Origin of the sequence: Viridibacillus sp. FSL E2-0187 (genome assembly GCF_038006425.1) — a bacterium.
GTDB lineage: Bacteria > Bacillota > Bacilli > Bacillales_A > Planococcaceae > Viridibacillus > Viridibacillus arvi.
In genome coordinates this window covers 2,652,889-3,114,261 of sequence record NZ_JBBOVG010000001.1, presented here as the reverse complement: position 1 = coordinate 3,114,261, position 461,373 = coordinate 2,652,889, and the positions used below count along the sequence as shown (strand labels likewise).

The window sequence follows — 461,373 nt, the reverse complement described above, 5'->3', positions numbered from 1 at the left end:
CGGTTTAGCTGTAGGTTATATATACTCAGCAGCAATCGGTATTGTTGACTATACTGCAATCGGACAAGCAAAATGGTTTGCACTCCCTGACTTCTTAATCCCAGGAATAGATTATGAATTCAAAGTAACAAGCACATTGCTTCTAGCAATGATACCAATCGTGATTGTCACGATTTCAGAACATATTGGCCACCAATTAGTATTAGGTAAAGTTGTAAATCGTAACTACATTAAAGAACCTGGTTTACATCGTTCATTATTAGGTGATGGTTTAGGAACGCTAATGAGCGCTTTCATCGGTGGACCACCGAAAACAACTTACGGTGAAAACATCGGCGTCCTAGTATTAACAAGAGTATATAGTGTATACGTCATCGGTGGCGCAGCAATCTTAGCGATAGTAATGGCATTCTTTTCAAAAGCAATGGCAGTTATCGAAACAATTCCAACTTCAGTGTTGGGTGGTGTGTCAATTCTATTATTTGGAATCATCGCATCTAGTGGTCTACGTATGCTAGTAGAAAATAAAGTAGACTTCGATGATAAACGCAACTTAGTCATTGCATCAGTTATCCTGATCTTTGGAATCGGTGGCGCAACATTGAAAATACCGCAAGTTTCTGACACATTTGCAATTGAAGGTATGGCCTTAGCAGCTATCGTTGGTGTCATTTTAAACATAGTACTACCAGGTCGCGATAAAGAAGTCGCTGATTTGGATGAATAACATTTAAATACTGTACCTTTTAACAGATTGCCCAGAGAGGCAAAGAAGGGTTATATAGATTCGAAAGCAGGCGCCAAAGCGCTATGCTTATCCTGTCATATCCTTCCTCAGCCTCCCTTCTAATCTAGGGAGGCTTTATTTATAAACTAGGAGGCTCATGATGAGAAACTTACTGTCAATGGATGAAGTATCAAAAGAAGAAATTATGCTGATTTTAAACCGCGCTGCTGAATTTGAAGCAGGTGCGAAACCACAACTAGAGAAAGAATACTTTATCGCAAACCTATTTTTTGAGCCAAGCACAAGAACAAAAACATCATTTGAATCAGCAGAAAGAAAAATAGGCGCTACAGTAATTCCATTCGATGCAGGCTTTTCAAGCGTGTTAAAGGGTGAAACATTGTACGACACAGTAAAAACGATTCAACAAAGCGGTATCGATGCAGTCGTTATTCGTCATAAACAGGATGCATACTACGAAGAGCTTTTAGAAGGTTTGGACGTATCAATTATCAATGCAGGTGATGGTGCCGGGCAGCATCCTTCTCAATCTTTGCTTGATTTATACACAATTTTCAAAGAGTTCGGGAAATTTGAGGACGTCAATGTTACAATTGCAGGTGATGTTTCTCATAGTCGTGTTGCAAAATCAGATGCAACAGCACTTAGTACTTTAGGAGCTAACGTCAACTTTGTTTGCCCTCCAGAGTGGCAAGGTGAGTATGAGGCACATCAAGATTGGGATCAACTAATCGAAACGAGTGATGTCATAATGCTACTTCGGGTACAACATGAACGAGAAGCAGCATATGATGGATTCACAGTTGAGTCTTACAGAGAAAGATATGGCTTAACTGAAGAACGTGAAAAAATGATGAAGGATGGAGCAATTATTATGCACCCGGCACCGATTAACCGCGGTGTAGAAATTGATTCATCATTAGTAGAATGTGAGCGTTCAAGAATCTTCTCTCAAATGCGAAACGGATTATTCATCCGCATGGCAATATTAGAACATATTTTAAAGGGGCGAGGCTAATATGACAAAATTACTAAAGAATGTTCAAATGTTAAATGAACAAGGCGAGTTTCAATCAACAGACATCCTAATCGAGGATGGAAACATTAAAGAAATCGGTGCTTCAATCTCAGCTGAGACTACTGAAGTAATCGAAGGTAAAGGTCTTGTCGTAGCCCCAGGATTTGTAGATGTACATACTCATCTTCGTGAACCAGGTTTCGAACATAAAGAAACAATTGCAACGGGTACAGCTTCTGCAGCAAAAGGTGGCTTCACAACAATCTGTGCAATGCCTAACACAAAGCCCGTACCAGATTCAATTGAAAATCTGGACTACATAAATAGTTTGATTGAAGATAGTGCAGTCATTCGTGTGTTACCTTATGGGTCTTTAACAGTCGCACAATCTGGCGACAAACGCACAAACTTAACAGACTTAAAAGCACACGGTGCAGTTGCATTCTCTGATGATGGTGTTGGTGTACAAGAAGCAGCAACGATGTTTGAGCAAATGAAAGATGCAGCGAAAATTGGCATGGCAGTCGTTGCTCACTGCGAGGATAATTCATTGATCTACGATGGCGTGATGCACGAAGGTACTCGAAATCAAGAGTTAGGGTTGCCGGGAATACCATCTGTTTGTGAATCAGTGCAAATTGCTCGGGACGTTTTACTAGCTGAAGCAGCAGGTGCACATTACCATGTATGTCACGTATCAACAAAAGAATCCGTACGAGTAGTGCGCGATGCAAAAGCTGCGGGCATTAACGTAACTGCGGAGGTATGTCCTCACCATCTTCTATTAGAAGAAATGGACATTCCTTCTGATGATGCAAACTGGAAAATGAATCCACCATTACGTGCGAATGATGACTTACAAGCATTACACGAAGCATTACTTGATGGCACGATTGACTGTATTGCAACAGACCACGCACCACACACAGTTGAAGAAAAATGTTGTGGTATGGTAGGCGCACCATTCGGCATTGTCGGTTTTGAAACAGCATTCCCACTACTGTATACAAAATTCGTTGAAACAGGTAAATGGACATTAAAACAATTAATAGATTGGATGGCCGCAAAACCAGCTGAGTTATTCAACTTACCGTATGGCAAGATAGAAGTTGGCGCATCGGCAGATTTAATCTTACTTGATCTAAATAAAGTGCAAACAATTGATGCTGAAGGTTTCGTATCAAAAGGTAGAAACACACCATTCAATGGATGGACAGCAAAAGGCTGGCCAGTAATGACAATCTTTGAAGGTAACATCGTATGGGAGGAAGCACAATGACAAACAGAAAGTTAATTTTAGAAAACGGTATTGTATTTGAAGGACAAGCATTTGGTAGTGACTTAGCATCAGACGGAGAAGTTGTATTTACAACAGGAATGACAGGCTATCAAGAAACATTGTCTGACCCATCATTTGCAGGACAAATTGTGACAATGACATATCCGTTAATTGGTAACTACGGTATTAATCGTGATGATTTTGAAACAATTGATCCTGCAATAAAAGGATTTGTTGTTCGCGAATTAGCGCAAACACCATCAAATTTCCGTTGTGACACAACATTAGATGAATTCTTCAAAATGAAAAAAATCCCTGGTATTGAAGGGATTGATACAAGAAAGTTAACTCGTTTGATTCGTGAAATGGGTTCGATTAAAGCTACTTTAACTGCAGCAGGAGAAGAAGTAGATGTTGAAGAGGTAGTAGCAAAGTTAAAATCAACTACATTCCCAACAAACCAAGTAGAGCAAGTTTCTACGAAAACACCGTACCCAAGCCCGGGTCGAGGTAAAAAAGTTGTATTAATTGATTTCGGTATGAAGCATGGTATTTTACGCGAGTTAAACAAACGTGACTGTGATGTCGTTGTAGTTCCTTACAATATGCCAGCAGAAGAAATTTTAGCTTTATATCCAGACGGTATAATGTTATCAAATGGACCTGGAGATCCAAAAGATGTTCCAGAAGCAATTAAAACAATAAAAAACCTAATCGGAAAAGTGCCAATCTTCGGTATTTGCTTAGGACACCAACTTTTCGCACTAGCATGTGGAGCAGATTCGTTCAAACTTAAATTTGGACACCGTGGTGCCAATCATCCAGTAAAAGAACTAAAAACTGGGCGCACTGAACTAACTTCTCAAAACCATGGCTATGCAGTCGATCCAGCTTCACTAGAGGGAACGGGTTTAGAAGTTACTCACCTTGCATTAAATGACGGAACAATTGAAGGTTTAAAACATAAAGAATACCCAGTATTCACAGTACAATATCACCCAGAAGCATCGCCAGGACCAGAAGATTCAAACCACTTATTTGATGAATTCATCGAGTTAATGAATGTAGATACTAGAAAGGAGCAACACCATGCCTAAACGTCAAGATATCAAAACCATTTTAGTAATCGGGTCAGGCCCAATCGTAATCGGACAAGCTGCAGAATTCGATTATGCAGGAACACAAGCATGTCTATCATTAAAAGAAGAGGGCTACCGCGTCATTTTAATTAACTCAAACCCAGCAACAATTATGACGGATACGCAAATCGCAGATAAAGTATACATCGAACCAATTACATTGGAGTTTGTATCACGTATTATTCGTAAAGAACGCCCAGATGCAGTCCTACCAACATTAGGTGGCCAAACGGGCTTAAACATGGCTATAGAATTGCATGAATCAGGTATTTTAGATGAACTAAACATTGAAATCCTCGGTACAAAACTTGATGCCATCAATAAAGCAGAAGACCGTGATTTGTTCCGTAACTTAATGTACGAATTAGGAGTTCCTGTACCAGAATCAGACATTATCCACAACTTAGAAGAAGCACACGCTTTCGTTGAAAAAATTGGTTATCCAGTAATCGTTCGTCCAGCATTTACGCTTGGCGGAACTGGCGGTGGTATTTGTTATAACGACCAAGATTTAAATGAAACTGTTACATCAGGTTTAAAATATAGCCCGGTAACACAATGTTTATTAGAAAAATCAATAGCAGGTTTTAAAGAAATTGAATATGAAGTAATGCGTGACTCTAAAGACAATGCAATCGTAGTATGTAACATGGAAAATGTTGACCCAGTTGGAATTCATACAGGGGATTCAATTGTAGTTGCACCATCTCAAACTTTATCAGACCGTGAATATCATATGCTGCGTAATGTATCGCTTAAAATCATTCGAGCACTTAAAATCGAAGGTGGTTGTAACGTTCAACTTGCCCTTGATCCACATAGTTTCAACTACTACATTATTGAAGTAAATCCACGTGTATCACGTTCATCAGCCCTTGCTTCAAAAGCAACTGGTTATCCAATTGCGAAGCTTGCAGCGAAAATTGCAGTCGGTTTAACACTAGACGAAATGATGAACCCTGTTACGGGTAAAACTTACGCATGCTTCGAACCGGCACTAGACTATGTTGTGGCGAAAATTCCACGCTGGCCTTTCGATAAATTCGAAAATGCAAAACGTAACCTAGGTACTCAAATGAAAGCAACTGGTGAAGTAATGGCAATCGGCCGTAATTTCGAGGAAGCTATGCTAAAAGCGGTTCGTTCACTTGAAACTGGCCATAAACATATTGAAATGAAAAATCCTGAAGAGTTGTCAGATCAATGGATTGAAAAGCGTATCCGTAAAGCAGGAGATGAGCGTCTATTCTTCCTGGGAGAAGCATTGCGTCGAGGCGTGACAATCGAAACAATCCATGACTGGAGTCAAATCGATTTATTCTTCTTAAATAAATTTAAAAACATAGTGGATTATGAAACTGTATTAAAAGATAATCCGCATGACAAAGCCGTATTGCGCCAAGCAAAACGTATAGGTTTTGCAGATGAAACAGTTGCGAAACTTTGGAATACTACTGAGTCTGCTATCTACGATTTCCGTAAAGAAAATGGCATCATACCAGTTTACAAAATGGTAGATACATGTGCTGCTGAATTTGAATCAGAAACACCATACTTCTACGGTACATACGAAGATGAAAATGAATCAATCAAATCAGAACGTGAATCTGTAATCGTGCTTGGATCAGGTCCAATTCGAATCGGTCAAGGGGTAGAATTTGACTACGCAACAGTACATTCTGTATGGGCGATTAAAGAAGCAGGGTACGAGGCAATTATTATTAACTCAAACCCAGAAACAGTTTCAACTGACTTCTCAATCTCTGATAAGCTTTACTTCGAGCCATTAACAATCGAAGATGTTATGCACATCATTGATCTGGAACAACCAAAAGGTGTTGTCGTACAATTTGGTGGACAAACAGCTATTAACCTAGCAGATAAACTAGAAGCAAGAGGCGTGAAAATTTTAGGAACATCACTAGATGCAATTGACCGTGCTGAATCACGCGATCGTTTTGAGGAAGCACTACACGAAATCGGTATCCCACAACCAATGGGTAAAACGGCTACTTCCGCAGAAGAAGCGATTGTTATTGCTAAGAGAATCGGATTCCCAGTTTTAGTGAGACCATCATATGTACTAGGTGGACGCGCAATGGAAATCGTTTATAACGAAGAAGAACTACAATATTACATGGAGCATGCGGTTGAAGCTAGCCCAGAGCACCCAGTATTAGTTGATAGATACTTAACTGGTACAGAAATTGAAGTAGATGCGATTTGTGACGGTGAAAACGTCTTGATCCCAGGTATTATGGAGCATATCGAACGTGCAGGTGTTCACTCAGGTGACTCGATTGCAGTATATCCACCTCAACAACTGTCTCAAAAACATATTGATACATTAACAGACTATACAACACGTTTAGCTAAAGGGTTGGAAATCAAAGGTTTAATGAACATCCAGTATGTAATTTCTGATGACGAAGTATATGTTATCGAAGTAAACCCACGTGCATCTCGTACAGTACCATTCTTAAGTAAAATTACGAATTTACCAATGGCGAATATTGCAACAAAAGCGATACTTGGTCAATCGATTGTGGAACAAGGTTATCCAACTGGTTTAGCACCGATTCAACAAGGTGTTTACGTGAAAGTACCAGTATTCAGCTTTGCTAAATTGCGTCGAGTAGACATTACATTAGGACCTGAAATGAAATCAACAGGTGAAGTAATGGGTAAAGATAGTACACTGGAAAAAGCACTATATAAAGGTCTAGTAGCAGCTGGTATGGATATTAAGGATCACGGTTCAGTCTTAATGACAGTAGCGGACAAAGATAAAGACGAAGCGATTGCTTTAGCTAGACGCTTTACGAATATCGGTTATAGTATTCTAGCAACACCAGGTACTGCAAAAGCAATTGAAGAAGCAGGTCTAAAAGCAAGTGTTGTCGATAAAATCGGATCAAATGGACCTACTTTACTAGACGTTATCCAAAATGGCGGTGCACAATTAATCGTCAATACACTAACAAAAGGAAAACAACCCGCACGTGACGGTTTCCGTATCCGTCGTGAATCAGTAGAAAATGGGGTTCCATGCTTAACATCTCTTGATACTGCAGAGGCAATGCTTCGAGTAATCGAATCTATGACCTTTACAGCTGAAGAAATGCCTAAGCAGGAGGTGCGAGGATGATTCACCAAGAACGTATGCAAGTTGTACGCCAACAGCAAATTGCTGAGGATATTTTTGAGCTGACTTTAACAGGTCAGCTTGTCCTAGATATGAAACAACCGGGTCAATTTGTCCATATACGAGTAACGGATACATTTGAACCTTTATTAAGAAGACCGATTAGTATCGCATCAATTGATCATGAATTATTACAGTTCACAATGATTTACCGAGCAGAAGGTCGCGGTACGACAATCTTATCGGCAAAACGACCAGGTGAAGAAGTGGATGTACTTGGTCCACTTGGACATGGTTTCCCTGTAGAAGAAATAGAGTCAGGGCAAACAGCACTTTTAGTTGGTGGTGGTATTGGAGTCCCTCCTTTGTATCAGCTATCAAAAGAATTGCATGCAAAGGGAGTACGCACGATTCACGTACTAGGATTCCAATCTGAAAACAACGTCTTTTACGAAAAGGAATTTTCTGATTTAGACGACACATACATCGTAACAGTAGATGGTAGTCAAGGAACAAAAGGATTTGTCACAGACTTATTAAAAGAAAAAGCACCTGACTTTGATGTTTTTTATAGCTGTGGACCAACTCCGATGCTAGGGGCATTAGAGCAAACTTATCCTGATAAAAAAGGATTCCTATCCTTTGAAGAACGCATGGGCTGCGGCATTGGAGCTTGCTATGCTTGCGTATGTAATACAACAGATGCAACAGAAAAAGAATACTTGAAGATCTGTTCTGACGGTCCAGTCTTCCCGAGAGGAGTTGTGAAGCTATGAATAGATTACAAGTCGAATTACCAGGCTTAACATTAAAAAACCCCATTATCCCAGCTTCAGGCTGCTTCGGATTTGGACAAGAATATGCACAACTTTATGATCTATCAAAGTTAGGTGCAATAATGATTAAAGCTACAACTTTAGAAACACGATCTGGTAACCCAACACCACGTGTTGCTGAAACAGCAGCAGGTATGTTAAATGCCATTGGCTTACAAAATCCGGGTTTAGAGCATATTTTAGCACATGAACTTCCATGGCTAGAAAAATATGATGTGCCGATTATTGCTAATGTGGCTGGAACAGAAACAGCCGATTATGTAGCAGTAGCAGAGGCTATTTCAAAGGCACCAAATGTACATGCATTAGAGTTGAATATTTCATGTCCAAATGTTAAATGTGGTGGGATTCAATTTGGTACAGATCCGAAATCAGCTAGTGACTTAACTGCAGCAGTAAAAGCGGTATCAGATGTACCTGTATATGTGAAATTATCACCAAATGTAACGAATATTTCTGAAATCGCTAAAGCTGTAGAAGCAGGCGGGGCAGACGGTATTACGATGATTAATACATTAATCGGTATGCGTCTGCATCCGAAAACAGGAAAACCTATTATTGCTAACGGTACGGGAGGTTTATCAGGCCCAGCTGTTAAACCAGTAGCAATTCGTATGGTCCATGAAGTAAGCCGAAACGTTAATATTCCGATTATTGGGATGGGTGGAGTTTCAACAGTAGAGGATGTTATCGACTTTCTATCTGTAGGAGCAAGTGCGGTAGCGGTAGGTACTGCAAACTTTGTGGATCCATTCGTCTGCCCAAATATTATAGAAGCATTACCACAAAAGCTAGATGAATTAGGTTATGACAAATTAACAGATGTAATTGGAAGGAGCCACCGCTAAATGAATAATAAGCCTATTATCGCGTTAGATTTTCCAGATGAACAGAAAGTAATGACATTTCTTTCACAGTTCAATGAGCCACTATTTGTGAAGGTGGGTCTTGAGCTTTATTTACAAGCAGGGCCAGACATCATTCGCGAAATTAAAGCACAAGGTCACGACATTTTTTTAGATTTAAAACTACATGATATTCCAAATACGGTGAAATCAGCGATGAAGGGCTTAGCAAAACTTGGTGTGGACCTTGTCAATGTCCATGCTGCAGGTGGTTCAAATATGATGGCTGCTGCTCTTGAAGGATTAAAAGAGGGAACTGAGGAAGGTAAGCAGCGACCAGCTTTAATTGCAGTAACTCAATTAACCTCAACAACTGAAGAGGAAATGCAAAACGAGCAAAAAATCAATTTGTCTTTAGATCAATCAGTATTACATTATGCCAAACTTGCACAATCAGCTGGTTTAGATGGTGTTGTGTGCTCTGTACTTGAAGCAAAAGCAATCAGCGAAGTGTGTGGAGAAAGCTTCCTAAAAGTAACACCAGGTATTCGTATGGCTGGCGGTGCTGCGCATGATCAAAAACGCGTTGCTACACCTGATTTTGCACGCCAAGAAGGATCGACGCAAATCGTTGTAGGTCGTGCTATTACACAATCAGAAAATCCAGTTGAAGCGTACCACGCTGTTCAACAATTATGGGGAGGACAACAATAATGACAATTCAAAAAGAAGTTGCACAAGGTATGTTAGAAGTGGGGGCGGTAGAGCTAAGCCCGAATGATCCATTTACATGGGCATCAGGTATTAAATCACCAATCTACTGTGATACACGTTTAACGATATCGTATCCAAAAGTACGTACAACAATCGCAAACGGCCTTGCATCACTTATTAAAGAAAACTTCCCGAAAACAGATGTAGTAGCTGGAACAGCAACGGCGGGAATTCCGCATGCAGCGTGGGTAAGCGACATTTTAGACTTACCTATGGTATATGTACGTTCAAAACCAAAGGAACATGGCCGTGGGAACCAAACAGAAGGAAAGCTTTCTGAAGGGCAAAAAGTAGTTGTAGTAGAAGATATTATTTCAACGGGTGGTTCTAGCATTACAGCAGTAGAAGCACTTCGTCGTGAAGGCGCTGAAGTACTTGGCGTCGTTTCGGTATATTCATATAAATTACCACGTGCTGAACAAGCTTTCGCAGAAGTGGGTGTTCCATACTATTGTCTATCAAATTTCGAAGCATTAGTTGAAGCGGCTAAAGAATCAGGAGCTATTAATGAAACAGACATTCCAGGTTTATTGCAATGGCATGATGATTTAAAAGCGGGAAAATTGAAATAATACAATAAAGGTGCTATTTAAACTAGCGAGAGAAAAAAACATTTTCTCTAGCTAGTTTTTTATTGTGCAAAATTCTAATTTATAAAGAGTTATTTAAAATGAAAAAAATAATTGTATATATGTTGCTTAATTATGGAATTTGTTTTAAAATCAATTAAACCAATAAGTTAACTAGGAATATTAAGTAGATTTCTTATCTTGAGAAACTGAGGGAATTGGCCCGCTGAAGTTTCAGCAACCCCTAATATTTAGGAAGGTGCTAACTCCAACATAATTGCTTGCAATTATGAGAGATAAGAGTTGAATTAGCCCCCCTCAACTCTCTTTCTCGATAATGTAGAAAGGGAGTTTTTTTTTTGAAGTCGTTTATTCCTTAATTGGTAAATAACAATGAGAGAGGTTAAAAAGATGGTACAAAGAATTGATGGGACACAAGGTAAATTTGTATTGGATGCTGCAACGCAAGTTGGTAGTGTCATTTTAAAAGTAAAAGATTTGGAACGTCAAATTGCATTTTATGAAAATGTAGTTGGTCTTGTTGTTTTTGAAAGAAGTACACAACATGCTAAGTTTGGTAGTAAAGGCAGTAACAACGTTATTTTTGAATTAGAAAAAACCGCAGAAAAATTACAACCAGCTAAAAGTACAGGTTTATTCCATACAGCTTTTTTATTACCAAGTAGAGAAGCGTTTGCAACGAAATTTTTCGAAATTCTGCGTAATAAAGAAACGATAGATAGCCCGATAGAGCAATCTTCACGTTTCCCGCACTTTGAACGCTATATTCCAATTGCTAGATTAGATAGTGCAAGTGATCATGGGTACAGTGAGGCATTTTATATATATGATATTGAAGGAAATGGTATAGAAATATATGCGGATCGTAATCGTGAAGATTGGGATAAGTATCCTAGTGGAAGTAATCCTCTTAATTTTAAAGAGTTAGCTCCATTAGCTGATTTTGAAACAGATGGAAAATTACCAGCTGAAACAATAATTGGCCATGTTCATTTGCGAGTTGCAAATATTGAGGAATCCGTAGATTTCTATATAAATAAATTAGGTTTTGAAAAACAGATGATTATTGATACAGCATTTTTTATTTCAGCGGGGGGCTATCATCATCATCTTGCGGGAAATGTGTGGTCGGGTGAAGGACTTCAAAAGGCAGCTGATAATGAATCAGGGTTAAAAGAAGTACGTTTTAAATTACCAACAACAGAAAGCTTTGAGACAGCAAAAAATTATATTAAACAGCAAATACAAATCCAAGACTTGAGGAATGAGTTTGTTGTAGAAGATCCAAGTGGTAATCGTATAGTTTTTGAAATTGCATAAAACAAATAAGCCGAATCTCTACTACGATTATTAACGTAACATTAGGCTTAAAAGAAAATTTAGTGCTTGCTAAAATGATTGCAGCAAATTCCAAAATTTATATAGAAAGTTATTTGGGGAGTATTTAATTTCAAGAAAATTGAGAGACATAGATGTAACTGAAAAGTAATTAAGTTATTAAATAGGGAAAGGATTCGCAAATGAAAATATGCGAATCCTTTTATGTGTTCTTCAAAAGTATTATTTTAATTTCATGATTAGTTCTTCAGCTGGTGTTACATACAATGTCTTCTGCTCAAAGTAAATAACAAAACCAGGTTTAGCGCCATTTGGTTTCTTTACTTGCCGTACCTCTGTGTAATCGACAGGCACGGATGATGATTCACGTGCTTTACTGAAATAGGCTGATAAAGTTGCTGCTTCTAGTAAAGTTTGTTCATCAGGATCAGAAGAGTGAATAACGACGTGTGATCCTGGTATATCCTTTGTATGCATCCAAATTTCAGATTTACGAGCGATTTTAAATGTTAAATAATCATTTTGTTTATTGTTTTTACCAACTGAAATATCAATTCCTGTAGAAGATTTGAACTTTTCTGGAGTTGGTTTTGTTGGCTTTTTACGTCGTTTTGAAGCGCGTAATTTCAAGTAGCCTTGTTCCGCTAACTCTTCACGAATTTCTTCTATATCAGCAGGAGCGGCTTGTTGTACTTGTTGCGATAGCATTTCAAAGTAGGCTAGATCTTCTTGCGTTTTATCAAGTTGCTCTTGTACCATGATAAGTGCATTTTTTGCCTTGTTGTACTTAGTATAGTAGCTCTGTGCATTTTCAACAGGTGTTTTACGTTCGCTAATAGGGATTGTGATTTCCTCACTGTCTTCACTATAATAATTAACAACAGTAACTTCTTTTTGCCCTTTTTCAAAAGCGTACAAATTGGCCATTAATAACTCACCTGATAATTGAAATTGGTCTAAATTGTTTGCTCGATCCAAATCCTTTTGGAGTTTTTTTAATTTTAATTTAAGTTTGCTAATTTCATTTTGTAACCAGCGTTCTAAATCACCAGCTTGTTGTTTAACGCGGTCTCTCTCAGCTCTTGCAAAGAAAACGCGATCCAGTAGAGTGCTAAGGTTTTGGTAGCTTGTATGCTCACCTTCTAAATGTGTTAATTTCACTGGTGAAAAATATGTTTTCCCCTTTACTTCAGCGTAGGTTGGTGAATTTCCTCCAATTTCAAATTCTTCAATAAATAATGAGAAGAGGTCAGCAATCGGTTGCCCTGTAGTTTTACTTCTGTATAACAATTCAGTAGCGTGTAAGGGAGAGAAACCTGTAAAGTGTTGTACTATTTCTTGAGTGTTTTTTTCTTCAGCAAAGAATTGTTGTAATGATTCCCTGTTTATAGTTTTAGGGTCTTTCTTATCTTGTTCTGGTGGTGCAATAAAAGGTTGACCAGGTAAAACTGTGCGGTAACTATTCATAGCAGGTGGTAGATGTTTTAAGCTATCAACGATTTTGTTTGTCTCTTTGTCTACTAAAATTAAATTGCTATGGCGCCCCATTATTTCCGCGTGCAATTCCCTAGTAATTGGGTCACCAATTTCATTTTTACTAGCAATTTTAAAGATAAGGACGCGGTCAGCACCTTGTTGTTGGATTGATTCAATAAATCCACCTTCTATATGTTTGCGGAGTAACGAGCAAAACATAGGTGGTTCTGGCGGATTTTCAATTGTTTGTTCTGTGATGTGAACACGTGCATATGAAGGGTGGATTGAAAATAATAATTTGTGATTTCCACCATTGGCACGTATATGTAAAATAATTTCTTGGGTGTTCGGTTGATGCACTTTCGCTATTCGGCCTGTTACTAACTGTTGTAGCTCTTTCGCCATTGCGATTGTAAATAAACCATCATAAGCCATAAGTAATTCCTCTTTCAAAACGTTTTGTTCTATCTTAACATTTTTTTCGTTTATATAGGTAAGTATAGGATTTGGAAAATGTAGTGCTTCGTGACTAATGACTATCGATATTAATCATTTTTTTTGTTCCATTAAGTGAACTTATAGCAAATCTGCAAGGCAAAACTTGTTTTCATATGTTATAATTAAAAATCAGTATGCAAAGAAGGATGTGACTGACCTTGGTGCGTAGTATGACTGGATTTGGCAGGGGTGTCACAACAACGGAACAATTTCAGCTCACTGTAGAAATTCGATCGGTAAATCATCGTTTTTTAGAAGTTACGACACGTTTTCCGAAAGAGTGGATGGAAGCGGAAGTTCATACAAAAAAATTACTTTCCTCATTAGTTTCAAGAGGTAAGTTAGATGTTTCCGTATATGTGAAAGAATTGTCACAGCAACAGCAAGTTGTACAAGTGAATTGGCCTCTAGTCAATGCTTATAAAGAAGCAAGAGAAGAATTGCAAAAACAGATATTGCTCGACGAAAAGTGGTCGATGACAGAACTTTTGAGTTTAGAGCAAGCATTAACTGTAAAAGTGCAAGAGACATCAAAAGAAGAAATTTTAACAGCTGTTAATCAAGCTGTACAACAAGCTGCAAATGCACTGATCCAAATGCGCGAAAGAGAAGGTCAGGAATTGCAAGAAGCGGTAGTAGGTTTCAAAACGGATTTAGCAGAGCAAATTGAGTTGATTCGTAGAGTGGCCGATCAAGCCGTGCAAAAGTATCGCGATAAGCTCGTTACAAGAATTGCAGAGCTTACAGACATAAGCGCATTAGAAGAACGATTATTAGCAGAGGTTGCAATTTTTGCTGAAAAAGCAGATATTGCTGAGGAATTAGACCGTTTATCAAGTCATTTTGCACAGCTTGATGAAACGCTTCAAGATAATGTTTCTATCGGAAGAAAACTCGATTTCTTATTGCAAGAAATTCATCGTGAAATTAATACAATTGGTTCTAAAAACCAATCTGTTGAAGCTTCAGCTGCTGTTGTCCAAGCAAAAACGATTCTTGAAAAAATGCGAGAACAAGTTCAAAATATTGAATAATTGTGTTTACTAAATGTACTATTAATATATTGTAATGATGAGGGAGAAAGCATGAGAAGAGAACGTGGATTATTAATTGTCCTATCTGGCCCTTCAGGTGTCGGAAAAGGTACTGTACGAAAAGCACTTTTTTCACAACCAGATACTAATTATGAGTATTCTATTTCCATGACTACACGTCTACCACGTGAAGGCGAAGTTGATGGTGTTGATTACTTCTTTAAATCAACAGAGGAATTCGAAAGTTTAATCGAACAAGGACAACTCCTTGAATATGCTAAATATGTAGGGAACTATTACGGCACACCTCTAGAATATGTAAACAAAACATTAGATGCTGGACGCGATGTGTTTTTAGAAATTGAAGTACAAGGTGCAGCTCAAATTCGTGACAAGGTTCCTGATGGTTTATTCATCTTCCTTGCGCCACCTAGCATTTCAGCATTACAGCAACGTTTAGTTGGGCGTGGTACTGAAACAGAAGATGTGATTGCAACGCGTATTGCTGCTGCAAACCAAGAATTAGAAATGATGAATTTGTACGATTATGTCGTTGAGAACGATGAAGTACAATTAGCTTGTGATCGTGTCAATGCAATCGTAGTTGCGGAACATTGTCGACGTGAAAGAGTAGAAAAACAATACTTAGCTATGCTGAGAGGAGAATAATTAGATGTTATACCCATCTGTTGACGTATTAAAACAAAAAATCGATTCAAAATATTCATTAGTTAGCCTTGCTTCAAAAAGAGCACGTGCAATGCAAGAAGGTAGTGACTATAGACTTTCATCTTATAAATCACATAAGAATGTAGGTAAAGCACTAGAAGAAGTTTCTGCTGGCGTTTTAAGTCAAGTAGCTCAAGACGAATCAGCTATTTACGAAGACGAAGTTTAATGACATGACAACGTAGAAGCTCCCGAGGAAATTAACATTTCTTTGGGAGCTTGTCGTTTTGAAAGGAAGAAAAAAATGCTTGCAAATAAAAACATTTTACTTTGTGTTTCAGGCGGAATCGCCGTCTACAAAGCAGTAGCATTAGTGAGTAAATTATCTCAAGCTGGTGCAAATGTGAAAGTAATGATGACTGAATCTGCAACACGTTTTGTAACACCTTTAAGCTTTCAAGTAATGTCTAAAAATGATGTTTATACAGACACTTTTGATGAAAAAGATTCGAGTGTTATTGCACATATCGATTTAGCAGATTGGGCGGATTTAATCATCGTAGCTCCGGCAACTGCAAATGTAATTGGTAAACTTGCAAACGGCATTGCAGATGATATGGTAACAACCACATTATTAGCAACAACTGCAAAAGTGTGGATTGCACCTGCAATGAATGTCCATATGTATGATAATCTTGCAGTTAAACGAAATCTTGCCCAATTAGCTGAAGATGGCTATGAATTTATTGAACCATCAGAGGGCTTTTTAGCTTGCGGATATGTAGGTAAAGGTCGTTTAGAGGAACCGGAAAAAATTACAGCACTAGCTGCCCAGTTTTTTGAACCTAAAAACGAACTTTTAAAAGGTAAGAAAGTTGTTATTTCTGCAGGTCCAACGCGTGAAAGAATTGATCCCGTACGTTATCTAACCAATTTCTCAACTGGGAAAATGGGCTATGCTATGGCTGCAGCAGCACGTGAATTAGGTGCAGAAACTGTACTTGTATCAGGTTCGGTAGCAATTGAGCCTCCAGCTGGAGTAAGAGTTGTTCATGTGGAAAGTGCTGAGGACATGCTTCAAGCTATGTTAGCTGAATATGATGACGCCAATATTGTTGTAAAAACAGCAGCGGTAGCGGATTATCGCCCGAAAACGGCGCATATGCAAAAAATGAAAAAACAGCCAGGTGATGCGATTATTGAATTAGAACGCACCACTGATATTTTACTAACATTAGGGAAACGGAAAAAAGATCAATTACTAATTGGCTTTGCCGCAGAAACTAATGATGTATTGAAGTATGCAAAAGGTAAGCTAGAAAAGAAAAATGCAAATTATATTGTTGCTAATGATGTAACTCAAGATGGAGCAGGCTTCGGCACTGATACTAATACGGTTACACTCGTTGGTCATAATGATTTCGAAAAAACATTCGTTCATCTTCCTAAAAAAGAATTGGCATTTGAGTTATTCAAAACCATTTTAGCAAGGGAAGAAAGATTATCGTGATTGCGCAAGTAATCGTAGACGTAGCGGCATATCCAGTGGATCGACCGTTTGACTACGCTGTTCCAGATGAATGGCAAGCACTTGTAGAAGCTGGATGTCGTGTAAAAGTACCATTTGGCCCTCGCAATGTGCTTGGTTTCATCACTGCTTTAAAGGAAGAAACGGATGTTCCACAAGGTAAACTTAAACCACTATCACAGTTACTCGATATTGAACCTGTTTTAACAGGTGAAATGCTACAGCTTGCCCAATGGATGACAAAACAGACTTTATGCTTTGAAATAGATGCATTACAAGTGATGTTACCCTCTGCATTACGGGCGAAATACGAAAAAACCATTCATCTCACAGGCATACTAGATGAACTGCCAGCTGAATTACAAAATCTTTTTGGCAATAAATCATCGATTCCATATAAAAAAGTAGAAGTTGCTGGACTTCTGAAATCATTGAAATATAGTATTGGACAAGGAATTGTCCAAATAAAAACCGTCGTCAAACAACAAGGTCAAGTAAAGGCCATCCGAAAGTTGAAAATTTTGGATGATGAAATGAAGTTGCAGCAAATTGCCGCTGATATTCCAAAAAGAGCAAAAAAACAAGTTATGGTTGCTGAATGGATGGTAGATCACAAAGGTGCAATTTTTACACCTGAAGAACTTTGTCAAACTTTAGGTATTACCACTGCAGTTCTTAATGCACTTATTGAAAAAGGGGCTGCCACGTATATTCAAGAAGAAGTATACCGAGACCCATTTACAAAGAATGCAGTGAAGACTAAGCCGCTTGCGCTGACTGATGAGCAAGAAGTGGCACTTCAGCAAATATTAACAGCGATGAAAAATGAACTACCGACAACGTTTTTACTGCATGGTATTACAGGGAGTGGGAAAACGGAAGTTTATTTACAAGCTATTCAAAGTACTCTTGAAAAAGGGAAAGAAGCGATTGTACTCGTCCCTGAAATTTCTTTAACACCTCAAATGTCGGAGCGTTTTCGCTCCCGTTTTGGAGAATTAGTCGCTGTTCTTCATAGTGGTTTATCTAAAGGTGAAAAATATGATGAATGGCGAAAGATTCAAAGGGGAGAAGTAAAGGTAGTAGTCGGCGCTCGGTCAGCTGTTTTTGCCCCGTTCACAAATGTAGGTTTATTTATATTGGATGAAGAGCATGAGTCGACTTATAAGCAAGAAGACTCACCGCGTTATCATGCACGGGACGTAGCTATTTGGCGTAGTGAATTTCATCAGTGTCCTGTCATATTAGGTAGTGCAACTCCTTCTTTAGAATCTTTTGCTAGAGCAAAGAAGCAAGTGTACACATTATTGACACTGAAAAAACGTGCAATGCAGCAATCCTTACCAACCGTTGAAATTATCGATATGCGGGAACAATTGAAAAACGGGAATCGTTCGATGTTCTCTGAGGAATTAGCAGAAGCAATTCGTATTCGACTTGAAAAAAAAGAGCAGATGGTATTATTCCTTAATCGTAGAGGCTTTTCTTCCTTTGTGTTATGCAGAGATTGTGGTACGGTTGTGCAATGTAAAAACTGTGATATTTCTATGACCTATCATCGCTCTCAAGAAAAACTGAAATGTCACTATTGTGGCTATGAAGAACAAGTGCCGCATGAATGCCCTGAATGTCAAAGTGAACATATTCGATTTTTCGGTACTGGAACGCAAAAGGTTGAAAGTGAAATATATAAGTTCTTTCCTGAAGCAAGAGTACTTCGTATGGATGTTGATACAACGAGACAAAAAGGTTCTCATGAACGTATTCTAGATGCCTTTGGACATGGAGAAGCTGATATTTTACTAGGAACACAGATGATTGCGAAAGGGCTTGATTTTCCTAATATTACATTGGTTGGTGTTCTGAGTGCCGATACTTCATTAAATTTACCGGACTTTAGAGCTGCAGAGCGTACATTTCAATTACTTACACAAGTAAGTGGTCGTGCAGGACGTCATGATAAACCTGGTGAAGTATTTATCCAAACATATACACCGGAGCACTATGCAATCGAACTTTCAAAAGAACAAGACTATGAACCATTCTATGTACAGGAAATGCAAATGAGACAGCGTTTCGCTTATCCGCCGTATTATTATGTCGTACTTATACAAGTGACGCATGAAGATGTGCTGATGGCAGCAGAATATGCAGGTAAGGCAGTAGATTGGTTACGTATGCAACTATCACAAAATGTTGGTATTATCGGTCCGACGGCAGCGTCTATTAGTCGGGTGCAAAATAGATATCGTTATCAATGTTTGATAAAATATAAAAAAGAGCCTAATTTAACGGCTACTTTACAACAATTAATTCGCATGTATCGAACAGATTGGGTGAAAAAAGGTATTCAATTAACAGTTGATTTAGATCCTTCATCCATTTAGATATAATCGCAAGAAAAGAGGGCATTATGGCATTATTAGAAATTGTAAAAAATCCAGCAAAAGTGTTAGAAACTAAAGCAGCACCTGTTACTAAATTTGATGCAGAGCTAGCAAAGTTACTTGATGATATGTATGATACAATGCTTGAGCATGATGGCGTAGGAATCGCAGCACCTCAAGTAAATAAAAGCATTCAAGCGGCAGTTGTAGAAATGGGCGAGGAAAGAGCCATTCTTGAAATCATTAATCCAACGATTTTAGCTACAGATGGTTCTGCTATTGAGATTGAAGGATGTTTGAGTTTTCCAGAACTTTATGGCGATGTAGAACGTCCTGATTATGTCCATATTAAAGCACAAGACCGTAATGGAGAATGGTATGAAGTTGAAGCAGCCGGTTTTGACGCACGTGTGATTCAACATGAAATTGACCATTTGTTTGGTGTGTTATTTGATAAAAAAATTACGCGTGTTTATACGCTTGAAGAATTAGATGAAATGGCCGAAGCAGAGGAGGAACAGGAATGATTTCCATTGTCTTTATGGGGACACCTGCCTTTTCGGTACCAGTTTTGCGTATGCTTCATGATGAAGGGTACGATATTAAAGCTGTCGTAACACAACCGGATCGTCCTGTTGGTCGTAAACGTGTGTTAACGCCACCACCTGTCAAAGAAGAGGCTGTTCGTTTAGGATTACCGGTAATTCAACCAGAGAAACTTCGTGGCTCTGATGAGTTGCAAGAAATCATAGCTTTAAATCCGGATTTAATCGTAACAGCTGCTTTCGGTCAAATTTTACCGAAGGAACTATTGGATACACCGAAACTTGGTTGTGTGAATGTTCATGCTTCATTATTACCAGCTTATCGAGGTGGAGCACCAATTCATCAATGCTTAATCGATGGACAAGAAAAAACAGGTGTTACGATAATGTATATGGCAGTTAAACTTGATGCAGGTGATATTATTTCACAAGCAGAACTCACAATTGAGGAGCAAGATCATACTGGCCTATTGTTTGATAAATTAAGTATTATCGGCCGCGACCTACTAAAAGAAACATTACCGTCTATTATCGATGGCACTAATGATCGCATCCCGCAAGATGAAGAAAAAGTGACATTTGCTCATAATATTTCACGTGAACAAGAGCTAGTCAATTGGCAGCAAAATAGCACAGAAATTTATAACCAAGTAAGAGGTTTACATCCATGGCCGGTAGCTTATACGAAATTACATGGCGATAATGTGAAAATTTGGTGGGCGCAAAAGTCGGATAAAAAACATAACGAAATACCTGGTACTGTAATTGCTATTGATAAAGAATATTTTACTGTGGCAACAGGTAACGGAGAAGCAATCAATATTTTAGATTTACAGCCAGCTGGCAAAAAGCGTATGACTGCGATGGATTACTTAAGGGGTACCGGGTCAAAATTACAGATTGGGGACCGTTTTGAATGACAAAAAAGAAAGATAAAATTTGGGATGGTAATGTTCGCGACGCAGCATTAACTATTCTTCTTGCAGTAGATAAACAGCAAGCATATAGTAATTTACTTCTTCATCAAACAATTGAAAAATATAATATTAAGCCGAAAGACCGTGCTCTTTTGACGGAGATTACTTACGGTACACTTCAATACAAAATGACTTTAGATTATTATTTAGAGCCATTTGTACGTGGGAAATTGGATGATTGGGTGAGATGGTTACTACGCTTGTCTTTATATCAAATTGCATACCTATCGAAAATTCCTGACCATGCAGCAGTAAATGAAGCCGTTGAGATTGCAAAACACCGAGCTCGCCATCAAGGTGTCTCTAAAACAGTAAACGGTATTTTACGTTCGGTCTTACGTGACGGAATTAGAGATACGACGGATATAAAAGATCCGATTGAACGACTTTCTATTGAAACGAGTCACCCGGTCTGGTTAGTACGCCGTTATGTAGAAGCTTACGGCATTCAAAAAACATCTGATATGCTGTTTGAAAATAATTTACCTCCACAACAAACTATTCGAGTAAATACAGCAAAAGTAACGACAGATCAAGCTCTTGAAAGCTTGTGGGGAGAGAAATTTGAAGTTGTGCGTAGTAAAGTGTTGCCGGAATGCTTGCATTTATTAACGGGTCAAGCTGCTCGTACAGAATCTTATAAAAATGGTCTGATTACCATTCAAGATGAAAGCTCTATGATACCAGCTTACGCTTTACAAGTAGAGCCAGGAATGAGAGTTTTGGACATGTGTGCTGCGCCAGGCGGTAAAACAACTCATATTGCTGAGAAAATGAAAAATGAAGGCGAGTTAATCGCAACTGATCTACATGCTCATAAAATTAAGCTTATTAAGAGCAATGCAGAACGACTAGGCTTAACTGTTATTAACGCACAAGTATTAGATGGTCGAAAAGCATCTGAGCAATTTGAAAAGCAATCATTTGATCGTATTTTAGTCGATGCGCCGTGTAGTGGATTAGGAGTTATTAGACGTAAACCAGATATTAAATATACAAAAAGAGAAGAAGATTTCTCATCACTACAACCAATACAATTACAATTACTGGATTCCGCTTACGAATTATTAAAAAATGAAGGCAAAATGGTTTACAGTACTTGTACAGTTGATAAAATTGAGAACGATGGAACTGTTTCTGCATTTTTAGAGAAACATACGGATATGGAACTTGAACCCGTAGCAAATGTGCCAGCCGTACTCAAAGAGCTTCAAACAAACGGAATGATGCAAGTCTTTCCACAAGACTTTAGCAGTGATGGCTTTTTCGTTGCTGCCTTTAGAAAAAAAGGAGAATTTACAAACTAATGGATCAAGAAATACAAAAACCAGTAAGAGTAAAAAAAGAAAAACCACAATTACGCCAATCAATCTATTCATTATTGCCAGAAGAAATGCAAACTTGGTTAAAGGACAACGGAGAAAAACCGTTCCGTGCTGGCCAAATTTTTGACTGGTTATATATTAAACGTGTAACAACTTTCGATGAAATGTCTAACTTATCAAAAGAATTACGTGATAAATTAGCTGCTGACTTTGAACTAAGTACATTAAGTACTTTAATCAAACAAGAATCTAAAGATGGTACCATCAAGTTCTTGTTCCAATTACAAGATGGCTATTCAATTGAAACTGTGTTAATGCGTCATGAATATGGGAACTCTGTTTGTGTAACGACACAAGTGGGCTGTCGTATCGGATGTTCATTCTGTGCATCTACTTTAGGAGGATTAAAACGTCATTTATTAGCTGGTGAAATTGTTGAGCAAGTTGTCAATGTTCAAAAAGCATTAGATGAAGTTGGTGAACGTGTAAGTCATGTCGTGATTATGGGAATCGGTGAACCGTTTGATAACTACGATGCCATGATGAGCTTCTTAAAAGTCATTAATCATGAAAAAGGATTGAACATTGGTGCACGCCATATCACAGTATCAACTAGTGGTATTATTCCTTCAATTTATAAATTTGCAGATGAACAATTACAAATTAATTTTGCGTTGTCATTACATGCACCTAACCAAGAATTACGTCTACGTTTGATGCCAATAGCAAAAGCGTACAAACTACCAGATCTAATTGAAGCAATTCGTTATTACACTGAGAAAACAGGTCGTCGAGTTAGTTTTGAATATGGTCTATTTGGCGGGGTCAATGACCAAGTAGAACATGCTGAAGAATTAGCAAGATTAATCAAAGGTATTAAATGTCACGTGAACTTGATTCCAGTAAACTATGTTCCAGAACGTGACTATGTACGTACACCAAAAAATGATATTTTTGCTTTTGAAAAAACATTAAAAAATCATGGTGTTAATGTAACGATTCGACGCGAGCACGGTTCTGATATTGATGCTGCATGTGGTCAGTTACGTGCGAAGGAGAGAAAGCAAGAAACGACGAATTAATGGGGTGACTGGCTGTGGAATATATAGTAGCGAGTGATATTGGAAGGAAAAGGATGGTAAATGAGGACCGGGCTATATTCATTGAACGCGAAGATGCATATAAACTTGCCATTGTCGCTGATGGTATGGGTGGACACAATGCTGGAGATATAGCTAGTGGCATGGCAGTTTCTGGATTTGAACAGTTATTTTTGCAAGCAGATGCGGAGTCTTTTCAATCAACTGAATTGAAAAAAGAATGGCTATTAGCATCTGTTCAAGAACTCAATGAATCGATTTATCAATATTCTTTATCACACGAAAATTGTCACGGCATGGGAACAACTTTAATAGCCGTTTTGATAGATGCTGGCGAATGTATTATTTGTCACATCGGAGATAGTCGTGTGTATTTCAGCACTGCAACTAATTTGCAACTTATTACAAGAGATCACTCTTATGTGAATGTACTCGTAGATAATGGGGAAATTAGTGAAGAAGAAGCAGAAAGTCATCCTAAGAAAAACTACATCATTAAATCTTTAGGAACAGAATCGACGATTGCACCAGACTTTTATTCGGTGCAATTCGTTTCTGATTCATATGTATTAGTTTGTTCTGATGGTCTTAGTAACAAATTAACTAAACAAGAAATGCAAGCAATTATTCATCTGCCATTACCTATTCAGGAAAAGGGTGAACAACTGATACAACTGGCAAATGAACATGGCGGAGAAGATAATATCTCGCTTATTTTATTTGCAGATAATATGAAGGAGGTGTAAGAATGCTTGTTGGAAAAAGATTAAGCGGCCGTTATAAAGTTCTTGAATGGATTGGCGGCGGCGGTATGTCCAATGTTTATCTTGCACACGATATGATTTTAGATAGAGATGTAGCAATTAAAGTACTACGATATAGCTTTTCCGATGAAGAGGAGCTTCATCGACGTTTCCAAAGGGAAGCGTTATCTGCCACAAGCCTTACACATCCTAATATTGTAAGTATTTACGATGTTGGTGAAGATGCTGATATGCATTATTTGGTTATGGAATACGTTGAAGGCAAAACTTTAAAGCAATACATACAGGAATTTGCGCCTTTATCACCGATGAAGTGTGTCATGATAATGGAGCAATTAACGTCAGCTATTGCACATGCTCACCAGAATCAAATTGTTCATCGCGATATTAAACCACAAAACATATTAATGGACCAAGAAGGTAATGTGAAAATTACCGATTTTGGTATTGCGATTGCATTATCAGCAACATCTTTTACACAAACAAATTCGGTTTTAGGAACAGTCCATTATTTGTCACCTGAGCAAGCACGTGGAGGAACAGCAACTAAAAAATCGGATATATATGCATTGGGAATTGTGCTTTATGAATTATTAACAGGCAAACTACCGTTTATGGGTGAATCAGCAGTGGCAATCGCACTTAAGCATTTACAATCTGAAACGCCTTCAGTACGTGCAATTGTACCTTCTATCCCACAAAGCTTAGAAAATGTCGTTTTTAAGGCAACTGCAAAAGACCCGGCACACCGCTATTCTACTGTTGAAGAACTTCAGGAAGATTTATCTACAGTTCTTGAAGAACATAGAAGTCATGAATCCAAATTTATGCCTCCTGTTGACCACGATGAGACAAAAGCAATGCCAGCAATTACGAAGGCTCAAATGATTCAAAATGCGGACATAGAAAAAACAAAGGCAATGCCTGTGGTAGAAGATAATAAAAAGAAGGAAAAAAAGGGCGGTAAAAAGAAATCGAAGAAAAGAAAATTACTGCTATTTGTTAGCGGTATTATTACTTTCCTTTTATTGTTTATTTTGGTCCTCGTATTATTCCCTAATCTATTCAAAGAAAAGAAAGTGGAAGTTCCAGATGTTGCTGGACAAGAGTTAGTGAAGGCTATTGAATTACTTGAAGATAAAGGTTTTGAAATCGGAAGACAAACTGAAGAGGCTTCTGATGATATTAAGGAAGGTCATGTGATTTCAACGAATCCTTCGGCAGGAAAAGAGCGTACAAAAGGTTCTGAAATAGATATCATGTTAAGTTCGGGGCCGAAAAAAGTAACATTAATTGATTATAGAGGCCGCGATATAGAAACAATAAAAAAATTACTATCCAAGTATGATTTTAAAGATATCAAAACAAAAACGAAGCACTCTGATCAAGCACCGGGTACTATTTTAGATCAGACGCCTGATGCAAGTGAAGAGGTCGTACCAGCAAAAACTATTATTGTTTTTACTGTAAGTGAGGGTCAAGAGCAGGCGCAAATTGGAAATTTAGAAAGATATGATGAAGATGCTCTAAAAAATTATGCGAAATCTTCTGGTTTTAACGTCCACATTGCAAAAGAGGATTACTCAGAAACTATTCCAAAAGGGCAAGTTATTTCTCAAACTCCTCAAGCGGGGAATATGGCAAGTATCGGCTCTACAATTAACGTAGTGATTTCAAAAGGACCGCAACAAAAGCAAGTAAAATTTTATGTTGCTACAATTGATATTCCATACGACCCTGAAGAAGAGGGCGAGGAGCAAGAAATCCGTGTTTACATTCAAGATCATACACGCTCACTTGCAAATATTGAAAATGAATTTAAGATTACTGAATCCAAAAAAATCTTTCCTCAATTAGCGATTGAGGAAGGAGGAAAAGCAATTTATCGTGTTGTCCGTGATGATAAAATAATTATTGATGAGACAATAACTTATGAACAATTAGAAAAAATGGAAAAATCGCGATAAGGAGGAATCGAATGGCGAAAGGTCAGATTCGAAAAGCATTAAGCGGATTTTATTATGTTCACTCCGATGGTGAACTGATTCAATGCCGCGGTCGTGGTGTATTCCGAAATAGAGGTATTTCACCACTTGTTGGTGACTTTGTGGACTTTGTTGTTGAAGGAAATAATGATGGTACAATCACAGCTGTTCATGAGCGTCATAACGAACTTGTACGTCCACCAGTTTCAAATATTGACCAAGCAATTCTTGTCTTCTCAGCAAAGGAACCAGCTTTTAATACAATATTATTGGATAAATTCTTAGTAGCATTAGAATCTTTCCATATCCACCCGATTATTTGCTTAACAAAAACAGATTTATTAACTTCTGAAGAAAATGCTGGTATACAACAGTATATTAAAGATTATCAAGAAATAGGTTACGAAGTGATTCAAACCTATAAAGGAGATCCAGAAATACTGGTGAAAATTCAACAGGTTTTAGAAGGTAAAACAACTGTATTAGCAGGACAATCTGGTGTTGGAAAATCCACTTTGTTGAATACAATTATGCCATCATTAGAATTAAAAACTGGGGTTATATCAGAAGCGCTAGGACGAGGGAAGCATACGACAAGACATGTTGAATTAATCCCTCTAGCTGGCGGATTAATTGCTGATACACCTGGATTTAGCTCTTTTGATTTCGATACACTTGAAAAAGAAGAATTAACATCTTGTTTCCCGGAATTACAGCGTTTATCGGAGGATTGTAAATTTCGTGGATGTTTACATTTAAAAGAACCAAAATGTGCTGTGAAAGCTGCAGTAGAGAACAAAGAAATTAAGCAGTATCGCTATGATCATTACCTGCAGTTTTTGCAAGAAATAATTGATAGAAAGCCGAGGTACTAATGATGATTAAAATCGCACCATCTATTTTAGCAGCTAATTTTTCAAAATTAGCTGATGAAGTAAAAGAAGTTGAAGCAGCAGGAGCAAAATTAATTCATATCGATGTAATGGACGGACATTTTGTACCGAATATTACAATGGGCCCAATCGTAGTGGAAGCGCTACGTCCGGTAACAGATCTACCACTCGATGTACATTTAATGATTGAAAATCCAGATCAATATATCGAGGACTTTGCAAAAGCCGGCGCAGACTATATTACAGTACATGTAGAAGCATGCCGTCATTTACATCGTACAATCCAATTAATTCGTTCACATGGTGTGAAACCAGGTGTCGTATTAAATCCTCATACACCTATCGAAACAATTCAACATATTTTAGAAGATATTGATATGGTACTATTCATGACTGTAAATCCAGGCTTTGGAGGACAAAAATTCATCCATTCGGTAGTGCCTAAAATTGAACAACTTTCAACAATTATTAAAGAAAAAGGCTTGAATGTGGAAATTGAAATCGATGGCGGTATTAATGCAGAAACAATCATTCCTTGTGCAAAAGCAGGTGCAACAATATTCGTAGCAGGATCGGCAATTTACGGTAAAGAAGATCGCTCAAAAGCTTTACGAGAGATTCAATTAGCGGGAGAACAAGCAGTCCAATGAAAACTATTGTGATTTGCGCTGGAGGCCCTGAGCAAGAGATCGTGTCCAACGATTTCTTGCTTTCTTTTTCTGATGCTTTTTTCATTGGAACAGACCACGGGACGATGTATTTATTAAATAGAGGAATTGTTCCAGATATGGCTGTCGGTGACTTTGATTCGATAACAGATGAAGAATGGCAAGAAATTTCTGAGCGAGTTCCTCATATTGAACGTTACTCACCTGAAAAGAATGAAACAGATACTGAACTCGCAATTATTAAAGCGCTATCATCAGAGCCGACTACTATATATATTACTGGTGTAACAGGTGGACGTTTAGATCATTACGAGGCAAATTTGCACACAGTATACCGCTTACAATTAGCGTATCCACAACTACATATTAAAATAGTAAATCGTTCAAATGAACTACAATTTTTACTCCCTGGTGAACATACAATGGTACAGGATGATCATTATAAATATATGTCCTTCTTTGCATTCAAAGGCCCTGTAGAAAATATGACGTTGCGCGGTGTTTTATATGAAACCACCAATGAAGTAATTGAAGTAGGAACCTCTCGTTTTACAAGTAATGAAATATCTGACGGAATCGCGTCTATTTCATTCACAGCAGGCATATGCTTAATGATAAGAAGTAAAGATGACTAGCGAGGAGTGGAGAGTTGAAGGTATACACGTTCCAATTGCCAAAATTCGTCAGTGGATTTGCGAGGGTTTGTTTACAAGCATTTCAAAAAGAATCATCGGCATCAGCATCAACAACTGCTACAGCTAAATCTAAACAGAGAAAGAAAAAAGAAAAAATGCCAGGGTGACGATAAGTCAACCTGGCATTTATTATGAGTGCATTATACGCGCTCAACTTTTCCTGATTTCAAAGCTCGTGCAGAAACCCATACACGTTTCGGTTTACCGTCAACTAGAATACGGACCTTTTGTAGGTTTGCACCCCATGTACGCTTGTTAGCGTTCATTGCGTGGGAACGAGCGTTGCCGGAACGAGTTCTACGTCCAGTAATTACGCATTTTTTTGGCATTTTTATATTCCCTCCTCACAAAAAGAAGCTGAAAGATTATAATTTCAGTTCGGTATTTCACATACTTTAATAATTTAACATACACTTTTATGCATTGCAACTGATTTCGATAGACTTTCAAGAAAAAAACCTTTACAGTCTATACTAGACGAATGTATAGGTTTTCTTTTATAATCGAATTTTGTATAGTACAATAAGAGTTAGTCAAAATGGAGTCAGGAGGCATTTTTATGTCAGTTGAATTAAAAAACGAATTCGGAAACATTGATATTTCAAATGATGTTGTCGCACAAATGGCTGGTGGAGCCGCTCTTGAATGTTACGGCATTGTAGGTATGGCAAGTAAACACCAAATTCGTGATGGACTAACAGACATTTTACGCAAAGAGAATTTTGCAAAAGGTGTTCTTGTACGCCAACAGGGCGAAGATTTACATATTGATATGTATGTAATCGTTAGCTACGGTACTAAAATCTCAGAAGTAGCATACCAAGTCCAATCAAAAGTAAAATATACACTAGATAAAACACTCGGAATGGCAGTGAAATCAGTCAATATCTATGTGCAAGGTGTTCGCGTAGCGAACGTGTAAGAGGAGGAACTCATTCAAATGAAGTCATTAGACGGGATTAAATTTGCCGAAATGGTGCAAATGGGATCACATCACCTATTCCAAAATGCAGATTATGTGGATTCTTTAAACGTATTCCCTGTGCCAGATGGCGATACAGGTACAAATATGAATTTATCGATGACATCAGGTGCAAAGGAAACTGAAACAAATGCTGTGGAACATATCGGTAAAACAGCCCAAGCCTTATCAAAAGGATTATTAATGGGAGCTCGTGGTAACTCAGGTGTTATCCTATCTCAATTATTCCGAGGCTTTGGTAAAGCAATCGAAAAAGAAGCTACAGTCGATGCCATCCAATTCGCGCAAGCATTCCAATACGGCGTGGATACTGCATATAAAGCAGTTATGAAACCTGTAGAAGGTACTATTTTAACGGTTGCAAGAGAAGCTGCAGCTCATGTTGTGGAAGTAGCTAAAACAGAGCAAGATATCATCGTTGTGATGGACGAGTTAGTCAAAGCAGCAAAAGCATCACTAGCTAACACTCCTGAATTACTACCTGTACTGAAAGAAGTTGGAGTAGTAGATAGTGGTGGACAAGGCTTAGTGTTTGTTTATGAAGGCTTTTTAGCATCACTAAAAGGTGAAGCACTTCCTGAAAAAACAGTAGCAACTTCAATGGACGATTTAGTAAATGCTGAACATCATAAAGTACAAGACTTCATGGATACATCAGAAATTGTGTACGGTTACTGTACTGAATTCATGGTTCGTTTCGAAGACGAAAAATTAGGTGGTAAACCTTTTGATGAAGCAAAATTCCGTGAAGATTTAAGTCATTATGGAGATTCTTTACTTGTCATTTCAGATGACGAAGTCGTGAAAATTCACATTCACTCTGAACAACCAGGTGAAGTAATTGCTTACGGACACCAATTTGGTAGCTTGATTAAAGTAAAAGTCGACAATATGCGTCAGCAACATACAGACATCGTTGGCGAAGGTCATACTAATGAATCAGCTAAAAAAGTACAGAAAAAACATCCATATGCAATTGTTACAGTAGCAATGGGGTCGGGTGTTGCTGAGCTTTTAGAAAGTGTTGGCGCTTCTTATGTTATCGAAGGTGGACAAACAATGAATCCTTCAACTGAAGATATCGTTAACGCCATTAAAGCAGTAGGCGCAGAACGCGTACTAATTTTACCGAATAATAAAAACATCGTAATGGCAGCAGAGCAAGCAGCTGAAGTGTTAGACATTGAAGCTGCGGTCGTACCAACAAAATCAGTGCCTCAAGGAATGGCGGCAGTTCTTGCGTTTAATCCTGATGCTTCAGTTGAAGAGAATAAAGCAAACATGACAACAGCATTTGCTCATGTGAAAACTGGACAAGTGACTTTTGCTGTTCGTGATACTTCGATTGATGGCGTTGAAATTCATAAAGGCGACTTTATGGCTATTTCTGAAGGTAAAATTGTGGAAGCAACAACTTCGCTTGCATCAGCTTCAGAAACTTTAATTCAATCAATGATTGATGAGGATTCGGAAATCGTAACAGTACTTTATGGACAAGATGCAGACGAATCAGCAGTTAATACATTTACAAGCTTTATCGAAGAAAACTATCCAGATGTTGAAGTGGAAGTTCATAATGGTAAACAACCATTATATCCATTTATTCTTTCTGTTGAATAAAGAGTACCGGAAGTTTGTTCGGAAATTGTGGTATATAAATTAAACAGCTATTCAAAAGTAGCGCGCTATTAGAGTGCGCTACTTTTTTGCGCTGTATCAAATACTTGGTATAGTCTTAAATTATCATGTAGAATGGTGTTACGACTAACAACGATTAAGCAAGGGGGCAGTTTTTTTATGAAATACACATCGGTATTCGATATTATCGGCCCGGTTATGATTGGGCCATCATCATCTCATACAGCCGGTGCAGCACGAATTGGTCGCGTCGCACGTGACTTATTTGGCGGCCAACCAAAATGGGCGAAAATACATCTATATGGCTCTTTTGCAGAAACTTATAAAGGACATGGGACAGATGTTGCAATTATCGGAGGTCTACTAGACTACGATACTTTTGATGAACGTATTAAAACGGCTTTTGCGGATGCAGAAAAAGCTAACTTAACTTATGAATTTATTCCAGAAACAGCGCATACAGAACATCCAAATACAGCGCGTTTAGTAATTGGAGATGATGAAACAGAAATGTCGATGGTGGGTATTTCTATAGGCGGAGGAAGTATTGAAATTATAGAATTAAATGGTTTCCCGCTTAGGTTATCTGGAGGTATGCCAGCAATTCTTGTTGTGCATGATGATCGAGCAGGCTGTATAGCGGCGGTGGCAAACTGTTTAGCAGGTTATAATATTAATATTGGTCATATGGAAGTTTCACGAAAAGAACGTGGCAATATGGCATTAATGGTTATTGAAGTTGACCAAAATATCGACAAATCCATTTTAGATGAAATGTCAACTCTACCGAATATTACTAAAGTAACGCGCATTAAAAATTAGGAGGTAGAAAAATGGAAGTTTTATTTCATAATGTTAGAGAATTAGTGGCATTAGCTGAAAGTGAAAATAAACAAATTTCAGAAATTATGATAGAGCAAGAGATGTTAATAACTGAACGTACACGTGAAGAAATTATGACTCAAATGACTCGTAATTTAACTGTTATGGAAGAGGCTGTTGAACGCGGTCTAAAAGGTGTGCATTCTGTAACTGGTTTAACTGGGGGAGACGCAGTATTACTTCAGAAATACATTGCAACAGGAAAATCTTTAGCGGGAGATCTCTTATTAGACGCTGTAAGTAAAGCAGTTGCAACAAACGAAGTGAATGCAGCGATGGGTACTATTTGTGCAACACCAACAGCAGGTTCGGCCGGTGTTGTACCAGGTACACTTTTTGCGGTGAAAAATAAATTAAATCCAACGAAGGAACAAATGATTCGTTATTTATTCACTTCAGGAGCATTTGGTTTTGTTGTAGCTAATAATGCATCCATCTCAGGTGCAGCAGGTGGATGTCAAGCTGAAGTAGGTTCTGCTGCTGCAATGGCTGCTGCTGCAATCGTTGAAATGGCAGGAGGTACTCCGCAACAAAGTGCGCACGCTTTTTCGATTTCATTGAAAAACATGCTTGGACTTGTTTGTGATCCTGTAGCTGGACTAGTAGAAGTACCATGTGTTAAACGTAACGCTATGGGAGCAGCGAATGCTATTGTTGCTGCTGATATGGCTTTGGCAGGTGTGACGAGTAGAATTCCCACGGATGAAGTCATTGATGCTATGTATCGTATAGGACGTACAATGCCTTCTGCACTAAGAGAAACTGGACAAGGTGGCCTAGCAGCTACACCGACAGGTAGAGCATTGGAGGCTAAAATCTTCGGAGGGGCAGTGCTGCAAAGTGAATGATCTTTTGCTCCAGCCTGTCACGAATTTAAAAGGTGTCGGAAAAGGAATGGGAGAAGCGCTTCAAAGTATGGGTATTGAAACTTTCAATGACTTACTTTGGACCTTTCCTTATCGACATGAAGATTTTCGGTTAAAGGATTTAGCAGAAACACCACATAATGAACGGGTTACGGTTGAAGGGCGTATTGAAAGTGTACCAGTTGCCCTGTTTTTAGGGAAAAATAAATCGCGTCTACAAGTGCAAATGCTTGTAGGGCGCCATTTAATAAAAGTCGTTTTCTTCAACCAATTATACTTAAAGAATAAAATGATACCTGGATCTATAGCGACTGTAACGGGGAAGTGGGACCGCGGCCGTCAAGTCATTAATGGCACCCAAATTACTTTTGGGCCGAAAGTGGATCATGCTGACTTTGAGCCAGTTTATAGCTTGAAGAGCGGTATGCATCAAAAGAAATTCCGTAATTATATGCGACAAGTACTAGATGAATCGAAATCAGAAATTGTAGAGTCTTTGCCTAGTCAATTAAGAACTGCATATAAATTGTTACCTGTTGCAGATGCGCTAGAAGGTGTTCATTTTCCAATAGATGCAAACCACGCCAAGCAAGCAAGAAGGCGTTTTGTATACGAAGAGTTGTTGCAATTTCAATTACGAATACAAGCCTTACGTAAAATTCGTAAAGAACAAGAACAGGGTTTATCTATTCACTATGATTTAGAGAAACTAAAAGAGTTTTTTCAAACTTTGCCATATGAATTAACGAATGCGCAAAAGCGTGTCGTCAATGAAATATGTCGAGATTTACTAGAACCTCATCGTATGAATCGCCTGTTACAAGGGGATGTTGGTTCTGGGAAAACAGTTGTAGCGGCCATTGCATTATATGCTGCTGTGACTGCAGGTTTTCAAGGTGCTCTAATGGCTCCAACTGAGATTTTGGCTGAACAACACGGAGAGTCACTTGATGAATGGCTAAGACCATTGGGAGTGGAAGTGGCTCTTCTATCGGGCTCAACCAAAACAAAGGCTCGTCGTATACTTCTGGAACGATTAAAAAACGGTGATATTGATATTTTAATTGGAACACATGCATTAATTCAGCCGGATGTGGAATTTCATAAACTTGGTCTAGTGATTACAGATGAACAACATCGATTTGGTGTAGAACAGCGTCGTATTTTACGTGATAAAGGAGAAAGTCCTGATGTACTATTTATGACAGCGACACCAATTCCTAGAACTTTGTCGATTACCGCTTTCGGTGAAATGGATGTGTCAATTATTGACGAATTACCTGCTGGACGAAAAGAAATTCAGACAAATTGGGCTAAAAAAGAACAATTTAATCAAGTGTTATCTCAAATGACAAATGAACTGGCAATGGGCAGACAAGCATATGTTATTTGTCCCTTAATCGAAGAATCGGATAAACTTGATGTGCAGAATGCAGTCGATGTTTACACACAACTGACTACATTATTTGGTGAAAAATATAAAGTCGGGCTCATGCATGGTCGTTTACCTGCAGAAGAAAAGGATGCGGTGATGCGTGAATTTAGTGAAGGGCAGTTGCATGTTCTTGTTTCAACAACTGTTGTAGAAGTTGGAGTGAATGTACCAAATGCAACATTTATGATTGTCTATGATGCAGAACGCTTTGGTTTGGCTCAGCTCCATCAATTGCGGGGGCGTGTGGGACGAGGCGAGCATCAATCCTATTGCGTATTATTGGCAGATCCAAAATCAGAAGATGGCAAAGAGCGGATGATTTCAATGACGGAAACAAATGATGGTTTTCGTCTAGCTGAAAAAGATTTAGAACTACGTGGACCGGGTGATTTCTTTGGTAAAAAACAAAGTGGATTACCTGAATTTAAAATGGCAGATCTCGTACATGATTACAGAGCATTAGAAGTGGCGAGACAAGATGCAGAGAAGCTCCTATCAACTGAAGAATTTTGGCAAGCAGATGACTGTGAGCAGCTACGTAATATGCTAGCAGAGTCTGGTGTATTAAATGGCGATCGTATCGATTGATATGAATTATTTTTGTTGAAAAAGGAGAGAATGCGAAAAAGAGTTTAAAACAACTCTTGCATTCTCTTTTTTTAATTTATATACTGATATTAGTACCAAGTGCTAATTTTTGAAAGGTGGCGAAAAAAATGAAGTACTCTAAAAAAGAACGACAAAAATTATTGCAGCAAACAATAATCGATAATCCATTCGTCACCGATGAACAGCTAGCTAGTCAATTTAATGTGAGCGTACAAACGATTCGGTTAGATCGAATGGAGTTATCGATACCAGAATTACGTGAACGAATTAAAGGTGTGGCTGCTCATAATTTTGAAAATGATGTAAAATCTTTACCAATTGATGAAGTGATTGGTGACATTATAGATATTGAATTAGACGAAAGAGCCCTTTCCATTTTTGACGTAAAAGAAGAGCATGTCTTCCAACGTAATGGTATCGCGAGGGGGCATCATCTATTTGCTCAAGCGAATTCACTTGCTGTAGCAGTGATAGACGATGACTTAGCGCTAACTGTACATTCAGAAATCCATTTTGTGAAACCAGTACGGGCAGGTGACAGAGTAATTTCAAAAGCACTTGTCACAGGCAAGGATGACAGCAAAAGTCGAACATTTATCGAGTTAACCTCTACTGTTGAAAATGAAGTTGTTTTCGCTGGTAAGTTCGAAATGTACCGTACGAAAGGAAAAGGTGAAAAGTAAATGAAAATAGCAATAGACGGCATGGGTGGAGACAATGCACCAAAAGCCATTATAGAAGGCGTATATAGAGCATTAGAAGCTTCTGCAGATATCGAAATCCAATTATTTGGCCAAAAACAGGCAATGCAACCATATTTAAAAGATCATGAGCGCTTAACTGTGATTAATTGTGAAGAAGTAATTGAAGGTGACGACGAACCAGTTCGTGCAGTACGTCGTAAGAAAGATGCTTCAATGGTGAAAATGGCAGATGCAGTTAAGAATGGTGAAGCAGACGCTTGTGTATCAGCAGGGAATACAGGTGCATTAATGGCCGCTGGATTATTTGTAGTAGGACGTATTAAAGGTATTGATCGACCTGCATTATCTACTACATTACCAACTTTAGATGGTAAAGGTTTTGATATGTTAGATCTTGGATCAAATGCCGATGCAAAACCTGAAAACTTAGCTCAATATGCAATTATGGCTAGCATTTATGCACAACAAGTACGCAATATTCAAAATCCAACAGTCGGATTATTGAATATAGGGACTGAAGATAAAAAAGGAAATGAGCTTACTAAAGCTGCTTTTGGTTTATTGCAAGAAGCGCCAATTAACTTTATCGGTAATGTTGAAGCACGAGAATTATTAAATAGTGCTGCAGATGTTGTCGTGACTGATGGGTTTACAGGTAATATGGTGTTGAAAACAATCGAAGGTACAGCGGATAGCATCTTTTCTATGTTAAAGGGAGCATTTATGGCTTCAGGGAAAACAAAAGTTGCAGCGTTAATGATGAAGAGTAATTTAAAAGAAATTAAAACAAAAATGGACTACACAGAGTATGGTGGAGCCGCATTATTCGGTTTAAAAGCACCAGTAGTAAAAGCGCACGGTTCGTCAAATGCAAATGCTTTTGCTAGTGCTATTCGCCAAGCAAATATTATGGTTAAACACAACGTATGTGCAACGATTGATTCTACAATTTCAAAGGAGAACTAATCATGACGAAAATCGCTTTTATCTTTCCAGGACAGGGTTCACAATCAGTTGGTATGGGAGCAGAATTTGTGGCTGAGCACCAAGCGTGCAAAGCCTACTATAATAAGGCTGATGAATTATTAGGTTATTCATTATCGAAGTTAATGCTAGAAGGTCCGGCTGAAGATTTGACATTGACTTACAACGCGCAGCCTGCATTGTTAACGACAAGTGCAATGATTGCTGATAAACTGACAAAAGCAGGTATTACACCAGATTATACTGCCGGACATAGCTTAGGTGAATACACAGCGTTAGTGGCATCAGGTGTAATGTCATTCGAAGATGGCGTACAAGCCGTACATAGTCGAGGAATGTTTATGAACGAGGCCGTACCTGCAGGTGAAGGAGCTATGGCTGCTATTTTAGGCTTGGACCGCGATGCGTTGAAAGCTGTAACGGATGAAGTTACAGCATCAGGAGAAGTTGTGCAGCTCGCTAACTTAAATTGCCCAGGTCAAATTGTGATCTCTGGCACAAAGGCTGGAGTTGACAAGGCGAGTGTCAAGGCGAAGGAAGTAGGAGCAAAACGTGCACTTCCTTTAGTAGTGAGTGGACCTTTCCATTCTGAATTAATGCGCCCAGCTGCTGGCAAGTTGCAAGAGAATTTACAGCAAAAAGCTATGCAAGATGCTAAAATTCCAGTTATCTCAAATGTTACGGCTAATCCTGTCACTGAACAAATTGAAATCCAGCAACTATTAGTAGAACAATTATACTCACCTGTATTGTGGGAAGATTCTGTTCGAAAAATGATTGATCTAGGTGTGGAAGTATTTATTGAATGTGGTCCTGGAAAAGTATTAAGCGGACTTGTAAAAAAAGTAGATCGTCAAGTGAAGACGTATTGTGTTTATGATGAAGCAACGTTTGAACAAGTTATAGAAGCGTCGAAGGAGTGGTCTCATGAAGAAGCTAGAGGGTAAAACAGCTGTTGTAACAGGTGCTTCAAGAGGAATCGGACGTGCCATAGCATTAATATTGGCAGAACAAGGTGCACGTGTTGTTGTCAATTATAGCGGTAGCCAATCTAAAGCTGAAGAAGTCGTAGCAGAAATTACTGAAAATGGTGGCGAAGCGATCGCAGTTCAAGCCAATGTAGCTGATGCTGACGAAGTAACAGCTTTAATGAAAGCTGCAACAGATACTTTTGGTAGTCTTGATATTTTAGTAAATAATGCTGGCATAACACGTGATAATCTATTAATGCGTATGAAAGAACAGGACTGGGATGACGTAATGAATACTAACCTAAAAGGGGTATTCCTATGTACGAAGGCTGTCTCACGCCAAATGATGAAACAACGTGCGGGTCGTATTATTAATGTTGCATCTATTGTTGGTGTTTCTGGTAATGCAGGTCAAGCAAACTATGTTGCGGCAAAAGCTGGTGTTATTGGTTTAACAAAAACAACTGCAAAAGAATTAGCAGCGCGTAATATTTATGTTAATGCTGTAGCACCTGGATTTATTGCGACAGAAATGACAGATGAACTGCCTGCTGAAGTAAAAGATCAAATGCTTGGACAAATTCCATTAGCGAAGCTAGGAGATCCAAAAGACGTTGCAAAAGTTGTACTATTTTTAGCGTCGGATGATGCAAGTTATATTACAGGGCAAACAATCCATGTAGATGGTGGAATGGTCATGTAATTTATGCCTATGAACAAACGGGCTTTTTATGTATAATCATTGAGGGGAGGTGACAGATTTGGCAACTGTTATAGAACGTGTAACTAAAGTTGTTGTTGACCGTTTAGGTGTCGACGAGAGCGAAGTGAAATTAGAAGCTTCTTTCCGTGATGATTTAGGTGCGGATTCACTAGATGTAGTAGAACTAGTAATGGAACTTGAAGAAGAATTCGATATGCAAATTGACGACGAGGATGCAGAGAAAATTGCAACTGTTGGAAACGCGGTATCATTCATCGAAAGCAAAATTGGCTAATTATACATTGCTAGGGGCACTTCTTTCGTAATTTTGAAGGAAGTGTCTCTTTTTGCTTTTGCACATTGTAAGAGAAAAAGGTAAACTAAATAGGAGTATCAAAAGGAAGATAAGAAGGTTGATGACGATGATGAAAAAAAAGGGACTCTCACAAAAAAATGGTGCAATCTCAGAGAAAGCACGCCTCCAATTTGAGGAATTATTAAATAATTTAGGATTGCATTTTGATAATGCAAGTTTACTTTACAATGCATTTACGCATTCATCATATGTGAATGAGCATCGTCGTAAACTATTTGAAGATAACGAACGACTAGAGTTTTTAGGAGATGCAGTGTTAGAACTATCTGTCTCTAAATTTCTTTTCCTTAAATTCCCGAAAATGAGCGAAGGTGAACTTACAAAATTGCGTGCAGCAATCGTTTGCGAACCATCATTAGTCATTTTTGCAAATGAACTAAACTTTGGGAAATACGTTTTACTAGGAAAAGGTGAAGAATTAACAGGTGGTCGAGAACGTCCAGCTCTTCTTGCAGACTGTTTTGAAGCATTTGTTGGTGCACTATATTTAGACCAAGGATTAGAAACAGTCGTTGGATTTTTAGAACGCGTCGTTTATCCAAAAGTAGAAATCGGTGCTTTTTCGCATGTGATGGATTTTAAAAGTCAGCTACAAGAAATGGTGCAACAAGCCAATTCTGGTGTGCTTCAATATGAGATTATTAATGAAAACGGACCAGCACATAATCGTACATTCGTGTCACATGTACTATTGAATGAACGCGAATTAGGCGTTGGTCACGGAAAATCGAAGAAAGAAGCTGAACAAAGAGCTGCTCAAAGTGCAATGATTGAATTGCAAAAACAGTCAGCTGACAATCAGGAGGTATAATTTTGTTTCTTAAACGGCTTGAAGTGATTGGTTTTAAATCTTTCGCCGATCGTATTGGTATTGACTTTGTGCCGGGAGTTACTGCTGTCGTTGGTCCAAATGGTAGTGGGAAAAGTAACGTAACGGATGCAATTCGATGGGTACTCGGAGAACAATCCGCAAAATCTCTTCGTGGTGCAAAAATGGAAGATGTCATTTTTGCTGGAAGTGACTCGCGCAAACCGCTTAACTTTGCAGAAGTATCATTGATATTAGATAACGAGGATGAACGATTACCAATCCCGTATAACGAAGTAAGTGTCACTCGTCGAGTATACCGCTCGGGCGATAGCGAATATCTATTAAACAAACAACAATGTAGATTAAAAGATATAACGGATTTGTTTTTAGACTCTGGTCTAGGAAAAGAAGCTTTCTCGATTATTTCACAAGGTCGAGTAGATGAAATATTAAACAGTCGTCCGGATGATAGACGCTCTATTTTCGAAGAAGCTGCCGGTGTATTGAAATATAAGCAACGTAAGAAAAAAGCCGAGCATAAATTGTTTGAAACAGAGGATAACTTACATCGAGTGCTTGATATATTGCACGAATTAGACAATCGTATCGAGCCTTTGAAAATACAAGCGTCTGCTGCTGCGGATTATTTAAAGATGTCCAAGGAATTAAAGGACATTGATATTGCGGTTATCGTTCATGATTTACGTGTGTTGCAACAAACACTTGAAACAATTATGCAGGATAAAAAGCAGTTTACGGTGACTGAGCAAGAACATATACACAATATGGAAAATAAAGAGACCCAAGTAGCCTCTATTCGAAAACAAATTACTAAGCTAGATAATTTACTAGACCAATCGCAACATCAGCTAGTGGAAGCCAGTTCAGAAGTTGAGCGGTGGGAAGGTCGTAAAGTATTAATGGCTGAAAAACGCCATAATGCCAGTGCACAATTAGAAAAACTACAACAATCACTTGAAAAAGCCCAAATCGCGGAGCGAGAGTGGCACGTACAACAAGTAGATAAACAAGAACAATTAACAATAAGACAGAAAACGTTTCAATTATTGAAAAAAAGTGTGAAACAGCTAGAAGATAATTTAAATCGTTCTTCAACAGACATCGAAAAAGATATCGAAAATTGGAAAAACACGTATATAGATCGTCTCAATGAGGAAGCAACAGTTAAAAACGAATACAAAAATATTACCCAACAGCTAGAACAACAAGAACAGGCTTCGTTTAAAATCACTAACCAATCGTCAGAAATGGCGGAAGAATTAGCTCAGTTAACGAAGGAACAACAGGTTGTTGAACGTAAATTAAACGATGTGAAGCAACAGTTAGAAGAAAAACTGGCTGCTTATTCAACTTGTCAATCAGAGCTAGCGAATGCGACGAAACAATTTGAAAGTAAACAAGATATGCTTTTTAAAGGCTATCAACATTTACAACAATTAAAGTCTCGAAAAGAAACTTTAGCGGAACTTGAGGCAGACTTCTCAGGCTTCTTCCATGGTGTAAAAGAGATTTTAGTGGCTAGAGAAAATAAAAAACTTTCTGGAATTCACGGTGCTGTTGCAGAGTTAATTCAAGTAAGTGGAGAATATACAAAAGCGCTTGAAACGGCATTAGGTGCAGCTTCTCAACATATTGTGACTGAAACACAGCAGGATGCTCAAAAAGCAATTGCATGGCTAAAAGAAAAAAGAGCAGGTCGCGCAACATTTTTACCGAAAAATGTTATGAAATCACGAAAAATATCACGTGATGCATTAGGAGCGGCTGCAACTCATCCATCGTTTATAAATACAGCAGATGAGTTAGCGACATTTGATCCAGCCTTTAAAACAATTGCAGAAAATTTATTGGGTAATGTATTAGTTGCAAAAGATTTACAGAGTGCTACACAAATCGCCAAATCATGCAATTATCGTTATCGCGTAGTAACGTTAGATGGGGACATAGTAAATGCCGGTGGTTCACTAACGGGTGGTTCTACTAAACAACAAACATCATTATTTACTCGTAAAGCTGAACTAGAAGACTTAACTGGTCAGCTTGTTCAAATGCAACAAAAAATTGAACAAGCAGAAAAAGTTGTTGCTGAGCAGAAAAACTTTGTTTCTATTAAAACGGTTCTTCTAGAGGACTTACGTAAGCAAGGTGAAGTGTTACGTGATGAAGAATTTGAACTGAGTGGGCATTTCCGTGAATTAGAAGCAACGACAAAACGACTTGCCTTACGTGTTACTTTAGTAGCTACTGAAAAAGAAGATGCTACTGATCGCTCTTCAAACTTACAAGAAAGTCAGATTTCAGCAAAAAAACGTTTGCAAGAGTTAACGGAAGAACTTGCTGAGATTAATAACACAATAGAACAATTAAACGTACTTAAAGTACAGAGTGAAACAGCTCAAGATGCATTGAAAGAACAATATGCAGAGAAGCGTTCAGAGCTTGCTGTAATTCAAGAACAAGTAACGCAATTAAAACAAGCTTCTGAAGAAGTAACTGTGCAATATGATAAGGCGAAATTGGAAGTCAATAACATTAGCCAAGAAATCAAATGGTTGACGAATGATGAAAGTCAAAATGGACCGTCTGATGAAGAAATAACAACAAACATTACTACTTGGCAGTTGAAAAAGACGGACCTAATTTCGACCATTGCTACTAGTAAGGAAGAAAGAACGCAGCTACAAGCTACTTTGGATACCTGTGAAGTAGAACTGAAGGAATTACAACGAGTGCATAAAGGTTTATTAGATGGCTTACGTAATTATGATGTAAAACTGTCTCAATTGGAGTTTTCGAAGCAAGCTTTACTAGACCAACTTGCTGAAGACTATGAGCTTTCTTTAGACGAAGCCATACGGGAATTAAATGAAGATATAGATGTTGAAATATCAAGAAGAAAAGCAAAATTATTGAAACAATCTATTATAGAACTAGGTCCCGTTAACTTAAATGCAATTGAAGAATTCGAAACAGTTTCAGAACGACATACTTTTTTAACGGAGCAAAGATCAGATCTCATGGAAGCGAAAGAAACATTGCATGAAGCGATTCGTGAAATGGATGAAGAAATGTCAACTCGCTTTAACGAAACTTTCTTGAAAATCCGTGAACACTTCCAAGTTGTTTTCCGAGAATTATTTGGTGGCGGGCATGCAGATTTACAACTAGTTGAGCCTGACGATATACTTGAAACAGGAATTGAAATTGTCGCTCAACCACCAGGTAAGAAATTACAAAGTTTAAGCTTACTATCAGGTGGAGAACGTGCTTTAACGGCAATTGCGCTACTATTTTCTATTCTAAAAACGCGACCTGTACCATTCTGTATACTAGATGAAGTAGAAGCTGCCCTTGATGAATCGAATGTTACTCGCTATAGTCAATATTTGAAAAAATTTAGCCAAGAAACACAATTCATCGTTATCACTCATCGTAAAGGTACGATGGAAGGTGCGGATGTATTGTACGGTATTACGATGCAAGAATCAGGTGTATCGAAATTAGTATCTGTGAAATTAGAACAAGAAGAACCTGTTCTAGTAGGACAAAGGAGCGAATAACAATGAGCTTTTTAAAGCGTATGAAAGAAAAACTAATGGGCGCAAAGCCTGAAGAGCTTGAAGGACAATCGGTAGAGACAATTGCTGAAAAACAGGTTGACGATGTAGTAGAGCCTGCAGAGCAAGAAGTAGCTGTTCAAACTGTAGTTACTCCGGAAGTTGTGGAAGAATCTATAGATTCTGAAGAAGCTCCTCAAGAGGAAAAATCACAATCTAAAGAGGAAATCGTTGTAGAAGAATCAACTACTGAAGTTGTAAAAGTGGAAGAACCTCAAGAAGAGAAAAAATCAAAATGGGGCTTCTCAGCATTTTCGATTACAGAAAAATTCAAAGCAGGTTTAGAGAAAACACGTGATTCATTTACATCAAAAGTGAATGATTTAGTAGCTCGTTACCGTACTGTAGATGAAGATTTCTTTGAGGAACTAGAAGACTTATTATTACAAGCGGACGTTGGTTTTGAAACTGTAATGGAGCTAATGGATAAATTACGTTTTGAAGTTCAACGCCAAAACATTAAAGATACGAGTGGCATCCAATCGATTATTTCAGAAAAGCTTGTTGAAATTTACGAATCTAGTGATGACGAATCAATCGAGTTAAATATACAAGATGGTGAGTTAACAGTTATTCTGTTTGTTGGAGTGAACGGTGTAGGTAAAACAACAACAATTGGGAAATTGGCGCACCGCCTAAAACAAGAAGGGAAATCAGTAATACTTGCAGCGGGTGATACGTTCCGTGCAGGTGCGATTGATCAACTTCAAGTTTGGGGAGACCGTGTAGGTGTGGAAGTTATTAAGCAAGCAGAAGGGTCTGATCCTGCCGCAGTAATGTATGATGCCATTCGTGCAGCTAAAAACCGTGGAGCGGATGTACTTATTTGTGATACAGCTGGACGTCTGCAAAATAAAGTTAATCTAATGAATGAGTTAGAAAAGGTACATCGTGTAATTTCCCGGGAAATTCCGAATGCTCCTCATGAAGTTTTATTAGCTTTAGATGCAACTACTGGTCAAAATGCACTAGTACAGGCACAAACGTTTAAAGATGCAACAAACGTGACAGGCATTGTATTAACGAAACTAGACGGTACAGCAAAAGGTGGTATTGTACTTGCTATTCGTAACAAATTGCATATTCCAGTAAAGTTTGTTGGTTTGGGTGAAAAAATGGACGATTTACAACCGTTTGATACAGAACGTTATGTATATGGCTTATTTGCTGATGCACTTGATCAACAGCTAGCAAAAGAAGAGGAATTAAACGAGCAATAAATAAATAGATAAATGAACGAAATGCATAGCTTTTTGGCTATGCATTTTTCGTTTATAAATATTTGGGTTTATATGAGGATTAAAATGTATTTAGACAAGTATATTTACTTGACAGAAATCCGATTATTCCTTATGATACTAAAAGAATGTGTAAAACAGGGGAGAGATTTCTTATGCTACTTGAAAAAACGACACGCATGAACTTTCTCTTCGACTTTTATCAAGCATTGTTGACTGATAAACAACGTAGCTATATGCAACTTTATTATTTAGATGACCATTCTCTTGGTGAAATTGCTGAAGCTTATGAAGTATCGCGTCAAGCAGTTTACGATAATATTCGTAGAACAGAAGCGATGCTTGAAGAATATGAAGACAAACTTCGATTATTCGAGAAATTTCAAAACAGACAACAAATAATTGCAGAGCTATCAAAAAAAACTACTGACAATAGTGCCTCGCAAACTGTGTGGCTAGAACTTATTGAACAGTTAAAGCAATGGGATTAGGAGGCAGCATGCATGGCATTTGAAGGATTAGCGGAGCGACTCCAAGGTACGATTTCGAAGATTAAAGGCAAAGGGAAAGTAACGGAACAAGACGTTAAAGAAATGATGCGTGAAGTCCGTTTTGCCTTAATAGAAGCGGACGTTAACTTAAAAGTTGTAAAATCTTTTATTAAGCGCGTTAGTGAACGAGCAATCGGTCAAGACGTCATGAAAAGTCTAACACCCGGTCAACAAGTTATTAAAATCGTAAAAGACGAACTGACAGAATTAATGGGTGGCGAACAAAGTCCTATTAAGTTCTCTCAAAAACCACCAACTGTTATTTTAATGGTAGGTTTACAAGGTGCCGGTAAAACAACTACTACTGGTAAACTTGCTAATGTTTTACGCAAAAAGTACAATCGTAAACCATTGCTTGTAGCAGCGGATATCTACCGTCCAGCAGCAATTAAGCAATTGCAAACATTAGGTGATCAGCTATCTTTACCTGTATTTGCTCTTGGTACAGAAGTATCTCCAGTTGATATTGTCCGCCAAGCGCTGGAACATGCAAAGGAAGAGCATCATGATGTTGTATTAATCGATACAGCAGGGCGTCTTCATATTGATGAAAACTTAATGCAAGAATTGAAAGACATTCGTGCATTAAGAGAGCCAGATGAAGTCTTCTTAGTGGTCGATTCTATGACTGGTCAAGATGCAGTTAATGTAGCTAACAGCTTCAATGAAGCAGTAGGTATTACGGGCGTAGTTCTAACGAAATTAGATGGGGATACACGTGGTGGTGCGGCTTTATCAATCCGCTCTGTTACAGAAAAACCAATTAAATTCGTTGGTATGGGTGAGAAAATGGATGCTTTAGAGCCATTCCATCCAGAGCGTATGGCTTCACGTATTCTTGGTATGGGCGACATGATGTCCTTAATCGAGAAAGCGCAAGCAAACGTTGACGAGGAAAAAGCAAAAGAAATGGAAGAAAAGTTCAGAACACAGAGCTTTACTTTCGATGATTTCTTAGATCAAATGAGCCAAGTAAAAAAAATGGGACCTTTGGATGAAATTCTAAAAATGCTTCCAGGTGCCAATAAAATTAAAGGCTTAGAAAATGCGAAAATCGATGATAAACAAATTGGTCATATAGAGGCCATTATTCTTTCGATGACGCCAGCTGAAAAAACGAACCCTGAGATCATCAACTCAAGTCGTAAAAAACGAATTGCAAAAGGTTCAGGTTGCTCTGTTCAAGAAATAAACCGACTTTTAAAACAATTTGAAGATATGAAGAAAATGATGAAACAAATGACGGGTATGACGCAAAAAGGGAAGAAAAAAATGAAACTTCCTGGTTTGGATTCACTGTTTAAATAATTTTTTAAACTAAAATTTAGTGTGTTAAGAAAAAACACTTTACAAACAATCCAAAGCTTGCTATTATACTATCTTGTGTGAAACTATTCGGAGGTGCAATTAAAAATGGCAGTAAAAATTCGCTTAAAACGTATCGGGGCAAAAAAAGCTCCTTTCTATCGTATTGTAGTAGCAGACGCTCGCGCACCACGCGACGGCCGCTCAATTGAAACAATTGGTACATTCAATCCTTTAACTACTCCAGAAGAAGTTAAGATTGATGAAGAAAAAGCATTAGCATGGTTAGCAAATGGTGCAAAACCATCTGATACAGTACGCAACTTGTTCTCATCACAAGGCATTATGGAAAAATTCCATAACTCAAAAATCAGTAAATAATCGGAGGTGACAGCATGAAGCAGCTGATTGAAACAATCGTTAAACCTTTAGTCGATTATCCAGAAGAAGTTCATATTACAACCGAGGAGAGTCCGAATCGAATTGTATATAAACTTTCTGTTCACCCTAGTGATATGGGAAAAGTAATTGGTAAACAGGGCCGTGTTGCAAAAGCGATGCGTACAATTGTTTATTCAGCAGCAGGCAGTCATCATAAGAAGAAGACGTATGTCGATATTCTAGATTAGTCAAAAAGGAGGGAGCTTTAGTTCCTTCCTTTTTTGTTACGATAAAAATTAAATTAATCCTCTAATAATGTATTGAGGATGTTCACATATTTATTAAGAGGTGATTTAGATGGAATGGTATAACGTAGGTAAAATCGTTAATACACATGGTATTAGAGGTGAGGTTCGTGTCATCTCACAAACGGATTTCCCTGAAGAACGCTATGTAGTAGGAGAACAAATTGCACTGTTTAAGAAGGATTCAAAAAAACCATTACGACTAACAATCGCATCAGCGCGTGCTCATAAAAACTTCATTCTACTATCGTTTGAAGGGTATCCAAATATTAATGATGTAGAAGACTTCCGTGACGGTATTTTAAAAGTATCAGAAAAGCAACTAAGTGAATTAGCAGATGATGAATACTATTACCATGAAATCATTGGATGTATTGTTTTTGATGAAGAGGGTACAGAAATTGGACAAGTTAAAGAGATTTTCGAAACCGGTGCTAATGATGTCTGGACTCTAAAAGGTGTTAATGGTAAGGATCAATATATTCCTGTAATAGACGATGTCATTAAAGAAATCGACGTTGAGGAGAAGAAAATCATTATTCATGTGATGGATGGTTTGTTATCATGATGAATATCCACGTACTATCGCTATTTCCGAATATGTTTGAAGGCGTATTTGGTTCTTCTATTTTAAAAAAAGCTCAAGAAAAAGGAGCTGTTACGTTAGGTGTAACAGATTTCCGAGAATTTTCGATTAATAAACATAACCAAGTGGATGATTATCCGTACGGTGGTGGAGCTGGTATGGTGTTAAAGCCAGAACCCCTTTTTAACGCCGTAGAAGCGCTTGTAAGCGAAGGAAAAAAACCACGTATCATTTTGATGTGTCCACAAGGAGAACGCTATACACAAGCTAAAGCAGAGGAATTAGCGCAAGAGGAAGACTTAATCTTCCTTTGCGGTCATTATGAAGGTTATGATGAGCGTATTCGTCAGCATCTTGTAACAGATGAAATATCTATTGGGGATTATGTCTTAACGGGTGGCGAGTTGGGGGCAATGACAGTGATTGATAGTGTCGTTCGCCTGTTGCCTGGGGTTTTAGGTAATAATGATTCACCAGTATTAGATTCTTTTTCAACTGGTTTACTAGAGCACCCACATTACACTCGACCTGCTGAATTCCGTGGTATGAAAGTGCCGGATGTATTACTTTCAGGTAATCATGCGAAAATTGACGAATGGCGTGAGCAACAATCTATAAAAAGAACGTTTGAGAGACGCCCGGATTTGCTTGATAAAATGGAGTTAAATCCAAAGCAACAAAAATACTTGAATTCATTAAAATTGGGTAAATAATTATTGCATATTATCATATTGTGTGATAATATTAAAAATGCATTTCTATGAGAAATGCCGAATTACGGTGTTCCGCTGTATCATCAAGAGGAGTTACAAGAACATCTGTCTAAGGAGAGAAAATAATGTCAAACATCATTACAGAAATCACTAAAGAACAACTTCGCACAGACATTCCTGCGTTCCGCGCTGGAGATACTGTAAAAATCGACGTTAAGGTTGTCGAAGGAACTCGCGAACGTATCCAAGTATACGAAGGAGTAGTTATTAAACGTCGTGGTGGCGGTATTAGCGAAACTTTCACAGTTCGTAAAATTTCTTACGGCGTAGGTGTTGAGCGTACGTTCCCAGTTAACACTCCAAAAATCGCTAACTTACAAGTAGTACGTCGCGGTAAAGTACGTCGCGCTAAACTATACTACCTACGTAACTTACGCGGTAAAGCGGCTCGTATTAAAGAAATTCGATAATACATTTTTTTGCCGAAGAGAGAGCTTGTATTACAAGCTCTCTTTCTTTTTGCTTGAAATGATAAATCCTTGTACAATAAGAACAGAATAGTCAAGGGGGACATCGAAATGGAAAAAACAAAAAAAGAGAAAAATGAGTTATGGGAATGGACAAAGGCATTAGTCATTGCTTTTGCATTAGCTGCAATTATTCGTTATTTTTTATTCACGCCGATTGTAGTAGATGGCGAGTCTATGATGCCAACCCTTGAAAACGGCGACCGCATGATTGTAAATAAGATTGGCTATAAAATTGGTGATTTGCACCGATTTGATATAGTAGTTTTCCATGCACCAGAAAAGAAAGATTATATTAAACGTATTATTGGCTTACCAGGAGATCAGCTAGAATATAAAAATGATCAGCTTTATATCAATGGCAAGGCAATCGCTGAGCCTTACTTACAACAATATAAAGATGAAATTACAGATGAAGGTACATTAACTGAAGATTTTACACTTGCGGATATCGAACAACTGGATAAAATTCCAGATGGTTATGTTTTTGTAATGGGAGATAATCGTCGTTATAGTAAAGATAGTCGTCATATAGGGATTGTAAAAATAGATGATATTATCGGTAAAACAAATATTGTTTTTTGGCCTTTTGATCAAATTGGTACCGTGAAATAACGAACAGGAGTGAAACACATGACCATTCAATGGTTTCCGGGACATATGGCGAAGGCTCGTCGTGAAGTAACCGAAAAACTGAAATTGGTTGATATTATTTTTGAATTGATTGATGCGCGCTTGCCATTATCTTCAAGAAATCCAATGCTAGATGAAGTAATACATCAAAAAACGCGTTTATTAATTTTGAACAAAGCAGATATGGCCGATGAAATTCAAACGCGTAAATGGATAGATTATTTTGAATCAAAAGGGCACCGTGCTGTAGCTATAAATTCACTAGATGGAAAAGGCCTTAACAAAGTAACAAAGGCCGCACAAGAGTTATTAAAAGAGAAATGGGATCGTATGCGCTCAAAAGGTATGAAACCTCGTGCAATTCGTGCCATGATTGTTGGTATACCAAATGTTGGGAAGTCGACATTGATTAATCGACTTGCTAAAAAGAATATTGCTAAAACAGGAAATACTCCTGGAGTAACGAAATCACAGCAGTGGATCAAATTTGGTAAAGAGCTTGAATTGTTAGATACACCCGGAATTTTGTGGCCAAAATTTGAAGATCAAGAAGTAGGTTATAAACTTGCTTTAACAGGGGCAATTAAGGATACCATTACAAACATGGATGATTTAGCAGTATACGGATTAAACTTTTTGAGTAAGCACTATAAAGGCCGAATGGAAGAACGTTATAAATTAACAGAAGTTAGTGAAAACCTTGAAGAGACATATAATCATATTGGTCAATTACGTCGAGTTTTCTCTACTGGCGGCGAAATTGACTATGATCAAGTTGCAGAACTAATTGTACGAGATATTCGTAACCAGCAATTAGGTAAGTTAACATTTGACTTTGTAGAAGACATAATCGAAGAATAAAAACTAACCTTTTTTACCTTATGGTGAAAAAGGTTTTTTTCTAGATTTTTTAGAAATAGTGCCGATAGTATAAATAGATATAAAAGGGAGTCTAAGTTTTGAAAACGATAAAAGATATTAAAGAAGCATTAAATAATGAACAGCAATACCAGTCTTGGATGGCGGAGATAGAATCGGATGAACGCTTAGGCGTTCAAAAAGTATGGCAACAATGGCTTCGAAAAAAAGCGAAGTTAGACAATTTAATAGCAGAGCATGAGGAGAAACTGGAATTCGATAATTCTTACCGCACACATCCTACTGCAAATATTGCAGGTACAGATGAAGCAGGTAGAGGCCCGTTAGCTGGTCCTGTTGTTACAGCAGCAGTTATTTTACCTAAGGATTGCCCGGAGCTTGTTGGGTTAAATGATTCCAAACAGTTATCAAAAGAAACTAGAGAATCATTTATGGCGAAAATTATGGAATGTGCTATAGCTACTTCAATTCATTTTCAACCTGCTGAAATAATTGACGACATCAATATTTACGAAGCGACAAAACAGTCCATGAAAGCTTCTATAGAGTCGCTACAAGTAAAACCAGATTTTGTTTTAGCGGATGCAATGACTTTACCGATCGACATTCCACAAGAATCTATTATAAAAGGCGATGCCAAAAGTTTAGCTATCGCAGCGGCTTCTATATTGGCGAAAACAGCGCGTGACCACTATATGGAAGAAATGGATGTGAAATATCCTCAATACGGTTTTGCACAACACGCAGGTTATGGTACAAAACAGCATTTAGAGGCTTTACATGAATTTGGACCTACAGACATTCATAGAACAACGTTTGAACCAATCAAATCAATGATTCTTAAGAAAGGGTGAAGAGTATTGGCTTATACTGCGTTTTCGTCCGTACAAATGCAACAAAATCAAAGTATAAACACACAACAGCCAGTGGCTTTAAAACAAGGTCAAGTATTTCACGGTACGATTAAACAGCTGTTCCCTGATAACCAAGCGGAGGTGCAGCTAGGTGGCCATCGTTTTATGGCAAAGTTAGAAGTGCCAATGCAAGCTGGTAATGCACACTATTTTCAAGTAACAGGCATAGAGCCAGACTTACAACTTAAAGTCGTATCGGGTCCTATCAATCAAACAGGAACATTAACTCAACAAATTAATCAATTATTAGATTCTATGCAACTTCCGAAGACATCTGAAATGCAACAAATTGCAGCTTATTTTTTAAAGGAAAACGTGCCAATGTCCAAAGAACAGTTAACGCAGGCAGAACAGTTGGTAAAACAATTACCAGTTGGTGTTACGATGAAGGATGCTTTACATGCCTTGCAAAAAATAATTGACTTAAAAATGCCTATGCAACAAGATACGTTCCAAGCACTCATTCAGGGTGGGATGAAACAAGGTTTTACACAAACAATTGATGCTTTACGACAACTATTGCAACAGGATACTTCCTTATCACCCGCTATCCGCAACCAATTATTACAACAATTACAATTGTTAGCTAAACCGTTTGAAACGGAAACAGGTGGTGCAATTTTAGCAAAAATTATTCAATCTCTAACAGACGCAAATACAGCTTCTACTGATAAAAATAGCCTAATTCAAATGCTAAAAGATTCAGGTATCCTACCAAAAAACGCTAATATTTTTAATTGGTCGACAACTGCTTTGCAAGGACAATCTGTGCCTCCTTCCAATTCAATTGGGCATTTATTACACCAAATTCAAACGGCACCAGCTAAGGAATCTATACAACTTATCTCTCAATTACAAACGGCAATTACGAATAACGACAATTTGACAGATTCTCAAAGAGCAGAGCTACAGCAGAATTTAGTGAAATTCAATGCTGCTCAATCGTCACAGCAGACGTTGTCAACGCTTGTGAAGGAACTGCAAGGGCAGTTAGGGAGAATGAGTCAAATGAGCATTACAGCACCATCTACAACGCAATTACTGCAAAGTATGCAGTCTGTTAATCAAAAAGATATGCCCGACTTCATCAACCAACTTAAGGCATCTATTGAATCTCAAAGTTTATTATCAGCATCACAGAAAGAAACCCTTATTAATACTCTTGGGAAATTATCACTGACCAACAATACACCTCAATCTATACAAATTTTGGTCAAGGAGTTACATGGTCAACTAATGCAAGCATTTAGCCAAATAGCAGAACACCAGCCTTTCAAAATCGATGAACAAAATATAACAGCTAAGCAACATTTAATGACATTAATGAATGTGGTTAATACTGCAACTGATGATATGACACTTAGAGGGTTGACACAAATCACTAGTAAGTCTGCGGAACCTTTCATTCAGCAACTTGTATCGCAAGCTGAGCAGAATGTGCATAATGCGATTGATAGCAAAGCTTTAGAATCTGCTATGAAACAAACTTTGCAAAATCTAGGGTTAAGTTATGAAGCAAAATTACTAGATAAAACAGCGGATATGCAGCAACTTGCTGGGCAATTGAAACCACAGTTATTGTCATTGTTACAAGATCCAACTGCTTCAAATGCTACAAAAGCAGTGGCTGAGCAAATCGTTGCTCGTATGAATGGCATGCAATACTTATCAGGTGAAAATGGGCCTCAACATCAACTAATCATGCAAATTCCATTGGAGTTTTTTGGGCGAAAAACAGATGCCACATTGCAGTGGAATGGTCGTATGAAGGACAATGGTAAAATTGACGCAGATTATGCAAGGATATTATTCTATTTGCAATTGAATTCACTTCAAGAAACGGTAGTTGATATGCAGGTTCAGAGTCGTGTCGTCACAGTAACTGTTTACAATGAAAATCATCAGTTGAAAGAGTTAGCAGAGCCACTTAAAATAGCATTAAAAAAAGGGTTATCTTCTCATGATTATCAATTATCAGGTGTCTTTATGAAAAAATTCGCAGAAAATCAACCAGTGAAAACAACGCTAACAGCAAAAACTTCCAAGGGTGATAACGGGGGAGTCGATATCCGCATATGACAGTAGAAAAACAAAATGAACGGAAAGAAGCGATTGCTCTTTCCTTTAATCCGGGTGGATCGGAAGCTCCGAAAGTGGTAGCCAAAGGTAAAGGGAAAGTAGCGGAAAATATTTTAGAACAAGCAAAAGAAAACGATGTTCCTATTCAAGAAGACCCAACTCTCGTCCAATTATTAGGGCAACTTGACTTAAATGAGTCGATTCCTGAAGAACTTTACCAAGCGGTAGCTGAAGTATTTGCGTTTATTTACCGTTTAGATAAAAATTATGAAAATTCAAAATAATAGTCAAAAAAAGTCGATGTAAGTAGCGCTCAAAACATTGATATATGTATATTTCGAGCGAATTTGCGGATAATTAAAGGTGAAAGTCGAATTAACAAGAATGTAGACATAGTGAATCAGATTATATACAATGGTTATGTAATAGTAAAACTCTATGGGATTTTGATGGGAGGAAGTTAGATGAATATCCATGAGTACCAAGGAAAAGAAATTCTAAGACAGTACGGGGTATCAGTTCCAAATGGCCGAGTAGCGTTTTCACCAGAGGAAGCTGTAAAAGTAGCAAAAGAATTAAGTACAAGTGTAGTCGTAGTTAAGGCTCAAATCCATGCAGGTGGACGTGGTAAAGCAGGTGGCGTTAAAATTGCCAAAAATTTGGACGAGGTACGTTCGTATTCGAAAGAATTATTAGGGAAAGTCCTGGTCACTCACCAAACTGGTCCAGAAGGTAAAGAAGTCAAACGCCTCTACATAGAAGAAGGCTCTGATATTAAAAAAGAGTACTATTTGGGTTTTGTAGTAGATCGTGCAACTTCTAGAATTACTTTGATGGGGTCTGAAGAAGGCGGGATGGACATTGAAGAGGTTGCAGAAGCAACTCCTGAGAAAATCTTCAAAGAAATAGTTGATCCAGCTATCGGGCTAACAGGTTTCCAAGCGCGTCGTTTAGCGTTTAATATGAATATTCCAGACAAATTAATAAATAAAGCTGCAACACTTATGCTTGGAATTTATAAAGCATTTACTGAAAAAGATGCTTCTATCTTAGAAATCAACCCGCTTGTTGTGACAGGTGATGGTAACGTAGTGGCGTTAGATGCAAAATTCAACTTTGATGGAAACGCTTTATATCGTCATAAAGATATTGTTGAATTACGAGATTTCGAAGAAGAAGATCCAAAGGAAATCGAAGCTTCAAAATATGATTTAAGCTATATTTCATTAGACGGTAGCATTGGTTGTATGGTCAATGGTGCTGGACTTGCTATGGCTACAATGGACACCATTAGTTATTATGGCGGATCACCCGCAAACTTCCTGGACGTTGGGGGCGGTGCAACTGCTGAAAAAGTAACTGAAGCCTTCAAAATCATTCTGTCTGATGCAAGTGTAAAAGGTATATTCGTTAACATTTTCGGGGGTATCATGAAATGTGATATTATCGCAGAAGGTGTTATTACAGCGGCTAAAGAGGTTGGCTTAAATGTACCGTTAGTTGTTCGCTTGGAAGGTACGAATGTTGAACTTGGTAAAGCATTGTTAAATGAATCTGGTATTAATATCGTCACAGCAGATTCAATGGCTGATGGTGCAAGAAAAATTGTAGAACTTGTAGGCTAAGAAGGGCGGGGACTTGAAATGAGCGTTTATATTAATAAAGAAACTAAAGTACTTGTACAAGGGATTACAGGGTCAACGGCTCTATTCCATACAAAGCAAATGCTAGAATATGGTACAAAAGTTGTAGCAGGAGTTACGCCTGGTAAAGGTGGTACAACTGTAGAAGGTGTACCTGTTTTTAACACGGTGGTTGATGCTGTTGAAGCAACAGGCTGTAATGTTTCTGTCATCTACGTACCAGCACCATTTGCGGCAGACGCTATATTAGAAGCTGTTGATGCTGATTTAGATTTAGTTATTTGTATCACTGAGCATATCCCGGTATTAGATATGGTTAAAGTGAAACGTTATATGGAAGGTAAGAAAACACGTCTAATTGGTCCGAACTGTCCAGGTGTTATTACTGCAGATGAATGTAAAATTGGTATTATGCCAGGTTATATCCATAAAAAAGGCCATGTAGGAGTTGTATCACGCTCAGGTACTTTAACTTATGAAGCAGTTCATCAACTTTCTCAAGAGGGTATTGGTCAAACGACTGCTGTTGGGATTGGTGGAGACCCGGTTAATGGTACAAACTTCATTGATGTTTTAAAAGAATTCAATGAAGATCCTGAAACTTATGGTGTTGTTATGATTGGTGAGATTGGCGGTACAGCTGAAGAAGAAGCAGCTGAGTGGATTAAAGCGAATATGACAAAACCAGTTGTAGGCTTCATTGGTGGACAAACTGCACCTCCAGGGAAACGTATGGGCCATGCTGGTGCCATTATTTCAGGTGGTAAAGGCACAGCTGCTGACAAAATTAAAGCGATGAATGCAGCTGGTATCCAAGTAGCAGAAACACCATCTGTTATTGGTGAAACATTTATTAAAGTTATTAAAGAACATGGTTTATACGAAAAATGTAAAACCCATTAATATAGAAGGTGTAGCAAAGTCTTAATAGACAATGCTACACCTTTTAAGTAGTTATATGAATGGAGGGCAATAATTGAATGAAGTACAATTGACGCAGAGACTCTTAGCATTGCATTATGTATTTCCTGTACCGCTAAACAGGTTAGCGCATTTGTTTAAAGAGGATATAGAACTTGCAAGATTTGAACAAATGTCTTCACAAAAAATTGCACAATTATTAAATCTCTCCTATGAAAAAGCTAATAGATTAAAAGCTGCTTATATAGAAACAATGGAAAACCCCTTACTCCAAGCATATGAGCAAAAATCGATTACCCCTATCCCGTTCTTTCATCCATTATTCCCTAAAGAGTTATTCGAATTATATGATCCCCCTGTATGTCTATATGTAAAAGGAAAATTAGATTTACTAGTAAACAAACGTAAGATTGCTATAGTTGGTTCTAGAAAGGCGACTACCTATACAGAAAATGCATTACAGTATATTATGCCGGCATTGGTAGAACACGATTATATCATCGTCAGCGGCCTAGCAAGGGGAGCTGATCGAATGGCGCATGAAAGTGCAATTGCAAACGGAGGCAAAACAATCGCAATTCTTGGACATGGATTATTTCATCTGTATCCGAAAGAAAATACAAAATTAGCCGAAATAATTAGCAAAGATCATTTATTAATGACAGAATATCCGCCATATATCGAGCCAAAACGATGGTATTTTCCAATGAGGAATCGTATTATTAGCGGTATATCGAAGGCAATACTAGTTACTGAAGCCGCAGAAAAAAGCGGTACCTCCAGTACAATGGAGCACGGCTTAGAGCACGGGAAAGAAATTTTCGTTGTACCTGGAGATATCACTTCAAAACTTTCATTAGGCCCCCATAAATTGCTTGCAGAAGGTGCTACACCAGTCTGGAATGGTTATCAAATAATAGCAGAATTAGAAAGATATTTTATTTGATGATGAAATATAACTTGCAAAAATTTCTTTTCTGTTATACATTTTGCAACAGGTATTCTTTTGTAAACGCTAAGAAAAAAAGTTATAGTTGAATGGTAAGTTTTTTAACAAAATTTTCATGTGCTTATTCAATTTTAACAAGTGAAACTAAAGAAAATGAAACATCACCTCTATAAGGGGGAACTCACATGTCGGATTATTTAGTAATAGTAGAATCGCCCGCAAAAGCAAAAACAATCGAGCGATATTTAGGAAAAAAATATAAAGTAAAAGCATCAATTGGTCACGTACGTGATTTACCTAGAAGTACAATGGGAATTGATACGGAAAATAATTTTGAACCAAGATACATTACCATTCGTGGTAAAGGTCCTGTTTTACAAGATTTAAAATCCGCAGCTAAAAAAGCCAAGAAAATCTATCTTGCGGCCGATCCGGATCGTGAAGGTGAAGCTATTGCTTGGCATTTAGCAACAGCTCTTAACATTGATATAAAATCGGACTGTCGTGTATTATTTAACGAAATCACGAAAGATGCTATTAAAGAATCATTTAAGCATCCGCGTCCTATTGATATGGATTTAGTTGATGCTCAACAAGCACGTCGTATTCTAGACCGTCTTGTAGGGTATAACATTAGTCCTCTTCTATGGAAGAAAGTCAAAAAAGGTTTATCTGCCGGTCGAGTGCAATCAGTTGCACTACGTATGATTATCGACCGTGAAAACGAAATTAAAAACTTCCAGCCTGAAGAATATTGGACAATCGAAGGTAACTTTGAAAAAGGTAAAAAGCAATTTGATGCTATTTATTATGGGAATAGTAAAGAGAAAATCAAATTGTCCAATGAAGAACAAGTAAAAGAAGTCTTGAAGCTAATGAAGGGGGAAGATTTTGAAGTTGCAAAAGTAGTGAAACGTGAGCGTAAGCGTAATGCAGCTCCATCTTTTACAACATCATCCCTACAACAAGAAGCCGCTCGTAAATTAAACTTCCGTGCGAAAAAGACAATGATGCTTGCACAGCAATTATATGAAGGTATAGATGTTGGTAAAGAAGGTACGGTTGGTTTAATTACGTATATGCGTACTGATTCGACACGTATATCTGAAACAGCGAAAAAAGAAGCATTTGAATATGTGCAATCAACATACGGTAACGAATATACTACTCCTCTTGATCAACAAGCAAAAAAATCTGAAAAAGCGCAAGACGCACATGAAGCAATTCGTCCAACAAGTACATTGCGTACGCCTGATCAGTTAAAAGCTGTTTTATCTAGAGATCAACTCCGTCTTTATCGTCTAATCTGGGAACGTTTTATAGCGAGCCAAATGGCATCAGCTGTATTAGATACAGTAACCGCAGACTTACAAAATGGTGATGTATTCTTTAGAGCCACAGGTTCTCAAGTGAAATTCCCAGGTTTCATGAAGCTTTATATTGAAGGTTCAGATGATCAAAAAGAAGAGAAAGATAAGCTATTGCCACCAATGGAAAAAGGCGATATTGTAAAATCCTTAAATATTGAACCAAAACAACATTTCACACAGCCGCCACCTCGCTTCTCGGAGGCGCGACTTGTTAAAACGATGGAAGAAATAGGGATAGGCCGACCATCAACTTACGCTCCAACATTGGATACAATTCAGAAGCGTGGTTATGTTACATTAGATAATAAACGCTTTGTACCTACAGAATTAGGTGAAATTGTTCACTCATTAGTATTAGAATTTTTCCCAGATATTATTAATATCGAGTTCACTGCAAAAATGGAGCACGATTTAGATAGTATTGAAGAAGGTAATACAAAATGGGTAAGTATTATCGATGAATTCTATCAAGACTTTGAAAAACATGTACAGCACGCTGAAGTGGCAATGGAAAAAGTTGAAATTAAAGACGAACCTGCAGGTGAAGATTGTGAGCATTGTGGTTCACCAATGGTTTTCAAACTAGGTCGCTATGGTAAATTCATGGCATGTAGCAACTTCCCTGATTGCCGTAATACTAAAGCTATTGTCAAAGCAATTGGCGTAACATGCCCAACATGTAAAGAAGGCGAAATAGTAGAACGTAAGAGTAAAACAAAACGCATTTTCTATGGTTGTAATCGTTATCCTGACTGTGATTTCGTATCATGGGATAAACCGATTAATAGACCTTGTCCAAAATGTAGTGAATTATTAGTTGAGAAGAAACTGAAAAAAGGCGTACAAATTCAATGTACGAAATGTGACTATAAAGAAACAGCATCACAATGATGAGTATAAGAAAGAGGTAATATTAGCATGACAACAATCGTAAATGTAATCGGTGCAGGTTTAGCAGGTAGTGAAGCAGCTTGGCAGATAGCAAAAAGAGGCATTCAAGTTCGCTTATATGAGATGCGTCCAGTTAAACAAACGCCTGCTCACCACACAGATAAATTTGCAGAATTAGTATGTAGTAACTCACTACGTGCCAACAACTTAACAAATGCTGTTGGCGTTATAAAAGAAGAAATGCGTATGTTAGATTCGGTTATTATAGAAGCAGCAGATCGCAGTTCAGTTCCTGCAGGTGGAGCGCTAGCAGTAGATCGCCACGAATTCGCAGGCTATGTAACAGAAAAAGTGAAAAATCATCCACTTATTGAAGTAATTAATGAAGAAGTAACTGAAATTCCTGAAGAAGGTATAACAGTTATTGCTACAGGTCCATTAACTTCAAAAGCATTAGCAGAACAAATTCAAAGTTTAACAGGTGAAGAATATCTTTATTTCTACGATGCAGCTGCTCCAATAATTGAAAAAGACAGTATCGATATGGATAAAGTATATTTAAAATCTCGTTATGATAAAGGTGAAGCGGCATACTTGAATTGCCCAATGACTGAAGAAGAATTTAACCGATTCCAAGAAGCCTTAATTAACGCTGAAGTTGCACCATTAAAAGAGTTTGAAAAAGAAAAATACTTTGAAGGCTGTATGCCAATCGAAGTAATGGCTGCTCGTGGTCCGAAAACTATGCTATTTGGTCCTATGAAACCAGTAGGTTTAGAAGATCCTAGAACAGGTAAACGTCCACATGCAGTTGTGCAACTTCGCCAAGATGACGCTGCAGGAACGCTTTATAACTTAGTAGGTTTCCAAACGCATTTAAAATGGGGAGCACAAAAAGAAGTATTTAGTATGATCCCGGGTTTGGAAAATGTGGAAATTGTTCGTTATGGTGTTATGCATCGAAATACATTTATCAACTCACCTAAAGCATTAGCACCAACTTATCAACTGAAAAGTCGTCCAAACATATTCTTTGCTGGTCAAATGACTGGTGTAGAAGGCTATGTTGAGTCAGCAGGTAGTGGTCTAATAGCAGGTATTAATGCTGCACATCTTGCAATGGAGAAAGACTTATTAATCTTCCCAGCGGAAACTGCATTAGGAAGTATGGCGCGTTATATAACAGAAGCAGATTCAAAACACTTCCAACCGATGAATGTGAACTTTGGTTTATTCCCTAAACTAGGTGAAAAAATTAAATCGAAGCAAGAACGCGGTGAAAAACACGCAGAACGTGCATTGGCAGCTATTCAAAATTTTAAAAATACAACAAATATATAATTGTTTTAAGCCATTAAAATTGTTACAATTTTAATGGCTTTTTTTGTTTATAAATGAAGAGAGTTTCTCATAATTAAAAATAAGAGACAAATAGTGGTAATTCGATAGTAAGAATAATACATTTAAGTGTAACAAAGTTAACCAAAAGACGTGAATATACTTTTCAAGTAAAACTTTATTTTTACTTATGAACTGAAGTGTCGAACAATTCACATGAGTGTGTTATACTCATATGTGCCTTAAACAACTAGGATTAACATTAGCTCTAGATTAGTAATCGTTTTTGCTTTATAAAAATGCTTAGAGTTAGATGGTTAAATTTGGAACTTTTATTAACGAGGTGTTCAAATGAACATACGATCTGAACAAGCACTTGAGCAATTTGTTATTTATATTCAATTAGAAAAAAATTTTTCACCATTAACAGTGCGAGAATATCAATCTGATTTACATGAATTTTTATCTTTCTTAAAAGTAGAAGGTGTAGTAGATTTAGCTGATGTTGAATATATACATGCCAGACTTTACGTAACAAAATTGTACGAAGAAAAAAAAGCGAGAACAACTATCTCAAGGAAGATTTCCTCAATCCGTTCTTTTTTTCGTTTTTTGAATAAAGAATACGGATTAGATGATGCAGGGTTTCAAGCCCTTTATCATCCGAAGAAAGAAGATAGACTACCGCGCTTTTTTTATGAAGAAGAGCTTGCCAGATTGTTTCAGGCAAACGAAGGGGAAGATCCGAAGTCTTTGAGAGATACAGCAATTCTTGAATTGTTGTATGCTACAGGTATTCGGGTTAGTGAATTGACATCTATTGAAATGAAAGATGTTGATTTTTCAATATGCATTTTACGTGTGATGGGAAAAGGGAGAAAAGAACGTTATGTACCATTTGGACATTTTGCTTCGGAGGCATTGCAACAATACCTAGCAAATTCACGTCCTAAACTTATGAAAGGCCTTCAAAACCCTCAACTATTTGTCAATATGCGAGGTGGAGCCCTTACCGCAAGAGGTATTCGTTATATATTAAATGATATGATGAAAAATGCAGAATTACATTCTAATATTTATCCTCATATGTTAAGACACACCTTTGCCACGCATTTATTAAACAACGGAGCAGATTTACGTACCGTGCAAGAATTGCTCGGACACGCAAATTTATCTTCTACGCAAGTTTATACGCATGTGACAAAAGAACATCTAAGAAACACATATATGAATGCTCATCCAAGAGCGTAACAATTGGGAGGAGGGTTATTATGGTTGAAATGCATGCAACCACAATTTTTGCAGTACAACATAAAGGGCAGAGTGCGATGGCTGGTGACGGACAGGTGACACTTGGTAATGCAGTCGTAATGAAACACACAGCTAAGAAAGTACGTCGTCTATATAACGGTAAAGTATTAGCGGGGTTTGCCGGATCTGTTGCCGACGCGTTTACATTGTTTGAAATGTTTGAAGGGAAACTTATGGAGTTTGATGGGAACCTTCAACGTGCTTCAGTCGAAGTAGCTAAGCAGTGGCGCGGAGATAAAATGTTGCAAAAATTAGAAGCAATGTTACTTGTAATGAATAGTCAAACACTACTACTTGTTTCTGGTTCTGGTGAAGTCATTGAACCTGATGACGGTATCTTAGCAATTGGCTCGGGAGGTAACTATGCGTTATCAGCTGGTCGTGCATTGAAGCAATACTCTGGTGAAACGTTATCTGCAGAGGAAATTGCAAAAGCATCGCTTGAAATTGCGGCAGATATTTGTGTATTTACGAACCATAATATTATCGTGGAGGCACTGTAACTATGACACAACAACAAACGCCTAGACAAATGACCGAGTATTTAGATCGTTATATCGTTGGACAACGCGATGCTAAGCGCGCGGTAGCTGTTGCGCTTCGTAATCGTCATCGTCGTCAACTTTTAGATGAAGAGATGAAAAATGAAGTCATCCCAAAAAACATCTTAATGATTGGACCAACTGGAGTTGGTAAAACGGAGATTGCCAGACGTATTGCACGTTTAGCAAAAGCGCCTTTCATAAAAATAGAAGCGACAAAATTTACTGAAGTAGGTTATGTAGGTCGTGATGTGGAATCGATGGTGCGTGATTTAGTAGAAGTAGCTAACCGACTCGTGAAAGAAGAAAAACAAGAAGAAGTGAAGGACCAAGCAGAGAAATTAGCTAATGAACAAATTGTGAAATTACTTGTACCAAGTATGCGTAAAAAGCAATCTACTTCAAATCCTTTCGAAATGTTTTTCGGACAAAATTCCGAGAAAGAAGAAGAAACAACTACAGATGATACAGAAGTACGTTTAAAACGTTCGCAAATTGCAGAAGATTTAAAAGTAGGTAAACTTGAAGATGAATGGATATCTGTAGAAGTGACAGAGCAAGCACCATCTATGTTTGGTGGGTTTCCTGGAGCAGGCATGGATATGGGTGGTAGTAACATGGGTGATATGTTATCAAGCTTAATGCCTAAGCAAAAGAAAAAACGCCGGCTACAAGTAAAAGATGCTAGACGTATACTTATAATAGAAGAAGCTAATAATTTAATTGATTCTGATGAAGTTTCTCAAGAAGCAATTACGCGTGCTGAGCAAACGGGCATCATCTTTATCGATGAAATTGACAAAATTGCCAACAAGAATGGTAATTCTGGTTCTGCTAATGTATCAAGAGAAGGCGTTCAACGTGATATTTTACCAATTGTTGAAGGTTCAACTGTTAATACGAAGTATGGTCCTGTCAAAACGGATTATATGCTATTCATCGCTGCAGGTGCATTTCATATGTCTAAGCCATCAGATTTAATCCCTGAGCTACAAGGGCGCTTCCCAATTCGTGTTGAATTAGAAAAGCTTACGAAGGAAGACTTTGTTCGTATTTTAAAGGAGCCAGACCATTCATTAATTCTTCAGTATAAGGCTTTACTAAATACTGAAGGTGTTGAAATTGAGTTTACAGAAGAAGCGATAGATCGCATTGCTGAAATTGCTACATTTGTAAACCAAGAAACAGATAATATCGGAGCACGCCGCCTGCATACTATTTTGGAACGTCTTTTAGAAGAGTTGTCATTTGAAGCTGCAGATATCGCACCAGCTCACATCGATATTACACCATCATACGTAGATCAAAAACTTGGAGAAATTGCGAAGAACAAAGATTTGTCTCAATTTATTTTATAGTTTATAATCTAGGTTATTGTATGAAAATTTAAAAAGTTATGAAAATTAAATAAACTACGCAGAAAATATTACAGGAGGCTATATAAAAATGAATTTATTAGCTAAAACACGAAAAATTAACTCAATGCTTCAAGCATCTGCTGGGAAACCAGTTAACTTTAAAGAAATGGCTGACACATTAGGAACAGTCATCGAAAGTAACGTATACATCGTAAGCCGTAAAGGTAAATTATTAGGTATTTCAATTACTCAACAAATTGAAAACGAGCGCATTAACAAAATGTTTGAAGAGCGTCGTTTCCCTGAAGAATATACTCAAAATTTATATGACTTCTCTGAAACTGCTCCAAACCTTGATGTCCATGATGAACATAGTGCATTCCCATTTGAGAACAAAGAGCTTTTCAAATCAGGATTAACTACAATTGTACCGATTATCGGTGGTGGCGAACGTCTAGGAACATTAATCTTAGCTCGTCTAGCAGGTACTTTTGAGGATGACGATTTAATCCTTGCTGAATACGGTGCAACTGTAGTAGGTATGGAAATTCTTCGTGAAAAAGCTGAAGAAATCGAAGAAGAAGCTCGTAGTAAAGCTGTCGTACAAATGGCGATCAACTCATTATCATACAGTGAATTAGAAGCTATTGAGCATATCTTCGAAGAATTAGATGGTAGCGAAGGATTGCTAGTCGCTTCTAAAATTGCTGACCGAGTAGGTATTACACGTTCAGTTATCGTTAACGCTTTACGTAAACTAGAATCAGCTGGTGTAATTGAATCACGCTCTCTAGGTATGAAAGGTACTTATATTAAAGTATTAAACGATAAATTCCTTAATGCATTAGCTGAAATCAAAATGCGCTAATAATTACGACCTAACTATCCCGAAGTCTATCGAAGACTTTGGGATAGTTTTTTTGTATCTACACATCCATAATTGTACCCAGTAAATTATGGATGTATTTTTGTGGAAACATTAAAAGACGACGGAAAATTGAAAATATTGTCGATTGATATGGTGAATTTACAAAATCAACTGAATATGATTAAAAAAACATAATTCTTTTGTAAGGAGGGATTAGATAATATATAGTTACCATTTTACTGTTAAAAAAGGATGAGAAGTAATAAAAAGGTAACTATTTTAGAATAAAATAGTAAAGAACTATTATTATATGTGAAGTCTGTTATAGTAATATCAAGTTGAATTATTAGAAAATTGTACAAAATATATCAAATGAATATGTGTCGAATTGGTGTTATTAGGAATAATTAACTTTCTAATATTATTGAATAGATAAGAAATCCCTATAAACTCAATAGCTGCACAAGTAGTGGGTAACGCAAAGAATTAACTGTATTTACACTATTGTTATAGTGAATATTACCTTTACCCCTTATAGGAGAAGGGGTTTAGAAGTTTTGAAAGAAAAGGGGAGTAAAGTGATAAAAATGGGTTTTTGTACCTACCAAAAAGAACCTAATACAGATAGACACTTGGATACATCTCTAATACAATTAGATAGTGAAAATAAAATTGAAATTTGGTAGTTTATATCGAATTGGGGTGAAATATTTGGATTTATTTAGTGGAACGATAAGTAATTTGGAAAGTGGCCTCGCTTATGCTGCGGTGAAGAATAAAACAATCGCTCAAAATATAGCGAATAATGACACACCAAACTATAAGGCGAAAGACGTTAGTTTTAAAAAGATGTTAACTGAGGCACAAAATACATATATTCAAGCAAACAGAACAGATCAAAGACATTTTGATTTTACTACAAAGAATTCGACACCAGGTGTTTATAGTTATTCTAATCTTCGCTACCGAGAAAATGGTAATGGTGTGGATATGGATAAAGAACAGGCGAGTTTGGCTGAAAATACAATTTTCTATAATGCCCTGGTTGACCGTATTAACGGTAAATTAAATACATTACAAACTGTCATTAAAGGGGGTAACTAGTTTTGTCTATCTTCCATAGTATGAACACGACTGGCTCAGCGCTTACTGCTCAGCGTCTAAGAATGGATGTCATTTCGTCTAATATGGCAAATGTCGATACTACACGAGCGACAATGGAAAATGGTGAGTGGGTACCGTATCGACGTAAAACAGTAACATTAACTTCGAAAGAAGGGCAATTTTCAAATTATTTAAATACTGCAATGGGTTCTACAAGCAAACAAGGAGTTGGCAATGGTGTCAAAGTAACAGGTATTAATAATGATACTGAAACACCATTCAAACTTATTTATGATCCAACACATCCAGATGCTAATGATGAAGGTTATGTGCAAACTTCAAATGTTGATCCTTTAAAAGAAATGGTAAACCTTATATCAGCTACACGATCATACGAAGCGAACGTAACGGTTTTTAATGCAAATAAATCGATGCTAACAAAAGCTCTAGAAATAGGTAAATAATTTCTACAAAGGAGGATGGATTAATTGCCAGTATCACAAATATCTGTAATGCAACCAGTTCAACCAACTATGACTCAAAGAGTTGCTGAAACAATGCCTACAGAACAAAAAGAGAGTTTTGGAACAATGTTAAAAGAAGCTATTCAATCTGTAAACGACAGTCAAGTTGCTTCTGATAATATGACAACTAAGTTGATAAACGGAGATAATGTTGAACTTCATGACGTTATGATTACTTCTCAAAAAGCGAGTATAACATTGAATACAGCATTACAAGTACGTAATAAAGTAGTAGAGGCGTATCAAGAAATTATGCGAATGACAGTTTAATTCGAACGGTTAGTGCGGATTTAACCACGTTTTAGAACATTCACTATAACCGGAGGCTTAAAATGAATGAAAGACTGACAAAAATCAAAACCGACTCCACAAGGTTTTGGGGAAGTCGTACGAAAGCACAAAAAGGTACGTTAATAGGTTCCCTTCTTGGAATTATTATTTTGGCAGCTGTTATTACATACTTTGCAACTCGAGTTACGTATGCGCCACTTTATTCAGATTTATCGACTGCTGAAGTAGGGAAAATAAAAGAAACCCTTGATGCTCAAGGAACAAAATATAAGATTGCACCAGGTGGAACATCTATCTTAGTCCCAGAAAATCAAGTTGATCCACTATTAGTACAATTAGCATCAGAAGGTTTTCCGCAATCTGGTAAAATAGATTACTCATTTTTCTCTCAAAATGCTGGATTTGGTATGACTGATAATGAATTTAGCGTTTTGAAATTAGCTTCTACACAAACAGAACTAGCGAATTTAATTAAAGGTATTAAAGGTGTTAAAGACGCGAAAGTAATGATTACTTTACCTGAAGAGGGTGTATTCGTAAGTGATACACAGCAACCAGCTAGTGCATCGATAGTTTTGAATACAGAACCAGGTTATCAATTTACTGAGACGCAAATTCAAACCCTTTATAATCTAGCATCTAAAAGTGTTCCGAACCTAACACCCGAAAATATCGTAATTACTAATCAATACTTTGAATATTACGATTTACAGTCTACTAATACTGCAGCAGCGGGAGCTAGTGGAGCGGACGTCAATCAACAATTGACACTTAAAAAGCAAATTGAACGTGATTTGCAACGCCAAGTGCAAACAATGCTAGGTACTTTAATGGGAGCAGATAAAGTTGCTGTTGTAGTAACTACTGATATTGATTTTACCCAAGAACAACGTGAAGAAAATTTAGTTGAACCAGTAGATAAAGAGAATATGACTGGTATCCAAATCAGTGCACAGCGTATTAGTGAAACATTTACAGGTACTGGAGCTGCGGCTTCGGGTACACCAGAAGCTGAAAATGCAACGGATAATTTTACAAACTATCAATCTGGGTCGACTGGCGATGGAGATTACGAGAAAACTGAAGAGACGATTAATAATGAAGTGAATCGTATTAAACGTCAGATCGTAGAAAGTCCGTATCGAATTCGTGACTTAGGTATTCAAGTAATGGTAGAACCACCAACTGCTAACGACGCAACGACATTACCAACGAATATACAACAAGATATTCAAAATATGCTTGCATCGATCGTCCGCACTTCAATTGATAAAAATGAAGCTGGACAATTAACAGATGCTCAAATTGACCAAAAAATAAATGTAACTGTTCAACAATTGAATGGTAAAACACAATTAGTTTCAACTGAGACAAGTAAAATTCCATGGTGGGTATATGTAATAGGCGGTATTTTAGTAGTTGCTATTATTTTACTAGCATTCTTTATCTTACGTTCTAGACGACAAAAAGAGACAGAAGAAAGTATGATTCTTGAAGATCAAGAAGAAATAGTTGAAGTAGAAGATATCTCTACAGAAAAAGAAACAGAATCAACCGTACGACGTAAACAGCTTGAGAAGATGGCAAAAGACAAGCCAGATGATTTCGCGAAATTATTGCGTACATGGATAACTGAAGATTAATGGGGGGAAAAGCTGTGTCAAGGAAAGAAAAAGGTTTATCTGGTAAACAAAAAGCAGCGCTCCTGTTAATATCACTAGGACCAGAAGTGTCCGCTGCGGTATATAAACACTTAAGCGAAGAGGAAATAGAACGTTTAACGTTAGAAATTTCAGGAGTTAAAAAAGTTGAACCAGAGATAAAAGAAGAAATCATCGAAGAGTTTCATAATATTGCACTCGCACAAGATTACATTTCTCAAGGTGGAATTGGTTATGCGAAAACTGTATTAGAAAAAGCTCTTGGATCGGATCAGGCTCAAACAATTATCAATCGATTAACATCTTCTCTACAAGTAAGACCTTTTGATTTTGCGAGACGTACAGATCCTGCTCAAATTTTCAACTTTATTCAAAATGAACATCCGCAAACAATTGCGCTAATACTTTCATATTTAGAGCCACAGCAAGCGGGGATTATACTATCTTCTTTACCTCAAGAGGTACAAGCTGATATAGCGAAACGTATCGCTATGATGGATTCAACATCACCAGAAGTTATTAGTGAAATTGAATCGGTATTAGAACGCAAATTATCATCAACTGTGACGCAAGATTACACTGAAACTGGTGGCGTCGACGCAGTTGTAGAAGTCCTTAATGGTGTTGATAGACAAACAGAAAAAACAATTCTGGATGCACTTGAAATTCAGGACCCAGAACTTGCTGAAGAAATCAAAAAACGTATGTTTGTTTTCGAAGATATCGTTACGCTGGATAACCGTTCAATTCAACGTGTTATACGCGATTGTGAAAATGAAGATTTACTCCTTGCAATGAAGATTTCGAGTGAAGAAGTAAAAGAAATCATTTTCAAAAATATGTCCCAACGTATGGCTGAGACATTCAGAGAAGAGATGGAAGTAATGGGACCTGTTCGCCTGAGAGATGTTGAAGATGCACAAATGAGAATCGTTGCAGTAACACGACGCTTAGAGGACGCAGGTGAAATCATTATCGCTCGTGGTGGAGGAGATGACGTCATTGTCTAGAATCATTCGATTCGATGATACTCTATCATCCAAAGAGAAAATTAGAACGATTGAAATACGCGAGCTAAGATTACCCGATGATCAGCAAGAAGTCGTTGAAGATTATTCCTTAGAAGAAGTTTTAGCTGAAAGAGAACGTATTATTGCTGAAGCACAATCTGAGATTACCATTCAACAACAACAATTCTTCGTTCAATGTGAAGAACAACAGCAGGCACTTGATTTTGCTAAAGAGCAATGGGAACAAGATAAGCTTATTCTTCAACAACAAGCTTATGATGAAGGTTTTCAGCAAGGCTTAGAAGAAGGACGCTTAAAAGCTGAAGACAATATGTCAGAAGCAGTTCAAATAGCTAATGAAACTACGATCAGTTCACAAGAAAATGCTCAACAATATCTAGAAAGTCAAGAAAGAGTCATTTTAGAACTGGCCATGAATGCTGCGACTCGCATTTTAGGATCAGCCTTAGAAGAAAATGGAGAGCTGTTTTTGAATGTGGTCCGTCGAGGTTTGAAAGAGGCAAGAGAGATGAAAGAAATTAAGCTGTATGTATCACTTACTTATCATAAGCTCGTATCAAGTCATCGAGACGAATTAGCTTCCATTTTCCCAGTGGATGTACCATTCATGATTTTTGTAAATGAAGAATTAAATGATACGGATGGCTATATCGAAACAAATCACGGAAGAATTGTCGTGAGTATCGATGAACAGCTTAATGAATTAAGATTAAAACTAATAGAAATATTAGAAAGCGTGGATCAGAAATGATGAAAGCGTCGCAGTTGGTTGAGCATATTCCATCAGTACAAACATTTAAAAAGTACGGTCGTATAACTCGTGTAGTTGGTCTAATGATTGAATCACAAGGTCCTGAAAGCTCTGTTGGTGATGTATGTAAGATTCATGTGCAATCTTCAAAAAATGGACCTACAGAGATTTTAGCTGAAGTTGTCGGTTTTAAAGATGAAATCGTTGTACTCATGCCTTTTACATCAATTAGAGAGATTTCGATAGGCTGTTTAGTTGAGGGAACAGGGTCACCTTTAGAAGTAAAAGTAGGGCCTGAACTTATTGGTAAAGTATTGGACTCAATGGGATTACCTATTGATGGACACAGCTTACCAAAGGGCCTTGCTACTGTGCAGACAGAAGAGGAACCGCCAAACCCTTTAACTAGGCCACCTATAAATGAAACACTTGAAGTGGGTGTAAAAGCAATTGATGGCATGTTAACTGTCGGTAATGGTCAACGTGTTGGTATATTCGCCGGTTCAGGTGTTGGTAAAAGTACCCTTCTAGGAATGATAGCGAGAAATACAGAAGCTGATTTAAATGTTATAGCACTTATTGGAGAACGTGGTCGTGAGGTTCGGGAATTCATCGAACGAGATCTTGGACCCGAAGGCTTGAAGCGCTCAATCGTTGTCGCTGCTACATCTGATCAACCCGCTCTGATGCGTATTAAAGGGGCATTTACAGCTACAGCGATTGCAGAATACTTCAGAAACAGAGGACTAAATGTCATGCTCATGATGGATTCTGTCACTCGTGTTGCTATGGCTCAACGAGAAATTGGTTTGGCGGTTGGTGAGCCACCAGCTACGAGAGGTTATACACCTTCTGTATTCTCTATTTTGCCTAAGTTATTAGAACGAACAGGTACAAATGAACATGGCTCTATAACAGCTTTCTATACGGTTTTAGTAGACGGGGATGACATGAATGAACCAATCGCAGATACTGTTCGAGGTATATTAGATGGACACATCGTGCTAGATCGAACATTGGCAAATAAAGGGCAATACCCAGCTATTAATGTTTTAAAAAGTGTCAGTCGTTTGATGAATCATATCGTTTCTAAAGAACATGTCCAAGCTGCAGAACGATTGCGAGAACTTTACTATACGTATAACAAATCAGAAGACTTGATAAATATAGGTGCCTATAAGCGAGGAACTTCCAAAGAAATTGATCAAGCCATTCATTATGAACCTCTAATTACAGCATTTTTGAAACAAGGTTATTTAGATAATGTTAGTATGCAGCAGAGTGTGAATGAATTAATCAGTTTATCGAATGGTGGTGGGCTGTAATTGAGCGCATATACATATCGCTTTGAAAAAGTAATGACAGTGAGAGAGCAAGAAAAAAATGAAACAGAAATTGCTTTTAAAGAATCAGTCAGAGTTTTTGAAGAAGTAGCTACCAAACTTTATAATCTGCTAAAGAAAAAAGAAGACTTAATCGGTTTTCAACAACAACGAATGTCTATTGGTTCTAGTATCGACGAAATTCATCATTATTCAAGATTTATTGATAGTCTTGAAAAGACAATAGTAGATGTACAGCAAAAGGTTATTCAAGCTCGCTCTAAAATGGAGTGGCATGAACAGAAATTGCTAGAAAAGTCGTTGGAATTTCGGAAGTATGAAAAGATGAAAGAAAAAGATCTTGAAACTTTTAAAGAAGAACAAGAAAGACTTGAAGCAATTCGACTAGATGAACTATCATCAGTCGCATATTACAACAAAGAAATCAGGTGATGGCATGGCGAAAAAAAATTTGGAGCATACAAAAGCTTCGGAAATAAAAGCACCTAGTACGCTTCAAAGGCTTTTTTATTGGGTGATTATACCATTACTATTTACAACTGCCGTTCTCCTGATCATTGCACATTTATTAAATGTAAATGTTTTTGAAAAAGCAAAAGAATGGACAAGTGGTACAGCCCAAAGTACTAACGAAAAAGTGTTAAATGAAAAAGATTCAAAAGAAAATGCCAAACAAATGGTAGAGCTAAAAGCACAAATTCAAGAAAAAGAAGCCCAAATTGCGCAATTGCAAGGGCAAATAGAAGACTCGAAAAACGAAAAGTCTAAGCTTGTTATTGAACAAGATCGACTAATAGCTGAAATTGATAAGCTAGAGACGGGCAAAGTAGAAACAAAAAAAGAATTTAGCAGTATAGTTTCAACCTTTGAAAAAATGACACCAAAAGCAGCAGCTCCAGTCATCATAAATATGAGTGATTCGGAAGCAATTAAAATCCTAGCTAGCTTAAAACCTGAAACATTGGCGAAAGTTTTAGAAAAGATGCCAGCGAAGGATGCTGCCCGATATACGGCATTGTTAGCGAAATAATAATACTATTAGTCGGAAGGAGGTGAAAACATGAATATCGATTCGATACAAATAGAAGCACCGAAAGCAAGTAGTCAAACAAAAAAATCAACTGATAGCAAGACTAATACTGGATTTTCGGAATACTTATTATCTTCTAATAAGAATGAACCGCCTGCTTCAGCTACAACAAATAGTAAGCAAAGTAATATAGATAAATTGAATAATCAGTCCATTCAGGAATCCGCAGTTAGCTCAAATAGATTATCTATCGATCTATCAAGAGGTCTAGAAGGTTTACTTGGAAAAGTGCTAAATAGCAATGCTACTGGAGATCAGGAACAAGCAATCACTATAGAAGATATGTCAAATATACTTGGTGTAACTTCTCTAACAGATTTAAATAAATTGCTGAACGGGTCAATCGATGAAGCTGCTCTAAGTAATGAAAGTATATCACTAGATAAAATAGGCGAGTTATTAGGGGTAAACGTTGAAGATTTACAAGCTGCGATTCAGAAGTTAACAGGTGATGATACACAGGCAAAAGATATTTGGGATTTTCTTGCTGGTATTGATCAAAATGCCTTTGCATTTATGCAAAATTTGATGTCTTCTATAAGTGGAGAAAAGGGAGCAACAGTTTCTCAATCTCAGGCTTCAGATGTTCTGAAATTTTTAAAATTAGTTGAGCTTGCAGCACCTAAAACAGATTTAGTCTTAAATCAAGAATTACAAGTATTTCAAGTGAAAGAATGGATGTCTGCTTTATCTACAAAAGTAGAACAGCTTCTAAACCAAGCATCAAGCAGTCAACTTCCACTCGTGAAATCTAAAGATGTACAACCTTTAATGATTAATTTAACCGACGCCAGTGCTAATGAAAGTGTTACAACAACTCTTACGGAGACGAAAGGGACAGTTAACACAACGGTGACATTAACATTACCAACAAATAAGGCCTCTCAAGCTGAAACGTTTGTCAAAGAGTTCCAAGCGATTATGAATCGTAGTCAAACTTCAAATGCGCAAGGTATGACGAAGCTATTAATCAAACTGTACCCAGAAAATTTAGGGACAATTCGCGTAGAACTAGTACAAAAAGATGGGGTTATGACAGCTAGATTGTTAGCCTCAACAGCACTTGGTAAAGAAATGCTAGATAGTCAGTTAAATTCCTTAAAACAAGGTCTAGTTAACCAAAATATACAGCTTGACCGTATTGATGTCGCACAAGCCTTAAGCGATGCAAGTCGTCAAGAAAAAGGTCAGAATCAATTCAATCAATCATTTAAGCAACAAGCACAGGACCAAGACGCTAAAAATAAAGACGAGCAAGATGAAGAACTAACATTTAGCGATTATTTAATGGAAATGGAGGTGTAGGATTATGGCAGATACAACAAAGATTCCAGATACAAAGAGTATTTTAGATGATTATAATATTGCCAATAAACCATCTAACCAAAAACAAACAGGTAACTCTGCTTTAGGGAAAGATGCATTCTTGCAATTGCTAATTACACAATTACAAAACCAAGATCCAACAAACCCAATGGATGATAAAGAATTTATCGCACAAATGGCCCAATTCTCATCTCTAGAACAAATGACGAATATGACAACAGCGATAGAAAACTTAACTCAATTACAACAACAATCACAGTTAATTGAATTCAACTCATTTATCGGCAAAGAAGTGAAATGGCATGAGTTGACCGATAAAAAAGGCGAAGATGGAAAACCAATCGTTAATGAAGGTACAGGAACTGTGGTCCGAGTGAAATACAGCGGAGAAGGCGTAATTTTTGTATTAGCAGACGGTAAAGAATTAACACCATCCAATATTTCAGAAGTAATTAATGGAAGTATGAGTGGTAACGGGGGATCCCTAGTAGAAGCGAGTATGTTAATCGGAAAGAATATTACATACAAAGTGACTGAGGATAAAGACGACAATGAAGAATCTGAAGAATCGCCAAAAGAAGTAACAAATGAAGCGACCGTCCAATCTGTTTCCAAAAAAGATGGACAAATCAAATATATACTTAGTAACGGTGATGAAGTAACAGCTGATCAAATTGTGTCCATTGCTCAAGGGAAATAAGATATATGGTGGATAAAATAAGATTTCAGCAACATATACAACAACTTCAACCAACTTTACGACAACAGTCAATTGCAAGGCCGAGTGTTCCTACAAGCAAACACTCCTTTAGTCAAGAGTTAGAAAAAGCAACTAGTAGCCATCAGTTAAAGATAAGTAAACACGCTTCAGTTCGTCTTAACGAACGAAATATTCATATTGATGAAAAACAGTGGCAAAGAATTACTGATAAAGTATTCGAAGCACGCTCAAAAGGTGTAAATGATTCGCTTGTTTTAACTGATCAGGCAGCGCTCATAGTTAGTGCGAAAAACGCCACAGTAATAACAGCAATGGATCGTAATGAAGCAAAAGATCAATTATTCACCAATATCGACGGCACAATTGTGCTGACATAAGGCAGGACCTTTTAAGGGTGCCTTTGTACTGCCAAATGACAGAAGCAGTACACTCTAAAATCGAAGGGAGAAAATTAAGTTATGCTACGTTCAATGTATTCAGGCATCAGTGGTCTTAAAAATTTCCAAACAAAGTTAGATGTTATAGGTAATAATATCGCCAACGTTAATACTTATGGTTTCAAAAAAGGGCGCGTTGTGTTTAAAGATGTATTCTCACAGACAAGCGCAGGTGCTTCAGCACCGACTGCGACTACTGGAGGTACGAACCCGAAACAAATTGGCTTAGGTTCTCAAATTGCTGCAATAGATACAATGCATGAAGGTGGTTCATTGCAAACGACTAACCGAGTACTAGATTTAGCGATTTCTGGTGATGGATTCTTTGTTGTTATGGATAAAGATGGGAAAAATTTAAAGTATACACGTGCTGGGAATTTTTATATGGATAAAAATGGTGATTTAGTTAATGCGGAAGGGAAGTATTTAAAAGGAACTGCTGGAGTAATAAATATCCCTACAACTGCTCAAAGTATGTCTATCGGTAAAGATGGGACTGTAGAGTATGTTGATGAAGCAGGAGTATTGCAAAAAGCAGGTCAATTAGAAATGGCTAAGTTCCCAAATCCAGGAGGATTATCCAAGGAAGGTTCTAACTACTATAATGAAACATCAAACTCAGGGGTAGCTACAGTAGGTACTGCTGGTTTAAAGGGGATTGGTGAAATCGCTTCTGGTGCATTAGAAATGTCCAATGTAGATCTATCAGAAGAATTCACTGACATGATCGTAGCGCAACGTGGTTTCCAGGCGAATACACGTATTATCACAACATCTGATGAAATTTTACAAGAGCTTGTTAACTTAAAACGATAAGTTTTAGCTAAAATAACTTTCATTAAAAGGAGGGGGGCTGGGTCGGCTCTCAAGACTCGGCCCTTATTTCCTATGATTACAGTAACTAAATTAAATGGTAAACCATTCTCATTAAATGCTTTATACATAGAATCGGTCGAGGAGTTTCCTGATACGACGATTACGTTAACGACCGGACGAAAATATGTTGTATTAGAGACTGAGAAAGAAGTGAGTAAACGTATGATTGCTTTTTATCACAGTGTACAGCTCCTATCAAACCCGCACTTAAGAGGTGAAGAAGATGAAGAATAACAAACTTTTAACCATTATGTTGATTATTTTAGTTTCAATTACACTGCTTGGTGTGATTGCATTGGTAACTGTCAATCAGTTGAACAAAGGAAGTGCCGAAGAGCCAAATATTGATGAAATCATCGAAGCTTCTGTAGATGTTCCTGAGTTGACAACAAATCTTGCTGGAACAAATTTCGTTAAAATTTCGCTAAAAATACAAACTGATAGCAAAAAAGCTGCTAAAGAAATCGGTAAACGTGATTTCCAGGTGAAAAGTATTGTGATTGAAGAATTATCAGAGATGACAAAAAGCGATTTAGAAGGAAAAAAAGGAAAGAAAATGCTTGAAACAACGTTAAAAACAAGATTTAATGAATTGATGCAAGACGGTAAAGTACAAGAAGTTTACATTACTTCATACATCATTCAGTAAGGTCAATTATTTTGAAATGGAGGTGGGAAAATGGCAGGAGATGTGTTATCCCAGTCCGAAATTGATGCGCTTTTATCAGCGTTATCGACGGGTGAGATGACGGCTGATGATATTATGAAAGATGAAGAGGCTAGAAAAGTTAAAGTTTATGACTTTAAACGAGCTCTTCGTTTTTCAAAAGATCAAATCCGAAGTTTAACCCGAATACATGAAAACTTTGCACGTCTTTTAACGACGTTTTTCTCAGCTCAGCTTAGGACTTACGTGCAAATAACTGTAGCATCTGTGGATCAGATTCCATTTGAAGAGTTCATTCGTTCAATTCCGAATATGACACTTATAAATGTATTTGAAGTACCACCTTTAGATGGCAATATCCTAATGGAGATTAATCCTAATATTGCGTATTCAATGCTAGATCGTTTAATGGGAGGAACAGGAGCAAGTCATAGTAACGTCGATAACTTAACTGAAATCGAAACGAAAATTATGACGAATTTATTTGAACGTTCATTCGATAACTTACGTGAAGCATGGGCGAACATAGCTGATATTGATCCAGCTTTATCAGAGCTTGAAGTGAATCCGCAGTTCTTACAAATGATTTCTCCAAATGAAACGGTTGTTGTTATTTCATTCAACTCCATCATTGGAGAAACAAGTGGCATGATTAATATTTGTATCCCTCATGTCGTATTAGAGCCAATTGTACCGAATCTATCGGTTCGCTACTGGATGCAATCTAATAAAAAAGAAGTTTCACCTGAACAAACTGCGATTCTTGAAAATAGTGTGAAACAATCTAATTTACCAGTAATAGCGGAGCTTGGTAGTGCTGATATAACAATTGAAGACTTCCTTCTATTGTTACAAGGTGACGTTATTCAACTGGATCAGAAAATTAGCCAACCACTTACATTAAAAGTTGGCGATATACCAAAATTTACTGTTCAACCAGGGAAACTGAAAAAACGAATGGCTGTTCAAGTTATAGAGTCTTTGAAAGGAGGAGACGAAGTTGATGAGTGATGAAATGTTATCACAAGAAGAAATTGAAGCCCTATTAAGAGGCGAATCTCCCGTACTAGAAAATAAGAAGTCTTCTCAAATTGAATACAAAGTAGAGGAATATTTAGATGCATTATCTCAAGATGCACTAGGTGAAATCGGTAATATTTCCTTTGGTAGTTCTGCAACGGCGTTATCGTCGTTACTAGGTCAAAAAGTTGATATAACAACACCGACAATCAGTATGATTAATCGTGATAATTTGGAGGAAGAGTTTCCTCATCCATATGTAGCGGTTCAAGTTGAATATACGACGGGCCTAGTGGGTATGAACTTATTGGTCATCAAACAATCGGATGCAGCAATTATTGCTGATTTAATGTTAGGTGGAGATGGTGCTAGCCCTGCAGATGAGCTTGGTGAAATTCATTTAAGTGCTGTACAGGAAGCAATGAACCAAATGATGGGTTCTGCTGCAACATCTATGTCTACGATCTTTAATAAAAAAGTGGACATTTCACCCCCATCAATCGATTTGATGAATATTTCTAAAAATGAAGGTAGAGATAATATTCCTGAAGAAGATTTACTTGTTAAAGTTTCATTCAGATTAAAAATTGGTACTTTAATAGATTCAGATATTATGCAACTACTACCTCTAGGATTTAGTAAGAAGTTGGTTAACCAATTAATGAATCAAGATACTGAAGAAATTGCTTCAACTATGGTAGCTCCTGCACCAACACCAACACCAACACCAGCACCAGCACCACAGGCAGCACCAGTTCAAGCACCACCTGTACAACAGGCACCAGTAGCACAACCTACTCCAATGCAAGAACAACAATATCAACAATCATATGCAATGCCTGAAAGACCAATGTATACACAACAGCCGGCAAATGTACAACAAGCGCAATTTGCAAGCTTTGAAAATGCATCATTGAAGCAAGCGGAAGCTAGAAATTTAAATATGCTACTTGACATACCACTGCAAGTTACTGTTGAATTAGGACGTACGAAGCGTTCCGTAAAAGAGATATTAGAACTAGCAAGTGGATCTATTATTGAACTTGATAAACTTGCTGGCGAACCGGTTGATATTCTAGTAAATAGCCGTCTCATTGCTAAAGGAGAAGTAGTTGTAATAGACGAAAACTTCGGTGTTCGTATTACAGATATTTTGAGTAAAGCGGATCGCTTAAACAATCTAAGATAGATAGTTATTGGAGGAGTTAGACATGTCTAAAAGGATTTTAATTGTGGATGACGCAGCTTTCATGCGCATGATGATCAAGGATATTTTGACAAAAAATGGTTTTGAAGTTGTGGGGGAAGCTGGAGATGGCGCTCAAGCTATCGAAAAGTACAGCGAATTAAAACCAGATTTAGTAACAATGGATATTACTATGCCTGAGATGGATGGAATTGCTGCATTAAAATCTATTAAAGAAAAAGACCCAAGTGCAATTGTTATTATGTGCTCAGCAATGGGACAACAAGCAATGGTAATTGATGCAATCCAAGCTGGTGCAAAAGACTTTATCGTAAAACCTTTCCAAGCTGACCGTGTTATCGAAGCGATCCAAAAAGCGTTAGGTTGATCGGAATGTTTTATAAAGCCTTAATGAAACTGATGTTGTGTGCATCATTATTAACAATTACATTTATTAATCCTATGCTAAACCCGACACCAGCTTTTGCTGAGACGGGGGGGATGGTTGGTGATTGCTATAACAAAGATAAAGATGTATGCAAAGAGGATTCAACTACAGCTGTCGATAAAAACACACAATCGACAGCTGTCGGCTTGTCTCCATGGGATTATATTAAAATGGTCCTAGCTCTTATCTTTGTAGTAGCACTATTGTACGGTATGTTAAAATTTGTAAATGGCAGAAACCAAAAATATCAACATAATCAATTGATGCAAAATTTAGGTGGTTTGTCTTTAGGCCAACAGAAATCGGTGCAGCTCTTAAAAGTAGGAGATTCGCTCTATTTAGTTGGTGTAGGTGAGGATGTACATATTCTTAAGGAAATCTCAAACGAAGTCGAAAAAGAGCGTCTAATGACCTTATATAACGACAAACAGGAATTTGCAAATCAAGTTCCATATATTGCAGACCTTTTTACTAGTTTAAAAGAAAAAGTACGACCTTCATCGAAAGTAGATGAAAAACCAAAAGAAGAATTCAAAGATTTATTTCAACAAAAAATCTCAAAAATAAAATCTGAACGTAGTCAAGATTTGAATGAGTGGAAGCAAAAGGAGAGCGATAAAGAATGAGTGATTTAGTTAATTATTTCTCAGACAGCGATCCATCCAATGTTTCTACTTCTGTAAAACTGATGTTAATGCTAACGGTTCTATCATTAGCACCAAGTATATTAATACTAATGACATCTTTTACGAGGATTGTTATAGTCCTATCGTTCGTGCGTACAGCTTTAGCTACACAGCAAATGCCTCCAAACCAAGTAATAGTTGGATTGGCGCTTTTTTTAACATTCTTTATCATGGCACCAACATTCCAAGAAGTGAATAAAGAAGCATTACAACCTCTTTTTGATGAGAAAATCACATTGGATGAAGCTTACGACAAAGCGAGTGGGCCATTTAAAGACTTTATGAGTCAGCATACAAGACAGAAGGATTTAGATTTGTTTTTAAAATATTCTGGTGCAGAACGTCCTGAAACGATTCAGGATATTTCATTAACTACTTTAGTACCTGCTTTTGCGTTAAGTGAGATTAAAACTGCTTTCCAAATTGGTTTCATGATTTTCATACCATTCCTTGTAATCGATATGATTGTCGCAAGTGTATTAATGTCTATGGGGATGATGATGTTACCACCAGTTATGATTTCACTACCATTTAAAATCCTATTATTTGTACTTGTAGATGGCTGGTATCTTGTAATGAAATCATTGCTGCAAAGCTTTTAGGGGATGAATCAATATGACAGGTGAAATGGTCATTTCAGTTGCAGAACGTGCGATCATGGTTGTCCTACTTACTTCAGGGCCTTTATTACTAATCGCTTTAATTACTGGTTTGGCAGTCAGTATTTTCCAAGCAACGACACAAATTCAAGAGCAAACGCTTGCCTTTGTGCCGAAAATTATTGCTGTTTTAGTCGGTATTGTGTTTTTTGGACCTTGGATGCTTTCTCAAGTGACTTCGTATGCAACAGATATTTTTGAAAATTTACTGCGATATATAGGGTGATTGAATGGAAGAACTAGTACCTAAAGTAACGGTGTTCCTTCTCATTCTTGTGCGAATCTCGGCATTTTTTATAACGGTACCCTTGTTTTCTTATAAAACAATCCCGTCGAAAATGCGACTTACATTAGCGACAGTAATAGCATGGATGATGTATTACACAATTGACGTTACTCCAATGGAAGTAAACGGGGAATACATATTATTAGTTATGAAAGAAGCAATGGTTGGTTTAATTATCGGCTTAGTAGCTTACATGATTATGTCAGCTATCCAAATAGCAGGAAGTTTTATAGACTTCCAAATGGGTTTTGCTATTGCGAATATTATAGATCCACAGACAGGGGCACAAAGTCCCTTGTTAGGGCAATTCTTTAATACACTAGCATTGCTAGTGTTGCTGGGGATTAATGGGCATCATTTACTATTAGATGGTATTTATTATAGTTATGAATACTTGCCAATTGGTGAAATGTGGCCTTCCTTTGGATCGGAAAATTCCACTGAATTTATTATTAAAATGTTTGGTACAGTGTTTGGTATTGCTTTTCAAATGGCTATCCCAATTGTTGCTACATTATTCTTAGTTGATATTGCTTTAGGGATAACGGCTAGAACAGTTCCACAGTTGAATATTTTTGTGGTTGGTTTCCCAATCAAAATTGGTGTGAGTTTTCTTGTTCTAGTAACAATGATGGGAGTAATGGTAGCGGTTATTCAAAAGCTATTTAATATTATGATAGTTAGTATGCGTGATTTTATGGTTCTAATAGGTGGTGGATAAGATGCAATATATTCGTCTTGACTTACAATTTTTTGCGGGAGAAAAAACTGAAAAAGCAACACCTAAGAAAAGATTGGATGCCCGAAAAAAAGGTCAAGTATTAAAAAGTCAGGATGTTACAAGTGCAATTGCCCTCCTATCTGTTTTTTTATTTTTATTATTTGGCGCCGGATCTATGAGAGATAGCGTCATGGCATTTTTTAAACAAACATTTAGTCGATACTTGTTAGTTGAATCTATTTCGATTAGCTCAGTTATGGAAATCTATAAAGAAGTAATGATAGAGATGGCATTTGTCTTATTACCAATTATGGTGATTGCGGTAATAGCTAGTCTCGCGGGAAACTTTTTTCAATTCGGATTACTTTTTACAACAGAGTCATTAAAATTTGATTTAAAAAAGATTGATCCACTTAAAGGCTTAAAACGGATGTTCTCGATGAGAGCTATTATTGAGTTACTAAAATCAGTTTTAAAAATAACCTTTATCGGATCGGTTACAACAGTTATTCTTCTCATGAATATAGATGATGTACTAAGTTTGTCTTTTAAATCTCCGTGGGTCACTTTAATAACTGTTGGTAAATTAACAGTAATAATGGGGATTGCAGCTTCACTTACGTTATTTTGTGTGGCAATCTTGGATTATTTCTATCAGAAGTTTGATTATGAAAAAAACTTAAAAATGTCCAAGCAGGATATTAAAGATGAATATAAAAATACTGAGGGTGACCCCCTCATAAAATCAAAAATAAAACAACGTCAACGTGAAATGGCCATGCGTAGGATGATGTCGGAAGTACCTAAAGCAGACGTCGTTATTACCAATCCAACCCATTATGCAATCGCATTACAGTATGATGATGAAAGTATGGATGCGCCAAAAGTTGTTGCTAAAGGGACCGACTTTATCGCGCAAAAGATTAAGTTGATTGCCAAAGAAAATGATGTTGTGATGGTGGAAAATAGACCATTGGCTAGAGCAATGTACGATCAAGTGGAAGTTGGGGGCCGCATTCCAGACGAGTTTTTCAAAGCGGTTGCGGAAGTTTTAGCTTATGTATACCGTATTAAACGCAAAATTTAAAGTTTTAAGCAGGAGGGACAAGTATGAAAATTCGCGACATAGGGGTATTATCGGCAGTTATTTTAATTGTAGCGATGCTCATTATCCCTCTACCTCCGTGGATGTTAAGCTTTCTCATTATTATTAATATATCGCTAGCGTTATTAGTTTTATTAACAGCTATGAACATGCAAGAGGCACTTCAATTTTCAATATTTCCATCATTACTTTTATTACTTACACTGTTTCGCTTAGGATTAAACGTTTCGACAACCCGAGCAATTTTAAGTGGTGGTGAAGCTGGGAATGTAGTTGAAACATTTGGTACCTTTGTTGTAGGTGGCAATATTCTTGTCGGTTTAGTCGTGTTCGTAATTTTGATTATCATTCAGTTTATCGTTATTACGAAAGGGTCTGAGCGTGTTTCTGAAGTTGCGGCCCGTTTTACATTGGATGCGATGCCAGGTAAGCAAATGGCGATTGATGCCGATTTAAATGCAGGGTTAATTTCTGAAACAGATGCTCGGCAAAGACGTGAAAAAGTAAGTAATGAGGCCGATTTCTACGGAGCTATGGACGGTGCCACAAAATTTGTTAAAGGGGACGCCATTGCAGGTATTATTATCGTTATCATTAACCTACTTGTAGGAATGATTATTGGCGTTGTGCAAATGGATTTAGAGTTCTCTGAAGCAGTGCATCTGTTCTCTACTTTAACAGTAGGTGACGGTTTAGTATCACAAATTCCAGCGTTATTAATCTCTACAGCAACAGGTATTGTAGTAACCCGCGCAGCTTCTGATGGTAATTTAAGTACAGATATTACGGGGCAATTACTTGCTAATCCGAAGTTGTTATATATTGCAGCAGGTACAATCTTTCTGTTAGGGATTGTAACACCAATAGAATTAATTTATACAGTTCCATTAGCTGGGCTACTTGCATTCGTTGCATACCGTATAAGTCATCAAAAACAAGAAGAAATTGAAGAATTACAAGAAATTGAAGAAGAAGTGGCAACTGATAATCTTAAAAGTCCTGAAAATGTCATTAATTTATTGAATGTTGATCCAATTGAATTTGAATTTGGTTATGGATTAATCCCATTAGTAGATGCAGCACAAGGTGGAGATTTATTAGATCGTGTTGTAATGATACGACGTCAACTTGCGCTCGAGTTAGGAATTGTCATACCGGTTGTTCGTATTCGCGATAATATTCAATTACAACCGAATGAATATCGTATCAAAATAAAAGGGAACGAACTTGCACAAGGTGAACTATTATTAGATCACTACTTAGCAATGAGTCCTGGAGATGATGACTCGATTGAAGGAATCGATACAGTAGAGCCATCATTTGGTCTACCAGCAAAATGGATTACTGAGCAAGTGAAAGAGGAAGCCGAAATGCTTGGTTATACAGTAGTGGATCCGCCTAGTGTTGTTTCTACTCATTTAACTGAAATTATTCGTGCAAACGCTTCAGACTTACTTGGTCGCCAAGAGACAAAACAATTAATCGATCATTTAAGAGAATCGGCACCAATTTTAGTAGAAGAGTTAACACCAACGCCATTATCAATTGGTGAGATTCAAAAAGTATTGGCGAAATTATTGCAGGAAAATGTTTCTGTTCGCAATTTACCAATCATTTTCGAGACGTTAGCAGATTATTCAAAGTTAACATCAGATGTGGATGTTCTTACTGAGTATGTCCGCCAAGCACTTGCTCGACAAATTACTGCTCAACATGCAGGTAGTCAGCCGGAGCTAAAAGTTTTAACTGTGGCTGCTAAAGTGGAAAAAATGATTGCAGATAGTATTCAACAAACGGATCACGGAAATTATTTAGCGATGGATCCACAAGATTCTCAAGCGATACTAGAATCTATTGCAAGAGAAATAGAACGCATTGCATTCTTTGAACAATCCCCGGTGATTTTATGTTCACCAGCTGTTCGAATGTACCTACGACAATTGACAGAGAGATATTTCCCTCAAATTCCAATTCTTTCGTATAATGAACTGGAATCATCAATTGAGATCCAAAGTGTTGGGGTGGTGAATGTTGAATGAAAATGAAAAAATATGTAGCACCGTCAATGCCAGCCGCAATGAAAAAAGTTCGTGCTGATTTTGGTGATGATGCTGTCATTGTCAATTCAAAAGTAGTGTATTCAAAAGGTTTTTTAGGATTATTTAAAAAGAAAAGTATTGAAGTGGTAGCAGGGCTTGATCGCGCAGAAGTAAGAGAATCTGCGCCTCTTCTAGCTCCAGTTCAGCCTTTGATTGAACAAAGTATTCATTCGGATCAAAATTCTGAAGAAATCAAAAAAGAAATAGCTGATTTGAAATTACTTATGCAATCAATGCAGCGACACTCTGTAGGGGCCAAGTATCCAGATGAACTCTTACCTCTTATTGAACAACTAGAGAAACAGGAGCTAAATCAAGAGCTTGTCACATGTATTGGTGATGAGCTTTTTGCAATTATAAAAAATAGTAAAGGAGATTTATCGCAAGAGGATCTTTTCAAACTTGCAAAAGAATGTCTAGTTGCTAGTATTGAGCATCTTCCTTTCGGTGGTATTTCTTATGAAAAAAAATATATAAACGTTTTAGGCCCAACTGGAGTTGGTAAAACGACAACAATCGCTAAAATGGCTGCTAGAGCAGTACTCGAGAAGAAACAAAAAATTGGTTTCATTACGACCGATACGTATAGGATTGCTGCGATTGAACAGTTGAAAACGTATGCTAATTTATTGCAAGCGCCTGTAGAGATTGTCTATAACAAACAAGACTATGAACATGCGTTAGAAAAATTGGATCATCTTGATTTAATCTTTATAGATACGGCTGGGCGAAACTACAAAGAAGTGAAGTACGTAGAAGATTTACGAGAATTAATGAATTTTGAACAGAATATGGAAAGCTTTTTAGTCCTATCAATGACATCAAAAGAGCGAGATATGGAAACGATTATTCAACAATTTTTGGAATTCCCTATTACTAAACTAATATTTACTAAGCTTGATGAAACAAATTCTATTGGCTCAATGATTAATTTAATGGTTAAATATAATAAAGGACTTGCTTACTATACCACTGGTCAAGAAGTACCAGAGGATATTGAGGAGGCATCTTTTGAAAGTGTAGTTGAGTTGTTCTTTCAAGGAGATAGGAAATGAGAGATCAAGCAGAATCTTTAAGAATGTATATGTTGCGAAGCCAGGGATTAATAGGGAAATCTATTGCAGTTGTAAGTGGTAAAGGTGGCGTTGGAAAAAGCAATTTCACAACGAATTTTTCTAATACTTTAGCCTCCCATGGTAAAAAAGTTGTCATTGTTGATATGGATATAGGAATGGGGAATATTCATATTCTTTTAGGTGAAAGCGCTAGGAAAAGTTTAAAGGACTATTTACAGGGGGAGTGTTCATTACAAGAAGTTATTTTTGAAGGGCCTAATGGTTTGCAATATATTTCAGGCGGTACGGGTATGATTGGGCTTATGGAATGGTCTGAGAAAATGTTTAATCGTTTGATTGAAGCATTCGAAGTGTTGCAAAAGTCATTTGACTACATAGTGTTTGATATGGGGGCAGGAGCAACTAACTGGTCTTTAGATTTGTTAGTCGCAGTTGAAGATATTATTGTCATTTCTACTACCGAGCCTACATCCATTACAGATGCTTATTCTATGATGAAATATATTCACTATAAAGATCCTGATAAAAAGTTTTATCTTCTTTGTAATCGTACTATGGATCAAGAAGAAGGTCCTGATGCCCTTAGACGTTTAAGCCATGCTATGTCACGATTTTTGTCAAAAGAAGTTACTGTGTTAGGGTCTTTGCCTGAAGATCCACTTGTTAGACAAGCTGTTCGTAAACAAGTTCCCTTTTCAATTTTATTTCCAAATGCTCCAATTACGAAAACGTTACGAGATATAACTTATCGTTATATGGAAGACTGCATTGAAGAAGTACATGCACCTGCTCAGACGAATAAGTTTTTGTCTAAATTGAAAAGTATTTTTTCGAAAGGTCGTGATTAATTGAACATTTCTCAACCAAAAAAGCTACTCATTGTCGATGACTCTGCTTTTATGAGGAAGCTCATTTCAGATTTTTTTACGGATAATACTAAAATACAAGTTATAGGCACGGCTCGTAACGGTAATGATGCATTACGAAAGATTAAAAGTCTTAAGCCTGATGTTGTGACTATGGATGTTGAAATGCCAGAAATGAATGGTTTAGAAGCTCTGAAAAAAATCATGGCGGAATCACCGGTTCCTGTTGTTATGCTTTCAAGTACAACAGAACGGGGTGCTGATTCGACTCTAGAAGCAATGGCGAATGGTGCTGTTGATTTTATTGCTAAACCAAGTGGTACAATTTCGCTTGATTTACATAAAATTAAAAATGATCTTGTATATAAAGTTGAGCATGCTGCTAATGTACAAGTTTCAAAACTTCAGCAAACAATTGTCAAATCAAATACAACTAAATTTACTAGAGAACTGAGTGATTCTACTCTTTTATCACGAAAGGTACCGAAAGTTCTGCAACAGGAAAGAATGGCTGAAATAGCTGCAACACAAGTCAAAAAGGAATGGTCAGCTCATTCTAAGAAAATGATACTAATTGGTACTTCGACTGGAGGTCCAAGAGCTTTACAAGAAGTCATTACTAAAATACCGGCAACCATCAAAGCGCCAATCTTAATTGTTCAACATATGCCTGCTGGTTTTACAAAGTCATTATCCAATCGATTAGATCAACTATCTGATATTACTGTGAAAGAAGCTGAAAATGGTGACATTTTGCAAAATGGAGTAGCTTACATAGCTCCCGGTGGTTATCACATGAAGCTTCGGAAAATAGGTATGTCTTATGGCATCGTACTAGATGATCAAGAACCACCTCGTGGGGGACATAGACCATCTGTCGACGTACTTTTTGAAGATAATTGTCAATTCAATGAAATTGACAAAGTAGCCGTTATTATGACAGGAATGGGCGCCGATGGAACGAAGGGTTTAATTCAGTTGAAAAATACTGGAAAAGTAATTGCTATTACTGAATCTGCTAATACATGTATTGTGTATGGCATGCCTAAAGCAGCTTTTGAAACGGGCTTAGTTGATGAAGTAGCGGATGTAGATGATATTGCAGAAACAATAATGAAATATTTGCCTTAAAGGGGGCCATTCTATGGATACGAATCAATATTTAGAAGTGTTTATTGACGAAAGTAAAGAGCATCTTCAGTCTTGTAGTGAAAGTTTACTAGAATTAGAGAAAAACCCAAATGATTTAGCAATTGTGAATGATATTTTCCGTAATGCTCATACATTAAAAGGTATGTCAGCGACAATGGGCTTCGAAGATTTAGCTGATTTAACTCATAAAATGGAAAATGTTTTAGATGCAATTCGTAACGAAAAAATTAAGGTTACTCCAGAGATTTTGGATGTTGTCTTTGAATCAGTAGACCATCTTGAAGAAATGGTTAACGATATTGCAAGTGGTGGAGACGGGAAAAAGGATGTAAGTGCAACAGTTGAATCATTAAAGAAAATAGAATTAGGTGAAGTACTTAATAGTTCTATATCAAATAACGAAGTGGCAGCAACTACAAATGTTGAACCTGCAGTGTTACTTGAATACGATGACTTTGAATTAACGGTTATTCAACAATCACAAGAACAAGATTTTAACACATATGAAATTTCAGTTCATCTACGTGAAGATTGTTTATTAAAAGCAGCACGCGTATATATGGTGTTTGAATTACTTGAAAAAATGGGTGATGTTATCAAGTCATCTCCTTCAGTTGAAAAGCTTGAAGAAGAGCAATTTGATAATGACTTCTATATTGCCTTTATAACAAAAGAGCCAGCTGAAGATATTGAAAAGAAATTGTTGAAAGTATCTGAAGTTGATCGTGTCATTGTACAGCCAGTCGATTTCCAAGTCTTAAATCATGCAATGCTTGGAACGGTAGAAACGTCACAAGCAGAACAACCCGTTGTAGAACAACCACAGCAACAGGTAGCGAAGAAAGAATCTGTTGATGCACCTGCTGCTAAAAAGACACCTGCAAAAAATGGTGGTGGTCACGCAACTAGTAAAACCATTCGTGTGAATATTGAACGACTGGATATTTTAATGAACTTGTTTGAAGAGTTAGTAATTGATCGTGGACGTTTACAATCAATCGCGTCAGAGTTAAATCATAGCGAACTTAATGAAACAGTTGAAAGAATGTCTCGCATTTCAGGAGACTTACAAAATATCATTTTAACAATGCGTATGGTTCCAGTTGAAACAGTATTTAATCGTTTCCCTAAAATGGTGCGCCAGTTAACGCGTGAATTAAACAAAAAAGTAAATCTAGAAATTATTGGAGCTGAAACAGAATTAGATCGTACAGTTATTGATGAAATCGGTGATCCACTTGTTCACTTAATTCGAAATGGCTTAGATCATGGTGTAGAAAGCCCTGAAGTACGTCGTGCAAAAGGTAAACCAGAAGAAGGTACAATCGTTCTACGTGCTTATCATAGCGGTAACCATGTCTTTATCGAATTAGAAGATGACGGTGCAGGTATTAACCGTGAAAAAGTATTGTCTAAAGCAATCTCTAAAGGTGTCGTAACGCCAGAAGTTGCAGCTTCAATGACCGACAATCAAGTTAATGAATTAATTTTATCCTCAGGGTTCTCAACAGCAGACGTAATTTCAGACGTATCAGGTCGTGGTGTAGGACTAGATGTAGTTAAATCCACAATAGAATCTTTAGGTGGAAATATTACAATCGAATCAACTGAGGGTATAGGTTCATTATTCTCAATTCAACTTCCATTAACATTGTCTATTATTTCTGTAATGCTTGTGGAAATTGAAAAAGAGATTTATGCAATTCCTTTATCATCAATTATCGAAACATCAATTATTCGCTCTTCGGATATTATGAATGCGCATAATCAAAAAGTAATTGATTTCCGCGGCAAAGTTGTGCCTCTAGTATTTTTAGAGGAAATCTTTGAAGTGCCACGTAATGAAGCAGTAGATGAAGAGTTCCATTCAGTGGTCATCGTCCGTAAAGGTGAGAAAATGGCTGGATTAGTTGTTGATTCATTCATTGGACAACAAGAAATTGTACTGAAAGCTTTAGGGAATTATTTAACAAATGTCTTTGCTATTTCTGGTGCAACAATTCTTGGGAACGGGAAAGTTGCGTTAATCGTAGACTGTAATGCGCTTATTAAATAATGAATTGATTGAAAGAGGTGTAAATGATGGTAAATACGCTTGATGTAGAAAGTTTGAAAGTTATTGTTTTTCAATTGGCAGATAAAGAGTACGCAATTCCTGTTAGTCAAGTTCAAGGAATTGAAAAATCAATGCATATTACACGCGTTCCAAAAACACCGAAATACGTGAAAGGTGTTATCAATTTACGAGGTGTAGTAACGCCAATCATTGATCTACGCGAACGCTTTGACCTGGATATTTCTTCGGATAATGAAAGTACAAGAATCATAATAATTTCATTGGATGAAATGGAAGTAGGATTTATCGTTGATGCAGCTAATGATGTAATGGATATACCAAAGGAATCTATTGAGCCTCAACCTGAAGTGGTTGGTTCATTAGAAGAAGAATTCATTTCAGGTGTTGCGAAAGTCGGTAAGCGCCTTCTTATTTTGCTTCATTTAGATAAAGTACTAAATACGTTAAAGTAAAGAAAGGTATGAACCTATGACATTTCACGATAAAATCACGTCATTACATTTAGATGTTTTGAAAGAGATTGGTAACATTGGAGCAGCGCATGCTGCTACTGCTCTTTCATCTTTATTAAATACAAAAATAGATATGCGTGTACCGAAAGTTGAAATGGTGTCATTTAATGAAATGATGGAAAGAGGTGGCGGTGCGGATCAGGCTGTCGCTGGTATCTATTTGAGAATTGAAGGAGATGCTAAAGGTGGAATGTTCTTTATCCTACCGATTGAACAAGCTAATCATTTCATACAAAAATTAATACGAGATGAAGGCTTTGATTTCCGTCAAACACCCGTTTCCGAATTAGGTTTTTCTGCAATGCAAGAGCTCGGAAATATTTTATCGGGCTCATATTTATCAGCGCTCTCGGATTTCACTAGTTTAAAAATTTATCCAACCCCACCTGCGTTAAGTATTGATATGTTTGGTGCTATTATCAGTTTTGGATTAATCGAAGTATCTCAAGTAAGCGATCATGTTATCGTCATTGATACTACGATTTACGAAGAAAATATGGGAGATACAGAGACGGTTAGAGGACATTTCTTCTTGTTACCTGACCCTGACTCCTTTGAATCTATTTTTAGAGCATTAGGAGTTTCTTAATATGATAGATAGCACTAGTGTAGTAAAAGTAGGAATAGCTCAAATGGACGTAGCGAAAGCGCCTAACACAATCCGAACATCTGGATTAGGTTCATGTGTAGGGGTTGTGTTATATGATGAATCAAAAGGGGTAGCAGGGTTAATTCACGTGATGCTTCCAGATTCCCAACTTGGTAGAACAGATTCGATAAATGTGGCGAAATTTGCTGATACAGGTATTCCTGCCATGGTAAATCAACTGAAACAAGAAGGGATCCAACCTTTTAAGCTAAAAGCAAAAATAGCTGGAGGGGCTCAGATGTTTCAATTTACATCGAGTAAAGATTCTATGAGAATTGGACCACGCAATGTAGAGGCTGTGAAGTTGCAACTGAAAAAACTGTCCATACCTCTTATTGCGGAAGATACTGGTGGTAGTAGTGGTCGAACGATAGAGTTTGATTTACAAACGACCAAATTAAATATTCGAACAGTAAATCAAGGAGTGAAAGATATATGATGGTTGGCTCAATTTTATGGAATTGTTGGGCTTCTCTGATTGGATTTTCAATTTATTTTTTCACGACATTCCAATCATTTAAGACGCCAACGACGATATTATTTAACTCATTTTTAATTGCTTTAGTCGTTTTTTTAATTGCGTTTTTAGTACGATTTGTCATTGCATTCGTCTTTTTTTCACCACAATCAGAAGATTTGACTCTTGCGGAGGGTGGACTTGCAGTGAACGATGGACAAGTAAAAGAGCAGCAGACAGGTCAAGTGCATAATAACATTGAAGAAGATGCTGAAGAAGTAGCAAAAGTTGTTCAATCTATGATGTTAGAAGACATCAAATGATCAAGAATTGCTTGAAATAAGCAGATTTTATACAGTAATAGATTGATATAATAGATTTACAAATTGTACTTTACTAAATGGGAGGATTCGGCGATGCAACCAACTGTAAATGAAGAGCAGAAGCTTTGGAGTAGCTGGACTGCTGAACGAGATCCTCGTGCAGGAGACTTGCTAATAAAAAAGTATATCCCATTAGTATCCTATCACGTACAGCGTATTAGTACCGGCTTACCTAAAAATGTGTCAAGGGATGAATTAACAAGCCTTGGAATGATGGGACTCTTCGATGCATTAAATAAATTTGATCCAACTCGTGATTTGAAATTTGATACATATGCATCATTCCGCGTTCGTGGTGCCATTATTGATGGTCTTAGAAAAGAAGATTGGCTTCCACGTTCTGCTCGTGAAAAAGCAAAAAAATTAGATGTACAAATTGAGTCGTTAGAGCAACGTCTAATGCGTCATGTAACACCAGAGGAAATTGCTGTTACTTTAGATGTGCCTGTCGATGATATTTATCAAACAATGCAAGAACACTTTATTTCAAATGTATTGTCAATGGACGAGCAGTCTCAAGATCAGGATGATCATGAAGGTAAATCATTTATTATTCGTGATGATAATATGAAGACACCTGAACAAGAAGTTGTGAAAATGGAATTACTAGGGGATCTTGCGGACAATATATTAAAGTTAAATGAGAAAGAGCAACTTGTATTAAGTCTGTTTTATACAGAAGAAATGACACTTACTGAAATTGGAGAAATGCTAGAGCTTTCAACTTCGCGTATTTCACAAATCCATTCAAAAGCATTATTTAAATTGCGGAATCTATTATCATCTGAAATGCAAAATGCATAAATGGAGGCATGTTGTATGAGCTTAAAAGGTGTCGAGCTTCAAATAGCTATTCCAAAAACATTTGAAGCTGGTAAAATGGCTGACCAAGCACAACAACAAGTAAACACGAACCAAGACTTGGCTAATGCAGCTTTGCAACGCCAAATTGAGCGCAATCGTACGTCTGTATTAGAATCGGAAAGTACCGATGAGATTAAAGATGAAGATCCATCTGCGAATAATCAATCGGGTAGTGGAAAGAATAGTAAAAAAAAGCATGAGTCAGAAGAAGTGAAAGAAAAAGCTAAACATCCATATAAAGGACAATTCGTGGATTTTAGCGGTTAGGAGCAACAATGGTAGTTGCAATACTTGTCTTTTTATTTATCACGCAAATTATCAGCTTCTTTTTAATTATCATGCTGTATTCTAAGCTTGCACGTTTTAAAGATATTGAAGTAAAACAAGAGCGCTTAAAAGATGACATGGATAACGCTGTTGGTGCCTATTTGGCTGAAATGCGTGATGAAAACAATCGATTAATCGAAGAGCTTTCCAACATTAATATAACTAAGAAAACAACCTATAATGAGCCGGTGGTACAATTGTTGAAAGAAAAAGAAGTTCCAGTTGTACCTGAAAGCGAACAAAAGCAAAAAGGTGAAGAAGCCTTTTTACTCTCAACAATTAGTGCATCAAAAAATGTTGCAGCAAAAGCTTATAAACAGAACCAATCTCAACCACAAAAAAAACACCAAGATTTTGACGCAGTTCTTCAAACGGTAGAAGAAACCGCAAAGGGCATAGAATTTTCGATAGAGGATCAAGTTCGAGAACTATATTCTCAAGGCCGATCAATCGAAGAAATTGCAAAATCTCTACAAAAAGGTAAAACTGAGATTGAACTGATACTAAAGTTTAAGCACTAAATTTGTTGCAGTTGTAAATATTGTGTGATATAGTAGCAAGTGGTGTTACAATACACACGTATTCTGATGTATGGAGCAGGTGCTCTTTTAATAGAGTTACTCTTACAAATGACGAATACGGAGGACAAAAAAACCATTTTCAGGAGGAAACACACATGTCAGTAATTTCTATGAAACAATTACTTGAGGCTGGTGTACATTTCGGTCACCAAACTCGCCGTTGGAACCCAAAAATGAAGAAATACATTTTTGTTGAACGTAACGGTATCTACATTATCGATTTACAAAAAACTGTTAAAAAATTAGAGGAAGCTTATGACTTCATGCGCCAAGTTGGTGCTGATGGCGGTAAAGTGCTTTTCGTTGGTACGAAAAAACAAGCACAAGAAGCTATCAAAGAAGAAGCAGAGCGTTCTGGTAACTACTATATTAACCAACGTTGGTTAGGTGGTACTTTAACTAACTTCGGTACTATCCAAAAACGTGTTGCTCGTATGAAACAAATCGAAAAAATGGAAGAAGACGGTACTTTCGAAGTTCTTCCTAAAAAAGAAGTTGTTCAACTTAAAAAACAACACGAACGTTTAGTTAAATTCTTAGGCGGTATCCGCGACATGCAAGGTATCCCTGATGTTATGTTCGTTGTAGATCCACGTAAAGAACGTATTGCTGTTGCTGAAGCACGCAAACTAAACATCCCTCTTGTAGGTATTGTTGATACTAACTGTGATCCAGATGAAATCGACTACGTTATTCCTGCAAATGACGATGCAATTCGCGCTGTTAAATTATTAACTGCAAAAATGGCAGACGCTTTAATTGAGTCTAAACAAGGTGAAGAAGAAGCTACAGCTACTGAAGCTGCAGCAGAGTAATTCACAAGTAAGAAACAGGTGATAAGCGGCTAAACCCTCTTATCGCCTTTTTTTGAGAAAATAAAAAAATTCATAACATGATTACACAAGGAGGAACTAACAATGGCAGTAACTGCACAAATGGTAAAAGAATTACGCGAAAAAACTGGTGCTGGTATGATGGATTGTAAAAAAGCATTAGTACAAGTAGACGGAGATATGGACGCAGCAATCGACTTCCTACGTGAAAAAGGTCTTTCTTCTGCAGCTAAAAAAGCTGATCGTATTGCAGCTGAAGGTACTACTTTCATCTTAGAAGAAGGAAACGAAGCTGTACTAGTTGAAGTAAATGCTGAAACTGACTTCGTAGCTAAAAACGAAGGCTTCCAAGTTCTTGTAAAAGAATTAGCAGAATTCCTTCTAGCTACTAAACCTGCTTCAGTTGAAGTGGCTTTAGAATCTACTATGGAAAATGGTTTAACTGTTGCAGATCACATTTCAAACGCGATTGCTAAAATCGGTGAAAAAATCACTCTTCGTCGTTTTGAAATTGCTACAAAAACTGACGCTGACTCATTCGGACCATACCTACACATGGGCGGTCGTATCGGCGTATTAACAGTAGTTGAAGGTACAACTGATGCTTCAATTGCTAAAGACGTAGCTATGCACGTTGCAGCTTTAAACCCTAAATACATTACTCATGACCAAATTTCTCAAGAAGAAATCGATCACGAACGTAAAGTGTTAACTGAACAAGCTCTTAACGAAGGTAAACCAGAAAACATCGTAGCTAAAATGGTTGAAGGCCGTCTACGTAAATACTTCGAAGAAATCTGTGTTCTTGACCAATCATTCGTTAAAAACCCAGACCAAAAAGTTGGCGATTTCGTTAAAGCTGCTGGCGGTACTTTAAAATCATTCGTACGCTATGAAGTGGGCGAAGGTATTGAAAAACGCGAAGACAACTTTGCTGAAGAAGTAATGAACCAAGTTAAAGGTAACTAATTAATACACATTTAATATAAACAGACTAGGGAGCACAGCTTTTCGTGTTCCCTATTTTTCAAGAAAAAAGTATGACGGAGGTTTCCAATGAGTGTGCCACAATACAAAAGAGTCGTCATCAAATTAAGCGGTGAGGCTTTAGCAGGGGATCAAGGCTTCGGACTTGTTCCTAATATCGTAAAATCAGTAGCAGAACAAATTAAAGAAGTTGTGGACCTAGGAGTAGAAGTTGCCCTTGTTGTTGGCGGCGGTAATATTTGGAGAGGTAAGATCGGTAGCGAAATGGGTATGGAACGTGCAAATGCGGACTATATGGGTATGTTAGCTACAGTGATGAACGCTTTAGCACTACAAGATTCATTAGAAAATCTTGATGTTGCAACACGTGTACAGTCTTCAATAGTTATGACACAAGTAGCGGAACCTTATATTCGTCGTAAAGCAGTACGCCATTTAGAGAAAAAACGCGTAGTTATTTTTGCGGCGGGTACAGGTAATCCTTACTTCTCGACAGATACAACAGCTGCATTACGTGCCGCTGAAATTAATGCGGATGTAATTTTAATGGCGAAAAACAATGTAGATGGCGTATATTCAGCTGATCCAAAAACAAATGCTGATGCAGTTAAATATGATAATTTGACATACTTAGAAGTGATTCAACAAGGATTACAGGTAATGGATTCTACTGCTTCAACGCTTTGTATGGACAATGATATCCCACTCATAGTATTCTCAATAATGGAGAATGGAAATATTAAACGTGCCGTTCAAGGTGAAACTATTGGCACAGTTGTTAGGAGGAATTCGTAATGCCTAAAGAAGTGATGGCTCAAGCTAATGAGAAAATGGTCAAAACAATTAACGCGTACTCTCGCGAACTAGCTTCAATTCGCGCTGGTCGTGCGAACGCTTCATTATTAGACCGAATTTCAGTTGAATATTATGGTGCACCAACACCGATTAATCAATTAGCAGGTGTATCTGTTCCTGAAGCTCGTCTTTTAGTTATTCAACCATACGACAAAACAGTTCTAGGTGACATCGAAAAAGCACTAATGAAATCAGATATTGGTATCACACCAACTAATGATGGGAATGTGATTCGCTTAGCAATCCCTGCTTTAACTGAAGAACGTCGTAAAGAACTTGTGAAAGTCGTTAAAAAGTCTGCTGAAGATGCTAAAGTTGCAATCCGCAACGTGCGTCGTGACGCAAATGAGGATTTCAAAAAACTCGAAAAAAATGGCGATATTACAGAAGACGATTTACGCGGCTATGCTGATGATGTCCAAAAGGCTACAGATGAAAGCATTGTAAAAGTTGATGAACTTGCTAAAGAAAAAGAGAAAGAAATCATGGCAGTTTAATTTCAAGAACCTTGTTTTCTAAAAGACGTCCTAACTAAGGGGACGTCTTTTTTTTAAACAAGATTAAGGAAAAGAATTCTTATTTTTGATATGATAGATGAAGTATACGTTCCGATTTGTAAGCTAGTGGAGGATTCTAAATGTTGAATAAACTCGTATGGAGAAAATCAGATAAACAAAATCGAAATTTACAGGAACGAATTTCAGATATGACTGGAGAAATTGTGCCCAAGCACATTGCTATTATTATGGATGGTAATGGTCGTTGGGCAAAAAAACGTGCAATGCCACGTGTCGCTGGTCACCATGAAGGTATGAAAAATGTCCGTAAAATTACAAGGGCTGCAAATAGGATTGGTGTGCAGGCTCTTACTTTGTATGCATTCTCAACTGAAAATTGGAAGCGCCCTAAAATGGAAGTAGAATTTTTAATGCGCTTACCTGAGGAATTTTTAACTTCATTTTTACCCGAACTCATGGAACTGAATATTCGAATCGCTATGATTGGAGAAATGGACTCTCTTCCTGAACATACACAAAATGCTGTAAAAAAAGCGATGAAAGAAACGGAAAAAAATACAGGGATGGTATTAAATTTTGCACTTAATTATGGTAGTCGATCTGAGATATTATCAGCGGTACAACAATTAGTTCAGAAAGCTCAAGATGGTGAACTTACCGTGGAAGATATTACAGAAGATAGTATTTCAACACATTTAATGACCAGTGAGTTACCAGAACCTGATTTATTAATTCGTACAAGCGGAGAAATTCGTTTGAGTAATTTTATGCTTTGGCAGCTAGCATATACTGAATTTTGGTTTACTGACACGCTCTGGCCGGATTTTGACGAACATTCACTTTTAGATGCGGTGAACGATTATCAAAAACGTAATCGTCGATACGGAGGATTGAAAGGGGAATAAAACGTGAAACAGCGTATTATCACAGGCGTTATTGCTGCTGCGTTATTTATACCATTTGTTGTTTTGGGAGGACTTCCATTTTCGTTATTAGTATATGCGATGGCAGCAGTTGGTCTGTATGAAATTTTACGAATGAAAGGCATTTCGCTATTTTCAATACAAGGCATTTTAACATTACTAACAATGTTTATTTTGCTAATGCCAAATGATTGGGAAGCGAAAGTCTTAGAAGTAACATCTTATTCGAAAATGGAATTTCTATTTTTAGGTGCTATTCTATTACTAATTTATACAGTGCTAATTAAAAACAAGTTCACTTTTGATGAAGTAGGATTTGTTATTATAAGTGTGCTTTATGTTGGTATGGGTTTCCACTATTTGATTGAAACACGAGTGGAAGGGTTAGAATATGTTATCTATGCCTTAGTTATCGTGTGGACTACTGATTCAGGTGCTTATTTTGTTGGGCGCAAGCTTGGAAAAAACAAATTATGGCCAGAAATTTCACCAAATAAAACAATTGAAGGATTTATAGGCGGGATTGTTACCGCTATTGTCTTTGCAATACTATTCCAATTGATTGTTGGGATAGAAACAACATATGTCACTTTAATTATTGTATCGGTTATTGCTTCTATATTCGGTCAAATGGGCGATTTAGTAGAATCAGCGATTAAACGTCATTATGATGTGAAAGACTCAGGTAAAATATTACCTGGACATGGCGGTATTTTAGACCGCTTTGATAGTTTATTATTTGTATTACCATTGTTGCATTTCTTGCACTTTGTTGGATGAAGAAGGAGATTATTTTGATGAAATCAATTAGTTTACTAGGCGCAACAGGATCTATTGGTATTCAAACGTTGGATATTGTGAAGGACCATAAAGATTCGTTTCAACTTGTAGCCTTCTCAGCAGGGAAAAATATCGAAAAAACTCGTGAAATTGTTAAGGAATTTAAACCTCTTATCGTATCAGTACAATTTGAGAAAGATGCAGTTGCATTGCAAAAAGAGTTTCCTAAAACGGATTTTGTTTTTGGTGCACAAGGCTTAATAGACGTAGCTACTTGCCCTGAAGCCGATGTGTTAGTCAACGCTGTATTAGGTAGTGTTGGATTAGAACCAACATTAGCTGCGATTAAAGCTAAGAAGAATATCGCCATTGCTAATAAAGAAACATTAGTTACTGCCGGTCATATAGTAATGTCGGAAGCTAAAAAACATGGTGTGGCAATTCTACCAGTAGATAGTGAACATTCAGCTTTATGGCAATCGATGCACGGTGAGAACCGAAAAGACATTTCACGATTAATTTTAACTGCTTCAGGTGGTAGTTTCCGCGACCAAACGCGTGAAGATTTGAAAAACGTTACTATAAAAGAGGCGTTAAATCATCCGAACTGGTCAATGGGAGCTAAAATTACAATTGATTCAGCAACATTGATGAATAAAGGGCTTGAAGTCATTGAAGCGGCAGTGTTATATGATGTGGATTATGATAATATTGACGTGTTAATACATAGAGAAAGTATTATTCACTCAATGGTTGAATATCATGATACTAGTATTATGGCTCAACTAGGGACACCTGATATGCGAACACCAATTCAATATGCACTTAGTTATCCAGAGCGTTTACCACGTTCAACCGCAGAACGCCTTGATTTGGCGAAGATATCTCAATTACATTTTGAAAATGTAGATTTACAACGTTTCCGCTGCCTTGATTTCGCATATCAAGCAGGTCGAATGGGAGGGACAATTCTTACAGCCATGAATGCGGCAAACGAAGCAGCTGTTGGAGCATTTTTGCAAGAAAAGATTAAATTCTTGGAAATTGAAAATCTTATTGAACGAATTATGGACAAACACGTGAACATTTTACAACCTGATTTAGAAACTATTTTACACGTAGACAAAGAAACAAGAAAATCAGTTCAAAGCATGATAAAATAACTACAGGATTGAATGATATTTTTTCAAGCTGAAGAAGGTGGGATTCCATGCAATCAATCATTGCATTCATAGTAGTGTTCGGCTCAATTGTATTCTTTCATGAGCTTGGTCACTTTATTTTTGCGAAACGTTCAGGTATTTTAGTTAGAGAATTTGCAATCGGCTTTGGACCTAAAATTTTAGGGATTACAAAAGGTGAAACACTGTATACTATTCGATTACTTCCACTTGGTGGTTATGTACGAATGGCTGGAGACGATATGGACAATATCGAGCTACAACCTGGTTATAGAATCGGTATGCAACTGAATGACAAAGATGAAATCGAAAAAATTGTATTAAATCAAAATAAGCAACTACCGGACATGTTATTTTTGGAAGTTGAAAAAGCGGATCTACAAAAAGAATTGTGGATTGAAGGCTATGACGAAGATGAGCATCTTGTACGTTATGATGTAGCGCGTGATGCAGTTATTAATGAAAATGGTACTGAAACAATTATTGCTCCTTATGATCGTCAGTTTAATTCAAAATCATTAGGTAAGCGTGCAATGACGATTTTTGCAGGTCCGTTATTTAACTTTATCCTTTCATGCATAATATTCATTGTTATCGGACTAGTTCAGGGAATTCCAACGAATGAGCCAGTTATTGCTGATGTAGTAAAAGGTAGTCCGGCTCAAGCGGCAGGTATAGTTAAAGGGGATGTCGTTACTGCTATAAATGGCAAAGCGATTGACAGTTGGCAAGAATTATCTGAAGCTATTCAAAATAGCCCGAAAAAAGAAATGACTTTGGATGTACAACGTGGTGGGGAAAAAGAGCGAATTATATTAACACCAAAAGAAGTTGTTGTAAATGAACAAAAAATGGGACAAATAGGTGTACAATATTCAAGTCCGATGGAAAAAAATCCACTAAAAGCATTCTCGTATGGTGTGGAACAAACGTATACATGGACAATGAAAATCTTTGAACTATTAGGTATGCTTGTAACTGGTAAATTTACATTAGATGCATTATCTGGTCCTGTTGGTATTTACAAAGCAACTGAAGAGGTAGCTAAATACGGTTGGACAAATGTCATGAACTGGGCAGCTATTTTAAGTATCAACTTAGGAATCATGAATTTATTACCACTACCAGCTTTAGATGGTGGACGTCTATTATTCTTCGGTTTTGAAGCTATACGTGGCAAACCGATTGATCGCCAAAAAGAAGGCATGGTACATTTTGTTGGTATTATGTTGTTAATGATTTTAATGATAGTCGTAACTTGGAACGATATTCAAAGATTTTTCTTTTAATAAATATTTATAAATAACGCAAAAGGTGTGGTTTTTATGAAACAAAGTAAAACATTTATCCCAACCTTACGTGAAATACCTGCTGATGCTGACGTTAAGTCTCATCAGCTATTATTACGTGCAGGTTTTATTCGTCAAAATACAAGTGGTGTCTATTCATATTTACCACTAGCAACAAAAGTACTTAAAAAAATAGAACAAATTGTTCGCGAGGAAATGGAAGCAATCGATGCTGTTGAATTGTTAATGCCTGCTTTACAACAAGCTGAGCTTTGGCAAGAAACAGGACGTTGGGAAGCATATGGCCCAGAGTTAATGCGTTTAAAAGACCGTCATAACCGTGATTTTGCATTGGGAGCTACACATGAAGAGGTTATTACTTCTTTAGTACGTGACGAAGTAAAATCTTATAAAAAATTGCCATTAACACTTTATCAAATTCAAAATAAATTCCGTGATGAAAAGCGCCCTCGCTTTGGTTTATTACGTGGTCGTGAATTTGTTATGAAAGATGCATATTCATTCCATGCTACTCGTGAAAGTTTAGATGAAACATATAATGATATGGTAAAAGCTTATACGAATATTTTCACTCGACTTGGCTTGAACTTCCGTGCAGTTATTGCAGATTCAGGTTCAATAGGCGGTAAAGATACACACGAATTTATGGTGCTATCTGAAATTGGAGAAGATACAATTGCTTTCTCTGATGAATCAAGTTTTGCTGCTAATATTGAAATGGCTGAAGTAAACGTTGAGTATAGTCATTCAAATGAAGATATGAAAGAACTTGAAAAAGTTTCTACACCTGACCAGAAGTCAATCGATGAGATTGTTGAATTCTTAAAAGTATCACCTGAGTCTTGTATTAAATCATTAGTATTTAATGTAGACGACGAACTAGTTGTTGTATTAGCTCGTGGAGATCATGAAATCAACGATATTAAATTGAAGAACGCACTTGATGCACAATCTGTTGAATTAGCAGATGACAAAGTTATCTTTGATTTATTAGGTAGTCATGTTGGTTCTTTAGGACCTGTAAAACTTCCGATTAATGTAAAAGTAATTGCGGATAATGCAATCAAATCTATCCGTAATGGTGTATGTGGTGCAAATGAAGATGGCTTCCACTATATTAATGTAAATCCAGGCCGCGATTTTGCAATTGATCGTTTTGAAGATTTACGATTTATTCAAGTTGGCGACCCATCTCCAGACGGAAAAGGTACTATTAAATTTGCTGAGGGTATTGAAGTTGGGCATGTATTCAAACTAGGTACAACATACAGTGACTCAATGAAAGCAACTTTCCTAGATGAGAATGGACGAGCTCAATCATTTATTATGGGTTGTTATGGTATCGGTGTGTCTCGCCTTGTAGCTGCGGTTGCAGAACAATTCCAAGATAGCTATGGTTTTGTTTGGCCAAAACAAATTGCGCCATATGATATTCACTTGATTTCAGTGAATGAAAAAGATGAAGCACAAAAGAATTTAACAGAAGAAACGTACAAATTATTACAATCATATCGTTATGATGTGCTTTATGATGATCGTAAAGAGCGTGCAGGCGTTAAATTTGCAGATGCAGATTTAATCGGGTTACCAGTACGTGTTACTATTGGTAAAAAAGCATCAGAAGGTATTTTAGAAGTGAAATTTAGACAGTCTGGCGAAACTTTCGAATGGGCTAAAGAAGAGTTAGTCGATCGTTTGAATAACTTTTTTCACGCTGAGTAATGTTCAATGAGTCAAAAAGGGGGAAGTACTTTAATGTACTTCTTTTCTTTTTTTACAGAAGGTAGGTGGGATAATGACAAACGAGCAAGATGCAAAGTTGAAGTTTCAACTACTGCTCCAACAAATTGATTTAACAGAAGACGTTTATATGCCTTATTTTAATGCTGCAGAATTAGCTAGAATGACCGTACACAAAAAAGAACGCGTTTGGCGATTTTCTCTCAAATTACCTGCGATTTTACCATTTGGGGTATATCGCGAATTTGAAACACGATTAACAAAGGCATTTTCGCAAATAGCACAAATTGAATTGGATATTGAAGCTCCGCAACAAATAATATCAAAGGAATTGGTAACAGATTATTGGCTAAAGGTGATTGAAGACATCGATGAACTATCACCACCATTGCGAGAAGGTTTAGTGAAACAGCTGCCTGAGTGGAATGGTCAGAAAATGATGATTAATTGTCAACAAGAGCTTGAAATGATGACACTTAAGAAAAAGTATACAGACATTATAGCGGACGCTTATGAAACCTATGGATTCCCGCATATGCCAATTGATTTCCAACTAAATGAATCAACTGAAGCATTAGCAGAAGCGCAACTTGCCTTTTTAGAACAACGCCGTATAGAAGAGGAAGCTTTTGCGAAAAAAGCTGTCGAAGATATGCAAAAGCGTGAAAAAGAACGCAATGATAATCCAAGTGGTGTAGACGTTTCAGACCGTCCATTCCAGCTTGGGGTCCCTATTAAGCCTGATGAAGCTATGATGGAAATTCAACAAATCCAAGATGAAGAACGCCGCATCACAATTGAAGGATTTGTCTTCGCTGCAGAAGTAAAAGAGTTGCGAAGTGGTCGATCACTTCTTACATTGAAAATTACCGACTATACTGATTCCATATTAGTGAAAATGTTCTCAAGAGATAAAGAGGACGCTGCACTTATGCAGCAGGCTAAAAAGGGTATGTGGGTGAAGGCGCGTGGCTCGGTTCAAAATGATACATTTGTTCGTGATCTAATTGTTATGGCACAAGATATTATGGAGATAAAACCTGTCTTACGTAAAGATACCGCTCCAGAAGGTGAAAAACGTGTCGAGCTACATCTTCATACTCCAATGAGTCAAATGGATGCTGTTACGTCTGTTGGTGATCTCGTTGCCCAAGCAGCTAAGTGGGGACATCCAGCAATTGCAATTACAGATCATGCTGTTGCTCAATCATTCCCTGATGCCTATAATGCTGGTAAGAAGCACGGAATAAAAATCTTATACGGACTAGAAGCTAATCTAGTAGATGACGGTGTACCTATCGCGTATGATGAACAGCATCGTTTACTTGAAACGGATACATTTGTTGTCTTTGACGTAGAAACAACTGGATTATCAGCTGCATACGACACTATAATCGAGCTCGCTGCTGTCAGAATCGTTAATGGTGAGGTTGTCGATAAATTTGAGAGTTTTGCAAATCCTCATCACCCTCTCTCTGCGACAACGATCGAACTCACAGGTATTACAGATGATATGGTTAGAAACGCACCTGAAGTTGTAGATATGATTAAAAAATTCCATGAATTTATCGGTGATGGAATAGTTGTCGCTCATAATGCTTCATTTGATATAGGTTTCTTATATGAGGCTTATAAAAAAGCAGGAATTGATGAAAAGAATCATCCGGTTATAGATACATTGGAACTTGCACGTTTCTTACACCCTGAAATGAAGAATCACAGATTAAATTCTTTATGTAAAAAATTCAATATAGAATTAACACAACATCACCGTGCTATTTATGATACAGAAGCTACGGGATTCCTACTTCTACATCTCTTAAAAGAAGCAGATGAAAAGGGCATTAAATATCACGATGATTTCAACAAAAATATCGGTGGAGGAGATTCATACAAACGAGCTAGACCAACACACTGTACAATTTTAGCAACTGATAATGTCGGTCTGAAGAATCTCTTTAAACTTATTAGCTTTTCACATACGCAAACTTTTTACCGTGTCCCTCGTCTTACACGCTCAATGTTGACGAAGTACCGAGAAGGATTAATTATCGGTTCAGCTTGCGATAAAGGTGAAGTTTTCACAACAGTTATGCAAAAATCAATGGAAGAAGCAGAACAAGTTGCAAAATTCTATGATTATTTAGAAGTGCATCCAAAAGCTGTATATTCACACTTAATTGATAGTGAACTTGTACGTGATGAGTGGAACTTAGAAGATATCATCCGTAAAGTTGTCAAGTTAGGAAAGAAATTAGACAAGCCTGTTGTGGCGACAGGGAATGTTCATTATTTAAATGAAAATGATGCTATATTCCGTCAAATTTTAATCCGTTCACAAGGTGGGGCAAACCCATTGAATCGTCATACATTACCAAAAGTACATTTCCGCACAACTAACGAAATGCTAGATGCATTTGCTTTTTTAGGTGACGATATTGCGAAAGAGATTGTTGTAACAAACCCTCAGAAAATTGCTAATATGATTGGTGATGTGAAGCCGGTAAAAGATGATCTTTATACACCTAAAATTGAAGGTGCAGATGAGGAAGTGCGTAATATGAGTTATGATATGGCGCACTCTATTTACGGACCCAACTTACCTGAGGTTGTAGAAGCACGTCTTGAAAAAGAGTTGAAATCGATTATTGGTCATGGATTCGCTGTTATTTATTTAATTTCACATAAACTTGTGAAGAAATCATTAAATGATGGTTATTTGGTAGGTTCAAGGGGATCGGTAGGCTCGTCACTTGTTGCAACAATGATGGAAATTACGGAAGTAAATCCTTTACCACCACACTATGTATGTCCAAATTGCCAGCATGCAGAATTTTTCGATGACGGTTCTGTTGGTTCAGGCTTTGACCTCCCGAATAAGGATTGTTCTGAATGTGGTACTCCTTATCAAAAAGACGGCCACGACATTCCGTTCGAAACTTTCCTTGGATTTAAAGGAGATAAAGTTCCTGATATCGACCTTAACTTTAGTGGTGAATATCAACCACAAGCCCACAACTATACGAAAGTATTATTTGGTGAAGAATATGTATATCGTGCAGGAACAATTGGTACCGTCGCAGAGAAAACTGCGTATGGCTATGTAAAAGGTTATGCAAGTGACAATAACTTAAATTTCCGTGGTGCAGAAGTAGACAGACTTGTACAAGGTTGTACGGGTGTTAAACGAACAACAGGGCAACATCCAGGCGGTATTATCGTAGTACCTGATTATATGGATATTTACGATTTCTCGCCGATTCAATTTCCAGCAGATGCACAGGATTCTGAATGGAAAACAACGCATTTCGACTTCCACTCAATCCATGATAACGTTTTAAAACTAGATATACTTGGCCATGATGATCCGACGGTTATTCGTATGCTACAAGATTTATCAGGAATTGACCCTAAAACAATTCCTACTGATGACGTAGAGGTTATGCAAATTTTCAATGGACCAGAGTCATTAGGTGTAACAGCTGAACAAATCAATTGTAAAACAGGTACTTTGGGTATTCCTGAGTTTGGTACACGATTTGTTCGTCAAATGTTAGAAGAAACGAAACCATCGACATTTTCAGAGCTTGTCCAAATTTCTGGTCTATCTCACGGTACGGATGTTTGGTTAGGAAATGCTAGTGAATTAATCCAAAATGGTACATGTGTGTTATCTGAAGTTATAGGCTGTCGTGATGATATTATGGTGTATTTAATCTATCAAGGATTGGAGCCATCCTTGGCCTTTAAAATTATGGAGTCAGTGCGTAAAGGTAAAGGTTTATCAGAAGAATTTGAAGCAGAAATGAAAGCCAATAAAGTGCCTGGGTGGTACATTGAGTCATGTAAGAAAATTAAATACATGTTCCCAAAAGCCCATGCTGCTGCATATGTATTAATGGCAGTGCGTATTGCATATTTTAAAGTACATTTACCAATTCTTTATTATTGTGCATACTTTAGTGTACGTGCTTCAGACTTCGATCTTATTGCGATGGTGAATGGTTCGCAGATGATTAAGTCAAAAATTGATGAAATTGATGCGAAAGGTTTAGAAGCTTCTACGAAAGAAAAAAGCTTGCTAACTGTCCTTGAGCTTTCTTTAGAAATGTGCGAACGAGGTTATCATTTCCAAAAGGTAGATTTGTATCGTTCTAAAGCAACGGAATTTGTGATTGATGGGGATAGTTTAATTCCTCCTTTCAATGCAATTCCTGGTCTTGGTAACAACGTAGCGTTTGCCATTGTTAAAGCAAGAGAAGATGGCGAATTCTTATCAAAAGAAGATTTACAACAACGTGGACGTGTATCAAAAACATTAATCGAATATATGGATAAACTCGGTTGTTTAGAAGGTATGCCAGATGCTAACCAACTCTCTCTGTTCTAGGGTTTATTTGCATTTCGGGCTATACTGTGCTATCATTTATTTAATTAATTTGTTGATAGAACGCCAGCAAAAGAGTGGGATTTCCCGCTCTTTTCTGTTGTTATGACAACATGAAGTGAGTCAGGAGGATTGTATGAGCAAAGTTATCTCAGCAGTGGAACAACTTGCAACGCCTATAGTAGAAGGGTTAAACCTTGAATTAGTCGAAGTTGAATTCGTTAAAGAGGGTCGCGATTGGTTTTTGCGCGTTTACATTGATACTCCTGAAGGAAGCATTGACATTGAACAATGTGCTCAAGTAAGTGAATTATTAAGTTTAAAGTTGGATGAATCTGATCCAATTGAACAAAATTATTTCCTTGAAGTGTCATCTCCAGGAGCAGAACGACCATTAAAAAAAGAAGCTGATTTTGAAAAAGCTATTGGTCAATTCGTGCATATTAAATCATATGAAGCCATTAACGGTATGAAAGTATTTGAAGGTTATTTAAGATCTTATACAGACGCAGGTGTAGAACTTGACGTTAAGATTAAAACAAGAAAAATTAAGGTCGTTATCGATAAAGATAAAATAGCATTAGCTCGTTTAGCAATCGATTTTTCTGCAGAAAGTTAATAGTAGGAGTGAAATAGACAATGAGTAAAGAATTGGTTGGTGCGTTAAATGCACTTGAAGCAAAAGGTATCTCTCGTGATATCATTATTGAAGCAATCGAGGCGGCACTTATTAATGCATATAAAAAGAATTACAACCAAGCGCAAAACGTGCGTGTTGATTTAAACCTTGACCGCGGTACAATGCACTTGTATTCAAGAAAAGATGTAGTAGAGGTAGTAGAAGACGATCGCTTACAAATCTCTGTAGAAGATGCGCAAGTTATCAACCCTGCCTATGAGATCGGTGATATCGTGGAACAGGAAGAAACACCACGTAATTTCGGACGTATCGCTGCTACTACAGCGAAACAAATCGTTACTCAACGATTCCGTGAAGCAGAACGTGGCATTGTCTATGAAGAATATGTAGATCGCGAAGATGATATCGTAAATGGTGTTGTAGAGCGTTTAGACCCACGTAATATTTATGTAGGTTTAGGTAAAGTCGAAGCGGTATTACCACAAAATGAACAAATTCAAGGCGAGTCTTATGCACCTCACGATCGTATCAAAGTGTATATTACGAAAGTTGAACGTACTTCTCGTGGACCACAAGTATACGTATCACGTACTCACCCTGGTTTACTTCGTCGTTTATTTGAATTAGAAGTTCCTGAAATCTTCCAAGGTACAGTGGAAATTAAATCAATCGCTCGTGAAGCTGGCGATCGCTCTAAAATTTCTGTCTTTGCACATAATGAAGAAGTAGATCCAGTAGGTTCATGCGTAGGTACAAAAGGTGCCCGTGTTCAAACAATTGTTAACGAACTAAACGGTGAGAAAATCGATATCGTTGAATGGTCAGAAGATCCTGTCGTATTCGTTGCAAACGCACTAAGTCCTTCAAAAGTTCTTGATGTACAAGTTGATGAAGAAGAAAAGTCAACTACAGTAGTAGTTCCTGATTATCAATTATCTTTAGCTATTGGTAAACGTGGTCAAAATGCTCGCCTTGCTGCGAAATTGACAGGCTGGAAGATTGATATTAAGAGTGAAACAGATGCAAGAGAATTAGGAATCTACCCAAGTCAATCTTCAACTGTTGTTTATGAGGAAGCTCAAGACGAAGAAGATGCAGATTATGACGTTGAGGTTGATTTATATAAAGACGACGAAGAATAAGTAAAAGCATTTGGTCATATGCAAAGTCTTCTTATAGAACCAATATGGCCAAAAGTTCTTACGCTAAAAGGAAGGTGTGTTCTTATGTCGATAAACAGAAAAATTCCTTTAAGAAAATGTGTAGCAACAGGTGAAATGTTCCCTAAAAAAGAGATGATCCGGGTTGTTCGTTCTAAAGAAGGCGAAGTTTCCGTTGATGTTACAGGCAAAAAGTCAGGTCGCGGCGCATATGTTTCAAAATCCGAAACAGCTGTTGCAGAAGCGAAAAAGAAAAATGTCCTGAAGCATCAGTTAGAAGTGGAAATTCCTGAACAAGTATATGAAGACCTTTTAAAAGTCATTCGCAAGGAGACGTTAACATGACGCCACAGCAATCTATTTTAAATTTACTTGGATTGGCTGCCAGGGCTCGTAAAATCGTTTCAGGCGAAGAACAAGTTATTAAAGAAGTGCGCAGTAATGGTGCGAAACTTGTTATTTTAGCAACAGATGCTTCTGCCAATACGCGCAAAAAAATGCAAGATAAATGTCATTCTTTCAACGTTGAGTTGCAGGAGTTCGGGACTAGATATGATCTCGGACATGCCACGGGGAAAGACGCACGGGTCTCATTAGCCATCGTGGATGACGGTTTTGCAAAAAAACTGTCCGAGCTTCTCAACGAAATCTAACCGGGGGTGAATACATGACAAAATTACGCGTCCATGAATATGCGAAACAAGTAAATAAGTCAAGTAAAGAAGTTATTGATCAGCTTACAAAGCTACAAATAAACGTCACAAACCATATGTCTACGTTAGAAAAAGATGCAGTTAGCAAACTAGATGGTGTATTTAAAATGAAAATTAACGCACAATCATCTCAAGGACCAAAAAAAACTGAGCACCAAAACAGAGGACAACAAGGGAATCGTCCGAACGCTAGAAAAGAAGAAAAAGCACCACAAACTAGCGCTGCTCAACCAAAACAAAATACTAATCAAGGAAGTACTATGAATAACAATTCCACTTCAAAAAACAACTCAAACTCAAACAATCGTTCTAACTCAAATGCAAAACCAAATACTAATTCAAGACCGAATTCAAACACAAGTTCAAGACCGAACTCAAACACAAGTTCAAGACCAAATTCGAATTCAAATACGAACACAAACTCAAGACCAAATACAGGTTCAAACAATAAACCAAATACGAATTCGAACACAAGAACCGGCACGAATACAAACTCTAGCCAAAACCGTAATACAAATCGTGGCCCTGGTGGTCAATCCAACCAACAAGGTGGAAACCGTAACTTTAACCAAAGAAAAAAACCAGGTATTAATGGTGGCCAACGTCGTAAACACAGACCACAACCAGTTGTACCTGCAGTGAAAAAAGAATTACCAGAAAAAATCACTTTCTTCGAATCATTATCTGTAGGCGAATTAGCGAAAAAATTAGGCCGTGAGCCATCTGAAATTATCAAAAAATTATTTATGCTTGGCGTTATGGCAACAATTAACCAAGAGCTTGAACAAGATGCTATCGAACTAATCTGTGCTGATTATGGTGTGGAAGTTGAGGAAGAAATTCGTATCGACGTAACAGACCTAGAAACTTACTTCGAGGGTGACCAAGAAGAAGTAAATACAAATAACATAACAGAACGCCCACCAGTTGTAACAATTATGGGTCACGTTGACCATGGTAAAACAACATTACTAGATTCGATTCGTAATACAAAAGTAACTGCTGGAGAAGCTGGCGGTATTACTCAACATATTGGTGCTTACCAAGTTGTAGTAAACGACAAGAAAATTACATTCCTAGATACACCTGGACACGCAGCGTTTACAACAATGCGTGCACGTGGTGCAAGAATTACTGACTTAACAATTTTAGTAGTTGCTGCTGATGACGGTGTAATGCCACAAACAGTTGAAGCAATCAACCATGCAAAAGCTGCGGAAGTTCCAATTATTGTTGCTGTAAACAAAATGGATAAACCAACAGCTAACCCTGATCGTGTAATGCAAGAGCTAACTGAGCATGGTCTAGTACCAGAAGCTTGGGGCGGCGAAACAATCTTTGTTCCAATCTCAGCATTAAAAGGAGATGGCATTGATTCATTACTTGAAATGGTATTGTTAGTATCAGAAGTAGGCGAGTTAACAGCTGATCCAAAACGTAAAGCTATTGGTACTGTAATCGAAGCCCAACTTGATAAAGGTCGCGGTTCAGTTGCTACTTTATTAGTACAAAATGGTACTCTTAACATCGGTGATCCAATTGTAGTCGGTCACGCTTATGGTCGTGTTCGTGCAATGGTTAATGATATTGGTCGTCGCGTGAAAACTGCAGGTCCTTCTACACCAGTTGAAATTACTGGATTAAGTGAAGTTCCACAAGCAGGCGATCGTTTTGTAGTATTCGAAGATGAAAAAACAGCTCGTCAAGTAGGGGAAGCTCGTGCAATGACAGCTATTCAAGCACAACGCTCTGAAAAACAACGAGTAACTCTTGATAATTTATTTGAACAAATGAGCCAAGGCGAAATGAAAGAATTAAACTTAATCGTTAAAGCTGATGTTCAAGGTACGGTAGAAGCAATGGCAGCTTCACTAATGAAGATCGATGTAGAAGGTGTAAATGTACGTATCATCCACACAGGTGCTGGTGCAATTACAGAATCTGATATTTCATTAGCTGCTGCATCAAATGCCATTGTCATTGGTTTCAATGTACGTCCAGATACTAATGCTAAACGCGCAGCTGAAGCTGAAGGCGTAGATATCCGTCTACACCGTGTTATTTATAAAGTAATTGAAGAAATCGAAGCTGCAATGAAAGGATTACTTGATCCTGAATTCCAAGAAAAAATTATTGGTTCAGCAGAAGTTCGTGAAACATTCAAAGTATCTAAAGTCGGCACAATTGCTGGTGGATACGTACTTGAAGGTAAGATTACGCGCGATAGTGGCGTTCGTGTTATCCGTGAGGGTATCGTTATTTTCGAAGGCGAATTAGACTCTTTAAAACGTTTCAAAGATGATGCTAAAGAAGTAGCTAAAGGTTATGAATGTGGATTTACAGTGAAAAACTTCAATGATATTAAAACAGAAGATGTTATTGAAGCATTCATCATGGAAGAAATTGTACGCAAATGATTGTCTACGCAGAGTGTGAATTCTTCATCCCTGCGGCCCATTCATTAAAAGAAAAACGTGCTGTCTTGCAACGTATGATTACCCGTACAAAACAGCGGTACAATGTTTCCATTGCAGAAATTGACCATCAAGATGTTTGGCAAAGAGCATTGCTCGCGATTGTTACTGTAGCTTCTTCTAAGGATGCAGCAGATCGTGAGCTCACTCGTGCTCTTCAACTTCTAGAATCAAATCCCGAATGGGAACGACTAAACATACAAAGAGAGTACTTATAAAAATTGAGGTGAAACGATTATGAGTATGCGCGCGAACCGTGTTGCAGAACAAATGAAAAAGGAACTCGGCGATATTATCGTTCGTAAACTTAAAGACCCTCGTGTCGGATTTGTTACTGTAACAGATGTTGAAGTAACAGGTGACCTCCAACAAGCAACAATTTATATTACTTGCTTAGGTACTGATAGAGAGCGTCAGGACACATTAAAAGGACTTGAAAAAGCAAAAGGCTTTATTCGTTCTGAAATTGGTCAACGTATTCGTTTAAGAATTACACCAGAATTATTCTTTGAGTTCGACTCATCAGCAGAATATGGTAATAAAATTGACACGCTTTTACGTCAACTACATGAATCAAAAGATCAATAATTGAAACAAGCCTGCAAACCTTATTATTTGCAGGCTTTTTCTGTCTTTAAAATAAAATTATATATAATAAAAAGGAGTTGAAACGAATGCAACATGGCATTCTTCCTCTATGGAAAGAACGGGGAATGACTTCTCACGATTGCGTATTTAAATTACGCAAAATATTGCAAACGAAAAAAGTAGGACATACAGGGACGCTAGACCCAGGTGTAGAAGGTGTTTTGCCGATTTGTATTGGCAATGCAACACGCCTAGCAGAATATTTGACAGACGCAGGTAAAACGTATGAGGCCGTAATTTCAATTGGTGCATCTACTACAACTGAAGATGCTGAAGGGGAAATAGTGGCAGAAGATAGTAGTGTCAAAACCATTTCTCGTGAACATTTATTACAGGTACTTGCTAATCTTACTGGAGAAATTTCACAAACACCACCGATGTATTCAGCTGTGAAAGTAAATGGACGGAAATTATATGAATACGCACGTCAAGGTCAGATTATAGAACGTCCATCTCGTAATGTAATGATTTATAGCTTAGAACTACTAGATGATGAATTGGTTTATGAGGGAGCTACTATCACTTTCCCAGTTCGCATTGCATGTAGCAAAGGGACATATATTCGCACTTTAGCTGTACAAATAGGTGAAGAGTTAGGGTACCCTGCGCATATGGCTTCACTAGTTCGCACAGCTTCTGGGAATTTCAGGAAGGAAGATTGTGTCACAATTTCTGAATTACGTGAAATTGCTGAGGCGGGGGAATTGGATAAAGTAATAATGCCAATTGAGCAAGCATTAACTAATTATCCAACTTTCCAAATTAATGAAGAGAATCATAAGCAAATTACAAATGGACAAGTACTTCCTATGCACTCATCTCTAGAAGAACATGATAAAATAGTATTTGTAGAAAGTGGGAGAGCGGTTGCTATTTATATTAAGCATCCAACAAAAGATGGGCTTATGAAGCCAGAAAAAATGTTCCCAGCTGTTGATTAGGAGGCAGTCTTTATGATGAAAGTAATTCAATTAATGTACCCTCACCAAATTAGTCATCCAAATATTGAAGGACCATATTCGCTTGCAATCGGCTTTTTTGATGGAGTACATCGAGGTCATCAAGCGGTGATTGGGCATGCGAAAAAGCAAGCACAAGAGAAAAACTTGAAAACAGCTGTTATGACGTTTGATCCTCACCCTTCGATTGTATTAGGCCAAAGTAAAGAACAAGTATTTTATATTACACCAATAAAGCAAAAGCTAGATATCCTTGAAAGTATGGGAGTTGATACGGTATTCGTCGTACGCTTCACTTCGGATTTTGCTAAGCTTAGTCCTAGTAAATTTGTAGATGTATTTATTCGTGATTTAAATGTAAAACATGTGACAGCAGGCTTCGACTTTACATTTGGTGCATTTGGTAAAGGAACGATGGTAGATATGGAGTCACTTAGCAATGAAGACTTTGGAGTTACTGTAATTGATAAGCAAGTTCAAGAAGAGGAGAAAATTAGCTCTACTAGAATTCGTAAGTTGTTACAAATGGGTGAAATGGAAGCCGTTCATAGTCTACTAGGAAGACCATTCCAAATTCCAGGTATTGTCGTACATGGTGATAAACGCGGTCGTCAGATTGGTTTTCCGACTGCAAACATTCAAGCGCATGAAGGAACGTTCATACCAGCAAATGGTGTTTATGCTGTAAGAATGCAAGTTCAAAATGAATGGTTCGATGGTGTTTGTAACGTGGGATATAAACCGACATTCAAAAACCCGGATGAAAAAAACTTATCAATTGAAGTACATATTATGGACTTCAACAAAAATATTTATGCTGAAGAAGTACAAATAGATTGGTATAAGCATTTAAGATCAGAACAAAAATTTGATGGAATAGATGCACTAAAAAGTCAAATCGAAATAGATAAGGCAACTGCAATGAAATATTTACGTGAACGTTAGATAATAGTTGATTCTATCAGGCGCTTATGTTACTATTTCATAAGTGAGTTGCTCTGCAACCACTGAACCATTGCTTGGCTTTCGAATCACCAACGTTTGCTCAGCATTTGGGGATATTTCAATTTAGGAGGTGAATAGGATGGCACTAACACAAGAACGCAAAAACGAAATCATTGCTGAATTCCGTGTACACGAAAGTGATACTGGTTCACCAGAAGTTCAAATCGCTATCCTTACGGAAGAGATTAACAACTTAAATGAGCACTTACGTACTCATAAAAAAGACCACCATTCTCGTCGCGGTTTATTCAAAATGGTTGGACGTCGTCGTAACTTATTAAAATATTTACGTGAAAATGACGTACCACGCTACCGTGAAATCATTACTAAACTCGGCTTACGTCGATAACATGCAATTTTGTGAAAGCGGGCTTGTCCCGCTTTTTCTTTATGCTTCAATAAACTAACCTCCTACAACAATTTGAATATAAAGAATTGAAATGTTTCGCATAAGCCTCCCTTTTTTGATAAACTAATAGTACTACATAAATACATGAATAGATGTTTTCTTTGAGAGAGGAGTTCAAATAAATGAACGAAAAAAAGGTTTATACCTATGAATGGGCCGGACGACCTTTACAAATCGAAGTAGGTCAGCTCGCAAAGCAAGCTAATGGATCGGTATTAGTACGTTATGGAGAAACAGTTGTACTATCAAATGCAACAGCTTCAAAACACCCAAAACCATTAGACTTCTTCCCATTAACAGTTAACTATGAAGAAAAATTATATGCAGTTGGTAAGATCCCTGGAGGGTTTATCAAACGTGAAGGACGTCCTTCTGAAAAAGCGGTTTTAACATCTCGTTTAATCGACCGTCCAATCCGTCCATTATTCCCAGATGGCTTCCGTAATGAAGTACAAGTAATCTCTATGGTTATGTCTGCAGATCAAGATTGCCCTTCAGAAATGGCAGCTATGCTTGGATCATCACTTGCACTAATGGTTTCTGATATTCCATTTGACGGACCAATCGCAGGTGTCCAAGTTGGGCTTGTTGACGATGAATTTATCGTAAACCCAACAGTTGCACAATGGGAAAAATCAACAATTAATTTAATAGTTGCTGGTACAAAAGATGCTATTAACATGGTTGAAGCAGGCGCTTTAGAAGTTCCTGAAGAAAAAATGTTAGAAGCTATTATGTTCGGTCACGAAGAAATTAAAAAAATAATTGCTTTCCAAGAAACAATTGCTGCTGAAGTCGGTAAAGAAAAAATGGAAGTAATATTACATGGTATAAATGAAGAATTATTTGCTGAAATTAACGCAGAATTCGGAACTAATATGATTGCTGCTATCCAAACTTATGAAAAGCATGCTCGTGAAGAAGCAATTAATGCTGTAAAAGCTGAAGTTATTGCTAAATACGAAGAAGCTGAAGCAGATGAAGCAACTTTAAAACAAGTTGGCGAAATTCTAGATAAAATGGTGAAAGAAGAAGTACGCCGTTTAATCACAGAAGATAAAATTCGTCCAGATGGTCGTAAATTAGATGAAATTCGTCCTCTATCTTCAGAAGTAGGTTTACTTCCAAGAGCACATGGCTCTGGTTTGTTCACACGTGGACAAACTCAAGCACTTTCAGTTTGTACTTTAGGTGCACTAGGTGATGTTCAAATTATTGATGGTTTAGGTGTTGAAGAGTCTAAACGCTTCATGCATCATTATAATTTCCCTCAATTCTCAGTAGGGGAAACTGGACCTATTCGTGGACCAGGTCGTCGTGAAATCGGACACGGTGCTTTAGGAGAACGTGCTTTAGAAGCTGTTATTCCAAATGAAAAAGACTTCCCTTATACGATCCGTTGCGTATCAGAAGTTTTAGAATCGAACGGTTCTACTTCACAAGCAAGTATTTGCGCTTCAACTCTAGCAATGATGGATGCAGGTGTTCCTCTTAAAGCACCAGTAGCAGGTATTGCGATGGGTCTTATTAAAAAAGATGAACATTATTCAATTTTAACAGATATTCAAGGAATGGAAGATCACCTTGGTGATATGGACTTCAAAGTAGCAGGTACTGCAAAAGGTGTTACTGCACTTCAAATGGATATCAAAATTGATGGTCTATCTAACCAAATTTTAGAAGAAGCGTTAACACAAGCTAAAATTGGTCGTATGCATATACTAGAGTCTATGCTTGCAACTATGCCGGAAAGACGTGATCACCTTTCAAAATATGCTCCGAAAATTATCATGGTTAAAATTAACCCAGATAAAATTCGCGACGTTATCGGACCTGGTGGTAAACAAATCAATAAAATTATCGAAGAAACTGGCGTGAAAATTGATACAGAACAAGACGGTACAATTTACATCTCTTCAGTTGATGAAGAAATGAACGCACGTGCAAAAGAAATCATTGAAAACATTGTACGTGAAGCAGTTGTAGGCGAATATTACATGGGTAAAGTAAAACGTATCGAAAAATTCGGTGCATTTGTTCAAATCTTCCCAGGTAAAGACGGTTTACTACACATTTCTGAAATTCAAGAAGAGCGCACTAAAGCGGTAGAAGATGTTCTTAAATTAGAAGATGAACTACTTGTAAAAGTCATTGAAATCGACAACCAAGGTCGTGTAAACCTTTCTCGTAAAGTAGTATTAAAAGAAGAAAAAGAACGCGCAGAGCAAAAGTAATCTGAGGACATCCGCAACAGGGGATTCCAATTCAATACTCCTCGTTCCTAACTTGAGTGTCTAAACATCATAAATGTTAAAATTATTGAGGTCGTCCGTTTCCAGAAAAACGGCGACCTCTTTTGCTTGTATTATAAGGAGGAAACTATTTGGTTACAAAACATATTTGTGCTAATGGAGTACGCATAGTTGCGGAAGATATACCGCATGTACGTTCAGTAGCAATGGGGATTTGGGTAAATGTAGGTTCTCGATACGAACAACCGCATGAGAATGGTATGACACACTTTATAGAGCATATGCTATTTAAAGGGACAGATACACGTTCAGCAAAAGATATAGCTGAACAATTTGATCGTATAGGAGGGCAACTCAATGCCTTCACATCAAAGGAAAATACATGTTATTATGCAGTAGTTCTTGATCATCATGCAGAAAAAGCAATTGAGATTTTGACTGATATGTTCTTCCATTCCAAATTTAGTCCTGAAGATATTGATAAGGAAAGACAAGTGATATTAGAGGAAATTGCAATGACGGAAGATGCACCTGATGATGATGTAGATGAAAGATTATGGCAGGCAATGTTTCCAAACAACGCATTAGGTTCGCCGATTCTAGGAACAACAGAAACATTACAAACCTTTAATCGTGAAAATCTTCTGGCATATATGCACAAGCATTATCGTCCCGAACAAGTTGTAGTTTCAATTGCCGGTCATTTGTCGCCAACGTTAATTCAAACGATTGAGAAATTATTCAATCAATTCCCAACAACAACTTCATATGAGCCTACAATTTTCACTTCGCCAACTTTTGTTCCAGCGAAAATTGAAAAGAAGAGTCAGGTAGAACAGTCGCATTTGGCATTGGGCTATCCAGGGTTAAGTATACAATCACCTAATCTATTAAGCTTAGTTGTGTTAAATAGTGTGTTGGGAGATTCTATGTCCTCTCGTTTATTTCAAGAAGTAAGAGAGGAAAAGGCGCTTGCTTATTCTGTCTACTCCTATTATTCTGCGTATCAAGATGCCGGTGCATTTGTGATTTATGCTGGCACTTCGCCACATCAGCTACCTTTGTTGCAGCAAACAATTACTCATTCTATCAATACGAAATGCCGAGAAGGTATTACTGAAAAAGAATTACTATTTGCAAAAGAACAACTTGAAAGTAATTTGCTTCTTGGATTAGAAACAGCGTATGATTTTATGAGTCGCAATGCTAAAAACGAACTTGTATTTGGTTATGATCGTACAATTGAAAAAGCACTAGCAGAACTCAAACAAGTAACTGTACAATCAGTAAATCAAATAATTAATGACCATTTAAAACAACCATTTGCAAGCTCCATCATTACACCAGCTAAGGGAAGCAACTAATGCCCTTAGCTTTTCTTTTGTTCTTTTTTCCTTTGAAGCAAAAAATCACTAAAAACAAGGCAAAAGCATATACATAATATACATGCGAAAAGGAGGGGAAGCATGCTCTTATCAGAGTTAGCTGAAAAAGAATTAATTCAAATGAATGATGGCATACGTTTTGGTATTTTGGCTGAGACCGAGTGTTTACTTGACCCAAAAACAGGTCAAATTTTTGGTTTTGAAATGATTCATAGAGGGCATCGAATTCCATTTAAAGCAAAATCACCAAAAATGCAAGAATATATCCCTTGGGATGAAATTGTTCTCATTGGGGAAGATCGAATTCTATTTAATCAAGTAAAACCAATGAATTCGGGGTTAACAGAATGACTGAAGAAAGATGGCTACTAATAGGAACGGACGCACGTTTTAAAAAGCTTGCAGTACAACTTTCAAAACCTAATCGAACGGTTGTGTACAAATATACTGATGAGTGGAATGAAGAGCTTTTAATGTTGAGCAAAAAGCTTCAACCAAATCGCATTGTTTTACCTATTCACCCACCTAAATGGTCATCAGATATGAATAGTTTTTTTAGTGTGGCAGAGAATGCAATGTTGTTTGTTGGAAGAACGACTCCAGAATTTAAACAACAGTTATCTACTACAAAAACTGTTTACTACCTAGAAGACGAACAATTTATTTGGCAAAATGCGAAGCTCACTGCAGAAGGGATGCTCAGATCATTCTACGATCATGAACAAAGATCAATGGATGGGCAACACCTAATTATTACAGGATTTGGAAGAGTAGCAAAGATGACTGCTGCATTATGTAGAGACCTAGGTGCTACAATCCATGTTATGGCACGCTCAGCAACTCAAATATATGAGGCGGAAGCTTTTGGTTATAAAGCTTCTGTTTTGGCGCCTGAGGCTTTTGAAAGTAAATCCGACTATATCATTAACACAATCCCTGTAAAATGGCTTACAAGCGCTTTTAGTGAGAAGTTACAATCATCTACTACAGTGTTTGATTTAGCATCAGCTCCAGGATGTCTGGCTTTTGAAGAACAACCTGATTTTGACTATATACAATTACCAGCATTGCCCGGGAAATTTTTCCCCCAAGATGCTGCAGATTTACTAATTCAAACGATTGAACTGCATAATGCAAAATATAAGGAGGGACATCATGCTTGATGGGAAGCGCATCGGCTTTGGCATAACTGCATCACATTGTACGTATGAAGAAGTTGTACCAAAAATCAAACATCTCAGAGATGAGGGTGCAACAGTGGTGCCTATTATTACCCACTCAGTATTGCATGCGGCAACCAGATTTGGTACAGGGGAAGAGTGGATTGCGAAAATAGAGGAAGTTGCAGGTCATAAAGTGATTAAGACAATGGCGGATGCAGAGCCACTTGGTCCGAGGAATCCACTAGATTGTATGGTAATTGCACCGATGACTGGGAACTCACTCAGTAAATTCGCTAATGCGGCAACAGAATCCCCAGTTTTAATGGCAGCGAAAGCGACACTTCGTAACGGTAGCCCAGTTGTCATCGGAGTTTCTACGAATGATGCTTTGGGGTTAAATGGAATGAATCTCATGAAACTCCTAAATACGAAGAATATTTTCTTTATACCATTTGGGCAAGACGACCCATATAAGAAGCCAAATTCATTAATTTCCGATTTTACAAAAATAAATGAAACAGTAATAAATGCGTTAGAAAAGAAACAATTCCAACCATTATTGATTCAATATACTAAATAATTTAATTTTTATACACAATTATGAAAAATTATGATACAATAGCGCCATTATCAATGTTGAGTTGAGGAGAGATGTATGATGACTAAGCAATATACAGTAGCTGTCGTAGGAGCTACAGGAGCAGTAGGGACAAAAATGATGGAGCAGCTTACTAAGCGTAAATTTCCGATTGGTAAGATTAAATTATTAGCTTCAAAAAAATCTGCTGGAAAAGATATTACATTTAATGGTCAGTCATACACGATTGAGGAAGCAACACCTGAAGCATTTGAAGGTGTAGATATTGCGCTATTCAGTGCAGGTGGTGCTGTATCAAAAGTGTTAGCACCAGAAGCAGCAAAACGTGGTGCTGTTGCAATTGATAACACAAGTGCTTTCCGAATGGATCCAGAAGTACCGCTTGTTGTACCTGAAGTAAACCCAGGTGATTTGGCTAAACACAAAGGGATTATTGCCAATCCAAACTGTTCAACAATTCAAATGGTAGCAGCACTAGAACCAATTAAAAAAGCATTTGGTTTATCAAATGTAATCGTATCTACATATCAAGCAGTATCTGGTTCAGGTATAAATGCCATTGAAGAGCTTAAAACACAAAGTGGTGAGTGGGAAAAAGGTAAAGAAGTGGAAGCGAATGTATTACCAGTTAAAAGCGATAAAAAACATTATCCAATCGCTAGAAACGTTATTCCACAAATTGATGTCTTCACTGAAAATGGCTTCACATACGAAGAGATGAAAATGATTAATGAAACGAAGAAAATTATGCATATGCCAGAGCTTCCAGTCGCAGCAACTTGTGTACGCGTACCAGTTGTATCAGGACACTCTGAATCTGTTTATATTGAAGTAGAAAAAGATAATGTGTCAGTCGAAGATGTAAAGAAGGTACTTGAAAACGCTACTGGTATATTACTAGTTGACGATATTACTGCACAAGGTTATCCAATGCCAATTTATGCAGAAGGCGAAGATGAAGTATTTGTGGGCCGTATTCGCAAAGATTTAGCGAAGGATAATGGCTTCCATTTATGGATTGTTGCTGACAACCTTTTAAAAGGTGCGGCACTTAATTCTATCCAAATCGCAGAAGCTTTGATTGAAGAAGGTATAATCTAGGGGGGCATCATATATGAATATAGGGAATGTAGCAACAGCATTGATTACTCCATTTCACGAAGATGGCTCTATCCATTATGAAATGGTGGCAAAAGTAGTAGAACATCTAATTGCAACAGGGACTGATTCAATTGTTGTTTGTGGTACAACTGGAGAATCGCCAACATTAACACATGAAGAGAAAATGCATCTTATCCAGTTTGTTGTTGAAACCGTACGTAAACGCGTTCCAGTAATTGCAGGTACAGGAAGTAATAATACGGCGGAATCGATTCAAGCAACAAAAGAAGCTGAGGCAGCTGGTGTTGATGGGGTTATGCTCGTGACACCATATTATAATAAGCCTAGCCAGCGCGGTATGTATGCTCACTTTGCAGCGATTGCTAAAGAAACAACGTTACCGGTTATGCTTTACAATATTCCTGGACGGTCAATTGTAAATCTATTACCTGAAACAATTCTAGAATTAAGTAAAATATCAAATATACAAATTGTGAAAGAAGCAAGTGGTAGTCTTGATCAAATGACAGAAATTCTAGCAGGTGCACCTGCTGGATTCAAAGTTTACTCGGGTGATGACGGTTTAACTTTGCCGCTTTTAGCGGTTGGAGGTTCTGGTATTATTTCTGTAGCGGCACATGTTGTTGGGGATGATATGCAGAAAATGATTCAAGCATTTAAAGATGGGCGCCATGAGGATGCAGCATTTATACATCAAGCATTATTACCTTTAATTCGTGCCTTGTTCGCAACTCCGAATCCTACGGCAGTTAAATATGCTCTTAGTAAATTAAATATTTCATCTGAAACAGTTAGGTTGCCATTAGTGGAATTGACTGAACAAGAAAAAGCACATTTTGATATAGTTTGGGAACATTATCTAGCAAAACAAAAACAGTTCCAATAAAAAAATGGAATGGGTGATAAAACCCATTCTTTTTTTGTTTGTGAAAACGGTCTACTACCGATATAATAAAAACAAGTGGATGCTGTTCGGGATTATTTTTAGGAGGAAAACAAGTGGTTAAAACAAAAAATGAAGTAATACGAGTAATACCTCTAGGTGGGGTTAGTGAAATCGGCAAAGCAATGTATGTCGTTGAAATTGATGACGAGCTATTTGTAGTCGATAGTGGACTAATGTTCCCAGAGGATGAGATGCTAGGAATCGATTTTGTTATTCCAGACATTTCATATTTAGAAGAAAACAAAACAAGAGTAAAAGGGATCTTCTTAACACATGGTCATGAAGACGCAATTGGCTCAATTGCGTACCTATTACAAAAAGTCAATGCACCAGTATATGGTTCAAAACTTACAATTGCTTTAGCGAAAGAACATTTAAAAGAATTGCCCGCTCCACAACAAGTAAAATTCTTTGAAGTGACAAGCAAAAGTCGTATGAATTTCCAAACGACGTATGTGACGTTTTTCCATACAACGCACAGTATTCCAGATTCACTTGGCGTTGCGTTCCATACATCTGAAGGTGCAATCGTACACACTGGTGAATTTAAATTTGACCAATCAGCACAAGGTAAGTACAAGCCCGATATCGCTAAAATGGCTGGACTTGGTGAAGAGGGTGTCTTCATCTTAATGTCTGATTCAACAGAAGCAGAACGCCCAGGATATACAATCTCAGAATCGATTATCCGTGAAAGATTATCAAAAACATTCCATCGTGCAGAAGGAAGAATCCTTGTAGCACTTTATGCATCAAATTTCATCCGTATTCAACAAGTATTTGATCAAGCGGCAGCATCAAATCGTAAAATTGCTGTTGTAGGTCGTAGCCTAGAAAATGTTTTTGAAGTTGGTATGCGTTTAGGTTATCTTTCTGTTGATCCAGAAAGAATTATTCCAGTAAGTAAAATCAATGATTACCCTGAAAATGAAATTGTTGCAATTGTAACAGGTAATCAAGGAGAGCCTTTAGAAGGTCTTGAGAAAATCATTCGTAAGCATCATCGTGATATTCGCATTAAACCTTCTGATACTGTATTGATTACTTTCACACCTTCTCCAGGTATGGAAGTACAAATTGCTGAAACAATGAATAGCCTTGCCAAAGCAGGCGCTAAAGTAATGTCAGCCGATAAAAAGGTACATGTATCTGGACATGGTTCGCAAGAAGACCTCAAATTAATGCTTAATCTTATGAAACCAAAGTACTTTATTCCTATTCAAGGGGAATATCGTATGTTAATAGCACACTCTAAACTTGCTCAAGAAACAGGTCTGTCGAAAGCGCAAATTTTCATCGCTGATAAAGGCGATATTGTAGAATACAAAAACGGAAAAATGCGTATGAGCGGCCGTGTAACTGCTGGTAATGTTTTAATAGATGGCATTGGTGTTGGTGATGTCGGTAACATCGTTTTACGCGATCGTAAATTATTAAGTCAAGATGGTATCTTTATTGTTGTTGTTACTATTGACCGTCAACACAAAAAAATTGCTTCAGGTCCGGAAATTTTATCTAGAGGATTCGTATATGTTCGTGAATCAGAAGAACTAATGGAAGAGTCTGCAGCACTAGTGAAGAATGTTGTCGAAAAGTATGTGAATAAAGGTACGTATGAATGGACAAACATTAAACAAGAAATCCGTGATACGCTAAATTCCTATTTATTCCAAAAAACAAAGCGCCGCCCAATGATCATCCCGATTATTATGGAATATTAATGCGTAGCGGATACAAAGGATTTCCTAGCCGATTTATGGTGGGAAATCCTTTTTTCCTTTAAAAAAGAAAGGCAGGTCAGAAAATTGGCTACAAAAAAGAAAAAAGCAACAAAACCTAAAAAGCCAGAACAAAAACTAACTATGCACCCTCTGATGTATGAAATCATCGGTCTCCTATTGGTGGGAATTGCCATCATTACATTCTTTGAATATGGGTTAGTTGGCCGATTCTTTCAAACAACTGCTATGTTTTTATTTGGTAATTGGTCAATTGCTGTACCATTTATGCTTATTCTTAGTGCCCTTATTTTAATGATTCGTAGAACCGTTCCGAATATGAAAAACCGAACAATTCTAGGTTGTGCTTTTATATTAGGGAGTCTAGCTTTATTTAGTCATATTGCACTGTTTGAACAATTACTAAATGGAAATGAAATTGGAAGTAATTCCGTATTAAAAGAAACATGGAGAATACTCATAACGAGTGGTGGTATTGAAGAACGTAGTCTATCACTTGGTGGAGGGATAGTAGGCGCTTTATTATTTGCTTGCTTCTTTGTTTTATTTGACTCTGCCGGAGCTTCTATTGCTAGTTGGTTAATGTTATTTATTGGGATCATTTTATTAACTGGGAAGGCATTAGTTCCATACTTAATGCAAAAGATGCCTGAATGGCAAACAAAATGGAGAGAACGTCGTACCCAAGCGAAAAGCGCGAAACAAGCAAGAAGGACTCCGCAAAAACAAGAAGCACCAAAAGCTTCATCACGTCGCGCTCGTAAATCTGCAAAAGATAAGGCAACGCAACAAATTGAAGAAAATCTTGAAGCTGCCACAGACGTAGAGCTTCCTGTCCATAAGGAACCGATTATTTCAGCTTTTACACAACGTATTGTAGAACCTGAAGTAATACCTCAGGATATAGAACCAGAAGAAGAAATAGAGATTCAACCAATGGAGGGTGATGAGGTTATTGAAAATGTCAATTACCAATTACCGGCAATGTCTTTGTTAAAACCACCACCACATGTTGATCAAAGTGGAGAATTTACATTGATTCAAGCAAATGCACGAAAGCTTGAACAAACTTTTCAATCGTTTGGTGTGAAAGCAACCGTAACAGAAGTACATTTAGGTCCAGCTGTTACAGAGTATGAAGTACTTCCAGATAAAGGCGTTAAAGTAAGTAAAATTGTCGGTTTGCAAGACGATTTAGCATTAGCATTAGCAGCTGAAGATATACGTATTGAAGCACCTATTCCGGGAAAATCGGCTGTCGGTATCGAAGTACCAAACAAAGAAGTGGCAATTGTTAGTTTGCGTGAAGTGTTAGAAGCAAAAGAAAATAATCAACCTAATGCCAAACTACTAATTGGTTTAGGTAGAGATATTACAGGTGAAGCGAAGTTGGCCCAGTTAAATAAAATGCCACATTTATTGGTAGCTGGTTCCACAGGTAGCGGTAAGAGTGTTTGTATTAATGGCATCATAGTAAGTATATTAATGCGTGCAAAACCTCATGAAGTGAAACTCATGATGATTGACCCGAAAATGGTTGAGCTAAATGTTTATAATGGCATTCCGCATCTGTTAGCTCCAGTTGTTACAGATGCACGTAAAGCTTCTCAAGCTTTGAAAAAAGTTGTATCTGAAATGGAGCGCCGTTATGACCTGTTTTCACATACAGGAACACGTAATATTGAAGGCTACAATGGGCATGTTGATACGTTTAATGCTGAAAATGAAGAGAAACATCCAAAATTACCATTTATTGTAGTTATTGTTGATGAACTAGCGGATTTAATGATGGTTGCCTCGAGTGATGTAGAAGATTCCATTACTAGACTTGCCCAAATGGCACGTGCAGCAGGTATTCACTTAATTATCGCAACGCAAAGACCAAGTGTCGATGTCATTACGGGGGTCATAAAAGCAAATATTCCATCTCGAATTGCTTTTGCAGTATCCTCTTCAATTGATTCTCGTACAATTTTAGACATGGGCGGAGCAGAACGTCTTCTTGGAAGAGGTGATATGCTATTTTTACCAGCAGGACAATCGAAACCTGTTCGAGTCCAAGGGGCCTTTTTATCAGATAATGAAGTACAGGATGTTGTTGATTTTGTTATTAGTCAACAAAAAGCACAATATCAAGAAGAGATGATTCCAACAGAAGAGGACGATCTAAAGAACTTAGATGACACAGATGATTTGTATGAAGAGGCAGTACAATTAGTAATGGATCAAGAAACGGCATCGGTATCTTATTTGCAAAGAAAGTTAAAAGTGGGGTATGCTAGAGCGGCTCGTATAATGGATCAGATGGAAGAAAGAGGAGTTGTAGGTCCTGCTGAAAAAAGCAAGCCACGTCAAGTCCTTATCGGAAGATGATAATGGTAAAATTTTCTGTATCAAAAAAATACTAAAATAACTACAGTTATAAAAAAAAAAAACTGTTTTAGCACAGTTTTTAAAAAAACCTATTTATTTACCTAAATAATAATGGTATAGTAACGAATTAGTAGGAATGTTTTACGTCAGATGTCTGATCTCTGATCTCTCTAGGTGGTGGTATGTATGACGATTAAAACAGATAGTCGGCATTTGTATCTCCAAGTAATTGATCGTTTGAAAGAAGATATTGAAAAAGGAGTTTTTAAAGAAAAAGAAAAACTCCCATCTGAATTCGAATTATCCAGGACACTTGGAGTCAGTCGTGCCACTCTACGTGAGGCACTTAGACTGTTGGAAGAAGAAAACATCATTATTCGTCGACATGGAGTAGGAACATTTGTAAATCCAAAACCTGTGTTTACATCAGGAATTGAACATTTATCAAGTATTTCTTCTATGATCATAAATGCTGGAATGGAACCCGGAACAAACTATTTAAGTTCATTCGGGTTGCCAGCTTCTGAGGAAGATGTAAAACGCTTTCATTGCGAAGAAGACGAAACTATCATATCAATTGAAAGAGTTCGTACTGCGAACGGAGAGCCCGTAGTCTATTGTGTGGACCAAGTACCTTCAAAGTATTTGCCTAATGATTTTTCAACTCGTGAAGATTCTTCAATCTTTTCTGCGATAGAAGAATCTGGTGATATTCATGTCGCGTATGCAATCACATTTATCGATCCGGTTGGTTTTCATAACCAAGCATCTCCAATTTTAGAGTGTGAGCCTGAAACAGCTCTCCTCGTTCTAAAACAGCTCCACTATGATGATAACGATCGAGTGGTGTTATATTCTAAAAACTATTTTAGAGCTGATAAATTTAGCTTCCATGTAGTTCGAAAACGTGTGTAAAACTGTATGCATTCCTGCTAACATCAAACACTTTTGGGGGGACTCCAATTGAAAAAACGTAAATTTGGCTTAGCACTTTCAGTAGTACTAGCTGCTGGTACTTTATTAGGTGCTTGTGGTTCTAAAGATGATACTTCTAAAGGTGACAAAGAAAACAACTTCTCTGTTGCAATGGTTACTGACCTTGGCGGTGTGGATGACAAATCATTCAACCAATCAGCTTGGGAAGGTATCCAAAAATTCGGTAAAGACAATGATTTGAAAAAAGGTGACGGTGGTTATGACTACGCACAATCTACGTCTTCTTCAGATTACAACACGAACTTAACTAGTATGGTACGTCGTAACTTTGATCTTGTATTCGGTGTAGGTTACTTGATGGCTGATTCTATCAAAGAAGTTGCTGATCAAAAACCGGATTCTCAATTCTCAATTATTGATGCTGAAGTTGATGCTCCAAACGTAACTTCTATCTTGTTCAAAGAGCAAGAAGGTGCATTCCTTGCGGGAGTAGCTGCAGCTAGCGTTACAAAATCAAACAAAATTGGTTTTGTAGGTGGTCTTGATATTCCTGTAATTAACCGCTTCCATGCTGGATTTGTTGAAGGTGTTAAAGCTGTAAATCCTGATATTAAAGTTGATGTTCAATATACAGGTGCTTTTGATAAAGCAGAACTTGGAAAAACAACTGCTAACCGTATGTTTACTACAGGCGTAGATGTAATTTTCCACGCTGCTGGTGCAACAGGTAATGGTGTTTTCACTGAAGCAAAAGAACGTAAAACTAAAGACCCTAATGCAAATGTATGGGTAATCGGTGTAGATGCTGACCAATACAAAGAAGGACAAGTTAACGATAAAACTAACGTTACTTTAACTTCTGTTATGAAACGTGTAGATGTTGCAGTACAAGACGTTGCGAAACAAGCTAAAGAAGGTAAATTCCCAGGTGGAGAAACTTTAGTTTACGGTTTATCAGACAATGGTATGGCATTAGCAGATTCTCATGGTGCTATTTCAGATGAAACTATGAAAAAAATCGATGATTATGCTAAACAAATCGCTGACGGTAAAATTAAAGTTCCAGAAAAAGTAGAAAAAAAGAAATAATTTAAGTTAAGTCGTCATCATAAAGGCTAGTTAACTATTAGTCTTTATGATGATTTTTATCTGCATAAATTAATAGATAAAAGGTTTTGAATTTTTTTGAATTTCAAAATCTTTCCTGTATTAATTTTTTTAACCTATGTTAATTTATTAATAACAACAAATATAATTTACAGTGTCCAAGGGAGTGAACACATTGGAATATGTGATAGAAATGCTAGGTATTCGGAAACAATTCGGATCTTTTGTAGCTAATGATAATATCACCCTTCAGCTGAAAAAAGGCGAAATTCATGCATTGCTTGGAGAAAATGGTGCAGGAAAATCGACTTTAATGAACGTGCTTTTCGGACTTTATCAACCTGAAGCTGGGGAAATTCGTGTAAATGGAAAGAAAGTTAAAATTTCTGACCCGAATGTAGCGAATGACTTAGGTATTGGAATGGTTCATCAACACTTCATGTTAGTTGAAAACTTTACAGTAACAGAAAATATTATTTTAGGTAGTGAACCTACTAAAAAGGGCATTGTTAATATCAAAGATGCAGCGAAAAAAGTAAAAGCACTATCTGAAAAATATGGATTGAATGTGGATCCATATGCAAAAATTGAGGATATTTCAGTCGGTATGCAACAACGTGTAGAAATTATTAAAACGTTGTATCGTGGGGCAGAAAACATTATTTTTGATGAACCTACAGCGTCATTAACACCACAAGAAATATCAGAATTGATTCAAATTATGAAACGTTTAATTGCAGAAGGTAAATCTATTATCTTAATCACTCATAAATTGCAAGAAATTATGGAAGTTTCAGATAGGGTCACTGTTATCCGTAAAGGACAAGGTATTGGAACTGTAACAACTTCAGAAACATCTCCAGATCAATTAGCAGAATTAATGGTTGGACGCCAAGTTGAATTTAAAACTAAAAAGGCAAAGGCTAATCCAAAAGAAGAAATTTTAAAAATTGAAAACTTAGTCGTAACTGACTACAGAAATATTGAAAAAGTGAAAGGTTTAAATCTTTCGATACGTAGTGGTGAAATTGTCGGTATTGCTGGTATTGATGGTAACGGACAGTCCGAATTAATAGAAGCAATAACAGGTCTCCGTAAAGTTAAGTCAGGCACAGTTTCGTTAAACAATCAGAACATCACAAATTTAAAACCGCGTGATATTACGGAATCTGGTGTTGGTCATATACCACAAGATCGTCATAAGCACGGTTTAGTATTAGATTTCCCAATCGGCCACAATATTGCACTACAAACTTATTATCAGTCTCCAATTGCAAAAGCTGGAGTAATAGATTATAGCAAAATCTCTGAACTTGCGCAAAGAATTATGAAAGAATACGATGTTCGTTCAGGTCATGGTGAAGTTACACCTGCTCGTGCATTATCAGGTGGTAACCAACAAAAAGCAATTATTGGTCGTGAAGTAGATCGAAATCCAGATTTACTAATTGCTGCATTACCAACACGTGGTTTAGATGTCGGTGCAATCGAATTCATACACCAACGTTTAATCGAACAACGTGATAATGGAAAGGCAGTTCTATTAATTTCATTTGAACTAGACGAAGTTATGAATGTTTCTGATAGAATCGCAGTTATATATGATGGTCAAATTATCGATACTGTGACGCCAAATGAAACGACTGAGCAAGAGTTAGGTCTATTAATGGCAGGTCAAGGTCGACAATTAAACAATGGACAAGTAAAGGATGGTGACGAATAACATGTCGAAGAAATTGACTAATATCCTCGTCCCTGTGATTTCAGTAATACTAGGATTACTTGTCGGCGCAATTGTTATGCTTGTAAGTGGTTATGACCCTGTACAAGGCTATATTGCTCTTTGGGAAGGTATCTTTGGGGATATGTTTACGCTTGGTGGAACTGTCCGACAAATTACACCTTATATTTTAGCAGGTTTGGCAGTAGCATTTGCATTCCGCACAGGTTTATTTAATATCGGTGTTGAAGGTCAATTAATTATGGGTTGGTTAGCAGCTGCTTATGTAGGTTATGCTTTTGAATTACCAGCTATAATTCACCTTCCGTTAGCTATATTAGCAGCTGCAGTAGCAGGAGCACTTTGGGCTTTTATCCCAGGGATATTAAAAGCAAAATTACAAGTGCATGAAGTTATCGTTACAATTATGATGAACTATATTGCACTACATGTCGCCAACGCAGTGATTAAGACACTCTCTGATAATGGAGAAAAAACACCGATGATTCATGAATCGGCATCATTACGTTCGACTTTTTTAGATAATTTAACAGATTATTCACGTATGCACTACGGTTTTGTAATCGCTTTAGTAATGGTTGTTATTATGTGGTTTATTTTAGAGAAAACAAAACGTGGTTTCGAACTTAAAGCTGTTGGATTTAACCAAAATGCTTCTGAGTACGCAGGTATGAATGTTAAAAATAATATTATTCTTGCTATGGTAATTTCAGGTGCATTTGCAGGTCTTGCAGGTGCAATGGAAGCACTAGGAACATTCGGTAATATGACAGTTCAAGCAGGCTTTACAGGTATCGGTTTTGACGGTATCGCAGTTGCTTTACTCGGTGCAAATGCACCGTTCGGCGTATTATTAGGAGCAATATTATTCGGTGCATTAAAATTCGGATCATTAAATATGCCGAACGTAGGAATTCCGGTAGAAATCGTTTCGATTGTAATAGCATTAGTTATTTTCTTTGTAGCTTCAGGTTATATCATTAGAGTATTCCTTGAAAGATTGAGCAAGAAAAAGGAGGCGAAATAACATGAGCTTTTTGGAAGTGTTATATTTCCTAGTTCCTACTGCAATTTTTTATGCAGCGCCTCTAATTTTAACAGCTATCGGTGGTGTGTTCTCTGAACGTTCGGGCGTAGTTAATATTGGGCTTGAAGGTTTAATGGTAGTAGGTGCATTTGCAGGGATCGTGTTTAACTTAACATATGTCGATACATTTGGTGCTTGGACACCTTGGATTGCATTAATAGTAGGTGGACTTGTTGCGGGTATTTTCTCGATATTACACGCAGTAGCAGCTATTTCATTCCGTGCCGATCAAACGGTTTCAGGGGTAGCAATCAACTTACTTGGTCTTGCAGTGGCATTATTCTCTGTGAAAATGCTTTACGATAAAGGGCAAACAGATATGATCAAAGTTCGTTTCCCTCGCTTTAATATTCCTTATCTAGAGGATATTCCATTAATCGGACCTATGTTCTTTAAGGATGTTTATGGAACTTCAATTCTAGCAATTGCGGTAGCGATTCTTGCTTGGGTAATTATTTATAAGACACCATTTGGTTTACGTTTACGTGCTGTAGGAGAACATCCAACTGCTGCAGATACAATGGGTATAAATGTAACTAAAATGCGTTATATCGCCGTTATCATTTCAGGTGTTTTAGGTGGTATTGGTGGTGCGATCTATTCGCAAACAATTTCTGGGGATTTTGGCCACGGAACAATTAATGGTCAAGGTTTCATGGCTCTTGCAGCAATGATTTTTGGTAAATGGCATCCACTTGGTGCTTTAGGAGCGGCAATTTTCTTCGGATTTGCGCAATCATTAAGTATAGCAGGGAACTCGATTCCGTATATTCAAGATATTCCAGCTGTTTACTTGCATATTTTACCGTATGTATTAACAATCTTCGCTGTTGCTGGTTTTATTGGTAAGGCAAATGCACCTAAAGCAGTTGGCCAACCATATATTAAAGGTAAGCGTTAATTTTTCATTAAAAAGAAGGGACTGGGCATTCGCTCAGTCTTTTTCTTTATGAATAAAGACTCTTTAATAGCAAGTATTTGTACATACATTGCCTGAAGTTGCTTTTTTATTTAAAAGGCATGTATAGTGAGTGTAATGGTTTGTTATATTAAAGAGATAGGAGGGGTCTACATGTTTCAAACTATTCAAGTAGCAAAAGGTGTCAATATTCATACAAGAACAACTGATCAATTTAAAACTGTTAATTTTTCAGTGAAATTTAAAAGACCTTTAACTGTCGAGGGTGCTTCAGAAAGAACGGTATTAACAAACGTACTACAACATAGTAGTGCAAAATATCCATCTACTGCTGCAATGCGTATGTATTTAGATGATTTATACGGCACTGTTTTGTATTTTGACACTACTAAACGTGGTAATGAACATACTGTATTATTAAATGTTGAAACAGTTAATGATCAATATTTAAAAAATGGGGAAGTTTTAGGGAAAGTGCTCGAACTTATGAATACAGTGCTATTTGAGCCTAACTTCGATAATGGTGTATTCCGTGAAAATATTGTCGCTCGTGAAAAAGAAATGGTGATTGAGCGAATTCAATCTGTTTTTGATGATAAATCACGCTATGCCCAACAGAAATTATTGAATATTATGCGCCCGAATCATCCAGCATCTATCTCTGCTAACGGAACAATTGAAGATGTTAAAAAAGTAACGCCAACGTCATTAGTTAAAACGTACGAAGAGATGTTAGCTAATGATTTAATCGATATCTATGTCGTTGGGGATATTGATGAAAAAACAATAGTAGAAAGCTTGAAAAAAGCTTTACCATTTGCTGACCGTGCAGTGGAACATGCACCTCATCAAACTGTAGAAAGTAAACCAACAGAAACGTTTGTCAGTGAACAGCAAGATATGAAGCAAGGTAAATTACATATCGGCTATCATACACCTGTCACTTTCACGCACCCTGATTTTCCTAAAATGCAAATTTTTAATGGCGTTTTTGGTGGATATCCACATGCAAAATTATTTATGAATGTACGTGAAAAAGAAAGTATGGCTTATTACTGCTCAAGCTCATATTCTGCACAATATGGGTTAGTATTCGTCATATCAGGAATTGATGCCAACAAAGAGAAAAAGGCAATTTCATTAATCGACGAACAACTAGTTTCGATTCAAAAAGGTGACATTACAGATTTAGAATTAGCACAAACAAAAGCGATGTTAACAAACCAAATAAAAGAAGCACTTGATTCAGCAAGAGGGCAAATCGAAATATATGATCAATATAAAGAATTACCTACAGAGTTCTCGGTAGAAAATATGGCCGCGAAATGGCAAGCAGTAACAAAGGAAGATGTAGTTAATATGGCAAAACAAGTAGAAAAAGAAACAGTATATTTCTTAAGAGGTAAGGAGGATGCTGCAGAATGAAAACAATCGAATTCGATCAATTAGACGAAACGCTTTATTATGAAAAGCTAGATAATGGATTAGATGTTTATATTTTGCCGAAAAAAGGCTTCTCTAAAACATTTGTCACTTTTACTACAAAATATGGTTCCATCGATCGTTCATTCATACCGCTTGGTGAAACTGAAGCAATTACAGTCCCAGATGGTATTGCACATTTTTTAGAGCATAAAATGTTTGAAAAAGAAGATGGTGATGTATTCCAAAAGTTCGGTGAAAAGGGTGCTTCAGCAAATGCTTTCACATCTTTCACAAGAACAGCGTATTTATTCTCTGCAACAGATCATTTATATGAGAGTACGAAAACTTTACTTGATTTCGTACAACAACCATATTTCACGGAGCAAACAGTTGAGAAGGAAAAAGGTATTATAGGTCAAGAAATTACAATGTATGATGATCAACCAGACTGGCGTTTATACTTTGGAACGATTGAAAATATGTTCCATGAGCATCCAGTGAAAATTGATATAGCGGGTACTATTGAGTCAATCGATGATATTACGGCAGATCATTTATACACTTGCTATAATACGTTTTATCATCCATCTAATATGCTTCTATTTGTCATCGGCGCTGTTGAGCCAGAGAAAATGATGGATTTTATTCGTGCTGATCAAGCAGATAAAACATTTGAGGAACCAACACCTATTCAGCGAATTGAAGTGACTGAACCTACAGATGTAGCAGTAAAAAGTAGCACTTTAGAAATGGATGTTTTAAAACCAAAAGTAATTGTAGGTATAAAAGCCAAAGAAACAAGCCTTTCGGGCAAAGCTATGCTAAAGCATGAGCTGTCTATCCAATTAGCGCTGGATGTATTATTTGGTCGCTCTTCAGACTTTTATACAAGTGTATATGAAAAAGGTATGATTGATGAATCGTATTCTTATGACTTCTCTTTAGAAAAAGGATTTGGTTTTGCCTTAATTGGTTCGGATACGAATCAAACAGATGAGTTAGTTGAAGCTATTCAAAATGTATTACAAAATACACAAGAAAAATGGCCATTTGGTGATGATGAATTAGAGAGAGTAAAACGTCGTAAGATCGGCTTTTATTTAAGAGCATTAAATTCAATTGAATTTATCGCAAATCAATTCACGAGATATGCTTTTAATGATATGAATTTATTTGACGCAGTTCCTGTCATCGAAGAATTGACGATAGCGGACGTGCAACAAGCTTTCGCTTCACTACAAGGAGAATCACAGCAAACAGTATTTAAGATTTTACCTGTAGGAAATAAAGCGAAAACAAGTAATGACAAAGAAGGTCAAGAGTAATAATGAAACAATTTTGCTTAGTACTTGGCGCGTCCGGTGCAATTGGACGTGCCATAAGTGAGCAGCTTGCTAAAGATGGCTGGTCTTTATATTTGCAGTATAATCAAGGTGAAGAGGTCACATTCGAGCTTGTAAGTGTCCTGTCAGCTGATTATCCAGAGCAAGAATTTATGATGATTCAAGCTGATTTAACAGATCCACTTGCAGCGGAAAATATTTCTAGTTCTATATTTTCACTACAAGCGATTGTAGTAGCTAGTGGACAAGCACTTTACAAACTTGTGGAAGATACTACTGCTGATGAAATGGATGCACTTTGGAAAGTTCATGTGCAAACACCAATTAGATTGATTAGCCTCTTAGCTTCAAAATTACGCAAAAACAATATAAGTCATATTATTATGATTGGTTCGATTTGGGGCGAAGCAGGGGCATCAGGAGAGGCTTTGTACGCTACTGTGAAAGGTGCACTACATGCTTTTGTGAAATCGTACGCACAAGAAGCAGCAGGAAATGGTGTTCTTGTTAATGCAGTAGCACCAGGCTTAATTAATACTAAAATGAATGGGCATTTGACGGATTTAGAAGAGCAGGAGCTAATTGATGAAATTCCATTAGCAAGAGCAGGCGAAACTGATGAAGTTGGTCATTTAGTGTCTTTCTTGTTATCAGGGCGCGCCAATTATATTACAGGTCAAATACTTCGAATTAATGGTGGATGGTACATATAAATTTCTTTCTTACACATACTAAATGTGAAAAGGAGGGATTCTATGGATATCATTGAAAACTGGCAGAAGTGGACGAGCTTTTTGGGACAAAATGTTGCAAAAGCAGAGTCTGCAGGAATGTCACAAAAGGTAATACAAGAAGCCGCAGTGCAAATTGGTGAGTACTTGGCAAATAATGTTGATCCAAAAAATGAACAAGAGAGAGTGCTTTCTGAGCTTTGGTCGGTGGCAACCGATGATGAAAAGCAATCTTTAGCTAATTGTGTTGTTAAATTAGTGCAGAATAGGAAGGTACAATAGGAAAAATGGGGTTCTAGCCCCTCTTTTCCTTTTTTTCTTTCCATATGTACAAAAATCGGCTATTATGGAACTTAGAAATGTTTTAAGCGTCGTATAATAGAAGGGATCGTTGTATGTGAGAGAATGGTATTTTGAATATGAAATACAAATCAATCGCCCCGGCTTATTAGGAGATATTGCTTCCTTATTAGGTATGCTTCGTGTGAATATTGTGACAATCAATGGTGTCGATCAAGTTCGAAGAGGAATGCTTTTACGAGCTGAAAAGGACGAACAGATTGAACGATTTGAGAATATTGTTTCGACTATGGAAATGATAAGAGTAACAAAATTCCGCGAGCCAACAACACGTGATCGTCTAGCGATTCGACATGGTCGTTATATACAAAGAGAAGCAGATGAGAAAAAGACGTTTCGCTTTGTACGTGATGAACTAGGTATTTTAGTAGATTTTATGGCAGAACTTTTTAAAAAGGACGGTCATAAACTCATTGGAGTTAGAGGAATGCCTCGTGTCGGAAAGACAGAATCAGTTGTTGCTGCCAGTGTTTGTGCAAATAAGAGATGGTTATTTTTATCATCGACTATGATTAAACAAACTGCACGCAACAAGCTGCTTGGAGACGAATTTAATAGCAATAATATATTCATTCTGGATGGAATTGTCACAAGGAGATCTTCTGATGAAAAACATCAACAACTTGTACGTGAAATGATGAGTATGCCATCTATTAAGGTAGTGGAGCATCCTGATATGTTCGTGCAACATTCTGAATATACAATTGAAGACTTTGATTATATTATCGAATTAAGACATCATCCAGATGAAGAAATTACATACGAAATCATGGAGAAACATAACAGCTTACTTCAAGATTCGAGTGGTTTCGGTGGCTTTGGAGGATTTAATTTTTAACAGGTAGGTGTTACAGTTGACAGAATTAGGAGCTCGTTTAAAAGAAGCGAGATTGTCAAAAGGGTATAGTCTGGATGACTTACAAGAAATTACGAAAATTCAAAAACGCTATCTTTCTGCAATTGAAGAAGGAAATTATAGCATAATGCCTGGAACGTTTTATGTTCGAGCATTTATTAAACAGTATGCAGAAGCGGTTGATTTAAGTGCCGATGAATTACTTGAGACGTATAAATCTGAAGTACCTGCAAACAAAACAGTTGAAAGTACAACGACAGCAACAATTCAACAACCTCAATCACGTAGAAGCTTGTCTAAAATGCCATCAAAAGGTTTTATGGACTTAATGCCGAAACTTGTTGTTGCTTTATTTATCATAATTGCAATCGTAGCACTCTGGGTATTGTTCCAAAATAAAGCTGATAATTCTAAACCAGATAACAATACAGAAACACCAGTAACTGTGGATACAAAAACTCCACCTACAACTGGCAAGAATAAAGACAATGAAGTAGCCGGTTCAAAAGATCAAGATAAGAATGATGAAGAAACAACTAAAAAAGAAAAAAAACAACAAGAACTTTCTAAAGGTACACTAGTGAATGATAATGAAACAACTAATTATACTTTAACTGGTACAGAAGAGTTTAAAATCCGTGTAGAAGTTACTGGAGATACATGGGTTGGTGTACAAGATGAAAATCGTACAGAGATCTCTGATAGAGCAGATGTATACCATGCTGCTGATGTAGTTGAAGTTGATGCGAAGGGTAAACAAAGTGTTCGTATTCGATTAGGTGCAGCTGCAAATGCTAAAGTTTTTGTCAATGATGAGAAATTGAAACTTGCGGCTTCTCCAAGTGAGCGAAGTACTCAAAACATCGTCATTAATTTTTCAGAGAAAGAATAGTCATCTAGAGAAAGATGGCTATTTTCTTTGAAAGAAGGGTGAGGAAATCGTGAATATACCAAATAGAATTACAGTTTCAAGAGTTTTGCTAATCCCAGTATTCGTGCTTTTAATGCTAGTGGACTTTGGATGGGGACAAATGACGGTGCTTGGCGCAACAATGCCAATCGAGCACTTTGTTGGTGCGGTGATTTTCATCATAGCTTCTATCACAGATTGGGTAGACGGCTACTACGCACGCAAATATAATTTAGTAACGAATATGGGGAAATTTTTAGACCCATTAGCAGATAAATTGTTAGTTTCTGCTGCATTTATCCTACTTGTTGAATTAGGAACTGCTCCGGCATGGGTAGTTATTATTATTATCAGCCGTGAATTTGCAGTAACTGGTTTACGACTAATTTTAGCGGGTGGTGGCGAGGTAGTCGCTGCTAACCAACTAGGTAAAATTAAAACGTGGGCACAAATTGTTGCGATTTCTGCGTTATTACTAAATAATATTTTCTTTACTATGTTTAGCATTCCTTTTGCTGATATTGCACTATATGTAGCTCTATTCTTTACTGTTTGGTCTGGAGTAGATTATTTCTACTTGAATCGTCGTGTATTATTAGATTCAAAATAATTATAAAATGAATTTTAGTAGGCGAGGATGTAAGTGTGGAGGTTTTTCTCCTACATTATATACCTCGCCTTTTGTAACTTTTTATTTTTTGAGCACCGTACATATTATAAGATAGAGGAAGGGATTGTTTGAGATGAATGCAGAAATCATTGCAGTTGGATCAGAGCTTTTACTGGGTCAAATTACGAATACAAACGCACGTTTTATATCAGGTCAATTATCTGAGCTAGGAATTAATGTGTATTACCACACTGTCGTCGGCGATAATGTAGATCGTTTAGTCAAAGCCATTAAAGTAGCTGAGACACGTGCAGATCTCATTATTTTCTCAGGAGGATTAGGGCCAACGAAAGATGATTTAACGAAGGAAACAATAGCACGACATTTAGGAACTGTACTGGAAATAGATAATTATGCTATGCAATCGATTGAAGAATTTTTCACTCTTCAAAATCGTATTATGACAGATAATAATCGTAAACAGGCACTCGTATTAAAAGATTGTGAAGTACTTATAAATCGCCATGGTATGGCTCCGGGTATGCTGTTAGAAAAAAATAACCGTATATATATGTTACTGCCAGGACCGCCGAAGGAATTGGAGCCTATGTTCCAATTTGAAGCGAAGCCAAAATTAGCTGCAAGAGTAAATGATGGAGCTCAGATTGTGTCTCACGTATTACGCTTCTATGGCATCGGTGAGGCAGAGTTAGAGGTAAAGGTACAAGACTTACTAGAAAACCAAACAAACCCTACTATAGCACCGCTAGCGTCAGATGGGGAAGTAACTCTACGTGTTACAGCGAAGGCATATAGTCTAGAACAAGCTGAACAGCTAATAGCTGGAGCAAAGGATGAAATATTACGCAGAGTTGGGCAGTTTATGTACGGTGAGAATGATGATTCTCTTTCTTCTAAAACAGCCGAAATTCTTATTGACAAAAATTTAACTATTGCCGCTGCAGAAAGTTTAACTGCCGGACTCTTTCAATCTGAATTAGCAGAAAACCCTGGTATAAGTCAATCGTTAATTGGTGGAGTTGTTACTTATACAGAACAAGCAAAACGTGAGCAACTAGGAATTTCAGCTGACTTATTAGAAAATTACGGAATTGTGAGTTCCCAATGTGCTGTAGCAATGGCCAGTAAAGTAAAAGAAAAGTTCGGTACAGATATAGGTATAGGTTTAACAGGGGCAGCGGGTCCTGAAGGGCATGATAATCAACCAGCCGGAACAGTGTGGATAGCTGTAGTTATCGGTGATAATGAACCTCAAACGTATCAATTACATCTAACAGGGCAACGCAATACAAATCGTTTACGCGCAGTGAAGCGTACTTTTGCTTTTATTATTCAATTATTAACCGAACAAGGTTATCGTAAATAATAAATTTGTCCATTCAAAGTGGATTAAAATCAGCTTTTGAGCAAAAAAGTGGGGCATACTTTTCGATTTCGGTTAAATTTTTCCGAATAAATGTTCGCTTTTTTCTTGTGTATTTCTCAAAAAAGAAGTATAGTAGATACAGATATAAAAGAGATAATGTTTTCGAAGGAGGAACAAGATTGAGCGATCGTAAAGCAGCATTAGACATGGCCCTTAAACAAATTGAAAAGCAATTTGGTAAAGGTTCAGTTATGAAATTAGGCGAAAAAACAGACATCGAAATTATGACTTCTTCAAGTGGCTCTTTAGCACTTGATACAGCACTTGGAGTAGGTGGATATCCACGAGGTCGAGTTATTGAAATATATGGACCAGAGAGTTCTGGTAAAACAACTGTAGCGCTTCATGCGATTGCAGAAGTACAAGCTAACGGTGGTACAGCCGCGTTTATTGATGCAGAACATGCACTTGATCCGGTCTATGCACAAAAACTAGGTGTTAATATTGATGAATTATTACTATCACAACCTGATACAGGGGAGCAAGCTTTAGAAATTGCTGAAGCTCTTGTACGTAGTGGTGCAATCGATATCATTATCATCGATTCTGTAGCAGCTCTTGTACCAAAAGCTGAAATCGAAGGTGACATGGGTGATTCACATGTTGGTCTACAAGCACGTTTAATGTCGCAAGCATTACGTAAACTATCAGGAATTATTAACAAATCTAATACAATTGCTATTTTCATTAACCAAATTCGTGAGAAGATTGGTGTTATGTTCGGTAATCCAGAAACAACACCAGGTGGACGTGCACTAAAATTCTACAGTTCTGTACGTTTAGAAGTACGTCGCGCAGAAACAATCAAACAAGGTAATGATATGGTAGGTAACAGAACTAAAATTAAAGTCGTTAAAAACAAAGTAGCACCGCCATTCAAAACAGCTGAAGTAGATATTATGTATGGTGAAGGGATTTCAAAAGAAGGCGAAATCATCGATATCGGTGTAGAAAAAGAAATCGTGCAAAAAAGTGGTTCTTGGTATGCTTATGAAGAAGAGCGCTTAGGCCAAGGGCGCGAAAATGCAAAACAATTCTTAAAAGAAAACCCTGAAATCAGCAATGAAATTGCACATAAAATCCGCGTAGCTTCTGGGATTGCAACTGATTCTTATACAGTTGAAACTGAAGAAGACGAAGCAATGGATGCAGAATTATCATCATTATTAAATGAAGAGTAAGATTTTCTGAGGGTCTTTCAATGTCAATTGAAGGGCCCTTTTGACTATAACTATAACTGTGAATCCTTGACATTGTTTTTTTTCAACTATACAATTAAACTTGTATAATTTCTAAAATTGAAATGAAATAGGCAGTATATTGAGAGCTCATAGAAATACTTAATGTATAGCCGACTAAAAATGAAAACAATACAGCAAGAGGAGGTGTTCGAATGACTGGAAACATCATCTCCGCTTTGCTTGGACTCATCGTCGGTGCCGCTGTTATCTATTACGTCAATAAAAGAGTGAATGATTCAAAAGTGACAGGTGCAAAGAGTTCCGCAGAGCTCATCATAGATGAAGGTAAAAGAGAAGCGGAAGCTCTAAAGAAAGAAGCACTTCTTGAAGCAAAAGATGAAACTCACACACTTCGAACTGAAGCAGAAAACGACATCCGTGAACGCCGGTCTGAGCTTCAGAAACAAGAAAACCGGTTATTGCAAAGAGAAGAAAATCTTGATCGCAAGGATGAAGCTCTGAATAAGAGGGAAGCAGGTTTAGAGCGCAAAGAAGACGCTCTTAACGACAGACAACAGCATATTGAACAGATGGAAAGCAAAGTGGAAGAACTCGTAGCTAAACAGCAATCTGAAATCGAACGTATCTCAGCATTAACTCGTGAAGAAGCAAAAGTCATTATTCTAAAACAAGTAGAAAACGAGTTATCAACTGATATAGCAGTTATGACGAAAGAATCTGAAATGCGAGCGAAAGAAGAATCTGACAAAAAAGCACGAGAAATTTTATCACTAGCCCTTCAGCGCTTTGCAGCTGATCACGTTGCAGAAACGACTGTCTCTGTCGTCACTTTACCAAATGACGAGATGAAAGGTCGCATTATTGGACGTGAAGGCCGTAACATTCGAACACTTGAAACGCTTACAGGTATCGATTTAATTATTGATGACACACCTGAAGCAGTTATTCTATCAGGATTCGACCCAATTCGCCGTGAAACAGCTCGTCTAGCACTTGAAAAATTAGTACAAGACGGTCGTATTCACCCAGCTCGTATCGAAGAGATGGTTGAGAAATCTCGCCGTGAAGTGGACGAGCAAATTCGTGAAACAGGCGAACAAACTACATTCGAAGTGGGTATCCACAATTTACATCCGGATCTAATGAAAATTTTAGGCCGTATGAAATATCGTACAAGCTATGGTCAAAACGTCTTGAAACACTCTGTAGAGGTAGCTCACTTAGCGGGTTTACTAGCAGCAGAATTAGGCGAAGATGTACTTTTAGCAAAACGTGCAGGATTACTGCATGATATTGGTAAAGCGATTGACCATGAAGTAGAAGGAAGTCACGTAGAAATAGGCGTAGAATTAGCTACAAAATACAAAGAGCACCCTGTTGTTATTAATAGTATTGCTTCTCACCATGGTGATACTGAACCAACTTCAGTAATTGCTGTATTAGTGGCTGCTGCGGATGCTTTATCTGCAGCGCGTCCAGGTGCACGAAGTGAAACACTTGAAAACTATATTCGTCGACTAGAAAAACTAGAAGAAATCTCTGAATCATATGAAGGCGTTGAGAAATCATTCGCTATTCAAGCAGGTCGTGAAATACGTATAATCGTACGTCCTGATCAAATTGATGATTTAGCTTCACATCGTTTAGCACGGGATATTCGTAAACGTATTGAGGATGAACTGGATTATCCAGGACATATTAAAGTGACGGTTATTCGAGAAACACGCGCAGTCGAATATGCGAAATAGTTAAATTCAAAATAAGAAATAAGTATATGCCAAATGTAAAGTAAGAAAACTGAATTGAAAAATTCAAATATTTTATAAAGAAGGCTTCTTAGAACCTCGGTCGAGAAGCCTTTTTTGTTGGAAAAGAGTGAATCAATAATGAAAGTACTATTTATCGGAGACATTGTCGGCTCAATTGGCCGTACAGCTGTTGAAACATATTTACCAAGATTAAAGAGAAAATATGCACCAGATGTTGTCATTGCGAACGGGGAGAACGCAGCTGCTGGACGTGGGATTACAAGAGCCATTTATCAAGAGTTATTAATGGTGGGCGTAGATGTCATAACAATGGGTAACCACACATGGGATCAAAAAGAAATTTTCGATTTCATTGACGATGCAGAATTTTTAATCAGACCTGCAAACTTCTCAGACGAGGCGCCAGGCAAAGGGATGACGACTATTTCAAAAAATGGTCATACTTTATCTGTAATCAATTTACATGGACGTACTTTCTTACCACCACATGGTGATCCATTTGCTAAAGCAGACGAATTAATAGAAGAAGCAAAAAAAGTTTCTCCACTTATTTTCGTAGATTTCCATGCTGAAACAACGAGTGAAAAAATTGCAATGGGATGGTATTTAGATGGTCGAGTATCAACTCTTGTAGGAACACATACTCATGTACAAACAGCGGATGCACGCATTTACCCTGGTGGTACAGCGTATATTACTGATGTTGGAATGACTGGACCTTATGATGAAGTGCTTGGAATGAATAAAGAAAGCGTAATCTATCGGTTTAAAACAAATATGCCTACACGTTTTGAAGTACCGAAACAAGGTCGAGAAGTACTAAGTGGCTTCTTTGTTGATCTTGATGATAAAACAGGCTTAGCAAAATCATTTGAGCGTATATATATTAACGCAGATTATCCTTTCAAAGCATAATTGTAAGTCTATTCCCAAAACTCGCTGCATACAATAATCCATGGACAAGAGAGATGTCCCACATTTTTTCAAATTAAGGGAGGAATTGTTGTGGATTCATTGAAAGTATCTTCTCGCTCAAACCCGAACTCAGTAGCTGGCGCATTAGTAGCAGTCATTAGAGAGCAAGGCTATGCAGAGATGCAAGCAGTTGGAGCAGGTGCACTAAATCAAGCTGTTAAAGCAGTTGCAATTGCAAGAGGATTTGTTGCACCAAGTGGAACGGACTTGACTTGTTCGCCTGCATTTACGGATATCTTAATTGCAGGTGAAGATCGAACGGCTATGAAGCTTTTAGTTGAAAAGCGTACGAGATAAATAAAAAAACTAAAATACCGGGAAACCGGTATTTTTTTATGGAGAAAATAATGAACCTTAGTATTTTGCTCAATTGAAATGGAATTTTAAGATGGCACTAGTACATTTTGAGAAATGAATTGAGCACTCCAAGCTTTTTTTACTATACATAAAAAAGTATGTTAACATAGTGAGTATTGTCAGTGATTATTATTACAACTTATTGAACGAGCTTTTCCGTCAAAGGTCTGAATTTCAAAGAAATCGCTTATAAACAATAGTTTACATCGGGTCTTCGTGATAAACTGATGAAGGATATAAAGCTAATAACCTGTAATTAAGGAGATGTTATAAATGTTACATCAGCTTTCATGGAAAGTCGGTGGGCAACAAGGGGAAGGTATTGAGAGTACGGGAGAAATTTTCTCTACGGCTATGAACCGTCTTGGATACCATTTATATGGATACCGTCACTTCTCTTCCCGTATTAAAGGTGGCCATACGAACAATAAAATTAACGTACGCACATCTGTCGTACACACGATTCCAGATGATTTAGATATATTGGTTGCATTTGACCAAGAAACAATCGATGTCAATTATAAAGAATTAACATCAGAAGGTGTTATTTTAGCAGATGCTAAATTTAAACCAGTAAAACCAGAAGATTGTCCTGCAACACTTTATGTTGTACCATTCACTGAAGTAGCTGCTGAGTTAGGTACTACTTTAATGAAAAACATGGTGGCAATCGGTGCAACTGCTGCATTATTAAATCTTGAAGATGAAGTTTTCCAAAGTGTCGTTGATGAAATTTTCGGCCGTAAAGGTGAAACAGTTGTTCAAAAAAATATGACAGCCATCGCACAAGGACATGAACTAATGAACGGTATGCTTGGCGATAATATTGGTAAATTTGAATTAGAGCCAGCTGATGGTAAACACCGTCTATTTATGATCGGTAACGAAGCTATCGCACTAGGTGCATTAGCTGCAGGCACTCGTATTATGGCAGCCTATCCAATCACTCCAGCTTCAGAAATAATGGAATATTTAATCAAAAAATTGCCGAAATTCGGTGGTACTGTTATCCAAACAGAAGATGAAATCGCAGCTGCAACAATGGCAATCGGCGCAAACTATGGTGGCGTTCGTTCATTTACAGCATCAGCGGGTCCAGGCTTATCATTAATGATGGAAGCAATTGGCCTTTCTGGTATGACAGAACAACCTCTTGTAATTGTTGATACACAACGTGGTGGTCCTTCAACAGGTCTACCAACAAAACAAGAACAATCTGATTTGATGGCAATGCTATACGGAACACATGGTGAAATTCCGAAAGTTGTTATCGCACCAAGTACTGGTGAAGAAGCATTTTACGATACAATTCAAGCATTTAACATTGCGGAAGAATTACAATTACCAGTTATCTTATTATCTGATCTTCAATTATCACTTGGTAAACAAACTGTTGAACCATTTGATTACTCTAAAATCGAAATTCGTCGTGGTAAATTAGAACTTGGCGAATTACCTGAAGCTGAAGATAAAGAATACTTTAAACGCTTTGAAGTAACAGAAGATGGCGTGTCAACTCGTGTCGTACCTGGTCAAAAACATGGTATTCACCACGTTACAGGTGTTGAACATGATGAGACAGGTAAACCATCTGAAGCAGCTGGTAACCGTAAAGCGCAAATGGACAAACGTTTCCGTAAATTAGATCATGTAAACTTTAATATGCCTGTATTTAAAAACACACCACACGAGGAAGCGGATGTTCTATTAGTTGGCTTTAACTCGACTAAAGGTGCAATAGAAGAAATTCAACCGATGCTAAACGAAGAAGGCATCAAAACAAACCACGCACATATTCGACTAATTCACCCATTCCCAGCAGAGGAAATGAAAGAATTAATCGACAATGCGAAAAAAGTAATTGTCGTTGAAAATAATGCTACGGGTCAATTAGCTAATGTAATGAAAATGAATATTGGCGCACACGATAAAATTATTAGCTTAGTGAAATATGACGGCACACCATTCTTGCCAAAAGAATTGTTAGGCCGCGTGAAGGAGTTGCTAACAGATGGTAACATTTAAGGATTTCCGAAATAATGTTAAACCTAACTGGTGTCCTGGATGTGGTGACTTTTCAGTGCAAGCTGCAATCCAACGTGCTGCAGCAAACCTAGAAATTCAACCGCATGAACTAGCAGTTATTTCAGGAATTGGCTGTTCAGGTCGTATCTCAGGATACATCAATTCATATGGTTTACACGGTATTCACGGACGTGCATTACCAATTGCACAAGGATTGAAAATGGCTAACCGTAATTTAAAAGTAATCGCTTCTGGCGGTGACGGTGACGGTTTCGCAATCGGTATGGGTCATACAATTCACTCAATCCGTCGTAATGTCGATATCACGTATATCGTTATGGATAACCAAATCTATGGTTTAACTAAAGGACAGACATCACCACGATCAGCTGCTGGTTTTGTTACAAAATCAACACCAGGTGGAGCAATTGAACCGTCATTAAAACCATTAGAAGTAGCATTATCTGCTGGCGCAACATTCGTAGCACAAAGCTTTTCAACAGATTTAAAAGAGCTAACTGCGATTATAGAAGCAGGTATGAATCACAATGGCTTCGCATTTATTAATGTATTCAGCCCTTGTGTTACTTATAATAAAATCAATACTTATGACTGGTTCAAAGAAAACATTACAAAATTATCAAGCATTGAAGGATACGATTCAACAAACCGTGCCCAAGCAATGGCAACTGTAATGGAACATGAAGGTCTAGTAACAGGTATCATTTATCAAGACGAAGAAACACCTTCGTATCAAAATTTAGTAAATGGATATAGTGAAGAACCTCTAAACCAGCAAGACATGATGATTGAAGAAAAAGATCTTCAAGAGTTAATGAAAGAGTTTATGTAATAAATAATTTAAAGGCTAATCCTCAAGTCGTTTATTTGACTAATGGATTAGCCTTTTCAATTGTTAAAAAGAGACTGATAGTTACAGTTAATATGCAAATATTTATAATAGGAAGGATTAAAGGAAATTTAACCTATTTTAAGGTATTTATTTGGAAGTTTGGGTAGCTCTAAAGGAATTGTAGTAGCGCTAAAGGGAGAGCGAGTAGAGCTAAAAGGAGTATGAGTAGCGCAAAAGAGAGTGCGAGTAGCGCCAAAGGAAGTGAGTAGCGCTAAAAAGAGTGGGAGTAGCGCTAAAGGTAATGTGAGTAAAGCTAAAAGGAGTATGAGTAGCGCTAAAGGGAGAGTGAGTAGCACTAAAGAGAGTGCGAGTAGCGCCAAAGGAAGTGAGTAGCGCTAAAGGAAGAGTGAGTAGCGTCAAAGGGAGAGCGAGTAGAGCTAAAAGGAGTATGAGTAGCGCTAAAAAGAGTGCGAGCAGCGCTAAAGGGAAAGTGAGTAGCGCCAAAGGAAGTGAGTAGGGCTAAAAGGAGTATGAGTAGCGCCAAAGAGAGTGTGAGTAGCGCTAAAGGTAATGTGAGTAGGGCTAAAAGGAGTATGAGTAGCGCTAAAGAGAGTGCGAGTAGCGCCAAAGGAAGTGAGTAGAGCTAAAGGAAGAGTGAGTAGAGCTAAAGGAAGAGTGAGTAGAGCTAAAAGGAGTATGAGTAGCGCAAAAGGGAAAGTGAGTAGCGCTAAAGGTAATGCTAGCAGTGCTAAAGGAAGTATGAGTAGCACCAAAGAGCTTAATCAATACTCCCCGCATATCAGTTGCCCCCTCCCCCCCATAAAAACAGGCTATATGTCGAAACACCGACAATTAACGTTCTTTTCTTGTAGGAACCATACTCCATTAAGTATAATAAGAAAATGGGTATTCGAGTGTGCGAATACGAGCGGAAGGAGTTTACTGATGAACGAAGAACAACGACTTGCTAGTCAACAAGTGAAACAACCAGAACCATCGGACAAAAAATCCGAGAAGGACTATAGTAAATATTTTCAATCTGTATATACAGCGCCATCTTTAAAAGATGCAAAGAAACGTGGTAAAGAAGAAGTTCAATACCATAAAGACTTCGCGATTGATGAAAAATACTTGGGTATGGGACATGGTCGTAAATTCTACATTCGTACGTACGGTTGCCAAATGAATGAACATGATACAGAAGTAATGGCCGGAATTTTTCTGCAACTTGGTTATGAAGCAACAAATAACGTAGAAGATGCGAATGTCATTTTAATGAATACTTGTGCAATACGCGAAAATGCGGAAAACAAAGTGTTTGGTGAACTTGGTCACTTTAAGCCGTTAAAGCAAAAAAATCCTGATTTATTAATTGGTGTATGTGGCTGTATGTCGCAAGAAGAGGCAGTAGTTAAAAAAATCTTGAAAACGTATGACCAAGTTGATATGATTTTCGGGACGCATAATATTCATCGTTTACCAGACATTTTAAACGAAGCTTATATGTCGAAAGAAATGGTTATAGAAGTGTGGTCTAAAGAAGGGGATGTTATTGAAAACCTTCCGAAAGTTCGCAAAGGGAATACGAAGGCATGGGTAAATATCATGTACGGCTGTGATAAATTCTGTACATATTGTATCGTACCTTATACACGAGGAAAAGAGCGTAGTCGACGACCAGATGATATTATTCAAGAAGTGCGCCAACTAGCTGCACAGGGCTATAAAGAAGTGACATTACTTGGCCAAAACGTAAACGCTTACGGAAAAGACTTTGAGGATCTAAAGTATGGTCTTGGTGATTTAATGAATGAATTACGAACAATTGACATTCCTCGTATTCGCTTTACAACAAGTCACCCACGTGATTTTGACGATTATTTAATTGAGGTACTTGCGAAAAAAGGAAACTTAGTTGAGCACATTCATTTACCAGTGCAGTCAGGTTCGAGCGACATGTTGAAGATTATGGCTCGTAAATATACGCGCGAAAGCTATCTAGAACTTGTACGCAAAATTAGAAAAGCGATTCCAGATGTAGCGTTAACAACTGATATTATTGTCGGTTTCCCAAATGAAACGGACGAGCAATTTGAAGAAACGTTATCTTTATATAAAGAAGTTGGCTTCGAAATGGCATTCACGTACATTTATTCACCACGTGAAGGTACTCCTGCAGCGAAAATGCAGGATAATGTACCAATGGAAGTGAAAAAAGAACGTCTACAACGTTTAAATGACGTAGTGAACCAACTATGTGGAGAAGCAATTAAACAATACGACGGTCAAATCGTCGAAGTGTTAGTAGAAGGGGAAAGTAAACGTAACCCGAATGTACTAGCAGGTTATACAAGAAAAAATAAACTCGTAAACTTTGTAGCTCCTAAAGAAGTAATCGGTCAAATTGTTAAAGTACAAGTTACTGAAGCAAAAACTTGGTCATTACAAGGAGATTTTATCGAAGTTGTAACGGACCAAAAGGTGGAATTATAATGGCAGAAATATATACTAAAGATCAAATCATCGCAAAAGCAATGGAAATTGCCCATATGGTAGCAAACACGGAAGAAGTAGATTTCTTCAAACGTGCAGAAGCACAAATTAACGAAAACCAAATGGTACGTGAAAAAATTGCTAGTCTAAAAAGTTTACAAAAACAAGCAGTAAACTTCCAACATTATGGTAAAGAAAAAGCACTTCGATTAATTGAAGATAAAATTGCAAAAATTGAAGAAGAAATTGATTCTTTACCAATCGTTGAAGAATTTAAACAATCTCAAGGCGATGTAAATGATCTATTACAATTAGTTTCAAACACAATTGCGAACAGTGTGACTGATGAAATCGTTGAGTCAACTGGTGGCGACGTGTTACGTGGTGAAACAGGCTCACAAGTACAAAACTCAAAACCAGGTAGCTGCTCTTAATAGAATAATTGTTAACCCTTATGAAGAATACCTATCTTTATAAGGGTTTTCTTTATATAGTAGTACAAATTTCATTTAATAAAACTGGATGTAATATTGGAGAAGTGTATTAACTTTCCACAACTAGCTTCCCAGGTGAGAAATGGCAAACGTTTAGAACATGTTAAAGGGAAGTTGAGATAAGTTTTGTAGTAATTCTTATACATTAAATACAGTGAAAATAAACGCTGAAGGTAAATTGGATTACAGACATGACATTAATTTCACAATTAACGTATAGTACAGATTCAGAGGTGCCTTCTATAAGTTTAGCATTCAAAGTAACGGTATAATTACAGACTACTGTGTAGCCAAAGAAAGAACGGCTATTCAGTAGTTTTTTTATTTTTAAAAATTAATCTAATCACCCAATAGGCACATGCCGCATAAGATGAAATTAAGAGAAGCAAAGGAGGAATCGCACTGAAACAGTTGCGTCAAATTGTCACAAAGGCGGTCGTCGCGAAGGGTAAAAAAAGAACAGAAGTATGTGAAAATTTAAGACCACCGAATCAACCATCAAGTATTTTAGGGTGCTGGGTGATCAACCATACGCATTCAGCGAAAAAACATGGTAATTTTGTAGAAGTATCAGGCAAATTTGATGTCAATGTTTGGTACGCTTATCATAATCATTCAAAAACAGCAGTATTCTCTGAGACGGTACTATATAGAGACCGTATCAAACTACATTATAGAGATAACGAAACAACTGGTAAAGAAGAGGTTCATGTAAAGGTGATTCAACACCCGAACTGTACAGAAGCTATTATTACGCCTTGCGGTGAGCAATTCCAAGTTACAATTGAGCGAGAATTGCTTGCGGAAGTCGTAGGTGAGACAACAATTTGTATCTCAGTACATCCATTAGATTTTGAAGAAGAGTGGGATTTCGAAGATGAAAGTTCATCATCAAGCTCATCTTCTAGTTCATCATCAAGCTCATCATCGTCTTCATCATCAGGACCATCATCAGGACCTTCATTTGAATCTTCATCATTTCATTAAGCACTTTTAAAGCCGGAGGCGACGCCGGCTTATTTTTTTTTGAGAAAACTAGCTAAAAGGTATGAAACGCATTTCAAGTCTTATTTTGTTATAATAGAAATAAGATTTAGCTACACAAGAGAGGTTTTAAAATGACAACATATACACCGATGATTCAACAATATTTACAAGTGAAAGCAGATTATAAAGATGCTTTTTTATTTTTCCGATTAGGTGATTTTTATGAAATGTTCTTCGATGATGCTATAAAAGCTTCTCAAATTTTAGAAATAACATTAACGAGCCGAGATGCAGGTATGAAAGAACGCATTCCTATGTGTGGTGTGCCTCATCATTCCGCTAAAAATTATATCGAGACACTTGTTCAAAAAGGTTATAAAGTAGCAGTTTGTGAACAAACAGAAGATGTCAAACAAGCAAAGGGTGTTGTAAAACGTGAAGTTGTTCAGCTGATTACACCTGGAACAATTATGGAAGGCAAAGCGTTAGATGGAAAAACAAATCACTTCATCGCAGCTGCTGAGCAAATAAACACCTCAGAATATGCTTTTTGTTATTTAGATTTATCAACTGGTGAGGCGACTGTTACTTATGTAGAAGGTGATGGTCTAATCTTATTACAACAACTTCAATCATTTGGTATTCGAGAAATGGTTGTTTCAGAGCAATTATTTGCAGAACTAACTGAACAAGCAGAAGCATTATCTATTGTCTTATCAATTGAAGAAGAGGTAATGAATGAATCGAAAAGTGCACAGTATTTAGAAGGGGCACCAAGTAATTTACACGGTGCTGGGCGAAAGCTTCTACATTATATTGAACGTACTCAAATGCGCTCACTTACTCATATTCAACCATTCCAATACAATGAAAACAAAAATTATCTAAATATAGATACAAACTCAAAACGTAATTTAGAACTTATTCAATCACTACGTGGTGGGGATCAAAAAGGAACACTTTTATGGTTACTAGACGAAACTGTTACTGCAATGGGTGGTCGAAAATTAAAGCAATGGTTACATCAACCATTAGCAAACCGTCAACATATTGAAAATCGCTTGAGCATCGTGACAGATTTGTTGGAAGAATATTTTGTTCGAGCAGAATTACAAGAATTATTTAAACAAGTGTATGACTTAGAACGCCTAGCAGGACGTGTTGCTTTTGGAAATGTTGGAGGACGTGATTTAGCGCAATTAAGAGAATCGTTACGTCAGGTTCCTGTCATTCAAGAACAACTACAAAATTCTTCAAAAGCAAACCTACAAAACTTAGGGAACGCACTTGATTTATGTAGTGATGTAGAAAGTTATTTAAGTCATGCGATTACGGATCACCCACCAATCTCGATTAAAGAAGGCGATGTTATCCGCGGTGGCTATGATGCAAAATTAGATGAGCTTCGTTATGCCTCTCGCAACGGTAAAGACTGGATTGCAGCACTTGAGCAACAAGAGCGTGAAAAAACAGGAATTAAGAATTTGAAAATTGGTTATAACCGAGTGTTTGGATATTACATCGAAATCACTAAATCGTATATTCATTTAGCTGATTTAGAAAGATATGAACGTAAACAGACGCTTGCTAATGCAGAGCGCTACATTACAGATGAACTAAAGGAAAAAGAAGCCATTATTTTAAATGCTGAAGAAGAAAGTTTGGCACTCGAATATACTTTATTCACACAAATCCGTGAAGAATTAAAGCAATATATTCCGAGATTACAAGCACTTGCTTCTGCTATAAGTGAATTAGATGTCTACGTGGGTTTTGCAACTGTTACAGAAAAGTATCGTTTCACAAAACCAGTCTTCCATGAAGGACGCTCACTTAAAATTGTTAATGGTCGTCATCCTGTCGTCGAGAAAATGATGAATCAGCAATTATATGTGCCAAATGACTGTATATTGACTGATGATCGCAATATGATGCTAATTACAGGACCGAATATGTCTGGTAAAAGTACGTATATGAGACAAGTGGCGCTAATAACAATTCTTGCGCAAATGGGCTGCTATGTTCCAGCAGATGAAGCGGAATTACCAATAACTGATCAAATTTTCACGCGTATTGGTGCAGCGGATGATTTAGCAGCTGGACAAAGTACGTTTATGGTAGAGATGTTGGAATCACAACATGCTATTACAAATGCTACAGAGAGAAGCTTATTGCTCTTTGATGAAATTGGGCGTGGTACATCAACTTATGATGGTATGGCATTAGCACAATCTATGATGGAGTATATTCACAATAAAATCGGCGCTAATACATTATTCTCTACTCATTATCATGAATTAACAGATTTAGAAAATGACTTAAATCGTCTGCAAAATGTTCATGTATCCGCAATGGAGCAAGATGGGAAGGTAGTCTTTTTACACAAAGTAAAAAAAGGCCCGGCTGATAAAAGTTACGGAATTCATGTAGCAGAATTAGCAGAATTACCAGCTGATATTATTTCTAGAGCTCGTATTTTACTTGAAGAATTTGAGACAACTAATGCAGTCTCAGCTGCAACCGTTACAAAAGCAGAAGCAACGCCTATTGTGAAGGATGAAGCAGTTGCTATTATGAAGGACGAATCAGCACAACTTTCTCTATTTGCTGAAGAAGAGCCGAAAGAAGTTATTCAATTAGCTGTTTCTAAATTAGAACAAGATGTGCTTGAACAAATCCGATCAGTAAATGTATCTGGTACAACACCTATGGATGCATTGCAACTTGTTTATTCATTGCAACAATCTTTAATAAAAAAGTAGGAGGTGCAACAGATGGGTCATATTCATATAATGGATGAATTTTTGTCCAATAAAATCGCAGCAGGTGAAGTAGTCGAGCGACCTTCATCTGTTGTGAAAGAACTAGTTGAAAATGCCATTGATGCAGGAAGTACCTCGATTGAAGTAATTTTAGAAGAAGCCGGTCTAACTTCCATTCAAGTAATTGATAATGGTAGTGGGATGGATGAAGCTGATGCACTGAAATCCTTTCAACGTCATGCTACAAGTAAAATTGAAAATGAACATGATTTATTCCGTATTCGTACACTAGGTTTTCGTGGTGAGGCATTAGCCAGTATTGCTTCAGTTTCAAAAATTACACTCATCACATCAAATGGAGAAGTGGGTATTGAAGTGCAAATGGAAGGCGGTCATGTTATTGACAAAAAACCAGCGCCATTACGTAAAGGAACGGATATGAAAGTATCCCAACTTTTTTATAATACACCAGCTCGATTAAAATATATGAAGACGATTCAAACTGAATTAGGTCACACAATTGATTTGATGAATCGGTTGGCTCTTTGTTACCCAGATATCGCATTCAAATTACGTCATCATGACCATATATTATTACAAACGAATGGACGTGGTGATTTACGGCAAGTATTAGCGGCAATTTATGGTATTGCCAATGCGAAAAAAATGGTGCCATTTGAAGGAGAATCACTAGATTATAAAATTTCAGGGTTTGCAACAATTCCTGAAATTACAAGAGCATCTAAGAACTATATGTCTATTTTCGTCAATGGTAGATGGGTACGTCATTTTACTGTACAAAAAGCAATGATTGATGCATATCATACATTCTTGCCTATTGGGCGTTTTCCGATTTCAGTTATTCACATTGAAGGTGATCCATTTTTAACAGATGTTAATGTACATCCGTCAAAACAACAAATTCGTTTAAGTAAAGAAGCAGAATTGATGGACTTAATTGAAAAGACGTTGCATAAGGTAATTCGTCAGTCTATGCAAGCACCTGAAATTGCAGAGAAAAAGAAAAAAGTTCCGCAAACCGGGGAGCAAATTAATTTCTGGAAATCGATGAATTATAATAACACGAGTATGCCTCAATTTAATGAAAAACCTAAGCAAGAAGAAGAGTTAACTCTATTTTCAGGACCATATCCACAAGATGTTTTAAATTCATCATCCAATTTAGGTTTTGTAAAGGAAGAAACATGGGAACAAGTAAATAGTACAGACAATTTGACGGAATCAGAATTAACTGTAGAGCGGGATATAACCGATGAAGAGTTTATAATGCCAATAGAAGAATTTGAAGAGAAAGAAACGAAAGACCCATTTCCGGAACTTGAAGTTGTAGGTCAAATACATGGGACTTATATTGTGGCACAAAGCGAGGATGGTTTTTATTTAATTGACCAGCATGCTGCACAAGAACGAATTAAATATGAGTTCTTCAAAGAAAAAGTAGGTGAGGTCGATCCAAATGAACGACAAGCACTACTATTTCCGCTAACATTTCATTACTCAGCTGATGAAGCATTAGTGTTAAGGGAAAATATGACCCATTTAATAGATATAGGTGTTATTCTTGAGGAATTTGGCACAAACTCATTTGTAGTAAGAGAACATCCTGCTTGGTTCCCAAAAGATTTTGAAGAGGAAATCATTGAAGAATTAATTGAACAGGTTCTACGTGAACGTAAAACAGATATACGAAAATTACGTGAAGACGCAGCTATAATGATGAGCTGTAAACGTTCAATTAAAGCGAATCACTACTTAAATACACAACAAATGGAAGTGTTAATACAAGACTTGAAAAAAATGGTCAATCCGTTCACGTGCCCACATGGTAGACCTGTTATCGTCCATTTTAAAACGTATGAAATTGAAAAAATGTTTAAACGGGTAATGTGATTTTTACGATATAAAGGAGGAAGATAGTATGTTTTCATCTGCACAACGTGATAGTTTTATTGAAACGCTCGATGCTTATTCTTTTGATGTTTTAGTAATTGGTGGTGGAATTACAGGTGCAGGTATTGCTCTAGATGCTGTTTCTAGAGGTTTATCTGTTGCCCTTATTGATATGCAGGATTTTGCTGCTGGTACTTCTAGTCGATCAACTAAGCTAGTGCATGGTGGCTTACGTTATTTAAAACAACTACAAGTAGGTGTTGTTGCTGAAGTAGGAAAGGAACGTGCCATCGTATATGAGAATGGAGTACATATTACGACTCCGCAGTGGATGCTACTGCCTTTCTACAAAGGAGGATCATTTGGACCTTATTCAACTTCATTAGGCTTAAAAGTGTATGATAAATTAGCTCAAGTTAACAAATCAGAACGACGTAAAATGCTCAATGCTAAAGAGACTTTACAAAAAGAACCTTTACTCAAAAAAGAAGGACTATTGGGTGGGGGGTATTATGTAGAATATCGCACTGATGATGCACGTCTTACGATTGAGGTTATTAAGAAGGCTGTTGAGCTAGGTGCTGTTTGTTTAAATTATGTAAAAGCAGAAGAATTTAAGTATGAAAATGAGAAAATTACAGGAGTAGTCGTTCGCGATCAAATTTCATCTCGCACTTGGACAATTCAATCGAATTCAGTTGTAAATGCTACCGGACCATGGGTAGATGAAGTACGTAAAAAAGATCAAATTAGTAATAATAAACAGTTACGACTCACTAAAGGTGTACATATAGTGATTGATCAATCCCGTTTCCCACTTCAACAATCGGTTTATTTTGATACACCTGATGGCCGTATGGTCTTTGCAATACCTCGAGATGGAAAAACGTATGTCGGTACCACAGACACATTTTACGAGGAAAACCCAATAAATCCAGTTGCAACTGATGAAGATATTACTTATTTAATAGATACAATTCACGATATTTTCCCGGAAGTCCAAATTACTCAAAAAGACGTTGAATCGAGCTGGGCTGGAGTTCGTCCACTTATTTTCAAAGAAGGTAAAGACCCTTCAGAAATTTCTCGTAAAGACGAGATTTGGGAATCCCCAAGTGGATTGTTGACAATTGCAGGCGGAAAATTAACAGGTTATCGTAAAATGGCTGAAAATATCGTCGACAAAATAGTAGAAAAAAAACAATTTAAAAAGTCTGGACCTTGTGTTACAGAGCATTTGTCCCTTTCAGGAGCTAAAGGTATAAATCCTATAAATTTTGGCCCTTATGTAAAAAATAAAACATATGAAGGAACGAAATTAGGTTTAACTAAAGAAGAGGCGCATATGCTTGTATCTAAATATGGTACGAATATTCAAGCTATATTCAACATTATTCATACACTGAAAGTTAATAATTCAGTAGAGGACTTACCAATCGCTATACATGCTCAGCTACTTTATGCTATTCAATATGAAATGGCACAAACACCAGCAGATTTCTTTGTTCGCCGCTCAAGTCGATTATTATTTGATATCGATAGTGTCTATAATCATAAGGAAGCAGTGGTAAAACTAATGAAAAAATACTTGTCCTATTCAACAGCGCAGGAAGAGCAATATCGCTTGGAATTAGACCAAATTCTATTCGAAGCATCGCATTTTGCTAAAGAGGATATTTATGAATAAAAATACACATTCAGTTAGAGTTTCAGATGGTCACCGTATTGCGGTGACTGTCTATTTCCCTAGTGAAGAGCCGAAGGGGCATATTCACATTCTTCATGGTATGGCAGAGCATAGTGGAAGGTATGAAGGATTTGCGAATTTCCTTATAGAGCATGGTTACGTAGTTTCTATGCACGACCATCGTGGCCATGGACAAACGTCGGCTATAAACGAGTCACCTAAAGGTTATTTTGCAGACCAGCAAGGCTTTGAACGAGTTGTATCAGACGTACATGAGGTACTTGACTTTGTTCGGGCTGATCAACATTTACCTCCTGTCATTTTATTTGGTCATAGCATGGGTTCGTTTATAGCACGACGCTATACAGAGCTATACAGTGATACGCTTTCCAAAGCAATTTTCTGCGGAACTGGTGCTGCAAGTGTGACACATCAAGCTGGCCATGTACTTGCTAAAAGTCTTGCGAAATTACAAGGGAAAACGAAGGAAAGTCCATTATTAGATAAATTGTCGTTCGGTAATTTCAATCGTTCATTTTCAAATACTCAAACTGATTTTGACTGGTTATCATCCGATTCATCTGAAGTTGCTAAATATCTTGCAGATGAAGATTGCGGGTTTTTAGCGACTAATCAATTTTATGTTGATTTAACTGGTGGAATTCTAACTTTATCGAAGGAAGAAGAAATAAATAAAATTCGAAAAGATTTACCTATTCTCTTAATTAGTGGTGCAGAAGATCCTGTTGGCGGTTTTAGTAAAGGTATCTGGAAAGTTGCAAAAAGCTATCAAAGTTGCGGTTTAACAAATGTTACCGTACAGTTATTTGAAGGAAAACGACATGAAATATTAAATGAAGTAAACCGACAAGAAGTTTATAACAAAATCATATGGTGGTTAGAAAAAGAATGAGACAACAAGATTTAGAGGTAATTGCCATTGTGGGCCCTACAGCTTCAGGCAAAACTGCATTAAGTATAGAACTAGCAAAAAGGTTAAATGGAGAGATTATAAATGGTGACTCCATGCAGATTTATAGAGAACTGAATATAGGGACTGCTAAGATTACTGAAGCTGAAATGGAAGGAATACCACATCATCTATTAAGCATCAAAGAACCAACTGAAACCTTTTCAGTTGCTGAATATCAGCAACTCGTGCGTGAACGTATAGACTTTATTCGTGCGAAAGGTAAGTTTCCAATCATTGTTGGAGGAACTGGTCTTTATATTCAAGCTGTACTATTTGATTATCGCTTCACAGAAGAAAAGGTTGATGAAGCAGCACGAGAAGCCTATTATAAAGAACTTAATGAAATTGGGCCTGAGGCAATGCATGCAAAATTAGTAGAGCTTGACCCTAAAACAGCTGAAACGATTCATCCAAATAATACTCGTCGGGTAATCCGAGCACTTGAGATGATTCAGCATGGAGGTGTAGCCAAATCTTCTGATGAGCAAAACCTAGGTGATAAGCCACTTTATAAACATATTATCATTGGATTAAATATGGACCGTGAACTGTTGTATGAAAGAATAAATAAGCGTGTTGATATAATGATGGAACAAGGACTGCTTGCTGAAGTAGAAGCGCTTTGGCAAAAGAATATCCGAGGTGTACAATCGGTACAAGCCATTGGATATAAGGAGCTTTATGCATATTTTGATGGTAAACAATCACTAGAGGATGCTATAGAGCAGTTAAAACAAAATTCAAGACGCTATGCAAAACGACAATTAACTTATTTCCGTAATAAAATGGACGTTAAATGGTTCAATAGTTTAGAGGGTACAGAAAAAATAATAAGAGAAATATTGGAATATTAAAGGGTTTTTCGTAATTGAAATCGAATACATGGTATTGAGGAGAATTATTTAAATTAGAAGAGGGAGTTGCTTTGCATGAAATCTATTAACTTACAAGATGCGTTTCTAAATCAAATGCGTAAAAACGGGGTTTTCGTTACCGTTTTCTTGCTAAATGGTTTTCAATTAAAAGGTCTTATTAAATCTTATGATAATTTCACGGTACTATTGGAATCTGATGGGAAACAGCATTTGATTTATAAACATGCCATTTCGACATTCGCCCCTTCAAAATCCATTAATATTTCACAAGATAACGAAGAATAATATCAATTCGGCTAGTATAAAGACTAGCCGAATTTTTTATTTCTAGCTATACTTATAAAGATATTTGATATGTTTAATTGATAATGGAGGATTATAATGATGAAAACTATTACAACAACTGAACTTTTAGAAAAAGTTGATGCAAATGAAGATCTATTCTTAGTAGACGTTCGTGAAGATGAAGAAGTAGCGAATGGTATGATCCCAGGGGCTATCCATATTCCACTTGGATCACTACCTGATAGAATTGACGAATTAGATAAAACGAAACCTTATATCTTCATCTGCCATGCAGGTGGGCGTAGCGGTAGCGCATGTTCTTATCTTGCTGGTTTAGGATATGACGTAACGAATATGGAAGGCGGTATGCTCGCTTGGGATGGCGAGTTAGAATTCTAAGGTAATAAAAAAAGACGAATCATATATTGATTCGTCTTTTTTTATTTGCCTGAATTTTGCCCCCGTAAAGATTTAAAGGGTAGTCGCCAATGTTTCATGTATGATAATACACGTAGAGAGGTCATACTAACGAATAATATGTATAACCATAAATCTTGTTTGAAGATACCAAGACCAATAAATATACCGGCAATAGCTGCCCAAACAGCATAAACTTCTTCGCGTAATACAAGCGGCTTACGACCCGCGAGTAAATCGCGGATAATTCCGCCACCAGAACCAGTTAATACTGCAGCTACAATTGCAGCGCTGACAGGTAAATCTAACTTAACAGCAAAAAGTGCTCCTTGAATCGCAAATGCTGATAAGCCGATAGCATCAAAGAAATTGCCCCATTTATGCCAATGTTTCAATAACTTTTGTGGGAAAATAAAAACAATAGTGATAGATATAAGTGCAATTTGAAACATTGTTTCTTGCTCCCAAAGAGCAGTGACTGGTACACCGATTAGTGTATTTCGAATGGCTCCACCACCAAATGCAGTCACGATACCGAGTAAATAAACACCAAACAAATCATATTCTTCTTCCATCGCTACAATAGCTCCAGATATAGCAAAGGCAATTGTACCGACTATACTAAATACATCCCACGCCATAATAGACCCTCAACTTTCTAATAACGTCCTTGAATTGTACCAAAAACAGCGATAATTACAAGGTTTACTAATCGAATGGTTGACTCTTTGGTTGTTATTGGTAAGATGGTAATGGAAAAATAAAAAGGGAGCCGAAAAAATGACGTATTCTACAACATTTAGTAATGAATTATTAATAAAAGCAAAAGAAATTGAAGCACAAGTTAAACCGTACCATGATCACGTCGATGAAGTGGCTTTCTTCAATCAACAAAAAGTTTTAACGGCTTTTCGTAATCATCAAGTTAGTGATTTCCATCTACACCCATCAAATGGCTATGGCTATGATGATGAAGGACGCGAAAATTTAGAACGTGTTTATGCAGAAGTGTTCGGTGCAGAAGCTTGTATCGTTCGTCCACAAATTATTTCTGGCACTCACGCCATTACTTTAAGCCTCTTCGGTGTATTACGACCGGGAGACGAGCTTATGTATATTACAGGACAACCTTATGACACATTACAATCGATTGTTGATGGTGGTGACAAAGATACAGGTTCATTAAAAGACTTTAATATTACCTATCAACATATTGACTTAGAAAATGATAAAGATATTAACTGGGAGGCAGTAACGAAAGCTGTTTCTGAAAAAACAAAAGTAATCGCTATTCAACGTTCAAAAGGTTACGCATCAAGACCTTCCTTTACAGTAGAACAAATCGCTGACATGATTAAAAGAATTCGTGAAATCCAACCATCGGCTATTATATTCGTTGATAACTGCTATGGTGAATTTGTTCAAGAGATTGAACCAACAGATGTTGGAGCAGATTTAATGGCGGGCTCATTAATTAAAAACCCAGGTGGTGGCTTAGCCAAAATAGGGGGATACATTGCTGGACGAGCAGATTTAGTTGAACAATGTGCATACCGTATGACTTCGCCAGGGATTGGTGCTGAAGCTGGACCAACTTTAAATGCGCTAGCAGACTTTTATCAAGGTTTCTTCTTAGCACCACATGTTGTTGCTCAAGCGTTAAAGGGTGCGATATTCACATCTGCAATACTTGAATCAATTGGCATGACGACTTCACCACATTATTCGTCACCAAGAACTGATTTAATCCAATCCGTATCATTCCAAACGGCAGATCAAATGATTGCTTTTTGCCAAGCTATTCAAGCAAGCTCGCCAATAAACGCTCATTTTGCACCGGAACCAGCTTATATGCCTGGTTATGAAGATGATGTCATTATGGCAGCTGGAACATTTATACAAGGTGCAAGCATTGAACTATCAGCTGACGGACCAATTCGTCCACCATACACTGCGTATATTCAAGGTGGTCTAACTTACGAACATGTTAAGTATGCAGCTTTAAGTGCTGTACAAAAATTACAAAAATAATTTTCAGAAAATAATAGAAAAAACAAATAACTAAAACAAGGAAAAAGCTTAGAAAACCAGATGGCTCTAAGCTTTTTTCTTTATTTAAGCACTCATGTTAATTTATATAACATGGTATTGACAGGAAACCTAACATGATGTATTATTTGAATTGTAAAGGGGAAGGTGAATGATATGAGTCGTGAAATACGAAGATCAATGCCATTACTTCCAATTAGTATAGTCATGCAACTGACAGACTTAACGGCTCGTCAGATTCGATATTATGAAGAACATAATTTAATCGAACCTGCAAGAACAGAAGGCAATCGTCGGATGTTCTCCTTAAATGATGTCGATTCATTGCTAGAAATTAAAGACTTGTTGGAGCAGGGTATTAATATGGCAGGTATCAAAAAAGTATTTGCTTTAAAAAATGAACCAGCAATCGCGAATTTAGGTAAAAAAGATATTACGGATGCAGATTTACGTCGCATTCTAAGAGAAGAGATGCAACAAGCACAACGTCTTCAAAAAACATCTATCCGTCAAGGGGATTTATCACGTTTCTTTCAATAAGAAACTGAGTAAAATATAAAATTTATTACATGGAGAGTGAATCGAGTGGGGAAATTTACAAAAGAGGATATTAAGAGATTAGTAGCTGAAAAAGAAGTAAAGTTTATCCGTTTACAATTTACTGACATTTTAGGAACAATTAAAAATGTTGAAATTCCTGTAAGTCAATTAGATAAAGCATTAGATAATAAAATGATGTTCGATGGTTCTTCTATTGAAGGTTTCGTTCGTATTGAGGAATCAGATATGTACTTATATCCTGACTTAAGTACCTTCATGGTATTCCCATGGACTACTGGTAAAGGGACAGTATGTCGCTTCATCTGTGACGTATACAATTCTAATGGTACTCCATTCGCAGGAGACCCACGTAACAATTTACGTCGTATCTTAGCTCGCATGGAAAAAATGGGTTACACAAGCTTCAACTTAGGACCTGAGCCAGAATTCTTCTTATTCAAATTAGATGAAAAAGGCGAACCTACATTAGAATTAAATGACCACGGTGGTTACTTCGACTTAGCTCCAACAGACCTTGGTGAAAATTGCCGTCGAGATATTGTATTAGAACTTGAAGAAATGGGCTTTGAAATTGAAGCTTCTCACCATGAAGTTGCTCCAGGTCAACACGAAATTGACTTTAAATACGCTGATGCAATTACTGCGTGTGATAACATTCAAACATTCAAATTGGTTGTTAAAACAATTGCTCGTAAACACGGCTTACATGCGACATTCATGCCAAAACCAATCTTCGGTTTAAGTGGTTCAGGTATGCACTGTAACGTTTCTCTATTTAACGGAAAACAAAACATGTTCTTCGATGAAAAAGCTGAAATGCAATTATCTGAAACTGCTATGCAATTTATGGCTGGTGTTTTAAAACATGTTGAAGGTTTTACAGCAGTTACAAACCCTACAGTAAATTCTTACAAACGTTTAGTACCAGGATACGAAGCACCATGTTACATTGCTTGGTCAGGACAAAATCGCTCACCATTAGTACGTATTCCAGCTTCTCGCGGCTTATCAACTCGTATTGAAGTTCGCTCAGTTGACCCAGCTGCTAATCCGTATTTAGCTATGGCTGTTATTCTAGAATCAGGGCTTAACGGTATAGAACAACAATTAACACCACCACCAGCAGTTGATCGTAACATTTATGTAATGAGTGCTGAAGAACGTGAGGAAGCTGGTATCGGTAACTTACCGGTAAACCTTGATGATGCACTACAAGCATTAGCAAAAGATAAAGTAATTCAAGCTGCACTAGGAACTCATATTTATGAAAACTTCCGTGAAGCAAAAGAAATTGAGTTTGACATGTTCCGCACACAAGTACACCAATGGGAACGTGACCAATATTTGAAAATGTATTAATAGTTAAAACCGTTGAGGCTCTTGGCTTCAACGGTTTTTTATTTGCCCACTTAAACTCTCTGTGTGGGCATTGTTTATTTATTTGCCCGCAATTTGCCCACGGAATTTTTACGATTTGTTATTTTGCTGATTTTCTTTGCATATATTCATCGATTTATTTTCCATCTTTCTTGTAACGTGTGAATATATGTCTGATGTAATTTGAATTGATCCGTGACCTAATCTTTCCTGGACCACTTTCATAGGTACCCCAGCTTCAAGAAACATTACAGCGTGAGTATGTCTTGTAGAGTGAATTGGTAGTAATTCATGTTCTATATGTTCCATTGCAGCTTTATAAGCATTGTACAAAGTAGATTTTGGGAATGGTGTACCATCATCTCGTCCAAAAACAAAATTATTTTCTGTATTATAAAGAGAACCTACAAAAGTTCTTTTTTCTATACGGTATTTTACATACGTTTTTAGTTTCTTCATATATTCTTCTCGCATAACGATCGTACGTTCAGATGCAGATGTCTTAACCCCATCCATCATTTTTTCAGCTTTCGTGGCGTTATAATTATAAGAATCATCTATGCGGATTGTATTATCATTCCAATTAATATCATCTAACTCTAACCTTGAACATTCAATTTTCCGCATACCACTCTCGAATAGTGCTTCGAAATATATACCAAGACCGAAGCTTCGCTCATATAAAAATTCTAACACTGCTGGAATTAGCTCAGGTTGTAAGAACTTCAATCGTTTTACTGATTTTTTTGTGATTTTTGCGTGCGATGCAGGATTCTTTGAAATATAGCCATTGACCACAGCTTGTTCCATAGCCATGCGGAATGGAGTATGCACACGTCGAGCTGTCTCAGGTGAGAAACCTTTTTCAATAATGGAGTCTAATAAGTTTTGATATCTAATAGGCTTAATATCACCTAACTGCATCATACCAAGCTCGGGGATGATGTGGTTTTCTAGTGCTTGCCTATATGTTTTAATGGTATTTAATTTTCTTTTACCTACAATATATGTTTCTAACCACTCTATAAGGTAGGTACCTAAATTCATCTTAGATCCATCTATTTCGGTTGTATCGAGCATTACACGTTTACGAGCCTCTACTTGAGCTTCTTTTTTGGTTGAAAATCCACTTTTACCAATTTATTTCCATTTTCCTTCTTGAGTTTTATATTTAATCCGATATTCCCACAACTTTCCTCTCTTTCTGAATGTGGCCATATATGTTCACTCCCTTTAACTTATCAAAACATAGAATTTTGTATAATCACACTACCTGAGCAATCCACTTTTGTTTTTCTATGTATTGAATTAACCTTTTTTTTTTGGAATTTTCTTCAACATTAAAGATCTCTTGTATCATCCATACACTTAAACGATACTTATGTATTTGAAATAATTCATCCAACATAAAAGTTGGTATCGCTGCTTGTAAAGCAAAGTTCTTAGCCTTGTATTCCTGGTATTCAACGAAAAGGGGATGGAGGTGCATTTGATCACCACTATGTAATAGGACGTGACAGAGCTCATGTGTGAAGTCCTGCCATTGTTGTTGAGGTGAAAGTTCGTTATTTAAGAATATGTAGCCGGTTTGTTCAAAAAATAGTGCCTGGCTGCCATTAGACCAGTAAAAGACTTTAATGTGTAACTCTCTAGCAATTTATAAAATATTTAAATCTGTTGGTTGGTGAATATTAAATTTTGGATAGAAAGACTTAATGTAGTCCTCTAGGTGGCTATAACAATATGTATGCATGACTTTTATCTTCTATATATAGAACTAACGTTCTGTTTTAGGTTAAATTAAAACCCTGATTTTGGGAAGCAGGGTTTATTTTATAATAAACATGCTAGTTAGAATAATAAGCGTGAGAGATAGATATGTAATAGTAATATAACCTAATATATTATTAAAACGAAGTAATTCTTTATCGATGACTTTTTGCATATGAAATTGCAGGACAGCTGAATATGCAGGGTAAGGGGTGTGTGGCGTGATGGAAATCATTTGGGAACGTGAAATATGTTTTATTGTCCAGGTGACAACATGCACGAATGGCAAACACTTTTTATGTATGGTTGATAGCCTACGCTTAAACAAATTCCAATGATTCTCTTGCTAATCAGAAAGGCCTCTTCCATAAAGAAAGAGACCGATTATTACTTCTTAATCTGCTTCAATTCGAATAGCTTGAATTTCTTGGCAGTCTACGATAAGTGTTGAACCAGGTTCAGTTTCTGGATCATTAAAGAATGCGCAACAATTTTTCTGGTCTAAGGTAATAAAAATGACATCTTCTAACACCGTACCACCTTTTAGGAAAACATCAACTTCAGTCTGCGTTTGCAATCGTCTTAATTGATTACACGCGCAACCATTACAACGATGTTCTTCTTTTTCATGGTGATGTTGATTATCACACTTATCACATTTACAACCATCTCTATTAATACTCATTTTAAAGACCTCCTTTCCGATTTGAATGACTTACATTGATAACATATGGTTTAAGATGAAAAGAGGTTGTGCAATTTGTCCAATAATAAAAAAATAGATTTTTTTTGGAAGTATCTTAGTGGTGTTTAGGAAAACTTTTTTAAAGAGCGTTTGACGAAGGGATTTTAGTAACAATTATTGCACCCATCGTATTGGCAGTGGTGGTGCTTATCAAACGAACAGTAACATTTAAAAAGAATCTTATTCCGCTCACTGCATTTGCAGTGAATATTTTTATTGGCTTTGCAGCCTATCCATTTACGGATTCTGACTTGGTTTTACGTCTATGGGCAGGGGCTTTTGCAGAGTTGAGCGCTGTAGGTATATTTGAGATTACCAACTATCGTGAAGGTTTTACGAAAGCAAAAGGAGAGAAGTAATATGACTAAAATAGTAGTAATTAGTGGTGGTCATTATGGACCGTATACAGGTGCCAGTGATATTGTGGATGAGGTAACTGAGGCATGGAAAATTGCAAAACAAGTAGCCGAGGTATTGAGAGCCAAGGGAATTACAGAATAAAAGTTTTACGATACAGTATCTAAAAATCAGAATGATAACCTTGATCGAATTGTAGACTTTCACAATTCAAAAGAGCACGACTTAGATTTATCCTTCCACCTAATGCAACTGTTCAAAAAAAGAAGGAATTGGTTGTGGCATTATTATGATGCATTAGTTTTAGCAAAGAAATTTCCAAACTGTCTATTATTCAATTTAGAAACTTTTCCAACTTCTAAACCATCAGATTCAAATCGCTTTAAAATAGAATTAGTTATTACTTTTTTTGCTTTAGCTACAATAGTAATACTAGCAGTTTCACTTTTACTAACTTTGGCTTCTACGTTAACAAATGGAGTTAATATTAATGTAACTCCAATCAATAATAAGAATAATAGTCTCTTCATAATAAAATTGATCCTCCTCTTAGTTACTATAAATGTAACAAACCTCCTAAAATGTATCTGTAATAAAAATTTGTGATGAAAGAAAAGTAAATCGGATATCCACTAGTGTATTTAAAATCACTTATCCCGCCATGTAAATGAGTTTCTTCTATATAAAATAACATGCACTAATGTTACTTATATTTGCCCACATCACGTCGCGCATCTTGCCCACATCTTGCCCACATTTATTTTGGTTTTAATGATTATCATTGATGATGAAACTTTATAAACCTTGATATAACAATTGTTTTAAGGGGATATAAGGATACCTAATAATATGAAACATGTTCCGTATACAAATACACCAATGGGAACGTGACCAATACTTGAAAATGTATTAATAGTTAAAACCGTTGAGGCTCTAGGCTTCAACGGTTTTTTTGTTTAACAAGATTAACACTCTTGTGGTAACACGTTTGAAAAGTTACCACATTTATACCACGAAAAAGGTAAGTGCCTAAATTGATACGAGAGCTGTCTATTTCTGTGAAATCTAACTGACGTGCATAATAGGTGATTAAACAAGACTGGCTTTAAGTTCTCTTAGAATTAAAAGAACACCAATTCCATACACAATAGAAATTGCTAAAGGTACAAGTGTGAAAGCTTGATCAACAAGGAAGCTACCTATGAATAGAGCGGAAAGACAGGTGCCTAAAGTAACAAATAAATAAGCTTTGCTTTTATAAATCCACATGTAAGGCAGAAAATGAGATCCTGCAAGTAAACCAATTGTGAAGGGAAGGTATTCAGGGATTTTCATATACACAATTATATATACAGGTATATAAAAAGCTTGGGGAGCTGCAACTATTCCACCTAAAGCACCTAAATGATTGTTAGTAGTATATAAATTAACACCAAGAATTTTACTAATAAGAATTCCAATAGGGAAAATGGCGCCTAAGCCAAATATCCAAATTAAACGTACAGCTTCTATTGGGAAAACTAAGGGCATTAGTGTGAAAATTAAGAATACAATCGCGCCAGACAGCAATATTGGGAATCCTTTTTTTGCTTCAAAAATGATTTCTTTTTGTAATTCATCCAAAGTTTTACTCATAAATACACTCCTTCATAAAATTGGTATAATATTTCTATAATATACCAGTGTTTAACTAGCTTTTCTATAGCTGATTGTTAAACGGAATTGCTTTAGGGATTATCGTTTACCGATGTCACCAATTTGGGGTATTAACCAAGTATACTTCGCTAAGTTAAATCAAAGGTTAGGATATTTACTTTCCACTCTGCCTATTTTTAAATTACTTTGATTCAAATGGATGAGTAAAATCTCTAAAATAAAAAACAATTAAAGGGATATTAGGTAAAATATAGAATATAACAAATGTGGGAAAATAATCATTCGGAGGTTGATATTAATGAAAAAGTCGATGTTATCTATTGCTGCTTTACTAGTCTTGAGTTTATCGTTTGGTGCAAGTGCAAATGCTACACCACCAAGTAATGGATGGGAAGGTGGAGGTGGTAGTGTTAAGCCGCCTAAGTGCAATAATCAAGGTCAATGCCCAATTGCCTAATGACAACGAAACAAGAGCATCCTTCGGGGTGCTTTTTTTGCTTTGACATAAACGAATGCCTAAATGACTAAAACCCCTTATTGGATGGCGTTCGTTTGCATAAGTGTGAAATATATAGAATGTCAAATATGTAAAATACTTCTTAACTTCTATTGCCGTATATTCGTGAAGGCGGTGATGATTGGTTGAGAAGAAATTGAATCCTAAACAATGTGCCTTTGCTAATCAACAAGAGAAGTATTGGAATACCTCACAAGTATCATTCGTGGCGGAAAGTGACCAATACTTGAAAATGTATTAATAGTTAAAATCGTTGAGGCTCTATGTTTCAACGGTTTTTTACTTACCACGATTCAATCTCTCGTGGTAACGCATTTAATTACTACTTAATTTTAACGATTTGTTTTTTGCTTATCTTTTGTAACTAAAATATAAAATAAATCACGATAACGATATATGGGACTGCGTGATATAGATTGTGCGATTATACTAACTATATATTTTGGTTATGTATATAAAAAAAGATTGCAAGAATCAATATTTCACTGATTCCTACAATCCGATATAGTTGTGCCTTATAATACGTTACGATACAAACCAACTACTTTTCCTAAGATGGAAACTTGATCTACAATAATTGGCTCCATAGAAGAGTTTTCTGGCTGTAAGCGGAAATAAGATTCTTCTTTAAAAAATCGTTTTACAGTTGCTTCATTATCCTCTGTCATCGCAACAACAATTTCGCCATTACTCGCGGTTGCTTGTTGTTTCACGATTACATAGTCTCCATCTAATATACCAGCTTCGATCATAGATTCGCCCATAATTTCAAGCATAAAAATTTGATCCTCAGTTGTTCCGTAAGAATCCGGAATTGGGAAGTATTCTTCAATATTCTCAATTGCAGTAATAGGAAGGCCTGCAGTAACTTTACCAACTAGCGGTACATGTACAACACCTTGTTTTGCGATTGTAGAATCTTGCTGATCTAAAATTTCGATTGCACGAGGTTTCGTTGGATCTCGTCGAATCAGCCCTTTGCTCTCAAGTCTAGCAAGATGTCCGTGGACTGTAGAACTTGATGCAAGACCAACTGCTTCACCAATTTCACGGACGGAAGGTGGGTATCCTTTAGTGCGAACTTCCTCTTTGATGAAAGACAATATATCTTCTTGTCTTTTCGATACTTTTTTCAATCCAATCACCTCTTTATCTCATACTATGTAAAAGTTATTAATAGTATAGCATTAGCGAACAAACAGTGCAAACATAAGTTCGAAAAAGCCGTTGACAAAAACAAACGTTCGGTTTATATTGAGAACATACATTCCGAACAGGTATTCGAAAAAGGGGAGAATAAGTGTGAGTTGGTTCAAAAAAAATCAATATATTACATTACTTTTTGGATTTTGCGTAATCTTTACAACAATATTAGTAGTTGTAAATAGTGGGAAAACATCATATAAAGAAATTAAAGTCCATGACGGAGATACTTTAATTTCTCTTGCAGATAGATATAAAGGGAAAATGGCTAACCATGAATGGATAGCAAAAGTTAAAAATGAAAATAATTTAATTGACGATACTATATATGCGGGGCATACTCTAATAGTTCCGGAACATGATAATTTAAAAGTTCCAAATATAGGAGTAGAAGTGGCGAGTGATAAAAGATGAAACAAAAAATAGCTATTCTCTATTGCCGTGTAAGTACTGAAAAAGATACACAAGATACTTCGCTTGAAAGGCAAGAGATTGAGTTAAGGGAATTTGCAACAAGTAAAGGATATGAAGTTGCACAAGTCTTTACAGATCGACATAGTGGATATGATATTGATCGGGAAGGTTTACTTGATTTACTTGAGTGTGTGAAGGAATATGAACAACCAGCACTATTTGTTCAAGATGAGACGCGCTTAGGGCGTGGTAATGGCCGAATGGCGGTACTTCATTTATTGCAAAAAACGAATACAGATATTTTTACATTAAGTGATGCAGGTCAAGTTCGGCTAAATGAAATGGACGCTATGTTGCTAGAAATTCTAGCGATAGTAGAAGAATATCAACGTAAATTACATAACGCGAAAATCCGTAGAGGGATGAGGAGAGCTGTACAGAACGGGTATAGGCCAGAAAAGAATTTAAAAGATCGAGGAAATCCTGAGGGACGAGATCGCATAGATGTTCCGATTGAACAAATTATTCAACTTAGACAAAAGGGTATGACATTTGAAGAAATAACAGACACTTTGAGAGGATTGGGATTCCAAGTTAGTAAAGCGACAATTCATCGAAGATTTATGGAATTTAAAGAGAAAAATAAAGACTAAAAGCTTGCGCTTGCGGTCTTTTTTGCATACCTTTGTATTAAGGTCTGTATGAAAGGTGAGAAATAAATGTTATCAAAAGAAAAATTACAACGTATAAGTGTACTTTCGAAAAAATCAAAGTCACAAGGTTTAACTGTAGAAGAAGCAAAAGAACAAACAACACTTCGTAAGGAGTACTTAGACACATTCCGATCTTCAATGCGTGAGACGATTGAAAATGTTCGTGTTTTCGATCCAGAGGGAAATGAAGTAACGCCTGAGAAGCTACGTCAAAAACAAAATAAGAATAATCGGTTAAATTAAACACATATTTATAGAGAAAACATTGTTTTATATTAGATTTTTGACTAAAATATATTAGTACACTATTTAGCTTAAGAAAGGATGTCTATTAAAATGACTCAACAAGCAGATCAGCTTGCAATTAACACAATTCGAACTTTGTCAATTGATGCTATTGAAAAGGCTAACTCAGGTCACCCAGGATTACCAATGGGGGCTGCTCCAATGGCTTATACTCTTTGGACAAAACAACTTCGTCACAATCCTTCAAACCCTAAATGGTTTAACCGCGATCGCTTTATTTTATCAGCAGGTCATGGCTCGATGCTTTTGTATAGCCTATTACACTTAGGTGGATATGATTTACCAATGGAAGAAATCAAAAACTTCCGTCAATGGGATTCAAAAACACCTGGTCACCCAGAATATGGTCATACAGCAGGAGTTGAAGCAACAACTGGACCATTAGGACAAGGTATTGCAATGGCTGTTGGTATGGCAATGGCGGAAAGTCACCTTGCAGGCGTTTATAACAAGCCTGAACATAAAGTAGTAGATCATTATACATTTGCACTTTGTGGTGATGGGGATTTGATGGAAGGTGTTGCTGCTGAGGCAATTTCTTTAGCGGGTCACTTACAACTTGAAAAACTGATAGTGCTATATGATAGCAATGATATTTCTTTAGATGGCGATTTAAATAAATCATTCTCTGAAAACATTCAAAAACGTTTTGGATCATATAACTGGAACTACATTCGTGTAGATGATGGTAATGATATTGAAGCGATAAATAAGGCCATTGAACAAGCAAAAGCTCATCAAGGCCAACCTACTATTATTGAAGTAAAAACAGTTATTGGCTACGGATCTCCAAACAAATCAGGTAAAGCTGACTCTCACGGTTCTCCACTAGGTGCTGATGAAGTGAAACTTACTAAAGAACACTACTCATGGCCTCATGAACCATTCCATGTACCTGAAGATGTATATGCAACGTTTAAACAAGCGGCTGAAGTTCAAGGAACTCTTGCTGAAGCTACTTGGAATGAACAATTTGAAGCTTATAAAAAAGCATATCCTGCACTTGCAGAACAGTTTGTAAATGCGATGAATGGGGAACTTCCTGAAGATTTCGCATCTGCAGTACCTGTTTATGAAGCTGGTAAATCAATTGCTACACGTTCATCTTCTGGTGAAGTTATCAATGCACTTGCAAAAAACACGCCTTCATTCTTTGGAGGAAGTGCGGATTTAGCTGGATCAAATAAAACATACATGAAAGATGCTGGCGATTTCACAGCAGAAACTCCAGAAGGTCGTAACATTTGGTTTGGTGTTCGAGAATTTGCTATGGGTGCAGCTTTAAATGGTATGGCACTTCATGGTGGTGTAAACGTCTTTGGTGGTACATTCTTCGTCTTCAGTGACTATGTACGTCCAGCAATTCGTCTATCTGCATTAATGGGACTACCTGTAACATATGTATTTACGCATGACAGTATTGCTGTTGGTGAAGATGGTCCAACACATGAACCTGTTGAACATTTAGCTGCATTACGCGCTATGCCAAACCTTTCTGTTATTCGTCCTGCTGATGCAAACGAATCTGCGGAAGCTTGGAAATTAGCTGTATCATCTAAAAACCAACCAACAGTTTTAGTGCTTTCTCGTCAAAACTTACCTGTGTCTGAAAACTCGGCTTCACTTGCTGCTGAGGGTGTAGCTAAAGGTGCTTATGTTGTTTCAAAAGCAACTAAAGAAGTAGCGGATGCACTAATTTTAGCAACTGGCTCAGAAGTTAGCCTTGCTATAGAAGCTCAAAAACAACTAGCAGCTGAAGGTATTGATGTATCAGTTGTTTCTATGCCATCATTCGATCGTTTTGAAGCTCAAGATGCAGCTTATAAAGAAGCAGTATTACCAAAAACAATTACAAAACGTTTAGCAATTGAAATGGGTTCATCATTCGGCTGGCATAAATATACTGGCTTTGAAGGTGATGTTCTAGCAATTGATAAATTTGGTGCAAGTGCGCCAGGTGAAATTGTTATGAACGAATATGGCTTCACTGTAGAAAATGTTGTTGCAAAAGTAAAAGCATTATTTGCTTAAAAAAATAGCGATAATATTGAAAAGTAGAGGATTTTTTCCTCTACTTTTTCTTTTTTGACAAATAAAGTGCTTTATATCGGACGTCAATTGACAAAATGTTCTTGCAATCTTTGCTATACTGTTTACAAGAGGGGAGTGGTAATCTTGCGAATATATTCAATCTTTCATGTGAAAAAGAAACATCAGGCTTTTGTTTATGGTAGAGAACGTTTACTATTCGATTTAATTCAATCCTCAAATACGTATGAGCATGCAATACATCCGACGCAAGAGATCTCCTATTTATGTGAGCCATTGGATATGATGGAAATTGAACTAATCATTCAACAACAATTAGGTAATAGCTTTTCAGGCATTCAAACGAAGGATCACCAAATCTTTTTAATGAATGAATTTAAAGGGGAAATCCAGATTGATATTTTTCCTTATTACATAGCTGTTGTCTGTGTTGGGTCACGCATGCTAGAATTAGACTTATTTGCAACATTATCAAAATTAAGTGATTGCTTTATCGGATTTAATAAAGATGAAATGGAATGTGGTTGGTTAAAACCGCTTAAATTCCATTCGCACGAAAGACGATAAATCTTGGCAAACAGTAGTATGTAGTGGTTTTTTATTGTATAATCCTTGTTGGAGATAGTTTTCTCGCATAAGAAACTTGGAGGAGGAAAACCAGTGAATACTACGTTATGGATTATACTTGTTATCGTGGCATTAATAGCAGGAGTAGCTATAGGTTTCTTTGTTGCCCGTCAATATATGATGAAATACTTAAAAGACAACCCACCTATTAACGAACAGATGCTACGAGTAATGATGTCTCAAATGGGACGTAAACCGTCTGAAAAACAAATCAAACAAATGATGAACTCAATGAATAAATTAAGCGGTAAATAAAAAATAGCACTCAATTGAGTGCTATTTTTTTGTCTTTGTCTTTGAAGACAAACTCTTTTAAAAAATCTGCTACCAACAGTTCATAAGCTTCAGGGTTCATATTAAAGGATTGTGCATGAGGGCCTATATCAAAAAGCTTTAACTTTTTAGGACCCGGCTTTATGCTATACATTTCAATTGTCATTTCAGGTAAGATGAAGTCATCTGGAAGACTGTGAATAAACAGTACTGGCTTTTCAATTTTAGTTACAGCCTCTTTAGGTGAAATGCTTTTTAAAGAGTATCCATCACGCATCCTTAGGAAGATACCAGCAAGTTTTATAGCTATACTGTTACGTAGTGGTGTTTGTTTCGTCATTAAGTAGTATAATTGCTCTGAAAAATCGGAAAATGCACAATCAGAAATGTAGAAGTCGGCTTCGTCCTCTAATGTACCTGCGTATAATAATGTTGTTGCAGCACCCATAGATTCTCCTTGTACACCAATTATACCTTCACCACCTAGCTTTTGCTTTAAAGTTTTCATGACTGCTTGTAAATCATATTTTTCGTAATGTCCATAACTTGTTGTTTTGCCACCAGAGTCACCATGTCTACGATGATCATATACGACTGAGTTAAAGCCTAAGCGCTCGAAAAGACGAGCGTATTTAACGGAATTAATCTTATTTTCCGTAACACCATGGCAAATAATAATCGTGTTATTTGTTTGCAAAGGTTGGAAGTGGATGGCTTTAATTGAATAGCCATTCGGGGAATCAACCCACATCTCTTCCTTATTTACATGATCAAACCAAACTTCGTCAAAACGCTTTGCTTCTTTTTCTCGTTGTAATATGAAGGCTGCATCTTTGTTCTTCATATACATAATACTACTTGAAAATAAGTATCCGAGAATGGCTGTAATGGCACCAAGTGTACCCGAAATAAGCCCGAAAATCCAAAGCAAACGTTTTTTCATGATCATCACTCCTCTACTTTTCCTTAAAGAGCCGGAACTGACCACTGTCAATTGTTCCGGATATGAAAGGTTCGACAATTTTTGCTGCTTCGCAAACTTTTTCGACATCAATCCCTGTGTGAACTCCTATACTTTCTAGCATATGTACAACATCTTCTGTTGCAACATTTCCTGTAGCACCTTTCGCAAAAGGACAACCTCCAAGACCACCTGCTGATGTATCAAATCGGTCTACACCAGCTTGTAATGCAGCATATATATTTGCTAGCGCCATTTTTCGTGTATCGTGAAAATGAGCAGTCAAAAGTAAGTTAGGTAATTCTTCCTTCAATCGTTTAAATAGTGTATAACTTTCTACCGGATTAGCCATGCCAATAGTATCTGCAACACTTAACTCATCCACACCCCAACTCGCAAATACTTTACATAAAGAAATTGTATCTTCAACTTCAATTTTCCCTTCATATGGACAATAAAAAGCTGTTGAAATACATGCGCGTACAAATATTCCTTGCTCTTTCAGTTTTGCCACGACAGGTGCTAAACTATCCATTGCTTCTTCAGTATTTTTATTAATATTTTTTTTATTGAATGTATGACTAACCCCTACAAAAACGGCAATAGCATCTGCACCGTTCTTCATCGCACGCTCCACCCCTGTAGCATTCGGTGCTAAAACAAATTGTCTACCCACTTTAGCAGTTTTATTAACAATTTTTTCTGCATCAGCCATTTGTGGTACCCATTTTGGTGAGACAAAAGAAGTTAACTCCATCTCTGTAATGCCAGAATTCTGCAAACATCTAATGTAATCGAGCTTCACATTTGTCTCAATTAAGTTTTTTTCATTTTGTAACCCATCTCTTGGACCTACCTCGATAATTGTCGCATTATTTGGTAAACTGAACATAACATCCCCTCCTATATTCCATTGTAAGGAAGGGATGTACATATTAGCAAATAAATTCGTACTTAAATAAGGGGGAATAATTATGACAACTGAAGTTGTAATTGTAAGTGCTGTACGTACAGCAATTGGGAGTTTCCAAGGAACGTTAAAGGATGTACCTGCAACAAGACTTGGTGCAATTGTTATAAAAGAAGCGTTGTCAAAGGTAGGGGTGCCTTTTGAACAAGTAGATGAAGTGATCATGGGGAATGTATTACAAGCTGGTCTAGGTCAAAATCCAGCACGTCAAGCGGCTATATTTGCAGGACTTCCAAAAGAGGTACCTGCCTTAACTATAAATAAAGTTTGTGGGTCGGGTCTTAAAGCGGTTCATTTAGCAACACAGGCCATCATTTCAGGCGATGCAGAAATCATCGTAGCAGGAGGAATGGAAAATATGAGCCAAGCACCGTATCTATTGAAAAACGCACGTGAGGGCTTCCGTATGGGCGACCAGAAGGTAATTGATAGTATGATTACGGATGGTTTATGGTGTGCATTTAATGACTATCATATGGGTGTTACAGCTGAAAATTTATGTGACCAATATGCAATTTCTCGTGAAGAGCAAGATCTCTTTTCAGCACGTTCCCAAGAAAAAGCGACAACAGCGATAGAAGCGGGAAAATTTAAAGAAGAAATTATAGCAGTAGAAATTCCTCAACGCAAGGGAGATCCAGTCGTATTTGATACAGATGAGTATGTAAAGCAGGGAACTTCAGTAGAGAAGTTAGGGAAGCTACGACCTGCGTTTAAAAAAGAAGGATCTGTGACAGCGGGAAATGCTTCTGGTATTAATGACGGCGCAGCCGCACTTGTAGTAATGTCAAAAGCTAAAGCCGATGAGTTGGGCATTAAGTCAATTGCAACAGTTGTATCAAACGCAAGTGTAGGTGTAGATCCAGCTGTAATGGGAAGCGGTCCTGTGAGGGCAGTACAAAAAGCCTTAACAAAAGGGCAACTAGAATTAGGGCAAATTGACTTAATTGAAGCAAATGAAGCATTCGCAGCACAATCAATAGCAGTTGATCGAGAATTGAACTTTGACCATGAGAAGTTAAATGTTAATGGTGGTGCAATTGCTTTAGGTCACCCAATTGGTGCAAGTGGTGCTAGAATATTAGTAACACTACTTCATGAAATGGAGAAGCGAGATGTTAAAACGGGTCTTGCTACACTCTGTATAGGTGGAGGGCAAGGTGTTGCAACAATTGTAAAAAGAACGTAAGAAGGAGATTGACCATGGCTAAAAAGAAAAAACAACAAAGACAACAACCAGCACAACAACAATCCGCAAAAAGTGAGGCACTAACATTAAAAGACCAACTTAATGGGGATGTGTTAGAGAAATTAAAGCTTGCTAAAAAAGACCTTGTTGCAAAAGAACAAGCAGCACAAGATGAACGCGAGGCAAAGTTAGCATTTGAACGTAAACAACGCGAGAAGAACAAATCGTTTGAAGAGTTATTGAATGAGTACGGAGATAAGGGGTCCAAATTTAATAGTTAACAAAAGATATGTTTGGCTTGTTTAAAGAGGCATTGAATCAATGGATAAAAGAAGTTTCATAAGTTTAGTAGTTTAACTATATAGTGTGATATAGAAGGTAGTTTTGAAAGGTTTCTTTCGGAGCTACCTTTTATTTCATATAAGCGATGGTAAAACTTTATGCTAATTGGTTGAATATAATATTTTAAATAGCTTGAAAACAGGGGGAAGTATGGTAGTTTCTAAAATTAAATCACTTTTATTAATTTTTCCTATTGTTTTTTTAATTCATGATTTGGAAGAAATCGCAACAGTTGAAAATTTCACTATGAAATTACCCTTTTCTGTTTCTACTGAGGAGTTTATTATCGCATTTATTTTATTATGGATTATCGTAGTGATTGGCTGAGTGACAGCTGCTAATAATAAGCGGTTTATCGGAATACTACCCATAAAATTCTTTGCACTATTAGTTGCAGGTATATTTCTTGCGAATGGAATAGGGCATGTTGTGCAAAGTGTAATCTTTAAAAAATATGTACCTGGTGTCATTACCGCCGTTGTTATCTTAATACCATTTTGTTTGTTTAGTATTAGAAAGCTAGTACTAGAGAATTTAATCACGCCTATGCAGGTAGGTGTGTACTTACTATTAGGTTTCTTATTACAGACACCCTTTGCATTAATTGCGCTACTAATTGCCAAGTGCATAGTATAGGTTTATAAGGATAAAGTATTAAAATTGTAAAAAAAGAAGGATCCGTGATGTTGAATCCTTCTAGCAAATTTAACGATGTGCATTATACGTATCTATTTTTGTTAGTTTCTTTAGTTCTTTAGCATAAATCGATGGTGCATTATTGTAAGCTGAAATTGTTGCTTCCAATTGTTCTTTTGAACTTGCTCCAATAACTGCAGAGGCTACAATAGGTGATTGCAATACATAAGCTAGTGCTGCTGCATGAACATCTTTTGTACTATTTGCCAATTCTTTGAGCGTATCATGAAGTTCATCTTGGCTATAAGTTTGGTAGCCATCTGCTTTTGCTAAACGGTTTGACCATTCATTTGTTAATAAACCTTTAGCTAAAGAGCCACGTGCCACAATTGACGCATTATTTTCTTCTAGCACATCAAACCATTCTTCGGGTCTGCGGTCTAGCAAGCTATATTGCATCATGACAGATACTGCATCACTATTTGGTATAAATTCCTTAATGACATTTGGGCGGATTGATGAAATACCGTATGCCCGAATGATGCCTTCTTTTTTTAAATGATTAAATGCTTCGATTATTTCATCCCAAGGGTCTTCAATTGTTCCACCGTGTAGTTGGTATAAGTCAATATAGTCTGTTTGTAAGCGACGCAAGCTTTCTTTTACTTGATGTTCGATATTTTTTTTAGAAGGGTCCCAGTGCCAACCTTCTCCGTCCTTGTTCCAAACATTGCCTACTTTAGTGGCTAATATAATATCTTGTCGTTTCCCATTTAGTGCCTTACCGACAAGTTCCTCATTGATGCCCTTATCATATAAATCTGCGGTATCAAAATAGGTAATACCATGATCTACCGCTGCATCTACTATCCATTTCGCAGTCTTTTCATCAGTTGGTAGAGACATGCAACCAAGGCCAATTTCTGAAATAATTAAATCGCTATTACCTAACTTTCTACTCTTCAAAAATATCACTCCTCATATGATAATGGTACAATGATTAATAACAAAAGCACAACGGAGAGGGTTATAATCATGAAAAAATTTGAAGAAAAAACGATTAATTCTAAAAAAATTTTTGAGGGTCGCGTTATTTCAGTCAAAGTAGATGAAGTCACATTACCAAATGGCAACATATCAACTAGAGAATTAGTAACTCATCCAGGAGCAGTAGCGATTATCCCTATAACAAACGAAGGAAAAATTGTTCTTGTGGAGCAATATCGTAAACCTTTAGAGCGTAGTATTATCGAAATTCCTGCGGGTAAATTAGAAAAAGGCGAGAAACCTGAGTATACAGCTATCCGCGAGTTAGAAGAAGAAACAGGGTATGGCTCTAAAAATTTCACGTTTGTTCAATCTTTTGCCACATCTCCAGGCTTTGCAAATGAAGTTATTCATGTATATGCTGCGAGAGATTTATATAGAATTGAGAATCCTGCTAGTCTAGATGAGGATGAATTTGTCGAATTATTAGAAGTTACGTTAGAAGAAGCTGAACAAATGATCCGAGATGAAAGAATTTATGATGCTAAAACAGTGTTTGCAATTATGTGGATGAAAAATATCTTTTAAAATAAGTTATGAAATAGGTCGGGACGAGCATAGGTTGTACGAAGTAAAGGAAGGTGACCTATATGAACCGATCATTTCAAATTATTTACTTTTTCTTGATTATTGCAATTGGCTTTATTGGAGGAATTTTACTGTTGCAACTTTCTACTGTTGAACAAGCAGAATGGCTCATTCGAAAAATGGATAGTAGGGTACTCCTACAAGGGAAGCCGTCAATTTGGCAATCTTTATTGCCAGTTGTCATTCCGTTTGCCATTGTTTCGTTACTCGCATCTCATAATTATTTAAGACATGTGGCAAGAATTGTTGTTGTACTAAAATCGGCATTTTTTGGATATAGTGCAGGTTATTTAATCGACACACAAAATGCATTTTGGTCATATGCTGCATGGTGGTTTCCTTTTCAATTGCTTTACAGTATAGTATTAATGGTGTTTTGCATAGTACTTGTACCTGAACCAGTTTATGCTGTCAGGAAGAAGTTACCGATTTTACCGCGTGTAATAGTAGTACTTGTCGCTACTCTAGTAATTTTGTGTGGTGAATTACTTGCAATACACTTTATCTATAAACTAAAATAACTATCAAATAATAATTATTATAATTATAATCAATTCAATCTTGTAATGAGAATCGACTTTTTGGTATAATGAAAGAAGTTTAGGGGGGCGTCGTATGGAGAGCCGTATTGATCGAATAAAAAAACAATTACATGGTGCGAGCTACAAACTGACGCCGCAGCGTGAAGCGACAGTAAGAGTGCTTTTAGAAAATGAGGAAGATCACCTTAGTGCTGAGGATGTTTATTTACTCGTTAAAGAAAAAGCACCAGAAATTGGACTTGCAACTGTGTATCGAACATTGGAACTTTTAACGGAGCTTAAAATCGTCGATAAAATCAATTTCGGCGATGGTGTATCTCGTTATGATTTACGTCAAGAAGGAGCTGCTCACTTCCATCATCACCTCGTTTGTATCGAATGTGGTGCTGTTGATGAAATTCAAGAGGATTTACTTGAAGATGTAGAAGCAGTCGTTGAAAAAAGATGGAATTTTATTATTAAAGACCATAGATTAACATTTCACGGTATTTGCTGGCGCTGTCATGATAAAGAGTCAGATAACAATAGCAATCAATCATAAGTTTATAGCTTACAAACAAAGGATGGCGGAGGTGCTGTCCTTTTTTATTTACCTATTTTTAGGGAGGGAACCAAAATGAATCAAGATGTACTAGATGCAATCCAAGATTATTTACACTTTTTACGCGTTGAACGACAGCTTTCTGACAATACATTGCAATCTTATAAAAGAGATATTACTGCTTATACTAAGAATATTTTCGTAAGTCAAGGTGTACAATATTTTGATGACATAGACAGAGTGAATATATTACATCATTTACAGATGTTAAAAACATCAGGGAAGTCTGCACGGACTATTTCAAGACATATTTCCTCAATTCGTTCATTTCACCAATTTTTGTTAAGAGAAAAAAGAGCTAGTGGGGATCCCACAGTGCATTTAGAAATGCCGAAGTTAGAGAAAAAGTTACCGAAAATTTTATCGATTGAAGAAATTGATAACTTAATTGCTATGCCAAATCTTGCAAAACCCCAAGGAATTCGAGATCAAACGATGCTTGAGTTGTTATATGCAAGTGGTATGCGTATAAGTGAGTGTATTGCACTGAATTTAGAAGATGTTCATACTACGATGGGCTTCGTAAGAGTTTTTGGTAAAGGTGGTAAAGAACGTATTATTCCACTTGGACGAAAAGCTTTAGAAGCGTGCATGGCATATTTAGAAAAGGGAAGACCAATACTAGAAGATAAGTTACATAAATCAGAGGCTTTTTTTATCAGCCAAAGGGGAGATCGCTTAACACGACAATTTTGTTGGAAATTAATGAAGGATTATGCAGAGAAAGCGGGTATAGATAAAGAAATCACACCACATATTTTACGTCATTCTTTTGCGACGCATTTAATTGAAAATGGTGCTGATTTACGTGCAGTTCAAGAATTGCTTGGGCATGCTGATATTTCAACAACTCAAATTTATACGCATATTAGTAAGACGCGATTATCAGAAGTATACAAGCAGTTCCACCCACGTGCATAAAAAAAATTTTTAAATGTCAGAGGTCTGACATTTATTTTTTCGTATAGTTTGGTAAAATGAAAGTAAAGATAAAGGAGGAACACAAATGAACACAAAACCATTTAAACGCATTCACTTAATCGTTATGGATTCAGTAGGTATTGGAGAAGCACCTGATGCTGAAAAGTTCGGTGATGTAGGTGCAGATACATTAGGTCATATTGCAGAAAAAATGAATGGCTTAACTATGCCCAATATGGGGGAATTAGGTTTATCAAATATCCGTGAATTACCTGGTATTACTCCAGTAGAAAAACCTGCAGCTTATTTTGGTAAAATGCAAGAAGCTTCAGTGGGGAAAGATACAATGACAGGTCACTGGGAAATTATGGGTTTGAACATTGATAAACCGTTCAAAGTGTATCCTGAAGGCTTCCCACAAACTTTAATTGAGCAATTAGAAGAACGTACTGGTCGCAAAGTACTTTGTAACAAGCCAGCGAGTGGTACGCAAGTGATTGACGATTACGGTGAAGAGCATATGAAAACAGGCGCTATTATCGTTTATACATCTGCTGATCCAGTATTGCAAATCGCAGCACATGAAGAAATTGTTCCATTAGATGAACTTTATAAAATTTGTGAAATTGCTCGCGAATTAACTTTACAACCTGAATATTTAGTAGGCCGTGTAATTGCTCGTCCTTTCATTGGAACTCCAGGTAACTTTGAACGTACATCAAATCGTCATGATTATGCGTTAAAACCATTTGGACGTACAGTGATGAATGAATTAAAAGACGCTAATTTTGATGTCATTGCATTAGGTAAAATTTCAGATATTTTCAACAATGAAGGCGTAACAGAAGCAATCCGTACAAAAGATAACTCTGATGGTATGGACAAGATATCACAAGTTGTACGTAAGGATTTCCATGGCTTATCATTCTTAAATTTAGTTGACTTTGATGCAGCTTATGGCCACCGTAGAGATCCAATTGGATATGGTGAAGCTTTAGAAGAATTTGACCGTCGTTTACCAGAAGTTTTGGAAGCGTTGACGGAAGAGGATTTATTAATAATTACAGCTGACCATGGAAATGATCCTACTTTCCACGGAAGTGATCATACACGTGAATATGTGCCATTAATCGCTTATTCACCACGCTTTAAAGAGGGTAATGAATTACCACTACGACTTACATTTGCTGATATCGGTGCTACAGTTGCTGAAAACTTCAATGTGAAATTACCTGAATTCGGCACAAGCTTCTTATCCAATTTAAAATAAGGGAGTAATAAAATGCGAATAGTTGATATTATTGAAAAAAAACGTGATGGTGGAGAACTAACTACAGAAGAAATACGCTTTTTCGTAGAAGGTTATACAAATGGTTCTATTCCAGATTATCAAGCAAGTAGTTTATTGATGGCTATTTATTTTAAAGATATGAATGATCGTGAACGTGCAGATTTAACAATGGCAATGGTTGAATCTGGAGATCAAATTGACCTTTCAAAAATTGAAGGTATTAAAGTTGATAAGCATTCTACAGGTGGTGTTGGTGATACAACAACATTAGTATTAGGTCCTCTAGTAGCTGCTGTCGGTGTTCCTGTTGCGAAGATGAGTGGACGAGGTTTAGGGCATACAGGAGGTACTATTGATAAATTAGAAGCTATTGAAGGCTTCCATGTTGAATTGACGACAGAGCAATTCATTGAGCAAGTAAATGACATTAAATTAGCTGTTATCGGTCAAACTGGTAACTTAACACCTGCAGACAAAAAATTATATGCTCTAAGAGATGTAACAGCGACAGTTAGTAGCATTCCTTTAATTGCAAGCTCAATTATGAGTAAAAAAATTGCCGCAGGTGCAGATGCTATTGTGCTTGATGTAAAAACCGGTGAAGGTGCCTTCATGAAGACTGTTGAAGATGCAAAAAATTTAGCACATGCAATGGTCCAAATCGGCAATAATGTCGGTCGAAACACAATGGCTATTATTTCTGATATGAGCCAACCACTTGGTTTTGCGATTGGTAATGCATTAGAAGTAAAAGAAGCAATTGATACTTTACGAGGAGAGGGTCCGGAAGATTTAACGGAGCTTTGCTTAACTCTTGGTAGTCAAATGGTCGTTCTAGGTGGTCACGCTAAAACAATCGAAGAAGCGCGTGAACAATTACTTGAAGTTATCAAAAATGGTAGCGCATTAGAAATCTTCAAACAATTTATTGAAGGACAAGGTGGTAATCCTGCAGTTGTGGATGATACTTCATTGTTGCCACAAGCTCAATATACTTTTGAAGTACCAGCAAAAGAAGACGGCTATGTATCATTCATTGAAGCTGATGAAGTTGGAACTGCAGCTATGCTTTTAGGAGCTGGTCGTGCTACGAAAGAGTCTACTATCGACTTAGCTGTTGGTCTAATGCTGCGCAAAAAAGTTGGCGATAAAGTAACAAAAGGTGAGTCTCTGGTGACAATTTATGCAAACCAAGAAGATGTTTCATCAGTGATTGATAAAATCTACTCACATATTAAAATTGCTAAAGAAGCACCTCAAGCACCGAAATTAATCGAGGCTATCATTACAGAATAATTTTGAAAAGCTGTTACTCATTTAAATGAGTAGCAGCTTTTTTTGTTGATTAAATATAGAAAAAATACTAATTAGATGGAAACTGATAATTTTCGTATTTCCGAGATGATTCTACTGTGAATTATTGAATTGCTTGGTATTTTAAAAAATCACAGTAATATGCAAGTCCTTATCTAGAATTTGAAGACGTTGAACATTAACTAATGTTTATATAATAGATTTGAAACAGCGTTTTTATTAGAAAGGGGAACTAAAGGAGAAAAACATAAATAAGAATCGAATGCTTTACTTCTTATTGCACAAAATGGATAGGTTAGTGGTATAAGCTACCTGCCACTATCCAATGCAGCTCTTTTTTCTTATCAAGAGTCCTTCAACTAAAGGTTAATATAACTCGAAATATTATTAAATTTGATTAGAATTTAACATATATTTTTTAACATAAATGAACACAGGATAAGTGTACCTTAAAGAATAATGAACATTTCATACGATGTGATTTTTTTCTAAGTATAGGTGAGTTACACTGTGACCCTTTGCCCCTGTCTTTCAATATTTCAAACTGTACATTAGCAGTTTTGTTAATAATATATCAAATCATTTTCTCGAAATACTATTCTAATATGTTCAATAATTCACAAGCGCATGTTTTGAAATTCAATAATATCGGCTATATACTAGCATTAACTAGTTTAGAGTAACTTTACTAGAATAAATCTTAGAGGTGTCAACTTTATGAATAAAGATATAGCAAATATAATAGATTCACAGTACAAATTATATATTAATGGCGAGTGGACTGAAGGTTCTGAAGGGAATACAATTGCCGCTTACAACCCAAGTAATGGCGAAAAACTAGCAGATTTCATCGATGCGAGTCATGCAGATGTAGATGCAGCCGTTGAAGCAGCTCAAAATGCATTTAAAACGTGGAAACACGTGAGCATTGAAGAACGCAGTAAATTACTTATTCAAATTGCAGACTTAATCGATGCAAATCGTGAGCATCTTGCAATGGTTGAAACATTAGATAACGGAAAGCCTTTACGTGAAACGATGAGTGCTGACGTGCCACTAAGTGCGGATCACTTCCGTTACTTCGCAGGTGTTATCCGATCTGAAGAAGGTACTGCACAACAATTAGATGAAAATAACTTAACTTTGACACTAAAAGAACCAATTGGTGTTGTTGGTCAAATTATTCCGTGGAACTTCCCGCTACTTATGGCAGCGTGGAAAATTGCACCTGCTATCGCAGCAGGTAACACAGTTGTTATATCTCCATCATCAACTACTTCACTGAGCATTTTAGAACTGGCGAAAATTTTAGATCAAGTTTTACCAGCAGGTGTTGTAAACGTGATAACTGGACGCGGGTCAAACTCTGGTGACTATATGCTACACCATGAAGGCTTTGCAAAATTAGCATTCACAGGTTCAACAGATGTTGGTTACTTAGTTGCCAAAGCTGCAGCTGATCGTTTAATCCCTGCAACATTAGAGCTTGGTGGGAAATCAGCGAACATCTTCTTCAACGATGCAAACTGGGAACGTGCGGTTGAAGGTGCAACAAACGGTATTTTATTCAACCAAGGGCAAGTATGTTCTGCAGGTTCTCGTATTTTCGTACAAGCCGGTATTTATGATGAATTTTTAATAGCAATAAAAGAAAAATTCGAAAGCGTTAAAGTTGGCTTACCATGGGAAGAAGGCACACAGATGGGTGCACAAATTAACCAACGCCAATTAGATAAGATTTTAGAATATGTGAAAATCGGTCAAGAAGAAGGTGCAACACTTGTAACTGGTGGTTACCAATTACAAGATAAAGGTCTTGAGAAGGGTGTATTCATGGCGCCTACGATTTTAGCAGGTACAAATGATATGCGCATCGCTCAAGAAGAAATTTTTGGACCAGTTGCAACAGTAATCAAGTTTGAAACAGAGGAAGAAGTTATCGCAATGGCGAATGATTCTGAGTTTGGTCTTGGTGGAGGTGTATGGACTAGCAACTTAAACACAGCACTTCGTGTAGCGCGTAGTATTGAAACTGGTCGCATGTGGGTGAATCAATATACTAACTTCTCTGCTGGTGCACCATTTGGCGGATATAAAAAATCCGGTATTGGCCGTGAAACTTACAAATCAATTTTAGATGCATACACACAAACTAAAAACATCTTCATTAACACTAAAGAAGATGTAGATGGATTGTACTAATTAACGAATGTTAGATAGTATTATACGATTCCTTGCTAAACTAACGGGGCTTTAGTACAACAATAATAAATTTAATTAGGGCTACACATATAGATATATCTATATGTGTAGCCCTTTTAATATTAACAAGCCTAAAGATAATCATCTTCTTGATTATCTTTTTTATGTTTTAACAGAAGTAATCATTTTTTAGAAAACAGCCAACATAAAACGCTATGAAGCAGAGGAGAGTTTTTGTTGTGCGAATTATTTAAAATTCCCCATCTTCCATCATACAATTTTGTTTTTTTTGAATAGAGATATTTTTTTGATTAAAATTCCCTCGAATCTCCAATACTTATGGATAAAGATGACATCCATTTACTGTCGATTTAGTTCTAATTTTAGAAGGTTTCTTCTTAAATTGTCATGCGAAAGGATAATGCAAAACAATTGTGGAATATGCTTGTGAAAAGGAGGTATGACTATGCAACAACTAACTCAACTGACAGTGGATGGCATTGCCGTTATTCGTTTACAAGGTGATTTAGACCATCACGCTGCAAACCGTATTCGAGAAGATATTTCACAAGCAATATACCAAGGTAGCGTTCACGCAATTGTTTGGAACTTAGGTGATCTGCAGTTTATGGATAGCGCTGGCATTGGTTTGATCTTAGGAAGAATGCGTGATTTAGCGCCGATTAATGGACAAACCGTCATCTTAAATCCGTCTGCTACTATGCAGAAAATATTCCAGTTTTCAGGATTATCCAAATATATTTGGCAAGGTACAGAAGATGAAGTAATTCGAACTTTAGGGGGGATTTTGAATGGATAATGAAATGACTTTATCGTTTTTAGCGGTCAGTGAAAATGAAGCACTAGCGCGTATGGCGATGACGAGTTTCATGACAGTGTTGGATCCAACGATTGAGGAATTATCCGAGGTGAAAACTGTCATTTCAGAAGCAGTTACAAACGCAATTATTCATGGCTATGAGGAAAATCGCACAGGTATTGTAACTGTTTATGCTACTCGTGTTGATCGCGAAGTGACTGTGACGATTTCTGATCAAGGATGTGGAATTGAAGACGTACAGCAAGCAATGGAACCTTTATATACTACAAAGCAGCAAATGGATCGTTCTGGCATGGGCTTTACAATTATGGAAAGCTTCACGGATCAGTTATCTGTTAAATCCGAACGCGGGAAAGGGACAACGGTCACCTTCAAGAAGCAATTTCAACCAGTAGGTTCACCGTTTGCCGCTAGGTGAGGAAATGACATCTAAACCACAAGCCTCTTCCATATTGCTGACACAGGAGAAAATGCGAGAGCTCATACTGCAGTCTCAAGCTGGCGATGCTAACGCTAGAAAGGAGATGGTGGAGGGGAATACGCGTCTTGTCTGGTCAATCGTACAGCGTTTTGCTTCACGCGGGGCAGATTTAGAAGATCTTTTTCAAATTGGTTGTATTGGTTTGATGAAGTCAATAGATAAATTTGATCTGTCATACCAAGTGAAATTTTCAACTTACGCAGTACCTATGATAATCGGTGAAATTCAGCGTTTTTTACGGGATGACGGTATGGTTAAAGTAAGCCGATCTATTAGAGAGCTTAACTATAAAATTCGCCATGCCACAGATGATTTTCTTAAAATCAATGAGAGACCCCCTACCATGAAGGAATTAGCGGATTTGTTGGAAGTCACAACTGATGAGATAGCAATGGCTTCTGATGCTCTAAGGGACCCTGCATCACTACATGAACAGTTATTTGAAAGTGATGGTGATCCGATTACGTTAATGGATCAAATGAGAGATGCTACCTCTGAAAGGCCTTTTGAGCATATACCACTTCGAGACATATTAACGAGACTTGGTAAAAGGGAACAATCTGTAATTTATTTGCGCTATTACTTAGATTGTACTCAAAGTGAAATTGCTGAGAGACTTGGCATTTCACAAGTACAAGTATCACGACTAGAAAAACGAATCTTATCACAGTTGAAAGTTTGGCTAGCACCAGGTCAATTGAAAGGATTAGAAAAGGCGGCAAAAAAATGACTGAAGAACAAAAACCTATTTTCGCAAGTATAGAAGAAGCAGAAAAGTTTATGATTTCAAAATTCGGTGAAAGCGAAAGCTTTGATATAGGGATGAAGCATTTGCATTTATACAAAATGCCGGTGTTTACTATTTATATTAATGGGCTTATTGATAGTGCCAACTTCACAGAAATTCTTGTTAATATTCAACCTACCCAAGAGATAGAAGGATATACACCAGAAACTGAGCCGGAATTTTTCCAATTTTGCTTCCCGTATTTTGCTTGGGAACCGATGAAGAGTCAAGAACAGCTATTAACTGCGATATTAGGGGGCCAGGTGGCGTTTATTACACCATCTGGCTATGCTTTTATAGCAGATTTGAGAGCTTATCCTGGTAGACAACCTGATGAACCTGATAATGAGAAAGTTATTAGGGGATCGCGTGATGGATTTACAGAAAATATTGTACAAAACTCGGGGCTTATAAGAAGGCGAATTCGGGATGCATCATTGCGTTTTGAACTGCATCAAATCTCAGATAAAGGCAAGACAGATACGGCAATTGTCTTTATGAAGGGTATTGCCAATGAGGAACATCTCAATTATATACGCCAGCGTATGAAAAAAATTAAACATGATGGTTTAACAATGGCTGATAAATCAATAGAGGAATGGTTATTTAAACAAGGTTTCCATCCATTACCTTTTGTACGCTACACTGAGCGACCTGATATTACCGCCGCTCATTTATTAGAAGGTCATATCGCGATAATTGTCGATACGTCACCTTCAATTATTTTAGTACCCGTAACATTTTTTCATCATTTACAACATGCAGAGGAATATCGTCAAGCCCCTTTTATTGGAACAGCTGTCCGCTTCTTACGCTTCTTCGGGACTTTTTTAAGCCTCATAGTATTACCTTTTTGGTATTTATTAATCAAGCATCATGAAATGATTCCTACGTTTTTAGATTTCGTAGGAATAGATAAGAAGTCCGCCATACCGATATTACTCCAAATATTAATAGCAGATGCAGGGATAGAATACTTGCGGCTTGCCTCCATTCATACACCAACTCCACTTTCCACTGCGATGGGATTAATTGCAGGTGTTATTATTGGGAATATTGCAATTGATGTTGGACTTTTTTCACCTGAAGTTGTGTTATATACAGCAATTACTGCCATTTTCACATTTGTAATTCCTTCGTATGAATTGAGTATCACCATTAAAGTATTTAGGGTCTTTTTGCTACTAATGACCGCATGGCTCGGAGTTAATGGATTCTTCCTTGGCATATTTGGGCTTTTCTTATATATTTGCTCTCTACGACCAATGAAGGTACCTTATATGTGGCCAGTAGTTCCGTTCTTCCCACAAGCATTTTTACGTATATTCATACGGTTCCCTATGACGAGCGATGCTTTAAGACCGTATATTGTTGGTGCAAAACAGCGAAAACGTTCATGAAATGCCATTGCATACATTTCTCTTTCTATGATAAAGTTCAATTAGTTATAGAAAAATTCCGTGAATTCTTTTTGGGGTATACGGATAAAGGGAGAGATTTGAATGCATTTATATGGGACTCAAAATGTAACTGAAAATGGTCATTTAACAATTGGGCAAGTAGACGCTATAGATTTAACAAAAACATATGGTACACCTTTATTCGTTTACGATACAGCGCTTTTCCGTGAGCGAGCACAAGGGTTTATTAATACTTTTAAAAATGCAGGTGTGCAAGCACAAGTTGCTTATGCTAGTAAGGCGTTTTCAAGCGTTGCAATCTATCAATTAGCGGCTGAAGAAGGACTATCAGTCGATGTTGTTTCTGGTGGTGAGCTTTATACCGCTTTAAAAGCAGGTTTCCCAAGCGAGCGCATTCATTTCCATGGTAATAATAAAAGCTACGATGAATTAATCCTTGCTTTCGATTCGAAAATTGGATGTATTGTAATTGATAACTTTGATGAAATTGATGCCTTGAAACAACTATCTGAAGCACGTCAACAAAAAATGCACGTCCTAATTCGTGTGACGCCAGGAGTAGAGGCGCATACACATGACTTTATAACAACAGGTCAAGCAGATTCTAAATTTGGTTTTGACTTAAATAATGGACAAGCGGACCGTGCATTTACACTATTGCAAAACCACGCATTTTTAGATTTACAAGGGATGCATTGTCATATTGGGTCACAAATCTTCGATACAGCGGCTTTCAGTTTAGCAGCAAAAAAAATAAGTGATAAAATGGGCGAATGGTATAAAGAATCCGGCTTCATTAGCCAAGTATTAAATTTAGGTGGAGGATTCGGAATTCGTTATACAGAAGAGGACACTCCACTTCAACCAGCAGTTTATGTAGATGATATGATTAAAGCGGTACAACAAGAGATGGCTGCTTTTTCAATGCCGATGCCTGAAATTTGGATTGAACCAGGTCGTTCGTTAGTTGGAGACGCTGGTACTACACTTTATACAGTCGGTTCTCAAAAGGAAGTTCCTAATACGAGAAATTATCTAGCGGTTGATGGTGGGATGTCTGATAATATTCGTCCAGCTCTTTACGACGCAAAATACGAGGCTGTCATTGCAAATAAAATGAATGACCAATTAGTTAGAACATATACGATTGCTGGTAAATTATGCGAGTCTGGTGATAAACTGATTGAGGATATCAAGTTACCAAAAGCAGAATCAGGGGATATTCTAGCTGTGTTCTGTACAGGTGCTTACGGTTATTCAATGGCGAGTAACTATAATCGTATACCAAGACCGGCTGTCGTTTTTGCGGAAAAAGGGACACACCAATTAGTTGTGAAGCGCGAAAGTTATGAAGATCTTGTGAAGCTTGACCTTCCTCTAACGATTGGGAAGGAGGTAAATCGTTAATTGAAGAAAAGTAATATTTTATTACTTCTGTTATTCCTAATATTAACAACTGCATGGGGCGTTGTTTATTGGCTTTATATTGCTCCATCAAGTATAGGTAAATAATGTGAATCTATTTGCGTAATTTTTGCTTTTCGTGTAGGATGTTGAAAGATACTTAAAGGCAAAAAGAGGGATCATATAAATGTTATGTCGTTATAAGAAAGCATTCGAAAAAATTGCGATGGGGCTCTTGTCGTTTATGCCAGATCAAAAAGACCTGAAATTACTACAAGAAACGATTCGACAATACGATACAGATCCAAACTGGCAACTGTTTTTATGGAAACAAGAGGATGACTTTATTGGTTTAGTTGGCGTAGAGATTGCTGATGACGAATGGATTGTTAGACATATATCGGTTGACCCTTCACATAGAGGTGAGGGACTCGGTAAAGAGATGGTTAAACAGCTTTCTAAAATGGATATGGATTGTGTGATTGCGGCTTGTGATCAAACTGCACCGTTCATACAGAAATGTAAAGCGATGCTAGAAGAAGCAGACAAAGAAATTTAATGTCTGCTTCTTCTTTTTTCGTCTCTTGCTAAGAGAATATCCGAGCGGTCACGTAGCATATGCTTATGTTGTAGGTAATGAGCATCTGTTTCTTTCAATAAGGCAATTGATGTGAGAATTTGCTTCTCTAAGGTTTCTGAGGTAATTGGTAGAATAAATTTTTGGAAAGGCTCTTTTTTTTCTACTGCAAGTTGAACTTGTTGCATAGAGTGTAAAATTGCAATACCGTCCACTTCTTCCATAAATGAAGAATTGACGGACTGCTCTAAAGTAATATATGCTTTTTTTAAGATTGTTTTGGCGCCACTAAAATTTTCTCGGCGCCAGTGGTATAGGCCGGTCGCTAGTTGAATCCATCCCGTTAAGGGGTGAGTTTTATCTCTTGGAGCTATTTCTTTCCAATACTCCTCTAACACTTCGTGACATTCAAAGTAATCTTGATTGCCATTGAAATATGTTAGAAACTGGACAAATAATGGGTGGTACATCGGATGCATTTCGAACACCATTCCTCTATACTGTATTTTGAACATAAACTGTCAGGTGGTTGACTATGTCATATGAAGTAAAACTCGAGGCCTTTGAAGGACCTCTCGATCTATTATTACATTTAATTCATCGCTTGGAAATTGATATTTATGATATTCCAATGGCGGAGCTTACGGCTCAGTATATGGAGCATATTCGTGCAATGCAAGTACTTGAATTGAATGAAGCAAGTGAATATTTAGTTATGGCAGCATCTTTACTAGCGATTAAGAGTAAAATGCTCTTACCAATCCATGAAGGGGAGTTGGATGAAACTGAATTCGACATGGATGAGCCCGATCCACGTGAAGAGCTCGTTGCCCGATTAATTGAATATAGAAAATTTAAAGATGCTGCAGTGAATTTAAAAGACTTAGAATCGTCTCGTGGGCAATATTTTACAAGGCCACCAGCGGATCTTTCAGCATTCGCACCAGCAGAACAATTAGCATTATTTGAAACGTCTGTAAATGTGTTTGATATGGTCGGTGCTTTTCAGAAAATGCTTAGACGAAAACATCTAAAGGCGCCATTGACTACTAAAATTACTAGGCACGATGTTTCCATAAAAGATCAAATGAAAACTATGATGGGTGTGCTAAAATTAGCAGGTGGACGCTCGAGCTTTTTCGATCTATTCCCTTATGAAGATAGATCAACTTTGGTTATTACCTTTTTATCATTACTAGAATTGATGAAACGCCAAATAATAGCAGTAGAGCAGAATAATAACTTTGAAGATTTAACTGTAATATTACGGAAGGAAGATTTGAACGATGAACAACTTGAATCAATTGATGAGCAAAATTGAAAGCTTACTTTTCGTAATTGGTGAAGATGGTTTAACTGTCAGACAACTGAGTTTCTTAACAGAAGAGCAAGAAGAGAAGGTAGCACAAGCTTTAGAACAATTAGCTCATCATTACAACACAGAAGAAGGGCGTGGCATTACACTGAAAGAATTAGCTGGTACTTACCAGCTTACTTCAAAACCAGCCCTTGCAGATACGATTCAGCGACTTGTTGAAAACCCGCCTAGTCAATCATTATCACAAGCCTCACTAGAAGTTCTTGCCATTGTTGCTTACAAACAACCCATTACTAGAGTAGAAATTGAAGATTTACGTGGTGTGAAAAGTGAACGACCGCTACATACTTTAAGCTCAAAAGGATTAGTACAGGAAGTAGGTCGAGCTGAAGGAACAGGCCGAGCAATTTTATACGGCACAACAAAGGAGTTCTTAAACTACTTTGGCTTGAAAGATTTAAACGAATTACCAGATTTACCTACGGGTGAAACTGATTCAACTGATGAAAACCCAGATTTATTTATGTCTAAGTTCCAAGAAGCTTTCCAAGATTCAGATTCAGAATAGAAGAAAGGTGTGGGCGATTGCTTCGCCGATATATAATCGGATTATTGATGTTAGTTTTACTACTAGTTACTACGACGCATAGTTCCGCTGCATCAAGTTCATATGCAGTCATTGATGCAGAGACAGGGAGATTACTAGCGGGGTCTAACGAAAATGTACCTTTACCAATTGCTAGTTTGACGAAAATGTGGACTGCGCTTGTCGCTATAGAGAATTTGGATTTAAAAACACCAGTTACAATATCTCAACGAGCAGCAACGAGTGAAGGCTCTTCTATTTATTTAACTGCAGGAGAAGAGACAACATTAGAAACATTACTTTATGGACTATTGTTACGTTCAGGGAACGATGCAGCTGCAGCAATAGCAGAAGCTGCAGGTGGATCTCTTGAAGGTTTTTCAAAAATGATGAATGATACCGCACTCTTTTACGGTTTGGAAAATACGCATTTTGAAAATCCATCAGGTCTTCACGCTGAAAAGCACTTAGCTTCTGCATATGACACAGCTCAAATGTTACGGATTGCCATGCAAAATAAAAAATTTGAGAAGATAGCCTCTACAAAATATTTTAAAGGTACTACAGAGAATGGGACATTATGGGAAAATAAGCATAAGCTCGTTCGTAATAACAAATTTGCGATAGCCGGTAAAACAGGCTATACGAAAGTAGCTGGAAGAACACTTGCTACTTATTTTGAAAAGGATGGCAAAAAAGTAATTGTAGTAACGATCAATGAGGGAAATGATTGGGTTGTCCATAGTGATTTTGCTGATTATGTGTTTAAACACTATACGAATGAAGTAATAGCAAAAGCAGGTACGTATTCTGTACAATCAGATATTGATGTAAAATTAACAGAGCCACAGCACTTACTTCTGACGAAGAAAGAAGTAAAAAAAGTGAAAAATATCTTACAGTTGCCTAGGTCCAAAACCAAAGATTCGATAGGTAGATGGTCATTTTATATAGATGACCAACCAGTTAAGGATGCTATTGTTGATGTAAAGTGGAAATAAATAGTTGAGTAGAGTAAAGGCTGCTTATATTAGCAGCCTTTTTCGATTTTAGGTAAAAAGTGATATAAAAAGCAGATAAACTGTTTACAAACATATTAGTTAAGGACTTAAATAAGGTACTAATACTTTTCTTATAGTAGAAAGTGTGCCATAATTTTGGACAGGCTAATAGTATTTAACTTATGAGGTGAACGAATGGAAAGACTACAAAAAGTAATAGCGTATGCAGGGATTGCATCACGTAGAAAAGCAGAAGAAATGATTAAGCAAGGCTTAGTTAAAGTCAATGGACAGGTAGTTAGAGAGCTTGGCACAAAAGTCTCTCCTTCTGATTCAGTGGAAGTAGAAGGAGTTAAATTAGAAAAAGAACGTAAAGTATATCATCTTCTATATAAACCAAGAGGTATTATTTCAGCTGTAACAGACGATAAAGGTCGTAAAACAGTAACAGATTTATTCCCCGAAGTTGAACAACGCATATTCCCTGTTGGTCGTTTAGATTATGAAACTTCAGGCTTGCTACTTTTAACAAATGACGGTGAGTTTTCTTACCAACTTACACATCCAAAATTCAAAATTGATAAAACATATGTAGCACGTGTAAAAGGAATACCTACAAGAGAAGCATTAAGACAATTAGAGCGTGGAGTTATGCTTGAGGATGGAAAGACTGCACCAGCACGCGTAAGACTAATGTCTTCAGATAGCAAATCAGGCAAGGCGATTGTGGCAATTACAATTCATGAAGGCCGTAATCGTCAAGTGCGACGTATGTTTGAAGCAGTAGGTTACCCAGTACAAAAATTAAAACGTGAACAATTTGCTTTTTTAACATTGCATGGATTGAATGCAGGTGAGTCGAGAGAATTGACACATCATGAAGTTAAACAATTAAGAGTGTTAGCTGAGACAGGTAAAATAGGTTAAACCTTATGTATATCAATAATCGTTAACATTCTGAAATGGTATAAGACGTTTAGTTAGTATTTTCTAAACGTCTTAACCAATTTTACATAGCATAAAACAACATGAGACAAGCTCAAAAAAATGATATAAAAAACACTATGCTTAGAATGGAAACGTTCACAAACACTTCAAATATACAAAATACCGCCATTCAAAACTTTGCTATAATTAGGTAGATTGTTTCGGATGTTTTTTAGGAGGTCTACTTCGGGTATGGATAAAAAGAAAAAAAGATTCTATGTAAGAACGCTGATTTTAGCAATACTTGTAGTAGCAATTGGATATACGATATATACAACAGCTACTAAGGATGAGGTTCGATTATTAAAAGTTGGAGCAGAAGCGCCAGATTTTTCTCTAGTTGATTTAAATGGTCAAACACATCGCTTATCTGATTATAAAGGTAAGGGTGTCATGTTGAATTTCTGGGGTACTTGGTGTAAACCTTGTAAAAAAGAAATGCCGGCAATGAACAATCAGTATAAGGTGTTTAAAGACCAAGGTATAGAAGTGTTATCTATTAACCAAGCACAAACAGTTTTTGAAGTAGAAAATTTCATTTCTGACTTCGATTTGAAATTCCCAGTTGTAATCGATAAAACAAAAAGTGTCACAAGGGCTTATAATGTTAATAACTTACCAGCTTCTATATTTATTGATCCAACAGGTAAAGTTGTTCGAGTACATGAAGGCGAATTGACAGAAGAAATGTTAGCTGAATTCTTTTCAAGTATCAAGCCAGAGTAAGGAGTTCTAGAGGATGAAAAAAATTATTTGTGAATGTGGTCACGAGAACCCAGAAGGCACAACTTTATGTGAGAAATGTGGTAGCCCACTTTCCGAAGAAGAAAAGAGCAGAAAAATAGCAGATATGCGTTATGAAGGAACCGCGATTCGTTCAAAAACGTATAACAAAACGATTATTGATAAAATTTGGAACTTCTTTTCAAGTGTAAAAGTAGGCGTTGCAATTATTATTATTACGTTAGTTGCCGCAGGTATTGGTACATTTCTACCTCAAGTTATTTATGTATCTCTTACAGAATATCAAGACGCTGCAGCAGCATATAAAGCCGCTTACGGTACATTTGGATCAATTTACTATAAATTAGGATTAGCTGATATTTATAGTTCATGGTGGTTCCAAACATTAATTGGCATGCTTGGTATTTCAATTATTGTTGCCAGTCTAGACCGAGGTATTCCATTATACAAATCTTTAAAAAATCAACGAGTAAAACGTCATGAAAACTTCTTGAAGCGTCAACGTATTTTTGCTTCAGGTGAAATGTCATCAGAAGAAGCTGATAAAGCATTTGACCTAACAGAGGCGAAAATGAAAGAAATGAAATACAATGTTCGTCGTGAAGAGGGCGCATTATTAGCTGAAAAAGGTCGTTTTGCGAGATGGGGTCCATATATCAACCATGTCGGTTTAATCATTTTCTTATTTGGTGTTATGCTCCGTTTAATGCCAGGTTTTTACATTGATAAAACACTTTGGATCCGTGAAGGCGAAACAATGGCTATTCCCGGAATGGAAGGCTTTTATTTAGAAAGTGAAAAATTCACTTTTGAAACATATTCAAAAGATGAACAAAAAGAAGAATTTAATGAATCTAAAAAAGCAGTCAACGCTGTTGCGAAAAACTACCAAACAGATGTTAAGTTATTTAAAGCACCTGATGACTCAGTTCCTGGTGATACATCTAATTTAACTCTAGTGAAAGAAATGCCGATTATTGTAAATAAGCCACTGAAATATGATGGTTATGCACTTTATCAAATGGATTTCCGCTTGAATGAGTTAAAGACGATGCACTTTGATTTAATTGATAAAAAGTCGGAGAAATCTCTGGGATCAGTAGCAATTGATTTAACTAACCCTGAAAAAGAATATAAAGTTGGGAAAGATAGTAAAGTTGTCTTGAAAAAATACTTCCCAGACTTTGCAGGCTTTGAAGACGGTGAACCACAAACAGCTTCACCATTACCAAATAATCCAGCATTTATTTTTGATATGTATACACCTGAAACACCAAAAGGCGAAACAAGCTTTGTAGCTATTAAACAAACACTTGAACCATTAGGTGAAACTAAGTATAAAATGAAATTTAGTGCTGTTGATACACGTAACGTATCAGGCTTAACAGTCCGTAAAGATAAAACACTTATGATACTAATGCTAGGTGGCATAATCTTTATGTTAGGTGTCACAATCGGTTCTTATTGGAGCCACCGTCGCTTATGGCTATTAAAAACAAAAGATGGTCGTTTATTAATGGCATCGCATACAAACAAAAACTGGTTCAGTATGAAAAAAGATTTGGATGCAGTTACGGAGTACGCTCATCTTCCGGTTTATGTAGATCAACATGATGAAGATCAAAAAGCAGAAGATGCTGAGAAGAAATTGAAAGACAAAGAAAAGGAAGGTGACAACATCTAATGAGTTTAATTGACTTAAGCGGAAATCTACTATTTGTAGCATTCGTCGCATACCTAATAGCTACTTTACTTTTTGGTGGTGCAGTCAAAGGTGGTTCAAAAAATGAATCAGCTGATGCAGGGAAAAAATGGGGTTCATTAGCGATTATCATTACGCTTGTTGGATTCATTGCAAATCTAGGTTATTTCATTACTAGATGGGTGTATGCTGGACATGCACCTGTTAGTAATATGTTTGAATTTACGACAGCATTCGGCATGTTCGTTGTAGGAGCATTTATCTTAATTTACTTTATTTATAAAGTGCCGGCACTTGGACTCTTTGCCTTACCAATAGCAATTATTATTATTGCTTATGCTAGTATGTTTCCTCGTGAAGTAAACCCATTAATACCAGCGTTAAAAAGTTACTGGCTATACATTCACGTAATTACAGCAGCAATTGGAGAATCTATTCTAGCAATAAGTGCTGTTGCAGGTTTGATTTATTTACTAAAAAATATCGACCTAACAAAAAGATCTAAAGAAAGTTTCTGGATAGAAGTGGTTATGTACGCCTTAATCCTAGTACTAGGATTCGTAGCAGTTACAACGACATTTAACGTAACAGGTTATGAAGCGGAATTTAGCTACATAGATAAAGATGGTAATACTAAAGAAATTACGTATAATACACCGGCACTGTTCGGAATGCATCAATCTGAATTGTTAACCGCAGATAAAATGGAACCAATTGCAAACGTACCAGCAATCGTCAATGCAAAAAAATTGACAACAGTTGTTTGGTCCATCTTAGTTGGAACAGTTTTATACGGTTTAATTCGTTTAATCATTCGTAAACCAATTGCGGTTATCATGCAACCATTCGCAAAACGTGCAAACTCACAATTGATGGATGAAATTGGTTATCGTTCTGTATTAATCGGGTTCCCAGTATTTACGCTCGGTGCATTAATCTTCGCGATGATTTGGGCGCAAGAAGCATGGTCGCGTTTCTGGGGCTGGGATCCTAAAGAGGTTTGGGCACTTATCACATGGTTATTCTATGCGGCATTCTTACACTTACGCCTTTCAAAAGGATGGCAAGGTAAGAAGTCAGCTTGGTTAGCAGTAATTGGTTTCGTTATCATAATGTTCAACCTAGTTGCTGTTAATTTAATCATTGCAGGTCTTCACTCGTACGCTGGTTAATAATCAGCTTAGGATTGTAGCAAAGCTAAAGCCTTTTCCTTTATAGGGAAGGGCTTTTCTTTTCATTTCGATAGGCTGAATGTACAATAGACATATAGATGGTTTTGGGAGGAATAGTTGTGAATGAACAAATTTCAATTTTAGTAGTAGACGATGAGGATAGAATCCGCCGTTTATTAAGAATGTATTTAGAACGTGAAGGTTATACAGTAGAAGAAGCTGAAGACGGAGAAGAAGCAGTAGAAAAGACATTAGCAAATGACTATCACTGTATTCTCCTTGATATAATGATGCCTGAAAAAGATGGCTTACAAGTATGCGAAGAAATACGTGATAAAAAAACAACACCAATTATTCTATTAACTGCAAAAGGTGAAGAGGCAAACCGTGTATCAGGTTTTGAACTAGGTGCTGATGATTATATTGTAAAACCATTTAGCCCACGTGAAGTGGTTTTACGCGTAAAAGCTATTTTACGTCGTTCAGCAGCATTCTCACCAATTTCAACAACTTCTTCATCAAAAGATTTAGTCGTCTTCCCACATTTAACAATCGATCATGACGCACACCGAGTTTCTGCAGATGGTGTAGAAGTGAATTTAACACCAAAAGAATACGAATTATTATACTTTTTAGCAAAATCACCTGATAAAGTATTCGACAGAGAGCAATTGTTAAAAGAAGTATGGCATTATGATTTTTTTGGGGATTTACGCACAGTTGATACACATGTGAAACGTTTACGTGAAAAGCTAAACCGTGTTTCTGAGAACGCGGCGAAAATGATTGTAACAGTATGGGGCGTTGGCTATAAATTTGAGGTAGTCAATGAATAGAATGTGGAACAGCGTTGTCGGGAAGCTATGGGTAACCATATTGCTTCTCGTTTCTTTTGTATTGTTTGTTTTTACTGTATTAATGCTCGAATTTTTATCAAACTACCATACTAAACAAACTGAATCATCATTACGTCAAGAAGCTTCAACAATTGCTCGAATTATTAATGATCGTGAAACAACGGATTCAACAAAGGCTATTATTTCAGATGTTCTAAGTGATGAAACAAATGCATTAATCGCCGAGAAACCAGGTAAGGTTTCTTTTTCATTACAAGAGGGGCTTAATCAAGAGGGTATTAAACAACAAATTCTTAATGAAAAAGCATTTGATAAAGTATTTACGTCGAATGCACCTGTTGTAAAAGAAATGATGCTGCCTTCAACAACGAAAAAAGAGCATATGGAGTCTTACATCGTTTTAGCTTTCCCGATAAATGTTGAAAGCGAACTACACGGAGCTATTTTTATTTATCAAAGCCCGGACGCTATACATAGGACGACTGAAGAAACTACTAAAATTGTCTTTTTAGCGGCGGCAATTGCTTTAATGTTAACAACGTTCTTTGCGTTTTTCTTATCAACCCGAATTACGTCTCCGCTTCGAAAAATGAGAGAAGCAGCATTTGAATTAGCAAAGGGTAATTTTGAAACAAAAGTACCTGTTTTACAAAATGATGAAATTGGTCAATTAGCTACTGCTTTCAACCAAATGGGAAAACAGCTTAAACATCACTTAGAAGTAATTAACCAAGAAAAAGAACAGCTTTCAAGTATATTGACATCAATGACAGACGCTGTAATTACATTTAATCGAGATCGTACCATTTTGGTCAGCAATCCACCTGCAGAACTTTTACTACAAAAATGGTTTATCAATAAAAGTGCGAATAGTGATAAACCTATTCCTGCTGAAATTTACCATATGCTTGACCACGTTTTAGATTTGGAAGAAGAGCTGGAGGTAGAGCTCGAAATTGAAAGGTCTTATTATGCGATTTCAATTAGCCCGTTATATAGCGGGAATTCCGTACGCGGTGCAGTAGCTGTGTTAAGAGATAAAACGGAAGAGCATCGTTTAGATAAATTACGTTCAGACTTTATAGCGAATGTCTCACATGAATTACGAACTCCAATAGCCATGCTTCAAGGCTATAGTGAAGCTATTATGGATGATGTCGTGTCAAGTGAAGAAGAACGTCAAGAAATGATTAAAATTATCTATGATGAGTCGCAACGAATGGGACGTTTAGTCACAGATTTACTTGACTTAGCTCGTATGGAATCAGGACATATGCGTTTATATAAAGATTCTGTTCCAATTTCACCTGTTATTGAAAGAATTACACAAAAATTTGTTCAAGTAGCAAAAGAAAAACAAGTAAATCTGACATTTAATACAACAATTGAAGATACACTTCACCTAGAAATGGATGAAGACCGTATAGAACAAGTATTAACAAACTTAATTGATAATGCCATACGCCATACACCGGTCACAGGAAGCGTAGAAGTTATAGTAGATCGTCAGCTATCCTTTGCGCGCATACAAGTAAAAGATAACGGAGCAGGGATACCAGCTGATGATTTACAGTATGTATTTGAGCGTTTCTATAAAGCTGATAAAGCTAGAACACGTGGTAAGGGTGGTACTGGTCTAGGACTTGCCATTGCAAAAAATATTGTCGAAGCACATAAGGGTAGAATTACAGTAGAAAGTGAAGTTGATAAAGGAACTACATTCACATTTTATTTACCAATTGAACAAATGTAAATTAAATTCAAACACGGATTGTAAGTTAGAAGACTTTACAATTCGTGTTTTTTTGCATATAGTTATAGTGTATTACAATTAAATTATGGTTCATCTTCGGGGCAGGGTGAAATTCCCGATCGGCGGTATTAGAGAACTAAGCAATACTCTTGAGCCCGCGAGCCGCAAGGCAGGATTTGGTTAAATTCCAAAGCCGACAGTATAGTCTGGATGGGAGAAGGTGAAGGTACGGTCGTCTTTCAATTTGAGTATCAATAAGACGCTTATTTGACTATGCCTAAATTCTCCCTTAAGTACACTATGTGCTTAAGGGTATTTTTTTGCATAGCAACAACGACTATACCTTTCCTCTTTTTGAAGTGGATCTACAAAAGGAGAGAAAAGTATTATGAAGAACATGAAATTGCAGAAGAGGATTGCAATTGCAATGTTAAGTAGTATTTCTTTTGTTTTAATGCTATTTAACTTCCCACTACCACCGTTTCCTGCATTTTTGGAAGTGGACTTTAGTGATGTGCCAGCCTTAATCGCAGCAATCACAATGGGGCCTCTAGCAGGTATTTTAGTTGAGTTATTTAAGAATGTATTAGATTGGATTTTCTCAGGGAGTCCAACAGGTATGCCAGTTGGTCATATAGCAAACTTTACAACAGGCGTATTATTTATCATGCCAGTATATTTTGTCTATAAACGTCTTTCAAGTACGAAAGGTTTAACTACTGGATTTGTCGTTGGTACCTTATCAATGGCAGTAGGTATGAGTTTACTGAACTATGTGTTATTCTTACCTATGTATACGTACTTTTTAAATGTCCCAGCTACAACTGGAACAGCATTAACAAAAATGATTGTACTTGGTGTATTACCTTTTAATATTATTAAAGGTTTCATAGTTATGATAATATTCATGATATTGTTTAATAGCATGAAAAAATGGATTGAAAAACAAAGGATGCATTATTTAAATTAAACCTTCAGCCGATGTTTGTAATAAAACATCGGCTTTTATAATTGAATAAAAAGTTGAATGATTGTATAATACTGTTAATAAAAAGAATATTCAGCACATTAAGTAGTATTTTGGTGCAAAGACGAGAATTTAAAGGTTGAGGTTTTCGGTGTTATATATTTTCTTCGATATCGTGCTAGCAACTTCCAAGAAAAGAAAGGATGTATGTGAATGGCTGAAAGAAAACTATTAAGCGCTTTTTTTACATCGATTATTTCCTTCTTTATATTACCTTTTTTATATATGCAAGCAGATGAATATTTTCTACACAGTGCATTTGCATTAACCGTATATGTTGTTCCAATTATATTTACATACGGTTTATTGGCTTCATATATAGCAGATCGAATTGCGGAACGTAAAATGAATGTGAGAGGATACTCGCTATTACTGCATATGGCTTTCGGAACGAGTATTGTCATTCCAATTACATTTGCTTATTACTCACAAGGTGGAGTTTGGTCTCTTCAATTAATAACAGCTGCTACTGCTGGCTTCATTTTAGGAAGCGTTTTCTTTTTTGTAGATTTAATGTTACGTAAAGTCGCTATTCGTTTGACGCAATATTCTTATGAAGAGCAGAATATTTGAATGTAATATCAAAAAGCAATGGGGGCCTATACCTCATTGTTTTTTTATGACCAGCCTTCGAAATAAAGTGAATGAAGAAGTGAAAATGTGCTTCAGATTAGAATATGGTAAAGAGCTGTAGAGACGCTATATTATTTAATAACCAACCTTGTTTTGATTATTACTTAAATAGTCCCATAAATCTTCATATCAACACAAAATAGAATAATGATGTATAATGATAAAAGTGCTTTTTTGAAAAGTGCTATAAAACAACTAATGCAAGAATAATGCTATACATTAAAACCCTATAACTATATCTTGCAAATATACTCGATAGGTGGAAACAACATTGAATTACCGCGTTTTACTTTATTACTTTTACACAACGATTGAAGATCCAGAGGCATTTGCTGCTGAGCATTTAGCATACTGTAAATCAATTGAGTTAAAAGGACGTATTTTAGTCGCTTCAGAAGGTATTAATGGAACAGTCTCAGGAACTGTGGAACAAACAGATGCTTATATGGCTCATATGAAAGCTGATCCTCGCTTTGACGGTATCGTTTTCAAAATTGATGAATCAGAGCAACATGTTTTCAAGAAAATGCATGTACGTCCAAGACCTGAGCTTGTAAATTTAAGCCTAGAAGACGATGTTAACCCACATGAAATTACAGGTAATTACTTAGAGCCAGCAGAATTCTTAGAGAAGATGCAAGAAGAGAATACGGTAATCGTTGATGCACGTAATACGTACGAATTTGATGTAGGCCACTTTAAAGGTGCGATTCGCCCAGATGTCGAAACGTTCCGCGATTTACCAGACTGGATCCGCGACAACAAAGAATTACTAGAAGGTAAGCAAATTTTAACTTACTGTACTGGTGGTATCCGTTGCGAAAAATTCTCAGGTTGGTTAAAACGTGAAGGTTTTGAAGATGTGAGTCAATTACACGGTGGTATCGTTACTTACGGAAAAGACCCTGTAGCTAAAGGTCAGCTTTGGGACGGTCAATGTTACGTTTTCGACGAGCGTTTAACTGTTCCCGTGAATCAAGTTGAGCATGTAATCGTAGGTCGTGATCATTTTGATGGCGAACCTTGTGAACGTTATATTAATTGTTCAAATCCTGAATGTAACAAGCAAATTATCGCTTCAAAAGAAAATGAAGATAAGCATTTAGGTGGCTGTACTCATGAATGCCGTGTACACCCTCGTAATCGCTATATCCCTCGTAATGGTTTAACTGAGGTAGAAGTAAAAGAACGTTTAGCACAAATCGGCGAAGTTTTCGCTTAAACAAATATATAGTAGGCTGCCAAATATATATTTGGCAGCCTTTTATCCGTTTAATTAGCCAAGAAGGCAGAAAGGAATTTATGATGCCGACTTTAAAAGGGACAATTATTATTCAAAAAATGAAAGGACCGAATATCCTTTACATAGATAAAACTGCGCTTGCAAAATACTTTATTGATTTTGATGGGCAAGACGTACAAATGAATCTACATTTGCAAAAGTCTCAATTACAAGAATATAGAGGAACAGCTGAAATCTTCTATTTTGAAGGAAAAGATGGTTATGGTGGCAATAAATTTGCCAATGATTTTTATATAAATGATAAAGATATTTTGGAATTATTGGAAGAACAAGAAGGAGAAATAGTTGAAATAGTAGTTGAGTTAATATAATAATATAGATCATTGAAGTTGATTTTATTTTTATACCAAAGTAAAAGCAGCAAAAGAGCTTATTTAAGCTCTTTTGCTGCTTTTTTTCGTGCCTCAAAGAAATCCAGTATGAATTTTTGAAATTGCTTTGCAGCAGGGGATAAATAGCGCCCTTCTGCCCAGGCCATGCCAATAATACGTTCACATTTAACATCACTGATATGGATTTTGGCAATTTTCCTAGGGTTAATTTCCTCACCATCCGGTAACAAAGAAAAGCCAAGTCCATTTGCAACAAAACCTGCAACAGTCCCTACCTCATCACCTACAAAGGTGATTTTAGGTGTAATACCGACCTTCTCGAAAATTTCATCAACCGTAATGCGCAAAGCGTACCCTTTTTTTAACAAAATAAATGATTCATCAGCTAGTTCTTTAAGTGTAATACTCTTTTTCATAGCTAGTGGGTGATAAATCGGTACAATCAGATACAATTCATCTCTCCATAATTCAGTCCATTGAATAGGTTTTTCTACTTCCATCGCTGCTAGTAAGGACAGATCGAGCTCACCTGATTTTAATTGCTTCAATTGTGTATGTGTATGATTTTGAATAAGTTGAAAATGGATATCAGGGAATTCTTTGCGAAATAGACGTATTAAATCAGGTACTACGTTTGTACCTAGTGTATGTAAGAAGCCAAGTGAAACTTCACCTCGATTAGGATCGACGAGCTCTTGAATCTCATGTAAGCCATCCTGATATTCCTGCATAATATTATTTACACGTTTTAAAAACATAGCACCGTAACGATTTAAAATAATAGAACGCCCTTGTCTTTCAAATAATGGTACTCCTAACTCATCTTCAAGACGTGCGATAGAGCGACTAAGTGCAGGTTGTGATATAGATAAAAGTTCAGCTGCGCGAGTCATATGTTGGATATTTGCCAGTTTTTGAAAGTATTCGAGTTGTTGCCATTCCATTAAAAGACCACCTTTTTTATTGCGAATCAATTGATACCTTTTATGCATGATAATGATAAGAATTATAAATTATACATTATTAATCGTCAATGTTAATATGAGGTAGACATAAAATAGACACAACAAAAATATTGACATTTTTAAGGGTTATTTTGTGGGAGAAATCAGTCTTAAATAGAAATGCAAAACATTTCTAATGATTTTTTAAAAGAAAATAAAATTAAGTATGTTTTACATAAACGGAATGGCGAAAGCCAAAAATTAATTACTTGTCGATTACAAAGGAGATAGTCAAAATGAAAATAGTCGCACCTAAATCTTTTACACTTGAAGGAGGAAGTAAAGCAGTATTATTACTTCACGGCTTTACAGGAAGTACAAAGGATGTAAAAAGATTAGGAAAACATTTGCAAGATCGAGGATATACAGTTCATGCACCGATGTATAAAGGTCATGGTGGATCACCTGAAGAATTACTTCAGACAGGTCCTGAAGACTGGTGGAATGATGTTGTTGCAGGCTATAACCATTTAAAAGACCAAGGGTACGAAGATATTGCAGTAGTTGGTATTTCACTTGGTGCAGTATTCTCATTACGCGTAGGTGAAGAGTTCCCAGTTAAAGGCGTAGTATCAATGTGCGCACCAATCAAACGTGAAAATACTGATGGGCTTTTTGATCGTCTATATGACTATGCTAAAATATATAAATCATTTGAAGGAAAAACAAGAGAACAAATCATTGCTGAACTTGAAAGTTTAAAAGCAACACCAAAAGGCTCATTAAATGATATTCAAAAAATCACAGAAGAAACTTGTGAAGACTTACATGAAATCACAGCACCGACATTAGTTATGCAAGGAGCGTTAGATGCACCGATTTACCAAGAAAGTGCACCATTTATATATGAACAAGTTGATGCAGACGAAAAAGATATCATCTGGTATAAAGAATCTGGGCACATCATTACAACAGGTAAAGAACGCGATAAAGTATGCGAAGATGTAACGGATTTCCTTGATCAAATTGATTGGTCAATCGCTAACTAATAATTTCTGGCATAAGAGAAGCACTCAAGTTAAATTCTAACTTGAGTGCTTTTTCATTTGTTGTGCCTTCATAAATGTAACAGTTCGCGCTGTTGAATCATATAAACACCATTCTCTGGACCTTATCACAGCACCAACATTAACACCGTATTTTTTTTCTTTCAATTGAATGGGTTTTCCATAAGTAAACGATTTTCTTTTACCTTTTTTATAAAATGCGGAATCATGGCTATGACCAAAAAAGAAGACGGATTGTTTAGCTTCTGTAAACAGAGGCTTCCAATCTAACGACCACTTAAATTGATGTCCATGTATAATGTGTGCACCATCAATATTTAGTATCTCGGGAAGTTCTTTAAAAGTGTGAAGCCCCGTTACTTGCATAATACGTTCTTCCTGATTTCCTCGTACAGAAGGAAACTGTAACAAATTGCTAAAGTGCTCTGAATGTTCAGCAGCCTCCTCGAATGCTAGACCGCTAATATTTTTCGCCCTTTTTTTCCCTATTTTACATTCAAATAAATCACCTAAACCAATGATTGTGGCATCTTCAGCCGTTTCATTAATATGTTTTAAAACTGCGTTAGTATCCTCAAAACACGAGTGCAAATCTCCAATCAATGCATACTTCATTTAGGTAATCATCCTTTCAAAATATAGTAGAAATAATAGCATACATTAAATTCCCAGTAAAATAACCAATAATAGTTAAAAATAGTATAGCTACTTGTCGATAAATGTAATCACACTAAGAAGCATTTAGTAAATTGATTTGTAGTGTATCGACTTTAATTAGGTGACAAAATTATCTAATTGTTACAAAAACATGACACGAATTACGCTTTTATTAAGGTTAGGATATTCAGTGCCCATTTTTTACAAGCCATGGTAGAATGAACGAGTGAGAAATTTGGATTGTGAAATAATGATTAGAGAAATGAGTTGACTAAGTTTGAAGATGAATACTAAATGGGGCCGCACAGCGGTTATGACATTAGCGTTAACAAGCGGATTTATGTACACCGCGCAACCTCTACAAGCAGATGCAGCAACATCACAAGAAATGACACAAAAAAAAGTTAAGATAGATAAGAAAATTAAAAAGCTAGATAATGAGATTAAAGATTTAAAAAAGAAACTACAAAAAAAGATGGAAGACTACAAAGTAACACAAAAAGACTTAAAAAAAGTTAATGCATCTATTGTAGAAACTGAAAAGCGAATCGAAAATCGTTCTGAAATTATCGACGATCGGCTTAAAGCCTATCAAAAAAATGATAGCACAGTTAGCCCGTACATAGAGGCAGTGCTTGGCTCTGACAGTATTACAGACTTGGTCAGTAGAGCAATGAGTGTTAAAACAATTATTGATGCAGATCAAAACTTGTTAGAAGAACAAGAAGATGATAAACAAAAATTGGCTGATCAAAAAGATGATTTAGAAAAAACAAAAGCAAAATTGCAAAAACAATTCCAACACATGCAAGAGGAAGAAAATGCACTTGAAACAAAAAAGGCTGAAAATAAAGTAAAGTCATTAGAGCTGAAAAAACAAATTGCCTCTAAAAAAGAGGAAGAACGTATTGCAAAAGAGTTGAAAGAAAAAGAAAAAGAGGCTCAGAAATTAAAAGATCTTCAGAATACACAATTTGTTAGCGATGATAGTAATGTTGATAATGACAATAATGCTGGAAATGGCAATAATGCTGGAAATGGCAATAATGGTGGTAGTCCAGATGATGGGAATCAATCCGCACCGGATGTTTCAGGTTCACAAGCTGCAACAGCAGCTATTGCAGAAGCTAGTAAATATCTAGGTACTTCTTATGTATGGGGTGGGAGCAATCCAGCTTCAGGGTTTGATTGTTCTGGTTTGACACAATGGTCGTTCAAGCAAGCGGGATACTCACTTCCAAGAACAGCTGCACAGCAATATTTAGCAACTAAAAAAATTGACCGTAGTAATGCCAAAGCTGGAGATTTAGTATTCTTCAGTTACGGTTCAGGCGTTGCACACGTTGGAATATACTTAGGGAATAATAGAATGTTAGATGCACAAAATAATGGTGTCGTTGTGGAATCATTAGATTGGTGGAATCAATATTTAGTAGGATTTGGCCGTGTCTCGGGTGTAAACTAAACAAGCCTAAAAGCTCTTTGATCATAAAAGAGCTTTTTTTATGAGGGAAATAATACAATAAATATTTTTCTTTTATTTATGTAAAATAGTCCTCACTAATCGTACTTGCATATCCAATGCAAGTAATTCATAGCTTAAATAATTCACAATTTATTTTCCGTTTGAGATTTTTTCATTAATTATTTGTATGAAACTATTAGGGGAATTATTGTTAACTCTTTTTGGCATTATGAGTCCAGATGTGGATACGACTTAATTACAGAATGAACAATTTTGGAAGGGCTGAAAGACAGCTTTCAAATAGGCAATGGGGCTTACTCTTATTGGATTTGACTTAACCTTTGCACTTGAAAAAGACCTTTACGCAAAACGTTGAGATTTTGGTTTATTTATAAAATAATAGGGTAAATGTCTAGGGAGAATAGAGTTCTAGAAGCGAAATGATTATAGAGATTAATTGACAAATATTATATTGAAGTACATTACTATTATCTTTTTTGATTCAAGATAGATAGTATTAGGCGGAAATTGGCTATCACGAGGAAGTTCATCGCCAACTAATAGTTGATGACGATTTAAGTTTAGGTATTTAGACATACTAGAGTAGAATTTAATAGTTAATAAACTTTTAAATATGCTATTGTAGCTATAATGTTATTTTACTTATTAATCAAAAAGAAGGATAAAAAGTACTTTGGATATGTATTAATTTGTCGATTATTTGAGAGATTTTCGCTATACTAGTAATTGTAAATATTGAATAGAGAAAGTAGTGAACGATTATGGCAACAGCATCACACGCAGTAGAAATTCCATTACCAGCGACGGAAGTTTGGGATTTTGTAAGCAATATGGAGAAATGGGCAACACTTGTGCCTGGATATAGAGAGCATGAAATCATTAATGATCGTCAATCTACTTGGACATTTGCTGGAAATGTCGGTGTCTTGAAAAAAACTGTAAAAGTACAAATAGATATTATTGATTGGATAGAGCCAACTAAAATTACATTTAACCTTATTGGTTTAACAGATAAATTTACTGGAAATGGCTATTTTGAAGCAACAGCATTAGAAGCAGAAAAAACCGAAATGGTCGGTTTCTTAGAAGTAAATGCTGGCGGTTTAGTAGCACCCGTTTTAAATCCAGTATTCAAAGCAGTATTACCAAAAGCAACAACTATGCTAACTGAGCGTGTAGCAAATAAGATCAGATTAGTCCAAGTTTAATAGTGAAAATCGTCAAAAAGTCTCTCCAATTGGAGAGACTTTTTTGTTATCTACTTTCAGACCTTTTTCTGAAAGATAGCTGTGAGCAATCCATCTACACCAAAAACGGGTTCATTTGATTCAGCAACTCTCATATTTCGTACTTCAATACACACAAAGTCCTGAAAAATCCTTCTTAGCTTTTCTTCTGTAAATCCTAAACCTCCCTGTAAACTTTTTATACTATACACTTCCCAATCTGAAATACTAGAACCTCCTATAGGTCCATCTTCGATAAAACAGTTAATAGCAAAGTAACCGTTTTGCTTTAGCGATTTTTTAATTAAATCTATGTAATCCATTCTCCTATGTGGTGCAATATGATGAAAACAACCTGAATCATAAACTAGATCATATTTTGAATCTTCTATATATAAATCGAAAATATTATGATTTATAAAATTGATTGCAATATTTTTTTCAATTGTTCTTTCCCTAGCCCATTTCAATGATTCAACTGATAAATCTACTGCATCTACTTTAAAGCCTTTTTCTGTTAGGTATATTGCATTTCTACCAGGTCCACATCCCAACTCTAATGCATTACCAGAGATTAAAAGCTGTCGGTCAAAATAACTGACTAGGTTCTCATCCGGTTTATTTTCAAAAAAAGGAATGCTCTTTTCACGATTAGAATAAAATTCATCCCAAAATTGCTCGGGTTCTCGTAGTAAACTATCTAACATATTTTTCAAATCATCATAATTATTAATGTTCTCCATGCTTGCTCTCCTTTTTTATTGATTTATATTACTAATTTAGCTTATCAAAAATTAGGTATTTTATGGTTACGAATACATTAATTAAGTATTAAAAGTGAAGGAGATTTACAGTAGATAGTCCATCTAAAAGCTGTTTATATAAACATAGGATCTCTCATATGCTACTCAATTGAAAATATAGATAATTGTACGAAGAGTTAATAAAACTAAAAGAGAATATTGTTAAATGGTTTTTAGGGGGCTTCCTCTCATTTAACAAGAGAATTCTTTTTACAATTATTACAATAATATTTCAGTAGAAGCACTAAATTAAGCAGGTTTGCTGCAAATTTATAATCGTAGTTATTCTATTTTGGTATTCGGAATGATACAAGAAGAGACATTCTTTAATCTTTTTAGAGAAATCTCCAAAAACAATAAGTAAATTTCATATTTTACACTATATCAATATCACTAATTATTCATTATCATTTAAATATTCAGAAAAAAGGAGGTTCCCGATGACGAAAACGATGAGCGAAAAGCCAAAAAAGAAGATAATTGAACGATTTTTAGATGGAGTAGAGAAAGCAGGTAATAAATTACCTGATCCTGTGACGCTCTTCGTCATAATGGCGTTTTTAATCTTGGGATTGTCATGGATAATGGCAAAGTTCAATGTTTCGGCTGTGAAACCTGGGACAGATGAGAGAATTGCCGTTATCAATTTACTTAATCAAGAAGGTTTAATACGTATTTTAGGTGAAATGCAGTCCAATTTTACATCATTCCCACCTCTTGGAATGGTTATTGTTTCAATGCTTGGTATCGGTTTAGCAGAGCAAACAGGTTTGATCGCAGCATTGATGAAAAAATCTGTGATGAGTGCTCCGCAGAAACTGATTATTCCATTTTTAATATTAACAGGATTGGTAGGGAACGTAGCTGCAGATGCTGCATTCATAGTTTTACCACCAATTGCTGCTTTAATCTTTATGAGTATTGGACGAAATCCACTTGTTGGTTTAGTCGTTACATATGCCGCGATTGCGGGAGGTTTTAGTGCTAACTTGTTAATTAGTTCTCTTGATGTTCTATTACTTGGTATAACAGAATCTGCAGCACAGTTAGTAGATCCTGAATATACTGGTCGAGCAACAATGAACTATTATTTCCTTATAGCTTCAACATTTGTTTTAGTTGCTTTAGGAACATTTGTAGCACATAAATTTACGATTCCACGTTTTGGAGAATTTAAAGGTGAGCTGGAAAAACTTGAACCTATTACTCCTCTTGAAAATAAAGGTTTGAAATGGGCAGGTATTGTCACGGCAATATATGTTATTATTCTATTAATTGCAGTTGTACCATCTAATGGTATTTTGCGTGATCCTGAAACAGGCGGATTCTTATCTTCACCGTTTATGACGGGTATTGTTCCAATCATGTTATTTTTCTTCCTGTTACCTGCTTTAGCTTATGGAATTGTTACGAGAAATATTAAGAGTGACAAAGATGTCGCAGAGAAAATGTTTAAATCTGTTGCAGATATGGCTTCATTTATTGTATTAGCTTTTGTAGCAGCTCAAATGATTGCTTATTTTGGATGGAGTAATATTGGCCCGATTTTAGCGATTAAAGGTGCCGAACTATTACAAGCGATGGATTTTACAGGTTTACCAATGATAATTGGCTTTATCATAATATGCGCAAGCATAAATATGCTAATTGCTAGTGCTTCTGCTAAATGGGCATTATTAGCACCAATTTTTGTTCCAATGTTCATGTATTTGGATTATAGCCCAGCACTAACACAGGCTGTTTATCGTGTAGGGGATTCGATAACGAATCCGATAACACCAATGCTTGCATATTTTGCAATTTTATTAGCATTTGCAAAAAGATATGACAAGAATATCGGTATGGGGACATTGATCTCTGCTTTATTACCTTACTCAGTTATCTTTGCAATTGGCTGGATTATTTTATTTAGTATTTGGTTCTTATTAGGATTGCCATTAGGACCTGGTGATTCAATCTACTTAAAGTGAGGGAATATAAATGGAAAAATTATATGATTTATTGAGAGAGAATTACGGTGAAATGATTGAAATTAGACGATTCCTACATGAAAATCCGGAATTATCTTTTGAGGAAGTAAATACGCCTAAATATATTGCTGAATATCATCGTAACCTAGGGCATGAAGTAACTGAAGGTGTAGGCGGTCGAGGAGTAGTTGCAAAATTGCATGGTGCAAAACCAGGTAAGACTGTCGCACTTCGAGCAGACTTTGATGCTTTAGCGATTCAAGAACTAAATGATCTCCCTTATAAATCTAAAGTAGATGGCGTTATGCATGCATGTGGACATGACGGACATACGGCAACACTTTTAGTATTAGCTAAAGTATTAAATAAACTTCAAGCAGAGTTGGAAGGAACGATCGTATTTATCCATCAACACGCTGAAGAACTTGCTCCTGGTGGTGCAATTGCAATGATAGAAGATGGTTGTTTAGAAGGAGTAGACGTTATATTTGGTACACATTTATGGGCTCCTGAACCAGTAGGGAATATTATGATAAAAGATGGTCCTTTAATGGCAGCGGCTGATGGTATCTATATTACTGTGAAAGGAAAGGGCGGACATGGCTCTGATCCAAGTAATACAAAGGATTCAATCGTTATTGCTGCTCAATTTATCACAAATCTTCAGCAATTAGTAGCTCGCCGAGTAGACCCAATTAAACCAGCTGTAGTTTCAATAGGCCATATTGAAGCACAAAATCCTTTTAATGTAATCGCAGATTCTGTTTACATGAAAGGTACGGTTCGTACATTTGATGAAGATACGCGCGATTTATTGGAAAAAGAAATTGAAGAAGTATTAAAAGCTTCATGTTATTTGACAAAAGCAGATTATGAATACAATTTTGTACGTGGGTATCCTGCTGTTGTGAATCATACGAAAGAAACGGAGTTCATTATGGATTTAGCACCACAAGTTCCAGGTGTGGATGAACTACGTGTTTGTGAGCCTGTAATGGGTGGCGAAGACTTTGCCTATTATCTAAACCATGTCCCTGGTACCTTTTTCTTTACAGGTGCGAAAGATCCGAATTGGGAAGAGGTTTTCCCTCATCATCATCCTAGATTTAATATTGATGAGAGTTCTATGTTAATAGCTGCAAATACTTTAGGAGCTGCAACATTGAAATATTTGGTTGAAAACAAGAACAACTAATAAAATGTATAAAAATGAAAATCCACGAGAGTTTAAGTCTCGTGGATTTTTTATGGCTGCTGTTTATATAAAAACAAAGCAGCTTGTATATTCATAGAATGCTGACTATCGCTTAAATCAAGTTGGAGTTTTTCTTCTATTTGTTGGATTCTATAGTAGACTGTGTTTTGATGCATATGCATTAGTTCTGCAGTTTGAGCAACATTTTTATGACAATGAAAATAATTAATAAGTGTCTCTAATAAGTCGTTCTTAGTAAGTTTGTTTTCTTGAGAGGGTAAGATAGGATTCAATATTTCTTCGATAAAATATTGTTTTTCCATGGAAGACATGGATAGTAGATAACGATATATTCCAAGTTTTTTATATGAAATAATTGTTCCGTCTAGTAAGTGTTGAGTATTCTGTAAAAGTTCTAGATCCTGATAAGATGCTAATATTTCACCAATATTAGCGATAATTCGACCAATTAAAATTCGTTCATTATTTTGTAGAGTAATATATTTATTAAGAGAATTCTCGATGTTCTCATGCTGATCTCTTAAGGCAATTAAAATAATTAATGAATCTTTATGAGGAAAAAATATACAGTTTCCAATTGGTTGGAATTTATTTTGATATTGAGTTTCTTGATTTAGTAGGTTTGCATAATTTGTGTCGTTAAAACCTTCCTGTTTATAAGAAAGTAAGCAGTATGCCTGAAAGTATGTATCATCAAGAAACGTGTTTAAAGTCTTAACTGATTGATCAATTAGTAATTGTCGAAAGAGTGCCATTCTTTCTTGGACTTTTGACTCTAAAACTTTTTGCTCCTTCATTTGTTCAATAGCCATTATTGCAGTGCCGTGGGATAAGGTTAATTTTGAATAGATATCTAGTGAATTTGTAGGGCAAATAACTAGAAGATAACCGGTTATACCATATAAAGAAGATATTTTGAAAATATATCCATTTATATCATTAGGTAAATAAACTTGAAAGTCCTGCTTTTTTGAAGGGAATTGATAAAGTGATGATTCTATCCAATCTATTATCAATGGTAGATTCATATTAGTACTTTTATGACTACCAAACAAATAATGACCATTTGCATCAAAATACAAGATTTCTTTGTCAATCATACTAGCTAATGATAAAATAATCTGTTTTGTATCACGTGCATTTAATATAATTTCATTTAAATTATGATGGGATGCTAAAGTTGCACTTAATGTTTGTGCACGTTTTTCTTTTTCCTCAAGATTTTGGCCAAGTATTAAGACCATTGCAATTTGAGTAGCAATTGCTTCAACAAATCCTATTTCTTCTTCAGTGAAATCTTCATTTGAGAAGAAATTGTCTAAAGTTAAGACACCGATTTTTGTATCTTTATACGTAATAGGTACTGAAAGGCAGCTTTTTGGTGGAATTTGCTGAACGGAAGATTTTAAGTAATATTGATAATTAGGTTCTTTCATGTTACTCATAGCCTTTTTTACTTCGTTTTCACCATGGATAGCTAATGTCTTTCCAGTTTTAAATACAGTGCCTGATATACCTTCTCCAGGAGCGAGCCTGCTATGAATATAATATTCTTCTTTAAAATTAACTGCTGCTTCAATAATGAGAGTTCCTTGTGTTGTATCCCATAAAAGTAAGAAACCACCATCCGCTTTATCGATTGTATCGATAACTACTTCGATTATTTTCTGAACATCTGTAGTGTTTTCAATGTTTTTGGTAATTTCTATAAAGGCTTGCCATTGCTTTACTAATCCTGTTTCTCTAATTTGCATATAATGTACTCCGTTTATTTTAATTGGTTTAGATGTCTAGCTTGAAAATATGTTAAATACATATGAGCTTCTACAATAATTCTATTGTTGTAGCTCCCATGGGCTCAATATTAATTTCAATACATGTTATACCCGAGATTATAATCTGTATTTATTATTTTATCATAATTATTCCGATAATTTAGATAAATATCTTTAAATTAGATTGACTCTTTAAAGATACCTTCCATGTCGTCTCTTTAATCCTCAATTTTACCTTCATTTATGATTTCAATAATTTATTTATGACCATCATTTTATAGCCTCCTATTATTTTCAATAACACTATTACTCAACAAAATAGTAAGAATATTCTGTGAAAAAGGTGTGTTATTTTGAAATTTCAACAATGGTTTTGTCGAAAACATATACTTCTAGAGAAATGTGTTTTAATATACACAAAATGTATATTTACTCTTTGAACAATATACATTTTTTTAATAAGGGGGTAATTTTATGGGTGAAGAATTAGTTAATGTTATCAGAGGGGGGCTTATTGAGAGTGTACATAGTGGACATATTGCAATCGTAAATTCTCATGGTGAACTTCTTTATGAGATGGGCAATCCTTACAAAAAAGTATATGCCAGATCATCTATGAAACCTATACAAGCTATACCAATTGTTGAACAAAAGGTGAATGAAACGTATTTATTTGAAGATGCAGATCTCTCCCTTTGTTGTGCATCGCATATAGGGGAACCAATGCATACAGAAAGAGTACAAAATTTACTTGAAACAGCTTTAATGGGCGTTTCCAACCTAAAGTGTGGTGCGCACCCTCCTAGAATAGAAGAAGAATATAAAAAGCTATTGCAGGAAGGTAAACCAATTACTGCAATATATAATAATTGCTCTGGTAAACATACCGGTATGCTCCTAACAGCAAAAGTGATGGGGGAGGACTTGGAAAACTACTTCCTTCTCGAACATCCTGTTCAGCAAAGAATTCTCGATACAATTAGTGAAGTTTGTGAATATCCAAGTGAGCAAATTGAGATTGGTATAGATGGTTGTGGTGTACCAGTACATGGCTTACCCCTTTATAACATAGCGTTAGGATATGCTAGAATGTCAAACCCACAGAATCTCTCTCAAAGTAAACAACATGCTAGTCAAAAAATTATTCAAGCAATGACATCAGCTCCTGAGATGGTGGGCGGGACAGATACATTTTGTACGAGCCTAATGACTGTAACAAAGGGCAAATTGTTTGGAAAAGCGGGTGCTGAGGCAGTATATTGCATTGGTCATATTGATACGGGAATTGGTATAGCTATTAAGATTGATGATGGTAATAGCCGTGCAGTTTATCCTGTAGCTGTGGAAGTACTGAAACAATTAAACTTAATTTCTAAAGAAGAAATAGAATCATTGAAATCATTTCATGAAGCACCATTAAAAAATGTAAGGAAACAAGTAGTAGGAACAGTGATACCTAAATTTATGCTTCATCGTACCAATGATATAACATCAAAATGATAAGGGGAGTGGGTTTAATGTTTAAAAGAAGGTCATTTATTTTATTAAGTATGTTGTTGGCTTTATCGTTAATTTTAGTAGCTTGTTCAGGGGAAAAATCATCTGAAGGGTCTTCATCAAAAGGCAATTCAGGTGCAAAGAAAGATCTAGTTGTAGCTGTAAGCGCTAACTTTGTAACATTAGATCCGCATGATTCTAATAATACACTTGATAACTCTGTCCAAAAAACAATGATGGAAGGATTATTAGGTTTTGACAAGGATATGAAAGTAATTCCTAAGTTAGCAGAAAGCTATGAGGCAAATGAAGATGCTACTGAATTTACATTTAAGCTTAGACAAGGTGTTAAATTCCAAGATGGTACTGATTTCAATGCAGATGCTGTAAAAGTGAATTTTGACCGTATATCTAATCCAGACAACGCTCTAAAAAGATACAGTCTGTTTTCTAATATTAAAGAAACTACTGTTATAGATGATTACACTGTTAAATTTACTTTAAAAGAATCCTTTGCTGCAATGATTAATAATTTTGCACATCCATCGGCAATGATTCATAGCCCGAAATCTCTAGAAGAAAAGAAAAAGGAAGTTAGTAAAGGACCTGTAGGAACGGGGCCGTACGAGTTCGTTTCTTGGGACTCAAGCGATATTATTAAAGTGAAAAAATTCGATGGCTATTGGAATGCTGAGGGGCCAAAAGCAGATTCTATAACATTTAAGCCAGTTCCTGAAAATGGTGCAAGAACAGCTATGATTCAAACTGGTGAGGCAGATTTTGTTTATCCAGTACCAACGGAGCAAATAGACTCACTAAAGAATTCTGACGTGACTGTTGAAAATAACCCTTCCATCGTTGTGAACTATTTATCTATGAACGTGAAGAAAAAACCATTTGATGATATTCGAGTAAGACAAGCATTAAATTATGCTATTGATAAAGAAGCGTTGATCCAAGTTGTATACAACGGTTATGCAAGCCAAGCTACGTCTGTAATCGGAAAACAAGTAAAATTCTACTCAGAGCAAGAGCCATTTGCTTATGATGTAGAAAAAGCAAAAGCTTTACTAAAAGAGGCTGGATTAGAAAAAGGTTTTAAAACTAAAGTATGGGCGACGAATTCATCAAATTATATTAAAGCAATGGAATTTATCCAACAATCTTTAGCAGAATTGAAAATTGATCTAGAGGTAGTACCTATGGAAAGCGGTACTTTAGACAGTTCGCTTTGGTCAGTAGATAAACCTGAGGATTCTAAGGTGGAATTATACTTCGGCGGATGGTCACCATCTACAGGTGAAGCAGATTGGGGAATTCGACCATTGTTAGGAGGAGATTCATTCCCTCCGAATTCTTATAATATTTCTTACTATTCAAATGACAAGGTTAATAAATTGTTAAAAGATGCTCTAGCAACATCTGATGAGGGAGCACGTACAAAAGCATATAACGAAATTCAGAGCACGATATGGAATGAAGTTCCTTGGGTAGCAGTATCTAATCCAGATACGATTTTTGCGAAGAAAAAGAACATTAACGGAATGGTATTACTACCAGATGGTTCATTATCTATCGATCAATTAACAATCGAATAATGAGTCAAATTAAGCGCTATATAAACTAAATATAGCGCTTAATTATTCAATTTGCTGTTAGAGGAGATGATCATTAATGCTTCAATATTTGCTTCGAAGGTTGTTAGGAATGATACCTATATTGTTTATTGTTACGATCATCGTTTTTTTATTTGTACATTTGATTCCTGGAGATGCCGCCCGATTAGTAGCAGGACCTGATGCAAATAAAGAAACAATTGAATTGGTTCGGAAGGATTTAGGTTTAGATAAGCCAATACATGAACAATATTTTACATTTATAGGTAATTTACTTAAAGGTGATCTTGGAACTTCATTAAAGACTCATAAACCCGTTTTTGACGAATTAGCAGGTAGATTTATACCTACTTTTTGGTTAACTTTTTGGAGCATGTTATGGGCATGTATTGTAGGTATTTTGATAGGAATAGTATCTGCAGTTAAAAGAAACAAGTGGCAAGATTATACGGGCATGTTGATAGCAGTTGTAGGAATTTCAATTCCTTCTTTCTGGCTAGGATTACTTTTAATGCAATTATTCTCTGTTAAATTGGGTTGGTTACCTACAGGGGGATTAGAGGATTGGCGAGGATATATTCTTCCTTCTATTACGCTTGGAACAGGGGTTGCCGCTATAATTGCCCGATTCTCTAGGTCTTCATTAATGGATGTCCTAAAAGAAGACTATATTAGAACAGGACGAGCTAAAGGATTTGCAGAAAGTAGCCTTGTAAAAAGGCATGCAATAAAAAATGCGATGATTCCAGTCATAACAATGACGGGATTACAATTTGGATTTTTACTGGGGGGCTCAGTTGTTACAGAAACTGTTTTCAGCTTCCCAGGTTTAGGAAGGTTATTAATAGATGCAATAGCAACACGGGATTATCCTATTATCCAAGCTGAAATCTTATTATTTTCGGTAGAGTTTATACTTATTAACTTAGTTGTGGACTTAATGTATGGATTTTTAAACCCACAAATTCGTTACTCTTAAGGAGGCGAAAAAATGCAAAAAACAAAAGAATTAGAAATTATGGCAGAAGTATTACCGCAATCATATGAAAAGACAGTAGGAAAATCGCCTGCAAAAGAGTTTTGGAAAAAATTTAAAAAGCAAAAGTTAGCACTTATAGCAGGTGTATTTATTATTTTTTTAATAGTTATTTCGATTATTGGCCCTTTTATAGCGCCGTTTGATTTTGCCAAAGCTGATTATAAGCAGACTTTGCAAGGACCATCTTGGGATCATTGGGCTGGAACTGATGCATTTGGACGAGATATATTTAGCAGGATTATTGTAGGTACAAAAATTTCATTATTAGTAGGATTTACTTCTGTATTCGCTGGAGCAGTAATAGGAACCATTTTAGGCCTTATTAGCGGTTTTTATGGGAAGTGGATAGATAGCATCATTATGAGATTTTGTGATGTACTCTTTGCATTTCCTGGAATCTTATTGGCGATTGGTATTATCGCTATTTTAGGGCCTGGTTTAGAAAATGTTGTTGTTGCAGTAGCAATTTTCACAATTCCAATGTTTGCTAGGATCGTTCGAAGTAATACTTTAATGCTTAAATCATCACTGTATGTTGAGGCTACCAAATCATTAGGGGCAAAAAACTTTAGAATCATTTGGCGTCACATATTCCCAGGTGCTATTTCTAGCATTATTGTATATTTTACAATGCGTTTAGGAACCTCCATTTTAACAGCAGCAAGCTTAAGCTTTTTAGGACTGGGTGCACAACCACCTTCACCAGAATGGGGAGCTATGCTAAGTGCAGGACGAGATTATTTAGGTTCCGCGCCACATATTACAATCTTTCCAGGGATGGCAATTATGTTAACTGTACTTGCCTTTAATTTATTTGGTGATGGTTTGCGTGATGCGTTAGATCCGAAAATCAAAGATTAGAAAGGAGTTACCTTGATGGTTAGTAAATTACTTGAGGTTACAGATTTAGAAACGCATTTTATCAGTGACGATGCAACTGTTAAAGCTGTAGATAATGTTTCTTTTTATATTAATAATGCTGAAACACTAGGTATTGTAGGCGAATCTGGCTGTGGTAAAAGTGTGACTTCCTTATCCATAATGCGTTTACTTAAAAATACTCCGGGGAAGATTGTTGGGGGGGAAATTACATTTCTGGATCAAAGTTTGTTGAATTTATCAGAAAAAGAAATGCGAGCGGTAAGAGGAAATCAAATCGCAATGATATTCCAAGAACCTATGACCTCATTAAATCCAGTATACAAAATTGGTAGACAAATAGAAGAAGGTATTCGTCTACACTTGAAGTTGGATAAGGCAGCTGCAAAAGCACGTGCTTTGGAAATGCTAGAATTAGTAGGAATTCCAAGGGCAAAAGATATTTTAAATGAATATCCTTATCAACTTTCAGGTGGTATGAGGCAAAGGGTTATGATTGCAATGGCAATGTCTTGTGTACCAAAGCTATTAATAGCTGATGAACCTACAACAGCTCTTGATGTGACAATTCAAGCTCAAATTTTAGATTTAATGAGAGATTTAAGAAAAAATAGTGATACGTCTATCTTGATGATTACACATGATTTAGGTGTTGTTGCTGAAATGTGCGATCGAGTCATTGTAATGTATGCTGGACAAATTGTAGAAGAGGCAAGTGTTTTAGAACTATTTGAAAATCCACAACACCCTTATACTAAGGGATTGATTAATTCAATACCCAAACTAGGAAACTATACTGAAAAGCTAGATTCTATTCCTGGCAATGTACCTACTCCTGAAAATATGCCAACAGGATGTAGATTTGCTCCGCGATGCAGTTTTGTAATGAAGCGGTGTTTAGGAGAGGCCCCAATGCTGAAGGTAGTTCAAGAAAATCATTCTTGTCGCTGCTGGTTAAACGAGGTGGAAAAGAATGACTGACATTTTATTGGAAGTAAAGAATCTTAAAAAGCACTTTGTGCAAAATAAAGGCTTTCTAAAAGGGAAAAAGAGTGTTGTTAAAGCGGTAGATGGTGTTGATTTCTTTATATATAAAGGAGAGACTTTAGGAATAGTAGGAGAGAGTGGATGTGGAAAATCTACTACAGGTAAGATGATTATGCAATTATTGGAGCCTACGGAAGGTGAAGTTTTCTTCGAGGGTGCGGATATAGTAAAAATGCCTCCAAATGACATTCGCCATTTACGAAAAGAATTTCAAATGATATTTCAAGATCCATATGCCTCATTAAATCCCGGTATGAAAGTTAGAGAAATTTTACGTGAACCTTTCATCATTCATGGCTATAACAGAAAAGACATAGATACTAAAGTAACTGAGTTATTAAAAGTTGTTGGATTAAATACTTATCATGCTGACAGATACCCACATGAATTTAGTGGAGGACAAAGACAAAGGATTGGTATAGCTAGGGCACTTGCACTCAATCCAAAGCTAATTGTAGCAGATGAGCCTGTTTCAGCTCTAGATGTATCGATTCAATCACAAATATTAAACTTAATGAAAGATTTACAAAAGAGTTTTAACCTGACGTATCTTTTTATTGCCCATGATTTAAGTGTTGTAGAACATATAAGTGACCGTATTGCAGTAATGTATTTAGGGAATATAGTAGAATTAGCAGATAAACAAAGCTTATATAAGGAACCATTACACCCTTATACACAAGCCCTATTATCAGCTATACCTGTACCAAATCCAAAAGTGAAAAAAGAAAGAATTATATTAAAGGGAGATATTCCTAGCCCAGCAAATCCACCTAAAGGTTGTGTGTTCCATACAAGATGTCCACTTGTAATGGAATCATGCAAAACTATAAATCCTCAACTTAAAGAGATAGAAAGCAATCATTTTGTTGCCTGCCATTTGTATAACAAATAAGTATTTTTGCCAAATAATGAAGATGGAAAAATAATACCCCCCTATTAATAGGGGGGTATTATTTTATTAGAATTGAAGTTTGGATTAATCCTCAAACAACTCATCCATCAAATCAGCTACTTCTTCTTGCAATTGTTTTTTTCCTTCTAAATCGATTATTATCTCTCCATTTTCAAACAGTAATACATCTCCTATGTGAACACCTTTAGGTAATTGCGTAAGAAAAAAATCTTTCATACCATTTGGAAATTCAACAACAGCAATGTCTCCTTCAAAATGATCAATGATTCCTCTCTTCATGCTGAGTCACTCCTTTAATATAGAGTAAAAACATACAAAATAATTTTTAGGCTTATTTTTGATAATCAATAAAGTAAGTATCATATGACTCTTTAAAAATGTATCCGAGCTTTTGTGCTAATTTAAGAGATTCTATATTAGCACCATCCCAACTAGGATATATTCCTCTGCTAAGACAATCTAATATCAAGGCAGAAGCTGTTATTGTTGCTAAGCCTTTTCTTGTATGATCAGGGTGTGTAGCAACTTCAATTTCAATACCATCATCATAAATGCTAAATGATGTGGCCCCACATACGGCTTTCCCTTCATTTAAAATAGCAAATCCTACGCCTCTATCTATAAAGTCTTCTATAGAATTAAACTGACTTATAAAGTCTTCAGAAAGTTCATGAAGAGATGGTTCATTCACTATGGTCTCATCTATTTTTTTAAGTTCATAACCTTCAGGTAGTATAGATATTAAGTTCTTTATATAGTTCATGTCTAGATGTTCAGGAACCTTTTCAAATCTATATCGTTGGAATTTTTCTATAGAGCCGTTATGTACTTTTTCAATTAGTATTTTCCACTCATCAGAATTAACGATTGCAAGTGTATACTCAGGCAAATTGAATAATAGTTCTTCAGCTTCCTTTGTATTAGGATTTCCAGCATAAAATACAAAAATCCCCACCGTTATTTGTGCTACTTTTGGATTTTCAAGGTCGTCTACCCAAGCAGTACCCATATGTCCTTGCAGACATGAAAGAATTATAGTGCTATCCAAATTTTCGAACATTGGTACTAACTTTTTTCTTACATCGATATCAGCTTCATAAATCATTCAATTCCTACTTTCTCTACAAAATAATGTAAAATACCTTTTTTATCAATATTATCATTATTTTTCCATTTGCAAGTACGTTTTAGAAAAATAAACATATATAGTATTGAACTTTTAACTGAAATTGTAGAGAAAATGAATAATAAAATGTCACTTTAGCAGAGAATTGTAAAGGACATATAAATGATAAAGTACTGGCAGTTCGTTATAATAAATTTAATGGAATGCCATACAGAAAGAATGTGATAATATGAATCGCAAAATAGTAGGGTCCATTGTTGTGTTCATTGGTATACTAATTATATCAGGGAAGTTTTTCTTTCATAATTTTGAGTATAGTGAAGCGTTATCTTGGGGGGGATTAGCGCTGACGATATTAGGTGCGATATTAATAAGTGAGAAAAAAACTTAAAGGGGAGTCAGTAATGGAATCTTTGTTTGTTCAAAATATTTTAGGGATAGATAAGCCAATCGTGCAAGCACCGATGGCTGGAGTGACGACGCCTGAATTTGTAGCAGCAAGTGCAAATGCAGGTATTTTAGGTTCTATTGGTGCTGGATATTTAACTGCAGAAGCGACTAGAAATTGTATTCGAGAAGTAAAATCTTTGACTGACAAATCTTTTTCAGTAAATTTGTTTGTACCCGAACAAGTGGATATTTCGGAAGAACAGATTGCACATGCGTACGAGGCATTAAAGCCGTTTCAACAAGAACTTGGGTTATCGGGAGAAAAGGTAGTGTTATCTTTAAGTGAGTTCGCGGAGCAGGTAAAAGTTGTCGTTGATGAGGGTGTGAAAATTTGCTCTTTTACTTTTGGAATACCAGATCAAGAAACAATATCCTATTTACATAAACATGAGACTTATTGCATTGGTACTGCTACGAATGTAGAGGAAGCAATTGCGGTGGAACAAGCAGGATTAGATGCTGTTGTTTTACAAGGTGGCGAAGCAGGTGGTCATCGTGGGACGTTTTTAGAGCCCCTTACGTTAATTCCAACAATGGAGTTACTTAAAAATACAATCGGCAAAATAAAGATACCCATTATTACTGCTGGGGGTATTATGACAAAACATCAGATGCTTGAATTCCTTGATGAAGGAGCAGCAGCTATTCAGATTGGGACGGCGTTATTAGCAACTGAGGAAAGTGGCGCACATCCACTACATAAAGAAGCGATTTTACAATCAGAAAAAGATGTTACAGCTTTAACTACCGCCTTTTCAGGGAAAGCTGCTAGAGGAATTGTAAATGATTTTATGACTTACATGGCAAATCAACCGATTGCTCCTTATCCAGTTCAAAATGATTTAACCAAGGAATTACGTAAAGTAGCAGGTGAGCAAGGGAAAGCAGAATATCTATCAATGTGGGCTGGAGAAAATCTGAATTTGGCCAAGCCCGGGACGGTAGCGGATATTGTACATCATTTTATAAGTGAAGACTATTGATTTAGGTTAATTATTAGGCGTGCTACATATTTGTAGTGCGCCTTTCGTTTAATGAATTGTTGAATTTTCATAGAAAACTAGAGCAGTTAATGGTTGAACTTTACGTTAACGTCAATGATATACTGCTTCTAAGTTCTTGTTAGGATGGTGGCGCTATTGAGGACAATTACAGATATTGCAAAAGAATTCGATGTAACGACACGGACAATTCGCTATTATGAGGAACTAGGTTTATTGTCTCCACAACGGACAGATGCAAAAAAAAGAATTTACACAAATTCGGATTATGCAAAGATAAAGCTAATTTTCAGAGGTAAGAGATACGGGTTTTCACTCGATGAGATCAAAGAAATGGTTTTACTATTTGACAAGGATAGAACAGGTAAGAAACAACTTGAAAGAACAGTTGCATATGGAAAATTAAAAATGGCTGAAATCGATGAAAAAATGAGGGAGCTACAGGAAATTCGAGATGAATTGGAAACTATGCATCTTGATTTTACTGAAAAATTAAATAATTTAAAAAGGGGCAGTTATATTGAATAGTTCACAATTATTAACGCGCAATGCAAGGAAGTATCCACAAGGGGAAGCTGTTGTGAGTCAAGGCAAGCGAGTCAATTTCAAAGAATTAAATCGACTAGTTAATCAATTTGCTAATGCTTTACAAGAGAAGCAAATTAAACAGGGAGATAAAGTTGTCTTATTTATGCCGAACGTTGTGGAATTTATGATTAGCTATTTTGCAGTACAGCGTCTAGGAGCTGTAATTGTACCAATCAATGCAAAGTTTTCCATAAAAGAAGTGGAATATATTGTTGAACATTCAGATGCAACAGCCTTCATTGCTCATGAGCTTTTATTTCCTGAAGTCGAAAAGCTACAAAACCCAGGGTTACTAATAAAAACTGGGGCTGAAGAAGATGGATGGTTAAGCTTTGAGCAATTAGTAGCTACTAGTAATGATAACGAAATAAATTGTTCTTTAACAGAAGATGATGAATCAACTATACTCTATACTTCTGGCACGACTGGAAATCCAAAGGGTGTGCTATTCAGTTATCGAAATATATTAACAGTTGCCCAGATGATTTGTGTAGAAATGGAGATGAAGCCAGAGAGCAGGTTACTCCTTATGATGCCACTTAGTCACTCTGCTCCCTTACATTTATTTTTAATGGCTGGAATGATTGTTGGAGCAACAGCGGTATTAACACCAACTTTCACACCAGATCTTTTCATCGATACGGTTGTTGAAGAGAAGACGACGCATTTCTTTGGAGCACCGGTTGCATATCTATTAACAGCACAAAATCCAAAGTTAAGTGATGCTGACCTTTCTTCAATGAAATGGTGGGTATATGGTGGTGCACCAGTATCTAAAAAAGAAGTAGAGTTCATACAGCAGACTTTTAAAACTGACAATTTGGTATGTGTATATGGTTTAACAGAAGCAGGGCCAAGTGGTTCGATTTTATTGGCACATGAACATGAAAATAAGGCAGGGAGCATAGGACACCGTGCACCGCTCCATACAGAACTACGTATAGTTAACGATCTTGGTGAGGATGTAGAAGTAGGGGAAGTAGGTGAAATTGTTCTATTAGGTGAAGGTAATATGCTAGGTTACTATAAAAATGAAGAGGCAACTAAAGCAGCATTTATAGGTGACTGGTTGAAAACTGGCGACTTAGCTAAATTTGATGAAGAAGGGTACATTTGGGTTGTTGATAGAAAAAAAGATTTAATTATTTCAGGTGGGGTTAATATTTATCCTAAAGAAATTGAAGAACAAATATTGCAATATGCTGGTATTCATGAAGTTGCAGTAGTAGGAGTGCCTCATCCTGAATGGGGGGAAACTGTAAAAGCTGTATTTGCTTCAGCTGAAAAAGTCGATGTAGAACATTTAAATTCTTATTTAACTGAGCATTTAGCTAAATTTAAAGTACCGAGATTATTTGAACAAGTCGAAGCATTACCAAGAAATGCATCAGGAAAAATATTAAAACAGCCTTTAAGAAATGTAGGTGTAGTTCAATGAAAGTATTACAAGATGTAACAGAGCAAACAGCACGAAACTTCTTTCATGATAATCAAACTTTACAACTTATATTAGAAAAAACATTAGATGCAGATTTTTTAGACTTTGCGAATCGAGAATTAACCGTTTTTGGTGAATTATGTGCTAACGACATAGACTTACGTGCAAAACATACTGATCGTGAAGGCGAACCAAAATTGAAACGCTATGATAAATATGGTGAAGAGGTTTCTGAGGTATGGGTTAATGATGGCTATAAAAAAACAATACAGGAAACTTATGATACGGGGATTGTAGGCTATGTGCATAAGGAGATTCCTGCGCTTGGAGTGAAAGGGAATTACACATATAGCTTTGCACAAGGCTATTTATTAGCCCATGCTGAGCCGGGCTTTTATTGTCCTGTCACTTTAACAATGGCTACAGCTTATTTATTAGACCATTATGCAGATGAAGAATTAAAAGAACGTTTTTTAACACCTGTTTGTTCTACAGGGGAAGGTCCATTATTTGAAGGGGCTACGTTTTTAACAGAAAGACAAGGTGGTTCAGACGTTGGTGCCAATGTTGTTAAAGCAATAAAGGAAGGTAACAACTACCGATTATACGGTGAAAAATATTTCGCATCGAACGCAGGAATGTGCGGAGTTGCTATGGTGCTTGCACGTATTGAAGGGGCACCAGGAGGTTCGAAAGGGTTAACGTTATTTGCAGTACCTTGGCGTAAGGATAACGGCGAAATCAATCATTTACGTGTGCGCCGTCTGAAAGATAAACTAGGTGTTAGGGCAGTACCTTCAGGTGAAGTAGAATTTGATGGAGCTGAAGCTTTTGTTGTTGGTGATCCTACTAGAGGTTTCTACTATATGATGGAAGCTTTAAATCTCTCACGGATTTGTAATGCGGTTGCATCTATTGGCATTATGCGCAGAGCATTACTTGAGGCAAAAGAATATGCAACCCGTAGAAATGCATTTGGCAAGAGATTGGCCGATTTTCCAATGGTACAAGATACATTAAGTAAGCTCGCAGCAACACTTCATGTAGAAGTAGCAACCGTGTTTGATTTGATTGGACTGTATGAAAAAGTAACAGCGGGTGAAGCTACTGAACAAGAAGTGATATTGAATCGTTTGTATATCGCTATTATGAAAAAGGAAACAGCCGAGCAAGCAATTCATTTTGCGCACGAAGCAATTGAGATGCATGGTGGAAATGGCTACATTGAGGATTTTGTGACACCAAGATTATTACGTGATGCCCAAGTTCTTACAGTTTGGGAAGGGACTGCGAATATTCTAGGATTAGAATTAATTCGTCTTGTAAATAAATACTCAGCACATATTGTGTTCACGGATGTTATGAAAGAACGGCTAAAGAAAATTACAAATAATGAGCAAAAACAAATTGTCATTAATCAGCTAAAAATATTAACAGAAGAACTTTCTAAATTTGCAAATTTAGACGCCGATTTACAAAGTTTTGAGGCGAAAAAATTAGCTAAGAAAATGGCGCATGTTTATGAAAGTATAGTAGCAATCGAATGGGCAGAAAAACATGGTGGACGATATGAGAAACTTGCTGAAGTGTATTTAGATGAGGTGTGGTCTTTAAGGGAAATAGGAGACCCGATGAAAACAGTGCAATATTTTGAAGAGATTGTATAAAGGAATTGGGACTGTCTAATAGGTCCCTAAAATAAATTCCCCAAAGAAAAACGTACTGTTTTTCTTTGGGGAATTTTCGTTTTTACTATTTTCATTAAACGGTGGGCAATTGTTACAATGTTGAACTTAGTCATTTACTCCTTTTTACGAGAAAGGAGATTTTTTTGTATTTAAGATTGAAGAGATAGGACTACTCTCAAAATTAAGTGTGATTTCTCTAACAATACTAATTAAACAGTTAATAACAGCATTTCATAGATTAATAACTTACAAATGCATTCATATTCTCCTTAGAGGGACTATATATTGATTTGTTAAAAGCGAATTTTTGTAGGAGGAAAAGAATTGAGTGTTGAAAGGTTTGAAATAGCTCTTGTTTAAAGGTAAGTATACAGTGGTTTTTCTATATGTGGAATAAATGTAATTATATGATAATATCAAATTGGAGTGAAATACATTTTTAAAGGGGAAATCCAATTGAAAAATTTAATTATCGGTGGCGTGATTCTCATTGAAAACTATTCAAAAGATGTATGAGCATTTAAATTGGGCTAATCAGCGTATTCTTGAAACATTACAAAGTATTGGAGATGAAAATCAAGATGTATTCCGTTTATTTTCCCATATTCTATTAGCAGAAAAAGTTTGGATAACTAGATTACAAGGATTGGACAGTTCAATGGACAGTTCACGACTGCCTATCTGGTCAGATGTCGATATAGAAGTCTGTACAGAACTTGTTATTCAAAATGAAGAGAGCTTAACTACGTTTCTTACTAATTTAGCAAATACTGACCTAGATAAATTAATATCCTACTCGAACAGTAAAGGAAAAGAGTTTAAGAATTCAGTAAGGGATGTTTTAACTCATATAGCATTGCATGGTCAGTATCATCGAGGACAGATTAACTCACGACTTCGAGCAGAAGGTATAGAACCAGTTAATATTGATTTTATTAGATTTGTGAGATAGGGATTTCAAATTAGTCTTTTTCAAGATCTAGTTTATATATGCAGCATGTGTATTTTAAATATGAAAGGGTGTATAGCATGAATAAATATTCGATAACTGAGTTTATTAAAAATACTGAGCAAGAAGATAAAGGAGAAGGATTTTTTGAATTAGAGACACCTCGTTTGCTAGAAGTTAATCTTGATGGACTCGTCTGGGCCAAGGCAGGTTCTATGGTCGCTTATCATGGAAGGATTAAATTTGAGCGAGAGGGTATTTTAGAACATGGCATAGGGGCTATGTTCAAAAAAGCTTTGACTGGTGAAGGTGCTTCGCTCATGAAAGCAAATGGGCAAGGAAAGTTATATCTTGCTGACAGTGGAAAAAAAATCATTATTCTATATTTGCAGAACGAAGCAATTTATGTAAATGGAAATGACCTACTTGCATTTGAACCTTCTATCAATCACAATATTAAACTTATGAGAAAAGTAGCAGGTATGATGGCAGGTGGTTTGTTTAATGTGCGGTGCGAAGGAACGGGTATGATTGCCATTACAACTCATTATGAACCGCTAACCTTACGTGTAACGCCAGGAAAACCAGTTATTACAGATCCAAATGCAACTGTAGCGTGGTCCGGAAATCTTCAACCTGAATTTCAAACGGATATATCACTAAAAACCTTTATTGGAAGAGGTAGTGGAGAATCGATCCAAATGAGGTTTGAAGGAGACGGTTTTGTCATTGTTCAACCGTATGAAGAAGTTTATATGCAAACACAGAGTTAAAAGTTTTGAAGCGTATAAAAAAACTCTTGAGCTGCCCGGAGAGGTGTTAATGAAATTAATTTAACCGAAAAAGTCTCTATCAGGCCTTGTATTTATAGGGCTAGGTATTAAACTCATGACAACAAAATAATAATAGCTTTATTGAAAAAACGGAGTCTATAGAACTCCGTTTTTTTTTGTGCTTATGATATATGAAAACCAAGGATGAGGCATTGTCTCTAAGAGTAATAAATGGGTCTATAAAAACAGTTCAATTTTTTTAGAGATTATATAAATGAAAACTGTGAGGGTTACTCTCACGGTTTTTTTATTCATGTGTATACTTACATCAATCATAATGGAACAAAGTGCATCAAATAGAAAAATAGCAGTAGTATTTTCTGAATTATTAATGTAATCATTTTGAAAATATGGGACAATCAAAATAATAGGGGGGATTTACATATGTCAATAAAACACAATACAGAAGAATATGATAATCCAATATTATACGATAAGGAAAATAACGATTACACAGAGGATATTCCTTTTCTACAAAAATGGGCGTTAAAGGCTGAAGGGACAATTCTTGATATTGCATGTGGAACTGGTAGGGTAACGATTCCTTTAGCAAAAAGTGGTCACAAGATAGTAGGGATAGATTCACATGAAGGTATGCTAAATGAAGCGAAGAAGAAAGCCGGTAAACTGAACTTACCAATAGAATGGATTCAACAAGACTGTACGAAGTTAGAATTAAATTTTAAAACCGATTTTGCTTTTTCTGTTGGGAATTCTTTTCAACATTTTCTAAAGAACGAAGACCAAGATGGATTATTATCATCGGTTAATAGACATCTTTTACAAAATGGCATTTTCATCTTTAATACGAGATTTCCGAGTGTTGAAGAATTACTACAGCCAGAAACAGAAGAATTTTGGTATTCATATATTGATGATGAAACGCAATATAAAGTAGATGTATCTACAATTGCAAAATATGATGCGCTCAATCAATTGCAATATTATACAACAATTCGAAAATATAAGGATGAAACAAATCATATAGTAAACGAAGTGAGTACTAATATTACATTAAGATATGTTTACCCAAAGGAGATGGAACGAATGCTTGCTAATCATGGGTTTGAAGTTATTCAAATATATGAAGATTGGCAAGAAAACATAATTACAAATGATAGCTATTCAATGAATTTTGTATGTAAGAAAGTTAGTGAAACATGTAAGTGATGTATTAATAATTTATCATTTACAAATAACATTACAGAGGAGAGAATATGTGTCAGTTATCCCTTACTATCATTATTTGGCTCTATTAATTGTGTTCATTTCAAGTTTTATTGGGGTTTTTAAACATAAAAGTATCTTATATTCATCTGTCGTTACAATTATTTTATTAGTAGTTCCTAATATTTTGCCGATTTTCGATGTTAATGAAAAGAAAGTGGCCATTATATATGCTATTTTTTATGCTTTTAATGCGGTAGTTCTTTCATTGGTTGTATTACAATTGAAAAGAGGTTTTTTGAGTAGCCATGAAAAGAATTTGGAATTGTGAATTTCAATTGAAATAATAGATCGCTTTAAACATTTAGGGGTGAGAGTAATTGCAAATATTTAATATATCTAAAAGGCAGATGAATGTGTTTGATTCGGATTTTCAACTATCGCATATTTGCCAAACTTCAACAGCAACAAATATTAGTTTAATGATTTTAGAAGAGAATGGTGTGATTGGTAACCATCAAACTGTAACCAATCAATTGCTTATAGTATTAAACGGAACTGGCAATGTTGTTGGTAAAGAAGGCGAAAAAACTGTTGGTCTCGGTGATGCCGTGTTTTGGGACAAGGGTGAATGGCATGAAACTACTAGTGAATGCGGTATGCAAGTGATGGTAATAGAGAGTGATGAATTGAGAGCGTCTGACATGCTTTCATTAAAGATGGATTTCTAGATGAAATGAAAATTAATAATAAAAGGACTAGCCTAGATAATCAGCTAGTCCTTTTTATATGCCTATTTTGTATTTATTTAAATTAATTTTCCAATATTCACAAAATGGAAAGAAGGTATCAAATGCAGCAACTTTATCTTCTCATTATTTTCACTTAATTATGGTGTAGTCTTAATCATATTTTAAGGCTAAGATTTTGGAATAATTGTTACTGCAACTGTACGTGTAGGGATATTCTGGTTGTTAATTTTTTTATTATAATACTTGAGCATTAAACTATTTAATTCTTGCTGGAAATTATCAAAATGTTCATCATCAATTTTTAATTCTAACAGCGAAAAGGTTGCCTTGTCTTCTTTAGAACCGTCTAGTTCTAACCCTGATAAATAACTTTCATATTGAGTCATTAATGATAATTGATAATAAGATAAATAACTAACCTTTTCTTCTTTAGATAATTTTTGCCATTCTTCTGAGTCAAGTCGAGCAGCTTCCTCGTTTAGTGAATAGTATTTCTCAAATACAGATCTGACTTTTTTCTCTTTAATTATTTGGATAATACCAGCATCTAAAAGCACTTGAATATGTCTATATAGAGTGGCCTGTGGCACATCTTCTATAATCTTCACCATTTCAAGTGGAGTGAGACCAGTTTCTTTATTTCTCATAAGAGCTTGAGATATTTTCATTCTTACAGGGTGAATTAAAACTTCAGCTTTATTTTTCATTGTTTCTCCTTTGAAAAAAATATTCATTATCCATATTGATAATATTATCAACATGAATTATTAAAATTACAAGTACAACAGTTATATTATATTTAATTTATAAAAATTAGTTGAATTAAAATAATTTGAGAAAAGTCTATACAAATGTAATACACTTATATTATCATTATCGATAATGATAATATAATGTTAAATTCAAGAGAGGGGATTTAAAATGCAATTACATTATAGTCTGGAAGATTTAAAGGATATAGATTGGATGGGAGTTTTACCAATCATATTACCTTTTATGGCAGTAGGATTTATTTTAATTTTGATTGCTTTATTAGATTTATATCGTAATCGTAAGACGAGGGAAAATGTATTTATTTGGACACTTGTTATTTTATTTTGCAATACGATAGGTCCGATTTTATATTTCGTAATAGGAAGAAAGGACAGTAGAGCATAATGAAACTAGAAATTAAAAATGTATCCAAAAAATTCAAGGAAAAGAAAGCGGTTAGTCAATTTTCAATGGAATTAGAAACGGGTCAATGCGTAGGATTAATAGGACCAAATGGAGCCGGAAAATCTACATTAATTAAGATAATTGCCGATATCCTTCAAACAGATGAAGGTGAAGTACTGTTAGAGGGTAAAAACATCTCAAAAATGAAGCGTGAAATAGGGTACCTTCCCCAGTATCCGAATTTTTATGAATGGATGACTGCGAAAGAAACACTCTTTTTTATGGGGCAACTGTCGGGCATTTCAAAAAAAGAATTGATTAGAGATGTACCGATAATATTAGCTAAAGTAGGACTTTCAGGTGAAGAGGATGCCAAAATTCGAACTTTCTCAGGCGGTATGAAGCAAAGACTTGGTATAGCACAGGCGTTGTTACATAAACCGGCTTTTATCGTAATGGATGAACCGGTCTCAGCCTTAGACCCGATAGGTAGAAGAGAGGTTCTAAATTTGATTCAAGAAATTAAGCAAGAAACGACAATATTATTATCAACCCATATATTAAGTGATGCAGAGGAGATTTGTGAAAGATTCGTTGTCATTAAAAATGGAATAAAAATTGAAGATACAACAATGCTTGACTTGCTAAGTCGTAATAGTAAACCTGTTGTATATTTAGAAATCACACATAATGATAAATCTTGGATAGATACTGTGAAAATGCTCCCGTATGTAAAAGATGCAGAAATGACTGGCCATAAAGTAAAAATCACATTAGATGATGTTGTAAAATATAAAAATTCTCTTATCCAGAATGCACTAGAAAATAATGTTGATATCATACGTTTTGAAATTGATGAACACGAAACCCTTGAAGAAATATTTTTGAAATTGGTGGTGGGAACATGAATTCTTTAGCTGTACTAATGAAAAAAGAATATAGTCAAGTATTGAATGATTTCAAAGTAATTTGGTTGCCCCTTGTATTTATCTTTTTAGGGACGACGCAGCCAGTTATGACATATTACTTACCCACAATTTTAAAAGCACTTGGTGGTACACAAGGAATTTCAATTGATCCATCTATGACAGAACAGACAGGAGGACAGGTTCTTGCAGCAACGTTGGGTTCACAATTCGATCAACTTGGCATAATGATAATAGTCATTGCTATGATGGGGTTAATTCAATCAGATAAATCAAGTGGAATGTTAGCATTTATTTTAACAAGGCCAGTTACTGTTAGCTCTTATATTGGTGGAAAGCTCCTTTCTAATTATTTATTAGTCTCAATAAGTGTGGGGATTGGTTACGTCGCTTCTTTGTTATACATTCATTTCCTGTTTACCGGGATAGAGTTATCAATAATGATTACTGCACTTTTTTGTTATTTATTGTGGATCCTTTTTTGCGTATCGTTCACTACAATGCTAAGCACAGTGTTAAATAGCCAAGCGTTAATTGCATTAATAGGTATTATTACGTTACTAATTTGTAGAATGTTAGTTGGACTTCATCCTGTCTTAGATGTGGTAAATCCAGCTGGAATGAGCAAACATGCGATGAATGTGCTTATAACAGGCTCAGTGGGAGCAAGCTTTTCTATTAATTTTTTTGCAACAATTCTTTGGGTAATTCTAACAGTCATGTTTACGTATCATTGGATCGTGAAAAAAAAATTCCAACCTAAGTAGATTCAGATAGTATTAGAAGTTTCAAAATATAAAAACGATAAATCAATGAATTTTAACTGGAGAGGTATCATACCATGACCCGTATAGATGACAGTAAGATGTTGCAATTTATTGCACTCGGAAGTGGGGAATTTTCGACAAATATAGATAATCCATTACTAGAACAATATATATTAAAGCAAGCAATAAATATAAAGCCTAGCATTTGTTTTATAGCAACAGCGAGTAAAGATAATGAAAAGTATATTAAAGATTTTTATAAAGTTTTTTCTATTAAGAATTGTAAACCTACACATATTACGATTTCAGACATGAATGAAAAATGTGTTGATTCCATAATAGAGAAACAAGACATTCTTTATATTGGTGATGGTAACTTGAATTTTATGATCAATACATGGAGAAAGTTTAGGATGGAAGAGAAACTTAAAGAAGCCTATCATAAAGGGCAAATCATAGTTGGATCAGGGACTAGCGCAATATACCTGTTTGAAGAAGGGATATGGAAGGATGAATCCTTAGTATACAAAATTTCTGCAGGCTTAGGTTTAATAAAAGGAGTTTTATGCCCTTACTACAATAATGTAGAGAGTAAACAAGCGCTATTTAAGCTTATAAGTAATGGAAGAATTTCATCTGGACTAGCAGTAGATGATGGCGCTGCTGTCCACTTTAAAAATGGTGAATTAGCAAAGTGTGTTATTTCAAAAAAAAATTCATCAGCATATTCACTGTCAACAGATATTAAATTTACTGAAGAACATATGGAAGTTATAATGCTGGGTTAGCTAGTTAAGATTAGGAAATGTAAGTATTTAAAGCCAACATCATTTCTCTTAATTAATACCTTTATTGTTTATAAAAAATAGATTGAACATGTTTACTATGATATTTTTATAAATTAGATGATTTTGATTTAAGGAAAAAGACTAGCTGAAATTAGTTAGTCTTTTTTATATTTAGATGTAATTATTTTGAATTTATAGGATAATGAGATATATGCATTGGAGAGTTAGAGTGAGGTGTTTCCATATGAATAAAAACTGAGAAGGATTCTGTGGATAATTCCCAATATATGCTTTTATTTAATTATAATCTATTTAAGTATTTGGGTAGCAATTAATATAGATGGCCTAGAATCTATAGATAGATTAGATATATTCGTATTCATGATTATCCTAATTCTTGGTGTTTCGCTATTGGGAACATATCGAATAATTTAATGAATTAGAACTGGTCAGTTATAGGAAGAGATTATGATCTCTAGTTGCATATTAAATAGAATGTTAGGCGGATGAATCAAAAAATTTATATGGAGAGGGGCAATAAACGATGGTTATTTACTATGAAGTAATCTGTGGTTTGTGTAAAGAACCTTATAAATTGATTGAAGGCACGAAGCATTACAAGCTTTATAAAGAGAGAAAAGCAAAAAACTTTCATTGTGTAAGCTGTACAAAGAAATTAGAGCATGTGGCAAAACGGAAGAGGTACTAATATATGTAATCTTTGTAGAGTTAGACTAAATGGGTTATTAGCCCATTGTATATTAGGGAGTGAGCTGATAAATGCAAAGACTTGAGAAGGTTTTGAAACTACGAGCCAATAATCTATTAAGAGACTCCAATCAATTAATGATGAATATACAACATGACTTTCCAGAAGATGCAATTGTTAATTATCAAACTGCATGGAGTTTTGATGTGATAGGTCTTGAAAATGAAGCCATACCTTACTATGAAAAAGCTATCAAACTTGGATTAGATAATCAAAATGAGCCTAACGCTTATCTTGGCTTAGGAAGTACTTTGCGAACAATTGGGGAATATCAGAAGTCGGAAAAAGTATTTCAAGAAGGTATTACAAAATATCCAGAATTCAAAGCGCTTCAAGTATTTTACGCAATGACCTTGTTTAATTTGAAAAAGCACGAAGATTCAATTAGGCAACTACTTGATGTGGTTATAACGTCTACAAAAGATGAAAGTATTAAAGATTACGAGCGTGCTATTCATTTTTATAAAGATAAACTTCACCTAGTTTGGTAGAGTAAGGGGATACGGAACAGTGTTTTTCATTCAAATGTCTGGATTTCCTGGTTCAGGTAAATCCACACTTGCGCAAGCTATTGCAAAGCGTACTGGAGCAATTATCGTTGATCATGACATCATTAAATCAGCCTTATTAACAAGTAGCACTGAAGCTTTAGATAGAAAAACATCGGGCTCTATTTCTTATGAAATCGATTGGCAGTTAATCGATTATTATCTTGGACTAGGCAATAATGTGATTCTTGATAGTCCATGCTTATATGATGAATTAATTGAAAGAGGTCTTTCACTACAGAAGAAACATAATGTAACTTATAAATATGTGGAGTGCTTACTAAATGACTTTGAAGAAATTAATCATCGGTTAGCTTCAAGAAATCGAAAGCTGAGTCAGATCGCATCTATAAATTCAAAAGAGGATTTTTTATATACGATTCAAAATAGTAAAAAACCAGAAGCGATAAAATGTTTAAAGATAGATACTTCTCAGCCTATAGAATCATACATTGACGAGGTAATCGATTATATCCAGAATGGTCATAATAAAATCCTAGGAGAGAACTAAATGTTTTTAAATGGGAGATATGGTGTATTATCGGTTGTTTTATGCATAGTAGGGATTCTGTTTTTTTTACTGGAGCACATTAAGTATGAATGGCATTATAAATCTATATTTTTTCTTATGGATTGCTTCTTGGATCGCAAGTTTTTGGTTTGGAATTAAAGGAGTAAAAACCAAAGAAAATGGACCCTTAAAGTATTTTGGCATGGGTACTATATCTATTGTTGTGATTGGTTATGTTTTGATTATTGTATTAGTTTTCATTCGCGGTTTTGGCGCATAATCTATTTCTGAGAAGTTGTAACTTAATAGACGAGTAAGACATTCAAAAAAACGCACTCCTAAGAGTGCGTTTTAAAATTAAATTCCCATAATATTATAGCCACCATCAATATAAATCGTTTCTCCAGTGACGCCACGAGATAAATGACTCAGCATAACGATTGTCATATCAGCTACTTCAGCTTGTGTAACATTACGTTTTAATGGTGCGCTTTCTTCAATTCGGTTTAAAATTTTGTTGAATGAAGGTACGCCTTTTGCTGCTAATGTTTTAATTGCACCAGCTGAAATCGCATTAACACGAATATTATCAGCACCGATATCCGCTGCTAAATATCTTACAGATGCTTCAAGAGCTGCTTTAGCAACACCCATAACATTGTATCCTTCTAAGACACGTTCAGCACCAAGATAACTCATTGTTACAATTGAACCGCCTTCAGTCATATATGGATGTGCAGCTTTTGCAGCTGCAATTAGTGAATAGGCGCTTGTATCTTGTGCAAAAGCATAGCCATCACGTGAAGTTTCAAGGAAACGGTTTTTTAAATCCTCTGCGTTTGCAAATGCCACTGAATGTACGATACCATGAATTGTACCAACTTTAGCACCAATTGTATCGAATGCAGCTTTAATACTTTCATCGCTATTCACATCACATTGGATGAAAGTAGCCTCTTGGTCTTCATAACCTGCCATTAACTTTTCCAATTTCATTAAAGAGCGTTCTTTTCGATATGTAAAGATGACGTTAGCACCGACTTCGAAAAGAGATTTTGCAATTCCCCATGCAATGCTACGATCATTTGCCACGCCCATTACGACGATATTTTTATCTTTTAATTGTAGTAAGTTCTCCATAATAGCCTCCTGTGTATAGTTACTATTAGTACCTGATGCTAAAATTCTACCCTAAATTAGCTCTTAATGCAACTAGTGATTTAACTACTTTGTATAACCATGTAGTTGACAACCAAACCATTTCAATATATAGTCAATATAGCTACTTTGCTATACAAAGTAGTATTTTATTTACTTAGTACCTTGTCTTGCAATGTACTGAGAGGAGTTGATGTATAGTGGCAATTAGAAGTCAGCTGCTAAAGGGCATATTAGATGGCTGTATATTGGCGGTGATTGAAAATGAAGTTGTCTATGGCTACGAGCTTTCAAAAAAGCTACAAACGGTTGGCCTATCTGATGTCAGTGAAGGGACAATTTATCCGGTATTACTACGACTTCAAAAGAATGATTTAATTACAGGTGAAATGAGACCTTCAGATTCAGGACCGAATCGTAAATATTATAAACTTACAACGGCGGGCAAAGAAGCATTAGATGATATTCGTACTGAATGGCTCGGCATTTCTGATGCTGTAGGAAAGTTAATGAAAGAGAAGGGTTAATAAGTAATGATTAATTCTACATATTATAAAATTTTAAGTGGTGTGAACGACTATCGAGAGGGGATTAGTGGAAATGGTTATAGTGAAGAAGTTAATATCAGATAATAATGAAAAACGTAAGCTATTAACGAAAGAAAATGAAATCTATTTTGATAAATTACTTGTCTATATTAGAGCTCATTTATTACTCTCTGAACGTCAATCAGAGGAAGTATTAACAGAGATCCTTGACCATTTATTATTAGCTCAAGGGGAAGGGAAAACAGCAAGTGATGTGTTTGGTTCTAATCCGAAAGTGTATGCTGAAGAAATAGTGAGGGGATTGCCGAAAGAAAAGAAGGGAAATCTCCTTACTTTTGGTGTCGAAATATTATGTGACATAATTGGTTGGTTCATTATTATTGGAGCGATTGGACGCTATTTCACAAAATCAGATCAGATTTATTTGTATTCCTCTATTATAAATATTGTTGCAGTTGTTGCAATAGGTTCGGGCTTACTATATGTAATATTGACGCAGTTAAAAAAAGGTGCCTTTGAAGAAAAAATGTCGAAAAGAACTGTGGTTAAATCAGGTGTTTTGGGAGTAGTAACATTCGGCTTGTTTATTACTATTCTTTACCTTACTGATGAGCTAGGTCCTCTTGTTAATATTACTTGGTTTACTCAGCTAGGTGCAGGATCTGCATTATTACTGATTAGTTATTTAATGAAGCGTGATCGGACGAAAAGTTATTAAAAAACTGCAGAAGCAATTCTGCAGTTTTTTCTCTATTCGAAACGGAATAAATTAATAAAAAATTCAGAGGAGACCATACCTAAAATAATAGCTATAAAGGTGAAATTATTTCGACCACATCATAATCAAATGACATTAGATTACTCGCCTCAGAAAATATCTTAATATGTTCAAAGATAAAAAAGATGGATAAAGCGAATTTTATCAGTCCTATGAGTAAGTTTTTCTAAGTATCAGCTCTTTGAATATAAATAGTTTAATATAAATTACAATTTGTAAAAAAATAAAGATAATAAATTATCATTCGAATAATGACGGGACAACTTTTACTCAATATACCGATAACTAGTGCAGTATATGGCTACAATAAAAAAGACTATTTCCACTAAAAGTGAAAATAGCCACCGAACGGTATTACTATTCGTATTTCAATGCATCGCCTTCAAAAGACTCGTCAGCTACTTTAATTGAATCAGTAGGACATCCTTCGAAAGCATCTTGCATATCTTCCATTAGATCATCTGGAACTTCTTCAGTTCCCATGTTATCATCTAGAATAACGAAGGCAATACCCTCGTCGTCATAATCATAAATATCTGGTGCAGCAGCGCCGCAAGCACCACATGCAATACATGTATCTTTATCAACAATGGTAAATTTCGCCATGCTTCTCTCTCCTTTTTACAATCGCTCCTAATTAGCTTCCTTTTCATTCTAAAGTGCTTTTCAACACATTTCAACCAAAATTACTTATTCATGGGGGAAATCGCATTGTACATACAACAAATTCTGTTACAGATTTTTCATAAATTTGGAGGTGAACGTTCTGTTTCAGCAGGTTTTCATTTGCTAAAAGGAAAACGTTCAGGACAAACAATTCAAGATGTAGGAAATTTTAACCTCCATTCATTTTTCGGACTAACACCCAAACTCACAAAAGAAAAATATATGGAGCATGCAGACCAACTAATTGACTTAGGCTATGCTACATATAGAGATGAACAGTATTTTATACTAACAAATACCGGATTAGAGGAACTTGAAAAAAGTAAATCTATGCATTTTAATGGATGGTATTATCGCGGAAATGAGCATATCTTTTTCAAAAGATTATCATTAGTCGTACAATCATTGTCATATTCAGTACAGGAAACAAAATCATTTGCTCCTATCCAGAAGGATGAAGATATTCAATTATGGGTAAAAAAATTTTTAGTAAAAAATAATTATAAATCAGACACGTTTTATCATGCTATAAGACTTGAAATCTCAGATTCTCTTAATAAGTTGGATGTTGAAGATTCCGCATTAAATCTTTTACTCTATCGTTTAAGTGGATTTAATACACCTGGATGGACTTGGCAACAGCTTGCTAGGGAACAAAATCGTTCTTTGTTAGATGTTCAACTAGCTTATATAGAAGCACTGCATATGTGGTTAGATGCTTTATATGAAGAGCCCAAGCACTATTTGTCACAACTTGCTGAAGGAATACGTATTGAACAACTATTAACAGAGTCATCCCAAAAAACTGCAACCTTGTTTCAACAAGGTTTTACGTTAGAACAAATAGCTACGATGCGCCGTTTGAAAGAAAGTACGATTGAAGATCATTTCGTAGAGATGGCGATGACTATGCCGCAGTTTCCACTTGGACAATTTGTGGCATCTCAAGATGTTGAGGCAATTGTACATGCTGTAAAACAAGAAAATAGTAAAAAATTAAAAGTATTGCGTGAGGCCGTTCCTGAACTTTCTTATTTCCAAATTAGGCTCATTCTTGCGGCGAAAGGAGAAATTTGAAATGACGAATTTGGAGCAGCTGTTACAACAACATTTTGGTTATTCTACATTTCGCTCGGGTCAAAAGGAAGTAATAGAAGCAATTATTGAAAATCAAGATGTGATTGCTCTTTTACCTACGGGAATGGGAAAGTCGCTTTGTTATCAATTACCTGGTTATATATTAAATAAACCGATATTAATCATTTCTCCATTGTTATCGTTAATGCAAGATCAAGTAGAGCAATTAAAACGATTTGGTGAAAAGCGTGTTGTAGCATTAAATTCATTTTTGCAAATGTCTGAGAAACGAAATGTATTACAGCATTTACAGCAATATCGATTCATTTTTACATCACCGGAAATGTTGATGAATCCACAAGTACAAGGAGCACTTCGTGAAATGCAATTAGGGCTAATTGTTGTAGATGAAGCGCATTGTATTTCACAATGGGGGTTTGATTTTAGACCAGATTATTTAAAAATTACTGACTGGCTAGATAATACAAACCGTCCACCAATTTTAGCATTAAGTGCTACTGCAACAGATCAAGTTGTAAAAGATATGAAGAATTATTTGCATATGAAAGAACCTTTTGAATATATTCATTCTGTGGACCGTTTTAATTTACATTATGATGTAGTGCAACTTGAAAATGCAGCTGAAAAAGCCACGTGGATAGTTGATCATGTCTTAAAAACTAGTGGCCCAGGGATTATATATACACAGTCCCGTAAAAAAACGGGTATCTATGCGGAGCAACTTTTAGCTAATGGTATTCGAGCAGCCGCATATCATGCGGGGATGGAGGCAGAAGATCGACAATTTATCCAACAACAATTTTTGGCTGGGCAGCTCGAATGGATTTGTGCAACTAACGCTTTTGGTATGGGGGTTCACAAAGATAATGTTCGTCAAATCATTCACGATCATATACCATCTACTGTAGCCAACTATATGCAAGAGGTAGGGCGTGCAGGACGTGATGGGCAGGACGCACTGTCGATATTGCTCTATGTTCCAAATGATGAAGATATGACAAAATTTATCATCACAGAAGATTTACCTCAGCAACACCATGTGGAACAGTATGCAGCCTACATGCAACAAGGCGAAAACCCAGCAATTATGCAAGATCAACATCAAATAAGTGAAACTGGATTTCGTGTACTTTCTTATTGGATGCAAAGTTTGGCACCAGAAGAAGTGCAACAAAAGCTTACTGCAATTCGTTTTAGTAAAGTGCATCAAGTAGATGAAATGAAGGAACTTGTAACAGCAGAGAAATGTATACGTGAGCAGCTACTATATTATTTCGGGCAGTCATTAGGAGAAAAGCCTGCTCATTGCTGCCATTATTGCGGTATAGAAGTTGGTGCAATTTTGAAGAAGAGAGAGCATTTAGAAGTGCAGGAAAATATATCTTCGTGGGAAGAGAGATTGACTGCTTTATTGCCGAATCTTTAACAGAACGTACATTTACTTTTATGTTTTATTTCGTCATAATATAGAAGAGTACTAGTGAAAAAGGAGGGGTTAAGATGGCTCAAAAGGATTATCGCGAAAAAATAGAAGAGCATCGTCAAACCATTAAGTTAAAGCTCGATTCCGAGAATAACGAAAACCCTTCGAGAATGACCCGTAGTCAGCTTCATGGTAATAATAAAAAGAAAAAGAAACGACGTATTAATCCATTACCAACGATTTTAGCCGTTATCTTTATATCAATTCCAATATCCATCCTTATTTATGTAGGTTTTTTCTATGACAAAGGTGGTAATGAAGAAACGGAATTAGAAAAAGACCATGTGAAATTTGAAACCAATACAAAAGCAAATACACAAGCAAAAGCTGAAGAAAAAGCGGAAGACAAGAAGGAAAAAGAAAAAGTTAAAGAAGAAAAGAAAGTAAATAAAGAAAAAGTGGATGCCCCCACAAAGAAGGATGACAATACAGTGGTAGAACCTCCAAAGGAACCTGTTACAACACCTCCAAATAATAACGGACAGACTACTGAAACCAATACAACCTCTCCTTCAGAAGCCTATCAACAAGCGCAGGCGAGTGGTCGTTTACATACTGTTCAAACAGGGGATACACTTTATAACATAGCCATGAAGTATTACGGAAGTATAGATGGCATTGCGAAGATTAAACAAGCAAATGGCTTGACTGGTGATAATGTTGTAGTTGGAACGAGCTTGGCGATCCCTTAATAACTATAGTTATTAAATTGAATAGATATCTGATAATGATTGGTAAAGTGAAATGATTCTAAAGAATACCTAGTACTCTTTTATTCCTAACATTGTGGTTGTTTCATTATTCACCAACATTCAGGAGGAAGTTCTATTGCAGACAATGACATTTTAGTCATTGTCTGCTTTTTTTTGTGAAATCTAAATGGTAGTACTCTCAATATCTACTATTAAAGAAAGGAGCAATTTCATAATAAAAGAATTAACATCATGCTGAATAGCGTATTGGAAAAACAAAGAAATTATAAGTATCTCATCACCATTTCAGTATATCCTTTATACTCCAAATTTAATTAATGCAGGTATATTGGGGGGCATGTCGAATCAATTTATTAAGTTATTGTTTCTTCATATCGATTTACTTTATCTTCATCTAGACACGTTTTAAATAAGGAGGCTAGAGATGTTAAGGCTTATTGATGACTTAGTTGGTGCTATTTATGATTTTATTAAATTTATTTTCACAAGTATTTCTTACCTTTTTGCGGGAATGTTAATTGTTGGAGTTCCGCTTTATTTAATTGCACTAGCATTTGAATGGCTTCATTAATTGGTTGCCATTCTTCAAATGGATCTTCGCTTTCGAAATACCAACAGTAAAACTGAGCTGATTCTACATATTTGTAGAGCCAGCTTAATTTTTGTAGAAAAAAGCAGTTAAATTTAACATAAGCTTGTCGAAAATAGTGCAAGAACCAAGAAATATTTAATGAATGCGCGTATAATAGAGATGATAAAAGAGTATACAGTGTCACATCTCCTTGTTTATAGGAGATGTTTATTTATGAGGAGTGAAGGTTCATGCGTCAAATAGATGCAATTATCGTAGGTGGCGGCCCATGTGGTTTAGCGGCAGCGATTTCATTACAAGAAATTGGGTTACAACCAATAGTGATTGAAAAAGGAAATATTGTAAATGCCATTTACAATTACCCAACACATCAAACATTCTTTAGTTCAAGTGAAAAGTTAGCCATTGGAGATGTACCATTTATCATTGAACAGCCTAAACCGAAACGAAATCAGGCTTTAGTATACTACCGTGAAGTAGTAAAACGTAAAGACATTCAAATTAATCGCTTTGAAACGGTTCTTAATGTAACACCAAAGAACGGTACATTCGAAGTTAAAACAGATAAAGATCAATATATAACTCCATATGTCATTATCGCAACGGGTTATTATGATCATCCAAATTACATGGGGATTGAAGGGGAAGAACTAGCTAAAGTCCATCACTATTTTAAAGAAGCTCACCCTTATTTTGATACAGATGTATTAGTAATTGGTGGGAAAAACTCTTCAATTGATGCAGCTTTAGCTCTTCATAAAGCAGGTGCTCGTGTAACAGTTGTTTATAGAGGTGCAGAATACTCACCAAGTATTAAACCATGGGTACTGCCAGACTTCGACGCCCTAGTGCGCAATGGTGAAGTAGAAATGATGTTTGAGACAAATGTTATTGCATTCAAGGAAGATGAAGTTATCTTATCAAAAGATGGCAAAGAATTTGCAGTGAAAAACGATTTTGTCTTTGCTATGACAGGCTACCATCCAGATCATGATTTCATCCGTGCAATGGGTGTGACAGTAGATAGTGAAACAGGACGCCCAACTTATAATCCTGAAACAATGGAAACGAATGTTCCAGGCTTATTTATCGCAGGTGTAATCGCAGCTGGAAATAATGCTAATGAAATTTTCATTGAAAATGGCCGTTTCCATGGTAATCGCATTGCCAACTTCATTCAAGAGAAATAAAAAAAACTGTCTCACTAGTCTTTCTGACTAAGAGACAGCTTTTTTTATAAATAGGATAAGGCAGTCATAAACAGGGAAGGTAATAACCTAGGCATTAAGCTAACGAATAAAACAATGTAGTTATTACAAAGATTACTCTGAAAAAGAGCAAGTCAACCTATTAAAGCAGTTGACTTGCTCTTTTTATATAGCTTTTTCCTCTAGGGCTAACCTTACACCAATGAAGACGAGCATTACTCCTGTAGTTTTGTTAAATATATTTTGAACGCCCGGTTTCATAAACCATTTTCGAATAATATTTAGTACATAGACAACAATGATAAACCATACAATTGCTAAAGCCATTAATATTGCTGCAAGAATGCATAATTGAAAAATAATATTACCATTTGTATTTATAAATTGAGGCATCAGTGTCATATATACAATTAAGGTCTTTGGATTGAGTAAATCAGTCAGTATTCCTTGGTAAAAACATGATTTATGAGCCTTAGTGGAATACTCAGTAGTTCCAACATCGTGTTCGTTAGTAGATAACTCAATTGGAGAGGAGCCTTTTGATAGCCAAGCTTTAATCCCCATCCATACTAAATAAGCAGCCCCTAAATACTTAATTAAATTAAACAAAAATAATGATTTCGCTACTATGGCAGCTAATCCTAATACAGCGATTAGTGTCCAAACAAATAAAGCTGCTACAATACCTAGTGTTGTAAGGTGACCTGCTTTTTTACCGTATAAAATCGTGTTTTTGATCACTAATAATAAATCTACCCCTGGGACCATTACTAATAAAGCTGATATAAGAACGAACATGAATATGTTTTCCATATAAAACCCCCTTGTACATATATGCAACATATTTCATGTTAGCACTACTAATCTACCTCTGCAAAGCGTTGTTTTTTGAAAATAGAGAATCTTGCGATTGTGTAATTATCACAATAAGCTTTTGGCTTCACCTTTTTTATAAGTATTTTAATAGTCTGCAAATCAATAGAAAAAAGTACCGTTTAGGGTAACTAGTTCTCAGGTTAGACAAAATAAAAGCGTTTTCAAAAAAGCTATTATTGTTGGAGTTTATTTTCACACAATGTCATCCGCAAAATAAAAAAATTAAGAGAATATATTTTTAGTAGATAAAAATATAAAAGGATGTGTATAAAGGTGGATAGCAAAAACATTGTTCAAGAGTTTGATAAAACACAGACCCAGTTAAGGATAATTCATGAGATAAATGGAATTAGTTTAGCTCTTAATAATAATTTGTGGTTAAGAGGGGGATGGGCTATAGACTTTTTACTTGGTAGGATTATTCGACCACACTCTGATATTGATTTTGTTACTTGGATACATTATCGAGAACAGTTGGAAAAAGCACTTGAAAATGCGGGGTTTCAGATCATCCCAGTTAGTGAGTTTCAAACTGATTTTATTAAAAATGGGGTTGATGTGAGTATAGTTTTCGTAAAGCGTTCAGAAGAGGGGAACATTATTGCAAATGGTTTCCCAGATTGGATATGGAGGTCGGATGCTTTATCTTCGAAATTTTATAATTTACAGGGTGTATCAGTTTGTGTGTTAAGTCCACATCAATTACTTGAAGAAAAGAAGGTTCATGAACTAGGAACAGGAAGAAAACTTAGACAAAAAGATATAGAGAGTATGAAAATAATTCAACAGATTATAAATGAAGTAAATTAAAGGGAATTTGAAGTTGAGCATCTAAATTAGCACTAATGATATTGAAATAGCTTTTTTAAAAATATAAATGCTCTGTCCAAAGGAGTTAAATCATCCAGAGAGAACTAAATAAAAAAATCAAGAATGCTGTTTAATCAACATTCTTGATTTTCAAAAAGGGTCGTCAATGAGTCGAAATAAGACTCGTTAGACAGCCCTCTTTTATTTAAATATTATTGATAATAATGAAATTAGAAACATTATTAAAAGAAATGTGCAACTTCTATAGGGGAATGCACTTGATTTAAGCCGATTAGAAGTTTTAGACGAGCTTTTTGGCCACTAATTCCTGGAGCATAAATGACACCCATATCCTCAAGCATTTTGCCACCACCTTCATAACCGTAAACACCTTGTGCAATCCCGTTAAAACAGCGTGAAACTAAAACGACTGGGATTTGATGATCGAGCAATGCTTGAATGCCAGTTACGACAGCTGGTGGGACGTTACCCTGACCTAAACCTTCTAATACAACACCATTGTAACCACTATCTATTGCCGACAATAAAAGGTCAGCTTCCATTCCTGCATATACTTTGAATAAGGCAACCTTCTTTTCAATTGTAGAAACTTCTACATATTGTTTTTGCAAAGGAGCGTGGTGGAAATGAATCATTGTTTTCGTAATAAGCCCAAGTGGTCCATACTGTGGACTTTGGAAGGTGCCAACATTCGAAGTTGAAGTTTTTGTAACGTTAGCAGCTGCATGAATTTCATCATTCATAACAACTAGTACACCTTTATTTTTTGCATCTTCGGAAACAGCTACTCTCATTGCTTCAACTAAATTATAAACTCCGTCTGCCCCTAATTCATTAGATGAGCGCATAGCTCCTGTTAATACAATAGGGATTTCCAAATTCGTTGTTAAATCAAGAAAATAAGCTGTTTCCTCTAAAGTATCAGTACCGTGAGTAATGACGACACCGTTAATTTCTTGCTTACTGATTGCTTCTAAAATAAAATTTTTCAATTTGAGCATTTCAATAGGTGTCATATGTGGAGAAGGTAAATTAAAGGCATCTAACTCTATAATGTCAGCGTATTGTCTTAGTTTTTTACTTTCTACGATTAATGGATTAGTTTCTTTTGGAACAACAGCACCTGACTCCTCATTTACATGCATTGATATCGTTCCACCAGTATGTATTAATAAAATTGTTTTTTTCATGACAAATCCTCCTTGGATTACTTTTGCTATGTGTTATGAATGGTATAATAAATAGACATAGATTGAAAGGAGCAACTACATGTTTATCCTATTAACAGTGGCGATTGCTCCTGGCCTCGCGCTGTTCAGCTTTTTTTACCTACGAAATCAGATGGCTACGGAGCCTCGGAGAACATTGTTCCATACATTTATATATGGTGCAATTTTAACGTTCCCTATTCTATTTTTACAATATGTTTTTCAAGAAGAGCAGATTTTTTCAAATCCGATCTTGGAAAATGTCGTCTTTACTGGAGTCATTGAAGAGTTTTTTAAATGGTTGATCTTAATGATTGCCATATACCATCATGTTGAGTTTGATGATCCGTATGATGGGGTTTTATATGGTGTCGCTATTTCATTAGGTTTTGCGACAGTAGAAAATATTTTATACTTACTTTCTTACGGTGTAAATACTGCATTTTTACGTGCGTTAATGCCGGTTTCCAGCCATGCATTGTTTGGTGTTGTCATGGGTTATTATTTAGGAAAATCGAAATTTTCTAAGAAAGAACAAGTAAATGAATTTATCGTAGTTGCATTATGTGCACCTATTCTACTTCACAACGCATACAATTTAATCTTCTTTTTTCAAGGTCATTGGTCATATTTAATGATTCCTTTTATGTTGTTTTTATGGTGGTTTGGGCTTAGAAAAGTAAAACAGGCACACAATCATTTAATTCAACATCTATATGCTCAAAAAAAAATATAAATGCCGAGAGAAATATTCTACTTCTCTGGGCATTTTTTTATTAGGTTTTGTATAAAAAACGTAGATTGAGACATTCTACGAAAAAGGAGGCTCACAATCAATGAGACTTTTTAAAGTACTTCTCATCATACTTATGACTTTCACTATTTTCGCAATGAACGATGTGCATCGCGGAGAAGCATTTTCTAATCAAGTGATTGCAAGGGGAGCTAATGGCGATGATGTAATTGAATTGCAAGCAAGGTTGCAATATATCGGTTTTTATACCGGGAAAATTGATGGTAAGTTTGGCTATGGCACGTATTGGGCCTTAAGAAACTTCCAAGAAAAGTATGGGTTGAAAGTAGATGGTGTCGCTGGTACAACAACGAAGAAAAAATTAACTGCAGCTTCAAATTATAATAAAGAATTTGTAATGGAGCAGTTAAATAAGGGGAATCGATTTACACATTATGGTGGTAAACCATTAGAACAGCAAGTTCAACAGGGAACAGGTTCACAATCTAATACACAACTACCAACTAAATATTCAGATCAAGATTTAAAATTAATGGCAAATGCGGTTTACGGTGAAGCCAGAGGTGAGCCATACGAAGGCCAAGTTGCTGTAGCAGCTGTTATCTTAAATCGATTAGATAGTCCAGAATTTCCAAATACGATTTCAGGTATTATTTTCCAACCTAGAGCTTTTACTGCAGTTGCTGATGGACAGATTTGGTTAACGCCTAATGATCGTGCAATGGAAGCAGTAATTGATGCGATGAACGGTTGGGATCCTACTGAAAATGCGCTCTATTATTTTAATCCAAAAACAGCTACTAGTGAATGGATTTGGACAAGACCGCAAATTAAAAAAATAGGTCAGCATATTTTTTGCTTATAGGAGGTGCTTGATTGAAAAAGTTAACATTCTTTCTAGTCTATGCTGTTATAGTTCTTTCGGTATTTAGCTATACGTCTGCAAAGGAAAAAACAAATTTAAAACAGTTATTACATGCTCAATATACGAATCAGATGGCAGATGCTTCTAGCCAATTAAATGAGCTGCAAAAAGCAGTTCAGCAATCCCTACTTTTTAGTGATCCTACTGCATTAAATGATTCATTACAAGATGTTTGGCGTTTGTCTTCAGATATTCGTCAAACAATTGGAGGTATACCGTTAGATCGTGAATTTACAACGCAATGGATGAATTATTTAGGGCGTTTAGGTAATCAAGCGAAACTAACAATGACTTCTGAAGAATCGAAAACAAATTGGAATAAAAGTGTTTCTAATGTAGCTTCAAATTTAAGTTCCTTTTCAAGTGAGTGGGACGTTGCTACAGCTCATTTATTACAAGAAGATAAGCATTATAATAAATGGCTAGATCAATTATCCAATATGGATGTAAAAAATAATTTTACAAACTTATCTGCGACGGTAAAATCATATGCAGAGAGTGATTTTCCGTTAACATCAAGCGAAACGGATAATCAGAAGAAAAAAGATTTAATAACATTAAAAGATAAAGTTATTTCAGAAAAAGAAGCTTTAGCACGTTTTAAAGAAATGTTCCCACAATATGAAAAAGCAACAATTCGTATCGAACAAAGTGAAAAAACAGCTCCATATCCGTTCTATCACATTACTTTCCATGAAGGAATTAGATTAGGTTATGCAGATATTACGAAAAAAGGCGGACACTTACTTTCATTTTTAGTGGAACGACCAGTTGATAAAAGTACTTTAAGCCAAGAAGAACTTATTAACAAGGCTAATAAACAAATGAAAAACCTAGGCTTCGATGATCTTGAAATTGAAGCATCTAGAGAAAATACAATGGCATGGCATTTAAATTATGTACGTATTAATCCATCTAATAAGGCGAAAGTATATGCAGATGGCGTACAAGTGAAAATTGCAAAAGACAACGGTGAAATCATCGGAATTAATGGTATGGAATATATTCAAAAAGAAACATTAAAAGATCAACCAATGAAAAAAATTGATTGGAAAACGTTTTTCGATAAAAATGTTGAAATTGTAGAAGAAGCTTTATCGTATAGTGAAAACGATAAAATGGAAGAACGTTTATGCTATGAGTTGACAGTTGTTTATTACAATAAGAATGTTCCGCTTACATTCAGAGTATTGGTAGATACAGAAACAGGCGAAATCATCAAGAATGAAAAATTATAGACCAAGTGCTGGGGGCATATTGTATTGTCTCTAGCATAATTTAACAATCCATGTCATAATTAAACCACTACTAAAGTGGCATAAAGGGAGATTGACATGGAACTTAAAATTGGTACATTAATCACGTTAGAACCCATCAATTCAGAATCTATGGAACGTTTTAAATGTAAAGTTGTGGAACAGAAGGATGGTAATATTTATATTGACTATCCAGTAAGTACAACTACTAATAGGACTTCCTTTTTAACTAGGGGCAGTCAATTCCGTGCATCTTTTATTGATGAAGAGAAAATAGCCCATGCTTTCAAAACAGAAGTACTTGGAAGGGTAAAAGCGAATATTCCGATGATTATGCTGTCCTTTCCAACCGACGAAGAAATTTATAAAATACAACGTAGAGAATTCGTTCGTGTCTTAACACCTGTGGATGTCGCTATACGCTTCAATGATGAATATTATCAATTTGTCACAGAAGACATTAGTGCTGGGGGGTTAGCAATCATATTAAATCAAAAAGTTGCATTTAAAGAAAATGATGAATTTGATATGACGATTGCTTTACCTTTTTCAAATAAGGATGTTAAGTATATCCAAACGAGAGCATCAGTTATTCGAATTATTGAAAGAGACGATTGTGTCATTGCACCGTTACATTTTACTGACACAGATGAATTAGATCGTCAATACTTAGTTCGCTTCTGTTTTGAACGTCAACTATTAATTCGAAAAAAAGAAACAGCTTTTTAATTTCCAAAGAGTCCTCTAATTTTTAGAGGACTTTTTATTTTAATAGGGAATATGTCAAGTAGCGGTCTAAAAGATAATACTTTGCTAATATTTTTAATAGCAGCAATAGAAGTAGCATAGCGTAATGATAGTGATTTTTTTAGTGCTGAAAGCTATAACGAAATTTTGGTTTTAAAGCATAACATGATTCGTAGTTAAACGAGTCGCCTCAGCATTTCGGTTGTGATACAATATTACGGAAAGAAGGGGTTGAAACCGTGAAAAAAAATATTCAAATCGCAATTGACGGCCCTGCTGGAGCAGGTAAAAGTACAATTGCTAAAATTGCAGCAGAAGCTCTAGGTTATACATACATTGACACAGGTGCTATGTATCGAGCTCTTACATTAAAAGCATTGAAAGAAAATATAAATTTAGAAGATGCGGAAAGTGTAACAAACTTATTAGATAAGACTGACATTACGTTAAAACCTTCAGAAAATGGACAGCTAGTATTTTTAGATGGTCAAGATGTTTCTCAAGAAATTCGTTCAAATGTGGTAACGAGTAATGTTTCTAAAGTAGCGGCACATGCGACTATGCGTGAAATTATGGTTCAACGCCAACAAGAAATGGCGAAATTAGGCGGAGTTGTTATGGACGGTCGTGATATAGGAACAGCTGTTTTAACAGATGCCGAATTGAAATTATATATGTCTGCAACTGTTGAGGAACGTGCACGTCGTCGTTTTGAAGATAATAAACAACGCGGTATTGTTTCTACTATTGAGCAATTACAAGAAGAGATTGCACTACGTGATAAATTAGATAGTGAAAGAGAAGCTTCTCCTCTAGTGCAAGCAAAAGATGCCATTTACTTAGATACTACTGAGCTGTCTATTCAACAAGCAGCAGATGCTATTTTAAAATTAGTGAGTGAAAGGATGGCATAAGATGGACTTTTACCAATTTGCTAAATCTGTTGTCTTTACCGCTTTAAAACCGATTTACCGTATGGAAGTGATTGGCCTTGAGAACTTCCCGAAAGAGGGAGGCATTTTACTATGCTCCAACCATATAGATGCACTTGATCCACCTGTCGTAGGAATTACTTCTCCTAGACCAGTAAATTTTATGGCAAAGGAAGAGCTTTTTAAATTACCTATTTTGAAAAGTATTTTACCAAGTGTTCATGCATTTCCGGTTAAACGTGGTTTAAGCGATCGCCAAGCGTTGCGCACTGCTCTTGATTTATTGAAACAAGGTCAAGTAGTTGGTATTTTCCCTGAAGGTACAAGAAACAAAACAGGTACACTTGGTAAAGGTTTTTCAGGTGCAGGATTTTTCGCATTAAAAGGCGAAGCAAATGTAATGCCATGTGCCATTATTGGGCCGTACAAGCCATTCAGACGCTTAAAAGTGGTCTATGGTAAACCAATTGATATCGCACCTTATAGAGAACGTCGAGCAAAAGCAGAAGAAGTAACAGAGGTCATTATGGCGAGTATTCAAGAGTTACTCGATGAACATTATAAGAAAAATTAAAAAACTTCTAATAAAAAAGAGTTAATTTTTGTTTTTGTAAGAGAATTGGAATAAAATAGAGATGGAACGTTGTGAAGGAGGATTACATATGTCTGAAGAAATGAACTTGAATCAAGGTCAAGAATTCCGTGAGGGAGATATCGTCAAAGGTATCGTTGCTCAAGTTGAAGAAAAGGCAGTAACCGTATCAATTGAAGGTGCACCATTTGATGGTGTCGTACCAATCAGTGAGCTATCAAGCTTGCATGTTGATAAAGCTTCCGACGCAGTCTCAGTCGGCGATGAATTTGAATTAATCATTACAAAAGTAGAAGAAGAGAACTATGTGCTTTCAAAACGTAGAGTAGATGCTATTCATGCGTGGAAAGTGTTAACAACCAAGTTTGAAAATGGTGAAATAATCGAATCAGAAGTAAAAGATGTCGTGAAGGGCGGCCTAGTGATAGATTTAGGTGTCCGCGGTTTCGTACCAGCATCTCTTGTAGAAGATCATTTTGTTGAATCATTTGAAGATTACAAAGGTAGAACTATGGCCTTTAAAATTGTTGAAATGGATCAACAGAAAAACCGACTAATCTTATCTCATCGAGCAATCGTAGAAGGTGAAAAAGCTTCTAAAAAAGAGCAATTATTAGGCGGTATTCATGAAGGTGACGTATTAGAAGGAACCGTTCAACGATTGGCTTCATTTGGTGCATTCATCGATCTTGGTGGTGTAGATGGTTTAGTCCATATTTCACAGGTATCTCATGGTCATGTGGAAAATGTGTCAGACGTTCTTTCGGAAGGTCAAAAGGTAACTGTTAAAGTATTGTCTGTAGACAAAGACAACGAACGTATTTCACTTTCTATTAAAGAAACTTTGCCTGGACCATGGGAAGAAGTAGAAGTGAAAGCACCAAAAGGCGCTGTATTAACAGGTACTGTTAAACGGTTAGTAAACTTCGGAGCTTTTGTTGAAGTGTTCCCGGGTGTTGAAGGCTTAGTGCATATATCTCAAATTGCACATAAACACATTACAACACCACATGAAGTACTAAAAGAAGGTCAAGAAGTTGAAGTGAAAGTGCTCGATGTCAATAAAGACGAAAGCCGCTTATCGTTGAGTATTAAAGCGTTGCTTGAAAATGCTGAAGAGGAAGATTTTACTGATTACGAGCTGCCTGAAGAAACATCAGGATTCTCTTTTGCAGATGTTATTGGTGACAAATTAAAAAATTTCTCAGAATAAAAAACGTTAAATGCAACAAATAACTATATGGAGCAGGCGGGTTCTTCTCACATCCGCCTGTTTTTTTCTTGTAATGCCCTGTGTATCATTGTAATATATACATATATGATGACTTGAATTGTTGGTGATGGGGAACTTATAAGGTACCATCGCCTTTTTTGTTGTATAATATGTACTATTAGAAGTTGGAAGGATGAATAAATTATGACGAAACCGGTCGTAGCGATCGTAGGCCGTCCGAATGTCGGTAAATCGACTATTTTTAACAGAATCGTAGGTGAACGTGTATCTATCGTGGAAGATATTCCAGGTGTAACACGTGACCGTATATATAGTTCTGCGGATTGGTTAACACATGAATTTAATATTATTGACACTGGCGGAATTGATATTGGAGAAGAGCCTTTCTTAGACCAAATTCGTCACCAAGCAGAGATTGCCATGGATGAAGCGGATGTTATCATTCTTATGACAAATGGTCGTGAAGGCGTAACTTTAGCTGATGAACACGTTGCGAGAATTTTATATAAAACAAAGAAACCTGTTGTTTTAGCTGTTAATAAAATTGATAATCCAGATATGCGTGAAATGATGTATGATTTCTATTCATTAGGATTTGGTGAACCATTCCCAATCTCAGGTTCACATGGCCTTGGATTAGGGGACTTACTAGATGAAGTGGCAAAACACTTCCCAGAAGATAATGAAGAGCAATATGGTGACGATGTCATAAAATTCTCTTTAATCGGCCGTCCGAATGTCGGTAAATCTTCTTTAGTAAATGCGTTTTTAGGTGATGAACGTGTAATCGTAAGTGATATTGCTGGTACAACACGTGATGCAATTGACTCACCTTATGAATTTGATGGACAAGAATACGTAATCATAGATACAGCGGGTATGCGTAAAAAAGGGAAAGTGTACGAAACTACTGAAAAATACAGTGTACTTCGTGCGCTAAGAGCTATTGAACGCTCAGACGTTGTCTTAGTCGTTTTAAATGGCGAAGAAGGTATCCAAGAACAAGATAAGAAAATTGCTGGTTACGCTCATGAAGCGGGTAAAGCAGTCATTATCGTCGTAAATAAATGGGATGCTGTTGAAAAAGATGAAAAGACAATGAATCATACAACAAAAGTGATTCGTGAGCAATTCCAATACCTTGATTATGCGCCAATCGTATTCGTATCAGCGAAAACGAAAAAACGTGTGCATTCATTATTACCAGTTGTTAACCGAGCAAATGAAAATCACTCAATGCGTATTCAATCAAGTATTTTAAATGAAGTTATCGCAGATGCTGTTGCAAGAAACCCTGCTCCTACTGATAAAGGTCGCAGATTACGTATATACTACGTTACACAAGTTGCAATTAAGCCACCAACATTTGTTGTCTTTGTAAATGAACCAGAACTTATGCACTTCTCTTATGAACGTTTCTTAGAAAATCGTATTCGTGAAACATTCGATTTCGAAGGCACGCCTATTCGTTTGATTACACGTGCCCGAGGATAATAGTAAAATCTAGGTGGGGGGATCCAAACATGGATAAAGTAACAGTTTTAGGTGCGGGCTCATGGGGCACGTCACTAGCAATAGTATTAGCTGAAAATGGTCATGATTGCCTACTTTGGTCACATCGTGAAGAGCAAGCTAACGAAATTAATGAGCAACACACAAATGCGAAGTATTTACCAAGTGTACAACTACCGACTACATTAAAAGCAACACATATATTAGCAGATGCAGTTGCACATGCAGACGTAATTGTCATGGCTGTCCCTACAAAGGGTATTCGCGAAACTTGTCAAAAAATGATGAAGACTTTAGATCGTAAAATTTTATTTGTCCATGTTTCAAAAGGAATTGAACCTGATTCATTATTACGCATTTCTGAGATTATGAGAGAAGAAATAGATGAAGCTTTAATTGAAGACATTGTTGTTCTTTCTGGTCCAAGTCATGCTGAAGAAGTAGTGTTGCATCATCCTACTACTGTGGCGGCAGCGTGTGAAAACTTGGCATCTGCTGAGCGCGTCCAAGATCTGTTTATGAATCAGTATTTCCGTATTTATACGAATACAGATGTTATTGGAGTAGAAATGGGTGGTGCGTTGAAAAACGTTATTGCTTTAGCTGCAGGGGTAACTGATGGTTTAGGATATGGGGATAATGCTAAGGCAGCCCTTATTACAAGAGGTTTAGCAGAAATGTCACGCTTAGGTGTGAAAATGGGTGCAGAGCCTTTAACGTTCTCAGGACTTGCTGGTATGGGTGATTTAATCGTCACATGTACAAGTGTCCACTCACGTAACTGGCGTGCAGGTAATATGCTTGGTAAAGGTATGACGTTACAGGAAGTGTTAGACCAAATGGGCATGGTTGTAGAAGGTGTCCGTACGACAAAAGGGGCACATCAGCTAGCTGAGAAATACGATGTAATAATGCCAATCACATCAGCACTATATGAGGTGCTATTTGAAGAACAAAATGCTACTGAAGGTGTAGAGAAGCTAATGCAACGTATGAAAACACACGAAATGGCAGGGTTCTTTGAATAATTGTGACATTTTGTCACAAAATTGTACGATAAACGAAACCGTTATAAAAGTGTTTAAAATGCAGTGATATCAAGCTCTATTATTAATATGGACAAGAGGTGATGCTTCCTCACCTCTTGTTTTTTTGTGATATAATTTCATCTGTGAGAATGGAAACGGTTTCTAGTTAAGAAAGGTGGTTGGTCTGTTGTCAAGCTTAGTCCTACTAAATGGTACTCCTTTTTCTCCAATGGATATGATGTGGATATCTTTCTATTCTATTGGTTTTATGTTAGTAGCGATGGGGTTAATTTACTTAAGTCGTCATAAAATCAAAAATGCAATAGTGAGTTCAATTATAGCGTTGATCTCATATTTATTTTTATTCATAGGTTTCTTGACGATGATGTTTGTCGTCTTCACATGGTAATCCTAAGAAAATGAGGTAAGTATATGAAAAAAACGAGAATATTATTGTTGGTGGCTGTAATAGCTACTCTTTTATCTGGTTGTATGTATCCGCAATCAGAACGAGCTGAAAATCAAGTTCCAGATGAGGCACAACTAATAGTAGTCCAAAAGGCGATAGATTCTTTTAGAAAGACTTCAGGCGGATTGCTACCTATCCAAAATCGTGAAGAAAATGTAGACCAATATATTAAGTACCCTATTCAATTCGAAAAATTACTAAATGGTCATTTAGACAAGATTCCTGGGAATGCCTATGAAAAAGGTGGAATTTATCAATATGTTATTTGGAATGCAGAGAGTAAAAAACCGCTTGTTAAACTAGTAGACTTACGAGGTGCAGAAATAATTCGTGAATTGAACATTAAAAAAGGTGTGAATGGTTTCGTACCAATCTCTGATAAAATTATTGGTGATATTTATCAAATGGATTATGTGAAGATGGGTTACAAAAAATCACCTTCAGTCCCAAGTCCTTATTCAAGTGTAAATCTGCCTTTAGTTGTAAAAGGTAGTGGAGAAATTTGTATTGATTATTCTATTGAATTACAACGAATCTTAGATGAAGATAATCCAAAAGTAAAATCAGGCGATGACATCCGTTATTTATTATCGGATAAATACGCTATTCTACCAGCCTACTCATTACCGTATACAGTAAATGATAAGAATGAAGTCATTTTCTTAACCGATAAAAAATAACCTTCTAAAACGTTTGATGCTTTTAGCATGAAACGTTTTTTTCATGCATAGAATAGATTGCGTAGAATAGGAGGGATTCACATTTCGGAACAATTATATGAGCAAATTGTGGAGCGCACAAACGGTGATGTATATATTGGGGTAGTAGGGCCGGTACGAGTAGGGAAATCAACGTTTACAAAGCGTGTAATGGAAGTTATGGTATTGCCAAACATCACAGATGAAGCAGAACGATTACGAGCACAGGACGAGCTGCCTCAAAGCTCTCCAGGCCCTGTTATAATGACGTCTGAACCTAAATTTGTACCAGCTAAAGGAACACAAATTGCAGTAGGAGAAGGGCCCCTTACGATGCAAATTAGGCTGGCTGATTGCGTGGGTTATATTATTGACGGTGTGAAGGGATATGAGGATGAAAATGGTCCGAAATTAGTACACACGCCGTGGCATAATGAGCCAATTCCTTTCCAGGAAGCAGCTAGAATTGGGACAGATAAAGTCATCCGTGATCATTCAAATATTGGTATTGTTGTTACTACAGATGGCTCTGTAAATGGTATTCCAAGGCAAGCAGCTGAAAAAGCAGAAATTGAAATAATTGAGCAACTTCAGTCAATAGGTAAGCCATTTGTTGTGGTAATAAATAGTAAAATGCCTGCGCATAAAGATACTGTGGCACTGAAAAATGAGCTGTCGGATCGTTATCAGGTACCAGTAATTAGTACATCGGCGGATCAAATGAGTGTGCAAGAAGTAAATGAAATTTTGAAAGAAGCACTTTATGAATTTCCAATTACATCGATCGAAGTGGAACGCCCTGACTGGATGGAGGTCATTGGAGATACGAATCCAATTAACGCCTCTTTAAATGATGCCATCACTACATGGAGTGATTCCGTGACGAAAATACGAGATGTCAAACATATTGCAACAAAATTAAGTGAAGAAGATTATATTTCCAAGGCAGAAGTGACCGATGTCAATCCAGGCATGGGTAGTGCAAGAATTACTCTTCAAGTAAAAAATGATATATATCAATCTATTTGTGAACAATTTTTGGATGAACCGGTGGTTACCAAAAAAGAATGGCTGTTATTTATCAAAGAATCACAGGAAGCAAGACAGGCTCATAAACGTTTCCATGAAGCTATCGAAAAAGCTAAAAAAGACGGATATGGAGTTACTCTACCTAATACTCAAGAACTTGAGCCATCACCACCAGAAATCATTAAACAAAATAATTTCTTCGGTGTTCGCATGAAGGCTAATGCGCCGTCTTATCATATTATACGTATCGATATGGAAGCAGAGTTTGCTCCGTTAATAGGGTCTGAGTTTCATAGTCAGCAGCTATTAAAAGATTTGAAACATGGATATTATCATGATAGAGATGCACTTTGGAATACCCAATTATTTGGTACACCGCTTTATGAGGTCATGAAGGAAAGTATAGCTTATAAAACAAATGCTGTTCCAGCTCATGCGAAAACGAGAATGCGTCAAACGATTGAACGAATGGTAAATCAAGGTGATCGTGGTATGGTAACTTTTATTTTATAATTACCAAATAACCTATAAAACAAGAAAAAAAAGCCTTTTTGTGACCGTGCAAAAAGGTTTTTTTGCGTTTTACATGGATTATATTTGCTTAAACTAGGTAAAAGGAGTATAAATATTGTTGCATAGGGTTTTCGGTTGTGATAATCTTTTTACATGATTGAGTCAATGCCCCTTGAGAGGAGGTGGATGGTGTGAATAAAACAGAATTAGTTAACTCTGTTGCTGAAGCTGCAGGTCTTTCTAAAAAAGACGCTTCTAAAGCAGTTGAAGCAGTATTTGATACAATTCAAGAAGCTCTTACAACGGGTGATAAAGTACAATTAATTGGTTTTGGTAACTTTGAAGTACGTGAACGTGCGGCTCGTAAAGGTCGTAACCCACAATCAGGTGAAGAAATCGAAATCGCTGCTAGCAAAGTGCCTGCTTTCAAACCAGGTAAAGCGCTTAAAGATGCTGTCAAATAATAGTATCTAGGGTACATAGAACAGCTTTCTTCGGAAGGCTGTTCTTTTTGTTTGTTCTTATCTAGCTTGTTTTTTAGATGAATTAGCGCACTAGAAATGAACAAGAAATTTGTAAATCTTGTTCATTTCTAGTGTGAGGAGTAGGCAAATACAATAATGCATGTTTTTATTTAGCAGTTAAGATACTATTTGTTTTAGAATTATTCACTTTTTTAGTTTCGTATGTTATATAGTTATATAGCTTTTAATTGTGAATCGGAAATTAATAAGTTTTTGAATTTAGTAGGTACTTAAAAAGTACAGAGATTTTTTCTACAAAACCTGCCATATAGAATGGATGGGTTAGGAGTTATAGCACAAAGTGAATACATATAAAATGGCCTATTGAGTTGAGTAAATCCAAAAATATAAAACCAATATAGTTTTGAGAAAAAGGCAATGGATAAATCACCAAAAATACCCGCTCTAATATTAGGCAAGGCATTTTGCATTTTGCTTTGATTGTGCTAACATCACAAGGTAACTAGTAATGCAGATATAATGGGGGATTAATGTTGACTACTACGGATTTAAATAAAATAGAACAAGCGATTAAAATGATTCTTGAAGCAGTTGGAGAAGATCCGAATCGTGAAGGACTATTAGATACACCAAAACGTGTTGCAAAAATGTATCAAGAAATGTTCTCAGGATTGCATGAAGATCCAAAAAAATATTTTGAAACAGTTTTCCATGAAGGTCATGATGAGGTAGTCCTTGTGAAGGATATCCCATTCTTCTCAATGTGTGAACATCATTTAGTACCGTTTTATGGTAAAGCGCATATTGCATACATACCAAAAGATGGCGTTGTAGCAGGTTTAAGTAAATTAGCAAGAACTGTCGAAACAGTATCGCATCGTCCGCAGTTACAAGAACGAATCACTGCAACAATTGCTGATACGTTGATGGAAATGCTTAACCCACAAGGTGTTTATGTAGTTGTTGAAGCAGAGCATATGTGCATGACAATGCGAGGAATTAAAAAGCCTGGAGCAAAGACTATCACATCTGTATCAAAGGGAATCTTTGAAGAAGACGACGTAAAACGATCAGAAATACTATCATTCATTCAAATGTCTTAAAATAGCCCTTTATTTGTGATATGATGAACAAAGGAAATAATGTAGCAAGGAGAATGTTGATATGTCTCAGAGTGACTATATAGTAATCCGTGCAGAAGAAGATGGCGTTCACGTAATCGGTTTAACTCGCGGTACAGATACAAAGTTTCATCACTCCGAAAAGTTAGATAGCGGAGAAATTATGATTGCACAATTTACAGAGCATACATCAGCTATGAAAATTCGCGGTAAAGCAGAAATTCATACAGCTTATGGCGTTGTAAATAGTGAAGCAAAAAAATAATCATAAACTTAAATTTTAAAAACTAATATGGCACGAAAATTATATAAATGTTCGTAAAGTATATGACAACAGGAAATGAACTGAAATGGAGAAAAGTTTATGAATGCAACTATCATTGATAACAAAATACAAGAATTACAAAACAATATTTTAATGCAATTGCATCATAGAACGCTCCTCAAATATACAGGTCAGCCTATCGTTGAAAATGAGACATTGTTTTATCTATTGTTGCCATTCTTGAATGGTGAAATATGGACAAATGAGCAAGATGAAGTATCTACAACAATTGGTATTATTTACACTGCACTTCATGCTCATGACCAAATAGATGAAGTAGACGCTACATCAAAGGACCAACAATTAACAGTTTTAGCAGGAGACTTTTATAGTGGTATGTATTATCAACTATTGTCTAAGATACCTAATATCACTTTAATTCGCTCCTTATCGGATGGTATCATTGATATTAGTGAAAAGAAAACGGCTATCTATGAACCAATTAGTCGACCTATAGCTGAATGGTTGCATGTATTAACTGTCATCGAATCAAAGTCTATTGAACAATTTATGAAACATTATCATTTAGACCAATATATACCACTGGTGCAGCAAGGCTTATTATTAAATAGACTGGCTTATGAATTGCGAAGCTTACAAGAAACACATATGAAGAGTCGCATTGTAGCAGCCATTGAGAAAAGTGAGCAATTTACTTCTACGAAGAGATCAGCAGAGAGAATTTTAGAAGAATTAGTATCAGAGCTTTCATCTACATTTACTAGAAGTATTTCAACTTCTCCATTTCTTCAAGATGAAGTGAAAACGCTCATTGTAAATCGCATGCCACTAATTGCATGTGAACATCAAACAACGAGAGAAGGTTGAAAACAATGTCGCAATCTAAAGAAGAACGCGTACATGAAGTGTTTGAGAATATCTCTGATAGCTACGACAAAATGAACTCTGTCATTAGCTTTCAATTACACAAAAAATGGCGCAAAGATACGATGAATCGTATGCAAGTTAAGCCAGGCTCTAAAGCTTTAGATGTATGCTGTGGTACGGCAGACTGGACAATTAATATGGCAGAAGCTGTTGGTGAGACTGGACAAGTAACTGGTCTAGATTTTAGTCAAAACATGCTAAATGTTGGTATTGAGAAAACAAAATCTTATCCACAAGTAAATCTTATTCAAGGGAATGCCATGGAATTACCTTTCCCAGATAATTCATTTGATTATGTAACAATTGGTTTTGGGCTTCGCAATGTACCAGATTATATGCAAGTGTTGAGTGAAATAAACCGTGTGTTAAAGCCAGGTGGCATGGCAGTTTGTTTAGAAACGTCACAATCAGAAATTCCTGGATATCGTCAATTATTTAGATTATATTTCAAATATATTATGCCGATTTTTGGTAAACTATTTGCTAAAAGTTATAAAGAGTATTCATGGTTACAAGAATCTGCAGGTGAATTCCCAGGTATGAAGCAATTGAAGAAAATGTTCGAGCAAGTAGGATTCCAAAATGTAAAATATAAAGCATATAGTGGTGGAGCTGCTGCTATGCATATGGGCTTCAAAAAAGAAAACTAGGTGGGAGAAGGTTTATTCACGTGGAAAAGATGAAGTTAAAACTACTCTATTCTGATTTGAAATCAGATATAGAAATCATCGAAAAAGAATTAGAAACAGCGTTGAATTCGTCTTCTCACTTCTTGAATGATGCTTCTCTTCACTTGTTAAAAGCTGGAGGGAAAAGAATTCGCCCCGTTTTCGTTTTACTAGCGGCTAAATTTGGTCAGTATGATATTGATCTGATAAAAAAAGTAGCAGTATCATTGGAATTGATTCATATGGCTTCACTCGTTCATGATGATGTTATTGATGATTCGGAAATGAGAAGAGGAAGACCTACAGTTAAATCTCAATGGAATAACAGAGTGGCAATGTACACGGGCGACTTTATTTTTGCACGAGCATTGCAATATATTACTGATATCGATAATCCGAAAGCGCATCAAATCTTGTCAGAAACAATGGTAGAGATTTGTATTGGAGAGGTTATCCAAATAGAAGATAAAATGCAACTCGATCAAAATATGCGAGACTATTTTAGAAGGATTAAACGCAAAACCGCATTACTTATAGCATCTAGTTGCCATTTAGGTGCTGTTGTTGCGGGTGCAGACGAGCGCGTTGCAACCCAATTAAAGAGATTCGGTTATTTTGTCGGGATGTCTTTCCAAATAATCGACGATATTCTTGATTTGACATCAACAGACAAACAACTTGGTAAACCAGCTGGAAGTGATTTACTACAAGGTAATATTACTTTGCCTGTTTTGTTAGTGAAAGATGATCCCGCTATTCGACCTCTCATTGAAAAAGCGTTAGCTGGAACAATGACCGAAGATGAAAGACAAGAGTTTCTTGGGAAGATTCGTGCATCAGAAGCAATTAAGAAGGCGAAGAAGATAAGCGACACATATTTGCAAAAAGCATTACGTGAAGTTGAAGCTCTTCCGCAAAATTCAATCAAAAAATCTTTGCGTGATATCGCTTTATATATGGGTAAACGCAAATTTTAATACTATATGTTGAACTATCTGTCGTACAATGATAATATTTTACGGTGGGTATAAAACCTGTAAACATTTCTTAAGGAGTTGTATTTTAACAATGGCTATTCAAACAACATTTCTAATGGTTAAACCTGATGGCGTTAAACGTCAATTAGTAGGTGATATCGTAGATCGTTTCGAACGTAAAGGTTTCGAACTTAAAGGCGCTAAATTAATGCAAGTTACTGAAGAGCTTGCAAAAAAACACTACGCAGAACATGCTGAACGTCCATTCTTCGGTGAATTAGTAGAATTCATCACTTCTGGTCCTGTATTCGCAATGGTATGGGAAGGCGAAAACGTAATCTCTGTAGCACGTTTAATGATGGGCGCTACAAACCCTTCTGAATCAGCACCAGGAACAATCCGTGGGGATTACTCTACAACTCTTTCTCACAACGTAATTCACGGTTCAGATTCTTTAGCTGCAGCTGAACGTGAAATCGGTTTATTCTTCAACGAAAACGAATTAGTATAATTCATATTTTCAAAGCTGTTCGCAATTTTGCGTGCGGCTTTTTTTGTTTTCTCTGGCATTTTATTAATATAAATATTCAAATAGATTTGTTTAAATTGTCAAACAAGTCTGCATTTATACTATTTAAGTAATGGCATATATCCGATATAATAGAATTAAGTTGAAAGAGAGGGAAGATACGCTAATGACGGATTACGAACAATTTGTAGAAAAAATAAAAAGAAAAACAAGTATTGACCTATCTTTATACAAAGAGGCTCAAATGAAAAGACGTTTAACATCTTTGTATGAAAAAAAAGGGTATAAAAACTTCATCGATTTTTTTAATGCATTAGATAAAGATCGTGCACTGCTAGACGAATTTTTGGATCGAATGACAATTAATGTTTCCGAATTTTATCGTAACGGTAAAAGGTGGGAAGTTCTTCAAAACAAAATATTCCCTCGTTTATTACAGCAAAATAAGAAATTGAAAATTTGGAGTGCCGCTTGTTCTACAGGTGAAGAACCATATTCTTTAGCGATGACGTTATCAAATCATGTGCCATTATCCCAAATCTCAATTACTGCAACAGATTTAGACGAAAATGCCATTGCAAAAGCAAAAGCAGGTGTTTATCCTGAACGCTCTTTAGCAGAAGTACCAAAAGATATAAAAGAGCGATATTTTGAAAATGAAGGTTCTTTTTTTAAGGTGAAAAACGAAATAAAAAAGACAGTCACATTTAAAAAACATAACCTATTAAAGGATACATATGATCAAAATTATGATTTAATCGTTTGCCGTAATGTGATGATATATTTCACTGAAGAAGCAAAGGATCAAATTTACGATAACTTTAGTAAGTCACTTCGTTCAGGTGGCGTATTATTTGTAGGTTCAACAGAACAAATTTTTAATCCTTCTAGATATCAATTAGATATTGAGGATACGTTCTTTTATAGAAAGCTGTAATTGTTTATATATATAGGTTAATGAAAGGACGCTTTTCGCAATGAACGCGAAAGGCGATTTTTTCTAAAATAAATAGAAAAACTAAATTAATAGGAGTTTGCAAAAGTTCAGTTTATTCACTGTTTTTTTGATTAAAATATGTTATAGTGAAAAACATATACTTTAGCGAGTTGAAGGGAGAAAGTGTTATGCGATATTTAACAGCAGGAGAGTCACACGGACCACAATTAACAACAATCATTGAAGGGTTACCATCTCTATTGCCAATTACGGCAGAGTTAATAAATAAAGAATTAAAAAGACGTCAAGGTGGGCACGGTAGAGGTCGCCGTATGCAAATTGAAACGGATACAGTTGAAATCTTATCAGGCGTTCGTCATGGTAGTACATTAGGCTCTCCAGTAGCATTGGTTGTTACAAATGATGACTGGAAACACTGGACGAAAATCATGGGTGCAGAGCCATTAGCTGAGGATGTTAATCCTGAAGAGATTAAACGTCAAATTTCTCGTCCTCGCCCTGGGCATGCTGATTTAGTAGGCGGTATGAAATATGGCCATCGTGATTTACGAAATGTTTTAGAGCGTTCTTCAGCTCGCGAAACAACTGTTCGAGTAGCGGTTGGTGCTGTAGCAAAAGCCCTTTTAGCAGAGTTAGGAATTTCAATTGTTTCGCATGTTACTGAAATTGGTGGAGTTATTGCAAATCCTGAATCTACTGCCGGCAAATCAGTCGCTGAAATACGCGCAATAATCGAAGAAGACGCATGCTATTGTGCAGATACAGAAGCATCTCAAAAAATGGTTGAAGCAATTGATGAGGCTAAAAAAGCGGGTGATTCAATTGGTGGAGTTGTAGAAGTAATCGTAGAAGGTTTGCCAGCTGGTATCGGATCATACGTACATTATGATCGTAAGTTAGATGCAAAACTAGCAGCTGCTATGTTAAGCATCAATGCATTTAAAGGGGTAGAGTTCGGTCTAGGCTTTGAAATGGCTCATCGCAAAGGTAGCGAGGTGCATGATGAAATTATTTGGTCTGAGGAAGACGGTTATACTAGAAGTTCCAATCGTCTAGGTGGATTAGAGGGTGGTATGACAACAGGTATGCCAATTGTGGTACGTGGAGTTATGAAGCCAATCCCTACTTTATATAAACCGTTACAAAGTGTTGACATTGAAACGAAAGAACCATTTAAAGCAAGTGTTGAGCGCTCTGATAGTTGTGCAGTCCCTGCTGCTTCTGTTGTAGCAGAGCATGTTATTGCCTGGGAAATAGCAAATGCAGTAATGGAGCATTTCCATAGTGATCAATTACCACAGCTAAAGGAACAGCTTGCAGCGCATAAACAATATACGAAGGAGTTTTAACAATGAATATTCCAGTTAAAGCGAAATCCCATGCGTATGAAGTACAAATAAGTGCAAATAGATTAACTGAAGCAGTTAAATCATTCGATCAACAACTCTCTAAGGCGGATAAAATTATCGTCTTTACAGATGCAAATGTATGGGGATTACATAGCGAACGTTTTACAGCGGAATTTCCATACCCATTTAAAGTGAATATTTTAGCAGCGGGAGAAGATTGTAAAACATTTGAAAGCTTCTTTGCAGCACAATCATTTTTATTGGAACAAAAATGCACTCGAAAAACATTTATTTTCGCATTTGGTGGGGGAGCAGTCGGTGACTTAACGGGTTTTGTTGCCTCCACATTTATGCGTGGTATTCCATTTATTCAAATTCCTACGACGATATTAGCGCACGATAGTGCAGTTGGTGGGAAAACAGCCATTAATCATCCGCTAGGAAAGAATATGATTGGGGCCTTTTATCAGCCACAGGGAGTGTTATATGATATTTCATATTTAACAACCTTACCAGAAAAAGAAGTACGTTCTGGGATGGCAGAAGTGATTAAGCATGCACTTATTTCAGATGAAAAGTGGTTAGCAGAGTTAATGGCTACAAACTCTATTTTGGATTTCAGTCAAGCTGATCTTGCTATGCACCTTGAGCAAGGTATTCGCGTTAAAGCTAATATTGTTGCAGAAGATGAGGAAGAACATTCTGTTCGAAAGTTTTTAAACTTTGGACATACATATGGTCATGCTATTGAGGCTGCCTCAGGTTTTGGTAAATTAGCACATGGTGAAGCAGTTATGATTGGGATGGTCTATGCACTCATTTTAAGTGAGCGATACGGTACAATACCTGCAACGGTTACTCGTTCTTTCATCGAATTTGCAGTACGTAATGGCTACTCATTTGATGCAGTTAATCAGTTTACTTTTGAACAACTACTAGACTATTTAATGAAAGATAAAAAAGCAGAATACGGCATCTTACAATTTGTTTTATTAAAGAAAATTGGTGAGCCGTTTGTTCAACAAATATCTATAGAAGAATGCGGGGAAATTGATGGACTTCTTCGTGTGTTAATAAAGGAGGTGCTCGCGTGATTCGTGGAGTACGTGGGGCCATAACGGTGCAGTCCGATCAGGCGGCAATCGTTTTAGCAGAGACAGAGAAATTAATAGTAGAAATCGTGAAAGCAAATAATATTGTTGCAGAGGATGTTGCATCTGTTGTCATTTCTACGACGCCTGATATTGTTTCAGCTTTCCCAGCGAAAGCAGTGCGTACTATGGAAGGGTGGAGTTATGTTCCGGTAATGTGTATGCATGAGATGAATGTTCCTGATGCATTGCCATTATGTATTCGAGTCCTAATGCACGTGAATACGGAAATAAGTCAGCAAGCGATTCGTCACATTTATTTAAATGACGCTGTGAAATTAAGACCCGATTTAGCAAAGTAATCAACCACTGAGGAAGAGGCGAACGTTCGATGAAATGGAAAGAACAAATTACAGGTATGAAAGCATATCAACCTGGAAAATCAATTGATGCAGTGAAAAAAGAATTTGGCTTAGATGAAATTGTTAAATTAGCGTCAAATGAAAACCCATTTGGTAGCTCACCCAAAGTACATGAATTTTTAGCAAATGAATCATTTAACTTCGCGTTGTATCCTGATGGTTATGCAACGAACTTACGTGCAGCAGTAGCTACTAAACTAGGCGTAGAAGAAAATGAATTAATTTTTGGTAACGGTTCTGACGAATTAATCAGTATTATTACACGTGCATTATTATATCCAGGTGTTAATACTGTCATGGCAAAACCAACATTTTCACAATACAGCCATAACGCAAAAATCGAAGGTGCTGAAATTCGTGAAGTACCTTTAGTAGATGGTAATCATGATTTAGATGCAATGCTTGATGCAATTGATGACAATACGGCTGTTGTGTGGGTTTGTAGCCCGAATAATCCAACAGGTGTAGTGATAGAAGATGCCCCATTACAAGCATTTCTGAAACAAGTTCCGTCGGATGTCTTGGTTGTGTTAGATGAAGCGTATTTTGAGTATGTTTCAAACGATAGACATAAAGATACAATCCCGTATATTCAAGACAATCCAAATGTCATCATTTTAAGAACGTTCTCTAAAGCATATGGTCTTGCTGCTTTCCGTGTGGGATATGGTATTGCTAATAAAGAGCTAATAGCAAAATTGGATCCAGTTCGTGGACCTTTTAATAATACAGTTTTAAGCCAAGCAATCGCACAAGTTGCATTAGAAGATGATGCTTATATCGAAAAATGTCGTGAGGAAAACAATAAAGGTAAAAAACAATTCGAAGAATTTTGTGAAAAAAATAATCTACACTACTTTACAACTGATACAAATTTCATATTAATGGAAGTGAAAGTTGATAGCGATGTTGTTTTCCAAGAATTAATGAAACGTGGTTTTATTATACGTAGTGGTAATGCACTAGGTACACCAGGCTATATTCGTGTGACAATCGGTACACAAGCCCAAAATGAGACATTCTTAATACAATTAGAAGAAGTATTACAGGAGCAAGGAGTTTTTTCATGAAACAAACTGTTCTTGTTGTAGGGCTGGGCCTAATAGGCGGATCGATTGCATTAGCTCTCCAAAAGTCACCGAATGTTCGAGTAATTGGTTTTGATGCCAATTCAGATACGTTACAAAGTGCAAAAGTACTTGGAGTTGTCCAAGATGTAACGAAAAATCCTGAGGAAACAGCAAAAAAAGTAGATGTTATTATTTTTGCAACGCCTGTAAATGCAACGTTAGAATGGATGGAGTCTCTTAAATATTGGGAACTTCCAACTGCTACAATTGTGACAGATACAGGAAGTACAAAGTCTTTGATTATGGAAAAAGCATATGAGCTTCGCGAAAATGGCATTACTTTTATCGGTGGCCATCCTATGGCAGGTTCCCATAAAAGTGGTGTATTAGCAGCTAAGCCCTATCTTTTTGAAAATGCGTACTATATGCTCACACCTTTAGAAGGTGAAGACGAAGAAAAGATTAATATTCTGCAGAATTTACTGCAGTATACAAGTGCTAAATTAATGCGTGTTTCAGCTTCTGAACATGATCATATGACATCCGTAGTAAGTCATTTTCCACACATCGTGGCAGCCTCTTTAGTGCATCAATTACATGCTGAGGGAGCTGATAACCCTATAACAAAAATGTTAGCAGCAGGGGGCTTTCGAGATTTGACACGAATTGCGTCTTCTAATCCTATACTATGGCGCGATATAACGATGCAAAATCGCGAGCAAATTGCAGGACAATTGGCTGATTGGCAAGCTGAAATGAAACGTGTAGAGGACCTTCTGATTACAGGAGAAGCAACTCAGATTGAGGATTATTTTGCAAAAGCTAAATCGGTGCGTGATGAGTTACCGATAAGTTCACAAGGTGCAATGTACATGACATATGATTTATATGTAGATGTACCTGATTATCCAGGTAGTATTGCTGAAATTACAGCTTATCTAGCTGAAGAACAAATAAGTATTACGAATATTCGTATCGTGGAAACGCGAGAAGATGTCTTCGGTATTTTAGTTGTTAGTTTCCAAAATGCAGATGATCGTGAACGTGCTGCCACTTGTATACAAAAGCGCAGTCCATACGAAATTTATATTTCATAAAGGGTAGGTGAATAGAATGGTGAAGAGTAAATCTTTAGATTACAATAAGCCAACATTACGTGGGAAAATAACGGTTCCCGGTGATAAGTCAGTATCTCATCGTTCTATTATGTTCGGCGGAATTGCAAAAGGACGCACGACAGTAAGTGGTTTTTTACTTGGTGATGATTGTTTAAATACAATTGCTTGTTTCCGCAAATTAGGTGTACAGATTGAACTGGATGGTACAAATGTCGTTATAGAGAGTAATGGCATGGCAATTTGGCAGGAACCAACTGAGGTTTTATATACCGGTAATTCTGGTACAACAACACGCTTAATGCTTGGTTTGCTAGCGGGTTCTAATGTCCATACAGTTTTAAACGGCGATGAGTCCATTGCTAAGCGTCCTATGAAACGCGTTATAAACCCATTACGAGAAATGGGAGCTAAAATAACAGGGCGAATGGATGGGCAATTTACCCCTCTTGCCATTCAAGGTACGAAATTAAAGGCTATTGACTATACAATGCCAGTTGCAAGTGCACAAGTGAAGTCGGCAATTTTATTAGCAGGTATTAATGCAGAAGGAACGACTGTTATACGCGAGAAGGAAGTTTCACGTGACCATACAGAACGGATGCTTCGTCAATTTGGGGCAGAAATTACTATTGAAGATGGCATTGTATCACTACAAGGTGGTCAACAACTGACAGCTACTCATGTAGCGGTTCCCGGAGATATTTCTTCTGCAGCTTTTTTCCTTGTTGCGGGAGCAGTTGCTAAAAATAGTGAAATAACGTTAGAAAATGTTGGGTTGAATCCTACACGAACAGGTATTATTGATGTCTTGCAGGAAATGAATGCAAAAATGTCGATTGAAATTGATGATGAATCAGCTGCTGAACCAACTGGAACAATTACTGTTTCGACATCGGAATTACAAGGAACGACAATTGGTGGCGACGTTATTCCTCGACTTATCGATGAAATCCCAATTCTTGCATTATTAGCAACACAGGCAAATGGACAAACCGTTATTAAAGATGCGGAAGAGCTGAAGGTAAAAGAAACAGACCGTATTACAGCGGTTGTGGATGAATTGAAAAAGCTTGGCGCAGATATAGTAGCGACAGACGATGGCATGATTATTAATGGGCCAACTCCATTAACTGGTAGTACTATTAGAACATATGGAGATCACCGTATTGGCATGATGGGAGCAATTGCTGCACTTATTACTAAAGGCGCAATTGAGTTAGATGATGCAGATTGTATTGCAGTCTCTTACCCAACATTCTTTGAAGATGTACAAGCTGTAAGTAATTGAATAGACTAAAGGCGAAAACTCTCCGTAAAATAGGAGGGTTTTTCCTTGTACATAAAGAATTTGTCATGTAGCATAATGATTGAAATTAATGAGAATAGGTGAAGCATTTGGATATACAAAACAAAATGATAGAAGTAATTGAGCAAGGAAATTTAGAAGGTATACAAGATTTAATGGAACAGCTTAAAATACAGGCTGATCCAAATGTACAGTATGAAATTGCGGAACTGTTAGTGAATTATGGCTTTTTAGCGGAAGCTGATCAATTATTTGAACATTTACAATTTTTGTTCCCTGAAGAAACACAATTAAAAATTGACCGAGCAGTATTGCTAATGGATATTGGAAATGAGGATGAGGCATTAGAAATGTTTATGTCTGTGCGTCCTGACGAACCAGAATATCCTCAAGTTTTATTAGCATTGGCGGATTATTATCAAATGCAGGGGCTATATGAGGTCGCTGAGCAACGTATTAACGAAGCATTAGAATTATTGCCTACTGAACCTTTATTGCGTTTTGCGAAGGCAGAGCTCCTTTTAGAGCTAGGTCGTTTAGCGGAAGCAGCACGTCTTTATGGTGAGCTATACGAAGAACAAGAAGAGATTGCAGGTATCCGATTAGTCGAACGTCTTGCAGAAGTACATCGAACGGGTGCTGCGTTTGAAGAAGCGTTAACATATTATTTGAAAGCTCTTGATTATCATGTTGCACCTGATCTTCTATTTGGAGCAGCGTATTCGGCATTCCAAACACAAATGTATGAAACTGCAATAAAACATTTAGAAGAATTAAAAGAAGTAGATCCAGATTATTTTGCAGCTTATTTATTATTAGCAGAAAGTTACGCAATGCAAGAAGAAAATAAAAAAGCATTGGAAATAATCCAAGAAGGCATTAAACGTGATGAATATGACAAAGAATTATATTTATTTGCTGGAAAGATGGCATTAAAAAATAGTCTACCAAAAGAGGCTGAACAATATTTACGCGAAGCGGTTGCTCTTGATGAAGAATATATGGAGGCTATTTTAACGCTCGTTTCACTGTTAGCGCAAGATGAACGTGATGAAGAGGTTGTTGAATTAATCGAAACATTACGTAATGATGATTTTGATTGGTCTACATTATCTGCTTTTGCGGCACAATCTTATGACCGCCTAGAAGATTATAATCGTGCATACGAATTTTATACTTTGGCATATAATGACCATATGGAAGATCCAGCATTTTTAGAAAAGTACGCGTATTTCTTAATCGAAGATGGCAAACGTGAGGAAGCTCATGAAGTCGTAAAACGATTAATAGCACTACAGCCTGATGAGCCGACTTGGTTGGATCTCTTACAAACTTTCGAGTGAGAGGGGGAATCGGTATGACCGCTTCCGTTTCTGTGATGGATAAAAAGGTTTTCGTTCATTGGTTTTTAAAGCGTTATCAGTTAAAGCGACGTGAATGTGTTTGGATTTTAAATTATTTACTTGGACACGATGAATTACTAGAGCATGTACATTTTGTTGAGGAAGCACATTATTGTCCACGAGCAATGGTCATGTCAACGACTGAATCATCTGGTATTCCATTTCGATTTTATAAAGGAAATATCATGACAGCAGATGCAGAGAAATCATTCCACGATTTGAGGATGCACCCAGAAGAAGAAATGTATATTCAACTTAATTTCCCTAAACTACCACCAAGTAGCGAATACTTAGCGGTTCTTGAAGAGAACCCTCATATGCCAAAGTATTTGCACATTAGTGAAAAGGACCGCATGTTAGCAGAGGAAATATTGAATGATAGCATGAAGTCTTTTAGGGAAGAAACAATTCTAAAGCAAATCGATGAAGCCTTAGATAATAATGATAAAGAGAAGTTTTTTGAATTATCGGCATTACTTAATGTCTTAAAAAATGTGAATGAATAGAAAAAACTTCATCCTTTAGATGGAGTTTTTTCTCGGGGGGAAATAAAAATGTTTTGGATTGGCAAAGATGTAGAAGTATTCGCAGCACAAAAGGAATTTATAGACACAGCAATCGTGCCACTAACGGTTATTGATGGCTCGCCAACAGGAATGAAGCAAAGCGCATCAGCAGCGGAATTTTTAATGTCGTTAACAGCTTTTGTTGAACAACAATTTAAAGGACGAGTTATGGTAATGCCACCATTTACCTATACGAATAGCATGGTGAAAAAGGATTATATTCAGTCAATAGACCAAGAATTAAAATTGGCTGGTTTTAAATATATCTTTTATATGACTTCAGACCATAGTTGGACAAGCGAAGTGCCTGAGCTATCTGTGTTGTGGCTACCATCTATTCCACTTGGTGATATGGATCAATCTGTAAAACAGTCAGTACTAAGTGATCAGATTCGACAAGTAGTACCAATGCTATCAGCTAAATGGTCTGAGCTGTAAGTTTCTTTCATGAAATGTTCACAAATCATGACAAAAGTGTCGAATGCGTTATTGACCTTCCATTTTGATTGATATATCATAGATATGTCCTAGTATTACTATTTTGTATAAGTTTGTCCGTTGGACTTACCTTTAAAGTTAGAGGGGGGAAAAGTATGAGTAACAATCGTGTAACAAGACGTCAATTTCTAAACTACACACTAACAGGTGTTGGTGGCTTCATGGCTGCTGGTATGTTAATGCCAATGGTTCGCTTTGCAGTTGACCCGGTATTACAGAAAAAAGAAGGCGGAGATTTCGTATTAACTAAGCAAAAAATCTCTGAATTAACAGAAACTCCTGTTAAAGTTGACTTTACTTTTGAACAAGTTGACGCTTGGTACAAATCTGATGTTACAAGTACAGCGTGGGTTTACAAAGAAGGCGACAAAGTTATCGCTCTTTCACCTGTATGTAAGCATTTAGGATGTACTGTAAACTGGGAAGGTGACCCAGCACACAAAAACCAATTCTTCTGCCCTTGTCACGCTGGCCGATATGAGAAAAATGGTGAGAACATCAAAGGTACACCACCACTTGGGCCGTTAGATGAGTTCGAAGTGAAAGAAAAAGACGGTCTATTAATGATCGGGAAAACAAGACCAAATACTTTAGTTTAAATGTAAGGGGGTACGACATCAGTGCTAAATAAAATCTATGATTGGGTCGATGAACGCTTAGATATCACACCAATTTGGCGCGATATAGCTGACCACGAAGTGCCAGAGCACGTTAACCCTGCACATCATTTTTCTGCATTCGTATATTGTTTTGGGGGCTTAACGTTCTTCGTTACAGTTATTCAAATCCTTTCAGGTATGTTTTTAACAATGTACTATGTTCCGGATATTGAAAATGCATGGAAATCTGTTTACTACCTTCAAAATGAAGTAGCATTCGGTGAGATTGTGCGTGGAATGCATCACTGGGGAGCTTCACTCGTAATTGTCATGATGTTCTTACATACATTACGTGTATTCTTCACAGGTTCATACAAAAAACCTCGTGAACTTAACTGGATTGTTGGGGTTCTAATTTTCGCAGTAATGTTAGGTCTTGGCTTTACAGGTTATTTACTTCCTTGGGATATGAAAGCGTTATTTGCAACAAAAGTAGGAATTGAAATTGCTGCATCTGTACCATTTATTGGTCAAGCAATCAAAGTTTTACTTGCCGGAGATGCAACTATCCTCGGAGCACAAACATTAACAAGATTCTTTGCGATTCATGTATTCTTCTTACCAGCTGCTTTGCTTGGGTTGCTTGCAGCACACTTTGTAATGATTCGCAGACAAGGTATTTCAGGTCCATTATAGTATTTTAATGAACTTGAAGAATTACTAAAGGAGGGGACACAATGCATCGCGGAAAAGGAATGAAATTCGTAGGGGATTCTCGTGTGCCTTATAAGGCAAACAGAACTAAAACTCCACCAGACTATTCCGAATATCCGGGAAAAACAGAACCTTTCTGGCCAGACTTTTTACTAAAAGAATGGATGGTTGGTGCTGTATTCCTAATTGGTTATTTAATCTTAACTGTTGCTCACCCGTCTCCACTTGAGGCACAGGCTGATCCAACAAACACAGGTTATATACCTTTACCGGACTGGTATTTCTTATTCTTATACCAATTACTTAAATATGAATACGCTTCAGGTCCATATAACATTATCGGAGCTATGGTAATACCGGGTATCGCTTTCGGAGCGCTATTATTAGCACCATTTTTGGATAGAGGACCAGAACGTCGCCCAATGAAACGCCCACTTCCAGTAGCGTTTATGTTATTAGCAATTGCTTCTATGATTTTCTTAACTTGGGAATCAGTAGTTAACCATGATTGGAAAGCAGCTGCAAAACAAGGTGCGATTGTTGAAACAGTCGAATTCGATAAAGAGTCTGATGGCTATAAAGTTTATGCTGGACAATCTTGTATTAACTGTCATGGTGAAAACCTTGAGGGTGGTGCAGGTCCATCATTAATGAACACAGGCTTAACTGCTGATGAAGTAGTTAAAATCGCTCATGACGGTATCGGTGGCATGCCTCCGGGCCAATATAAGGGTTCTGATGAAGATCTTCAAAAGCTTGCTGAGTTTATTGAAAGCTTAAAAGCTGAATAATACTTAATCAATTTAAAGAGTCAGGTAACTGGCTCTTTTTTTTTAGTTTCAGTTGTATTGTCATAAAGTATATTTAAAATGATACCCATATGCATAACTGCAAATATCACTTATACTATTTATATACAAGTGAATGATTCGAATTTACTTGTAAATACTAAATAATACATATTTTATATTGAAAAGGGAGTAATAATATGCCATCTATTGTTTCGAAATGTTGGGTCATATTAACACATCGTTCGTTTTTATGGCTTTTATTAATTATCAATGTGGTCGGTACAATTTGGGGCTATGATTGGTATGGCTGGCAATTAGAAATGACTAAACCAATATTTCTTGTTTTTGTGCCTGATAGCCCTACTGCAAGCCTCTTTTTTAGTATAGCAATTGTCGGCTGGTTGCTTGGACGACATTGGAAATTAATTGAGGCACTCGCTTTAATAACGCTTGTTAAATATGGTCTGTGGGCTGTTGTGATGAACATTTGGGCACTAATTGAAGACGGTTCAATTGGCTGGATGGGATGGATGTTAATCTTTTCTCATTTCATGATGGCTGTTCAAGGGATTTTGTACTTACCAACTTACCGCTTCTCATTTATTCATGTATGGATTGCAGCTATTTGGACATTGCATAATGATGTCATTGATTATGTTTTTGGTCAAATGCCAATTTATCATATGTTGTCGGATTATGTGCAAACTATTGGTTACTTCACTTTTTGGTTGTCTATTTGCTGTATATCACTTGCATTTTGGACAGCTAAAAAAAGCTTTTCATTTGCTCAAAGGTCATCGACACCTTAAAATAATAGTAAGCTAGTATTAGGAGGATGGTTAGTTTGTCAACTGCGATGTACATCGTATATTTTATCGTATTATTACTGTTGCCGATTTACGCTCAAATGAAAGTAAAAAGAACGTATAAACGGTACTCACAAGTTCGTTCAACTTCTGGTATGACTGGTGCTGAAGTTGCAAGATTAATCCTAGATCAGAATGGGTTAAGTAATGTCCGTGTAGTAGAACAACAAGGTTTTTTATCTGACCACTATAATCCAGAAACAAAAACGGTTGCTCTATCTACTCACAACTATCATGAAGCTTCTGTAGCAGGAACTGCTGTAGCAGCCCATGAATGCGGACACGCAATACAACATAAAGAAGCATATTCTTTTTTAACATTGCGCTCTCGATTAGTTCCTGTAGCAAATATTTCTTCTAATGCATCATGGATTTTCATTATGATTGGTTTAATTGCAACTATTCAACCATTGTTACTAGTAGGTATCGTCTTACTTGCAGCAGGAGTTGTATTCCAATTAGTTACATTACCAGTTGAATTTGATGCTTCAAAACGTGCGATGAATCAAATTGTTGCACATGGTATTATCCGTAACGAAGAAGAGCCATATGCAAGAAAAGTTTTAAGTGCAGCAGCATTAACTTATGTTGCAGCGGCTGCAACTGCTGTAATGGAATTACTTCGTTTAGTGTTAATTTACACGGGTATGAATAACGATGACTAAAAAATAACTGTACTACTACAAAATGGAAGACCTTTGAACTGAGAAATCAGTCAAAGGTCTTTTTTGATATAAAAATGGTAAAATATGTGGTTAAAAATAGATAAAATCAAAATAATGTTATAAAACTCTGTTTCTTTGTAGTCAAACTGTAATATATCTGTAATTGAAATAGCGTTGTTTATTACAAAGAATTTCTGTAAAGTTAGTCTTGTAGAAAAAAACAGTTACTAAATTACAAAAATAAATCAACTTTTAATAGTTTGAATATATATTGGAGAGTTTAAATCGATGAAAAAGAAAAATCTATTTACAGCAATTACAGCAGGTACATTAGCTTTAACGATTTCATTTACAGGATTAACAAATGGTCAACAAAATACAGCTTCTGCAGAATCACTAACAACTTCGAATAATGAAGTACATAAATCAACTGCAATCACAATGGTTGCTAGTTCAAAAGCTACTAAAATTAGCGGGAAATACAAAACAACAGCAGCATTAAATATGCGTACTAGTGCTAAAACAACTTCAAAAGTACTATTAACTGCTAAAAAGGGTGCTGTAGTTAAAGCATCTTATAAGAAAAAAGTAAATGGTACAACTTGGTATAAAGTTTCTTATAACGGTAAAACAGGTTGGATGTCTTCAGCATATTTAAAGAAATATAAAAAAGTAAGCAAAGTTTCAAATAGTGCAACTGGTTCAGATATTATTAATGCTGGTAGAAAATACTTAGGCGTACCTTATGTATGGGGAGGTACTTCACCTTCTGGATTCGATTGCAGTGGTTTCACACAATATGCGTACAAACAAGCTGGACAAGGTTCAATTCCTCGCAACAGTCGTGCGCAACGTGCAGCAGCAGCCTATACAAGTAACCCACAAGTTGGAGATTTAATCTTCTTCTCTGCAAATCCAGGTGGAGATTATATTACACACGTAGGATTATATGCGGGTAATGGTCAAGTTTTACATGCCGCTGGTAACAAAGTTCAATATCAAAGTATTGCAAAAGGTAGTTACTGGGGTCCACGTATCATAAGTTATGGTACTTTCCGTTAATATAAAGTTAAAGCCCGCAACAGTGGAGAAATTCCAGTGTTGCGGGCTTTTTTATCTTATGATCTGATTAATGATTATTAAAATTCATTTTTATGATTTTAATTTGCACATATGCGATATGTAGTAATTTTTATAACAACAAAAAAAGCAGATAGTCTTGTTCTATCTGCCTAAGAGAAAAATAATCAATCGATTGGTTGTTTCTTTTCGTCTAATGTAAAACCTTCTCCAATAACATCATGTACTTCTGAAACAGAAACAAATGCATGAGGGTCAACGGATTGTATAATACTTTTTAGCCTAAATAATTCGTTTTTTGCAACGACGCAATAGATAACTTCACGATCTTCTTTAGTGTAATGACCATAGCCTTTTAAAATTGTGACGCCTCGTTCCATTTGTTTAGTTATACGGTCTGCAATTTCATCTTGTTTACCGGAAATAATAATTGCTCCTCTTGCAGCATACGCACCATCTTGTACGAAGTCAATTACTCGAGCACTAACGAAGACTGCGACAAGTGTATACATCATTGAACGTGAATTAAGAAAAGTTGTCCACGACAGTACAATTACGATAGCGTCAAACATGAACATTGTTTTTCCCATCGGCCATCCGATATATTTGTTAACTAGACGTGCGATAATATCAACACCACCAGTAGTGCCGCCATATCGGAAAATAATACCGAGACCAGCACCTAGGAAAACACCTGCGAATAATGCAACTAGGAACATATCGTCTTTCAAACCAATATCAACCTGATAAATTTGGAAGATTTTCATGAAAACAGAGACAGAAACTGTTCCAATCAATGTATAAACAAACATTTTACGACCTAATAATTTCCAACCGAGTATGAACATCGGTACATTTAGTATTAAGTTCATCAATGCTGGGTCCCATTTGAAAACGAAATACAAAATTAAAGTGATCCCTGTAAAGCCGCCTTCTCCTAGCTCATTTTGAACGTTAAAATTAATAAATCCAAAACTGAAGATAGCTGCACCGAGAATAATAAACAATACATTTTTAAATTTAATATTTGGCATTAATTTTTCACCTCATTTTCGGTTAGTAGACTGTATAATAGAAAGGGCTGTAAGAAAAACTGAATAAGTAGTTAATCCATTACCTATTTGATTTACAATAGAGAGAGGTCTTTGTTAATCGCTCTTGATAAATCATATGGAAGAGTTTACATATTTTCTTTTACAGAAATATATTATCATGTATTTTCGACATTTTGACAACAACAAGTATTATTGATTACGATGGATAGAGGAGAGTTGTATATATGAGCAAGGAAGTAACAATGCAACAAATGCAAAAACAAGTAGATGATTATATAGGGCAATTTAAGGAAGGATACTTTCCGCCATTTGAACTATTAGCACGATTGACAGAGGAACTTGGTGAATTATCAAGAGAAGTGCAAAATGTCTATGGCATGAAAAAGAAAAAGCCTACAGAAGCAGCCAAATCATTAGAAGAAGAATTTGGAGACTTTTTATTTGTTCTCATCTGTTTTGCTAATGCAGAAAATATTAATATGGCTGAAGCTTTACAAAGGGTTTTACATAAATTTGAAACTCGCGACAAAGATCGCTGGACTAGAAAGGAAGAAAATTAATGACAATTCGTGTTGCAATTGCTGGACCAAGAGGTAAAATGGGATCCGAAGCTGTACATACAGTAATGAAGAATGATCATATGGAATTAGTAGCGGTACTGGATCATAGAGAAATCGCAAATTCATTGGGGAATTATACAGAATTCCCTAATATTTATGATGTACCTGTTTTTAGAAATTTAGAAGATTTATTTAAAACGATTAAACCAGATGTTTTTGTAGATTTAACGGCGCCTGAAGCCGTGTATAAGCATACGAAAGAAGCTCTGCAAAATGGTGTGCGTCCAGTTATAGGTACGACTGGTTTTACTGATGATCAATTAGATGAATTAACTGAACTATCCGCTAATTTACAACTTGGTGCCATCATTGCACCAAATTTTGCAATAGGTGCAGTTTTAATGATGAAATTTTCACAAATGGCAGCAGCTTATTTACCAGAAGTTGAAATTATTGAAATGCATCATGATAGAAAATTAGATGCTCCTTCAGGTACGGCGATTAAAACGGCCCAATTAATACAAGAAAATAGAAGAAGTCATAAACAAGGACATCCAAACGAAGAAGAAACACTTCCAGGCGCTAGAGGTGCTGATTTTGAAGGTTTACGTATTCATAGCGTACGTCTTCCTGGACTTGTAGCTCATCAGCAAGTACTATTTGGTGGAGAAGGACAATTACTCACTCTACGCCACGATTCATTTAACCGTTCTTCATTTATGTCAGGTGTAAAGTTTTCAATTGAAAAAGTAATGCAGCTAGATGAATTAGTATACGGTTTAGAAAATATTTTATAAGAATGGAATGAGTTCTGTGAAAATAACTTTAATCGCGCATGATAAAAAAAAGGATAGTTTAATCCAATTCGTAACAGCATATCGTGATATTTTAGCCGAACATAGCTTATATGCGACAGGAACGACAGGACAACGTGTTATCGATGAAACGGGTTTACCAGTTACAAGATTTCGTTCAGGACCTCTTGGAGGAGATCAACAAATTGGTGGAATGATTGCAGACAATGACATGGATATGATTATTTTCTTCCGAGATCCATTAACAGCACAACCACATGAGCCAGATGTTTCGGCTTTAATTCGCTTATGTGATGTCTACCAAATTCCTTTAGCAACAAATATGGGAACTGCAGAGGTCTTGCTTAAAGGTCTACAAGAAGGTTTTATTGATTGGCGTTTAATAGAAGAAAGAAGAAATTAATGGCCTTAATGCATAATTGTTAAAATGAATTAATGCCCTCGAATATTTAGAAAAATATTCTGCAAAAATAGATGCAAATAGGAAAGGAAGAGGTCGGGTGCGTAAAATGAAAATTGGTATAACTTGTTATCCGACTGTTGGAGGCTCGGGTGTTATCGCTACTGAGCTTGGTAAGATGCTGGCTGAGAAAGGTCATGAAATTCATTTCATCACATCTAGTATGCCTTTTCGCTTAAATAAAATTTATCCAACTATTTTTTATCATGAAGTGGAAGTAAATAGTTATTCCGTATTTCAACATTCTCCATATGATATTGCGTTAGCAAGTAAAATGGCAGATGTTATTAAAAGTGAGAAATTAGATGTGTTGCATGTGCATTATGCTATTCCACACGCTGTATGTGCGGTGTTGGGACGAGATATGGCTAGTGAGGATGTCGGTATAGTTACAACGCTCCACGGTACTGATATAACGGTATTAGGCTATGATTCATCACTTACTGGCGCAATTCGTTATGGTATTGAAAAATCTGATATTGTAACAGCTGTTTCGAATTCCTTGAAGAGCCAAACTTATGAACTAATCGAAACAAATAAGCCAATCGAAACAATTTATAATTTTGTTGATGAACGGGAATATACACCAAAAGATGGCTCACAATTAAAGCGGGATTTTGGCATATTGGATAATGAACGGGTACTAATACATGTATCGAATTTCCGAAAAGTAAAACATATTCCAGACATTATCAAAACGTTTATTCAAGTGAGAGAGCAAATGCCTGCGAAATTACTACTTGTTGGAGATGGACCTGAAAAGCATCGAATTATGGAAGAAATAAAGAGATGTCCATTTGTAAATGATATTTTGTTTTTAGGAAAACAAGATAATTTATCTGAACTTTATGCAATGAGTGATTTGAAATTACTCATGTCTGAGAAAGAATCATTTGGCCTTGTTTTATTAGAGGCAATGGCTTGTGGAGTACCCGGTATTGGTACGAATGTAGGTGGTATACCTGAAGTGATTGAACATGGTCAAAATGGTTATATAGTAGAGTTAGGTGATACAAATCAAGCAGCTACATATGCTATCGATTTACTACAAGACGAATACAAATTGCAATCTTTCCGTGAAGCGGCAATTTATAGAGCAAATCATTGTTTCCATTCCTCGAAAATAGTGGAGCAATACGAGGCTCTTTATGAGAAGGTGGCACGGAAAAATGAAGTTAGATGAGAATTGGCAAGCCGCTTTTGATATCATACAGTCTTTAGAGAAATTTGGTTATGAAGCGGTAATTGTTGGAGGCGCAGTAAGAGATTACTTACGAGGCCAATTAGCCAATGACGTCGATATTGCAACGAGTGCTTTACCTGAAGAGGTGAAGAAGGTTTTTTCACATACTGCAGATGTCGGTATCGCTCATGGAACAGTGTTAGTGATTCATCCTCTTAGTCCCGTAGAAGTCACAACATTTCGAACAGAAGGAGAGTATGCAGATCATCGTCGGCCTAATGATGTGCAATTTGTACGTTCCTTAGAAGAAGATTTAAAGCGTCGTGATTTCACGATTAATGCTATGGCTATGCGTAGGTCGAAAGAAATAGTAGATCTATTTGGGGGACAAAGTGATTTATCATCTCAAATAATACGGGCTGTGGGAAATTCTGGTAGTCGTTTTAGTGAGGATGCATTGCGAATGCTTCGTGCAATCAGATTTAGTGCACAGCTCGGCTTTGCTATAGAAGAAGAAACTTTCAAAGCAATCCGTAATCAAGCAATAGATATAGGCTTTATTGCGAAAGAACGGATAAAAGTAGAATTTGACAAAGTATGGACAAGTTCCAATGTGCAAAAAGCGATTCGTTATGTAAATGATACGAGGCTTGTCGACCATTTACCGGGGGATTTTTCAAAGCATGTGGAGTATTGGTGTACTTTTGAGAGTTTTGGAAATCCAGTTAATGGTTGGGCATTTTTCATTTTATTACAGCAGGATGAAAATGCTATTCAACTTTTGAATACATTTAATTGTTCAAACAAAGAAAAAACTTATGTGAAACAAGTGTTACAAGCTTATAAAATAAGAACGACTACTGGTTGGACTGCAAGAGACTATTTTGAATTTGACATACCGATATTAGAAATTGCAAATGATTTTGCGATAAAATTCTACCATTCGAATGATAATTTAAATAGATCTGAAATTGTACAGAAAAAGAATGCACTAGCCATTCAATCTCGTTCTGAAATTGTCGTCAATGGCCGAGACTTGATTGAGTGGAGCGGTAAAAAAAGTGGACCGTGGTTAAAAATAGCGCTCGACAAAATAGTTGATGAAATACTATTAAATAATCTTCTCAATGATCGAAAACGGATAAAGTATTGGTTTTTGAATGAGTATATGAGGTAGGATTCAAAACACTTAAATATAAGCATTCTAAGACCAATTAATTAATTGATTTCCGAACAGGTGATTAAAAAGCGACCGAAAAATAAACGTCGTTTATTTAGTCACCTGTTTTTTACTTTGTCTTTTTTGATCAAATGACTATAAGTATTTAATGTTTGCTGAGTATTGGAGTGCCCTAATTGTTCCTAAATAACTCAGAGTCTAATTTAGGAGAAGCATCCCCATTCTTCAAATCTAGTAAACTATATCAATTATCAGGAATAATCTTTAAAGCAAAAGCATCTATTGATAGAAACATAGTTTTAGAGCATCACGAAAGTAATTATTGAAAAGCATTATTAAGTGTTATAAGTGCGTAAGAACAGGGTAAAGAGTTATTCATATATATACAGCAATCAAGCGTGTCACGCGCAGTATCAAAGTGGAATCAATAATGGATGAGGCTTGGGAAATCTAAACCATAGGGGTGTATGGCCATGAAGATTTTGTTGAGTATTTACTATTATTTCGTTGATGAGGATATTGCACCTGAAGATGTAGCGTTAGGGGAATGGATGTGGATAGCTTTATTGCCTGTTGCGGGAATAATAAGTTTGTTATTGGTACTTTCATAAGATACAGAAGTATAAAATAGCTGTTTATAATGAGTGTCCATGGATATATTCAGCTTTAATAGTCCAGTTTTCGTCAGCAGTTATGTTGAAGTAGTATACGCCACTGTTTTTAACTTTTTGTATTGTAGATCCTTTATAAGAACCAATTTCAATTACCAATAGATTAATATCGTTGGCCTTTACAATCAAAATATATTTTTTGAGTGACCAAAAAGTGACCAAATGTTAAGATTGATTAAGACTTAGACATATTTTGCGATAAATAATGATACTATTGAATCTAATCAGCAGTTTTAAAATAACAATTAGAAACAATATGTTATATTTTGATACGACATTCAGATAAAGGATTGGTTCAGTCATGAAAGCAACATTGAAAAATGAAATTATAAAGCGACTAGTTGAGGCTAATGGAGAACCAATTTCTGGACAGCAGCTAGCGGATGAATTTGGAATCTCTCGGACGGCAATTTGGAAGCATATGAAGCAACTTCAGGAAAAAGGATATGCTTTTGAAACAGTAAAAAAAAGAGGCTATGTTTTAACAGCAACGCCTGATACAGTCGATGATGCAAATATTTCAATGGCTCTTGAAACAGAAAATTTCGGTAGCCGTATTATATATGAACAGTCAATGACTTCTACTCAAGCAATTGCACATAATAAAGCACAAGAAGGAGCCCCTGAAGGTACTGTTATCATTTGTGAGGAACAGACAGCAGGCCGTGGCCGTATGATGCGTGAATGGAAGTCGACGAAAGGTAAAGGGATTTGGATGAGTGTTATCCTTCGACCAGAGATAGCTCCTTATGAAGCACCTCAATTTACTTTAGTAGCTGCAGTGGCATTGACTAAAGCAATAGCTGATATAACAGGTGTACAACCAGAAATTAAGTGGCCAAATGATTTATTGATTGATGGTAAGAAATGTACTGGAATTTTAACAGAATTACAAGCAGATCCAGATCGCGTAAATGCAATTATTATGGGGATGGGCATAAACGTAAATCATCAACCAAATGATTTCGAGGAAGAAATAAAAGATATTGCAACATCCCTGAAAATTGCTAGTGGAAAACATATAGATCGTGCAACCTTAGTTGCTAAAATACTTTATTACTTAGAAATTTACAGTGCACAATATGTAAAAGAAGGTTTTGAACCGATTAAGTCTCAATGGGAAAGTTATTCTTGTACTATTGGAAATCGTATTCGAGCGACAACGTTACAAGAAGTATTCATTGGTAAAGCTATCGGAATAACAAATGATGGTGTTTTACAGCTGCAATTAGATGATGGTACGATAAAAGGTATCTATTCAGCTGATATTTCACTCGAAAAATAAAGATTGGAATGTATCGACAAAGTTGTTATAGTTGAAGTATAGGATAGTATCAATTTATTTGAACTGTACCTTGCTAGAAAAACTATAACTAAAGAGATTCGCCTTGATCTAGTAATAGACAGGGACGGAAGAAAACGATGCATTTCATTGAATACGCAACCCTTCTGTCCATTTTTAGGCAGAGGGGTTTTTTGTTTTCTTCCTGAAAAGAGGAGGAAGCGTTTTGAAAACAACGACTGATTTTTTGAAAATGAAAGAACAAAACGACAAAATTGTTATGATTACCGCATACGATTACCCATCTGCAAGACTAGCTGAAGAAGCGGGAGTAGACATGATTTTAGTAGGTGATTCCCTTGGCATGGTCGTGCTTGGCTATGATTCAACTGTTCCTGTGACAGTCGCAGATATGGTCCATCATGCAAAAGCTGTAAAAAGAGGAGCAAAAGATACTTTTATCGTAGTTGATATGCCGTTTGGATCGTATCACGGAAATATTGAACAAACACTGCAGACTGCGATTCAAATGTTCCAACAGACAGGTGCTAGTGCTTTAAAAGTTGAAGGTGCTGAGAATGTTGTAAATGTCATATCCTCTCTAGTAAATACGGGGATTCCAGTAGTAGCACATTTAGGTTTACTACCACAATCAGCTGCAGTACTTGGGGGGTATAAAGTGCAGGGGAAAACAGCCGTTGCTGCAGAAAAATTATTACAAGATGCAAAACAAGTCGAAGAGGCAGGAGCTTGTGCGCTTGTTCTTGAATGTATTCCATATCAGCTAGCATCAGAAATTACAAGAGTACTCGAAATTCCAGTAATAGGAATAGGAGCGGGAGCAGATGTTGATGGACAAGTACTCGTTTACCATGATGTACTTGCGTATGGAACTCACCATGTACCGAAATTTGTTGAAAAGTTTGCACCCGCAGGAGATTTGATGCAGAGAGGTATCGAAAGCTATACAAAAGCAGTTAAGCAAGGTTCTTTTCCAAAAGTAGAGCACCGCTTCACGATGACAGATCATCAACTTGAACAGCTATACGGAGGAATAGGAAAATGAAAATCGTTTCAACTATTAAAGAATTAACTGCACACATAACAACAGTAAAAAAAGCTGATAAAACAATCGGTCTAGTTCCGACAATGGGCTATTTGCATGAAGGGCATATGGCACTAGCTACGGCTGCGCGTAGAGAAAATGACATCGTTGTCATGAGCCTTTTCGTTAATCCTGCACAATTTGGCCCCAACGAAGATTATGAAAGTTATCCTAGAGATTTAAATCGTGATTCGAAGATTGCAGAAGAAGTAGGCGTGGACTTTTTATTTGCTCCTTCTGTCAGTGAAATGTACCCGACTAGTGGTGGTATACAAATATTGGCTGGGCCACAAGCTAACATTCTATGTGGTGCAACAAGACCTGGACATTTCGATGGGGTATTAAAAATTGTGACAAAGCTTTTCCATATAACTCAGCCAACAAAGGCTTATTTTGGACAAAAAGATGCACAACAGCTAGCGCTTATCGAAACTTTGGCACGTGATTATAATTTTCCTTTAGAAATTAGAAGTGTGCCAATTGTTCGAGAAGAAGATGGTCTAGCGAAAAGCTCCCGAAATGTATTTTTAACGGAACAACAACGTAAAGAAGCGGTAGTAATTCATCAAGCATTGATTCTTGCGAAAAACCATTATTTTGAATCTGAAAATAATATTGAGGCAACAAACTTTGCAAAAGAACACATTATAGCCAATTCAAATGGTCAAATTGATTATTTGCAAATGCTAAGTTATCCAGATCTTACTGAAGTGGCAGAGCAAACTGAGAAAGTCTTAATTGCTGCAGCCGTTTACTTTGGTAAAACACGACTAATTGACAATATTATTTTTCAAAGAAAAGGAGAATAAATGATGTATAGAATGATGATGAATGCAAAAATCCACCGTGCAGTTGTTACACAAGCGGACTTAAATTATGTAGGTAGTATTACGATTGATGAGGATTTACTCGATGCAGTTGGTATGTTACCAAATGAAAAAGTACATGTTGTTGATAATAATAACGGAGCACGCTTTGAAACATATATTATTGCGGGAGAACGCGGTAGCGGTGTAATTTGTGTAAATGGTGCTGCAGCTCGTTTAGTGCAAAAAGGTGATGTCGTTATTATTATGTCTTATGCCTATGTTAATGACGAAGAAGCAAAAAAACACAAACCAACCGTAGCAATTATGCAGCAGGGTAACATGATTAAAGAACTCATTCAGTATGAACCAGAAGCGACAGCAATGTAATAATAGAGGCATCCATTTTGGGATGCCTTTTTTGTGGTTTAAGATATGAATATTCAGCTAAATAAATAAGTGTTCAGTTAGTGCGAAAAACAGCTGAATTAACACAACAAACAATAGAAATGGCACAACAATCATGCAACTTACCACAACAATCTGTAAAATCCATATTTCTGCACATCGACTTCAGCTATTCTGATCAAAATGTGATAGAATTTTGAATATAAACCGATCGGAAAGTTGTGAAGTAAATGATGGACAGTCAAACATATGCAATCGTAGATTTAGAAACGACAGGTCACTCCTCCCAAAATGGGGACCGTATCATTCAAATAGCGATTGTTTTAATGAAAGATTGGGAAGTGCAATCAACTTTCGCCACTTTCATTCACCCAGGGAAGAAAATCCCTCGTTTTATTCAAGACTTGACGAATATAACGGACAATGATGTCAAAGATGCGCAACCATTCGAAGCGCATGCTGAAAAAATTTATAACATTTTGCAAGATTGTGTTTTTGTAGCGCACAACACTGATTTTGATTTGCCTTTTTTACAAGCTGAATTTAAAAGAGCAGGTTTACCAAAATGGTTTGGTAAACAAATGGATACTGTTGAATTATCGAAAATATTATTCCCAACAGCCTTTAGCTATAAGCTACAGGATATCGCAATGGAATTGAATATTTCATTGAAACAAGCGCATCGTGCAGATGATGATGCTTATGCAACAGCGCTATTATTAAAACGCGGTTGGGAAGAGCTTCTAAATCTCCCGCTTTCAACAATTGAACAATTGCACCAGCGTTCTTTCAGATTAAAATCAGATCTATCGCAATTATTCTTTGATGCGATTCAGATAAAAAGAGCTGTATCGAAACAATCAGAGCTCCACTTCTATTATAAAAATATAGCTTTAAGGGGAGCAGTTATTGAGGCTAAGTCAGAGAATAAGTTAACATATCCACATTCTATTGCTGAAAAAGAAGCATTATTTACTAGAGCTTTCAAAGACTTTGAAGCTCGTCCAGATCAATTTAAAATGATGGACCAAGTCTGGCATGCCCTGAAAACAAAACAGGAAGTATTGACTGAAGCGTCGACTGGAATTGGTAAAACACTAGCGTACTTAATTCCTGCAATTATTTATGCCAAACAAACAAATGGTAAAGTAGGGATTAGCTCATACACTTCGCATCTTCTTGATCAATTATTAGCAGAAGAACTACCAAAAGCAGAAGCGATCCTACAAACATCTATTAATGTAACATTATTAAAAGGAATGGAGCACTATATCGATGTGGATCGTTTTGCTGAGCTATTTGTTGCTGAAGATGCTTCCTATGATGAATCATTTACAATGATGCAACTACTCGTCTGGCTTGCGAACACAACGACAGGTGATTTAAATGAAATTACTTTGTCCGGTGGTGGTCAATTACTTTTAGATAAAGTACGACGTTCATCTGCTACAGCTATTTCACGTGGTAAAGGTTACTTTGATTTTTATGAAAATGCTATTAAAAAAAGCAAAACGGCAGATCTCATTATTACAAATCATGCTATGTTGCTATCTGATTTGACGCGAGTGGAGCCAGTGCTAGCATCAGTTAATGGATGGATACTAGATGAAGCGCATCAATTTATTCAGGCAGCCACACTAAGAGATGAAAAAGCACTCTCTTATACACAATGGAAGTACATTTTTGGTCAACTTGGATCAGTTGAGGATCATCAGTTAATTCATAATTACTTTAAATTGATGTCTAATAGTGGGAAAATCCCGATTAGGCAATTATCAAAATTAGAAATAAAATACTGTGAGATGGTACAAATCTTTGATAAAGCAATTTATCAACTGATTAATCAATTAAACGTTCAAAAGTCAGGATCACGTCATAATAAGCGTACTTTTCCTTTAAATTCGCTCATGATAAAGCAACCTTTATTTGAAAAAGTGAGTCATAGTATACAGGAATGGGTGCAGCTTGCTCAGGAACTAAGTGATATATTCCAGCAAAATCCTGATGATTTATCTCCTACGCAGCAAACGATATTATCAGACTGGTATTACTGGTTACGTGAATTAACGATAAAAGTGGCTGAATGGGATGCCATCTTTTTATCTCATGAAGTAGATTGTTCAGCTTGGATTGAGATAGACCAACGTAGTATCCCAGGGAGTCTGCATGTATATAAACGCCCTATACACGTCGCGCAATCTGTCACAGCTGTTTTAGACAGTTTCCGAACGAGAGCAGGAATCATCTGGGCATCTGGTACATTAACTGTACCGAATAATCGCCGCTTTATCGCGGATCAATTAGGACTTCAAAGTTCAGTGCCGTTATTTCAATTCCAGGCACCATCATCATATTATGATGGTGCGAGCCTTTACATTGTTGATGATATGCCTGAAATCCAACAAGTTTCACAAACGGAATATGTGGAAGCGGTAGCAGATGCTATTGTACAAACTGTACTTGTTACTGAAGGGCGTTGTTTCGTACTATTTACGTCCCAAGATATGCTCAGAAAAACGGTTGAGTTAATTCAAGAAACGGAAGCGTTAAGCGATTATATGCTCTTTGCTCAAGGAATGTCTTCAGGAAGTCGAATGCGATTACTGAAGCTATTTCAGAAGTTTAATCATTCTGTATTATTTGGTACCAATAGTTTTTGGGAAGGTGTGGATGTGCCAGGTGATGCATTGTCAGCAGTCATTGTCGTACGTTTACCATTTTCAGCTCCAGAAGAACCGATTTTCAGAGCAAGGGCGGAAGCATTAAACGAGCAAGGGCAGAATTCATTTTATAAGTTAGCATTACCTGAAGCCATTTTACGCTTCAAGCAAGGTTTTGGTCGTCTAATCCGATCATCACAGGATAAGGGAGTTTTTATCGTTTTAGATCGAAGAATTGAGACGAAATCGTATGGGAAGGAATTCATACGTGCTCTTCCAGCAATTCCGGTGAAAAAAGTATCCCTACAACATATGGTCTTAGAATTAGAACATTGGTATAATAAAAAAGTATGAGGATAGAAAGCAGGTCGATCATATGGAAAGACAATTTGAAGTACGATCAGCTATTAAGATATGTTTTCAACCGAGCTTCAATCAACTAGAAAATGCGTTATGTAAAACCATTTTGATGTCAGAACTATCGCATTTAATTGAAAGCAATATGAAGCCTATCTTCACGATAAATGAAACGTAAGGTGATATAATGAAAAATTGGATCAAGTTCTTTACGATATTTTTGTTAATCCTGTCGTTATCAATTGTCGTTATAGTTGCTTGGAAATCTTATTCACCGTTTTACAGTTCGGAGAAAGACGCTAAGCAAGTTGTGCTTGATGCAGATAAGCTTGTGACTGTCACCGATACATATGTATATAACGGTAAGAAACCGTATGTTACGGTAATAGGAACAGATAAGGCAGGAAAGAAAAAAGCTGTGTTTGTTCCAAAAGATGATAGTAAGGCTAAATTAGAAGAAGTTCTAATGGAGGATGGTACTTCTGAAAAAGAAGCACTTTCTGTAGTGTCGAAAAAGGATAACGTGAAAGAAATCCTTCATACCAAACTAGGTATAGAAGAGCCCGGCGTTGTGTGGGAAATTACGTATCTTAATCAAGAGGATAAACTAAATTATGTTTACATTCTGTTTGAAAATGGACAGTGGTGGAAGCGTATTTTGAACTTGTAAAAAAAGGGGAAGATTAACTTGAAACAGCATTTAGCAGACCGTGTAAAAACATTAACACCTTCAACAACTCTAGCAATTACAGCTAAAGCAAAAGAATTGAAGGATCAAGGAATTGATGTTATTGGATTAGGAGCGGGTGAGCCTGATTTTAACACGCCAAAAAACATTTTAGATGCAGCTACAGACTCAATGTTGAAAGGCTTCACAAAATATACACCTGCTGGCGGTCTACCAGCATTAAAACAAGCTATTATTGCTAAGTTAGAAAGAGACAATAATCTTACTTATGCACCAAACGAAGTTATGGTTGGTGTAGGTGCGAAACATGTCCTTTATACACTGTTCCAAGTGTTATTAAACCCTGGAGATGAAGTAATTATCCCAATTCCATATTGGGTAAGTTATCCAGAACAAGTGAAGTTAGCTGGCGGTGTACCTGTACATTTAGAAGCTACAGCAGAACAACAATACAAAGTGACTGCTGAACAACTTCGCGGTGCTATTACTGATAAAACACGTGCACTTATTTTAAACTCACCTAGTAACCCTACTGGTATGGTTTATACAAAAGAAGAATTAGCTGAAATTGCTGCAGTTTGTGAAGAAGCAGACATACTAATCGTGTCAGACGAAATTTATGAAAAACTTGTATATAATGGAGTTAAACATTTCTCAATTGCACAACTTTCAGATAGTGTAAAAGCACGTACAATGGTCATTAACGGTGTAGCCAAATCTCACTCTATGACAGGATGGCGTATTGGTTATGCAGCAGGTAATGCTGAAATCATTAAAGCAATGACTGACTTAGCGAGTCACTCAACTTCTAATGCAACGACTACAGCACAATATGCAACTATTGAAGCTTATAATGGTCCACAAGATGCAGTAGAAGAAATGCGTCAAGCATTTGAATCACGTTTAACAGAAATTTATCCAAAAATAAATGCAATCCCTGGCTTCCATGTGTTGAAACCAGAAGGCGCATTTTACTTACTACCAGATGTATCAGAAGCGGCAGCTAAAACAGGTTATGAATCTGTTGATGCATTTGCTAAAGCTTTATTAGAAGAAGCAAATGTTGCTGTAATTCCTGGCTCTGGCTTTGGCGCAAAAAAAACAGTTCGGCTTTCGTATGCAACTTCTTTAGAAGCATTAGAAGAAGCTGTTTCACGCATGGATAAATTTGTTAAATCTAAATGGCAAGATTAATACTCTAACAAATAAGCAGGCTGTCTATGTATAGGCAGTCTGCAAAATTGTTTAAATTGCAGGAGGTCTATATGAAGAAAATTCGAATTCAAGATATGTCAAATCACGTTGGCGAAACAGTTAAATTAGGTGTTTGGCTTGCAAATAAACGTTCAAGCGGTAAGATTGCATTTTTACAATTACGTGATGGTTCAGGGTTTGTCCAAGGCGTAGTAGTAAAAGCTGAAGTACCTGAAGAAGTATTTGTAACTGCTAAAGGTTTACATCAAGAATCATCTCTTTATGTGGTAGGTGAAGTAACAAAAGACGAACGCTCATCATTTGGATATGAGCTACAAGTAAAAGAGATTGAAGTAATTTCTGAAGCAAATAATTACCCAATCACACCTAAAGAGCACGGTATCGAGTTCCTAATGGACAACCGTCACTTATGGTTACGTTCTCGTAAACAACATGCAATTATGAAAGTTCGTAATGAAATCATTCGTGCAACATACGAATTCTTCAACGAGAATGGCTTTACAAAAGTAGACCCACCAATTTTAACTGGCTCAGCTCCTGAAGGAACATCAGAACTGTTCCATACAAAATATTTCGATCAAGATGCATACCTTTCTCAATCCGGTCAATTGTATATGGAAGCAGCTGCAATGGCATTAGGAAAAGTATTCTCATTTGGTCCAACATTCCGTGCAGAGAAATCAAAAACTCGTCGCCACTTAATCGAGTTCTGGATGATTGAGCCGGAAATGGCTTTTGTTGAACATGATGAAAGCTTAGAAGTACAAGAACAATATGTTTCTTATATCGTACAATCAGTTCTTAAAAACTGTAAAATTGAACTAGAACGTTTAGGTCGCGATACATCTAAATTAGAACATATTCAAGCACCATTCCCACGAATTTCATATGATGATGCCATCAAGCTTTTACATGAAAAAGGTTTCGATGATATCGAGTGGGGAGAAGATTTTGGTGCCCCTCACGAAACAGCAATTGCTGAGCATTATGATAAACCAGTCTTTATCACATGCTACCCAGTAGGGATTAAACCGTTCTATATGCAACCACATCCAGACCGTGATGACGTTGTATTATGCGCTGATTTAATCGCACCAGAAGGTTACGGTGAAATCATCGGTGGTTCTGAACGTGTCCATGACTATGAGTTAATGAAACAGCGTTTAAAAGAACATGATTTAGATGAAAGTGCATATGCTTGGTACCTAGACCTTCGTCAACAAGGATCTGTACCACACTCTGGTTTCGGTCTTGGCTTAGAAAGAACAGTAGCATGGATCACAGGTGCAGAACACGTACGTGAATCTATTCCATTCCCACGCTTACTTAATAGACTATATCCTTGATTAAATGCTTGTATGCCCAAGGTGGTTAGTTTTACCTGGACAAGCAACGAAAACAATTAATAACACCTAACAAGAAGAACCGCAATTTATTGCGATTCTTCTTGTTAATTTTCAGACAAAAAAGGGGAGTTCGATAATGACGAACGAAGCTGATCGACTCCGAATTTGGATAGAGCAGGGAAATGTTACTATTTCTCAGCTTTTTTTTAAGTTTTATAAGGAGTTAGGCATCCAAGATTTAGATGCCATGCTTATTATGCATTTAACTGCATTTCATGAAGACGGGAATAAGTTTCCTACGCCAACAGATATAGCGAATAGAATGCAATTAACTGAGGATGAAATAGCCTCGAGTTTACAAAGGCTTATGCAAAAAGGTTTTATAGAAATTTTACAAAAAGTGGACGAGCTAGGAGTGTTATTTGAAACCTTTAATTTACAGCCATTATGGGCGCGATTAATCGACTGTATGACAGAAAAAAAAGTCAAAAAGGTAGAAGTGACCTCGAAGTTAAAAGAAGGCGAGCTGTTCAACTTGTTTGAGCAAGAATTTGGAAGATTTTTATCGCCGATGGAAACTGAAACAATTTCAATGTGGCTAGATCAAGATGGTCATTCTCCAGAAGTGATTCGCAAAGCATTAATTGAAGCTGTCTTATCACAAAAGCTAAGCTTACGTTATGTGGACCGGATTTTATTCGAGTGGAAAAAGAAAAATGTCAAAACACCTCAAGATGCCGAAAAACTTGCGCAAAATTTCCGTCAAAATACGTTGCCAACACGACCACAACCACCACAGGTTGAACCACAACAAACAAAAAAAGTGCCATTCTACAACTGGTTAGAAGAACGCGAATAGGGAGGTACACATGCTAACGAAGAAACAATGGGATTATTGTTTAGAGGAAATGGAAAAGATGTTTCCGGATGCTCATTGTGAGCTAGTACATGATAATCCTTTCGAATTAACGATAGCCACATTACTATCTGCGCAGTGCACGGATGTTTTAGTTAATAAAGTTACAGCAAAGTTGTTTCAAAAATACAAAACGCCAGAAGATTATTTAGCAGTTCCTTTAGAAGAGTTAGAGCAAGATATTCGTTCAATTGGATTGTTCCGTAGTAAGGCAAAAAATATTCAAAAGCTGTGTCATATTTTATTAACGGAATTTAACGGTGAAATCCCTGCCAATAGGGAGCTACTTGTTACATTACCGGGCGTAGGGCGAAAAACAGCGAACGTTGTCTTGTCTGTCGCATTTGACGTCCCAGCCTTAGCAGTAGATACCCATGTCGAAAGAGTTGCAAAACGATTAGGGTTATGTCGTTGGAAAGATTCAGTGTTGCAAGTTGAAGAAACAGTAATGAAAAAAACTCCAATTGAAAAATGGTCGAAAACACATCATCAGTTAATTTTCTTTGGGCGTTATCACTGTAAATCTCAGAATCCACAATGCCAGGTATGCCCTCTTTTTGACGTCTGTAGAGAAGGGCAAAAACGTGATAAGAAAGGTCTTGTTAAGCGATGATAGTATGCCGAAAAGAGGCTATCTCTAAAGAACAAGTTGACCAATGGCTAGCTGATTGGGAGATATTACGAGCAGAAATCCATAGATCACATGCAGCCCGTGATGGCAAAGCGAAAGATATAATGCAAAAAGGAATCGATTTATATGAAACATTCATCATAAAAGCCTCTAATATTACATTTGAGAGTATACAACTATCCGATGAATATGAAGCTTTGCCGATAAATGGTGCTGAACGTTTGCAATTTATTAAGCGAAGACCTGGTCAGTATGCATGTTATCGTCAACTAGATGAATTGTTTATTGAAACGAAAAAGAGAATGGCTCGTTTACGCCTTAAAAAGGATTGACAGTTAAATTTATATAAAAGAAAGAGCAGCAATCTCAAATGGAGATTGCTGCTCTTTTCATATTATTGATGTTGATCGTTACTGTTGGTAGCTTGTTTATTATCATTACTAGTGTCATCGTTAGTGCCACTCGTATCGACTTCTTCTTCATCTTCATCAGGTTTTATTCCATCGTTATTATCTACAGGTGGTGTACCTGTACCATTATCAGGATTGTTATTACCATTATCACCTTCATTAGGTTCCTCTGGTACTACAGGTACTTCAGGCACTTCAGGTTGCTCATTTTCATCAGGAGGTGTTACTTCCTCTTCAGGAGGTGCCTCCTGTATCTGAATAGATGTCGAAACTGCCTCACTCTTCTCATCATCTGCAATTGCTCTTACATAGAAGACATATGTTTTACCATCTTGAGGTGTGCCATATGTGTACGTCTTATCACTAGTTTGAGTTAGTTTTTGTTCACCACCGCCATCTACCGACACTGAAACTTCAAAGCTAACACTCTTATCTTTAGGTTCTTTATGTGCCCAAGTTAAGTTAATTGCATTGGCTTCTCCGTCAAATGTTGCTTTTAAGTCAGTAGGAGCATCTAACTTCTCAACTTCTTCTACAGGAGCAGTTTTTGTAGGGAGTGTACCTTTAACGAATAATTCAGTTGACGTTCTATCTGCTGGTGTACTTGAACTTGCTAATTGTAACGGTTTCGAACCTTTCACAATTTTAGCTTCTACAACTGAATTTGGTTTCTTGAAGTTAGGCGTTGTTGTATTCGCTGAAATTTGACTCATTACTGTTTTAAATAATCTTTGTGGTAATAAACGTTCATCACTTGTAGTAATTGGATCTTTTCGGTTTGTATAGCCACTCCATACAGAAATAGAATACTTACTTGAATATCCTGCGAACCAAGAATCTGGAACTGCCGATTCAGGTAGATTATATTTTTGGAACTCATCTGCACCGTAGTTTGTCGTACCTGTTTTACCCGCAATATCTAAGCCTGGAATAGCTGCTGCAGTTCCAGATGCACCATATTTTGGACCAAGTACATCACGTAGCATATCAGTAACCATATATGCAGTGTAATCATTCATAGCAGGTGTTGGATCTGGTGTATATGATTTTGCGGTTTTTCCATCTCGATAGACAATTTTCTTGATTGAATGCGGTGTAGTATAAATACCGTTATTCCCAAATGCTGCATATGCTCCTGCCATTTCTATTGGAGATAAGCTGATTTTACCACCACCGATTGCATCAGATTCATAAATTTCGTCTGCTTCAATACCTAGATTATTAATGAATTTCTTCGTTTTTTCTACACCCACTTCTTTAAAAAGTTTTACAGCAGGTACGTTACGAGAATTATAAAGGGCTTCGCGAAGAGTCATATCCCCTTTATATAAATTATCAAAGTTATTAATTTGTTTAGAAGTACCCGTGTAGAACATTTTTTCGTCGGTAATTGTTTGACCCGTCGAATATTTTAAATTTTCGATTGCAGGACCATAATCCATAATTGGTTTCATAGTAGAACCTGGTTGGTTTTTAATAGCTTCAGCATAGTTTAAACCACGTTCAGGTCCATAATTACGGCCACCTCCGACAGCAGCAATCGCACCTGTTTCAGTGTCAATTACGGCCATCCCTGATTGGATGTCTTTTGTAGGGAAGATATCTGAATTCATAGTAGATTCAACAATTTTTTGAGCAGAAGAATCTAATGTTGTATAGACGTTAATACCTTCTTCTAACGACTTCCCATCCCCATTTTCAGCTAGCTCTTTTAAGACTACATCGATAAACGCATCGTATTTTGACGTTGAGGCTGTTTTACGTTTGTTTTCAGGTAATAGTCCAACTTCAACATCGACTTTTTTTGCTTCTTCCATTTGTTCTTTTGTTATCTTTTTATGTTGATACATTAAACCTAAAACGGTATTACGACGTTTTTCAGCATTTTCTGGATACTTGAACGGATTATACGCGTTCGGTAGCTGTGACATACCTGCTAGAAGAGCCATTTCTTCTAATTTTAGATCTTTTAACTCTTTCCCATAGAAGTACTTTGATGCAGTTCCGTATCCATAAATACGGCCGGACATTAATACTTTGTTAAAGTACATTTCGAAAATTTCTTCTTTAGTGTACTCACGCTCTAATTGGATAGCTAAATAAGCTTCTTGTGCTTTACGCTTAAGTGTTTTTTCATTTTGTAAAAATGAATTTTTAATAACTTGTTGTGTTAATGTACTTGCACCTTGTGCACCAAAGCCGTGTCGTAAATTGGCTAGAATAGCACCGCCAAGACGATAAAAGTCAATTCCGTGGTGACTAAAGAATCGAACATCTTCCGTTGCTAATATAGCATCTCTCATATCTTTAGGGATGTCTTCATATGCTACATGTTCCCGCTTTTCTAAGCCCATCGTATAAAATACTTTTCCGTCAGAATCATAGAATTTAGATGAAACTGGATCCTTTAGTAACTCTTCATCTAAGTCAGGTGCTGTAGCTGCATAATATGCAAATAGGCCAGCTCCTGCAATAAATAGAACAATACCTACGGATACTATTGCTATTAAAAGACGTTTAAGCCAAACTTTCATTGGTTTTTTTTGCTTTTTTTGTTGTTCTCGTAATTTTCTTCTTTGTCCCCGAGAATTAATTTCTTGCCCCATTAAATTCTCCTCACTTTCTAACAAACATTCATAATTTATGGCAGCATCTTACGTACTGCTTGTAAATAATCGATACGTGGACTATAAGTTGGTGTTACTTCAATTGCTTGTTCCTCAAATTCTCCTAAAGAAATTGATTTGCGACCACCTGTTAGCATTCTAGTCCAAGCATTTTGCAGCATTTCTAAAGGTACTACAAAATAACGTTCCATGGAAGAGAAACGTATTAATAGAAAACAAATACCTCGCTGCTTTGCAACAACTGTCATATGTTCAACTTGATGTGGATGAACGTTTTTTAAAGGGAAAGATGTTTTACTTTCCGTTTCCTTGGCGTCAAAGTCGATGTGGTAACCTTCATATATACCATTGTAGTCCGTCGTAGAAGGTGTTCTAAAATATGCTTCCCGTATAACAGCAGCACTTCTTGAAGGATACTCTACTTTGACGATTTGTATCGGAACAGGTTTCTTATGAATGACTGCTATTTGTCGTTGTAAATAAAAATCATTTGCTTCATCAATTTCATCTTCTAAAGTTTTGCCCCGATTGCTATAGGAATAATCCTTAATACTCCTTTTTTTTACTTCAGAAGTTGGTGGAGTATACTTTTTTCCGTTTGGATAGCGAATTGCCATTTGACCACCTCATCAACAATAATAATAACATATTTTTATGAACAAAAATTATAGCAGAAATGACAGGGATTTTTTCTATTTATATCGAACTCGCACTTGTTTTGTCTTGTGGAAAGGATTATTTCAATTTATAAGGAAATCATAACGCTAGGAGGCGATTATGATGCAAAGAATATCTCATTTACTTACTCAACTTGAATTGATCGATCAGTTACTACAAACACAAATGTCTGTGGAACGTCACACCGGAATTCAAAAACATATGAATGACATTGCAACAGTTCAACACCGCCTAAGCAATCTTGAAAAACAATCTAAAGGAATATTTGTTCGTGCATAAGTAGTTTCTTTTACGATATTTTGATACACTGAATTTATATGAGTACTTAATATGAAAATGAAAATGGAGGTGTGTATAAATGCTATTATCTACCACAGAGAAATTATTAGAAGAATGTGATGCATGTTGGCAACGATTTTTACGTATGAGAGAAGAAGACACATCTCCGGATTTCTTTCTTGAAGTGAAGCCGCATGCTGATACTTGGCATGCTATATTAGTAACTTGGCAGTCAGAGTCTGAGAAATGGATACTATTAAATAGACCTAAATATATGCACAAAACACAAATTGATAATGCGCTAGATGCGATGGATCAATTTGTGGTGCAGTCTTTTTATAAAGCAACGAGTAAAAAACGATTTTATCAATCAATACAATCGGTGAAATATACATTAGAGACTTTTTTACGCTATTTGCGTGAGGATGGTGAACAATATGTTGAAGAAAAAAACGATTGATGAGCTGTTAGCAGAGTGGCAACAGTATCCGGAAATGATGGAAAGAATTGAGCACCAACATACAATTGATGCAATGCCAGCAAAGCTCGTTCCTTTTCCCGACAAATTACACCCTTCTTTAGTAAAAGCTTTACAAAAGCGTGGTATTAGTCAGCTTTACTCGCATCAGAGACAAGCATTCGATTATGCGACTACTGGGCAATCTTTTACGGCCGTCACACCAACTGCCTCTGGAAAATCCCTCTGCTATCATTTACCCGTTTTACAAGCTATTTTAGAAAATAAAGCCTCACGTGCCCTGTATCTATTCCCAACCAAAGCTCTAGCACAAGATCAAAAAAGTGATTTGAATGAGTTGATAGAGCAAAGTGGAGAGGAAGTTTTAAGCTACACATATGATGGAGATACTTCGCCAGGCATTCGTCAGAAGGTTCGTAAGGCTGGTCATATTGTTATGACTAATCCCGATATGTTACATTCAGGGATTTTACCTCATCATACGAAATGGGTTTCGCTATTTGAAAATTTACAGTATATTGTCCTGGATGAGTTGCATACATATAAAGGAGTATTTGGAAGTCATGTTGCTCATGTTATTCGACGTTTGCAACGTATTTGCCGTTTCTACGGAAGTAATCCCATCTTTATATGTACATCAGCGACAATCAAAAATCCTAAAGAGCTGGCAGAGACTTTAACGAATACAACGCACCAACTAATTTCTGATAATGGAGCACCTGTAGGGAAAAAAACATTCCTATTTTATAATCCACCAATTATTCATCCAACATTCGGTGTTCGAAGAAGTGCTATTTTAGAAGTAAGAGATTTAGCTAGAAAATTATATGAAGCACAAATTCAAACAATTATATTTGCTAAAAGTCGTGTGCGAGTGGAAATGCTTGTTACGTATATGAAGGAATTGACGAAAAAGAAAATCCAAGATGAATCGATTCGAGGTTATCGAGGAGGATATTTACCTTCAGAACGAAGGTTAATTGAAAAAGGTTTACGTGATGGCACCATTCAAACAGTTGTGAGTACGAATGCATTAGAACTCGGAGTTGATATTGGTCAATTACAAGCTTGTATTATGACCGGATACCCTGGGAATATTGCAAGTGCATGGCAACAAGCAGGGCGAGCTGGCAGAAGGCAAGATGCGGCTCTAATTATTTATGTGGCACAATCTACGGCATTGGATCAATATATTATAAATCATCCTAATTATTTATTAGGAAGTTCTCCAGAAGAAGCCCGTATATATCCAGACAATATGCTCATTTTAATGGATCATTTAAAATGTGCTTCTTTTGAGTTGCCTTTTAAAACGACAGATATGTACGGAGAGTTCGAGATTCAAGAGTTATTGGAATATCTACAGCAAGAAGGCGTTCTTATAAAAACGTCTGAGCAGTGGCATTGGATGAGTGATAGTTTCCCAGCACACGAAATTAGTTTGCGTTCAGCATCACAAGAAAATGTCGTCATCATTGATCAGTCTATTCCTGCAAACACTCGTGTGATTGGGGAAATGGATCGATATAGTGCGCTTACACTACTTCATGAAGAAGCTATATATTTACATCAAGGTGTGCAATTTCAGGTAGAAAAACTTGATTGGGAAGAAAAAAAAGCTTATGTACGTGAAGTGGATGTTGATTATTTTACAGATGCCAACCTAGCTGTTGAATTAAAAGTTATGAGTGAGGATAAGCAAAAGCATCTTGGCCAAGCAGAAGCAGCATTTGGTGATGTTATGATTTTGGCTACTGCAACTATATTTAAAAAAATTAGATTTGATTCACATGATAATATAGGCTCTGGCCCAATTCATCTACCACCTGAAGAACTTCATACAAGTTCTACTTGGTTATCATTTGATCAGCCTGTTAACTGGACAGAAGATGATTTAACAAGTGCTATGACAGGTGTGGCGTTTGCGATGAACAGTTTTATTCCATTATTCATTCAAAGTGACAGAAGTGATGTCCATGTCATTCCACAAGTGAAGGCTGTGCATTCAGAGAAACCAACATTCTTTGTTTATGATCGTTATCCGGGTGGTATTGGATTGAGCGAAAGAGTGTTTGATATTTGGGAACCTCTTATTCAGCATGTATTTGAACATGTTGATGCATGTCCATGTCAAAATGGTTGCCCATCTTGTATTGGGGCACAAGATATGAGTGATAAAGGTAAAAAACAAGTATTGAATTTTTTGAAATCATTTCTATTAGAAGAGTTGGATGATTAATATGTCATATGAAAATAAAATACTTCAAATGAAAAAACTATTAAAGAAAAATAATACACAACATGTAATTGCAAAAGAACCAATTCTAAAGCCGGACGTTCCTAATTATGCTGGAATATGGCAAGATGCTGGTTTAAAGATGATAGAAAATGATTTTGGTGTAGTCTTTTTATTAGAGAAGCATTATCCTCTTGATTATAAGCATGGAGCTATTTATCTAAGAGAGTTGTATGATGCTTTTGGAAAGTGGCAACAAACACAAAACGCACACCCGATATCTTTAACGGATGCTAATAACCTTATATTCTACGATACAGAAACAACAGGGTTAAAGGGCGTAGGTACGCATATCTTCTTGAATGGTTTACTTGAGGAGTCCGAGGATGGCTTTACATTAAAGCAATACGTACTAGCTGATCCGAGTAATGAGGTTGCATTTTTGTTTGAATCGAAATTTTGGCAAGGCAGGAAAACCATTATTACGTATAATGGTAAAAGTTTCGATTGGCCCCAGTTACAAACTCGCTGGACACTAAACAAAAAAGACCTACCACCATTAAAAGAGCATGATCATCTCGATTTATTTCATGGTTCAAAACGTATTTGGAAAAATGACATTGCACGTATGAAACTTACTCAAGTAGAAGAAGAAAAATTAGGATTCACTCGTCTTGACGATGTGCCGGGTTATTTAGCTCCGATTATTTATTTGGACGCGGTCAAAAGTGGACAGCCTGATGCCTTATTAAAAGTACTACAACATAATGAATGGGATTTATTATCTTTATTGACGTTGTATGTACAGGCGACCAATTTACTTTGTGAAGGTATTGCAGAAGAATCTGCTACAACGTATACAAACATTGGTAAATGGTATGCTGATTTAAGAGAAATAGATCGTAGTGAGGAACTTTTACAGCAAGTAACGAATCAATATACGCGTGAAGAAGCAGCCAATGCTTATTACCACTTAGGATTTCAACAAAAAAAACAACAGAATTATATAGAAGCACGAAAGTCATTTCAGCAAGCCTTACCGTATTTACAAGGAAGACAGCAAATTAATGCGCTCATTGAGCTAGCGAAAATTTTTGAACACCGTGATAAAAACTATGAGTTTGCACTAGAAATGACAAAGCAAGCATTGAAACTTGTAACCGAAAGCTCCCTGTGGACTAAGGAATCTAAAACTTTAAGACTTGCTGATATACAAAAACGGAAAAATCGGCTTGAAAGGAAGAAATAATTTCCTGGGAAATCACAGTTTTCGACAAAAACCGTTAGGAAATGACTGTAAGTAAGCATTGTCTTTAAGAAATATGCTATACTAAGAACACTTATGTTGCGATGGAAGGGCGATGTATATGGATACAAAATTAACAGCAAAAAAGATTTTAGATAAAGATTTTAAAACTGGTTTAAGAGGTTATAGTCAAGATGATGTAGACCAATTTTTAGATGAAATTATTCAAGATTATGAGAACTTTGAAAAAATTCTAGCTAAAAAACAAGAAGAGATTAACATGTTGAAACAAGAACTTGAGGCTGCTCAAAACGCTAAGCGCCACTCACCAGCACAAGTTCAACCACAGCAACCACAACATACTGCTAATACAAATTTTGATATTTTGAAAAGAATTTCAAACTTGGAAAAACATGTTTTCGGAGATAAGCTATACGACTGAATATAGGTCTTTAGTTATATTGGGTTATATATGTTTTTATATTATAATGAAAAACATCATCATGAATTTTCGGGTAATCGCTGCAATGCTTGACATTGTCGAGGAAAGTCCATGCTCGCACGGTTCTGAGATGACCGTAGTGTTCGTGCTTAGTGAATAAATAAGCTAAGGCAGTCTTTTGGCTGACGGCGGGAGGAAAACCTAAGTCCTTTATAGGATATGGTTGAAACTCTCTGAAAGTGCCACAGTGACGAAGCTGGTGCGGAAACGTAACAGGTGGAACGAGGTAAACCCCACGAGTGAGAAACCCAAATTATGGTAGGGGCACTCTCCTGAAGGAAATGAATGGATGGAGAGACGTGAATGCTTGCATCTCACGTAGATAGATGATTACTACCCGGTTGTACGAGATGTAAATCGTTTGAGTACTCGGGCACAAAACATGGCTTATTGAACTTTCAATGATGTTAAACATGAACAGTCAGGCTCTCCAGTTCCTGGAGGGCCTTTCTTTTGGGAATATGGTGAAGAATGTGGAAAAAATATCTATAAAAGAGATCATTAACCAAAACACTATTTCTAGCTATTCTGATGAATTAATACAAAAAGTATTTGAAACAATTTCTGAAGGAATCATGATAACTGATCCAAAAAAGAAAATAATAAATGTGAATCCAGCTTTTGAGTTTGTTACGGGCTACAAAAAAGAAGAAGTTGTTGGACATAGCCCTGCTATCTTACAATCAGGCATTCATGCCAGTGATTTTTATAAGAGCATGTGGAACGAGCTGTACTCAAAAGGTGAATGGCAAGGTGAAATATGGAATCGTCGCAAAACAGGTGATGTCTATCCAGAATGGTTATCAATCATGGAAGTTCGTAATAAGCAAGGAGAAGTTACGAACTATTGCGGTGTTTTCTCCGACCTCACAGAACAAAAGGACGTTGAAGATGAGCTTGAAAAACGTGCAATGACCGATTCATTAACAGGTGTTTCAAATAGATTTGCCTATACTGAGCGCATGAGAGTTTTACTAGAATCCTCCTCTACACGCTCATATCAACATGCTGTTTTATTTTTAGATTTAGATCGCTTTAAGCAAATTAATGATACACTTGGTCATGCAGTTGGTGACTATTTGTTAGTGGAAGTAGTAAAAAGAATTCAATCACTATTGAAAAATAAAGATATTTTAGCTAGATATGGCGGTGATGAATTTGTTATTACATTAACAAATATCCATCATCCTAGAGAAGCTGTACATTTGGCTGAAATGATTATCCAATTACTGGAGCAACCTTTTGCGGTTGAAGACCAGAATTTATATGTGTCCACTAGTATAGGAATTAGTATTTATCCGCATGATGGAGATGATACGGAAGTATTATTAACTAAAGCTGATAAGGCAATGTATTTTGCAAAGCAAAATGGAAGAGGTCAATTTTCTTTTTATTTTGACGAACTACAAACAGATAGCAAACGCGTGTTGCTCCTAGATAATGAATTACGTAAAGCTATAGAAAATGACAGCTTCGAATTACATTATCAACCGAAAGTTTCCGTTACAACAGGTGCAATCGTAGGAGTAGAAGCTTTAGTACGCTGGCAAAATGAAAAACTAGGCTTCGTCTCACCAGGAGAATTTATTCCCTATGCGGAGGAAACAGGTTTAATTATTCCGATTAGTGAATGTATTATTAATCGTGCATGCCAGGACTATTTAAAATTAAAATCACAAAACATAAAAAATATGCCTATAGCATTGAATATATCGAGTATTCACTTTCACCAAAGTAATTTCATTGAATCTATTACACAAATATTGGAAAGAAATAATTGCCCCGCGCATTATTTTGAAATTGAGCTAACAGAGCGCACGGTTATGAACAGTGAAAAAGAAACGATTCGAAAATTAGTACTCTTAAAGCAATTAGGTTTTAAACTTTCAATAGATGATTTTGGGACAGGCTATTCTTCTCTTAGCTATTTAGTGCAGTTTCCATTAAATTATTTAAAAATTGATCGTAGTTTTATACAACATATATGTTCGTTAGACGATAAACAAGCAGTAGTAGATGCCATTATTCAAATGGCGCATCGTTTACATATGAAGGTAATTGCTGAGGGAGTAGAGCAAAGAGAACAGGTTCAGCTATTACGTAAAATGGGCTGTGATATGATCCAAGGATACTATTACTCAAAGCCATTACCTTTAGATGAATTTACCGAGTTCCTAGAATTTTGGGAATTAGAACAGTTAGAAGGGAAATAACAATGACAACATTTCGATTAGTAGCAACCGCAGCAATGGGGTTAGAAGGAATTGTCGCACAAGAGCTTCAGGACCTAGGATTTGAAACAACAACAGAAAACGGGAAAGTTTACTTTGAAGGTGACGAAAAAGCAATCGCAAAAACCAATCTTTGGTTACGCGTAGCGGACCGAGTAAAAATAATTGCAGGTGAGTTTCCAGCTCGCACATTTGATGAATTGTTTGAGGGAGTAAAAGCGATTAATTGGGAGAAATTCTTACCAGTAGATGCAGAATTCCCTGTAACAGGTAAATCCGTTAAATCAAAATTATTCAGTGTACCTGATTGCCAAGCAATTACAAAAAAGGCGATCGTGGAACGTATGAAATACCACTATAAACGTTTAGGTTTCTTAGAAGAAACTGGACCAAAATTTAAAATTGAGATTTCAATTTTAAAAGATGTGGCTACACTTACGATTGATACTAGTGGAGCAGGCCTACACAAACGTGGGTATAGACTAGATCAAGGGGAAGCACCGTTAAAAGAAACGTTAGCAGCAGCGCTTGTCCAAATCTCTAAATGGAATCCAAATCGTCCATTCGTAGATCCTTTCTGTGGTTCAGGTACAATTGCACTTGAAGCGGCAATGATTGGCCAAAATATGGCGCCTGGTTACAACCGTGAGTTCATTTCTGAAGCATGGCCTTGGATGAAACAACAAATTTGGGATGATATACGTTTGGAAGCAGAAGATGTTGCCAACTACGATCAGCCGCTAGAGATCATTGGCTCAGACATTGATCATCGTATGGTTCAAATTGCAAAAAGTAATGCTGTTGAAGCAGGTTTTGCGGACTTGATTACTTGGAAACAAATGCAAGTAAAGGACTTTACTACATTATCAACTGATGGTGTAATGATTGGTAACCCTCCTTACGGTGAACGTATTGGTGATATAGAAATGGTTGAACAAATGATTCGTGAGATGGGCGATAATATGGCGAAGTACCCATCTTGGTCAGTCTACATGCTATCTTCAATGGAAAACTTTGAAACACTTTACGGCAGAAAAGCGACAAAAAAACGAAAATTATTCAACGGATTCATCAGAACGGATTTTTATCAATTCTGGGGTCAACGTACACCAAGAAACTAAATATTAAATGGAATGGGGTATCTCATTCCATTTTTTTTGGTTTGATTTTGAAAAAACGTAAATTCGCATTGGGGCATGTCAGTAATTAACGCATTTCGGTTTTAACAATAAATAAAAATCCATAAAAATCTAATTTAATTAAATTTTATTCTTGTTGTAATGATTTTAATGGTTTATTATGGAATATAATATTTGAAAAAGGGGGAGGATTCATGAAGCTTTTATCTGGGACTATAGCGCTCTGTGTATCGTTTATGTTATATGTTTATATGGGTGGCACTAATTATGAATCGGAATATTTCATGTTTCCTTTTATTTTGTTAGTGTTTGCAATAACTTTGTTCTTTGCAGAGTTTAATCAATATGCAAAATCAAAAAACTCGCAAGTAGATAACAAAAAAGAGGTAATATAAGACTGTTTTTGTAGATCGAGATTAATTAGACACCTCTAACCAGGTGTTTTTTATAGCCTGAATTTACATCTTATTAAATATTATTTAAGAACGTAATTCGAAAATTCGATTGTTTGAATTACTCACTTTTTTCCCTCGGAATAATTTTACACTTATACTACTAATATAAGATAATACTAAACCTCATAGGAAAGAAAGAATGAAAAACGTTTTCTTCGCAATATTGATGCTACATTATTTCCACATATGATTTACTAATCCCCAATTTTTAGATTACTTTCTACACTAAAGAGTTATATGATAAGTATTTAATTTTAGATTGTAGAATAATTGCTATCAATCACCAATATAATTTTTTGTTAAGTCAATAAAGAACATCATCTCATGCTTTATATTATAAAAAATAAAAGGCTGTTTCGTTAACTTATTTCATATACATTTAACAGAGTTTCTTCTATTATATAAGGTGCACCAATTTCCGGGTGTTTAATTTCCTTTTTTCTGGGTAACACTACGATAGCCGTGATATGACCACAAATTGAACACATAAACTGAAAAAAAATTAAATCATATACATGCATTTAACAAGGTAGTTAAGAATAATGCTATAATAACAAAGGTTTCAATTACCGTTTAGTTGTATATAATTTTATTTTCGTTGAAGTACGAGGGGGAACAAGATGAGACAAGCAATACCATTTGCTCTATCAAAAGAAAAATCATTCTTCGACTCGTTGGGTGATTGGATGGGCGATATGCTTTATGATGAATTACCTGAAAAGGGTCTAGAATGTCGTGATGAGCAAATCTTTATGGCTTATCAAATTGAAAAAGTTTTACGCGAAAAATCAGTGCTATTTGCTGAAGCAGGTGTAGGTACAGGGAAAACCATCGCATACTTATTACCAGCTATTTCTTATGCGCGTTATACTGGACGTCCAGCATTGATTGCATGTGCAGACGAAACTTTAATCGACCAGCTCGTTAAAGATGGTGGCGATATTCATAAATTACAGCAATATCTTGATTTAAATATTGATGTGCGTTTAGCAAAATCACGTGATCAATACTTATGTTTAAAACGCTTTGAAGAGGCTGAAAAGTTTCATGACGGCGAATATATAGATGATATCGTAGAAACGATACCAGATGGTGTCTTTGGCCAGGGAACATTATCTTTATATGGTCAACGTAGTGACTATCCAAATGTTAGCGATGCTGATTGGCAAAAGGTCAACTACAATTCGATTCAACAGTGCTCGGTTTGCGATCTTCGCAATCGTTGTGGGCAAACGCTGCACCGTGCAGATTACCGTAAAGCAACGGATTTAATTATCTGTTCACAAGATTTCTTGATGGAGCATATTGCTACAAAAGAATCACGTGAACGCGAAGGGCAATTAGCACTCCTACCTGAAGTATCCATGATTGTACTTGATGAAGGTCACTTACTTGAGTACGCAGCACAAAAAGCGATGACTTACAAAGTGCAAGATTATACAATCGTAAAGCTTCTAGATATGTTAATGGTTGATGGATTACGAGAAAAAACTCTTTATACTATGGAAAAATTACAAGATGGTCATGAACTATTCTTTGACCAGCTTCGTGATGATGTCATTGAATCGGATGAAGATCGTAAACGTATCAATAAATCTCCATTGCTGTTGAAGCTTGGTCAAAAAGTAATTGACACAGTAGAATCTTTACTAGAAGAGTTTGTTTTCGAATCAGAAATGTATGTCATTCCTGATTATGAGCTACGTATGGTAGAGGAGTTCTTAGAGCAATATGAAGCTGCAATGCGCATATTTATAGCTCAAGGTGATGCTGTAGACTGGTTAGAGGAAACAGATGGTGAAGAGACACTGGTCATCATGCCACGACTAATTACAGAAGTACTTGAAGAAAAACTGTTCTCGAAAAAAATACCTTATGTATTCTCATCAGCAACACTATCAATCAATAAAGACTTCTCATATATCGCAAACAGTTTAGGAATAAAAAAATTCCAATCATTCTCTGTCTCTTCTCCATTTGAATATGAAGAGGTTATGAAGATTCAATTGCACAAAGTAGCTCAAGAAGAGAAACTTTCGTCTGTTGAAAAGTTATTACAAGATGATGAAAAAACATTAATTCTATTTAAATCAAAACAAGCGATGCAGAAGTTTAAAGGACAATTAGCCGATGAACTACGTGCAGATGTTGCATTTGAAGGGGATCGTGAACTATCATCTCTAATCCGTGATTTCCAAGCAAACGAAGTAAAAGTACTATGCTCATATCATTTATGGGAAGGCTTAGACTTACCTGAGGAATCATTAACGCGTGTGATAATTTTCGATTTACCATTCCCACCAAATGATCCATTATTTGATGCAAAGCGTTCATTTGCTACTGATGCATTCGAAGAAGTTGATTTACCATTCATGCTGTTAAGACTACAGCAGGGGATGGGGCGATTAATCCGTACTTCAAAAGACCACGGAGACATTCATATTTTATTGAATGAAGAAGAATATAAACATAAAGAGAAAATACAACCTATTTTCGCAGTCGAAGCAACAGAAGTTTAATAAGGAAAAGCCAGCTTACAATTTAGTGAGCTGGCTTTTTTGAATGTGATAGGAATTATTAACGTTTTTTACGATTATATGACGTGAATATTCAGCTAAATAACAAAGAGCTGAGATAGCGCAACAAAGAGCTAAGATAGTGCAACAAAGAGCTGAGATAGTGCAACAAAGAGCTGAGATAGCGCAACAAAGAGCTAAGATAGTGCAACAAAGAGCTGAGATAGCGCAACAAAGAGCTGAGATAGTGCAACAAAGAGCTGACATAGCGCAACAAAGAGCTGAGATAGCGCAACAAAGAGCTGAGATAGTGCAACAAAGAGCTGACATAGCGCAACAAACAGCCGACATAGCGCAACAAACAAATACTAAACAATACCTTTCAACTGATTTACTTCGGTATTCGTGATAAAATAGAAGGAACATAAGGGGGTAATAAAATGTCAGTAGAACAACGCTTTCTAAATTACATAAAAAAAATTGATAATTATGAAGAAGCTCTTTCAGTAATTTATTGGGATATGCGTACTGGAGCACCAAAAAAAGGGCTAGAGCAACGAGCAGAAGTAGTAGGAACGATTTCGTCAGAACTATTCCGTTTGCAAACATCAGATGAATTAGCTGAAATACTTCAAGAGCTTTCAACAAATAAAGAAGAATTATCAGAAATAGTTCGTCGTTCATATGAAGAAACACAAAAAGCTTTCGATTTAAATAAGAAAATCCCAGCAGACGAATACAAAGAATATGTTGTACTCCAATCAAAAGCAGAAGCTGTTTGGGAAAAAGCAAAAGATAAATCAGACTTCAGTCTCTTCTTACCATATTTAAAAGGCATTATTGAAGCACAACAAAAGTTTGTTACGTATTGGGGTATCAAGGACGATAATCCATACAACACATTATTGGACCAATATGAACCTGATATGACAACTGATATATTGGACCGCGTATTCGGAGAATTGAAGGAAACCATCGTCCCGTTAGTTCAAAAAATTGTTGAATCAAACAATCAACCAGATACGAGCTTCATATTTGATTTCTTTCCAAAAGAAGGGCAAAAGGCAGCTTGTTTAGAAATTTTACAACAACTAGATTACGACTTTGAAGCAGGTCGTTTAGATGAAACAGTGCATCCGTTTATGATCGGATTAAACCGTGGTGATATTCGTGTAACTACAAAATATGACGAACACGATTTCCGATCTGCACTTCTTGGTACAGTGCATGAATGCGGACACGCTTTATATGAACAAAATATTATGCCGGAATTAGATGGTTTACCACTAAGTACAGGAACTTCAATGGGTATTCATGAATCTCAGTCATTGTTTTTCGAGAATTTTGTAGGACGCAATAAAAACTTTTGGTCTCACAATTTTGAGATGTTGAAAAAACACTCTCCGAAACAATTTGAAAATGTTTCATTAGAAATGTTTTTACGTGCGATTAACGCAGCACAACCTTCATTAATTCGAATTGAAGCTGATGAATTAACATATCCACTTCATATTATGATTCGTTATGAAATTGAAAAAGAATTATTCAATGGAAACTTACAAGCAGAGGACTTACCAAAAGTATGGAATGCAAAATACGAAGAGTATTTAGGTATTACACCAGAAAATGATGCAGAAGGAATCTTACAAGATATGCATTGGTCTGGAGGTAGTTTCGGATATTTCCCATCTTATGCACTTGGTTTTATGTATGCAGCTCAATTTAAACATGCGATGGATCAAGATATTCCAAACTTTGATGAACTACTGGCAGAAGGTAATCTCACACCAATTCGCGAATGGTTAACAGAAAAAGTACATCAATATGGTGCACTTAAAAAACCTTTTGAACTATTAAATGGAGCTACGGGTGAAGGTTTAAATGCCAAATATTTAGCTGATTATTTAAAAGAAAAGTATACACGAATTTATAATTTGTAAAGTAATTCAATCTTGAAAAAGCCAAAGAGCGCTTATAATAAGCTACTCTTTGGCTTTTTGATTATCTATTATGATTATAATGCCCTGGATTTGGTACAGCACCAATTGTACTTACCCAACGATTTGTAAAATTAAAGAATCCAGCAATAAATGAAGCTTCCAAAATTTCGTGGTCGTTAAAGCCAGCTAAACGTAACAGGTCTACTTGTTGTTGTGTAGTCTCTTGAGGGTACGTAGTAACAAAATATGCATAATCGCATAGTGCGCGTTGTTTCTTTGTTAATGATGCAGAGCGATAGTTATAAGTGAGCTGGTCAACCCAAGCAGCATCTCCTGTTAAACCACGTAATGCATCACTGTGTGTTGTTAAACAATAAGCGCAGCAATTAGTAGCGGATACAACTAGTCCCATCATTTCCTTATCTATATTATTCAAATAGCATGTGTTTTCATCAAACATAGTGTTTTTGAAATCCAAAAAACCTTTATATTGTATTGGGTTTAATGGAAGTATTTTAAATAAATTATTGATAAATCCCCAATTCTCTTGTTGAAAATCTACATGTTGGTCAAACTCTGCCTGTAATTCAACAGGAATATTCTTTTCATCAGGCGTTTGTAAATATGATAATTGTTCGGTATATTTTGACATAAAAATAACACCCCTTTAATTTGTTGGAAAAATCAAATTATTCTACATTTATAACTTTACAACTTTTGGAGTTGAAATAACAGTCCCCAAACAATTGAAGATTCATCAGAAATTTTATAGTTTAAGATTTCTACTTTCTGACAAGGGTAAAATATATAATCTAACCCTGTTAGTAGATATTTGGTATTATATGCATTAACATTCGATTAAATTAGAAAATATTAGAAGAAAAATTTTGAAACTATTGTAATAGACTTTTAATCTCTCCTTTCTCTTAAAAAATGATAAAATAATGATAGAGATATTTTGAGGACAATGCTAGAATTCGACAGCTATTTTTTCAATAGCTTCCGGCTTCCTTAATTTGATTAAAAGGGGGAAGAGAATATGAGTTTTAAGAAAAGGCAAATTTTAGGTTTTGGTTTAATCTTGCTTTTTTTAATCGTTTTATTATCAATAATGGTATTTACTTTAAATAAATTAAAAGCAAATATGACTGAAATTGTAGAGGATCGCTATTATAAAGTGCAAACTGTGATGGATATCCGTCAGTTATTTTCACGGTCGGATAGAGAGATTTTATATGTAGCAATCGATGCAGATAATAAGGATATTGACAATAGTTTGCAAACTATTAATGACAATCATATTTCTATTTCAGAAGGCATTATTAAATTGTCTACTATTGCAAATCAGACACAGTCACAACAACTATTAAAAAAATTAGATAAGCAATATACATCATATACCGATACAGAGTCTAAAATCATTCAATTGATAAAGGCAAACGGTTCGAGTGCAGAATTAAATGAATTGATGGATGAACAAAGAACTAAGAGATTAGAAGTGTTATCTACACTTGATGAATTTAAAGAATATCAAGAGGGTATTATGATTGATACGTTGAAAAGTTCTCAACAAACGTACAATGATATGATTAAATTTACTATATTTGCTGTGTTCTTTAGTATTCTGGTTATTTCTACCATACTTAGTTGGATGATTAGAAGCACGTCTAAGGAGCTTCAATCTATTACAAAAGTGATTCAAAAGATAAATTTTAAAAATTTATCTGCTATTCCTAGAATCACGATTCATACAAAAGATGAAATTGGAGAAATTGCTAGTTCATTCAATGAAATGGCCGGATCATTAGAAGAGTATAATCAGAAAGAAAAAGATTTCACTCAAAAAATTAGTGAACAGAACTGGATGCAAACAGGTCTTGCAGAAATTGCAACGATGTATCAACGTATAGTGGATATAGAAGAGTTAGGTAAACGACTAATTACAAGACTAGCACCTATGGTCGGCGCATCCTTCGGTGTATTTTATATCCGCCGTGGTCAAGGAGAAGATACACGTTTTGTTAAAACTGCTTCCTACGCTGGTGAAGGCAATGAGGCTGGTAGAAGAGAGTTTCAAATTGGTGAAGGTTTAATTGGACAATGTGCCATAGAAAAAAAATCACAGATTATCACTGATATACCAGATAATTATCAATTGATTACAACTGGATTAGGTAATGTAAATCCTAAAAGTATTATTATAATGCCAGTTATTTTTGAAGATGAAGTCGTAGGTATATTGGAAATGGCAAGTCTAGAATCGTTCACTAACCTACAGCAAATCTTCTTACAACGTGTTTTAGAGACACTAGGTATTACGATCAATAGTGTGCAGGGTCGAATGGAAATAGAGCGATTATTAAAAGAATCACAAGCTCAAACAGAGGAGCTTCAAGCTCAGTCAGAAGAACTACAATCGCAGTCTGAAGAGTTACAAGCACAATCAGAAGAATTGCAATCTCAAGCAGAAGAATTGCGAATGATTAATGAACAGTTATCTGAGAGAACTCATGATGCTGAAGAAAAATCTCGGGAACTTGAAGAAGCAAAAATCAACCTAGAGGAACATGCTGAAGAACTAAGAAAAAGTTCAAAATACAAATCAGAATTCATGGCTAATATGTCACATGAGTTAAGAACGCCATTAAATAGTATTTTAATTTTATCTGAGATGTTGGAAACTCCAGAAGATAACAGCTTGGATGAGGAAAAACAAGAGTTTGCTCGAATCATTCACTCATCAGGACAAGACTTATTGAAGTTAATCAATGATATATTGGATTTATCAAAAGTTGAAGTAGGGAAATTAAAAGTCCAATTTGATGAAATGAATATGAGTGAAGTTCCAGAGTTGTTACATCAGAACTTTGATCATGTAGCCTTAAAAAAGGGTTTGAATTTTACTGTTGTAAAGGATGAAAATGTACCAAATATATTCTTTACTGACCAACAGCGTTTTCAACAGATTCTGAAAAACTTATTATCCAATGCCTTTAAATTTACACATGAAGGTGCTATTTCAGTTCATATTAAAAATGCTGAAAAAGAAAATATTAAGAAGTTGGCACATACCGAAATTACGGACGAATGGATTGAAATTAGTGTTAAAGATACTGGAATAGGTATTACTAATGAAAAACAAAAAATAATTTTTGAAGCATTTCAACAAGGTGATGGAGCAACAGAGAGAAAATATGGTGGGACTGGCTTAGGCTTGTCTATCAGTCAGGAATTCGCTAAATTACTTGGAGGATGGGTTTTTGTCGATAGTGAAGAAGGCAAAGGAAGTGTCTTTACTTTATTATTACCAAATTTACCTAGTGGCATTGACTTACCTTTAGATGAAGAAGTCGATTCTTCAGTGTTAACTGTAGCAACAAATGAAAATGTGATTACAGAAAAAATAGAACCAGATCAAATAAATCAGGAAATACAGCAACTAACACAAGCGAACAAAAATATGTTATCAAATAAGACGGTACTTATTGTGGATGATGACCACCGAAATATTTTTGCTCTAAGAAATGCTTTAGAGTCTCAAGGGATGGAGATTATTTCAGCTGAAAATGGATTTGAATGTTTAGAAATTCTTAAAGAAAAAAATTCTGTAGATGCTGTTTTAATGGACATAATGATGCCTGTTATGGATGGTTATGAAACTATGCGCAATATTCGTAGTCAAGAAATGTATCAAGAGCTTCCAATTATCGCTCTTACAGCAAAAGCGATGAAAGGCGATAGAGAAAAATGCTTAAAAGCCGGCGCATCAGATTACATTAGTAAGCCATTGAAAATAGATCAGTTATTATCTGTTCTTCGTGTATGGCTGGCAAAGTAATTAATAGAGCAGGCTAGAAAGGGATTATTGTGAAAGACTTATTAACTACCGAAGAAAAAGAGAATATTGAAATTGATTTATTACTTCAAGCTGTTTATAGTGTTTCGGGTTTTGACTTTCAAAAGTATATGCGTTCTTCGATTAAAAGAAGAATTATCAATCGAATGAGACAAGAGAAAATGGAGAAAATTAGCTCTTTAATAGAAAAGGTTTTATATGAAAAAGGGTTTGTCGAAAAGTTAATAGATGACTTTTCTATACATGTTACTGAAATGTTTCGTGACCCAGAATTTTTCAAAGCTTTCCGATTAAAAGTTGTGCCATTTCTTAAAGAATTTCCTACTATACGTATATGGCATGCAGGTTGTTCAACTGGTGAAGAAGTATTTTCTATGGCCATATTGCTAAAAGAGGAAGGGCTTTATGATCGTACGAAAATATATGCCACAGACATAAATGAAAAAGTGATATTACAAGCTAAAGAGGGTATTTTACCATTAAATCAGATGCAATCATATACCAAGAATTATTTGACTGCAGGTGGTAAACAAGAGTTTTCAAAGTATTATTCCACTGATTATCAAAATGCCTACTTAGATGCAGCTTTATTGAAAAATATTGTATTCTTTCAACACAATTTGGTTACAGACGGCTCATTTAATGAATTTCATGTTATTATTTGCCGTAATGTCATGATATATTTTACAGGTGAACTACAAAATAGTGTGAATCAGTTGTTTTACGATAGTCTTTGCCACGATGGTTTTATCGGTATAGGCAGTAAAGAAACATTACGTTCATCTGTTTTCTCCGAAAAATATAAGGAGATAGCAAGTCAAGAGAATATTTATCGAAAAATATAACAACTCAGGGTCGCAGAAGCGGCCCTTGTTTGTTGAGTAAATGTTTAGCGGAGCCGAATAAAAGGTAAAAGATATTATAATTAAAACAATTGATTATAAGTAAATAATAATAGAAACTCCCCCAAACAAAAGCAAGTTTTAGATTGATATATATCAATAATTGTTAAGTACTTATGGGCGGAGTAGGATTCATAAGCTAAAGGGGCTAAAAGAATGACGATTTTAATCGTGGATGATAACCAAGTAAACCTTTTCTTAGTTGAAAATATACTAAAACGCGCAGGGTATAACGATTACCGTTCACTTTCATCAGCCCAAGAAATGTTTGACTATTTAGGGGTTGATCAAGAATATCCAAAAGAAACAGAAGTAGACATTATACTTCTTGATATTATGATGCCGGAAATGGATGGCATTGAAGCTTGCCGACGCTTGCAGAATATTCCCCATTTGAAGGATATCCCAGTTATTTTTGTGACTGCATTGGAAGACTCTAATAAGGTAGCGGAGGCACTCGGTGTAGGTGGAATAGATTACATAATGAAGCCCATCAATAAAATTGATCTACTCGCTAGAATTCGTGTAGGTCTGCGTTTAAAGTATGAAAAAGATTGGCATAAAGAACAAGATAAAAAGCTAAGAGATGAACTGGATTTATCGATGCAAGTACAAAGTAGTTTATTAAGTGAGCCAATTATCAATGAACAACTAATGATAAAGGCATCATATCTACCTGCAAACAAGCTTGCAGGTGATATGTATTATTGGCAACGGATTGATGAAAATCGATACGGTGTAATTATTTTAGATATGATGGGACACGGTATCTCAGCGTCTCTTGTATGTATGTATATATCTTCAGTACTGCGAGATGCCATTCGGAAGAATACTGATCCAGAAGCAATTATAGTTGAGTTAAACAGGTGGATGAACGTACTTAATAAAAAAGACAATCCTGTGCAGTATTATTTTACAGCCATTTATATGATTATTGACACGAAGGAAAAAACAGTAGAGTACGTTAACGCAGGGCACCCACCCGGCTTTGCCTATGTTGATGATGAAAAAGTGGTATCGCTTTCGAAAGGATCTTGTCCAGTTGGTTTTTTTAATGAAATGAAAATAAGTAAAGATATTGTTCATTACAATGAGAGAATTCAGCTGTTGATTTTTACGGATGGTGTGATGGAATCTCTTGATAATGAAGAGACTGATGGGTTGGATGCAATAAAAGAAGCCATTTCGGAGCGTTGGGTAGATTGTGAAGTAATTGAACCAATTGATATTGTAATGCCTAAAGCATTACAACTTGATCAACCGGATGATATGTGTGTTGTTTTAATTCAGGCAGGTAGTCCGTTATGTTAATTTGGTCTTGGTAATATATAAGGGAATATGGTTTTTATATCTTTGTTAGGGTAAATTAGATTTGCATATAACTGATTTTATGGATGCTCTATTTATCCGAACTATTTATATAAAAAACATATAAACCCCCGTAAAGTGGACTTAATAGTGTCCATTTTACGGGGGTATTTTTTATCTTAATATCGGGTATTGTGATTTATATATTTACCAGAGTTTATATCCCTTAGATCCCAACGGAGCATTTGAGATAATATCAAAGATCGGGAAGCTGTACGCGATTAATACTAGTGCAACAAGAATCACTATCCAAAGTTTAAAGTTTTCCAAAATTGCTGGGGTTTTTTCTGCGTTTGGAGCAACTTCTGCTATCGGGAATTCTTCTTGACCTTTAGGTGCGAACCAGCAAAGTTTCACAAAAATATAAAGGAATAGTAGAATACCGATGAATAGAAGCGTGCCACCCACAGCTTGTGCAATTTGATAAGATATCCATGTACTAGCAATATCAGCACCGCCATAATCAGAGAATGCAGAACGTCGTGGTGCGCCAAGTAAACCAGCTACGTGCATTGCACTTGACATGATACCCATACCAACTACCCAAACGATTGCTTGAATAATACCTAACTTATTCATTTCTTTAGTTAATGTACGGCCAGTTAAGTGAGGTACTAACCAATAACAAGCGCCAAAGAAAGTTAATACAACGGCTGTAGCAACTGTTAAATGGAAGTGACCTGTTACCCAAATTGTATTGTGGATTAACTGGTTCATCTGGTAAGAAGCATTGACAATACCGCCTGCTCCTCCTGGGATGAATACTAACATACCTAGGAAAGGTACAAAGAATCGCGCATCTCCCCAAGGTAATTGTTTCAACCAACCGAATAGGCCTTTACCGCCTAATGCTCTACCACGTATTTCAAATGTAGCGAATAGAGAAAAAGCAGTTAATAGTGAAGGAATAACAACCATCATAGTTAAAATCACTTGTAAGAATTTCCATGATCCGTCAACACCAGGTTCAGTTAATTGGTGATGAAGACCTACAGGAACTGAGAACAATACGAACATAATAAATGACAAACGAGATAATGCATCAGAGAAAATTTTGCCACCAATTACTTTAGGAACAACTACATACCAAATCATATAGGCAGGTAATAACCAGAAGTAAACAAGCGCGTGACCAAATGACCAGAAAAGAGTACGAGATAATAGAATATCAACACGTTCTACTAAACCTAATGACCATGGAAGTAGCTGGAATAGTACTTCAGAAGCTACACCAATTGTTGCCACGAACCACATTAAGTTGTTACAAACGACCATAAATGAAAGTAAAGGTGTAGTTTGCCCTTTATTTTCTTTTCGCCATTGCATCCATCGTAGTGCTTGGCCAAGACCTCCAATCCAAGAACCTACAACTACTAATGTTAAGCCTAAATAGAAAATCCAGTGCGCTTGCAACGGTGCATAGAACGTATATAGAACTGATGCTTCATTTAATAGCACCATAGCTGATGCCATTGCAGTACCAGCAGTCATAGTCCAGAAGCCGATCCAGCAAAGTAGACGCTGTTTCGCTGATAATGCACCTGAAGTACGACTAACAGCAGCAATTTGGAATCCATAAATGAAGAATGTTGTTAATATTAAGCCCAATAAAACACCGTGGACAGTTAGAACTTGGTAATAACCAATGCCCCATGGTAATTTAAATTCGCCAGATCGAACAAGTACTTGTAAAAGACCTGCAGTTCCACCTAATAAAAGAGCGATCATAGCTACATAAATATGAGCCATGGCTATTTTTGAATCTTTACGATCTACTTGCATTAAATCATTAACTTTATTGGAAACCTTCCCAACAAGATTTTGTTTATTTACATCTGCTTTTGATTTATTAGCTAATGCTTGACTCATTCTGGTTCCACCACCTTAAGCATAGAATGCATTTGAGCATGACCTACACCACAATACTCATTACAAACGATTAAATACTCGCCAACTTTATCAACGGTTGTTACATATTCTGAAATGTATCCAGGTTCTAACATCATATTAATATTTGTACCAGCAACCTCGAAACCATGTACAACATCTTTTGAAGTTGCGATGAATTTAACTTTAGCGCCAACAGGTACTTCTAAAATAGGAGGATCATAGTAAAATGCTGAAGCAACTACAACGGCTTCATAATCCCAATCTTTTCCTTCCACTTTATGGACACCTGGGTTATTGAATGGAGCGATTTCATCTACTTTTTCGTAGTTAATCGTATTTTTTGCACTTGGTGGGTGGCTACCGTTATGAAAGGCCATGATACCAGTAATTAATAAGAACACTATAAGTGAGCCAACACCGAATGCAAGCCAATACTTTTCGTATTTATGAAGATGCATAATTTTCCCTTCCTTCTTTCAGTTTAAAAGCGATCAAGAAATAGTCCAAAACAAAGACCCCAAACTACAACTATAAAGACCCCTAATGCCATAACTAAGTAAAAAGTTCCTTTTAAGTTGCCGTCGGAATGATTTTTGTTAGCCATATTGAACCCTCCCTTATCAATTGAATTAATCCTAAATTCCCTGTGTTCATCATATAAAAATAAGCTTTTGTGGGATGTGATAAATATCACACTAAAGCATGTGAAATGTGAATGAAGTGTGAAATGACATGAAATATTGTAGAAATTATGAAGGGGAAATGGGTATGCTAATATATTGGGGCAAAAAAAAAGCGTCTAGCTCAATTCATTGAACAAGACACTCAAATACTATTCATTTGTATCTATAGTTAATAAGATGATTAGTTTACCAATGTTATCAATTGTTACAGGCAGTTTAAAAGCGTGTTGGAAACCGTATAATTTTGTATGTCCGACCATAACAGTTGGAGGTGTAATATCTAAATCCAATTCTTTTTCTGCTGCAAACGTACAGAGGTTACCAGCAATCATATTACCGAATTCACCTGTAAAGGATTCTAGCATGGCGCCTTCTAAGGTCATCCCATACATACCTGCGCCGATTGCACTAAATGTTTCAGGTGTTGAATCAATTATGATCCGCCCTTTCAAATCACCAACCATGCCAATAAGCACACCAATTTCATTTTGTTCGTAAGGGTCTGATGTGATAGTTGGAGATGCTACTTGAATTTGATAAGGAATAACTGATTTTAGTGCGTTTATAGTACCGTTCAAGACGGCTTGTATTTGAATAGAAGTACTCATTTAAACACTCCCGATACGTGACTTTATTTCTATAATAACATGCGAGTTTAAAAAATTGAATTAATACTTGACGAAGAGGATGATTTTCATTATCATTAAGATAGATGAGAATGATTTTCATATTCATTACATATACTTAACGATCAAATAAAAGGGAGCGGTCAAAGTGATATTTGCATTTATTGGAGCTACAGTATTAATCTACGGTGCAGTTAGTAAATATGTTTTCACTCAAACAACCGCACATTTAAAATAACGACAAAATCCTCCCGTAATTGGGAGGATTTTTTTGTTTGTCGTTTTCCTTCTACATGTTAGAATGAGTTTATTACATATTAAAGGAGTTAAAGCCTTTCATGACAGTATTTGATCAGCAACTTCAACAATTATTAAAGCAAACAGCAATGCAATATTTGATTTACAAAAATAACGCAGATGAGGAGCGTTTGCAAAAAACGACGCTTTTTGCAAATAAACTATTAAATAAAGAATATATGATTGGCTTTGCTGGCCATTTCTCTGCAGGGAAATCGAGCATGATTAACGCATTAACAGGAGATCAGCTATTACCCTCTAGTCCAATACCTACGAGTGCAAACGTTGTTAAAGTACATAAATCTGAAAGCGATTACGCAATTGCCTTTTTAACAGGACAAGATCCAGTGAAATTCACTGGAGATTATGATATTAAAACAGTCAAGGCCTTCGCTAAAAATGGAGCACTCGTATCGCAAATTGAAATCGGCCATTCAAAATCAGTCCTACCTGATGGCGTAACAGTAATGGATACTCCAGGAGTAGACTCGACGGATGATGCTCATCGCATGTCAACCGAATCAGCACTACATTTAGCAGATATCGTGTTTTACGTTATGGACTATAACCATGTTCAATCAGAATTAAATTTTCAATTTACAAAACAATTAATGAAATTTAACCCAAATGTTTATCTAATCGTCAATCAAATTGATAAACACAAAGATAATGAACTTGATTTTACAGAATTTGAGCAGTCTGTTCATACTTCTTTTGCAAATTGGGGAGTTGTTCCAAAAGGTATTTTCTTTACTTCTCTACGTGAACTCGAGCATCCACATAATGATTTCCAAACAGTCAAGGAAATTGTTATGAGTAGTATGGATGGTTGGCAAGAGCAGTTAGTTGAGACGGCTAAAAAGACTTTACAACAATTGAATAAAGAACATGAAGAATATTTACAAGATACAAAACAAGAAATCTTCGATATAAATGAAGAAATTCTGCCATTTTCAGATTGGGAAAATCGCCAAGAGTTAAAAGATCAATACGCCAATATCCAGCGTCAATTAGAACTTTACTCTGTTGAAAAATGGAAAAAATCCTTTGAACAACAACGTGAAGAGTTACTCAATAATGCTGGTATTATGCCTTATGAGCTACGTGATAAGCTAAAACTCTACTTAGAAAGTATGCAAGAAGACTTTAAGGTAGGGATGTTCTTTTCAGCAAAGAAAACTGCTGCTGAAAAAGAATTACGTAAAGAAGAGCTTTACAAACTCTATCAGTCGATTATTACATCACAAATTTCAGGTCATATGCTGTCATTGATGAAAAATTCATTGAAGGACGTTGGCGCATTAACTGATGATGTATCTCTTGAAATTGATACAATTGAATTCAACGTACCTTTTGAAACAATTCAAGATCAAGTGAAAAAAGATGCCTTAGCAACTGGTGACGGGTTGTTGAATTTTGCTAACCGTGTATCAGAAGCAACAAAGCGTTGGTTTATTAGAACAACTGATGAATGGAAAGATGACAAGGCAACTTTTGTAGAGCAATTATCTTTTGGCTCTGTTGAACCGTTGAAGAAAAAACAAGAAGTACTATCTGAAAAAGTAACAGTCATTAAAGAAATCGAGCATGTTGAAGAACAGGAGCAGTTTTATGCAAAAAAATCAGCAGCTGCTACAACAGTATTAAATAAGGATGCAGATAATTGTGTTGAAATGTGGACAAAAGAGCATTCAGAAGCTTTTGCGCAAATACGATTATTCGACCCTGCGATGTTACAACAAGAGGAAGATATTCTAATAGAAGAAAAACATACTGAAGATGCTGACGATGTGGAGACTATACAAACAGCTATTGCAGTTAAGCAAGCAATACATACAGCTAATGCTGTGGCGAATGTCCAAGGATTTAAAGAGGTATCAAATTATCTCAAAAATAAAGTAGAACGCCTTAATAAAAAGGATTTTACAATTGCGTTATTTGGAGCATTTAGTGCTGGTAAATCATCATTTTCTAATGCACTTATGGGTCAACAAGTTTTACCTGTTTCTCCAAATCCAACGACAGCAGCAATTAACAAAATTCGACCTGTCTCACCAGAACATCCTCATGAAACGGCTGATGTTCGATTAAAAACAACTGACCAATTACAAGCTGACATTATTTCGTCTTATGAGGCGATTGGTATGCATGTGACATCTTTAGAAGAAGCATTCAATAAAGCTACTGAAGGATTACAAATGGAATTAGACGATGAGAGATTACATGTCCATAAGTCTTTCATCCGTGCTTTCGCACAAGGATATGAAGAATTTAAAGAGCAGTTAGGAACAACTTTACGCACAAATCGAGAGGATTTTGAAAAATTTGTAGCAGAAGAAAAACGTAGCTGTTTTGTTGATTCCATTGATTTCTATTTTGATTGTGAATTAACAAGAATGGGTGTCACATTAGTAGATACCCCGGGGGCAGACTCTATTAACGCCCGCCATACTGGTGTTGCATTTGATTACATTAGAAATGCTGATGCTATTCTATTTATTACGTATTATAATCATGCATTTGCGCGAGCAGACCGTGAATTCTTGATTCAATTAGGTCGTGTAAAAGATGCTTTTGAGCTGGATAAGATGTTCTTCATCGTAAATGCTATTGATCTTGCGTCAAATAAGGAAGAAGAGGGAGAAGTTAAAACTTATGTACAGCAAGAGTTGCAACGCTTCGGTATTAGAAAACCTCGATTATTTGGTGTGTCTAGTTTACTTGCATTAAAAGAAAAAGTAGAAAAAAATAATTTCGAATCAGGAATGAAACCGTTTGAAGATGCATTCCATCATTTCTTATCTGAAGAGTTGAGCTCTTTAGCAGTTCAAGCTTTAGTAGAAGAAACGGACAAAACACAAAACCGTCTCGCTTCACTTATTAAGCAAACTGAAGACAATATGCAACGTAAAGACGAACGCCTTGTGGAACTGACGAAACTTGAGCAATTTATTCATACTCGTTTCGAAAAATCAGGTGCAGCCGTTATTAAAAAAGATGTTGAGCAAGAATTATCAGAGCTGATGTACTATGTATTACAGCGAGTTTATTATCGCTTTGCAGATTTTTATAATGAAGCGTATAATCCAGCAACATTCGCAGGGAAATCATCAGCAACGGCATTACAATTAGCATTAAAAGAATTATTACAAAGCTTAAGCTTTGATTTAGAACAGGAAATGCGTGTTACAAACTTCCGTATTGCGAAGTTTATCCATAAAAAGGTGACTGAGCGTTATATCGAAGATGTAAGAAAATTAAAAGATGTAAATGATAGCTTCTCATTTACGCCATTTGAAACAGAAGAGCCAGCAATACTTGAATTTGTAGGCCCATTTGAACAAACTGCACCGTATGAATCTGTTAAATCTCATTTTAAAAATAATAAAGCATTCTTTGAAAAAGGCGATCGATTGAAATTAAGAGAAGCATTAGAACAATTAACAAAACCCGACGCTCAACAATATTTGAACACGGAAGCAAAACGTTTAAATAATTGGTCAGAATCACTTATAACTACTGAAGCGGAAAGTTTACGTCATCATTTAAGTGCTCAAGCAACAGAGCAAATTGCAACAGAACGTGAGCTTTTACAAGAAGAAAGCAAGCTTGCTGAATGGAAAAAAATCTACGCATCACTATTTGAGGGAGTTGTGAAGTAATGGGAAACGTGTTTATTTCAATTAAGGATATAGACATGAACAATGTCATTTGGATCGATGCACGATTTAATTTGCAAAATGCAGAAGAAGGGCGAAAACTATATGGTCAAGAACACGTTAAAGGCGCAGTATACTGGGATTTAGAAAAAGACCTTTCAGACATGACAAAAGACGAGGGTCGTCATCCAATGCCTGACAAAGAACAGTTACGGTCTCTGTTTGAAAGAAGCGGTTTACAATACGATACGGACAAAACAATCGCTGTCTACGATCAAGGGGCTTCACCTTTTGCAACACGTGCATGGTGGATGCTTCAATATGGTGGTTTTAAAAATGCTAAAATAGTAAAAGAAGGCTACGTTGTCATAAAAGAAGCAGGTATTGCTGTTCAATCAGGAGAAGAAGTAATAACAACAACTACTCTTAAACCAAGATGGCAAGATGACCTTTATGTAAATCGTACAGGTGTTAAAGAGATAGTTGATGGGAAAGTAAAAAAAGTGCTACTAGATGCGCGCGCTGAAGCGAGATATTTAGGGCAAATAGAGCCGATGGATAAAGTAGCGGGTCATATTCCAGGTGCACGTAATTTTGATTGGGAGCAATTAAAAGCAGATGGGGTATTAACAACAAATCAGAAACTGCATGATGTTGTAAAGCAAGATGAACAAATAGTAGTTTATTGTGGTAGTGGTGTAACGGCATCACCATTATTCGCAATTCTAAAAGAAGACGGGTATTCAAACGTACAACTGTACACAGGTAGTTATAGTGATTGGATTACAGAATATGCACCTGAAAAAGGAATTTCAAAAAAATAATTGATTCAATTATAAAAGCAAAATAAAAAAGCGAGCAAATGTATGATTTTGCTCGCTTTTTGCGCATTCATAACATAATTTTCTCCATTTTCACATATGCTATTAGAGTCTGTCCTAAGTTTTTACTTTCCATTTATTTATATAAGAGTAGAATAGTAAACGATATCTAACTAGAAAGAAGGAGAAAAAATGGATGCAGTTTTCATAACAAAAATCTTATCCATTATATTACTAGACATTGTTTTAAGTGGTGACAACGCTGTAGTCATTGCATTAGCATGTCGAAACTTACCAAAAAGACAACGGAAAAAAGCCATATTTATTGGTACTGCAGGAGCCATTATTTTACGCGTAGTACTTACATTCGCTGCTGTATGGTTATTACAAATTCCATTAGTTAAATTAGTTGGTGGTTTATTATTATTCTATATTGCACTGGATTTATTAAAATCTGAAGGCGAAGATCCTAATTTGAAAAGTGGTAGCTCAATATTTGCAGCTATCCGAACGATTATCATCGCGGATTTCGTTATGAGTTTAGATAATGTGTTAGCAGTAGCTGGTGTTGCAGATGGACATATGGGTTTAGTTATACTTGGACTTGCTGTAAGTATTCCACTCATTGTATTTGGTAGTCAGTTAATAATTAAATTAATGGAAAAATTCCCGATTCTTATTTGGGTAGGTGCTTTAATGATTGCTTATACAGCCGGGCATATGATAGTTGCGGACAAGTACGGTGCACAATTTGTAGATCGAACGTTTCCTCAAATGGCCATTATCATCCCAATTATGAGTATGATCTTATTAGTCATTTTGGGCATTTGGATCAAAAACCGACAAACACAATATACTTCTAGATAAGCCTGTATAATAAAATAATTACATAGGCAATAGACGCGACTTTTTAATTTTTATTATAAAGTCGCGTTTTTATATGCAGAAAAATCATGTCTGTGACATATTACCTGTTTTAAAAAATAAATGAGTATTTCAACTTTTTTACATAGTATTATTTTGTCGTAATTCTATTGAGAATAATATAATTGTTACAAAAAAATGAATGAAAAAATGATTTTTTATTAATGAAATCATTAAAAAACGTGTAATTTCTAAAAGTATTATAAGTTCTTATATATTTATCTTTATAGATTTTGTCGTAATGCATATAACTTTTAACCTATTTCTGAATTGGTTTAAAAGTCGTTTAAAAGATCGATTTACGGGATTATATAACTAGTTAGGGGAATTTTGATTTTTGTAAAAAAACAAAAACGATTTTTTAACCATTTTTTAACCTTTAACAATTAATCTAATGTTGTAAACAAATTTGTAACATCCAAATTTTTCGGCTGATAATTTGAATAATGTATAGAAAATGTTTGCTCATTTTGAATGCGTTTTAATTTAGGAGGAGTCACATGCAAGTAAATGTAATGGAAAGAACTACTTTTTACTTGAAGTATGGAAAAAGATTGTTGGATTTAATTGTTGCTAGTATTCTTTTACCAATTATCACAATGTTAATTCTGGTTATATCTTTTTTATTGCTAGTTTTCTCAGGCAGACCGATCTTCTTTAAACAGTATCGGACAGGTTTACATTTTGAAGAATTTAAAATTTGGAAATTTCGAACAATGAAATGCCATCAATTAGGAAAAGAAGAAAAGAACTGGCAGGAAGGCGTTCCAGATGATTTCGTTTTTAAAGGTGCTCTAGATTCACGTGTCACAACAATAGGTAAATTATTAAGGAAATGGAGTTTAGATGAATTACCTCAAATAATTAATGTATTAAAGGGTGAAATGAGTTTAGTAGGACCAAGACCTGAAATACCTGATATTACTTCTTTTTATAATGCCGTTCAGTCAAGAAGATTATATTTGAAGCCAGGTATTACCGGATTAGCACAAATAAATGGGCGTTCCGATATATCACATGGTCAGAAAGTTGAGTATGACATTGATTATGTAGAAAACTGCTCTTTTGTACTAGATATCAAAATATTAATACGTACAATTCGTGTTGTTTTCAATGGGGAAGGGGCGTATTAAAAATAATCGGAGGATGTCATGAATAAAGAAATTACAATTTACGAATTATGGTATTTAGTCGTTCGCTATAAATGGAAAATGCTCATTTTCACCCTGTTGGGCCTAATATTAGGGGCAGGTATTTGTTTCAACATCCCACAAAAATATGAAGCACGAACAGATTTGTTGATTAAACCGATTACTACTAATTCAAATCAACCTCTGACTTCTTCAGAAATTGATACAACATTGCGTCTAATGAATACCTATAAAGAACTACTCTCAAGTAATCTTATGCTAGATTTATTAAATGAAAAATTAGATAAGAAAATGTCGAAATCCGATTTCATGAATAATATTTCCATAGTTTCAGAAGAGAATTCACAGATTATTTCCATTGTTGTAATGGAAAACCAACCACAAAGAGCAACTATAATTGCTAATACATTTGCTACTCTTTTCAAAGAACAAATAGGTGTTTTATTTCATCTTAATAATATTCAATTGCTTCATAATGCAGCTTTAGGTGAAGCTCCAAATATTGTTTCACAATATAGTTTATATAGTGGAACAGGTGCTTTGTTTGGGTTGTTCATTTCATTGATATTGATTTTTATTAGAGAAGTATATAAACCTAAGTTGGATGGGCAAAAGAAACTTGAGCATGTTGAGCAAACGTATTTAAGTGATGTCCCACGAATGAAATGGTGGTGGAAACCAGAACGTAAAAGGGAGGTATTGGCAGACCATATTCACTTTGTCGGTTCGATTTTGGAAATTCATTTACGCTCTTCAAATACAAAAACGTTTGTTGTCACAAGTAATGGTAAAAAGGAAGGTAAAACACTAATCGCAACCGAGCTTGCCAAACACTTTGCAAATGACAATAAAAAAACAATTTATGTGGATGCGAACTTGCGTCAAGGAGCAAATACGACAAGTTTATGTGCAAGAAGTTTAACGAAAGGGTTAGCGCATTATCTTGCTGAAGACATCGAACTAGAAGAAATAACACAACCGACAGTAAATCAGTATTTGCAGGTTATATGTGCAGGGCAACATATAAAAAATCCAATTGCCTCTTTTAGCTCTAAAAAAATGTCAAACACAATTGAAAAATTAGAACAAATCTATGATGTCGTGATAATTGATACCGCTTCACTTCAAGTATCTGATGCCTTAATACTCACAAAAATCGTAGATGGTTATGTATACGTAGCAAATACAAGAAAAACATTTGTACGACAAGCATCTATTGATTTTGAAAAGTTGAAAAATTTACAAGGAAGGTTAATAGGGGTTGTCTTGAATGAAGCATGAAAGAGGGGGTTTTATGAAAAAATGGCTTCAAACACAGATACAAAACCGCTTTATTAAAAGCTTGTGGGTACTAATTGCAGGAGCAGCGGTTTCTAATATTGTCGTTTTAATCATGACGCCTATTTTAACAAGAATTTATAAGCCAGAAGATTTTGGCGTATTATCTGTATTCACCGCTTTGTTATATTTGTCCATGATCATCGTATCGATGCGTTATGAAAGTGCATTAATGCTACCAAAAGAGGAAAAAGACGCGCTTCCTTTATTATGTATATCATTATTCTCTGTATTTATAGTTAGTACATTAGTGTGCTTGATTTTACTAATACTACCTATTGCAACATGGTTAAATATTGAAAGTGCGGAACCGTATTTTTGGATTTTAGCTATTAGCTTACTATTTGTTGGGATCTATCAGGCACTGAATATTTGGGCACTACGATTAGAAAAGTACAGTGAAATTTCATATGCTAAGCTCGCAATGAATGGTGGACAAGCAGGTAGCCAATTAGGGTTTGGTCTAATCAAGTTCGGTGTTATTGGCTTGCTTATTGGTGAGGTACTTGGTCGAGTGATTGGATCAATATATTATATTTGGAAGTTTCGAAAAGATATAGTTCATTCATTTCGTAATAACCCAGGCATACTTTGGCAGGTGATGAAACGATACAAGAACTTCCCTCTAATTTCTAGTTGGAGTGGATTGATGTATAGCCTAGGTACCCACCTCCCAACATTATTTTTAGCTGCCTATTTTGATGTTGTCACTGCGGGGTATTTCTTTTTAGCTCAAAAATTGTTGACAGTACCTGAAAATCTACTTGGCTATTCCGCTTCGCAAGTTTACTTTACACAAGCGGCACAAATCGTCCGTGTAGGTGAGAGTATCAACCAATATTTTTGGGAAACAATTCGTAAACTATTTATTATAAGTGCCTTATCACTAATCATAATCGATTTTGCGGCACCTTATTTATTTGAAATGATATTTGGTCCAAATTGGATTCTATCGGCCACATTTGTTCAAATTTTATCGGTTATGTATTTAACGAAAATAGTCATAGCTCCTTTAAACGGTATTTTCTATATATATGAAGCGTTACTATTTCAAATGGCGGGTGAATGCATTCGATTTGGTTTAATTGTGCTTGCCATTGGAATTTCATATGTCTACGCATTCACGGATATTGAGGCATTATGGTGTATCAGTCTATTAACAGCTCTTGGCTATATTGTCTGTGGCGTCTTTGCATGGATTGTTATAAGTAAATCTAGAGAGCCAGAAATGGTGCTTGAAAATGGCTGAACGCTTACCAAGTAGTTTACAATGGGTACTTTTTCTTGCAGTACTACTCAGTAGCATAGTCATGTTCGAACCAGCACCAACAGATGTCATGATGTGCATAGTGACTGTAATGGCAGTAGTTTATGGGGTATTACGTTATAGTGCAAGTCAATCGTTTGGTGTATTTTGTATTTTATTACTTTTGCTTGCGAATATTTTGTCATTGTTCTTTGTGCAAAATACGAAGGTAGGTCTATTTTATTTTATTGTTACATTGTATTTAAGTGTGATGTGGTTTGGGATCGTTGGTTTAGGTGGTCGTTATTTTGAAAAAGTATTAAATACGATAATAGAGGCCTACGTTTTTACAGCAATTATCTGCGCGATCCTCGGGTTAGCTGTTTATTTTCAAATCATTCCAATTGTAAATGATTGGTTACTATTTGGACGAGTAAAGTTATTTTTTAAAGATCCGAATGTCTATGGACCATTTTTGGTATTACCTACTATATATGCCATTCTACGCTTTGAGCAAACGAAGCGATTCATTTGGCTGTGTTGTTTTTTTGTACTCGTAAGTGGTGTGACAATTAGTTTTTCGCGAGCGGCATGGCTCAATTTAGTAATTTCTATAGTCATATATTTAATATTTGCAAAACAAAGAGAGGGAATAAATCGTATTAAATTAGTAATTGCTATAGCTGTGATAAGTATAATATTACTAATATTTTATACCCAATTCACAGGGCTAGACGATCAACTTAGCGATCGAATGAGTCTGCAACATTATGATAATGACCGATTTGCTATGCAAAAAGAAGCTTTGATAACTGGTTTGAAAAATCCGACTGGCATAGGACCTGGACAATCAGAAATAATATTTCCTTTTGCACCACACAATCTATATGCTCGTATTTTAACAGAAAATGGTTTTCTAGGATTTATATCTTTCTGTGCATTTTTAATTGCTTCAATTATTAAAGGCTTTCAAAGCTCACGGCAATTGGGTAACTATAGTTCATATTATGTAATGATTAGTGCGGTTATTATCGGACATGTGGCAAATAGCCTTTTTATCGATAGTCTACACTGGCGGCATTTATGGCTTATATTATCACTTGCTTGGATTCCAATAAGACTAGAAAAGGAGGGGTAAATCTATGAAAATTGTTCAAATTGTAACGAAGTTGGATACAGTAGGAGGTGCACAGTCCCATGTACTTTCACTTACAAAACAACTCTGTTTGGATGGGCATGAAGTAATTATCATGACCTCACAAGGACAATTGATTGAGGAAGCAAAGAATGAAAAGAGTGCTAAAATTATTCAACTTCGTCATTTGAGGCGAAATATTAGTATGATGAATGATTACCGTGCGTTTTTAGAACTCCGTTTCTACTTACAGCAAATTGGGCCAGAATTAGTAGCGCTTCATTCATCTAAAGCGGGAGTTCTTGGTAGACTAGCAGCCTTTTCATTAAAAATCCCAACTGTTTTTACTGCTCATGGTTGGGCTTTTACCGAAGGAGTACAGCCATTAAAGAAATTATTATATAAACACATTGAGAAAATACTTGCTCCAAGAACTACAAAGATTATCGCTGTATCTAATTATGATCAGGAGCTTGCTGTACAAAAAAAGGTAGTTTCAAAAAATAAGATAACAACTATTCATAATGGTATTCAAAGTAATGACAAACAATCCCATTTTCATAATAATGTTCCTAAAATAGTGATGGTATCAAGGTTTGAGAAACCAAAACGACAGGACTTGTTGATTGAAGTATTATCTACCATGAAAGAACTAGAATGGTCATTGGAATTAATCGGTGATGGGGTAGAACTAGCTAATGTAAAAGATTTAGTTAAGCATAAGGGACTCTCTCATCGAGTAAGATTCCTCGGGGTTCGAAATGATATTGAAAACCAGGTTCAAGATGCGGATATATTTGTACTCTTATCAAATTTTGAAGGACTGCCGATTTCTATTTTAGAAGCGATGCGTGCGGGACTACCAGTTATTGCATCAGATGTAGGTGGTGTTGCAGAGCTAGTTATAGAAGGAAAAACAGGATATCTTGTAGACCAAAATGTTTTGAAGATACGAAAATGCTTGGTAAGAATGATAGAGGATAGACCTTTGAGGATAGAACTTGGGCAAGCAGGGCGTAATTTCTTTGAAGATCATTTTTTGTTCCAAAAGATGTACGACAATACAGTGAGCCTTTACAAGGAAGCGCTAATAGAAAAGAAGGTGAAAAGAAATGTTCAATTACTTGATCATAACCGCGCTTGAACAGTTAAAAGGATATAAAAAAGCGTGGGATGACATTCTTGAACAAGAGAAGAATACCAATCCGTTTATAGAATATGAGTGGATTTCAACTTGGTGGGCAACAATTGGTCAATCTAGTAATGTTGAGATTTATGTTGTAATGGAAGATAAAGAAGCAATCGCATTTTTCCCTTTAATGAGAGAAGAACATCTTGGCGTACAGAAGTTGACATTTTTGGCGGATGGTGTTGCTAATTATATGGATATCGTTGTGAAAACGGAAAATAAAAGAAACGTATTAACTTATATATTGGACGCATTATTAAAAAAAGAGGATGCATTATTACTGCAATTACACGGTATTTCGGAGGAAAGCGCAACAAGTAATATATTAGAGCTATTTTTGGTTGAAAATGGTTTCAAATATAGTTTTCACCGAGTAGTTACACCTTATTTACATTTTGACAAAGTAAATTTCCAGCAATTTATGCATAAACGACGAAAGAAACATGGTGTCGATCGCAGTGAGAAAAAGTTAGAAAGATTGGGAAATGTGCAGTACTATCCACTTCAAAGTAATGAAAAGTCTAAAATGTTCGGATTATTTGAAAGTAGATGGAAAAAAAAGATTGATACGAGTGGATTTGCTAGCACTGAACGCCGCCCCTTTTTCGAGGCATTACTACAGATACAAAATCATAACTTTAAAACAGAGGTAGATGCACTTCGTTTTGAACAAGAAATTATTGCATTTGCATATGGCTTTTCATGTAGAGGTAGGTATGTTGCATATACATTAGGGTTCGATTCGGATTTTTCAATGTTTGGACCTGGACGGTTAATTGATCGTAAAAAGCTATTGCAGAGTTATGAAGAAGGGAAAAAAATATTTGATTTTAGTATAGGATATGAAAAATATAAATTTGATTGGCATACAGATGTCACATTTACTCGAACATTTATAATAGCTGGAGCTAATAAAAAAGCTAAACGCCAAAAAATATTACTCAGTTTGGGAGCATCAGTTAAAGAAAAAATCAAACAACATCAGCCCTTTGTTAAATTTAAGCGTGATATTTTAGGGAAACTAATCTATAATTTGCGTTCAAAAAAGGAGTGGTTAAAGAGTATTTTTTCTATTTGTCAATGGCGTACGTGGCAACTTTATGAACTTGAAAAAGGAACTAAACTATATGAGAAATTGCTATACGAAAAATTGGCTTTGAAGAATCTTTTATATTCACAAAGAAGAGCAGAGGCTATTCTACTTAGTTATCAAGGTTTTGAACTTTATGGCGAAGACAGCAATTGGGAGTTTCAAGTCCATAAATCAGTATATAGGAATCAAACATGGCAAAAAGGATTCGAATTACCGGTGACAAATAGTGTGTTTATTGATGGATGGCAAGAGCAAGATTTAGAACAAATATGCCGATCCTTTAACAACGAAACAATATATGTAATCTCGAAAATGTCAGAATGGAAAAAACGTCGTACCTTGAAAAAAAAGGGGTTTAAAAATGTCGGCGTTGTCCATCAGTGGAAGTTTCTACAGTTTGAAGGATTGAAGAGAAAAAAGCTATTACAAAAGGAGGGAGCCCGTTATTCTATCTATTAATAGACAATGGTTAGGCATGGAAATACAGCATATATATTTTGCGGATTATGAGGCACTCCCATCAAAAGCACAATTAGTAGGTTACACGTATGCATTAAAACAACGTCGTTTTTTGAAAGAGTTAAAAACAGTTTGGATTGATTTAACGGAAAACAAGGAAATATTATTTGGTCAGTTGTCTAAAAGGAATCAAGCTAAATTAAGAAGAGCAGAAAAAGAGAGATTGAAGGTTATTGTACAAGAAAAACCAAATGATGCAGAACTATTGGAATTCCAGAAATATTACAATCAATTTGCTCGATCTAAGAACATCTATACTTGTAACTACTTTCATTACAAAACAATGCAGTTGTTACGAGAACAAGGTGGTCTCACATTAACAAAAATTATCACAGAGCAGGAAAAAACACTTTGTTATCGCTTATATATTGTAGATGGAAAAACAGCAATGAGTTTATATGTTGCAACAGCCCAGCTTAACCAAAATAATGAACATAACAGACAAGCTATTAATTATGCTAATCGTTATTTATGGTGGAGGAATATTCTGTATTTTAAGAATCAAGGATATGACATTTATGATGTAGGGGGTTTAACAGATGTTCCATCCATTCAGGAATTTAAGCAATCATTTGGTGGTCAGATAGTTAATGTATATTCAGGCTATATTTCCTACTCGGTAATAAGTAATCTTGTATTGAAAATTCGCGATTTTCATTTCTATAAGGTGAGGAAGGGTTCATGAAAGAAAATGGAGGGTTAGTGATTTCGCTAGATTTTGAGTTAAATTGGGGAATACATGATGTGTTTACTAAGGGTGAATATGATGAAAATATACGAGGTGTAAGAGAAGTAATTCCAAGACTTTTGAAACTTTTTAAACGATACGAAATTCATGCAACATGGGCAACAGTTGGTTTTTTATATGCTAAGAATAAGCAAGAGCTTTTAACAGCACTACCTAAAGAATATCCAACCTATCATCGAACAGAACTATCTCCTTATCCAACTATTGAAACAATTGGAGAAAATGAAGAAACAGATTGTTACCATTATGGTGCTTCATTAATCAAACAAATTGAGCAAACACCCTATCAGGAAATCGGCACTCATACTTTTTCTCATTATTATTGCCTAGAACCAGGTCAAACAGTACGTCAATTTCAAGCGGATATAGCATCGGCAATGACGATTGCCAAACAACATGGTCATCACGTACAATCTATTGTTTTTCCGCGTAATCAAGTCAATGAGGATTACTTGCGTATCTGTAAGAAGGTTAAAATACGTACTTATCGAGGCAATGAATCACATTGGATGTATACACCAAGAAAATTCAATAAAGGGCTGCATTTAAACCGCTTGCTTAAATGTGGGGATAGCTATTTAAATTTATCGGGTCATCATGTGTACAAACTTCAAAATCTAGAAATGGAGCCTCTTGTGAATATTCCATCCAGTGCCTTTTTAAGACCCTACCATCCGAATTTGCAATGGTTAGAACCATTACGATTTAAACGAATTATCAATTCGATGCGAAAAGCAGCAAAAGAAAAGGCAATTTATCATCTCTGGTGGCACCCTCATAATATGGGGAAAAATACGGATCAAAACTTTGAAATGCTTGAACGTATTTTGGAAGAATACGTTAAGCTCCAGCAGAGCGAGCAATTCACAAGTTATTCAATGGGGGAAGTAGCAGATTTGGTTGAAGAAATGAATGCCAGTACAAGTTGTGTAACTAGACAACAATTGGTTTTGGAGGGCAATGTATGAACCTTAAAAGTGATATATCCACATTTTTCCGCTTTTTAGAAGTAGGAGTTTTTGAAACTGAAAATGAATTTTCTTTACAACACGAATTAGGAATATTCTTGCGAACGATGATTGAATCTCCATATAAACTTCAATTTGGACGGAGTGTTAATTTTTTTTATCCTAATGAGAAAGGACAAAAAAGTGAAATTGACATCGTCATCTATAATCCAGCAACTGAGGAGCGCTATGGAATTGAATTAAATTTCCCCAATAAAGGTCAACACGTTGAACAAATGTTTCATTTGATAAAGGATATTAAATTTATGGAAGAGGTAAAAAAACTAGGTTTTACAAAAACATATGCTGTGACTTATGTTGAAGATGCTTTATATTATCGAGGAAGTAAAATGGATGGTATTTATGCATATTTTAGAAGTAATAAACCCATACATGGTGTCATACAGAAACATGGTGGAAAAAAAGAAGACTCATTGCAAATAGAAAATACGTACAAAGTTAGATGGAACTCACTTGGAAATGGTGGAAAATATTATATCATTGAAACATAAAGCTTATAGAACGGGAGAGGTTATATGAACATTCTCGTAACAGGTGGAGCAGGTTATATTGGTTCACATGTTTGCATAGAACTGATTGAAGCGGGACATAATGTCATCATTATTGATAATCTATCAAACAGTAATAGAGAAGTAATAAATCGTATGCAAATGATTACTGGAAAAACAATAACTAGTTTAGTTGCAGATATACGTCATGCTGAAGTATTAGACGTTATTTTCCGAAGTTTTCTAATTGAAAGTGTCATTCATCTAGCTGGTTGTAAATCTGTTAACGAATCGATTGATGATCCAATTAAATACTATACAAATAATCTATCTGGAACGATTCAGTTGGTCGAAACGATGGATAAATATAATGTGCATCAACTAGTTTTTAGCTCATCTGCAACGGTATATGGGGTTCCTGAGCATTGCCCAATTCCAGAAACCGCACCTTTAAATGCTGTTAATCCATATGGGCGAACAAAGCTCGCAGTCGAATGCTTTTTAAATGAATTTATCCAATCAAAACCATATTTTTCTATTGCTCTATTAAGATATTTTAATCCTATTGGTGCACACGAAAGTGGCTTAATCGGAGAAGACCCTCGAGCAGTTCCTAATAATTTAATGCCATATATTACACAGGTGGCTACAGGTTTAAGATCACATTTAAATGTTTTTGGTGATGACTTTGCAACCATTGATGGGACAGGTGTTCGAGATTATTTACATGTTATGGACTTAGCAAAAGGGCATGCAATGGCGCTTGATAGTATGGTTAAAAAAAATGGATTAAACGTATATAACTTGGGAACAGGAAATGGATATAGTGTATTACAACTCGTTTCAACTTTTGAAAAGGTAACCGGTAAAAGTATTCCATTTAAAATAGTTGATCGACGAGAAGGGGATGTTGCCATCTGTTATGCAGATCCTTCAAAAGCAAATTCATATCTTCAATGGGAAGCCGAGAGAAGTTTAGAAGATATGTGCCAGGATGCTTGGAGATGGCAAAAAAACAATCCATATGGCTATCGTACGATAGAAAATAAGAGTATGGTAAGTGAATTATACTAGCATCAAGATATGTATAATTATAAGAATTTTTAAACAATTTATATGCGTATTATCTATACTTTTATATATAATAGTAGGGAGATAGATTGTAAACCGTGAAGAAAGGAAAAAAGAATGAAAAATGATGCGAAGATCTTAATAATAGAAGACGACTTCGATATTTTAGAAGTAATGACACTAGCTATAAAAAATGTGGGATATCAAGTAGATAGTGCAATGGATGTTGAAACAGGCTGGGAAAAAATCAAATCTATACAACCTGATTTAGTACTAATGGATGTAAATTTACCTGATGGTAATGGCTTCGATATAGGCAAAAAATTCCACGAAATTTCTGATGGTGTACTCATATTTGTAACAGCTAATAATGACATTGAACAAAAGCTAGAGGGCTTTGAAATAGGGGCAGATGATTATATTACAAAGCCATTTGTTTTAAAAGAAGTACTGGCGCGAATTCAAGTTCATTTAAAGCACCGAACACCTAAAAAGGTTGAAAAGGCTGTTCAATTTGGCGATCTTAACGTTGTTTTAGATGGTAAAACAGTATATAAAAATAGTGAGCTCCTACATTTATTTGCGAAAGAAAAAAAACTATTGTTTTATCTAATAGAAAATGTCGACAAAGTGCTGAGTATAGAACAGTTGATTAATCATGTGTGGGGGTATGATGGAGTAGCAGATACAAAAACTGTTTCAGTTCATATTAGCACCTTACGTAGGAAGATAGAAAATAATCCTTCTAATCCGCAATTCATTAAAACCATGCGAGGATTTGGATACATGTTCTCATCAAAAAATCATAAAGCTCCTCTTTGAATTTCTTCAATAGAGGAGCAATTTTTTTACTGCATAATTGGTGAACTAACTAGTGGTAGTGTGAAACTAAATGTTGAGCCTTCGTTTTCTACACTTTCTACGAACATTTCTCCTTGATGTTGTAGTATAATTTTTTTGCATATTGCCAAGCCAATACCATGAGAATTAGTACTGTTATTGTTAGATGAACCATAATGTCTATCGAAAATAAAAGCAGTCTCATTTGCTGGAATACCAATACCTGTATCTTCCACTGAACAAGTAAGGTTATCAGAATCGATTTGCATAGAAAAGTGGATATGCCCTTGCTTTGTATATTTAATGGCATTCTGAATCAAGTTAGTGAGCACTTGTTCAATCCGTTTTATATCAACTCGTATGATAGCATCTGTATTTAAATGGAGTGTACTTGAATATTGTAAATTAGCGTGCTGTACGTCAAGTTCATATTTTTCTGCAAGCTGCCTAAATAACTGTTCAACTGTTATTTTTTCCATTTGAAATGCCATGCGCCCTGATTCTAAATTGGATAAATCAAATAAGTCTTGAATTAAGGCATTTAATGCAAATAATCTCTCTTTGCTTCGATGTAGATATATGGATTGCTGCTCGGCATCTGTAATTACGCCATCTAAGATGAGCTCGATATAACCAAGTGCCGATGAAATAGGAGAGCGTAAATCATGCGAAATCATATTAAATAACTGCTTTCTCTCTAATTCATTTTGTTGCAACTTCGAATTTATTTCTATTAAATTATTATTCATTGCAGCTAATTCTTGCGTACGTTCTTCTACTCGATCTCCTAACTCCTTATAAACTTCTGCGTTTTCAATAGAAACAGCAATTTGAGCGGATATGATTTTAAGTAGCTCGAACTTTTCAGATGAAAAAGCATAAGCTACTAAACTATTTTCTAAATATAAAATTGCTATTAGATCACCTTTTGAATGGATTGGCAAACAAAGAACCGACTTTGTGGAAGATTTACCATTTGAAAAACGAGAGTCCTCTTTTGCGTCATTAATAATCACATATTCACCACTGCGTAATACATAGCGTACGACGGATTGCATAAGCAAATCCGCCTGATGTAAAGTGGTATTCTTATACATTTCAAAAGTGGAGCTGAGTGCTTCTGATTTTGCTAGTAGTACTATTTCTTCCTGTACCTTTTTTAGAAAATAGCCACGATTTGCTCCGGCATGCTTAAGTAATGCAAACAATGCTTTTTTCAATAATTCATCCATATTAATTTCCTTTGAAAGTGATTGAGTTGTTTCAAAAACTGTTCTCATATCAAGGGTCATTAATTCAGGTGCTTTAGATAATAACTTCTTCTCAATTACATTAGCATATGTTTTCTCCCATTTCTGAGCTATTCTCTCAGATCCCCACCTGCGCATTAAATCAATACCACGCATAATATAGTCGCGAGCTACTGAATATTTTTTCTGTTTTTCGTAATAGCGAGCTACACACTCACAAGAGATTGCTTCATCCCTTATGAATCCGTTTAAACGACAAAGTTGAATCGCCCTATCGTAGAAAAGAATGGCTTCTCCATCTAATTTTTTGATTCTACAGTTTTCTGCTTTTAATAATATATATAAATGTTCGAAGTTTTCAGGAGAATGCCGTGACCACTTTCTAAGTTTTGTAATACTTTTGTTAATCTCTTTCTTATATTCTCGATATTCGCGGTGTTTGACACGTTTTTCACTTATTCGCCGCATTTGCCATAATGCACGGTAGTAATAATATTGCGGTGTAATTGGCAAATCAGGTGTCTCTTTCATCGGCTGCTTTAAAGCATTTATGAGTGTATCTGCCTGGTTTTCTTCTTGTAATAGAAAACTAATATTCAGTCGTAATATTAAATGCATGATCGTCACAGATGTTTCACTTTGAGTAGTAATAGGGTGGTCCCAAATAAGTGGAAGCTGAGGTTGACGAAGAACATCTAACCAATAATTAAATTCACTTAAAAACTCCTCAGACAATGTTGATTTAATAGGATTAACAAGTTCACGCTGCCGTGTAACTTCTGTTGTCAATTCGTATAGTGAAATGCTGCGAATAAATTGAGTTGAACAAATAAAGCAGGCAGATGCAGCAACTAAATGATAAATACCAGTATCGAATGAATATTGCTGTGCTTTTTTTAAATAATATATATTGCCCTCTAATGGTTTTTTCCAATGGTTAACAAATGTGCCGAAAACAAAATATACGCGTGCACGTAGAAAGATATTTGGTTGGCTTTCTACCTGATCAACGGCGAATTGTCCAAAAAGAAATCCATTTTTATAATCACCAAATCCTGAACTTAATATTAGTGAATGGTTAATAAATACAATCGGACTAATATCTGTATCTCCATTTTTCAACAATAACCTTGTCGCTCTAAGCATGAGAATAGCTGCATAACTTTCATTAAATATATATGCTGCGCCAGACATATTAATAAGAATTTGGAGGATTGTCCTCATTTCCTTCTTTTCCATCGGTTTCATATGAAGTAAAGTATCTGGTTTTTTTCCGATTAATTCGAACTTAAGCAAGGAATATTCTTTTAAAACAGCTAACTTTGAAGGTGTTTCTTTTATGTAAATATCATAAAGTGCTAAGCCTTCTTGACCTGATTGAATTGCCTCAAATGATAGGTCAGCTTCGGTATAAAGCATTGTTTTTAGATTATTGATTGATAGTTTCTCGTGCTTCGTTTTTGCGTAGCAAAGAACGGTGTTAAAATGCTCATTAGCTAGTTCGAAGTGTGCTGTTAAGTATTCACATTCACCTAAATTTGTGTAAATTTGTATGGATAAATCATACGCTAAAGACCAATGGTTAGGGGGGAGAAGCTCTAGGCTATTTGTTAGATAGACACGTGCATTCTCAAATAAGCCAGAATGTCTGGCTTTTATTCCTAATTGTAAATTCCAATTTGCTAAATCAATCTTCTCCTGAATACTTAGCAAATTCTTACTATAGTTTAAATGTTTAACGGCTTCAATTAATCGGTCATTTTCTTGTTGTTTGCCATTTAAATCTGTTAATATACGTCCAATGGATAAATGGGTATTTTCTTTATCCTCTTCTGTCAAAGACTTATAAGCTGCCTGTTGAATTCGGTCGTGAACAAATTGATAACTTAGTGAATAGTTCCCTAATACTCCTAATTTTTCATATGAATAGGCCCATTTATAATTTGCATTTAATGGTATTATGAAACCTTCTGTTATTAGGTTATTTAAATAGTCAAGTAAATCTTTAGCTGGCACTTCAACTAGTGTTAAAAGTGTATCAAGAGAAAATTGATTTCCAAAACATGACGCCTTCTTTAAAATGAAACGTGGCTCCATTTTTAAATGATCGATACGCTGCGTAATTAGATCAAGTACCTCCTCGTTCAAAAAAGATTGCTCCATTTTTTGTATGGTAAAGTGCCATTTCTTTTCTTTCATATCAAAATATATTAATTTTTCCCTTTGAAATGTGAGGAATGTTTCTTTTACGAATAAAGGATTGCCTTTAGTTAAATGATATAGGATTTGAGTTAAGGAACGTAAAATAGACAAAGAAACATTTAACGAATCTTTGACCCATGTTTCAATTGTTTCAATTGATAAAGGTTGTAAAATTATATATATTGGATATTCTGTATCTTTTTGCCAACTGAACAGTGGATGTAGAGCAGTCATTTCCTTTTCACGGTACGCTATTATGATGAATAAATAACCATCTGTATGTTGTTTGAACAAATATTCTAACATTTCCATTGAATTAGTATCAGCCCACTGTACATCATCGATAAATAAGACAAAAGGTTTCTTTTGTTTAGTAAAGGCACTTAATATTTTTTTGATAGAGTTCATAATAAACATATGTAATTGCCTAGTCCCATCAACGTGCTCTGTGTGTACTTGAACTTCAGTTTTTATAAACCAACTGAGTTCAGGCAAAAGCGTTAATAGACCTGGAGAAAGTTGCAAATCCTCTTGTTCAAATAAGAATCCTAATGTAGCTACAGAACTTTCACCTTCTAGATAGATTTGTTTTAATAATTGACGAAGGGAATTAATTACCGGAATAAATTGAGCTTCTTGGTGTAACTCATCAAATTTACAAACGGCAAAATATCCTTTGGCAAGTGCTATTGGCTGTTTTATTTCCTGAACGAAAGTTGATTTCCCTACACCCGGACTACCTGTGACGAAGACAATTGATTTTTCACCTTCACAAACAGAGCGGAGTTCTTCTTGTAAAATTTTGATTTCCTGAGTACGTCCGTACAGTTTATTTAACAAGCCAAAAGTTGGCTGAATTTCATGTTGACCTAATGGGAAAGGAATAATTATTCTGTCGGTAGTTAACATATGCCAACATGTGAAGAGATCTTCTTTTAAACCAATTGCACTTTGATAACGATCCTCTTGGTTTTTATTTAATAACTTTTCTACGATTACACAAATAATAGAGGGTAATTCATGTTTTCGTTGTTGTAATGGAATAGGGGACATTGTCAAAATCTCATATATTAAATCGGAGGAATCTCTAGCTTCTAATGGGGGACAACCTGCTAACAGTTCGTAAAAAAGGGCTCCGAGAGCATATAAATCTGAACGATGATCCACGGTCGTATTTATTTGACCTGTTTGTTCAGGGGCTATATAGACAAGTTGTTCATGACGCTCGTATGGATTTTCCGTAGCCGAAGGTGATTCTTTTAATAATTGTGACGCATATTCGAATCCGAAAAGCTTTATTTGGCACGTTTTAGGATTAATTAAAATATGTTTAGGACTAATATTTTTATAAATTATTTGTTCTTGATGGAAAATGATGAAAATATTCGCTATTTCCATTGCGATTTTTAAAAATTGGTGGAGCGAAGGGCCCTGAAGGATAAATTCACTCAATGGTATACCATTAAAGTCTTCATAAATAAGAATGTGAAGATCTCCTGAGTTTTCAATAGTAAGAGGATGAAGTACCCAAGGATAATGCAATTTTGAAGAAATTTCAAATTCATAATGTAGTCTTGCTATTTGTTCATGTGCACTGGATGCAACGCTTTTTAATAATACCTTTTGAGAATGTGGTTTTGAAAGTGCCCTTTGCAATGTCCAAAGGTTTGTGGTGACTAGATTATCTACAGTTTCATAGTTTTTTTGAAACGGCATTTAGGAGTTCCTCCTTAAAAAGGCTATAGAATAAGGTATATCAAAATCTATTTATGAGTAACCTGCTTAAATTGTGTATTCGACATATTATGTAATAATCCTGTAAATAAATTAGAATATTAGCATAAAAAAACTTCTGAAAGACAGTTGGTACTGCCAATCAGAAGTGGAATGGTGAAGAGATTATTTATCTATAATTACTGAGTTTAGTTCCTCAGTTAGTACTTCTAATTGGTCGATTAAACCACCAATATAAGCAATGGTGTTTAAAAGTGGTTCATCAGTCGTAATATCCACACCGGCCATTTGAGCAAGCTCTACAGGTGTCTTTGTGCCACCTGCTTGTAATACTTTTAACCAGTCTTCAACAGCGGGCTGACCTTCATTTAAAATACGTTGAGATACCTGTGTAGAGATGGTTAAGCCAGCACTATAAGTATAAGGATATAAGCCCATATAATAGTGAGGTTGGCGCATCCAAGTTAATTCTGCTCCTTCAGTGATTTCAACTGCATCACCCCAGAAATCTTCCAATACTTCACGTTTTAATCGATTTAATACATTTGCATTTACGCTTTCACCTGCGTCAACTTTGTCATACACTTTACGTTGATATGCAGCTTCTAATAAATGTGTAACAAAATTATGGTAATAAGTACGTGAGATAATTGATGCAGTAACCCAACGTTTAAAGCGAGTATCTTCTGCTGTTTTCAATAAGTAATTTGCCATCAACATTTCATTCATCGTAGAAGGTGCCTCGATAAAATAAGTTGAAGGACGACTGTTGAATAATGATTGCTTCTTATGTGCATTGACAAAGTGTCCTGCATGGCCAAGTTCATGAGCTAAAACAAATACTTCGTTCATACGACTAGTCCAAGAGATCAAAATATAAGGATGGAATCCATAAGGACTTGAACAAAATGCTCCTGTTGATTTTCCTTCATTTTGAGCAAAGTCAATCCAGCGTTCACTGTATGACTTCTCAATCATTTCCATATAATCATCACCCATTACATTAAGAGCATTTTCGATATAATTCTTTGATTCTTCAACTGTAATCATAGGCTCAAACTCTGGATCTAACGGAATTTTCAAATCAGCAAACGTCATTTTTTCTAAACCATGAACTTTTTGTAACAGCTTTGCATAACGGCGCATATGAGGTGCTAATTCTGTAGTAATTAAATCAATTTGTCGGTTATATAATGTACGGTCGACCTCTTGATCAAATAGTAAGTAATCTGTTACAGATTCATATCCTCGCAAATCTGAAAGGGTTTTTTCAGTCGTAACATGCGTATTATATGTTTTCGCAGTTGTATGTTGATACTCACGAAGTTTATTTGAAAAAGCTTCAAAAGCTGCACGACGAATATTAACGTCAGATTCTAATTCCCAGTCGCCTTCAAACAGGCTGTAGTTTAATGGGAAAGATTCTCCGTTAGCTGTAAAGTTTTCGAATTTCATATCAACCAGTTTTGTCGTGTTATATAGCTCGTATGGGGCATCTAAAGAAGAGCTAAGTGCTGCTAATGTTTTTTCGACTTCTGGATGTAACTGATGCGCTTTTTTCTTGATTATTTCTTTAATATAGTTTTCAAATTGAGGAGCAATTGTAGCAGCTTCTTCTAAAATTTCAGTAGATAGTGCTGAAAGATCACTATGTACGAATGATAGTTGACTGCCAATTTTAGAAGCAATTGAGCTAAACTTACTTGCACGCATCTGTGCTTCGTCATTCGTTTGATCTACTTCTAATGATAGGCTAGCATATGCACCAAAAGGAACGAATTGCTCATTTAATTTCTCATAGTCTGTCAATACTTGTACGACAGACGAAGAATCAATAATATTACCTGTGTATTTTTGATTAAATAATAGTGCTTCTTTTTCAATTTGAGCAATTCCAGCGTTGTATGTCTCAATTGAATCAATAAGAGGTGATAAGTCCCAAGTTTGTTCAACAGGTATTAAATGACGTGGTGCAAAACTCTTTTTCATTATTAATCTCTCCTTTAAAATTACGAATCTCGAATTATCTTCATTATATTGAAAATATTCGGTAAAGTAAAATAATTCATTATAAATAGTTTATTTTCTATTAAAAAAAGCTAGCCATAGATAGGCTAGCTTTGAGGATTGCTTATTTTGAAAGCATAATTTTTTCAAGTTGAAGTGGTTCAATATAGTCTGAACCTTTGTAAGCGCGCATATTTCCACCAGAAATTTCATCGATTAATAAAATTTCGCCAGTTTCGGCATCGCGACCAAATTCTAATTTAATATCATAAAGTTCCAAACCCTTTTTAGCTAGTTCCGCTTTAACAAAGTTTGAAATTTCTACAGTACGTTGTTTTAAAGTTTCATATTCTTCAAGAGAAAGAATTTGAAGTTCAGCTAATGCATCAGCTGAGATAGGAGGATCTAAACGATCATCATCCTTAATCGTAACTTCGACGAAAGACTCAAGTTTTTGGCCTTCTTCTACATAAGCGCCGTAGCGTCGTAAAAAGCTTCCAACAGCACGGAAACGGCAAATAACTTCAAGTCCTTTACCAAAGACAGTCGCTGGCTTTACAGTCATTGTCGCATTTTCTATATCAGAAGAAATAAAATGAGTAGGGACTTCAATTGCATTTAACTTTTTATAAAAGAATGTAGTGAGACTTAAACCTGCACGACCTGCACCATCAATTGTTAAGCCAACAGTATTCGCACCTGGATCAAACACACCGTTTTCACCCGTTACATCATCTTTGAATTTTAATAATAGAGGACCATCCTCTAATTGATACACATCTTTTGTTTTTCCTTGATATTTAAGTTCCATACATTCAGCCTCCGTTTCATTGTTATTGTAAGTTATTTAACGTATAAATGGTAGTTTTTTTCATAATAAAGGGAAAAGTATGTAAAAAAGACGAATATTCATTTAAAAAGCAGTAAACCCATTTCGGATTTACTGCTTTGAAGATTTACTATAGAAAGTGTTAAAATTAAATAACACCTTGAGCAATCATTGCATCAGCTACTTTTAAGAAACCTGCGATATTCGCACCAATTAGTAAATTGCCTTCATAACCATATTCTTTAGCAGCATCTACGCTATTACTATAAATTGACTTCATAATATCATGTAATTTTTCGTCGACTTCTTCAAAAGTCCAGAAAATACGCATGCTATTTTGAGCCATTTCAAGAGCAGAAACTGCAACACCGCCTGCATTTGCAGCTTTAGCAGGTGCAAAAAGAACTTTGTTTTCTAGATAAACTTTAATTGCTTTAAGAGTTGAAGGCATGTTCGCACCTTCACCGACAGCTTTTACTCCATTTGAAACGAGAATTTTAGCAGATTCTTCATCAATTTCATTTTGAGTTGCGCACGGTAAAGCAATGTCACATGGAATAGTCCAAATACCAGAACAACCTTCAGTAAAAGTAGCTTCAGGATGATGTTCCACATATTCTTTAATACGGCCTTGTTCAACTTCTTTAATTTGTTTAACAGTATCTAAGTTAATACCGTTTGGATCATATATATATCCGTTTGAGTCGCTACATGCTACAACTTTTGCACCTAGTTGTTGTGCTTTCTCAATAGCGTAGACTGAAACGTTACCAGAACCAGAAACTACAACTGTTGCGTCTTGGAATGTAGCATTAATTTCTTTTAGCATTTCTTGAACGAAATAAACTGTACCATAGCCAGTTGCTTCTTTGCGTGCTAAACTACCACCAAAGCGGGGCATTTTACCTGTAATAACACCGGCTTCATATGCACCGCGAATTCTGTTGTACTGACCAAATAGGAAGCCGATTTCACGAGCTCCTACGCCAATATCACCAGCAGGTACATCAACATCTGGTCCGATATATTTGTGTAATTCTGTCATAAAGGCTTGACAGAAGCGCATAATTTCAGCATCTGATTTCCCTTTAGGGTCGAAATCCGAACCACCTTTTGCACCCCCAATAGGTTGGCCAGTTAACGAGTTTTTGAAAATTTGTTCAAAACCAAGGAATTTAATAATACTTTCGTTTACCGATGGATGGAAACGAAGTCCGCCTTTGTAAGGTCCAATTGCACTGCTGTATTGTACACGATAACCACGGTTAACTTGTACCTTACCACTATCGTCTACCCATGAAACACGGAATTTTACTACACGTTCTGGTTCGGTGATGCGCTCTAATAAACTTGCATCCATTAATTCAGGACGTTTAGCAAAAACAGGAGTTAATGAATAAATGATTTCTTTAACAGCTTGTAAAAACTCAGGCTCATGTGAGTGGTGTTTTTTCAAATTGTTAAACACATCATCGATATACTGTTTTGCAATTTGCTGTGATTCTGTTGTAATTGTGACCATTGTGAATACCCCCAGTAATATTTGACCTATTATAATATAGTAGCTTTCTTTTTCTAATTATTCAATATTGTAATTTTTATAAAAATTCATGAAAATTGAATTATTATACATGTAAACGGTGTCAAAAATGATAATTTTGAAATATTATATAAGTGTGAATAGTTTGTAAATAAACGTAAATGAGGTTATAAATATGACTAGAATCTTGATAGATGCAGATGGCTGTCCTGTTGTAGATTTAATAATAAAAATAGCTAAGGAATTCCAATTGAAAGTAACCATTTTTTGTGATACTGCTCATCAAATTGAACGAGAAGGTGCGGATACGGTCATGGTGTCGAAAGGGAGCGATGCCGTAGATTTTGTACTAGTTAACCGCTTACAAAAAGGTGACATTGTAGTTACTCAGGATTATGGTTTAGCAGCTATGGTATTGGCTAAATCGGGTTATGCTATTGATCAAAATGGAAGAAATTACACATCGGGTAATATAGAACAATTACTTTTCACGCGACATTTAGGCCAGAAAATTAGGCAAGCTGGTGGTAGAACGAAGGGGCCAAAAAAACGTTCTAAAGAGGCCAATTTGGAATTTGCCGAAGCTTTCCGCCGTTTATGCAAAGAAATTTTGACGAAATCGTGAATTTGGAGGAAAAAATAGGATTTCAATTGAGATTGTTATCTTAGTGAATGCTATCCGCAATTAAAGTAGGTTAAAACACTTCAAGAAATACTTTGGTTAAACGAAAAATTCAGTCGACATTCTGAGTTGGATAATACTGATAATGAAATAGGGAGAGAAGCTATTGAGGACGCAGCTGCTATACTGTAGCGCTTTGCTCCTTTTATAGAAAAAGCTTTTCCTGAAACAACAAGCTAAAAGGGAATTATTGAATCTAAGATAGTAGAAATAGCTGAAATGAAGATCTTTTTAAATAACTATTGCCACGTAAATATTGAAGGGAAACTACTATTAAAATGAGATAATGCGTTGTCTATTTCAGGCTCGACTAAAGCGCGTGGTGGTATTTACAAAGTTTTAAAGCATGCAGAAAAAATAGTTTTAGAAGGAGGTTTTCTGACGATAGAAGATTCATATTCATTGCTCATTTCTAGAGAGGCACGTAATCTGTGTTTAAAGTATTCTATTGCCATTGGATCAACTGGTAATTTAGGGCTGAGTATTGGCATCATGAGTGCAAAACTTGGCTTTCAAGTAACTGTACATACGTCAGCTGATGCAAAATAGTGGAAAAAGAAGTTGCTAAGAGAAAAAGGTGTAACAGTTGTAGAATATGAATCGTATTACAGCTTTTTTGCTGAACCTACGACAGCGCCGTGTATGACGATTGGTATGATGACGGGTTTGCATGATGAAATCTCTGTAGAAAATCTTGGAATAGAGCAAAAAACAGAGGCGGATGGATTGACTGTGGTGAACATGGTACCTGAAGAGGTAAAGTGAAATTATTGAAAAATAAAAATGTTGCTTCATTATTAAAGGAATATAATACCAATAATTTCTTTTTTGTGTTAGTTTAAAGTAAGGAGATTAGATAATATAGACTTAAATCTCCTATGCAGGGGGAATCATATATGAGACAAGAAAATCTCTTGAAGATGATAGAATCTGTTCAAAAAGAGACCCAATTTTCAGGCACCATATTTACAAAGCAGGGAACAGATTTACGAGCTAGTATGAGTTACGGCTACGCTAATCGAAGCGAAAAAATTGAAAATGAAGTAGATACAAAATACGGTATCGCCTCAGGAAGTAAAGTTTTCACAGCTATTTCCATTTGTCAGCTTATTGAAAAAGGAGTGCTCTCCTTTGATTCGAAATTACAAGATTGTCTAAAATTTGAATTTCCACATTTTGATGAAAATATTACAGTTCACCATTTGCTTACGCATACTTCTGGTGTTCCGGATTATTTTGATGAAGAAGTAATGAAGGATTATGAAGAACTATGGATTAAGACACCTATGTACCATATAAGAAAATTACAAGATTTCTTACCATTGTTTCAAAATGAGAAAATGAAATATCCTGCAGGTGCAAAATTTCAATATAATAATTCGGGATATATATTGCTAGGTTTAATAATTGAACATGTAAGTGGATTAAGCTTTAGTGATTATGTTGAAATGAATATTTTCCAACGAGCAGGAATGCTTGACTCTGGATATTTTGAAATGGATGCTTTGCCTGTGAAAACAGCGATTGGATATATTGATCTTTCTGATGGTACATGGAAAACGAATATCTACTCTCTTCCTGTAAAGGGTGGGGCCGATGGCGGAGCATATGTTACGGCAACAGATATGATGAAATTATGGAAATCGTTAACAAGCTATGATCTTTTGAGTGAGCACATGACAAAGCTAATGTTGACACCACATGCTAATGAAAAGGACGGATTATCTTATGGCTACGGAATTTGGATTGAAATCAACGATGAAGAAGTATATAAGTATTTATTAATGGGTTACGATCCAGGAGTTAATTTCCATGCTGTATTCTATCCTAAGCAAGATCTCAAAATAGTTGTCTGCGCAAATACTTCAGTAGGCGCGTATAAAATGATTTCAAGGATTGAGGAATTACTTCTTTTCTCTAAATCTTAAACATTTTGAAATAACAAAGCCGAAGTAGAATAATTATTCTACTCGGCTCATTTTTTGTATGTGTATTTTTTTAGCTAGAGGTTAATCTACCTTTGTTACTTCCTCAACAGTTTGTTCAACCTCTTGACGAGTCATCTTCTCATGACCGTTACGCATAGCTTGTAGTGTTTTATGTGCAAGTGCCAAAGGAATTTTACAGAACATTAAGATGCTACGTTTTTTAATGCTTTTATTATACAAATCACCTTTTGCTAAGTTTTCCTCAGCATATTTGAATAAATCATCGCGTGTCCAACCTTCAGGCATGAAGCTTACACCACGTTCATCGTCCTCTTCTTGGTTACGTAAAATGTTAACCGCTTGTAAACCACGTCCGTAGCCGATTGCTAATTCACGGTCTGTTTCAATGCCCGCACCCCAGCGCCAAATATCAGATAGCATTGTCCCAACAAGACCTGCCACGTAGTATGTGTAGTCATCTAAATCCTCTCTCGTTTTAACAACCCAATTTTTGTCTGCCCACTTAGCCATTCCTTCAGCCATTTCACTTGTAGAAGCAGCAATTGTTTCGCGTATATCTTCAGGACAAAGTGCTAGCCAATCACCAAGTCGTATAGTTACTTCAGGTAGTATATTTTCATATGGTTTAAGTAGTGACAAGTATGCATCATTATCAAATGGTTTTAATAACAGAGCACTTACTTGACGTAAAAGATCACTTTTAACGGCAATATCTAAATCCTCATGGTCTTCAATTTCATCAATAGCACGCATGCATAAATATGCCGTTGCAACAGTTGTTTTCATTTCTTTTTGTAAAAATGTAATAGGAATAAAAAAAGTACGACTCGTTTCTTTTAAAACGCTCATCGCTTCTTTATAGAGTGCTTTTTGTTCTGACATTATGTCTTCCTCCGATCAATCAAAAAATCTTCAATACTATCGTATATCAAATAGTGAAAAAGATACAACTAAATCCGTAGAAACAAATAAATCTTATAGAAATAGAATAAATGTTTTGTGTTAAATATTTAAACGTGATAATATTTAGTTGTCTAATAAATATTGTTTTATATAAATCATTAGACATCTAAATATTTTCTTTAAAAGGAGTTTTTATAATGGGTAGATTAGATAATAAAGTAACAATCATAACAGGTGGAGCATCAGGTATTGGAGCAAAAATGGTAGAATTATTTGCTAAAGAAGGCGCAATTGTTATTGCAGCTGATATTAACGATGCTGCAATCGCTGCAATCGACAACGGAAAAAACATTTTCGGAATGAAATTAAATGTTATGGATGATGCAAACTGGAAAGAGCTTGTTGATAATATCGTTGAAAAATTCGGTAAAATTGATGTCCTTGTTAATAACGCTGGAATTTCATCAGAAAAACCAATGGAAGCTATTACAGTTGATGACTGGTCATTAATGCACAATATTAACGCATTCGGTCCTTTCTTAGGAATGAAACACGTTTCTGCAGTAATGAAAGAAAATGGAAATGGTTCAATCGTTAACATTTCTTCATTCACAGCACAAATTGGTATGGGCTTAAATGCATACTCTGCATCTAAAGGTTCTGTTCGTGCTATCTCTAAAGCTGCTGCAACTGCATTCGGTAAATTCGGTGTACGCGTAAACGCAGTATTCCCAGGAATTATCGAAACACCAATGACTGCTGTATTAAAAGATTCTGCTGCATACGTAGAAGCTATGGTTAAAGCGACTCCACTTTCTCGTCTTGGACAACCAGCTGATATCGCAAATGCTGCAATCTTCTTAGCATCTGATGAAGCTTCATTTATTACTGGTTCTGAACTTGTAATCGATGGTGGATTCTCAGCACAATAATTTTGTGTATGGAGTTGGGTGCCATTGAAAAATAATCCTACCCTATTTGATCTTATACATGTACTTGATAAAGCAAATGAGAACATGATTTTAGCTTGGAAAAAGTTATTTAAAGTTAATATAGGGATATCACATATATTAGTCTTGAGCTATTTAAAAGAACATGGTAAAAGTAAACCCACGGATATTGCAAAATATCTGGAGTTTGCACCGCCTTCTTTAACGCATTTAGCAGAAAAACTAATTCACAATCATTATTGTGTTCGATGTCAGGATACACTTGATAGAAGAATTTCTTATATTCAAATTACACCACTAGGGTTAGAAATCTTAGAGGAAGCTAGTACATTAGGTGCTGAAATGCAACAAGAATATTTCAAGATTCTTTCAGAAGATGAAATCCAAGAACTTTTCTCTATATATACAAAATTAACAAGTCAATAATTAATATTGAATTGTGGGAAGAAGGGCGAACTTTGTTCGTCCTTCTTTTTTGTACATAAAAGTAAAAACTCTTGAGTGGAATTTACAATTATTGAATTCGAGTTAAGATTTATATAAAACATATTTGGGATTAATAGGAAAAAGAGATAGGTTTTAACCTTATCTTTAATATAAAGTTGAAGAGTATTGACGACTGGATTACCCACCTTATTGATATGTCCTTTTTGTTCAAAATGATATAATAAGAATATTTCGAAAAACCGATTTAGGGGAAGGATGGGGGAAGTGGGACAATTATGGTTTGGTGGTACAATTTACACGATGCAAAGGGACGGGGAAACAGTTGAAGCGGTACTTGTTGAGGATGGCAAGGTTAAAAAATTAGGCACGTACGAAGAACTTAAAACCCAGGCAGAAGAGGTTTTTGATTTGCAAGGAGCCGTGATGTATCCAGGTTTTGTTGATAGTCATTTACATATGATTGGTTACGGGGAAAAACTGTTACGACTGGATTTAACAAATGTGAAATCTTCTGATGAATTGCTAGATGTTATTAAACAAGCAGCTGCTAATTGTTCTAGTGATGAATGGTTGATCGCTGAAGGGTGGGATGAAAATCAATTCAATGATAATCGTATCCCAACTGTTCAAGAATTGGATGCTATTCGTCAAGAACCGATCGTCCTAAAACGTATATGCAGACATGTCGTGCTTGCGAATACTTCGGCAATGGCTGCTGGCAATATTACTCAAGAAACACCAAATCCAGAAGGTGGAGAAATTGGTCGAGATGAAAATGGGCTATTAACGGGTCTATTATATGACCAAGCGCTTTACAAAGTATTAGATCAAATACCTGTAGAGCAAGAATATTCATTAACAAATACATTAGAGTTAGCAGTCAATCATTTATTGTCACTTGGTTTAACAGGTGGACATACTGAAGATATGAGTTATTATGGACATTTTTCCAATCCGCTGAATGCTTTTAATGAAATTATCGGTAAAAGGAAAAATTTCAGAGCACATTTATTAAGACATCATCTTGCGTTCGAACAAATGATGACCTCAAATGCAACATACTCTGAGCCATTTGTAGAAGCAGGTGCAATGAAGATTTTCTCTGATGGGGCACTTGGTGGTGCAACAGCTGCACTAATTGAACCGTACGAAAATCAGCCACAAAATAAAGGGTTAATCATCCATACCTCTAAACAACTTGATGAGCTTGTAAAATTGGCACGTTCTTATGGTGAAGCGGTGGCAGTTCATATTATTGGCGATGCCGCTCTTGAACAAGTATTAACAGCAATCGAGGCTAATCCTCTAACGAATGGAAAAAAAGATAGACTTATTCATTGTAGTGTTGTTAATGACTTACTGATTGAACGAATGAGTAAATTGCCTGTTATTTTAGATTTACAACCACAATTTATCCTATCTGATTTCCCGTGGATTATAGAAAAAATTGGTCAAAAGCGGGCTGAATTAACATATCCATTTAAACGTTTTTTAGAAAAAGGATTAATATGTGCAGGAGGTTCCGATGCACCGATTGAAGATGCGAATCCTTTACTTGGTATCCATGCTGCAATCGCTCGCAAAAAGCATGTGGAAAGCCATGAAGGATATATTCCAACAGAAAAACTTACACGTTTTGATGCGATTTCCCTTTATACAACCGGTAGCGCAAAGGTAATTGGTAAGGAACAAGTAAGGGGGACCATTCAGCCGGGATACGATGCGGACTTTTCGATTTTCGACAAAGACTTATTTGTTTGCGAATTAGATGAAATTCCAAATGCAATTGCACTTAAGACAGTTGTTGCTGGTAATGTAGTTTTTTCAAAATAGGTGACTAGAAAATTAGAAAAAATGATAACATCGTAGGAAATCATTGCACAAAACTGCACATAGCAGTAAAGTTTAGATTGGGCGATCACAAAGGAGAATGGTATGACGAAGGCAATTGGAATAGACGCAGGGGGTACACTAACAAAACTAGCTTATGAAAATGAATTTGGTGAGCTAGTGTTAGAGCATTTCCCTTCGAACGACTTACTAGCTGTAACGGACTGGATTAGCAATCACCCTGAAATTGAAGAGATTGGCTTAACAGGCGGAAGAGCTGAGCAAGTTAAAAATTTACTAAAAGAAGTAAAATCCATCCATTACATAGTTGAATTTGAAGCGACATTAAAAGGGGTTCGATATCAACTAATTCAGCATGGTCATCAATTTGACCGAAGCATCATTACAAATGTTGGTACAGGTACATCCATTCATTTTATGGATGGTGAAACACATAATCGTGTTGGTGGTACTGGTATTGGTGGAGGAACACTAGTCGGACTGGCAGCATTAACGACAGGAATATACGACTATCATGAAATTATTAAAAAGGCACAGTATGGTGAAAGACAAGAAATTGATCTTCTAGTACAAGATATTTATCAAGGTATGGATACGCCGATTGCAGGTACGTTAACGGCAAGTAACTTTGGTAAAATGGGAATTGATGAAACGAAGAATCACCCTATTGAAAATATTTTAGCAACAGTGCAAGGCTTAGTAGGGGAAGTCATCACAACATTAAGTATCCAGCTAGCAGAACAAAATCAAGTCGAACATATTATATATATTGGTACAACTCTAAACGAAAACGAAGCATTAAAAAAAGTTATCGCCAACTACACAATTTTAAAAAAGAAAACACCTATCTTCTTAGAAGACCATGGTTTTAGTGGTGCAATAGGTGCCTTTTTAAATATAACAGTCAATCAAAAGAGCTAAAAAAAACTTAGAGTTAATTTGTTTATTATTAAATTCAAAATTGAACATTAAATTAAACCGTAAGAGTGAAATTGCGCTTACGGTTTTTTGCTGTCTTAAATAAGGGATTTGTAGTAATAATTATAAAAAAATAATAATTCAATGTATTCTAAAGATGAGCTAATAAAAGAGGTATTAAATGTCTAAAAAGTATTTTATCAAAATGTTCTTATTGATAAGTTTGCCTCTATTCACCTGTTCATTTTTAGATGATAGGATTGGGTTTTTCCCTCTGTTACTGCTGGGTCTGTTTTACTTATTGTTTTATGCCTCTTGTTGTTTTCAAGAAAGGAAAAAATATAAGAAATTAAAATGTATACTGGGGAAACATTTAACTTTCTCTATACTTCGGCACTTTATAGATCTTGTATTCGATTTAATTTATGATTTTAATAATTTGAGAGCCTATTCTGCGTTGGGAAATCAACAGAAGAGTAGCCTCTTTTAATTTTGAATATAAATCCCTCTTTACAAACGATATTAGTAGGAATAAAATTAAATTATTATTTACCTAGGTAAATAAAATTCGGAGGTAAGCAAATGAATCCTTTATTTCACGAAATCTTTCAAACTACTAGAGATATTACAAATAAATTAAATAGTTGTTTAAAAGAACATGAACTTTATAGCAGTCAGTGGACGATTCTCTATACGATTAATAAAAATGGACCAATGTCATTAACAGACATCTGGAAGTACTTACAGGTTGAGGCACCTACTGTGACACGAACTGTTGCAAGGCTAGAGCAGCTTGATTGGATTGTGCGAACAGAAGGGGAAGATCGTAGAGAAAAAATAATATCCTTTTCTGAAGAAGGTAAGAAAAAATTTCCTGCTGTTTTATCTTCTGTATTGCAATTTGAGGAGGGCTTGATTGAAACATTTAATGATGAAGAACAACAGCATCTACTGGAGCTGATATGTAAGTTGAAGGGAAGAGCTAATCATTGGAGAAGTTAGAAAAGATTTGGACGAAACGGTTTATTAGTATTTTTTGTACGAATATGGCCGTGTTTTTTGTTTTTTACGGATTAGTATCCGTGTTACCACTTTATGCAACTGAAGATTTAAACCGTTCTGATAGTGATGCAGGTTTATTATTATCTATCTTCTTGCTATCCGCAATTATTACACGCCCATTTACAGGGAAAGTTTTAGAGCATTTTGGTAAGCGTAAACTTCTTTATATAAGCTTAATCGGTTACTTTGTATGTACCGTATTATATTTATTCTTTAAGCCGTTTGCACTTCTATTATTACTGCGCTTTATACAAGGAATTTTCTTCAGCATATTAACGACAGCTAATAATTCTATAGCTGCAGATATCGTTCCACCATCTCGTAGGGGTGCAGGACTTGGGTATTTTACAATGTCACTCAATTTAGCGGTAGTACTTGGACCTTTTGTTGGTCTTTTGGTCATTCAGTATTTAAATTTCGAAATTTTGTTCATTATTATGAGTGCGGTTATTTTAATAGGAGGTATTGCAGCGCTATCGATTAAATTAGATGATATTCCACAAGTTGCTAAACAACAAAAATTCTCGATAGCCCTTTCAGATCTATTCGAGAAGAAGGCATTACCTACAGCTGCTATAGCATGTTTTATTGCAATTGCTTATGCTAGTGTATTATCTTTCTTATCTGTTTACGCAAAACAAAAAGGTTTGATGGAAGTCGCTAGTTTATTTTATGCAGTTTACGCAGCAGCGATGCTGTTAACCCGTCCATTTACAGGGCGCTTATATGATCAAAAAGGACCTAAATTTGTTATTATTCCAGGCTTTATCCTTTTTATCTTAGGTTTAATTACGCTAGCTTATGTCAATGGACCGGTGTTATTCATGCTCGCTGGTGTGTTAATTGGACTTGGTTACGGAGCACTTGTACCAAGTTTCCAATCAATGACGATTCAATCCACAGACCCTAGACGTACTGCCTATGCTACTGCTACATTCTTTACGTTATTTGATGTAGGGATTGCCTTGGGGTCATGGCTTCTTGGTATTATCGCCACACAGTATGGATATGTAGAGGTTTATCTTGCAGCAGCATTTGTTGTTACCATTGGAGCAATAGCATTTATGGTGACGCAATTAAAAAAGCAAATAACTGATTTGAAATAGCAAAAAAGCAAACTCTATTAACGAGTTTGCTTTTTTTGATATGAACGCAATGCTTCTCTTGCTAGTGTATCAGCTGCACGATTTTCAGAACTAGGGATCCATTTAATGAAAAATAAATCGAATTTTTTTGTAAGCTCGAGTGCTTCTTCTAAATAGGGTTTATATGCTTCATTTTTTACATATTCCTTTTCAATAGAAGCGACTACTATTTTAGAATCAGAACGAACAGAGATCATACCAGTAGATAATTTTAATGCTTCTGTTAAACCGCGAACAAGTGCGATGAATTCTGTAGTATGATTATCATTTTCCCCTATGGCTTCACCAATTTTAATTAATTGACCTTCACCTTTGATGAATATTCCTATGGCGCTAGGACCAGGGTTTCCAGCAGTTGCTGCATCAATATATAATTCAATCATTTTGTCACCTGCTACATCATATTTATAACTTTAGTATATTTGATATAGAGAAATATGAAAAGGTCAGAAGAGGAATAGGACTAGTTTGAATAGCGTAAACTAAAATGCAATTGTAGAAAGTTAATAATTGTAACTAAATGCTCCAAGTAGTAAAATAAAAATTATTGAAATTTAGAGGTGAATCGATTTGATGGACAAAGTAACCGTCATAAAAGAAATTGACGAAATGATGGAAAATTATTGTGAAGGTTGCTTCGTTAAAAATCAACTTCGTAAAGACCGAGGAAAGTCTGGTGCCCACCGATTTTGTATCGAGTCATGTACGATTGGGGAGCAATTACACTTTTTAGGCGAAGAACTTTTAAAAGTTTATACAAAATAACCTACTTCAATGTTAAAAACACCTTGAGTTTTGTCTCTTGGTGTTTTTTTGTTGTTGAAATAACAGACAGATGCTAGTAATATGATAACAATTACTGAATAATGATAATAATTGTTCAATTGCAACAACTCTTTGTATAAGAATGTAAAAATTTATTGACTACTTAAGTTAGTGTTTGTACACTGTGAATATACAAATGTTTTTATTGAGAATACAAATGAGTAAATAAACAATGTAAGGATATGATGAAATGAAAGTATGTAAATTTGGTGGAACATCTGTTGCAAGTGCAGAACAAATCAAAAAGGTAGCGGCAATCGTACAATCAGATCCTACAAGACGTCTTATTGTCGTTTCAGCACCAGGTAAACGGTTTAATGAGGATATAAAAGTAACAGATTTATTAATTGAGTTGGCGAATGCGGCATTGCAAGAACAAGATGCAGTAGAAGAAAAACTAAAAAATGTTGTAAAACGCTATGAAAGCAATGCAAATGGACTTGGTTTAGACCGTGCCATTTGTGATGTCATTGAGGCAGACTTACGTAAACGTATTGCAAAAGTGGGTTCGGTTACTGATGAACTGTTGATGGATAGCTTAAAGGCGAGTGGAGAAGACAATAATGCGAAAATGATTGCAGCTTACTTCAATAGTATTGGACTTAAAGCAAAATACATGAGTCCCCTTGAAGCAGGTTTAATTGTTAATGATCTGCCTGCTCGAGCACAAGCGTTGGCAAAAGCATACGATAATTTGAGTGTCCTAAAAGATTCTCAAGAAATTATCGTGTTCCCTGGGTTCTTTGGTTATACAGAAGAGGGCGTATTACGTACATTTGAACGTGGGGGTTCAGATATTACAGGTTCAATTTTAGCTGCAGCGATAAAAGCTGAGTTATATGAAAACTTTACTGATGTTGATTCCGTATTCTGTGCAAATCCTAAAGTCGTAAATTGTCCAGTTGAAATACAAGAGATTACATATCGTGAAATGCGTGAATTATCATATGCGGGTTTCTCGGTTTTCCATGATGAAGCACTAATGCCGGTTTATAAAATTGGAATTCCAGTTTGTATCAAAAATACAAATAACCCGTCTGCACCAGGAACGAGAATCGTGTCTGTTCGTGAATCAAATCATAGCCCGGTAACTGGTATTTCAGCTGACAGTGGTTTCTCGATTTTATACGTAAGTAAATATTTGATGAACCGTGAAATCGGTTTTGGTCGTAAATTACTTCAAATATTAGAAGATGAGAATATTTCATATGAGCATACACCATCCGGTTTAGATGATATCTCTGTTATTATTCGAAGTCACCAGTTATCTCCTGAAAAAGAAGATCGTATCGTAAAACGTGTTGAAACAGAATTGCAGGCAGACGACGTACATTTCCGTCATGATTTTTCAATGATTGTAATCGTAGGAGAAGGTATGAATAACAATACAGGTCTAGCAGCTCGTGCGGCATCAGCCATTTCAAAAACAGGCGCCAACATTGAAATGATTAATCAAGGATCATCAGAAGTCAGCCTTGTATTTGGTGTTCGCAAAGAATTTGAAAACAAAATTTTACAAGCATTGTACAATGAATTTTTCGCACTATCAGCAACAACCTTAAAATGATAAATAACTGAAGTAGCGCCTTTAAGTCAAAGAAACGATTTAAAGGCGCTTTTTTTCACTCTCTGAACTAAAACATTGGGTGATTTTACATTTAAAAACTATAATAAATAATATTTTCTAAGAAAATAAAAAAATAGTTTGCTAGGAAAAAATTTCTGTAAATTAATTAAATCAGAAAAAGTTCAGATAAATTAAAAAATTTTAAAAATAATCATCTTCTTAATTGCAATTTACATATACTTTCATATAGATTAGTATTAGTAACTTATTTTACAGGAGGTGAATTCTTTATTCTGAATCTGAAATAAGGATCAGATCAGATATAAAGAACATGATTGGACAATGATATAGCCATTAAGTTAGTTGTTTTCGTAATACTAATTGCACTTACTGCGTTTTTCGTAGCAGCGGAATTTGCGATAGTAAAGGTGAGATCAACTAGAATAGACCAGCTTGTTCTTGAAGGCAATAAAAAGGCTTTAAGAGCAAAAAAGGTTACGAATAATTTAGATGAATATTTATCAGCTTGCCAGCTTGGCATTACGATTACGGCATTAGGGCTTGGATGGTTGGGGAAACCGACTATTGAAGCTATCCTGAGACCATTGTTTGAGATATTTAGCTTAGATGCTCGTATTTCTTCGGTGGTATCATTTATTATTGCGTTCTCAATCGTAACTTTTTTGCATGTTGTAGTCGGAGAGCTTGCACCAAAAACATTAGCAATTCAACAAGCTGAAACCGTTACACTGCAAACAGCTGGATCACTTATTTTATTCCACAATATTATGTATCCATTCATTAAAATTTTAAATGGCTCTGCAAGAGGCTTAACCGCATTATTTGGTTTGAAAATGCAGTCTGGATCAGATGTTGCTCATAGTGAAGAAGAGTTGCGGATGATCTTATCAGATAGTTATAAAAGCGGTGAGATTAATCGCTCTGAATATAGTTTTGTGAACCGTATTTTTGAATTCGATGATCGTATTGCAAAAGAAATTATGGTCCCTAGAACGGAAATTGTTAGCCTTGATCAACATTTAAGCCTTAAGGAAGTATTTGATGTGATTAATGTGGAGCAATATACACGGTATCCTGTCGTCGATGGGGATAAGGATCATATTATTGGTATTGTTAATATGAAACAGCTGTTAACAGCGTTTATTTTAGATGAAAAGAATGCTTTAAAACAGATAACTCACTTTATGCAACCTGTTATTCGTATTATTGAAACGGTTCCGATTAGTGATTTATTACTTAAATTTCAATTAAAGCGCATTCATATGGCAATTCTTATGGATGAGTATGGTGGTACATCTGGTCTTGTAACAATTGAAGATATTATTGAAGAAATTGTCGGTGATATCAAGGATGAATTTGACTATGATGAGTTGCCTGAAGTACAGAAAATAGCTGAAAATCATTATAATCTTGATGCTAAGCTTAGACTTGAAGAAGTAGAGGAACTCTTAAATATCGATATTAATGATGAAGATATCGACACAATTGGAGGCTGGTTCATGACAAATCATGATCGCATCTTAAAAGGTGAGAAACATGAAGCTGAAGGCTATGAATTTACCATTCAAGACATCAATATGCATCAAATTGTAAGACTTGAAGTGAAAAAAGTAGCTTTATAATGTTAAGGCGTATCTAAGTTTTTTAATACTTAGACACGCCTTTTTATTTTGCTTATAGATATTTTAAACCTGTTTATACAGCATAATATCTAATATAGAAATGACATAATAAAGTTACTATTAAATAAATATCAAATTCAAACATTATGAATGCAATAAAAGAGGTTCTTAAATTACACTTAATAAAAAAAGCTATTCTCAAGTTAAACTTGTAGAATAGCTGTACTCACTATAGTTTATTTACGTTTGCTGCTTGTGGGCCTCGATTACCTTCAATAATCTCGAAGCTAACATCTTGTCCCTCTTCTAATGTGCGGAAACCTTCCTCTTGGATGCCTGTGAAATGGACGAATACATCTTCACCATCATTGTACTCAATAAAACCATAACCTTTTTCGTTATTGAACCATTTTACTTTTCCTTGTTGCATGTAGGTTCCTCCCAAATGAAACAGAATGTTCAAGCATGAAATCCATCACATATTATATGCGAATTGATTGAAGAGTATTCATTAAACCTTGATATGACAAGGTTTTTAAGAATATTATTAAAATATTGATGCTTATAATAAAAATAGTGTAGCTTAAAGGTTTCTCACTGAATTTTTGTGAAGCCACTTTTTTTGTAGTTTCATCAGATTCATGCCCTAATTGAGCCATAATTAGGTTGAGCGGAACATTAGCCTTAGCTAATAAAGAAGTGTGAGTATGTCTAAAAGAAGGTGATATTAAATGCTTTTTAATCGTGTTCATTATTCTAAGTATTGATTGCATTCTAGTATTCGCAGTTTTCAAATGATAAGGATAACCAAAGTATGAAGGACCTAACTTAGTAATCAAAAAATCTAATTCATAATAATTTAAACCAATTGTCGATTTCAAGCGATTTTGCACTCCAAATTGCTTTTTAATAACACAATAAGTTCTGGCTCAATGTCGATAACTCTTATAAATCCTTTGGTGTTTGGTGTCGTAATATCATATATAAGAGTATTTCTATTCGGATTATACAGAGTTTTTGAAATACTTATTGTAGCATTATTATAATCGATATCGGACCATTTTAAAACTAATAACTCACCTAAATACATTCCAGGCCATGTGAGCGTGTTGAAACTGAAGAAATATCCTGCTTTTTATAAGATAATGAGGATCTGTAAGGTGAAAGTGAAATGCTAACATCTTTTTGTTTCTCCAGTCGACGAAAATCTTAATGAAGCAGAAAGATATTTAATAGGCTGTTTAATAGCCATAGGTGTATCAGTTGATAATAATAGAGGAAGAGTGATTATTTCGGAATTTATTGTGATTCCGACTTTGATAATTTTATTAAAGATGGTTTAAGACATCTTCAATTTTACAATAAGGTCGACTTAATAAATGGAGTAATGTTTAGACATTTAAATGATGCTGCAAAAACGAAGAGTAAATATTTCTACATTATGTAATGTAATATTGTAACACGTTCTACACTAACCACATTGTGAAGAGGTCGCGTGGAGTTGGTATAATAGAAAAGCAGTCGATATAGAAAAAATCTATACCATCTGCTTTGTTGTGATAAGAATACCATTCAGGATCGATTTGCGTTAAAATAAACAGTGCTGAATTTCACAATCGTTTTTCACAAATTATTAATTTTCAAATGTACTTGTGATTGATAATAAGTTATTAAACATGATATAAGTGTAAAAGAAGTGAAACATTTGGCTTTATATTTTTTGGCCTAGAGTTTGAAGTTGTAACCATAATGAGGGGATTTGAGTTTGGAATGATAGATAATTTTTGGCGTGATTTACCACGACCATTTTTTGTACTTGCACCAATGGAAGATGTGACAGATGTTGTTTTTCGTCACGTAGTAAGTGAAGCCGGTCGACCGGATGTATTTTTCACAGAGTTTACAAACTCGGATAGCTATTGTCATCCAGAGGGAATGAAAAGTGTGCAGGGCCGTTTGGTTTTTACAGAAGATGAACAGCCACTGGTAGCACATATTTGGGGGGATAATCCCGAATATTTCCGTCAAATGAGTATTGGCATGGCAGAGCTAGGATTTAAAGGCATCGATATTAATATGGGCTGCCCTGTACCGAATGTGGCAACGAGAGGGAAAGGGAGTGGTCTTATTCTCCGTCCAGACGTTGCGGCAGAACTTATTCAAGCAGCAAAAGCGGGCGGACTGCCTGTAAGCGTGAAGACACGACTAGGCTTTAAGAATTTAAATGAGTGGGAGGAGTGGCTAACGCATATTTTTAAACAGGATATTGCGAACCTATCTATTCATTTACGTACAAGAGAGGAAATGAGCCAAGTAGATGCGCATTGGGAGATGATTCCGGAAATCAAAAAATTACGTGACCGTATCGCACCAAATACGTTACTAACAATCAATGGAGACATTCCTGACCGTCAAACTGGGCTGCAGCTTGCTGAACAATACGGGATTGATGGTGTTATGATCGGGCGAGGTATTTTTAAAAATCCTTTTGCTTTTGAAAAAGAGCCAAAAGAGCATAGCAGTAATGAATATCTTGATCTACTAAGACTGCAGCTTGACCTTCAAGATAAATATGCGGAAGTATTACCACGTTCAATCACAGGGCTTCATCGCTTTTTCAAAATTTATGTTAAAGGATTCCCTGGAGCTGCTGAATTAAGAAATCAACTGATGAACACGAAATCAACAGATGAAGTGCGTGCATTGCTTGATAACTTTGGAAAGAATGTTAATGAGGCGGAGACAGCGAAATGATGAAACTCTTAAAAAGTTAGAGAAAAAATGAATCACATCAACTTATATGTACTTATTTTATTCAGTTTCAATTTCTTTTGTGTGCGGCATGATGTAATAAGCCGTCTGAACCCTTGATATATAAGGGTTTGTATGTAAGGTGAAAGTGAAATTTTAACATTTTGCTAACATAGAGGATTATAATCGAGGCTTCTCATTAATTGAGCAAATTTATGAGAAGTCTCTTTTTCATTTCTTTCGTTACGTGGAGATAAACGATCTTCGTTGTTTCATCATCATAATGTTCTAAACGATCCATAATCTCTTCTAATCATACTTTAGCCTTTGCTAATAACGACGTATGTGTATGACGAAGGGAATGTGGTGTAAGTTCTTTATTTACTCCGGCTGACTTTGACCATCGAGCCATTCTGTTTTCAACGGTTTTAATAAAAATCGGATAGACTGGTTGTCTTTCCTTCTTAGCAAAAATAAAGCCTTCATCAAGATAATTTTCACCCAAAAGGGAAGCTGATAAACGTTATCATACTTCCTTTTTAATCCTCAATTTAAATATTTCCTTTGGCTGAAGATTCATCTTTCCTCCTGCTGTACCTATAATCAAATACCATCGATGAGAGACAGTGCTATGTTTAATCAAACATTTAAATAACTTACAAAATTTTTAGTTGCAAAATGGGTTTATTCCTTTTACTGCGCGTTTTCCGACATCTAATCAAACGATTAATTAGTTTTTCTGAAGGATATTTTGTTGGGTTTGTCGGTTTAGGATTAGTGTAGGTAAAATTGGCTGAGTGGAACCAGATGTAAATCCAATATTAGTAAATTATTTATTGAAATGAAGAGAAGAAACATTGATATCAATTGGAGATACATCAATTTAATCAAACGTTTAATTAACTTACAAAAATTTTAGCCTCCGAATAGATTAAATAAGTGCCGATTGATGAGGATTTAGTCTATTTATCAATAGAACAAAAAGTCACCAGAACCGTCCCCTTGGTCCTCCTCCAAAGAATTTAATGGATTGGCAAGAAGAAGTATATTGAAATTTCTGAATATTCCTGATAATATATCCATAGAATATAATTTACTAAAGTTTCCTGAAATTATTTGAACTAGTTTACTAAACATCATGATGGAAATTAGAAATTCTATTTGGGAAATGTAAGCGCTTTTTATTCCTACTAGAGAAAGAAGGTAATATAAAAATAAAAAATGAATGATTATACTATTTTAATCTAAACAGGATTTTTCAGGTAAAAAGAGGGAGATAAATTCTTGCTATGATCCACTTTTAGTCGTTGATTACATTTGCCTAGGATAAACGGAAATTTTTAGAGAGATTTTTACTATTACTAAAGAGGTGTAGAAATGAAAAAATACTTTCCTTTGTTTCTTGTTGGTCTATTATTTATTTCAATAGTAGCAGGGTGTAATAATAATGAGACGGCTTCCTCTGGAGAGCCGCATCCAAATGCTGGAAAGGAAAATGAGTTTGGTTGGACTGTGCCAAAGTATACATTAGAATTCTCATATTATGCTGGCCAATTAAATCCTAAAGATGTAGAAAAAAATACAAAACTATTAAATGAATTTCTTCTAGAGCAGTTTAATGTGAAAATTAATAAGAAAGTAACAGAAACAGACCCTAAGGAACGTCTTAATCTCATGCTTGCTTCGAATGATTACCCTGAAGTGATTACCGGTTTATCACCTGCAGAGGTTGAAAAATGGAAAAATCAAAAACGGGCGATTGATTTAACAGAATATATTGATAAGTATGCCCCTACTATTAAAGAGAAATTAGGAGATACGTATAAACGTTACTTAGATAAGGATGGTAAATTATATGGACTGCCAAATTACTGGGGTTATCTCCCTATTCCGGATTATTCAGCTAATATTCCATATACAAAGTGGGTAGAAATAGGAAAGCCTAAAACAATATCTACTGAAGAGTATTTTGATCTACTGAAAGAGATGCAAGCTAATACACCAGTAAATCAAAATGGACAAAAAACATATGCATTATCTGGTGAGAATTGGAAAACTGGCTATATCTATAAAGTTTTAGCCGGTGCATGGGGCTTAAAAGATGGCTTTAAAGAAGATGAGAATGGTAACTTGACTCACTGGATTAATACACCAGAAGGAATTGAACTAACCAAGTATTTAAACAAATTTCAAGTTGAGGGGTTATTAGACCCTAATAGTTTTATAAATGATTTTGACCAATGGAAAGAAATGTTTTCAAATAAGAGAGTTTTTGGGTCTATTGGGCCTTGGTGGCATTCTTGGAATGCAGGACACGAGGTATGGCAGAAAACAGATAAAAATTGGAAACCTGATGACCATTATGTACAAATTGGCCTAAAGGCACCTGGTGTTGATCAAGCCTACCTATCACCAAAGAATACGATTGGTTCCTCTAGAACAATTATTACAGATAAGGCTAAGGATCCTGAAAAAATTATTAAATTCCTTAATTTTGCATTTAGTGATATGGGAAATAAGCTATTAGGTTGGGGTGTTCCGAACGAGGAAATTTCTATTTGGGGCAATAAGTCCGGAGAATGGACCTGGGTAGAAGAGAGAAAGAATGAGCTGATAAACGGAAAATATGATTATGATAAGGGTTTTTTGACTGGTCAAGGTGAATATGCAATAGTTGCCTACCAAGGGATGATGGAAGATGAAACAAACTGGTGGTATGATCAAAACTTTAATAATGAAGCTGAATGGAAAAGGGATTTAAACGAAAACTTAAAAGATACTATTTTCGATAATACGCTAAAAGCAATCAGCGTCCCTCTTAATGATCCGCTTGCAGTGAAAGAAGAACAAATTAATACGTTAATTAACACAGGAATATCAAAGGCAGTTCAGGCGAATAGTCCAGAAATGGCTGAAAAAATATTTATAGATTTACGTGAAAAAGTAAATAAGGCTGGTTTAAATGAGATTGAAGAGTACAAGACAAAAATTTACAAGGAAAGACTGAAGAATTGGAAGTAAAAATAGAGAGATAAGGAGGTAGTGGCCTCTTTATCTCTCAAACAAAAATTGAGATTGATAAAAAGTGACACCGGGGGGGATAGTATGAACATAATGCCAGAAAAAGGCGAAGCGGTTCCAAAATCCAACATATCTAGTGAAAAAAAGATGGCTGGCGTAAAGAGAATTAAAAACACCTTTCTTCGAGAAAAACAGCTCTGGTTGATTTGTATTCCAATTATATTGTGGGTGCTTTTATTTGCTTATTATCCAATGTATGGATTGATTATGGCATTTATCGATTATGAACCAGGGAGAGCTATTCTTGACAGTGATTGGGTAGGTTTCAAACATTTCATTGAATTTTTCCAATCGCCGGATTTTTGGATGGTGTTAAGAAATACATTAGTTATAAGTGGGCTTGGAATTGTTTTTGGTTTCCCTGCACCAATTTTATTAGCTTTGTTATTACATGAATTAAAATATACTCGGTTTAAAAAATTTGTACAAACCGTATCCTATTTGCCGCACTTTATGTCTTGGGTAGTGGTAGCAAGTATTGTTTTTGTTACATTAGGAAATGAAGGGGTTTTTAACCAATTCCTTATGAGTATAGGAATAATTGATCGTCCTCTCTCTTTTCTTGGAGAAGGGAAATATTTCTGGGGGGTCATTACTGGAGCTGATATATGGAAGGGGATAGGCTGGTCAAGCATTATTTATTTATCTGCGATTGCTGGTGTTGACTCTCAGTTGTACGAGGCGGGAAAAATGGATGGACTTGGGCGGTTTGGTCTGATTTGGCATGTCATTATCCCAGGTATAAGACCAACTATTGTCATTCTGATGATTTTGGGAATTAGTGGAATTTTGAACGCTGGTTTTGAACAGCAATTGTTAATTGGGAATGTTCAAACGAGGGAATATTGGGAAGTTTTTGATACTTATTCCTACCGATATGGAATTCAGTTAGGTAACTATTCCTATGCGACAGCCGTAGGATTATTTAAGTCAATTATCGGGCTTATCTTATTAGTTGGCGCAAATAAATTCTGTAAAAAGTTTTTTGATACTTCAGTGTACTAAGAAAGCTGGTGAGAGCGTGAAGCAAGGGTTTATTAAAGAAAGCATAGGAAGCAGGATTTTTGATAAGGTGAATCTAGTTTTGATGATAGGCTTTGCATCTATAATGTTATTTCCTTTTCTTAATATAATTGCACTATCACTGAACGATGGTGTAGATGCTGCAAGAGGCGGTATTTATTTATGGCCACGAGAATTTTCGTTAGATTCATATAAGGTATTGTTTCAAAATGAAGATTTACTTAAAGGGTTTGGCATTTCTATTTTACGTGTTGTAGTGGGGACCGTTACAGGTGTTTTATGTACGGGACTGTTAGCTTATATCGTCACCGTTAAGCATTTTTCAGGTCGTAAGTTTATGAGACTATTATTTGTTTTCACGATGTTTTTTAGCGGAGGATTAATCCCAACTTATTTACTTTTCATGAAATTAGGCTTATCTAATACATTTACAGTGTATTGGCTGCCAGCTCTTTTTAGTCCATTTTTTATGCTGCTTATGGCTTCGTATATACAAAACCTTCCGGATTCCATCTTTGAGTCTGCAAGAATGGATGGCTGTAGTGAATTGCGGATTTACTTTCAGATTTTGATCCCAATGTCGATTCCCGTTTTTGCTGCCATTGCGGTATTTAGTGCAGTGGGTCATTGGAACTCATGGTTTGATGTACTTATCTATAACCCAAGTGGAGAATGGGATACCTTACAAGTTTATTTACGTAGATTACTATTAGAGGTAGAAGCCATTCAACAAGTTCAAGATTTACAGTTAGCTTATTCAAAATACCGAAATATCTCTCCTATTACCTTAAGAGCAGCTACTACGGTTCTTGTTACCTTGCCTATTATTTTTGTTTATCCATTTGCACAAAAATATTTCGTTGGGGGTATTACATTAGGGTCAGTAAAAGAATAATCAGATATATCATAAAAAATATTCTTTGTTTTTTAATTCGTAAAAAAATAAATTTAACAGAAAAGAGGGAGCGCTATGCTTACACAACAAAATATTAAAATAGAGGCAGTTTGTGATCCGATTGTGGATGTAAAACTAGAGGAATATAAAATAAATGATATTACCTATGTGAATGTTCAAATTGATGCAAAGGAATTCATTCATTTTCCGAAAGTCGATCTTATTTGGCATTATCCCATTATAGATATTCAATCGTATTGGCATCCTGGTTCAGGTCGCAGTAAAAGTTTTGGAGTAGATTGGGATGGTGGATTTTCCTCAAAAGGAACCGTTTCTGCACCTGTTGGTTGCTTTTATAGCCAGGATGGGAAAAATCGTCTCTCGGTTGCTTATTCTAAAGTGATGGAAACAGTGGGTTTTAATCTTGGAGTACATGAAGAAAATGGGACAATTAAATGTCACATTACATTATTCACTGAACAAACAAAAAAAATGAAGCAATATCATGCAACGATTCGAATTGACACAAGGGACATTCCTTACTATGAAGCAATTGAGGAGATTTCCAAATGGTATGAAACGATCGAAAATAATAAACCATCTATTGTTCCGGAAGAATCTAAACTCCCTATGTATTGTACATGGTATAGTTTTCACCAAAATGTAACGGATCACGCAATTGAAGAACAGTCCCGGCATGCTAAACAGTTTGGATGTGAAGCTGTTATTGTTGATGATGGGTGGCAAACCGAAGACAATCAGCGTGGGTATGCTTATTGTGGTGATTGGGAGGTTGCAGCAAGTAAAATACCTAATATGAAGGAACATGTCGAGAAAGTACATGCCATGGGGATGAAATATTTATTGTGGTATAGTGTTCCATTTGTCGGGAAGCATGCTAAAGTCTGGGATCAGTTTCGCAATAAAATTTTATATTTTCAGGAATCTCTTCAGGCAGGAGTGCTTGATCCTAGATATCCAGAAGTAAGAGAATATCTCATTTCCGTTTATGAAACTGCTTTAAAGGAATGGAATATAGACGGGTTTAAATTTGATTTTATAGATAACTTCGACGTAAGAAGAGCAAATGAAAAGGCTTTAGAGCCAGATGAAAATCGGGATTTTGAATCTGTTCAAGAAGCTGTAGATCGGTTATTAACAGATGTTATGGAAAGGCTTCGAGTCATCAAACCAAGTATTATGATTGAGTTTAGACAAAGATATATTGGCCCACATATGAGAAAATACGGTAATATTTTCCGTGTAATGGATTGTCCTAATGATGCCATTACTAATCGTGTTGGTGTTATTGATTTGCGTTTATTCTCCGGGAGTACAGCGGTTCATTCCGACCCGATTATGTGGAATAAAAAAGATACCGTAGAAAGTGCTGCTTTACAGCTAATCAATGTCTTATTCGGTGTACCGCAATTTTCGATGCGCTTTGAAAACTTATCTCATAGTCATTTAGAGATGGCTAAATATTGGTTAGGTTTTTGGAAGGAACACCGAGATGTATTATTGAACGGTAAATTAAAAGCCGAAGCACCAGAACTATTATATCCTATAGTAAGTGCAGAAAATGATGTGACAAAGATTATTGCTGTCTATGGGGATGTTGTTGTAAAAAGCGGAAAATCAAGTGTGTCAAATTTAATTATTGTGAATGGCACTTTAAAAGAAGAACTTGTACTGGACTTAGAAGAAGACATTATGGATCACACTTTAGAAATATATGATTGCTGTGGTCATTTAGTAAAGAAACAATTCTTATCATTACACGCTGGTTTAAATCGGTTGCATGTGCAGAAATCAGGAATCCTTATGATAAAAAAAGGATAAAATTGTCGATTCATCAGGTCTTTGCTATGATAGTAATTAATTTAGTAAAGATTAACTGAAAATTTGGGTTATAAAGAGAAAGAGGTTTTTGGATGGCGACAATTAAAGACATTGCTAAGTTATCTAATGTTTCAACATCTACTGTATCACGAGTACTTAACAACGATTCTTCCTTATCCGTAACAGAAGAAACAAGAAAAAAAGTGAACGAAGTTGCAGAAAAGCTTCAATATACTTTACCTCAAAGAAAGAGCGTTAAAAAGCAGCATGAACTTAAAGATATGAAAATTGGTCTGATCATTTATTGTTCAGAAAAGGTAGAAGATGAAGATCCTTATTTCTTATCTATACGTCAAGGTGTTGAGCAGGAATTATATCAATATGGTTTAGAAATTTCAAAAGTTATTCGATGGATTAATTATGATTCATATGAAAGCTTGAGTGGGTTAAATTCTTTAATTGTGATTGGGAAAATAGATTTTGATTTTTTAAATCCGTTTTTCGTACAAATACAAAATATCGTATTTGTTGATTATTCCCCAAATGATGAAGAGTTTGATTCTGTGATTGTTGATTTTGAAAAAGCGACATATAAAGCACTAGACCATCTGCTGGAAAATGGCCATGCGTCAATAGGGTTTATCGGGGGAACGGTTTTTTTACATCAATTCGGGTCAAAAGCTGGGTCAAGGCAGATGGATAAACGACTAAAAGGTTTCCGAAAATATATGGAAAGCAAAGGGTTGTTTAATGAAGACCATGTTTTTATTGGGGACAAATTTACTACACAAACTGGTTATGAGTTAATGAAAAAAGCCATAAGCAATAATTGTCTGCCTACTGCGTTTATTATAGCGAGTGATCCAATGGCTATTGGTGCATACAGAGCTCTTGAGGAGGCTGGCATAAGTATCCCAAATGAAGTGTCCATCGTAGCATTTGATGATATTACAATTGCCCAATATATGACTCCTCCACTAACAACAATAAAAGTATATTCTAATGAAATGGGAAAAGCCGCAGTTAGACTATTGGATGAAAAGTTAAATGGGAGGGAAGTTTCCATGAAATTAGTCGTCCCTACAAAGCTTATTATTCGGCAAAGCACTGTAAATAAATTTGAAAATAATAGATAGGATTTTTTCTAATCACCCGAATTAGGATAGGCAGTTAGAAATTTACCTCAGTTAACTTCTTACTAAGAAAGGTTGGCTATAAATGAATGATGTGGAAGTGGAAAAATCAATAGGGAAGGTAGAATTCGAATCTTCTTCTACTTTTCTAAATAAAGGATTTACGTGGGCAAAACAAGAAGCACTTTCCTATGCCCATAATGGTGAAGATGTTGTTGGATTGTGGTATGAAGCTGCTTTACCAGGAAGAGCTGCATTTTGTATGCGTGATGTAGCGCATCAAAGTGCAGGTGCTGCCATTCTAGGACTTCAGAATCATACAAAGAATATGTTATCTAAATTTGCAGAGGGAATTTCTAGTGTGAGAGATTGGTGTAGTTATTGGGAAATCAATAAGGAAAATACCCCAGCCCCTGTAGATTATCAATCTGATTCTGACTTTTGGTACAATCTTCCTGCTAATTTTGATATTTTAGACGCATGTTATCGGCAATTCCTTTGGACAGGCGATACAGAGTACCTCAATAATTCTAAATTCGTAACATTTTATGAGAAAACAATTAATGAATATGTACGAGTTTGGGATAAAGATAATGATGGGTTAATGGAACATTATCCTGAGTATGGAAGACGTGGTATTGCCTCTTATAATGAAGATGGGTTACAGCCGCTTATTGCAGGAGATTTAATTTCTGCACAGTATGCAGGTTATAGTGCTTTTGCGAAAATAAATGAGTTAAAAGGCAACCATCAATTAGAAAAAGTTTATAAAGAAAAAGCAGCACAGTTGCAAAAAATATATCAAAATGATTGGTGGAATGAAGAATCATCAAGATTCTATGGCGCACGGTTACAAAATGGAGAATTTTATGAGCCTTATTATGATATAGCTAATTTTTTACCGCTTTATTTTGGACTTATTTCTGATAAGGAAAAATTAAAACTGGCGTTAAAAGACGTAAAACGGAATGGCGTTGTTAATGTAGAAGGAAAATCCTATTTCCCAGAGATTTATTATAAAAATGGGGACAAAGAGGAAGCTTATGCTATATTGCTAGAATTAATAGACCCTAGTTTAATTAGAAGAGAATATCCAGAGGTTTCTTATGCCGTGATTGGTTCGATTGCAACAGGGATGATGGGGATTTCAGCAAATGGTGACACTAAAATAACAACTATGTCTCAATTACCGAATGAACTAGAGTGGGCAATAATGAGGAATGTACCTATTTTAAATAATGTAATTGATATTTCTCATCACTCTAATCGAGAAACAAGTTTAACGAATCGTTCCGGAAATACTTTAACATGGAAAGTTCAGTTTTCATATAAAAAGGATCAATGTTTGATTAACAACGTAACGGTTGATCTACAACATGAATATGGTCTGGATGGAGTAGTAACTTCTTTTGCTATCGTAACGGTGAATGAAGGGGAAACGATATGTGCAAGTGCTATATAGGGATGGAGGTGAAGCTTAGTTATCTATATTTATAAATTCATTATAGTATATAAATAACTAGGTGGAAGAAATGGAAGGTCTAATAGGAAGGATTTATAGCCTTTGTGAATGGATTATGCGATTTGCTTATATAAATATACTTTGGATTTTTTTTACCTTGCTCGGTTTCATTGTTTTTGGTGCAGCTCCAGCTTCCGCAGCTATGTTTGCAATTTCAAGAAAATGGGTAATGGGCAAAGAAGATACTCCGATTTTTTCTGTCTTTTGGGATACGTATCGGAAGGGATTTGTTAAAGCGAATCTAGTGACATTTTTTATGCTTCTCATCGGTTTTTTATTGTATATTGATATTCGATTATTCCAACAAATGGAAAATATCATTTCCTATGTTATTTCTTTTATTCTAATGGGTGTTTTATTGATTTATTTTGCTGCTTGTTTTTATATTTTTCCATTATTAGTTCATTATGAGATCAAGATTTTCCAATATATTAAGTATTCATTCCTATATGCCGTGTCTTATCCTATGCACTCGATATTAATGATTGTTGGGACAGTAATTATTTATTACGTTGTTACAGCCATACCAGGGCTACTTCCTGTCCTTAGTGTTGGTCCGCTAAGTGTTTTAATAATCTCAATCAGCTATCGGGTGTTTTCAAAAAAAACGCAACATATGGGATCGTTAACGTAATGAAGCATGATGGGCATTGAAAAAAGGATCTTCAATCGAAGATCTTTTTTAGCTGCATGCTCAATTATCAATGGCGGTAGTATCCGTGTTCCCGGTGACTATATTGTAAAGGATGAATGTACTCAAATTCGCAGGGAATCAAGCAGATTACCACCAAGATGGGTAGGGTGCTTCAGACTTACAATCTAAAGAGCAGCAATAAACAATCTTAAAAAAAATAATAATTTTTCGAGGTGTGAGTCGATAATCAAACGAACAGATTTGGAATTGGTCATAGAGTGTTGTAGTTTTCATTTTTTTGATACAAAAGAGCAGCTACTATCTTGTTATTATAGTAGCTGGTCTTTGCGGTGAACACATAGATGCGAAACTCTAGAAAAGCGCCTGTTTGTTGAAGAAAATCCATCTAAATTTAACTTTTTTTATTGACCTACTTCTTTTGTGTTGCCATGAGCCTAATCAATGATCAAATGATTAATCTCGACAAAGTCTTTGCTGGAACGAAATGTCCCGGCGGATACACCGATTGCTTTACGGAACACTTTGTTGAAATAGTTGGCATTTGCATATCCTACCTGATCAGCAATGTCTGTAACAGTGAGGCTCGTTGAACGAAGAAGTTCCGCTGCTTTTTGAAGTCTGATTTTAGTAAGGTATTGAACAGGTGTCATATTCAGTTGATGCTGAAACTGCTTAATAAAATAATATCTTGAGAAACCAGATATGGTAGCTATTTCGTCGAGTGTAAGCGGTTCATGATAATGTGTTTGAATAAAGGATAGGGCTTTTGTAATCTGAGGAGAGAAACCTTTCGATGCTTTTTCGATGTTCCTTGTAAAACGGTAACACTCCATAATAAATTCATAAGCTTTTGCAGAGGCATAATATGCGTCTGTAATCTTTTGGTCATATGTGTCTTGATAGATTTTCAGCAAGAGCTGAATCAGCTTGGAGTCTGGAGGGATTTTTAAGACAGGGCCACTCTGTTCTTTCATAAACCGCCAGCAATCGGCTGCTTCTTTCCCTACTAACGTAATAAATACAAACTCCCATCCTTTGCTATCCTTTGGAAGAAAATAACGATGATCGCTTGGGATCTCGACAATGAATGCGTCCCCCGCCTCCAATGAATAACTGTTACCCCCTATATCAAGCCTTCCCAATCCTGACAGAGTATATTGAAACACATATGTGCCGACATCTCTCCTCTTTAATCCGTGCCAATCATAGACTTCACCGAGCATTTTCGTTTCCACCCCGAGCACTGAAATGTTTACCACATTGTTGGGGAATGGTTCTTGAAAACGAAAACCGTACGTTCCATAATCCTTCAAATTTTTTCTCTCGTGAGTAAAAGACAATATTATACCCTCCTATCACAATAACTTACCATTGTAGTTAACATGTAAACGTTTTATCATTATTATAACAACAAATAAATTAAAGTTGAATACAAGACAATCATCTTTTTTAAAAAGCAATTTTTTATCCTCGTTTAAAAGATTGACGGTCTCTGTTTCACTTTTCAGGAGGTAAGTGTATGTCGAAAATTACGTTTATCGGAGCAGGAAGTACTATTTTTGCAAAAAATGTTCTGGGTGACTGCATGTTTGTTCCGGCATTAGCTGGGTTTGAGTTCGCATTATTTGATATTGATGAGCAACGTTTAAAAGATTCCGAAAATATGTTAAACAATTTAAAACAAAGTGTACAGTCAAATGTTGTAGTGAAAGCCTATGCAGATCGCAAAGAAGCTTTAAGAGGAGCAAAATACGTTATAAATGCAATTCAAGTCGGCGGCTATAAACCAAGTACAGTAATAGATTTTGAAATTCCTAAAAAATACGGCCTTCGCCAAACAATTGCCGATACAATCGGGATTGGCGGGATTTTTCGTTCGCTTCGTACCATTCCAGTTTTGTGGGATTTCGCCAAGGATATCGAAGAAGTTTGTCCGGATGCCCTGTTTTTAAACTACACAAATCCAATGGCAACATTAACAGGAGCAATGCTGCGCTATACAAATGTCAAAACAGTCGGATTATGTCATAGCGTACAAGTTTGCAGCGAGCACCTTTTAAAATCTTTAGGAATGGATCATGAGGGCGTCGAAGAAAAAATCGCTGGTATTAACCATATGGCCTGGCTCCTCGAAATCAAGCGTGACGGCAAAGATTTATATCCGGAAATTAAACGTCGTGCAAAAGAAAAACAACAATCAAAACATAATGATATGGTCCGCTTTGAGTTAATGGATAAATTCGGATTTTACGTAACGGAATCATCTGAGCATAATGCCGAGTACCATCCGTACTTCATTAAACGCAATTATCCGGACCTAATCGAGAAATTCAATATCCCTCTTGATGAGTACCCGCGTCGTTGTGTAGAGCAAATTGAACGCTGGGAAAAAATGCGTAACGAGATTGTTAACGATGCTCAGCTTACCCATACTCGTACTCGTGAATATGGTTCCCATATTATTGAAGCGATTGAGACAAATGTTCCATTCAAATTTGGCGGCAACATTTTAAATACGGGACGTTTAATTAGTAATTTGCCGGAAAAAGCGGTTGTTGAAGTTTCATGTGTTGCTGACCGCAGCGGAATCACTCCTTGCTATGTAGGAGATCTTCCAGAACAATTGGCGGCCCTTAACCGTTCAAATATTAATACACAGCTTTTAACAATTGAAGCAGCCGTCAGCGGAAAGAGAGAACACATCTATCAGGCAGCAATGCTTGACCCTCATACGGCCGCTGAATTATCGATGGATGACATCGTTGCGATGTGCGATGATTTAATTGAAGCACACGGTGACTGGATTCCAAAATTCGAAGATCGCAAAACTATTTCGTTCGCATAACAAAAAGAGCTAAAATCCGTCGCCGGTTTTAGCTCTTTTTTTCATTTTGAATAGCATTCATACTAATTTATAACTAAGTTAGTTAGGCTTATTTTGGAGGTGGTAATGTTGCAAGTATTAGTTGTTGGAAATATGATGACTGAGGAAGATCGCAAGAAATTAGAGACTGTTGAGCAGGAGGTACATTCTAATCCGACTGTACAGAGTATTATACCTTTGAGACAGGGATTATATAATATGTTTGTGAGAGCTAATGCTGATTATGATTGGGCATCTCACTTCTTTGAATATTTTGTTTGTTGTATTGAGAAAGCGAATAGAGTAGTATTTTTAAATCATAAGTCTGATGTTCATTAATCTAAAGGTTGAATTTATGGGTACTGCTTTTCTCTTGGTATTCCAGTTGTAATGATACAGGAGGATAATAATACGGAGGTTAATATAGATATATTTACAAGTCATAGTATACTAGCTACATTAGGGAATATAAAAGAATTATCAACATATGACTTTAGAGAAATGAATACAGTTTATACATGAGGGGCTGAGAAATCAGCACCTTTTTATTTTGCCTATCTGTGTGATGAAACGTTAAAAAACTATATATAAATATTACGAATAAAACTAAAGTTGTCAATTGATTGTCGAATAAGCAAATGTTTTGTTGGGGAAAGTAATTTATAATAGTCTTAGATAGAAAATTATAAAGATTTCATCTCATTATCTTTAACACTAGAAAATGAAGAAAGTAAACGAAAGAGGGATCTGCTGTGTCTAAAACCGCTCAACCTTTATCAGACTTAGAAATTGCACAAAATGCTACAATGCGTCCTATTACGGAGATTGCAGAAAAAGCAGGTATACCGCAAGAAGCACTGGAACTTTACGGAAACTATAAAGCTAAAATTAATCCATTAAAACTTAACAAAAATACATCTTCCGCAAAAGTCGTTCTTGTAACAGCAATCAGCCCTACACCTGCAGGCGAGGGTAAATCGACTGTGACCGTAGGACTTGCTGATGCACTTAACCAACTAAATGAAAAAGTCATCGTTGCATTACGAGAACCTTCACTTGGCCCGATAATGGGTATGAAGGGCGGAGCAACTGGTGGTGGCTACGCTCAAGTATTGCCAATGGATGACATAAATCTTCATTTCACTGGGGACATCCATGCAATTACTACTGCAAATAATGCCCTTGCTGCATTAATAGATAATCATATCCAGCAAGGTAATGTGTTGCAAATAGACCCACGACGTATTATTTGGAAAAGATGCTTAGATATGAATGATCGAGCACTTCGTAATATTGTTATTGGTTTAGGTGGTCCTGTACAAGGAACACCACGAGAAGACGGCTTCGATATAACTGTAGCTTCAGAAATTATGGCTATATTCTGTTTAGCAAAAGATTTACAAGATTTGAAAAAACGTATTTCGGATATTGTTATTGGCTATACGTATCAGCGAGAACCAGTGTTTGTTCGTGATTTAGGAGTAGAAGGCGCTCTAACACTATTGTTAAGAGATGCGTTTAAGCCTAATTTGGTTCAAACAATAGAAGGAACTCCAGCTATTATTCACGGTGGTCCATTTGCTAATATTGCACACGGATGTAATTCGATAGCAGCAACAAATACAGCACGTAAGTTAGCGGATATCGTTGTGACAGAAGCGGGATTTGGCGCAGATTTAGGTGCTGAGAAATTTATGAATATTAAAGCAATGCAAGGTGGATTCAAACCTAGTACTGTTGTAATTGTTGCAACAGCTCGCGCATTAAAAATGCACGGAGGAGCACTGAAGACCGAATTAAAAGCAGAAAATGTAGAAGCTATTACTAAAGGAATTGAAAATTTAGCTAAGCATGTGGATACAATTCGTAACTTCGGTGTTGAACCTATCGTCGCTTTAAATCGCTTCATCACAGATACAGAAGAAGAGCTTTCTGTTATTTTAAATTGGTGTAGAGAAAATAATGTGAAAATAGCCCGTACGAATGTCTGGGAAGAAGGCGGTAAAGGCGGTATTGAATTAGCTAATCAAGTACTATCTGTTATTAACGAAGAAAATAACTTCACGCCACTTTACGATGTCTCGGCGTCAATTGAAGAAAAAGTCCGTACAATTGTTCAAAAAGTATACGGGGGAATGGATGTTCACTTTACAGATAAAGCATTAAAACAAATAGCACAAATCGAAAAATTTGGTTGGGATGCTCTACCGATTTGTATGGCAAAAACACAGTATTCTTTATCTGACCAACCAACCTTGTTAGGTCGTCCAGAAAACTTTACAGTAACAGTAAGAGAAATTATCCCTAAACTAGGTGCCAAGTTCCTCGTTTGTTTAACAGGAGATATTATGACAATGCCTGGTTTACCAAAGGCTCCAGCAGCATTGAAAATGGATGTTGATGCTGAAGGTAATGCTGTAGGACTATTTTAAGTATTGAATTGAATGAAGAGTTGTCTAAAGTTGATTTAAATCAACTTTAGACAACTTTTTAATTTGTGTTTCATTTAAAAAAAGTTTTCACCAATAAGAATAGTGAGTCATATAGTGGAGAAAAGTGTTATGACATATTTTAAAGGCAAACTAAAACCTAATACCAAGTATTTAAATAAGATTAATAAAGATAGGGGCTGTAAGAATGGGGAGGGAATTTATTTATCTTTTCGATGAATGGGCGAAGTCATACGAAGCATCAGTAACTGGTCAGCATAAAGAATATCGTGATGTTTTCGAAGGCTATGAAAGTATATTAGATAAAGTTGCAAACGCTTCAACAGGTACAGTAATTGAATTTGGAACTGGCACAGGAAATTTGACGCTTAAGTTGGAGGCTGCTGGAAGAACAGTCATTGGCATTGAACCACATGAGGCTATGCTTGAAATTACGAGGGAAAGATGTCCCAATGTACAGCTTATTAACGGTGATTTACAAAACTTCGAGATAGAAATTAAACATATAGATTCAATCGTTAGCACCTACGTGTTTCATCATTTAACGGATGGTGAAAAACTAGAAGCTTTAATAACCTATTCTAAGTTATTACAACCTGGAGGCAAAGTGATTTTTGCAGATACAGCATTTGCAACTGAAGAGCATATGCAAGCAATGATAACTAAGGAGAGGGCTCGTGGTTTCCATGAAGTCGCTGATGATCTAGAACGGGAGTATTATACAACAATTCCAAAACTACAAATAATGTTTCAACAAGCATGTTTTGACGTTAAGTTTGAACAATTAAACGATTATGTTTGGTATATGGAAGCAAGCAAAAAATGATTTATAAAAAGTGTTTAAAAGGTGGATTAAATATGGCTTTGTATAACAATGTTCAGCAATTAATAGGCAATACACCTTTAATGGAAATTATCCATATTAAGATTCCTAATAATTGTCGTATATTTGCGAAATTAGAGTATTTAAATCCTGGTGGAAGTGTAAAAGATCGCCTTGGCAATTCATTATTGGAGGACGCGGAGAATCGGGGAGTAATACGCCCCGGCAGTACGATAATTGAGGCGACTGCTGGCAATACGGGAATCGGTTTAGCACTTGCTGCAATAGGAAAAAATTATCGTGTGATATTCGTTGTTCCTGAAAAATTCAGTCAAGAAAAACAAACATTAATGAAAGCTTTAGGTGCAGAAATAATCAATACACCAACAGCATTAGGAATCCAAGGCGCTATAAAAAAGGTAAATGAACTGCTTGAAGACATACCGGATTCTTTTTCACCATCACAGTTCTCCAATCCTGCAAATCCTGCAACATATGAATATACACTTGGTCCTGAGATTTGGAAAGATTTAGATGGGAACCTTGATGTGTTTGTAGCAGGGGCAGGTTCTGGTGGTACTTTCATGGGAACAGCTCGTTACTTAAAAAGGCAAAAAGCCACGTTGAAAACAGTCATTGTAGAACCGGTTGGCTCCATATTAAATGGAGGAAAGGCAGCATCCCATGTTACGGAAGGTATTGGAATGGAATTTTTACCGAATTATATGGAAGAATCGTATTTTGATGCCATCCATACTATACAAGATAAGGATGCTTTTCACGCATTAAAAGAGTTAGCTAAGAAAGAAGGCCTGCTTGTAGGGAGTTCTGCCGGAGCTGCTTTCCACGCCGCTCTACTTGAAGCTCAAGTGGCAAAACCAGGAAGTAATATTGTCACCATTTTTGCTGATTCGAGTGAACGCTATCTAAGTCAATCTATATACGAATTATTTGAAGAGGGGTCTGTTTAAATGAGAGCAAAAACAAAATTTATACATGCTGGTATTGTTGGTGATGAAACAACTGGTGCAGTATCAACCCCTATTTATCAAGTAAGCACCTATAAACAAGATGCTGTTGGTAAATTTCGTGGGTATGAATACTCTCGAACAGGAAATCCAACACGCCATGCATTAGAAGTTTTAATTAGTGAACTTGAAAATGGACATGCTGGATTTGCTTTTAGTTCAGGAATGGCTGCTGTAAGCTCAGTAGTTATGCTTTTAAAACAAGGAGATCATATTATTGTAACTGATGATGTCTACGGAGGAACTTTTAGAGTTTTTACAAAAGTTTTAAATCGTTTCGGTATTGAGTCAACTTTTGTTGATACTGCTAATATTCAAGCTGTAGAAGATGCAATACAACCTAATACAAAAGCTATCTATATTGAAACTCCAACAAACCCATTGTTGAAAATAACAGATATAAAGCTGATAAGTATTTTAGCAAAACAGTATCAACTACTAACAATTGTCGATAACACTTTTTTAACCCCTTATTTGCAACAGCCAATCACACTTGGAGCAGATATTGTTCTGCATAGTGCAACAAAGTATATTGGTGGGCATAGTGATGTAATAGCAGGTCTTGTCGTTGTAAATAATGCAGAACTAGCAGAACAATTACATTTTGTTCAAAATTCTGTAGGCGCAATATTAGGGCCTCAGGATTGTTGGTTACTAATGCGAGGAATAAAAACTTTGCCAATTCGAGTAGAAGAAGTAAATTCAAATACGCAAAGGATAGCAGAGTTTTTGGAACAACACAGTAAGGTAGGCAAAGTATATTACCCTGGATTAATAAATCACCCTGGTCACGAATTACAAAAGTCACAAGCAACAGGCTTTGGTGGTATGATTTCTTTTGATGTAGGAAGTGCAGAAAAAGCAGAAGAAATGCTCTCAAAGTTACGTTATTTTACATTAGCAGAGAGTCTTGGTGCAGTAGAAAGCTTGATATCCATTCCAGCGCGTATGACACATGCTTCTATTCCAGCAAAACGTCGTGCTGAACTGGGGATAGTAGATGGACTTGTACGCATTTCAGTAGGTATTGAAGATGTAGAAGATTTACTAGAAGACTTAGAACAAGCATTATAATAAAATAAATAGAAACAAAGTGATTGGCTACCTTTATAATAGGAGGTAGCTGTTTTATTTAGGAGGAACAAAATTGAAAATAGTAGAACAATGTGAGCAAATGGTAAAAGATATTTATAATCAGTTTGATGCAAGTCATGATTGGCAACATATTGAACGAGTAATGCAAAATGCAAAAGCAATTTTAAAAACGGAACCCTCAGCAGATACTGAAATAGTAGAACTCGCAGTTTTATTACATGATGTAAGTGATTCGAAATATACAGATACAAAAGAAAATGAACAACGAATTTTACAACAGCTTAATATATCTGAAAAAAAACAACAAATAATTCGAGAAATCATTGCTTCAGTTTCTTACAATGGAGGCAACCAACTAGAAGCCACATCCATTGAAGCGCAAATCGTGCGTGATGCAGATCGCTTAGATGCCATTGGAGCGGTTGGTATTGCAAGAACATTTGCATTCGGTGGAGCGAAAGGTCGCAAACTCTATGATGACCAAGAAGAAGCACGCCATAATATGTCGGTTGAAGACTATCGCAATAAACAAACAGCTTCAGTTACACACTTTTATGAAAAGCTATTGTTACTTAAAGATTTAATGACAACAGAAAAAGGCAAGCAGATGGCTAAAGAACGACATGAATTTATGGTATGCTTTTTAAAACAGCTTAAAAATGAAAGAGACGGGGAATTATGAGCCATTTAATTATATCTAACTTAACAAAGACGGTCGGAGATAAAACTCTATTCAAAAATATTGACTTCACTATTTATAGCGGTGAACGTGCTGGTTTAATTGGCATCAATGGCACCGGTAAATCTACCCTGATGTCTATACTGGCTGGAGATTTAGATGCAGACCAAATTGACAAAGATCATCCAAACAAATACCGCATCGCACATTTACCCCAAAATCCAGAATTTGCTCAAGATGAAACAGTTTTACAAGCTGTCTTTTCAGGCGATTCACCGATTTTAAAATTAAACCGTGATTATGAAGATACACTCTCTTTGCTCGGAAAAAATCCAGAATCATCACAATTACAGACGCAACTATTCCGTTTGCAGCAAGAAATGGATACACAGCAAGCATGGGATGTTAATGCATTAGCGAAAACAGCTCTGACAAAGCTTGGCATTGAAATGTTTGATGAACAAGTAACCAATCTATCTGGTGGTCAACAAAAGCGTGTAGCTTTAGCAAAAGTACTAATTGAACCTGCAGATTTATATTTATTAGATGAGCCAACTAACCATTTGGATGTGCAGTCAACTGAATGGCTACAAGAGATGGTACTACGTTTAAAAGGTGCAGTCATTTTTATCACCCATGATCGTTATTTCCTTGATGAAATTTCGACGCATATCTATGAACTCGCAGATCAAACATTGTACAAGCATAAAGGTAATTATGGTGACTATCTAGAATCCAAAGCGATTCGTGAAGAAATGGCTGTTGCTACTCAAGCGAAAATGCGCAACCGTTATCGCTCAGAGTTAAAATGGATTCGTCGTGGAGCACAAGCTCGTTCAACTAAGCAAAAAGCCCGTATCCAGCGCTTTGAAGAACTATCTGATAATATTGATCGCAATTCAGATGATGGTGGTCTGGAGCTTGGTTTAGCAACATCAAGACTAGGGAAAAAAGTGTTGGAGGCAGAGAGTGTCACAAAATCTTTTGGTGAACGTCATATAATTAAAGACTTTTCATTCCTTTTACAGCAAGGTGATCGTATTGGTATTATCGGTGCAAATGGAGCAGGGAAAAGTACACTCTTGAAAATGCTTGCAGGTGAAATTACACCTGATCAGGGGCGAATCGAAGTAGGTTCAACAGTCCGTATTGCTCATTTTACACAGCAACTACCACAAATGAATGACAATCAACGTATGATTGAGTATATACGTGAGTCAGCTAATGATATTCAAGATTCAGAAGGAGAACATCATTCGGCTGCATCGATGTTAGAACGCTTTTTATTCCCATTACATACTCATGGGACGCCAATTGGAAAGCTTTCTGGTGGAGAACGTAAACGTCTTTATCTATTGAAATTGTTAATGGAACAACCTAATGTACTTTTACTAGATGAACCTACAAATGATTTAGATATCGAAACACTTTCTGTTTTAGAAGACTTTATCGAACAATTCCCAGGTGTTGTAGTAACTATCTCCCATGACCGTTTCTTCTTAGATCGTATTGCGAAAAAGCTATGGATATTAAATGGACAAGGTGGAGTAGACGAAAGTCTCGACATCTACAGTGAGTATTTAGCAGCACTTGGAGCTACACCGGCACCTGTGAAAGAAGAAAAAGTTGATAAACCAAAAGAACAAAAAGTGAAAATACAAAAGAAAAAACTTTCATTTAAAGAGCAAAAAGAATGGGAAACAATTGAAGCTGATATTGCAAAATTAGAAGAAGCGATTATGGATGCAGAAGAAGGTGTATCTACAGCGGGTTCTGACTTCACAAAGCTTCAACAATTAACAGCTGAATTGGAAGAACTTAATGCAAAGTATGAGCACCTTATTGAACGATGGGAATATTTACAGGACATTGTGAACCAATAAGAGGGGGATTGTAAATGAAAATTTTAACTATAGAACCAACACCAAGTCCAAATACAATGAAAATTGTTCTAGATCATGAATTACCATTTGGAAAAGCACATAACTATAACGAAGCCAATAAAGCGGATGCGCCTAAAGAAGTACAGGAAATACTAGCAATTGAAGGCGTAAAAGGGGTCTATCACGTAGCAGATTTCCTAGCAGTAGAACGTATTGCAAAATATGATTGGGAAAGTATATTAGCAGCTGTTCGCATTGCATTTGGTGAAGATGAGCAAGCAAAGAAAAGTGAACAACAAATGGATGAACATTTTGGAGAAGTTTACGTACATGTTCAAATGTTTAAAGGTATCCCTTTACAAGTCAAAGTGTTTGATAGTATTGCGGAAAAACGTTTTGGACTAGCAGCGCGATTTATCAATGCTTTTAATGATGCGATGAGTACAGATGAGAACTACATTTATGAACGTAAATGGGTAGACTATGGTGTACGTTACGGTGATAAACAGGAGATAGGGGATAGTGTTGTAGCTGAACTTGAAGCTTCTTTCCCTCAACAACGTATTGATGAATTGATCTTGGCAAGTAAAGAGAAAAAAGACGTTGTTGAAACGCGTAAACGAAAAGTTTCTTTAGAAGAATTTTTAGTAGATGATTGGGAACTTCGATTCCAACTGTTAGATCAGATGGCAGATCCAGAAGTTGAAGATTTACCTTTACTTGAAAAAGCGTTACAAGATGAAAAGATGTCTATTCGTCGTCTAGCAACTATCTATTTAGGTATGATTGAAGATGTGGCAGTTGTACCTTTGTTAGTACAAGCTTTAAATGATAAGAGCTCTTCGGTGCGTCGAACTGCAGGGGATTGCATCAGTGATCTAGGTTTTGTAGAGTTTGAATCTGCAATGATAGATTCTCTTAAAGACCGCAACAAGCTTGTACGCTGGCGTGCTGCCATGTACTTGTATGAAACGGGTACAGAAGCCTCTCTTAAAGCTCTTGAAGAAGCAAGTGATGACAGTGAATTTGAAGTTAAACTACAAGTGAAAATGGCTATTGCTCGTATTTCACAAGGCGAAGAAGCAAAGGGCTCAGTATGGAAACAGATGACAGAAGCTCGTGCTACAAAAAAAGGATAAAAATATAAACAAAGAAGACAGCTGGGGTTAAGATCCTGTGCTGTCTTTTTATTAATTATGAGAAGAATCTCTATTGTTTTTTTTAGATAATCGAAAAATACAAAGGAAGTTGGTTTTAACAACAATTATTTTTGAAAATTAGTTCCTTTATATTTTATTTTACAAATATAGTGTGACTTTTGTCTCTCTATAGTATAATGAGATGGTTGTGTAAAAAGAAACAGAAAAATGATTTATAGGTTTCACAAGGACTTTCGAGTAGTTAAATGATGATAGGAGAGATTGTATGATTTGTGGGAAATGTGATTGTGAAAAAAAACCGGCTTTAGTTGTGCAAAATTTCAAACTTAACGGTGGAGAACTTCATATTCAAAATATACCAGCATCCCTTTGTGACTGCGATGTATGGATAGCGCCTTCTATTAGAATGGAGTTTCAACGATATGCAACAGAAAACAGTCATTTACAAGGTATACATAATATTTCATTTGAAGAAATTTAATAATAGAATTCATATGTAAATGTAAAAGGACTTCTGAAACTGGAAGTCCTTTTTAGTATTAATGATCTTTAGTTTAATACATTGCGCTTTTTTTGTTCAGTTGCTGAGAACATACGCAAGCTACGATAGATATATTGTATACATAACAGAAATAAGATAACCCTAACAACAGAACTCTGAATAGGTGCTACGATAGAAAATATAAAAAGCGAAATACTTAGAACGATAAAGAATACAGCTGTATTGAAATCCTTCATCAAGAAAACTCCTTTTGAATACTGCAAATGATTGTTCATATATTTTTCTCGTATCACAATAGTTCTATACATTAAGAATGAAAATTAATTGTCAAAAGCTAAATGATTCAAAGAAAAGTCATTATTTATTAGTTAATGGATTGAATAAGAATATCAATATAAATATCGAAAAAATATTGAAATATTTGTGAACGTTTGTTTATAATTGTACTTATAAAAAAAATAGCATTAATTAGAAAAAAGTAATTCAGCAAACTTGAAAAAAGATGTTAAATGTAAAGGCTAAAAAAATCTTATATATTTATAAATAACAAATGGCACATTAGAAAGGAGATCGTCTATGGAAAGAATTAGACTTGTACCACATGATGTCATGTATGCTGAAAAAATATCATCATTAATCAGTTCGGAATTAGTAAAAAATGCACTAGGTATGGATGATTGTCAAACGTCTGTTAATGGAGTACTTAATTTTATACGTGGCATGCAACTTGCGGAAAGAGAGAATCAACAATTATCGCGTGTAATTATAAAGGATACTTCTGAAATTGTAGGTGTTACGACACTTAAAGATATAGAGCATGAAAAGAAATTATGCCATATCGGTACTTGGATTGCGGATCCTTTTTGGGGACTTGGATATAATGAGCAAGCAAAAGAACAGATACTATTTATAGCATTTAATCAATTTAACTTAGAGTATGTATTTGCTGGTGCGAGAGTAGAAAACATTCGCTCCCAAAAAGCCCAAGCCAAACTCCCTTATATGACATTGTCAGTTGAAGAAGAATTTCCTGAGGAACTAATAAAAATGGAGCGTCAAGAAAAAACACCATGTGTCTTAAATGTCATTAAAAGAGACGATTTCCTAGCATGGTACCAAAAGTGTTATTACGGTAAAGTTATCAATAATTAGAAAACGGTTCCTATATGTAGGAGTCGTTTTTTTGTTGAAAACAGACAAAGAATTAGAGTATTAAGTAATGTATTGTAATTAGTTGAAACTAATGGTTCATATCGCCCGTAGAATAATTAAAGAAGGGTGGTGAGTCGAATGTATTATCCATCTAAAAAAGATATTTGGTTAGCTGTTATTAATTGGGCTGTAATAATATCCTGTTTTCTTCCCTTAGCTATTCAAAGAGATTATGGAGCTCTATTTTTTACTATTCCACTAGCATTATTTCTAGGATGGAGTTGGTTTACTACGGGGTATAGAATCTCTAATGAACTACTAATAATCCAAAGCGGACCGTTAAAAAAGAGAATTCCAATAAAGGATATTAAAAAAATAATCAGTACGAAGAATCCATTAGCTTCTTCTGCATTGTCATTTGATCGCATTGAAATTAGTTATGGAACCGACTATGGCATGGCACTAGTTTCCCCCAAGAATAAGAGCGCATTTGTAAGTCACTTAAAAAATATTAATCAACAAATTGAGTTAGAAAAAAGGTTAAAAGAGGTGATGTAAAAGTGATTTTATGAGTCATTGAAATCGCCTCTTTTTACACGATTCTTATGTTTTAATGCGTTTTTGAATGTCCTCTAAAGTTGGTAGAGCAGCAAATGCCCCTTTTTTAGTTGTAGTTAATGCCCCACAATGATTGGCAAAGGACAGTAATTCATCTGCGGATTGTATACAATAATTAACTAATTCATTCAACTCAATATTACTTATTAACAATTTGTATAAGATTGCACCAATAAATGCGTCACCAGCCCCAGTAGTATCTTGCACGTTAACATCACAACCTGGAACGCTGAAGGATGCATCCTTTGTGAAAAGAGTCGCGCCACTAGCCCCTTTTGTATAGATCACAACCTTTACATGACCTATAAACAAAGATGCAATTGCAGTCTCTACTTCATCGATACCAGTAATGAAAGCTAATTCTTCATCTGAAATTTTCACTATATCAGTAGAAGGTAAAAATTTTAATATAGTTTCCCTACAAATTCCTTTTGATTCCCATAGAGGAAGTCGAACATTTGGATCAAAGCTAATCAAAGTACCATGTTCACGTGCAAATGAAATAGCTTTTTTATGGGCTTCTTTCATGGGGCTTTCCACCAAATCAACCGAACAAAAATGCAATAAATCACCAGGTGTGAACCATTCTGATTTTATGTACTCTTCCTTATATAGCAAATCGGCAGAAGGATTTCTATAAAAAGAAAAATCTCGTTCTCTATCGTTAGTTAAAGATACAAAAGCAAGGGCTGTGTTAGCCTCCTTTGTTATTTTTATTAAATTTGTGTTTACCTTTAATTGCTGTAAAGATTCAATTAAGAATTGACCGAAAGCGTCTGCGCCTACTTGGCTAATTAGTGAGGCATTTCCTCCAAGGTTTGCTACAGTTGCAGCTACAGTTGCAGGGGCTCCACCCGCCATTTTTTCAAATGAAGCTACGTCTTTTAAAAGCATTCCTTCTTGTTGAGGGATGAAATCTATTAATACTTCTCCAATTGTATAAAGCGTTTTCATATAGGTTCCTCACCTTCAATATTTCATGTATTCACTTTATTTTACATGGAAATGAAAAACAATGTTTAAGTTAACTTCTAATAGGTTAAGAATAGCGAATGTGTGTATTTTTATTCCAGTTACAAGTGCTGAACTGGTTTGAATAAGTTACTCTCTCACAGTAGTAAAGGTATATAAAACATCCTTACGTTCACTATTAATAGTAAAACTTGAGTAATTTTAGTATGATAATCTAAGTAAACTGTAGTTATTATTTTGTTGCAATTATAAGATTCTTACATAGCAAAACAGGAGGTCCCGATGAAAAAGCAATTAATCATAGCCATCACATGTTTAATGGTGATTGGTATAGGGCTATATACATTTATTCATGTATCGGCTACACATCAAAAGAAGTCCATATTTATCAAACAACAAACAATGGAAGAACCAAAATTCTTAACAGATAAAAAAGCCATTCTTTATGCATCATCACCGACAGAACAGCTAGAAAAAGGAACTGGAAAAAGTATGGCGATATTTATCGATAAAAAAGGATCTGCCTCAGCAATGGAAATGGCCGGAATGGAATTTGGAGCGGGTAAGTACAATGGTGAGCAATTGTACTTGGATGCCAGAAAAAGTGTTTATCTATTAGGTAAAAATGCACAGCAGTTTCCGATGAAACGTGATGAAATTCGCAATACTCTTTCTGGTTATCTTTCTTCAGAAGCAATCTTTTTTAGCTTGTATAACACTGGTTTTAGTCAAAATGCAGATTATGACACTGGTGTTCGATATGGCAGTTCATCAGGCTTTAAAACAGCTTCTTTACCGTTTTATGTAGCAACAGCAGGCACTATGAAAAATCAAATAATTGTTTTAACACAAGATCTAGTTAAAGGAAACTTTGATTTGAAATCTGTTACTTTAAAAAACAAGGTCAATATAAAACAATTAGCATCTGTACCTTTACCACATGCTGAAGAATTAGATCCAATCTCATCTATTTTAGAAGATAAGGAAAACTATTATTTTGTACTATCATATTTTGAAGATGATGCAAAAGAAGATATTTTGCTCGCAACCATCAATAAACGAACATTCACTTTAGATGTAAAAAACCTAGCTGAGTATCGCAGTGAAGAAATTGTATCGAACTCCTTGCCTTTTAACTTTGATAATTCAACGCATCTTCATAATCAGGAATTATATTATATAAACGGGTTAGGGGAAGTATATTCATACAATACTTCAAATGATGTTATCCAAAAAAAGTTTCAACTTAACCGACCTACTGGTACGTTCCATCCAAAATTTGAGCAAGTCGATTTTAGAGGACAATCACTATTTTATTTAAATAACCGGAAAAAGGATGTTTATTTTTTAGAAAAATACGATCTTGTTACTGGTGAAATGATAGAAGAGCAAAAGGTAGTTAACTTGGATAAAATATTAAAATCAGATGTGAAAGATCTTACCTTATATAATTTGGAATTATTAAATTTGTAAAGAACACCCAGATGCTTCAATGCATTTGGGTCTTTTTTTATGAAAAAAATCTTTCTTTAAGTTTATAAACTCTATGTAACTAGTAAGGAGGAAAGAATAAATCGTGGCTTGTCATAATTACGTGTTAACTGAGCTACTGAAATATGCATACCGTGTCACGTATGAAAATTTTGGCCACTTTTTTTCCAGTATTTAACCTATTAAAAGTTTAAAGATAGGCTTCAAACTCATATTTTTCACAAAAGTGATAAGTTCAGCATTTAATATGTAGTAATGACACTGCAATAAAACTTTTACTAGGGACAAGAATTCATACCAAAGGAGCTGAAAGATAAATGGTCATAATAAGAAAACACTTAGTTTCACAATCAATCACGAATAAAGTAACAAGTGGGACAGGAAACGGTCGCAAATGGATTACTATCCACGAGACAGATAATACAAGAAAAACTGCTAATGCAAATGCACATGCTCGTTTACAAGCAATGGGAAATAGCCGTGCTGCTTCTTGGCACTGGACAGTAGACGATAAGGAAGCTGTACAATCATTTAATCATAGCGTAAAGTGTTGGGCTGCAGGGGATGGAAATGGAGATGGAAATGCAAACTCCATTCACATTGAAATTTGTGTGAATGAAGATGGAAATTACAAAAAAGCAGTAGAAAATACTGCCATTCTAGTTGCTAAAATTATGAAAGACGAAAAAATCGCCATCAGTAATGTTGTGCAACACAATCATTGGAGTGGTAAAAACTGTCCATCTAAAATGAGAAGTGGTAAAGCGGCTTATACTTGGGCAACATTTCGTAAATTAGTTTCAAAAACAATAATTACTACAGTTTCAAAGCCTATAACAAACAAAACTTTCCAAGTCCAGGTATTAGCAAACGTATTGAATTACTATGATGGTCCAAGATGGTCAAATCCAACTGGTACAGTAAAAAAAGGAGTAAAGTTAACAATTGAAAAGAAAGTTCTTGTAAGTGGTTCTGCAATGTATAAAACAATTAGTGGTAAATATATAACAGCAAGCTCTAAATATGTTAAAAAGCTTTAGTCCCTCAAGTGATAAGCCAATTGATTTAATTTGGCACACTTTGAATCGGAGGGAGGTAAGTTTTATGGCATTCAATAATCCAAAATGGAGAAGGTTCGTAAGTGCTCACTTACTCAAACGTGTGGAACCTATTGCAGGTAGTATAGTGTATTGTAAATTACTTGGACTTCCAAATAGGATAATCGGTACACCAGATCATACTGGTATTTATGTCGGTAATAGAAGAGTAATAGAGTTGAATGGTAACGAAAAAATTATCGAAGTAGATTATTATAATTTTTTAAATGGCTCATCCGTACGCTCTGGAACAGAATTATATGTAGCTTGCGATATGAATGGTAATGTCTTGTATGACCCTGCAATTGCTAGAAGAGCGATAGCAGCAAGAAATACGCACAATGGTTACCATCTTATTAGAAATAATTGCCATATGTTCACATCACGTTGCATCAAAGGTACAAACAATGATCCACTAGATGCGACATTTAAGAATGTGGAGAGAAATATTAAAAAGCATTTTGGCGTTCCTATGATTAGTTGGCGAACTGTTAAACAGTGAATTCTCATTGGTTTAAGGGATATTAAGGCATTAACATAATAGTATAAGTACCAAGCCAAGATTTTACGTCAATCTTGGCATTTTTTTGTTCAAAGTTTTGGTAAGTATGTATTATGTGTAAGGGCTATTTAGTGTCTATCAATCTTCCGCTCTATTCTATCTAATTTAGCAACTATAAAATCTAATTGTTTTTGCATATTTTTCAATTGGCGATTATTATTTGATTCGTTTTTTGTATTTAACTGTTCCTCTGCTTGAACTTCGTTTATCTCCTCTACAATTGCTAAAGCGGATAAAGCATCCGCAATTATCGTAAAAGCAGCTGAAAGAACCTCAATTTTGGCAGAATTTTTTGCGCCAGGTAGCACAGAACTTAATTCATCAAAATCTATATTCATATTATTCTTCAATGCTTTACCCCCCTTCAAATAACAATAGTATAAATTTAATAAAATTATAATAATTCAACGGAAAAGACGATTTAATAGTAAATTGAAGACATTTTTTAAAATAGGATTTTATGTTATTTATCTGAATTTCTGTAACTAATAAAAGCGCTTTTTAAAGCTGCATAATTTCCTACAGCTGCATATCCATAAAACCAGCCCATAAATATACCAGCAAGTAAATCGTGTCGGTGGCTAATGAAAATAGAAATTAATAAACCAAAGAATAACGCAATTGTAGGTACAAATTTTGAAGGAGTATGATAAATGATTTTAATTAGTTGAGTAATAATCATTATTATTGGAATGGCAATAACTGCATCCCAAAAATTTGTATGGATAATAGGGAAATTCATGCACACACCACTTTCAACTAGTTTGATTATATTTTTGCCTTAAATTAAGTAAATATTCATGTATTTATCAGAAGTTGAGGTATGTGTGACAAGTAAATAATGTGAAATGAAGATTTTTGTATTGAAGTGGACTTATTAATTTTGACCACGTTCAAGTTTTAATGTTAATTTTTGAAAAAAAGTCCCCAAAAAAATAAAGATCCATTATCGTAAGTGCATAACGAATGCTCTTTTAGAATTTAAAGTCCTTCTATAGTGTATGATAATCTTATGTAGGTGTAACTTGTACAAAATGTACTGTAAATAATGGAAGTGACAGAAAGTAGTGTAGCTTAACTTCATGCGGAATTTAATTTACATATGAGTTAGTATCAAATGTATTTAGCAATTGATCTACCTTTCATTGGTGGAATAATTTTATTGGATTGTGTTCCATTTTATTTTGGTAAATGTTTCATTAAGTTCATTTGCATATTCCTTTATGACGGCATATCATGAAAATAGAGATAATTGTTTTCAAAAAAGATAATTGTTTCATGATTTCAAGATTGTCTTATGGTCAATCGGTTAAGGAGGTCTATGGGATGGACGCAATTGATGTATTAACAAACTTAGAGAAATTGAAGGTATACTACCAGCCCATTTTTAGTGCAGACGAGCATGTTGTTATTGCATATGAAGTCTTTGGCAAGCTTATAAATAATGAAGAGCTTATAAATTTAAATACATTTGCCTACGATGACGATATTCCTGAAGAGTATCGGGTGGAAGTAGAGCATAAAATTTTGCATTTGGCTCTTTCCCAACTAGCGGAAGAATCAAAAGATTTTGATATTTATCTACCGTGCAATGCGAACTTGTTAATACTTGACTATGGGGAAAGTTTTTTTGAAATAATAAAAAAATACATACCCGAGGAAGAGCTAAGTCGAATTGTACTTGTAATTTCAGAGCATAATTTTAATGGTGAATTCAGACAGTTAAATAATATCATTCGTTATTTTCAAACTTATGGTATGAAAATTGCGATTAATCAAGTTGGTTCTGAAAGTCATTGGGACTATATTAAAACGCTTTCCCCTAATATTTTGAAGTTGGATATAGAGCAATTGAGTTATCAATCTTGGGGTGAACAAAATGATTTGTTCACATCACTTGGTAAATTAGCGCGTAAAATTGGTGCAAATATGTTATTTGAGGGAATTGATAAAGAATACAAACTTCAATTTGCGTGGAAAAATGGAGGACGTTATTATCAAGGTAAATATCTAGCTGATGTACATACAGGAACAATTCCACGGGATCAATTAAAGAAGAGTTTTAAAGAGCGATGTCAGCAGTTTATCTCAACAGAAAAGCGCTTGTTAGAAGATAATTATAATGCATTGAAAAATTTGCAAACTACATTAGAGAAATCCGTACAACGTATAAAGCCTTCGAGCGACAATACGGACCAACTTCTAACGCTTGCTAAAGAGCTTGATGCATATTCCTTCCGACTTTATATATGTGATGGTGAGGGATTTCAAACATCACCTAATATCATGTGTATCGATAAGAAATGGCATATACAAGAAGAAGCAGTTAATAAAAATTGGAGCTGGCGTCCATACTTCTTAAAAACAATTATTGAAATGCGTAATGACCAAAGTGGTGTGTTATCTGACTTATATAGCGATATTGACACAGGAGAATTGACACGTACTTTCTCTATACCGGTAAATGTGAATGAATACCTATTTATTGATATTTCTTACGATTATTTATATAACCATAATATTTTTAGATGAAAATGGGTACTGCTAAGGGAGAGATTTCTCAATCTTGCAGTACTTTTTTCCTTTTGAAAAGTATAAAAAAATTTATTTACAGCTATTTTTTTCAGAGGAAATCTTTTGACTTAATTCATTTCACACGTACTAAACTGCAACCACCACGTATTCACTGACTTTACACCTTCTCTATATTCCATTTTCAGCGTAGTTGAAATGTCTTCATTTAATTTTTTCATCCTAATTTATCCTTTGCAATTCATTTAATGTAGTTTCGGATTCGTTTTAGAATCAGCGTGTGTGGGTATGTTAATTGGGTAAGCTTATATAGATGTAAAACTTAAGGAGGTTACTAAATTTATGTCAATAAGTAAAGAGCTTCAGGCCCTAAAAGAATTTAAATGTAATGATCGTTGTGTGTTGAGTGTGTATTTAAATACTAATCCAGCTGATCCTGATCAGCTGAAAGGTGCATGGAAAATTCATTTAAAAAGTGGTTTAAAGCGAATGGAAGAGTATATAATAGCTTCTAAAAATGAGGATGAACTGAAAGCATTTAAAACAGTGAAGGATAAAGTCGTTAAAGAAATAGATGATCATTCGAATGAATTGCGAAAAGGAGTCGTTATTTTTGCTTCGGACAATCCAAGTTTGTGGTCGGTTCACTATGTACAAGTACAGGTGAAAACGAGCTTTCACTGGGAGGATCATCCGGTACTTGAAGAGATGGAATACATGTATAAGGCTTACCCAGATGCGGGCATTATCTTACCAAGCTTTGGGGAAGTACGTATTCTAGATACAGCAATGGGCTTCTTAAATGATGAACTTATTTACGATTTCGAACCGAATCTGGAAGAATGGGGAAATCGAAAAAAAGTGACTCCTGACAATCATCCTGACATTGGAAGCAGCAAAGCAGGTGCTTTAGAGCCTCGGCTGAAAGAAAATTTGGGACGCTTCTTTAAAGGAATGGGCGAAATTGTAGAACGATTGAAGAAAGAGCGAGGCTGGAAGGAGATACATGTGGCCGGAGAAATTGAAATGGCAAAGGCTTTTGCCGAAACCTTACGCGAAAAACCAGCTAGTTGTATTCACAAAAACCTCAACAACAGCAGCGCAAACGAAGTGCTCCACGAAATTTTTGAAAAATAACGATGTATCAAAAAAAACTAACTGACTCATTTCTTATGAGCCAGTTAGTTTTTTTGCGTTCTAGTTCATGAATTAATTGAACAGTTTGAACTTCAGTCATTCCCAAACTTCAGGAGGTAACGGTACACATGTTTTTATACCATTACCCTTGAGTTGTATTTAGTCATATGTGAAAATTCAATATTCGGTATAACACAGTGCATCCAACTACAAGAAATGATAATATGTATGATGAGTAAAGGATTTTGCAATAGATAAATATTATTTTATATGTTGCAAAAGGAGGATATAAAATGAATAACGAACATAATTTTTGGCTTGATTTACCGAAGCCGTTTTTTATATTAGCACCAATGGAAGATGTCACAGACGTTGTGTTTCGCCACGTCATTAGTGAAGCAGCAAAACCTGACGTATTTTTTACGGAGTTTATAAGTACAGATAGTTATTGCCTTTCTGACGGAAAAGATAGTATGCGTGGGCGCTTAACGTTTACGGAAGATGAACAACCTATTGTCGCTCATATTTGGGGCGATAAACCTGAGTATTTTAAACAGATGAGTATTGATATGAAAAAACTTGGTTTTCTTGGGATTGATTTAAACATGGGATGCCCCGCACCAAACGTTTCATCAAAAGGAAGGGGTGCTGGATTAATAAAACGGCCTGAACTGGCAGCAGAAATTATTCAAGCAGCAAAAGCAGGGGGATTGCCAGTTAGCGTTAAAACAAGATTAGGTTATCTCGACATTAACGAATGGTGCGATTGGTTAGGACATGTATTGAAACAAGATATTGCGAACCTTTCTATTCACCTTCGTTCAAAAAAAGAAATGAGTAAGGTAGATGCACATTGGGAACTAATCCCCGAAATAAAAAAACTTCGAGATGAAATTGCTCCAAATACGTTATTAACAATTAATGGAGATATCCCTGACCGAGCAACAGGTTTAAAATTAGTAGATCAATACGGTATTGATGGCGTAATGATTGGCCGAGGCGTTTTCACGAATCCATTTGCTTTTGAAAAAGAACCTAAAGAACATAGTATGAAAGAATATCTCAATTTATTACTTTTACAGTTAGATCTTCACGATAAATATTCAAAAGAAATCGAACCTCGTCCATTTAAGCCACTTCTTCGCTTTTTCAAAATCTATACTCGGGGATTTGAAGGTGCAAGTGAACTAAGAACCCAATTAATGGATACAAAATCAACGGATGAAGTCCGTCGATTAGTACAACAATTTTTAGAATTAGACCTATGCCAAGCACAGGAGACGGAGATAGGTTCTGCGTCCAACAATAAAATATATAATGACTAACAATCTAGTAGATGGATCATCATTTTAACAGGTGAAAACTTCCCAAATTTTATTGTGAAAATGGTGTCGAATAAACATTTTAAATTCACAAGCTGGGAGACAAATTTTTGGTGGGATTAATTCTATCACTTTATCTGCATATTGTTGTGGGTTCTTGGAAACAAACAACATATGAGGTAGCTTATTCTGATCTTAAGAGAACTTACATTCTTCATATAGTAGGAATTTATACACAAAATGGTGCTTCTGTTAATCGTACTGTAGATGTAGCGTTCTATTGTAGTGCAACTGGTGTAGTTAGCAAACTTAGAATATAGTACAAGCATACAAACTTAACTACTATGTAATTTATCCAAAAAAATAAAGCCCTCTTAGTCGAGCCTAATGCTGAAATGAACAGCTACGGTCCCAACTAAGAGGGTTTTTTAATTATATGAATTTAACTACGCCAATTGAGTTACGTTTAAGTCGATAATGTTTGCGAACCTTCTATTAGAGTAAAAATATTTACTATCCCAGCTAGAAAAGCAATAAAGACATGTTGTTATTTTAAACTGGAGTAAAAGTATATTATAAAATAAAGACTGTTCAATACATCCCATTGCCGTAGGCTTTCCATTTCTATAAATGAAGTGTATAGAACTGATTTTATTGACATAATTTACTAATATTTATATCCTTATTGTGAAGGTTTGGGATAGTTGATTAATTGCATGGGGGAAATTTATAATGTCAAGAAATGACAATGAAGTTGAAAGTTATTATACAGCAAGAGCTGGAGAAATCTGTTTTTGTTTTGTAATTATCTGTTTATTGATTTGGGGATTATACGATTATATAACAACGGGAGAACTACATTTTCAGTGGGCATTGATGTTTTTATCTATTTTAATATTTTATAGAGTTAAATCTTTTTTATTAAAAAAAATAAAAAACAAGATTTACATATAAAACCATAATTATATTTTTTGCAATAACTGATAGAGCATTTGTGACTTAATGAAGTATTGTATAGACTTTAACAACATCTTTTTATAAATATTTGTAATTAAAATTGTATTCTTCTTAACCGTTTTATTTTTCTTAATATGTTCATTACTTGTTTTTACTACAGGTGTGTAGTCTTCAGCTAATAAATAATGGACACTCTTTTCAAAAAAAGAAAAATACATAAGGACATTATGGACAGGATCACTCGCTATATTATTATTATTTTTTGGTGCTTTCAAATATTCAGGAGGTCCAATATATAAAATTTATATACCCATTGCTATGACAGTGGTGTATATAATTTCATTGTTGTATATGTATCGAAGTTATAAAAATGAGGAATAAATTCGGGGAATAGCTTCTTTCACTAATGGTGCAGAATAGTTGAAGAAAATGAAAAGTAGTTATGCCACATACTATCCTTAAAAAAGGCCAACCTTTGGCGAAAGAGGGTTAATGTAACCCAAAATAACCAATGGATGGAGCACAATGGTAGAGATAGATGGTCAAGGAAAAGCAGTACTACAGTTTAATATTAGTTTAGGTGAACTGTATCTTAAGTACGTGTGGTTTTTTTACTTCGGATGCTTATTGATATGAGATAAATTCTCATGTGCTACGTTTACCCCAGTTCTATATGAATTCTAGTTCATGTATTCTTTTTCTAGTCTTCTATGATATAGTTTTTAAGAAAAGAAACATGTGATTGGGGGATATAGAAAGATGTTTGCAAAATCGAAATTAGTGTTTTTAGTGCTTAGCATAATGGCTGTAATTGCTTTAACAGGCTGTGTTACATCAAAAGATGAAGAAAAGGTAAAGGATACATCTAGCTATGCTTCTGAGGTAAAGGAAAAACCTGTTGTCACAATTACAATGGAAAATGATCAAAAAATCGTCATGGAATTAGATCCGGAAGTAGCACCAAATACGGTAGCGAATTTTGTATCATTAGTGAAAGAAGGCTTCTATGATGGCTTGATTTTCCATCGTGTTATCCCTGGATTTATGGTGCAAGGTGGCGACCCAACTGGAAACGGTACGGGAGGGCCTGATTATGCGATTAAAGGCGAATTCTTAGCAAATGGCTTTGAAAATAATTTAAAGCATGAGCGTGGTGTCGTATCAATGGCACGTTCACAGGATCCAAACTCTGCAGGCTCACAATTCTTCATCATGGTCGATACTTCTGAACAATTGGATGGCGAGTATGCGGCCTTTGGTAAGGTAACAGAAGGTATGGACGTTGTTGATGAAATCGTTAATGCGGAGCGCAACGAATCCGATAAACCATTGAAAGAACAAAAAATGAAAAAAGTTGAAGTGGATACGAAAGGCTTCGATTATCCAAAGCCAGAAGTGCAAAAATAATAAATTGAATAGATTTCCCTCCCTGAATTAGGCTATTCTGCTGTAAACAATTGTATGGGAGGGTTTTCTTTTGAGTGAAACAAGATTTGTGAAATTAACAAAGATAGATTCGATTAAATTTCGAATTTAATAGGAGAAGAATTAATAAAATAGTTCCATTTATTCTCATTGTACTCAACGGGTACTGTAGTAGAAAAACTTTGAGCTGTTTGGACAGCTCTTTTTTCATATTCAACTAATGGGGCAGTTTAGTTCAATAAGCAAATCATAAGGTAGGTTAGTTTGAATGCTTAGGAACTTTTAATAATTGATAATCCTATTTATTAGAAAGGAGGTAATTAATTGAGAAAAGTTGGAATGATTTTAGGTTTATTTATAGCTGTTATTGCAGTGTTCGTATTTATAAATAAATTATATTATCCTTCTCTTCCGATAGATGATATATCTGCAAAAGAAGCGATTGATAAACTAAAAGAATCGGATAGTAAAATAGCTGAAATTGCAGTAGAAAGCGATTCTATTTGGTATATCACAAGTAGTGAAAATAAAGGTATATCGATTGCTGATGAAAATATAAAACAAATGATTGGTTCAGATGGATGGGAATTTAAAGAAAAAGATGGTACTGGTCTGTTCTTTGAAAAAGACGGAAAAAGATTAATTGCGACCACTCAAATGTGGACAAAAAAATACGTTCTTGTTAAAGTTCAAAACGAATTTAATAAACTTTAGAGTTTTATTAAACTAACGAGTACTTTAGTTCAATAAGGAGTAGAACCTTTCACTTATTGAACTAACGGGGAAGGTTTGCTGAATAGAGAAATTTTAGACTTAGCACACTTTGGAATTTTAAATTTCCGAAGGCGAAAGTAGATTGTTTTAATAAAAATTACATTAAGTTAAACAGCGAATTATCATAATCTAGTATGATTCTAATCGATCATGCTTTTTATTTTGTAAATTTTTAAGGGAAATTTCATTTTAAGTGTTAACTTTTTTCGTTGTTAAAGGTCTTATAACTGAAAAGGAGGGGAGTAATGAGTGGGCATGATGAACTGTACATAGTTTTGCAAGAAAAAACAGCAACCATTTTTAAGTATTTAATTAAAAATGGCGCAAATCCTCGAGATGCTGAAGATATTATCCAAGAATCCATCTATAAATTTATTTTAAATATTGAATCAGTTGATCCAAACAAAGCGTATAGTTGGCTATTTCGAGTATCAATTAATCATTATTATGATTTGTGTCACAAACAAAAAAGGGAAGTGAGTATATCTTTTGACCACTTTGAGCTTGTAGACGATTCACTTTTACCAGAAGACTATATTCAACAATTTGAGATGAAAAAAGAAATTGAAGACATACTGAATCAACTCACTCCCTTACATAAGCAATTAATCTTATTGAAATATGTACTTGGATTAAGTTACGAAGAGATTTCTGAGATGTTGGATTTAAATTTAGGAACATTGAAAACCTATTTATTCCGTGCAAGAAAATCCTTTAAAGACATATATCGAAAGGAGAATGAAAAACATGACAGAAAATAAAAAAGAACAGGAATTAAATGATTTTTTTGATGGAAAGTCAACAAGTACTATTTCAAAGGTTGTAAAAAAAGCAAAGAGAATAACGATTCTCCGAAATATGGGTATCTCTTTATTTGTCATAGTTTTCTTGTTAATTACTTTAAGTTTGTCTTGGCTTTTTATAATAAGGGGAAGTCAAGAAAAGGCGATGCGTGATATCGAATTATTTAGCAGAATCACTAATCCCAATATTGAGTTATTAAGAAGCCAGAACGAATCAAATGGTGTATTTGAAGGGATTTTAACGTTTAATCGATATAAAGAGATTGAAGGGATTCCAGTAGATTGGAGTAATGATGTTGTTAGGTATAGTCTGTTTGGTGGGATGAGTCGTTTCACAGGTCATTCATTAATACAGATTGAAGATAAAGAAGATGGACTTGATAGGTATTATGACAGTGAGACAAAGCAAAGAATGATGAGCTTTTATCATCCAGAGGTATTGTACAGCGAAATGCGTAATGACCTAAATACCTTAAATAAATTTACAGATGATACTTTGATCGAATTAGGGGTTTCATTTAACCAAAATTATACACCGGAAGAAGTTCGAGAACTAATTCCAGAGAATATTACACTTAAATGGTACTGGGTAGATACCTATTCACGTGAAGACATTAAATCATTAAACACACACATAACCAAGTATAAACCTGCGTTCCCTGAATTAGCTACTGAAATTTACGGGTTTAGTGAAGACCCTACCGATTCCTCTATGAGTGAGAAGCGTTTTATTGATGATGTACAAACGGGCTTAAATGAAGATGGAAAATACTTTGGGGAATTCAATCGTATATATAACAATTTAAAAGGTGATTCTGCACAACTAGCTCCTAAAAATATTGAGGTAATAGGTGCCGTGGTAACAGGAAAACCGAAAGAATTAGCTGAATTAAATGATATGGATATGATTCGGGGAACTGTACTAGGCGTTACGGTAAAACCATATTGAAAATAGATTGTTATAACCATAGTATGTGAAGAATTGTACTTAAACTAACGGGTGCTTTACTTGAAGATCATTGAGTTGCATATGCAGCTCTTTTTTTCTTTCTTGAACTAACGAAGCAGTTTAGTGGAAGAAGGTTTTCAGTGCAGCCGTATAGACGGCTTTTTTAAGCTATTAATGAGCTAGATTAAGTAAGATAGTATAATCTTCAATTCATACAATATCCATGAATGTGATAACATACAAATAGGACTTGGTAGGAAAATATGGATATAAGAGAGGTCTATATGAGTATATACAAAACACAATATGGAAGAGAAATGTCATTAAAGCTTTATGATGCTCAATTAAAAAAATTGGATTATTCATGTAAGGATGTTTACGTTCATACTAGTTTTGGAAGAACACATATCATTGAAACTGGCAATCTATCTGGTGAACCGTTGTTAGTTTTTCATGGTGGGAATAGTACGACTGCCTATAATTTACTAATGTACAGATTCCTGCTTAAAGATTTTCATATTTATGCGGTTGATATAATTGGTCATCCTGGAAAAAGTGATGAAGTTAATCTCTCTTCTAACAATTATGATTATGGAAAGTGGGCAAGTGACGTTATTTCAGGGCTTGGATTTGATAAAATAGCTTGTTTTGGGGTTTCTTATGGTGGCGGAGTTTTGGCAAAACTGATGTGTATCGCACCGGAAAAAGTAGAAAAATCCGTATTAATTGTGCCATCAGGTATTAATAATGCCTTTCCAATCAGTACTGTAAAAATGATGATACCTCTACTAAAATATAAACTAACAAAGAAAGAAAAATATATAAAAGAAACAGCTTTATTTATGGCTATTAAAGAAGAAATTCTTGATAAAGATACTTTGGATATGGTAAAAGATAGTTTTGATCATGTGAAAACAAAAGTAGGGATGCCATCTAATGTTAGTGAACAATTAATGCAACAGTGTAACGCACCGTCACTTATTATGGCAGGTGAAAAAGATTGTTTATTTCCGGCGAGAAAAGTATTACCAAGAGCAAAAAAAATCATACCAAATGGTACGGTTCATATGCTAAAAGGATGCGGACACATGCATGTGATGCCAGAGCGTGAAAAGAAAATGATCGTTGATTTCTTAAGTGTTTAGTAACTTTAAAGTTCTTAAAATAATAAAGTTATTGAACTAACGGGGTGCTTTACTTGAAGATCATTGAGTTGCATATGCAGCTCTTTTTTCATTATTGAACTAACGGGGCAGGTTAGTTGAATAATGTTGTTTAATTTTTGTTCAATAAACGTGCTAATTAATAAAGTAATTCATTGTGAACATAGGAGTAATATGAAATAATCCTGACAAATTGATTGGAGGAGTAAAAATGCAAGGCTTTAAGCGCTACTGCTCGTTTGTAATTCTTATCTTGTTGTTAACAGGGTGTGCGGGGGTGGAAAAAGATAAAACATCCTCAAATGCGAAAATAACTGTTGAGCCATATAACCTGAGTGAAAAAGAAAGTCTGCTTATTAGCAAATCGGGAGTAGGGCATATTAAATTTTTTAAACTAAATGGCACTTTAGCTGAAGATGATGATTTGGAAATCTCAGTGGAAGTATTTGAAAAAGGTAAGTTTAAAGAAGAATTGCTAAAAACCTGGGATGACCCTGAAAAAAATTATAATGATACCCTCATTTCATTTGGAATAAGTGACTTTAACGATGAAGTTCGTCCTTTAAAATTGATATCTGGCATACCTTCTGGGTATGTTACAACGAATTATTCAAATAAAATGACGTCTTCTTCTTTCAATAATTTAGTTGGCGGAAAAGTTACTTTAAAGAAAAACAAACCTGTTTATTTAGCGGCATGGCTAAGCACTACAAAAAAAGAGCTGCGGTCTGTAGAAAGCGAAAATGGCGAAATACCTGCCAGCATTGCAGAAACTGAGCTCGCATTTTTATACAAAGTTTTATGGACTTATAAGGAAAAGAATTAACATTAGCAGTGTAATCGGAATAAGGAGATACAGGACCTGGTATTATATATTGGGTAATTCAATTAACGGGTGCAATTGTTTAATAAGCGTCTCGGTTCTTATTAAACTAACGGGTGCTTTAGTAAAAGAAGAAAGGGTTCTACATATTAGTCATATCTAATATGTAGAACCATTTAATTTTTCTATTTTTTAAAAAATTAGGTCTTTATAAAATTTATCCCCCTCTTCTTTTTGTTTTACTAAATAACCTATTTCTTTAGTTGAATCTGTTTATACTTATTGAAGTTCAGAACGAATCGGTTCTTCAGGATAGTATAAATCTTTGCGTAAGCAGACATCTCTATGGGTGAGTGTTTCACCTTTAAAACGAATCCAAATTTCATCATCTGCCATGACTCCATGTGTTTTTCGTACAATGCCCCAGCGAATATTAGATTGCATATCCAGTGAAGCCAGTAATTCTTTTGCGTTGACCCGAGTAGGAGGGAAGGTACGCCATTTTAGCCAATGTTCTATTTCTTCTAAGCTAATATGCCCTTCCATATTCAGTGAAAATTGTTTGTTAAAATCATCAATAGGCTAAGTCCGTTATCAAAAATCGGTGCCAGCTCCCATGTTTTTTATTTTGGGTCATATAAGAATAAAATGTTATTCGTGTGCCGATCTTCATTTAGAATAAGTGCATCGAAAGCATGTTTTGTTACTTGTAATAGAATCAGTAGAGCTGAAATTTGCTTCAAATAAGCGCTCAATTGTAACTTCCTGTTTTGTACCACGAAAATCGAGTGAATAGCAGCCGTCAAATTGTTCACCGTCAGCTAATTGAATGATACATGGGTAATAGACGACAAATTTAGAGGGGGTAAGAGTTGAGCATTCAAGTACGAGTGAAGTCAATACTTCTGCTTGTCCCTCATAACCTCGCGCATTTTGTTTGACCCACTTGTTTCCGATACGCCATTTCGATTGATCGATCGCCCTTACTAGAAGTACTAATAATACGTTCAGCGTCGATAGGAATATGAATTGTTTCCATTTCATCACATCCAATTTAATATGAGTTTATTTTATTATATAGTGCATAAACGTTTACCGCACGGAAAGTTGTTCATAGTGTTGCTTCTAAAATTATTGTCTGTTCTTTAAATTATCAAGATATGTTTTTGGAATAATAGAGGCTACCAAAAAACTGAATATTCATTTATAATTAACAATATGAAAATATTGTAAAATTATACAATATTTTATTTAAGGGTACCTATTAGAAAAATGTATTAAATACTGATTGGGATTTAATAATTTAAGAAACAAAAAGAAATTGGAGGGGAACTACCATGATAGAAATCAGAGACTTAAGCAAAACATATACCCACCTTTCGGATAAAGTGAAAATACTTAATAACATATCATTAAGTATTGATAAAGGTCAGTGGTATACGATAATTGGTCCTTCCGGCACCGGAAAATCGACATTTTTAAATTGTGTCGCGGGGCTCTTACAACCCGATGAAGGTGAAATTATTTACGAAGGAGTAAATATTTATAGTCTAAAGGATAAAGTGAAAAGTGAGTATAGGAGACTTAATATTGGGTTTATATTTCAAGATTTTAAACTATTACCACATTACTCAGTATTGGATAATGTAGCATTACCGTTAATTTATGATGAGCCAAAAAAATCCCTATACACTAAAGCAAAGAGTCAATTAGAAATGGTAGGAATTAAAGAACAAATGTTTAATAGATTACCCGAAGCCTTATCTGGAGGTGAAAAGCAAAGAATTGCGATAGCACGGGCGCTAATTGCCAATCCTAAAGTGCTCATTTGTGATGAACCAACAGGGAATTTAGATATTAATAATCGTAATATAATTCTAGACTTATTAAGTGAATTTAAAAATTCTGGAAAGACAATCATAATGGTGACGCATGATGAAGAGGTGGCAAATCGAGGAGATATAATCTACAAGTTATCTAATGGGATATTGGAAGAGAGGATGAAAAAAAATGATGCGTTTAGTTTGGAATCGAATAATTAGTAGAAAGTTGGTTTCCTTTACAATCATTTTAGCTCTTTTTGGAATTTTTCTACTGATACCAATAGGTTTTCAAAATACTAATGAAACAAAATTAGCTGTTGATAATTCAATTGCAGAACAAGGTAGAGGCACTTATGATATTTTAGTAAGACCAAATCATTCAAGAACAAAAGTAGAAAAAGAAGTTGGTATGGTAGAAGAAAATTACATAGGGGATAGCCAAGGTGGTATATCCATTCAGGAATGGGAAAAAATCAAACAGAACCCCGCCATTGAAGTTGCAGCACCTGTCGCATCAATCGGATATTTTAGCGGTAAAAAAACATCAGTCGAACTACCACAATTAGATGAATCCACTAGATTTACATGGGAATTCTATACTTCAGATGGACAAAAAGAATATTCACTTAGCGAACCTCAAAGCTTAGTATACTTCAAAGAATCGGAACCTGGGAATACTCAGTATTTAAAGGTTCTTCATAATGAAACTGCGTCTGGCGCTACGCTGGATGTTATGCTTCCACAAACTTATCATTTATTAGCAGCCATAGATATTGAAAGTGAGCAGAATCTAACGAATGTTGACTACTCAGAATTGAAAAATGAGTTTGATTCATTTTCACTTGATGTAATAATTAAAACCTTTGGAAATATTCCTGTTATTAAAGTCATTCAAAGGGAAGATATTAATATTCCAATTAAGATGAAATTAAAAGCAGATACAATCGAGCTTGATATTTCTGACTACCGTAAAAAGCTTTCATTAACAGAAGAAGATTGGCTTATGTCAGCTGAGAGAAATAAAATTAAACAGGTAATTGGAGAATTAAATAAGAAAAAAACCGCCTCTACTTCTGAACATGAAATAGATCTTACTTCTTTTCAAAAACCATTTGATGGAACTGCTGTTAAAATAAATAATCAATTTAAAGTAGATTTGGCTTCTGACTTTGCTTCAGATAGAGGAGAAACTACTGTTTATTATACGGCTGAAAAACTGGATTATAATAGTGAAAATGATATTTTAAACATAAAAATAATTGAAAATGGGCAACCTCCATCCTATAAAAAGATAGTGAAAAAAGGAGAAAGTTTATACAATGGGGTGAAACCTAAATTCCTTATTGAGCAAGTAGGGACATTTTCACCAAAAGTTGATAAAGAAAGTAAACTCTCATCAAGCCCTATGGGAATTTATGCAACTTCTGAAATAAAGACGGAGAAAGGACAAGTACTAAAACCTACTACTGTACCTGGAAGCTTCATTCCTCAACCTGCTGGTGGTTTGATTACGCTTAAATCGGCGGAGATTCTTAAAGGGTCAAAGCCTATAGACGCAATAAGAGTACGAGTCGCAGGTATTTCTAAATATAATAAACAAGCACAGCAAAAAATAGAAAAGATAGCAACTGAACTACTCCAAGATGGTTATGAAGTAGATATTGTTGCGGGCTCTTCTTTTAAAAATGCGACATTAGATGTTGAAGGAATAGGAAAGGTAGTAGCTCCGTGGACTACTTTAGGAGTTGCCCAAGAATTAGAAGAGAATTGGAATGGTTTAATACTATTAACTACAATATTATTTGTTACTTTTGTTCTTGTATGGTTTGTATCCCGTCTTCTATTTGAAAAGAATTCTTTGGAAAAAGAAGATGAATTATTAACTATAATAGGTTGGCCACGTGAAAAAATTATCCGAAGAAATTACCTTGAACAATATTTTTTACTTTTCATAGCATATATGTTAAGTGTTTCATTTATGGCAATAATAAAGTTAGAAGTAAGTGCATATTTCATTTCTTCAGGTATCTTAATTATAGCTTTTCTGCTGATAAATATTATATTTACAATTAAGAAAAACAGAATGAAACGTTTGGAAGCTTATAAACATTCACCATCTCTTTTCTATTATAGGGATATTATTATGCCTACTATGGTAATTCTATTTATTTCTACAATGTTAATAGTAGTTCAAATAGCGAGTTTTGGAAGTACAATAAATAAATCGCAAGAATCTACATTAGGGCAATTTACTGTTGATGGTATTTTTGGATTCCAACTATTAGTTTTAATTTCTACCTTTATTCTATCTATTTTAGGATTAAGTGAATGCTTAAATACTTTATTTTATACACGAAAATCAGAATTTAACATGTATCATATTATTGGGTGGTCTGAGAGGAGAATACTACTTCATTTATCAAAAGAAACCTTAGTGTGGACGAGCTTCTCTATATGTTTAGGCTTAATCACTAGCTGTATTATCTTATTTAACACTGAGGCTACGATAGGCTGGATTGTAGTAGGGATATTATCCTCTTCAGTAATATTGATTTTTGTAATTTTCATTGTTCTAATTTCTAAAAATTTCATTATTATTCCTAAGGGTGAAAAAAATATTAACGTCTAACATATTGACGATTGCCTAAGTTTTTTGACCTTGAATAAGTATATTATTAGATATTTTTTCTTTACAATTATCGACAACTGAAGCGTAAATTTAAAATTATATTTAGACAGTGCTGTGGGCCCGAGTCCGTTTTTCCATACTCGGGCCTATTAATTTAGCTTTAATTAGTTTTTGATCTCAGTATTTATATTGTTGAATATCTTGTTAGAAATATCCCATAATTTTAAAGATGGCTAAGGAGAATCATCATTTCTTATTCTATTATCTATAACTGTAAATTACCTAAAAAAACAACAATACCCAGTCTATATAATTAATAGAGACTGGGTATTGTGTATTCTTAATTTATATTATCTAGTTAAAATGACGCTAGCAGATGCCGTAGCAGAAGAGCCATTGGTAACTCTTAGATAGTTATTCCATGTATACGTACTGTAAGGTCCTAAATCATATTGTGCTGTTGCTGAAGTACTGTAGTAGTTTGCAGTGAAACTACGTGACGTGATTCCGTCTTCATAATAAGCGTTATAATATGGAGTAGTTCCGCCCCCCCAAGATAGGTTTTTAGTAACGGATTTAGAAGAAACACCTTTAAAATTGTCGCGAAGCGGACTAATGCTTGCATCAACGGGAACAGCAAAAGGTGTAATTCCTTCAGAGCTCTCAGCTGCTTCAGCTGAAGTACTTGTGTAACCAACCCCTAATATAAAGGTACTTGCAAGTGCACTTACTAATAGTTTCTTCATTTTCATAAAATATACCTCCCTAATGTTTTTGGTAATCCAATTATTGCTAAATATAGTTATAATTACCAATTACTATTATATCCAATATATAGAAAATTGTAAACTATTAAACTATTTTGTTTGTGATTAATTAACATATATCTCTAAAATGTAATAAAAAATTACAGAAAAATCTGGAATTATAGCTTTTTCTAACGTTTCTGGAGTTGGGTATCTATTTACAAGAATGGATTATTTATATAAAAATCTGTCTTAAGGAATGGAGAAAACCTTATTTATATACGATTTCATTCCTATTATCATTGCATGTTTTTACGCTTTAGTTCCATCTTGTCCAAAACTTTTTGACTATCTGTATTTGCCATGTTGGTATAAAGAGAAGTTGTTTTAATATCATTATGGCCGAGTTGATCAACAAGAAGAATATTAACTTGATATTTTCAATTGAAGATAATGCGCTTAAACTCATGTATATCAAGGGTTTAGACGCTTTTTGTTTTTTTTGTAATGACACTGGACGTGTTATTAACGAAACTACAATCACATTTACAGGGGTTGCTCTTGGCAAAATTAGATATGTAAGTAATTCACGATAAAGATTGTGAAAAAATGTACTTAAACTAACGTGGCAGTTTAGTTGAAGATACGGAATTCGTAATAATGAGAACGTGAACTCAGTTTCTAATAGAAATGCTTAGCTTTAAGTTATATAGAGTTACAAAAGAATTATAAATAAATCGCTTTAAATAATACATAATGCAATTTAATGGTGTTAGTCGTTTAAATACGTCATAATGTTCACCCTCGAATAATTGTTTGATTTCACCGTATCGAAGAAATCGACCTACTTTCTTTGTTTGCAAGTCTACAATTTGTTGTTTATACTTTACTTTAATTGGAAAAGGAGGGATGTAAATGAAATTGAAATTTTTACTTGCCTCAACAATTGTTGTTATTATCATTGCAATTTTCGGGGTTCGTGAATTCGTTGATTTCACACATGTAAGCTACGGCGATAAATCAATAAACGATAACATTACTGAAGTCGTTGGGGAAGCAAGCGAACCCGAATTTTATGACGCAGAATTTGGAGAATGGGCTTCGAAAATGAACGCAATGCTTTCCGAACCGATGGACAACCCAAAATTGAAGGAAGCCAACAACGATGAAGGATTCGAATATTACTTGAAGGCACAAGAAGTCATTAGGAAATTTCCGAAACAATTGATTAAAGAAGGCAATGAAATCGAAAAGGAACATTCGAATTTGTTCCTTCTATCAAGTTACATTTCACATATTCAATTCGTTCGCTCGGCACATATTGGACCTAATGGTGAAGCCAAGGAATCAACAGAACTTGCTGACAAATGGAAACCGACCGATGAAAACATGCGTCAAGCATTCGAATATATGAAGCAAATTGTGAATGATATTGACGTTGCGGTCAACCATAACGAAGAAGGCGAAATATATGGTGTTTCGTATCTATTGAACGGCGAAAAAGTTTCCGAAGTTGAAAAATTTATCAATGGGATGTAATAGCTAAGACGACGAAAACTATTAGTCGTCTTTTTTTAAGGCTGTTTTCGTAAAGATTGTTGCTATTCAACTAACGGGGCAGATTAGTTGAATAGCGTTGTTTAACTTTTGTTCAACAATCGGGCCAGATTATGGAGTGACTTTATTAATTGTTTCGTTAAGATTGTGAAGAAGTGTACTTATGCCAACGTGGCAGTTTAGTTGAATGAAAAATGTTATAATATTATTAAAATTCAAAAAATGGAGTTTGGAAAATGAAGAGTATTAAAAGATTGATTCAAGTCATCTTAGCAAGTACATCAATCCTAATTCTTAGTGGATGTTTCTCTAAAGATGATCTGAATCAACCAATACAAGAATATTTAGAAACAAACTATGGAATACAAGGTGAGTTTTCTGTTATTCAGACAAGTAATAATTGGTTTGAAGGGATTGACCATCAAACTTATATAGAAATGAAAAAGCCATATCGTGCTTATCCGTACCTAATGATTGATAGAGATACTTTGAAGATTTTAGAAAAAGAAAGTCGTGACGATATTTACCTTTCACAATTCAAGGGTGCATATATTGAGCAACATCCAAAGGTAGTTCAAGTAGTTGAACAGATAATAACAAAATATGGTTTAGTGAAATACCCTAATGAATATGCACCAGTAAGAAATGCCCCAGTTTCAATATTTCCCTACGACAATATTGAGATAGGTGTAGCTAATTATCAAGAGCTACTTGACGATTTTAAAACGACACAAAAGATAGATACTGCTAAACTTTTACCTACACTGATACCAAGTGACCCAAGAAATAATATTCCTGATGGTGAGCATGTCAGGTTTGCAACGGAACTAGGAGTGGTGAATTTTTATTTTGAATTTGACATAAACGAAAATAAACACCCTATTCCAAACGCCAAAGAATTAATTGAGGACTTCCAAAAAAGTGAAGTATTAGCAAAGGGAATATACAGTATCTATATGCTCGTAGATGACTCAAAACATTATGTGGGAGGGGAACATAATAGTGTAGTTTTGTTTGAAGTTGACGAAAATCGGGGATATACAATAATTGCCACTCCTAAATATGGTGATTTTTGGAACACTTACTTTTATGGTGATTACGCAGCTAAAAAAAATATAGAATAGAATTTTAGGTTGAATTACTTAATTGGAATTGACTAAAAATACACATGGTGCTACCCCTATTAGTAATATTTTGTAATTAGGATTAGCGCTTGTTTTCATTAAAGGGGAAGATTAATTTAATATAAAACTGAGTATGAAAACTGCGCTTATATTCGTTATGGAGAACTGTATGTAATTAAATGTCGAGTCTATATGGTACCAAGATTTAATATTCGTTATTCAACAATCGGGCGCGATTGTTGTACAAGCATCTCTGTTCTTATTCAACTAACGGGTGCTTTACTTGAAAATCATTGAGTTGCATATGCAGCTCTTTTTTCTTTATTGACCTAACGGGGCAGGTTACTTGAAGGCTATTTGAAGAAGGATGAATACACTCTTCTAATTCGGGAAGGTTAGAAAAGAGGTGAATTTATCTTGAAAAAACTATATGCACTGATTTTAATCTTATTTTTATTTACTTTTGTGTCATTTGAATCTTATGCACAGCCTAAAAACTGTCCTGTATTAAGCGATTTAGAGAAAACATCGCTTAAGAATAAAAAAGAGGTAATAGAAGCGTTAAATACTTTAATACCAAAAACTTACGGAATTGGAATAGATGATTACCCTGACATGTATACAAAGTGGAATGTAGTAACTGCCAAACCTTTTCCCAATACAGTTGGTAATAAAGAAGAAGAAGACTATTACGGAATGGCAAAAAACTTTTGTGGCAAAGAAATTGCTAAAAAATCATGGCTTGTACGTTTAGATTTTCCCAAAGCACCCGGAGCTGACTTAGCACAGGGGCAAATATTTTTAGCTAAAAGTAAGGAAAAAGGATGGTTTGTTTGGTTTCAATACCATTAAACTGCAATTCCTTATTGAACTAACGGGTACATTAGTAAAAAGGGCAACGTCATATATACGTTGCCCTTTATTAATTAAAAGCACCTTTGATAAAACTCTTTTCTATGTCTCCCGCTTAATTGAGCATAAATCCGAGTGGTTTCGCTTTTCTCATGCCCCATCAGACTTTGAATGACTTCAATAGGTGCACCATTGTTTAATAAATGAGTGGCGTAACAATGTCTGAGTTGATGTGGGTGTATCTCTTTATTAATTCTTGCACGATTTGAGATTCGCTTGATGATATATCTCATTTGAGCGACGCTCATTCTATGAGGATGTCTTTCAGTCACGAAGATGGCTGGATCAGTGTCAGTTCGATTATCAATATAGCGTTTAAGCCATATTTCGCTCCTTATATTAAAATAAACTTCCCTCTCCTTATCACCTTTTCCTCTTACTATCGCAGATCGATTGGACCAATTAATGTCGTTCTTTTCCAACGAAACAATTTCTCCAATTCGGCAACCTGTAGAGAACATAAACTCAAACATCGCTTTCTCCATTTCTGTATGACAAGCTTCACGGAGAAGTTCAATTTCCTTTTCAGATAAATACTTTGGTATTCGTTTTCCCACTTTAGGTTCTTTAATTTTGGAGGCGGGATTCATCTGTAGGTAACCTTCTTCATGAGACCAACGAAACAATGACTTCAAAAAGCGAATTCTATGTGAAAGGCTAGATGGTTTTAAATGCTTCCCTGAAACCGAAAGATATTCTTTCAGTAGATTTGTTTCTATATTTGTTATTTCGATATCCTTAAAATATTTAATTAGTAATGATGCTTGGAGTCGATAAGCTTTCAATGTCTGTGGGGAAAAACCTTCAATTCGTTTGTCTGATTCAAATGCTTCCCATGCTTTTGACAGTAACATTGTTTCTACCTCCTAAAAAGTTATTAATACAGGGATTATTGCCAACTCTATTGAAATATAGACATATTGATATTTTACTAACGGGCTAGTTTAGTTGAAAAAGAAGTTGGGGGGATAGTATGAAAGAATGGTTTGGTTCTGCAGCAATTTGTATTAATGAGAACAAAGAAGTTTTGATGGTAAAAGGTAGTAACTCTGAATCTTGGGCTATTCCTTCGGGTGGTATTGAACAAGGAGAAACACCAGAAGAATGTTGTATTAGAGAAGTTAAAGAAGAAACAGGATATGATATTGTCATTGAGGATAGCCTGTTTATTAAAGAAACTGAAATTAAAGGTTATAAAGTAAAAACTTATTACTTCAAAGTGAAAAATACTGGAGAAAGTGAAGGGATTAACGACCCCGATAACATTATTGTAGATGCTAATTGGAAGTCACTGAGAGATATAAGAAATATACAACACGCATATCCCGAGGACTTGGAAGTTATAGAGGAATTTTTGAAATAGAGATTATTATTTTGTATGTAATATTTTTACTAACGGAGGGCTTTACTTCAATAAAATAAATGAACACATATTATATATAGCTCTAATATCTGTGGCCATTTTATTTTCAATAACTTAACTATTGTTTTTGATTTTGATTTTGTTGTATTTTTATTGGAAAATAAAAAAGATCACATTAAATGTGATCAATTACATTAAAAATTATTCGTCATCCCATAAATCATTCCTGATATATAAGGAATTAACCATATTATCCAAACAACAATACTTAATTTGTGGAATTTTTCCATCATAATTTTATCCTTTTTAATCAAAACAATTGTAGCCCAGATAGCATGAAATAACATTAATAAAATTGCTAATAAACCAGTTATGCCATGGAAACTAAATAGAGATCCTTCTGATGCCATTTTTTCCATTGTAGTTGTTCCAATAGTGTCGAAAACTAATCCTAACCAAAAAATGATTACATGCCATGGTTTTAATGTCTTTTGAAATTTCTCTGACCATACTCCTACAGAATAAAATAATAATGCTGCAGTAATGAATATAATTGCTAATATAAGCATTGAAATCCCTCACTTTTTTAATTTATCTAATCACTGTTACCTGTAAGTAAATAAATTATTGATAATTATTACTTGAGCTGAGTATAAAAAACGAATATGAACGGAGTATGAACAATTTATTTTGAAGATTATAATTGATAATTTAAAGAGAGAGAAATCATTATCAGGGGATATCAAATGGTATAAATCAATTATTTTATTTAGAGTTGTAAATATCTCTAATTGAACAAACGAAGAAGCATTCCTGTGATGAAGGCATGAAATTGTGTATATCAAATCGAGTTAATTTGTGAAAAGATGTACTTAAACTAACGGGTGCTTTACTTGAAGATCATTAGTTGCATATGCAGCTCTTTTTTCTTTATTGAACTAACGGGGCAGTTAGTTCAATAATGTTGTTTAACTTGTGTTCAATAATCGGGCCAATTATTAAAGTATAATAAAGTAATTCATTGTGAACATAGGAGTATTATGAAATAATCCTGACAAATTGATTGGAGGAGTAAAAATGAAAGGCTTTAAGCGCTACTGCTCGTTTGTAATTCTTATCTTGTTGTTAACAGGGTGTGCGGGGGTGGAAAAAGATAAAACATCCTCAAATTCGAAAATAACTATTGAGCCATATAACCTGAGTGAAAAAGAAAGTCTGCTTATTAGCAAATCGGGAGTAGAGCATATTAAATTTTTTAAACTAAATGGCACTTTAGCTGAGGATGATGATTTGCAAATCTCAGTGGAAGTATTTGAAAAAGGTAAGTTTAAAGAAGAATTGCTAAAAACCTGGGATGACCCTGAAAAAAATTATAAAGATACCCTCATTTCATTTGGAATAAGTGACTTTAACGATGAAGTTCGTCCTTTAAAATTGATATCTGGCATACCTTCTGGGTATGTTACAACGAATTATTCAAATAAAATGACGTCTTCTTCTTTCAGTAATTTAGTAGGCGAAAAAGTTACTTTAAAGAAAAACAAACCTGTTTATTTAGCGGTATGGCTAGGCACTACAAAAAATGAACTGCGTTCTATAGGAAGCGAAAATGGCGAATTACCTTCCAGCATTGAAGAAACTGAGCTCGCATTTTTATACAGAGTTTTATGGACTTATAAGGAAAAGAATCAACATTAGCAGTGTAATCAGAATAAGGAGATACAGGATCTGGTATTATATATTGGGTAATTCAATTAACGGGCACGATTGTTTAATAGTCTCGGTTCTTATTAAACTAACGGGAGCTTTACTTGAAGATCATTGAGTTGCATATGAAGCTCTTTTTTCTTTATTGAACTAACATAGCAGTTTAATGGAAGTAGGAGGAGAAAATTTGAGAAAGAAACATTGGGTTACTGTTCTAATTTTAGCATTAACTTTTGGCGGTGTTTATTCCTTCGTACAATTTAATCCACCTTTGGAAATAGGTACGCTTGGTACAGCAGTTGATAATAAATCAGTTGTTATCGGAATTGGTAATAAAGGCTTTGGTGAAGTGAAAATATTAAAAGTATCAATAAATAATAATGAAAAGCCATCAAAAACAAAAGTACAAGTTAGTAATGCTTTACAAGGTTTCATCATAACGGATGATTATAATAATAATGAGTCAAAAAAATATGGTTTTAAGAATATAGAGGATGTATCAATTAAGGCAGACACATCTCCTGCTACTACATATAAAAAATTAGATGATGGCACTGCTTCTAAAAAGGATACTATCTATGGGGTTAGTGTTTTACATAGTGAAGCAATCAATCAGATTATTATAAAATATAGCTATTTTGGGATTACAATTAATAAAACTGTGTTATTCAACTAACGAGGCAGTTTAGTAAAAGAAGAAAATTAAATTTTAAATTGTTATGGGTATTATGGGACTGCCCCCGTATATAAGGCAGAGGTTAAAATAGCATTTATCCAACCAGTTGTCTTTATTGTACCGGAGACTGGTTGTTAAGTTTTGCTTGAATTTGGATATAGTTATAATACTTTATATAGACTTAGACAGTTTGTTCTACGATTGCCGTCGTAGAACAAACTGTCTAAGTAAAATGTTTCAGACTTTAATGCAACGATTCGACGGGGGCATTATCAGCGGGCGTACTTTTAAAGGACATGCACACGATTTTTGTAAAGGTACAGTTGCCTTAAGGTTCAATAAATTAGCTGCGATATAGTAGAGTTGTCCAGTTTGTTTCAGCTTTTTCACTTTCACTCGACATTGCCAACCATATTTTTGCATAATACGCTGTACGACTTTATGAATCACTCGTATTTCTTTAAAACAATAGCTGCATTATGACCTCCGAAACCAAATGAGTTAGAAAGCCCCGTATTTATTTTCACTTGGCGAGCAACAGATGGTACATAATCTAGATCACATAATGGATCAGGATTTTCTAAATTAATTGTTGGAGGAACTATCCCTTCCTTTAAACTTATCGCTAAAGCAATTGCTTCAACTCCACCAGCTGCCCCTAACATATGACCAAGCATAGATTTATTAGCTGTAACTGGTATTTGATAAGCTTGTTTTCCAAACAACTGCTTAATAGCCATCGTTTCAGAGATGTCCCCCACTTTTGTACTTGTTGCATGAGCACTTATAACATCAATTTCTTCAGGCGATATATTGGCATTTTTTAAAGCTGATCTCATTGCAAGATAGGCACCTTTACCTTCCGGATGTGTAGCTACGATATGGTGTGCGTCAGAACTTGCACCATATCCAATAACTTCTGCATATATCTTTGCCTCTCTACATAAAGCATGAGATAAAGATTCTAAGATTAGAATTCCAGCTCCTTCTGACATGACAAATCCATCTCGATTCTCATCAAATGGACGACTAGCTATAGTGGGATCATCGTTTCTTGTTGATAATGCTGTAGCATTACCAAAGCTTGCTATTGATAAGTCTGTTATAGCTGCCTCTGTTCCACCTGCAAACATAACGTCAACTTCTCCAGAACGAATTAGTCTAAAGGCTTCTCCGATAGCTGTATTTCCGATTGCACAAGCAGAAACAGGCGACATAGAAGGGCCCATCGCTTTCCACTTGATACTAATTTGTGCTGCTGCAGCATTAGAAATCATAGCAGGTACTAGAGTTGGGCTGACTCTTCTTGGCCCTTTTTGCCTAAGCGCATCAACATTTTCAATCAAGGTTTCAATTCCTCCTATCCCTGAACCTACGTATACGCCTAGCCTTTCTACATCTATAAGATCGAGGTCTAACTTAGAATCTGCCCAAGCTTGTTCAGCTGCAACCAAAGCAAATTGAGAAAAACGATCTAAGCGTATTGCTTCTTTCTTTCCTAAAACTTCGTCTGCATTAAAATCATGTACGATACCTGCAATTTTTGTCTTATGATCAGTAACATCAAATGTATTAATAGAGGATATACCAGATTCCCCGTTAATCAGATTGTTCCAAAATGTTTTGATGTTGTTTCCTATAGGAGAAACAACGCCCATACCGGTAATTACAACTCTTTCCAATTTTCATTCCTCCAAGTCAATAATATACTTGTATTTTACATCCTTATTATCCTATTACAAGTGATTGTTTATCCTGGTATAATGAATACTAGGATAAAAAGATAAGATGAGGAGTTTTAAAAATGAATGATAAAACTAGGCTTTTAGCTTTGTCGACATTCTTAAAAGCTAAGCGAGCCCAAATTAAGCCAGAGTCTATTGGTTTACCTGCTGGAACCCGGAGAAGGACACCTGGGTTACGAAGAGAAGAGGTTGCCCAATTAGCAGGTGTAAGTACCACTTGGTATACATGGCTAGAGCAAGGAAGAGATATAAAAGTCTCTTCAAGCGTACTTGATTGTATTTCTACAGCTTTGCAATTAAGTATTGATGAAAAAGACTACTTATACGATTTGGCATTAGAAGTAAAATCGGAAATTACAAACCTAAAAAAGAATCGATCAGAGCTTAGCCCTTCTTTAAAACGAATATTAGCTGAATTAACATATTGTCCGACTATCATTACCGACCGACATTGCCATATTGTGGGTTGGAATCCTGCAGCTGCTCATGTTTTTTTAGATTTTGAACAAATACCGAATAATCAAAGAAATTTGATTCGTTTAGTGTTCACTAGAAAAGAATTTAAAGCATTGGCCGTCAATTGGGAACATTTTGCGAAAGGTTTTCTAGCTATTTTCCGTACCTATTATGGACACTATTTAGGCGATGAATGGTACAACCAATTTATTGAAGAAATGAATCACTTACATTCGGAATTCGAGGATTTATGGCAAGAAAGTCAAGTGAGTAAGGCTCCAGAAATGATAATTGAATTCAGACATGCAAAGGCAGGTAAAATGTTGTTTAATTTAACTTCTCTTCAAGTTCAAGGTGATATGGATTTACGGTGCAGTATCTATACACCAGTAGAGGAAACAGAAACAGAAAATAAATTAAAGCGTTTAATGAAGAGGGTTTCCGCTGAATAATACTAAAGTAATTTCATTTCTACAGCAAAATGATACTCATTACTGAACGAAGTGATTATTCCTTACGGGAAAAAGAGTTAACTTTATCACAAAAAATCAAGAAGAACTTCAAAAAGAGTTTACCAAAGCCAATGTCAAAATAGTCCGTTCAATAGATAATACTGATTACAATAATAAAGAATTTGTAATTGAAGATATAGATGGGAGATGGATTGGATTCGGGATTAAAGTCAGTTAAAATAGAAAATTTAAGTTTGTGAAAGAATGTACTTAAACTAACGGGTGCTTTACTTCAATAAGGAGTAGAGCCTTTTTCTTATTGAACTAACGGTGCAATTTAGTTGAATAAGAAATGCTATAATTTGGATATAGCCAAAAAGAAAGGAGGGAAAGATATGAAAGTTAGAAACTCAGTAAAGGCAATTATTTTAGATGGGGAAAAAATATTATTAACTAAAAATCAAGATGACGAGGGTTATTTTTTTCTTTGTCCTGGTGGAGGTCAAGATCATGGTGAAACATTCTATACCACTTTAAAAAGAGAATGTATTGAAGAAATTGGACTTAATATAGATATCCAAGAATTATTACATATCAGGGAGTATATAGGGAAAAATCATGAATACGCTGAATTTGATTTTGATGTTCATCAAATAGAATATTATTTTTTGTGTCAGCTAAGCAGAACTGAAAATTCAATAAAACCAACAAATCCTGATAATCATCAGGTAGGTGTTGAGTGGGTTCGTATTGAGGATTTATTAAATTACAGGCTATACCCAAAGGAGTTGAGAAAATACATAATTGGATATTTAAATGGTGAAAATTCTCCAGTGTATCTTGGAGATATAAATTAACTTTTACTAACAAGAGCTTTAATAGAAGATCTTTGAGCTGTTCAGACGGTTCTTTTTTTATTCAACTAACGGGGCAGATAGTTTAATAAGAGAAGGGGAGTTTTTATGTCGCTTTTACACAAAATGCGTAGTAACTAAAAAATGAAAAGGTGTATCACCTAAGTGATTACACCTGTGAGATAAATTAATCCCAAACACGGACTCTTGGAACACTTGCTGTTCTTAAGTAATCTAGCAATTGGCCAGTATGGACTGATTCGTGATAGGCAACTCTTAGCAACATGTCGCCCAAACTTCTTATGTAACCTGAATCAGAACGATCAATTTTAATGTTTGATAAATCTTCTTCAGAAAATGACTTAATCGTTTCTAAGAATTGATTTCTAAATGGTTCAGCAAACTTCAATTCCGCATTTACAGTGGAAAAAGGTTGTTTTTCGAAAGGAGAATCAAATACTGCCAGACTGCCTTGATTTTGGATAGCTAGATGGTAATAATGTTCACTTTCTAGAACATGCCTAATCATCTCTATACATGTCATTGCTTCGTCATCGGGTTTCCATTTTAGTTTTTCTTGGGGAATAGATGTCCAAACCTTAATACTTCTTCTTCGTACTTCGTTGAAATTTAAAAGAATTAAATCAATTGAGTTCATAATTTATTCTCCTTTAATTGGTATGCATTAAATATACACGAATAAACGTTCGAATAAAAGAAACCGATTTTGGTTAAAACATTACATCACAATTCGACCGTAATTTGCAATAGAAGAGAAGGTGCTTATTCAACTAACGGGGTGCTTTACTTGAAGATCATTGAGTTGCATATGCAGCTCTTTTTTCTTTATTGAACTAACGGGGTAGTTTAGTTGAGAAAGAGAAATAGATAAAAGGCTCTTTTCTAAAGGATTGTTGCAATCTCAATAAAATAATTTTTTTTACATTTTTATGGTATTTTATTTACAGGAGCTTATTCAACTAAAGTGCAGCTTTGTTTAAGAAGAAAGGATATTAGGTTAAGCAAGGAGTGGATAGAAATTAGTAAAGACAATGATTCTGTATTATATCGAGAAGTTCAACGACCAAGACAATTACTATTTATCATAGTGATAATTGCGGTTTCAGGGATTTTTTGGTGGGGGTTTATCCAACAGGTTATTTTCGGAATTCAATTCGGAGACAAACCGATGTCGGATATTGGATTGGTAATAGTTTGGGTTTTGTTCGGTTTGATGATGCCCTTGTTAGCGCTCCAATTTAAGATGATAACTGAAGTACGTGGAGATGGGGTGTATATAAAATTTGTCCCATTCCATTTTGAATACCAAGACTTTCGTTATCAAAGTATTCGGGATTATAAAAGTGTTTCTTTTAGTTCGCTAAAACGATTTGGAGGTTGGGGGATTCGTATTAAACTAAATGGAGAACGCCTTTATAATATTGCAGGAAACGAGGGTGTCGAATTAAGGTTAGCTTCAGGAGACATTGTTATAATTGGCTCAAAAAATCCTGATGAGCTCAAAAAGGCATTAGATTTATCTTTCATAGATAATACTAAATAATCTTCATGATATTTACCAACTATCAAATTTCCAATTTTTCTTCTTAAACATATCGTCATTATTGGTTTATTTACACAAAAGTCTCTAAACAGAAATTTTAATCGAGACCGATGTATTCAAGTTATCATAATTATTATAAGCTTCAACGACTTTACTAAAAAAGTTTAAATGGTTTATTCAAAGTTAATTTAGGATTAACAAAATGTTTGATATCTTTACAATTACTGTAACAATATGTATAATAAATCCTGTAAAGTCGATTTCAATGAGCATATCAATTATTTTATATGAGGTGAATTTGGTGAGTGCGGTAGTTTGTTTCTAAATAGGAAAACATTATAGGAAATAAGGAAGTTTTAACAACAGGGGATTTCAGTTAGTTTTACACCCCTTATTTTGTTGTGGACTTATTTCCACTTATGAAGATACCTACCATACTTTACAAACAAGCGCATCACTTCATGATTAGAACTATCGTTATTGATGGTTTTATTTATGTATTTTACTTTTGCATTGTAAACGTAAGCTGCGGTATCCACCGCGGCTTTTTTATATTTATACCCAACTCATTGGAATTGTGCCATTAGGTTTCTTCATTGCTGATCTATAATTCACATTGAGGAGAATGAAAACATGAATGAAGGTACTTTTGAAAAATTACAGTACAATGAATTAAAAGAAATCTTAAAATCTTATTGCGTTAGTGGACTAGGTAAACAACTATTTGATAAATTAATTCCAAGTTCTAACTTAAAAGTAGTCAAACATCGATTAACCGAAACATCTGAAGCACGTGCCATTCTAGATGCAGGAGGAAACGTGCCTTTCATAGGTGTTTCCAACACTGAATATATTATTGATAAATTAGAAAAAGGTATAATTTTAGACCCATCAGAGCTTTTAAGTATTTCCGATTTTTTAAGAGGCTGCCGAAAAATAAAAATTTTCATGACCAGTAAAGAACCTTTTGCTCCGACATTGGCTTCCTATGCTAATTCCATGACAGAATTTATGGAGGTAGAAGAGGAGATTAATTTTTCTATCAAAAATAATCAGGTCGACTCGTCCGCCAGCAAGGAACTCAAACGTGTTCGTCACCATATCCAAACAACAGAACAAAAAATAAAGGAGAGATTAAATAAATTTTTAAACAGCAGTGCTAATAGAAATTATATCCAGGAATTTTTAATTAGTATCAAAGATGATCACTATACAGTACCAATAAAAGCATCATACAAAAATCAAGTACAGGGAACCATAATTGAAATATCTTCTAGAGGTTCGACAGTCTTTATGGAACCTAGTGTGGTAGGGAAATTAAGTGTTGAATTAGCAACATTAAAATCAGAAGAGTCAATGTTAGAATATCAAATACTAGCCACTTTAACTGGGCTAGTGGCAGAGAATCTTCAACCTATTAATATTAATATTGAGCTTGTATCCCAGTACGATTTTATTTTTGCTAAAGCTAAATATAGCAGACATGTGGATGGTATTGAGCCAAACATAAATGATCACGGTAATATAAAATTAATAAATTGCAAGCATCCATTATTATCGGGTCATGTTATACCACTTCAATTTGAGATTGGAAGCAGTTATCGTAGTTTAATCATAACCGGACCTAACGCTGGAGGAAAAACAATTGTGCTTAAGACAATTGGTCTTGTTACTTTGGCTACTATGTCTGGGTTTCATATTACAGCTTCGAAAGAAACCGAAATTGCAGTATTTGAGCGCATTTTTGTAGATATTGGCGACAATCAGAGTTTAGAAAATGCACTTAGCACGTTCTCTTCTCACATGAAGAACTTATCAGAGATACTTCGATCAGTAAACAACAATACCTTGTTATTATTTGATGAGATAGGCAGTGGGACAGAACCAAATGAAGGAGCAGCGTTAGCAATCTCCCTCTTAGAAGAGTTTTATCTTAAAGGATGTATTACTGTTGCGACAACCCATTATGGAGAAATAAAACGTTTTTCCGAAATGCATAGTGACTTTATAAACGCTGCTATGCAATTTAATCATGAAACATTAGAACCATTATTTAAACTTCTCATAGGGCAATCTGGAGATAGTAATGCCATATGGATCTCTAGAAAAATGAATGTACCGGAAAATGTTCTAAAAAGAGCAGAAGATTATATGAAAAATAAAGAGTATCGAATGGAACGATTAAATGAAAGCAAAATCCCGAGACCAAAAGCAGTTGTTGAAAAAGCAAAAAATAATATCGACTATCAAAAAGGAGACCGTGTAAAACTGCTTGACCACGACGACTTTGGAATAGTGTACAAAGAAAAAGACAAATATTATAACGTTACTGTGTATTATCAAAATCAATTAATTGAGGTAAACGAAAAACGGTTGGCTCTAGAGTTAAAAGCTGTAGAGTTATATCCAGAAGGCTATGACATAGACACTTTATTCATTGATTATAAAACAAAAAAACTTAATCATGATATTGAACGAGGCTCGAAAAAAGCACTTCGTAAAATCCATAAAGAAATTCGGGAAAATAAGTAAATAGAAAAAATCCTTGCTTTTTGAACGAAAAGCAGGGATTTTTTCTATTTTGGAAACTTAGAAATTGTTGTTACTTATTAAAGTAACGTTCACTAAACTAATAAAATTTATACTATGTTGTAATGAAGAAACTTAGCTAATCTTCTCATGCGAAGGTATTTGTTTTTTTACGTTAGATGTGCAAAATAACATTGAAAATTACCATAAAAGGAGAGAACCAAGAACCCATCAAATTCATATATACCAAAGCGGAAGTAGGTATCTAATTGAACAACTTACTTTTAGAGGTTATTTAATATAAAATGAAACTGCAAGAATACAATATGAACAATTCAAACAGGAATTATCAAAATTAAAAATATGACAAATATAAATATGCAGATAATAAAACTGGTTTTGTTATGGCTATAATAAACAAAATTTTAAAATAGCCTTGTTCAACTAACGGCTACTTTAATTGAATAACATAAGAAAAGACCACTTCATAACGGGTGGTTTTCTAAGTGTCATTATTTTAAATGGAAATAATTATCCAAATTATGTTTGTACGTGGTATTATTGAATTAACTAAGGGAACAATTTTGTAACTTTTATTTTATATCTACGGGCAGGTGATGAGATGAGTAAAAGAGGTCAGATACTACTTGCGGGCGTAATCATATCAATGATAACGAGTTTCGTGTTGCATTTAATGTTTGGCTTCGGAGTATTAGGACTTAAACTATTGGATTTATTGATTATCGCTATTTGGGGTAATATTCTCTTTGAAATATATAAGAGGAAGAATGGTGTTTTTAACGATTAAGTCCTGATTATTCAAAAATACTAGTGTTTCTTACTTATAGGATACAAAATAAGACCACTTCGTGAGAGGTGTTTTTTTATTTGTCATAATTGTAAATGGAAACGGTTATCTAAATAGGTTTTATTTGAGGTGCTCTTCAACTAACAGGGCAGTCTAGTGGAAGAAAGAATTCGATTTTCATAACCCAAAATAGAGTTCACAATGATGTGATTTAAATGAAGGGAGAAGTAATATTAAAAATATTAAGAATTATCTCGTTAGTTATTGCTTTTGCATTAGCAGGTTATAGCCTTATTACTAAAGACTTTAAGTTTATGCCATATATGCTGTTGTTCTTAAGTGTGTCTTCTTTGGTTACGGGGTTATTGGAACTAAAAGCAAAACGGAAAACAAGTGCAATAATTTCTATCCTTGCTGCAGCATTAGGTTTTTTGTAGCCATTTATATTTTTTAAGCTAATGGGTACTTTACTTCAATAAGAAGTAAAGTCTTTTTCTTATTCATCCAACGGGGCAGGATATTTGAAGAGTGCTGTTTGAACTTTATTCAACAATTTGGTCATTTAATTGACTAAGAGGTTGTATTACCCTCATTTTTTTATGCAGTACCTAGCACAATTGAGAGAGCGTAATAGCTGATTTAGTAAAACATCGTAAAAAAGGACTTGTACACCTAAAAAGCGAATTATATAAATATATAATTGTTTTGAAGGGAATGAAGTATACATGAATTACAAAATCATCTCAACACTAGATGAACAACAAATCATAGAACTCTACGAATTATACCAACAAGAATGGTGGACAGATAACCGAAAGTTTGAAGACGTGTTGGTAATGCTTGAAAACACAGACATCCTCATTGGAATATGTGAAAATAAAACTAATAGACTCATTGGTTTTATACGTGTTTTATCAGATTTTGTCTATAAAGCCTTAATATTCGATGTTATTATCCATGAAGAGTATCAAGGAAAAGGTTTGGGACGAATATTGTTAGATCAAGTAACGACACACCCTAAACTTCAAACTGTGCAACACTTTGAATTGTATTGTAAATCTGACAAAATATCTTTTTATGAAAAATGGGGATTCACTAAAGAGATTGGTGATATTAATTTCATGAGAAAAACCGTCAAATAGCACGGAGCTGTCATTATAGCAGCTTTTTCTTATTCAATTAAAGTGTGATTTAATCCAAGAAGGATAACGCTATTTTTGCTCTTTGACTTAGAAGGGAACAAGGTTTAATGGGTTATTTTACTCTGAATTTGAAATCGTTTCTTACGTCAGAAACTAACGATTGCCTTGGTAGAAGATCGTTGAGCTGTTCAGACTGCTCTTTTTTATTCAACTAAAGGGCAGTTTAAGTGTTTAAGGATTAACGCTTTACTTATTGTACTAACGAGACAGGTTAGTGGAAGAAGCTGTTAGTATTTATTAAATTTAAGATATAAAAGATGCAATTCATCGGCCTTTTATATACCTGTTCTTAAGTTGTAACATAAGCAATACAACGCTCCACATACTCCAGTACTTCTTCCGAAATCGGGTATAGGCCCGTTTCCTCAGAGGGCAGTTTTCGGATTTCCCAGAACTTATCCATCAACTTAGTATCTCCTTGAAAAGTATCATTTGATATTTCTATTAACTCGCAAGCAATTTGATGACCTTCGTCTGATTCAGGTTTAATATCGTGTTTTATACACCATTCAATTCGTCGTAGCAATGAAATATATTGCTGTGTTGTCTTATCATTGTTACTGAGGTTTGGAATTGTTTCTTGTAAAAATGTTTTTTCATCATCTTGGAAATAGTCAATCCACTTTATTGAGGTATTTTGTGAATTTTGAACAAGTTCAGTGACACGTTCCCAAGTTAAAGATTCTTCCATATCAATCATATTAATTAATGAAGTCGTATTAGAAATACTTGTTTGAAGTTTGGAAAGTTGTTCTTGTAAGTAATTATGATGCGAAATTAAAATTTGTTTATAGGATAGTTTATCTAATACATCGCGTATATTCTCGAGTGGAAGTGAAAGTGATTTTAGAATGGTGATTTTCTCTAATTTAAACAAATCCTTTTCTGAATAGTACCGTCGTCCATTATCTTCTTTAAAACTTGGGGTAAGGAGATCAATCTGATCATAATAACGAAGTGTACGTATGGAAATATTCCGCAATTTAGATACCTCTCCAGTAGTCCAGTATTTCATTTCATTCCCTCCCGAAAAAAAGATTGCAGGTGACGTAACGTCATCTAATACACTTAGATTATACCATATATAGGAAGAGGGATAGTGAATGGAAATAAATCAAATGAACTGGAAAGAACAAGATTGTTGGAGTTTGAAAGAATTCATATTATTAATGTTACTTGAATTTGTGTTTGTAATAGGGTGTATTAAATTCGTGATTCAACCAATTTATTCTCACTGGTTTGATAATGACCTATATGCTGGAACATTAACGGGGTTAACAATAGGGATTATTCTAATTTTAGGTGTTTATTTTATTGCTCTCCGTCCGAAAAAACTTTCTTGGAGTGAAGTAGGGATAAAAAGGATCACTATGAAGGATTGGAAAATCATTGTTATACTTTCTGTTATCTTAATGGTTGGTGCAGTGTTCATTATAGTGCTTACTAGTTTTATAGGGAATTCGTGGGAGAACAGCAAAACCGAGGCGATACAGCAAAACGTAACTTTCATTACGGTTCTAATTGCTATTATCTCTGCGGCAGTTATCTCACCAATATATGAAGAAATTTTTTATCGCGGTTTTATATATCGCTGGTTACGTACACGCATAGGATTTATTGGAGCTATTTTACTTAGCTCGATAATATTTACGATCGTTCATATTCCAACATATAATGTAATGCCAGTAAATTTTTTTAGTGGTATCATTTTTGCTTTAGCATATGAACGAACAAATTCGATCTGGCCATCAGTTATTATTCATGGTTTAACTAATGGGATTATGGTTTTGCTGACAAGTTTGGGATAAAGATAATGTTATGAGTAGCCGAAACTTACAATGCAGTCTACCATGTATAAGAGCTGAAGATGGCTGTTAATAAGCAGTCTTTTTCATTATGCAGCTGTCGGAGCAGCATTTCTGTAATGAATAAAATTAACAAAGTTTGTGAAGGAATATTGTTAAAGTAACGGGGTGCTTTAGTAGAAGATCGTAGAGCTGTTTAGGCAGCTTTTTTTTATTGGCTGTTTTCTCATAGATTGTTATTTTTAAATTAAAATTTCTGACTCCTTTAATTTTCTGTTAAAATAAGGATATCAAAAAAAGTAGAGAAGAGAACGGGGCTGATTATGTTGAAATTATTATTAACTTCTAATGGTTTTTATACTGACGCTATTAAAAACCAATTTTTAATACTCATTGATGGTGAAGTTAACGAAATGAAAGTCGCTATTATCACAACTGCTTCACCACACAAGGAGAATAATAGGTATGCACAAAAGGCAAAAGAAGATTTTAGGGAGATGGGGTTCCAAAGCATTGATTTCATTGACTTGGAATTTGATAATCCAGAAAGTCTTACAGAGAAAGATGTCATATACATTAACTGTGGAAATCCATTTAACTTGCTTTTTCATACTAAACAGAGTGGTGCAGATAAAATCCTAAGACAGTTAGTTTCAAAAAATGTAGTTATTGTAGGTGTTAGTGCTGGTGCTGTTCTACTTGGTCCCAACATTAAAGTCGTTCATTCCTTTACTCCGAAAATGGATACATTAAATACTAAAGATTTTTCAGCATTAGGATTAACAGACCAACTTGTTTTTCCTCACTACGACAGAGAAGATTTGTTCAAGGATAGTACAAGTAAGACAATTGAAGATAGACTGAAAGAATTTGAAACCCTTGAAAATTGTGAAATTACGAGACTTAAAGATGACGAATATATCACAGTATTAAAGTAATTTATTGACCTCTATTTTAAGGTCTCTTTTATGCACTTCGCAACATCTCAACCGTTGTATAGTTCGACTTTTGACACGCTGAAATAAGCATTTGCTCTGATTTCGTTAATTCGCTGAATTCTTCATAAACGTCTTTCCATATACTTGAACGCCCGCCTCAAACCCCATTATATCAACCTTTTAACAGTACGTTCAAGAAAGCAACAATCTATACTAAAACAGCCTTTTTATTCAACTAAAAGGTAGATTAGTTGAGGAGTGTTATTTAATTTGTGTGTAACGATATGGCCATTTTGCTGAATAATTTATTGTCCAACAAAAGGAGAGTGTCATGATGAGGAATATTGCAGTTATTACAGATATACATGGAAACTATTCTGCTCTTAAAGCTGTACTTGCTGATATTGAAAGGGAAAGCAAAGTAGAACATATCTATTGCTTAGGGGATTTGATCGCTATTGGACATGAAACAAATCAAGTTCTTGAAGAACTCCGTTCAAGGAAAGATGTATCATACGTTTTAGGGAATCATGACGAGGCCATACTCAATATTCTAAATGGTGAGGAACCGGGAAGCCAAGGTGAAGAAAGAGACCATCATTATTGGATAGCAAAAAATATGAATAGAGAATTCATTACTTTTTTGAGTGAAATGCCAAAAAGACTTGAGTATATGATCAATGGAAAAAAGATTTTGTTTTTGCATTACCATTTGAATGAATGTAATCAGTTCTTAAGTATTGATACTAATCCGTCTGTAACAAAACTTGATGACCTATATAAAAATGAAGACGTTGATATAATTTGTTTTGGACACCATCATGTTTTACATTATTTCAAGGAGAACAATAGAATTTATCTTAATCCAGGGGCATTAGGTTGTAATTCCAGACCCATAGCCACTTATGCAACCATCAGTATTAAGGATGATGGTTGTGTTAATTGTAATGTTAAAGAAGTGGGCTATAATAATCAGGAATTTTTGGATAATTATTATCGGTATGATGTGCCTGCTAAAAATACTTTATTGCGTATTTTTCATGGCAATCAAGATAGAAATATTATTAATGAATAAATTGTATAACTTATTCTAGAATCGTGCGCTATTGTTTAATAATCGTCGCTGTTCTTATTAAATTAATGGGGCAGTTTAGTTGAATAAGAAGTTTATTTTAAACAGATATACCAAAGTGGAAATTTATTTTCCATCACTATATTGAATGAATATCTGAAAGAAATTGCGAAACAAAGGGAGGAAAAAAACGAACACTGTGAGATGTTCGTTAAAGAGTTATTATTTTTCAGTTGCTGTATTCCCCATTGCAATTGAAATTCTATTCCAACTGTTGATTTGATTGATGATTAGAACAAGGTCAACATACTGTTTCTCGTCATAGTATTCACGTACTCGTTTATATAGTTCATCAGGAACTCTTTTAGTAGGAATTAAAGTTATATGCTCAGATAATTCTAGAGCAACTTTCTCTTCAAGTGTATAAAAAGTACATTCATTCCAAGCATTTAAACAATAAATACGCTGTTCGGTTTCACCCATCTTACGAGCATCTGATGTATGCATGTCTATGCAGAACGCACATCCATTAATTTGAGAGACTCTAATTTTGATAAGTTCCCTTGTTGCTCGATTAATTGTAGATTTCTTAGTGTATTTTTCCATATCCATCATAATATTCATACCATCAGGTGCAACATCATAGTAGGCAACTCTTTGATTCATATGGCAAGACTCCTTTTGTTTTAAAGATAAGATAATTATAACTGTGTACGAACGTTTGTGCTAGTTTTTAGCGTTGTAACATTTTAATTAAATGGAATTTAAGAAAGGTTTTATACAGGGAGGAAGGGAGTGATTATGGAAATAATATCACTACAAAACGTATAAGAAAAGCGTTCTATAACATTTTTTAAGCATGGAATAAGAGTAGAGGTAGATGGTAGGATGGGCATTGTAACGTCAGGTAACGACTCATTAAATATTAATGTTCGATATGAAAGTAATATTTTTAGTCAAAATTGTCATCCGCAATGGGAAACTCGTTATTTCGATAAAGATGGTGTTGTAATTGCTGACTATAGAAAAGAAAGTGGTTGTGAACAATTCGATGGAGCTAAATTTTTCAAATAGATACTGAACATTTTAAGTAAACTAATAAAAAAGGAAATCCACTACATATTACGAATAACCAAGAATTTGTGAAGAATCTTACTTCAACTAACGGAGAGCGATTGCCCAAATAGAGTAATCGCTTCTTGTGCTAGCGGAGGTTTTACTTGAAGATCATTGAGGTGCATATGCAGCTCTTTTTTATTGAACTAACGGGGCAGATTAGTTGAACGAGAAATAAATCATGTTAATATTACGACGTTTCGAAAAGAAATACATCCCCTTTTATTTTTGAATTATATATGTACATATATAAAGTGGGTGGAAGTAATGAGAAAAATTAATATAATATCTGGACCAGTGATAGTTGATAAATCGACAATTGTTTGCGGAATAAAATAAAAATTTGAAACTTATTATTTGTAGTAATCGTATAGTATTTGTAATTAATTTGACGTAGGGGGATTTATTGATGTCATTTTTCAATAAAGTACTAGCTAGTTTTGGAGTAGGCGGAGCAAAGGTGGATACGAAACTGGAAAAAGTGGAGTATGTTGCTGGTGAAACAATGCGAGGAGAAGTTGAAGTGTATGGAGGGAATATCGAGCAACAAATTGATTCCATTTATTTGACTGTGAATACTACTTATATTAGAGAGTCAGATGATAAAAAGTATACAGATAATGCGGCAGTGAAACAGTATAAAATCACTTCTCCGTTTACTATTGGAGTTAATGAAACAAAAGTGATTCCATTTGAAATCAGTCTCCCAGCTGATACGCCAATTACATATGGAAATACACAAGTATGGGTTAGTACAGGGTTAGATATAAAAAATAGTGTAGATCCTACGGATAAAGATTTTATAGCTATTCGTCCAACAAGACTTGTGGCGCAAATTTTAGAAACGATAAATCAACTAGGCTTCAAACTACGGAAAGTGGAATGTGAGCAAGCTTCTTCTAAAATTCGTAGTACTTATCCGTTTGTGCAAGAATTCGAGTTTATTCCAACAAATGGAGTTTATAGAGGGAAGCTAGATGAACTAGAAATTTTGTTCCTTTCACAAACTGACCAATCTGCAGAAATTCTTATGCAAGTGGATCGAAAAGCAAGAGGTTTCGGAGGCTTTTTAGCAGAAGCATTGGAAATGGATGAAAGTCATATTAGACTATCAATCACGGTACAAGATTTACCGAATTTACAAGTAAAGTTAAAACAGACTATTTCTAACTATGTTTAATAAATCATTGTAATTAAAATAGTGAGCCTTACCTCAATGATTATCGAGGTAAGGCTCACTTGTTTTATTAAGTAGTACCTTGATCTATTCTTACACTAAAGTTCTAAAGTATTATCTCAATTTTTATTGTGCAATTAACTTTAGACTTTCAAATAAGATGATGAATATAAACTTGTTTAATTAGTTTTACCTCTTTAGTACTATGCACCTGCTGTTATGCCACCATCAGCAATTACAGGAGAACCAGTCATACAAGATGAATCATCTGAAGCTAAGAATGTTGCTACTTTAGCGATTTCACTTGGGTTGATTGCACGACCAATTGGTTGAATAGAAGATAAGTCTTGTAATACTACATCTCGACCACCATATAACTCAGCATGTGCATCGTTTAAAGTCGTATCTACCCAACCTGGGCAAATACAGTTGACTCGAATGTTGTCTTTTGCGTAATCCAAAGCCATCGCTCTTGTTAGCATTAAGATAGCACCTTTTGAAGCTACATAAGCAGATAAGCGTGGTTCTGCTACGAAACTGTTAGCTGAACCCATGTTAATGATTGAACCTTTACCTTGCTTCTGCATAAGTGGTACAGTATGTTTACCCATTAAGAATTGGGATTTAACATTGACATCCATTGTACGTGTCCATGTATCTTCTGATAGTTCAGTTACTGCACCTGGAATGTTAATAGCTGCATTGTTACATACTACATCTAGTTTACTAAACTTCACAAGTGTGAAGTTTCTAAGTGCTTTAATACTATCCTCAGATGATACATCTGTTTTATGGAAGTATACATCGTACCCCTTTTCTTGTAGTTCAGTTGCAAGTGCATTACCTTCTGTCTCTAGTAGGTCAGCTATTACTACGCTTGCACCTTCTGTTACGAAATCTCGAACGATGGCTTCTCCGATACCTCGTGCTCCGCCTGTTACGATTGCTACTTTTCCTTCTAGTCTCATAATATTCTGCCTCTTTTCAATTTGAAATATTTAGAATATAGATTACAGGAGAAGTGTGTATTTCTACTCCTCCTCCATAAAAATGTACTATTTAGTGTTGTTTTTACTTTTTTGTCTTACATGTTCTTAATTTCAAAACCACTTTCTTTATACCCCTTTGTTTTGATAAAGCCAATAATAGCACCTGAGATTAACCAAGCGAAACCTATAATTAATGTTGTCTTATCGAACCCCGACCAAACGAATGCGCATATAGCGAACCCTATGAACGGGAATAAGAAGTGGAAGAAGAATCCTCGGACACCTCGCTCCTTCTTCTTGAAGTAAAAGTAAATGACCGTTGATAGATTCAATACCATGAAGGCTGTTACTGCACCGAAATTTACTAACATTAAAATTGTCATTATATCAACAGTTAGAATCATAATAACTGAGACTATTACAGATAGGATTATAGCATTTATAGGTGTTTTATAATTTGGATGTATTTTTCTCAAGAAAGTTGAGCCTGGAATCATGTTGTCTCTACCCATTGAGTATAATACACGCGATACGGCAGACTGTACGTTTAATGTCACCGCTAAACCTACCGCTATTACGTTAATTATGATCATTGCTACATAGAAGTATTGTCCGCCTATTTCTTTTGCAATATCAAACATTGCCATGTCTGGATCTAAATCTTTATACCCTTGATGAGCTAATGAAGCCATGTATGACTGAATTAAGAATAACGCCGCTGTTGTTGCTAATGCTATAATAGTTGCCTTACCTACTACTTTTTGAGGATTTTCTACCTCTTCTGATAGTGTACTGATACCATCAAAACCTACGAAACCTAATAGAATCATAGACGATGCTGTTGCAACGAATTTCCAGTTAATATGCTCAGGTTGGAAAAATGGTTGAATAGAGAACCCTCCGAAACCTAAACCGTCAATGAATACAAATTTAATCGCAAAACCTATAAATACGAATAACGCTATAATTTGTACGATGAATAAGAATGTATTAACTTTAGCATTTAACTGTATACCCCTAATATTGATTAAACCCGTAATACATATAAAGACGACTGCTAAGACTTTAATGTTTATGTCAGGGAATAAACCAGATAACCATAAGCCTGAGAATAAACACATCAAGGCGGGTGCGAGAATGTAATCAGATAACATAATCCAACCTGCTAAGAAACCAACATGTGGATTTATACCCTTTCCTACATAAGTGTAAATCGAACCTGCAGATGGAAAATCTTTACTGAATCGAGCGTAACTCAATGCTGTGAAGAACATTAAAACTGCACCGATTAAGTATACAAGAGGAACCATGCCGTAACTTGCCTGTGATACAGAACCAAACACCTGATATGGTGCGAGTGGCGACATCGTAATCATACCAAATATAACCAAATTCCGCATGGTAAGACTTCTTTTCAACTCCTGTTGTTGTGGTAGTTCCATGTGTTTACCTCTTTTCTATTTAGTTTTCTAAGTATCGTATTCCATTTGTACTTTAGTACTGTCCTAATACCAGTAAATACTAAGGTAGACTAGCTAATTTCAATAGAATTGATACTATCTAAAGTACGTATTTGTGGTGTTAATGGAAGACTAGTTTCATTAAAATCAGCGCCTTCAATACCAACACCTTCTTCAGAAACTATCCAGTACCATTCCAAATTACTCCGTTTTTGATTGCTAGCATTCTAAAACCCCCAATTTTTATAAAAAGGATTGTAATATAAAGATAGTTAATACAAATAATCTCTAATATTCCTTTTTCAGATAATATAGTTTTTTCTGAATATTGTAAAGAGGAACTAAATGTTTATATATTCTTGATTCCAGTAGTGAAGAGAAAATAAAAAGAGAGAAGGGGTTATTTGGAATATGAAGAGTATGATTTAGATAACGGTATTATTTAGGATCTATCTAAAGACGGTCGTTTATCCTTTACTGAATCATCGATACGTCTACAAGTGACAGAAAAAACTATTCGCTTATGCTATAAGAATTTATTAGACAAAGGATTCCTTAAAATAGTAGAAATAGAAATCAGAAGATTCGGAATCTTTTTAGCGGAAGCATTGGAAATGGATGAAAGTCCTATTAGACTATCAATCACGGCACAATATTTACCTTAATTAAAAAGAGATGTTAAAGCAAATTATTTCTAACCATGTTTGATGGTATTATTTAAGCTAATGATAGAGGGGGAAATTAGTAACTGCAATGTGAATTCTGGATTGGAACATTATTAAAAACTTCTTTAGATTAAGCTGGAATTAATACGAAAATCAAAATAGTGAGCCTTACCACAATTACTATTGAGGTAAGGCTCACTTAGTTTTATTAAGTAGCGCTATTCTAACATTAAAGTTATTAAGTAATATCTCAATTTTTATATTGCAATTAACCTTAGACTATTCAAAAAAGATAATGAATAGAAATTTTAGGGACTAAGTGTACTAATTCTTCTTAATACTGAATTAGTATAGTCAATTAACAACTTCACCATTAATAAATACTTTTTCAACCTTACTGTTTAGGTCGAATGGATTACCACTCCAAATAACAAAGTCAGCATCTTTATTCGGTAAAATCGACCCGACCCGATCGTCAACTCCAAGGTGTTTAGCGGCGTTTAATGTAATGGCTTGCAAGGCTTGTTGTTCGGTTATTCCATTTTTAATTGCGTGAATAGCGCTTGTTACTAGATATTCAATACCAACGACTGGATGATCTGTAGTAAGAGAACACGGAATTCCTGCATCTAAAAGCGTTTTGATTGTAGACCATTTCTTATCTTTTAATTCCACTTTTGAACGTGTTGACATAGTGGGTCCTACAGATACTCGCACATCATGTTTTGCAATATAATCAGCGATATGATGCCCTTCAGTACAGTGCTCGATCGTTACATTAATATCAAATTCACGTTTAATGCGAAGTACTGTTAAAATATCATCTGCTCTATGTGCATGAACGCGCAAAGGAATCTCTTTATTTAAAACTTTAGCCATATTTTCTAAATCTAGCTTTCTATCCTTTTTCTCAGAGTTGATATAATTTTGTGCCTCAATTAACTTCTCGCGTATTAAGGCAGCAACCCCCATTCTAGTAACCGGCATTTTTCCCTTAGATCCATGAAATCTTTTAGGATTTTCCCCTGTTGCTGCTTTCATTCCAGAAGGTGATTTTATCACCATCTCATCGACAATGGTACCAGCTGTTTTTAATACAACCATCTCTCCTCCGATTACATTAGCACTTCCTGGCATTACTTGAACTGTTGTTACCCCAGCTTTACGTGCATCTGCAAATCCAATTTCCATAGGATTAATACCATCTAAAGCACGTATTTGTGGCGTTACTGGATGACTTGTTTCGTTGAAATCGGCGCCTTCAATACCAACACCTTCTTCAGAAACTCCAAGATGAGTATGTACATCTATTAAACCAGGTGTAATGATTTTTCCTTTAGCATCAATTACTGTATAGGCTTCTGTTATTTCCGCCTCAGACTCTATTTTTTCAAAAACCCCATTTTTTACGAAAATAACGTGATTTTCTAGAGAATCACCATTACCATTCCAAATTATTGCATTCTTAATTGCTATCATTCCAAAACCTCCAATTTTTATAAAAAAAGGATTGCAATATAAATATAGTTAATATAAACTAATCTCTAATATTCCTTTTTCAGATAATATAATTTTTTCTGAATATTGTAAAGCGGCACAAAATACTAAAATATTCCTGATTCCAGTAGTGAAGAGAAAATAGAAGGAGAGAAGGGATCACTTGAAATTTGAAGTCGATGAGTTAGATCACGGTATTATTAAGCATCTATCTAAAGACGGTCGTTTATCTTTTACTGAATTAGCGATACGTCTGCAAGTGACAGAAAAAACTATTCGCTTACGTTATAAGAATTTATTGGACAAAGGATTCCTTGAAGTAGTAGGTGTAGTAAACCCTTTAGCAGTAGGACTTAAAGCAGGAGCAATTATTCAAGTCAAGGTGAAAGCGAATTCAATCTCAAAAGTAATTGAAGATTTAAAGGAGATTAGAGAGATTCGTTTTATCACTCTGACGTCAGGGGAATTTCCTATACTTTTTCAAATAACAGTGAAAGATCAAATAAGAATTACGGAAATTCTACGTGAAGTCAATAAAATTGAATGTATTACTGAAGTCAATACAATCATTCAGCTTGAGGTACACAAAAACACATTTGAATATATTTTCTAAAAATCCGAAAAAATTTTTCAGAATAATCTGTGATTTGTGTAAGGAGAATAATAAAGCTTTAGCTTTTTTATAGAACAATGCAAGGGGGTAGGCAACAATGAAAATTTTTATTTCAGCTGATATGGAAGGGATTTCAGGTGTAGCAACTAACCAACAATTGAAAACTCCTTCTGAATATCAACGTTTTCGTAAGCTTATGACAGCGGATGTAAATGCAGCTATTGAAGGTGCCATTAATGGAGGAGCTACAGAAGTGGTGGTGGCAGATGGGCACGGTAATATGTCCAATATCCTTATCGAAGACTTAGACATACGGGCTAGACTGGTCTCTGGAAACAACAGAGTAATGTGCCAGCTTGAAGGTTTGGATGACTCTTTTGATGGTATTTTGTTTGTCGGTCATCATGGACGCGAAGGGGGCTCTGATGTAGCAGTTATTAGTCATACATTAGCAGGGATTTGTGTGAATGAAATGACAATCAATGGTCAGGTAGTCGGTGAAACAGAGATGAATACTTATGTAGCAGGTGCATTTGGGGTGCCACCATTGTTTATTAGTGGTGATGATGCGTATGTGAACGAGGTGTTAGAAACATTGCCTAATATCGAAGCAGCTATTACTAAGCGTGCAGTAGACCGCTTTGCTGCAGAGTTAATTCATCCTGAGATAGCACGAGAACAAATACGGCAAAAAGTTGAGGTTGCAGTAAAAAATGCTGCTAGCCAAAAATCAGTTGTATTATCGGGACCTATTACATTTGAAATCGAATTTAAAGGATCGCAACAAGCAAAAATGACAACAACTATTCCTAGTGTGGAATTAATTGGTCCGAAGAAAATACGCTTTACTTGTGTTGACATGATTACAGCTTATAAACATATGTGGGGCTGTGTAATTATTGCCATGGCAGCAACAAACGGAGTTTTAGGAAGTGTCAATACATAATAAGTTGACGTAATTAGAACGGGGGTGTAGTTAGGTATGTATATTGTAAAAAGATTTATGACAATGATTCTTACCATCTGGGTCATAGCTTCATTAACATTTTTTATCATGAATATGATTCCTGGAGATCCATTTGCATCAGATGCAGATGTACTACCTAAAGAGGTAGTAGAAAATATGAGAGCTAAATATAACTTAGACGAACCAGTACCAGTTCAATATGTCCTGTATTTAAAAAACTTAGTTATGTTGGATTTAGGACCATCCATTAAATCCGAATCGCGTACCGTAAATGACATTATAGCATCAGGATTCCCAGCCTCTGCTACGCTCGGAATACAAGCGATAATTGTTGCGCTCGTCTTTGGGCTCTTACTAGGGATCGTCGCAGCATTAAATCATAATAAATTACTCGATAATGCCGCTATGATCTTTGCCATCATCGGTATATCGGTACCTAGTTTTATATTATCGCCATTGCTAATCAATATTTTTGCAGTGAAGTTTGGAATGCTCCCCGTAGCTTCTTGGGGCACTTGGCAACATTCTGTACTCCCTACATTAGCACTTGCAACAACACCATTAGCGGTTGTTGCTAGATATATGCGTTCTAGCATGCTGGAGGTAATGAACCAAAATTATATTAAAACGGCAGATGCAAAAGGATTATCTACCATTAAAATCGTGCTAAATCACGGAGTTCGAAATGCGATTTTACCGGTTGTATCCTTCATTGGCCCATTATTTGTCTCGTTAATTACAGGTACATTTGTTATCGAAAAAATATTCGCAGTCCCAGGTATAGGTAAATACTTCGTGGATAGTATATTTAATCGTGATTATCCCGTCATCATGGGGACAACCGTGTTCTTCAGTACAATCTTAGTTGTCACTTTATTTTTAATCGATATTTCTTACCGTTTTATTGATCCAAGAATTAAGCTGACTAGCAAGGGGGATTAGCAGATGGTAAAAGTATTGAACGATTCTCTGTTTCGTCCAGTAGATCCAAGTAAGTTGCAGACAGATGAAATTCAACGTCCTAGCTTAGGAGTTTTTAAGGAAACTCTCTTTAGTATCCTTAAAAATAAATTAGCCATAATAGGACTTTTTCTTTTAGTCGTAATAATCTTTTTAGCACTTTTTGGACCATCGATGGTTCCATATAGTGGCTCCCAACAAAATCTAACAAATGTCAATAAAGCGCCTTCGGGAGAGCATTGGTTCGGAACTGATAACTTAGGTCGTGATATGTGGAGTAGGACGTGGCAGGGTGCACGTGTATCTTTAACTATTGGCTTTATAGCAGCGATTGTTGATTTAGTTGTAGGAGTAATAGTCGGTGGAGTTTCTGGTTATATGGCTGGAAGAGGGAAATTTGGAGATCGCGTTGACAGTTTGTTAATGAGAATTGTAGAAATTTTATATGGAATTCCTTATTTACTCGTAGTAATCCTTTTAATGGTTATCATGGAACCAGGTATAACCACTATCATAATAGCTTTATCTATTACTGGTTGGGTTGGAATGGCGAGAATTATAAGAGGACAAATTTTACTACTAAAATCTCAGGAATATGTTTTAGCTGCAGAAAAACTTGGTACTTCTCATGTCAAAATTATTTTGCGTCACTTATTACCAAATACTATGGGAATTATCATCATAAATTTAACATTTACGATTCCTACAGCTATTTTCGCAGAGGCCTTTTTAAGCTTCTTAGGACTTGGAGTACAAGCTCCTTTTGCTAGCTGGGGAACGATGGCTAATGATTCGCTTGGGGTTATATTAAGTGGACATTGGTGGAGATTGTTTTTCCCTGGATTCATGATCGCACTGACGATGTTTGCATTTAACGCCTTTGGTGATGGAATACAAGATGCACTCGATCCAAGAGCTCGTAAGTAGGAGGTACAAAACTATGAATCATTTACTAGAAGTTAATAATTTAGAAATCAATTTCAAAACATACGGCGGAGAAGTAAAGGCAGTAAGAGACGTCTCTTTCCATGTTGATAAAGGGGAAGTAGTTGCCATTGTTGGTGAAAGTGGTAGTGGAAAAAGTGTCACTGTCCAATCTATCATGGGACTAATTCCAACACCTCCAGGCATTATTAAAGGCGGCAGTATTAAATTCCAAGGAAAAGAACTACTAAGAGCATCAAAAAGAGAAATGAGAAAAGTAAAAGGGTCTAAAATCGGCATGATATTTCAAGATCCAATGACATCATTGAATCCAACGATGATTGTGGGTAAGCAAATAGCTGAAGGACTCATTACTCATCAAAAAATATCTAAACAAGAGGCCAAAAAGAAAGCGATAGAAATGATTAAGCAAGTAGGGATTCCAAATCCAGAGGAGCGTTACAACCAATTCCCACATGAGTTTAGTGGAGGTATGAGACAACGCGTAATGATTGCAATTGCACTTGCTTGTAATCCGGAATTACTTATTGCGGATGAGCCGACAACAGCCCTTGATGTAACTATTCAAGCACAAGTATTAGAGTTAATGAAGAAATTGCAAAAAGACACTCAAACAGCGATTATTCTCATTACTCATGATTTAGGTGTGGTGGCAGAAACTGCTCAACGTGTAATGGTGATGTATGGTGGGATCATGGTTGAAAGTGCAACCGTTTTTGATTTATTCGAAAACCCAAAACATCCGTATACATGGGGGTTGTTGAACTCGATTCCAAACTTAGAAGGAACTGAGAAAAAACAATTAATACCTATAGAAGGCTCACCACCGGATCTTTTTTCTCCGCCAAAGGGATGTCCGTTTGCACCACGATGCAAGTATGCAATGGATATCTGTTTAGAAGAAATGCCAGGAGACTACCAAATTGATGAATCACATTCTGCACGATGCTGGCTAAATGATTCTCGAGCACCCAAAGTGGAAATGCCTTTTACTCTAGAAAAGGAAAAAACAGTTACAGTTGGGGGTGAGAGTATTGACTAAGAATTTAGTAGAAATCCAGTCTTTGAAAAAATATTTTAAAATTAAATCGGATGTTACTGTTAAATCTGTTGATGATATTTCATTCTACATCCGAAAAGGAGAAACGTTTGGTCTTGTTGGAGAGAGTGGTAGTGGCAAGTCTACTTTAGGGAAAACACTTGTTGGGCTCCAGGCAGCATCAGATGGGGATATCATTTACAACGGTCAAAATGTTAAACAATTAAATAAAGAAATGAAAAGAAATGTAAATAAAGAAATGCAGATTATTTTCCAAGATCCACATGCATCTCTAAACCCTAGAATGCGAGTGGGCGACATTATTGCTGAAGGAATCGATGCCTATAAGCTTTTTAGTGGCAAAGAGCGTACAAATCGTATTTATGAATTATTAGAGCGTGTTGGTTTAAGTCCTCAACATGCGAAACGCTATCCACATGAATTTAGCGGTGGACAAAGACAACGAATTGGCATAGCTCGAGCATTGGCAGTAGAACCAAAGTTTATCGTCGCGGACGAGCCTATTTCTGCACTCGATGTCTCTATTCAAGCACAAGTTATTAATCTTTTAGAAGATCTAAAGGTATCAGAAGATTTGACTTATCTATTTATTGCGCATGACCTAGGTATGGTAAAACATATTAGTGATCGAATCGGTGTTATGTATTTAGGTAAGATGATGGAATTAAGCAATAGTGATGATATGTTCACGAATCCATTACATCCATATACACAGGCATTATTATCAGCTATACCGAAAACAAATCCACGCGATGCAAAAAGAGAGCGAATTGTCCTTGCTGGTGATCCACCAAGCCCGACTAATCCACCTAGTGGTTGTCGATTCCGAACGAGATGCCCACATGCGATGGAGGTGTGCGCATTGCAAGAGCCTCAGTGGAAAGAAGTAGAGAAAGAGCATTGGACGGCTTGTCATTTATATTAATATGAATAGAAAGAAGGAGGAAATAAAATGAAAAAATGGATATTGACATTACTTTTAGTGCTAGTAACAGGCTCTGCTTTGGCAGGGTGTTATGGTGGAGGAGCCGATGATTCATCAAATGGAGATAAAGTAGATAAAGGTAACATTAAACAAGAAATTGTCGTAAATGCGAGTAGCGAACCACCGGCAATTGACCCTGCTAAGGCAACAGATACAACTTCTGGTTGGGTACTAGATCATATTTTTGAAGGTCTATATACTCGTGATAAAGATGGTAAGCCGGTTTTAGGAGCAGCTAAAGATGTGAAGACATCTGATGACGGAAAGACTTATACGTTTACTCTTCGTGATGACGCAAAATGGTCAGACGGTTCTCAAGTTACTGCAGGTGACTTCGAATATGCTTGGAAAAGGGTTTTAAATCCCGAAACTGGTAGTGCGTTTTCATTTTATCTTTATTATATTAAAGGTGCAGAAGAATACAACAAAGGTAAAGGTAAAGTGGAGAATGTTGGGGTAACAGCTGTTGATGATAAAACTCTTGAAGTCGAATTGAATGCGCCGTTAGGTTACTTCGATAGCTTACTTACATTATGGACGTTCTATCCGGTTCAACAAAAACTGGTTGAAAGTAACGATAACTGGGCTGCAGATGCAAACACATACATTAGTAATGGTCCATTTAAGATGACGGAATGGAAGCATGAAAGTAATGTAGTAATTGAAAAGAACAATGAATACTACGATAAAGACGTAGTGAAATTAGACAAAGTTACTTTCAAAATAGTAAATGAAGCTACAACTTACTATCAAATGTTCAAAACAGGTGAATTGGATTTAATCAGTACATTACCGAGTGATGTTCTAGCAACTGAAAAAGATAATGAAGATTATCGTGAAGAACCTTACTACGGAACATACATGTATATGTTCAATGTTAAAAAAGAGCCATTTACAAATGCAAAAGTTCGTAAAGCTTTCGCAATGTCAATTGACCGTAAAGCATTGACTGAAAATGTAACGTTAGGTGGAGAAACACCAGCGTATGCAATGGTTCCAGAAGGCGCAGAAACACCAGAAGGAGATTTCCGTAAAGTTGGTGGAGATTACTTTGAAGAAAATGCAACAGAAGCTAAAAAACTATTAGCAGAAGGTATGGCTGAAGAAGGCTGGAGTAAGCTTCCAGAAGTAACATTACTTTATAACACTGCTGAAAATCATAAAAAAATAGCAGAAGCAGTACAAGAAATGATTGATCAAAACTTAGGTGTCAAACTTAAACTTAGTAACCAAGAGTGGGGTACTTATTTAGAAACGACAAAACAAGGAAACTTCCAAATGGCTCGTATGGGATGGATTGGTATTTTCGTTGATCCAGTTGTTAATCTTGACTACTACCTAGGTGATAGCCCTAACAACCGTACAGGATGGGTAAATAAAGAATATGATTCCATTATTGCTAAATCAAAAGTAGAGCAAGATGTAAATAAACGCTATGAGCTTTTGCATCAAGCAGAGAAAATTTTGATGACGGATATGCCATTTATGCCTGTAAATTTCTATAAATATAATTACTTAACAAATCCTGACTTTGAAGACATCGCCTATTATGTGAATCGTTTCCCTCAATTAAAATGGGCGGAAAAAACAAAATAAAACAGTTTATTCATAAATTGTGAGTTGTAAATTGATAGAGTCCCTTCGCCAGCAGTTTACCGAAGAGAGCGTAAGCTTTTCTAAGAAGACATGGAATTGTAAGGGGCTTTATCTTTTTTTCTTATAACTAAAACAGATGCAAATTAATACGAGGTGATAGGATGAAAAGATTTTTTATACTTACAAGTGCTCTGTCCATGCTTTGGGGAGGAATTATGTTGCTCTTAAATTGGACACTAACTGAATGGATTAACTACACATTTCTTTTCGGTTTAGCAGCTGCAATAATATCAGCTTGTATTAACATTTGGCAAACTAGATTTCTTAATATGTTTACGAGGGGATTTCGATCACTTGGGCGTTTTATAATTCCTATGAACAAGTCTAGATCACTGGAACGTTCAAATCAGCAGCTCGCCGATGATGCAAATTTAAATCAATTCAAAGAAAAGATAGCCCAAGTATTGTTTTTCTCAATTGGTAGTTTAGCTGCGTCTTCAATTTTCGTAAGCATTATTGGATTAATTATTTACTATTAGTTGAAATACATAAATGTAGATTCTATTTATAAAAAGGAGACTGAAATAAATGATGAATTCGGATCAAATTCTATCTGAGTACTTAAATGTCCGTGGAGGATTCCAGCCTCAAGTGCTCCCAAATCAACAAGCTATTACCTTTATCTCTAAAGAAACTGGAATTCCACAAGTGTGGAAGTGGGATGTGAAAACAACAGAAATTCAACAATACTCAAACCTACCAGACAGAGTTCTAGCGGCATATCATTCTCCATCAGGAAAGCAAACGATCGTTGGTATAGACGAAAAAGGAAATGAAAAGCAGCAATTTCACTTATTGAGGGAAAAAGACCTGTACACAGAGGAACTTGTAGTATCAAAAGAACATTTTCACCAATTTGGTGGCTGGTCTCCTGACGAAAGTAAAATTGCTTTCACAAGTAATCGTCGTCATCCTGGTTACTTTGATGTATTTATCCTGGATGTGGTAACCAAAACAGAGGAAGTAGTTTATCAAGTGGATGGCAATTGTACTCCTATTGCTTGGACAATGGATGGAGAGCATTTAATCATTAGCATGCCTGACACAAATATTGATCAATCTTATTACATACTAAACTTAAAAAAGAAAGAGCTTTGTAAACTATTTGAAGGAAAACCTTTAGCTAGATATCAGTCACTTCAGCAGAGCAATAATGGCGAGAGTGGATTCATTCTTACCGATGTCGGTCAAGATACTTTAGGCATTCACCAATTTAGTTTTAAAGAATCTTCTCAACTACAGGAACTTCTAACATTCGATAAATGGGATATTGAAGAAATTAAATTGTCCCCAGACAATTCTATCCTAGCGTTTACTACAAACGAGGGTGGAGTCTCACTTCTTGGGATTTATGATTTAACAAAACAAAAGCATCATTATATCGAAGGCGTTCCAAGCGGTGTAGTGGAATCTCTAACTTGGCTAAATGATAATGAACTTTACTTTGGACTAAAAAGCCCAATACTTCCTGGTGATATTTGGAGAGTATCTTTGAATGACAATCAAGTAGAACGTGTTACATTCATAGGCGAGGCTGAAGAAGTACAACACTTGTGGCAGCAACCTGAGCTTTGTACATTCTCTTCTTTTGATGGTTTGGAAGTACCTTACTTTTTATATGGTAAAAAGGAAGAAGCTCAGCCGGTAGTAGTGTATGTTCACGGTGGACCAGAGTATCAAATACGTGCTGAGTATAACCCTGTCATTCAGTATCTAGCAGCTAATGGCTTTGCAGTAGCAGCCCCGAATGTACGAGGTAGTATGGGGTACGGACGAAAATACGTGAAATTGGATGATGTACGGAAGCGTATGGATTCTGTAGCTGATTTAAAATGGCTAGCTAACGATTTAGTAAATACGCATGGTGTCGACTCTGAACGAATCGGGATTATGGGGCGTAGCTATGGTGGTTTTATGGTTTTAGCTGCTCTAACACATTATGCTGATATATGGGCGGCAGGAGTGGATATTGTGGGAATATCCCATTTCAAATCATTCTTAGAAAATACAGGAGCATGGCGCAGAAAATTACGTGAATATGAATATGGTTCATTAAAAGAAGATGTTGATTTCTTTGAAGAAATCGCACCATTAAACCATTCCGATAAAATAAAAGTACCGTTACTTATTTTCCATGGCAGAAACGATACCCGAGTTCCTGTTAGTGAAGCCGAACAGCTTACGGAAGATTTAAAAGAGCAAGGAAAGCACGTAGAACTTATTATTTTCGAGGACGAAGGTCACCAAACAGAAAAAATCGAAAATCATATTAAAATGAATACTGAAATCGTTCAATTTATGCAAAAGTTTCTAAAGGTACAGGAAGTCAATTTTAAGTCTTAGTAGGACTTATCTAATTATTAGTCAGGGGAGTGTGGATGATGAAACTATTTACAACTACTTCTAATTTAATTGAGCAAATGGTTGCGTGGAGAAGGGATTTCCATCAGTATCCTGAAACAGGTTGGACGGAATTTCGAACAGCTTCAATAATCGCACATGAATTGAGCATATTAGGGTTTCAAGTACAGGTAGGAAAAGAAGTTGTGTCAGAAGAAAGAATGGGTGTTCCTTCTGATGACGAGTTAGCAGTTTACTATGAAAACGCCAAAAGTAACGGCGGCTACTTAGAATATATGGAAAAAATGGTTGGGGGATATACAGGGGTTGTTGGTACAATTAAAGGAAGAAAAGCTGGTCCAACGATTGCTTTCCGTTTTGATATGGATGCGCTAGATATACTGGAAAATGATGAATTGACACATCTACCGAAACAGTTTGATTTTCGCTCAAAATATGCAGGGAAAATGCATGCTTGCGGACATGATGCCCATAGCGCAATTGGTTTAGGCTTAGCAAAAGTCCTTGCAAATAATGTGGATCAAATTGAAGGTACTATTAAAATTATTTTTCAACCAGCTGAAGAAGGTGTTCGCGGGGCAAAGTCGATGGTCGCTGCTGGAGTAGTAGATGATGTGGATTATTTTTTAAGTATGCATGTAGGGATAAACGTACCATTGGGTACAGTAATAGCTGGTGCAGATGGTTTTTTAGCTACAACTAAAATAGATGCAAAGTTTACTGGTAAAGCTGCACATGCGGGGGCTGAACCTGAAAAGGGGAAAAATGCTTTACTTGCTGCAGCTTCGGCAATACTGGGTCTTCATACAATTACTCAACATAGTGATGGTGCATCACGTATCAATGTTGGAACTTGCATATCAGGAGATGGACGTAATATTGTACCAGCTCATGCCTCATTAAAATTAGAGACACGTGGTGAAAATAACTCGGTTCATACTTATGTACATGAGCAAGCGCTATCTATTTTAGAAGGAGCTTCTAAAATGTATGGAACTGAGCTTTCTTACGAAATAGTTGGCGAAGCTAAAACGTGTGCATCTTCCGAAGAATTAGTTGATATAGTTGGCCTTACAGCTAAAGGTATAGATGGTGTAGAGGAAGTTCTGTTGCGAAGTAAGTTTGCAGGTGGTTCAGAGGATGCAACTTATATGATGGATAAAGTTCAGCGACAAGGTGGACTTGCAACATATGCTATTTTTGGTACAACATTAGCGGCTGGTCATCATCATGAAAAATTTGATATTGATGAAGCGGTATTTCCAATAATTCTAAACACGTGGTTAGAAACAATTGGACGAATTTATGAGTATCAACGTAAATAAATTAAAATGGATAATATGATGTTAATGTAGTTAAAAATGAAAATCCAACTAAGAAAAGTCAAAATCAGTGCAACATTTAAGTCGAAATTTCAATAGTGATTTGACAAAAGTTCTAGTGCTCAGTATGGCACTAGAACTTTTTTTATTGAATTAAATACAGAAAAAATAATTCAACTATAGAATGTGATATTTTTTTTGATTTAGGGAATGACTATTTCTAGATTAGTTATTCATGAGAAACGGTTGTTTTGAAGTAGTTGAAAAGGTTGAGAAATGAGAACAATATTTAATTTTCATCCTTTGTACAATTTGTGAAGAAGCTCACTATGGCTTTCTATTGTTAGATGTTTAATTAAAGTAATTGATAAAAAGTATTGTATTTATACTACATAATAAGAAGGTGTCTAATATGAACGTATTATGGGGAATTTGCGGTATAATTGCTATTCTTGTTATAGCTTTTCTATTATCAAGTTCGAAAAAATCAATTAATTTGCGAACGGTTTTAGGAGGATTAGTAATTCAAATTTTGTTTGCTTTTATTGTTTTGAAATGGGAAACAGGGCGTGAAGGTCTCCTAGCTTTTTCAAATGGTATACAAAATTTAATTTCTTATGCAAGTGAAGGGATTTCCTTCGTATTTGGTCCTGCAGCAGATACAGAAAATTTCGGTTTTGTCTTTGCTTTTCAAGTATTGACCGTTATCATTTTCTTCTCATCTCTAATTTCCGTTTTATATTATTTAGGTATTATGCAGTTCTTTATCCGAATTCTCGGTGGAGCTCTTTCAAGGCTTTTGGGAACTAGTAAGGCAGAATCTGTTTCGGCTGCTGCTAATATTTTTGTAGGGCAGACGGAGGCACCTCTTGTTATACGACCGTTTATAGCAAATATGACAAAATCAGAGCTTTTTGCTATTATGACTGGTGGACTTGCTTCGGTTTCAGGATCAGTTTTAGTAGGATATGCATTATTAGGGGTTCCACTAGAATATTTGGTTGCTGCCAGCTTTATGGCTGCACCAGCAGGATTAATTTTAGCGAAAATCATGATTCCGGAAACGGAGGTTGTGAATGAAGAAAACTTTACAATGGAAAAAGATGATTCATCTGTCAATGTTGTTGATGCAGCTGCACGAGGAGCTAGTGATGGATTAAAACTTGCGTTAAACGTAGGGGCAATGTTACTCGCTTTTATCGCAATAATAGCACTTCTTAATGGACTATTAGGCGGAGTAGGAAGTATTTTTGGATTTAAAGGGTTAACACTTGAGGGGATTTTAGGGTTTATTTTTTCACCACTTGCATTTGTTATCGGTGTCCCTTGGTCAGAAGCAGTTCAAGCTGGATCTTATATCGGGCAAAAGTTAGTGCTAAACGAATTCGTTGCTTATTCTTCTTTTGCACCTGAAATTGCATCATTATCTCCGAAAACAGTAATTGTAGTAAGCTTCGCATTATGTGGATTTGCAAACTTAAGCTCGATGGCGATGTTGTTAGGTGGTTTAGGTTCGATGGCACCGAGCCGTCGCGAAGATGTTGCACGCTTAGGCTTTAGAGCTGTAGCCTCGGGGATGTTGGCTTCATTATTAAGCGCCGCCATAGCAGGCATGTTTTTATAATTTATAGTACGGATTTAAACACAAGCAAGGATATTAATTAGAGTGTAAATAATTGTATGCCAGACCTTACCCAATGATGGGTAAGGTATTATTTTTTTAAAAATTGAAGGAGTCAAACTCAATTTAATCCAATTTTTCAATGATCCTTCTCTTTCTGTATAGCATTTTGCTCGCTTCCGCTATATCATGCACTGCTGAACGGTTAATGAATGCACCGAATAGGAGACCGGCAATTGGAATCATTTGAAACAGCTTCTTCCAACCAAATTGATCTCGGTAAGAATACACGACTTCACGCCACCCTTGCATTTCAGATAGAATTTCTCGTTTCGCTGATTCATCTTGGTTATCAAACATAGATAATTGAGAAAGGATCGCTTCCTTACCAACAATGTCAGAGGAGATAAATTGAAGACATTTTATGATAAATAAACGTTCCTTTTTATCATTTGGATCATAGCCATAGCAAATTGCGATGTCTTGTATAGTTTTTAACTGTAAACCTAAAAGAAGAGGGATATCAATTGATAATGTGAAAATACCTCCAATGCCAGTTCCAGCTCCTTGCAGGGTGGCTAAATTTTTTCTGTTTTTAGTTAGCCCATCTACTGCTTGATCCATCTTAGAGATTGGTAGAGTTTTAACATCCTCAATCGTTTGTACCTCTAGGTTGGGATAATACGAAGGGATTTTAGATACTGAACTAAGGTAGTTTCCACCTGTTTGAACGTATTGTCCAAGCTCGTCCAGTAGAATGCCAATTTTATCTTGAATGAACTTAGGTGTCCATTTATCAATAATCTTAAAGGGCAACCGCCCAATTTTCTCAAAAAACCATAAATCATTTTGATCTTTTTCCCATGCTTCCACCTTTTTCAATTCTTCTGATAACCATTCCCTTGAATCATCCACTCGTAAAATCGCCTCTTTCTGTTGAATACTAGTAATACGTATATGTGGATGCAAAGTTTCACTTCTAGTAAGAGGAACAAAAAGGTATCAGTCTATGAATTTCTTCATAGCTTGATACCGAACATTTAGCATTTATGAATTCTACGTTTTTGTTATTTTGTTATACGTTCTTCTTTATTGTTAATAACATTATAGTCATTTACAAATTTATCTCCAAAGGCAATACATAGCTCTGCAACTAGGGCACAACGTTTTGCAAACATATCGAATTGAATATGCTCATTTCTGGCATGGGCTCCATCTCCCGGAATACCTAGTCCATCAATCGTTGGAATACCTAAAGCAGAAGTGAAGTTCCCATCACTTGCTCCTCCTACACTAGATTCATTAACCACAATGTTCAGTTTTCTTCCTGCTTCTTGCGCAAGTTTAAATAATTGTTGATTGGCTTCGTTTCTCTCAAGTGGTGGACGGTTCAATTCACCAGTTATACTCAGTTTAGCAAGTGGGTTTTTCGGAGTAAGTTGTTCGATTGCTTGCATAATTCTTTCCGCTTCAAATAATGTAGAAATTCGAAAGTCTACGTCAATGGAAGCGGATTCTGGCACTACATTAATCGTTGTTCCACCACGAATAACACCTACGTTCACCGTCGTCCCTTTAGCATAATCTGTTAGCTCTTGAAGTTGTTGTACTAGATAAGAAATCTCTAATATAGCGTTGACACCATCTTCATGGTTATTTCCTGCGTGTGTACTTATTCCTTGTACTTCTAATTGATACATTCCCATACCTTTTCTAGCTGTTTTTAGGTTACTCGTTTCGGCTTCAGGGGGCTCCATCACAAAAACCGCTTCACATGTTTTTGCCATCTCTTCAATCAAATCTCTCGAAGATAAACTACCTATTTCTTCATCTGAAGAAAGTAAAAATACAGGAGATATCGGTAACGCTTCTAAAGTGTTTTCTAATGAAGAAATTGCCCAAATAGATGACAACAATCCTGCTTTCATATCAAACACTCCTGGCCCATAAAACAATTCATCTTCAAAATGAATTGGTAATTCACCTTTTGGCCAAACCGTGTCAAAGTGACAAAGAAATAAAACTCGAGGTTTTAGAGAATGTTCTTTCTGGAATAGGAGGTGATTTCCATATTGGTTATTAATATATTCCGTACAGATGTAATCTTTACCAAGACGCTTTTGGATTATAGTCTTAATCAGATTACCTGTTATATCAACAAGATTCTTTTCGTGACTGGGTGACTCTGCTTGTACGAGATTTAAAAGATCTTCCTTAATAGTCTGTTGATGATGTAATAAAAAGTCGTAATTAACTGTCATTCAGCAACACATCTCCCTATATTCTAATTTGTAACTTAATAATAACCTCTAATATTAATATAAATCAAAATAATTTTAATATTTAAAAAACTTGGATTTTATAAAAACAAACAGAGTGATTGAAGTTAAAACATTATTCGCTCTGTTTAGTTAAAAGCATGTAATAAATGCTCTTTAGAAAGTAGAGCAAGATTTGTTATAGAAGTAAAACCAATCCTATAATCCTTGGGTATTCCCTCTTTCCAATGTAGAGAGTAATACTAAGCCATTTGCTTTAGTGAATTAAATTAACTGTAAAATTGAGTTGTTTTTTAGTATCATTTTACAATTAAATCCATATAATGTATTATTATAAATGATATTAACATTGTTAATATGAATAATGAAAATATAAATTGTGAGGGTGTTTGTATGAAGGGGAGAGACGTCGTTTTAGGATTATTGATGGAGAAAGAGCTATCAGGTTATGATATAAAAATGGTTTTTGAAGAAATATTTACGCATTTCTTTGATGGAAGCTTTGGGATGATTTATCCAACTTTAAGACAGTTGGAGAAGGACGGGAAAATTAGAAAAGAAGTAGTGATGCAAGACGGAAAACCAAATAAAAAAATGTTTTTCATAACCGACGAAGGACGAAAAGAGTTCCAACAGTATTTGCAAAGTGATGTAGAAAAGGAAGTATTGCGTTCTGATTTTTTGATGCGCATGTATTTTGGCAAATATAGTGATGTATCAACTATTCAAAAGTGGATGGAAGAAGAAATTAAAAGAAAAGAAGCAGATATCGAAGATCTTTTGTCAAAATACGAAACGTGGAAAAAAGGCATAACATTTGAAGAAGAGGTTTCATTAGAAATCGGGATTGCAACTTATACTGCAGAAGTAGAAACATTAAAGAAAAAGTTAACACAGCTTAAGAAAAAAGATGCGCTTGAGTAGCAAAATAATTTTGAAAGTGAATTGTTTAGATAATTAAAGGGGGAGATTCACATGGAGCAATCTAAAGGAATTAAAATCGTCTTCTTAATGTGTTTAGGTATTTTCCTTTGTATGATTGATACGACTATTATGAATATAGCTTTACCAGCAATACAATCTAGCCTAGGCACTACATTAGAAAAGATGTCATGGATATTAAATATATATACAATGTCAATTGCAGTTTTAGCGATTCCGTTAGGACGTATTGCAGATATTTTTGGTAAAGCAAAAATGTACATTATTGGATTATTTGTATTTGGATTTGGCTCAGTATTATGTGCTTTTGCAAATACCGGTGATTTTCTGATATTATCTCGATTAATTCAAAGTATAGGCGCAGCTATATTATTTCCAACTAGTATGGTAATTGGTGTATCAGCAATGCCATTAGCAAAGAGGAATATTGCTCTTGGAATTTTAGGTGTTACACAAGGTTTATCTGCAGCCCTGGGCCCTGTGATAGGAGGGGTGATTACACAAAATTTAGGATGGAGATGGGTATTCTTTGTTAATATCCCAATTTGTATAATCGGAATTATACTCTGCTTTGTTTTATTACACGTTAGAAATGAAGAACGTGTCGTATCTAAAATAGATTGGATTGGATGTGTACTATGTAGTTCAACTATTTTCTTATTCACTTTAGTTTTAGTAAAAGGTAATACATGGGGGTGGATGAGCGGGGTTGCATGGGCATGTTACATTTCTAGTTTCATTTCTTTCATATTATTTATAGTAGTTGAGAGAAAAGTGGTTTCTCCAATGGTGAATTTACAGCTATTTAAAGATCGAATTTTTGTCGGTGCATCAATTGTTGTTATACTAAGCAATTTGTTTTTAATCGGAGTAACCGTATTACTTCCTACATTCCTTACAAAAATGCAGAATAGAACAGAATTAATAGCATCATTATTAGTAACACCCATTTCAGCTATGATATTCTTGGTTTCACCCATTGCAGGAATTCTTATCAACAAAATTGGGAAGGTTCCTATAATATTGTTAGGATTTATAGCTATGAGCGTTTCATATTATTGGCTACAAATGATTAGTATTCAGTCGACTAACAATGAAATTATTTTACCTTGTATGGTTCTTGGAATTGGATATGGTTTAGTTGTAGGACCAATAACAATATTAACTGCGTCCTCATTTGAAGGTGAGTTATTAACAGCTTCCCAAAGTGTTGTATCCATGTTACGACAAGTAGGTATAGTATTAGCAGTTGCAATATTTGTATCTAGTTTAACGCATAATCTAACAATTAATAAAAATAAAATTGAACAATACGCAGAAGAAAAAGTACGTGAAATTCATGTAGATAAAAAAGAGCAAGATAAAATATTACACGTAGTTTATGAAAAAATAAATAATAAAGGTTTAGAAGAAACTAAGAAAAATAATCAAGAAGAAAAACTCAATGGCATGACCAAGGAACAAAAAGATGCTTTAATACAACAAAATGTAATCACAGTACTAAAAGGAGTTCCTGAGGAGTTTAAAGAAATTAAGAAAGCCGAGATAACTAAACAGGTATCAAAAGAAGTTGAAAAGAAATCAGAGAAAATAAATACAGAAATTCTAAAATACTCAAAGGATATTGATCAATACGCAGAAAAAGAGTTAGCAAGTAGCTTTACTGATTTATATAAAGTAAGCGCGCCAATTATTTTGGTTTGTGGATTAGTGAGTTTGCTGTTTATTGGGAGAAGACGTGATTTAGTATAGTGTTGAATCATGGTGGGTTAGATAGAGTAAAAGCTCTCAAACTACTTTTATTAACTATTTTCTAAAGAATATAAAGTAATATGTATTGGCATTATGTTGGTTGATAAAATACAACATAGTGCTAATGCGTTAACTAATTTAATTTGAATTTTCGTATACATAAAAAATAAAGAAATCATGAATTTGCTCAAATTGGGGAAGAATATCCTTATAAATTTTTTCAAATGGACAAATTTTACTACCAAATTTAATTTGTTTCGGGGTTTAGCTAATGTTAATAAAGCTTTAACATAGAATTCTGTTCTATCTTTGTCATTTTAGATTACACTTATTGTAGGACGAACTGAACAAGGGAGTGAACGACATAGCAAAAAAGTGGGGAATATCAGCTCTATTGTTATTTGGTGTGTATGCTTTAGCGATGTATTTTTATATTTTTCATAGTGGTGGCGGCACTATACCAGCTGCTTTAAAGGGAACTGTCGCTGATCCAGCGATGTTTATGTCCGAGCACGAATTACTATTAAGTGGAGAGTACTCGAAAATTAGGAATTTCCTCTTTTTTGTAGCGACCCCGTTTGAATGGCTCGTCTACTTCTTAATATTGCTTGTAGGGCTATCTTTTATGTTAGAAAAATGGTCAGCAGCACTTTCCAAATGGACAATCGTAAAAAATGTAATCTATCTATTTTTGTTATCACTGCTTACTTATATTGTGTTATTTCCAATGGACTATTATAGTTTTTCCTTAAGTAAAAAGTATGGAATTAGTACCCAAAGCTTTTCTTCTTGGATGAGGGATGGTGTGATAGACTTTTGGGTTAACTTCGGCATGACGGTAATAGTTGTGTTGGTTCTTTATTGGCTGATAAAAAAAAGTACCAAGAGATGGTGGTTATATGCCTGGCTATTAACAATCCCTTTCTCTATTTTTATCATGTTTATCCAACCGGTAGTAATTGCCCCGTTATATAATGATTTTTACCCGTTGAAAAATAAAGAATTAGAGACAAAGATTTTGTCGTTAGCCGAACAGGCAAATATTCCAGCAGAGCATGTGTTTGAAGTGAACATGGCGGAAAAGACGAATGCTCTAAATGCTTATGTTACTGGTGTAGGTAGTAATTCGAGGATTGTGCTGTGGGATACTACATTAAATCGCTTATCAGATAAAGAAATTTTATTCATAATGGCACATGAAATGGGACATTATGTAGAGAAACATATTTATTTTGGCATGGTTGGTTATATCTTCATGACGCTTATTGGACTTTGGTTAACGTCGAGGATCATGGCATGGATTATTTCAAGATATGGAAAGGTATTAAAAATAAAGAAAATTAATGATATTAGTTCGCTTCCATTGTTTTTACTGATTACATCGGTTTTATTATTTGCATCAAGTCCGCTCTCGAATTATTTTTCTAGATATCAGGAATCAAGAGCTGACCAGTATGCAATAGAGTTGACGGGGGATAAAGAAGCAGCGGTGACGGCGTTTCAAAAACTCACGAAATCTGGATTAAGTGAAGTAAATCCTTCATCTCTTGTGAAATGGTTCCGATATACTCATCCTCCAA

453 protein-coding genes, 1 other RNA gene, 1 pseudogene and 2 riboswitches (2 of these 457 cut by a window edge) are annotated in these 461,373 nt (G+C 35.8%); of the genes and pseudogenes, 393 read left to right on the top strand and 62 right to left on the bottom strand.

All coding sequences use genetic code 11. The features are described 5' to 3' along the window. The 10 genes from MHH85_RS15270 to MHH85_RS15225 form a co-directional block, all read left to right on the top strand. A protein-coding gene (locus MHH85_RS15270; protein ID WP_340707643.1) for a uracil-xanthine permease family protein crosses the window boundary here: on the top strand, positions 1 to 727 show its 3' portion. It extends 569 nt beyond the left edge of the window; 727 of the gene's 1,296 nt are visible here — the last part of the coding sequence; its start codon lies off the left edge, out of view; the stop codon is at positions 725 to 727. 160 nt (positions 728 to 887) lie between these two features. Continuing rightward, positions 888 to 1,766, top strand: coding sequence for an aspartate carbamoyltransferase catalytic subunit (locus MHH85_RS15265; RefSeq protein WP_340707642.1), 879 nt, complete (start codon positions 888 to 890; stop codon positions 1,764 to 1,766). A 1-nt stretch (position 1,767) separates the two neighbouring features. Next, positions 1,768 to 3,045 (top strand): dihydroorotase, encoded by a 1,278-nt coding sequence (locus tag MHH85_RS15260; protein ID WP_340707641.1) that lies wholly within the window; start codon positions 1,768 to 1,770, stop codon positions 3,043 to 3,045. Next, positions 3,042 to 4,142, top strand: coding sequence for a carbamoyl phosphate synthase small subunit (locus MHH85_RS15255; RefSeq protein ID WP_340707640.1), 1,101 nt, complete (start codon positions 3,042 to 3,044; stop codon positions 4,140 to 4,142). The genes MHH85_RS15260 and MHH85_RS15255 overlap by 4 nt, the downstream gene beginning before the upstream one ends. Next, positions 4,135 to 7,332 (top strand): carbamoyl-phosphate synthase large subunit, encoded by a 3,198-nt coding sequence (carB, locus tag MHH85_RS15250; protein WP_193738675.1) that lies wholly within the window; start codon positions 4,135 to 4,137, stop codon positions 7,330 to 7,332. The genes MHH85_RS15255 and carB overlap by 8 nt, the downstream gene beginning before the upstream one ends. Then, positions 7,329 to 8,105 (top strand): dihydroorotate dehydrogenase electron transfer subunit, encoded by a 777-nt coding sequence (locus MHH85_RS15245; protein WP_340707639.1) that lies wholly within the window; start codon positions 7,329 to 7,331, stop codon positions 8,103 to 8,105. The genes carB and MHH85_RS15245 overlap by 4 nt, the downstream gene beginning before the upstream one ends. Then, entirely contained in the window at positions 8,102 to 9,013 is a 912-nt protein-coding gene (locus tag MHH85_RS15240; protein ID WP_340707638.1) for a dihydroorotate dehydrogenase, read from the top strand. Before MHH85_RS15245 ends, MHH85_RS15240 begins: the two co-directional genes overlap by 4 nt. Then, positions 9,014 to 9,724, top strand: coding sequence for an orotidine-5'-phosphate decarboxylase (gene pyrF, locus MHH85_RS15235; protein ID WP_340707637.1), 711 nt, complete (start codon positions 9,014 to 9,016; stop codon positions 9,722 to 9,724). It abuts the gene before it with no gap. Next, positions 9,724 to 10,356, top strand: a complete 633-nt coding sequence (gene pyrE, locus MHH85_RS15230; protein ID WP_340707636.1) for an orotate phosphoribosyltransferase — start codon at positions 9,724 to 9,726, stop codon at positions 10,354 to 10,356. Before pyrF ends, pyrE begins: the two co-directional genes overlap by 1 nt. Before the next feature lie 190 nt (positions 10,357 to 10,546). After that, a riboswitch (SAM riboswitch) is annotated at positions 10,547 to 10,656 on the top strand. A 108-nt stretch (positions 10,657 to 10,764) separates the two neighbouring features. Further along, positions 10,765 to 11,694, top strand: coding sequence for a VOC family protein (locus tag MHH85_RS15225; protein WP_340707635.1), 930 nt, complete (start codon positions 10,765 to 10,767; stop codon positions 11,692 to 11,694). A gap of 240 nt (positions 11,695 to 11,934) precedes the next feature. Here the strand turns inward: MHH85_RS15225 and MHH85_RS15220 are convergent, their stop codons facing one another. Next, a complete protein-coding gene (locus MHH85_RS15220) occupies positions 11,935 to 13,623 on the bottom strand; it encodes an Rqc2 family fibronectin-binding protein (protein ID WP_193738680.1) in 1,689 nt (562 codons plus the stop codon). 221 nt (positions 13,624 to 13,844) lie between these two features. Here MHH85_RS15220 and MHH85_RS15215 point away from each other — a divergent pair, with 221 nt between their 5' ends. The 15 genes from MHH85_RS15215 (at position 13,845) to spoVM (ending at position 28,363) form a co-directional block, all read left to right on the top strand. Further along, positions 13,845 to 14,720: a YicC/YloC family endoribonuclease gene (locus MHH85_RS15215; RefSeq protein ID WP_340707634.1), complete on the top strand. Its 876-nt coding sequence runs from the start codon at positions 13,845 to 13,847 to the stop codon at positions 14,718 to 14,720. A gap of 51 nt (positions 14,721 to 14,771) precedes the next feature. After that, entirely contained in the window at positions 14,772 to 15,389 is a 618-nt protein-coding gene (gene gmk / locus MHH85_RS15210) for a guanylate kinase (RefSeq protein WP_038183944.1), read from the top strand. Between the two features lie 4 nt (positions 15,390 to 15,393). Continuing rightward, positions 15,394 to 15,618, top strand: a complete 225-nt coding sequence (rpoZ, locus tag MHH85_RS15205; RefSeq protein ID WP_038183947.1) for a DNA-directed RNA polymerase subunit omega — start codon at positions 15,394 to 15,396, stop codon at positions 15,616 to 15,618. A gap of 75 nt (positions 15,619 to 15,693) precedes the next feature. Next, the gene (gene coaBC / locus MHH85_RS15200; protein WP_340707633.1) at positions 15,694 to 16,899 is read left to right on the top strand and encodes a bifunctional phosphopantothenoylcysteine decarboxylase/phosphopantothenate--cysteine ligase CoaBC; all 1,206 of its coding nucleotides are present in this window, start codon (positions 15,694 to 15,696) and stop codon (positions 16,897 to 16,899) included. Then, positions 16,896 to 19,304 (top strand): primosomal protein N', encoded by a 2,409-nt coding sequence (priA, locus tag MHH85_RS15195; protein ID WP_340707632.1) that lies wholly within the window; start codon positions 16,896 to 16,898, stop codon positions 19,302 to 19,304. The genes coaBC and priA overlap by 4 nt, the downstream gene beginning before the upstream one ends. Positions 19,305 to 19,330: 26 nt before the next feature. Next, complete coding sequence (gene def, locus MHH85_RS15190; RefSeq protein WP_053417507.1) at positions 19,331 to 19,831, top strand: peptide deformylase; 501 nt, start codon at positions 19,331 to 19,333, stop codon at positions 19,829 to 19,831. Further along, positions 19,828 to 20,769, top strand: a complete 942-nt coding sequence (fmt, locus tag MHH85_RS15185) for a methionyl-tRNA formyltransferase (RefSeq protein WP_340707631.1) — start codon at positions 19,828 to 19,830, stop codon at positions 20,767 to 20,769. The genes def and fmt overlap by 4 nt, the downstream gene beginning before the upstream one ends. Beyond that, positions 20,766 to 22,133 carry a 16S rRNA (cytosine(967)-C(5))-methyltransferase RsmB gene (gene rsmB, locus MHH85_RS15180; RefSeq protein ID WP_340707630.1) on the top strand — a complete coding sequence of 456 codons (1,368 nt, stop codon included), beginning with the start codon at positions 20,766 to 20,768 and terminating at the stop codon, positions 22,131 to 22,133. Before fmt ends, rsmB begins: the two co-directional genes overlap by 4 nt. Beyond that, positions 22,133 to 23,233 carry a 23S rRNA (adenine(2503)-C(2))-methyltransferase RlmN gene (gene rlmN, locus MHH85_RS15175; RefSeq protein ID WP_193738686.1) on the top strand — a complete coding sequence of 367 codons (1,101 nt, stop codon included), beginning with the start codon at positions 22,133 to 22,135 and terminating at the stop codon, positions 23,231 to 23,233. The genes rsmB and rlmN overlap by 1 nt, the downstream gene beginning before the upstream one ends. A gap of 14 nt (positions 23,234 to 23,247) precedes the next feature. Further along, positions 23,248 to 23,997, top strand: coding sequence for a Stp1/IreP family PP2C-type Ser/Thr phosphatase (locus MHH85_RS15170; protein WP_340707629.1), 750 nt, complete (start codon positions 23,248 to 23,250; stop codon positions 23,995 to 23,997). A 2-nt stretch (positions 23,998 to 23,999) separates the two neighbouring features. Then, positions 24,000 to 25,982, top strand: a complete 1,983-nt coding sequence (pknB, locus tag MHH85_RS15165; protein WP_340707628.1) for a Stk1 family PASTA domain-containing Ser/Thr kinase — start codon at positions 24,000 to 24,002, stop codon at positions 25,980 to 25,982. Positions 25,983 to 25,993: 11 nt separating this feature from the next. Continuing rightward, positions 25,994 to 26,875, top strand: coding sequence for a ribosome small subunit-dependent GTPase A (gene rsgA, locus MHH85_RS15160; protein WP_193738689.1), 882 nt, complete (start codon positions 25,994 to 25,996; stop codon positions 26,873 to 26,875). A 2-nt stretch (positions 26,876 to 26,877) separates the two neighbouring features. After that, positions 26,878 to 27,543, top strand: coding sequence for a ribulose-phosphate 3-epimerase (gene rpe, locus MHH85_RS15155; protein WP_340708187.1), 666 nt, complete (start codon positions 26,878 to 26,880; stop codon positions 27,541 to 27,543). Further along, complete coding sequence (locus tag MHH85_RS15150) at positions 27,540 to 28,196, top strand: thiamine diphosphokinase (RefSeq protein WP_340707627.1); 657 nt, start codon at positions 27,540 to 27,542, stop codon at positions 28,194 to 28,196. The genes rpe and MHH85_RS15150 overlap by 4 nt, the downstream gene beginning before the upstream one ends. A 14-nt stretch (positions 28,197 to 28,210) precedes the next feature. After that, a complete protein-coding gene (gene spoVM / locus MHH85_RS15145; RefSeq protein WP_340707626.1) occupies positions 28,211 to 28,363 on the top strand; it encodes a stage V sporulation protein SpoVM in 153 nt (50 codons plus the stop codon). Positions 28,364 to 28,396: 33 nt separating this feature from the next. Here spoVM and rpmB read toward each other — a convergent pair whose 3' ends face one another. Then, complete coding sequence (gene rpmB / locus MHH85_RS15140) at positions 28,397 to 28,585, bottom strand: 50S ribosomal protein L28 (protein WP_038183978.1); 189 nt, start codon at positions 28,583 to 28,585, stop codon at positions 28,397 to 28,399. A gap of 230 nt (positions 28,586 to 28,815) precedes the next feature. On the opposite strand from rpmB, the gene MHH85_RS15135 reads away from it, so the two are divergent. The 127 genes from MHH85_RS15135 (at position 28,816) to MHH85_RS14505 (ending at position 159,752) form a co-directional block, all read left to right on the top strand. After that, positions 28,816 to 29,178 carry an Asp23/Gls24 family envelope stress response protein gene (locus MHH85_RS15135; RefSeq protein ID WP_038183979.1) on the top strand — a complete coding sequence of 121 codons (363 nt, stop codon included), beginning with the start codon at positions 28,816 to 28,818 and terminating at the stop codon, positions 29,176 to 29,178. Positions 29,179 to 29,196: 18 nt separating this feature from the next. Continuing rightward, on the top strand, positions 29,197 to 30,858 hold the full coding sequence (locus tag MHH85_RS15130; protein ID WP_193738692.1) for a DAK2 domain-containing protein: 1,662 nt from the start codon (positions 29,197 to 29,199) through the stop codon (positions 30,856 to 30,858). A 177-nt stretch (positions 30,859 to 31,035) separates the two neighbouring features. Beyond that, complete coding sequence (gene sdaAB / locus MHH85_RS15125) at positions 31,036 to 31,698, top strand: L-serine ammonia-lyase, iron-sulfur-dependent subunit beta (protein ID WP_053417497.1); 663 nt, start codon at positions 31,036 to 31,038, stop codon at positions 31,696 to 31,698. Between the two features lie 11 nt (positions 31,699 to 31,709). Next, complete coding sequence (sdaAA, locus tag MHH85_RS15120; protein WP_053417496.1) at positions 31,710 to 32,606, top strand: L-serine ammonia-lyase, iron-sulfur-dependent, subunit alpha; 897 nt, start codon at positions 31,710 to 31,712, stop codon at positions 32,604 to 32,606. Continuing rightward, positions 32,599 to 34,647, top strand: coding sequence for an ATP-dependent DNA helicase RecG (recG, locus tag MHH85_RS15115; protein ID WP_340707625.1), 2,049 nt, complete (start codon positions 32,599 to 32,601; stop codon positions 34,645 to 34,647). The genes sdaAA and recG overlap by 8 nt, the downstream gene beginning before the upstream one ends. Before the next feature lie 128 nt (positions 34,648 to 34,775). Continuing rightward, complete coding sequence (gene fapR, locus MHH85_RS15110) at positions 34,776 to 35,351, top strand: transcription factor FapR (RefSeq protein WP_038183987.1); 576 nt, start codon at positions 34,776 to 34,778, stop codon at positions 35,349 to 35,351. Next, on the top strand, positions 35,352 to 36,338 hold the full coding sequence (gene plsX, locus MHH85_RS15105) for a phosphate acyltransferase PlsX (RefSeq protein ID WP_340707624.1): 987 nt from the start codon (positions 35,352 to 35,354) through the stop codon (positions 36,336 to 36,338). Between the two features lie 2 nt (positions 36,339 to 36,340). Further along, positions 36,341 to 37,303, top strand: a complete 963-nt coding sequence (gene fabD, locus MHH85_RS15100; protein ID WP_340707623.1) for an ACP S-malonyltransferase — start codon at positions 36,341 to 36,343, stop codon at positions 37,301 to 37,303. Then, positions 37,284 to 38,030: a 3-oxoacyl-[acyl-carrier-protein] reductase gene (gene fabG, locus MHH85_RS15095; RefSeq protein WP_340707622.1), complete on the top strand. Its 747-nt coding sequence runs from the start codon at positions 37,284 to 37,286 to the stop codon at positions 38,028 to 38,030. Before fabD ends, fabG begins: the two co-directional genes overlap by 20 nt. A 58-nt stretch (positions 38,031 to 38,088) precedes the next feature. Continuing rightward, positions 38,089 to 38,325 carry an acyl carrier protein gene (locus MHH85_RS15090; RefSeq protein ID WP_038183995.1) on the top strand — a complete coding sequence of 79 codons (237 nt, stop codon included), beginning with the start codon at positions 38,089 to 38,091 and terminating at the stop codon, positions 38,323 to 38,325. A gap of 130 nt (positions 38,326 to 38,455) precedes the next feature. Beyond that, on the top strand, positions 38,456 to 39,217 hold the full coding sequence (gene rnc, locus MHH85_RS15085; RefSeq protein WP_370588372.1) for a ribonuclease III: 762 nt from the start codon (positions 38,456 to 38,458) through the stop codon (positions 39,215 to 39,217). A gap of 2 nt (positions 39,218 to 39,219) precedes the next feature. Then, the gene (gene smc, locus MHH85_RS15080; RefSeq protein WP_340707621.1) at positions 39,220 to 42,798 is read left to right on the top strand and encodes a chromosome segregation protein SMC; all 3,579 of its coding nucleotides are present in this window, start codon (positions 39,220 to 39,222) and stop codon (positions 42,796 to 42,798) included. Positions 42,799 to 42,800: 2 nt separating this feature from the next. Then, positions 42,801 to 44,075: a signal recognition particle-docking protein FtsY gene (ftsY, locus tag MHH85_RS15075; RefSeq protein WP_340707620.1), complete on the top strand. Its 1,275-nt coding sequence runs from the start codon at positions 42,801 to 42,803 to the stop codon at positions 44,073 to 44,075. Between the two features lie 173 nt (positions 44,076 to 44,248). After that, positions 44,249 to 44,584 (top strand): putative DNA-binding protein, encoded by a 336-nt coding sequence (locus MHH85_RS15070; protein ID WP_038184004.1) that lies wholly within the window; start codon positions 44,249 to 44,251, stop codon positions 44,582 to 44,584. A gap of 12 nt (positions 44,585 to 44,596) precedes the next feature. Next, positions 44,597 to 45,952: a signal recognition particle protein gene (ffh, locus tag MHH85_RS15065; protein ID WP_193738699.1), complete on the top strand. Its 1,356-nt coding sequence runs from the start codon at positions 44,597 to 44,599 to the stop codon at positions 45,950 to 45,952. A gap of 105 nt (positions 45,953 to 46,057) precedes the next feature. After that, complete coding sequence (gene rpsP / locus MHH85_RS15060) at positions 46,058 to 46,330, top strand: 30S ribosomal protein S16 (protein WP_038184010.1); 273 nt, start codon at positions 46,058 to 46,060, stop codon at positions 46,328 to 46,330. A gap of 14 nt (positions 46,331 to 46,344) precedes the next feature. Continuing rightward, positions 46,345 to 46,578: a KH domain-containing protein gene (locus tag MHH85_RS15055; RefSeq protein WP_053417488.1), complete on the top strand. Its 234-nt coding sequence runs from the start codon at positions 46,345 to 46,347 to the stop codon at positions 46,576 to 46,578. A 109-nt stretch (positions 46,579 to 46,687) separates the two neighbouring features. Further along, positions 46,688 to 47,203 carry a ribosome maturation factor RimM gene (rimM, locus tag MHH85_RS15050; protein ID WP_340707619.1) on the top strand — a complete coding sequence of 172 codons (516 nt, stop codon included), beginning with the start codon at positions 46,688 to 46,690 and terminating at the stop codon, positions 47,201 to 47,203. Beyond that, positions 47,203 to 47,934: a tRNA (guanosine(37)-N1)-methyltransferase TrmD gene (gene trmD, locus MHH85_RS15045; RefSeq protein WP_193741165.1), complete on the top strand. Its 732-nt coding sequence runs from the start codon at positions 47,203 to 47,205 to the stop codon at positions 47,932 to 47,934. The genes rimM and trmD overlap by 1 nt, the downstream gene beginning before the upstream one ends. Positions 47,935 to 48,059: 125 nt before the next feature. Then, positions 48,060 to 48,404 (top strand): 50S ribosomal protein L19, encoded by a 345-nt coding sequence (gene rplS, locus MHH85_RS15040; protein ID WP_038184017.1) that lies wholly within the window; start codon positions 48,060 to 48,062, stop codon positions 48,402 to 48,404. 108 nt (positions 48,405 to 48,512) lie between these two features. After that, positions 48,513 to 49,076: a signal peptidase I gene (lepB, locus tag MHH85_RS15035; RefSeq protein WP_053417486.1), complete on the top strand. Its 564-nt coding sequence runs from the start codon at positions 48,513 to 48,515 to the stop codon at positions 49,074 to 49,076. A gap of 18 nt (positions 49,077 to 49,094) precedes the next feature. Then, complete coding sequence (gene ylqF / locus MHH85_RS15030; protein WP_340707618.1) at positions 49,095 to 49,955, top strand: ribosome biogenesis GTPase YlqF; 861 nt, start codon at positions 49,095 to 49,097, stop codon at positions 49,953 to 49,955. Between the two features lie 98 nt (positions 49,956 to 50,053). Further along, on the top strand, positions 50,054 to 50,827 hold the full coding sequence (locus MHH85_RS15025) for a ribonuclease HII (protein ID WP_340707617.1): 774 nt from the start codon (positions 50,054 to 50,056) through the stop codon (positions 50,825 to 50,827). 6 nt (positions 50,828 to 50,833) lie between these two features. Next, positions 50,834 to 52,966, top strand: coding sequence for a hypothetical protein (locus MHH85_RS15020; RefSeq protein WP_340707616.1), 2,133 nt, complete (start codon positions 50,834 to 50,836; stop codon positions 52,964 to 52,966). Further along, entirely contained in the window at positions 52,963 to 53,250 is a 288-nt protein-coding gene (locus MHH85_RS15015; RefSeq protein WP_340707615.1) for an EscU/YscU/HrcU family type III secretion system export apparatus switch protein, read from the top strand. The genes MHH85_RS15020 and MHH85_RS15015 overlap by 4 nt, the downstream gene beginning before the upstream one ends. A 180-nt stretch (positions 53,251 to 53,430) precedes the next feature. Next, a complete protein-coding gene (sucC, locus tag MHH85_RS15010; RefSeq protein ID WP_193738705.1) occupies positions 53,431 to 54,591 on the top strand; it encodes an ADP-forming succinate--CoA ligase subunit beta in 1,161 nt (386 codons plus the stop codon). Between the two features lie 18 nt (positions 54,592 to 54,609). Continuing rightward, positions 54,610 to 55,512, top strand: coding sequence for a succinate--CoA ligase subunit alpha (gene sucD / locus MHH85_RS15005; protein ID WP_053417480.1), 903 nt, complete (start codon positions 54,610 to 54,612; stop codon positions 55,510 to 55,512). A 73-nt stretch (positions 55,513 to 55,585) separates the two neighbouring features. Continuing rightward, positions 55,586 to 56,476: a DNA-processing protein DprA gene (dprA, locus tag MHH85_RS15000; protein ID WP_340707614.1), complete on the top strand. Its 891-nt coding sequence runs from the start codon at positions 55,586 to 55,588 to the stop codon at positions 56,474 to 56,476. Positions 56,477 to 56,664: 188 nt separating this feature from the next. After that, positions 56,665 to 58,740: a type I DNA topoisomerase gene (gene topA / locus MHH85_RS14995; protein WP_193738707.1), complete on the top strand. Its 2,076-nt coding sequence runs from the start codon at positions 56,665 to 56,667 to the stop codon at positions 58,738 to 58,740. Between the two features lie 27 nt (positions 58,741 to 58,767). Further along, positions 58,768 to 60,081, top strand: coding sequence for an FADH(2)-oxidizing methylenetetrahydrofolate--tRNA-(uracil(54)-C(5))-methyltransferase TrmFO (gene trmFO / locus MHH85_RS14990; protein ID WP_053417477.1), 1,314 nt, complete (start codon positions 58,768 to 58,770; stop codon positions 60,079 to 60,081). A gap of 348 nt (positions 60,082 to 60,429) precedes the next feature. Continuing rightward, positions 60,430 to 61,329, top strand: a complete 900-nt coding sequence (gene xerC, locus MHH85_RS14985; RefSeq protein ID WP_038184063.1) for a tyrosine recombinase XerC — start codon at positions 60,430 to 60,432, stop codon at positions 61,327 to 61,329. Between the two features lie 20 nt (positions 61,330 to 61,349). After that, a complete protein-coding gene (hslV, locus tag MHH85_RS14980; RefSeq protein ID WP_053417475.1) occupies positions 61,350 to 61,892 on the top strand; it encodes an ATP-dependent protease subunit HslV in 543 nt (180 codons plus the stop codon). Positions 61,893 to 61,894: 2 nt separating this feature from the next. Then, positions 61,895 to 63,289, top strand: coding sequence for an ATP-dependent protease ATPase subunit HslU (hslU, locus tag MHH85_RS14975; protein ID WP_340707613.1), 1,395 nt, complete (start codon positions 61,895 to 61,897; stop codon positions 63,287 to 63,289). 88 nt (positions 63,290 to 63,377) lie between these two features. After that, entirely contained in the window at positions 63,378 to 64,157 is a 780-nt protein-coding gene (gene codY, locus MHH85_RS14970) for a GTP-sensing pleiotropic transcriptional regulator CodY (RefSeq protein ID WP_038184082.1), read from the top strand. Between the two features lie 711 nt (positions 64,158 to 64,868). Next, positions 64,869 to 65,261, top strand: a complete 393-nt coding sequence (flgB, locus tag MHH85_RS14965; protein WP_053417472.1) for a flagellar basal body rod protein FlgB — start codon at positions 64,869 to 64,871, stop codon at positions 65,259 to 65,261. A 2-nt stretch (positions 65,262 to 65,263) separates the two neighbouring features. Continuing rightward, positions 65,264 to 65,725 (top strand): flagellar basal body rod protein FlgC, encoded by a 462-nt coding sequence (flgC, locus tag MHH85_RS14960; protein WP_038184088.1) that lies wholly within the window; start codon positions 65,264 to 65,266, stop codon positions 65,723 to 65,725. A 69-nt stretch (positions 65,726 to 65,794) separates the two neighbouring features. Beyond that, positions 65,795 to 66,055 carry a flagellar hook-basal body complex protein FliE gene (gene fliE / locus MHH85_RS14955; protein WP_255511547.1) on the top strand — a complete coding sequence of 87 codons (261 nt, stop codon included), beginning with the start codon at positions 65,795 to 65,797 and terminating at the stop codon, positions 66,053 to 66,055. 62 nt (positions 66,056 to 66,117) lie between these two features. Beyond that, complete coding sequence (fliF, locus tag MHH85_RS14950; protein WP_193738711.1) at positions 66,118 to 67,719, top strand: flagellar basal-body MS-ring/collar protein FliF; 1,602 nt, start codon at positions 66,118 to 66,120, stop codon at positions 67,717 to 67,719. Between the two features lie 14 nt (positions 67,720 to 67,733). After that, positions 67,734 to 68,747 carry a flagellar motor switch protein FliG gene (gene fliG / locus MHH85_RS14945; protein ID WP_038184093.1) on the top strand — a complete coding sequence of 338 codons (1,014 nt, stop codon included), beginning with the start codon at positions 67,734 to 67,736 and terminating at the stop codon, positions 68,745 to 68,747. Next, entirely contained in the window at positions 68,731 to 69,519 is a 789-nt protein-coding gene (gene fliH / locus MHH85_RS14940; RefSeq protein WP_340707612.1) for a flagellar assembly protein FliH, read from the top strand. The genes fliG and fliH overlap by 17 nt, the downstream gene beginning before the upstream one ends. Next, positions 69,519 to 70,844: a flagellar protein export ATPase FliI gene (gene fliI / locus MHH85_RS14935; protein ID WP_340708186.1), complete on the top strand. Its 1,326-nt coding sequence runs from the start codon at positions 69,519 to 69,521 to the stop codon at positions 70,842 to 70,844. Before fliH ends, fliI begins: the two co-directional genes overlap by 1 nt. Beyond that, the gene (fliJ, locus tag MHH85_RS14930; protein WP_193738713.1) at positions 70,845 to 71,294 is read left to right on the top strand and encodes a flagellar export protein FliJ; all 450 of its coding nucleotides are present in this window, start codon (positions 70,845 to 70,847) and stop codon (positions 71,292 to 71,294) included. Further along, positions 71,251 to 71,892 carry a MotE family protein gene (locus MHH85_RS14925; protein ID WP_193738714.1) on the top strand — a complete coding sequence of 214 codons (642 nt, stop codon included), beginning with the start codon at positions 71,251 to 71,253 and terminating at the stop codon, positions 71,890 to 71,892. The genes fliJ and MHH85_RS14925 overlap by 44 nt, the downstream gene beginning before the upstream one ends. A 30-nt stretch (positions 71,893 to 71,922) precedes the next feature. Further along, positions 71,923 to 73,257: a flagellar hook-length control protein FliK gene (locus tag MHH85_RS14920; RefSeq protein WP_340707611.1), complete on the top strand. Its 1,335-nt coding sequence runs from the start codon at positions 71,923 to 71,925 to the stop codon at positions 73,255 to 73,257. Positions 73,258 to 73,261: 4 nt separating this feature from the next. Then, on the top strand, positions 73,262 to 73,978 hold the full coding sequence (gene flgD, locus MHH85_RS14915; protein WP_193738716.1) for a flagellar hook assembly protein FlgD: 717 nt from the start codon (positions 73,262 to 73,264) through the stop codon (positions 73,976 to 73,978). Positions 73,979 to 73,986: 8 nt separating this feature from the next. Continuing rightward, on the top strand, positions 73,987 to 74,376 hold the full coding sequence (locus tag MHH85_RS14910; protein ID WP_403981282.1) for a TIGR02530 family flagellar biosynthesis protein: 390 nt from the start codon (positions 73,987 to 73,989) through the stop codon (positions 74,374 to 74,376). Between the two features lie 81 nt (positions 74,377 to 74,457). Continuing rightward, the gene (gene flgG, locus MHH85_RS14905; protein WP_193738718.1) at positions 74,458 to 75,252 is read left to right on the top strand and encodes a flagellar basal body rod protein FlgG; all 795 of its coding nucleotides are present in this window, start codon (positions 74,458 to 74,460) and stop codon (positions 75,250 to 75,252) included. A gap of 72 nt (positions 75,253 to 75,324) precedes the next feature. Beyond that, a complete protein-coding gene (locus tag MHH85_RS14900) occupies positions 75,325 to 75,546 on the top strand; it encodes a flagellar FlbD family protein (protein ID WP_053417465.1) in 222 nt (73 codons plus the stop codon). Then, complete coding sequence (fliL, locus tag MHH85_RS14895) at positions 75,536 to 75,961, top strand: flagellar basal body-associated protein FliL (RefSeq protein ID WP_193738719.1); 426 nt, start codon at positions 75,536 to 75,538, stop codon at positions 75,959 to 75,961. Before MHH85_RS14900 ends, fliL begins: the two co-directional genes overlap by 11 nt. A gap of 30 nt (positions 75,962 to 75,991) precedes the next feature. Beyond that, the gene (gene fliM / locus MHH85_RS14890; RefSeq protein WP_193738720.1) at positions 75,992 to 76,990 is read left to right on the top strand and encodes a flagellar motor switch protein FliM; all 999 of its coding nucleotides are present in this window, start codon (positions 75,992 to 75,994) and stop codon (positions 76,988 to 76,990) included. Next, complete coding sequence (fliY, locus tag MHH85_RS14885; protein ID WP_340708185.1) at positions 76,983 to 78,188, top strand: flagellar motor switch phosphatase FliY; 1,206 nt, start codon at positions 76,983 to 76,985, stop codon at positions 78,186 to 78,188. Before fliM ends, fliY begins: the two co-directional genes overlap by 8 nt. Before the next feature lie 22 nt (positions 78,189 to 78,210). Further along, complete coding sequence (locus tag MHH85_RS14880) at positions 78,211 to 78,573, top strand: response regulator (RefSeq protein WP_038184126.1); 363 nt, start codon at positions 78,211 to 78,213, stop codon at positions 78,571 to 78,573. Positions 78,574 to 78,578: 5 nt separating this feature from the next. Beyond that, positions 78,579 to 79,259, top strand: a complete 681-nt coding sequence (locus MHH85_RS14875; protein ID WP_193738722.1) for a flagellar biosynthetic protein FliO — start codon at positions 78,579 to 78,581, stop codon at positions 79,257 to 79,259. Further along, positions 79,256 to 79,921 (top strand): flagellar type III secretion system pore protein FliP, encoded by a 666-nt coding sequence (fliP, locus tag MHH85_RS14870; RefSeq protein WP_193738723.1) that lies wholly within the window; start codon positions 79,256 to 79,258, stop codon positions 79,919 to 79,921. The genes MHH85_RS14875 and fliP overlap by 4 nt, the downstream gene beginning before the upstream one ends. Before the next feature lie 13 nt (positions 79,922 to 79,934). Beyond that, a complete protein-coding gene (gene fliQ, locus MHH85_RS14865; protein WP_053417460.1) occupies positions 79,935 to 80,204 on the top strand; it encodes a flagellar biosynthesis protein FliQ in 270 nt (89 codons plus the stop codon). Between the two features lie 4 nt (positions 80,205 to 80,208). Continuing rightward, complete coding sequence (fliR, locus tag MHH85_RS14860; protein WP_340707609.1) at positions 80,209 to 80,985, top strand: flagellar biosynthetic protein FliR; 777 nt, start codon at positions 80,209 to 80,211, stop codon at positions 80,983 to 80,985. Between the two features lies 1 nt (position 80,986). Continuing rightward, positions 80,987 to 82,072 (top strand): flagellar biosynthesis protein FlhB, encoded by a 1,086-nt coding sequence (gene flhB, locus MHH85_RS14855; RefSeq protein ID WP_053417458.1) that lies wholly within the window; start codon positions 80,987 to 80,989, stop codon positions 82,070 to 82,072. A 23-nt stretch (positions 82,073 to 82,095) separates the two neighbouring features. After that, positions 82,096 to 84,129 carry a flagellar biosynthesis protein FlhA gene (gene flhA / locus MHH85_RS14850; RefSeq protein ID WP_053417457.1) on the top strand — a complete coding sequence of 678 codons (2,034 nt, stop codon included), beginning with the start codon at positions 82,096 to 82,098 and terminating at the stop codon, positions 84,127 to 84,129. Next, positions 84,126 to 85,244, top strand: coding sequence for a flagellar biosynthesis protein FlhF (flhF, locus tag MHH85_RS14845; RefSeq protein WP_340707608.1), 1,119 nt, complete (start codon positions 84,126 to 84,128; stop codon positions 85,242 to 85,244). The genes flhA and flhF overlap by 4 nt, the downstream gene beginning before the upstream one ends. Beyond that, positions 85,241 to 86,113, top strand: coding sequence for a MinD/ParA family protein (locus MHH85_RS14840; protein WP_193738726.1), 873 nt, complete (start codon positions 85,241 to 85,243; stop codon positions 86,111 to 86,113). Before flhF ends, MHH85_RS14840 begins: the two co-directional genes overlap by 4 nt. Positions 86,114 to 86,164: 51 nt before the next feature. Continuing rightward, positions 86,165 to 87,262, top strand: coding sequence for a protein-glutamate methylesterase/protein-glutamine glutaminase (locus MHH85_RS14835; protein WP_390009513.1), 1,098 nt, complete (start codon positions 86,165 to 86,167; stop codon positions 87,260 to 87,262). 13 nt (positions 87,263 to 87,275) lie between these two features. Further along, positions 87,276 to 89,339, top strand: a complete 2,064-nt coding sequence (locus MHH85_RS14830) for a chemotaxis protein CheA (protein WP_340707607.1) — start codon at positions 87,276 to 87,278, stop codon at positions 89,337 to 89,339. A 26-nt stretch (positions 89,340 to 89,365) separates the two neighbouring features. After that, positions 89,366 to 89,812 carry a chemotaxis protein CheW gene (locus MHH85_RS14825; RefSeq protein WP_193741168.1) on the top strand — a complete coding sequence of 149 codons (447 nt, stop codon included), beginning with the start codon at positions 89,366 to 89,368 and terminating at the stop codon, positions 89,810 to 89,812. 16 nt (positions 89,813 to 89,828) lie between these two features. Beyond that, the gene (locus MHH85_RS14820; RefSeq protein WP_193738728.1) at positions 89,829 to 90,461 is read left to right on the top strand and encodes a chemotaxis protein CheC; all 633 of its coding nucleotides are present in this window, start codon (positions 89,829 to 89,831) and stop codon (positions 90,459 to 90,461) included. A 1-nt stretch (position 90,462) separates the two neighbouring features. Continuing rightward, on the top strand, positions 90,463 to 90,960 hold the full coding sequence (locus MHH85_RS14815) for a chemotaxis protein CheD (RefSeq protein ID WP_193738729.1): 498 nt from the start codon (positions 90,463 to 90,465) through the stop codon (positions 90,958 to 90,960). Beyond that, the gene (locus MHH85_RS14810; protein ID WP_340707606.1) at positions 90,957 to 91,301 is read left to right on the top strand and encodes a hypothetical protein; all 345 of its coding nucleotides are present in this window, start codon (positions 90,957 to 90,959) and stop codon (positions 91,299 to 91,301) included. Before MHH85_RS14815 ends, MHH85_RS14810 begins: the two co-directional genes overlap by 4 nt. 93 nt (positions 91,302 to 91,394) lie before the next feature. Continuing rightward, complete coding sequence (locus MHH85_RS14805; RefSeq protein ID WP_193738731.1) at positions 91,395 to 92,165, top strand: FliA/WhiG family RNA polymerase sigma factor; 771 nt, start codon at positions 91,395 to 91,397, stop codon at positions 92,163 to 92,165. Between the two features lie 15 nt (positions 92,166 to 92,180). Next, positions 92,181 to 92,492, top strand: a complete 312-nt coding sequence (locus tag MHH85_RS14800; RefSeq protein ID WP_193738732.1) for an RNA polymerase subunit sigma — start codon at positions 92,181 to 92,183, stop codon at positions 92,490 to 92,492. A gap of 8 nt (positions 92,493 to 92,500) precedes the next feature. Then, positions 92,501 to 93,073: a DUF6115 domain-containing protein gene (locus tag MHH85_RS14795; protein ID WP_193738733.1), complete on the top strand. Its 573-nt coding sequence runs from the start codon at positions 92,501 to 92,503 to the stop codon at positions 93,071 to 93,073. A gap of 155 nt (positions 93,074 to 93,228) precedes the next feature. Beyond that, positions 93,229 to 93,948, top strand: a complete 720-nt coding sequence (gene rpsB / locus MHH85_RS14790; RefSeq protein ID WP_193738734.1) for a 30S ribosomal protein S2 — start codon at positions 93,229 to 93,231, stop codon at positions 93,946 to 93,948. A 102-nt stretch (positions 93,949 to 94,050) separates the two neighbouring features. Continuing rightward, on the top strand, positions 94,051 to 94,935 hold the full coding sequence (gene tsf, locus MHH85_RS14785; protein WP_193738735.1) for a translation elongation factor Ts: 885 nt from the start codon (positions 94,051 to 94,053) through the stop codon (positions 94,933 to 94,935). A gap of 87 nt (positions 94,936 to 95,022) precedes the next feature. Continuing rightward, positions 95,023 to 95,748 carry a UMP kinase gene (gene pyrH / locus MHH85_RS14780; RefSeq protein ID WP_053417444.1) on the top strand — a complete coding sequence of 242 codons (726 nt, stop codon included), beginning with the start codon at positions 95,023 to 95,025 and terminating at the stop codon, positions 95,746 to 95,748. After that, entirely contained in the window at positions 95,748 to 96,305 is a 558-nt protein-coding gene (gene frr, locus MHH85_RS14775; RefSeq protein ID WP_053417443.1) for a ribosome recycling factor, read from the top strand. The genes pyrH and frr overlap by 1 nt, the downstream gene beginning before the upstream one ends. A 140-nt stretch (positions 96,306 to 96,445) precedes the next feature. Further along, complete coding sequence (locus MHH85_RS14770) at positions 96,446 to 97,231, top strand: isoprenyl transferase (RefSeq protein ID WP_193738736.1); 786 nt, start codon at positions 96,446 to 96,448, stop codon at positions 97,229 to 97,231. A gap of 3 nt (positions 97,232 to 97,234) precedes the next feature. Beyond that, on the top strand, positions 97,235 to 98,029 hold the full coding sequence (locus MHH85_RS14765; protein ID WP_193738737.1) for a phosphatidate cytidylyltransferase: 795 nt from the start codon (positions 97,235 to 97,237) through the stop codon (positions 98,027 to 98,029). Between the two features lie 17 nt (positions 98,030 to 98,046). Beyond that, positions 98,047 to 99,192: a 1-deoxy-D-xylulose-5-phosphate reductoisomerase gene (locus tag MHH85_RS14760; protein ID WP_340707605.1), complete on the top strand. Its 1,146-nt coding sequence runs from the start codon at positions 98,047 to 98,049 to the stop codon at positions 99,190 to 99,192. 47 nt (positions 99,193 to 99,239) lie between these two features. Next, a complete protein-coding gene (gene rseP / locus MHH85_RS14755) occupies positions 99,240 to 100,499 on the top strand; it encodes an RIP metalloprotease RseP (protein WP_193738739.1) in 1,260 nt (419 codons plus the stop codon). A gap of 36 nt (positions 100,500 to 100,535) precedes the next feature. Further along, positions 100,536 to 102,242, top strand: coding sequence for a proline--tRNA ligase (locus MHH85_RS14750; protein ID WP_193738740.1), 1,707 nt, complete (start codon positions 100,536 to 100,538; stop codon positions 102,240 to 102,242). 73 nt (positions 102,243 to 102,315) lie between these two features. Continuing rightward, positions 102,316 to 106,650: a PolC-type DNA polymerase III gene (locus MHH85_RS14745; RefSeq protein WP_193738741.1), complete on the top strand. Its 4,335-nt coding sequence runs from the start codon at positions 102,316 to 102,318 to the stop codon at positions 106,648 to 106,650. 133 nt (positions 106,651 to 106,783) lie between these two features. Continuing rightward, positions 106,784 to 107,266 carry a ribosome maturation factor RimP gene (gene rimP, locus MHH85_RS14740; RefSeq protein ID WP_053417436.1) on the top strand — a complete coding sequence of 161 codons (483 nt, stop codon included), beginning with the start codon at positions 106,784 to 106,786 and terminating at the stop codon, positions 107,264 to 107,266. A gap of 20 nt (positions 107,267 to 107,286) precedes the next feature. Next, on the top strand, positions 107,287 to 108,429 hold the full coding sequence (gene nusA / locus MHH85_RS14735; protein ID WP_053417435.1) for a transcription termination factor NusA: 1,143 nt from the start codon (positions 107,287 to 107,289) through the stop codon (positions 108,427 to 108,429). A gap of 84 nt (positions 108,430 to 108,513) precedes the next feature. Beyond that, the gene (gene rnpM, locus MHH85_RS14730; RefSeq protein WP_038184222.1) at positions 108,514 to 108,792 is read left to right on the top strand and encodes an RNase P modulator RnpM; all 279 of its coding nucleotides are present in this window, start codon (positions 108,514 to 108,516) and stop codon (positions 108,790 to 108,792) included. Next, complete coding sequence (locus MHH85_RS14725; protein WP_053417433.1) at positions 108,789 to 109,100, top strand: YlxQ family RNA-binding protein; 312 nt, start codon at positions 108,789 to 108,791, stop codon at positions 109,098 to 109,100. Before rnpM ends, MHH85_RS14725 begins: the two co-directional genes overlap by 4 nt. 14 nt (positions 109,101 to 109,114) lie before the next feature. Then, positions 109,115 to 111,577: a translation initiation factor IF-2 gene (gene infB / locus MHH85_RS14720; protein ID WP_340707604.1), complete on the top strand. Its 2,463-nt coding sequence runs from the start codon at positions 109,115 to 109,117 to the stop codon at positions 111,575 to 111,577. Next, positions 111,574 to 111,852 (top strand): DUF503 domain-containing protein, encoded by a 279-nt coding sequence (locus tag MHH85_RS14715; protein WP_193738743.1) that lies wholly within the window; start codon positions 111,574 to 111,576, stop codon positions 111,850 to 111,852. Before infB ends, MHH85_RS14715 begins: the two co-directional genes overlap by 4 nt. Positions 111,853 to 111,871: 19 nt before the next feature. Continuing rightward, positions 111,872 to 112,222: a 30S ribosome-binding factor RbfA gene (gene rbfA, locus MHH85_RS14710; RefSeq protein WP_193738744.1), complete on the top strand. Its 351-nt coding sequence runs from the start codon at positions 111,872 to 111,874 to the stop codon at positions 112,220 to 112,222. 86 nt (positions 112,223 to 112,308) lie between these two features. Then, on the top strand, positions 112,309 to 113,223 hold the full coding sequence (gene truB, locus MHH85_RS14705) for a tRNA pseudouridine(55) synthase TruB (protein ID WP_340707603.1): 915 nt from the start codon (positions 112,309 to 112,311) through the stop codon (positions 113,221 to 113,223). A gap of 15 nt (positions 113,224 to 113,238) precedes the next feature. Then, entirely contained in the window at positions 113,239 to 114,186 is a 948-nt protein-coding gene (ribF, locus tag MHH85_RS14700; RefSeq protein WP_340708183.1) for a riboflavin biosynthesis protein RibF, read from the top strand. 139 nt (positions 114,187 to 114,325) lie between these two features. Then, positions 114,326 to 114,595, top strand: coding sequence for a 30S ribosomal protein S15 (gene rpsO / locus MHH85_RS14695; RefSeq protein WP_053417428.1), 270 nt, complete (start codon positions 114,326 to 114,328; stop codon positions 114,593 to 114,595). 182 nt (positions 114,596 to 114,777) lie between these two features. Next, positions 114,778 to 116,889, top strand: coding sequence for a polyribonucleotide nucleotidyltransferase (gene pnp / locus MHH85_RS14690; RefSeq protein ID WP_340707602.1), 2,112 nt, complete (start codon positions 114,778 to 114,780; stop codon positions 116,887 to 116,889). Positions 116,890 to 117,038: 149 nt separating this feature from the next. Then, on the top strand, positions 117,039 to 118,271 hold the full coding sequence (locus MHH85_RS14685; protein WP_340707601.1) for a M16 family metallopeptidase: 1,233 nt from the start codon (positions 117,039 to 117,041) through the stop codon (positions 118,269 to 118,271). 102 nt (positions 118,272 to 118,373) lie between these two features. Beyond that, positions 118,374 to 118,643: a YlmC/YmxH family sporulation protein gene (locus MHH85_RS14680; RefSeq protein WP_193738748.1), complete on the top strand. Its 270-nt coding sequence runs from the start codon at positions 118,374 to 118,376 to the stop codon at positions 118,641 to 118,643. After that, positions 118,640 to 119,455 (top strand): NAD(P)-dependent oxidoreductase, encoded by an 816-nt coding sequence (locus MHH85_RS14675; RefSeq protein WP_193738749.1) that lies wholly within the window; start codon positions 118,640 to 118,642, stop codon positions 119,453 to 119,455. Before MHH85_RS14680 ends, MHH85_RS14675 begins: the two co-directional genes overlap by 4 nt. Further along, positions 119,448 to 120,035, top strand: coding sequence for a dipicolinate synthase subunit B (locus MHH85_RS14670; RefSeq protein ID WP_193738750.1), 588 nt, complete (start codon positions 119,448 to 119,450; stop codon positions 120,033 to 120,035). The genes MHH85_RS14675 and MHH85_RS14670 overlap by 8 nt, the downstream gene beginning before the upstream one ends. 78 nt (positions 120,036 to 120,113) lie before the next feature. Then, complete coding sequence (locus tag MHH85_RS14665; protein WP_340707600.1) at positions 120,114 to 121,154, top strand: aspartate-semialdehyde dehydrogenase; 1,041 nt, start codon at positions 120,114 to 120,116, stop codon at positions 121,152 to 121,154. A gap of 13 nt (positions 121,155 to 121,167) precedes the next feature. Continuing rightward, positions 121,168 to 122,061 carry a 4-hydroxy-tetrahydrodipicolinate synthase gene (gene dapA / locus MHH85_RS14660; protein WP_193738752.1) on the top strand — a complete coding sequence of 298 codons (894 nt, stop codon included), beginning with the start codon at positions 121,168 to 121,170 and terminating at the stop codon, positions 122,059 to 122,061. Between the two features lie 113 nt (positions 122,062 to 122,174). Further along, positions 122,175 to 123,842: a ribonuclease J gene (locus tag MHH85_RS14655; RefSeq protein ID WP_193738753.1), complete on the top strand. Its 1,668-nt coding sequence runs from the start codon at positions 122,175 to 122,177 to the stop codon at positions 123,840 to 123,842. Between the two features lie 141 nt (positions 123,843 to 123,983). Further along, positions 123,984 to 126,233 carry an FtsK/SpoIIIE family DNA translocase gene (locus tag MHH85_RS14650; RefSeq protein WP_340708182.1) on the top strand — a complete coding sequence of 750 codons (2,250 nt, stop codon included), beginning with the start codon at positions 123,984 to 123,986 and terminating at the stop codon, positions 126,231 to 126,233. Between the two features lie 186 nt (positions 126,234 to 126,419). Next, positions 126,420 to 127,148: a GntR family transcriptional regulator gene (locus tag MHH85_RS14645; RefSeq protein WP_340707599.1), complete on the top strand. Its 729-nt coding sequence runs from the start codon at positions 126,420 to 126,422 to the stop codon at positions 127,146 to 127,148. Positions 127,149 to 127,196: 48 nt separating this feature from the next. Continuing rightward, entirely contained in the window at positions 127,197 to 128,258 is a 1,062-nt protein-coding gene (locus MHH85_RS14640) for a BMP family lipoprotein (RefSeq protein ID WP_340707598.1), read from the top strand. A 193-nt stretch (positions 128,259 to 128,451) separates the two neighbouring features. Further along, entirely contained in the window at positions 128,452 to 129,999 is a 1,548-nt protein-coding gene (locus tag MHH85_RS14635) for an ABC transporter ATP-binding protein (protein ID WP_193738757.1), read from the top strand. Position 130,000: 1 nt separating this feature from the next. Then, positions 130,001 to 131,044, top strand: coding sequence for an ABC transporter permease (locus MHH85_RS14630; protein WP_340707597.1), 1,044 nt, complete (start codon positions 130,001 to 130,003; stop codon positions 131,042 to 131,044). A 1-nt stretch (position 131,045) separates the two neighbouring features. Beyond that, entirely contained in the window at positions 131,046 to 132,005 is a 960-nt protein-coding gene (locus MHH85_RS14625; protein WP_193738759.1) for an ABC transporter permease, read from the top strand. 171 nt (positions 132,006 to 132,176) lie between these two features. Further along, the gene (gene yfmF, locus MHH85_RS14620) at positions 132,177 to 133,448 is read left to right on the top strand and encodes an EF-P 5-aminopentanol modification-associated protein YfmF (RefSeq protein WP_340707596.1); all 1,272 of its coding nucleotides are present in this window, start codon (positions 132,177 to 132,179) and stop codon (positions 133,446 to 133,448) included. Then, entirely contained in the window at positions 133,445 to 134,773 is a 1,329-nt protein-coding gene (yfmH, locus tag MHH85_RS14615) for an EF-P 5-aminopentanol modification-associated protein YfmH (protein WP_053417414.1), read from the top strand. Before yfmF ends, yfmH begins: the two co-directional genes overlap by 4 nt. 2 nt (positions 134,774 to 134,775) lie before the next feature. Next, entirely contained in the window at positions 134,776 to 135,504 is a 729-nt protein-coding gene (ymfI, locus tag MHH85_RS14610; protein WP_340707595.1) for an elongation factor P 5-aminopentanone reductase, read from the top strand. 42 nt (positions 135,505 to 135,546) lie between these two features. Further along, complete coding sequence (locus tag MHH85_RS14605; RefSeq protein WP_038184292.1) at positions 135,547 to 135,804, top strand: DUF3243 domain-containing protein; 258 nt, start codon at positions 135,547 to 135,549, stop codon at positions 135,802 to 135,804. 115 nt (positions 135,805 to 135,919) lie between these two features. Next, positions 135,920 to 136,720, top strand: a complete 801-nt coding sequence (locus MHH85_RS14600; protein WP_193738762.1) for a DUF3388 domain-containing protein — start codon at positions 135,920 to 135,922, stop codon at positions 136,718 to 136,720. A gap of 7 nt (positions 136,721 to 136,727) precedes the next feature. Beyond that, the gene (locus tag MHH85_RS14595; RefSeq protein WP_340707594.1) at positions 136,728 to 137,630 is read left to right on the top strand and encodes a helix-turn-helix domain-containing protein; all 903 of its coding nucleotides are present in this window, start codon (positions 136,728 to 136,730) and stop codon (positions 137,628 to 137,630) included. A 49-nt stretch (positions 137,631 to 137,679) separates the two neighbouring features. Beyond that, positions 137,680 to 138,258, top strand: coding sequence for a CDP-diacylglycerol--glycerol-3-phosphate 3-phosphatidyltransferase (gene pgsA / locus MHH85_RS14590; protein WP_193738764.1), 579 nt, complete (start codon positions 137,680 to 137,682; stop codon positions 138,256 to 138,258). Positions 138,259 to 138,391: 133 nt separating this feature from the next. Further along, complete coding sequence (locus MHH85_RS14585; RefSeq protein ID WP_340708181.1) at positions 138,392 to 139,645, top strand: competence/damage-inducible protein A; 1,254 nt, start codon at positions 138,392 to 138,394, stop codon at positions 139,643 to 139,645. 179 nt (positions 139,646 to 139,824) lie between these two features. Next, positions 139,825 to 140,886, top strand: a complete 1,062-nt coding sequence (gene recA, locus MHH85_RS14580) for a recombinase RecA (RefSeq protein ID WP_053417410.1) — start codon at positions 139,825 to 139,827, stop codon at positions 140,884 to 140,886. Positions 140,887 to 141,098: 212 nt separating this feature from the next. Next, on the top strand, positions 141,099 to 142,655 hold the full coding sequence (gene rny, locus MHH85_RS14575) for a ribonuclease Y (RefSeq protein WP_053417409.1): 1,557 nt from the start codon (positions 141,099 to 141,101) through the stop codon (positions 142,653 to 142,655). Positions 142,656 to 142,793: 138 nt separating this feature from the next. After that, positions 142,794 to 143,591: a TIGR00282 family metallophosphoesterase gene (locus tag MHH85_RS14570; protein ID WP_340707593.1), complete on the top strand. Its 798-nt coding sequence runs from the start codon at positions 142,794 to 142,796 to the stop codon at positions 143,589 to 143,591. A 90-nt stretch (positions 143,592 to 143,681) separates the two neighbouring features. Next, a complete protein-coding gene (locus tag MHH85_RS14565) occupies positions 143,682 to 143,948 on the top strand; it encodes a stage V sporulation protein S (RefSeq protein WP_038184313.1) in 267 nt (88 codons plus the stop codon). A gap of 333 nt (positions 143,949 to 144,281) precedes the next feature. Then, complete coding sequence (locus tag MHH85_RS14560) at positions 144,282 to 146,033, top strand: 2-oxoacid:acceptor oxidoreductase subunit alpha (protein WP_340707592.1); 1,752 nt, start codon at positions 144,282 to 144,284, stop codon at positions 146,031 to 146,033. Then, positions 146,020 to 146,886 carry a 2-oxoacid:ferredoxin oxidoreductase subunit beta gene (locus MHH85_RS14555; RefSeq protein ID WP_193738768.1) on the top strand — a complete coding sequence of 289 codons (867 nt, stop codon included), beginning with the start codon at positions 146,020 to 146,022 and terminating at the stop codon, positions 146,884 to 146,886. The genes MHH85_RS14560 and MHH85_RS14555 overlap by 14 nt, the downstream gene beginning before the upstream one ends. Before the next feature lie 945 nt (positions 146,887 to 147,831). Then, entirely contained in the window at positions 147,832 to 149,379 is a 1,548-nt protein-coding gene (miaB, locus tag MHH85_RS14550; protein WP_193738769.1) for a tRNA (N6-isopentenyl adenosine(37)-C2)-methylthiotransferase MiaB, read from the top strand. Then, positions 149,379 to 149,813, top strand: a complete 435-nt coding sequence (locus MHH85_RS14545) for a RicAFT regulatory complex protein RicA family protein (RefSeq protein WP_193738770.1) — start codon at positions 149,379 to 149,381, stop codon at positions 149,811 to 149,813. The genes miaB and MHH85_RS14545 overlap by 1 nt, the downstream gene beginning before the upstream one ends. Positions 149,814 to 150,275: 462 nt before the next feature. Beyond that, positions 150,276 to 150,860, top strand: a complete 585-nt coding sequence (gene cotE, locus MHH85_RS14540) for an outer spore coat protein CotE (protein ID WP_193741170.1) — start codon at positions 150,276 to 150,278, stop codon at positions 150,858 to 150,860. 131 nt (positions 150,861 to 150,991) lie between these two features. After that, a complete protein-coding gene (gene mutS / locus MHH85_RS14535) occupies positions 150,992 to 153,622 on the top strand; it encodes a DNA mismatch repair protein MutS (protein ID WP_340707591.1) in 2,631 nt (876 codons plus the stop codon). A gap of 12 nt (positions 153,623 to 153,634) precedes the next feature. Next, positions 153,635 to 155,533: a DNA mismatch repair endonuclease MutL gene (mutL, locus tag MHH85_RS14530; protein WP_340707590.1), complete on the top strand. Its 1,899-nt coding sequence runs from the start codon at positions 153,635 to 153,637 to the stop codon at positions 155,531 to 155,533. 28 nt (positions 155,534 to 155,561) lie between these two features. Further along, the gene (locus tag MHH85_RS14525) at positions 155,562 to 157,220 is read left to right on the top strand and encodes a glycerol-3-phosphate dehydrogenase/oxidase (protein WP_340707589.1); all 1,659 of its coding nucleotides are present in this window, start codon (positions 155,562 to 155,564) and stop codon (positions 157,218 to 157,220) included. Continuing rightward, on the top strand, positions 157,213 to 158,133 hold the full coding sequence (locus MHH85_RS14520; RefSeq protein WP_340707588.1) for an alpha/beta hydrolase: 921 nt from the start codon (positions 157,213 to 157,215) through the stop codon (positions 158,131 to 158,133). Before MHH85_RS14525 ends, MHH85_RS14520 begins: the two co-directional genes overlap by 8 nt. Further along, positions 158,130 to 159,047: a tRNA (adenosine(37)-N6)-dimethylallyltransferase MiaA gene (gene miaA, locus MHH85_RS14515; protein WP_340707587.1), complete on the top strand. Its 918-nt coding sequence runs from the start codon at positions 158,130 to 158,132 to the stop codon at positions 159,045 to 159,047. The genes MHH85_RS14520 and miaA overlap by 4 nt, the downstream gene beginning before the upstream one ends. A 75-nt stretch (positions 159,048 to 159,122) precedes the next feature. Then, a complete protein-coding gene (gene hfq / locus MHH85_RS14510; protein WP_038184348.1) occupies positions 159,123 to 159,353 on the top strand; it encodes an RNA chaperone Hfq in 231 nt (76 codons plus the stop codon). A 99-nt stretch (positions 159,354 to 159,452) separates the two neighbouring features. Beyond that, complete coding sequence (locus tag MHH85_RS14505; protein ID WP_340708180.1) at positions 159,453 to 159,752, top strand: rhodanese-like domain-containing protein; 300 nt, start codon at positions 159,453 to 159,455, stop codon at positions 159,750 to 159,752. A 41-nt stretch (positions 159,753 to 159,793) separates the two neighbouring features. On the opposite strand, the gene MHH85_RS14500 is transcribed toward MHH85_RS14505, so the two are convergent. Then, the gene (locus MHH85_RS14500) at positions 159,794 to 160,411 is read right to left on the bottom strand and encodes a trimeric intracellular cation channel family protein (protein WP_193738776.1); all 618 of its coding nucleotides are present in this window, start codon (positions 160,409 to 160,411) and stop codon (positions 159,794 to 159,796) included. Between the two features lie 139 nt (positions 160,412 to 160,550). Here MHH85_RS14500 and MHH85_RS14495 point away from each other — a divergent pair, with 139 nt between their 5' ends. The 3 genes from MHH85_RS14495 (at position 160,551) to glnA (ending at position 163,739) form a co-directional block, all read left to right on the top strand. After that, on the top strand, positions 160,551 to 161,801 hold the full coding sequence (locus MHH85_RS14495) for a methionine gamma-lyase family protein (protein ID WP_340707586.1): 1,251 nt from the start codon (positions 160,551 to 160,553) through the stop codon (positions 161,799 to 161,801). Between the two features lie 174 nt (positions 161,802 to 161,975). Continuing rightward, positions 161,976 to 162,359 carry a MerR family transcriptional regulator gene (locus MHH85_RS14490; protein ID WP_038184365.1) on the top strand — a complete coding sequence of 128 codons (384 nt, stop codon included), beginning with the start codon at positions 161,976 to 161,978 and terminating at the stop codon, positions 162,357 to 162,359. A 45-nt stretch (positions 162,360 to 162,404) separates the two neighbouring features. Beyond that, positions 162,405 to 163,739 carry a type I glutamate--ammonia ligase gene (gene glnA / locus MHH85_RS14485; protein ID WP_193738778.1) on the top strand — a complete coding sequence of 445 codons (1,335 nt, stop codon included), beginning with the start codon at positions 162,405 to 162,407 and terminating at the stop codon, positions 163,737 to 163,739. A 108-nt stretch (positions 163,740 to 163,847) separates the two neighbouring features. Here the strand turns inward: glnA and MHH85_RS14480 are convergent, their stop codons facing one another. The 3 genes from MHH85_RS14480 to MHH85_RS14475 all read right to left on the bottom strand — a co-directional run bounded on the left by MHH85_RS14480 (position 163,848) and on the right by MHH85_RS14475 (position 166,212). Next, on the bottom strand, positions 163,848 to 164,804 hold the full coding sequence (locus tag MHH85_RS14480) for a tyrosine-type recombinase/integrase (protein WP_340707585.1): 957 nt from the start codon (positions 164,802 to 164,804) through the stop codon (positions 163,848 to 163,850). A 217-nt stretch (positions 164,805 to 165,021) separates the two neighbouring features. Further along, positions 165,022 to 165,396: an ImmA/IrrE family metallo-endopeptidase gene (locus MHH85_RS22300; RefSeq protein WP_445684127.1), complete on the bottom strand. Its 375-nt coding sequence runs from the start codon at positions 165,394 to 165,396 to the stop codon at positions 165,022 to 165,024. Positions 165,397 to 165,921: 525 nt separating this feature from the next. Then, complete coding sequence (locus MHH85_RS14475) at positions 165,922 to 166,212, bottom strand: hydrolase (protein ID WP_227752186.1); 291 nt, start codon at positions 166,210 to 166,212, stop codon at positions 165,922 to 165,924. A gap of 203 nt (positions 166,213 to 166,415) precedes the next feature. Between MHH85_RS14475 and MHH85_RS14470 the strand changes: the two genes are divergently transcribed. Then, positions 166,416 to 166,631, top strand: a complete 216-nt coding sequence (locus MHH85_RS14470; RefSeq protein WP_340707584.1) for a holin — start codon at positions 166,416 to 166,418, stop codon at positions 166,629 to 166,631. 1 nt (position 166,632) lies between these two features. Further along, positions 166,633 to 166,773: a hypothetical protein gene (locus tag MHH85_RS14465; protein ID WP_340707583.1), complete on the top strand. Its 141-nt coding sequence runs from the start codon at positions 166,633 to 166,635 to the stop codon at positions 166,771 to 166,773. Positions 166,774 to 166,916: 143 nt separating this feature from the next. Here MHH85_RS14465 and MHH85_RS14460 read toward each other — a convergent pair whose 3' ends face one another. Beyond that, the gene (locus tag MHH85_RS14460; RefSeq protein ID WP_340707582.1) at positions 166,917 to 167,159 is read right to left on the bottom strand and encodes a hypothetical protein; all 243 of its coding nucleotides are present in this window, start codon (positions 167,157 to 167,159) and stop codon (positions 166,917 to 166,919) included. Positions 167,160 to 167,718: 559 nt separating this feature from the next. Further along, positions 167,719 to 168,264, bottom strand: a complete 546-nt coding sequence (locus MHH85_RS14455) for a DUF7010 family protein (RefSeq protein WP_340707581.1) — start codon at positions 168,262 to 168,264, stop codon at positions 167,719 to 167,721. Positions 168,265 to 168,583: 319 nt separating this feature from the next. On the opposite strand from MHH85_RS14455, the gene MHH85_RS14450 reads away from it, so the two are divergent. Further along, positions 168,584 to 168,742, top strand: coding sequence for a hypothetical protein (locus tag MHH85_RS14450; RefSeq protein ID WP_193738833.1), 159 nt, complete (start codon positions 168,584 to 168,586; stop codon positions 168,740 to 168,742). Between the two features lie 575 nt (positions 168,743 to 169,317). Here MHH85_RS14450 and lexA read toward each other — a convergent pair. Beyond that, positions 169,318 to 169,938 (bottom strand): transcriptional repressor LexA, encoded by a 621-nt coding sequence (lexA, locus tag MHH85_RS14445; RefSeq protein ID WP_193738834.1) that lies wholly within the window; start codon positions 169,936 to 169,938, stop codon positions 169,318 to 169,320. Between the two features lie 166 nt (positions 169,939 to 170,104). Here lexA and yneA point away from each other — a divergent pair, with 166 nt between their 5' ends. From yneA to MHH85_RS14415, 6 genes are all read left to right on the top strand, one after another. Next, positions 170,105 to 170,419 (top strand): cell division suppressor protein YneA, encoded by a 315-nt coding sequence (yneA, locus tag MHH85_RS14440; RefSeq protein WP_193738835.1) that lies wholly within the window; start codon positions 170,105 to 170,107, stop codon positions 170,417 to 170,419. Further along, on the top strand, positions 170,416 to 171,072 hold the full coding sequence (locus MHH85_RS14435; RefSeq protein WP_193738836.1) for a YneB family resolvase-like protein: 657 nt from the start codon (positions 170,416 to 170,418) through the stop codon (positions 171,070 to 171,072). The genes yneA and MHH85_RS14435 overlap by 4 nt, the downstream gene beginning before the upstream one ends. A 66-nt stretch (positions 171,073 to 171,138) precedes the next feature. Next, positions 171,139 to 171,375, top strand: coding sequence for a DUF896 domain-containing protein (locus tag MHH85_RS14430; protein WP_193738837.1), 237 nt, complete (start codon positions 171,139 to 171,141; stop codon positions 171,373 to 171,375). Positions 171,376 to 171,468: 93 nt separating this feature from the next. Beyond that, positions 171,469 to 173,469: a transketolase gene (gene tkt / locus MHH85_RS14425; RefSeq protein WP_340707580.1), complete on the top strand. Its 2,001-nt coding sequence runs from the start codon at positions 171,469 to 171,471 to the stop codon at positions 173,467 to 173,469. A gap of 144 nt (positions 173,470 to 173,613) precedes the next feature. Continuing rightward, positions 173,614 to 174,054 carry a sporulation inhibitor of replication protein SirA gene (gene sirA / locus MHH85_RS14420; RefSeq protein ID WP_340707579.1) on the top strand — a complete coding sequence of 147 codons (441 nt, stop codon included), beginning with the start codon at positions 173,614 to 173,616 and terminating at the stop codon, positions 174,052 to 174,054. Between the two features lie 93 nt (positions 174,055 to 174,147). Beyond that, complete coding sequence (locus MHH85_RS14415; protein WP_038191006.1) at positions 174,148 to 174,369, top strand: YneF family protein; 222 nt, start codon at positions 174,148 to 174,150, stop codon at positions 174,367 to 174,369. A gap of 10 nt (positions 174,370 to 174,379) precedes the next feature. On the opposite strand, the gene MHH85_RS14410 is transcribed toward MHH85_RS14415, so the two are convergent. Together MHH85_RS14410 and MHH85_RS14405 are read right to left on the bottom strand one after the other, a co-directional pair. Beyond that, on the bottom strand, positions 174,380 to 175,330 hold the full coding sequence (locus MHH85_RS14410) for an alpha/beta hydrolase (RefSeq protein WP_340707578.1): 951 nt from the start codon (positions 175,328 to 175,330) through the stop codon (positions 174,380 to 174,382). Between the two features lie 13 nt (positions 175,331 to 175,343). After that, positions 175,344 to 176,240, bottom strand: a complete 897-nt coding sequence (locus tag MHH85_RS14405) for a hydroxymethylglutaryl-CoA lyase (protein WP_340707577.1) — start codon at positions 176,238 to 176,240, stop codon at positions 175,344 to 175,346. A gap of 82 nt (positions 176,241 to 176,322) precedes the next feature. Here MHH85_RS14405 and MHH85_RS14400 point away from each other — a divergent pair, with 82 nt between their 5' ends. The 4 genes from MHH85_RS14400 (at position 176,323) to MHH85_RS14385 (ending at position 178,485) form a co-directional block, all read left to right on the top strand. Continuing rightward, positions 176,323 to 177,507, top strand: a complete 1,185-nt coding sequence (locus MHH85_RS14400; RefSeq protein WP_340707576.1) for an acetyl-CoA C-acetyltransferase — start codon at positions 176,323 to 176,325, stop codon at positions 177,505 to 177,507. A 14-nt stretch (positions 177,508 to 177,521) separates the two neighbouring features. Further along, positions 177,522 to 177,788: a YqkE family protein gene (locus MHH85_RS14395; RefSeq protein WP_193738843.1), complete on the top strand. Its 267-nt coding sequence runs from the start codon at positions 177,522 to 177,524 to the stop codon at positions 177,786 to 177,788. A gap of 211 nt (positions 177,789 to 177,999) precedes the next feature. Beyond that, entirely contained in the window at positions 178,000 to 178,176 is a 177-nt protein-coding gene (locus MHH85_RS14390; protein WP_340707575.1) for a hypothetical protein, read from the top strand. Continuing rightward, positions 178,177 to 178,485 (top strand): HXXEE domain-containing protein, encoded by a 309-nt coding sequence (locus MHH85_RS14385; protein ID WP_340707574.1) that lies wholly within the window; start codon positions 178,177 to 178,179, stop codon positions 178,483 to 178,485. It abuts the gene before it with no gap. Positions 178,486 to 178,554: 69 nt separating this feature from the next. Here the strand turns inward: MHH85_RS14385 and MHH85_RS14380 are convergent, their stop codons facing one another. Continuing rightward, on the bottom strand, positions 178,555 to 179,451 hold the full coding sequence (locus tag MHH85_RS14380) for an aldo/keto reductase (RefSeq protein WP_340707573.1): 897 nt from the start codon (positions 179,449 to 179,451) through the stop codon (positions 178,555 to 178,557). Positions 179,452 to 179,520: 69 nt separating this feature from the next. Between MHH85_RS14380 and MHH85_RS14375 the strand changes: the two genes are divergently transcribed. The 13 genes from MHH85_RS14375 to MHH85_RS14315 all read left to right on the top strand — a co-directional run bounded on the left by MHH85_RS14375 (position 179,521) and on the right by MHH85_RS14315 (position 192,484). Further along, a complete protein-coding gene (locus MHH85_RS14375; protein ID WP_193738846.1) occupies positions 179,521 to 180,060 on the top strand; it encodes an NUDIX domain-containing protein in 540 nt (179 codons plus the stop codon). 62 nt (positions 180,061 to 180,122) lie between these two features. Continuing rightward, on the top strand, positions 180,123 to 180,641 hold the full coding sequence (locus MHH85_RS14370) for a hypothetical protein (protein ID WP_053417381.1): 519 nt from the start codon (positions 180,123 to 180,125) through the stop codon (positions 180,639 to 180,641). A gap of 94 nt (positions 180,642 to 180,735) precedes the next feature. Next, on the top strand, positions 180,736 to 181,203 hold the full coding sequence (fur, locus tag MHH85_RS14365) for a ferric iron uptake transcriptional regulator (protein ID WP_053417380.1): 468 nt from the start codon (positions 180,736 to 180,738) through the stop codon (positions 181,201 to 181,203). 75 nt (positions 181,204 to 181,278) lie between these two features. Continuing rightward, positions 181,279 to 182,184, top strand: a complete 906-nt coding sequence (gene xerD / locus MHH85_RS14360; protein ID WP_053417379.1) for a site-specific tyrosine recombinase XerD — start codon at positions 181,279 to 181,281, stop codon at positions 182,182 to 182,184. A gap of 85 nt (positions 182,185 to 182,269) precedes the next feature. Further along, positions 182,270 to 183,454 (top strand): phosphopentomutase, encoded by a 1,185-nt coding sequence (deoB, locus tag MHH85_RS14355; protein WP_340707572.1) that lies wholly within the window; start codon positions 182,270 to 182,272, stop codon positions 183,452 to 183,454. Between the two features lie 12 nt (positions 183,455 to 183,466). Further along, the gene (locus MHH85_RS14350) at positions 183,467 to 184,771 is read left to right on the top strand and encodes a pyrimidine-nucleoside phosphorylase (RefSeq protein WP_193738848.1); all 1,305 of its coding nucleotides are present in this window, start codon (positions 183,467 to 183,469) and stop codon (positions 184,769 to 184,771) included. Between the two features lie 735 nt (positions 184,772 to 185,506). Continuing rightward, entirely contained in the window at positions 185,507 to 186,991 is a 1,485-nt protein-coding gene (locus MHH85_RS14345) for an aldehyde dehydrogenase family protein (RefSeq protein WP_340707571.1), read from the top strand. 466 nt (positions 186,992 to 187,457) lie between these two features. Beyond that, entirely contained in the window at positions 187,458 to 187,811 is a 354-nt protein-coding gene (locus MHH85_RS14340; protein ID WP_340707570.1) for an STAS domain-containing protein, read from the top strand. Then, positions 187,804 to 188,250: an anti-sigma F factor gene (gene spoIIAB / locus MHH85_RS14335; protein ID WP_038190956.1), complete on the top strand. Its 447-nt coding sequence runs from the start codon at positions 187,804 to 187,806 to the stop codon at positions 188,248 to 188,250. The genes MHH85_RS14340 and spoIIAB overlap by 8 nt, the downstream gene beginning before the upstream one ends. Before the next feature lie 4 nt (positions 188,251 to 188,254). Further along, positions 188,255 to 189,043, top strand: coding sequence for a SigF/SigG family RNA polymerase sporulation sigma factor (locus MHH85_RS14330; protein ID WP_340708179.1), 789 nt, complete (start codon positions 188,255 to 188,257; stop codon positions 189,041 to 189,043). Then, positions 189,040 to 190,500, top strand: a complete 1,461-nt coding sequence (locus MHH85_RS14325) for a spore germination protein (protein ID WP_340707569.1) — start codon at positions 189,040 to 189,042, stop codon at positions 190,498 to 190,500. Before MHH85_RS14330 ends, MHH85_RS14325 begins: the two co-directional genes overlap by 4 nt. 102 nt (positions 190,501 to 190,602) lie before the next feature. After that, positions 190,603 to 191,928, top strand: coding sequence for a diaminopimelate decarboxylase (gene lysA, locus MHH85_RS14320; protein ID WP_340707568.1), 1,326 nt, complete (start codon positions 190,603 to 190,605; stop codon positions 191,926 to 191,928). Positions 191,929 to 192,112: 184 nt separating this feature from the next. Next, complete coding sequence (locus tag MHH85_RS14315; protein WP_038190938.1) at positions 192,113 to 192,484, top strand: GNAT family N-acetyltransferase; 372 nt, start codon at positions 192,113 to 192,115, stop codon at positions 192,482 to 192,484. On the opposite strand, the gene MHH85_RS14310 is transcribed toward MHH85_RS14315, so the two are convergent. Then, positions 192,481 to 192,981 carry a DUF309 domain-containing protein gene (locus MHH85_RS14310; RefSeq protein WP_340707567.1) on the bottom strand — a complete coding sequence of 167 codons (501 nt, stop codon included), beginning with the start codon at positions 192,979 to 192,981 and terminating at the stop codon, positions 192,481 to 192,483. The two genes, MHH85_RS14315 and MHH85_RS14310, sit on opposite strands and share 4 nt — an antisense overlap. 56 nt (positions 192,982 to 193,037) lie before the next feature. Here MHH85_RS14310 and MHH85_RS14305 point away from each other — a divergent pair, with 56 nt between their 5' ends. The 13 genes from MHH85_RS14305 to MHH85_RS14245 all read left to right on the top strand — a co-directional run bounded on the left by MHH85_RS14305 (position 193,038) and on the right by MHH85_RS14245 (position 205,896). Further along, positions 193,038 to 193,823 (top strand): segregation/condensation protein A, encoded by a 786-nt coding sequence (locus tag MHH85_RS14305; RefSeq protein ID WP_340707566.1) that lies wholly within the window; start codon positions 193,038 to 193,040, stop codon positions 193,821 to 193,823. After that, the gene (scpB, locus tag MHH85_RS14300) at positions 193,789 to 194,388 is read left to right on the top strand and encodes an SMC-Scp complex subunit ScpB (protein WP_193738853.1); all 600 of its coding nucleotides are present in this window, start codon (positions 193,789 to 193,791) and stop codon (positions 194,386 to 194,388) included. The genes MHH85_RS14305 and scpB overlap by 35 nt, the downstream gene beginning before the upstream one ends. 17 nt (positions 194,389 to 194,405) lie before the next feature. Further along, positions 194,406 to 195,407 (top strand): D-alanyl-D-alanine carboxypeptidase family protein, encoded by a 1,002-nt coding sequence (locus MHH85_RS14295; protein WP_340707565.1) that lies wholly within the window; start codon positions 194,406 to 194,408, stop codon positions 195,405 to 195,407. Positions 195,408 to 195,602: 195 nt separating this feature from the next. Continuing rightward, positions 195,603 to 196,334 (top strand): pseudouridine synthase, encoded by a 732-nt coding sequence (locus MHH85_RS14290; protein ID WP_038190931.1) that lies wholly within the window; start codon positions 195,603 to 195,605, stop codon positions 196,332 to 196,334. A 252-nt stretch (positions 196,335 to 196,586) separates the two neighbouring features. Continuing rightward, a complete protein-coding gene (gene resA, locus MHH85_RS14285; protein WP_038190928.1) occupies positions 196,587 to 197,120 on the top strand; it encodes a thiol-disulfide oxidoreductase ResA in 534 nt (177 codons plus the stop codon). A 13-nt stretch (positions 197,121 to 197,133) separates the two neighbouring features. Continuing rightward, complete coding sequence (locus MHH85_RS14280; RefSeq protein WP_340707564.1) at positions 197,134 to 198,822, top strand: cytochrome c biogenesis protein ResB; 1,689 nt, start codon at positions 197,134 to 197,136, stop codon at positions 198,820 to 198,822. After that, a complete protein-coding gene (gene ccsB / locus MHH85_RS14275; RefSeq protein ID WP_340707563.1) occupies positions 198,822 to 200,012 on the top strand; it encodes a c-type cytochrome biogenesis protein CcsB in 1,191 nt (396 codons plus the stop codon). The genes MHH85_RS14280 and ccsB overlap by 1 nt, the downstream gene beginning before the upstream one ends. A 119-nt stretch (positions 200,013 to 200,131) precedes the next feature. Beyond that, positions 200,132 to 200,848 (top strand): response regulator transcription factor, encoded by a 717-nt coding sequence (locus tag MHH85_RS14270; RefSeq protein WP_053417366.1) that lies wholly within the window; start codon positions 200,132 to 200,134, stop codon positions 200,846 to 200,848. After that, complete coding sequence (locus MHH85_RS14265; protein WP_340707562.1) at positions 200,841 to 202,622, top strand: ATP-binding protein; 1,782 nt, start codon at positions 200,841 to 200,843, stop codon at positions 202,620 to 202,622. The genes MHH85_RS14270 and MHH85_RS14265 overlap by 8 nt, the downstream gene beginning before the upstream one ends. Positions 202,623 to 202,710: 88 nt before the next feature. Then, positions 202,711 to 202,848: riboswitch (FMN riboswitch) on the top strand. A gap of 162 nt (positions 202,849 to 203,010) precedes the next feature. Continuing rightward, the gene (locus MHH85_RS14260; RefSeq protein ID WP_304952527.1) at positions 203,011 to 203,592 is read left to right on the top strand and encodes an ECF transporter S component; all 582 of its coding nucleotides are present in this window, start codon (positions 203,011 to 203,013) and stop codon (positions 203,590 to 203,592) included. 210 nt (positions 203,593 to 203,802) lie between these two features. Then, the gene (locus tag MHH85_RS14255; RefSeq protein WP_340707561.1) at positions 203,803 to 204,222 is read left to right on the top strand and encodes a hypothetical protein; all 420 of its coding nucleotides are present in this window, start codon (positions 203,803 to 203,805) and stop codon (positions 204,220 to 204,222) included. Positions 204,223 to 204,541: 319 nt separating this feature from the next. After that, on the top strand, positions 204,542 to 205,504 hold the full coding sequence (trhO, locus tag MHH85_RS14250) for an oxygen-dependent tRNA uridine(34) hydroxylase TrhO (protein ID WP_340707560.1): 963 nt from the start codon (positions 204,542 to 204,544) through the stop codon (positions 205,502 to 205,504). Between the two features lie 80 nt (positions 205,505 to 205,584). Continuing rightward, a complete protein-coding gene (locus MHH85_RS14245) occupies positions 205,585 to 205,896 on the top strand; it encodes a hypothetical protein (RefSeq protein ID WP_340707559.1) in 312 nt (103 codons plus the stop codon). Positions 205,897 to 205,955: 59 nt separating this feature from the next. Here MHH85_RS14245 and MHH85_RS14240 read toward each other — a convergent pair whose 3' ends face one another. Continuing rightward, a complete protein-coding gene (locus MHH85_RS14240; protein WP_193738862.1) occupies positions 205,956 to 206,861 on the bottom strand; it encodes a LysR family transcriptional regulator in 906 nt (301 codons plus the stop codon). 296 nt (positions 206,862 to 207,157) lie between these two features. Here MHH85_RS14240 and MHH85_RS14235 point away from each other — a divergent pair, with 296 nt between their 5' ends. Further along, positions 207,158 to 207,910, top strand: coding sequence for an alpha/beta hydrolase (locus MHH85_RS14235; RefSeq protein ID WP_193738863.1), 753 nt, complete (start codon positions 207,158 to 207,160; stop codon positions 207,908 to 207,910). 36 nt (positions 207,911 to 207,946) lie between these two features. Here MHH85_RS14235 and MHH85_RS14230 read toward each other — a convergent pair whose 3' ends face one another. Continuing rightward, on the bottom strand, positions 207,947 to 208,543 hold the full coding sequence (locus MHH85_RS14230; RefSeq protein WP_340707558.1) for a metallophosphoesterase family protein: 597 nt from the start codon (positions 208,541 to 208,543) through the stop codon (positions 207,947 to 207,949). Positions 208,544 to 208,868: 325 nt separating this feature from the next. Here MHH85_RS14230 and MHH85_RS14225 point away from each other — a divergent pair, with 325 nt between their 5' ends. Both MHH85_RS14225 and MHH85_RS14220 read left to right on the top strand, forming a co-directional pair. Beyond that, a complete protein-coding gene (locus MHH85_RS14225; protein ID WP_340708178.1) occupies positions 208,869 to 210,050 on the top strand; it encodes a C40 family peptidase in 1,182 nt (393 codons plus the stop codon). Positions 210,051 to 210,832: 782 nt separating this feature from the next. Further along, positions 210,833 to 211,279 (top strand): CoxG family protein, encoded by a 447-nt coding sequence (locus MHH85_RS14220; RefSeq protein WP_038190892.1) that lies wholly within the window; start codon positions 210,833 to 210,835, stop codon positions 211,277 to 211,279. 56 nt (positions 211,280 to 211,335) lie between these two features. On the opposite strand, the gene MHH85_RS14215 is transcribed toward MHH85_RS14220, so the two are convergent. Continuing rightward, positions 211,336 to 212,040 carry a class I SAM-dependent methyltransferase gene (locus MHH85_RS14215; protein WP_340707557.1) on the bottom strand — a complete coding sequence of 235 codons (705 nt, stop codon included), beginning with the start codon at positions 212,038 to 212,040 and terminating at the stop codon, positions 211,336 to 211,338. Between the two features lie 500 nt (positions 212,041 to 212,540). Between MHH85_RS14215 and MHH85_RS14210 the strand changes: the two genes are divergently transcribed. Next, positions 212,541 to 214,070: an AbgT family transporter gene (locus MHH85_RS14210; RefSeq protein ID WP_340707556.1), complete on the top strand. Its 1,530-nt coding sequence runs from the start codon at positions 212,541 to 212,543 to the stop codon at positions 214,068 to 214,070. A 10-nt stretch (positions 214,071 to 214,080) separates the two neighbouring features. Next, positions 214,081 to 215,265, top strand: coding sequence for an amidohydrolase (locus MHH85_RS14205; protein WP_340707555.1), 1,185 nt, complete (start codon positions 214,081 to 214,083; stop codon positions 215,263 to 215,265). A 50-nt stretch (positions 215,266 to 215,315) separates the two neighbouring features. Here the strand turns inward: MHH85_RS14205 and MHH85_RS14200 are convergent, their stop codons facing one another. Further along, the gene (locus MHH85_RS14200; protein WP_340707554.1) at positions 215,316 to 217,040 is read right to left on the bottom strand and encodes a helix-turn-helix domain-containing protein; all 1,725 of its coding nucleotides are present in this window, start codon (positions 217,038 to 217,040) and stop codon (positions 215,316 to 215,318) included. A 495-nt stretch (positions 217,041 to 217,535) separates the two neighbouring features. On the opposite strand from MHH85_RS14200, the gene MHH85_RS14195 reads away from it, so the two are divergent. The 6 genes from MHH85_RS14195 to MHH85_RS14170 all read left to right on the top strand — a co-directional run bounded on the left by MHH85_RS14195 (position 217,536) and on the right by MHH85_RS14170 (position 224,034). After that, positions 217,536 to 218,561, top strand: a complete 1,026-nt coding sequence (locus tag MHH85_RS14195; protein WP_340707553.1) for an asparaginase — start codon at positions 217,536 to 217,538, stop codon at positions 218,559 to 218,561. Positions 218,562 to 218,578: 17 nt separating this feature from the next. Further along, a complete protein-coding gene (locus MHH85_RS14190) occupies positions 218,579 to 220,156 on the top strand; it encodes a glutathione ABC transporter substrate-binding protein (RefSeq protein WP_340707552.1) in 1,578 nt (525 codons plus the stop codon). A 76-nt stretch (positions 220,157 to 220,232) separates the two neighbouring features. Continuing rightward, positions 220,233 to 221,153 (top strand): glutathione ABC transporter permease GsiC, encoded by a 921-nt coding sequence (gsiC, locus tag MHH85_RS14185; RefSeq protein ID WP_340707551.1) that lies wholly within the window; start codon positions 220,233 to 220,235, stop codon positions 221,151 to 221,153. Between the two features lie 39 nt (positions 221,154 to 221,192). After that, positions 221,193 to 222,074, top strand: a complete 882-nt coding sequence (locus tag MHH85_RS14180) for an ABC transporter permease subunit (protein ID WP_340708177.1) — start codon at positions 221,193 to 221,195, stop codon at positions 222,072 to 222,074. Positions 222,075 to 222,089: 15 nt separating this feature from the next. Beyond that, positions 222,090 to 223,073, top strand: a complete 984-nt coding sequence (locus MHH85_RS14175; RefSeq protein WP_340707550.1) for an ABC transporter ATP-binding protein — start codon at positions 222,090 to 222,092, stop codon at positions 223,071 to 223,073. Further along, positions 223,066 to 224,034: an ABC transporter ATP-binding protein gene (locus MHH85_RS14170; protein WP_340707549.1), complete on the top strand. Its 969-nt coding sequence runs from the start codon at positions 223,066 to 223,068 to the stop codon at positions 224,032 to 224,034. The genes MHH85_RS14175 and MHH85_RS14170 overlap by 8 nt, the downstream gene beginning before the upstream one ends. Positions 224,035 to 224,118: 84 nt before the next feature. Here MHH85_RS14170 and MHH85_RS14165 read toward each other — a convergent pair whose 3' ends face one another. Together MHH85_RS14165 and MHH85_RS14160 are read right to left on the bottom strand one after the other, a co-directional pair. After that, positions 224,119 to 224,334 (bottom strand): DUF3006 domain-containing protein, encoded by a 216-nt coding sequence (locus MHH85_RS14165; protein WP_340707548.1) that lies wholly within the window; start codon positions 224,332 to 224,334, stop codon positions 224,119 to 224,121. 52 nt (positions 224,335 to 224,386) lie between these two features. After that, positions 224,387 to 225,160, bottom strand: a complete 774-nt coding sequence (locus MHH85_RS14160; RefSeq protein WP_340707547.1) for a GNAT family N-acetyltransferase — start codon at positions 225,158 to 225,160, stop codon at positions 224,387 to 224,389. 425 nt (positions 225,161 to 225,585) lie between these two features. Here MHH85_RS14160 and MHH85_RS14155 point away from each other — a divergent pair, with 425 nt between their 5' ends. From MHH85_RS14155 to MHH85_RS14115, 9 genes are all read left to right on the top strand, one after another. Then, on the top strand, positions 225,586 to 226,614 hold the full coding sequence (locus tag MHH85_RS14155; RefSeq protein ID WP_340707546.1) for an NAD(P)H-dependent flavin oxidoreductase: 1,029 nt from the start codon (positions 225,586 to 225,588) through the stop codon (positions 226,612 to 226,614). 156 nt (positions 226,615 to 226,770) lie between these two features. Further along, positions 226,771 to 227,160, top strand: a complete 390-nt coding sequence (locus tag MHH85_RS14150; RefSeq protein ID WP_340707545.1) for a MerR family transcriptional regulator — start codon at positions 226,771 to 226,773, stop codon at positions 227,158 to 227,160. After that, a complete protein-coding gene (locus tag MHH85_RS14145; RefSeq protein ID WP_340707544.1) occupies positions 227,153 to 228,658 on the top strand; it encodes a class I adenylate-forming enzyme family protein in 1,506 nt (501 codons plus the stop codon). The genes MHH85_RS14150 and MHH85_RS14145 overlap by 8 nt, the downstream gene beginning before the upstream one ends. Then, positions 228,655 to 230,325 carry an acyl-CoA dehydrogenase family protein gene (locus tag MHH85_RS14140; protein WP_340707543.1) on the top strand — a complete coding sequence of 557 codons (1,671 nt, stop codon included), beginning with the start codon at positions 228,655 to 228,657 and terminating at the stop codon, positions 230,323 to 230,325. The genes MHH85_RS14145 and MHH85_RS14140 overlap by 4 nt, the downstream gene beginning before the upstream one ends. Positions 230,326 to 230,836: 511 nt before the next feature. Continuing rightward, positions 230,837 to 231,298 (top strand): DinB family protein, encoded by a 462-nt coding sequence (locus MHH85_RS14135; RefSeq protein WP_340707542.1) that lies wholly within the window; start codon positions 230,837 to 230,839, stop codon positions 231,296 to 231,298. A gap of 77 nt (positions 231,299 to 231,375) precedes the next feature. Beyond that, positions 231,376 to 232,068, top strand: coding sequence for an AIM24 family protein (locus MHH85_RS14130; RefSeq protein ID WP_193738881.1), 693 nt, complete (start codon positions 231,376 to 231,378; stop codon positions 232,066 to 232,068). A 444-nt stretch (positions 232,069 to 232,512) separates the two neighbouring features. Then, positions 232,513 to 233,298 (top strand): class I SAM-dependent methyltransferase, encoded by a 786-nt coding sequence (locus MHH85_RS14125; protein ID WP_340707541.1) that lies wholly within the window; start codon positions 232,513 to 232,515, stop codon positions 233,296 to 233,298. A 49-nt stretch (positions 233,299 to 233,347) separates the two neighbouring features. Next, positions 233,348 to 233,626: a hypothetical protein gene (locus MHH85_RS14120; RefSeq protein ID WP_193738883.1), complete on the top strand. Its 279-nt coding sequence runs from the start codon at positions 233,348 to 233,350 to the stop codon at positions 233,624 to 233,626. 49 nt (positions 233,627 to 233,675) lie between these two features. Then, positions 233,676 to 234,026 carry a cupin domain-containing protein gene (locus tag MHH85_RS14115; protein ID WP_340707540.1) on the top strand — a complete coding sequence of 117 codons (351 nt, stop codon included), beginning with the start codon at positions 233,676 to 233,678 and terminating at the stop codon, positions 234,024 to 234,026. Between the two features lie 188 nt (positions 234,027 to 234,214). Here MHH85_RS14115 and MHH85_RS14110 read toward each other — a convergent pair whose 3' ends face one another. After that, a complete protein-coding gene (locus MHH85_RS14110; RefSeq protein ID WP_340707539.1) occupies positions 234,215 to 234,754 on the bottom strand; it encodes a helix-turn-helix domain-containing protein in 540 nt (179 codons plus the stop codon). Positions 234,755 to 234,968: 214 nt separating this feature from the next. On the opposite strand from MHH85_RS14110, the gene MHH85_RS14105 reads away from it, so the two are divergent. The 8 genes from MHH85_RS14105 to MHH85_RS14070 all read left to right on the top strand — a co-directional run bounded on the left by MHH85_RS14105 (position 234,969) and on the right by MHH85_RS14070 (position 239,794). Continuing rightward, entirely contained in the window at positions 234,969 to 235,205 is a 237-nt protein-coding gene (locus MHH85_RS14105) for a PLD nuclease N-terminal domain-containing protein (RefSeq protein ID WP_053417281.1), read from the top strand. Beyond that, positions 235,205 to 236,113: an ABC transporter ATP-binding protein gene (locus MHH85_RS14100; RefSeq protein WP_340707538.1), complete on the top strand. Its 909-nt coding sequence runs from the start codon at positions 235,205 to 235,207 to the stop codon at positions 236,111 to 236,113. Before MHH85_RS14105 ends, MHH85_RS14100 begins: the two co-directional genes overlap by 1 nt. Beyond that, a complete protein-coding gene (locus MHH85_RS14095; RefSeq protein WP_340707537.1) occupies positions 236,110 to 236,898 on the top strand; it encodes an ABC transporter permease in 789 nt (262 codons plus the stop codon). Before MHH85_RS14100 ends, MHH85_RS14095 begins: the two co-directional genes overlap by 4 nt. 74 nt (positions 236,899 to 236,972) lie before the next feature. Then, positions 236,973 to 237,686: a Type 1 glutamine amidotransferase-like domain-containing protein gene (locus MHH85_RS14090; RefSeq protein ID WP_340707536.1), complete on the top strand. Its 714-nt coding sequence runs from the start codon at positions 236,973 to 236,975 to the stop codon at positions 237,684 to 237,686. Positions 237,687 to 238,230: 544 nt separating this feature from the next. Next, the gene (locus tag MHH85_RS14085; RefSeq protein ID WP_340707535.1) at positions 238,231 to 238,395 is read left to right on the top strand and encodes a DUF2197 domain-containing protein; all 165 of its coding nucleotides are present in this window, start codon (positions 238,231 to 238,233) and stop codon (positions 238,393 to 238,395) included. A 71-nt stretch (positions 238,396 to 238,466) separates the two neighbouring features. Further along, positions 238,467 to 238,946, top strand: coding sequence for a tetratricopeptide repeat protein (locus MHH85_RS14080; protein ID WP_340707534.1), 480 nt, complete (start codon positions 238,467 to 238,469; stop codon positions 238,944 to 238,946). Between the two features lie 19 nt (positions 238,947 to 238,965). Beyond that, complete coding sequence (locus tag MHH85_RS14075; protein WP_193738889.1) at positions 238,966 to 239,514, top strand: AAA family ATPase; 549 nt, start codon at positions 238,966 to 238,968, stop codon at positions 239,512 to 239,514. Between the two features lie 85 nt (positions 239,515 to 239,599). Continuing rightward, entirely contained in the window at positions 239,600 to 239,794 is a 195-nt protein-coding gene (locus MHH85_RS14070) for a hypothetical protein (RefSeq protein ID WP_340707533.1), read from the top strand. Positions 239,795 to 239,871: 77 nt separating this feature from the next. Here MHH85_RS14070 and fabI read toward each other — a convergent pair whose 3' ends face one another. Continuing rightward, positions 239,872 to 240,654 carry an enoyl-ACP reductase FabI gene (fabI, locus tag MHH85_RS14065; RefSeq protein WP_193738891.1) on the bottom strand — a complete coding sequence of 261 codons (783 nt, stop codon included), beginning with the start codon at positions 240,652 to 240,654 and terminating at the stop codon, positions 239,872 to 239,874. Positions 240,655 to 240,872: 218 nt separating this feature from the next. On the opposite strand from fabI, the gene MHH85_RS14060 reads away from it, so the two are divergent. Both MHH85_RS14060 and MHH85_RS14055 read left to right on the top strand, forming a co-directional pair. Continuing rightward, positions 240,873 to 241,199: a PadR family transcriptional regulator gene (locus MHH85_RS14060; protein WP_193738892.1), complete on the top strand. Its 327-nt coding sequence runs from the start codon at positions 240,873 to 240,875 to the stop codon at positions 241,197 to 241,199. A 73-nt stretch (positions 241,200 to 241,272) separates the two neighbouring features. Then, positions 241,273 to 241,938, top strand: coding sequence for a DUF1129 family protein (locus MHH85_RS14055; RefSeq protein ID WP_340708176.1), 666 nt, complete (start codon positions 241,273 to 241,275; stop codon positions 241,936 to 241,938). A gap of 417 nt (positions 241,939 to 242,355) precedes the next feature. Here MHH85_RS14055 and MHH85_RS14050 read toward each other — a convergent pair whose 3' ends face one another. Next, on the bottom strand, positions 242,356 to 242,604 hold the full coding sequence (locus MHH85_RS14050) for a ferredoxin (protein ID WP_038190800.1): 249 nt from the start codon (positions 242,602 to 242,604) through the stop codon (positions 242,356 to 242,358). A 105-nt stretch (positions 242,605 to 242,709) separates the two neighbouring features. On the opposite strand from MHH85_RS14050, the gene MHH85_RS14045 reads away from it, so the two are divergent. From MHH85_RS14045 to MHH85_RS14025, 5 genes are all read left to right on the top strand, one after another. Continuing rightward, complete coding sequence (locus MHH85_RS14045) at positions 242,710 to 243,741, top strand: helix-turn-helix domain-containing protein (protein ID WP_340707532.1); 1,032 nt, start codon at positions 242,710 to 242,712, stop codon at positions 243,739 to 243,741. 1 nt (position 243,742) lies between these two features. Then, positions 243,743 to 245,188, top strand: a complete 1,446-nt coding sequence (locus MHH85_RS14040; protein WP_340707531.1) for a RecQ family ATP-dependent DNA helicase — start codon at positions 243,743 to 243,745, stop codon at positions 245,186 to 245,188. Positions 245,189 to 245,262: 74 nt separating this feature from the next. Then, positions 245,263 to 245,937 (top strand): LysM peptidoglycan-binding domain-containing protein, encoded by a 675-nt coding sequence (locus MHH85_RS14035; RefSeq protein ID WP_193738896.1) that lies wholly within the window; start codon positions 245,263 to 245,265, stop codon positions 245,935 to 245,937. A 445-nt stretch (positions 245,938 to 246,382) separates the two neighbouring features. Continuing rightward, the gene (locus MHH85_RS14030; protein WP_193738897.1) at positions 246,383 to 246,529 is read left to right on the top strand and encodes a hypothetical protein; all 147 of its coding nucleotides are present in this window, start codon (positions 246,383 to 246,385) and stop codon (positions 246,527 to 246,529) included. 251 nt (positions 246,530 to 246,780) lie between these two features. Beyond that, entirely contained in the window at positions 246,781 to 247,740 is a 960-nt protein-coding gene (locus tag MHH85_RS14025) for a YpdA family putative bacillithiol disulfide reductase (RefSeq protein ID WP_340707530.1), read from the top strand. A gap of 183 nt (positions 247,741 to 247,923) precedes the next feature. On the opposite strand, the gene MHH85_RS14020 is transcribed toward MHH85_RS14025, so the two are convergent. Further along, positions 247,924 to 248,571, bottom strand: a complete 648-nt coding sequence (locus MHH85_RS14020; protein ID WP_340707529.1) for a LysE family translocator — start codon at positions 248,569 to 248,571, stop codon at positions 247,924 to 247,926. 336 nt (positions 248,572 to 248,907) lie between these two features. Between MHH85_RS14020 and MHH85_RS14015 the strand changes: the two genes are divergently transcribed. Then, complete coding sequence (locus MHH85_RS14015; protein ID WP_227752010.1) at positions 248,908 to 249,444, top strand: nucleotidyltransferase domain-containing protein; 537 nt, start codon at positions 248,908 to 248,910, stop codon at positions 249,442 to 249,444. 242 nt (positions 249,445 to 249,686) lie between these two features. On the opposite strand, the gene MHH85_RS14010 is transcribed toward MHH85_RS14015, so the two are convergent. Next, entirely contained in the window at positions 249,687 to 250,655 is a 969-nt protein-coding gene (locus MHH85_RS14010) for an asparaginase (protein WP_340707528.1), read from the bottom strand. A gap of 79 nt (positions 250,656 to 250,734) precedes the next feature. On the opposite strand from MHH85_RS14010, the gene prsW reads away from it, so the two are divergent. The 35 genes from prsW to MHH85_RS13835 all read left to right on the top strand — a co-directional run bounded on the left by prsW (position 250,735) and on the right by MHH85_RS13835 (position 281,833). Further along, positions 250,735 to 251,409, top strand: a complete 675-nt coding sequence (gene prsW, locus MHH85_RS14005; RefSeq protein WP_193738908.1) for a glutamic-type intramembrane protease PrsW — start codon at positions 250,735 to 250,737, stop codon at positions 251,407 to 251,409. A 100-nt stretch (positions 251,410 to 251,509) separates the two neighbouring features. Then, positions 251,510 to 252,292 (top strand): spore cortex-lytic enzyme, encoded by a 783-nt coding sequence (sleB, locus tag MHH85_RS14000; protein WP_193738909.1) that lies wholly within the window; start codon positions 251,510 to 251,512, stop codon positions 252,290 to 252,292. A gap of 11 nt (positions 252,293 to 252,303) precedes the next feature. Further along, positions 252,304 to 253,590, top strand: a complete 1,287-nt coding sequence (locus MHH85_RS13995) for a PepSY1/2 domain-containing protein (protein WP_193738910.1) — start codon at positions 252,304 to 252,306, stop codon at positions 253,588 to 253,590. A gap of 96 nt (positions 253,591 to 253,686) precedes the next feature. Next, positions 253,687 to 254,337, top strand: a complete 651-nt coding sequence (locus MHH85_RS13990; protein WP_193738911.1) for a flagellar brake protein — start codon at positions 253,687 to 253,689, stop codon at positions 254,335 to 254,337. Positions 254,338 to 254,594: 257 nt separating this feature from the next. After that, entirely contained in the window at positions 254,595 to 255,269 is a 675-nt protein-coding gene (cmk, locus tag MHH85_RS13985; protein ID WP_340707527.1) for a (d)CMP kinase, read from the top strand. Between the two features lies 1 nt (position 255,270). Next, positions 255,271 to 255,861 carry a lysophospholipid acyltransferase family protein gene (locus MHH85_RS13980; RefSeq protein WP_340707526.1) on the top strand — a complete coding sequence of 197 codons (591 nt, stop codon included), beginning with the start codon at positions 255,271 to 255,273 and terminating at the stop codon, positions 255,859 to 255,861. Positions 255,862 to 255,949: 88 nt separating this feature from the next. Further along, positions 255,950 to 257,092, top strand: coding sequence for a 30S ribosomal protein S1 (gene rpsA, locus MHH85_RS13975; protein WP_193738914.1), 1,143 nt, complete (start codon positions 255,950 to 255,952; stop codon positions 257,090 to 257,092). A gap of 204 nt (positions 257,093 to 257,296) precedes the next feature. Beyond that, on the top strand, positions 257,297 to 258,607 hold the full coding sequence (der, locus tag MHH85_RS13970) for a ribosome biogenesis GTPase Der (protein WP_340707525.1): 1,311 nt from the start codon (positions 257,297 to 257,299) through the stop codon (positions 258,605 to 258,607). A 29-nt stretch (positions 258,608 to 258,636) separates the two neighbouring features. Next, complete coding sequence (locus tag MHH85_RS13965) at positions 258,637 to 259,653, top strand: NAD(P)H-dependent glycerol-3-phosphate dehydrogenase (RefSeq protein WP_053417256.1); 1,017 nt, start codon at positions 258,637 to 258,639, stop codon at positions 259,651 to 259,653. Positions 259,654 to 259,840: 187 nt separating this feature from the next. Next, on the top strand, positions 259,841 to 260,062 hold the full coding sequence (locus MHH85_RS13960) for a DUF2768 domain-containing protein (RefSeq protein ID WP_227752011.1): 222 nt from the start codon (positions 259,841 to 259,843) through the stop codon (positions 260,060 to 260,062). Positions 260,063 to 260,085: 23 nt separating this feature from the next. Then, entirely contained in the window at positions 260,086 to 260,802 is a 717-nt protein-coding gene (locus MHH85_RS13955; protein WP_340707524.1) for a hypothetical protein, read from the top strand. Positions 260,803 to 260,859: 57 nt separating this feature from the next. Then, entirely contained in the window at positions 260,860 to 262,362 is a 1,503-nt protein-coding gene (gene spoIVA, locus MHH85_RS13950) for a stage IV sporulation protein A (RefSeq protein ID WP_340707523.1), read from the top strand. 191 nt (positions 262,363 to 262,553) lie between these two features. Beyond that, entirely contained in the window at positions 262,554 to 262,826 is a 273-nt protein-coding gene (locus tag MHH85_RS13945; protein ID WP_038190738.1) for an HU family DNA-binding protein, read from the top strand. 554 nt (positions 262,827 to 263,380) lie between these two features. Beyond that, a complete protein-coding gene (folE, locus tag MHH85_RS13940) occupies positions 263,381 to 263,950 on the top strand; it encodes a GTP cyclohydrolase I FolE (protein ID WP_193738916.1) in 570 nt (189 codons plus the stop codon). 61 nt (positions 263,951 to 264,011) lie between these two features. Then, complete coding sequence (gene mtrB, locus MHH85_RS13935) at positions 264,012 to 264,233, top strand: trp RNA-binding attenuation protein MtrB (RefSeq protein WP_053417253.1); 222 nt, start codon at positions 264,012 to 264,014, stop codon at positions 264,231 to 264,233. A 99-nt stretch (positions 264,234 to 264,332) separates the two neighbouring features. Beyond that, positions 264,333 to 265,121: a heptaprenyl diphosphate synthase component 1 gene (locus tag MHH85_RS13930; RefSeq protein ID WP_340707522.1), complete on the top strand. Its 789-nt coding sequence runs from the start codon at positions 264,333 to 264,335 to the stop codon at positions 265,119 to 265,121. 5 nt (positions 265,122 to 265,126) lie between these two features. Further along, positions 265,127 to 265,831: a demethylmenaquinone methyltransferase gene (locus tag MHH85_RS13925; RefSeq protein WP_340707521.1), complete on the top strand. Its 705-nt coding sequence runs from the start codon at positions 265,127 to 265,129 to the stop codon at positions 265,829 to 265,831. Between the two features lie 20 nt (positions 265,832 to 265,851). Next, positions 265,852 to 266,826 (top strand): heptaprenyl diphosphate synthase component II, encoded by a 975-nt coding sequence (hepT, locus tag MHH85_RS13920; RefSeq protein ID WP_340707520.1) that lies wholly within the window; start codon positions 265,852 to 265,854, stop codon positions 266,824 to 266,826. A gap of 91 nt (positions 266,827 to 266,917) precedes the next feature. Next, positions 266,918 to 267,337 carry a nucleoside-diphosphate kinase gene (gene ndk / locus MHH85_RS13915; RefSeq protein ID WP_340707519.1) on the top strand — a complete coding sequence of 140 codons (420 nt, stop codon included), beginning with the start codon at positions 266,918 to 266,920 and terminating at the stop codon, positions 267,335 to 267,337. A 184-nt stretch (positions 267,338 to 267,521) separates the two neighbouring features. Further along, complete coding sequence (locus MHH85_RS13910) at positions 267,522 to 268,292, top strand: CheR family methyltransferase (protein ID WP_193738920.1); 771 nt, start codon at positions 267,522 to 267,524, stop codon at positions 268,290 to 268,292. Between the two features lie 188 nt (positions 268,293 to 268,480). Then, positions 268,481 to 269,662, top strand: a complete 1,182-nt coding sequence (aroC, locus tag MHH85_RS13905) for a chorismate synthase (RefSeq protein WP_340707518.1) — start codon at positions 268,481 to 268,483, stop codon at positions 269,660 to 269,662. A gap of 2 nt (positions 269,663 to 269,664) precedes the next feature. Further along, positions 269,665 to 270,756 carry a 3-dehydroquinate synthase gene (gene aroB / locus MHH85_RS13900; RefSeq protein WP_340707517.1) on the top strand — a complete coding sequence of 364 codons (1,092 nt, stop codon included), beginning with the start codon at positions 269,665 to 269,667 and terminating at the stop codon, positions 270,754 to 270,756. Next, a complete protein-coding gene (aroH, locus tag MHH85_RS13895; protein WP_340707516.1) occupies positions 270,753 to 271,115 on the top strand; it encodes a chorismate mutase in 363 nt (120 codons plus the stop codon). Before aroB ends, aroH begins: the two co-directional genes overlap by 4 nt. 29 nt (positions 271,116 to 271,144) lie before the next feature. After that, positions 271,145 to 272,245, top strand: a complete 1,101-nt coding sequence (gene hisC / locus MHH85_RS13890) for a histidinol-phosphate transaminase (protein ID WP_193738923.1) — start codon at positions 271,145 to 271,147, stop codon at positions 272,243 to 272,245. Then, positions 272,242 to 273,342, top strand: a complete 1,101-nt coding sequence (locus MHH85_RS13885) for a prephenate dehydrogenase (RefSeq protein WP_340707515.1) — start codon at positions 272,242 to 272,244, stop codon at positions 273,340 to 273,342. The genes hisC and MHH85_RS13885 overlap by 4 nt, the downstream gene beginning before the upstream one ends. Positions 273,343 to 273,358: 16 nt before the next feature. Then, complete coding sequence (aroA, locus tag MHH85_RS13880; RefSeq protein WP_403981107.1) at positions 273,359 to 274,651, top strand: 3-phosphoshikimate 1-carboxyvinyltransferase; 1,293 nt, start codon at positions 273,359 to 273,361, stop codon at positions 274,649 to 274,651. A gap of 125 nt (positions 274,652 to 274,776) precedes the next feature. Next, positions 274,777 to 276,012: a tetratricopeptide repeat protein gene (locus MHH85_RS13875; RefSeq protein WP_193738925.1), complete on the top strand. Its 1,236-nt coding sequence runs from the start codon at positions 274,777 to 274,779 to the stop codon at positions 276,010 to 276,012. A 14-nt stretch (positions 276,013 to 276,026) separates the two neighbouring features. Further along, positions 276,027 to 276,578: a ReoY family proteolytic degradation factor gene (locus MHH85_RS13870; protein WP_193738926.1), complete on the top strand. Its 552-nt coding sequence runs from the start codon at positions 276,027 to 276,029 to the stop codon at positions 276,576 to 276,578. Positions 276,579 to 276,626: 48 nt separating this feature from the next. Beyond that, positions 276,627 to 277,076, top strand: coding sequence for a YpiF family protein (locus MHH85_RS13865; RefSeq protein ID WP_193738927.1), 450 nt, complete (start codon positions 276,627 to 276,629; stop codon positions 277,074 to 277,076). Positions 277,077 to 277,231: 155 nt separating this feature from the next. Further along, positions 277,232 to 277,735, top strand: coding sequence for a QcrA and Rieske domain-containing protein (locus tag MHH85_RS13860; protein ID WP_193738928.1), 504 nt, complete (start codon positions 277,232 to 277,234; stop codon positions 277,733 to 277,735). 21 nt (positions 277,736 to 277,756) lie between these two features. Further along, positions 277,757 to 278,431, top strand: a complete 675-nt coding sequence (qcrB, locus tag MHH85_RS13855) for a menaquinol-cytochrome c reductase cytochrome b subunit (RefSeq protein WP_038190639.1) — start codon at positions 277,757 to 277,759, stop codon at positions 278,429 to 278,431. 41 nt (positions 278,432 to 278,472) lie between these two features. Further along, entirely contained in the window at positions 278,473 to 279,240 is a 768-nt protein-coding gene (locus MHH85_RS13850) for a menaquinol-cytochrome c reductase cytochrome b/c subunit (RefSeq protein WP_038190636.1), read from the top strand. A 197-nt stretch (positions 279,241 to 279,437) separates the two neighbouring features. Beyond that, positions 279,438 to 280,049, top strand: coding sequence for a DUF1405 domain-containing protein (locus MHH85_RS13845; RefSeq protein WP_193738929.1), 612 nt, complete (start codon positions 279,438 to 279,440; stop codon positions 280,047 to 280,049). A gap of 47 nt (positions 280,050 to 280,096) precedes the next feature. After that, complete coding sequence (locus tag MHH85_RS13840) at positions 280,097 to 280,771, top strand: zinc metallopeptidase (protein WP_053418275.1); 675 nt, start codon at positions 280,097 to 280,099, stop codon at positions 280,769 to 280,771. 288 nt (positions 280,772 to 281,059) lie between these two features. Continuing rightward, the gene (locus tag MHH85_RS13835; protein WP_193738930.1) at positions 281,060 to 281,833 is read left to right on the top strand and encodes a C40 family peptidase; all 774 of its coding nucleotides are present in this window, start codon (positions 281,060 to 281,062) and stop codon (positions 281,831 to 281,833) included. 185 nt (positions 281,834 to 282,018) lie between these two features. On the opposite strand, the gene MHH85_RS13830 is transcribed toward MHH85_RS13835, so the two are convergent. Then, positions 282,019 to 282,885, bottom strand: a complete 867-nt coding sequence (locus tag MHH85_RS13830; RefSeq protein ID WP_193738931.1) for a YitT family protein — start codon at positions 282,883 to 282,885, stop codon at positions 282,019 to 282,021. Between the two features lie 245 nt (positions 282,886 to 283,130). Here MHH85_RS13830 and MHH85_RS13825 point away from each other — a divergent pair, with 245 nt between their 5' ends. The 18 genes from MHH85_RS13825 (at position 283,131) to MHH85_RS13740 (ending at position 299,521) form a co-directional block, all read left to right on the top strand. Continuing rightward, a complete protein-coding gene (locus tag MHH85_RS13825) occupies positions 283,131 to 283,466 on the top strand; it encodes a nucleotide pyrophosphohydrolase (protein ID WP_053417234.1) in 336 nt (111 codons plus the stop codon). Continuing rightward, on the top strand, positions 283,466 to 284,263 hold the full coding sequence (gene dapB, locus MHH85_RS13820) for a 4-hydroxy-tetrahydrodipicolinate reductase (RefSeq protein ID WP_340707514.1): 798 nt from the start codon (positions 283,466 to 283,468) through the stop codon (positions 284,261 to 284,263). Before MHH85_RS13825 ends, dapB begins: the two co-directional genes overlap by 1 nt. 16 nt (positions 284,264 to 284,279) lie before the next feature. Beyond that, positions 284,280 to 284,684, top strand: coding sequence for a methylglyoxal synthase (gene mgsA / locus MHH85_RS13815; protein WP_053417232.1), 405 nt, complete (start codon positions 284,280 to 284,282; stop codon positions 284,682 to 284,684). Positions 284,685 to 284,781: 97 nt separating this feature from the next. After that, positions 284,782 to 285,924 (top strand): N-acetyl-alpha-D-glucosaminyl L-malate synthase BshA, encoded by a 1,143-nt coding sequence (gene bshA, locus MHH85_RS13810; RefSeq protein WP_340707513.1) that lies wholly within the window; start codon positions 284,782 to 284,784, stop codon positions 285,922 to 285,924. Further along, positions 285,911 to 287,101: a CCA tRNA nucleotidyltransferase gene (locus tag MHH85_RS13805; RefSeq protein WP_340707512.1), complete on the top strand. Its 1,191-nt coding sequence runs from the start codon at positions 285,911 to 285,913 to the stop codon at positions 287,099 to 287,101. Before bshA ends, MHH85_RS13805 begins: the two co-directional genes overlap by 14 nt. Positions 287,102 to 287,577: 476 nt before the next feature. Next, positions 287,578 to 287,715, top strand: a complete 138-nt coding sequence (locus MHH85_RS13800) for a hypothetical protein (RefSeq protein WP_193738935.1) — start codon at positions 287,578 to 287,580, stop codon at positions 287,713 to 287,715. A gap of 361 nt (positions 287,716 to 288,076) precedes the next feature. Then, positions 288,077 to 289,060, top strand: a complete 984-nt coding sequence (locus MHH85_RS13795) for a biotin--[acetyl-CoA-carboxylase] ligase (RefSeq protein ID WP_193738936.1) — start codon at positions 288,077 to 288,079, stop codon at positions 289,058 to 289,060. Positions 289,061 to 289,283: 223 nt separating this feature from the next. Continuing rightward, on the top strand, positions 289,284 to 290,123 hold the full coding sequence (panB, locus tag MHH85_RS13790; RefSeq protein WP_340707511.1) for a 3-methyl-2-oxobutanoate hydroxymethyltransferase: 840 nt from the start codon (positions 289,284 to 289,286) through the stop codon (positions 290,121 to 290,123). Then, entirely contained in the window at positions 290,120 to 290,971 is an 852-nt protein-coding gene (gene panC / locus MHH85_RS13785) for a pantoate--beta-alanine ligase (protein ID WP_340707510.1), read from the top strand. The genes panB and panC overlap by 4 nt, the downstream gene beginning before the upstream one ends. A 3-nt stretch (positions 290,972 to 290,974) precedes the next feature. Then, the gene (gene panD / locus MHH85_RS13780) at positions 290,975 to 291,358 is read left to right on the top strand and encodes an aspartate 1-decarboxylase (protein ID WP_340707509.1); all 384 of its coding nucleotides are present in this window, start codon (positions 290,975 to 290,977) and stop codon (positions 291,356 to 291,358) included. Positions 291,359 to 291,606: 248 nt separating this feature from the next. Then, positions 291,607 to 294,390: an ATP-dependent DNA helicase DinG gene (gene dinG / locus MHH85_RS13775; RefSeq protein WP_340707508.1), complete on the top strand. Its 2,784-nt coding sequence runs from the start codon at positions 291,607 to 291,609 to the stop codon at positions 294,388 to 294,390. Positions 294,391 to 294,412: 22 nt separating this feature from the next. Next, positions 294,413 to 294,571, top strand: a complete 159-nt coding sequence (locus MHH85_RS13770) for a hypothetical protein (RefSeq protein ID WP_193738941.1) — start codon at positions 294,413 to 294,415, stop codon at positions 294,569 to 294,571. A 9-nt stretch (positions 294,572 to 294,580) separates the two neighbouring features. Beyond that, a complete protein-coding gene (locus MHH85_RS13765; protein ID WP_193738942.1) occupies positions 294,581 to 295,063 on the top strand; it encodes a cell wall elongation regulator TseB-like domain-containing protein in 483 nt (160 codons plus the stop codon). 18 nt (positions 295,064 to 295,081) lie between these two features. Beyond that, positions 295,082 to 296,275 (top strand): pyridoxal phosphate-dependent aminotransferase, encoded by a 1,194-nt coding sequence (locus MHH85_RS13760; RefSeq protein WP_340707507.1) that lies wholly within the window; start codon positions 295,082 to 295,084, stop codon positions 296,273 to 296,275. Positions 296,276 to 296,346: 71 nt separating this feature from the next. Further along, positions 296,347 to 297,642 (top strand): asparagine--tRNA ligase, encoded by a 1,296-nt coding sequence (gene asnS, locus MHH85_RS13755; protein ID WP_340707506.1) that lies wholly within the window; start codon positions 296,347 to 296,349, stop codon positions 297,640 to 297,642. A 136-nt stretch (positions 297,643 to 297,778) separates the two neighbouring features. After that, entirely contained in the window at positions 297,779 to 298,501 is a 723-nt protein-coding gene (locus MHH85_RS13750; RefSeq protein ID WP_193738945.1) for a DnaD domain-containing protein, read from the top strand. Between the two features lie 10 nt (positions 298,502 to 298,511). Beyond that, positions 298,512 to 299,171 carry an endonuclease III gene (gene nth / locus MHH85_RS13745; protein WP_193738946.1) on the top strand — a complete coding sequence of 220 codons (660 nt, stop codon included), beginning with the start codon at positions 298,512 to 298,514 and terminating at the stop codon, positions 299,169 to 299,171. Further along, positions 299,168 to 299,521: a YpoC family protein gene (locus MHH85_RS13740; protein WP_340707505.1), complete on the top strand. Its 354-nt coding sequence runs from the start codon at positions 299,168 to 299,170 to the stop codon at positions 299,519 to 299,521. Before nth ends, MHH85_RS13740 begins: the two co-directional genes overlap by 4 nt. 62 nt (positions 299,522 to 299,583) lie before the next feature. Here the strand turns inward: MHH85_RS13740 and MHH85_RS13735 are convergent, their stop codons facing one another. Together MHH85_RS13735 and recU are read right to left on the bottom strand one after the other, a co-directional pair. Continuing rightward, entirely contained in the window at positions 299,584 to 302,205 is a 2,622-nt protein-coding gene (locus tag MHH85_RS13735) for a transglycosylase domain-containing protein (RefSeq protein ID WP_340707504.1), read from the bottom strand. 35 nt (positions 302,206 to 302,240) lie between these two features. Continuing rightward, the gene (recU, locus tag MHH85_RS13730) at positions 302,241 to 302,843 is read right to left on the bottom strand and encodes a Holliday junction resolvase RecU (protein ID WP_340707503.1); all 603 of its coding nucleotides are present in this window, start codon (positions 302,841 to 302,843) and stop codon (positions 302,241 to 302,243) included. Between the two features lie 160 nt (positions 302,844 to 303,003). Here recU and MHH85_RS13725 point away from each other — a divergent pair, with 160 nt between their 5' ends. From MHH85_RS13725 to MHH85_RS13670, 12 genes are all read left to right on the top strand, one after another. After that, positions 303,004 to 303,183 carry a hypothetical protein gene (locus MHH85_RS13725; RefSeq protein WP_340707502.1) on the top strand — a complete coding sequence of 60 codons (180 nt, stop codon included), beginning with the start codon at positions 303,004 to 303,006 and terminating at the stop codon, positions 303,181 to 303,183. Positions 303,184 to 303,262: 79 nt separating this feature from the next. After that, complete coding sequence (locus MHH85_RS13720) at positions 303,263 to 303,643, top strand: YppE family protein (RefSeq protein WP_340707501.1); 381 nt, start codon at positions 303,263 to 303,265, stop codon at positions 303,641 to 303,643. Next, complete coding sequence (locus MHH85_RS13715) at positions 303,621 to 305,900, top strand: DEAD/DEAH box helicase (RefSeq protein WP_340707500.1); 2,280 nt, start codon at positions 303,621 to 303,623, stop codon at positions 305,898 to 305,900. The genes MHH85_RS13720 and MHH85_RS13715 overlap by 23 nt, the downstream gene beginning before the upstream one ends. Position 305,901: 1 nt before the next feature. Then, positions 305,902 to 307,146, top strand: coding sequence for a ribonuclease H-like domain-containing protein (locus tag MHH85_RS13710; RefSeq protein WP_340707499.1), 1,245 nt, complete (start codon positions 305,902 to 305,904; stop codon positions 307,144 to 307,146). Positions 307,147 to 307,258: 112 nt separating this feature from the next. After that, on the top strand, positions 307,259 to 307,585 hold the full coding sequence (gene gpsB / locus MHH85_RS13705) for a cell division regulator GpsB (protein ID WP_370588305.1): 327 nt from the start codon (positions 307,259 to 307,261) through the stop codon (positions 307,583 to 307,585). 65 nt (positions 307,586 to 307,650) lie between these two features. Continuing rightward, positions 307,651 to 308,040, top strand: an RNA gene (gene rnpB / locus MHH85_RS13700) — RNase P RNA component class B. Positions 308,041 to 308,106: 66 nt separating this feature from the next. Beyond that, complete coding sequence (locus MHH85_RS13695) at positions 308,107 to 309,858, top strand: EAL domain-containing protein (protein WP_403981132.1); 1,752 nt, start codon at positions 308,107 to 308,109, stop codon at positions 309,856 to 309,858. A 2-nt stretch (positions 309,859 to 309,860) separates the two neighbouring features. After that, a complete protein-coding gene (locus tag MHH85_RS13690; protein ID WP_193738954.1) occupies positions 309,861 to 310,997 on the top strand; it encodes a THUMP domain-containing class I SAM-dependent RNA methyltransferase in 1,137 nt (378 codons plus the stop codon). Between the two features lie 212 nt (positions 310,998 to 311,209). After that, on the top strand, positions 311,210 to 311,410 hold the full coding sequence (locus MHH85_RS13685) for a hypothetical protein (RefSeq protein WP_340707497.1): 201 nt from the start codon (positions 311,210 to 311,212) through the stop codon (positions 311,408 to 311,410). Positions 311,411 to 312,090: 680 nt separating this feature from the next. Continuing rightward, the gene (locus MHH85_RS13680) at positions 312,091 to 313,989 is read left to right on the top strand and encodes an ATP-dependent DNA helicase (protein WP_340707496.1); all 1,899 of its coding nucleotides are present in this window, start codon (positions 312,091 to 312,093) and stop codon (positions 313,987 to 313,989) included. 139 nt (positions 313,990 to 314,128) lie between these two features. Continuing rightward, a complete protein-coding gene (locus MHH85_RS13675; protein ID WP_340707495.1) occupies positions 314,129 to 314,395 on the top strand; it encodes a hypothetical protein in 267 nt (88 codons plus the stop codon). A gap of 31 nt (positions 314,396 to 314,426) precedes the next feature. Continuing rightward, positions 314,427 to 315,926: a carboxypeptidase M32 gene (locus tag MHH85_RS13670; RefSeq protein ID WP_340707494.1), complete on the top strand. Its 1,500-nt coding sequence runs from the start codon at positions 314,427 to 314,429 to the stop codon at positions 315,924 to 315,926. Between the two features lie 61 nt (positions 315,927 to 315,987). Here MHH85_RS13670 and MHH85_RS13665 read toward each other — a convergent pair whose 3' ends face one another. Then, positions 315,988 to 316,578 (bottom strand): peroxidase-related enzyme, encoded by a 591-nt coding sequence (locus tag MHH85_RS13665; protein ID WP_340707493.1) that lies wholly within the window; start codon positions 316,576 to 316,578, stop codon positions 315,988 to 315,990. 387 nt (positions 316,579 to 316,965) lie between these two features. On the opposite strand from MHH85_RS13665, the gene MHH85_RS13660 reads away from it, so the two are divergent. The 3 genes from MHH85_RS13660 (at position 316,966) to MHH85_RS13650 (ending at position 321,995) form a co-directional block, all read left to right on the top strand. Beyond that, positions 316,966 to 319,764, top strand: a complete 2,799-nt coding sequence (locus MHH85_RS13660) for a response regulator (protein ID WP_340707492.1) — start codon at positions 316,966 to 316,968, stop codon at positions 319,762 to 319,764. Between the two features lie 26 nt (positions 319,765 to 319,790). Continuing rightward, complete coding sequence (locus MHH85_RS13655) at positions 319,791 to 320,627, top strand: CheR family methyltransferase (RefSeq protein WP_340708174.1); 837 nt, start codon at positions 319,791 to 319,793, stop codon at positions 320,625 to 320,627. Between the two features lie 213 nt (positions 320,628 to 320,840). Further along, positions 320,841 to 321,995 (top strand): fused response regulator/phosphatase, encoded by a 1,155-nt coding sequence (locus MHH85_RS13650; protein ID WP_340707491.1) that lies wholly within the window; start codon positions 320,841 to 320,843, stop codon positions 321,993 to 321,995. 204 nt (positions 321,996 to 322,199) lie between these two features. Here MHH85_RS13650 and MHH85_RS13645 read toward each other — a convergent pair whose 3' ends face one another. From MHH85_RS13645 to MHH85_RS13630, 4 genes are all read right to left on the bottom strand, one after another. Further along, the gene (locus MHH85_RS13645) at positions 322,200 to 323,834 is read right to left on the bottom strand and encodes a b(o/a)3-type cytochrome-c oxidase subunit 1 (protein ID WP_340708173.1); all 1,635 of its coding nucleotides are present in this window, start codon (positions 323,832 to 323,834) and stop codon (positions 322,200 to 322,202) included. Between the two features lie 83 nt (positions 323,835 to 323,917). Then, on the bottom strand, positions 323,918 to 324,400 hold the full coding sequence (locus MHH85_RS13640; RefSeq protein WP_193738963.1) for a cytochrome B5: 483 nt from the start codon (positions 324,398 to 324,400) through the stop codon (positions 323,918 to 323,920). Positions 324,401 to 324,423: 23 nt separating this feature from the next. After that, positions 324,424 to 324,546 (bottom strand): hypothetical protein, encoded by a 123-nt coding sequence (locus MHH85_RS13635; protein WP_255511510.1) that lies wholly within the window; start codon positions 324,544 to 324,546, stop codon positions 324,424 to 324,426. Between the two features lie 228 nt (positions 324,547 to 324,774). Then, complete coding sequence (locus MHH85_RS13630) at positions 324,775 to 325,233, bottom strand: chemotaxis protein CheX (protein ID WP_193738964.1); 459 nt, start codon at positions 325,231 to 325,233, stop codon at positions 324,775 to 324,777. Between the two features lie 356 nt (positions 325,234 to 325,589). On the opposite strand from MHH85_RS13630, the gene MHH85_RS13625 reads away from it, so the two are divergent. The 14 genes from MHH85_RS13625 (at position 325,590) to MHH85_RS13560 (ending at position 342,780) form a co-directional block, all read left to right on the top strand. Further along, positions 325,590 to 329,210, top strand: a complete 3,621-nt coding sequence (locus tag MHH85_RS13625) for a dynamin family protein (protein WP_340707490.1) — start codon at positions 325,590 to 325,592, stop codon at positions 329,208 to 329,210. Continuing rightward, a complete protein-coding gene (locus MHH85_RS13620) occupies positions 329,210 to 330,031 on the top strand; it encodes a sulfurtransferase (protein WP_193738966.1) in 822 nt (273 codons plus the stop codon). The genes MHH85_RS13625 and MHH85_RS13620 overlap by 1 nt, the downstream gene beginning before the upstream one ends. 189 nt (positions 330,032 to 330,220) lie before the next feature. After that, the gene (locus MHH85_RS13615; RefSeq protein WP_193738967.1) at positions 330,221 to 330,895 is read left to right on the top strand and encodes a TerC family protein; all 675 of its coding nucleotides are present in this window, start codon (positions 330,221 to 330,223) and stop codon (positions 330,893 to 330,895) included. A gap of 557 nt (positions 330,896 to 331,452) precedes the next feature. Then, positions 331,453 to 332,085: a sugar transferase gene (locus MHH85_RS13610; RefSeq protein ID WP_340707489.1), complete on the top strand. Its 633-nt coding sequence runs from the start codon at positions 331,453 to 331,455 to the stop codon at positions 332,083 to 332,085. A gap of 18 nt (positions 332,086 to 332,103) precedes the next feature. Beyond that, positions 332,104 to 333,384 carry a Wzz/FepE/Etk N-terminal domain-containing protein gene (locus MHH85_RS13605; RefSeq protein WP_340707488.1) on the top strand — a complete coding sequence of 427 codons (1,281 nt, stop codon included), beginning with the start codon at positions 332,104 to 332,106 and terminating at the stop codon, positions 333,382 to 333,384. A gap of 13 nt (positions 333,385 to 333,397) precedes the next feature. Further along, on the top strand, positions 333,398 to 334,690 hold the full coding sequence (locus MHH85_RS13600) for a lipopolysaccharide biosynthesis protein (RefSeq protein ID WP_340707487.1): 1,293 nt from the start codon (positions 333,398 to 333,400) through the stop codon (positions 334,688 to 334,690). Then, positions 334,683 to 335,825: an O-antigen ligase family protein gene (locus MHH85_RS13595; RefSeq protein WP_340707486.1), complete on the top strand. Its 1,143-nt coding sequence runs from the start codon at positions 334,683 to 334,685 to the stop codon at positions 335,823 to 335,825. Before MHH85_RS13600 ends, MHH85_RS13595 begins: the two co-directional genes overlap by 8 nt. A 4-nt stretch (positions 335,826 to 335,829) precedes the next feature. Next, positions 335,830 to 336,966 (top strand): glycosyltransferase family 4 protein, encoded by a 1,137-nt coding sequence (locus MHH85_RS13590; RefSeq protein ID WP_340707485.1) that lies wholly within the window; start codon positions 335,830 to 335,832, stop codon positions 336,964 to 336,966. Next, the gene (locus MHH85_RS13585) at positions 336,935 to 338,563 is read left to right on the top strand and encodes a GNAT family N-acetyltransferase (protein WP_340707484.1); all 1,629 of its coding nucleotides are present in this window, start codon (positions 336,935 to 336,937) and stop codon (positions 338,561 to 338,563) included. Before MHH85_RS13590 ends, MHH85_RS13585 begins: the two co-directional genes overlap by 32 nt. A gap of 16 nt (positions 338,564 to 338,579) precedes the next feature. After that, positions 338,580 to 339,308, top strand: coding sequence for a hypothetical protein (locus MHH85_RS13580; protein ID WP_340707483.1), 729 nt, complete (start codon positions 338,580 to 338,582; stop codon positions 339,306 to 339,308). Then, entirely contained in the window at positions 339,305 to 340,339 is a 1,035-nt protein-coding gene (locus tag MHH85_RS13575; RefSeq protein ID WP_340707482.1) for a polysaccharide deacetylase family protein, read from the top strand. The genes MHH85_RS13580 and MHH85_RS13575 overlap by 4 nt, the downstream gene beginning before the upstream one ends. Next, complete coding sequence (locus MHH85_RS13570) at positions 340,336 to 340,890, top strand: hypothetical protein (RefSeq protein ID WP_193738976.1); 555 nt, start codon at positions 340,336 to 340,338, stop codon at positions 340,888 to 340,890. Before MHH85_RS13575 ends, MHH85_RS13570 begins: the two co-directional genes overlap by 4 nt. 24 nt (positions 340,891 to 340,914) lie before the next feature. After that, positions 340,915 to 341,961: a UDP-glucose 4-epimerase GalE gene (galE, locus tag MHH85_RS13565; RefSeq protein WP_340707481.1), complete on the top strand. Its 1,047-nt coding sequence runs from the start codon at positions 340,915 to 340,917 to the stop codon at positions 341,959 to 341,961. A gap of 114 nt (positions 341,962 to 342,075) precedes the next feature. Next, positions 342,076 to 342,780 (top strand): response regulator transcription factor, encoded by a 705-nt coding sequence (locus MHH85_RS13560; protein ID WP_340707480.1) that lies wholly within the window; start codon positions 342,076 to 342,078, stop codon positions 342,778 to 342,780. A 26-nt stretch (positions 342,781 to 342,806) separates the two neighbouring features. Here the strand turns inward: MHH85_RS13560 and MHH85_RS13555 are convergent, their stop codons facing one another. From MHH85_RS13555 to gdhA, 4 genes are all read right to left on the bottom strand, one after another. After that, a complete protein-coding gene (locus MHH85_RS13555; RefSeq protein ID WP_340707479.1) occupies positions 342,807 to 347,966 on the bottom strand; it encodes a sensor histidine kinase in 5,160 nt (1,719 codons plus the stop codon). A gap of 183 nt (positions 347,967 to 348,149) precedes the next feature. Beyond that, positions 348,150 to 349,973 (bottom strand): oligoendopeptidase F, encoded by a 1,824-nt coding sequence (gene pepF, locus MHH85_RS13550; protein WP_340707478.1) that lies wholly within the window; start codon positions 349,971 to 349,973, stop codon positions 348,150 to 348,152. Between the two features lie 142 nt (positions 349,974 to 350,115). Beyond that, entirely contained in the window at positions 350,116 to 350,802 is a 687-nt protein-coding gene (locus MHH85_RS13545; protein ID WP_193738981.1) for a phosphoribosylaminoimidazolesuccinocarboxamide synthase, read from the bottom strand. A gap of 166 nt (positions 350,803 to 350,968) precedes the next feature. Beyond that, on the bottom strand, positions 350,969 to 352,342 hold the full coding sequence (gene gdhA / locus MHH85_RS13540) for an NADP-specific glutamate dehydrogenase (RefSeq protein WP_193738982.1): 1,374 nt from the start codon (positions 352,340 to 352,342) through the stop codon (positions 350,969 to 350,971). Between the two features lie 193 nt (positions 352,343 to 352,535). Between gdhA and MHH85_RS13535 the strand changes: the two genes are divergently transcribed. The 4 genes from MHH85_RS13535 (at position 352,536) to MHH85_RS13520 (ending at position 354,970) form a co-directional block, all read left to right on the top strand. After that, positions 352,536 to 352,985, top strand: coding sequence for a YaiI/YqxD family protein (locus MHH85_RS13535; protein ID WP_193738983.1), 450 nt, complete (start codon positions 352,536 to 352,538; stop codon positions 352,983 to 352,985). Positions 352,986 to 353,333: 348 nt separating this feature from the next. After that, entirely contained in the window at positions 353,334 to 353,591 is a 258-nt protein-coding gene (locus tag MHH85_RS13530; RefSeq protein ID WP_340707477.1) for a hypothetical protein, read from the top strand. A gap of 12 nt (positions 353,592 to 353,603) precedes the next feature. Then, positions 353,604 to 353,807 (top strand): hypothetical protein, encoded by a 204-nt coding sequence (locus tag MHH85_RS13525; protein WP_193738985.1) that lies wholly within the window; start codon positions 353,604 to 353,606, stop codon positions 353,805 to 353,807. Positions 353,808 to 353,938: 131 nt separating this feature from the next. After that, positions 353,939 to 354,970 (top strand): serine hydrolase domain-containing protein, encoded by a 1,032-nt coding sequence (locus MHH85_RS13520; protein WP_340707476.1) that lies wholly within the window; start codon positions 353,939 to 353,941, stop codon positions 354,968 to 354,970. A gap of 81 nt (positions 354,971 to 355,051) precedes the next feature. Here MHH85_RS13520 and MHH85_RS13515 read toward each other — a convergent pair whose 3' ends face one another. Next, a complete protein-coding gene (locus MHH85_RS13515; RefSeq protein ID WP_340707475.1) occupies positions 355,052 to 355,873 on the bottom strand; it encodes a phytoene/squalene synthase family protein in 822 nt (273 codons plus the stop codon). A 218-nt stretch (positions 355,874 to 356,091) separates the two neighbouring features. On the opposite strand from MHH85_RS13515, the gene MHH85_RS13510 reads away from it, so the two are divergent. The 6 genes from MHH85_RS13510 to MHH85_RS13485 all read left to right on the top strand — a co-directional run bounded on the left by MHH85_RS13510 (position 356,092) and on the right by MHH85_RS13485 (position 362,228). Beyond that, the gene (locus MHH85_RS13510; RefSeq protein ID WP_053417179.1) at positions 356,092 to 356,826 is read left to right on the top strand and encodes an SDR family NAD(P)-dependent oxidoreductase; all 735 of its coding nucleotides are present in this window, start codon (positions 356,092 to 356,094) and stop codon (positions 356,824 to 356,826) included. A 24-nt stretch (positions 356,827 to 356,850) separates the two neighbouring features. Then, positions 356,851 to 357,270, top strand: coding sequence for a MarR family winged helix-turn-helix transcriptional regulator (locus MHH85_RS13505; RefSeq protein WP_340707474.1), 420 nt, complete (start codon positions 356,851 to 356,853; stop codon positions 357,268 to 357,270). Positions 357,271 to 357,546: 276 nt separating this feature from the next. Further along, positions 357,547 to 359,124: an amidohydrolase gene (locus MHH85_RS13500; protein ID WP_340707473.1), complete on the top strand. Its 1,578-nt coding sequence runs from the start codon at positions 357,547 to 357,549 to the stop codon at positions 359,122 to 359,124. Between the two features lie 102 nt (positions 359,125 to 359,226). Continuing rightward, the gene (coaW, locus tag MHH85_RS13495) at positions 359,227 to 360,063 is read left to right on the top strand and encodes a type II pantothenate kinase (protein ID WP_193738990.1); all 837 of its coding nucleotides are present in this window, start codon (positions 359,227 to 359,229) and stop codon (positions 360,061 to 360,063) included. 579 nt (positions 360,064 to 360,642) lie between these two features. Then, the gene (locus MHH85_RS13490) at positions 360,643 to 361,062 is read left to right on the top strand and encodes a MarR family winged helix-turn-helix transcriptional regulator (protein ID WP_340707472.1); all 420 of its coding nucleotides are present in this window, start codon (positions 360,643 to 360,645) and stop codon (positions 361,060 to 361,062) included. After that, the gene (locus MHH85_RS13485; RefSeq protein ID WP_340707471.1) at positions 361,050 to 362,228 is read left to right on the top strand and encodes an MFS transporter; all 1,179 of its coding nucleotides are present in this window, start codon (positions 361,050 to 361,052) and stop codon (positions 362,226 to 362,228) included. Before MHH85_RS13490 ends, MHH85_RS13485 begins: the two co-directional genes overlap by 13 nt. 17 nt (positions 362,229 to 362,245) lie before the next feature. Here the strand turns inward: MHH85_RS13485 and MHH85_RS13480 are convergent, their stop codons facing one another. Further along, positions 362,246 to 362,650, bottom strand: coding sequence for a ribonuclease HI family protein (locus MHH85_RS13480; RefSeq protein WP_340707470.1), 405 nt, complete (start codon positions 362,648 to 362,650; stop codon positions 362,246 to 362,248). A gap of 190 nt (positions 362,651 to 362,840) precedes the next feature. Between MHH85_RS13480 and MHH85_RS13475 the strand changes: the two genes are divergently transcribed. The 3 genes from MHH85_RS13475 to MHH85_RS13465 all read left to right on the top strand — a co-directional run bounded on the left by MHH85_RS13475 (position 362,841) and on the right by MHH85_RS13465 (position 366,302). Next, positions 362,841 to 363,032 carry a zinc-finger domain-containing protein gene (locus MHH85_RS13475; RefSeq protein ID WP_053417172.1) on the top strand — a complete coding sequence of 64 codons (192 nt, stop codon included), beginning with the start codon at positions 362,841 to 362,843 and terminating at the stop codon, positions 363,030 to 363,032. 250 nt (positions 363,033 to 363,282) lie between these two features. Further along, complete coding sequence (locus MHH85_RS13470) at positions 363,283 to 364,659, top strand: aspartate kinase (RefSeq protein ID WP_340707469.1); 1,377 nt, start codon at positions 363,283 to 363,285, stop codon at positions 364,657 to 364,659. 335 nt (positions 364,660 to 364,994) lie between these two features. Beyond that, the gene (locus MHH85_RS13465; RefSeq protein WP_193738995.1) at positions 364,995 to 366,302 is read left to right on the top strand and encodes a hemolysin family protein; all 1,308 of its coding nucleotides are present in this window, start codon (positions 364,995 to 364,997) and stop codon (positions 366,300 to 366,302) included. A 229-nt stretch (positions 366,303 to 366,531) separates the two neighbouring features. Here the strand turns inward: MHH85_RS13465 and MHH85_RS13460 are convergent, their stop codons facing one another. Together MHH85_RS13460 and MHH85_RS13455 are read right to left on the bottom strand one after the other, a co-directional pair. After that, the gene (locus MHH85_RS13460; protein WP_053417169.1) at positions 366,532 to 366,732 is read right to left on the bottom strand and encodes a cold-shock protein; all 201 of its coding nucleotides are present in this window, start codon (positions 366,730 to 366,732) and stop codon (positions 366,532 to 366,534) included. 52 nt (positions 366,733 to 366,784) lie between these two features. Continuing rightward, positions 366,785 to 367,183, bottom strand: coding sequence for a tyrosine-type recombinase/integrase (locus tag MHH85_RS13455; protein ID WP_340707468.1), 399 nt, complete (start codon positions 367,181 to 367,183; stop codon positions 366,785 to 366,787). Positions 367,184 to 368,072: 889 nt separating this feature from the next. On the opposite strand from MHH85_RS13455, the gene MHH85_RS13450 reads away from it, so the two are divergent. Continuing rightward, positions 368,073 to 369,056 carry a tRNA dihydrouridine synthase gene (locus tag MHH85_RS13450; RefSeq protein ID WP_340707467.1) on the top strand — a complete coding sequence of 328 codons (984 nt, stop codon included), beginning with the start codon at positions 368,073 to 368,075 and terminating at the stop codon, positions 369,054 to 369,056. A 310-nt stretch (positions 369,057 to 369,366) separates the two neighbouring features. On the opposite strand, the gene MHH85_RS13445 is transcribed toward MHH85_RS13450, so the two are convergent. Continuing rightward, positions 369,367 to 369,558, bottom strand: a complete 192-nt coding sequence (locus MHH85_RS13445; protein WP_340707466.1) for a tyrosine-type recombinase/integrase — start codon at positions 369,556 to 369,558, stop codon at positions 369,367 to 369,369. Positions 369,559 to 370,430: 872 nt separating this feature from the next. Between MHH85_RS13445 and MHH85_RS13440 the strand changes: the two genes are divergently transcribed. The 7 genes from MHH85_RS13440 (at position 370,431) to MHH85_RS13410 (ending at position 379,183) form a co-directional block, all read left to right on the top strand. Beyond that, positions 370,431 to 372,074, top strand: a complete 1,644-nt coding sequence (locus MHH85_RS13440; protein ID WP_340707465.1) for a sugar ABC transporter substrate-binding protein — start codon at positions 370,431 to 370,433, stop codon at positions 372,072 to 372,074. Between the two features lie 84 nt (positions 372,075 to 372,158). Next, a complete protein-coding gene (locus MHH85_RS13435) occupies positions 372,159 to 373,139 on the top strand; it encodes an ABC transporter permease (protein ID WP_227752015.1) in 981 nt (326 codons plus the stop codon). 82 nt (positions 373,140 to 373,221) lie between these two features. Continuing rightward, positions 373,222 to 374,052 (top strand): carbohydrate ABC transporter permease, encoded by an 831-nt coding sequence (locus tag MHH85_RS13430; protein ID WP_193741188.1) that lies wholly within the window; start codon positions 373,222 to 373,224, stop codon positions 374,050 to 374,052. Between the two features lie 75 nt (positions 374,053 to 374,127). Next, positions 374,128 to 375,894, top strand: coding sequence for a glycoside hydrolase family 36 protein (locus MHH85_RS13425; RefSeq protein ID WP_340707464.1), 1,767 nt, complete (start codon positions 374,128 to 374,130; stop codon positions 375,892 to 375,894). 92 nt (positions 375,895 to 375,986) lie between these two features. Then, positions 375,987 to 377,030 (top strand): LacI family DNA-binding transcriptional regulator, encoded by a 1,044-nt coding sequence (locus tag MHH85_RS13420; RefSeq protein ID WP_340707463.1) that lies wholly within the window; start codon positions 375,987 to 375,989, stop codon positions 377,028 to 377,030. 82 nt (positions 377,031 to 377,112) lie between these two features. Next, positions 377,113 to 378,489: an MGH1-like glycoside hydrolase domain-containing protein gene (locus tag MHH85_RS13415; RefSeq protein ID WP_340707462.1), complete on the top strand. Its 1,377-nt coding sequence runs from the start codon at positions 377,113 to 377,115 to the stop codon at positions 378,487 to 378,489. A gap of 70 nt (positions 378,490 to 378,559) precedes the next feature. Further along, positions 378,560 to 379,183 (top strand): YesL family protein, encoded by a 624-nt coding sequence (locus tag MHH85_RS13410; protein ID WP_340707461.1) that lies wholly within the window; start codon positions 378,560 to 378,562, stop codon positions 379,181 to 379,183. Between the two features lie 455 nt (positions 379,184 to 379,638). Here MHH85_RS13410 and MHH85_RS13405 read toward each other — a convergent pair whose 3' ends face one another. Next, positions 379,639 to 380,544, bottom strand: coding sequence for an AraC family transcriptional regulator (locus tag MHH85_RS13405; RefSeq protein ID WP_340707460.1), 906 nt, complete (start codon positions 380,542 to 380,544; stop codon positions 379,639 to 379,641). Between the two features lie 179 nt (positions 380,545 to 380,723). On the opposite strand from MHH85_RS13405, the gene MHH85_RS13400 reads away from it, so the two are divergent. The 10 genes from MHH85_RS13400 to MHH85_RS13355 all read left to right on the top strand — a co-directional run bounded on the left by MHH85_RS13400 (position 380,724) and on the right by MHH85_RS13355 (position 391,666). Next, complete coding sequence (locus tag MHH85_RS13400) at positions 380,724 to 382,049, top strand: alpha-glucosidase/alpha-galactosidase (protein WP_193739004.1); 1,326 nt, start codon at positions 380,724 to 380,726, stop codon at positions 382,047 to 382,049. A gap of 105 nt (positions 382,050 to 382,154) precedes the next feature. Then, entirely contained in the window at positions 382,155 to 382,406 is a 252-nt protein-coding gene (locus MHH85_RS13395; protein WP_340707459.1) for a hypothetical protein, read from the top strand. Between the two features lie 413 nt (positions 382,407 to 382,819). Further along, entirely contained in the window at positions 382,820 to 384,499 is a 1,680-nt protein-coding gene (locus tag MHH85_RS13390; RefSeq protein WP_193739005.1) for a formate--tetrahydrofolate ligase, read from the top strand. Between the two features lie 205 nt (positions 384,500 to 384,704). Continuing rightward, positions 384,705 to 385,343 (top strand): class I SAM-dependent DNA methyltransferase, encoded by a 639-nt coding sequence (locus MHH85_RS13385; RefSeq protein ID WP_193739006.1) that lies wholly within the window; start codon positions 384,705 to 384,707, stop codon positions 385,341 to 385,343. A gap of 32 nt (positions 385,344 to 385,375) precedes the next feature. Next, complete coding sequence (locus MHH85_RS13380; RefSeq protein WP_340707458.1) at positions 385,376 to 386,311, top strand: PLP-dependent cysteine synthase family protein; 936 nt, start codon at positions 385,376 to 385,378, stop codon at positions 386,309 to 386,311. Beyond that, positions 386,312 to 387,442 (top strand): bifunctional cystathionine gamma-lyase/homocysteine desulfhydrase, encoded by a 1,131-nt coding sequence (locus MHH85_RS13375; protein WP_340707457.1) that lies wholly within the window; start codon positions 386,312 to 386,314, stop codon positions 387,440 to 387,442. A gap of 100 nt (positions 387,443 to 387,542) precedes the next feature. Beyond that, the gene (locus tag MHH85_RS13370) at positions 387,543 to 388,145 is read left to right on the top strand and encodes an HD domain-containing protein (protein WP_340708172.1); all 603 of its coding nucleotides are present in this window, start codon (positions 387,543 to 387,545) and stop codon (positions 388,143 to 388,145) included. Continuing rightward, positions 388,142 to 390,025 (top strand): ABC-F family ATP-binding cassette domain-containing protein, encoded by a 1,884-nt coding sequence (locus tag MHH85_RS13365; protein ID WP_340707456.1) that lies wholly within the window; start codon positions 388,142 to 388,144, stop codon positions 390,023 to 390,025. Before MHH85_RS13370 ends, MHH85_RS13365 begins: the two co-directional genes overlap by 4 nt. Positions 390,026 to 390,039: 14 nt before the next feature. Further along, positions 390,040 to 391,164 carry a conserved virulence factor C family protein gene (locus MHH85_RS13360; RefSeq protein WP_340707455.1) on the top strand — a complete coding sequence of 375 codons (1,125 nt, stop codon included), beginning with the start codon at positions 390,040 to 390,042 and terminating at the stop codon, positions 391,162 to 391,164. Between the two features lie 286 nt (positions 391,165 to 391,450). Continuing rightward, entirely contained in the window at positions 391,451 to 391,666 is a 216-nt protein-coding gene (locus MHH85_RS13355; RefSeq protein ID WP_340707454.1) for a hypothetical protein, read from the top strand. Positions 391,667 to 391,734: 68 nt separating this feature from the next. Here MHH85_RS13355 and MHH85_RS13350 read toward each other — a convergent pair whose 3' ends face one another. Next, positions 391,735 to 391,923: a hypothetical protein gene (locus MHH85_RS13350; RefSeq protein ID WP_340707453.1), complete on the bottom strand. Its 189-nt coding sequence runs from the start codon at positions 391,921 to 391,923 to the stop codon at positions 391,735 to 391,737. A 340-nt stretch (positions 391,924 to 392,263) separates the two neighbouring features. Between MHH85_RS13350 and MHH85_RS13345 the strand changes: the two genes are divergently transcribed. Together MHH85_RS13345 and MHH85_RS13340 are read left to right on the top strand one after the other, a co-directional pair. Next, complete coding sequence (locus tag MHH85_RS13345; protein WP_340707452.1) at positions 392,264 to 392,839, top strand: GNAT family N-acetyltransferase; 576 nt, start codon at positions 392,264 to 392,266, stop codon at positions 392,837 to 392,839. A 138-nt stretch (positions 392,840 to 392,977) separates the two neighbouring features. Beyond that, on the top strand, positions 392,978 to 393,397 hold the full coding sequence (locus tag MHH85_RS13340) for a PH domain-containing protein (protein WP_340707451.1): 420 nt from the start codon (positions 392,978 to 392,980) through the stop codon (positions 393,395 to 393,397). A 45-nt stretch (positions 393,398 to 393,442) separates the two neighbouring features. Here the strand turns inward: MHH85_RS13340 and MHH85_RS13335 are convergent, their stop codons facing one another. Then, positions 393,443 to 394,411: a carbohydrate kinase family protein gene (locus MHH85_RS13335; RefSeq protein ID WP_340707450.1), complete on the bottom strand. Its 969-nt coding sequence runs from the start codon at positions 394,409 to 394,411 to the stop codon at positions 393,443 to 393,445. A gap of 300 nt (positions 394,412 to 394,711) precedes the next feature. Here MHH85_RS13335 and MHH85_RS13330 point away from each other — a divergent pair, with 300 nt between their 5' ends. The 3 genes from MHH85_RS13330 to MHH85_RS13320 all read left to right on the top strand — a co-directional run bounded on the left by MHH85_RS13330 (position 394,712) and on the right by MHH85_RS13320 (position 397,519). Further along, complete coding sequence (locus MHH85_RS13330; RefSeq protein WP_340707449.1) at positions 394,712 to 395,902, top strand: hypothetical protein; 1,191 nt, start codon at positions 394,712 to 394,714, stop codon at positions 395,900 to 395,902. Positions 395,903 to 396,237: 335 nt separating this feature from the next. After that, a complete protein-coding gene (locus MHH85_RS13325) occupies positions 396,238 to 396,960 on the top strand; it encodes an N-acetylmuramoyl-L-alanine amidase (protein WP_340707448.1) in 723 nt (240 codons plus the stop codon). 64 nt (positions 396,961 to 397,024) lie between these two features. After that, positions 397,025 to 397,519, top strand: a complete 495-nt coding sequence (locus MHH85_RS13320; RefSeq protein WP_193739018.1) for a hypothetical protein — start codon at positions 397,025 to 397,027, stop codon at positions 397,517 to 397,519. A 128-nt stretch (positions 397,520 to 397,647) separates the two neighbouring features. On the opposite strand, the gene MHH85_RS13315 is transcribed toward MHH85_RS13320, so the two are convergent. Together MHH85_RS13315 and MHH85_RS13310 are read right to left on the bottom strand one after the other, a co-directional pair. Further along, positions 397,648 to 397,929 carry a hypothetical protein gene (locus MHH85_RS13315; protein ID WP_193739019.1) on the bottom strand — a complete coding sequence of 94 codons (282 nt, stop codon included), beginning with the start codon at positions 397,927 to 397,929 and terminating at the stop codon, positions 397,648 to 397,650. A gap of 113 nt (positions 397,930 to 398,042) precedes the next feature. Continuing rightward, on the bottom strand, positions 398,043 to 398,321 hold the full coding sequence (locus MHH85_RS13310; protein ID WP_193739020.1) for a hypothetical protein: 279 nt from the start codon (positions 398,319 to 398,321) through the stop codon (positions 398,043 to 398,045). A gap of 584 nt (positions 398,322 to 398,905) precedes the next feature. On the opposite strand from MHH85_RS13310, the gene MHH85_RS13305 reads away from it, so the two are divergent. The 11 genes from MHH85_RS13305 (at position 398,906) to MHH85_RS13255 (ending at position 409,467) form a co-directional block, all read left to right on the top strand. Beyond that, positions 398,906 to 400,111 carry an EAL domain-containing protein gene (locus MHH85_RS13305; protein ID WP_193739021.1) on the top strand — a complete coding sequence of 402 codons (1,206 nt, stop codon included), beginning with the start codon at positions 398,906 to 398,908 and terminating at the stop codon, positions 400,109 to 400,111. A 342-nt stretch (positions 400,112 to 400,453) separates the two neighbouring features. Next, positions 400,454 to 401,248, top strand: a complete 795-nt coding sequence (locus MHH85_RS13300; RefSeq protein ID WP_340707447.1) for a VLRF1 family aeRF1-type release factor — start codon at positions 400,454 to 400,456, stop codon at positions 401,246 to 401,248. 293 nt (positions 401,249 to 401,541) lie between these two features. Next, positions 401,542 to 402,573 carry a tRNA dihydrouridine synthase gene (locus MHH85_RS13295; protein WP_340707446.1) on the top strand — a complete coding sequence of 344 codons (1,032 nt, stop codon included), beginning with the start codon at positions 401,542 to 401,544 and terminating at the stop codon, positions 402,571 to 402,573. Positions 402,574 to 402,680: 107 nt separating this feature from the next. Next, entirely contained in the window at positions 402,681 to 402,890 is a 210-nt protein-coding gene (locus MHH85_RS13290; protein WP_340707445.1) for a hypothetical protein, read from the top strand. Between the two features lie 412 nt (positions 402,891 to 403,302). After that, entirely contained in the window at positions 403,303 to 403,524 is a 222-nt protein-coding gene (locus MHH85_RS13285) for a hypothetical protein (RefSeq protein WP_340707444.1), read from the top strand. A gap of 762 nt (positions 403,525 to 404,286) precedes the next feature. Beyond that, complete coding sequence (locus MHH85_RS13280; protein WP_340707443.1) at positions 404,287 to 404,934, top strand: peptidylprolyl isomerase; 648 nt, start codon at positions 404,287 to 404,289, stop codon at positions 404,932 to 404,934. Positions 404,935 to 405,276: 342 nt separating this feature from the next. Further along, the gene (locus tag MHH85_RS13275) at positions 405,277 to 405,666 is read left to right on the top strand and encodes a hypothetical protein (RefSeq protein WP_340707442.1); all 390 of its coding nucleotides are present in this window, start codon (positions 405,277 to 405,279) and stop codon (positions 405,664 to 405,666) included. A 305-nt stretch (positions 405,667 to 405,971) separates the two neighbouring features. Then, entirely contained in the window at positions 405,972 to 406,487 is a 516-nt protein-coding gene (locus tag MHH85_RS13270; RefSeq protein WP_340707441.1) for an RNA polymerase sigma factor, read from the top strand. Continuing rightward, on the top strand, positions 406,474 to 407,478 hold the full coding sequence (locus tag MHH85_RS13265; RefSeq protein ID WP_340707440.1) for an anti sigma factor C-terminal domain-containing protein: 1,005 nt from the start codon (positions 406,474 to 406,476) through the stop codon (positions 407,476 to 407,478). The genes MHH85_RS13270 and MHH85_RS13265 overlap by 14 nt, the downstream gene beginning before the upstream one ends. Positions 407,479 to 407,762: 284 nt before the next feature. Beyond that, entirely contained in the window at positions 407,763 to 408,623 is an 861-nt protein-coding gene (locus MHH85_RS13260; protein WP_038185727.1) for an alpha/beta fold hydrolase, read from the top strand. Between the two features lie 229 nt (positions 408,624 to 408,852). Beyond that, entirely contained in the window at positions 408,853 to 409,467 is a 615-nt protein-coding gene (locus tag MHH85_RS13255; RefSeq protein ID WP_038185724.1) for a hypothetical protein, read from the top strand. 276 nt (positions 409,468 to 409,743) lie between these two features. Here the strand turns inward: MHH85_RS13255 and MHH85_RS13250 are convergent, their stop codons facing one another. Together MHH85_RS13250 and MHH85_RS13245 are read right to left on the bottom strand one after the other, a co-directional pair. Beyond that, entirely contained in the window at positions 409,744 to 410,010 is a 267-nt protein-coding gene (locus tag MHH85_RS13250) for a hypothetical protein (protein ID WP_246832445.1), read from the bottom strand. A gap of 123 nt (positions 410,011 to 410,133) precedes the next feature. Beyond that, on the bottom strand, positions 410,134 to 410,508 hold the full coding sequence (locus tag MHH85_RS13245) for a hypothetical protein (protein WP_076035528.1): 375 nt from the start codon (positions 410,506 to 410,508) through the stop codon (positions 410,134 to 410,136). Positions 410,509 to 410,801: 293 nt separating this feature from the next. Between MHH85_RS13245 and MHH85_RS13240 the strand changes: the two genes are divergently transcribed. Together MHH85_RS13240 and MHH85_RS13235 are read left to right on the top strand one after the other, a co-directional pair. Beyond that, positions 410,802 to 411,506, top strand: a complete 705-nt coding sequence (locus MHH85_RS13240; protein ID WP_038185721.1) for an ABC transporter ATP-binding protein — start codon at positions 410,802 to 410,804, stop codon at positions 411,504 to 411,506. Beyond that, positions 411,475 to 413,916 (top strand): ABC transporter permease, encoded by a 2,442-nt coding sequence (locus tag MHH85_RS13235; protein WP_076035527.1) that lies wholly within the window; start codon positions 411,475 to 411,477, stop codon positions 413,914 to 413,916. Before MHH85_RS13240 ends, MHH85_RS13235 begins: the two co-directional genes overlap by 32 nt. 350 nt (positions 413,917 to 414,266) lie before the next feature. Here MHH85_RS13235 and MHH85_RS13230 read toward each other — a convergent pair whose 3' ends face one another. Next, positions 414,267 to 414,668 carry a hypothetical protein gene (locus MHH85_RS13230; protein WP_038185716.1) on the bottom strand — a complete coding sequence of 134 codons (402 nt, stop codon included), beginning with the start codon at positions 414,666 to 414,668 and terminating at the stop codon, positions 414,267 to 414,269. A gap of 909 nt (positions 414,669 to 415,577) precedes the next feature. Here MHH85_RS13230 and MHH85_RS13225 point away from each other — a divergent pair. From MHH85_RS13225 to MHH85_RS13215, 3 genes are all read left to right on the top strand, one after another. Further along, positions 415,578 to 416,201: a hypothetical protein gene (locus tag MHH85_RS13225; protein ID WP_051448732.1), complete on the top strand. Its 624-nt coding sequence runs from the start codon at positions 415,578 to 415,580 to the stop codon at positions 416,199 to 416,201. A gap of 254 nt (positions 416,202 to 416,455) precedes the next feature. Beyond that, positions 416,456 to 417,343: a hypothetical protein gene (locus MHH85_RS13220; RefSeq protein WP_340707439.1), complete on the top strand. Its 888-nt coding sequence runs from the start codon at positions 416,456 to 416,458 to the stop codon at positions 417,341 to 417,343. A gap of 417 nt (positions 417,344 to 417,760) precedes the next feature. After that, the gene (locus MHH85_RS13215) at positions 417,761 to 418,195 is read left to right on the top strand and encodes a hypothetical protein (RefSeq protein ID WP_340707438.1); all 435 of its coding nucleotides are present in this window, start codon (positions 417,761 to 417,763) and stop codon (positions 418,193 to 418,195) included. Positions 418,196 to 418,269: 74 nt separating this feature from the next. On the opposite strand, the gene MHH85_RS13210 is transcribed toward MHH85_RS13215, so the two are convergent. Next, the gene (locus MHH85_RS13210; protein WP_340707437.1) at positions 418,270 to 419,109 is read right to left on the bottom strand and encodes a tyrosine-type recombinase/integrase; all 840 of its coding nucleotides are present in this window, start codon (positions 419,107 to 419,109) and stop codon (positions 418,270 to 418,272) included. Between the two features lie 119 nt (positions 419,110 to 419,228). Here MHH85_RS13210 and MHH85_RS13205 point away from each other — a divergent pair, with 119 nt between their 5' ends. Further along, on the top strand, positions 419,229 to 419,618 hold the full coding sequence (locus MHH85_RS13205) for an NUDIX hydrolase (RefSeq protein ID WP_340707436.1): 390 nt from the start codon (positions 419,229 to 419,231) through the stop codon (positions 419,616 to 419,618). A 194-nt stretch (positions 419,619 to 419,812) separates the two neighbouring features. On the opposite strand, the gene MHH85_RS13200 is transcribed toward MHH85_RS13205, so the two are convergent. Beyond that, positions 419,813 to 420,187 (bottom strand): HsmA family protein, encoded by a 375-nt coding sequence (locus MHH85_RS13200; protein ID WP_340707092.1) that lies wholly within the window; start codon positions 420,185 to 420,187, stop codon positions 419,813 to 419,815. 508 nt (positions 420,188 to 420,695) lie between these two features. On the opposite strand from MHH85_RS13200, the gene MHH85_RS13195 reads away from it, so the two are divergent. Beyond that, positions 420,696 to 421,316 (top strand): hypothetical protein, encoded by a 621-nt coding sequence (locus MHH85_RS13195; protein ID WP_340707435.1) that lies wholly within the window; start codon positions 420,696 to 420,698, stop codon positions 421,314 to 421,316. A gap of 196 nt (positions 421,317 to 421,512) precedes the next feature. Further along, a complete protein-coding gene (locus tag MHH85_RS13190; protein WP_340707434.1) occupies positions 421,513 to 422,001 on the top strand; it encodes a hypothetical protein in 489 nt (162 codons plus the stop codon). A 112-nt stretch (positions 422,002 to 422,113) separates the two neighbouring features. Here the strand turns inward: MHH85_RS13190 and MHH85_RS22295 are convergent. Both MHH85_RS22295 and fabF read right to left on the bottom strand, forming a co-directional pair. Continuing rightward, positions 422,114 to 422,463: pseudogene (locus MHH85_RS22295) on the bottom strand (IS3 family transposase); the annotation flags it as partial. Further along, positions 422,448 to 423,683 carry a beta-ketoacyl-ACP synthase II gene (fabF, locus tag MHH85_RS13185; protein ID WP_340707433.1) on the bottom strand — a complete coding sequence of 412 codons (1,236 nt, stop codon included), beginning with the start codon at positions 423,681 to 423,683 and terminating at the stop codon, positions 422,448 to 422,450. The gene fabF and the pseudogene MHH85_RS22295, both read right to left, overlap by 16 nt. A gap of 122 nt (positions 423,684 to 423,805) precedes the next feature. Here fabF and MHH85_RS13180 point away from each other — a divergent pair, with 122 nt between their 5' ends. Continuing rightward, the gene (locus MHH85_RS13180) at positions 423,806 to 424,654 is read left to right on the top strand and encodes a helix-turn-helix transcriptional regulator (protein ID WP_340707432.1); all 849 of its coding nucleotides are present in this window, start codon (positions 423,806 to 423,808) and stop codon (positions 424,652 to 424,654) included. Between the two features lie 395 nt (positions 424,655 to 425,049). Then, positions 425,050 to 425,511 carry an NUDIX domain-containing protein gene (locus MHH85_RS13175; RefSeq protein ID WP_038179214.1) on the top strand — a complete coding sequence of 154 codons (462 nt, stop codon included), beginning with the start codon at positions 425,050 to 425,052 and terminating at the stop codon, positions 425,509 to 425,511. Positions 425,512 to 425,695: 184 nt separating this feature from the next. Here MHH85_RS13175 and MHH85_RS13170 read toward each other — a convergent pair whose 3' ends face one another. Continuing rightward, positions 425,696 to 426,166 carry a DinB family protein gene (locus tag MHH85_RS13170; protein ID WP_340706086.1) on the bottom strand — a complete coding sequence of 157 codons (471 nt, stop codon included), beginning with the start codon at positions 426,164 to 426,166 and terminating at the stop codon, positions 425,696 to 425,698. Between the two features lie 327 nt (positions 426,167 to 426,493). Here MHH85_RS13170 and MHH85_RS13165 point away from each other — a divergent pair, with 327 nt between their 5' ends. The 5 genes from MHH85_RS13165 (at position 426,494) to MHH85_RS13140 (ending at position 431,551) form a co-directional block, all read left to right on the top strand. Then, entirely contained in the window at positions 426,494 to 427,072 is a 579-nt protein-coding gene (locus tag MHH85_RS13165) for a DUF6141 family protein (protein WP_340707431.1), read from the top strand. Between the two features lie 633 nt (positions 427,073 to 427,705). Further along, on the top strand, positions 427,706 to 429,604 hold the full coding sequence (locus MHH85_RS13160; protein ID WP_340707430.1) for an endonuclease MutS2: 1,899 nt from the start codon (positions 427,706 to 427,708) through the stop codon (positions 429,602 to 429,604). 619 nt (positions 429,605 to 430,223) lie between these two features. After that, positions 430,224 to 430,409, top strand: coding sequence for a hypothetical protein (locus MHH85_RS13150; RefSeq protein ID WP_340707429.1), 186 nt, complete (start codon positions 430,224 to 430,226; stop codon positions 430,407 to 430,409). 215 nt (positions 430,410 to 430,624) lie between these two features. Then, a complete protein-coding gene (locus tag MHH85_RS13145) occupies positions 430,625 to 430,846 on the top strand; it encodes a DUF3953 domain-containing protein (RefSeq protein ID WP_340707428.1) in 222 nt (73 codons plus the stop codon). A 288-nt stretch (positions 430,847 to 431,134) separates the two neighbouring features. After that, positions 431,135 to 431,551 (top strand): GNAT family N-acetyltransferase, encoded by a 417-nt coding sequence (locus tag MHH85_RS13140; RefSeq protein WP_340707427.1) that lies wholly within the window; start codon positions 431,135 to 431,137, stop codon positions 431,549 to 431,551. Between the two features lie 349 nt (positions 431,552 to 431,900). Here MHH85_RS13140 and MHH85_RS13135 read toward each other — a convergent pair whose 3' ends face one another. Then, positions 431,901 to 432,626 (bottom strand): MerR family transcriptional regulator, encoded by a 726-nt coding sequence (locus tag MHH85_RS13135; protein WP_340707426.1) that lies wholly within the window; start codon positions 432,624 to 432,626, stop codon positions 431,901 to 431,903. A gap of 88 nt (positions 432,627 to 432,714) precedes the next feature. Between MHH85_RS13135 and MHH85_RS13130 the strand changes: the two genes are divergently transcribed. The 3 genes from MHH85_RS13130 to MHH85_RS13120 all read left to right on the top strand — a co-directional run bounded on the left by MHH85_RS13130 (position 432,715) and on the right by MHH85_RS13120 (position 435,429). Further along, positions 432,715 to 433,419 carry a CPBP family intramembrane glutamic endopeptidase gene (locus tag MHH85_RS13130; RefSeq protein ID WP_340707425.1) on the top strand — a complete coding sequence of 235 codons (705 nt, stop codon included), beginning with the start codon at positions 432,715 to 432,717 and terminating at the stop codon, positions 433,417 to 433,419. Between the two features lie 320 nt (positions 433,420 to 433,739). Beyond that, the gene (locus MHH85_RS13125; protein ID WP_340707424.1) at positions 433,740 to 434,354 is read left to right on the top strand and encodes a Type 1 glutamine amidotransferase-like domain-containing protein; all 615 of its coding nucleotides are present in this window, start codon (positions 433,740 to 433,742) and stop codon (positions 434,352 to 434,354) included. 334 nt (positions 434,355 to 434,688) lie between these two features. Beyond that, entirely contained in the window at positions 434,689 to 435,429 is a 741-nt protein-coding gene (locus MHH85_RS13120) for a metallophosphoesterase family protein (protein WP_340707423.1), read from the top strand. Between the two features lie 219 nt (positions 435,430 to 435,648). On the opposite strand, the gene MHH85_RS13115 is transcribed toward MHH85_RS13120, so the two are convergent. Further along, positions 435,649 to 436,092: a carboxymuconolactone decarboxylase family protein gene (locus tag MHH85_RS13115; RefSeq protein ID WP_340707422.1), complete on the bottom strand. Its 444-nt coding sequence runs from the start codon at positions 436,090 to 436,092 to the stop codon at positions 435,649 to 435,651. Between the two features lie 222 nt (positions 436,093 to 436,314). On the opposite strand from MHH85_RS13115, the gene MHH85_RS13110 reads away from it, so the two are divergent. Beyond that, the gene (locus tag MHH85_RS13110; RefSeq protein WP_340707421.1) at positions 436,315 to 436,500 is read left to right on the top strand and encodes a hypothetical protein; all 186 of its coding nucleotides are present in this window, start codon (positions 436,315 to 436,317) and stop codon (positions 436,498 to 436,500) included. A gap of 451 nt (positions 436,501 to 436,951) precedes the next feature. Further along, a complete protein-coding gene (locus MHH85_RS13105) occupies positions 436,952 to 437,722 on the top strand; it encodes a sporulation protein (protein WP_340707420.1) in 771 nt (256 codons plus the stop codon). Between the two features lie 200 nt (positions 437,723 to 437,922). On the opposite strand, the gene MHH85_RS13100 is transcribed toward MHH85_RS13105, so the two are convergent. The 4 genes from MHH85_RS13100 to MHH85_RS13085 form a co-directional block, all read right to left on the bottom strand. Next, positions 437,923 to 438,687: an SDR family NAD(P)-dependent oxidoreductase gene (locus tag MHH85_RS13100; RefSeq protein WP_340707419.1), complete on the bottom strand. Its 765-nt coding sequence runs from the start codon at positions 438,685 to 438,687 to the stop codon at positions 437,923 to 437,925. 116 nt (positions 438,688 to 438,803) lie between these two features. Further along, positions 438,804 to 440,150, bottom strand: a complete 1,347-nt coding sequence (locus tag MHH85_RS13095; RefSeq protein WP_227752017.1) for an APC family permease — start codon at positions 440,148 to 440,150, stop codon at positions 438,804 to 438,806. Positions 440,151 to 440,239: 89 nt separating this feature from the next. Continuing rightward, on the bottom strand, positions 440,240 to 440,368 hold the full coding sequence (locus MHH85_RS13090) for a hypothetical protein (protein ID WP_255511512.1): 129 nt from the start codon (positions 440,366 to 440,368) through the stop codon (positions 440,240 to 440,242). Between the two features lie 819 nt (positions 440,369 to 441,187). Beyond that, positions 441,188 to 442,312, bottom strand: a complete 1,125-nt coding sequence (locus MHH85_RS13085) for an amidohydrolase (RefSeq protein ID WP_340707418.1) — start codon at positions 442,310 to 442,312, stop codon at positions 441,188 to 441,190. Positions 442,313 to 442,493: 181 nt separating this feature from the next. Between MHH85_RS13085 and MHH85_RS13080 the strand changes: the two genes are divergently transcribed. From MHH85_RS13080 to MHH85_RS13030, 11 genes are all read left to right on the top strand, one after another. Continuing rightward, positions 442,494 to 442,943 (top strand): Lrp/AsnC family transcriptional regulator, encoded by a 450-nt coding sequence (locus MHH85_RS13080; RefSeq protein WP_193739052.1) that lies wholly within the window; start codon positions 442,494 to 442,496, stop codon positions 442,941 to 442,943. Between the two features lie 97 nt (positions 442,944 to 443,040). Continuing rightward, on the top strand, positions 443,041 to 443,889 hold the full coding sequence (locus MHH85_RS13075) for a M55 family metallopeptidase (protein ID WP_340707417.1): 849 nt from the start codon (positions 443,041 to 443,043) through the stop codon (positions 443,887 to 443,889). A 36-nt stretch (positions 443,890 to 443,925) separates the two neighbouring features. Continuing rightward, the gene (locus MHH85_RS13070) at positions 443,926 to 444,852 is read left to right on the top strand and encodes an ABC transporter permease (protein WP_340707416.1); all 927 of its coding nucleotides are present in this window, start codon (positions 443,926 to 443,928) and stop codon (positions 444,850 to 444,852) included. Positions 444,853 to 444,855: 3 nt separating this feature from the next. Next, positions 444,856 to 445,797, top strand: a complete 942-nt coding sequence (locus MHH85_RS13065) for an ABC transporter permease (protein WP_340707415.1) — start codon at positions 444,856 to 444,858, stop codon at positions 445,795 to 445,797. 13 nt (positions 445,798 to 445,810) lie between these two features. Continuing rightward, positions 445,811 to 446,857, top strand: a complete 1,047-nt coding sequence (locus tag MHH85_RS13060; protein WP_340707414.1) for an ABC transporter ATP-binding protein — start codon at positions 445,811 to 445,813, stop codon at positions 446,855 to 446,857. Next, positions 446,850 to 447,800 carry an ABC transporter ATP-binding protein gene (locus MHH85_RS13055; protein WP_193739057.1) on the top strand — a complete coding sequence of 317 codons (951 nt, stop codon included), beginning with the start codon at positions 446,850 to 446,852 and terminating at the stop codon, positions 447,798 to 447,800. Before MHH85_RS13060 ends, MHH85_RS13055 begins: the two co-directional genes overlap by 8 nt. A gap of 27 nt (positions 447,801 to 447,827) precedes the next feature. Further along, positions 447,828 to 449,456, top strand: coding sequence for a peptide ABC transporter substrate-binding protein (locus tag MHH85_RS13050; RefSeq protein ID WP_340707413.1), 1,629 nt, complete (start codon positions 447,828 to 447,830; stop codon positions 449,454 to 449,456). Between the two features lie 161 nt (positions 449,457 to 449,617). Beyond that, positions 449,618 to 449,995, top strand: coding sequence for a DUF3899 domain-containing protein (locus MHH85_RS13045; RefSeq protein ID WP_340707412.1), 378 nt, complete (start codon positions 449,618 to 449,620; stop codon positions 449,993 to 449,995). A 49-nt stretch (positions 449,996 to 450,044) separates the two neighbouring features. Continuing rightward, positions 450,045 to 451,859: a S9 family peptidase gene (locus MHH85_RS13040; RefSeq protein ID WP_340707411.1), complete on the top strand. Its 1,815-nt coding sequence runs from the start codon at positions 450,045 to 450,047 to the stop codon at positions 451,857 to 451,859. A gap of 35 nt (positions 451,860 to 451,894) precedes the next feature. Then, complete coding sequence (locus tag MHH85_RS13035) at positions 451,895 to 453,202, top strand: amidohydrolase (protein WP_340707410.1); 1,308 nt, start codon at positions 451,895 to 451,897, stop codon at positions 453,200 to 453,202. A gap of 409 nt (positions 453,203 to 453,611) precedes the next feature. Then, positions 453,612 to 454,823 (top strand): NupC/NupG family nucleoside CNT transporter, encoded by a 1,212-nt coding sequence (locus MHH85_RS13030; RefSeq protein ID WP_340707409.1) that lies wholly within the window; start codon positions 453,612 to 453,614, stop codon positions 454,821 to 454,823. A gap of 123 nt (positions 454,824 to 454,946) precedes the next feature. Here MHH85_RS13030 and MHH85_RS13025 read toward each other — a convergent pair whose 3' ends face one another. Continuing rightward, complete coding sequence (locus MHH85_RS13025; protein ID WP_340708171.1) at positions 454,947 to 455,735, bottom strand: EcsC family protein; 789 nt, start codon at positions 455,733 to 455,735, stop codon at positions 454,947 to 454,949. 152 nt (positions 455,736 to 455,887) lie between these two features. Further along, positions 455,888 to 457,081: a M20 family metallopeptidase gene (locus tag MHH85_RS13020; RefSeq protein ID WP_340707408.1), complete on the bottom strand. Its 1,194-nt coding sequence runs from the start codon at positions 457,079 to 457,081 to the stop codon at positions 455,888 to 455,890. Between the two features lie 411 nt (positions 457,082 to 457,492). On the opposite strand from MHH85_RS13020, the gene MHH85_RS13015 reads away from it, so the two are divergent. The 3 genes from MHH85_RS13015 to MHH85_RS13005 all read left to right on the top strand — a co-directional run. Next, positions 457,493 to 458,023, top strand: coding sequence for a PadR family transcriptional regulator (locus MHH85_RS13015; protein WP_340707407.1), 531 nt, complete (start codon positions 457,493 to 457,495; stop codon positions 458,021 to 458,023). A 51-nt stretch (positions 458,024 to 458,074) separates the two neighbouring features. After that, positions 458,075 to 459,793, top strand: coding sequence for an MFS transporter (locus tag MHH85_RS13010; RefSeq protein WP_340707406.1), 1,719 nt, complete (start codon positions 458,075 to 458,077; stop codon positions 459,791 to 459,793). A 364-nt stretch (positions 459,794 to 460,157) separates the two neighbouring features. After that, a protein-coding gene (locus MHH85_RS13005) for a M48 family metallopeptidase (RefSeq protein ID WP_340708170.1) crosses the window boundary here: on the top strand, positions 460,158 to 461,373 show its 5' portion. The gene runs 50 nt beyond the window's last position; the window shows 1,216 of its 1,266 coding nt (coding positions 1-1,216); its start codon is at positions 460,158 to 460,160; its stop codon lies beyond the right edge, outside the window.

Excerpts from the sequence above, each read along its gene's own strand:
- MHH85_RS15265 (WP_340707642.1), top strand. The coding sequence starts at position 888 with ATGAGAAACTTACTGTCAATGGATGAAGTATCAAAAGAAGAAATTATG.
- MHH85_RS15260 (WP_340707641.1), top strand. The coding sequence starts at position 1,768 with ATGACAAAATTACTAAAGAATGTTCAAATGTTAAATGAACAAGGCGAG.
- MHH85_RS15255 (WP_340707640.1), top strand. The coding sequence starts at position 3,042 with ATGACAAACAGAAAGTTAATTTTAGAAAACGGTATTGTATTTGAAGGA.
- carB (WP_193738675.1), top strand. The coding sequence starts at position 4,135 with ATGCCTAAACGTCAAGATATCAAAACCATTTTAGTAATCGGGTCAGGC.
- MHH85_RS15245 (WP_340707639.1), top strand. The coding sequence starts at position 7,329 with ATGATTCACCAAGAACGTATGCAAGTTGTACGCCAACAGCAAATTGCT.
- MHH85_RS15240 (WP_340707638.1), top strand. The coding sequence starts at position 8,102 with ATGAATAGATTACAAGTCGAATTACCAGGCTTAACATTAAAAAACCCC.
- pyrF (WP_340707637.1), top strand. The coding sequence starts at position 9,014 with ATGAATAATAAGCCTATTATCGCGTTAGATTTTCCAGATGAACAGAAA.
- pyrE (WP_340707636.1), top strand. The coding sequence starts at position 9,724 with ATGACAATTCAAAAAGAAGTTGCACAAGGTATGTTAGAAGTGGGGGCG.
- MHH85_RS15225 (WP_340707635.1), top strand. The coding sequence starts at position 10,765 with ATGGTACAAAGAATTGATGGGACACAAGGTAAATTTGTATTGGATGCT.
- MHH85_RS15220 (WP_193738680.1), bottom strand. The coding sequence starts at position 13,623 with ATGGCTTATGATGGTTTATTTACAATCGCAATGGCGAAAGAGCTACAA.
- gmk (WP_038183944.1), top strand. The coding sequence starts at position 14,772 with ATGAGAAGAGAACGTGGATTATTAATTGTCCTATCTGGCCCTTCAGGT.
- rpoZ (WP_038183947.1), top strand. The coding sequence starts at position 15,394 with ATGTTATACCCATCTGTTGACGTATTAAAACAAAAAATCGATTCAAAA.
- coaBC (WP_340707633.1), top strand. The coding sequence starts at position 15,694 with ATGCTTGCAAATAAAAACATTTTACTTTGTGTTTCAGGCGGAATCGCC.
- def (WP_053417507.1), top strand. The coding sequence starts at position 19,331 with ATGGCATTATTAGAAATTGTAAAAAATCCAGCAAAAGTGTTAGAAACT.
- fmt (WP_340707631.1), top strand. The coding sequence starts at position 19,828 with ATGATTTCCATTGTCTTTATGGGGACACCTGCCTTTTCGGTACCAGTT.
- rsmB (WP_340707630.1), top strand. The coding sequence starts at position 20,766 with ATGACAAAAAAGAAAGATAAAATTTGGGATGGTAATGTTCGCGACGCA.
- rlmN (WP_193738686.1), top strand. The coding sequence starts at position 22,133 with ATGGATCAAGAAATACAAAAACCAGTAAGAGTAAAAAAAGAAAAACCA.
- pknB (WP_340707628.1), top strand. The coding sequence starts at position 24,000 with ATGCTTGTTGGAAAAAGATTAAGCGGCCGTTATAAAGTTCTTGAATGG.
- rsgA (WP_193738689.1), top strand. The coding sequence starts at position 25,994 with ATGGCGAAAGGTCAGATTCGAAAAGCATTAAGCGGATTTTATTATGTT.
- rpe (WP_340708187.1), top strand. The coding sequence starts at position 26,878 with ATGATTAAAATCGCACCATCTATTTTAGCAGCTAATTTTTCAAAATTA.
- MHH85_RS15150 (WP_340707627.1), top strand. The coding sequence starts at position 27,540 with ATGAAAACTATTGTGATTTGCGCTGGAGGCCCTGAGCAAGAGATCGTG.
- rpmB (WP_038183978.1), bottom strand. The coding sequence starts at position 28,585 with ATGCCAAAAAAATGCGTAATTACTGGACGTAGAACTCGTTCCGGCAAC.
- MHH85_RS15135 (WP_038183979.1), top strand. The coding sequence starts at position 28,816 with ATGTCAGTTGAATTAAAAAACGAATTCGGAAACATTGATATTTCAAAT.
- MHH85_RS15130 (WP_193738692.1), top strand. The coding sequence starts at position 29,197 with ATGAAGTCATTAGACGGGATTAAATTTGCCGAAATGGTGCAAATGGGA.
- sdaAB (WP_053417497.1), top strand. The coding sequence starts at position 31,036 with ATGAAATACACATCGGTATTCGATATTATCGGCCCGGTTATGATTGGG.
- sdaAA (WP_053417496.1), top strand. The coding sequence starts at position 31,710 with ATGGAAGTTTTATTTCATAATGTTAGAGAATTAGTGGCATTAGCTGAA.
- fapR (WP_038183987.1), top strand. The coding sequence starts at position 34,776 with ATGAAGTACTCTAAAAAAGAACGACAAAAATTATTGCAGCAAACAATA.
- plsX (WP_340707624.1), top strand. The coding sequence starts at position 35,352 with ATGAAAATAGCAATAGACGGCATGGGTGGAGACAATGCACCAAAAGCC.
- fabD (WP_340707623.1), top strand. The coding sequence starts at position 36,341 with ATGACGAAAATCGCTTTTATCTTTCCAGGACAGGGTTCACAATCAGTT.
- fabG (WP_340707622.1), top strand. The coding sequence starts at position 37,284 with ATGAAGAAGCTAGAGGGTAAAACAGCTGTTGTAACAGGTGCTTCAAGA.
- rnc (WP_370588372.1), top strand. The coding sequence starts at position 38,456 with ATGAAAAAAAAGGGACTCTCACAAAAAAATGGTGCAATCTCAGAGAAA.
- ftsY (WP_340707620.1), top strand. The coding sequence starts at position 42,801 with ATGAGCTTTTTAAAGCGTATGAAAGAAAAACTAATGGGCGCAAAGCCT.
- MHH85_RS15070 (WP_038184004.1), top strand. The coding sequence starts at position 44,249 with ATGCTACTTGAAAAAACGACACGCATGAACTTTCTCTTCGACTTTTAT.
- ffh (WP_193738699.1), top strand. The coding sequence starts at position 44,597 with ATGGCATTTGAAGGATTAGCGGAGCGACTCCAAGGTACGATTTCGAAG.
- rpsP (WP_038184010.1), top strand. The coding sequence starts at position 46,058 with ATGGCAGTAAAAATTCGCTTAAAACGTATCGGGGCAAAAAAAGCTCCT.
- MHH85_RS15055 (WP_053417488.1), top strand. The coding sequence starts at position 46,345 with ATGAAGCAGCTGATTGAAACAATCGTTAAACCTTTAGTCGATTATCCA.
- rimM (WP_340707619.1), top strand. The coding sequence starts at position 46,688 with ATGGAATGGTATAACGTAGGTAAAATCGTTAATACACATGGTATTAGA.
- trmD (WP_193741165.1), top strand. The coding sequence starts at position 47,203 with ATGAATATCCACGTACTATCGCTATTTCCGAATATGTTTGAAGGCGTA.
- rplS (WP_038184017.1), top strand. The coding sequence starts at position 48,060 with ATGTCAAACATCATTACAGAAATCACTAAAGAACAACTTCGCACAGAC.
- lepB (WP_053417486.1), top strand. The coding sequence starts at position 48,513 with ATGGAAAAAACAAAAAAAGAGAAAAATGAGTTATGGGAATGGACAAAG.
- ylqF (WP_340707618.1), top strand. The coding sequence starts at position 49,095 with ATGACCATTCAATGGTTTCCGGGACATATGGCGAAGGCTCGTCGTGAA.
- MHH85_RS15015 (WP_340707615.1), top strand. The coding sequence starts at position 52,963 with ATGACAGTAGAAAAACAAAATGAACGGAAAGAAGCGATTGCTCTTTCC.
- sucC (WP_193738705.1), top strand. The coding sequence starts at position 53,431 with ATGAATATCCATGAGTACCAAGGAAAAGAAATTCTAAGACAGTACGGG.
- sucD (WP_053417480.1), top strand. The coding sequence starts at position 54,610 with ATGAGCGTTTATATTAATAAAGAAACTAAAGTACTTGTACAAGGGATT.
- topA (WP_193738707.1), top strand. The coding sequence starts at position 56,665 with ATGTCGGATTATTTAGTAATAGTAGAATCGCCCGCAAAAGCAAAAACA.
- trmFO (WP_053417477.1), top strand. The coding sequence starts at position 58,768 with ATGACAACAATCGTAAATGTAATCGGTGCAGGTTTAGCAGGTAGTGAA.
- xerC (WP_038184063.1), top strand. The coding sequence starts at position 60,430 with ATGAACATACGATCTGAACAAGCACTTGAGCAATTTGTTATTTATATT.
- hslV (WP_053417475.1), top strand. The coding sequence starts at position 61,350 with ATGGTTGAAATGCATGCAACCACAATTTTTGCAGTACAACATAAAGGG.
- hslU (WP_340707613.1), top strand. The coding sequence starts at position 61,895 with ATGACACAACAACAAACGCCTAGACAAATGACCGAGTATTTAGATCGT.
- codY (WP_038184082.1), top strand. The coding sequence starts at position 63,378 with ATGAATTTATTAGCTAAAACACGAAAAATTAACTCAATGCTTCAAGCA.
- fliE (WP_255511547.1), top strand. The coding sequence starts at position 65,795 with ATGACTCAAAGAGTTGCTGAAACAATGCCTACAGAACAAAAAGAGAGT.
- fliF (WP_193738711.1), top strand. The coding sequence starts at position 66,118 with ATGAATGAAAGACTGACAAAAATCAAAACCGACTCCACAAGGTTTTGG.
- fliH (WP_340707612.1), top strand. The coding sequence starts at position 68,731 with ATGACGTCATTGTCTAGAATCATTCGATTCGATGATACTCTATCATCC.
- fliI (WP_340708186.1), top strand. The coding sequence starts at position 69,519 with ATGAAAGCGTCGCAGTTGGTTGAGCATATTCCATCAGTACAAACATTT.
- MHH85_RS14925 (WP_193738714.1), top strand. The coding sequence starts at position 71,251 with ATGAACTATCATCAGTCGCATATTACAACAAAGAAATCAGGTGATGGC.
- MHH85_RS14920 (WP_340707611.1), top strand. The coding sequence starts at position 71,923 with ATGAATATCGATTCGATACAAATAGAAGCACCGAAAGCAAGTAGTCAA.
- flgD (WP_193738716.1), top strand. The coding sequence starts at position 73,262 with ATGGCAGATACAACAAAGATTCCAGATACAAAGAGTATTTTAGATGAT.
- flgG (WP_193738718.1), top strand. The coding sequence starts at position 74,458 with ATGCTACGTTCAATGTATTCAGGCATCAGTGGTCTTAAAAATTTCCAA.
- MHH85_RS14900 (WP_053417465.1), top strand. The coding sequence starts at position 75,325 with ATGATTACAGTAACTAAATTAAATGGTAAACCATTCTCATTAAATGCT.
- fliL (WP_193738719.1), top strand. The coding sequence starts at position 75,536 with ATGAAGAATAACAAACTTTTAACCATTATGTTGATTATTTTAGTTTCA.
- fliM (WP_193738720.1), top strand. The coding sequence starts at position 75,992 with ATGGCAGGAGATGTGTTATCCCAGTCCGAAATTGATGCGCTTTTATCA.
- fliY (WP_340708185.1), top strand. The coding sequence starts at position 76,983 with ATGAGTGATGAAATGTTATCACAAGAAGAAATTGAAGCCCTATTAAGA.
- MHH85_RS14880 (WP_038184126.1), top strand. The coding sequence starts at position 78,211 with ATGTCTAAAAGGATTTTAATTGTGGATGACGCAGCTTTCATGCGCATG.
- MHH85_RS14875 (WP_193738722.1), top strand. The coding sequence starts at position 78,579 with ATGTTTTATAAAGCCTTAATGAAACTGATGTTGTGTGCATCATTATTA.
- fliP (WP_193738723.1), top strand. The coding sequence starts at position 79,256 with ATGAGTGATTTAGTTAATTATTTCTCAGACAGCGATCCATCCAATGTT.
- fliQ (WP_053417460.1), top strand. The coding sequence starts at position 79,935 with ATGACAGGTGAAATGGTCATTTCAGTTGCAGAACGTGCGATCATGGTT.
- fliR (WP_340707609.1), top strand. The coding sequence starts at position 80,209 with ATGGAAGAACTAGTACCTAAAGTAACGGTGTTCCTTCTCATTCTTGTG.
- flhB (WP_053417458.1), top strand. The coding sequence starts at position 80,987 with ATGCAATATATTCGTCTTGACTTACAATTTTTTGCGGGAGAAAAAACT.
- flhA (WP_053417457.1), top strand. The coding sequence starts at position 82,096 with ATGAAAATTCGCGACATAGGGGTATTATCGGCAGTTATTTTAATTGTA.
- flhF (WP_340707608.1), top strand. The coding sequence starts at position 84,126 with ATGAAAATGAAAAAATATGTAGCACCGTCAATGCCAGCCGCAATGAAA.
- MHH85_RS14840 (WP_193738726.1), top strand. The coding sequence starts at position 85,241 with ATGAGAGATCAAGCAGAATCTTTAAGAATGTATATGTTGCGAAGCCAG.
- MHH85_RS14835 (WP_390009513.1), top strand. The coding sequence starts at position 86,165 with ATGAGGAAGCTCATTTCAGATTTTTTTACGGATAATACTAAAATACAA.
- MHH85_RS14830 (WP_340707607.1), top strand. The coding sequence starts at position 87,276 with ATGGATACGAATCAATATTTAGAAGTGTTTATTGACGAAAGTAAAGAG.
- MHH85_RS14825 (WP_193741168.1), top strand. The coding sequence starts at position 89,366 with ATGGTAAATACGCTTGATGTAGAAAGTTTGAAAGTTATTGTTTTTCAA.
- MHH85_RS14820 (WP_193738728.1), top strand. The coding sequence starts at position 89,829 with ATGACATTTCACGATAAAATCACGTCATTACATTTAGATGTTTTGAAA.
- MHH85_RS14815 (WP_193738729.1), top strand. The coding sequence starts at position 90,463 with ATGATAGATAGCACTAGTGTAGTAAAAGTAGGAATAGCTCAAATGGAC.
- MHH85_RS14810 (WP_340707606.1), top strand. The coding sequence starts at position 90,957 with ATGATGGTTGGCTCAATTTTATGGAATTGTTGGGCTTCTCTGATTGGA.
- MHH85_RS14805 (WP_193738731.1), top strand. The coding sequence starts at position 91,395 with ATGCAACCAACTGTAAATGAAGAGCAGAAGCTTTGGAGTAGCTGGACT.
- MHH85_RS14800 (WP_193738732.1), top strand. The coding sequence starts at position 92,181 with ATGAGCTTAAAAGGTGTCGAGCTTCAAATAGCTATTCCAAAAACATTT.
- MHH85_RS14795 (WP_193738733.1), top strand. The coding sequence starts at position 92,501 with ATGGTAGTTGCAATACTTGTCTTTTTATTTATCACGCAAATTATCAGC.
- rpsB (WP_193738734.1), top strand. The coding sequence starts at position 93,229 with ATGTCAGTAATTTCTATGAAACAATTACTTGAGGCTGGTGTACATTTC.
- tsf (WP_193738735.1), top strand. The coding sequence starts at position 94,051 with ATGGCAGTAACTGCACAAATGGTAAAAGAATTACGCGAAAAAACTGGT.
- pyrH (WP_053417444.1), top strand. The coding sequence starts at position 95,023 with ATGAGTGTGCCACAATACAAAAGAGTCGTCATCAAATTAAGCGGTGAG.
- frr (WP_053417443.1), top strand. The coding sequence starts at position 95,748 with ATGCCTAAAGAAGTGATGGCTCAAGCTAATGAGAAAATGGTCAAAACA.
- MHH85_RS14770 (WP_193738736.1), top strand. The coding sequence starts at position 96,446 with ATGTTGAATAAACTCGTATGGAGAAAATCAGATAAACAAAATCGAAAT.
- MHH85_RS14760 (WP_340707605.1), top strand. The coding sequence starts at position 98,047 with ATGAAATCAATTAGTTTACTAGGCGCAACAGGATCTATTGGTATTCAA.
- rseP (WP_193738739.1), top strand. The coding sequence starts at position 99,240 with ATGCAATCAATCATTGCATTCATAGTAGTGTTCGGCTCAATTGTATTC.
- MHH85_RS14750 (WP_193738740.1), top strand. The coding sequence starts at position 100,536 with ATGAAACAAAGTAAAACATTTATCCCAACCTTACGTGAAATACCTGCT.
- MHH85_RS14745 (WP_193738741.1), top strand. The coding sequence starts at position 102,316 with ATGACAAACGAGCAAGATGCAAAGTTGAAGTTTCAACTACTGCTCCAA.
- rimP (WP_053417436.1), top strand. The coding sequence starts at position 106,784 with ATGAGCAAAGTTATCTCAGCAGTGGAACAACTTGCAACGCCTATAGTA.
- nusA (WP_053417435.1), top strand. The coding sequence starts at position 107,287 with ATGAGTAAAGAATTGGTTGGTGCGTTAAATGCACTTGAAGCAAAAGGT.
- rnpM (WP_038184222.1), top strand. The coding sequence starts at position 108,514 with ATGTCGATAAACAGAAAAATTCCTTTAAGAAAATGTGTAGCAACAGGT.
- MHH85_RS14725 (WP_053417433.1), top strand. The coding sequence starts at position 108,789 with ATGACGCCACAGCAATCTATTTTAAATTTACTTGGATTGGCTGCCAGG.
- infB (WP_340707604.1), top strand. The coding sequence starts at position 109,115 with ATGACAAAATTACGCGTCCATGAATATGCGAAACAAGTAAATAAGTCA.
- MHH85_RS14715 (WP_193738743.1), top strand. The coding sequence starts at position 111,574 with ATGATTGTCTACGCAGAGTGTGAATTCTTCATCCCTGCGGCCCATTCA.
- rbfA (WP_193738744.1), top strand. The coding sequence starts at position 111,872 with ATGAGTATGCGCGCGAACCGTGTTGCAGAACAAATGAAAAAGGAACTC.
- truB (WP_340707603.1), top strand. The coding sequence starts at position 112,309 with ATGCAACATGGCATTCTTCCTCTATGGAAAGAACGGGGAATGACTTCT.
- ribF (WP_340708183.1), top strand. The coding sequence starts at position 113,239 with ATGAAAGTAATTCAATTAATGTACCCTCACCAAATTAGTCATCCAAAT.
- rpsO (WP_053417428.1), top strand. The coding sequence starts at position 114,326 with ATGGCACTAACACAAGAACGCAAAAACGAAATCATTGCTGAATTCCGT.
- pnp (WP_340707602.1), top strand. The coding sequence starts at position 114,778 with ATGAACGAAAAAAAGGTTTATACCTATGAATGGGCCGGACGACCTTTA.
- MHH85_RS14680 (WP_193738748.1), top strand. The coding sequence starts at position 118,374 with ATGCTCTTATCAGAGTTAGCTGAAAAAGAATTAATTCAAATGAATGAT.
- MHH85_RS14675 (WP_193738749.1), top strand. The coding sequence starts at position 118,640 with ATGACTGAAGAAAGATGGCTACTAATAGGAACGGACGCACGTTTTAAA.
- MHH85_RS14670 (WP_193738750.1), top strand. The coding sequence starts at position 119,448 with ATGCTTGATGGGAAGCGCATCGGCTTTGGCATAACTGCATCACATTGT.
- MHH85_RS14665 (WP_340707600.1), top strand. The coding sequence starts at position 120,114 with ATGACTAAGCAATATACAGTAGCTGTCGTAGGAGCTACAGGAGCAGTA.
- dapA (WP_193738752.1), top strand. The coding sequence starts at position 121,168 with ATGAATATAGGGAATGTAGCAACAGCATTGATTACTCCATTTCACGAA.
- MHH85_RS14650 (WP_340708182.1), top strand. The coding sequence starts at position 123,984 with ATGCACCCTCTGATGTATGAAATCATCGGTCTCCTATTGGTGGGAATT.
- MHH85_RS14645 (WP_340707599.1), top strand. The coding sequence starts at position 126,420 with ATGACGATTAAAACAGATAGTCGGCATTTGTATCTCCAAGTAATTGAT.
- MHH85_RS14630 (WP_340707597.1), top strand. The coding sequence starts at position 130,001 with ATGTCGAAGAAATTGACTAATATCCTCGTCCCTGTGATTTCAGTAATA.
- MHH85_RS14625 (WP_193738759.1), top strand. The coding sequence starts at position 131,046 with ATGAGCTTTTTGGAAGTGTTATATTTCCTAGTTCCTACTGCAATTTTT.
- yfmF (WP_340707596.1), top strand. The coding sequence starts at position 132,177 with ATGTTTCAAACTATTCAAGTAGCAAAAGGTGTCAATATTCATACAAGA.
- yfmH (WP_053417414.1), top strand. The coding sequence starts at position 133,445 with ATGAAAACAATCGAATTCGATCAATTAGACGAAACGCTTTATTATGAA.
- ymfI (WP_340707595.1), top strand. The coding sequence starts at position 134,776 with ATGAAACAATTTTGCTTAGTACTTGGCGCGTCCGGTGCAATTGGACGT.
- MHH85_RS14605 (WP_038184292.1), top strand. The coding sequence starts at position 135,547 with ATGGATATCATTGAAAACTGGCAGAAGTGGACGAGCTTTTTGGGACAA.
- MHH85_RS14585 (WP_340708181.1), top strand. The coding sequence starts at position 138,392 with ATGAATGCAGAAATCATTGCAGTTGGATCAGAGCTTTTACTGGGTCAA.
- rny (WP_053417409.1), top strand. The coding sequence starts at position 141,099 with ATGACTGGAAACATCATCTCCGCTTTGCTTGGACTCATCGTCGGTGCC.
- MHH85_RS14570 (WP_340707593.1), top strand. The coding sequence starts at position 142,794 with ATGAAAGTACTATTTATCGGAGACATTGTCGGCTCAATTGGCCGTACA.
- MHH85_RS14560 (WP_340707592.1), top strand. The coding sequence starts at position 144,282 with ATGTTACATCAGCTTTCATGGAAAGTCGGTGGGCAACAAGGGGAAGGT.
- MHH85_RS14555 (WP_193738768.1), top strand. The coding sequence starts at position 146,020 with ATGGTAACATTTAAGGATTTCCGAAATAATGTTAAACCTAACTGGTGT.
- miaB (WP_193738769.1), top strand. The coding sequence starts at position 147,832 with ATGAACGAAGAACAACGACTTGCTAGTCAACAAGTGAAACAACCAGAA.
- MHH85_RS14545 (WP_193738770.1), top strand. The coding sequence starts at position 149,379 with ATGGCAGAAATATATACTAAAGATCAAATCATCGCAAAAGCAATGGAA.
- mutS (WP_340707591.1), top strand. The coding sequence starts at position 150,992 with ATGACAACATATACACCGATGATTCAACAATATTTACAAGTGAAAGCA.
- mutL (WP_340707590.1), top strand. The coding sequence starts at position 153,635 with ATGGGTCATATTCATATAATGGATGAATTTTTGTCCAATAAAATCGCA.
- MHH85_RS14525 (WP_340707589.1), top strand. The coding sequence starts at position 155,562 with ATGTTTTCATCTGCACAACGTGATAGTTTTATTGAAACGCTCGATGCT.
- MHH85_RS14520 (WP_340707588.1), top strand. The coding sequence starts at position 157,213 with ATGAATAAAAATACACATTCAGTTAGAGTTTCAGATGGTCACCGTATT.
- miaA (WP_340707587.1), top strand. The coding sequence starts at position 158,130 with ATGAGACAACAAGATTTAGAGGTAATTGCCATTGTGGGCCCTACAGCT.
- hfq (WP_038184348.1), top strand. The coding sequence starts at position 159,123 with ATGAAATCTATTAACTTACAAGATGCGTTTCTAAATCAAATGCGTAAA.
- MHH85_RS14505 (WP_340708180.1), top strand. The coding sequence starts at position 159,453 with ATGAAAACTATTACAACAACTGAACTTTTAGAAAAAGTTGATGCAAAT.
- MHH85_RS14500 (WP_193738776.1), bottom strand. The coding sequence starts at position 160,411 with ATGGCGTGGGATGTATTTAGTATAGTCGGTACAATTGCCTTTGCTATA.
- MHH85_RS14495 (WP_340707586.1), top strand. The coding sequence starts at position 160,551 with ATGACGTATTCTACAACATTTAGTAATGAATTATTAATAAAAGCAAAA.
- MHH85_RS14490 (WP_038184365.1), top strand. The coding sequence starts at position 161,976 with ATGAGTCGTGAAATACGAAGATCAATGCCATTACTTCCAATTAGTATA.
- MHH85_RS14480 (WP_340707585.1), bottom strand. The coding sequence starts at position 164,804 with ATGAATTTAGGTACCTACCTTATAGAGTGGTTAGAAACATATATTGTA.
- MHH85_RS14475 (WP_227752186.1), bottom strand. The coding sequence starts at position 166,212 with ATGAGTATTAATAGAGATGGTTGTAAATGTGATAAGTGTGATAATCAA.
- MHH85_RS14465 (WP_340707583.1), top strand. The coding sequence starts at position 166,633 with ATGACTAAAATAGTAGTAATTAGTGGTGGTCATTATGGACCGTATACA.
- MHH85_RS14460 (WP_340707582.1), bottom strand. The coding sequence starts at position 167,159 with ATGAAGAGACTATTATTCTTATTATTGATTGGAGTTACATTAATATTA.
- MHH85_RS14455 (WP_340707581.1), bottom strand. The coding sequence starts at position 168,264 with ATGAGTAAAACTTTGGATGAATTACAAAAAGAAATCATTTTTGAAGCA.
- MHH85_RS14450 (WP_193738833.1), top strand. The coding sequence starts at position 168,584 with ATGAAAAAGTCGATGTTATCTATTGCTGCTTTACTAGTCTTGAGTTTA.
- MHH85_RS14435 (WP_193738836.1), top strand. The coding sequence starts at position 170,416 with ATGAAACAAAAAATAGCTATTCTCTATTGCCGTGTAAGTACTGAAAAA.
- MHH85_RS14430 (WP_193738837.1), top strand. The coding sequence starts at position 171,139 with ATGTTATCAAAAGAAAAATTACAACGTATAAGTGTACTTTCGAAAAAA.
- tkt (WP_340707580.1), top strand. The coding sequence starts at position 171,469 with ATGACTCAACAAGCAGATCAGCTTGCAATTAACACAATTCGAACTTTG.
- MHH85_RS14410 (WP_340707578.1), bottom strand. The coding sequence starts at position 175,330 with ATGAAAAAACGTTTGCTTTGGATTTTCGGGCTTATTTCGGGTACACTT.
- MHH85_RS14405 (WP_340707577.1), bottom strand. The coding sequence starts at position 176,240 with ATGTTCAGTTTACCAAATAATGCGACAATTATCGAGGTAGGTCCAAGA.
- MHH85_RS14400 (WP_340707576.1), top strand. The coding sequence starts at position 176,323 with ATGACAACTGAAGTTGTAATTGTAAGTGCTGTACGTACAGCAATTGGG.
- MHH85_RS14395 (WP_193738843.1), top strand. The coding sequence starts at position 177,522 with ATGGCTAAAAAGAAAAAACAACAAAGACAACAACCAGCACAACAACAA.
- MHH85_RS14390 (WP_340707575.1), top strand. The coding sequence starts at position 178,000 with ATGGTAGTTTCTAAAATTAAATCACTTTTATTAATTTTTCCTATTGTT.
- MHH85_RS14375 (WP_193738846.1), top strand. The coding sequence starts at position 179,521 with ATGAAAAAATTTGAAGAAAAAACGATTAATTCTAAAAAAATTTTTGAG.
- MHH85_RS14370 (WP_053417381.1), top strand. The coding sequence starts at position 180,123 with ATGAACCGATCATTTCAAATTATTTACTTTTTCTTGATTATTGCAATT.
- fur (WP_053417380.1), top strand. The coding sequence starts at position 180,736 with ATGGAGAGCCGTATTGATCGAATAAAAAAACAATTACATGGTGCGAGC.
- xerD (WP_053417379.1), top strand. The coding sequence starts at position 181,279 with ATGAATCAAGATGTACTAGATGCAATCCAAGATTATTTACACTTTTTA.
- deoB (WP_340707572.1), top strand. The coding sequence starts at position 182,270 with ATGAACACAAAACCATTTAAACGCATTCACTTAATCGTTATGGATTCA.
- MHH85_RS14350 (WP_193738848.1), top strand. The coding sequence starts at position 183,467 with ATGCGAATAGTTGATATTATTGAAAAAAAACGTGATGGTGGAGAACTA.
- MHH85_RS14345 (WP_340707571.1), top strand. The coding sequence starts at position 185,507 with ATGAATAAAGATATAGCAAATATAATAGATTCACAGTACAAATTATAT.
- MHH85_RS14340 (WP_340707570.1), top strand. The coding sequence starts at position 187,458 with ATGCAACAACTAACTCAACTGACAGTGGATGGCATTGCCGTTATTCGT.
- spoIIAB (WP_038190956.1), top strand. The coding sequence starts at position 187,804 with ATGGATAATGAAATGACTTTATCGTTTTTAGCGGTCAGTGAAAATGAA.
- MHH85_RS14330 (WP_340708179.1), top strand. The coding sequence starts at position 188,255 with ATGACATCTAAACCACAAGCCTCTTCCATATTGCTGACACAGGAGAAA.
- MHH85_RS14325 (WP_340707569.1), top strand. The coding sequence starts at position 189,040 with ATGACTGAAGAACAAAAACCTATTTTCGCAAGTATAGAAGAAGCAGAA.
- lysA (WP_340707568.1), top strand. The coding sequence starts at position 190,603 with ATGCATTTATATGGGACTCAAAATGTAACTGAAAATGGTCATTTAACA.
- MHH85_RS14315 (WP_038190938.1), top strand. The coding sequence starts at position 192,113 with ATGTTATGTCGTTATAAGAAAGCATTCGAAAAAATTGCGATGGGGCTC.
- MHH85_RS14310 (WP_340707567.1), bottom strand. The coding sequence starts at position 192,981 with ATGCATCCGATGTACCACCCATTATTTGTCCAGTTTCTAACATATTTC.
- MHH85_RS14305 (WP_340707566.1), top strand. The coding sequence starts at position 193,038 with ATGTCATATGAAGTAAAACTCGAGGCCTTTGAAGGACCTCTCGATCTA.
- scpB (WP_193738853.1), top strand. The coding sequence starts at position 193,789 with ATGAACAACTTGAATCAATTGATGAGCAAAATTGAAAGCTTACTTTTC.
- MHH85_RS14290 (WP_038190931.1), top strand. The coding sequence starts at position 195,603 with ATGGAAAGACTACAAAAAGTAATAGCGTATGCAGGGATTGCATCACGT.
- resA (WP_038190928.1), top strand. The coding sequence starts at position 196,587 with ATGGATAAAAAGAAAAAAAGATTCTATGTAAGAACGCTGATTTTAGCA.
- MHH85_RS14280 (WP_340707564.1), top strand. The coding sequence starts at position 197,134 with ATGAAAAAAATTATTTGTGAATGTGGTCACGAGAACCCAGAAGGCACA.
- ccsB (WP_340707563.1), top strand. The coding sequence starts at position 198,822 with ATGAGTTTAATTGACTTAAGCGGAAATCTACTATTTGTAGCATTCGTC.
- MHH85_RS14265 (WP_340707562.1), top strand. The coding sequence starts at position 200,841 with ATGAATAGAATGTGGAACAGCGTTGTCGGGAAGCTATGGGTAACCATA.
- MHH85_RS14260 (WP_304952527.1), top strand. The coding sequence starts at position 203,011 with ATGAAGAACATGAAATTGCAGAAGAGGATTGCAATTGCAATGTTAAGT.
- MHH85_RS14255 (WP_340707561.1), top strand. The coding sequence starts at position 203,803 with ATGGCTGAAAGAAAACTATTAAGCGCTTTTTTTACATCGATTATTTCC.
- MHH85_RS14245 (WP_340707559.1), top strand. The coding sequence starts at position 205,585 with ATGATGCCGACTTTAAAAGGGACAATTATTATTCAAAAAATGAAAGGA.
- MHH85_RS14240 (WP_193738862.1), bottom strand. The coding sequence starts at position 206,861 with ATGGAATGGCAACAACTCGAATACTTTCAAAAACTGGCAAATATCCAA.
- MHH85_RS14235 (WP_193738863.1), top strand. The coding sequence starts at position 207,158 with ATGAAAATAGTCGCACCTAAATCTTTTACACTTGAAGGAGGAAGTAAA.
- MHH85_RS14230 (WP_340707558.1), bottom strand. The coding sequence starts at position 208,543 with ATGAAGTATGCATTGATTGGAGATTTGCACTCGTGTTTTGAGGATACT.
- MHH85_RS14225 (WP_340708178.1), top strand. The coding sequence starts at position 208,869 with ATGAATACTAAATGGGGCCGCACAGCGGTTATGACATTAGCGTTAACA.
- MHH85_RS14220 (WP_038190892.1), top strand. The coding sequence starts at position 210,833 with ATGGCAACAGCATCACACGCAGTAGAAATTCCATTACCAGCGACGGAA.
- MHH85_RS14215 (WP_340707557.1), bottom strand. The coding sequence starts at position 212,040 with ATGGAGAACATTAATAATTATGATGATTTGAAAAATATGTTAGATAGT.
- MHH85_RS14210 (WP_340707556.1), top strand. The coding sequence starts at position 212,541 with ATGACGAAAACGATGAGCGAAAAGCCAAAAAAGAAGATAATTGAACGA.
- MHH85_RS14205 (WP_340707555.1), top strand. The coding sequence starts at position 214,081 with ATGGAAAAATTATATGATTTATTGAGAGAGAATTACGGTGAAATGATT.
- MHH85_RS14200 (WP_340707554.1), bottom strand. The coding sequence starts at position 217,040 with ATGCAAATTAGAGAAACAGGATTAGTAAAGCAATGGCAAGCCTTTATA.
- MHH85_RS14195 (WP_340707553.1), top strand. The coding sequence starts at position 217,536 with ATGGGTGAAGAATTAGTTAATGTTATCAGAGGGGGGCTTATTGAGAGT.
- MHH85_RS14190 (WP_340707552.1), top strand. The coding sequence starts at position 218,579 with ATGTTTAAAAGAAGGTCATTTATTTTATTAAGTATGTTGTTGGCTTTA.
- gsiC (WP_340707551.1), top strand. The coding sequence starts at position 220,233 with ATGCTTCAATATTTGCTTCGAAGGTTGTTAGGAATGATACCTATATTG.
- MHH85_RS14180 (WP_340708177.1), top strand. The coding sequence starts at position 221,193 with ATGGCAGAAGTATTACCGCAATCATATGAAAAGACAGTAGGAAAATCG.
- MHH85_RS14175 (WP_340707550.1), top strand. The coding sequence starts at position 222,090 with ATGGTTAGTAAATTACTTGAGGTTACAGATTTAGAAACGCATTTTATC.
- MHH85_RS14170 (WP_340707549.1), top strand. The coding sequence starts at position 223,066 with ATGACTGACATTTTATTGGAAGTAAAGAATCTTAAAAAGCACTTTGTG.
- MHH85_RS14165 (WP_340707548.1), bottom strand. The coding sequence starts at position 224,334 with ATGAAGAGAGGAATCATTGATCATTTTGAAGGAGACATTGCTGTTGTT.
- MHH85_RS14160 (WP_340707547.1), bottom strand. The coding sequence starts at position 225,160 with ATGATTTATGAAGCTGATATCGATGTAAGAAAAAAGTTAGTACCAATG.
- MHH85_RS14155 (WP_340707546.1), top strand. The coding sequence starts at position 225,586 with ATGGAATCTTTGTTTGTTCAAAATATTTTAGGGATAGATAAGCCAATC.
- MHH85_RS14140 (WP_340707543.1), top strand. The coding sequence starts at position 228,655 with ATGAAAGTATTACAAGATGTAACAGAGCAAACAGCACGAAACTTCTTT.
- MHH85_RS14130 (WP_193738881.1), top strand. The coding sequence starts at position 231,376 with ATGAATAAATATTCGATAACTGAGTTTATTAAAAATACTGAGCAAGAA.
- MHH85_RS14125 (WP_340707541.1), top strand. The coding sequence starts at position 232,513 with ATGTCAATAAAACACAATACAGAAGAATATGATAATCCAATATTATAC.
- MHH85_RS14110 (WP_340707539.1), bottom strand. The coding sequence starts at position 234,754 with ATGAAAAATAAAGCTGAAGTTTTAATTCACCCTGTAAGAATGAAAATA.
- MHH85_RS14105 (WP_053417281.1), top strand. The coding sequence starts at position 234,969 with ATGCAATTACATTATAGTCTGGAAGATTTAAAGGATATAGATTGGATG.
- MHH85_RS14100 (WP_340707538.1), top strand. The coding sequence starts at position 235,205 with ATGAAACTAGAAATTAAAAATGTATCCAAAAAATTCAAGGAAAAGAAA.
- MHH85_RS14095 (WP_340707537.1), top strand. The coding sequence starts at position 236,110 with ATGAATTCTTTAGCTGTACTAATGAAAAAAGAATATAGTCAAGTATTG.
- MHH85_RS14090 (WP_340707536.1), top strand. The coding sequence starts at position 236,973 with ATGACCCGTATAGATGACAGTAAGATGTTGCAATTTATTGCACTCGGA.
- MHH85_RS14085 (WP_340707535.1), top strand. The coding sequence starts at position 238,231 with ATGGTTATTTACTATGAAGTAATCTGTGGTTTGTGTAAAGAACCTTAT.
- MHH85_RS14080 (WP_340707534.1), top strand. The coding sequence starts at position 238,467 with ATGCAAAGACTTGAGAAGGTTTTGAAACTACGAGCCAATAATCTATTA.
- MHH85_RS14070 (WP_340707533.1), top strand. The coding sequence starts at position 239,600 with ATGAATGGCATTATAAATCTATATTTTTTCTTATGGATTGCTTCTTGG.
- fabI (WP_193738891.1), bottom strand. The coding sequence starts at position 240,654 with ATGGAGAACTTACTACAATTAAAAGATAAAAATATCGTCGTAATGGGC.
- MHH85_RS14055 (WP_340708176.1), top strand. The coding sequence starts at position 241,273 with ATGGTTATAGTGAAGAAGTTAATATCAGATAATAATGAAAAACGTAAG.
- MHH85_RS14050 (WP_038190800.1), bottom strand. The coding sequence starts at position 242,604 with ATGGCGAAATTTACCATTGTTGATAAAGATACATGTATTGCATGTGGT.
- MHH85_RS14040 (WP_340707531.1), top strand. The coding sequence starts at position 243,743 with ATGACGAATTTGGAGCAGCTGTTACAACAACATTTTGGTTATTCTACA.
- MHH85_RS14035 (WP_193738896.1), top strand. The coding sequence starts at position 245,263 with ATGGCTCAAAAGGATTATCGCGAAAAAATAGAAGAGCATCGTCAAACC.
- MHH85_RS14030 (WP_193738897.1), top strand. The coding sequence starts at position 246,383 with ATGTTAAGGCTTATTGATGACTTAGTTGGTGCTATTTATGATTTTATT.
- MHH85_RS14025 (WP_340707530.1), top strand. The coding sequence starts at position 246,781 with ATGCGTCAAATAGATGCAATTATCGTAGGTGGCGGCCCATGTGGTTTA.
- MHH85_RS14020 (WP_340707529.1), bottom strand. The coding sequence starts at position 248,571 with ATGGAAAACATATTCATGTTCGTTCTTATATCAGCTTTATTAGTAATG.
- MHH85_RS14010 (WP_340707528.1), bottom strand. The coding sequence starts at position 250,655 with ATGAAAAAAACAATTTTATTAATACATACTGGTGGAACGATATCAATG.
- prsW (WP_193738908.1), top strand. The coding sequence starts at position 250,735 with ATGTTTATCCTATTAACAGTGGCGATTGCTCCTGGCCTCGCGCTGTTC.
- sleB (WP_193738909.1), top strand. The coding sequence starts at position 251,510 with ATGAGACTTTTTAAAGTACTTCTCATCATACTTATGACTTTCACTATT.
- MHH85_RS13990 (WP_193738911.1), top strand. The coding sequence starts at position 253,687 with ATGGAACTTAAAATTGGTACATTAATCACGTTAGAACCCATCAATTCA.
- MHH85_RS13980 (WP_340707526.1), top strand. The coding sequence starts at position 255,271 with ATGGACTTTTACCAATTTGCTAAATCTGTTGTCTTTACCGCTTTAAAA.
- rpsA (WP_193738914.1), top strand. The coding sequence starts at position 255,950 with ATGTCTGAAGAAATGAACTTGAATCAAGGTCAAGAATTCCGTGAGGGA.
- der (WP_340707525.1), top strand. The coding sequence starts at position 257,297 with ATGACGAAACCGGTCGTAGCGATCGTAGGCCGTCCGAATGTCGGTAAA.
- MHH85_RS13965 (WP_053417256.1), top strand. The coding sequence starts at position 258,637 with ATGGATAAAGTAACAGTTTTAGGTGCGGGCTCATGGGGCACGTCACTA.
- MHH85_RS13955 (WP_340707524.1), top strand. The coding sequence starts at position 260,086 with ATGAAAAAAACGAGAATATTATTGTTGGTGGCTGTAATAGCTACTCTT.
- mtrB (WP_053417253.1), top strand. The coding sequence starts at position 264,012 with ATGTCTCAGAGTGACTATATAGTAATCCGTGCAGAAGAAGATGGCGTT.
- MHH85_RS13930 (WP_340707522.1), top strand. The coding sequence starts at position 264,333 with ATGAATGCAACTATCATTGATAACAAAATACAAGAATTACAAAACAAT.
- MHH85_RS13925 (WP_340707521.1), top strand. The coding sequence starts at position 265,127 with ATGTCGCAATCTAAAGAAGAACGCGTACATGAAGTGTTTGAGAATATC.
- ndk (WP_340707519.1), top strand. The coding sequence starts at position 266,918 with ATGGCTATTCAAACAACATTTCTAATGGTTAAACCTGATGGCGTTAAA.
- MHH85_RS13910 (WP_193738920.1), top strand. The coding sequence starts at position 267,522 with ATGACGGATTACGAACAATTTGTAGAAAAAATAAAAAGAAAAACAAGT.
- aroC (WP_340707518.1), top strand. The coding sequence starts at position 268,481 with ATGCGATATTTAACAGCAGGAGAGTCACACGGACCACAATTAACAACA.
- aroB (WP_340707517.1), top strand. The coding sequence starts at position 269,665 with ATGAATATTCCAGTTAAAGCGAAATCCCATGCGTATGAAGTACAAATA.
- hisC (WP_193738923.1), top strand. The coding sequence starts at position 271,145 with ATGAAATGGAAAGAACAAATTACAGGTATGAAAGCATATCAACCTGGA.
- MHH85_RS13885 (WP_340707515.1), top strand. The coding sequence starts at position 272,242 with ATGAAACAAACTGTTCTTGTTGTAGGGCTGGGCCTAATAGGCGGATCG.
- aroA (WP_403981107.1), top strand. The coding sequence starts at position 273,359 with ATGGTGAAGAGTAAATCTTTAGATTACAATAAGCCAACATTACGTGGG.
- MHH85_RS13875 (WP_193738925.1), top strand. The coding sequence starts at position 274,777 with ATGATAGAAGTAATTGAGCAAGGAAATTTAGAAGGTATACAAGATTTA.
- MHH85_RS13870 (WP_193738926.1), top strand. The coding sequence starts at position 276,027 with ATGACCGCTTCCGTTTCTGTGATGGATAAAAAGGTTTTCGTTCATTGG.
- MHH85_RS13865 (WP_193738927.1), top strand. The coding sequence starts at position 276,627 with ATGTTTTGGATTGGCAAAGATGTAGAAGTATTCGCAGCACAAAAGGAA.
- MHH85_RS13860 (WP_193738928.1), top strand. The coding sequence starts at position 277,232 with ATGAGTAACAATCGTGTAACAAGACGTCAATTTCTAAACTACACACTA.
- MHH85_RS13850 (WP_038190636.1), top strand. The coding sequence starts at position 278,473 with ATGCATCGCGGAAAAGGAATGAAATTCGTAGGGGATTCTCGTGTGCCT.
- MHH85_RS13845 (WP_193738929.1), top strand. The coding sequence starts at position 279,438 with ATGCCATCTATTGTTTCGAAATGTTGGGTCATATTAACACATCGTTCG.
- MHH85_RS13840 (WP_053418275.1), top strand. The coding sequence starts at position 280,097 with ATGTACATCGTATATTTTATCGTATTATTACTGTTGCCGATTTACGCT.
- MHH85_RS13835 (WP_193738930.1), top strand. The coding sequence starts at position 281,060 with ATGAAAAAGAAAAATCTATTTACAGCAATTACAGCAGGTACATTAGCT.
- MHH85_RS13830 (WP_193738931.1), bottom strand. The coding sequence starts at position 282,885 with ATGCCAAATATTAAATTTAAAAATGTATTGTTTATTATTCTCGGTGCA.
- MHH85_RS13825 (WP_053417234.1), top strand. The coding sequence starts at position 283,131 with ATGAGCAAGGAAGTAACAATGCAACAAATGCAAAAACAAGTAGATGAT.
- dapB (WP_340707514.1), top strand. The coding sequence starts at position 283,466 with ATGACAATTCGTGTTGCAATTGCTGGACCAAGAGGTAAAATGGGATCC.
- MHH85_RS13805 (WP_340707512.1), top strand. The coding sequence starts at position 285,911 with ATGAAGTTAGATGAGAATTGGCAAGCCGCTTTTGATATCATACAGTCT.
- MHH85_RS13800 (WP_193738935.1), top strand. The coding sequence starts at position 287,578 with ATGAAGATTTTGTTGAGTATTTACTATTATTTCGTTGATGAGGATATT.
- MHH85_RS13795 (WP_193738936.1), top strand. The coding sequence starts at position 288,077 with ATGAAAGCAACATTGAAAAATGAAATTATAAAGCGACTAGTTGAGGCT.
- panC (WP_340707510.1), top strand. The coding sequence starts at position 290,120 with ATGAAAATCGTTTCAACTATTAAAGAATTAACTGCACACATAACAACA.
- panD (WP_340707509.1), top strand. The coding sequence starts at position 290,975 with ATGTATAGAATGATGATGAATGCAAAAATCCACCGTGCAGTTGTTACA.
- dinG (WP_340707508.1), top strand. The coding sequence starts at position 291,607 with ATGATGGACAGTCAAACATATGCAATCGTAGATTTAGAAACGACAGGT.
- MHH85_RS13770 (WP_193738941.1), top strand. The coding sequence starts at position 294,413 with ATGGAAAGACAATTTGAAGTACGATCAGCTATTAAGATATGTTTTCAA.
- MHH85_RS13765 (WP_193738942.1), top strand. The coding sequence starts at position 294,581 with ATGAAAAATTGGATCAAGTTCTTTACGATATTTTTGTTAATCCTGTCG.
- asnS (WP_340707506.1), top strand. The coding sequence starts at position 296,347 with ATGAAGAAAATTCGAATTCAAGATATGTCAAATCACGTTGGCGAAACA.
- MHH85_RS13750 (WP_193738945.1), top strand. The coding sequence starts at position 297,779 with ATGACGAACGAAGCTGATCGACTCCGAATTTGGATAGAGCAGGGAAAT.
- nth (WP_193738946.1), top strand. The coding sequence starts at position 298,512 with ATGCTAACGAAGAAACAATGGGATTATTGTTTAGAGGAAATGGAAAAG.
- MHH85_RS13740 (WP_340707505.1), top strand. The coding sequence starts at position 299,168 with ATGATAGTATGCCGAAAAGAGGCTATCTCTAAAGAACAAGTTGACCAA.
- MHH85_RS13735 (WP_340707504.1), bottom strand. The coding sequence starts at position 302,205 with ATGGGGCAAGAAATTAATTCTCGGGGACAAAGAAGAAAATTACGAGAA.
- recU (WP_340707503.1), bottom strand. The coding sequence starts at position 302,843 with ATGGCAATTCGCTATCCAAACGGAAAAAAGTATACTCCACCAACTTCT.
- MHH85_RS13725 (WP_340707502.1), top strand. The coding sequence starts at position 303,004 with ATGATGCAAAGAATATCTCATTTACTTACTCAACTTGAATTGATCGAT.
- MHH85_RS13720 (WP_340707501.1), top strand. The coding sequence starts at position 303,263 with ATGCTATTATCTACCACAGAGAAATTATTAGAAGAATGTGATGCATGT.
- MHH85_RS13715 (WP_340707500.1), top strand. The coding sequence starts at position 303,621 with ATGTTGAAGAAAAAAACGATTGATGAGCTGTTAGCAGAGTGGCAACAG.
- MHH85_RS13710 (WP_340707499.1), top strand. The coding sequence starts at position 305,902 with ATGTCATATGAAAATAAAATACTTCAAATGAAAAAACTATTAAAGAAA.
- gpsB (WP_370588305.1), top strand. The coding sequence starts at position 307,259 with ATGTATATGGATACAAAATTAACAGCAAAAAAGATTTTAGATAAAGAT.
- MHH85_RS13695 (WP_403981132.1), top strand. The coding sequence starts at position 308,107 with ATGGTGAAGAATGTGGAAAAAATATCTATAAAAGAGATCATTAACCAA.
- MHH85_RS13690 (WP_193738954.1), top strand. The coding sequence starts at position 309,861 with ATGACAACATTTCGATTAGTAGCAACCGCAGCAATGGGGTTAGAAGGA.
- MHH85_RS13685 (WP_340707497.1), top strand. The coding sequence starts at position 311,210 with ATGAAGCTTTTATCTGGGACTATAGCGCTCTGTGTATCGTTTATGTTA.
- MHH85_RS13680 (WP_340707496.1), top strand. The coding sequence starts at position 312,091 with ATGAGACAAGCAATACCATTTGCTCTATCAAAAGAAAAATCATTCTTC.
- MHH85_RS13670 (WP_340707494.1), top strand. The coding sequence starts at position 314,427 with ATGTCAGTAGAACAACGCTTTCTAAATTACATAAAAAAAATTGATAAT.
- MHH85_RS13665 (WP_340707493.1), bottom strand. The coding sequence starts at position 316,578 with ATGTCAAAATATACCGAACAATTATCATATTTACAAACGCCTGATGAA.
- MHH85_RS13660 (WP_340707492.1), top strand. The coding sequence starts at position 316,966 with ATGAGTTTTAAGAAAAGGCAAATTTTAGGTTTTGGTTTAATCTTGCTT.
- MHH85_RS13650 (WP_340707491.1), top strand. The coding sequence starts at position 320,841 with ATGACGATTTTAATCGTGGATGATAACCAAGTAAACCTTTTCTTAGTT.
- MHH85_RS13645 (WP_340708173.1), bottom strand. The coding sequence starts at position 323,834 with ATGCAAGTAGATCGTAAAGATTCAAAAATAGCCATGGCTCATATTTAT.
- MHH85_RS13640 (WP_193738963.1), bottom strand. The coding sequence starts at position 324,400 with ATGCATCTTCATAAATACGAAAAGTATTGGCTTGCATTCGGTGTTGGC.
- MHH85_RS13635 (WP_255511510.1), bottom strand. The coding sequence starts at position 324,546 with ATGGCTAACAAAAATCATTCCGACGGCAACTTAAAAGGAACTTTTTAC.
- MHH85_RS13630 (WP_193738964.1), bottom strand. The coding sequence starts at position 325,233 with ATGAGTACTTCTATTCAAATACAAGCCGTCTTGAACGGTACTATAAAC.
- MHH85_RS13625 (WP_340707490.1), top strand. The coding sequence starts at position 325,590 with ATGACAGTATTTGATCAGCAACTTCAACAATTATTAAAGCAAACAGCA.
- MHH85_RS13620 (WP_193738966.1), top strand. The coding sequence starts at position 329,210 with ATGGGAAACGTGTTTATTTCAATTAAGGATATAGACATGAACAATGTC.
- MHH85_RS13615 (WP_193738967.1), top strand. The coding sequence starts at position 330,221 with ATGGATGCAGTTTTCATAACAAAAATCTTATCCATTATATTACTAGAC.
- MHH85_RS13610 (WP_340707489.1), top strand. The coding sequence starts at position 331,453 with ATGCAAGTAAATGTAATGGAAAGAACTACTTTTTACTTGAAGTATGGA.
- MHH85_RS13605 (WP_340707488.1), top strand. The coding sequence starts at position 332,104 with ATGAATAAAGAAATTACAATTTACGAATTATGGTATTTAGTCGTTCGC.
- MHH85_RS13600 (WP_340707487.1), top strand. The coding sequence starts at position 333,398 with ATGAAAAAATGGCTTCAAACACAGATACAAAACCGCTTTATTAAAAGC.
- MHH85_RS13595 (WP_340707486.1), top strand. The coding sequence starts at position 334,683 with ATGGCTGAACGCTTACCAAGTAGTTTACAATGGGTACTTTTTCTTGCA.
- MHH85_RS13590 (WP_340707485.1), top strand. The coding sequence starts at position 335,830 with ATGAAAATTGTTCAAATTGTAACGAAGTTGGATACAGTAGGAGGTGCA.
- MHH85_RS13585 (WP_340707484.1), top strand. The coding sequence starts at position 336,935 with ATGTTCAATTACTTGATCATAACCGCGCTTGAACAGTTAAAAGGATAT.
- MHH85_RS13580 (WP_340707483.1), top strand. The coding sequence starts at position 338,580 with ATGGAAATACAGCATATATATTTTGCGGATTATGAGGCACTCCCATCA.
- MHH85_RS13575 (WP_340707482.1), top strand. The coding sequence starts at position 339,305 with ATGAAAGAAAATGGAGGGTTAGTGATTTCGCTAGATTTTGAGTTAAAT.
- MHH85_RS13570 (WP_193738976.1), top strand. The coding sequence starts at position 340,336 with ATGAACCTTAAAAGTGATATATCCACATTTTTCCGCTTTTTAGAAGTA.
- galE (WP_340707481.1), top strand. The coding sequence starts at position 340,915 with ATGAACATTCTCGTAACAGGTGGAGCAGGTTATATTGGTTCACATGTT.
- MHH85_RS13560 (WP_340707480.1), top strand. The coding sequence starts at position 342,076 with ATGAAAAATGATGCGAAGATCTTAATAATAGAAGACGACTTCGATATT.
- MHH85_RS13555 (WP_340707479.1), bottom strand. The coding sequence starts at position 347,966 with ATGCCGTTTCAAAAAAACTATGAAACTGTAGATAATCTAGTCACCACA.
- pepF (WP_340707478.1), bottom strand. The coding sequence starts at position 349,973 with ATGAAAAAGAGTTTTGCACCACGTCATTTAATACCTGTTGAACAAACT.
- MHH85_RS13545 (WP_193738981.1), bottom strand. The coding sequence starts at position 350,802 with ATGGAACTTAAATATCAAGGAAAAACAAAAGATGTGTATCAATTAGAG.
- gdhA (WP_193738982.1), bottom strand. The coding sequence starts at position 352,342 with ATGGTCACAATTACAACAGAATCACAGCAAATTGCAAAACAGTATATC.
- MHH85_RS13535 (WP_193738983.1), top strand. The coding sequence starts at position 352,536 with ATGACTAGAATCTTGATAGATGCAGATGGCTGTCCTGTTGTAGATTTA.
- MHH85_RS13520 (WP_340707476.1), top strand. The coding sequence starts at position 353,939 with ATGAGACAAGAAAATCTCTTGAAGATGATAGAATCTGTTCAAAAAGAG.
- MHH85_RS13515 (WP_340707475.1), bottom strand. The coding sequence starts at position 355,873 with ATGTCAGAACAAAAAGCACTCTATAAAGAAGCGATGAGCGTTTTAAAA.
- MHH85_RS13510 (WP_053417179.1), top strand. The coding sequence starts at position 356,092 with ATGGGTAGATTAGATAATAAAGTAACAATCATAACAGGTGGAGCATCA.
- MHH85_RS13500 (WP_340707473.1), top strand. The coding sequence starts at position 357,547 with ATGGGGGAAGTGGGACAATTATGGTTTGGTGGTACAATTTACACGATG.
- coaW (WP_193738990.1), top strand. The coding sequence starts at position 359,227 with ATGACGAAGGCAATTGGAATAGACGCAGGGGGTACACTAACAAAACTA.
- MHH85_RS13490 (WP_340707472.1), top strand. The coding sequence starts at position 360,643 with ATGAATCCTTTATTTCACGAAATCTTTCAAACTACTAGAGATATTACA.
- MHH85_RS13480 (WP_340707470.1), bottom strand. The coding sequence starts at position 362,650 with ATGATTGAATTATATATTGATGCAGCAACTGCTGGAAACCCTGGTCCT.
- MHH85_RS13475 (WP_053417172.1), top strand. The coding sequence starts at position 362,841 with ATGGACAAAGTAACCGTCATAAAAGAAATTGACGAAATGATGGAAAAT.
- MHH85_RS13470 (WP_340707469.1), top strand. The coding sequence starts at position 363,283 with ATGAAAGTATGTAAATTTGGTGGAACATCTGTTGCAAGTGCAGAACAA.
- MHH85_RS13460 (WP_053417169.1), bottom strand. The coding sequence starts at position 366,732 with ATGCAACAAGGAAAAGTAAAATGGTTCAATAACGAAAAAGGTTATGGT.
- MHH85_RS13450 (WP_340707467.1), top strand. The coding sequence starts at position 368,073 with ATGATAGATAATTTTTGGCGTGATTTACCACGACCATTTTTTGTACTT.
- MHH85_RS13440 (WP_340707465.1), top strand. The coding sequence starts at position 370,431 with ATGAAAAAATACTTTCCTTTGTTTCTTGTTGGTCTATTATTTATTTCA.
- MHH85_RS13435 (WP_227752015.1), top strand. The coding sequence starts at position 372,159 with ATGAACATAATGCCAGAAAAAGGCGAAGCGGTTCCAAAATCCAACATA.
- MHH85_RS13430 (WP_193741188.1), top strand. The coding sequence starts at position 373,222 with ATGATAGGCTTTGCATCTATAATGTTATTTCCTTTTCTTAATATAATT.
- MHH85_RS13425 (WP_340707464.1), top strand. The coding sequence starts at position 374,128 with ATGCTTACACAACAAAATATTAAAATAGAGGCAGTTTGTGATCCGATT.
- MHH85_RS13420 (WP_340707463.1), top strand. The coding sequence starts at position 375,987 with ATGGCGACAATTAAAGACATTGCTAAGTTATCTAATGTTTCAACATCT.
- MHH85_RS13415 (WP_340707462.1), top strand. The coding sequence starts at position 377,113 with ATGAATGATGTGGAAGTGGAAAAATCAATAGGGAAGGTAGAATTCGAA.
- MHH85_RS13410 (WP_340707461.1), top strand. The coding sequence starts at position 378,560 with ATGGAAGGTCTAATAGGAAGGATTTATAGCCTTTGTGAATGGATTATG.
- MHH85_RS13400 (WP_193739004.1), top strand. The coding sequence starts at position 380,724 with ATGTCGAAAATTACGTTTATCGGAGCAGGAAGTACTATTTTTGCAAAA.
- MHH85_RS13395 (WP_340707459.1), top strand. The coding sequence starts at position 382,155 with ATGTTGCAAGTATTAGTTGTTGGAAATATGATGACTGAGGAAGATCGC.
- MHH85_RS13385 (WP_193739006.1), top strand. The coding sequence starts at position 384,705 with ATGGGGAGGGAATTTATTTATCTTTTCGATGAATGGGCGAAGTCATAC.
- MHH85_RS13380 (WP_340707458.1), top strand. The coding sequence starts at position 385,376 with ATGGCTTTGTATAACAATGTTCAGCAATTAATAGGCAATACACCTTTA.
- MHH85_RS13375 (WP_340707457.1), top strand. The coding sequence starts at position 386,312 with ATGAGAGCAAAAACAAAATTTATACATGCTGGTATTGTTGGTGATGAA.
- MHH85_RS13370 (WP_340708172.1), top strand. The coding sequence starts at position 387,543 with ATGGTAAAAGATATTTATAATCAGTTTGATGCAAGTCATGATTGGCAA.
- MHH85_RS13365 (WP_340707456.1), top strand. The coding sequence starts at position 388,142 with ATGAGCCATTTAATTATATCTAACTTAACAAAGACGGTCGGAGATAAA.
- MHH85_RS13360 (WP_340707455.1), top strand. The coding sequence starts at position 390,040 with ATGAAAATTTTAACTATAGAACCAACACCAAGTCCAAATACAATGAAA.
- MHH85_RS13355 (WP_340707454.1), top strand. The coding sequence starts at position 391,451 with ATGATTTGTGGGAAATGTGATTGTGAAAAAAAACCGGCTTTAGTTGTG.
- MHH85_RS13350 (WP_340707453.1), bottom strand. The coding sequence starts at position 391,923 with ATGAAGGATTTCAATACAGCTGTATTCTTTATCGTTCTAAGTATTTCG.
- MHH85_RS13345 (WP_340707452.1), top strand. The coding sequence starts at position 392,264 with ATGGAAAGAATTAGACTTGTACCACATGATGTCATGTATGCTGAAAAA.
- MHH85_RS13340 (WP_340707451.1), top strand. The coding sequence starts at position 392,978 with ATGTATTATCCATCTAAAAAAGATATTTGGTTAGCTGTTATTAATTGG.
- MHH85_RS13335 (WP_340707450.1), bottom strand. The coding sequence starts at position 394,411 with ATGAAAACGCTTTATACAATTGGAGAAGTATTAATAGATTTCATCCCT.
- MHH85_RS13330 (WP_340707449.1), top strand. The coding sequence starts at position 394,712 with ATGAAAAAGCAATTAATCATAGCCATCACATGTTTAATGGTGATTGGT.
- MHH85_RS13325 (WP_340707448.1), top strand. The coding sequence starts at position 396,238 with ATGGTCATAATAAGAAAACACTTAGTTTCACAATCAATCACGAATAAA.
- MHH85_RS13320 (WP_193739018.1), top strand. The coding sequence starts at position 397,025 with ATGGCATTCAATAATCCAAAATGGAGAAGGTTCGTAAGTGCTCACTTA.
- MHH85_RS13310 (WP_193739020.1), bottom strand. The coding sequence starts at position 398,321 with ATGAATTTCCCTATTATCCATACAAATTTTTGGGATGCAGTTATTGCC.
- MHH85_RS13305 (WP_193739021.1), top strand. The coding sequence starts at position 398,906 with ATGGACGCAATTGATGTATTAACAAACTTAGAGAAATTGAAGGTATAC.
- MHH85_RS13300 (WP_340707447.1), top strand. The coding sequence starts at position 400,454 with ATGTCAATAAGTAAAGAGCTTCAGGCCCTAAAAGAATTTAAATGTAAT.
- MHH85_RS13295 (WP_340707446.1), top strand. The coding sequence starts at position 401,542 with ATGAATAACGAACATAATTTTTGGCTTGATTTACCGAAGCCGTTTTTT.
- MHH85_RS13285 (WP_340707444.1), top strand. The coding sequence starts at position 403,303 with ATGTCAAGAAATGACAATGAAGTTGAAAGTTATTATACAGCAAGAGCT.
- MHH85_RS13280 (WP_340707443.1), top strand. The coding sequence starts at position 404,287 with ATGTTTGCAAAATCGAAATTAGTGTTTTTAGTGCTTAGCATAATGGCT.
- MHH85_RS13270 (WP_340707441.1), top strand. The coding sequence starts at position 405,972 with ATGAGTGGGCATGATGAACTGTACATAGTTTTGCAAGAAAAAACAGCA.
- MHH85_RS13265 (WP_340707440.1), top strand. The coding sequence starts at position 406,474 with ATGACAGAAAATAAAAAAGAACAGGAATTAAATGATTTTTTTGATGGA.
- MHH85_RS13260 (WP_038185727.1), top strand. The coding sequence starts at position 407,763 with ATGAGTATATACAAAACACAATATGGAAGAGAAATGTCATTAAAGCTT.
- MHH85_RS13255 (WP_038185724.1), top strand. The coding sequence starts at position 408,853 with ATGCAAGGCTTTAAGCGCTACTGCTCGTTTGTAATTCTTATCTTGTTG.
- MHH85_RS13250 (WP_246832445.1), bottom strand. The coding sequence starts at position 410,010 with ATGGAAGGGCATATTAGCTTAGAAGAAATAGAACATTGGCTAAAATGG.
- MHH85_RS13245 (WP_076035528.1), bottom strand. The coding sequence starts at position 410,508 with ATGAAATGGAAACAATTCATATTCCTATCGACGCTGAACGTATTATTA.
- MHH85_RS13240 (WP_038185721.1), top strand. The coding sequence starts at position 410,802 with ATGATAGAAATCAGAGACTTAAGCAAAACATATACCCACCTTTCGGAT.
- MHH85_RS13235 (WP_076035527.1), top strand. The coding sequence starts at position 411,475 with ATGATGCGTTTAGTTTGGAATCGAATAATTAGTAGAAAGTTGGTTTCC.
- MHH85_RS13230 (WP_038185716.1), bottom strand. The coding sequence starts at position 414,668 with ATGAAAATGAAGAAACTATTAGTAAGTGCACTTGCAAGTACCTTTATA.
- MHH85_RS13225 (WP_051448732.1), top strand. The coding sequence starts at position 415,578 with ATGAAATTGAAATTTTTACTTGCCTCAACAATTGTTGTTATTATCATT.
- MHH85_RS13220 (WP_340707439.1), top strand. The coding sequence starts at position 416,456 with ATGAAGAGTATTAAAAGATTGATTCAAGTCATCTTAGCAAGTACATCA.
- MHH85_RS13210 (WP_340707437.1), bottom strand. The coding sequence starts at position 419,109 with ATGTTACTGTCAAAAGCATGGGAAGCATTTGAATCAGACAAACGAATT.
- MHH85_RS13205 (WP_340707436.1), top strand. The coding sequence starts at position 419,229 with ATGAAAGAATGGTTTGGTTCTGCAGCAATTTGTATTAATGAGAACAAA.
- MHH85_RS13200 (WP_340707092.1), bottom strand. The coding sequence starts at position 420,187 with ATGCTTATATTAGCAATTATATTCATTACTGCAGCATTATTATTTTAT.
- MHH85_RS13195 (WP_340707435.1), top strand. The coding sequence starts at position 420,696 with ATGAAAGGCTTTAAGCGCTACTGCTCGTTTGTAATTCTTATCTTGTTG.
- MHH85_RS13180 (WP_340707432.1), top strand. The coding sequence starts at position 423,806 with ATGAATGATAAAACTAGGCTTTTAGCTTTGTCGACATTCTTAAAAGCT.
- MHH85_RS13175 (WP_038179214.1), top strand. The coding sequence starts at position 425,050 with ATGAAAGTTAGAAACTCAGTAAAGGCAATTATTTTAGATGGGGAAAAA.
- MHH85_RS13170 (WP_340706086.1), bottom strand. The coding sequence starts at position 426,166 with ATGAACTCAATTGATTTAATTCTTTTAAATTTCAACGAAGTACGAAGA.
- MHH85_RS13160 (WP_340707430.1), top strand. The coding sequence starts at position 427,706 with ATGAATGAAGGTACTTTTGAAAAATTACAGTACAATGAATTAAAAGAA.
- MHH85_RS13150 (WP_340707429.1), top strand. The coding sequence starts at position 430,224 with ATGAGTAAAAGAGGTCAGATACTACTTGCGGGCGTAATCATATCAATG.
- MHH85_RS13145 (WP_340707428.1), top strand. The coding sequence starts at position 430,625 with ATGAAGGGAGAAGTAATATTAAAAATATTAAGAATTATCTCGTTAGTT.
- MHH85_RS13140 (WP_340707427.1), top strand. The coding sequence starts at position 431,135 with ATGAATTACAAAATCATCTCAACACTAGATGAACAACAAATCATAGAA.
- MHH85_RS13135 (WP_340707426.1), bottom strand. The coding sequence starts at position 432,626 with ATGAAATACTGGACTACTGGAGAGGTATCTAAATTGCGGAATATTTCC.
- MHH85_RS13130 (WP_340707425.1), top strand. The coding sequence starts at position 432,715 with ATGGAAATAAATCAAATGAACTGGAAAGAACAAGATTGTTGGAGTTTG.
- MHH85_RS13125 (WP_340707424.1), top strand. The coding sequence starts at position 433,740 with ATGTTGAAATTATTATTAACTTCTAATGGTTTTTATACTGACGCTATT.
- MHH85_RS13120 (WP_340707423.1), top strand. The coding sequence starts at position 434,689 with ATGAGGAATATTGCAGTTATTACAGATATACATGGAAACTATTCTGCT.
- MHH85_RS13115 (WP_340707422.1), bottom strand. The coding sequence starts at position 436,092 with ATGAATCAAAGAGTTGCCTACTATGATGTTGCACCTGATGGTATGAAT.
- MHH85_RS13110 (WP_340707421.1), top strand. The coding sequence starts at position 436,315 with ATGGGCATTGTAACGTCAGGTAACGACTCATTAAATATTAATGTTCGA.
- MHH85_RS13105 (WP_340707420.1), top strand. The coding sequence starts at position 436,952 with ATGTCATTTTTCAATAAAGTACTAGCTAGTTTTGGAGTAGGCGGAGCA.
- MHH85_RS13100 (WP_340707419.1), bottom strand. The coding sequence starts at position 438,687 with ATGAGACTAGAAGGAAAAGTAGCAATCGTAACAGGCGGAGCACGAGGT.
- MHH85_RS13095 (WP_227752017.1), bottom strand. The coding sequence starts at position 440,150 with ATGGAACTACCACAACAACAGGAGTTGAAAAGAAGTCTTACCATGCGG.
- MHH85_RS13085 (WP_340707418.1), bottom strand. The coding sequence starts at position 442,312 with ATGATAGCAATTAAGAATGCAATAATTTGGAATGGTAATGGTGATTCT.
- MHH85_RS13075 (WP_340707417.1), top strand. The coding sequence starts at position 443,041 with ATGAAAATTTTTATTTCAGCTGATATGGAAGGGATTTCAGGTGTAGCA.
- MHH85_RS13070 (WP_340707416.1), top strand. The coding sequence starts at position 443,926 with ATGTATATTGTAAAAAGATTTATGACAATGATTCTTACCATCTGGGTC.
- MHH85_RS13065 (WP_340707415.1), top strand. The coding sequence starts at position 444,856 with ATGGTAAAAGTATTGAACGATTCTCTGTTTCGTCCAGTAGATCCAAGT.
- MHH85_RS13060 (WP_340707414.1), top strand. The coding sequence starts at position 445,811 with ATGAATCATTTACTAGAAGTTAATAATTTAGAAATCAATTTCAAAACA.
- MHH85_RS13050 (WP_340707413.1), top strand. The coding sequence starts at position 447,828 with ATGAAAAAATGGATATTGACATTACTTTTAGTGCTAGTAACAGGCTCT.
- MHH85_RS13045 (WP_340707412.1), top strand. The coding sequence starts at position 449,618 with ATGAAAAGATTTTTTATACTTACAAGTGCTCTGTCCATGCTTTGGGGA.
- MHH85_RS13040 (WP_340707411.1), top strand. The coding sequence starts at position 450,045 with ATGATGAATTCGGATCAAATTCTATCTGAGTACTTAAATGTCCGTGGA.
- MHH85_RS13035 (WP_340707410.1), top strand. The coding sequence starts at position 451,895 with ATGATGAAACTATTTACAACTACTTCTAATTTAATTGAGCAAATGGTT.
- MHH85_RS13030 (WP_340707409.1), top strand. The coding sequence starts at position 453,612 with ATGAACGTATTATGGGGAATTTGCGGTATAATTGCTATTCTTGTTATA.
- MHH85_RS13020 (WP_340707408.1), bottom strand. The coding sequence starts at position 457,081 with ATGACAGTTAATTACGACTTTTTATTACATCATCAACAGACTATTAAG.
- MHH85_RS13015 (WP_340707407.1), top strand. The coding sequence starts at position 457,493 with ATGAAGGGGAGAGACGTCGTTTTAGGATTATTGATGGAGAAAGAGCTA.
- MHH85_RS13010 (WP_340707406.1), top strand. The coding sequence starts at position 458,075 with ATGGAGCAATCTAAAGGAATTAAAATCGTCTTCTTAATGTGTTTAGGT.